The sequence below is a fragment of the Kribbella sp. NPDC043289 genome (assembly GCF_056436705.1).
This window is the reverse complement of record NZ_JBWKCB010000001.1, coordinates 227760-689132: the sequence shown is the minus strand read 5'-3', so window position 1 is coordinate 689132 and position 461373 is coordinate 227760. Positions and strand designations below refer to the sequence as shown.

430 protein-coding genes and 2 pseudogenes (2 of these 432 running past the window's edge) are annotated in these 461373 nt (G+C 68.5%); 161 read left to right on the top strand and 271 right to left on the bottom strand.

What is annotated here, in order from left to right:
- Both AC0662_RS03250 and AC0662_RS03245 read left to right on the top strand, forming a co-directional pair.
- Positions 1-1361, top strand: the 3' portion of a protein-coding gene (locus AC0662_RS03250; RefSeq protein ID WP_478298171.1) for a WD40/YVTN/BNR-like repeat-containing protein. The gene continues 1033 nt to the left of window position 1, outside the view; 1361 of the gene's 2394 nt are visible here — the last part of the coding sequence; its start codon lies off the left edge, out of view; the stop codon is at positions 1359-1361.
- A gap of 60 nt (positions 1362-1421) precedes the next feature.
- The gene (locus AC0662_RS03245; protein WP_478298168.1) at positions 1422-2684 is read left to right on the top strand and encodes an aspartate aminotransferase type Ic; all 1263 of its coding nucleotides are present in this window, start codon (positions 1422-1424) and stop codon (positions 2682-2684) included.
- On the opposite strand, the gene AC0662_RS03240 is transcribed toward AC0662_RS03245, so the two are convergent.
- Positions 2675-3199, bottom strand: a complete 525-nt coding sequence (locus AC0662_RS03240; RefSeq protein WP_452198674.1) for a PaaI family thioesterase — start codon at positions 3197-3199, stop codon at positions 2675-2677. The genes AC0662_RS03245 and AC0662_RS03240 overlap by 10 nt on opposite strands.
- Positions 3200-3263: 64 nt before the next feature.
- Between AC0662_RS03240 and AC0662_RS03235 the strand changes: the two genes are divergently transcribed.
- Positions 3264-3752, top strand: a complete 489-nt coding sequence (locus tag AC0662_RS03235) for a winged helix-turn-helix transcriptional regulator (RefSeq protein WP_478298166.1) — start codon at positions 3264-3266, stop codon at positions 3750-3752.
- A 47-nt stretch (positions 3753-3799) separates the two neighbouring features.
- Here the strand turns inward: AC0662_RS03235 and AC0662_RS03230 are convergent, their stop codons facing one another.
- The gene (locus AC0662_RS03230; RefSeq protein ID WP_478300219.1) at positions 3800-4387 is read right to left on the bottom strand and encodes a hypothetical protein; all 588 of its coding nucleotides are present in this window, start codon (positions 4385-4387) and stop codon (positions 3800-3802) included.
- Here AC0662_RS03230 and AC0662_RS03225 point away from each other — a divergent pair.
- Positions 4323-4529, top strand: a complete 207-nt coding sequence (locus AC0662_RS03225; RefSeq protein WP_478300184.1) for an excalibur calcium-binding domain-containing protein — start codon at positions 4323-4325, stop codon at positions 4527-4529. The genes AC0662_RS03230 and AC0662_RS03225 overlap by 65 nt on opposite strands.
- Here the strand turns inward: AC0662_RS03225 and AC0662_RS03220 are convergent.
- Both AC0662_RS03220 and AC0662_RS03215 read right to left on the bottom strand, forming a co-directional pair.
- A complete protein-coding gene (locus tag AC0662_RS03220; RefSeq protein ID WP_478298164.1) occupies positions 4484-5365 on the bottom strand; it encodes a hypothetical protein in 882 nt (293 codons plus the stop codon). The two genes, AC0662_RS03225 and AC0662_RS03220, sit on opposite strands and share 46 nt — an antisense overlap.
- An 81-nt stretch (positions 5366-5446) precedes the next feature.
- Positions 5447-6808: an NAD-dependent succinate-semialdehyde dehydrogenase gene (locus AC0662_RS03215; protein WP_452198668.1), complete on the bottom strand. Its 1362-nt coding sequence runs from the start codon at positions 6806-6808 to the stop codon at positions 5447-5449.
- A 163-nt stretch (positions 6809-6971) separates the two neighbouring features.
- Here AC0662_RS03215 and AC0662_RS03210 point away from each other — a divergent pair, with 163 nt between their 5' ends.
- On the top strand, positions 6972-9014 hold the full coding sequence (locus tag AC0662_RS03210) for a M6 family metalloprotease domain-containing protein (RefSeq protein WP_478298162.1): 2043 nt from the start codon (positions 6972-6974) through the stop codon (positions 9012-9014).
- Here AC0662_RS03210 and AC0662_RS03205 read toward each other — a convergent pair.
- The gene (locus tag AC0662_RS03205) at positions 8979-9620 is read right to left on the bottom strand and encodes a histone deacetylase (protein ID WP_478298160.1); all 642 of its coding nucleotides are present in this window, start codon (positions 9618-9620) and stop codon (positions 8979-8981) included. The two genes, AC0662_RS03210 and AC0662_RS03205, sit on opposite strands and share 36 nt — an antisense overlap.
- Positions 9621-9821: 201 nt before the next feature.
- Here AC0662_RS03205 and AC0662_RS03200 point away from each other — a divergent pair, with 201 nt between their 5' ends.
- On the top strand, positions 9822-11840 hold the full coding sequence (locus AC0662_RS03200) for an HNH endonuclease signature motif containing protein (protein ID WP_478298158.1): 2019 nt from the start codon (positions 9822-9824) through the stop codon (positions 11838-11840).
- A 461-nt stretch (positions 11841-12301) separates the two neighbouring features.
- On the opposite strand, the gene AC0662_RS03195 is transcribed toward AC0662_RS03200, so the two are convergent.
- Positions 12302-12943 carry an NAD(P)H-dependent oxidoreductase gene (locus AC0662_RS03195; RefSeq protein ID WP_452198661.1) on the bottom strand — a complete coding sequence of 214 codons (642 nt, stop codon included), beginning with the start codon at positions 12941-12943 and terminating at the stop codon, positions 12302-12304.
- Positions 12944-13143: 200 nt separating this feature from the next.
- On the opposite strand from AC0662_RS03195, the gene AC0662_RS03190 reads away from it, so the two are divergent.
- Positions 13144-15177 carry a phosphocholine-specific phospholipase C gene (locus tag AC0662_RS03190; protein WP_478298156.1) on the top strand — a complete coding sequence of 678 codons (2034 nt, stop codon included), beginning with the start codon at positions 13144-13146 and terminating at the stop codon, positions 15175-15177.
- Here the strand turns inward: AC0662_RS03190 and AC0662_RS03185 are convergent.
- Positions 15174-15752, bottom strand: a complete 579-nt coding sequence (locus AC0662_RS03185; protein WP_478298154.1) for a LysE family translocator — start codon at positions 15750-15752, stop codon at positions 15174-15176. The genes AC0662_RS03190 and AC0662_RS03185 overlap by 4 nt on opposite strands.
- Positions 15753-15923: 171 nt before the next feature.
- On the opposite strand from AC0662_RS03185, the gene AC0662_RS03180 reads away from it, so the two are divergent.
- Both AC0662_RS03180 and AC0662_RS03175 read left to right on the top strand, forming a co-directional pair.
- The gene (locus tag AC0662_RS03180) at positions 15924-18743 is read left to right on the top strand and encodes a BTAD domain-containing putative transcriptional regulator (protein WP_478298152.1); all 2820 of its coding nucleotides are present in this window, start codon (positions 15924-15926) and stop codon (positions 18741-18743) included.
- A gap of 42 nt (positions 18744-18785) precedes the next feature.
- Positions 18786-19559, top strand: coding sequence for a class I SAM-dependent methyltransferase (locus AC0662_RS03175; RefSeq protein WP_452198654.1), 774 nt, complete (start codon positions 18786-18788; stop codon positions 19557-19559).
- On the opposite strand, the gene AC0662_RS03170 is transcribed toward AC0662_RS03175, so the two are convergent.
- From AC0662_RS03170 to AC0662_RS03145, 6 genes are all read right to left on the bottom strand, one after another.
- A complete protein-coding gene (locus AC0662_RS03170; protein ID WP_452198652.1) occupies positions 19556-20443 on the bottom strand; it encodes an ABC transporter ATP-binding protein in 888 nt (295 codons plus the stop codon). The two genes, AC0662_RS03175 and AC0662_RS03170, sit on opposite strands and share 4 nt — an antisense overlap.
- Positions 20440-21249, bottom strand: coding sequence for an ABC transporter ATP-binding protein (locus AC0662_RS03165; protein WP_452198650.1), 810 nt, complete (start codon positions 21247-21249; stop codon positions 20440-20442). The genes AC0662_RS03170 and AC0662_RS03165 overlap by 4 nt, the downstream gene beginning before the upstream one ends.
- The gene (locus AC0662_RS03160) at positions 21242-22117 is read right to left on the bottom strand and encodes an ABC transporter permease (RefSeq protein ID WP_452198649.1); all 876 of its coding nucleotides are present in this window, start codon (positions 22115-22117) and stop codon (positions 21242-21244) included. The genes AC0662_RS03165 and AC0662_RS03160 overlap by 8 nt, the downstream gene beginning before the upstream one ends.
- A gap of 5 nt (positions 22118-22122) precedes the next feature.
- Entirely contained in the window at positions 22123-23217 is a 1095-nt protein-coding gene (locus AC0662_RS03155; protein WP_452198648.1) for an ABC transporter permease, read from the bottom strand.
- Positions 23214-25055, bottom strand: a complete 1842-nt coding sequence (locus tag AC0662_RS03150; RefSeq protein ID WP_452198646.1) for an ABC transporter substrate-binding protein — start codon at positions 25053-25055, stop codon at positions 23214-23216. The genes AC0662_RS03155 and AC0662_RS03150 overlap by 4 nt, the downstream gene beginning before the upstream one ends.
- A gap of 250 nt (positions 25056-25305) precedes the next feature.
- Positions 25306-28266: a sacsin N-terminal ATP-binding-like domain-containing protein gene (locus tag AC0662_RS03145; RefSeq protein ID WP_478298149.1), complete on the bottom strand. Its 2961-nt coding sequence runs from the start codon at positions 28264-28266 to the stop codon at positions 25306-25308.
- 42 nt (positions 28267-28308) lie between these two features.
- On the opposite strand from AC0662_RS03145, the gene AC0662_RS03140 reads away from it, so the two are divergent.
- Together AC0662_RS03140 and AC0662_RS03135 are read left to right on the top strand one after the other, a co-directional pair.
- The gene (locus AC0662_RS03140; protein WP_478298147.1) at positions 28309-29103 is read left to right on the top strand and encodes an SGNH/GDSL hydrolase family protein; all 795 of its coding nucleotides are present in this window, start codon (positions 28309-28311) and stop codon (positions 29101-29103) included.
- Complete coding sequence (locus tag AC0662_RS03135; protein ID WP_478298144.1) at positions 29100-29678, top strand: GNAT family N-acetyltransferase; 579 nt, start codon at positions 29100-29102, stop codon at positions 29676-29678. The genes AC0662_RS03140 and AC0662_RS03135 overlap by 4 nt, the downstream gene beginning before the upstream one ends.
- On the opposite strand, the gene AC0662_RS03130 is transcribed toward AC0662_RS03135, so the two are convergent.
- The 3 genes from AC0662_RS03130 to AC0662_RS03120 all read right to left on the bottom strand — a co-directional run bounded on the left by AC0662_RS03130 (position 29675) and on the right by AC0662_RS03120 (position 31204).
- Positions 29675-30460 carry a GNAT family N-acetyltransferase gene (locus AC0662_RS03130; protein WP_452198639.1) on the bottom strand — a complete coding sequence of 262 codons (786 nt, stop codon included), beginning with the start codon at positions 30458-30460 and terminating at the stop codon, positions 29675-29677. The genes AC0662_RS03135 and AC0662_RS03130 overlap by 4 nt on opposite strands.
- Positions 30457-30636: a hypothetical protein gene (locus AC0662_RS03125; protein ID WP_478298142.1), complete on the bottom strand. Its 180-nt coding sequence runs from the start codon at positions 30634-30636 to the stop codon at positions 30457-30459. Before AC0662_RS03125 ends, AC0662_RS03130 begins: the two co-directional genes overlap by 4 nt.
- 73 nt (positions 30637-30709) lie before the next feature.
- A complete protein-coding gene (locus AC0662_RS03120; RefSeq protein ID WP_452198635.1) occupies positions 30710-31204 on the bottom strand; it encodes a MarR family winged helix-turn-helix transcriptional regulator in 495 nt (164 codons plus the stop codon).
- 66 nt (positions 31205-31270) lie between these two features.
- Between AC0662_RS03120 and AC0662_RS03115 the strand changes: the two genes are divergently transcribed.
- Positions 31271-31993 (top strand): hypothetical protein, encoded by a 723-nt coding sequence (locus AC0662_RS03115; protein WP_478298140.1) that lies wholly within the window; start codon positions 31271-31273, stop codon positions 31991-31993.
- On the opposite strand, the gene AC0662_RS03110 is transcribed toward AC0662_RS03115, so the two are convergent.
- The 7 genes from AC0662_RS03110 to AC0662_RS03080 form a co-directional block, all read right to left on the bottom strand.
- Positions 31983-32729, bottom strand: a complete 747-nt coding sequence (locus AC0662_RS03110) for a YqjF family protein (RefSeq protein WP_478298138.1) — start codon at positions 32727-32729, stop codon at positions 31983-31985. The two genes, AC0662_RS03115 and AC0662_RS03110, sit on opposite strands and share 11 nt — an antisense overlap.
- Positions 32702-33022 carry a hypothetical protein gene (locus AC0662_RS03105; RefSeq protein WP_478298136.1) on the bottom strand — a complete coding sequence of 107 codons (321 nt, stop codon included), beginning with the start codon at positions 33020-33022 and terminating at the stop codon, positions 32702-32704. Before AC0662_RS03105 ends, AC0662_RS03110 begins: the two co-directional genes overlap by 28 nt.
- A gap of 57 nt (positions 33023-33079) precedes the next feature.
- Positions 33080-34240: a xylose isomerase gene (gene xylA, locus AC0662_RS03100; protein WP_478298134.1), complete on the bottom strand. Its 1161-nt coding sequence runs from the start codon at positions 34238-34240 to the stop codon at positions 33080-33082.
- Positions 34237-35400: a Gfo/Idh/MocA family protein gene (locus AC0662_RS03095; RefSeq protein WP_452198626.1), complete on the bottom strand. Its 1164-nt coding sequence runs from the start codon at positions 35398-35400 to the stop codon at positions 34237-34239. The genes xylA and AC0662_RS03095 overlap by 4 nt, the downstream gene beginning before the upstream one ends.
- Positions 35401-35413: 13 nt before the next feature.
- On the bottom strand, positions 35414-36676 hold the full coding sequence (locus tag AC0662_RS03090; protein ID WP_478298132.1) for an ROK family transcriptional regulator: 1263 nt from the start codon (positions 36674-36676) through the stop codon (positions 35414-35416).
- A gap of 88 nt (positions 36677-36764) precedes the next feature.
- Complete coding sequence (locus AC0662_RS03085) at positions 36765-37445, bottom strand: hypothetical protein (protein WP_452198622.1); 681 nt, start codon at positions 37443-37445, stop codon at positions 36765-36767.
- A gap of 156 nt (positions 37446-37601) precedes the next feature.
- Entirely contained in the window at positions 37602-38399 is a 798-nt protein-coding gene (locus tag AC0662_RS03080; RefSeq protein ID WP_452198620.1) for a dienelactone hydrolase family protein, read from the bottom strand.
- Between the two features lie 161 nt (positions 38400-38560).
- Between AC0662_RS03080 and AC0662_RS03075 the strand changes: the two genes are divergently transcribed.
- Positions 38561-39292 carry an SGNH/GDSL hydrolase family protein gene (locus AC0662_RS03075; RefSeq protein WP_452198618.1) on the top strand — a complete coding sequence of 244 codons (732 nt, stop codon included), beginning with the start codon at positions 38561-38563 and terminating at the stop codon, positions 39290-39292.
- A gap of 1 nt (position 39293) precedes the next feature.
- Here AC0662_RS03075 and AC0662_RS03070 read toward each other — a convergent pair whose 3' ends face one another.
- The 4 genes from AC0662_RS03070 to AC0662_RS03055 form a co-directional block, all read right to left on the bottom strand.
- Positions 39294-40634 (bottom strand): amidohydrolase, encoded by a 1341-nt coding sequence (locus tag AC0662_RS03070; RefSeq protein ID WP_478298129.1) that lies wholly within the window; start codon positions 40632-40634, stop codon positions 39294-39296.
- Positions 40628-42799 (bottom strand): hypothetical protein, encoded by a 2172-nt coding sequence (locus tag AC0662_RS03065; protein ID WP_478298127.1) that lies wholly within the window; start codon positions 42797-42799, stop codon positions 40628-40630. Before AC0662_RS03065 ends, AC0662_RS03070 begins: the two co-directional genes overlap by 7 nt.
- 620 nt (positions 42800-43419) lie before the next feature.
- Positions 43420-43887, bottom strand: coding sequence for a prolyl oligopeptidase family serine peptidase (locus tag AC0662_RS03060; protein WP_478300182.1), 468 nt, complete (start codon positions 43885-43887; stop codon positions 43420-43422).
- Positions 43863-44057: an alpha/beta hydrolase gene (locus AC0662_RS03055; protein WP_452203815.1), complete on the bottom strand. Its 195-nt coding sequence runs from the start codon at positions 44055-44057 to the stop codon at positions 43863-43865. Before AC0662_RS03055 ends, AC0662_RS03060 begins: the two co-directional genes overlap by 25 nt.
- 318 nt (positions 44058-44375) lie before the next feature.
- Here AC0662_RS03055 and AC0662_RS03050 point away from each other — a divergent pair, with 318 nt between their 5' ends.
- Positions 44376-45020: an alpha-ketoglutarate-dependent dioxygenase AlkB gene (locus tag AC0662_RS03050; protein WP_452203813.1), complete on the top strand. Its 645-nt coding sequence runs from the start codon at positions 44376-44378 to the stop codon at positions 45018-45020.
- A gap of 78 nt (positions 45021-45098) precedes the next feature.
- Here AC0662_RS03050 and AC0662_RS03045 read toward each other — a convergent pair whose 3' ends face one another.
- The gene (locus AC0662_RS03045) at positions 45099-45551 is read right to left on the bottom strand and encodes a hypothetical protein (RefSeq protein ID WP_478298125.1); all 453 of its coding nucleotides are present in this window, start codon (positions 45549-45551) and stop codon (positions 45099-45101) included.
- A gap of 119 nt (positions 45552-45670) precedes the next feature.
- Between AC0662_RS03045 and AC0662_RS03040 the strand changes: the two genes are divergently transcribed.
- The 3 genes from AC0662_RS03040 (at position 45671) to AC0662_RS03030 (ending at position 48784) form a co-directional block, all read left to right on the top strand.
- Positions 45671-46927 carry an MFS transporter gene (locus tag AC0662_RS03040; protein ID WP_478298123.1) on the top strand — a complete coding sequence of 419 codons (1257 nt, stop codon included), beginning with the start codon at positions 45671-45673 and terminating at the stop codon, positions 46925-46927.
- Positions 46927-47565, top strand: a complete 639-nt coding sequence (locus tag AC0662_RS03035) for a pyridoxamine 5'-phosphate oxidase family protein (protein WP_452203810.1) — start codon at positions 46927-46929, stop codon at positions 47563-47565. Before AC0662_RS03040 ends, AC0662_RS03035 begins: the two co-directional genes overlap by 1 nt.
- Positions 47566-47644: 79 nt before the next feature.
- A complete protein-coding gene (locus AC0662_RS03030) occupies positions 47645-48784 on the top strand; it encodes a sensor histidine kinase (protein ID WP_478298121.1) in 1140 nt (379 codons plus the stop codon).
- Between the two features lie 3 nt (positions 48785-48787).
- Here the strand turns inward: AC0662_RS03030 and AC0662_RS03025 are convergent, their stop codons facing one another.
- Positions 48788-49999 (bottom strand): alpha-hydroxy acid oxidase, encoded by a 1212-nt coding sequence (locus AC0662_RS03025; protein ID WP_478298119.1) that lies wholly within the window; start codon positions 49997-49999, stop codon positions 48788-48790.
- A gap of 74 nt (positions 50000-50073) precedes the next feature.
- On the opposite strand from AC0662_RS03025, the gene AC0662_RS03020 reads away from it, so the two are divergent.
- Complete coding sequence (locus AC0662_RS03020) at positions 50074-50829, top strand: FadR/GntR family transcriptional regulator (protein ID WP_452203806.1); 756 nt, start codon at positions 50074-50076, stop codon at positions 50827-50829.
- On the opposite strand, the gene AC0662_RS03015 is transcribed toward AC0662_RS03020, so the two are convergent.
- Positions 50758-51219 carry a DUF6069 family protein gene (locus AC0662_RS03015; RefSeq protein WP_478298117.1) on the bottom strand — a complete coding sequence of 154 codons (462 nt, stop codon included), beginning with the start codon at positions 51217-51219 and terminating at the stop codon, positions 50758-50760. The two genes, AC0662_RS03020 and AC0662_RS03015, sit on opposite strands and share 72 nt — an antisense overlap.
- Before the next feature lie 156 nt (positions 51220-51375).
- Here AC0662_RS03015 and AC0662_RS03010 point away from each other — a divergent pair, with 156 nt between their 5' ends.
- From AC0662_RS03010 to AC0662_RS02985, 6 genes are all read left to right on the top strand, one after another.
- Positions 51376-52518, top strand: coding sequence for a sensor histidine kinase (locus AC0662_RS03010; RefSeq protein ID WP_478298114.1), 1143 nt, complete (start codon positions 51376-51378; stop codon positions 52516-52518).
- A complete protein-coding gene (locus AC0662_RS03005; protein ID WP_478298112.1) occupies positions 52515-53162 on the top strand; it encodes a response regulator in 648 nt (215 codons plus the stop codon). Before AC0662_RS03010 ends, AC0662_RS03005 begins: the two co-directional genes overlap by 4 nt.
- Before the next feature lie 10 nt (positions 53163-53172).
- Positions 53173-53838: a response regulator gene (locus tag AC0662_RS03000; protein ID WP_452203802.1), complete on the top strand. Its 666-nt coding sequence runs from the start codon at positions 53173-53175 to the stop codon at positions 53836-53838.
- Positions 53839-53871: 33 nt separating this feature from the next.
- Positions 53872-54297 carry a hypothetical protein gene (locus tag AC0662_RS02995; protein WP_478298110.1) on the top strand — a complete coding sequence of 142 codons (426 nt, stop codon included), beginning with the start codon at positions 53872-53874 and terminating at the stop codon, positions 54295-54297.
- A gap of 77 nt (positions 54298-54374) precedes the next feature.
- On the top strand, positions 54375-55274 hold the full coding sequence (locus AC0662_RS02990) for an ABC transporter ATP-binding protein (RefSeq protein WP_478298108.1): 900 nt from the start codon (positions 54375-54377) through the stop codon (positions 55272-55274).
- Positions 55264-56109, top strand: coding sequence for an ABC transporter permease (locus tag AC0662_RS02985; RefSeq protein WP_478298106.1), 846 nt, complete (start codon positions 55264-55266; stop codon positions 56107-56109). Before AC0662_RS02990 ends, AC0662_RS02985 begins: the two co-directional genes overlap by 11 nt.
- Here AC0662_RS02985 and AC0662_RS02980 read toward each other — a convergent pair.
- The 4 genes from AC0662_RS02980 to AC0662_RS02965 are packed head-to-tail and all read right to left on the bottom strand — an operon-like array spanning position 56102 to position 61401.
- Positions 56102-57370: a glycoside hydrolase family 125 protein gene (locus tag AC0662_RS02980; protein WP_452203798.1), complete on the bottom strand. Its 1269-nt coding sequence runs from the start codon at positions 57368-57370 to the stop codon at positions 56102-56104. The genes AC0662_RS02985 and AC0662_RS02980 overlap by 8 nt on opposite strands.
- 8 nt (positions 57371-57378) lie before the next feature.
- Complete coding sequence (locus tag AC0662_RS02975) at positions 57379-58590, bottom strand: ROK family transcriptional regulator (protein ID WP_452203797.1); 1212 nt, start codon at positions 58588-58590, stop codon at positions 57379-57381.
- Entirely contained in the window at positions 58583-60163 is a 1581-nt protein-coding gene (locus AC0662_RS02970) for an alpha-amylase family protein (protein WP_478298104.1), read from the bottom strand. The genes AC0662_RS02975 and AC0662_RS02970 overlap by 8 nt, the downstream gene beginning before the upstream one ends.
- Before the next feature lie 32 nt (positions 60164-60195).
- On the bottom strand, positions 60196-61401 hold the full coding sequence (locus AC0662_RS02965) for a cysteine desulfurase-like protein (protein ID WP_478298102.1): 1206 nt from the start codon (positions 61399-61401) through the stop codon (positions 60196-60198).
- A gap of 97 nt (positions 61402-61498) precedes the next feature.
- Between AC0662_RS02965 and AC0662_RS02960 the strand changes: the two genes are divergently transcribed.
- A complete protein-coding gene (locus AC0662_RS02960; RefSeq protein WP_452203793.1) occupies positions 61499-62452 on the top strand; it encodes a DMT family transporter in 954 nt (317 codons plus the stop codon).
- 107 nt (positions 62453-62559) lie between these two features.
- Here AC0662_RS02960 and AC0662_RS02955 read toward each other — a convergent pair whose 3' ends face one another.
- From AC0662_RS02955 to def, 4 genes are read right to left on the bottom strand one after another with little or no spacing between them, the layout of a single operon-like run.
- Positions 62560-63552: a DMT family transporter gene (locus AC0662_RS02955; protein ID WP_452203792.1), complete on the bottom strand. Its 993-nt coding sequence runs from the start codon at positions 63550-63552 to the stop codon at positions 62560-62562.
- A gap of 48 nt (positions 63553-63600) precedes the next feature.
- Positions 63601-64977 (bottom strand): RsmB/NOP family class I SAM-dependent RNA methyltransferase, encoded by a 1377-nt coding sequence (locus AC0662_RS02950; RefSeq protein ID WP_452203791.1) that lies wholly within the window; start codon positions 64975-64977, stop codon positions 63601-63603.
- Complete coding sequence (fmt, locus tag AC0662_RS02945) at positions 64974-65897, bottom strand: methionyl-tRNA formyltransferase (protein ID WP_452203790.1); 924 nt, start codon at positions 65895-65897, stop codon at positions 64974-64976. Before fmt ends, AC0662_RS02950 begins: the two co-directional genes overlap by 4 nt.
- Positions 65894-66451: a peptide deformylase gene (gene def, locus AC0662_RS02940; RefSeq protein WP_452203789.1), complete on the bottom strand. Its 558-nt coding sequence runs from the start codon at positions 66449-66451 to the stop codon at positions 65894-65896. Before def ends, fmt begins: the two co-directional genes overlap by 4 nt.
- 444 nt (positions 66452-66895) lie before the next feature.
- On the opposite strand from def, the gene AC0662_RS02935 reads away from it, so the two are divergent.
- The gene (locus AC0662_RS02935; RefSeq protein WP_452203788.1) at positions 66896-67957 is read left to right on the top strand and encodes a C39 family peptidase; all 1062 of its coding nucleotides are present in this window, start codon (positions 66896-66898) and stop codon (positions 67955-67957) included.
- Positions 67957-69081 (top strand): hypothetical protein, encoded by a 1125-nt coding sequence (locus AC0662_RS02930; protein WP_478300179.1) that lies wholly within the window; start codon positions 67957-67959, stop codon positions 69079-69081. Before AC0662_RS02935 ends, AC0662_RS02930 begins: the two co-directional genes overlap by 1 nt.
- Here AC0662_RS02930 and AC0662_RS02925 read toward each other — a convergent pair.
- The 3 genes from AC0662_RS02925 to AC0662_RS02915 are packed head-to-tail and all read right to left on the bottom strand — an operon-like array spanning position 69078 to position 71483.
- A complete protein-coding gene (locus tag AC0662_RS02925; RefSeq protein WP_452203787.1) occupies positions 69078-69620 on the bottom strand; it encodes a DUF1707 SHOCT-like domain-containing protein in 543 nt (180 codons plus the stop codon). The genes AC0662_RS02930 and AC0662_RS02925 overlap by 4 nt on opposite strands.
- Before the next feature lie 4 nt (positions 69621-69624).
- On the bottom strand, positions 69625-70233 hold the full coding sequence (locus AC0662_RS02920) for an HAD family hydrolase (protein WP_478298098.1): 609 nt from the start codon (positions 70231-70233) through the stop codon (positions 69625-69627).
- A gap of 41 nt (positions 70234-70274) precedes the next feature.
- Entirely contained in the window at positions 70275-71483 is a 1209-nt protein-coding gene (locus AC0662_RS02915) for an MDR family MFS transporter (RefSeq protein ID WP_452203785.1), read from the bottom strand.
- A 64-nt stretch (positions 71484-71547) separates the two neighbouring features.
- Between AC0662_RS02915 and AC0662_RS02910 the strand changes: the two genes are divergently transcribed.
- On the top strand, positions 71548-72513 hold the full coding sequence (locus tag AC0662_RS02910) for an ArsR/SmtB family transcription factor (protein ID WP_452203784.1): 966 nt from the start codon (positions 71548-71550) through the stop codon (positions 72511-72513).
- Here the strand turns inward: AC0662_RS02910 and AC0662_RS02905 are convergent.
- The 3 genes from AC0662_RS02905 to AC0662_RS02895 all read right to left on the bottom strand — a co-directional run bounded on the left by AC0662_RS02905 (position 72510) and on the right by AC0662_RS02895 (position 77094).
- A complete protein-coding gene (locus AC0662_RS02905) occupies positions 72510-74537 on the bottom strand; it encodes a primosomal protein N' (protein ID WP_478298095.1) in 2028 nt (675 codons plus the stop codon). The genes AC0662_RS02910 and AC0662_RS02905 overlap by 4 nt on opposite strands.
- A 62-nt stretch (positions 74538-74599) precedes the next feature.
- Positions 74600-75793 (bottom strand): methionine adenosyltransferase, encoded by a 1194-nt coding sequence (metK, locus tag AC0662_RS02900; protein WP_452203782.1) that lies wholly within the window; start codon positions 75791-75793, stop codon positions 74600-74602.
- A 188-nt stretch (positions 75794-75981) separates the two neighbouring features.
- Positions 75982-77094, bottom strand: coding sequence for a winged helix DNA-binding domain-containing protein (locus AC0662_RS02895; protein ID WP_452203781.1), 1113 nt, complete (start codon positions 77092-77094; stop codon positions 75982-75984).
- A gap of 97 nt (positions 77095-77191) precedes the next feature.
- Here AC0662_RS02895 and AC0662_RS02890 point away from each other — a divergent pair, with 97 nt between their 5' ends.
- A complete protein-coding gene (locus tag AC0662_RS02890; protein WP_478298093.1) occupies positions 77192-78094 on the top strand; it encodes an N-acetyltransferase family protein in 903 nt (300 codons plus the stop codon).
- Positions 78095-78097: 3 nt separating this feature from the next.
- On the opposite strand, the gene coaBC is transcribed toward AC0662_RS02890, so the two are convergent.
- The 5 genes from coaBC to AC0662_RS02865 all read right to left on the bottom strand — a co-directional run bounded on the left by coaBC (position 78098) and on the right by AC0662_RS02865 (position 81203).
- Positions 78098-79399 carry a bifunctional phosphopantothenoylcysteine decarboxylase/phosphopantothenate--cysteine ligase CoaBC gene (gene coaBC / locus AC0662_RS02885; protein WP_478298091.1) on the bottom strand — a complete coding sequence of 434 codons (1302 nt, stop codon included), beginning with the start codon at positions 79397-79399 and terminating at the stop codon, positions 78098-78100.
- Positions 79400-79434: 35 nt separating this feature from the next.
- Positions 79435-79737 (bottom strand): DNA-directed RNA polymerase subunit omega, encoded by a 303-nt coding sequence (rpoZ, locus tag AC0662_RS02880; protein WP_355478349.1) that lies wholly within the window; start codon positions 79735-79737, stop codon positions 79435-79437.
- 2 nt (positions 79738-79739) lie between these two features.
- A complete protein-coding gene (gene gmk / locus AC0662_RS02875; protein WP_452203778.1) occupies positions 79740-80333 on the bottom strand; it encodes a guanylate kinase in 594 nt (197 codons plus the stop codon).
- A 64-nt stretch (positions 80334-80397) separates the two neighbouring features.
- Entirely contained in the window at positions 80398-80712 is a 315-nt protein-coding gene (gene mihF, locus AC0662_RS02870; protein WP_387785175.1) for an integration host factor, actinobacterial type, read from the bottom strand.
- 116 nt (positions 80713-80828) lie between these two features.
- Positions 80829-81203 carry a hypothetical protein gene (locus tag AC0662_RS02865; protein ID WP_452203777.1) on the bottom strand — a complete coding sequence of 125 codons (375 nt, stop codon included), beginning with the start codon at positions 81201-81203 and terminating at the stop codon, positions 80829-80831.
- 248 nt (positions 81204-81451) lie between these two features.
- On the opposite strand from AC0662_RS02865, the gene AC0662_RS02860 reads away from it, so the two are divergent.
- Complete coding sequence (locus tag AC0662_RS02860; RefSeq protein ID WP_478298088.1) at positions 81452-82465, top strand: chymotrypsin family serine protease; 1014 nt, start codon at positions 81452-81454, stop codon at positions 82463-82465.
- 43 nt (positions 82466-82508) lie between these two features.
- Here the strand turns inward: AC0662_RS02860 and AC0662_RS02855 are convergent, their stop codons facing one another.
- Complete coding sequence (locus AC0662_RS02855; protein WP_452203775.1) at positions 82509-82889, bottom strand: hypothetical protein; 381 nt, start codon at positions 82887-82889, stop codon at positions 82509-82511.
- A 32-nt stretch (positions 82890-82921) separates the two neighbouring features.
- Entirely contained in the window at positions 82922-83863 is a 942-nt protein-coding gene (locus AC0662_RS02850; protein ID WP_478298086.1) for an EamA family transporter, read from the bottom strand.
- Between the two features lie 69 nt (positions 83864-83932).
- On the opposite strand from AC0662_RS02850, the gene AC0662_RS02845 reads away from it, so the two are divergent.
- The gene (locus AC0662_RS02845) at positions 83933-84784 is read left to right on the top strand and encodes a LysR family transcriptional regulator (RefSeq protein WP_452203773.1); all 852 of its coding nucleotides are present in this window, start codon (positions 83933-83935) and stop codon (positions 84782-84784) included.
- Between the two features lie 104 nt (positions 84785-84888).
- Here the strand turns inward: AC0662_RS02845 and pyrF are convergent, their stop codons facing one another.
- The 8 genes from pyrF to pyrR are packed head-to-tail and all read right to left on the bottom strand — an operon-like array spanning position 84889 to position 94516.
- Positions 84889-85728, bottom strand: coding sequence for an orotidine-5'-phosphate decarboxylase (pyrF, locus tag AC0662_RS02840; RefSeq protein ID WP_478298083.1), 840 nt, complete (start codon positions 85726-85728; stop codon positions 84889-84891).
- A complete protein-coding gene (locus AC0662_RS02835) occupies positions 85725-86789 on the bottom strand; it encodes a quinone-dependent dihydroorotate dehydrogenase (RefSeq protein ID WP_478298081.1) in 1065 nt (354 codons plus the stop codon). Before AC0662_RS02835 ends, pyrF begins: the two co-directional genes overlap by 4 nt.
- Positions 86782-90087 (bottom strand): carbamoyl-phosphate synthase large subunit, encoded by a 3306-nt coding sequence (gene carB, locus AC0662_RS02830; protein WP_478298079.1) that lies wholly within the window; start codon positions 90085-90087, stop codon positions 86782-86784. The genes AC0662_RS02835 and carB overlap by 8 nt, the downstream gene beginning before the upstream one ends.
- Positions 90087-91217 (bottom strand): glutamine-hydrolyzing carbamoyl-phosphate synthase small subunit, encoded by a 1131-nt coding sequence (gene carA / locus AC0662_RS02825; RefSeq protein ID WP_452203769.1) that lies wholly within the window; start codon positions 91215-91217, stop codon positions 90087-90089. The genes carB and carA overlap by 1 nt, the downstream gene beginning before the upstream one ends.
- On the bottom strand, positions 91214-91699 hold the full coding sequence (locus AC0662_RS02820) for a PH-like domain-containing protein (protein ID WP_452203768.1): 486 nt from the start codon (positions 91697-91699) through the stop codon (positions 91214-91216). Before AC0662_RS02820 ends, carA begins: the two co-directional genes overlap by 4 nt.
- Complete coding sequence (locus AC0662_RS02815; protein ID WP_478298077.1) at positions 91696-92988, bottom strand: dihydroorotase; 1293 nt, start codon at positions 92986-92988, stop codon at positions 91696-91698. Before AC0662_RS02815 ends, AC0662_RS02820 begins: the two co-directional genes overlap by 4 nt.
- Positions 92985-93920: an aspartate carbamoyltransferase catalytic subunit gene (locus AC0662_RS02810; protein ID WP_452203766.1), complete on the bottom strand. Its 936-nt coding sequence runs from the start codon at positions 93918-93920 to the stop codon at positions 92985-92987. Before AC0662_RS02810 ends, AC0662_RS02815 begins: the two co-directional genes overlap by 4 nt.
- Entirely contained in the window at positions 93920-94516 is a 597-nt protein-coding gene (pyrR, locus tag AC0662_RS02805; protein WP_478298075.1) for a bifunctional pyr operon transcriptional regulator/uracil phosphoribosyltransferase PyrR, read from the bottom strand. Before pyrR ends, AC0662_RS02810 begins: the two co-directional genes overlap by 1 nt.
- A gap of 206 nt (positions 94517-94722) precedes the next feature.
- Here pyrR and bldD point away from each other — a divergent pair, with 206 nt between their 5' ends.
- Positions 94723-95238 (top strand): transcriptional regulator BldD, encoded by a 516-nt coding sequence (gene bldD, locus AC0662_RS02800; protein WP_130449595.1) that lies wholly within the window; start codon positions 94723-94725, stop codon positions 95236-95238.
- Between the two features lie 298 nt (positions 95239-95536).
- Here bldD and nusB read toward each other — a convergent pair whose 3' ends face one another.
- A complete protein-coding gene (gene nusB, locus AC0662_RS02795) occupies positions 95537-95947 on the bottom strand; it encodes a transcription antitermination factor NusB (protein WP_387785197.1) in 411 nt (136 codons plus the stop codon).
- A gap of 33 nt (positions 95948-95980) precedes the next feature.
- Positions 95981-96544, bottom strand: a complete 564-nt coding sequence (efp, locus tag AC0662_RS02790) for an elongation factor P (RefSeq protein ID WP_452203764.1) — start codon at positions 96542-96544, stop codon at positions 95981-95983.
- Between the two features lie 144 nt (positions 96545-96688).
- Between efp and AC0662_RS02785 the strand changes: the two genes are divergently transcribed.
- Positions 96689-97438, top strand: a complete 750-nt coding sequence (locus AC0662_RS02785) for a hypothetical protein (RefSeq protein ID WP_478298071.1) — start codon at positions 96689-96691, stop codon at positions 97436-97438.
- On the opposite strand, the gene fxlM is transcribed toward AC0662_RS02785, so the two are convergent.
- Entirely contained in the window at positions 97422-98588 is a 1167-nt protein-coding gene (gene fxlM, locus AC0662_RS02780; protein WP_478298069.1) for a methyltransferase, FxLD system, read from the bottom strand. The genes AC0662_RS02785 and fxlM overlap by 17 nt on opposite strands.
- 6 nt (positions 98589-98594) lie before the next feature.
- Entirely contained in the window at positions 98595-99092 is a 498-nt protein-coding gene (locus AC0662_RS02775; protein ID WP_452203761.1) for a MarR family winged helix-turn-helix transcriptional regulator, read from the bottom strand.
- A gap of 73 nt (positions 99093-99165) precedes the next feature.
- On the opposite strand from AC0662_RS02775, the gene AC0662_RS02770 reads away from it, so the two are divergent.
- Positions 99166-100095, top strand: a complete 930-nt coding sequence (locus tag AC0662_RS02770; RefSeq protein ID WP_452203760.1) for an EamA family transporter — start codon at positions 99166-99168, stop codon at positions 100093-100095.
- On the opposite strand, the gene AC0662_RS02765 is transcribed toward AC0662_RS02770, so the two are convergent.
- The 3 genes from AC0662_RS02765 to AC0662_RS02755 all read right to left on the bottom strand — a co-directional run bounded on the left by AC0662_RS02765 (position 100054) and on the right by AC0662_RS02755 (position 101773).
- A complete protein-coding gene (locus tag AC0662_RS02765) occupies positions 100054-100671 on the bottom strand; it encodes a helix-turn-helix transcriptional regulator (RefSeq protein WP_452203759.1) in 618 nt (205 codons plus the stop codon). The two genes, AC0662_RS02770 and AC0662_RS02765, sit on opposite strands and share 42 nt — an antisense overlap.
- A gap of 68 nt (positions 100672-100739) precedes the next feature.
- Complete coding sequence (aroQ, locus tag AC0662_RS02760; protein ID WP_478298066.1) at positions 100740-101177, bottom strand: type II 3-dehydroquinate dehydratase; 438 nt, start codon at positions 101175-101177, stop codon at positions 100740-100742.
- Positions 101178-101182: 5 nt separating this feature from the next.
- Positions 101183-101773 carry a TetR/AcrR family transcriptional regulator gene (locus tag AC0662_RS02755; RefSeq protein WP_452203757.1) on the bottom strand — a complete coding sequence of 197 codons (591 nt, stop codon included), beginning with the start codon at positions 101771-101773 and terminating at the stop codon, positions 101183-101185.
- Between the two features lie 56 nt (positions 101774-101829).
- Between AC0662_RS02755 and AC0662_RS02750 the strand changes: the two genes are divergently transcribed.
- The gene (locus AC0662_RS02750) at positions 101830-103668 is read left to right on the top strand and encodes a HelD family protein (protein ID WP_478298064.1); all 1839 of its coding nucleotides are present in this window, start codon (positions 101830-101832) and stop codon (positions 103666-103668) included.
- Here AC0662_RS02750 and AC0662_RS02745 read toward each other — a convergent pair.
- From AC0662_RS02745 to AC0662_RS02725, 5 genes are read right to left on the bottom strand one after another with little or no spacing between them, the layout of a single operon-like run.
- Positions 103660-104748 carry a Gfo/Idh/MocA family protein gene (locus AC0662_RS02745; protein ID WP_452203755.1) on the bottom strand — a complete coding sequence of 363 codons (1089 nt, stop codon included), beginning with the start codon at positions 104746-104748 and terminating at the stop codon, positions 103660-103662. The two genes, AC0662_RS02750 and AC0662_RS02745, sit on opposite strands and share 9 nt — an antisense overlap.
- A 33-nt stretch (positions 104749-104781) precedes the next feature.
- Positions 104782-105870, bottom strand: a complete 1089-nt coding sequence (aroB, locus tag AC0662_RS02740) for a 3-dehydroquinate synthase (RefSeq protein WP_478298062.1) — start codon at positions 105868-105870, stop codon at positions 104782-104784.
- A complete protein-coding gene (locus tag AC0662_RS02735) occupies positions 105867-106367 on the bottom strand; it encodes a shikimate kinase (RefSeq protein ID WP_452203753.1) in 501 nt (166 codons plus the stop codon). Before AC0662_RS02735 ends, aroB begins: the two co-directional genes overlap by 4 nt.
- Entirely contained in the window at positions 106364-107563 is a 1200-nt protein-coding gene (gene aroC / locus AC0662_RS02730; protein ID WP_452203752.1) for a chorismate synthase, read from the bottom strand. The genes AC0662_RS02735 and aroC overlap by 4 nt, the downstream gene beginning before the upstream one ends.
- 50 nt (positions 107564-107613) lie before the next feature.
- A complete protein-coding gene (locus AC0662_RS02725) occupies positions 107614-107817 on the bottom strand; it encodes a hypothetical protein (RefSeq protein WP_387785222.1) in 204 nt (67 codons plus the stop codon).
- A 125-nt stretch (positions 107818-107942) separates the two neighbouring features.
- Between AC0662_RS02725 and AC0662_RS02720 the strand changes: the two genes are divergently transcribed.
- Positions 107943-109055, top strand: a complete 1113-nt coding sequence (locus tag AC0662_RS02720; protein WP_478298059.1) for an ADP-ribosylglycohydrolase family protein — start codon at positions 107943-107945, stop codon at positions 109053-109055.
- On the opposite strand, the gene AC0662_RS02715 is transcribed toward AC0662_RS02720, so the two are convergent.
- From AC0662_RS02715 to AC0662_RS02670, 10 genes are all read right to left on the bottom strand, one after another.
- Positions 109056-110642 (bottom strand): FAD-binding oxidoreductase, encoded by a 1587-nt coding sequence (locus AC0662_RS02715; protein WP_478298057.1) that lies wholly within the window; start codon positions 110640-110642, stop codon positions 109056-109058.
- Between the two features lie 89 nt (positions 110643-110731).
- A complete protein-coding gene (locus AC0662_RS02710; protein WP_452203749.1) occupies positions 110732-111439 on the bottom strand; it encodes a prepilin peptidase in 708 nt (235 codons plus the stop codon).
- An 11-nt stretch (positions 111440-111450) separates the two neighbouring features.
- The gene (locus tag AC0662_RS02705; protein WP_478298055.1) at positions 111451-112500 is read right to left on the bottom strand and encodes a DUF2330 domain-containing protein; all 1050 of its coding nucleotides are present in this window, start codon (positions 112498-112500) and stop codon (positions 111451-111453) included.
- Between the two features lie 13 nt (positions 112501-112513).
- Entirely contained in the window at positions 112514-114070 is a 1557-nt protein-coding gene (locus AC0662_RS02700; RefSeq protein WP_478298053.1) for an FAD-dependent oxidoreductase, read from the bottom strand.
- Positions 114057-114878 (bottom strand): shikimate dehydrogenase, encoded by an 822-nt coding sequence (locus AC0662_RS02695; protein ID WP_452203746.1) that lies wholly within the window; start codon positions 114876-114878, stop codon positions 114057-114059. The genes AC0662_RS02700 and AC0662_RS02695 overlap by 14 nt, the downstream gene beginning before the upstream one ends.
- 2 nt (positions 114879-114880) lie before the next feature.
- Positions 114881-116071 (bottom strand): endolytic transglycosylase MltG, encoded by a 1191-nt coding sequence (gene mltG / locus AC0662_RS02690; RefSeq protein WP_452203745.1) that lies wholly within the window; start codon positions 116069-116071, stop codon positions 114881-114883.
- Positions 116072-116082: 11 nt separating this feature from the next.
- Positions 116083-116541 (bottom strand): Holliday junction resolvase RuvX, encoded by a 459-nt coding sequence (gene ruvX, locus AC0662_RS02685; protein WP_387785239.1) that lies wholly within the window; start codon positions 116539-116541, stop codon positions 116083-116085.
- A gap of 60 nt (positions 116542-116601) precedes the next feature.
- A complete protein-coding gene (alaS, locus tag AC0662_RS02680; protein WP_478298050.1) occupies positions 116602-119271 on the bottom strand; it encodes an alanine--tRNA ligase in 2670 nt (889 codons plus the stop codon).
- A 5-nt stretch (positions 119272-119276) separates the two neighbouring features.
- Positions 119277-119513 carry a DUF6167 family protein gene (locus tag AC0662_RS02675; protein WP_452203743.1) on the bottom strand — a complete coding sequence of 79 codons (237 nt, stop codon included), beginning with the start codon at positions 119511-119513 and terminating at the stop codon, positions 119277-119279.
- A complete protein-coding gene (locus tag AC0662_RS02670) occupies positions 119510-119920 on the bottom strand; it encodes a DUF948 domain-containing protein (RefSeq protein WP_130388436.1) in 411 nt (136 codons plus the stop codon). The genes AC0662_RS02675 and AC0662_RS02670 overlap by 4 nt, the downstream gene beginning before the upstream one ends.
- A 178-nt stretch (positions 119921-120098) precedes the next feature.
- On the opposite strand from AC0662_RS02670, the gene AC0662_RS02665 reads away from it, so the two are divergent.
- Positions 120099-120683 (top strand): hypothetical protein, encoded by a 585-nt coding sequence (locus AC0662_RS02665; RefSeq protein WP_478298047.1) that lies wholly within the window; start codon positions 120099-120101, stop codon positions 120681-120683.
- Between the two features lie 401 nt (positions 120684-121084).
- On the opposite strand, the gene AC0662_RS02660 is transcribed toward AC0662_RS02665, so the two are convergent.
- The 5 genes from AC0662_RS02660 to AC0662_RS02640 form a co-directional block, all read right to left on the bottom strand.
- On the bottom strand, positions 121085-122518 hold the full coding sequence (locus AC0662_RS02660; protein WP_478298045.1) for a replication-associated recombination protein A: 1434 nt from the start codon (positions 122516-122518) through the stop codon (positions 121085-121087).
- A gap of 122 nt (positions 122519-122640) precedes the next feature.
- Complete coding sequence (locus AC0662_RS02655; protein WP_478298043.1) at positions 122641-123570, bottom strand: hypothetical protein; 930 nt, start codon at positions 123568-123570, stop codon at positions 122641-122643.
- A complete protein-coding gene (locus tag AC0662_RS02650; RefSeq protein ID WP_478298041.1) occupies positions 123567-124448 on the bottom strand; it encodes a VC0807 family protein in 882 nt (293 codons plus the stop codon). Before AC0662_RS02650 ends, AC0662_RS02655 begins: the two co-directional genes overlap by 4 nt.
- A gap of 80 nt (positions 124449-124528) precedes the next feature.
- Positions 124529-127015, bottom strand: coding sequence for an accessory Sec system translocase SecA2 (secA2, locus tag AC0662_RS02645; protein ID WP_478298039.1), 2487 nt, complete (start codon positions 127013-127015; stop codon positions 124529-124531).
- 116 nt (positions 127016-127131) lie between these two features.
- Positions 127132-127965, bottom strand: a complete 834-nt coding sequence (locus tag AC0662_RS02640; RefSeq protein WP_452196093.1) for a GNAT family N-acetyltransferase — start codon at positions 127963-127965, stop codon at positions 127132-127134.
- Positions 127966-128027: 62 nt separating this feature from the next.
- Between AC0662_RS02640 and AC0662_RS02635 the strand changes: the two genes are divergently transcribed.
- Entirely contained in the window at positions 128028-128645 is a 618-nt protein-coding gene (locus tag AC0662_RS02635; protein WP_478298037.1) for an AMIN-like domain-containing (lipo)protein, read from the top strand.
- Between the two features lie 4 nt (positions 128646-128649).
- Here AC0662_RS02635 and AC0662_RS02630 read toward each other — a convergent pair whose 3' ends face one another.
- Both AC0662_RS02630 and AC0662_RS02625 read right to left on the bottom strand, forming a co-directional pair.
- Positions 128650-130668 (bottom strand): GxGYxYP domain-containing protein, encoded by a 2019-nt coding sequence (locus AC0662_RS02630; protein WP_478298035.1) that lies wholly within the window; start codon positions 130666-130668, stop codon positions 128650-128652.
- 503 nt (positions 130669-131171) lie between these two features.
- The gene (locus tag AC0662_RS02625; protein ID WP_452196091.1) at positions 131172-131696 is read right to left on the bottom strand and encodes a hypothetical protein; all 525 of its coding nucleotides are present in this window, start codon (positions 131694-131696) and stop codon (positions 131172-131174) included.
- A gap of 87 nt (positions 131697-131783) precedes the next feature.
- Between AC0662_RS02625 and AC0662_RS02620 the strand changes: the two genes are divergently transcribed.
- Complete coding sequence (locus tag AC0662_RS02620; RefSeq protein WP_452196090.1) at positions 131784-132515, top strand: class I SAM-dependent methyltransferase; 732 nt, start codon at positions 131784-131786, stop codon at positions 132513-132515.
- Here the strand turns inward: AC0662_RS02620 and AC0662_RS02615 are convergent.
- Positions 132487-132945 (bottom strand): MarR family winged helix-turn-helix transcriptional regulator, encoded by a 459-nt coding sequence (locus AC0662_RS02615; RefSeq protein ID WP_452196089.1) that lies wholly within the window; start codon positions 132943-132945, stop codon positions 132487-132489. The genes AC0662_RS02620 and AC0662_RS02615 overlap by 29 nt on opposite strands.
- A gap of 76 nt (positions 132946-133021) precedes the next feature.
- Here AC0662_RS02615 and AC0662_RS02610 point away from each other — a divergent pair, with 76 nt between their 5' ends.
- Positions 133022-133345, top strand: a complete 324-nt coding sequence (locus AC0662_RS02610) for a hypothetical protein (protein ID WP_452196088.1) — start codon at positions 133022-133024, stop codon at positions 133343-133345.
- A gap of 4 nt (positions 133346-133349) precedes the next feature.
- Here AC0662_RS02610 and AC0662_RS02605 read toward each other — a convergent pair whose 3' ends face one another.
- From AC0662_RS02605 to AC0662_RS02590, 4 genes are all read right to left on the bottom strand, one after another.
- Positions 133350-133703, bottom strand: a complete 354-nt coding sequence (locus AC0662_RS02605) for a GntR family transcriptional regulator (RefSeq protein WP_452196087.1) — start codon at positions 133701-133703, stop codon at positions 133350-133352.
- Positions 133700-133846 (bottom strand): hypothetical protein, encoded by a 147-nt coding sequence (locus tag AC0662_RS02600; RefSeq protein WP_478298032.1) that lies wholly within the window; start codon positions 133844-133846, stop codon positions 133700-133702. The genes AC0662_RS02605 and AC0662_RS02600 overlap by 4 nt, the downstream gene beginning before the upstream one ends.
- A 96-nt stretch (positions 133847-133942) precedes the next feature.
- On the bottom strand, positions 133943-134371 hold the full coding sequence (locus tag AC0662_RS02595; RefSeq protein ID WP_478298030.1) for a VOC family protein: 429 nt from the start codon (positions 134369-134371) through the stop codon (positions 133943-133945).
- 33 nt (positions 134372-134404) lie between these two features.
- Entirely contained in the window at positions 134405-134833 is a 429-nt protein-coding gene (locus AC0662_RS02590; RefSeq protein ID WP_478298028.1) for a helix-turn-helix transcriptional regulator, read from the bottom strand.
- Between the two features lie 75 nt (positions 134834-134908).
- On the opposite strand from AC0662_RS02590, the gene AC0662_RS02585 reads away from it, so the two are divergent.
- Positions 134909-135580, top strand: coding sequence for a class I SAM-dependent methyltransferase (locus AC0662_RS02585; RefSeq protein WP_452196083.1), 672 nt, complete (start codon positions 134909-134911; stop codon positions 135578-135580).
- Here the strand turns inward: AC0662_RS02585 and AC0662_RS02580 are convergent, their stop codons facing one another.
- The 4 genes from AC0662_RS02580 to AC0662_RS02565 form a co-directional block, all read right to left on the bottom strand.
- A complete protein-coding gene (locus AC0662_RS02580; protein ID WP_452196082.1) occupies positions 135581-136255 on the bottom strand; it encodes a glycoside hydrolase family 19 protein in 675 nt (224 codons plus the stop codon).
- 106 nt (positions 136256-136361) lie between these two features.
- Entirely contained in the window at positions 136362-138161 is a 1800-nt protein-coding gene (gene aspS / locus AC0662_RS02575) for an aspartate--tRNA ligase (RefSeq protein WP_452196081.1), read from the bottom strand.
- Positions 138158-139492 (bottom strand): histidine--tRNA ligase, encoded by a 1335-nt coding sequence (hisS, locus tag AC0662_RS02570; RefSeq protein ID WP_478298025.1) that lies wholly within the window; start codon positions 139490-139492, stop codon positions 138158-138160. Before hisS ends, aspS begins: the two co-directional genes overlap by 4 nt.
- Positions 139489-140178, bottom strand: coding sequence for an MBL fold metallo-hydrolase (locus tag AC0662_RS02565; RefSeq protein ID WP_478298023.1), 690 nt, complete (start codon positions 140176-140178; stop codon positions 139489-139491). Before AC0662_RS02565 ends, hisS begins: the two co-directional genes overlap by 4 nt.
- Before the next feature lie 235 nt (positions 140179-140413).
- Between AC0662_RS02565 and AC0662_RS02560 the strand changes: the two genes are divergently transcribed.
- Positions 140414-141640 (top strand): DUF349 domain-containing protein, encoded by a 1227-nt coding sequence (locus AC0662_RS02560; protein WP_452196078.1) that lies wholly within the window; start codon positions 140414-140416, stop codon positions 141638-141640.
- Here the strand turns inward: AC0662_RS02560 and AC0662_RS02555 are convergent.
- Positions 141637-142230, bottom strand: a complete 594-nt coding sequence (locus tag AC0662_RS02555) for a TetR/AcrR family transcriptional regulator (RefSeq protein WP_452196077.1) — start codon at positions 142228-142230, stop codon at positions 141637-141639. The two genes, AC0662_RS02560 and AC0662_RS02555, sit on opposite strands and share 4 nt — an antisense overlap.
- Positions 142231-142324: 94 nt before the next feature.
- Between AC0662_RS02555 and AC0662_RS02550 the strand changes: the two genes are divergently transcribed.
- Positions 142325-143065: an SDR family oxidoreductase gene (locus AC0662_RS02550; protein ID WP_478298020.1), complete on the top strand. Its 741-nt coding sequence runs from the start codon at positions 142325-142327 to the stop codon at positions 143063-143065.
- Positions 143066-143117: 52 nt separating this feature from the next.
- Complete coding sequence (locus AC0662_RS02545) at positions 143118-143900, top strand: hypothetical protein (RefSeq protein WP_478298018.1); 783 nt, start codon at positions 143118-143120, stop codon at positions 143898-143900.
- Between the two features lie 33 nt (positions 143901-143933).
- On the opposite strand, the gene AC0662_RS02540 is transcribed toward AC0662_RS02545, so the two are convergent.
- Genes AC0662_RS02540 through AC0662_RS02525 form a run of 4 tightly spaced genes read right to left on the bottom strand, consistent with a single transcriptional unit; the run spans position 143934 to position 146451 of the window.
- Positions 143934-144548 (bottom strand): GrpB family protein, encoded by a 615-nt coding sequence (locus tag AC0662_RS02540; RefSeq protein WP_478298016.1) that lies wholly within the window; start codon positions 144546-144548, stop codon positions 143934-143936.
- Positions 144549-144557: 9 nt separating this feature from the next.
- Complete coding sequence (locus tag AC0662_RS02535; protein ID WP_478298014.1) at positions 144558-145007, bottom strand: hypothetical protein; 450 nt, start codon at positions 145005-145007, stop codon at positions 144558-144560.
- Between the two features lie 57 nt (positions 145008-145064).
- Positions 145065-145868, bottom strand: coding sequence for a hypothetical protein (locus AC0662_RS02530; RefSeq protein ID WP_478298012.1), 804 nt, complete (start codon positions 145866-145868; stop codon positions 145065-145067).
- 1 nt (position 145869) lies between these two features.
- Positions 145870-146451, bottom strand: coding sequence for a papain-like cysteine protease family protein (locus AC0662_RS02525; RefSeq protein ID WP_452196071.1), 582 nt, complete (start codon positions 146449-146451; stop codon positions 145870-145872).
- A 179-nt stretch (positions 146452-146630) separates the two neighbouring features.
- Between AC0662_RS02525 and AC0662_RS02520 the strand changes: the two genes are divergently transcribed.
- Positions 146631-147539 carry a hypothetical protein gene (locus AC0662_RS02520; protein ID WP_452196070.1) on the top strand — a complete coding sequence of 303 codons (909 nt, stop codon included), beginning with the start codon at positions 146631-146633 and terminating at the stop codon, positions 147537-147539.
- 2 nt (positions 147540-147541) lie between these two features.
- Here the strand turns inward: AC0662_RS02520 and AC0662_RS02515 are convergent, their stop codons facing one another.
- The 12 genes from AC0662_RS02515 to AC0662_RS02460 all read right to left on the bottom strand — a co-directional run bounded on the left by AC0662_RS02515 (position 147542) and on the right by AC0662_RS02460 (position 159790).
- Complete coding sequence (locus tag AC0662_RS02515; RefSeq protein ID WP_452196069.1) at positions 147542-148255, bottom strand: hypothetical protein; 714 nt, start codon at positions 148253-148255, stop codon at positions 147542-147544.
- Positions 148256-148492: 237 nt separating this feature from the next.
- A complete protein-coding gene (locus AC0662_RS02510) occupies positions 148493-148969 on the bottom strand; it encodes a hypothetical protein (protein ID WP_452196068.1) in 477 nt (158 codons plus the stop codon).
- Positions 148969-151332, bottom strand: a complete 2364-nt coding sequence (locus AC0662_RS02505) for a RelA/SpoT family protein (RefSeq protein WP_452196067.1) — start codon at positions 151330-151332, stop codon at positions 148969-148971. The genes AC0662_RS02510 and AC0662_RS02505 overlap by 1 nt, the downstream gene beginning before the upstream one ends.
- A gap of 168 nt (positions 151333-151500) precedes the next feature.
- Positions 151501-152040 (bottom strand): adenine phosphoribosyltransferase, encoded by a 540-nt coding sequence (locus AC0662_RS02500; RefSeq protein WP_452196066.1) that lies wholly within the window; start codon positions 152038-152040, stop codon positions 151501-151503.
- Positions 152040-153221: a protein translocase subunit SecF gene (gene secF / locus AC0662_RS02495; protein WP_452196065.1), complete on the bottom strand. Its 1182-nt coding sequence runs from the start codon at positions 153219-153221 to the stop codon at positions 152040-152042. The genes AC0662_RS02500 and secF overlap by 1 nt, the downstream gene beginning before the upstream one ends.
- Positions 153221-154975, bottom strand: coding sequence for a protein translocase subunit SecD (secD, locus tag AC0662_RS02490; RefSeq protein ID WP_452196064.1), 1755 nt, complete (start codon positions 154973-154975; stop codon positions 153221-153223). The genes secF and secD overlap by 1 nt, the downstream gene beginning before the upstream one ends.
- Positions 154976-155070: 95 nt before the next feature.
- Entirely contained in the window at positions 155071-155532 is a 462-nt protein-coding gene (gene yajC / locus AC0662_RS02485) for a preprotein translocase subunit YajC (protein ID WP_452196063.1), read from the bottom strand.
- A 238-nt stretch (positions 155533-155770) separates the two neighbouring features.
- Positions 155771-156823 carry a Holliday junction branch migration DNA helicase RuvB gene (gene ruvB, locus AC0662_RS02480; protein WP_452196062.1) on the bottom strand — a complete coding sequence of 351 codons (1053 nt, stop codon included), beginning with the start codon at positions 156821-156823 and terminating at the stop codon, positions 155771-155773.
- 3 nt (positions 156824-156826) lie between these two features.
- Entirely contained in the window at positions 156827-157429 is a 603-nt protein-coding gene (ruvA, locus tag AC0662_RS02475) for a Holliday junction branch migration protein RuvA (protein WP_452196061.1), read from the bottom strand.
- Positions 157430-157470: 41 nt separating this feature from the next.
- Positions 157471-158067, bottom strand: coding sequence for a crossover junction endodeoxyribonuclease RuvC (gene ruvC / locus AC0662_RS02470; RefSeq protein WP_452196060.1), 597 nt, complete (start codon positions 158065-158067; stop codon positions 157471-157473).
- 73 nt (positions 158068-158140) lie between these two features.
- Positions 158141-159301 carry a GNAT family N-acetyltransferase gene (locus AC0662_RS02465; protein WP_452196059.1) on the bottom strand — a complete coding sequence of 387 codons (1161 nt, stop codon included), beginning with the start codon at positions 159299-159301 and terminating at the stop codon, positions 158141-158143.
- A gap of 27 nt (positions 159302-159328) precedes the next feature.
- Positions 159329-159790: a hotdog fold domain-containing protein gene (locus tag AC0662_RS02460; protein WP_452196058.1), complete on the bottom strand. Its 462-nt coding sequence runs from the start codon at positions 159788-159790 to the stop codon at positions 159329-159331.
- A 97-nt stretch (positions 159791-159887) separates the two neighbouring features.
- On the opposite strand from AC0662_RS02460, the gene AC0662_RS02455 reads away from it, so the two are divergent.
- The 9 genes from AC0662_RS02455 (at position 159888) to AC0662_RS02415 (ending at position 172908) form a co-directional block, all read left to right on the top strand.
- The gene (locus AC0662_RS02455; protein WP_478298005.1) at positions 159888-160826 is read left to right on the top strand and encodes a cyclase family protein; all 939 of its coding nucleotides are present in this window, start codon (positions 159888-159890) and stop codon (positions 160824-160826) included.
- 64 nt (positions 160827-160890) lie between these two features.
- Positions 160891-161937 carry a LacI family DNA-binding transcriptional regulator gene (locus AC0662_RS02450; RefSeq protein WP_452196056.1) on the top strand — a complete coding sequence of 349 codons (1047 nt, stop codon included), beginning with the start codon at positions 160891-160893 and terminating at the stop codon, positions 161935-161937.
- Positions 161937-162572, top strand: coding sequence for a DUF1961 family protein (locus tag AC0662_RS02445; RefSeq protein WP_478298003.1), 636 nt, complete (start codon positions 161937-161939; stop codon positions 162570-162572). Before AC0662_RS02450 ends, AC0662_RS02445 begins: the two co-directional genes overlap by 1 nt.
- Positions 162573-163591: 1019 nt before the next feature.
- A complete protein-coding gene (locus AC0662_RS02440) occupies positions 163592-164212 on the top strand; it encodes a YesL family protein (RefSeq protein ID WP_478298001.1) in 621 nt (206 codons plus the stop codon).
- 10 nt (positions 164213-164222) lie between these two features.
- Positions 164223-165770 carry an extracellular solute-binding protein gene (locus AC0662_RS02435; RefSeq protein ID WP_478297999.1) on the top strand — a complete coding sequence of 516 codons (1548 nt, stop codon included), beginning with the start codon at positions 164223-164225 and terminating at the stop codon, positions 165768-165770.
- Between the two features lie 3 nt (positions 165771-165773).
- Entirely contained in the window at positions 165774-166763 is a 990-nt protein-coding gene (locus tag AC0662_RS02430; RefSeq protein ID WP_452196052.1) for an ABC transporter permease, read from the top strand.
- 12 nt (positions 166764-166775) lie between these two features.
- The gene (locus AC0662_RS02425; protein ID WP_452196051.1) at positions 166776-167663 is read left to right on the top strand and encodes a carbohydrate ABC transporter permease; all 888 of its coding nucleotides are present in this window, start codon (positions 166776-166778) and stop codon (positions 167661-167663) included.
- Positions 167660-170242, top strand: a complete 2583-nt coding sequence (locus AC0662_RS02420; protein WP_452196050.1) for an exo-rhamnogalacturonan lyase family protein — start codon at positions 167660-167662, stop codon at positions 170240-170242. The genes AC0662_RS02425 and AC0662_RS02420 overlap by 4 nt, the downstream gene beginning before the upstream one ends.
- A gap of 5 nt (positions 170243-170247) precedes the next feature.
- Positions 170248-172908, top strand: a complete 2661-nt coding sequence (locus AC0662_RS02415) for an exo-rhamnogalacturonan lyase family protein (protein WP_478297996.1) — start codon at positions 170248-170250, stop codon at positions 172906-172908.
- 89 nt (positions 172909-172997) lie between these two features.
- On the opposite strand, the gene AC0662_RS02410 is transcribed toward AC0662_RS02415, so the two are convergent.
- The 9 genes from AC0662_RS02410 to AC0662_RS02370 all read right to left on the bottom strand — a co-directional run bounded on the left by AC0662_RS02410 (position 172998) and on the right by AC0662_RS02370 (position 183601).
- Positions 172998-173759 carry a YebC/PmpR family DNA-binding transcriptional regulator gene (locus AC0662_RS02410; protein WP_452196048.1) on the bottom strand — a complete coding sequence of 254 codons (762 nt, stop codon included), beginning with the start codon at positions 173757-173759 and terminating at the stop codon, positions 172998-173000.
- Between the two features lie 33 nt (positions 173760-173792).
- Positions 173793-174386, bottom strand: a complete 594-nt coding sequence (gene pdxT, locus AC0662_RS02405; protein WP_452196047.1) for a pyridoxal 5'-phosphate synthase glutaminase subunit PdxT — start codon at positions 174384-174386, stop codon at positions 173793-173795.
- Positions 174383-174934 (bottom strand): DUF6891 domain-containing protein, encoded by a 552-nt coding sequence (locus AC0662_RS02400; protein ID WP_452196046.1) that lies wholly within the window; start codon positions 174932-174934, stop codon positions 174383-174385. The genes pdxT and AC0662_RS02400 overlap by 4 nt, the downstream gene beginning before the upstream one ends.
- 23 nt (positions 174935-174957) lie before the next feature.
- Positions 174958-175848, bottom strand: coding sequence for a carbohydrate ABC transporter permease (locus AC0662_RS02395; RefSeq protein WP_452196045.1), 891 nt, complete (start codon positions 175846-175848; stop codon positions 174958-174960).
- Positions 175845-176840, bottom strand: coding sequence for a carbohydrate ABC transporter permease (locus AC0662_RS02390; protein WP_452196044.1), 996 nt, complete (start codon positions 176838-176840; stop codon positions 175845-175847). The genes AC0662_RS02395 and AC0662_RS02390 overlap by 4 nt, the downstream gene beginning before the upstream one ends.
- Entirely contained in the window at positions 176837-178246 is a 1410-nt protein-coding gene (gene ngcE, locus AC0662_RS02385) for an N-acetylglucosamine/diacetylchitobiose ABC transporter substrate-binding protein (RefSeq protein ID WP_452196043.1), read from the bottom strand. Before ngcE ends, AC0662_RS02390 begins: the two co-directional genes overlap by 4 nt.
- A 434-nt stretch (positions 178247-178680) precedes the next feature.
- Positions 178681-181200 carry an ATP-dependent helicase HrpB gene (gene hrpB, locus AC0662_RS02380; RefSeq protein ID WP_478297992.1) on the bottom strand — a complete coding sequence of 840 codons (2520 nt, stop codon included), beginning with the start codon at positions 181198-181200 and terminating at the stop codon, positions 178681-178683.
- 65 nt (positions 181201-181265) lie between these two features.
- Positions 181266-182171: a pyridoxal 5'-phosphate synthase lyase subunit PdxS gene (gene pdxS / locus AC0662_RS02375; RefSeq protein ID WP_478297990.1), complete on the bottom strand. Its 906-nt coding sequence runs from the start codon at positions 182169-182171 to the stop codon at positions 181266-181268.
- A gap of 74 nt (positions 182172-182245) precedes the next feature.
- Positions 182246-183601: an aminotransferase-like domain-containing protein gene (locus tag AC0662_RS02370; protein ID WP_452196040.1), complete on the bottom strand. Its 1356-nt coding sequence runs from the start codon at positions 183599-183601 to the stop codon at positions 182246-182248.
- A gap of 66 nt (positions 183602-183667) precedes the next feature.
- Here AC0662_RS02370 and AC0662_RS02365 point away from each other — a divergent pair, with 66 nt between their 5' ends.
- Positions 183668-185323 carry a bifunctional 3'-5' exonuclease/DNA polymerase gene (locus tag AC0662_RS02365; protein ID WP_478297988.1) on the top strand — a complete coding sequence of 552 codons (1656 nt, stop codon included), beginning with the start codon at positions 183668-183670 and terminating at the stop codon, positions 185321-185323.
- Positions 185324-185390: 67 nt separating this feature from the next.
- Here the strand turns inward: AC0662_RS02365 and AC0662_RS02360 are convergent, their stop codons facing one another.
- A complete protein-coding gene (locus AC0662_RS02360; RefSeq protein ID WP_478297986.1) occupies positions 185391-186341 on the bottom strand; it encodes an RNA polymerase subunit sigma-70 in 951 nt (316 codons plus the stop codon).
- Positions 186342-186354: 13 nt separating this feature from the next.
- Positions 186355-186849: a hypothetical protein gene (locus tag AC0662_RS02355; RefSeq protein WP_478297984.1), complete on the bottom strand. Its 495-nt coding sequence runs from the start codon at positions 186847-186849 to the stop codon at positions 186355-186357.
- Between the two features lie 86 nt (positions 186850-186935).
- Between AC0662_RS02355 and AC0662_RS02350 the strand changes: the two genes are divergently transcribed.
- Together AC0662_RS02350 and AC0662_RS02345 are read left to right on the top strand one after the other, a co-directional pair.
- Positions 186936-187691: an S-methyl-5'-thioadenosine phosphorylase gene (locus AC0662_RS02350; protein WP_478297982.1), complete on the top strand. Its 756-nt coding sequence runs from the start codon at positions 186936-186938 to the stop codon at positions 187689-187691.
- Entirely contained in the window at positions 187688-188704 is a 1017-nt protein-coding gene (locus AC0662_RS02345; RefSeq protein WP_478297980.1) for an NAD-dependent epimerase/dehydratase family protein, read from the top strand. The genes AC0662_RS02350 and AC0662_RS02345 overlap by 4 nt, the downstream gene beginning before the upstream one ends.
- On the opposite strand, the gene AC0662_RS02340 is transcribed toward AC0662_RS02345, so the two are convergent.
- Together AC0662_RS02340 and AC0662_RS02335 are read right to left on the bottom strand one after the other, a co-directional pair.
- Positions 188681-189841 (bottom strand): sensor histidine kinase, encoded by a 1161-nt coding sequence (locus AC0662_RS02340; RefSeq protein ID WP_478297978.1) that lies wholly within the window; start codon positions 189839-189841, stop codon positions 188681-188683. The genes AC0662_RS02345 and AC0662_RS02340 overlap by 24 nt on opposite strands.
- The gene (locus tag AC0662_RS02335) at positions 189841-190536 is read right to left on the bottom strand and encodes a response regulator transcription factor (protein WP_452196033.1); all 696 of its coding nucleotides are present in this window, start codon (positions 190534-190536) and stop codon (positions 189841-189843) included. The genes AC0662_RS02340 and AC0662_RS02335 overlap by 1 nt, the downstream gene beginning before the upstream one ends.
- A 122-nt stretch (positions 190537-190658) precedes the next feature.
- Between AC0662_RS02335 and AC0662_RS02330 the strand changes: the two genes are divergently transcribed.
- From AC0662_RS02330 to AC0662_RS02315, 4 genes are read left to right on the top strand one after another with little or no spacing between them, the layout of a single operon-like run.
- Positions 190659-191309: a glycosyltransferase family 2 protein gene (locus tag AC0662_RS02330; RefSeq protein WP_452196032.1), complete on the top strand. Its 651-nt coding sequence runs from the start codon at positions 190659-190661 to the stop codon at positions 191307-191309.
- Complete coding sequence (locus tag AC0662_RS02325) at positions 191306-192562, top strand: DUF2064 domain-containing protein (RefSeq protein WP_478297976.1); 1257 nt, start codon at positions 191306-191308, stop codon at positions 192560-192562. Before AC0662_RS02330 ends, AC0662_RS02325 begins: the two co-directional genes overlap by 4 nt.
- Positions 192562-193917, top strand: a complete 1356-nt coding sequence (locus tag AC0662_RS02320; RefSeq protein WP_478297973.1) for a glycosyltransferase 87 family protein — start codon at positions 192562-192564, stop codon at positions 193915-193917. The genes AC0662_RS02325 and AC0662_RS02320 overlap by 1 nt, the downstream gene beginning before the upstream one ends.
- A complete protein-coding gene (locus AC0662_RS02315) occupies positions 193874-194728 on the top strand; it encodes an ATP-grasp domain-containing protein (protein WP_478297971.1) in 855 nt (284 codons plus the stop codon). Before AC0662_RS02320 ends, AC0662_RS02315 begins: the two co-directional genes overlap by 44 nt.
- On the opposite strand, the gene AC0662_RS02310 is transcribed toward AC0662_RS02315, so the two are convergent.
- The gene (locus AC0662_RS02310; RefSeq protein WP_478297969.1) at positions 194725-194985 is read right to left on the bottom strand and encodes a WhiB family transcriptional regulator; all 261 of its coding nucleotides are present in this window, start codon (positions 194983-194985) and stop codon (positions 194725-194727) included. The genes AC0662_RS02315 and AC0662_RS02310 overlap by 4 nt on opposite strands.
- Before the next feature lie 84 nt (positions 194986-195069).
- Between AC0662_RS02310 and AC0662_RS02305 the strand changes: the two genes are divergently transcribed.
- Positions 195070-195999, top strand: coding sequence for a threonine ammonia-lyase (locus AC0662_RS02305; protein ID WP_478297967.1), 930 nt, complete (start codon positions 195070-195072; stop codon positions 195997-195999).
- Here AC0662_RS02305 and AC0662_RS02300 read toward each other — a convergent pair.
- Positions 195996-197444, bottom strand: coding sequence for a glycosyltransferase family 87 protein (locus AC0662_RS02300; RefSeq protein ID WP_452196026.1), 1449 nt, complete (start codon positions 197442-197444; stop codon positions 195996-195998). The two genes, AC0662_RS02305 and AC0662_RS02300, sit on opposite strands and share 4 nt — an antisense overlap.
- A gap of 83 nt (positions 197445-197527) precedes the next feature.
- Positions 197528-198022 (bottom strand): MarR family winged helix-turn-helix transcriptional regulator, encoded by a 495-nt coding sequence (locus AC0662_RS02295; protein ID WP_452196025.1) that lies wholly within the window; start codon positions 198020-198022, stop codon positions 197528-197530.
- A gap of 39 nt (positions 198023-198061) precedes the next feature.
- On the opposite strand from AC0662_RS02295, the gene AC0662_RS02290 reads away from it, so the two are divergent.
- Both AC0662_RS02290 and AC0662_RS02285 read left to right on the top strand, forming a co-directional pair.
- Positions 198062-199075: a DMT family transporter gene (locus AC0662_RS02290; RefSeq protein WP_478297964.1), complete on the top strand. Its 1014-nt coding sequence runs from the start codon at positions 198062-198064 to the stop codon at positions 199073-199075.
- Positions 198984-200003 (top strand): LacI family DNA-binding transcriptional regulator, encoded by a 1020-nt coding sequence (locus AC0662_RS02285; protein ID WP_478297962.1) that lies wholly within the window; start codon positions 198984-198986, stop codon positions 200001-200003. The genes AC0662_RS02290 and AC0662_RS02285 overlap by 92 nt, the downstream gene beginning before the upstream one ends.
- Here AC0662_RS02285 and AC0662_RS02280 read toward each other — a convergent pair.
- Genes AC0662_RS02280 through AC0662_RS02265 form a run of 4 tightly spaced genes read right to left on the bottom strand, consistent with a single transcriptional unit; the run spans position 199979 to position 205430 of the window.
- Complete coding sequence (locus tag AC0662_RS02280) at positions 199979-201901, bottom strand: beta-galactosidase (protein WP_478297960.1); 1923 nt, start codon at positions 201899-201901, stop codon at positions 199979-199981. The two genes, AC0662_RS02285 and AC0662_RS02280, sit on opposite strands and share 25 nt — an antisense overlap.
- A 4-nt stretch (positions 201902-201905) precedes the next feature.
- Positions 201906-202811, bottom strand: coding sequence for a carbohydrate ABC transporter permease (locus AC0662_RS02275; RefSeq protein ID WP_452196021.1), 906 nt, complete (start codon positions 202809-202811; stop codon positions 201906-201908).
- Positions 202808-203716 (bottom strand): ABC transporter permease, encoded by a 909-nt coding sequence (locus AC0662_RS02270; RefSeq protein WP_478297958.1) that lies wholly within the window; start codon positions 203714-203716, stop codon positions 202808-202810. Before AC0662_RS02270 ends, AC0662_RS02275 begins: the two co-directional genes overlap by 4 nt.
- Before the next feature lie 46 nt (positions 203717-203762).
- Positions 203763-205430: an extracellular solute-binding protein gene (locus tag AC0662_RS02265; RefSeq protein WP_478297956.1), complete on the bottom strand. Its 1668-nt coding sequence runs from the start codon at positions 205428-205430 to the stop codon at positions 203763-203765.
- 108 nt (positions 205431-205538) lie between these two features.
- On the opposite strand from AC0662_RS02265, the gene AC0662_RS02260 reads away from it, so the two are divergent.
- Complete coding sequence (locus tag AC0662_RS02260) at positions 205539-206729, top strand: ROK family protein (protein WP_478297954.1); 1191 nt, start codon at positions 205539-205541, stop codon at positions 206727-206729.
- Between the two features lie 169 nt (positions 206730-206898).
- On the top strand, positions 206899-209808 hold the full coding sequence (locus tag AC0662_RS02255; RefSeq protein ID WP_478297952.1) for a glycoside hydrolase family 3 C-terminal domain-containing protein: 2910 nt from the start codon (positions 206899-206901) through the stop codon (positions 209806-209808).
- Here AC0662_RS02255 and AC0662_RS02250 read toward each other — a convergent pair.
- Positions 209752-210483 (bottom strand): MerR family DNA-binding transcriptional regulator, encoded by a 732-nt coding sequence (locus AC0662_RS02250; protein ID WP_452196016.1) that lies wholly within the window; start codon positions 210481-210483, stop codon positions 209752-209754. The genes AC0662_RS02255 and AC0662_RS02250 overlap by 57 nt on opposite strands.
- 103 nt (positions 210484-210586) lie before the next feature.
- Here AC0662_RS02250 and AC0662_RS02245 point away from each other — a divergent pair, with 103 nt between their 5' ends.
- From AC0662_RS02245 to AC0662_RS02235, 3 genes are read left to right on the top strand one after another with little or no spacing between them, the layout of a single operon-like run.
- Positions 210587-211582: an ABC transporter ATP-binding protein gene (locus AC0662_RS02245; RefSeq protein WP_478297950.1), complete on the top strand. Its 996-nt coding sequence runs from the start codon at positions 210587-210589 to the stop codon at positions 211580-211582.
- Positions 211579-212349 (top strand): ABC-2 family transporter protein, encoded by a 771-nt coding sequence (locus AC0662_RS02240; RefSeq protein ID WP_478297948.1) that lies wholly within the window; start codon positions 211579-211581, stop codon positions 212347-212349. Before AC0662_RS02245 ends, AC0662_RS02240 begins: the two co-directional genes overlap by 4 nt.
- Positions 212349-213131, top strand: coding sequence for an ABC transporter permease (locus AC0662_RS02235; RefSeq protein WP_478297946.1), 783 nt, complete (start codon positions 212349-212351; stop codon positions 213129-213131). Before AC0662_RS02240 ends, AC0662_RS02235 begins: the two co-directional genes overlap by 1 nt.
- Positions 213132-213133: 2 nt before the next feature.
- On the opposite strand, the gene yicI is transcribed toward AC0662_RS02235, so the two are convergent.
- On the bottom strand, positions 213134-215353 hold the full coding sequence (gene yicI, locus AC0662_RS02230; RefSeq protein WP_478297944.1) for an alpha-xylosidase: 2220 nt from the start codon (positions 215351-215353) through the stop codon (positions 213134-213136).
- Between the two features lie 118 nt (positions 215354-215471).
- On the opposite strand from yicI, the gene AC0662_RS02225 reads away from it, so the two are divergent.
- From AC0662_RS02225 to AC0662_RS02215, 3 genes are all read left to right on the top strand, one after another.
- Entirely contained in the window at positions 215472-216149 is a 678-nt protein-coding gene (locus AC0662_RS02225) for a response regulator transcription factor (protein ID WP_452196011.1), read from the top strand.
- A 147-nt stretch (positions 216150-216296) separates the two neighbouring features.
- Complete coding sequence (locus AC0662_RS02220) at positions 216297-217592, top strand: sensor histidine kinase (protein ID WP_452196105.1); 1296 nt, start codon at positions 216297-216299, stop codon at positions 217590-217592.
- A gap of 60 nt (positions 217593-217652) precedes the next feature.
- Positions 217653-217844: a DUF1918 domain-containing protein gene (locus tag AC0662_RS02215; RefSeq protein ID WP_452196010.1), complete on the top strand. Its 192-nt coding sequence runs from the start codon at positions 217653-217655 to the stop codon at positions 217842-217844.
- A gap of 6 nt (positions 217845-217850) precedes the next feature.
- On the opposite strand, the gene AC0662_RS02210 is transcribed toward AC0662_RS02215, so the two are convergent.
- Positions 217851-218747 carry a LysR family transcriptional regulator gene (locus AC0662_RS02210; protein ID WP_452196009.1) on the bottom strand — a complete coding sequence of 299 codons (897 nt, stop codon included), beginning with the start codon at positions 218745-218747 and terminating at the stop codon, positions 217851-217853.
- Between the two features lie 38 nt (positions 218748-218785).
- Here AC0662_RS02210 and AC0662_RS02205 point away from each other — a divergent pair.
- Positions 218786-219496, top strand: a pseudogene (locus AC0662_RS02205) (DMT family transporter); the annotation flags it as partial.
- 186 nt (positions 219497-219682) lie between these two features.
- On the opposite strand, the gene AC0662_RS02200 reads toward AC0662_RS02205, so the two are convergent.
- Positions 219683-220792 carry a DNA glycosylase AlkZ-like family protein gene (locus AC0662_RS02200; protein WP_478297941.1) on the bottom strand — a complete coding sequence of 370 codons (1110 nt, stop codon included), beginning with the start codon at positions 220790-220792 and terminating at the stop codon, positions 219683-219685.
- Between the two features lie 122 nt (positions 220793-220914).
- On the opposite strand from AC0662_RS02200, the gene AC0662_RS02195 reads away from it, so the two are divergent.
- On the top strand, positions 220915-221739 hold the full coding sequence (locus tag AC0662_RS02195; RefSeq protein WP_478297939.1) for a hypothetical protein: 825 nt from the start codon (positions 220915-220917) through the stop codon (positions 221737-221739).
- Between the two features lie 102 nt (positions 221740-221841).
- Positions 221842-222096, top strand: coding sequence for a GlsB/YeaQ/YmgE family stress response membrane protein (locus tag AC0662_RS02190; protein WP_478297937.1), 255 nt, complete (start codon positions 221842-221844; stop codon positions 222094-222096).
- Positions 222097-222158: 62 nt separating this feature from the next.
- On the opposite strand, the gene AC0662_RS02185 is transcribed toward AC0662_RS02190, so the two are convergent.
- The 5 genes from AC0662_RS02185 to AC0662_RS02165 all read right to left on the bottom strand — a co-directional run bounded on the left by AC0662_RS02185 (position 222159) and on the right by AC0662_RS02165 (position 227786).
- Positions 222159-224528, bottom strand: coding sequence for a glycoside hydrolase family 65 protein (locus AC0662_RS02185; protein ID WP_452196004.1), 2370 nt, complete (start codon positions 224526-224528; stop codon positions 222159-222161).
- Complete coding sequence (locus AC0662_RS02180; RefSeq protein ID WP_478297935.1) at positions 224525-225268, bottom strand: beta-phosphoglucomutase family hydrolase; 744 nt, start codon at positions 225266-225268, stop codon at positions 224525-224527. The genes AC0662_RS02185 and AC0662_RS02180 overlap by 4 nt, the downstream gene beginning before the upstream one ends.
- Before the next feature lie 9 nt (positions 225269-225277).
- A complete protein-coding gene (locus tag AC0662_RS02175; RefSeq protein WP_478297933.1) occupies positions 225278-226252 on the bottom strand; it encodes an RNA polymerase subunit sigma-70 in 975 nt (324 codons plus the stop codon).
- Positions 226249-226665 carry a VOC family protein gene (locus AC0662_RS02170; protein ID WP_478297931.1) on the bottom strand — a complete coding sequence of 139 codons (417 nt, stop codon included), beginning with the start codon at positions 226663-226665 and terminating at the stop codon, positions 226249-226251. Before AC0662_RS02170 ends, AC0662_RS02175 begins: the two co-directional genes overlap by 4 nt.
- 104 nt (positions 226666-226769) lie before the next feature.
- Positions 226770-227786 carry an acetylxylan esterase gene (locus AC0662_RS02165; protein WP_478297929.1) on the bottom strand — a complete coding sequence of 339 codons (1017 nt, stop codon included), beginning with the start codon at positions 227784-227786 and terminating at the stop codon, positions 226770-226772.
- 84 nt (positions 227787-227870) lie between these two features.
- Here AC0662_RS02165 and AC0662_RS02160 point away from each other — a divergent pair, with 84 nt between their 5' ends.
- Both AC0662_RS02160 and AC0662_RS02155 read left to right on the top strand, forming a co-directional pair.
- Positions 227871-229343: a sulfatase family protein gene (locus AC0662_RS02160; protein ID WP_478297927.1), complete on the top strand. Its 1473-nt coding sequence runs from the start codon at positions 227871-227873 to the stop codon at positions 229341-229343.
- 39 nt (positions 229344-229382) lie between these two features.
- On the top strand, positions 229383-231047 hold the full coding sequence (locus AC0662_RS02155; RefSeq protein WP_478297925.1) for an MOSC domain-containing protein: 1665 nt from the start codon (positions 229383-229385) through the stop codon (positions 231045-231047).
- Positions 231048-231049: 2 nt separating this feature from the next.
- On the opposite strand, the gene AC0662_RS02150 is transcribed toward AC0662_RS02155, so the two are convergent.
- Together AC0662_RS02150 and AC0662_RS02145 are read right to left on the bottom strand one after the other, a co-directional pair.
- Positions 231050-232096, bottom strand: coding sequence for an enolase C-terminal domain-like protein (locus tag AC0662_RS02150; RefSeq protein ID WP_478297923.1), 1047 nt, complete (start codon positions 232094-232096; stop codon positions 231050-231052).
- Complete coding sequence (locus tag AC0662_RS02145; RefSeq protein ID WP_478297921.1) at positions 232093-233115, bottom strand: DUF4037 domain-containing protein; 1023 nt, start codon at positions 233113-233115, stop codon at positions 232093-232095. Before AC0662_RS02145 ends, AC0662_RS02150 begins: the two co-directional genes overlap by 4 nt.
- Before the next feature lie 66 nt (positions 233116-233181).
- Between AC0662_RS02145 and AC0662_RS02140 the strand changes: the two genes are divergently transcribed.
- The 3 genes from AC0662_RS02140 to AC0662_RS02130 all read left to right on the top strand — a co-directional run bounded on the left by AC0662_RS02140 (position 233182) and on the right by AC0662_RS02130 (position 237493).
- Positions 233182-233826 carry an HAD family hydrolase gene (locus AC0662_RS02140; RefSeq protein ID WP_478297919.1) on the top strand — a complete coding sequence of 215 codons (645 nt, stop codon included), beginning with the start codon at positions 233182-233184 and terminating at the stop codon, positions 233824-233826.
- A 104-nt stretch (positions 233827-233930) separates the two neighbouring features.
- Positions 233931-234695, top strand: coding sequence for a hypothetical protein (locus tag AC0662_RS02135; protein WP_478297917.1), 765 nt, complete (start codon positions 233931-233933; stop codon positions 234693-234695).
- Positions 234696-234772: 77 nt separating this feature from the next.
- Positions 234773-237493, top strand: coding sequence for an ATP-binding protein (locus tag AC0662_RS02130; protein WP_478297915.1), 2721 nt, complete (start codon positions 234773-234775; stop codon positions 237491-237493).
- Positions 237494-237496: 3 nt separating this feature from the next.
- Here AC0662_RS02130 and AC0662_RS02125 read toward each other — a convergent pair whose 3' ends face one another.
- Genes AC0662_RS02125 through AC0662_RS02110 form a run of 4 tightly spaced genes read right to left on the bottom strand, consistent with a single transcriptional unit; the run spans position 237497 to position 242185 of the window.
- Positions 237497-238936, bottom strand: a complete 1440-nt coding sequence (locus AC0662_RS02125; RefSeq protein ID WP_478297913.1) for a sulfatase family protein — start codon at positions 238934-238936, stop codon at positions 237497-237499.
- Positions 238933-239841, bottom strand: coding sequence for a carbohydrate ABC transporter permease (locus tag AC0662_RS02120; RefSeq protein WP_478297911.1), 909 nt, complete (start codon positions 239839-239841; stop codon positions 238933-238935). Before AC0662_RS02120 ends, AC0662_RS02125 begins: the two co-directional genes overlap by 4 nt.
- On the bottom strand, positions 239838-240731 hold the full coding sequence (locus tag AC0662_RS02115) for a carbohydrate ABC transporter permease (RefSeq protein ID WP_478297909.1): 894 nt from the start codon (positions 240729-240731) through the stop codon (positions 239838-239840). The genes AC0662_RS02120 and AC0662_RS02115 overlap by 4 nt, the downstream gene beginning before the upstream one ends.
- Positions 240732-240733: 2 nt before the next feature.
- Positions 240734-242185 (bottom strand): ABC transporter substrate-binding protein, encoded by a 1452-nt coding sequence (locus tag AC0662_RS02110; protein WP_478297907.1) that lies wholly within the window; start codon positions 242183-242185, stop codon positions 240734-240736.
- A gap of 91 nt (positions 242186-242276) precedes the next feature.
- Between AC0662_RS02110 and AC0662_RS02105 the strand changes: the two genes are divergently transcribed.
- Positions 242277-243278, top strand: a complete 1002-nt coding sequence (locus tag AC0662_RS02105; protein ID WP_452195989.1) for a LacI family DNA-binding transcriptional regulator — start codon at positions 242277-242279, stop codon at positions 243276-243278.
- On the top strand, positions 243271-244674 hold the full coding sequence (locus AC0662_RS02100) for a sulfatase family protein (protein WP_478297905.1): 1404 nt from the start codon (positions 243271-243273) through the stop codon (positions 244672-244674). The genes AC0662_RS02105 and AC0662_RS02100 overlap by 8 nt, the downstream gene beginning before the upstream one ends.
- Here the strand turns inward: AC0662_RS02100 and AC0662_RS02095 are convergent.
- The 6 genes from AC0662_RS02095 to AC0662_RS02070 all read right to left on the bottom strand — a co-directional run bounded on the left by AC0662_RS02095 (position 244655) and on the right by AC0662_RS02070 (position 250949).
- Entirely contained in the window at positions 244655-245479 is an 825-nt protein-coding gene (locus tag AC0662_RS02095) for a phosphoenolpyruvate hydrolase family protein (protein WP_478297903.1), read from the bottom strand. The genes AC0662_RS02100 and AC0662_RS02095 overlap by 20 nt on opposite strands.
- Entirely contained in the window at positions 245479-246696 is a 1218-nt protein-coding gene (locus tag AC0662_RS02090; protein WP_478297901.1) for a Tm-1-like ATP-binding domain-containing protein, read from the bottom strand. The genes AC0662_RS02095 and AC0662_RS02090 overlap by 1 nt, the downstream gene beginning before the upstream one ends.
- A 1-nt stretch (position 246697) precedes the next feature.
- Positions 246698-247060 (bottom strand): cupin domain-containing protein, encoded by a 363-nt coding sequence (locus AC0662_RS02085; protein WP_478297899.1) that lies wholly within the window; start codon positions 247058-247060, stop codon positions 246698-246700.
- Between the two features lies 1 nt (position 247061).
- Entirely contained in the window at positions 247062-248141 is a 1080-nt protein-coding gene (locus AC0662_RS02080) for a Gfo/Idh/MocA family protein (RefSeq protein WP_478297897.1), read from the bottom strand.
- Positions 248138-249130: an ABC transporter permease gene (locus AC0662_RS02075; protein ID WP_478300177.1), complete on the bottom strand. Its 993-nt coding sequence runs from the start codon at positions 249128-249130 to the stop codon at positions 248138-248140. The genes AC0662_RS02080 and AC0662_RS02075 overlap by 4 nt, the downstream gene beginning before the upstream one ends.
- A 628-nt stretch (positions 249131-249758) precedes the next feature.
- Positions 249759-250949 carry an ROK family protein gene (locus AC0662_RS02070; protein ID WP_478297895.1) on the bottom strand — a complete coding sequence of 397 codons (1191 nt, stop codon included), beginning with the start codon at positions 250947-250949 and terminating at the stop codon, positions 249759-249761.
- A gap of 169 nt (positions 250950-251118) precedes the next feature.
- Between AC0662_RS02070 and AC0662_RS02065 the strand changes: the two genes are divergently transcribed.
- From AC0662_RS02065 to AC0662_RS02030, 8 genes are read left to right on the top strand one after another with little or no spacing between them, the layout of a single operon-like run.
- Positions 251119-252513, top strand: coding sequence for an ABC transporter substrate-binding protein (locus AC0662_RS02065; protein ID WP_478297893.1), 1395 nt, complete (start codon positions 251119-251121; stop codon positions 252511-252513).
- On the top strand, positions 252513-253409 hold the full coding sequence (locus AC0662_RS02060; protein WP_452195980.1) for a carbohydrate ABC transporter permease: 897 nt from the start codon (positions 252513-252515) through the stop codon (positions 253407-253409). The genes AC0662_RS02065 and AC0662_RS02060 overlap by 1 nt, the downstream gene beginning before the upstream one ends.
- Entirely contained in the window at positions 253406-253675 is a 270-nt protein-coding gene (locus AC0662_RS02055; protein WP_478297890.1) for a hypothetical protein, read from the top strand. The genes AC0662_RS02060 and AC0662_RS02055 overlap by 4 nt, the downstream gene beginning before the upstream one ends.
- Positions 253676-253690: 15 nt before the next feature.
- A complete protein-coding gene (locus AC0662_RS02050; RefSeq protein WP_478297888.1) occupies positions 253691-254299 on the top strand; it encodes a carbohydrate ABC transporter permease in 609 nt (202 codons plus the stop codon).
- 10 nt (positions 254300-254309) lie between these two features.
- On the top strand, positions 254310-254624 hold the full coding sequence (locus AC0662_RS02045; protein ID WP_452195978.1) for an EthD family reductase: 315 nt from the start codon (positions 254310-254312) through the stop codon (positions 254622-254624).
- Complete coding sequence (locus tag AC0662_RS02040) at positions 254621-255706, top strand: Gfo/Idh/MocA family protein (RefSeq protein WP_478297885.1); 1086 nt, start codon at positions 254621-254623, stop codon at positions 255704-255706. The genes AC0662_RS02045 and AC0662_RS02040 overlap by 4 nt, the downstream gene beginning before the upstream one ends.
- Positions 255706-256917, top strand: coding sequence for a Tm-1-like ATP-binding domain-containing protein (locus AC0662_RS02035; RefSeq protein WP_478297883.1), 1212 nt, complete (start codon positions 255706-255708; stop codon positions 256915-256917). The genes AC0662_RS02040 and AC0662_RS02035 overlap by 1 nt, the downstream gene beginning before the upstream one ends.
- Entirely contained in the window at positions 256914-257753 is an 840-nt protein-coding gene (locus tag AC0662_RS02030; RefSeq protein WP_452195975.1) for a phosphoenolpyruvate hydrolase family protein, read from the top strand. The genes AC0662_RS02035 and AC0662_RS02030 overlap by 4 nt, the downstream gene beginning before the upstream one ends.
- 73 nt (positions 257754-257826) lie before the next feature.
- Here AC0662_RS02030 and AC0662_RS02025 read toward each other — a convergent pair whose 3' ends face one another.
- On the bottom strand, positions 257827-259335 hold the full coding sequence (locus tag AC0662_RS02025) for an alpha-L-arabinofuranosidase C-terminal domain-containing protein (RefSeq protein WP_478297881.1): 1509 nt from the start codon (positions 259333-259335) through the stop codon (positions 257827-257829).
- Between the two features lie 105 nt (positions 259336-259440).
- Between AC0662_RS02025 and AC0662_RS02020 the strand changes: the two genes are divergently transcribed.
- Positions 259441-260649, top strand: a complete 1209-nt coding sequence (locus AC0662_RS02020; protein ID WP_452195973.1) for an ROK family protein — start codon at positions 259441-259443, stop codon at positions 260647-260649.
- Here the strand turns inward: AC0662_RS02020 and AC0662_RS02015 are convergent.
- The 13 genes from AC0662_RS02015 to AC0662_RS01955 are packed head-to-tail and all read right to left on the bottom strand — an operon-like array spanning position 260646 to position 275921.
- On the bottom strand, positions 260646-262625 hold the full coding sequence (locus AC0662_RS02015) for a hypothetical protein (protein WP_452195972.1): 1980 nt from the start codon (positions 262623-262625) through the stop codon (positions 260646-260648). The genes AC0662_RS02020 and AC0662_RS02015 overlap by 4 nt on opposite strands.
- Positions 262622-264430 (bottom strand): glycoside hydrolase family 2 protein, encoded by a 1809-nt coding sequence (locus tag AC0662_RS02010; protein ID WP_478297878.1) that lies wholly within the window; start codon positions 264428-264430, stop codon positions 262622-262624. Before AC0662_RS02010 ends, AC0662_RS02015 begins: the two co-directional genes overlap by 4 nt.
- A 25-nt stretch (positions 264431-264455) precedes the next feature.
- Entirely contained in the window at positions 264456-265859 is a 1404-nt protein-coding gene (locus AC0662_RS02005; RefSeq protein WP_478297876.1) for a sulfatase family protein, read from the bottom strand.
- Position 265860: 1 nt separating this feature from the next.
- Positions 265861-267459: an arylsulfatase gene (locus AC0662_RS02000; protein ID WP_452195969.1), complete on the bottom strand. Its 1599-nt coding sequence runs from the start codon at positions 267457-267459 to the stop codon at positions 265861-265863.
- Positions 267460-267486: 27 nt separating this feature from the next.
- Entirely contained in the window at positions 267487-268206 is a 720-nt protein-coding gene (locus AC0662_RS01995) for an SDR family NAD(P)-dependent oxidoreductase (protein WP_478297874.1), read from the bottom strand.
- Complete coding sequence (locus tag AC0662_RS01990; RefSeq protein WP_452195967.1) at positions 268203-269036, bottom strand: carbohydrate ABC transporter permease; 834 nt, start codon at positions 269034-269036, stop codon at positions 268203-268205. The genes AC0662_RS01995 and AC0662_RS01990 overlap by 4 nt, the downstream gene beginning before the upstream one ends.
- A complete protein-coding gene (locus AC0662_RS01985) occupies positions 269026-269940 on the bottom strand; it encodes a carbohydrate ABC transporter permease (protein ID WP_478297872.1) in 915 nt (304 codons plus the stop codon). Before AC0662_RS01985 ends, AC0662_RS01990 begins: the two co-directional genes overlap by 11 nt.
- 2 nt (positions 269941-269942) lie before the next feature.
- Positions 269943-271013, bottom strand: a complete 1071-nt coding sequence (locus AC0662_RS01980) for a mandelate racemase/muconate lactonizing enzyme family protein (protein ID WP_478297870.1) — start codon at positions 271011-271013, stop codon at positions 269943-269945.
- Between the two features lie 5 nt (positions 271014-271018).
- A complete protein-coding gene (locus tag AC0662_RS01975; protein ID WP_452195964.1) occupies positions 271019-272278 on the bottom strand; it encodes an ROK family protein in 1260 nt (419 codons plus the stop codon).
- On the bottom strand, positions 272275-273597 hold the full coding sequence (locus AC0662_RS01970; RefSeq protein WP_452195963.1) for an ABC transporter substrate-binding protein: 1323 nt from the start codon (positions 273595-273597) through the stop codon (positions 272275-272277). Before AC0662_RS01970 ends, AC0662_RS01975 begins: the two co-directional genes overlap by 4 nt.
- Before the next feature lie 56 nt (positions 273598-273653).
- A complete protein-coding gene (locus AC0662_RS01965; protein WP_452195962.1) occupies positions 273654-275126 on the bottom strand; it encodes a sulfatase-like hydrolase/transferase in 1473 nt (490 codons plus the stop codon).
- 28 nt (positions 275127-275154) lie between these two features.
- Entirely contained in the window at positions 275155-275418 is a 264-nt protein-coding gene (locus AC0662_RS01960) for a hypothetical protein (RefSeq protein WP_478297867.1), read from the bottom strand.
- Between the two features lie 35 nt (positions 275419-275453).
- Positions 275454-275921: a PASTA domain-containing protein gene (locus AC0662_RS01955; RefSeq protein ID WP_478297865.1), complete on the bottom strand. Its 468-nt coding sequence runs from the start codon at positions 275919-275921 to the stop codon at positions 275454-275456.
- A gap of 110 nt (positions 275922-276031) precedes the next feature.
- Between AC0662_RS01955 and AC0662_RS01950 the strand changes: the two genes are divergently transcribed.
- The gene (locus AC0662_RS01950) at positions 276032-276415 is read left to right on the top strand and encodes a VOC family protein (protein WP_452195959.1); all 384 of its coding nucleotides are present in this window, start codon (positions 276032-276034) and stop codon (positions 276413-276415) included.
- Between the two features lie 42 nt (positions 276416-276457).
- On the opposite strand, the gene AC0662_RS01945 is transcribed toward AC0662_RS01950, so the two are convergent.
- The 5 genes from AC0662_RS01945 to AC0662_RS01925 are packed head-to-tail and all read right to left on the bottom strand — an operon-like array spanning position 276458 to position 281948.
- Positions 276458-277426, bottom strand: a complete 969-nt coding sequence (locus tag AC0662_RS01945; protein WP_452195958.1) for an ABC transporter ATP-binding protein — start codon at positions 277424-277426, stop codon at positions 276458-276460.
- Complete coding sequence (locus AC0662_RS01940) at positions 277410-278438, bottom strand: ABC transporter ATP-binding protein (protein WP_478297862.1); 1029 nt, start codon at positions 278436-278438, stop codon at positions 277410-277412. Before AC0662_RS01940 ends, AC0662_RS01945 begins: the two co-directional genes overlap by 17 nt.
- Positions 278435-279352, bottom strand: a complete 918-nt coding sequence (locus AC0662_RS01935) for an ABC transporter permease (RefSeq protein ID WP_452195956.1) — start codon at positions 279350-279352, stop codon at positions 278435-278437. The genes AC0662_RS01940 and AC0662_RS01935 overlap by 4 nt, the downstream gene beginning before the upstream one ends.
- Positions 279352-280356: an ABC transporter permease gene (locus AC0662_RS01930; RefSeq protein WP_478297859.1), complete on the bottom strand. Its 1005-nt coding sequence runs from the start codon at positions 280354-280356 to the stop codon at positions 279352-279354. Before AC0662_RS01930 ends, AC0662_RS01935 begins: the two co-directional genes overlap by 1 nt.
- On the bottom strand, positions 280353-281948 hold the full coding sequence (locus AC0662_RS01925; RefSeq protein ID WP_478297857.1) for an ABC transporter substrate-binding protein: 1596 nt from the start codon (positions 281946-281948) through the stop codon (positions 280353-280355). The genes AC0662_RS01930 and AC0662_RS01925 overlap by 4 nt, the downstream gene beginning before the upstream one ends.
- Positions 281949-282146: 198 nt before the next feature.
- On the opposite strand from AC0662_RS01925, the gene AC0662_RS01920 reads away from it, so the two are divergent.
- On the top strand, positions 282147-283154 hold the full coding sequence (locus tag AC0662_RS01920) for a LacI family DNA-binding transcriptional regulator (protein ID WP_452195953.1): 1008 nt from the start codon (positions 282147-282149) through the stop codon (positions 283152-283154).
- On the opposite strand, the gene AC0662_RS01915 is transcribed toward AC0662_RS01920, so the two are convergent.
- Both AC0662_RS01915 and AC0662_RS01910 read right to left on the bottom strand, forming a co-directional pair.
- Positions 283151-284407 (bottom strand): putative glycoside hydrolase, encoded by a 1257-nt coding sequence (locus AC0662_RS01915; protein WP_478297855.1) that lies wholly within the window; start codon positions 284405-284407, stop codon positions 283151-283153. The two genes, AC0662_RS01920 and AC0662_RS01915, sit on opposite strands and share 4 nt — an antisense overlap.
- Positions 284408-284426: 19 nt before the next feature.
- Positions 284427-285632 carry a putative glycoside hydrolase gene (locus tag AC0662_RS01910; RefSeq protein WP_478297853.1) on the bottom strand — a complete coding sequence of 402 codons (1206 nt, stop codon included), beginning with the start codon at positions 285630-285632 and terminating at the stop codon, positions 284427-284429.
- 95 nt (positions 285633-285727) lie between these two features.
- On the opposite strand from AC0662_RS01910, the gene AC0662_RS01905 reads away from it, so the two are divergent.
- The gene (locus AC0662_RS01905; protein ID WP_478297851.1) at positions 285728-286393 is read left to right on the top strand and encodes an SGNH/GDSL hydrolase family protein; all 666 of its coding nucleotides are present in this window, start codon (positions 285728-285730) and stop codon (positions 286391-286393) included.
- 10 nt (positions 286394-286403) lie between these two features.
- Complete coding sequence (locus AC0662_RS01900; RefSeq protein WP_452195949.1) at positions 286404-287720, top strand: Gfo/Idh/MocA family protein; 1317 nt, start codon at positions 286404-286406, stop codon at positions 287718-287720.
- A gap of 134 nt (positions 287721-287854) precedes the next feature.
- Here the strand turns inward: AC0662_RS01900 and AC0662_RS01895 are convergent, their stop codons facing one another.
- Positions 287855-288640 carry a glucosamine-6-phosphate deaminase gene (locus AC0662_RS01895; protein WP_478297849.1) on the bottom strand — a complete coding sequence of 262 codons (786 nt, stop codon included), beginning with the start codon at positions 288638-288640 and terminating at the stop codon, positions 287855-287857.
- Positions 288641-288783: 143 nt separating this feature from the next.
- Here AC0662_RS01895 and AC0662_RS01890 point away from each other — a divergent pair, with 143 nt between their 5' ends.
- Positions 288784-289953: an N-acetylglucosamine-6-phosphate deacetylase gene (locus AC0662_RS01890; RefSeq protein ID WP_478297847.1), complete on the top strand. Its 1170-nt coding sequence runs from the start codon at positions 288784-288786 to the stop codon at positions 289951-289953.
- A gap of 73 nt (positions 289954-290026) precedes the next feature.
- On the top strand, positions 290027-291340 hold the full coding sequence (locus AC0662_RS01885) for an ABC transporter ATP-binding protein (RefSeq protein WP_478300174.1): 1314 nt from the start codon (positions 290027-290029) through the stop codon (positions 291338-291340).
- A 151-nt stretch (positions 291341-291491) separates the two neighbouring features.
- On the opposite strand, the gene AC0662_RS01880 is transcribed toward AC0662_RS01885, so the two are convergent.
- The 3 genes from AC0662_RS01880 to AC0662_RS01870 are packed head-to-tail and all read right to left on the bottom strand — an operon-like array spanning position 291492 to position 295432.
- Entirely contained in the window at positions 291492-292817 is a 1326-nt protein-coding gene (locus AC0662_RS01880) for an amidohydrolase family protein (RefSeq protein ID WP_478297845.1), read from the bottom strand.
- Positions 292818-292827: 10 nt separating this feature from the next.
- Entirely contained in the window at positions 292828-293988 is a 1161-nt protein-coding gene (locus tag AC0662_RS01875; protein WP_478297843.1) for a metal-dependent hydrolase family protein, read from the bottom strand.
- Between the two features lies 1 nt (position 293989).
- A complete protein-coding gene (locus tag AC0662_RS01870; RefSeq protein ID WP_478297841.1) occupies positions 293990-295432 on the bottom strand; it encodes an MFS transporter in 1443 nt (480 codons plus the stop codon).
- A gap of 134 nt (positions 295433-295566) precedes the next feature.
- On the opposite strand from AC0662_RS01870, the gene AC0662_RS01865 reads away from it, so the two are divergent.
- Entirely contained in the window at positions 295567-296427 is an 861-nt protein-coding gene (locus AC0662_RS01865) for a MurR/RpiR family transcriptional regulator (RefSeq protein WP_452195943.1), read from the top strand.
- Between the two features lie 6 nt (positions 296428-296433).
- On the opposite strand, the gene AC0662_RS01860 is transcribed toward AC0662_RS01865, so the two are convergent.
- The 4 genes from AC0662_RS01860 to AC0662_RS01845 form a co-directional block, all read right to left on the bottom strand.
- A complete protein-coding gene (locus AC0662_RS01860) occupies positions 296434-297156 on the bottom strand; it encodes an aspartate/glutamate racemase family protein (protein WP_452195942.1) in 723 nt (240 codons plus the stop codon).
- An 82-nt stretch (positions 297157-297238) separates the two neighbouring features.
- Positions 297239-298237 (bottom strand): ornithine cyclodeaminase family protein, encoded by a 999-nt coding sequence (locus tag AC0662_RS01855; protein WP_478297838.1) that lies wholly within the window; start codon positions 298235-298237, stop codon positions 297239-297241.
- Positions 298234-299121: an ABC transporter substrate-binding protein gene (locus tag AC0662_RS01850; RefSeq protein WP_478297836.1), complete on the bottom strand. Its 888-nt coding sequence runs from the start codon at positions 299119-299121 to the stop codon at positions 298234-298236. Before AC0662_RS01850 ends, AC0662_RS01855 begins: the two co-directional genes overlap by 4 nt.
- Entirely contained in the window at positions 299118-300614 is a 1497-nt protein-coding gene (locus AC0662_RS01845) for an MFS transporter (protein ID WP_478297834.1), read from the bottom strand. The genes AC0662_RS01850 and AC0662_RS01845 overlap by 4 nt, the downstream gene beginning before the upstream one ends.
- 103 nt (positions 300615-300717) lie before the next feature.
- Between AC0662_RS01845 and AC0662_RS01840 the strand changes: the two genes are divergently transcribed.
- Positions 300718-301377, top strand: coding sequence for a FadR/GntR family transcriptional regulator (locus tag AC0662_RS01840; protein ID WP_452195937.1), 660 nt, complete (start codon positions 300718-300720; stop codon positions 301375-301377).
- Positions 301378-301556: 179 nt separating this feature from the next.
- Here the strand turns inward: AC0662_RS01840 and AC0662_RS01835 are convergent, their stop codons facing one another.
- The 5 genes from AC0662_RS01835 to AC0662_RS01815 are packed head-to-tail and all read right to left on the bottom strand — an operon-like array spanning position 301557 to position 305401.
- The gene (locus AC0662_RS01835) at positions 301557-302033 is read right to left on the bottom strand and encodes a hypothetical protein (RefSeq protein ID WP_478297832.1); all 477 of its coding nucleotides are present in this window, start codon (positions 302031-302033) and stop codon (positions 301557-301559) included.
- 22 nt (positions 302034-302055) lie between these two features.
- A complete protein-coding gene (locus AC0662_RS01830) occupies positions 302056-302898 on the bottom strand; it encodes a carbohydrate ABC transporter permease (protein ID WP_452195936.1) in 843 nt (280 codons plus the stop codon).
- The gene (locus tag AC0662_RS01825; protein WP_478297830.1) at positions 302882-303829 is read right to left on the bottom strand and encodes a carbohydrate ABC transporter permease; all 948 of its coding nucleotides are present in this window, start codon (positions 303827-303829) and stop codon (positions 302882-302884) included. Before AC0662_RS01825 ends, AC0662_RS01830 begins: the two co-directional genes overlap by 17 nt.
- A 4-nt stretch (positions 303830-303833) precedes the next feature.
- Positions 303834-304832 carry an alpha-amylase family glycosyl hydrolase gene (locus tag AC0662_RS01820; RefSeq protein WP_478297829.1) on the bottom strand — a complete coding sequence of 333 codons (999 nt, stop codon included), beginning with the start codon at positions 304830-304832 and terminating at the stop codon, positions 303834-303836.
- Between the two features lie 23 nt (positions 304833-304855).
- Positions 304856-305401, bottom strand: coding sequence for a hypothetical protein (locus AC0662_RS01815; RefSeq protein WP_478297827.1), 546 nt, complete (start codon positions 305399-305401; stop codon positions 304856-304858).
- Between the two features lie 109 nt (positions 305402-305510).
- Between AC0662_RS01815 and AC0662_RS01810 the strand changes: the two genes are divergently transcribed.
- Entirely contained in the window at positions 305511-306545 is a 1035-nt protein-coding gene (locus AC0662_RS01810) for a ferredoxin reductase domain-containing protein (protein WP_478297825.1), read from the top strand.
- 46 nt (positions 306546-306591) lie between these two features.
- Here the strand turns inward: AC0662_RS01810 and AC0662_RS01805 are convergent, their stop codons facing one another.
- Positions 306592-307971 carry a protein kinase domain-containing protein gene (locus AC0662_RS01805; protein ID WP_478297823.1) on the bottom strand — a complete coding sequence of 460 codons (1380 nt, stop codon included), beginning with the start codon at positions 307969-307971 and terminating at the stop codon, positions 306592-306594.
- 130 nt (positions 307972-308101) lie between these two features.
- Between AC0662_RS01805 and AC0662_RS01800 the strand changes: the two genes are divergently transcribed.
- The gene (locus tag AC0662_RS01800; protein WP_452195930.1) at positions 308102-308533 is read left to right on the top strand and encodes an SRPBCC family protein; all 432 of its coding nucleotides are present in this window, start codon (positions 308102-308104) and stop codon (positions 308531-308533) included.
- 44 nt (positions 308534-308577) lie between these two features.
- Here AC0662_RS01800 and AC0662_RS01795 read toward each other — a convergent pair whose 3' ends face one another.
- From AC0662_RS01795 to AC0662_RS01785, 3 genes are all read right to left on the bottom strand, one after another.
- The gene (locus tag AC0662_RS01795; RefSeq protein WP_478297821.1) at positions 308578-312018 is read right to left on the bottom strand and encodes a sugar-binding protein; all 3441 of its coding nucleotides are present in this window, start codon (positions 312016-312018) and stop codon (positions 308578-308580) included.
- Between the two features lie 89 nt (positions 312019-312107).
- Positions 312108-313178: a LacI family DNA-binding transcriptional regulator gene (locus tag AC0662_RS01790; RefSeq protein WP_478297819.1), complete on the bottom strand. Its 1071-nt coding sequence runs from the start codon at positions 313176-313178 to the stop codon at positions 312108-312110.
- 116 nt (positions 313179-313294) lie between these two features.
- Positions 313295-314353 carry a LacI family DNA-binding transcriptional regulator gene (locus AC0662_RS01785; RefSeq protein ID WP_478297817.1) on the bottom strand — a complete coding sequence of 353 codons (1059 nt, stop codon included), beginning with the start codon at positions 314351-314353 and terminating at the stop codon, positions 313295-313297.
- Positions 314354-314480: 127 nt separating this feature from the next.
- Between AC0662_RS01785 and AC0662_RS01780 the strand changes: the two genes are divergently transcribed.
- Together AC0662_RS01780 and AC0662_RS01775 are read left to right on the top strand one after the other, a co-directional pair.
- Positions 314481-317267: a heparinase II/III family protein gene (locus AC0662_RS01780; protein WP_478297815.1), complete on the top strand. Its 2787-nt coding sequence runs from the start codon at positions 314481-314483 to the stop codon at positions 317265-317267.
- Between the two features lie 10 nt (positions 317268-317277).
- Positions 317278-319254 carry an outer membrane protein assembly factor BamB family protein gene (locus tag AC0662_RS01775; protein WP_478297813.1) on the top strand — a complete coding sequence of 659 codons (1977 nt, stop codon included), beginning with the start codon at positions 317278-317280 and terminating at the stop codon, positions 319252-319254.
- Between the two features lie 9 nt (positions 319255-319263).
- On the opposite strand, the gene AC0662_RS01770 is transcribed toward AC0662_RS01775, so the two are convergent.
- From AC0662_RS01770 to AC0662_RS01740, 7 genes and pseudogenes are all read right to left on the bottom strand, one after another.
- The gene (locus AC0662_RS01770; RefSeq protein ID WP_478297811.1) at positions 319264-319383 is read right to left on the bottom strand and encodes an SDR family oxidoreductase; all 120 of its coding nucleotides are present in this window, start codon (positions 319381-319383) and stop codon (positions 319264-319266) included.
- 122 nt (positions 319384-319505) lie between these two features.
- A pseudogene (locus tag AC0662_RS01765) lies at positions 319506-320027 on the bottom strand (SDR family NAD(P)-dependent oxidoreductase); the annotation flags it as partial.
- Positions 320028-320031: 4 nt separating this feature from the next.
- Positions 320032-321384 carry a glycoside hydrolase family 32 protein gene (locus tag AC0662_RS01760; protein ID WP_452195922.1) on the bottom strand — a complete coding sequence of 451 codons (1353 nt, stop codon included), beginning with the start codon at positions 321382-321384 and terminating at the stop codon, positions 320032-320034.
- Between the two features lie 11 nt (positions 321385-321395).
- Positions 321396-322496 (bottom strand): glycoside hydrolase family 172 protein, encoded by a 1101-nt coding sequence (locus AC0662_RS01755; RefSeq protein WP_478297808.1) that lies wholly within the window; start codon positions 322494-322496, stop codon positions 321396-321398.
- Positions 322497-322596: 100 nt separating this feature from the next.
- Positions 322597-323625, bottom strand: a complete 1029-nt coding sequence (locus AC0662_RS01750) for a LacI family DNA-binding transcriptional regulator (RefSeq protein WP_478297806.1) — start codon at positions 323623-323625, stop codon at positions 322597-322599.
- Between the two features lie 42 nt (positions 323626-323667).
- Positions 323668-324396: a GAF and ANTAR domain-containing protein gene (locus AC0662_RS01745; RefSeq protein WP_452195919.1), complete on the bottom strand. Its 729-nt coding sequence runs from the start codon at positions 324394-324396 to the stop codon at positions 323668-323670.
- A gap of 41 nt (positions 324397-324437) precedes the next feature.
- Positions 324438-324761 carry a plasmid stabilization protein gene (locus AC0662_RS01740; RefSeq protein ID WP_452195918.1) on the bottom strand — a complete coding sequence of 108 codons (324 nt, stop codon included), beginning with the start codon at positions 324759-324761 and terminating at the stop codon, positions 324438-324440.
- Positions 324762-324917: 156 nt separating this feature from the next.
- On the opposite strand from AC0662_RS01740, the gene AC0662_RS01735 reads away from it, so the two are divergent.
- A complete protein-coding gene (locus tag AC0662_RS01735) occupies positions 324918-325373 on the top strand; it encodes an SRPBCC family protein (RefSeq protein WP_452195917.1) in 456 nt (151 codons plus the stop codon).
- A 27-nt stretch (positions 325374-325400) separates the two neighbouring features.
- Here the strand turns inward: AC0662_RS01735 and AC0662_RS01730 are convergent, their stop codons facing one another.
- On the bottom strand, positions 325401-326141 hold the full coding sequence (locus tag AC0662_RS01730) for a GAF and ANTAR domain-containing protein (protein ID WP_478297803.1): 741 nt from the start codon (positions 326139-326141) through the stop codon (positions 325401-325403).
- 414 nt (positions 326142-326555) lie between these two features.
- Here AC0662_RS01730 and AC0662_RS01725 point away from each other — a divergent pair, with 414 nt between their 5' ends.
- The 4 genes from AC0662_RS01725 to AC0662_RS01710 all read left to right on the top strand — a co-directional run bounded on the left by AC0662_RS01725 (position 326556) and on the right by AC0662_RS01710 (position 329005).
- Entirely contained in the window at positions 326556-327278 is a 723-nt protein-coding gene (locus AC0662_RS01725; protein WP_452195915.1) for a VIT1/CCC1 transporter family protein, read from the top strand.
- Positions 327279-327342: 64 nt separating this feature from the next.
- Positions 327343-327915 (top strand): Chromate resistance protein ChrB, encoded by a 573-nt coding sequence (locus tag AC0662_RS01720; RefSeq protein WP_478297801.1) that lies wholly within the window; start codon positions 327343-327345, stop codon positions 327913-327915.
- Positions 327916-328010: 95 nt separating this feature from the next.
- Positions 328011-328790, top strand: coding sequence for a COG4280 domain-containing protein (locus AC0662_RS01715; protein WP_478297799.1), 780 nt, complete (start codon positions 328011-328013; stop codon positions 328788-328790).
- Positions 328787-329005: a hypothetical protein gene (locus tag AC0662_RS01710; RefSeq protein WP_452195912.1), complete on the top strand. Its 219-nt coding sequence runs from the start codon at positions 328787-328789 to the stop codon at positions 329003-329005. Before AC0662_RS01715 ends, AC0662_RS01710 begins: the two co-directional genes overlap by 4 nt.
- Positions 329006-329198: 193 nt before the next feature.
- Here the strand turns inward: AC0662_RS01710 and AC0662_RS01705 are convergent, their stop codons facing one another.
- On the bottom strand, positions 329199-329846 hold the full coding sequence (locus AC0662_RS01705) for a TetR/AcrR family transcriptional regulator (RefSeq protein WP_478297797.1): 648 nt from the start codon (positions 329844-329846) through the stop codon (positions 329199-329201).
- 68 nt (positions 329847-329914) lie between these two features.
- Between AC0662_RS01705 and AC0662_RS01700 the strand changes: the two genes are divergently transcribed.
- Both AC0662_RS01700 and AC0662_RS01695 read left to right on the top strand, forming a co-directional pair.
- On the top strand, positions 329915-330361 hold the full coding sequence (locus tag AC0662_RS01700) for a VOC family protein (RefSeq protein ID WP_452195910.1): 447 nt from the start codon (positions 329915-329917) through the stop codon (positions 330359-330361).
- Entirely contained in the window at positions 330358-331359 is a 1002-nt protein-coding gene (locus tag AC0662_RS01695; RefSeq protein ID WP_478297795.1) for an aldo/keto reductase, read from the top strand. Before AC0662_RS01700 ends, AC0662_RS01695 begins: the two co-directional genes overlap by 4 nt.
- A gap of 5 nt (positions 331360-331364) precedes the next feature.
- On the opposite strand, the gene AC0662_RS01690 is transcribed toward AC0662_RS01695, so the two are convergent.
- Positions 331365-332960 carry an ABC-F family ATP-binding cassette domain-containing protein gene (locus AC0662_RS01690; RefSeq protein ID WP_478297793.1) on the bottom strand — a complete coding sequence of 532 codons (1596 nt, stop codon included), beginning with the start codon at positions 332958-332960 and terminating at the stop codon, positions 331365-331367.
- A 271-nt stretch (positions 332961-333231) separates the two neighbouring features.
- On the opposite strand from AC0662_RS01690, the gene AC0662_RS01685 reads away from it, so the two are divergent.
- Positions 333232-334233 carry a serine/threonine-protein kinase gene (locus AC0662_RS01685; protein ID WP_452195907.1) on the top strand — a complete coding sequence of 334 codons (1002 nt, stop codon included), beginning with the start codon at positions 333232-333234 and terminating at the stop codon, positions 334231-334233.
- An 11-nt stretch (positions 334234-334244) separates the two neighbouring features.
- Here AC0662_RS01685 and AC0662_RS01680 read toward each other — a convergent pair whose 3' ends face one another.
- The 6 genes from AC0662_RS01680 to AC0662_RS01655 are packed head-to-tail and all read right to left on the bottom strand — an operon-like array spanning position 334245 to position 341346.
- A complete protein-coding gene (locus AC0662_RS01680) occupies positions 334245-335255 on the bottom strand; it encodes a zinc-binding dehydrogenase (protein ID WP_478297790.1) in 1011 nt (336 codons plus the stop codon).
- A gap of 28 nt (positions 335256-335283) precedes the next feature.
- Positions 335284-336648 carry an MFS transporter gene (locus tag AC0662_RS01675; protein WP_478297788.1) on the bottom strand — a complete coding sequence of 455 codons (1365 nt, stop codon included), beginning with the start codon at positions 336646-336648 and terminating at the stop codon, positions 335284-335286.
- Between the two features lie 19 nt (positions 336649-336667).
- Entirely contained in the window at positions 336668-338134 is a 1467-nt protein-coding gene (locus tag AC0662_RS01670) for a mannitol dehydrogenase family protein (RefSeq protein WP_478297786.1), read from the bottom strand.
- A 5-nt stretch (positions 338135-338139) separates the two neighbouring features.
- On the bottom strand, positions 338140-339357 hold the full coding sequence (gene manD / locus AC0662_RS01665) for a D-mannonate dehydratase ManD (RefSeq protein WP_452195903.1): 1218 nt from the start codon (positions 339355-339357) through the stop codon (positions 338140-338142).
- Between the two features lie 10 nt (positions 339358-339367).
- A complete protein-coding gene (locus tag AC0662_RS01660; protein ID WP_452195902.1) occupies positions 339368-340315 on the bottom strand; it encodes a 2-hydroxyacid dehydrogenase in 948 nt (315 codons plus the stop codon).
- A complete protein-coding gene (locus AC0662_RS01655; RefSeq protein ID WP_452195901.1) occupies positions 340312-341346 on the bottom strand; it encodes a LacI family DNA-binding transcriptional regulator in 1035 nt (344 codons plus the stop codon). The genes AC0662_RS01660 and AC0662_RS01655 overlap by 4 nt, the downstream gene beginning before the upstream one ends.
- 218 nt (positions 341347-341564) lie before the next feature.
- Here AC0662_RS01655 and AC0662_RS01650 point away from each other — a divergent pair, with 218 nt between their 5' ends.
- From AC0662_RS01650 to AC0662_RS01635, 4 genes are all read left to right on the top strand, one after another.
- Positions 341565-341786, top strand: coding sequence for a hypothetical protein (locus tag AC0662_RS01650; RefSeq protein ID WP_452195900.1), 222 nt, complete (start codon positions 341565-341567; stop codon positions 341784-341786).
- 21 nt (positions 341787-341807) lie between these two features.
- Positions 341808-341969, top strand: coding sequence for a hypothetical protein (locus AC0662_RS01645; RefSeq protein ID WP_478297783.1), 162 nt, complete (start codon positions 341808-341810; stop codon positions 341967-341969).
- Between the two features lie 86 nt (positions 341970-342055).
- Positions 342056-342529: a hypothetical protein gene (locus tag AC0662_RS01640; protein WP_478297781.1), complete on the top strand. Its 474-nt coding sequence runs from the start codon at positions 342056-342058 to the stop codon at positions 342527-342529.
- Positions 342530-342785: 256 nt separating this feature from the next.
- On the top strand, positions 342786-344327 hold the full coding sequence (locus tag AC0662_RS01635; protein WP_478297779.1) for a right-handed parallel beta-helix repeat-containing protein: 1542 nt from the start codon (positions 342786-342788) through the stop codon (positions 344325-344327).
- Positions 344328-344467: 140 nt separating this feature from the next.
- Here AC0662_RS01635 and AC0662_RS01630 read toward each other — a convergent pair whose 3' ends face one another.
- Positions 344468-344611 carry a hypothetical protein gene (locus tag AC0662_RS01630; RefSeq protein WP_452195896.1) on the bottom strand — a complete coding sequence of 48 codons (144 nt, stop codon included), beginning with the start codon at positions 344609-344611 and terminating at the stop codon, positions 344468-344470.
- Positions 344612-344870: 259 nt separating this feature from the next.
- Between AC0662_RS01630 and AC0662_RS01625 the strand changes: the two genes are divergently transcribed.
- Positions 344871-345494, top strand: a complete 624-nt coding sequence (locus tag AC0662_RS01625) for a TMEM175 family protein (protein WP_478297777.1) — start codon at positions 344871-344873, stop codon at positions 345492-345494.
- Here AC0662_RS01625 and AC0662_RS01620 read toward each other — a convergent pair.
- Positions 345491-345814, bottom strand: coding sequence for a glutaredoxin domain-containing protein (locus AC0662_RS01620; protein WP_478297775.1), 324 nt, complete (start codon positions 345812-345814; stop codon positions 345491-345493). The two genes, AC0662_RS01625 and AC0662_RS01620, sit on opposite strands and share 4 nt — an antisense overlap.
- 524 nt (positions 345815-346338) lie before the next feature.
- On the opposite strand from AC0662_RS01620, the gene AC0662_RS01615 reads away from it, so the two are divergent.
- Genes AC0662_RS01615 through AC0662_RS01605 form a run of 3 tightly spaced genes read left to right on the top strand, consistent with a single transcriptional unit; the run spans position 346339 to position 349567 of the window.
- Complete coding sequence (locus AC0662_RS01615) at positions 346339-346992, top strand: response regulator transcription factor (RefSeq protein ID WP_452195893.1); 654 nt, start codon at positions 346339-346341, stop codon at positions 346990-346992.
- On the top strand, positions 346983-348263 hold the full coding sequence (locus tag AC0662_RS01610; protein ID WP_478297773.1) for a sensor histidine kinase: 1281 nt from the start codon (positions 346983-346985) through the stop codon (positions 348261-348263). Before AC0662_RS01615 ends, AC0662_RS01610 begins: the two co-directional genes overlap by 10 nt.
- A 50-nt stretch (positions 348264-348313) precedes the next feature.
- Positions 348314-349567, top strand: coding sequence for a COG4705 family protein (locus AC0662_RS01605; protein WP_452195891.1), 1254 nt, complete (start codon positions 348314-348316; stop codon positions 349565-349567).
- Positions 349568-349603: 36 nt separating this feature from the next.
- On the opposite strand, the gene AC0662_RS01600 is transcribed toward AC0662_RS01605, so the two are convergent.
- The 6 genes from AC0662_RS01600 to AC0662_RS01575 all read right to left on the bottom strand — a co-directional run bounded on the left by AC0662_RS01600 (position 349604) and on the right by AC0662_RS01575 (position 356760).
- Entirely contained in the window at positions 349604-351667 is a 2064-nt protein-coding gene (locus AC0662_RS01600; protein WP_478297771.1) for a hypothetical protein, read from the bottom strand.
- A gap of 6 nt (positions 351668-351673) precedes the next feature.
- The gene (locus tag AC0662_RS01595) at positions 351674-352501 is read right to left on the bottom strand and encodes an undecaprenyl-diphosphate phosphatase (protein WP_452196102.1); all 828 of its coding nucleotides are present in this window, start codon (positions 352499-352501) and stop codon (positions 351674-351676) included.
- 90 nt (positions 352502-352591) lie between these two features.
- On the bottom strand, positions 352592-353497 hold the full coding sequence (locus tag AC0662_RS01590; protein WP_452195889.1) for a decaprenyl-phosphate phosphoribosyltransferase: 906 nt from the start codon (positions 353495-353497) through the stop codon (positions 352592-352594).
- Positions 353494-354630 (bottom strand): hypothetical protein, encoded by a 1137-nt coding sequence (locus AC0662_RS01585; protein ID WP_452195888.1) that lies wholly within the window; start codon positions 354628-354630, stop codon positions 353494-353496. The genes AC0662_RS01590 and AC0662_RS01585 overlap by 4 nt, the downstream gene beginning before the upstream one ends.
- A 43-nt stretch (positions 354631-354673) precedes the next feature.
- Positions 354674-355378, bottom strand: coding sequence for an SDR family NAD(P)-dependent oxidoreductase (locus AC0662_RS01580; RefSeq protein WP_452195887.1), 705 nt, complete (start codon positions 355376-355378; stop codon positions 354674-354676).
- Positions 355375-356760 carry an FAD-binding oxidoreductase gene (locus tag AC0662_RS01575; RefSeq protein WP_478297768.1) on the bottom strand — a complete coding sequence of 462 codons (1386 nt, stop codon included), beginning with the start codon at positions 356758-356760 and terminating at the stop codon, positions 355375-355377. Before AC0662_RS01575 ends, AC0662_RS01580 begins: the two co-directional genes overlap by 4 nt.
- Positions 356761-357012: 252 nt before the next feature.
- Here AC0662_RS01575 and AC0662_RS01570 point away from each other — a divergent pair, with 252 nt between their 5' ends.
- From AC0662_RS01570 to AC0662_RS01545, 6 genes are all read left to right on the top strand, one after another.
- Positions 357013-358356 carry a sensor histidine kinase gene (locus AC0662_RS01570; RefSeq protein ID WP_478297766.1) on the top strand — a complete coding sequence of 448 codons (1344 nt, stop codon included), beginning with the start codon at positions 357013-357015 and terminating at the stop codon, positions 358354-358356.
- An 88-nt stretch (positions 358357-358444) separates the two neighbouring features.
- Entirely contained in the window at positions 358445-359122 is a 678-nt protein-coding gene (locus AC0662_RS01565; RefSeq protein WP_452195884.1) for a response regulator transcription factor, read from the top strand.
- 71 nt (positions 359123-359193) lie between these two features.
- Positions 359194-359844: a phosphatase PAP2 family protein gene (locus AC0662_RS01560; protein ID WP_452195883.1), complete on the top strand. Its 651-nt coding sequence runs from the start codon at positions 359194-359196 to the stop codon at positions 359842-359844.
- Between the two features lie 38 nt (positions 359845-359882).
- Positions 359883-360671, top strand: coding sequence for an alpha/beta fold hydrolase (locus AC0662_RS01555; RefSeq protein ID WP_478297764.1), 789 nt, complete (start codon positions 359883-359885; stop codon positions 360669-360671).
- A 154-nt stretch (positions 360672-360825) separates the two neighbouring features.
- The gene (locus tag AC0662_RS01550; RefSeq protein ID WP_478297762.1) at positions 360826-361578 is read left to right on the top strand and encodes an alkaline phosphatase family protein; all 753 of its coding nucleotides are present in this window, start codon (positions 360826-360828) and stop codon (positions 361576-361578) included.
- A 75-nt stretch (positions 361579-361653) separates the two neighbouring features.
- Complete coding sequence (locus tag AC0662_RS01545; protein WP_478297760.1) at positions 361654-362586, top strand: aldo/keto reductase; 933 nt, start codon at positions 361654-361656, stop codon at positions 362584-362586.
- A gap of 84 nt (positions 362587-362670) precedes the next feature.
- On the opposite strand, the gene AC0662_RS01540 is transcribed toward AC0662_RS01545, so the two are convergent.
- The 11 genes from AC0662_RS01540 to AC0662_RS01490 all read right to left on the bottom strand — a co-directional run bounded on the left by AC0662_RS01540 (position 362671) and on the right by AC0662_RS01490 (position 373399).
- Positions 362671-364095, bottom strand: coding sequence for an LCP family protein (locus tag AC0662_RS01540; RefSeq protein ID WP_452195879.1), 1425 nt, complete (start codon positions 364093-364095; stop codon positions 362671-362673).
- 365 nt (positions 364096-364460) lie between these two features.
- A complete protein-coding gene (locus AC0662_RS01535) occupies positions 364461-365072 on the bottom strand; it encodes a V-type ATP synthase subunit D (RefSeq protein ID WP_478297757.1) in 612 nt (203 codons plus the stop codon).
- Positions 365069-366460, bottom strand: coding sequence for a V-type ATP synthase subunit B (locus AC0662_RS01530; protein ID WP_452195877.1), 1392 nt, complete (start codon positions 366458-366460; stop codon positions 365069-365071). Before AC0662_RS01530 ends, AC0662_RS01535 begins: the two co-directional genes overlap by 4 nt.
- On the bottom strand, positions 366457-368184 hold the full coding sequence (locus AC0662_RS01525) for a V-type ATP synthase subunit A (protein ID WP_452195876.1): 1728 nt from the start codon (positions 368182-368184) through the stop codon (positions 366457-366459). The genes AC0662_RS01530 and AC0662_RS01525 overlap by 4 nt, the downstream gene beginning before the upstream one ends.
- On the bottom strand, positions 368172-368696 hold the full coding sequence (locus tag AC0662_RS01520; RefSeq protein WP_452195875.1) for a hypothetical protein: 525 nt from the start codon (positions 368694-368696) through the stop codon (positions 368172-368174). Before AC0662_RS01520 ends, AC0662_RS01525 begins: the two co-directional genes overlap by 13 nt.
- Positions 368693-368914: a hypothetical protein gene (locus AC0662_RS01515; protein ID WP_452195874.1), complete on the bottom strand. Its 222-nt coding sequence runs from the start codon at positions 368912-368914 to the stop codon at positions 368693-368695. The genes AC0662_RS01520 and AC0662_RS01515 overlap by 4 nt, the downstream gene beginning before the upstream one ends.
- Positions 368911-369294 carry an ATP synthase subunit C gene (locus tag AC0662_RS01510; RefSeq protein ID WP_452195873.1) on the bottom strand — a complete coding sequence of 128 codons (384 nt, stop codon included), beginning with the start codon at positions 369292-369294 and terminating at the stop codon, positions 368911-368913. Before AC0662_RS01510 ends, AC0662_RS01515 begins: the two co-directional genes overlap by 4 nt.
- Complete coding sequence (locus tag AC0662_RS01505) at positions 369291-370610, bottom strand: V-type ATPase 116kDa subunit family protein (protein ID WP_452195872.1); 1320 nt, start codon at positions 370608-370610, stop codon at positions 369291-369293. The genes AC0662_RS01510 and AC0662_RS01505 overlap by 4 nt, the downstream gene beginning before the upstream one ends.
- A complete protein-coding gene (locus AC0662_RS01500) occupies positions 370597-371523 on the bottom strand; it encodes a hypothetical protein (protein ID WP_452195871.1) in 927 nt (308 codons plus the stop codon). The genes AC0662_RS01505 and AC0662_RS01500 overlap by 14 nt, the downstream gene beginning before the upstream one ends.
- On the bottom strand, positions 371520-371954 hold the full coding sequence (locus tag AC0662_RS01495; RefSeq protein ID WP_452195870.1) for a hypothetical protein: 435 nt from the start codon (positions 371952-371954) through the stop codon (positions 371520-371522). The genes AC0662_RS01500 and AC0662_RS01495 overlap by 4 nt, the downstream gene beginning before the upstream one ends.
- A 311-nt stretch (positions 371955-372265) precedes the next feature.
- The gene (locus tag AC0662_RS01490; protein ID WP_478297754.1) at positions 372266-373399 is read right to left on the bottom strand and encodes a glycosyltransferase WbsX family protein; all 1134 of its coding nucleotides are present in this window, start codon (positions 373397-373399) and stop codon (positions 372266-372268) included.
- A 120-nt stretch (positions 373400-373519) separates the two neighbouring features.
- Here AC0662_RS01490 and AC0662_RS01485 point away from each other — a divergent pair, with 120 nt between their 5' ends.
- From AC0662_RS01485 to AC0662_RS01475, 3 genes are all read left to right on the top strand, one after another.
- Positions 373520-374476, top strand: a complete 957-nt coding sequence (locus tag AC0662_RS01485; RefSeq protein WP_478297752.1) for an AraC family transcriptional regulator — start codon at positions 373520-373522, stop codon at positions 374474-374476.
- A 196-nt stretch (positions 374477-374672) separates the two neighbouring features.
- On the top strand, positions 374673-376223 hold the full coding sequence (locus AC0662_RS01480; protein WP_478297750.1) for an FAD-dependent oxidoreductase: 1551 nt from the start codon (positions 374673-374675) through the stop codon (positions 376221-376223).
- The gene (locus AC0662_RS01475; protein ID WP_478297748.1) at positions 376220-377428 is read left to right on the top strand and encodes a glycoside hydrolase 5 family protein; all 1209 of its coding nucleotides are present in this window, start codon (positions 376220-376222) and stop codon (positions 377426-377428) included. The genes AC0662_RS01480 and AC0662_RS01475 overlap by 4 nt, the downstream gene beginning before the upstream one ends.
- Here the strand turns inward: AC0662_RS01475 and AC0662_RS01470 are convergent.
- From AC0662_RS01470 to AC0662_RS01440, 7 genes are all read right to left on the bottom strand, one after another.
- Positions 377382-377810 (bottom strand): hypothetical protein, encoded by a 429-nt coding sequence (locus AC0662_RS01470; protein WP_478297746.1) that lies wholly within the window; start codon positions 377808-377810, stop codon positions 377382-377384. The two genes, AC0662_RS01475 and AC0662_RS01470, sit on opposite strands and share 47 nt — an antisense overlap.
- A gap of 79 nt (positions 377811-377889) precedes the next feature.
- Positions 377890-378927: an oligogalacturonate lyase family protein gene (locus AC0662_RS01465; protein WP_478297744.1), complete on the bottom strand. Its 1038-nt coding sequence runs from the start codon at positions 378925-378927 to the stop codon at positions 377890-377892.
- A gap of 54 nt (positions 378928-378981) precedes the next feature.
- The gene (locus AC0662_RS01460; protein ID WP_478297742.1) at positions 378982-382128 is read right to left on the bottom strand and encodes a sugar-binding protein; all 3147 of its coding nucleotides are present in this window, start codon (positions 382126-382128) and stop codon (positions 378982-378984) included.
- Between the two features lie 169 nt (positions 382129-382297).
- Complete coding sequence (locus AC0662_RS01455) at positions 382298-383194, bottom strand: carbohydrate ABC transporter permease (protein WP_452195862.1); 897 nt, start codon at positions 383192-383194, stop codon at positions 382298-382300.
- Complete coding sequence (locus AC0662_RS01450) at positions 383191-384180, bottom strand: carbohydrate ABC transporter permease (RefSeq protein ID WP_452195861.1); 990 nt, start codon at positions 384178-384180, stop codon at positions 383191-383193. The genes AC0662_RS01455 and AC0662_RS01450 overlap by 4 nt, the downstream gene beginning before the upstream one ends.
- A complete protein-coding gene (locus AC0662_RS01445) occupies positions 384177-385469 on the bottom strand; it encodes an ABC transporter substrate-binding protein (RefSeq protein WP_478297740.1) in 1293 nt (430 codons plus the stop codon). Before AC0662_RS01445 ends, AC0662_RS01450 begins: the two co-directional genes overlap by 4 nt.
- A gap of 75 nt (positions 385470-385544) precedes the next feature.
- On the bottom strand, positions 385545-386378 hold the full coding sequence (locus tag AC0662_RS01440) for a phytanoyl-CoA dioxygenase family protein (protein WP_478297738.1): 834 nt from the start codon (positions 386376-386378) through the stop codon (positions 385545-385547).
- Positions 386379-386449: 71 nt separating this feature from the next.
- On the opposite strand from AC0662_RS01440, the gene AC0662_RS01435 reads away from it, so the two are divergent.
- Positions 386450-387304: a helix-turn-helix domain-containing protein gene (locus AC0662_RS01435; protein ID WP_478297736.1), complete on the top strand. Its 855-nt coding sequence runs from the start codon at positions 386450-386452 to the stop codon at positions 387302-387304.
- Positions 387305-387346: 42 nt separating this feature from the next.
- Here the strand turns inward: AC0662_RS01435 and AC0662_RS01430 are convergent, their stop codons facing one another.
- The 5 genes from AC0662_RS01430 to AC0662_RS01410 form a co-directional block, all read right to left on the bottom strand.
- The gene (locus AC0662_RS01430) at positions 387347-388723 is read right to left on the bottom strand and encodes a hypothetical protein (RefSeq protein WP_452195857.1); all 1377 of its coding nucleotides are present in this window, start codon (positions 388721-388723) and stop codon (positions 387347-387349) included.
- 29 nt (positions 388724-388752) lie between these two features.
- Positions 388753-390408, bottom strand: a complete 1656-nt coding sequence (locus AC0662_RS01425; protein WP_478297733.1) for an extracellular solute-binding protein — start codon at positions 390406-390408, stop codon at positions 388753-388755.
- A gap of 72 nt (positions 390409-390480) precedes the next feature.
- Positions 390481-391398 carry a carbohydrate ABC transporter permease gene (locus tag AC0662_RS01420; protein ID WP_478297731.1) on the bottom strand — a complete coding sequence of 306 codons (918 nt, stop codon included), beginning with the start codon at positions 391396-391398 and terminating at the stop codon, positions 390481-390483.
- Positions 391388-392365: an ABC transporter permease gene (locus tag AC0662_RS01415; RefSeq protein ID WP_452195854.1), complete on the bottom strand. Its 978-nt coding sequence runs from the start codon at positions 392363-392365 to the stop codon at positions 391388-391390. The genes AC0662_RS01420 and AC0662_RS01415 overlap by 11 nt, the downstream gene beginning before the upstream one ends.
- Positions 392366-392507: 142 nt before the next feature.
- Positions 392508-393263, bottom strand: coding sequence for an IclR family transcriptional regulator (locus tag AC0662_RS01410; RefSeq protein ID WP_478297728.1), 756 nt, complete (start codon positions 393261-393263; stop codon positions 392508-392510).
- Between the two features lie 180 nt (positions 393264-393443).
- On the opposite strand from AC0662_RS01410, the gene AC0662_RS01405 reads away from it, so the two are divergent.
- From AC0662_RS01405 to acs, 3 genes are all read left to right on the top strand, one after another.
- Entirely contained in the window at positions 393444-393794 is a 351-nt protein-coding gene (locus AC0662_RS01405; protein ID WP_478297726.1) for a DUF3040 domain-containing protein, read from the top strand.
- Positions 393795-393897: 103 nt separating this feature from the next.
- On the top strand, positions 393898-394569 hold the full coding sequence (locus AC0662_RS01400; protein ID WP_452195851.1) for an acetate uptake transporter: 672 nt from the start codon (positions 393898-393900) through the stop codon (positions 394567-394569).
- A gap of 85 nt (positions 394570-394654) precedes the next feature.
- Positions 394655-396769 carry an acetate--CoA ligase gene (gene acs, locus AC0662_RS01395; protein ID WP_452195850.1) on the top strand — a complete coding sequence of 705 codons (2115 nt, stop codon included), beginning with the start codon at positions 394655-394657 and terminating at the stop codon, positions 396767-396769.
- A 78-nt stretch (positions 396770-396847) separates the two neighbouring features.
- On the opposite strand, the gene AC0662_RS01390 is transcribed toward acs, so the two are convergent.
- Entirely contained in the window at positions 396848-398518 is a 1671-nt protein-coding gene (locus tag AC0662_RS01390) for a M28 family peptidase (RefSeq protein WP_478297724.1), read from the bottom strand.
- Positions 398519-399086: 568 nt separating this feature from the next.
- On the opposite strand from AC0662_RS01390, the gene AC0662_RS01385 reads away from it, so the two are divergent.
- Entirely contained in the window at positions 399087-399269 is a 183-nt protein-coding gene (locus tag AC0662_RS01385; RefSeq protein ID WP_452195848.1) for a hypothetical protein, read from the top strand.
- 20 nt (positions 399270-399289) lie between these two features.
- Here the strand turns inward: AC0662_RS01385 and AC0662_RS01380 are convergent, their stop codons facing one another.
- Genes AC0662_RS01380 through AC0662_RS01355 form a run of 6 tightly spaced genes read right to left on the bottom strand, consistent with a single transcriptional unit; the run spans position 399290 to position 405568 of the window.
- Entirely contained in the window at positions 399290-400165 is an 876-nt protein-coding gene (locus tag AC0662_RS01380) for a Gfo/Idh/MocA family protein (protein ID WP_478297722.1), read from the bottom strand.
- Positions 400162-400974 (bottom strand): carbohydrate ABC transporter permease, encoded by an 813-nt coding sequence (locus AC0662_RS01375; RefSeq protein ID WP_452195846.1) that lies wholly within the window; start codon positions 400972-400974, stop codon positions 400162-400164. The genes AC0662_RS01380 and AC0662_RS01375 overlap by 4 nt, the downstream gene beginning before the upstream one ends.
- Positions 400971-401882, bottom strand: coding sequence for a carbohydrate ABC transporter permease (locus AC0662_RS01370; RefSeq protein WP_452195845.1), 912 nt, complete (start codon positions 401880-401882; stop codon positions 400971-400973). Before AC0662_RS01370 ends, AC0662_RS01375 begins: the two co-directional genes overlap by 4 nt.
- 30 nt (positions 401883-401912) lie before the next feature.
- Positions 401913-403172 carry an extracellular solute-binding protein gene (locus AC0662_RS01365; protein ID WP_478297719.1) on the bottom strand — a complete coding sequence of 420 codons (1260 nt, stop codon included), beginning with the start codon at positions 403170-403172 and terminating at the stop codon, positions 401913-401915.
- Positions 403169-404563, bottom strand: coding sequence for a sulfatase family protein (locus AC0662_RS01360; protein ID WP_452195843.1), 1395 nt, complete (start codon positions 404561-404563; stop codon positions 403169-403171). The genes AC0662_RS01365 and AC0662_RS01360 overlap by 4 nt, the downstream gene beginning before the upstream one ends.
- A gap of 6 nt (positions 404564-404569) precedes the next feature.
- Positions 404570-405568 (bottom strand): hydroxyacid dehydrogenase, encoded by a 999-nt coding sequence (locus AC0662_RS01355; protein WP_452195842.1) that lies wholly within the window; start codon positions 405566-405568, stop codon positions 404570-404572.
- A 183-nt stretch (positions 405569-405751) separates the two neighbouring features.
- Here AC0662_RS01355 and AC0662_RS01350 point away from each other — a divergent pair, with 183 nt between their 5' ends.
- Positions 405752-406906 carry an ROK family protein gene (locus AC0662_RS01350; RefSeq protein ID WP_452195841.1) on the top strand — a complete coding sequence of 385 codons (1155 nt, stop codon included), beginning with the start codon at positions 405752-405754 and terminating at the stop codon, positions 406904-406906.
- On the opposite strand, the gene AC0662_RS01345 is transcribed toward AC0662_RS01350, so the two are convergent.
- Entirely contained in the window at positions 406907-407674 is a 768-nt protein-coding gene (locus AC0662_RS01345) for a heparin lyase I family protein (protein ID WP_478297716.1), read from the bottom strand.
- 13 nt (positions 407675-407687) lie between these two features.
- Positions 407688-409673: an NHL repeat-containing protein gene (locus AC0662_RS01340; protein WP_478297714.1), complete on the bottom strand. Its 1986-nt coding sequence runs from the start codon at positions 409671-409673 to the stop codon at positions 407688-407690.
- A gap of 1041 nt (positions 409674-410714) precedes the next feature.
- On the opposite strand from AC0662_RS01340, the gene AC0662_RS01335 reads away from it, so the two are divergent.
- The gene (locus AC0662_RS01335; RefSeq protein WP_452195838.1) at positions 410715-411185 is read left to right on the top strand and encodes a hypothetical protein; all 471 of its coding nucleotides are present in this window, start codon (positions 410715-410717) and stop codon (positions 411183-411185) included.
- A 144-nt stretch (positions 411186-411329) separates the two neighbouring features.
- Here the strand turns inward: AC0662_RS01335 and AC0662_RS01330 are convergent, their stop codons facing one another.
- Both AC0662_RS01330 and AC0662_RS01325 read right to left on the bottom strand, forming a co-directional pair.
- Complete coding sequence (locus AC0662_RS01330; RefSeq protein WP_452195837.1) at positions 411330-411989, bottom strand: GAF and ANTAR domain-containing protein; 660 nt, start codon at positions 411987-411989, stop codon at positions 411330-411332.
- Positions 411990-412125: 136 nt separating this feature from the next.
- Positions 412126-412842: a hypothetical protein gene (locus AC0662_RS01325; RefSeq protein WP_478297712.1), complete on the bottom strand. Its 717-nt coding sequence runs from the start codon at positions 412840-412842 to the stop codon at positions 412126-412128.
- A 136-nt stretch (positions 412843-412978) separates the two neighbouring features.
- Here AC0662_RS01325 and AC0662_RS01320 point away from each other — a divergent pair, with 136 nt between their 5' ends.
- The 4 genes from AC0662_RS01320 (at position 412979) to AC0662_RS01305 (ending at position 415321) form a co-directional block, all read left to right on the top strand.
- On the top strand, positions 412979-413422 hold the full coding sequence (locus AC0662_RS01320; protein WP_478297710.1) for an Hsp20/alpha crystallin family protein: 444 nt from the start codon (positions 412979-412981) through the stop codon (positions 413420-413422).
- A gap of 57 nt (positions 413423-413479) precedes the next feature.
- Positions 413480-413755: a hypothetical protein gene (locus AC0662_RS01315; protein ID WP_452195834.1), complete on the top strand. Its 276-nt coding sequence runs from the start codon at positions 413480-413482 to the stop codon at positions 413753-413755.
- A 346-nt stretch (positions 413756-414101) separates the two neighbouring features.
- Positions 414102-414497, top strand: a complete 396-nt coding sequence (locus AC0662_RS01310; protein ID WP_452195833.1) for a J domain-containing protein — start codon at positions 414102-414104, stop codon at positions 414495-414497.
- Positions 414498-414574: 77 nt separating this feature from the next.
- Entirely contained in the window at positions 414575-415321 is a 747-nt protein-coding gene (locus tag AC0662_RS01305; protein WP_452195832.1) for a GAF and ANTAR domain-containing protein, read from the top strand.
- Positions 415322-415448: 127 nt separating this feature from the next.
- Here AC0662_RS01305 and AC0662_RS01300 read toward each other — a convergent pair whose 3' ends face one another.
- Entirely contained in the window at positions 415449-416081 is a 633-nt protein-coding gene (locus AC0662_RS01300) for a TetR/AcrR family transcriptional regulator (RefSeq protein WP_478297707.1), read from the bottom strand.
- Between the two features lie 132 nt (positions 416082-416213).
- On the opposite strand from AC0662_RS01300, the gene AC0662_RS01295 reads away from it, so the two are divergent.
- The 6 genes from AC0662_RS01295 to AC0662_RS01270 all read left to right on the top strand — a co-directional run bounded on the left by AC0662_RS01295 (position 416214) and on the right by AC0662_RS01270 (position 421948).
- Complete coding sequence (locus tag AC0662_RS01295) at positions 416214-416966, top strand: SDR family NAD(P)-dependent oxidoreductase (RefSeq protein ID WP_452195830.1); 753 nt, start codon at positions 416214-416216, stop codon at positions 416964-416966.
- 163 nt (positions 416967-417129) lie between these two features.
- Positions 417130-418062: a lysostaphin resistance A-like protein gene (locus AC0662_RS01290; RefSeq protein ID WP_478297705.1), complete on the top strand. Its 933-nt coding sequence runs from the start codon at positions 417130-417132 to the stop codon at positions 418060-418062.
- A gap of 152 nt (positions 418063-418214) precedes the next feature.
- Positions 418215-418769 carry an NAD(P)-binding domain-containing protein gene (locus AC0662_RS01285; RefSeq protein ID WP_478297703.1) on the top strand — a complete coding sequence of 185 codons (555 nt, stop codon included), beginning with the start codon at positions 418215-418217 and terminating at the stop codon, positions 418767-418769.
- A 44-nt stretch (positions 418770-418813) separates the two neighbouring features.
- Positions 418814-419482, top strand: coding sequence for a hydrolase (locus AC0662_RS01280; RefSeq protein WP_478297701.1), 669 nt, complete (start codon positions 418814-418816; stop codon positions 419480-419482).
- The gene (locus AC0662_RS01275; protein ID WP_452195826.1) at positions 419475-420047 is read left to right on the top strand and encodes a hypothetical protein; all 573 of its coding nucleotides are present in this window, start codon (positions 419475-419477) and stop codon (positions 420045-420047) included. Before AC0662_RS01280 ends, AC0662_RS01275 begins: the two co-directional genes overlap by 8 nt.
- Complete coding sequence (locus tag AC0662_RS01270) at positions 420044-421948, top strand: carboxylesterase/lipase family protein (protein ID WP_478297699.1); 1905 nt, start codon at positions 420044-420046, stop codon at positions 421946-421948. Before AC0662_RS01275 ends, AC0662_RS01270 begins: the two co-directional genes overlap by 4 nt.
- A 49-nt stretch (positions 421949-421997) precedes the next feature.
- On the opposite strand, the gene AC0662_RS01265 is transcribed toward AC0662_RS01270, so the two are convergent.
- Complete coding sequence (locus tag AC0662_RS01265) at positions 421998-422837, bottom strand: alpha/beta fold hydrolase (protein WP_478297697.1); 840 nt, start codon at positions 422835-422837, stop codon at positions 421998-422000.
- A gap of 79 nt (positions 422838-422916) precedes the next feature.
- Complete coding sequence (locus AC0662_RS01260; RefSeq protein ID WP_452195823.1) at positions 422917-423573, bottom strand: NAD(P)H-binding protein; 657 nt, start codon at positions 423571-423573, stop codon at positions 422917-422919.
- Positions 423574-423745: 172 nt separating this feature from the next.
- Here AC0662_RS01260 and AC0662_RS01255 point away from each other — a divergent pair, with 172 nt between their 5' ends.
- Entirely contained in the window at positions 423746-424681 is a 936-nt protein-coding gene (locus AC0662_RS01255) for a LysR substrate-binding domain-containing protein (protein WP_478300172.1), read from the top strand.
- A gap of 70 nt (positions 424682-424751) precedes the next feature.
- On the opposite strand, the gene AC0662_RS01250 is transcribed toward AC0662_RS01255, so the two are convergent.
- Positions 424752-425174, bottom strand: a complete 423-nt coding sequence (locus tag AC0662_RS01250) for a MarR family winged helix-turn-helix transcriptional regulator (RefSeq protein WP_478297695.1) — start codon at positions 425172-425174, stop codon at positions 424752-424754.
- A gap of 108 nt (positions 425175-425282) precedes the next feature.
- Here AC0662_RS01250 and AC0662_RS01245 point away from each other — a divergent pair, with 108 nt between their 5' ends.
- Entirely contained in the window at positions 425283-426197 is a 915-nt protein-coding gene (locus tag AC0662_RS01245; RefSeq protein WP_478297693.1) for an alpha/beta hydrolase, read from the top strand.
- Positions 426198-426213: 16 nt separating this feature from the next.
- Here the strand turns inward: AC0662_RS01245 and AC0662_RS01240 are convergent, their stop codons facing one another.
- Positions 426214-426792, bottom strand: coding sequence for a TetR/AcrR family transcriptional regulator (locus AC0662_RS01240; RefSeq protein WP_452195820.1), 579 nt, complete (start codon positions 426790-426792; stop codon positions 426214-426216).
- An 82-nt stretch (positions 426793-426874) separates the two neighbouring features.
- Between AC0662_RS01240 and AC0662_RS01235 the strand changes: the two genes are divergently transcribed.
- Both AC0662_RS01235 and AC0662_RS01230 read left to right on the top strand, forming a co-directional pair.
- Positions 426875-427867: a zinc-binding dehydrogenase gene (locus AC0662_RS01235; RefSeq protein WP_452195819.1), complete on the top strand. Its 993-nt coding sequence runs from the start codon at positions 426875-426877 to the stop codon at positions 427865-427867.
- Positions 427868-427961: 94 nt separating this feature from the next.
- The gene (locus AC0662_RS01230) at positions 427962-428117 is read left to right on the top strand and encodes an Hsp20 family protein (RefSeq protein WP_452195818.1); all 156 of its coding nucleotides are present in this window, start codon (positions 427962-427964) and stop codon (positions 428115-428117) included.
- A 141-nt stretch (positions 428118-428258) separates the two neighbouring features.
- Here AC0662_RS01230 and AC0662_RS01225 read toward each other — a convergent pair whose 3' ends face one another.
- From AC0662_RS01225 to AC0662_RS01215, 3 genes are all read right to left on the bottom strand, one after another.
- Positions 428259-428585, bottom strand: a complete 327-nt coding sequence (locus AC0662_RS01225; RefSeq protein WP_452195817.1) for a MerR family transcriptional regulator — start codon at positions 428583-428585, stop codon at positions 428259-428261.
- A gap of 676 nt (positions 428586-429261) precedes the next feature.
- Complete coding sequence (locus AC0662_RS01220) at positions 429262-433086, bottom strand: polysaccharide lyase family 8 super-sandwich domain-containing protein (RefSeq protein WP_452195816.1); 3825 nt, start codon at positions 433084-433086, stop codon at positions 429262-429264.
- A complete protein-coding gene (locus AC0662_RS01215) occupies positions 433083-434114 on the bottom strand; it encodes a glycoside hydrolase family 130 protein (protein ID WP_452195815.1) in 1032 nt (343 codons plus the stop codon). The genes AC0662_RS01220 and AC0662_RS01215 overlap by 4 nt, the downstream gene beginning before the upstream one ends.
- On the opposite strand from AC0662_RS01215, the gene AC0662_RS01210 reads away from it, so the two are divergent.
- Both AC0662_RS01210 and AC0662_RS01205 read left to right on the top strand, forming a co-directional pair.
- Complete coding sequence (locus tag AC0662_RS01210) at positions 434113-434358, top strand: hypothetical protein (protein ID WP_452195814.1); 246 nt, start codon at positions 434113-434115, stop codon at positions 434356-434358. The genes AC0662_RS01215 and AC0662_RS01210 overlap by 2 nt on opposite strands.
- Positions 434359-434454: 96 nt before the next feature.
- Positions 434455-435567: a LacI family DNA-binding transcriptional regulator gene (locus AC0662_RS01205; protein WP_452195813.1), complete on the top strand. Its 1113-nt coding sequence runs from the start codon at positions 434455-434457 to the stop codon at positions 435565-435567.
- Positions 435568-435638: 71 nt separating this feature from the next.
- Here AC0662_RS01205 and AC0662_RS01200 read toward each other — a convergent pair whose 3' ends face one another.
- Positions 435639-439082, bottom strand: a complete 3444-nt coding sequence (locus tag AC0662_RS01200; protein WP_478297690.1) for a putative Ig domain-containing protein — start codon at positions 439080-439082, stop codon at positions 435639-435641.
- Positions 439083-439325: 243 nt separating this feature from the next.
- On the opposite strand from AC0662_RS01200, the gene AC0662_RS01195 reads away from it, so the two are divergent.
- The 5 genes from AC0662_RS01195 to AC0662_RS01175 are packed head-to-tail and all read left to right on the top strand — an operon-like array spanning position 439326 to position 444664.
- Positions 439326-440636 carry an ABC transporter substrate-binding protein gene (locus AC0662_RS01195; protein WP_478297688.1) on the top strand — a complete coding sequence of 437 codons (1311 nt, stop codon included), beginning with the start codon at positions 439326-439328 and terminating at the stop codon, positions 440634-440636.
- A 28-nt stretch (positions 440637-440664) separates the two neighbouring features.
- Entirely contained in the window at positions 440665-441630 is a 966-nt protein-coding gene (locus AC0662_RS01190; RefSeq protein ID WP_452195810.1) for a carbohydrate ABC transporter permease, read from the top strand.
- Positions 441627-442523 (top strand): carbohydrate ABC transporter permease, encoded by an 897-nt coding sequence (locus AC0662_RS01185; RefSeq protein ID WP_452195809.1) that lies wholly within the window; start codon positions 441627-441629, stop codon positions 442521-442523. Before AC0662_RS01190 ends, AC0662_RS01185 begins: the two co-directional genes overlap by 4 nt.
- 25 nt (positions 442524-442548) lie before the next feature.
- Positions 442549-443556, top strand: coding sequence for a hydroxyacid dehydrogenase (locus AC0662_RS01180; protein WP_452195808.1), 1008 nt, complete (start codon positions 442549-442551; stop codon positions 443554-443556).
- A 43-nt stretch (positions 443557-443599) separates the two neighbouring features.
- The gene (locus AC0662_RS01175; RefSeq protein WP_478297686.1) at positions 443600-444664 is read left to right on the top strand and encodes a LacI family DNA-binding transcriptional regulator; all 1065 of its coding nucleotides are present in this window, start codon (positions 443600-443602) and stop codon (positions 444662-444664) included.
- A gap of 54 nt (positions 444665-444718) precedes the next feature.
- Here AC0662_RS01175 and AC0662_RS01170 read toward each other — a convergent pair whose 3' ends face one another.
- The 5 genes from AC0662_RS01170 to AC0662_RS01150 are packed head-to-tail and all read right to left on the bottom strand — an operon-like array spanning position 444719 to position 452117.
- The gene (locus tag AC0662_RS01170; protein ID WP_478297684.1) at positions 444719-446032 is read right to left on the bottom strand and encodes an alpha-L-fucosidase; all 1314 of its coding nucleotides are present in this window, start codon (positions 446030-446032) and stop codon (positions 444719-444721) included.
- Positions 446033-446046: 14 nt separating this feature from the next.
- Entirely contained in the window at positions 446047-447732 is a 1686-nt protein-coding gene (locus AC0662_RS01165; protein ID WP_452195805.1) for a type 2 periplasmic-binding domain-containing protein, read from the bottom strand.
- A 44-nt stretch (positions 447733-447776) separates the two neighbouring features.
- A complete protein-coding gene (locus AC0662_RS01160; protein ID WP_452195804.1) occupies positions 447777-448727 on the bottom strand; it encodes a carbohydrate ABC transporter permease in 951 nt (316 codons plus the stop codon).
- Positions 448724-449716 carry an ABC transporter permease gene (locus AC0662_RS01155; RefSeq protein ID WP_452195803.1) on the bottom strand — a complete coding sequence of 331 codons (993 nt, stop codon included), beginning with the start codon at positions 449714-449716 and terminating at the stop codon, positions 448724-448726. Before AC0662_RS01155 ends, AC0662_RS01160 begins: the two co-directional genes overlap by 4 nt.
- 25 nt (positions 449717-449741) lie before the next feature.
- Complete coding sequence (locus AC0662_RS01150) at positions 449742-452117, bottom strand: glycoside hydrolase family 95 protein (RefSeq protein ID WP_478297682.1); 2376 nt, start codon at positions 452115-452117, stop codon at positions 449742-449744.
- A 136-nt stretch (positions 452118-452253) separates the two neighbouring features.
- Between AC0662_RS01150 and AC0662_RS01145 the strand changes: the two genes are divergently transcribed.
- From AC0662_RS01145 to AC0662_RS01130, 4 genes are all read left to right on the top strand, one after another.
- Complete coding sequence (locus AC0662_RS01145; protein WP_478297680.1) at positions 452254-453597, top strand: L-fuconate dehydratase; 1344 nt, start codon at positions 452254-452256, stop codon at positions 453595-453597.
- Entirely contained in the window at positions 453594-455597 is a 2004-nt protein-coding gene (locus AC0662_RS01140) for a glycoside hydrolase family 36 protein (protein ID WP_478297679.1), read from the top strand. The genes AC0662_RS01145 and AC0662_RS01140 overlap by 4 nt, the downstream gene beginning before the upstream one ends.
- A 100-nt stretch (positions 455598-455697) precedes the next feature.
- Complete coding sequence (locus AC0662_RS01135) at positions 455698-456453, top strand: FadR/GntR family transcriptional regulator (protein WP_478297677.1); 756 nt, start codon at positions 455698-455700, stop codon at positions 456451-456453.
- Between the two features lie 10 nt (positions 456454-456463).
- Entirely contained in the window at positions 456464-457411 is a 948-nt protein-coding gene (locus AC0662_RS01130) for a glycoside hydrolase family 43 protein (RefSeq protein WP_478297675.1), read from the top strand.
- A 6-nt stretch (positions 457412-457417) separates the two neighbouring features.
- Here AC0662_RS01130 and AC0662_RS01125 read toward each other — a convergent pair whose 3' ends face one another.
- Positions 457418-458146: an SDR family oxidoreductase gene (locus AC0662_RS01125; protein WP_452195797.1), complete on the bottom strand. Its 729-nt coding sequence runs from the start codon at positions 458144-458146 to the stop codon at positions 457418-457420.
- Between the two features lie 76 nt (positions 458147-458222).
- Here AC0662_RS01125 and AC0662_RS01120 point away from each other — a divergent pair, with 76 nt between their 5' ends.
- Positions 458223-458600 carry a MerR family transcriptional regulator gene (locus AC0662_RS01120; protein ID WP_452195796.1) on the top strand — a complete coding sequence of 126 codons (378 nt, stop codon included), beginning with the start codon at positions 458223-458225 and terminating at the stop codon, positions 458598-458600.
- A 66-nt stretch (positions 458601-458666) separates the two neighbouring features.
- Here the strand turns inward: AC0662_RS01120 and AC0662_RS01115 are convergent, their stop codons facing one another.
- The 5 genes from AC0662_RS01115 to AC0662_RS01095 form a co-directional block, all read right to left on the bottom strand.
- Positions 458667-459014 (bottom strand): TraR/DksA family transcriptional regulator, encoded by a 348-nt coding sequence (locus tag AC0662_RS01115; protein WP_452195795.1) that lies wholly within the window; start codon positions 459012-459014, stop codon positions 458667-458669.
- Between the two features lie 5 nt (positions 459015-459019).
- Entirely contained in the window at positions 459020-459508 is a 489-nt protein-coding gene (locus tag AC0662_RS01110; RefSeq protein WP_452195794.1) for a hypothetical protein, read from the bottom strand.
- Between the two features lie 98 nt (positions 459509-459606).
- A complete protein-coding gene (locus AC0662_RS01105; RefSeq protein ID WP_452195793.1) occupies positions 459607-460332 on the bottom strand; it encodes a VIT1/CCC1 transporter family protein in 726 nt (241 codons plus the stop codon).
- On the bottom strand, positions 460319-460603 hold the full coding sequence (locus AC0662_RS01100) for a hypothetical protein (RefSeq protein WP_478297671.1): 285 nt from the start codon (positions 460601-460603) through the stop codon (positions 460319-460321). The genes AC0662_RS01105 and AC0662_RS01100 overlap by 14 nt, the downstream gene beginning before the upstream one ends.
- Before the next feature lie 500 nt (positions 460604-461103).
- Positions 461104-461373, bottom strand: partial view of a hypothetical protein gene (locus AC0662_RS01095; protein WP_452195791.1) — the 3' portion only. The gene runs 180 nt beyond the window's last position; 270 of the gene's 450 nt are visible here — the last part of the coding sequence; its start codon lies beyond the right edge, outside the window; the stop codon is at positions 461104-461106.

The following is a 461373-nucleotide window of genomic DNA, read 5'->3' as shown; positions in this document are numbered from 1 at the left end:
CCACCGCCCAGGTCTCCACCACCACGGTCGATACGACCGTCGCCGTCGGGCCTACCTGGGCACAGCTCGCCGACGGCACCGACGCGAACAGCCAGCGCGCTCGCGGCACCCAACTCATCACCGACTCGGTGGCCGTCGGCAACGACGTGGTCATGGTCGGTTCGAACGACCGGAGCGGTTCGACCGAGCCGGCGATCTGGCGGTACGCCGAGGCGCGCGTCTCCCCCGTCGCGCTGGCTCCCGAACTGTCCGGCGGCCGGCCCTCGGCGGATGTGGGCAAGATCCTGCGAGCAGGCAAGGAGCTGGCCGCGGTGGGCGACGTGTCGAACGATCCGACCGGTTGGACACAGTCCGGCTCGACCTGGCAAGCCACCACGTTGCCCGGGCGGAAGGTCGGCGTACGCAACTACATCCAGAACGCCGCCGCGACCACGGACGGGCGCGTGGCCGCCGTCGGCGAGAAGAACCTGGCGATCGGGCGCCGGGCCGCGGTCTGGGTCCGAGGCACGAACGGCCATTGGACCGAGGCCGATTCGCCGGTGTTCGGTGTCGGCTCGCGCTCGCCGTACGGCGGACCGAGCGCCGCCGCGATCGCGGTGGGCCCGTCGGGCTGGGTAGTGGTGGGCGGGCGCCAGGACGGCGCCGGGCACACGGACGCCTGGTCCGCGTACTCCAAGGATGGCCGGAGATGGGTCGAGGGCGTCGGAGGCACGGTGCTGCCGACCAAGTCCGGCGGCTCGAGCGCGCGCCGTACCCCTGGCCAGAACCTGCGGACGGTGGGCACGGGTGAGGCCGGGATGACGACGGTGCTCGCGGTCGGCTCGCGCTTCGTCGCCGGCGGCGATCGCGGCGACGGGACCCCGGCCGTCTGGTTGTCGGCGAACGGCACCGACTGGAAGACGGTGGTGAACCTGCCGCTCGCGAAGCGCGTCTCCTCGGCGAATGTCCAAGGTCTCGGACGCATCGGGAACACGCTGGTCGCGTTCGGCGACTACAGCCGCACGGAGGACGACACCGAGGGCGGCTGGGTGACGTGGACCTCCGAAGACGGCGGCCTGACGTGGACGAACCAGATCGCCGTACCCAGCCGGGCATTCACCGGCGAGCTGGTCTCCGTCCCGAACGGTCTGATCGCACTCGGCACGACGGGCACCGACGACGAGGCCGACGCGGCTGCCTGGTTCAGTCGGGATGGGCGGGTGTGGAAGGCGATCGCGGTTCCGGGTGGGCGGGCTAAGGGGGCTGGGCGGCAGGGGCTGGTGGCGGGGGTGGTCGATGGTGGGAAGTTGTTGGTGGCTGCGTTTGATGTGCCGCCGGCCGGGGGTGGGTATTACACGGTGGAGATGGACCTCCCGAAGTAGGGCGTGGTGGAGGTCACTAGGCTTGGGGCGAATCCCCCGGTACTTGTGAAAGGACTCCCCGTGAGTGTCGATGAGCTGACTGCCCAGGTCGAGCGTGCGCGCCAGGACTACGAGGCGCTGGTGGCCAGGGGTCTCAAGCTGGATCTGACGCGCGGGAAGCCGTCGCCCAAGCAGCTCGATGCGGCGAACGGCGTGCTCGAGCTGAGCGGTGAGCCGATCAGCGCGGACGGGACCGACCTGCGGAACTACGGCGGCCTGCAGGGGCTGCCCGAGGTACGGGCGATCTTCGCCGAGGACCTCCAGGTGCCGGTCGAGCAGCTGCTCGCCGCCGGGAACTCGAGCCTCGAGCTGATGCACGACGCGGTCGTCTTCGCGCTGCTCGGGAAGGTGCCAGGCGCGGAGACCCGCTGGGCCGACGTGGAAGGGCTGTCGTTCCTCTGCCCGGTCCCGGGCTACGACCGGCACTTCGGCATCTGCGAGCGCTACGGGATCAAGATGATCCCGGTGCCGATGACGCCCGAGGGCCCGGACATGGATGTCGTCGAGCGGCTGGTCGCCGAGGACTCCGCGATCAAGGGCATCTGGTGCGTCCCGAAGTACAGCAACCCGGACGGCACGGTGTACTCCGACGAGACGGTCCGGCGGCTGGCCGCGATGGAGACCGCGGCGCCGGACTTCCGGATCTTCTGGGACAACGCGTACGCCGTGCACCACCTGACCGACTCCCCCGCACAGCTCGCCGACGTCCTCGCGCTGTGCGCCGAGAACGGGCACCCGGACCGCGCGTTCGTGTTCGGGTCGAGCTCGAAGATCACCTTCGCCGGCGCAGGCATCGCGTTCTTCGGATCGTCGCCGGACAACATCAAGTGGTGGCTGAGCCACACGATCAAGCGGAGCATCGGCCCGGACAAGATCAACCAGCTGCGGCACGTGCAGTTCCTGCGGGACGCCGACGGGCTGCGCGATCACATGCGGACGCTGGCCGACCTGATCCGGCCGAAGTTCGACGTGGTCGACAAGATCCTCACGGCTGAGCTCGGTGGCACCGACTTCGCGTCCTGGACCGCCCCGGCCGGTGGCTACTTCATCAGCCTGGAGGTTCCGGAGGGCTGCGCCCGCGAGGTGGTCGCGAAGGCGAAGGCGGCCGGGATCGCGATCACGCCGGCCGGCGCCACCCACCCGTACGGCGACGACCCGACGGACCAGGTGATCCGGATCGCCCCGACGTACCCGGAGCTGCCGGAGGTCGAGGCCGCGATCACCGGTCTGGCCACCTGCGTGCGGCTGGTCGCGGGCGAGAAGCTGCTCGCCGATCAGGCCTGAGGCAGCTCGAAGATCAGGCAGGTCGACGTCGCGTGGGCGAGCAGCTTGCCGCGTTCGTCGTACAGGTGGGACTCCGCGACCGCCGTACGACGACCGCGGCTGATGATGGCTCCCACGCAACGCAGTACGCCTGAGTCGACCGTCACGGGCTTGATGAACCGCGTCATCAGGTCCAGCGAGGTGTAGCCGACGCCGGCCGGCAGCGTCGAGTGGACGGTGCAGCCGGCGGCGGTGTCGAGCAGGGTCGCGATCACGCCGCCGTGCATCGAGCCGAGCGGGTTGTAGTGGAACTCGGCTGCCGGCATGGACACAGTCACCTTGCCCTCTTCGGCTTCGAACCCGGTCGCCCCGACCAGTTGCAGGATCGGCGGCGCCGGCAGTCGCCCGTCCTGCATCGCCCGCAGCGTCTCCAGCCCGGACGCGCGGCCGATCTGCGCCGCCGTCTCGGCCGGGTCCGTCCAGGTGAACGTCCGGCTCCGGGCCGTCTGCTGAGTCCCGGTCTGAGTCTCCGTCATGGACCGAGCCTCACATCACCAGCTGGGTCTGTCAACGAGACCTAGAGCGCATTACGCTGATCGGATGAGCCTGACCATCTACAACGCGCTCGACTGGTCGGTGGAGAACTGCCCGATCGGGCGAACCATGGAGATCCTCGGCGAACGCTGGACGGTCGTCGTACTGCGTGAGGTGTTCAACGGCATCCGCCGGTTCGACGATCTCCGGGTGCGCACCGACATTCCGCGTCAGGTGCTGTCCAACCGGCTCGCCACGCTCGTCGAGCACGGGATCCTGCGCCGGACGCCGTACCGCGAACCGGGCGCGCGGCAGCGGTACGAGTACCGCCTCACCGAGCAGGGCCTCGATCTCTACCCGATCCTGATCGCGATCCGGGACTGGGGCGACAAGTACCTCGCCGGCCCCGAGGGGTCGCCGCTCAGCATCGAGCACCGCGACTGCGGCGCGCCCGTGCACACCGAGCTGCGGTGCGAAGCAGGCCACTCGGTGACCTCGCCGAGGGACGCCGTACCGCGTCCTGGACCAGGAGCTCGACGACGCTCAAACGTATGAAATACAAGGGATTCGGCGGGTAGCTGCATCTTCCCGGCGAGTAGTCGCTAGGCTGCCTCGGGGAGGAATTCAGTGAGGCAGTTCAATGCACCACCGGAGTGGCCCGCACCGCCGCGACCGGACTGGCGACCACCGCGACGATGGCAACCGCCGGAAGCCTGGGGACCGCCACCGGCACGCTGGGCGTTCTGGGTGGACAAGCACGGTAAACCGGTCCGCGGACCGATCGGCAGGTACGGCGGACCGCGCCGGACGACCGCACTGGCGGTCATCGTGGTCCCGGTCGCGCTGATGACACTGGTACTCGCGTACCCGTTCAGCGGCGAGGAGTCCACGAGTTCGGCGCCAGTACTCGCACCGTCATCACGACCGACGCTGCCACGGGCGACACACACCACCCCGGCGCCGGTCAGCGAGACACCGACGACGGTGGCCGTGCAGACGCCGACTCCGACTCCGGTGCAGACCACTCCAAAACCTTCGCCGACATCGACCAGCACTTCGACGGCCCTCACGCCGACACCTACACCTACACCGACGCCGACTGCATCTCCGACGTCACCGAAGGCCGTGACCACGGCGTCGACCTCCGCAGCACCGCCGACTCCGACGACCACTCCGACGACCACTCCCACCACGGCCACAGTGGTGTACCAGAACTGTGACCAGGTCCGGGCCGCCGGCAAGGCGCCGCTGCACCGTGGCGATCCCGGATACTCCCCGGAGCTCGATCACAACGGTGACGGCGTGGCCTGCGGCGACCGCGGTAACTCCTGACGGATCCCGGCGGTCCACAGCTCCTGCGTCTGGCTGATCCAGAAGGCCGCGAACAGCACGATCAGCGTGCCCTCGATCCACAGCACGGCGTGGTCCCAGCCGAACGCCTTCTTCCAGACAAACATGAACAGCGGTACCGCGACCATCGCCACCGCGATCACGGAGTACCGGTTGGCCGGTGAGTGCGGGACCGCGTGCTTGCGTTGCTTGCGCCGGTACTGCTCCGCGTTCAGCAGCACGACCGCGACGATGCAGACGAACATCACGATCGCGGACGCGTAGTGCGCGTTGCCGATGAACCCGGACCGGTCGGCGAGGAACCACACCAGCCCGCCGACGAAGATCAGTACCGCGATCCCGAGCCCCAGCACGTACATCGGGGTCCACCCGGCCGGCTGCCGCATCCGGTCCCGGGCGATGAAGAACGCGGTCAGCAGCAGGCAGGGTACGCCGACCACGAACACCGCCAGCATGTTGTTCGAGACGTTCGGCGCCGCGTCGCCGAGTGCGACAGGCACCGAGCGACAGGCGCCTTGGCCGGGCGTCGGAACCAGCGCGACCACCAGCGCGAGGATTCCGGCGACGTTGAGCAGGATGTCCTCGGTCTCGGTGTTGCCCTTCAGCACCACCATGCAGACGCCGATGGTGATCAGTCCGCCGACGAAGATCGCGCGGACCGGCGTGTAGTAGTACGCGCTGATCGAGGTCTGCAGGCAATGCGGATCGGTCTTCGACCACTCGATCACCAGAGCGGCGCCGAGGAGGACGATCATCGCCACCATCGCCATCCGCAGGTAGCGGTAGGTCTTGATGGAGTACTCACCGGGCACGGTCATCGTCGGCCCCCTCGGCACGAGCTCGGAGTGTGCCGTCAGTATGCGCTGTTCACGAGCGGACGACGAGATGACCGGTTCCTGTCAGCGGATCCGGATGGACTTCTTGTTCATGAACTCCTCGATGCCGGCCGGGCCGAGTTCGCGGCCGAGGCCGGAGCGTTTGATGCCGCCGAACGGCAGGTCGGCCTGCGAGCCGCCGGCGCGGTTCAGGTAGACCATGCCGGCGTCGATCCGGTCGGCGACGCGGCGGTTGCGATCGGGGTCGGTACCCCACACCGAGGCGCCCAGTCCGAACGGCGTGTCGTTCGCCAGCCGTACGGCGTCGTCCTCGTCGGCCGCCTTGAAGACAATCACGACGGGGCCGAAGATCTCTTCGTAGTACGCGTCCATCGCGGGAGTCACGTCGGTGAGGACAGTGGCCTCGAGGTACGCGCCGGGGCCGATGCGACGGCCGCCGGTGCGGAGCGTCGCTCCTTGCTCGACCGCCTTCTCGACCTGCGCGGCGACCTCGTCGGCGGCCGCGATCGAGGCGAGCGGCGGGAGCTTCGTCGCTGGATCGGAGGGGTCGCCGGGGACGTAGTACTCCGCGACGCGTTTCGTCAGGCGGTCGACGTACTCGTCGTAGAGGTCGGCGAGCACGATCATGCGTTTCGGTGCGTTGCAGGACTGGCCGCAGTTGCGCATCCGTGCGGTCGCGGTGGCGTTGACCGTTTCGTCCAGGTCGTCGGTGTCGAGGATGACCAGTGGGTCCGATCCCCCGAGCTCGAGCACGGTCTTCTTGAGGTTCTTCCCGGCTTCGGCGGCGACCGCGATACCGGCCTGTTCGCTCCCGGTCAGCGAGACGCCGGCGATCCGCGGGTCCTCGAGGATCGCGGGGATCTGGCGGCTCGACGCGAACGTGTTCACGTACACGTCGTCCGGTACGCCGGCCGCGTGCAGGATCTCCTCGATGGCGCGCGCGGACCGCGGGCAGATCGAGGCGTGCTTCAGCAGGATCGTGTTCCCGAGCACGAGATTCGGCGCGACGAACCGGGCCACCTGGTAGCACGGGAAGTTCCACGGCATGATCCCGAGCAGCGCGCCGATCGGGCCCTTGGTGATGACGGCCTGACCACCTTTGATGTCGATCGGCTCGTCCGCGAGCAACGCCGGCCCGCGCTCCGCGTAGTACCGGAAGATGTCGACCACGATGCCGACCTCACCCAGCCCTTCGCTGACCCGCTTGCCCATCTCCAGCGTCATGATCCCCGCGAGCTCGTCCGCCCGCTCCGCAAACAGCTCCGCCGCCCGCGCCACGACCGCCGCCCGCTCCCCCACACCCCGCCCCCGCCACCCCGGGTACGCCGCATGCACCCGCGCAACCGCCGCCCGAACCTCCTCCCCCGTCGAGTTCCCCACTTCCTCCACCAACACCCCCGTCACCGGATCCGTCACCGAGTACATAAACCCTCCATCCATCGCGGTCGCCAATTCACCATACTGTATACAGTGAGCCGATCTGTTGTGGTACCGCCGTCTCACCAGGCATGCTCGAGGAGCCCGTTGTACCGCCCCGCTGAGGATCGGATGCCCGCCCGTGTCTGAGCAACGGAAGTTTCGTCGTGTTGTGCGGCTGGTTGCTGTGCTGGCCGCTGTGTCGGTGCCTTCGGTGGCGCTTGCTTCGCCGAGTGCTACTGCTCCCCCGGATCCCGTGAACGCCTGGCAGTTCCCGCATTGGCCGCAGAAGCAGCCGTGGCAGGAGTCTGGACAGGACAAGCGGGTCGCGACCACTGTCTCCCAGGGACTGCCGGGGCCGATCGACCCGCAGAACTGGGAGAACCCGGATCACATGACGTGGAGCGACTACGTCAAACCACCGGGAACTAACTGGGCCGACCCGGCTGTCAAGGGATCGGAGCGGACCTTCAAGGGTGCGCTCGTGCTGCTCGACTACCCGAACCAGGACTTCGTCATCACCAAGCCCAAGGGGTCGACCGCCTTCGGCAATCCGAGTGCCGCGGCGAACGGCGTACCGCGGGATCAGGTCGCGCAGTTCTACCGGAACTTCCTCAACACCCCCGAGCCGCTGAACCACGGCCACACCCTGCACGAGTACTGGATGGAGGATTCCGCCGGCCGCTACGGCGTCGACCTGACCGCCTTCGGCCCGTACCGGATGCCGGGCAAGTCGCACGAGTACGGCATGGAATTCCAGGGTGGTGCGAGCTGCCCGGCCGGCGACACCTGCACCAAGGACATCCGCACCGACGGTCGTGCGGCGTGGGTCGCCGACCAAGGGACCGAGGTACCCGCCGGCTATGACTTCGTGTTCTTCCTCAGCGCCGGCCAGGACGAGTCGTCGACCTGGCAGGAGTTCGGGATGATGAAGTTCCCGACCAAGGAGGACGTGTCGGAAGCCTTCGGCCCGCCGGATCCCGCGCAGAAGAACTGGTCGGACACCCGGTACGTCGACTGGACGTCATGGGCGGCTGGATCGTCGATCTGGCCGAACGCGGGCGGCGGCTCGTCGACCCAGGCGGAGAGCTCGGGGATGGCGGTCTTCGCGCACGAGTTCAGTCACATCCTCGGGATCGGCGACAACTACAACAACCCGTACGGCATCCCGGCAAGACGCGCGTACACCGGCATCTGGGAGATGCTGTCCCGGGGCAGTTTCAACGGTCCGGGTGGACCGCACAGCCGGTGGATGATCCCCGCGACCGGCGGCGCGTCGATGGGCGCACAACACATGCTGCGCAACAAGATCAAGCTGCAGATGGTCGACGACCAGAACGTACTGCGGTTGTCCCGTGAGGCGCTCGCGTCATCGGGCGTCGTGATCGCGAACGTCACCGCGCGCAGCGTGAACCCGGGCGCGAAGGATCTGTCCGGCATCAACATCGAACTCGGTAGCGCCGGTGATCTCGATGCGCCCTGCGACGTGAACAAGGATCCGCTCTGCGACGGCCGTGGGTACCAGAACTACACGGTCGAGGTGGTGGACCGGATGGGCACCGACTCGTTCACGCCCGATTCCGGCGTACTGCTGGCGAAGACGAAGAACGAGGACCGGGCGCCGTTCGAGTGGGTCATCGACGCGAACCCGCAGGACATCAACCTGACGGACTACGTCCTGCCCGACGGGACGAAGGTTCCGATCACGATCGGCGACTACCGTCAGTTGTCCGACGCACTGTTCCACGCGGGGACGAACTCGGGCAGCGAGTACGAGTACACCGACACCGCGAACCGGCTGCACTTCTACATCACCAACGTGCACCGCGACGCCAAGGGCCAGCTGTCCTACACCGTCGCGGTCCGATCCCTCGACGGCTCGGGTCCGCAGAAGCGCGGCGTACGCCTCCTGCCGACGGTCGCGAAACCGGACCGCAGCGGCGTCCGGACCTGTAACTTCCGCCTGACCAACACCGGCAAGGCCGGTACTGGGCCGTACCTGAAGGGCGATGTCTACCGCTTGTCCGCGAAGTCCAACGGCTGGCCCATCGCCCTCCCCAATGCACTCGCCACCGCGAACGCCGGCCAGCAAACCACCGTCCCCGTCTACACCAAGGCAGGCACCGGCCCCCTCGCCAAAATCACTCTCACCGCCACCTCCGAAAGCGACCCCACCAAGTCATCCACCGCCACCTGCATCGCCATCAAGCACTGACCGCAACGCGCCGGGCGTCCAGGCTTTCTGGACTCCCGGCGCCGCATACAGGTACTCCACGATCTGGTCGATCCCCCAGCCGTGGGACTCGGCTAGGCCGGTGGCTATCCAGTGGAGGTACGGCGCGGTTGGGGCTACCGGGGTGAGGTCGGCGACTGTTCCGTGGGTGACTGTGAACATCGGGAGGCCGTCGAGTTCGCCTAGTCGGATCAGGGTCTCGTAGCGGCCCGGGCCGATCGTGTGGAGGCGGTCCACGTTCGGGAGGAGGGCGGTGACCTCGAGGGCGAAGGGGCCGCCGGGGTCGCGCCACATCTCTTGGGCTGCGACGTCGCCCAACTGGTCCGGGGTGAGGAGGTACGCGCGGCCGGCCAACTGCGTGGGTGCGGACGGGTTGTAGAAGGCTGAGCCGCCGCCCCAGACCTTGGAGGCGCCGGCGAACACCAGGCCGCCGGGAACCGTGACGGCGGTGGTCTTCTGCGGTGGGTCCTGGTTGCGGCACCCCGGGTACACCCGCGCGCCACCGCGTGGACGGCCTCCGGAGATGTAGCACGTGAAGCGTTCGAGAGCGAGGTTCGATCCATAGGCGACGTACCAAATGCTTTCCACAGATCTCCCCGCTCCTCCGTCGAGCCGGCGTACTGGTTGCTGGTAGCAACGATTGTCGCGCCGGGCCTACCACGTTCACGAGTCATCCTCGCACCTTATGCACAGAATTGCGGCGCTGTGGATAAATTCGATTGCCGAAGTCCCTTGAAAATAAGGGCTTTCGGGTTTGAAAAGTGTCGGAGGGGTGTCTACGGTGTGGGTATGGAGATTCTCGGGGAGCGACCGGTGTGGTCGATGAGTGGCGGCGAGATGGTGTCGACTCTCGACGCCACGTACGCCGAGATCGCCCGCCTCGAGACCCTCGCTCTGCACCTGACCGCGGGCCTGGAGACCATCGGCTACGCCAAGGACGTCGGTGCCGGCACCACGGCCCGGTTCCTGACCTTCCGCTACCGCATCGACGCCACCAAGGCACGCCGCGATGTCCACCTGGCCAACGCGCTGTCGAAGTACCCCGCGGTCGCGGACGCACTCCCCGATCCCAATCCCGACCACGATCCCGAGACCACCCACAGCGACACCCACAGCGACACCGGTGAGGGCGATGTGGGTGAGGGCGATGTGGGTGGTGGGGTGCTGTTGCATCCGGCGCAGGCTGAGGCGATCGTGTCCGCGCTGGATAAGTTGCCGACCACGGTGCCGGTCGAGGACCTGGCGGTCGCCGAGCGGGAAATGGTCGAGCTCGGCCGCACGCACGGCCCGCTCGACCTCCGCAAAGCCGCCACCCAGATCCGCGATCGTCTCGACACCGACGGCCCCGAGCCCGCCGAGCAGAAGGCCTACGACCGCGAGACACTACGGCTGAAAACGGCCGACAACGGCGTCACCTTCAGCGGGTTCCTGGCGAACGAGAACGCCGAACTGTTCCGCACCCTGATCCACACTCACGCGAAACTCCACAAAACCATCGACGGCGCCCTGGACCCCCGCAGCCGCGACAAACGCCAGGCCGACGCCCTCACCACCATCCTCGGCGGCACCAACGCCCACAACACCTACAACACCGGCACCAGCACCAGCAACCTTGCAGGTGACCGCACCGCCGGCGCGGGAACGCCCGAGAACGCGACGGGTTCGGCCGACGACAGCGCGACGAGTGCTCGCAGCGCGACTCGGACCGGCGGTGCAACTCGTGCCGGCGCGAACCCGGCTGCCGCCGGCGGCGCGACTCGTGCCGGCGGCGCGGCTGGTTCCGGCGGCGCGGCTGGTGCCGGCGGCGCGAGCCCGGCTCGTGCCGGGCACGGCGTGAAGCCGCACATCACCGTCACCATCGACTTCAACGACCTCAAGGCGGCTGCGGCGACCGCGACAGGTCAGCTGATCTACGGCGGCAACCTGTCCGCGGCCACCATCCGCCGACTCGCCTGCGACGCCCACATCCTGCCGATCGTCCTCGGCTCGGACTCCCAGCCCCTGGACGTCGGCACCACCGTACGGCTCGCCACCGGCCCCATACGCAAAGCTCTCATCACCCGCGACAAAGGCTGCGTCTGCTGCGGAGCCCCACCCATCTACTGCGACGCCCACCACGTCACCAGCTGGATCGACGGCGGCGAAACCAAAATCAACAACCTCGTCCTCCTCTGTAAACGCTGCCACCGCGACCTGCACGCCGGCAGCTGGGACATCCACATCACCAACGGCATCGTCCACGTCACCCGCCCCACCTGGGCCACGCCCGATCGCGTCCCGCGCGGCAAATACCGCCCACCAACCGCCGCAACCACGTCTACCGCAACCACACCCAGCTCAGCCACCCCCGCTGCAGACACACCCGGCGCAGCCACCCCCGGCGCAGGCACGCCCCGCGCAGACATGCCCGGCGCAGGCACCCCCGGCGCAGCTACCCCCGGCGCAGGCCTGCCCGGCCTTCCCGCACGGGTCTGGCCGCGTGACACCGATCCACCCTGGATCAGCGCAGAGGACGCCGCCCGCCTCAACCCCTGGGGCGACGCGCCTGACGAACGGCCTGCCCGCACTCGAACGCACCCACCCGCCGCTGACTTCGATCCTTGGGGCGACGGCGGCAGCTCGCTCGCACAGGTCGATCCTCACAGCGACCTCAGCCCGAGCACCACCGTCGCGTTCGACCCGTGGGGTGACCTTGCCGCGGTCTCTGGCGACAACGAGTGCAGCCCTGCCGACGGTTCCAAACTTGACCCCTGTACTGCCGACGGTTGGCATGACTCCGCGGAGCCTCACACAACTACCGCTGCCTAAACGCGGCCAGCTTGCAGCAACCTCGTCCTCCTCCGTAAACCCTGCCAACGGGTGGCCTGACTCCCCGGAGCCTCACACAACCACCGCTGCCTAAACGCGGCCACCTTGCAGCAACCTCGTCCTCCTCCGTAAACCCTGCCAACGGGTGGCCTGACTCCGCGGAGGCTCGCACAACTACCGCTGCCTAGACGCGGCCAGCTTGCAGCAACCTCGTCCTCCTCTGTGAACGCTGCCACCGCGACCTGCACGCCTGCACGCCGGCACGCCTGCACGCCGGCACGCGGACCATCCACCTCAGCAACGGTGTCGTCCACGGCGCCCGCCCCGGCTGGGCCGACCCGATGCCCCACGGCAGATACCGCCCACCTGCCCATCAGACCCCACCCCAACCCCAAACGCATCAGGAACAATCACGTCCGGCGCGACCATGTCCGAGGAGGACCACCTCCAGCTGCAGAGGTTCAGATCGAGCGCGCGAGCTTGTCGGCCTGCGCCAGGTGCTCCGCGCTCAGAGCCGACCAGCGCTCGAGATCGTCATCGCGCAGCACCGAACCGCCGAACACAACGAACTCACTCGACCGTGCTCGCTCTCCGATCCGGTCGGTGAGCATCGTGGTCTTCATCGCCTGGTAACAGCCCGACGACTCAAGCTCGGCGATCGTGTACCCCGCCGTACACAGCACCAACGCCTGCTCAGCAACCTGCACGACCGCCGGCTTACGCGCGAACCCCACCGTCCACACGCGATCGAACCAGCCCTTGAGCCGCGCAGGGCAATCGGCCCACCACACCGGATAGACGAACACCCACACGTCCGCGGCAACAAGCTTGGCCTGCTCACCGGCGACATCGTCGGGAACAGACGCATCGGGCCGCTGGCCGGACTCGCGCTCGTACTCCTCAAGACTCAGTTCCGACCGGAACTCCATCGCGTAGAGATCCGAGACCGTGTGCGTGTGGCCGGCGGCGTCCAGCCCGCCCACGAACGCGTCAAGAACCTCACGCGTGAAGCCCCGGTCACTGGGATGCGCATAGATGATGTGGACGTGGGTCACACAACCATTCTCGCGGGCCTGCTGGGTCAGCGTAGCCGTGCTGACCACGAGCGCACCGTTGGGCGCCGGGGTGAACTCACTTCACCTCGGCAGTCAGCCACCAAGTGGTTGCTCGGAATGGTTTGAAAGTCACCTGGGGTGGACAGCAGAGTTCATCTTCCGTCAGTTAATCGTTCAGATTAGGGTGCCTGCGATGCATTCCTGGTGTTTCAGACTCCATCCGCCCCACCGCCCGACAGGAGACTCGCATGCCAGACATTAATCGCCGAAGGTTCCTGCAGCTTGCCGGAGCGTCGGCCGCGCTTGCCGCGATGACGAACAGTATCGAGCAGGCCGCCGCGATCCCGGCCCATCGCCGCTTCGGCGACATCCAGGACGTCGAGCACATCGTCGTACTCATGCAGGAGAACCGGTCGTTCGACCACTACTTCGGCACCCTCAAGGGCGTCCGCGGGTTCGGTGATCCGCGGCCGGTGACGCTGCCCAGCGGTCAGCCGGTGTGGCACCAGAAGAATGCCCTCGGCAAGGAGATCCTGCCGTTCCGGCCGGAGGCGGACAACCTCGGTCTGCAGTTCATCCAGGACCTCGCGCACAGCTGGGGCGACGCGCACCAGGCGGTGAACGGCGGCAAGTACGACCAGTGGATCCCGGCGAAGACGTCGACCACGATGGCGTACCTGACCCGCGAGGACATCCCGTTCCACTACGCGCTCGCCGACAAATTCACGGTGTGCGACGCGTACCACTGCTCGTTCATGGGCTCCACCGACCCGAACCGGTACTACATGTGGACCGGCTATACGGGCAACGACGGCACCGGCGGTGGCCCGGTGCTCGGCAACGACGAGGCCGGGTACGGCTGGACGACGTACCCCGAGCGGCTCGAGCAGGCCGGGGTGTCGTGGAAGATCTACCAGGACATCGGCGACGGCCTCGACGGCGACCACGGCTGGGGCTGGATCGACGACGCGTACCGCGGTAACTACGGCGACAACTCGCTGCTCTACTTCAACACCTACCGGAACGCGCAGCCCGGGAATCCCTTGTACGACAAGGCGCGCACCGGCACGAACGCGAAGGCCGGCGAGAGCCTCTTCGCGCGACTCGCCGCCGACGTGAAGAACAACCAGCTTCCGAAGATCTCCTGGATCGCCGCGCCGGAGGCGTTCACCGAGCACCCGAACTGGCCGGCGAACTACGGCGCCTGGTACATCTCCCAGGTCCTCGACGCGCTCACCGCGAACCCCGAGGTGTGGAGCAAGACCGCACTGTTCATCACGTACGACGAGAACGACGGCTTCTTCGATCACGTCGTCCCGCCGTACCCGCCGATGGATGCGAACCAGGGCCTGTCGACCGTCGACGCCGGCCCTGATCTCTACACGGGCAACAAGGCGGCGCACGGCGCCTACGGTCTGGGGCAGCGCGTTCCGATGCTCGTGGTCTCGCCGTGGAGTACCGGCGGCTACACCTGCTCCGAGGTCTTCGACCACACGTCGATCATCCGCTTCATGGAGAGCCGGTTCGGCGTGCACGAGCCGAACATCTCGCCGTGGCGCCGGGCGATCTGCGGCGACCTCTCCTCCGCGTTCGACTTCGGTACGTCGGCCACGCAGCCCGCGAAGCTCCCGGACACCAGCGCCTACCAGCCGCCGGACAACAAGCGGCACCCGGACTACGTGCCGACGCCGCCCGCGGTCGGCAAGCTCCCGGCGCAGGAACCCGGCCGCCGCCGTACCCGGCCGTTGCCCTACGCGCCGGTCGTCGACGGCATCGTTGCCGACAGCAAGTACAAGCTGACGTTCAGCTCCGGGGCACACGCCGGCGCGCAGTTCCTGATCACGTCCGCGAACCGCACCGACGGCCCGTGGACCTACACCACCGAAGCCGGTAAGACCGTCGCCGACAGCTGGAACCCGGTCTACTCCGCCGGCGTCACCGACCTCACCGTGCACGGCCCGAACGGCTTCCTCCGCACCTTCAAGGGCAAGCCCGCCACCGGCCTGGAGATCACCGCCCGCGAGAACGCGACCACCGGCAACGTCGACCTCACCTTCACCTCCGACGCCGCCCGCCAGGTCACGATCACCAACGCGTACGGCGGTACGCCCAAGACCCTCGACGTCCGCAAGGGCACCACGACGTCGACCGTCACCACCACGAACCGCTGGTACGACGTCTCGATCACCACCGCCGCCGACTCGACGTACCTGCGCCGCTTCGCCGGCCACATCGAGAACGGCACCTCCGGGCTCAGCGACCCGGCGATCAAGACCGTCTAGGTCAAAACGGCCAACCCGGCCAGGCTCAGGTAGACGCCGCCCGTCGTCTGCCTGAGCCTGCGCCGGGCCCCTGGCGAGCGGTGGATGCGGTGCGCCAGGAACCCGGCGACCACGGCGTACGTCGCGTCGCACGCCGCCGCCAGCAGCACGAAGCAGCTGCCGAGGACGAGGATCTGCGTCGGTCCGGACCCCTCCGCCGGACGGACGAACTGCGGCAGGAACGCGAGGAAGAACAGCATGGTCTTCGGGTTCAGCAGGTCGACCAGGATGCCGTCGCGGACCATCCGCAGCGGGCTTCTCGGCACCGCTCGGTGCTTGGCACCGGCCTCCTTCGCGGGACGGAGTTCGCGCAGACCCATCACGAGCAGGTAGGCGGCCCCGGCGTACCTGATCACGCGGAACATGCCGGGTGCGGAGGCGAGGACCGCGCCGAGTCCAGCGGCGGCCGCGACGACGTGCAGCAGCGCTCCGAGCTCGAGGCCGACGACAGACGCCAGGCCCGCTGTTCGGCCGTGGCGCAGGCTGCACGCGACGACGTACGCGACCGACGGCCCGGGTACGACAAGCACCACCATGGCCGCCAGGCAAAAGGACAGGACTGTTGTCCCGCTCGGCATGATCCCCCCGATCATGGGCGTGCGTCGCCCGTTGCCAGTGACGGTACGAGGCGGCGCTGCCAGTTCGCTGTCAGTCCGGACGACCCGATCACTCGGTAAAGTGGGAAGTTCACATTTCTCGGGGGTGAGATGGGACATCTCGACATTCGGCTGCTCGGCCCGTTCGAGATCCGCCGCGACGGCCGGGCGATTCCGGTTCCGGGCCGTAAGGTGCGGGCCTTGCTGGCGATGCTTGCGGTGCACTGTGGGCGGACGGTGTCGTTCGACGGTCTGGGGCATGCGCTCTGGGCCGAGGACCCGCCGCAACGGCTGCGCGGGAGTCTGCAGACGTACGTCGGCCGGCTGCGACGCGTGGTCGGTGAGGAGGCGGTCGTCACCGAGCCGTCGGGGTACCGGCTCGCGCTGCCGGTCGAGTCGATCGACGTACTGCGCTTTCGGCGTTTCCTCGACGAGGGGTGTGTCGAGGAGGCGTTGGGGTTGTGGCGCGGTGACCCGTTCGGTGGGTTGTCGCCGTGGTTCGAGGAGCACGAGGTACCGGCCCTCGTCGAGCGTTTCCTCGGCGCCTGGGAGCAGCGGGTCGACGAGTCCACCGCCGATCACATCCCCGAACTGCAGGAGCTGATCGCCCGCTATCCGCTGCGCGAGTCGCTGTGGCTCCGGCTGCTCACGGCTCTCCGGGACTCGGGCCGGCGGGCCGAGGCGCTCGAACGCTACGAGAGCCTGCGCCGACGCCTGGCCGAAGACCTCGGCACGGATCCAGCCCCCGAACTACAGGCACTCCACCGCGACCTCCTCGCCACGCCGATGCCGTCCACTAACCGGCGGCCCGCGCCGGAGCTCACGCGGTTCTTCGGGCGGGCGGGCGAGCTGGACAGGGTCGGACAGATGCTGGCGGGCTCGCGGCTGGTGACTGTCGCAGGCCCGCCCGGGGCCGGGAAGACCCGGATCAGCAGGGAGTTCGCCGGACGCCAGACCTTGCCTGTCGTGGTGGCCGAGCTCGCGGCGGACGAGTCGGTCGACTGCGCTGTGGAAGGTGCGATGGCCGACGCCCTGGAGCTGGCGCCCGGGGTCGGGATCGACGCGGTCGGCGAGCTGCTGCTGGTGCTCGACAACTGCGAGCACATCGCGAGCGACGTCGCGCAGTACGTGGGTGAGGTTCTCCAGACCTGCCCCCAGGTACGGATCCTGGCGACCAGCCGGGTCCCGCTGGGTGCGTCCGGCGAGCACGTGTATCGGCTCCCGCCGCTCAAACAGCAGACCTCCGTGGAACTGTTCTCCGATCGCGCCCGACTCGTCACCGCAGACTTCGCGGCGGACGACGTCGTTCACAAGATCTGCCGACGGCTCGACGGGCTGCCGCTGGCCATCGAGCTGGCCGCGGCCTGGGTTCGCGTGCTGTCCACGCAGCAGGTGCTGGAACGGCTGACCCAGCTCCTGCACGAGAAGCACGGCCGGCCCGCGACCATGCGCGCCGCGATCGACTCCAGTTATTGCCTCCTGCAATCAACGCAACAACGCCTGTTCGGGCATCTCGCGGTCTTCACCGGCGGCTTCGACCTCGATGCCCTGGAGGCGATCACCGATCTCGGCGACGACCTGCTGACCGCTTTGACGGCTCTCGTCGACCACTCCCTCGTCCTGACCGAATCGCTGCCCGACGGCCGCGTCCGGTTCCGCCTCCTCGAACCGGTCCGCCAGTACGCCGTCATTGTCTTCGCCGACGACGCGGACAGCGAGGCGGTGAGCCGGCGCCACGCGCAGCACTACCTCGCCGTCGCCCGCCGCAACGACGCCCGCCTCCGCGGCCTCGAACGTGCCGCCGCACTCGTCGACCTGCAACGCGAGGAGGCCAACCTGCTCGCGGCGCTGGCCTGGGCCCGCCGCCAACCCACCGACTTGGCGCTGCGCCTGGCCACGACACTCGGCTACTACTCCGAGCACCGCGGCCAGGTGAACGAGGCCCGCGCGCGCATCGAGCAGTACCTCGACCACGCCCCGGCCGAACCCAAGATCCGCGCCGCCGCCCTCGCCAGAGTCGGACGTCTCGCCTGGCGCCAGCGCGACTACCCGGCCGCGCGCACCGCCTACCAGCAGAGCCTCGACCTGCGCCGCGCCTTCGGCGACCAGCACGGTACGGCGCGCAGCCTGCGCGACCTCGCCCTCGCAACGGCCTCCGGCGGCGACACGTCGCTCGCGGCCGAACTGTGCGAACAGAGCCTCGCGATGTTCATCCGGTCCGGCAACGAACGTGGTCGCGGCTGGGCGCTGACGGTTCTCGGCCTGATCCTGTTCGAGGACGGCCGCTGGGCGGAGGGCGAGGAGCACTACCGCGAAGCGCTGGAGATCAGCCTTGCCGGTGGCGGTGCCGCGATGACCGTGACCGCACGCCTCGGCATCGCGTTCTCCGCGGCGGTCGCCGGCGACGTGACGGTGCACCGGCACGAACTCGTCGCCGTCGCCGAGCAGATCCGCGCCGCCTCCGGTCTGATCGAGGATCCGGAGTGGTTGTGGGCCGGGATGAGCCTGGCCGCCAACGAGGGCCGCCCGCGTGCCGCGCTCCGGCTCGCCGGCGCGGCCACCGCCTTGAGCCGCGGGGGCGGCGGGATGTCGGGCACGATGACCACCTTCTGCGACGCGGCCGTGGAACGGATCCGCCGGAACATCGGCGTACGCCGGGCCGCGCGCCTGATGGCCGCGGGCCGGGAGCTCTCGCAGGACGAACTGCTCTTCGACGCGCTCGCCACGCCGACCGTCGACGACCGGCCGCTGAGCCGCCGCGAGCTCGAGGTCGCGGACCTGGCCGGTCAGGGCCTCAGCAACGACGACATCGCGAGATCCCTGACCATCTCTCGCCGTACCGTCGAAACGCATCTCGACCACGTCCGGCGGAAGCTCGACCTGACCAGCCGCTACGAGGTTGTCGCCTGGGCCTTGACCCGATCCGGATGATTCCGGATGCGCCTGGTCGCGGGATCACGCGACGCTGCTGGGATGAACTACCTCTTCGACACCGGCAGTGAACTCGGCCAGGACCATCTCGATCACCTCGGTGCGATCCTCGACGCCCCGACCCGCTGGGCCCTCGAACGGCGCCCCCTCTCCCCCACGGCCCGCTGCCTGGAGATCGGCGCCGGTTCCGGCGCGATCGCCAACTGGCTGGCCGCCCGCACCGCCGAGGTCGTTGCCGTCGACATCGACACCAGCCAGCTCACGGACATGGCACCGAACGTTGTCGTACGGCAGCACGACCTCCGCAACGGCCTCGGTGTGGACGGGACCTTCGACCTGATCCACGCGCGCCTGGTTCTCGTGCACCTCCCGGAACGCGAGCAGGTCTTCGCCGACCTCGTGAACGCGCTCGCGCCCGGGGGGCGAATCGTGATCGGTGACTTCACCGGCCGTCGGCTGCATCCGATCACCACGCCGAGCGCCGAGGACGAGGCACTCTGGGCGCGCATCCAGTACCTGTCGCACGAGGTCGTCAGCCCGGCCGGCGGCATCAGCTTCAGCTGGGCCGGCGGTACCGGGTCCCGCATGACCGCCGCCGGCCTGGTCGACGTGCACACCTTGGAGTACTCCGAGACGACGACGGGTGGCACCCACGGTTGCCTGCTGCATCGCAACCTCAACCAGCAGGTCGAACCGCAGCTGCTGGCCGTCGGTGCCACCCCGGAGGAACTCGTCCGCTACCGCGAGCTGATGACCGACCCGGCCTTCGGCGCGTGGTTCTACCAGTTCCTGTGTACGTCGGGACAGCGCCCCTAGATGATCGGGACCTCCGGCTGCGTCGTGTCCGCGGGCGTGTTGTCGTCGACCTGGTCGAGTTCGTCGACCGCGATCCGGCTGGTCCAGCGCTGGTCCGGGTCGGGTTGCGGGATCGAGTCGAGCAGCAGCTTCGTGTAGGCGTGCGACGGTTCGTGCATCACCGACGAGACCGGGCCGCGTTCGACGATCTGGCCCTTCGTGATCACCATGACCTCGCCGCCGAGGTAGTACACCGTCGACAGATCGTGGGTGATGAACAGCGTCGTCATCCCGTGCTCACGCTGGAAGTCCAGCAGGATGTCCAGGAAGTGCTTGCGCACCTGGGCGTCCAGCATCGACACCGGCTCGTCGGCGATGATGAACGACGGCTTCAGCATGTGCACCCGAGCGAGCATGATGCGCTGCCGCTGACCGCCGGACAACTGGTGCGGGTACCGTCCGAGGACGTTCTCGGGCTCCAGCCGGACCGCGCGCAACGACTCCTCGATCAGCGCCAGCCCCTTCTCCCTTGTGTCGGCCAGGTTGAACTTCTTCACCGCCTTCCAGAGCGCGCGATCCACCCGGTAGAACGGGTTGAAGATCGCGTACGGGTCCTGGAACACCGGTTGTACGTCGCGCCGGTACGCGTCGTACTCGGCCCGGCTCAGTTTGAAGATGTCCTTGCCGCCGTACAGCACCGTCCCGGCCGTGGGCTTCTGCAGGCCAAGCACGTTGCGGGCGATCGTGCTCTTCCCGCTGCCGCTCTGGCCGACCAGGCTGACGATCTGCGGCGGCGACGCGGCCAGGCTGAAGCTCACGTCGTCCACCGCCGTCACGTACCCGTCGGCCACCCCGCGGGCATGGAATCGTTGCTGTACGCCCCTGAGTTCGAGCTCCGACTTCATGACGCCCTCCGTCCGACCTGCGGGATCGAGTCGATCAGCTGCCGGGTGTACGGATCCTGCGGGTCCTTGAAGACCTGCCGTACGTCGCCCACCTCGACGAGCCGTCCCTCGTACATCACGGCGACCCGGTCGACCAGCTGCGCGTGCACGCCCATGTCGTGCGAGATCACCATCAGCGTCACGCCGAAGTCGGTCCGCAGGTCCGCCAGCGATTGCAGGATCACCCGCTGGATCGTCACGTCCAGTGCGGTGGTCGGCTCGTCCGCGATCACCAGGTCCGGTTCGAGCGCGACCGCGATCGCCATCAGCACGCGCTGTTTCATCCCGCCGGACAGCTCGTGCGGGTACATCCGCGCGACCCGCGGTTCCAGCCCGACCTGCCCGAGCAGCCGCGGGATCATCTCGCCGACGGACTCCTTGCGCTCCGGCGCGTGCTCGAGGATCACGTCCTTGAACTGGTCCTCGACGCGCATCACCGGGTTCAGCGAACTCATCGAGCCCTGCGGGAGGTACGAGAGCGCGCTCCAGCGCAGTACCCGCAGCTCCTCGCCGTTCACCTTGAGCAGGTCGACCGGCGAGCGGCCGGCCGGGTGGAACATCACCGAGCCACCGGTCACCTTGCCCGGCGGCTTCAGCAGCCGGAGCAGCGCGACCGCGAGGGTGCTCTTACCGCTGCCGGACTCGCCCGCGATCCCGAGGATCTCGCCGCGGTGCACGTCGAGGTCGATCCCGCGGACCGCCTTCACGTCACCACGGTTCGTCGAGTACGCGACCTCGAGCCCTTTGACCTCGAGAACGTTATTCACCGGCCACTCCCCTCAGCCGCGGGTTGTAGACCTCTTCCAACCCGATGTTCACCATGTTCAGCGCCGCGAACAGCAACGTCAGCAGGGCGATCGGTACGACGAACATCGGCCAGGCGCCGAGTGTCAGCGCACCGGTGCCGATCGCGTTGAAGATGATCTGCCCGAGGTCGATCACGCCACCCGGCCCGAGACCGATGATCTCCAGGCCGACCAGGCCGAAGATCGCGCCGAGTGCCGACGACGCGAACCCGACGCCGATGAACGGCAGCAGGTTCGGCAGCAGCTCGGTGACGATGATCTCCAGGTCACGGGCCTTGCTGACCCGCGCCAGATCGACGTACGGCCGGGTGCGCAGGCTCAGCACCTGGGAGCGGATCGTCTTCGCGGCGAACGGCCAGGAGAAGATCGAGATCATCAGGCCGACCTGGAACAGGCTGACGTTCTTCGCGTACGCCGACAGCGCGATCAGCAACGGGAACGTCGGGATCACCAGCAGGATGCCGGTGAACGTGGAGAGGATGTTGTCGATCCAGCCGCCCTTGTACCCGGCGACGAACGCGACGATCACACCGGCGACCGTCGAGATCACGCCGGCGATCGCACCGATCTGCAGCGAGACCGACAGCGCCTTCACCACCATCGCGAACACGTCCCGGCCGAACTGGTCGGTGCCGAGCAGATGTTTCGGTCCCGGCACCAGCCACTTGTCGTACGCCGCCAGCTCGATCGGGTCCTGGCCACCACCGATGGCCTTGGCGATCAGCGGACTGAGCAGCGCGAGCAGCACCAGCAGCCCGAGAATGGTCAGCCCGGTCGCGAGTCGCCGGCTGTTCCGGATCGTCCGCAGTACCGCGGTCATGAGTCTCATCGTCATCACTTCCAGTACTTGACCCGCGGGTCAAGCAGCGGGAGCAGGAGGTCGAGGAGCAGGACGGCGGTCAGCACCGAGAAGATCGCGATGTCGGTGACCCCGAGGATCGTGTTGAAGTCGAGCTGCTGGATCGCCGTGACCAGCGTGGTGCCGAGTCCGGGGTAGTTGAACAGCTGCTCGACCAGCACGTTGCCGTTGAAGATGAAGCCCAGCGAGATGCCGAACGCGGTGATCTGCGGGAGGTAGCAGTTCCGCAGCGCGTACCGGGTCAGGATCCGCCAGCTCTTCAGGCCCTTCGCCTCGGCGTACACCAGGTAGTCCTCGCCGAGAATCGGCACCATCAGCATCCGGGTGGACAGGATCCAGCTGAACGTCCCGATGATCACGATCGACAACCCCGGCAGCAACCCGTACTTCAGGACGCTGCCGATGAACGCCAGACTGATGCCGGGATTGATGTTGGAGTCGTACGCCGATCTCGCAGGCAACAGTCCCATCGTGTACGCGAAGACGTACACCAGGATCAGCGCGACGAAGAAGTACGGCACGTGCGACAGCGCGATCGACAGGTTGGTGGCGATCGCGGAACCCAGCTTGCCGCGCCGCCAGCCGGCGATCGCGCCGATCACCACACCGAGGATCCAGGCCATGACGGCGGAGATGCCGAGCAGACCGATTGTCCACGGCAACGACCGCAGGATCACCGTCTGCGCCGGGGTCGGGTAGTTGATCAGGCTCGGCCCGAGATCGCCGTGCAGGACCAGCTTCTCCATGTACTTGAAGTACTGGGTCAGCAGGTTCCCGTCGAGCCCGAACTCGTGCCGGTACCGGGCGATCAGTTCGGCACTGGCCTGCGCGTTGTAGACATAGTTCTGCTGCAGCGTCTGGATCAGCGTCTGGACCGGATCGCCGGGCATCATCCGGAAGAAGAAGAACGCGATCGTCAGTGCGCCCCACAGCTCCACCAGGTAGAGCCCGAATCTCCGGATGGCGTACGCCGCCAGCGGATGCCGCGACAGCCAGGCCCGCACCCCCGAAGCGGGTGCGGAGTCCTGGCTCTTGTCGGTGACTACCGCAGGCGGGGCTTCCGCCGTCACGCCGGTCCCTTCTGCCCGGTGGCACTGATCTTGCCGAGCACGAAGATGAAGTGCGGCCACCAGTTCAGCGGCACCTCGTACAGGTCGTCGTCGGTCGGCCAGTCCTTCCAGAACGCCGTGTTGAAGTACGACGGGTAGCCGGTCTGGATCGACGCGAGCAAGGGGATCTGCTGGAAGTAGATCTCCAGCGCCTTGTCGAGCAGCGGCTTGGCGTCCGGCGAATCCGGGTTGAGCACACCCAGCTGCTCGACGATCTTGTCGAACTCGGGGTTGCGGAACCGCATCTTGTTCTTACCGGCCGAGTTCTTGCCGACCGGCTGGTACTTGTCGCTGGTCCAGTCGGTGTACAGCTGCACCGGGTCGATCGCGAAGCCGGCCCAGTTGGAGTCGATGTCGTACTGGCCGCGCTGGAACTTGTCGTCGTGGACGCTCCCGGCGAGGCTGCGCACGGTGGACGGTACGCCGACCTTCGCGAGCTGGGTCTTCAGCAGGTTGGCGATCGCGTACTCCGGGCCGTCGACCGGCGAGACCGTGATGATCTCGAGGTTGATCTCCTTGCCCTTGTACGTCCGCTTGCCGGCCGCGTTCTTCGGCGCGATCTCGTCCAGCATCTGCGTCGCCTTGTCGGGGCTGAACTCGAACTTGTACTTGTTCGCGAGGTCGTCGTTCTTCCACTTGTCGTTGGTCGGGTAGTCCGCCCACGGGTACTGCGCGGGCGGCACCTTCACCGGCCAGATCGAGTTGCCGATCTTCTCCCGGTCGATGCAGTAGTTGATCGCCCAGCGCATCTTCGGTTCGGCCATCACACCGCGGCTCGGGTCGCAGTTCAGCCAGAACACGCGCGGGTTCGGGTCGTGGAACTGCGTGGTCACGAGGTTGGGGTAGCCGGTGTTCCGCAGCTGCTTGGCGTGCTGCTCGTCGACCGAGCCGACGTCGAACTCGGCCCGCTCGAAGGCCAGCGATGCCTGGTCGAGCTGCTTCGACGTGCTCTGGAAGACGACGTACTGCGGCTTGACGTCGAGCTTGTCCTTGTTCCAGTAGTTCGGGTCCTTCTCCCAGATGAACATCTTCTGGTTCCGGATCGCCTGCTTCAGCTTGTACGGACCGCTGCGGACCGGCGGGTTGTCCTTGTACTTCGTCGGGTCCTGCGACTTCCAGATGTGCTCCGGCATGATGTTGTTCGGAGCACCGGAGATCGCGGCGATGAAGTTGTAGTGGAAGCGCGGCGCCGGCTTCAGGAACGTGACCACCGCGGTCTGCGGGTCCGGAACGGCGACGGACTTGACGAACTCCTTCAGGTCACCGCCACCCCCGAAGAGGTCCGGGCGGTCCTTCAGCAGCATCACCGTGAACTTGAAGTCGTTCGCGCCCAGCGGCTGGCCGTCGTTCCAGTGCGCCTTCGGGTCGAACTTGAGGGTCAGCTCGGTGAAGGCGTCGTTGTACTTGTACTCCGTCGCCAGCCACGGCGTGAGCTTGCCGGTGGCGAAGCTGAGGAAGAACAGCGGTTCGGTGCTCAGCTCCACGCCGGCGCCGGACGGCGACCCGTTCGGGATCATCCCGTTGAAGCTGTCGAAGACCGTGTACTCGACCTGGCCGACGATCACGGTCTGGTCCCGGGGCACCGGGATGTTGGCCTTGCCGATCTGGATCGACTTGGTCGCGACCGGCTTGTTGTTGCCCGCCGGCTTGTCGGAGTACGACGAGCCGCCACCGGAGCAGGCCGACAGGAACGCCGTGGCCGCGACGGCCGCGCCTCCTCCGAGCATGTTTCGTCGACTCAACTGGTACCGAATGACATCCTCGACGTCTTCGAATTGTGGGCGCGGTGCTTCGTTCATGACGAATGTCACCTCCGTTTCCGTTGCGCGGGCGGGCTGATCACCGACCGAGAGGTGCCACGGACTATAAGTAGGCCTGACAACGTTGGCAAGAGTTCATTGCCACGTTGAAACTTCGAGGTCATATCCGCAGATCAGTCGATATACCAACCTTTGACAACGTTGGCTCGCTCTCCGTGACGCCGTACGCGGAAACGCTTCCAAGTACGGTCACGAAGCGTGTATCTTCGGGCCCCGCGGCCGGTTCCGGTCAGTCGTGGACGGCGTCGAGAAGAAGTTCCACACTGCGGTCCGGTTCGTTGAGAACCGCACGGATCACATGCCGCTGGTCCCACCGGCCGGCGGCCCAGGCGAGCGCCTTGGCGAGACCGTCGAAGGTCGCGGCGTGCGGCGTCCGGTCCGCATCCACCCACCAGTCGACCTCGACGCCGTCGACGGTCAGTTCCTCGTGCTCCCACCACACCGGAGGAACCTCCGGTACCAGTTCCCGGACGATCGCCGGTACGTCGGCCTCCGCGCCGGTCCCGTCAATCTTGCCCTCAGCAACTTCTTGGGCCAGCGGAACGTCGAACAGGTCGCTCAGCCCGTCCGCGGCGGCCCCGGACCCGACCACGAACCCACCGAGGTCGGTCCGCTGGATCCACATCGGCGCGTCGACGACGACCGCCCGGTCGACATCGGTCACCCGCGTGACGCCGTCGGTCCCGAGCACGCGGACCTGCGCGGGCGCGTCGCCGGGGAACAGCGCGAGGGTGCCGAGCCGGTTCCAGAGCCGCAGGATCGCGACCTCGTCGACCTCGCGCTCCGGATCGGACAACCGCTCGAGCACGAGACCGATGCCGTCGGCGTCCAGATCGCCGACCTCGCGGACCAGCCCGGCCGCCGTTCGGACCTCTGGATCGAGGCCGGCCGTCCATTCGGGTGCTTCGTCGAGGAAGCTCGCGAGCACCGGCTCGGCGTCCGGATCCGCCCGTCCGGCCAGCGGTTCGCCGTCGTCGAGTACGACGTGCTCCCGGATCCACCAGGCGGCGTACGACGGGACGCCGAGCGGCCGGTCGTCGGGCCCGACGACGCGGACCTGAGTGACCAGCGCGCGCCGCAGTTCGGGCGAAGAACCCAGTAATTCCAGGACTTTCGGCCAGCTGTCGTCGGTGATCCAGTCGAGGTCGCGGATGGCGAGCAGCTCGCCAACGGTCGCGCCGTACCGGGATCCGTCGGGCGCGACGTCGTACGCCCAGTCCTCGATCGCGTCGAGGTCCTGGAGGACTTCGGGGAGTTGGTCGAGGGCGACGTCGGACACGGTGATGATGCCGAGGGTCGCGAGGACGCCGACCGCCTCGAGCGCCGGTCGCCCGTAGCGGTCGAGGACGTCCGCGGCGACGGGTGCGACCTCGTCGGCGTCGAGGACGGCCTCGGCGTCGGAACCCTTGACCACCAAGGCGTTCGCGGGCACGAGGTCGCCGTTGGCGTCACGGAGTACGAGGTCGGAAAGCCACCACAGACCGTCGGCCTGGGAAGGGTCGGCGGCGACGAGACTGAGGACGGCGTGGGCGATCGCGTCCGGGTCGTCCGCGTCGGCGGAGTGCTCGACGGCGGTGCGGACGGCGCTGTCTTCGAGCAGCGATCGTGGAGTGGCGGGGATGGCGCCGAGTCGCTCCAGCGCGGGATCCACCGCGTCGGGGTGGACGACGCGTACGCCGTACTCGCCGAAGGCCGCGAGGGTGTCGACCGGGAGCTCTGGTCCGGGGAGCAGCACGCCGCGGGCGCCGCGGACCAATCTGCCGTCGGCGAGTGGGATCGGGAGGGTGCCGAGCGACTCTCTGATCAGTGGATCGGTCACCATCGTGGACAGTGACGCGTAGAGGGTGCGCCACCAGTCGGGCGACTCCTCTCCCCCGAGCTGATCCACGACCTCGGCCAGCTCAAGTCGTCGTACCCGCAGGGCATCCAGCGCGAGGCGGTCCTCGCGACGGGCTCGGATCAGACCCGGTACGAGCGGCGCGAGCACCGCGTTGAAGGCGTCGTCAGCGCCCTCTACGAGCACGGCGTCGCGCGGCCGCAAGGCGGTCCCGTCCTCGACCGCTCGCAGGAGCTGGATGTCCGGCAGTACTGCGAGAATCTCGTCGCGGAGCGCCCGGTCCAGCGCACCCGCCGCGAGACCGGTCGGGATCAGATGCAGCACGTCTTGCCCGTCGTCGGCGCGCTGGCGCAACAACTCGCCGTACGCCGTCGAGGCCTGCTGGACAAGGCGATCCGTCAACGGGCCTTTGGCGACGTGCCGTCGGGTGGAGTCGAGCGGGAAGGTTGCTAGAAGCAACGCACCGAGCGAGAGCGGCTCGTCCGTCGGGGTGGGCGCGTGCACAACGCCTGGCAGGTCTTCGGTTGCGGTGCGGGGCAGCGCCCAGACGACCGACCAGGTGGGGCGGGAGCGTTCTTCGGTCGGGCGATCCGCGAAGAGTTGTTCGCGTTCGGTGGAGTCGAACACGCCTTCGGCACGGTGGATGTGCCAGCGGGACTCGGCGTCCTCGAGGACTCGATGGGTCTCGTCGGTCTCGATCTCGATCCGGGCCAGACCGGGAAGGGCCAGCAGCAGCGCGTCGTCGGCCTCGGCGAGCAGGCGGCGTACGAGAGCGACCGCAGCCTCGTCGCGGAGCGGGAGCATGACGGCGGTTTCGTAGCCGGCGGGCGGTTCGCCATCGGCCTCGAACGGAAGGCGGAGGACGGGCACCTGACCGTCGCGGCGGCGAAGCTCGGTGTCCAGCGATCCCAGGTCGGCGATGGCCGCCGCGGTGTCGGCCTTGGAGAACCGCACGCCACCGGTGCGCGAGAGGATGACTGGCTCGTCCGTCACCGCGAGGACGGCGGAGAAGCCGACACCGAACCGGCCGACCTGGGTGTGCGGATCGTCGCGTTTCGCCGAGGCCCGCAGCGTCGCGAGGGACTGCACACCGTCGGCGTTCAACGCGGCGCCGGTGTTCGCGACGACGAGCGTGTCGCCGCGGAACTCGAACAGCACGCGTCCCGGCACGCCTGCCCGCGCCGCCGCGTCGGCCGCGTTCTGGGCTAGCTCGATCACGAGGCGGTCGACGTACCCACCGAGGGCCAGCTCCTCCTCGGCGTTCGCGTCCTCCCGGAACCGCACGGGTGCCGCCGCCCAACCAGCCAGAACCCGCTCGCGAATCCCCGTCGTACCGAACACGTCGTCAGTCACCGGGGCAGTATCTCGTACCGGATCTCCGGCTATCGTGGCCCGGTGATCGCTTCCGGCAGTCGGTATGTGGCGTTGGGCAGCTCGTTCGCGGCGGGACCGGGGATCAGCCCGATCGTGCATCCACCGGCCGGGAGGTCAGGCAGCAACTACGCGCACCTGGTCGCGGCCGAACTTAGCCTCGACCTCACCGATGTTACGTACTCCGGCGCCACCACCGCGCATGTGCTCGACACCCCGCAGGACGACGCGCCGCCACAACTCGACGCGCTCACCCCGGACACCGCGCTCGTCACGATCACCGTCGGCGGCAACGACCTCGAGTACGTCGGAACGTTCCTGCGCGGGAGTTTCCTCAACACGCTCGCCAAGCCCGCCACGATCTTCGGGCGCCGCGTCGCGAACCGGATCCGCGCGCGGGTCAGTTACCTCAAGGACGAGGCGTCGTACCAGACCGTCGCCGACTCGCTGACGACCGTCGTCGAGCGCGCTCGCGAGCGGTCGCCGGAGGCGCGGATCGTGCTCGTCGACTACCTCAGTCTCGTCGGACCGGCTACCCGGCCGCGGCTCGACGTACCGCTGAACGAGGAGCAGTTGCCGAGCATCGCGATGATGGCCGACGGGCTGGCGGGTGCGTTCGCGAAGGCGGCCGCGGCGAGCGGCGCCGAGCTGGTGGCGGCGTCGGCGGCTTCGCTGGACCATGCGATCGGGTCGGCCGAGCCGTGGACGACCGGGTTCACGATGCTGCCGCCGAATCTCGGTGGTTTCGTGCCGTACCACCCGAACGCGGCCGGCATGCGCGCTGTGGCCGACCTGGTCCTAGAGGTGCTCCGGACGTGACCGTCCGCGAGGCAACGCATGCCGACGTGGACGCGATCGTTGGCACGCTCTGCCGGGCGTTCGCCGACTACCCGATGACGCGCGCGTGTCTCGACCCTGACGGGTACGAGGACCGGCTGACGGCGTACCACCGCCTGTTCGTCACCGAGATCGGTCTCCCCCACGGGCGGATCTGGGTCACCGACGACGTCAGCGCGGTGTCGGTCTGGACGACGCCGACCACGTCCCGAGACGTCTTCGCGCCGCTCGCGGACACCTTCCGGGAGATCTCCGGCACCCGCGCCGCGATCACGGCGGAGTACGACCAGGCGGCCGCGATCTTCCGGCCGCAGACGCCGGTGTGGTTCCTCGGACTGGCCGCGGTGGATCCGTCGTACCAACGCCGAGGCCTCGGTCGAGCCGTCATCCAACCCGGCCTGACCGCCGCGGACGCCACCCACTCCGCAGCCTTCTGCGAAACTCAGGACCCCACCAACGTCACCTTCTACGAGTCCCTCGGCTTCACCGTCACCGCCGAACTAGAACTCCCCCACCACGGCCCCACCCACTACTCGCTGTACCGCGCAGCGCGTTAAGCCGGAGTGTGGACGTACGGCGTGGTCGTGGTTACCGCGAGGAAGCCGAGGCGCTGGAGGATCGGGGAGCTGTCGTCGGAGGCGTCGACGTGGAGGTACTTGTAGCCGAGCTCGACGGCGCGCGCCGCGCGGACCGCGACGAGAGCCTTGTAGATTCCTCGGCCGCGCCACTCCGCCAGCGTCGAGCCACCCCACAGACCGGTGAACTCGGTGCCGTTCTTGTAAACGGCCCACGCCGCGGACACCACCTGCCCGTCGACCTCCGCGACGAAGACGTCCGCGCCGCCCGCGTGCCGGCGTACCAGATCGTCGGTGAGCCAGGACCAGTCGTCGTTCCACACCGTCGACTCCATCGCGGCGATCCGCTCGAAGTCCGCGCGATCGTGCACCAGCCGGATCGTGACGCCGTCGACCGACTCGCGGCCACGCAGCCGCTCCACAATGTCGGCGCTCTCCGCGACCAGGACGGTCTCCTGCTCCTCGGGTACGAACCCCGCGGCGCGCAGCCGGTCTGGCAGGTCGGCGGGCTGGTCGTGCCCGCGCAGCTTCCACTCGACCGCCTGGCCCTTCGCCGCGAAGTAGTCGCGCTGGCGGGCGATCAGGGCGTCGACCTCGGCACTGTCGAGACCGTCGAGCGAGCGGTAGCTGACGAACCCACGGTTCGGGTACTCGACCCGCAGCACCGGGCCGTCCGTGCTGGTCGGCACGTCCGCGCTCTCGCTCGTCCCGCGCAACTGCTCGTCGTACACGGCCAGCAAGGCGGTCTTCAAGGTATCCGTCACGGGAGGACTCTGACACGACGCAGGTGCAGCGCCGTGATCAGGACCCGCCAGCTGCGGTGACCGCGGGCCGGCTTGGTGGGGCGGCTGCGGCCGGCGGGGTCGCTCAGGCCGTGTTGGTTGTCTCGGTTGTCGTTGGCGAAGTGACTGAGCGAGACCATCAGGTTCAGCGGTTCCATCCGTCTGTCCTCCAGGTTCAGCGTGCTTTCACCTGGACGTCGGAGCTGGACGGTCGTTCTTGACACGTCCCGCCTAGGAATCCTGTTCAGAGGCCGTGACGAGCCGCCGGAGCAGGTTGTCGAGGAGCGTCCGCTCGGCGGTGGGCAGGTGGTGGATGAGCTCCTCCTCGACCCGCTGGATGTCGCCGATGCCGCGCTCCCACAGCTCGTTCCCGGCGGGCGTCAGGGTCGCGACCACCTTGCGGCGGTCGTCGCGGTCGTGCGTGCGTTCGACGTACCCACGCCGCTCGAGCGCATCGAGCCGGTTGGTCATCGCGGCCGCGGACATGGTCAGTCGCTGCGCCAGCTGGCCGGGTGTCGCGCGGTACGGCGTACCGCCGCGGCGGAGCATGTGCAGCGTCTTGAACTCCCACAACTGCAGCCCGTACGCCGCGAGCACCGCCTCGCGCCGGCGCTCGAGATACCGGGTCAGCACCTGGAGGCGGACCGTGATGCCCTCGACGTCCCGATCCAGGTCGGCCAGCTGCCCGGCCCAGAGGTCGACGTGTTCGTCCACGAAATCCTTCACCCGACAAACTTTTCAGCGACTGAAGGTTAGTTGTCAAATATTTCGACGTCGAAATACCGTGCGGTCATGACTCAACTCGCAGCCACCGAGGTCGCCACCGCGGCCCTCCACCTGATGCGCGCCGGCCAGTGGGCCGCCGCGACCGACCTCCTCACCGCCGCCAGGACCGACGACTCCGCCGAGCGCGCAACCCTCGCGCTCGCACTCGCGGAGGTCACCGTCGACCACGACTTCGGCCGGCAGACCAACCACGCGTCCGCCGCGCTAGCTGCAGTCCTCGACGAGTCGTGGGACCTTGCACTTCTGAGATTGCGGAAGGACTACGCAACCGCTCTCTTCCAGTCAGGTGACCGAGACCTGCGCGACCGCGCGCAGGCCCTCATCGACGAGGCTCCCGACGACGCCCGACGCGGCGCGGCGAGCTTCTGGGCCGGCACGATCGCCGACAACGTGTACGAAGATCCCACGGAGGCCGTCAAGCTCTACACGGCCGCGCTATGGCTGGGTGACAAGTTGCTGACCGCCCAAGCGCTCCGCCATCTCGGCTACCACGCCCGCGCGGCCGGTGACCTCGCGCTCGCGCGGACCCAATGGGAGCGGTCGACCGAAATCCTGCAGGAAGCCGGACACCTCCGCCCCGCGCTCGCACAACAGACCATGCTCGCGACCCTGCTCCGCGATGAGGGCGACGTCGCCGGCTCCCGCGCTCTCGCGACCGAGGTCAACCGCTGGGCGCGTCAGTTGGACATCGCCTTCATCATCCAGGAGACGGCCGAACTCATGGCCTGAGCGGTACGCCGAACTCCGCGGGCACGCCAGCGCTGAACGCGACGTGATCCGGCGGCCGGTCAGGTGGAACGAGGCCAACCGACCGCAGCAACCCGTCAACGTCCAGCGAGGTGAGGTTCGCGCGGTGCAGGATCCACGGCGGGTGGCGATTCGGGAGGTACCACGTCCGGCCGCCGCGCTGGACATGCAGCCCCCAGCGCGCGGTCAGGAATTCCTCGAGCGGCCCAGTCGGCAACGGCTCCCCCATCTCCACGCCAACGAGAGCCTCAACGCCTGCTCCACGGAGGTTGGAGGTGTACATGTGGTGATTGCCGTGGCGTTCGTGGCACATCCGCGCCCACCGGTACGGCAGACCGAAGACACTCCGCGCCGCCGCCACCACGGCCAACCGGTTCGCGTCGAGGCTGAGGAAGACGACACCACGCCGGCCGGTCTCGTCGACGGAGTACAGCCGGATGTTCGTCTCCAAGAACGAGCCGAAGTACGGCGCGGCTGGGCCATGAGGCAATCCCGTGCCGACCATCCGGAACGGGACGACGCCGACGTACGTGCGTCCCTCGAGGATGTCCGGTCGGGTGCCAGGAGGGAAGAACCGCGCGACCTCCGACGGATCGACGGCCCAGTGCAGGAACGTCAGGTCCAGCCACTGCTGCCGCAGGATCCGCGGTCGCCGCAGCGCCGGCGCCTCCGGCCAGATCGCGTCCAAGATCAGTCGGCGGTCGGCCGAACCGCACACGTCGGCTTCCCGCCGTCGAGGTCACACACGATGTACGCCGTACCTGCGTCCGCCGCCGGCTTCCAAGGCATCACGGCATCGCCGGACAGCAACGCGTCGAGCGTCTGCAGCTCGGCATCCCGCTGCTCGGCGTGATGCCGGTACCCCGCCGCGCCGAGCGCCAGCGCGATCGCCATTCCGAGCAGATTCACCTCGGTGGGCGCCTCCGGAACCGTGGCGCCCTCCACCGTCTCCAGCCTGATCCCGTGCCCCGGGACCTCCGCGATGCGCGCGACGTACCGCTCAGCAGTCATGTTCCCGAGCGTAGCCCCAGGGCCCCCGAACCGGCAGAACCCTGGGGCGTGTGCTCGCTACCGAACGCCCAGCAAGTGCTCCATCGCGAGCTGGTCCAGCTTCTCGAAGCCGAGACCGCGCGCGGCCAGCGCATCCGGGTCGTACGTCGCGTTGCGCACGTCGTCGAGCGACTCCCCCGCGGCCAGCGTCGGCTCGGCCAGTTCCGCGACCCGCGCGACGGCCAGCGCTTCGGCGACCTCGGGGTCGGCCCGGAACGCCTGCACCTTGTCCCGCAGGATCAGGTAGTTCCGCATGCAGGCGCGGGCGGTCTCCCAGACACCGTCCTCGTCCTCGGTCCGCGGCGGCTTGTAGTCGAAGTGGACGTGCCCGTCGTACGCCGGGTAGTTCCCGGAGCCCTGCAGTACGTCGACAGTCCAGAACGCCTCGCGCAGGTTCCCGGCCCCGAACCGCAGGTCCTGGTCGAACCGCGGACCGTGCTGCCCGTTGAGGTCGATGTGGTAGAGCTTCCCGTGCCACAACGCCTGCGCGATCCCGTGCGCGTAGTTCAGGCTCGCCATCTGCTCGTGCCCGACCTCGGGGTTGATGCCGACCAGTTCCGGGTCCGCGAGATCGTTGATGAAGGCAATCGCATGCCCGATCGACGGCAGCAGGATGTCGCCCCGCGGCTCGTTCGGCTTCGGCTCGATCGCGAACCGGATGTCGTACCCCTGCTCGCGCACGTAGGCGCAGAGGATGTCCATCGACTCCTTGTACCGGTCCAGCGCCGCCCGCACGTCCTTCGACCCGCCGGACTCCGCGCCCTCACGCCCGCCCCACAGCACGTACGTCGTCGCGCCCAGCTCGGCCGCGAGATCGACGTTCCGCAAAACCTTCGCCAGCGCGTACCGGCGTACCTGACGGTCGTTCGCGGTCAGGCCGCCGTCCTTGAAGACCGGGTGCGCGAACAGGTTGGTCGTCATCATCTCGACGCCCATGCCGGTCTCGGCCAGTGCCTTCGTGAACCGCTCGAGGACCTGCCCGCGGGTGCTGTCGTCGGGGACCACGTCGTCGTCGTGGAAGGTGACCGCGGCGGCGCCGAGTTCGGCGAGCTTCTCGACCGCGTGCACCGGGTCCATCGCCGGGCGGACCGCCGTACCGAACACGTCGACGCCCTGCCAGCCGACCGTCCAGAGACCGAAGGAGAACTTGTCGTCCTTCGTCGGGGTGTAGTCGTTCATTCAGCAATCTCCTGCCATTGTCGGGATGCCGAGCTGGCCTCGACCGCGGCCAGCACGCGCTGAACCTGCAAGCCGTCGGCGAACGACGGTCGCGGCTCGGTACCTTCGGCGATCGCGGTGACCAGGTCGACGGCCTGGTGGGTGAACCCGTGCTCGTAGCCGAGCAGGTGCCCCGGCGGCCACCACGCGGCGACGTACGGGTGCACGGGTTCGGTGGCGAGGATGCGGCGGAAACCTGCCGTCCTCGAGTCCTCGGTGGCGTCGTAGAAGTGCAGGAGGTTCATGTCCTCGAAATCGAACGCCAGGCTGCCGAGGCTGCCGTTGATCTCGATCCGGATGCCGTTCTTCCGCCCGGTCGCGAACCTCGTGGCCTCGAAGACGCCCAGCGCACCGCTGCGGAAAGTCGCCAGGAACACCGCGGCATCGTCCACCGTCACCGGCCCGCGCTCGGTCCCCGCCGTCCCGGCGAGACCCGAGTGCTCGGCCGCAACCGGCCGCTCCTTCACGAACGTCTCCAGCCGGGCGCTGACCTCACCGATGGTGTCGCCGGTGATGTACTGCGTCATGTCGACGATGTGCGCGCCGATGTCACCGAGCGCGCCCGACCCCGCCTTGGTCTTGTCCAGCCGCCAGGACAACGGTGCCTCCGGGTCGGCGATCCAGTCCTGCAGGTACTGCGCCCGCACGTGCCGGATCGTCCCGAGCTTGCCGTCGGCAACGAGCTGCCGCGCCAGCGCGATCGCGGGAACACGACGGTAGGTGAAACCAACCATCGACCGGATCCCCTTGGCGCTGGCCGCTTCCGCCGCGGCCGTCATCGCCTCGGCCTCCTCGACGGTGTTGGCCAACGGCTTCTCGCACAGCACGTGCTTGCCGGCCTCCAGCGCCGCGATCGCGATCTCGGCGTGGCTGTCACCCGGCGTGCAGACGTCGACCAGCTGGACGTCGTCGCGCGTGAGCAGCTTGCGCCAGTCGGTCTCGGCCTCCTTCCAGCCGAGCTTGACCCGCGCCGCCTCGACGGCCTCGGCGTTGCGGCCGCACAGGACGTTCAGCTGCGGCTCGAGCGGCAGGTCGAAGAAGCGCGGCGCGCTCCGCCAGGCCTGCGAATGGGCCGCGCCCATGAACGCGTAGCCGATCAGGCCGATGCCCAGGTTCGTCATGACTCTCCTCTGCTCATCTCAGCTCTGGTAGATACGTCGGGTCAGCGAAAACCTGGTCGAGCGCGATCTGCGCGCCGCCGCGAACCGCTGCGGCGAAGCCGAGCTCCGAGCGGACCACTCGGCAGCCGCCGCCGTCCGGCGCGAGTACGCGCTCGCGCATCGCCTGTTCCAGCGGCGCTTGCAGCCACGGCCCGAGCACAGCGAAGTACCCGCCAAGCACGAGGACGTCCGGGTTCAGGATGTTCACCAGGGTCGCTCCCCCGATGCCCAGCCAGTTGCCGACGTCCTGCAGCGCGGCCAGCGTTCGCGCGTCGCCAGCCTCGGCCCGCCGGACAATCTCGGCCAGCCGGCGTTCCACGTCGAGCGCCGGATCCCGTGCCGGGTCGTCGCCATCCGTTGCCTTACGCAACAGGGCGGTCAGGCCGACGACGGTCTCCCAGCAGCCGGTCCGTCCGCAGCCGCAGGTCTGCCCGGGCGGCGCGACCGGCATGTGCCCGACCTCGCCGCTGTACCCGTGCCCGCCACGCAGCAGATGCCCACCGGACACCACGCCACCACCGACACCGACCGCACCGGTCAGCAACACGAGATCGTGCAGCGGCTCGTGTCCGGTCCGCCGAAGTTCGGCGTACGCCGCCAGCGTGGCCAGGTTCGCCTCGTTGTCCACGTGCAGTGGGTACGTCGGAGCGCCCAGCCGGCTCCGCATCTCCTGAGCGACGGCCAGCTCGCCCCACCCCAGGTTCGGCGCGAGCTTCAGTTCACCGGTCTCGACCTGAACCAGCCCCGGGAGGGCGAGCGTGACGCCGGCCAACTGTCCACCGCGAGCCTCGACCGCCGCCACGGCTTCCTCGACCAGGCCCGTGAGGCGATCGAGCGTCGTACCGGGATCGAGGTGGGCGACGTCGACGGGGACGCGCTTCTCGAGGACGACCTCGCCCGTCAGGTCGAGCGCGACGACGGCGAGGTACTCGACGTTGATCTCGGCGCCGATGCCGCAGACGCGAGTGCCGTCGAGTTCGACGAGCTGTCCGGGGCGTCCGAGCGCGCGGCTGGAGTCGGCGCTGCCTTCGCGCAGCAGGCCGCGTTCGACGAGCTCGGCGACGAGGCTGCTGACGGTCGCTTTGTTGAGCCCGGTGTCGTCGGCGATGCGAGCACGGGACCGCGGGCCGAGGTCGCGGACGTGCCTCAGGACGACGGACAGGTTGTTCCGCCGGAGCGAGACGTGATCGGCCGCAACGCCCCGGCCACCCGGGCGACGACCGTCGGTCAACGTCATCCGGCACCCTTCTCACGACTTAGTCTGTTGATCCAACAAACTAAGTTCGGGCACGCGAGACGTCAAGGCCCCGTCCAGTGGAGCGGGCTTAAAAGAGCTCCATGCTGTCGGAGGTCGCGGTGATCACCGGGTTGTCGAAGTACAGGCGACAGGCGATGGCGTGGCCGGAGCAGGTCAGCAGGGACGGGCCGGCCGCGTCGACGACCCGGTACGCGACCGGGTGCTCACAGCGCTCGACTTCACCCTCGTTCTCCAGGCCGCAGCCCAGCACGTGGCAGGTGACGGTGTCGCCGACGTTCATCAGCGTCAGGCCGTGCTCGGGGCAGACACCCCAGCCGACGCCGCAGGCCTGCTCCTCGTTCGCGGCCAGCCGGACGAGCTTGCCGGCGGTGACCTCCAGCTTGCTCGCCAGGTCGCGGAAGGTCGTCGCGGCCTGGTCGAGGTCGCGACGGAACCGCCGCAGCTCGACGGACTCGGGCATGTTCTGAGTCGCCGCCTGCAGATCCTCGGCGAGCGTCATCGCCGCCACCGCGATCTCGTCGACCCGGACCGGGGTGTTGAACTGGCGCAGCGCCGGACCGTGCTGGACCCGCGGCCGGTCGCGCACTTCCGACAACCACTCCGACTGCGGCACGTCGCGCTGCTGATCGGCCCGTAACTCGGCGATCTGCTGCCCGGACTGCCACTCGGATGGTGCTTCGAGGTCAGCGGATGGTTGCGGAGTGTGACCGTTGTTCCCGTTCGGGCGGTCGGCTCCGTTCCCCGGCATTCGTTTGTCCTGCGCGGTCCGCCCGTTCATACAGCCTCACTCGTCCGGTGCCTGGGCACCCGCCATTACGCGTCCCCTGTAGTGCCCCCGGTGGAAGATCGTGCCATGTGGGCGGGCTCCCGACCAGAGGAAAAACAAAAGGGATTCCGAGAGTCGTCAGTCCGTTGCTGTCAGGTGCGTCCGGAGGAATTCGACCGCCCTGGAACGGGCATGGAAGGCCGAGTTCGGCGGGTCCTCACGCAGGTCCCGGGTCAGTACCGCATGCGCCCCGCGGGTGTACCCGTCCGGGTTTCCGGGCTCGGAATCGAGCTCGATCACCTCGAACGCGTCGCCGAGTTGTGTACGGAGAGTGCTGAACCGCTCCCCCGGCGCCATCCGGTCCTGGCTGAACCGCATTCCGAGAACACAGAGTCCATCGGCCCGGGTGCGCTCCTTGATCACCTCGAGCTCCCGCTCCGACAGACCGGGATCGCGCCGCCGCTTCCGGCTCACGGGGAACGGCGTCGAAGGCTGGCTCAGCACCGGCGCCTTCACCACGTCCTCGACCGCCGTCGCGAGTGCGAACCCACCGGTGAAGCACATCCCGATCACGCCGACCCCGCGCCCCGGCGTACGCGCCGCCAGGTCGACAGCCACGGCCCGCAGGTACTTCGTGATCGGGCGCTCGGCGTTGACGGCGAAGCAGCGGAACTCTTTCGACACGCACAGCCGGGCGAGGGTGCCGAGCACGTAGCCGTTGGTTTCCGCGCGTCCCGGCGTACCGAACGGGGACGGGATGACGACCGTGAAGCCTTCGCCGACCAGGTGCTCGCCGAAGGCGGCCACGTCCGGGGTGAGGCCGGGGATCTCGGGGATCAGCACGACGCCCGGTCCGGCGCCCTTCTCGAAGCAGTCGTAGGTCAGGCCGCCACCGGTGAACGGCGCTCTCCGCCAGGAGGACAGATCCACAGTCATGAGGAGCAGCTTGCCCTACCCACAGGAAACCTCACGGTCAGTTGTCGGAATGATCTCGGATAACCGTCTGTCAGATCTCTATTGCGTCACGGCGGGTTGACGATTGCGGAGCGTGACGATGTATGGTCCACGCGAACTCCGATCATTCCTGGGGGATCATCATGCGACCGAACCGGCGGCATGTCCTGATGGCGGGGGCCGCGGCGACCGTCGCCGTCGTCGCGACGGGCGAGGCTTCATTGGCGCGGACCGCCGCGGCTGCCGACCCGTACGGGTCCGGCGCGCTCGGGGACTGGACAGTCCTCAGTCACGCGATCGCGCCCGAGGCAACGATCACGTACGTTCGCGACAACGACGGCGTCTACATGTTCGGCGACAGCATCGCGGTGCAGGACGCCAAGGCGCTCGCATCGCAGCTGATCGCGCGCAGCGGAAAGACCATCGCGGTCCACAACTGGTCGGGCCGGCCAACGGCTCCCGCGGTCGACGCGCTGCAGAACTGGGCCGCGCGGTACGGGCTACCGCGCCGGATCCTGATGGCGACCGGCACGAACGACATCTTCAACCCGCCCGCGTTCGGCCCGCAGGTGGACCGGGCGATGCGGATCGTCGGCTCGAAGCGAACTGTTGTCTGGGTCAACGTGCAGTGCGCGCGAACCGCCAAGTCTGCAGCCGTGCAGCTTGCAGACCAGCGGAACAGTGCGTGGATCAACTCGCAGCTGTCGGATGCCGCGAAGAAGTACTCGAACCTGAAGGTCGTGCACTGGTCGGAGTCGCTGGCGGCGTCGCCGACCCACCTCACGACGTACCTGCGGGAAGGCGTGCACACGTCGGTCCCGGCTGGGCAGAACGCGCGCAACGACCTGATCCTGCAGGCCCTGCTGGCTTCCTGACTCAGGGCTCGTAGTGCTGAACCGCTCCCCCGGCCGAGAGATCGACGAGCGTGTGGGCCAGTTCGCGCGCGTCGGCGAGCACTTCGTCGCCATCCATCGTCAGTAGTTGCCTGTCGCGTACGACGACTTGTCCCGCGACCAGGACCGTGACGACATCCGAGGCGCAAACGGAGTACACCAGGGCGGCGCGCGGGTCGTGGATCGGCTGGTTGTGCGGAGCGGAGAGGTCGACGAGGGCGATGTCGGCCTGCCGGCCCGGCTCGAGGACGCCGATGTCGTTGCCAAGGCCCGCCGCGTTGGCGCTGCCGCGCGTGGCGAGCTGCAGGGTTTCGGACAGGGTCATCCACTCGGCGTCGTTCTCACGTTGCTTCTGGGTAAGGGCGACCAAGCGGATCGCTTCCCAGACGTCGAGGGTGTTGTGAACTGCGGCTCCGTCGGTCCCGATGCCGACGGGAACGCCGGCCGACCGGAGACCCTTGATCGGCGTCACCTCCCCCATCGCGAGCTTGAGGTAGACCTTCGGACACGAGGCGATCGCGACACGATCGGCGTACCGCTCGAGGATCGCGAGGTCTGGCTCGCGGATCCCACACCCGTGTGCGATCAGGACGCCGGCGTCGAGCACTCCGGTCCGCTCGAGCACCTGCACCGGGGTCACGCCATGTTTGTCGAGCGACGCCTGCGTCTGGTCATCCGTCTCGGCGGCGTGCAGGTGGATCCGCATCCCCTCGGCCCGCGCTCGTTCCGCCGTACGGCGCAAGTCTTCGTCGCCCACCGTGTACGTGGCGTGTGGACCGAGGCTCGCTGTGATGCGGGGATGGAGTTGGTTGAGTTCGCGGGTGGTCTCGACCGCTGCGTCGATCGCGTCCCGGCCGGCTGAGGAGAAGAACGTCGGGGCAATGTCGGCCCGGATCCCGGACTCGACCGCCGCGGCGGCGATCTGGTCGGCGTGGAAGTAGTGGTCGACGAACGTGGTCACGCCGGCCAGCAACATCTCCGCACACGCCAACCGCGCACCGACCCGCACCCGCTGCGGCGTCAGGTTCACCTCCATGGGCCAGATCCGCTGGTTGAACCAGTCCTCGATCGACAGATCCTCCGCGGCCCCGCGCATCATCACCATCGGGCTGTGCGTATGCGCGTTGATCAACCCTGGCACTGCAACCAGTCCGGTCGCGTCGATCACTTCGGCATCGTCTGACTCGCCGGTGGTCGGACTGGTGGGAGCGGTCGGGGTGATCGCCGTGATCTGGTCGCCCTCTACGTGGATGTCCTGCGCCTCCTCGACCCGGCACTCCCCCACCTCGGGGACAACCAGCACGGCGACGTTGCGAATCAGCATGCATCCTCCCGACAACCAGGTAGATCCAGCTCAGTCTTGTCGATCCCGGGGTCCACCCGGTGTGTGCCGGTGGGGTCGACGTGGAAGGTGAAGTTGTGGGGTGTGGTCCATTCGAGGGTTTGGTGGTCGAGGCGGCGGAGGTTCCAGCCGTGGGCGTGGGTTTTGACGCGGTGGGCGTAGCGGCTGAGTGGGGCGAGGTTGGTGGTGTTGGTTTGGTGGGGTGGGCCGAGGGGGTTGTAGGGCTGGATGTGGTCGAGGTCGATGGTGGTGCGGGTTTCGCGGGTGCCGTAGGGGAAGAGTTCGACGGGGTGGAGGAGTTTGATGTGGTTGCGGATTCGGGTGGGGATTTCGTAGGCGTCGGCGCTGATTGACTCGTTGAGGTCGATGACGGGTTTGATGGTGTAGGGGGCGTGGCCGACGAGTTCGGTGAGTTGTTCGGCGAGCAGCGGCCCGATGGTTTCGGCGCGCACGACGCCGGTCCCGGTGGCGAGGGTGTGGTCGGTGAGGTGCACGAAGATCTCGGTGTGCCCGGGGCGTGAGGGCAGGCTGGATTCTCCGGGTGCGGTGGATGCCCCGGGCGCGCTGGATTCTCCGGGTGCAGTGGAGTCTCCGGGTGCGCTGGAGTCTCCGGGTGCAGTGAATTCTCCGGGCCTGGTGGATGTTCCGGGTGTGGTGGGTGGCGTGCGGAGTCTTCGGGGTTTGGTGTGGGCGTCTTGTTTGATCTGGGCGAGGCGTAGGTCGAGGGCGCGGCGGGCTGCAGGTTCCATGGCCCAGGCGTCGTCGCCGGGGTCGTCGGTGTGGGTGGTTGTATCGGGTTCGAGCGGCTCGATGACTTGCCTGTCTGGGGCGTCGAGTGGATCGGGTAGGTCGCTGGAGCTGGGGTGGGGTGCGTCGCGATCGGCGTCGTCGTGGGCTCCCGGTTCCGGGCAGCCGGTGTTCCACTCGGCCAGCAGGTCGTCGTCATCGGCGCCGAAGTCTGTCTCCCGCGCCCACACCGCCCGAGCAACACTCGCTCCGCCCGGTGCAGATACTCCAGCAGCCGCGCTCGCGCCAGCAGCAGGCGTGTGCGCTTCGGCCGGCGTGGATGCTCCACAGGTTGCGCTCGTTCCAGCAGATGCCCTCGCTCCAGCAGGCGTCGTCCCTCCGTCAGACGTCGTCGCCCCGACAGGCGCGGACGCTGCGGTGGATGTGGGCACTTCGGCAGGCACGGCCGCTCTAGCAGGTGCGCTCGTTCCAGCGGGCGTCGTCGCCCCAGCAGGTGCGCTCGCTCCAGGAGACGTGGGCGCCTCTGCAGGCGTGGTGGCTGGAGACGTGGTGGTTGGGGTCGTGGTGCTGGCGGCGGGTGGTGGGGTTGTTTTGGGTGGGGTGGGTGTGGGGGTTTGGTGGGGGTTGGTGCGGGCTTGGGTGAGGAGTTGTTCGGTGTAGCGGGGGTCGGCGAGGATGCCGATGGCGTCGGCGCGGCGGTGTTGGAGGGGGCGGGTGTCGCCGATGGTTTGGAGGGCGTCGGCGATGGCGGTGATGGTGGCGTCGTGGCGGATGACGGCGCCGGCGGGGGCTTTGACGTAGATGGTTTTGTTGCCGTGGTCGTCGCTGCGTCCGATGAATACGCCGCGGGCGCGGGCTGCCTCAGCGGCTTCGGCGCGGGCGGTTTCGGGGTCGGCGTGCATTTTCGCGGCGTGGACGATCTTGTCGAGGCGGTAGGGCGTGATCGAGTCGATGAGTGGGGCGACGCGCTGGTCGACGTAGTGGGCGGCGTCTTCGGACAGTTTCAGGCAGGCGGCGGCGATGCGGCGGGCTTTCCAGGGGGTGGCGTGGCCGGATTGGACGCGGGCCCAGGTGAAGGGGAAGCGGTGCCGCAGGGCAAGGGCTTCGCCGAGGAACTTGGCGCCGGTCATTGGGGAGGTTCCGAGGATGACGGCGAATTCGGCGATCGCGAATTCCGCGATGGGTGGGCAGCCGTCGCCGCCGAGCACAACGGAGCGTTCGCGGCCGTCGCTGGCGCGGCGGGTGGGGCGGATGTCGCGGATGCTGGGGTGGAAGCGGTCGGCGTAGATCTGGGCGTGCTCGAGCAGTCGCGCGTCGGCCTGGTTGGCGATCGCGCGGTGCTCGGCGGCCGACTCGAGCAGGTCGGCCGTGGAGAGCTCACTCAGATCATTGTCGAACATGTGTTCGATTCTATCTCGTCAAACCCGCTTCTCCAAATCCTCCGATCCGCAAAACCCTTACCTGTAAGGGATTCCGTGGGCCGGCGACCCGGGCGACGCCCGAGCAACCGGCACGCAGATCGGCACACGATGCCGCGCTTCGTCGGCGGCGCGACGACAGACGAGGGGCGTCGCACGAGCGACGCAGCTGCCTACCCGACCGGCGTCGCCTCCCCCGTCGCCTTCAAGCGCAAGCGGGACCACGCACGACCGAAGGCGGCTGCGGGTCACCGAACGCGGCTGCGGATGATCGAAGCGGCGGTCATGCAGCCGATGGCCGCCCCGTCCGACGGGCGCGCCGTGCCTGACGGACGTGCCGTGTCTGACGGGCGTGCCGTGTCTGACGGGCGTGCCGTGTCTGACCGACGTGGCGGGTCCGAGGACGCGGGCGGGTCTGACCGACGCGGCGTGGCTGAGGACGTGGTACGTCGGACCGACACGGCATGGCTGAGGACCTGCCGTGTTTGACGGGCGTGGCGTGTCCGACCGACGCGATGGGTCTGAAGACGTGGCGTGACTGACGGACGTGGCGGGTCTGCACAGCGGTTGTTCTGCAGGTTGAGGCTTACCTAGCGCTCGCTTCACGGGCTTTGGCCTGGGCGCGGACGGTCGCTGTCGCGCGGTCGGAGGTGGCGGTTGAAGAAGGTTGCGGCTTCGTTTGCGACGTACTGCCAGACCTGGTCGTTGTGCTGATGATGCGGATCGCGTTGGAGGTTGTGATGGCCGTGAGTGATGGGGAGTAGTTGGGTGTCCGTACGCGAGGCGAGCAGTGCGTTGTGTAGAGGTTCGGCTTGCTCGTACGGGACTGTTTCGTCGGAGGTGCCGTGGATGATTAGGAACGGCGGGGCTGCCGGAGTGACGTGAGTCAGTGGACTGGCGGCTCGTAATTGTTCTCGATGGGTGCTGATGTCGCCGCCCACGAGCGCGGTCACCGGCGAGGGTCGGTCGATGCGGAGAGCCCCGCCTGGGCGCGTGAGGTCACTTGGTCCGCTGATCGTGACGACCGCCTGAACGTCGTCTCGGGCTACGTCGTCTCGTTCGTGCCGGATCGGGTTGCGGCGGCTTGGGCTCGTCGGGCGGTGCGGTTTGGGTTGAGGCTGGCTACTGCGGCTAGGTGGCCGCCGGCTGAGTGGCCCCAGATGCCGATGTGGTCCTGATCTATCGGCAGGCCGAGTGGATTGCGGCGTAGCCATCTCAGCGCGGACTGGACGTCGTGCAGTTGGGGCCCCAGCCCGGGCAGCCATCGATGCGGACGACAGTTGGAAGAGGGCTTGTGGGTAGCGGCGCCGGTGCGACGACGTCCAGGCGGAGGTCGACGCCATCAGGCTGGGCGTAGTGAATGTTCAGGATGTACGTGAGTTCGGGCGGTGTTTGTGTGTCAGCCATCGCTTGTTGCCCTTCCGACGAGGTCCGACGAACGGAAGCACCGCGGAGAGGGCTAGGTCCAGAGCGGCCCCTCAGATGACCACGCTCAGCGAGCACTAGTTGCCGGGAGATCGATGGGAACAGATGTTCGAGTTTCGGGTATGGTGGGGGTATGGGTGCTGATCTTCAGGGCTCGTTGCTGGATGCTTTCGCGGATCCGGCGTTGGGGTCCTTGGACGGGCTGACGCGGACCGAGTTGGGGCGCGGGGCCTGGGTGGATGTGTTGCCGGGGTGGTTGACCGGGGCGGATCAGGTGTACGAGCGATTGGCTCGGGATGTGCCGTGGCAGGCGGAGCGGCGGCAGATGTACGACCGGGTGGTCGATGTGCCGCGGTTGTTGTGCTTCTACGGTGAGAACTCCGAGCTGCCGTTGCCGATCCTGGACGAGGCGCGGGATGCCCTGAGCGCGCGGTACGCGGACGAGTTGGGTGAGCCGTTCCGGACCGCGGGGTTGTGCTTCTATCGCGATGGTCGGGACAGCGTTGCCTGGCACGGTGATCGCATCGGCCGCGGTGACCGCGAGGACACTATGGTGGCGATCCTTTCTGTGGGTGAGCCGCGTGTACTGGCGCTGCGTCCGCGGCCGGGAGGGTCGAGTGGTCCGGTCGCTTCGGCGATCCGGTACCCGCTCGGTCACGGTGACCTGATCATCATGGGCGGCTCGTGCCAGCGCACCTGGGAACACGCCATCCCCAAGTCGTCCGGCCACATCGGCCCCCGAATCAGCATCCAGTTCCGCCCCCGCGGAGTCCGCTGACCCAACTAGCCGGCCGGGTGTCAGCGAGCGACCGGACGCTCACCGCGGCGAGACGCCAGCGATGACTGCTGAGCTCCGTCATGCAGCCTGCCGGTGCGCGATCGTCGGCTGATGGACTCCCTCACTCGTGGCTATGTAGAAGCCCAGCAGGCGGATGTCCGCGGCCTGGCAGATGGCGGTGGCTGCTCGCGCCCATTGGTCGTCCAGCTCGCTGCGCCCAGCTGGGCCGGGCCGACCTAGGGCGAGGATCATCCCGGTGCCGGGAGCTGTGCGGACCGCCGTGACGATCGGAGACAGCGCGGACGAGCACAGGCCGGCGGTGTCGAGGGTGTGGCCGAGATGCTCGAACTCGGACGGCAGATCGATGGTCACGGTGGCTCGGTAGTAGTCGTCGGGATCGCAGAGAAGTACGGCGAACGTGCCGCGCTGGCGGTCGCCGAGACTGACCATCAGGTCGACGACATCGGCGGCGGCGCCGGGCGTGGTGAGGGGCTGGTCGGCCCAGGTGGGAGTCAGGTTCTGGAAGCTCATGCCTAGAAGATGCCGCGATTCGGCCCCCGGATCCGAGTTGTCCACAGGCCAAAGTGGCCCATCTTTTGACACCGAGAATGGATCTCCACCCTGGGCCGTTAACTCCCTAGGCTCAACACATGAGCAGCAGACTCGGACAGATGCTTCCCCCGGCCGGAGCGCCGCGGGACCTGGCGATGGCGCAGTTGGCCAACTCGGTCGGCGACGGTGCGTTCGTCGTCACCTCGGCGTTGTTCTTCACCCGGGTCGTCGGCCTCTCGACGGCCGAGGTCGGTCTCGGGCTGACCGTCGCCTGGCTGATCGGGTTCCTCGCGGGCGTCCCGCTCGGCAACTTCGCCGACCGGCGCGGCGCCCGCGGTACGGCGGTCCTCCTCGCGCTCACCACAGCTTCCGCCGTGGCAGCCTTCCTGGTGGTCAGGAGCTTCGCGGGCTTCCTGATCGCGGCAATCGTCTATGCCTGCAGCCAGACCGGACTGACCGCCGCCCGTCAGGCGTTGCTCGCCGGTCTCGTCCAGCCGGCCGAGCGCACGAGGATCCGCGCGTTCCTGCAGTCCACGGTGAACGCCGGTCTCGCCGTCGGCGCGCTCCTCGGCGGCGTCGCGCTGCGGTTCGACACAGAGGCGGCGTACCTGATCGTGTTCGGGATTGACGCGGTGAGCTTCCTGGTTGCGGCTGTGCTGATCAGCAGGGTGCCGTCGATCGCGATCAGCGTCCGCACACAAGGCGAACCGCGGCTGGCTGTCCTCCACGACCGCCCGTACGCCGTACTCGCGCTGCTCAACGCGATCATGCTGCTCTTCATGCCACTGATCAGCCTGGTCGGGCCGCTCTGGATCGTCACCCGAACGAATGCCCCGAGCTGGGTCGTCGCCTCGCTGATGATCGTGAACACGATCGGCGTCACGCTCTTCCAGGTACGGGTCGCCAAGAGCGTCAAGGATCTCCGCACCGCCTCCCGCTCGATCCGGTACGCCGGACTCGCCATGCTCGCCGCCTGTGGGGTGTTCGCAACGACCGCCATCAATCTGAGCGCCACGATCACCGCCGGAGTGCTCGTCGTAGCCGCCGCGTTCCTCACCCTCGGCGAGATGAAACTTGCCTCGGGCGCCTGGGAGATCAGCTTCGGACTGGCCCCCGCCGACAAGCAGGGTCAGTACCAGGGCTTCTTCGGCACCGGCCCCGCGATCGCCCGGATGCTCGGCCCGGCGCTGCTCACGACGGTGATCCTCGGATGGGATCCGATCGGCTGGCTGGTGGTCGGTGCGCTGTTCCTGGGGACCAGTTGCGCAACTGGTCCCGCCGTACGATGGGCCGTGCGGACGAGGGCCGTCAACGTGGACGCCACGCCGTCGTTGCTAGAGGAGAACGCCGCCTGATGGAGATTCCCGGACTGGTCGAGATCACCACGTACGATGAGCTGCGCGACCTCGTGCCGCAGCCTCTCGCAGCCGCCGCCGGCAAGGAGCGCAAGGAGCTCCACGACCTCGACCTCGACTGGCTGGCCGCTTCACCGTTCTGCCTGATCGCCACCTCCGCCGACGACGGGACCTGCGACGTCTCGCCGAAGGGCGACCCCGCCGGGTTCACCAAGGTCCTGGACCGCTCCACGATCGCGATCCCGGACCGGGCCGGCAACCGCCGCGTCGACGGCTTCACCAACATTCTCAGCAACCCGCACGTCGGCCTGATCTACTTCGTCCCCGGCCGCGGCGACACGCTCCGGATCAACGGCCGGGCCCGGATCGTCAAGGAGGCGCCGTTCTTCGACGACATGGTCGTGAAGGGCAACCGCCCGCAGCTGGCGCTGCTGGTCGAGATCGAGCAGGTCTTCCACCACTGCTCGAAGGCGTTCCTGCGCTCGAAGCTGTGGAAGCCCGAGACCTGGGAGCCGGACGCCGTGCCGACCCGCCCCCGGATCGCGCAGGCGCTGGAGCGCCCGGACGAGGATCTCGCGGCGCTGGAGGAGTACTACGGCCAGGCCTACGAAGAGAAGATCTACAAGGTCAAATACTGAACTACCACGCCGGGCGCAGGCCGAAGTACTCCGTGGCGACGATGACACTGGCTGCACCCGCCCTCTACGGTTGCGTACTGTGAGCACGACTGACCCGTACGACGTCCCCGCCATCGCGGCGCGGGCCCGTCGTGTGCTGCTCCCGGTGGTGCTGTCGTTCGTCACGGTGATCGGCACCTTCGGATCGGCGCAGGGACAGCCGGACCGTCGGCAGCCCGACGCGTTCATGGTCGTCATCCTGCTGATCGGCACGATCTCGCTCTACTGGCTGCGCACCCATCCGGTACCGGTGCTGTGGGCAACTGTCGCGACCACGCTCGTCTACATGCTCCGCGAGTACCCGTGGGGCCCGGTCATCCTGACGTTCGTGATCGCGGTCTTCACCACGATCCGACTAGGACATCGACTAGCGGGCTGGGCCGGGCTGACCGCGCTGTACGTCCTGCATGTCGGTGGGCGAATGGTCCTCGGCATCAACCAGGACGGGGTGTACCAGGTTCTCCTGGTCGGGACGTGCTTCTGTGTCCTCGGTTTCGTGGCAGAGCTGTTCCGCGCGCACCGCGACCGTGTCATGGCCGCGGCGAAGACACGCAAGGAGGAGGAGCTCCGACGAGCCGGTGAGGAGCGGCTGCGGATCGCACAGGAGCTGCACGACGTCGTGGCGCACCACATCTCGTTGATCAACGTGCAGGCGTCCACCGCGCTGCACCTGGTCGATCGGCAACCCGAACGGGCCGCACCGGCACTGTCCGCGATCAAGGACGCCAGCAAAGAGGCGCTGGTGGAGCTCCGCTCGATCGTCGGGGTACTGCGACAGTCGGACGAGTCGGCGCCCCGCCAACCGGTCGCCGGACTGGATCACCTCGACCACCTGGTCAGCCGCACGGCCCGGGCCGGCCTGGAAGTGCACAAGATCGTCCACGGCGAACCCCGCCCGTTGCCAACCGGCCTCGACCGCGCCGCGTTCCGCATCATCCAGGAGTCCCTGACGAACGTCGTACGGCACGCGAAGGCGACGTCGGCAACAGTCCGGATCCAGTACGGCGAGCACTCGCTGGTGCTCCAGATCGACGACAACGGCGAGTCGCTGACCGCTCCGCCGATCGAAGGCAACGGCATCTCCGGCATGCGCGAGCGTGCCACCGCACTCGGTGGCACGCTCACCGCCAAGTGCACGCCGAGCGGCGGCCTACGGATCACGGCGACCCTGCCGCTGTAGGTGTCAGGGCAGGCGGACGTGCGACGGGTTGAGCTCCGCCACGCTGGAGACGCCGAGTAGCGCCATCGTTCGGCGGACCTCCTTGGTGAGGATGTCCGCGGCGCGTGCGACACCACGCTGACCGCCGGCCATCAGGCCATACAGGTACGCGCGGCCGACCAGGCAGGCGTCGGCGCCGAGGGCGATCGCCGCGACGATGTCCGCCCCGGACATGATGCCGGTGTCGAGGTAGACCTCCGCGTCGCTGCCGACCGCCTTGCGAACCTCCGGGAGGATCCGCAGCGGCGTCGGCGCCCGGTCCAGCTGGCGGCCGCCGTGGTTGGACAGCACGACCGCGTCCGCGCCGGCGTCGACCACGCGCCGCGCGTCCTCGACGGTCTGGATGCCCTTGACGATCAGCGGGCCGTCCCAGATCGAGCGCAGCCAGTTCAGGTCGTCGATCGTCATCGTCGGGTCGAAGAGCTTGTCGAGCAACTCGGCAACGGTGCCGTCCCAGGTGGACAGCGAAGCGAACGTCAGCGGGCGCGTGGTCAGCAGGTTGGCCCACCAGGCCGGGTGCATCGACGCGTCCAGCACGGTCTTCGCGGTCAGCGACGGCGGGATCGTGAAGCCGTTCCGTACGTCGCGAAGTCGAGCGCCCGCCACCGGTACGTCGACGGTCAGCATCAACGCCTCGTACCCGGCGGCCGCCGAACGCTTCACCAGGTCCTCGCCGGCGTCACGGTCCTTCCACACGTACAGCTGGAACCACTTGCGCGCGTTCGGGGCGGCCGCGGCGACGTCCTCGATCGACGTGGTGCCCATCGTCGACAGCGCGTACGGGATGCCGACCTCCTCGGCGACCTTGACCACCGCGCTCTCGCCCTCGTGGTTCATCATCCGGGTGAAGCCGGTCGGCGCGAACGCGAACGGCAGCTCCGAGCGGCCGCCGAGGATCGACGTCCCGAGGTCGATCTCGGAGACGTCGCGGAGGATCGACGGCTGCAGCTCCATCTCGGCGAACAGCCGGCGGGCGCGCTGCAGGCTGATCTCGGCCTCGGCGGCGCCGTCGGTGTAGTCGAAGACCGAGCGCGGCGTACGGCGTTTCGCGATCGCCCGCAGGTCCGCGATCGTCAGCGCCTTGTCGAGCCGCCGGTCGGTGGCGTTCACCGTGATCGGCTTCGGCCGCAGCAGCGGCTTCAGCTCGGACCATTTGGGCATCTGTCGATCGGTCATCACAACTCCCGGCTGAATCTGTGGTCGGACCACACCCTACCCTGTGGTCCGACCACACAGGTAGGGTCGTCCACATGAAGAACTACGAGCTGGTCCTGCACCGGGTCGAGGCGGACCTGGCGGCCGGGCGGCTGCGGATCGGCGGCCGGCTGCCGGGCGAGCGGGCGCTGGCGGAGCAGCTCGGGATCAGCCGGCCGTCGGTGCGGGAGGCGGTCCGGGTGCTGGAGGCGATGGGCGTCGTCCGGACCGCGACCGGGTCCGGGCCCGAGGCGGGTGCAGTGATCGTCGCGGAGCCGGTGTCCCCGCTGACCGCCGTACTGCGGTTGCACCTGGCAACGAATCACCTGCCGATGGGCGACGTGGTGCAGACCCGGCTGCTGCTCGAGTCGTGGGCGGCTCGGGAGGCCGCCGGACGCGTGCTCGGGACGGGCGAGCTCAAGGTCGCCGAGGAGTTGCTCGACCGGATGGACGACACGGAGCTGTCCCCGGAGCAGTTCCATGTGCTCGACGCGGAGTTCCATGTCGCGCTGTCGGGGCTCGCGGGGAACGTGCTGATCGCCGCGGTGATGACGTCGTTGCGGTCGGCGATCCACGGGTACGTGCTCGCCGCGGTGCCGAACCTGCCGGACTGGGAAGGGACGGCGATCGGGTTGCGGGCCGAGCATCGGGCGATTCTGGCCGCGGTGCGCGGCGGGGAGCCGGAGCGCGCGGCGGACTTGGTGACCGCGCACATCCGGGGGTTCTACCAGGCCGCGCAGTTAGCACCGTTCGGTGGAGCTGGTCCGGCGGAGGCCGAAGATCACCGTCGTTCCGACGATCAGGTGGAGTGAGGCCAGGCCGAGTTTCGCGCCGAGGCCGATGCCGTTGTCGAGCGGGCTGCCGAGCGACGTGAGGCAGACGATGGTGGCGATGACGGTCCAGATGTCGCGCGCTCGCGGCGTACGGCGTTCGAGGATCGCGAGCAGGCCCCAGCCGGCGAAGCCGACGGCGACGGACGAGAGCAGGACGGCGACGACGCCGATGTGCTGTACGCCGCCTTGACGCGCGGTGAGCGTAAGGCCGGCCAGCGGTGCGAGGACCGCCCAGCCGGCGACCGCCGCGGCGGCGGTGACGCCGACGACGGCTAATCGGCTGCGTCCAGCAGCCCGCCGCGCTCCGGGAACTGCTCCGGGGGTGTTGTGTGCGGTCGGACGGGCCGGGGTGGTGTTTGGGCTGGGCATTGTGGCTCCCTGGGCTAGCGGGGTTGTGGGTCCAACCTGCTGCAGCCCGTAGGGGTGAGGCATCGGTCGGGCGGCTGGCACTAGGTGGTCCGAAGTCGGTGCGGCTTCGACTTTGGTCGGTGGTGGGGACGGGTGCGGCGGCTTAGTCTCGGCGGCATGGAGGAGACGTGTGTGCCGCAGAAGGCACCTCGCTGGGTCGACGCCGTCGCGATCGCAGCCATCGCAGCGATGGTGGCCGGGACGATCATCGGGCGGTTGCCGGATCCCGAGCACCGCAAGTTCCTGTGGCTCGACATCGTGGTCGGTGTCGCGTCGGTCGCGCTGCTTCCGCTTGTGTTCCGGCGGCCGGTGCACGGGGCGATCGCGGTCGCCGTCCTCGCGATGTTCTCCCCTGCCGCCACACCGCCGTCCACCGTCGGCACGCTCACGGTCGCCCTCCGCCGCCCGTTCCGGACCGCGCTCCTGGTCGCCGTGATCGGCACGGTCGCGCACCTGATCCAGGGCGCGTGGCAACCGATCCACGGCCTGCCGTTCCTCTGGTTCGCGGTGCTCGACGTCGTCGTCCACGCCGCGCTTCTCGGGTGGGGGCAAGGCACCCAGGCCCGCCAGCAGCTCCTCGTGTCGCTGCGCGAACGGGCCCGCCGCGCCGAGTCCGAGCAGGGCCGCCGGGTCGCCGAAGCGCGCACGCTGGAACGTACGAAGATGGCGCGCGAGATGCACGACGTACTCGCGCACCGCTTGTCCCTGCTGGCGACGTACGCCGGTGCGCTCGAGTACCGCCCCGATTCCTCACCCGAGAAGCTCGCGAAGGCCGCCGGCGTGATCCGTACCGGCGTACACCAGGCGCTCGACGAGCTGCGTGAGGTGATCAACGTCCTGCGCGACGAGGACGTCTACGAGGGCCGCCCGCAGCCGACGTTCGACGATCTGCGGGCGCTCGTCGACGAGTCCCGCGAGGCCGGGGCGACGATCGCGTACGACGACCAGGTGGCGGACGCGACCTCGTTGCCGCCGGCAACCGGGAGGACGGCGTACCGGGTCGTGCAGGAGGGGCTGACGAACGCGCGCAAACATGCCGCCGGGCACCCCGTGAACCTGACGGTCGACGGCGGCCCGGGTGACGGGTTGCGGATCGAGCTGACGAACGCGGCCTCCAACGGTACGTCGCTCGCGCCCGGCAGCGGGACCGGCCTGGTCGGGCTGACCGAGCGGGTGCAGCTGGCCGGCGGCACGCTGGACCACGGACAGGTCCCCGGTGGCGGGTTCCGGCTCGAGGCCTCGCTACCGTGGCCCTCATGAACATCCGGGTCCTGGTGGTGGATGACGACGCGTTGGTCCGAGCCAGCCTCGAAATGATGCTGGACGGCGCCAACGGGATCTCGGTCGTCGCTCAGGCCGCCGACGGCGACGAGGTCCCCGCAGCGGTCGACGCGCACTTCCCCGACATCGTGCTGATGGACCTGCGGATGCCGCGCGTCGACGGCATCGTCGCGACCCGCCGGCTACGCGCCCGGACGAACCCGCCCGAGGTCGTCGTACTCACCACGTTCGACACCGACGAGAACGTCCTGCACGCGCTGCGCGCCGGGGCCAGCGGGTTCCTGCTCAAGGACACCCCGCCGGCGCAGATCGTCGACGCCGTACGCCGGGTCGCGGCCGGTGACCCGATCCTCTCCCCCGCGATCACCCGCCGCCTGATGGACCGCGCCGCCACCCAGGCCGACGCGCACACCATCGCGCAGCAGAAGCTCCAGCGGCTGTCGCCCCGCGAGTACGACGTGATGCTCGCCGTCGCGCAGGGTCAGGCGAACGCGCAGATCGCGGGCGAGTTGTTCATGAGCCTCGCGACAGTCAAGGCGCACATCTCGCACATCCTCACCAAACTCGAGCTCGGGAACCGGACCCAGATCGCCCTCCTCGCCCACGACGCCGGGCTCGCATAAGCTCCAGCGCATGATCAGGGTGCTGCTGGCGGATGATCAGGCGTTGGTGCGGGCCGGGTTCCGGTCGTTGCTGAACGCCGAGGACGACATCACGGTGATCGGCGAGGTCCCGGACGGCGCCGAGGCGGTCACGGTCGCGCGGGCCGAGAAGCCCGACGTGGTGCTGATGGACATCCGGATGCCCGGCACGGACGGGCTGGAGGCCACCCGGCAGATCGGCGCGGATCCCGAGCTGGCCGACGTACACGTGGTGATCCTGACGACGTTCGACCTGGACGAGTACGTGTTCGAGGCCCTCCGGGTCGGGGCGAGCGGGTTCCTGGTGAAGGACACCGAGCCGGTCGAGCTGCTGCAGGCGGTACGTGTCGTAGCGCGCGGCGATGCGCTGCTCTCCCCCGGCGTCACGCGGCGGCTGGTCGCGGAGTTCGCGTCGCGCAGCCGGCAGCCGCACGCGAGCACGGAGCTCGACGTACTCACCGATCGCGAGAAGGAGATCGTCGCGCTCGTCGGCGAAGGGCTGTCGAACGACGAGATCGCCGAGCGACTGGTGCTCAGCCCGGCCACGGCGAAGACGCATGTCAGCCGGGCGATGATCAAACTCGGCGTCCGAGACCGTGCCCAACTCGTCGTCGTCGCCTACCAGACCGGGCTGGTCCGCCCCGGCTGGCTGGGTTGACCTTCCAGCCACTCGAAGCCCGAGGGTGCTCGTATGACGCACCTCGAAGAAATCATGGCCGCCGTCGAGCTCGGCCGCTCCGGCGATCGCGCCGCCGCCCGTTCCCGACTGACCGCGTTGTGGGACGCGGTCGACGACCGTCAGACCCGTTGTGCGATCGCGCACTACCTGGCCGACGTACAGGACGAGACCGAGGACGAGCTCGCCTGGGACCTGCGTGCGCTGGAGGTCGTCGAGGACGACGGCTGGTTGCCGTCCCTGCATCTCAACCTCGCTGACGATTACCGCAGGCTCGCCGACCGCGTGCGGGCCGAAGAGCATCTGCGGCTGGCCCGCGCGCAGCTCCCGCAGCTTCCCGAAGGTGCTTACGGTGACCTGATCCGCAGCGGCGTACAGCATGTCGCGGACGCGCTCGCGGCGGGAAGCGTGCACCGTCTGGAGACCAGCCCCAGCACCTGAGTACTCCGGTGGGGGTAGCTGCGGTCACTCCCCGGAGCCGACGCGGCGAACGGGTCGCCGACGGCACGCTCTGGGGTATGGATGCGCTAGTCGAGGTCAGTGGGCTGACGAAGAAATACGGCGACACCCTCGCGGTCGATGGTGTCGATCTGACGGTGCTGCCGGGTGAGGTGTACGGGTTTCTCGGACCCAATGGAGCGGGCAAGACGACCACGCTCCGGATCCTCACCGGTCTGATCGCGCCGACGAGTGGGAACGTGCGCGTGCTCGGCGGTCGCCCGGGCGAGGCCGGCGTACTGGGGCGGACCGGGTCGATGATCGAGTCGCCGGCGTTCTACCCGTACCTGTCCGGGCTGGACAATCTCCGACTGCTCGCCGAGTACGCCGGGGTGTCGCGGCAACGGATCGACGAGGTACTGGAGCTCGTCGATCTCACCGATCGCGCGCGGGACCGGTTCTCGACGTACTCCCTGGGGATGAAGCAGCGCCTCGGGGTCGCGGCCGCGTTGCTGAAGGATCCGGAGCTGGTGATCCTCGACGAACCGACCAACGGACTGGACCCGGCCGGGATGCGCGACATGCGCCGACTGATCCGCGAACTCGGGACCGACGGCCGGACGGTCCTGCTGTCCAGTCACCTGCTCGGCGAGGTCCAGCAGATCTGCGACCGGGTCGGCATCATCAACGCCGGCCGCATGGTTGCCGAGCGCAACGTCAACGAACTGCGCGGCGAGCAGGAGCTGGTCATCCAGGCCACGCCCAAGGACAAGGCTCAGAAGCTGCTCGCCGGGTTCGGCACGGTGCACCGGTACGACGACACGCTGCGGGTGAAGGTCGCACCGGACCGGGCCGCCGAGGTCAACCGGGTCCTGGTCGAGGCCGGGATCGCCGTGTCCGAGCTGCACAGCACCGAACGAGCTCTTGAGGACATCTTCTTCGAGCTCACGACGACGGAGGAGAAGGCCGATGTTGGGTAGCTACCGCGCGGAGATCCTCAAGCTCCGCAAGCGCGCCGCGGTCTGGGTGCTGTTCGCCGCCGGGCTGGTGCTGAGCCTGACCTTCGGCTACCTGCTGCCGTACGTGGCCTACGCGACCGGCGACGACACCCCGAGCACGACCGGCGTACCGCGCGCCGAGGTCCTGCGCGGCATGCTGCCGGAGCGCGTCATCGACAACACGATCGGCGGCTACCCGATCTTCGCCGGCGCGCTCGCGCTGGTGCTGGGCGCGATCGTGCTCGGCGGTGAGTACTCGTGGGGCACGCTGAAGACCGTGCTCACCCAGCGCCCGCGGCGCGGCACGATCCTCGGGGCACAGTTCCTCGCGCTCGGCACGATGATCGCCCTCTGGGTCCTGGGGATCTTCGCCGCCTGTGCGCTCTGCAGCGTCGGCATCGCCGCCGCGGAGAACGGCTCGACGAACTGGCCGAGCATCGGCGACCTCCTGCAAGGCCTCGGCGGCGGCTGGCTGGTGCTGATGACCTGGTGCCTCGCGGGTGCCGTCCTAGCCGTTGCCTTCCGCAACGTCGCGCTGCCGATCGGTCTCGGCGTCGTATGGATCCTCGGCATCGAAACCCTGCTGGCCGGCGTCGTGAGCAGCCTGCTGCCAAGCCTGAAATGGCTCGCCAACGTGCTCCCCGGAACCAACGCCGGCTCACTCGTCTTCAGCGTGACGGGCATGGCATCCGCCGACGCACCACCCGGCGTACGAGACGCGGTCAGCGGCGGCCGCGCCCTGCTGACGCTAGTCGGCTACTGCCTGGTGTTTGGCATCCTCGCCACCTGGACAATGCGCCGCCGAGACGTCACTTGATCCCGGCGTGGACCAGGGCTAGTTCGCAGAACATGGCGTTGGCCCAGGAGAACCATTCGCGGGTGTACTGCGTGGGGTCGTCGACGTCGAAGCCCTCGTGCATCTGGCCGGTGCCGCCGGTGGTGTCGCGGAGGAGTTCCAGCAGTTGCTGGCGCTCCTGCGCCGACGTGCTCGAGATCCCCTGTACGGCGAGGGCGATGTGCCAGATGTACCGCGGTGGCGTGTGCGGGCTGCCGATTCCGGCGGCCGCGGTGCCGCTGTAGTAGTACGGGTTGTCCGGGCTCAGCAGCAGCTGACGCGTCGCGAGGTACGTCGGGTCGTCCGGGGCGGCGTACCCGGTCAGCGGGATCCCGAGCAGGCTCGGCATGTTCGCGTCGTCCATCACCAGGGACCCGCCCAGACCGTCGACCTCGTACGCGTAGACGTGGCCGTGGGTCGGGTGGTCGATCGTCCCGTGCTGCGCGATGCCTTCGTCGATCTCGGCCTTCAGCGTCTTCGCGCGATCGGCCAGCGGCGCGTCCCGCAGTACCTCGGTCGCGATCTCCTGCAGGTAGCCGAGCACGACCGACGCGAACATGTTGCCCGGCACGTTGAAGCCCAGCTCGGTCGCGTCGTCACTCGGCCGGAACGCGCTCCACGACATCCCGGTCGGCTTCGTCAACCGGCCACGGCCTTCGCGGACCAGCGTGTCCGACGGCCGATCGTCGAGCCGCTGGAAGCGGTACGGCGAGTTCGCCTCGTGATCCTGCTCCACGGTCCACAGTTCGACGATCGCCTCGGCGGCGGCGCGGTACCGGTCGTCGATCACGTCGGCGCGGCCGGTGATCCGCCACAGCCGGTACGCCAGCTCCAGCGGGAAGCACAGCGAGTCGATCTCGTACTTGCGTTCCCATACCCACGGCGACATCTCGGTCTCGTCGGTGACGTGACCGGCGCCGTTCGCCTCCTGGTTGAAGGCGTTCGCGTACGGGTCCAGGACGACGTACTCGAGCTGGCGGTGCAGGACCCCGATCAGGACCTCCTGCAGTCCCGGATCGTCCTTGCACAACAGCAGGTACGGGCGCAGTTGCGCGGCCGAGTCGCGCAGCCACATCGCCGGGATGTCGCCGGTGAGCACGAACGTCGTCCCGTCCGGCAGCCGCTCGGCGACCGCGGGCAGGTTCTCGGCCATCGAGCGCCGGAACATCTCCGCGATCGCGGCGTCGCCGGTGGCCTGCTGAACAGCCGCCGTGGCGCGGGTCAGGACCTCGGGGTCGATCATCAACACATCTACCTTTCACCGACAAGTGAGGGGTTGGGCGAGAAGGTCTGGTCCAGGACCAGACTGGCGGCGCCGATCGCGCCGACCTCGGCGCCGAGTACCGTACCGGCGACCTCGAACGGGTGCACCGCGCGGACCAGGAACCGGTCCGTCAGCGCGTCCCGGACCGCGTCGCCGAAGACCGGTGCGAGCTGCTCCCAGTGCGGACCGCCGAAGACCACGCGCTCGAGGTCGAGCAGGTTCGCGATGTCCTCGACGACCTTGGCGATCCGGGTCGCGAGCCCGGCGACGATCACGGCAGCGGGTCCGTCCACGGCCAGCTCGCAGAGTCGCGCGAACGCCGCGTCCACCGCCAGCCGGTCGTCGAGGTCGATGCCGGAGGCAAGTACGCCGGCATCGACCGCCTGCTGCACCAGGTACCGCGGCTGGCTGGACTCACCGACACAACCGCGACGCCCGCAGTAGCAGAGCGGCCCGTCGGGATCGACGATCACGTGACCGATCTCGCCGACGTTGCTCGACGATCCGCGGATCAGCTCGTCCTCGATCACCAGGCCGGCGCCGACGCCGGTGCCGAGGTAGAAGAACAGGAAGCTGCCGCCCTGCCCGGCCCAGCGCTCGGCGGACGCGGCGGCGGTTACGTCCTTGTCCAGGACGACCGGGAGCCCGGTGCGCTCCCGCAGCTCGTCCCGGAGTGGAACGAGATGCCAGGTCGACAGGTTCGGCGGGTCGACGACCACGCCGCGTTCGACGTCGATCGGACCGGGCGCGGCGATCCCGACTCCGGTCACGCGGTCGCGGGGTGCGCCGGACTCCGCGATCACGTCCTCGATCGTCTTCGCGATGCCGTCGATCAGCACGCCGGGGTCGTCGGCGTCCTGGTCGACGGGCCGTCGCGCGACGACCCCGCCGGTGAGATCCAGCAGGACGACGGTGACGACCGAGGGGTCGAGGTGGACGCCGGCGGCGTATTGGCCGGTCGGTTCGAGCTCGAGCAGCGTCCGCGGTTTGCCGAGGCCCGCACCGCGCAGCCGGCCGGCCTCGCGGACCAGGCCGGCGTCGAGCAGCCGGCGCGCGATGTTCGAGATCGCCTGACCGGACAGACCGGTCGCTTCGGCGAGCTCGACGCGGCTGAGCTGCTCGCTGCGGCGGATCGCGTCGAGGACGACGGCATCGTTGAAGCCGCCGACGCGATCGAAGTTCGTACCCCGTCTAACCATTCGGGTCGGCGCCCCACGGCTCGGACCAGTCGTAGTGAAGCGTCTCGGCACCCGACCGCCACTCGGTCGGCGTGGTGTTCACCAGCCAGTCGGTCGGTTCGAGCCCATCGTTGGCGCCACCATCGAGCGCCAGCCGGATACCGGCCCGCAACGCCCGGTCCGTGCGCTCGGTCCGGGCCGCCGGGTCGATCGACAGGAACAGCGCCGTACCCGACCGCGCCACCAGGTCCAGGAAGCGCTCGTTGAGCTCCCACGGCGTCTGCGGCGTGCACGGGACACAGTCCGCGTCGACGGCGAAGAACCGGTTGTGCTGCGGGAGCCGGAACGCGAGCGTGTTCACGCCCATCTTCCGGGTCCGCTCCCAGTCCCGGCCGGACGTGTCGTCGCCGGTCCGCTGGATGTCGACCAGGCCGGCCGCGAGATGACCGACGGTGTTGCACCCGATCAGTACGACGCCTTCCGCGGCGGCCCGGATCTCGCGGTAGAACTCGACGACGATCTCGGCCGTGGTCCGCGACCGGTCGTGGAACTGCCAGCCGTCGCGGGTCAGCCGGGACCCCATCGCGGGGCCGAAGCCACCGAACACGTCGTACGTGCTGAAGTCGTGCTTGACCAGCTCGAAACCCCAGTCCTTGAACCGCCGCAGATCCGCCCGGATCCCGTCCAGCACCTCGGGGTACGTCGGGTCGAGCGCGCGCCCGGGCTTGTCGTGCGGGGCCGTCGACGTCAGCGGACTGGGCTCGCGAACCAGCAGCGGGCGGAACCAGAGGCCCGGGCGCGCACCGATCGCCTTCACCGCGGCCGCCGTACCGGCCATGTCGTCGAACACGCCGGGGATGCCGCGGTCCCAGGGGCCACCGGAGCAGATGCCGCCCGGGTACCAGCCGTCGTCGACGACGCTGAACGGCTTCACCGGGTGACCGTCGGCGAGCTCGACGATCGTGGACGCGTCCTGCAGGACCGCCTTCTCGTCGAAGTTGGCCCCGTAGGCGTAGTACCAGTTGTTTGCGCCTACGAAAGGCCCGGCCACCGGCGCGGGCTCAGGTCGCGCCGGTAGCCGGGTGCTCATGGTGGCGACCGCTGCGTGCAGCGTCTGCCACGGTGTCCCCGCGTCCTCGAATCGTCGCACGGTCGCGGCGGAAACGGTTCGCCCCTCCAAGTGTGCCGGACCGCCGCCGTTGCGCAGGTCGAGCCACAGGGTGAAGCCGTCGCCGTCGACCGTCCAGGAGCAGAACGCGCTCGGCTGCACGTCCACCCCGGCGCCGGTGGTGGCGCCGGTCTCGGGGTCGTGGGCGAGGAAGTACCACGGGAGGAATCGCTCGGGCTGCTGGTGCCGCCACTGCAGATCGCCGTACGAGCGCTCCCACGCGTCGCCGAGGATCAGGGCACGGGACGGTAGCCGGTCCGCCCAGCGGAGGGCGACCCGGGAGATCCTCGTCGCGGTCACGTCGATGGTGCCGTCGTTCCAGCCAACCTCGACGCCGGCCGCGGACCAGGTCGTGCCGGAGCGTGTCGCTGTGGTCAACCCGTCCGAGGTCTCGGCCTGGACGAAAACAGCGCTTGGTTCTCTCACCTGACTCCCTCGGGTTAATTTCCCCAGGGACTTTAATTAGTGCTTGATCGGACGGTCAAGGTGGAGACCGCGGCCACGAGACGGTCGACGTCCGACTGGTCCGTGTACGGCGCGAGACCGGCGCGGACCGCTCCGGCCGGGCCGAGCCCGAGGTGCCGGGCCGGCTCGTAGGCGTAGAACGATCCGGCCGGGGCGTTCACACCGGCCGCTGCCAGCCGCTCGGCAACCTCGGCCGGAGCGTGTCCCTCCAGCGTGAAGAGCAGGGTCGGCGTGCGGTGCGCTGCGTGCCCGTAGAGGGTGATGCCTGGGATCGCCCGGAGGCGGGCCTCCAGGTCGTCGCGGAGGGCGTCCTCGTGCTGTTCGACGGCACGCAGCGAGCTGACGAGACGCTCGCGGCGGGTGCTGCCGGTACCCGCCAGGCCGGCGATGAAGTCGACCGCGGCGGTGGTGCCCGCGAGGAGCTCGTACGGCAGCGTGCCGAGCTCGAAGCGCTCCGGTACGGCGTCCGTCGACGGGAGCAGCTTGTCGGGCTTCAGCGTCTCGAGCAACTCGGGCGCAGCGGTCAGGGCCCCGAGATGCGGGCCGAAGAACTTGTACGGCGAGCACGCGTAGAAGTCGGCGTACCGCGCGTCGATCGGGGCGTGAGCGGTCAGGTGCACACCGTCGACGTAGATCAGGGCGCCGACCTCGTGGACCTGCGCGGCGATCCGCTCGGTGTCGGGACGGGTGCCGAGGAGGTTCGAGGCGGCGGTGACCGCGACCAGCCGGGTGCGGTCGGACAGCAGCGGGGCGATGTCGTCGAGCTCGGAGGTCTCCGGGTCGAATCCGAGCCACTTGATGGTGGCCCCGACAGCCTCGGCGGCCTGCACCCAGGGACGGACATTCGCGTCGTGATCGAGGCGGGTGACGATCACCTCGTCGCCCGGGGACCAGGTCTTGGCGAGGGTGCGGGAGAAGTCGTAGGTGAGTTGCGTCATGCTGCGGCCGAACACGATGCCCTGTGCGGTGGTGCCGAGCAGGTCAGCCATCGCCTCGCGGGCGTTCAGCACGATCTCGTCGGCGCGTCGCTCGGCGGGGGTCAGCTGACCCCGGTTGGCGAGCGCGGAGGTCATGGTGCGCGCGACCGCATCGGCGACGGCCTGCGGGGTCTGCGAGCCGCCCGGACCGTCGAAGTGCGCCGCGCCCTCCTCGAGCGCCGGGAACTGCTTGCGGACCGCCACCACGTCGAAGGCACCCATGAACGTCATCCTTTCCCTCCGCCCGGGATCTGCCCGATTGCGGATAAAAATGCGCGAACTGTCCGAACTGTAGTGCAGGATGTCAGGAGTGAGCACGGTGACGACTCCTGACAAGGCCCCGGTGCGGGCCTGGCTTCCGATCATGCTGGCGCTGGCCGCGATCTGGGGCTGCAGCTTCCTGTTCATCTCGGTCGGCGTCCGCGAACTGCCGCCGCTCTACCTGGCGCTCGGCCGGGTGATCGCGGGATCCGTCGTCCTCCTCACGATCCTGGCGGTGAAGCGCGAGCCGCTGCCCCGGGATCCGCGGCTGTGGGCGCATTCGTTCGTCGTCGGCGCGATCGGCTCCGCGATCCCGTGGACGCTCTTCGGGTACGGCGAGCAGCGGATCCCCTCGCTACTGGCCGGCATCTGGAACGGCATCACCCCGCTGATCGTGTTGCCGATCGCGGTGCTGATCTTCCGGACGGAGACGTTCTCGCTGCAGCGCGGGCTCGGTCTGCTGATCGGCTTCGCCGGGATGCTCGTCGTCCTCGGCGCCTGGCGGGTGGACGGCGGCGCGGACCTGGTCGGGCAGGGACTGTGCATGCTGGCCGCCGGGTTCTACGGACTGGCAATCCCTTACCAGAAACGATTCCTGGCCGGTACGACGTTGTCGGGCACGGCACTGTCGGCGAGTTTGTTGCTGTGCGCAACTGTGCAGCTCGCGATCGTCGCGCCGCTCGTCACCGGACAGGCTCCGCCCGCGCCGTGGTCCCTGTCGCCCGAGGTGGTGCTGAGCGTCGTCGCCCTCGGTGCGCTCGGGAGCGGCCTCGCCTTCGTCCTGAGCATGCGGAACATCCGCCTGATCGGCGCCAGCCGCTCGTCGATGGTCACCTACCTGATGCCGATTTTCTCGATCCTGGTCGGCGTGATCGTCCTGCACGAGCACATCGCCTGGTACCAGCCGGTCGGCGGCCTGGTGGTCCTGATGGGCGTCGCCGTCTCCCAAGGCGTCCTGAAGTCGCGCCGCCGCAAGCCGGTCGTCGCGGCCGAGGCGCCGGCCACCACCTGAACCCGGACCTGCACCACTCACCAACTCGGACCGACGGGCGGGCCGACGCGCAGGCTGAGCCTGAGCTGCCCGCGTGCGGCGCGGTTGGTGAGTGGTGGAGATCCGCCTCAGCGGCGGCGCAGGTTGGGAATCGCGGCAACGATCACGGCGACCAGGGCGAGGAGCGTGCCGGCGACGACTGTGGTGGTGATCGGCTTGTCGGCGACCGGCAGGAAGATGTCGATCACGAGGCTGGCGATCAGTTGGCCCGCGATCGTGCCGAGGCCGAGGACGAAGACGCCGACCACGCGGACGACGGCGGCCGCGGCGCTGATGAAGATCACACCGCAGGCGCCACCGAGGTAGAGCCACGGCTCGTTCGGCAGGTGCCGCGGCGCACCGCGGAGCGCCAGGTCGACGAGGAAGACGATCAGCAGCGCGGCGAAGCCCACCAGGAAGTTCACCACGCCGGCCGCGACCGCGCCGTACGCATCGGTCGACGCGGTCCGCGCGACCCGCCCGTTGATGGCCTGCTGTACGGCGGTGCCGACGCCGGCGAGCGCGGGCAGGACCGCCAGCAACAGACCGTCGGGGTGGCTCAACTGCTCCGAGACCGCGAGGCCGACCGCGAGGAGCGCGATCAACGCACCGACGATCCGCACCGCGGTGAGCGGCTGCGGACCGGCCGGACCGAACCCGAGACGATCCACGACCAGGCTGCTGATCGCCTGCCCGGCCACACCCGCCACCAGGAACACCGCGACGCCGATCACGGACACGGTGATCGACTGCGTCGCGACGAGGAACGCGCCCGCGACTCCCCCGAGACACTGCCACCAGCGCAGACCGCCGTACCCACGCATCGGCGTCCGGATGGTCTGCCAGACCCGGCCGAGCCCGCGCCGGACCGGCGGTACCACCGCGGTCGCGATCAGCAGGATCAGCAGGCCGGAGCCGAACGAGATCAGTGCCGCCGGGATCCCGTCGCCGAGCAGACCGCCGAGTTCGCCATTGAGGCGGGACTGGATCGCGACGAGCATGCCGATCCCGAAGGCTGCCGCCAGGCCCACGACCTGATGGTTCCGGGTGGACGGTGCGGGACGCGTGGCGGTTGTTGTCACGTCACAATCATGACCGTTCCGGCAGTAGCGCCTGTCAGCAGGTCCGGATTATGACCGCCGGATCAGCGCCAGGTACATCGCGTCGGTCCCGTGCAGATGCGGCCACAGCTGCACGTCCGGCCCCTCCCCCAGATCCGGTACGCCGGGGAACAGCGGCCGCGCATCCTCGAGAGCAGCGTCCGTCCGGCGACGCAGCACCGCGTCGACGACGGCGCGCGTCTCGTCGGGGTGCGGCGAACAGGTCACGTACGCGGCGACCCCGCCTGGGCGAACCGACTCGATCGCCGAGTCGAGCAGCGACTCCTGAAGCGGGCGGAGCTCTTCGACATCGGCCGGCGTACGGCGCCACCGGGCCTCCGGGCGTCGACGCAGCGCACCGAGACCGCTGCACGGTACGTCGGCCAGCACGCGATCGAACGAACCGGCCGGCCACGTCGGCTTCGTGCCGTCGCCGACCAGGACCTTGTGCTCGCCCGGGATCGCTCGCAGGTTCTGCCGGACGAGGTCCGCGCGGTGCTTCAGCGGCTCGACCGCGGTCAGCCGACCGTCGCGTTGCTCCACCAACCCAGCAAGCAACGCCGACTTCCCACCCGGCCCCGCACAGAGGTCGAGCCAGTTGGCGTCGTCCCCGTCGACCTTGGCCGCTGCCAGGGCCAGCGCGACGAGCTGCGAACCTTCGTCCTGTACGCCGGCCCGCCCGGTCGCGACCGCTTCGATCCGGCCCGGATCACCGCCACCGTCGAGAACCGCGCCGTACGGCGACCATCGCGCCGGCGTCGCGCCGGCGGCCACCAACTCGTCCACCTCGGCCAGACCGGGCCTCGCCACCAGCGTCACTCGCGGCGGCTCGTTGTCGGCCGCGAGCAGATCCTCCAGGCCGTCGTCGAGCACCCGGTCGAACGCTTCGATCACCCAACGAGGGTGGGCGTCGGCGATCGCGAGATGACCGAGGCGATCCTCGGCCATGGTCGGGGCCACGGTAGCGATCCACTGGTCGAGCGAGCGTTGGCTGATCTTCCGCAGGACCGCGTTCACCAGGCCGGTGCGCTTCTGGCCGAGCTCGGAGCGGGTGAGCGTGACCATCTCGTCCACCGCGGCGTACGAGTCGACGCGCATGTTCAGCAGCTGGTGGGATCCGAGCCGCAGTAGGTCGAGCAGCTCGGGGTCGAGATCCTCCAATGCACGCGACACGCTGCGTGCGAGGAACGCGTCGTACGTGCCCTGCCAGCGGAGCGTGCCGTGCACTAACTCGGTGCAGAACGCGGCGTCGCGGCCCGAAAGCCGCGCTTCGCGGAGCGCCTTGTTCAGCTCGAGGTTCGCGTAGGCGCCCGCGGACGTCACCTGCCGGATGACGCGGTACGCGACCCCGCGCACCCGATCCGGACGACGCTGCGGACCCCGGTTACGAGGCGATCGGTCGCTCACCCCAACCGGTCCTCGTCAGTCAGGCGGATACCGCGGGCCCAGTCGGCGGCGGCCATCGGCTTCTTGCCCTGCGGCTGGACCGTGACGAGTTCGACCGCCTTGCTGCCGGTGCCGGCCGTCACGCTCGACTTCGTCGCCCGCAGCTCGCCGGGCTTCAACTCCTCGTCCGTCAACCGGACCGCGAGCACCTTCAACCGCTCGCCACGGAACGTCGTCCACGCGCCCGGCGCCGGGTTGCACCCACGCACCAGCCGGTCCACTCGCTGCGCCGGCGCGCTCAGATCCAGCTCCGCGTCCTCGACCGTGATCTTCGGGGCCAGTGACACCCCGTCACCCGGCTGCTCCCGCGCTTCCAGGATGCCGGCCTCGATCCCATCGAGCGTGTCGACCAGGAGCTTCGCACCCGATACCGCCAACCGGTGCAGCAGGTCACCCGAGGTGTCCTCGGGTCCGATCGGCTCAGTCAGTACGCCGAACACCGGGCCGGCGTCGAGCGCCTTCACGATCCGGAACGTGCTCGCGCCGGTCACGTCGTCACCCGCGATGATCGAGTGCTGCACCGGCGCGGCCCCACGCCACGCGGGCAGCACCGAGAAGTGCAGGTTGACCCACCCGTGCCGCGGGATGTCGAGCGCCGCCTGCGGGAGCAGACCGCCGTACGCGACGACCGGGCAGCAGTCCGGCGCGATCTCCCGCATCCGGGCCAGGAACTCGGGATCGCTCGGCTTGACCGGCTTCAGGATCTCGATCCCGCCGAGCTCCTCGGCGTACTGCGCCACCGGCGAAGCGACGAGCTTGCGGCCGCGGCCCGCGGGCGCGTCCGGACGGGTCACCACTCCGACCAGTTCGTGGCGGCTGGCAACGATCGCCTGGAGCGCGGTGAGGGCAGGTTCCGGCGTACCGGCGAAGACGACTCTCACAGACCGAATCCGTTCATGGGGTGGGGCGAGACCTTGACCTGCGGCGGACCGGACAGCCCCGCCAGGCCGGACCACTCGGCCTCCCGGATCGCCTTCATCGCCTGCTTGCGGGTGTCGCGATCGAGCCGGTCGACGAACAGGACGCCGTCCAGGTGGTCGGTCTCGTGCTGGATACAGCGGGCGAGCAGGTCCGAGCCCTCGATCACCACCGGGTCGCCGTACATGTTGAAGCCCTTGGCGATCACCGACAGGGCGCGGCGGCAGTCGAAGGTCAGACCGGGGATCGACAGGCAGCCCTCGGGGCCGAACTGGTCCTCCGTGGACAGTGTCAACTCCGGGTTGATCAGGTGCCCGAGCTCGCCCTCGACGTGGTACGTGAACACCCGCAGGCCGACCCCGATCTGCGGCGCGGCCAGACCGGAACCGGGTGCGTCCTGCATGGTGTCGGTGAGATCCGCGACCAGGCGGCGCAGCTCGGCGTCGAAGTCGACGACCGGCTCTGCCTTGGTGATCAGCACGGGGTCGCCGAACAGGCGGATGGGTTGGACCGACACAGACTCTCCACACGTTCCACGGACCGGGACCGAGCAAGTCTAGTGCGCGGCGTCGAGGGATTCAGGCCCCAGGCCCCCTCCCCATCGTTGCCTCAAGCACGTACTGTGGTCCCAGGCGTACCCTCAGTCACTGCCGTCACACGCCGCACGGGAGACCCAATGCTCACTGCAGCACGGGGGGCAACTCTGATCCTCCTGGGCGCACTGCTTGCGCAGGCGCCCCTCACCGCCCAGGCCTACCAACCGCGCCAGCCGGAGTTCCGCGCGAACCCGACGCGGGCTACCCCCACGGAAACGGCCACGGAACCAGTCACGGAACCGTCCACGACGCCCACCCCCACGTCGTCGCCCACCGTGCTGCCGAGTCTGGTCACTCCGACACCTACGCCCACTGCGACGACCAGCGCGTCGGAGGAACCGGTGGCGCGGTCGTGGAGTGAGGTCGTGAAACAGGTCACGGAGACGTCGCCGGGTGATGTCCAGCTGCGGTCCGCGGACCAGTCGGCGCAGGCCGCGTCGATGCTGCGGTGCTTCAAGCTGGACACCGAGAACTACTGCCTGGGGCTCGGGTTCGTCGAGCAGGTACCGACCGGCGCCCAGCGGCACGCCCTGATGAGTGAGCCGACGACCGAGCCGAGCCTGCGTGCGTCGGACGAGGTCGGGACCGAGCAGGACATCTCGACGGGTGATCTGACGCCGGCAACGTTCGTCGAGCAGCGCGCGGCGCTGCCGAAGAGCCAGCGCGTCACGGCCGAGCTGGACGAGATGCAGGCCGCCTGGAGCGGCCGCGAGAAGGCCCGCGAATTCCGCGAGATCGCGCAGGCGAACACACCGCCGCCGAACCCGGAGGCGACGCCGGCCCCGAGCACGACGCCGGTTCCTACGCGCACCGCGCCGACCGTGGGTCCCTCGACTCCGGTCCCCTCGGCGCCACAGACTCCCGCGGCGCCGGTGGTCGCGCCGGCGTCGGCGTACATCATGAAGGGCTACCAGACCTCGCAGGAGAAGGGGTACTGGTGTGGTCCGGCGACGTTCCAGTCGATCGACTGGGCCGACGACAAGCAGAAGGACACCCAGGCGTCCTGGGCGAAGGACCTCGGCTCGACCACCGGCGGGACCGCGATCTCGGCGATGGTGAAGCAGACGAACGCGAAGACCGCCTGGCCGAAGGCCGCCGGCCCGTACGTCGTGCAGAACGTCAAGGGCTGGAACTCGCAGACCTTCTTCCAGGTGCACCAGAAGCACCTCGGCGTCTACAAGGCCCCGGTGATCGAGCACGTCCAGCTGCTCAAGCGGTACTTCCCGTACCTCGCCTTCAACCACAGCGGCCACTACCAGGTCGGCCGCGGCTACAACAAGGCGAACGGCACGATCGCGATCTTCGAGGTCTTCAACGAGCGCCGCTTCAACAGCCGCGGCAACGTCACGGACGGTCCGAAGAACATCCCGGCGAGCGCCCTGTTCAACGCCACGCTGGCCAACTCGTTCCAGAACATCGGCCTGTGATGCGTCGTCGTACCGTTGCTGTAGGCACTCTTCTCGTCCTGGCCGTGGCCGGTTGCTCGTCCTCGAAGGAGGCTGGCCCGGCCAAGACGCCGACACCGACCCCGTCGGTGTCGGCGACACCGACGCGGCCGAGTGACACCGGTACGGCGTTGCCTACCTGGTCCGCCGTCCTCAAGCAGCCCGTCGACGGCCAGCACCTCGTTACCCAGCAGAGCCGGTACGTCGTGACGCGCGGCAGCGACGAGGCGGGGACGACGACGATCACCGCCCGCACCGGCAAGAAGGTCGTGGTCCGGCACGTCCCCGCAGCGGGTTTCGTGGCCCAGTCCCCCGTCGTCATCGACGACCACTGGGCCCTGATCCAGGACATCCGCTCCGACGGCCCGGACCCGCAGATCAAGATCGTCCGCTACGACCTGACCACCGGCAAGGCGACCACCCCGGCAGGACTCCCGCCGGTCTCCGAACCCGAGATCGGCGCGTACGACGGAACCTTCGCGTACAGCTCCACCGACGCGAAGAACCGTTCCTGCCTGATCGTCTCCGACCTCGCGACGCTCAAGGCGCGCCCGGTGACCTGCGTCGCCGCGCCCGGGTACGTCGCCGATCCGGTGGTGTCGGCCGATGCGATCACCTTCAGCGAGATCACCGCACCGGAGACCGCGCGCCGCTGCAAGCGGGTCCTCACCGCTCCGCTCGCCAGCGGCGCGCCCCGTCCGGTGCCAGCAGCAACCAACTGCAACCAGTGGAGCGGCGCGACGCTCTCCGGCGCGACCGTGTGGTCAGAGGTCGGAGCCGCGGACCCGGACCAGTACCAGAGCAAGGCGTACCTGCGGGACTCCGGCGACTCCCCCGCCCGCTCACTTGGCACCGTCGTCACCGACACGATTATTGCCTGCGGCAACTGGATCCTCTGGGAGACCCGTACCGTCAACGCCGCCGGCGACGAGACCTACCAGATCAATCGCTGGCGCCACGGCCTCGCCGCTCCACAACGGATGTACGCCGCCAAGTCCGGCGTGGCCCTGACCCCGATGACCTGTCAGGCCAACACGGTGTACGTCGAGGCGGCGTACCTCGCGAGCACGCCGACGTACACCGAGACCATCTCCGCAGCGCTCTAGCGGCGCGCGTGGCGGATGCGGACCTTGCCGAAGCCGACCGTTCCGGTGATCCGGATCCGTGGGCCGGTGCCGGTGGACGCGGCCGGTGGCTGGTAGCGCGAGTCCTTCATGGCGGTCGTCAGGCCGTCGAGGTCGACGACCGCGTCGCGCGGTACCCGGATCTTCGCGCTGCCGGTGCCGAGGTTCAGCTCGAGGTCGAGCTCCGGCTGCTCGAAGACCGCCCGGGACAGGTCGAGCTTCACCCGCCCGAACGCGGAGTCGACCCGGAGCTTCCGCGGCACCCGCCAGGCGCCGACGCGTTTGATCCGGCCGGTCGCCGCCGTGATGGTGGCCGAGCGGCCCGGGTCCGGAGCGGGCAGCGACGCGACCGCCAGCTCGAGCTCCTGCCCGGTCTTCGCGGACAGCACCTGGTGGAGACGCTCGTCCATCTCCTCGTGCGTCAGGTACCCGCCGGTGTAGGCGGTCTGCACGCGCTCGACCGCCGCGTTGCGGTCCACATCCCCGATCGCGGGTGAGCGATCCTCCGGCACCGATGTCACAGGCTCACTGTAGTGCGAGACCACGGTCACGGAGCTGGGCGCGGAGATTCCTTCCACCGCTGAAGACCTCGGCGTCGAGGCCGACCGCCCGGGCAGCGTCGACGTTGTACGCCATGTCGTCGGTGTAGAAGGTCTGCGCCGGGTCCAGGCCGAAGCGGTCGATCAGGATGCGGTAGATCTTCTCGTCCGGCTTCGTCGTCTGCTCGACCCCGGACACCACCTCGCCGTCGAAGTGCGTGAGGATCGGGAACGCGTCCTTGGCCACCTCCCACTTCTCGCCGGAGAAGTTCGTCAACGCGTACGTCGGCAGCCCGAGCGCCTGGAGCTCGGTGAGCACCGCGGCGGTCTCCTCGAAGACACCGCCGACCATCTTCAGCCACCCGGTGTCGTACGCCTCGATCCACTCCGCGTGCTCCGGGTGCAGACCGCTCAGCTCCGCGACCGCCTCGGCCCACGGACGGCCCTCGTCCTGGCGGTGGTTCCAGGCCGGCGTCGCCACGTTGGTGAGGAAGTGCGTCCGCTGCTCCTCGTCGGGAATCAGGTCGGCGTACAGGTAGGTCGGGCTCCAGTCCAGCAGCACCCCACCGATGTCGAACACCACTGCGTCAGTCATGACCGCAACCCTACGAGACCCGGCGAGAACGTTGCGGCCTCTCACCCCACGTTCGCGGCGGCGCGGGCGTGCAGGGCGGGAGCCAGCGAGTACTGGCCGATGAAGATCGCCACGCCGAGGACCGCGCAGCCGATCCAGGTGACCGTCGGGCCGAAGTGCTCGAGTGCGTTCGTCCCCGCGAGCGGGCCGATCACCGTGCCGACGCCGAACGCCATTCCGGACAGCCCCATGTAGCGCCCGCGCAGGTCGACCGGCGCGAGATCGGCGAACACCGCACCGATCACCGCCGCGAACCCGATCTCGCCGATCGTCCACACCACGACCGACAGCCCGTATCCCCACCAGCTGTGCACGACCGCGCCGAGCCCGAAACCGAGTCCGACCACCAGCATCGAGGTCGCGAGCAATTTCGGCCGGTCGAGCTTCACCATCCAGCGCCCGAGGAACGGCTGCAGCAGCACGATCACGACACCGTTGAGCGCGATCACCAGACCGTACGTCTTCGAGCTCAGGCCGTCGTCCGACATCGCGAGCGGGAGCGTCGAGTACCCCTGCATGTAGACGGTCGCGTAGCCGATCTGGAGCAGGATCATCAGCAGGAACACCGTGTCCCGCAGCGCGACCCCGAGCAGCGGGCGGCGCGGCGTACTGTCGTCGAGCACCGGCCGGCTCTCCGGGACCATCGCCCAGATCACCACGCCGGCGATCACCGACGTACCGGCGTTCAGCCAGAACAGCAGGCCGTAGCCGACCGAGGCGAGGACGCCCGCGCTCACGGTCGAGACCGAGAAGCCGAGGTTGATCGCCCAGAACAGCAGGCCGTACGCGCGGACCCGCTCGGTCGGCTGCAGCAGGTCGGCCACGGTCGCCTGTACGGCGGGACGGAACAGGTCACCGAGCAGGCCGACGAGGAACGCGGCCGCCCAGATCATCGCCATGCCGCGCGCGGAACCGAGCAGGACCAGGGCGGCGCCGGTACCGAAGAAGCAGATCAGCATCGTGAGGCGGCGACCGACGCGGTCGGTGAGGAACCCGCCGACGAGCTGCGCCGCGACAGACCCGGCGCCGACGGCGGCCGCCACCGCGCCCGCCGTACCGGCGGAGAGGTGGCGGTCGTGGGTCAGGTAGAGGACGAGGAACGGTTGCACGAAACTGCCGAGCCGGTTGACCAGCTGGCACACCCACAGCGCCCAGAAGGCCCGCGGCAGTGCGGTCGGTCTGGGGCTGGTGACGGTGGTGACTGCGCTCATGGAAGCAACTCTGCGGGGTCGCCCGGAGGTTGTCGACGATTAGGGTCAGGACTAATCTGGTCCGGTGATCACGATCAGGCTGAGCGCCGGCGACGTCGGGCGGATCCGGTTCGCGCTGTCACCGGTCTGGGAGGCGGTGACCAGCGTGCGGGCGTTGAGCAACAACACCGCGCGCAGCGTCCACGGGCCGTGGCTGCAGAAGGTCCGGCCGACCATCGAGGGCGACGACCTGACGTTGCTCAGGGCGCTCATTCCGTCGTACGGGTACATCCCCGACTTCCTGACCCCGGCGCCCCCGCGGCGGTCGACGAGCCTGGAAGCGGGCCTCGCCGCGATCGCCGCCACACCCCACGAGCTGGTGGTCGACGAGATCGGGAAGCTGCACACCGACACCCCCAACCCGATGCTGCCCGAGCTGATCGCGCACCCGGCCAAGGCCCTGGAGCGGATCACGTCGGCGCTCGAGTCGTACTGGCGGCGCGCGATCGAACCCGACTGGCGGCGGATGCGGTCCTTGCTGCAGGAGGATCTCGCGTTCCGGATGGACGAGCTCGCCAGCGGTGGGATCGAGCGGCTGTTCCGCAACCTCCACCCGTCGATCCGCTACAGCAGCGACCGGATCGAGATCGACCGTCCGTTCTGCTGCGACGGCGAGCCGATGGCCGGGCAGGGCGTGCTGCTGGTGCCGTGCGTCTTCACGTGGCCGGCCGGTCTCGCGGTGACGGCTGCGCCGCACGTACCTACGATCACTTACCCACCACGCGGTCTCGGCCGGTTGTGGGAAGACCGCCAGGACACCACGGACTCGCCGCTCGCAGACCTCGTCGGCCGGACCCGAGCCGCCATCGTCAGTCATCTCGACCTGCCGATGTCCACGACCCATCTCGCGAACCAGCTGGGTGTGTCCGCGCCCACGCTCAGCGTCCACCTGAGCATCCTCCGCAACGCCGGCGTCGTCGACTCCCGCCGCGACGGCCGTGCCGTCCTGTACTACCGGACTTCGCTCGGCCACCAACTCCTCGCCGGTTAGCCGAAGCTGGGTGGGTCTACCTGGGTTCGGACGGAGCCGGGGTTCTTCTTCGTGGCCCGTGCGGACTGGGCTTCTTTGAGCGAGCGGACGAGGGTCGCGCCGTGCGCGCGCGGAGTACGGACGACCGCGCGGACGGTCTCGTCGTCGACGTCCACCGGACCCAGCACTTCGAGCCCGGCGGATGGCGGGACGAGATCGCGAAGGCGAGCGATGAGGTCCGCCACCGACTCGCCAGGCCCGGTCAGCTCAGCGAGCTTCGCGGCGGGCGCCAGCCGAGCGGTACGGCGTTCCTCGATCTCACGCATCGCATAGCCCTCGGGGCTCCACCTGACGATCGCCTGGAGCGGAAGCGCGGACGGGTCGCCGACGAGGATCACGGTGCCGCCTTCGCGGGCCGGCCGGACCAATGCGGCCGCGTTGAACCATCGGCGTACCGCTTCCTCGGGGGCGCGGAGGTCGGGGCGTGCAAGCATCAGCCACGTGTCGAGGAGCATCGCGGCGCTGTAACCGCCCTCGGCGACGGGCTCCGCGCCGGGTGTGCTGACGATCAGCGCGGGCGCGTCCGACACGGCGTCGAGCATGCTGTCGCCGCCCGATGTCCGCACAACGACGCCCGGGAACGCCCGCCCCAGCTCTTCCGCCGTACGCCGTGCGCCGATGACCGCGGCGCGCATCCGGGTGTCACCACACTCGGGGCAGCGGTGATCCGCCGCCGGTCGCCCGCACACGCTGCAGCTCGGCGGCCCCGATCCCCCGGTCCGGCGCAAGGTCCCGCCGCATGTGTCGCAGCGCGATGGCGCCCGGCAGGTCTGGCACACCAGACTCGGCAGATACCCGGCCCGCGGCACCTGGACCAGCACCGGCCCCGACCGCAGCCCGTCCCGGGCGATCTCGAAGGCTCGGTGCGGCAACCGTGCCGCCCGCGCACTCGGATCGCGCGCCAAGTCGATGTCCGACTCCCCCGCGATGTGCACCGCCGGCGCCGCCGCGCGGATCACCGACCGGTCCGCGATCAGCTCGTGCGCGAACCCGGACTCGATCAGCGCCGCCGCCTCCGCCGACCGCGCGAACCCGCCGAGCAACGCCGCACACTTCTGCCGGAACGCCCGCAGCAGCAGGACTTCCCGAGCATGCGGGTACGGCGCGCGCGGCTCGGCGTACGACTCGTCGCCGTCGTCCCAGAGCGCGACCAGCCCGAGATCGGCGACCGGCGCGAAGGCCGCCGCCCGAGTCCCGATCACCACCCGCGCGCACCCCCGCAGCGCGGCGAGGAACGACCGGTACCGCGCCGTCGGTCCCAGGTCCGCCGAGAGCGTGACGAAACCGGACTCCCCGAGCACCGCCGTACACGCCGCGGCCAACCGCTCCAGATCGCGCGCGTCCGGCGCCAGCAGCAACGCCCCACGACCCGACGCCGCGCACACCGCGGCCGCCTGCGCGAAGGCCAGCGCCCAATCAGCCCCGGGTATGGCGGTCCACACCGCCCGCGGCGACTCGGCCCGACCAATCGCGTCGAGAAAGCCCGGAGGGTACGACGACCACTCGGACCGCGAGGTCGATACCGGCGGGCGCGGCGGCTGATCGCAGCGCAGCGGCTCGCCCTCCACCTTCGCGTGGCGCGGCGGCACCGCCAACCGGGTGACGTCCGCGAGCACACCGGCGTACCGATCGGCGACCGCGCGGCAGAGGTCGGCGACCTCCGGTGTCAGCACTCGCTCCGGGGAGACGACCTTGCGGATCCGGACCAGTTTGCCGTCGTGGTCGGACTCGTCGAGCCGCTCCAGCACGAAGCCGTCGAGGTCCTTGCCGGCGAAGCGCACCTTCACCCGAGCACCGGGCTGCGCGGCCGCGGCCATGTCCTCCGGCACGAGATAGTCGAACGGCCGGTCCAGATGCGGGAGCGAGACATCCACCGCGATCCGCGCCACCGGCTGCGAGTCGGTGATCGGTGCGGGCTCCTTCGTACGCGATTTGCGCACGGTGTCCCGCAACAGCGTCAGCTGCTCCGGCGAGTCCGATGTCACCCGGGAATGCTAGTCCGGCGCGACGACAGTGCGCTGCCGCACTGCCGTCCGCCTGTGGACAACTACTTGTTGACGGCGGCCTTGAGGGCCTCGACGCGGTCGGTGCGCTCCCAGGTGAAGTCCTCGCCGGTGCGGCCGAAGTGGCCGTTCTTGGCGGTCTGGGCGTAGATCGGCCGGAGCAGCTCGAGGTCGCGGATGATCGCGGCCGGGCGCAGGTCGAAGACCTCGCGGACGGCGTCGGCGATCTTGCCGACCTCGACCTTCTCGGTACCGAACGTGTCGACGTAGAAACCGACCGGCGCGGCCTTGCCGATCGCGTACGCGACCTGGCACTCCACCCGGTCCGCGAGCCCGGCCGCGACGATGTTCTTCGCCACCCAGCGCATCGCGTACGCCGCCGAGCGGTCCACCTTCGACGGGTCCTTGCCGGAGAACGCGCCACCACCGTGCCGCGCCATGCCGCCGTACGTGTCGATGATGATCTTCCGCCCGGTCAGGCCGGCGTCGCCCATCGGGCCGCCGATCTCGAACCGGCCGGTCGGGTTCACCAGCAGCTTGTAGTCGGTCGAGTCGATGTCGAACTGCTCGAGCACCGGGTCGACGACGTGCTTCTTGATGTCCGGCGTCAGCATCGAGTCCAGGTTGATGTCCGCCGCGTGCTGGCTGGACACCACCACGGTGTCGATCCGGACCGCCTTGTCACCGTCGTACTCGACCGTGACCTGGGTCTTGCCGTCCGGGCGCAGGTACGCCAGGGTGCCGTTCTTGCGCACCTCGGCGAGCCGCTCGGACAGCCGGTGCGCGATCGTGATCGGCAGCGGCATCAGCTCCGGCGTCTCGTTCGACGCGTAGCCGAACATCAGGCCCTGGTCACCCGCCCCCTGCAGGTCCAGAGCGTCCTGGGACGCGGCCGACCGCGTCTCGTACGCCGTGTCGACACCCTGTGCGATGTCCGGCGACTGGCTCCCGATGGCGACCTGCACCCCACAGGACGCACCGTCGAAGCCCTTCAGCGACGAGTCGTAGCCGATCTCGAGGATGCGCGACCGCACGATCCCGGGGATATCGACGTAGGCCGTCGTGGTGACCTCACCCGCGACGACGACCAGACCCGTGGTGATCAGGGTCTCGACCGCGACCCGGCTCTTCGGGTCCTCGGCCAGCAACGCGTCGAGGATGGAGTCGCTGATCTGGTCAGCGATCTTGTCCGGGTGACCTTCGGTCACGGACTCGGACGTGAAAAGGCGCCTCGCCACAGTTCTCCCTCGAATTCCTCTTGTGCCGCCCGGCTACGCGTTGGCACGGCCGCGCGATCCCCCCATGCACCGGCGGTTGGCGATGCATCTTGGGAAGTATGCCAGCAGTCTCACCCGAAGGCCCGGCGACGCTCCGAAATCATCCGGAATACGAGACCTTCATCCATATTCTGGACAGGCGCAGTATTTCACGCGTGCGGGCCGACCGCCACGTCGCCGAGTGTGAGCGACGGCGTACCACCGAGGATCGCTCCCAGCCGGTCCACCTCTGCGTCCAGGAGGGCGCGGCGGCGCCGGTCGAGCGGGGTCAGGGCCTCGACGGTGACCTGCAGTTTCTTGCCGGCCTTCTTCTGGTGCCAGACCCCCGCCACGACGCCGTCGACGAGCAGCAGCGGGTAGTTGCCGGCCTGGCCGCGGGCGGTCGCGCGCTCGAAGGCCCGGCCGGGGAACAGCAGTTCACGCGGGAAGCTGCCGACGCCGTACGCGTCGAAGTACGGCAGCAGCCGCACGCCGCTCGCGCGCTCGTCGGGGAAGTCCTCGTCGCCGGGTGCGACGTACGCGATCTCGCCGTTGAGCACGACCTGCGGCAGGCCGTCGAAGTACGGCTTGACCTGCGTCGGCGTGGTCTTGAGCCAGCGGGCGAACTGCTGCGGCGTCGCGGGACCGTACGAGTACAGGTAGCGGTGCAGCAGTTCGGTGAGTGCCTTCTCGGCGGGCATCGGGTCGAACGGCCGCAGCCGATGCGGGTTCGAGTACGTCGTGAGCCGCCCGCGCATCGGCCCGTGACAGAGGACACCGGCGTGCGCCGCGACCGAGATCGCCTGCCGCCATCGCGACCACTCGCCCTGGAACGCGGGCAGCGTCGGTTCGTGCGCCCACGGCCCGGTACGACGTACCACTTCCTCGGACAGCTCGTCGACGGTCAGGTCGTCGTGCGCGAGCGCCTCGCCGATCGCGACGATCACCTGGTCGACCTCGTCCGGGGTCATCCGGATCGGCGGCGGTTGCTGCGACGCCGGCGGAAGCGCGGACAACGCCCCGGTCCACATCGGGAGGTCGTCGAGCGGCAGCAGATGCACGGTCCCGCGCGGCCCGAACGTCTTCACCAGCCCCTCGTCCTGCTGAACGGTCGCCCGCGTCGCCCCGTCGACCCGCAACGCCACCGACACCTCCCCCGCCGCCGCGATCTGCGCATGCGCCCCACACATCGCCCGTACGACGTCCACCGCGCTCTCGGCCGACTCGCTCAGAAAGTGCCGCCGCATGCGCCGCGCGACCACGGCGTCCCAGGTGATCTCCATACCCTGACCCTATGAAAAGAAGCGGTCAGGTTCTGTCCTCAGCCCGCAGCGGCAAAAATGCGGAGCCCCTCGCGGCAAGGTGAGGCAAGCTGACGTCATGACGACCATCCGGACCGCGATCACCGACGCCGACTACGAAGCCTGGCGCGCGGTGCGGATCGCGGTGCTGCCGTACGAGCGCTGCCCGTCAGTCGCCGAACTGCGTGACCTCGACCGCCCCGGCCGGCTGATGCTGCTCGCGGAGCTCGACGGCGAGGTGGTCGGCAGCGGACTGGCGGACCGCTCGGGCGACGGCGAGCGGGCGAAGCTGACGGCGCGCGTCCACCCGGACTTCCGCCGACGCGGCGTTGGCTCGGGTCTGCTCCGGGTGCTCGCCGACCATGCCGTTGCCCAGGGGTACGACGTCGCGGGCGCCAGCGTCGACGACGCGGAGTCCCGGCTCTTCGCCGAGCGGTACGGCTTCGTGGAAACGAACCGGGAGGTCGAACAGCTGCGGAAGATCGGCGACGAACCTCAGCCGGCGGCGCCGACGGAGTACACGATCGTCTCGGTCGCCGAACGCCCGGAACTGTGGGCCGCGGCCTATCACCAGGTCGCGCTGCCGACGATCCCGGACATGGACCATCCGACCGCGCTGAAGGTTTCCATCACCGAGTGGGAGACCGAGTGGATCAACGATCCGGCCGCGATGTTCGTGGCCGTCGCCGGTGAGGACGTGATCGGCGTCGCAGGGTTGATGCTCGATTCCGATCGCCCGGAGCGCGCGGAGGTCGCCTACACCGCCGTACGCCGGGAGTGGCGCGGCAAGTCGGTCGCCGCCACCCTCAAACGCACCAGCATGGCGTGGGCCGCCGAGAACGGAATCACCGAGATCTACACCTGGACCCAACGCGGCAACGACGCAATGCGCAGCCTCAACGAGCATCTCGGCTTCACCTACGGCATCACCAGCATCACCATGCGAGCCCCACTCCCCCTCAGGTGGGACTCAGGACACTAGCTCTTACGACCAGTGGGTGGCGACCAGGTTCCAGATGACGCCGGCGAGGGCGTCCTTGCTGCCGGACGGGACCGGGAGGGCGCTGCCGGTGCGGTCGAGGATGACGGCTTCGTTGACGTCGCTGCCGAAGACCTTGCCGCCGGAGACGTCGTTGACGACGAGCAGGTCGCAGCCCTTGCGTTCGAGCTTGGCGCGGCCGAGCTCGAGGACGGTGTGGTCGGCGTCGCCGGTCTCCGCGGCGAAGCCGACGATCACCTGACCGGCGCGGGCACGGTCGTGCGCGACCGTCTGCAGGATGTCCGGGTTCTGCACCAGGCTGACCGCGGGCACGGAGCCGTCGGCGGTCTTCTTGATCTTGTGCTCGGCGACGTCGGCCGGGCGGAAGTCGGCCGGGGCCGCCGCCATCACGATCGCGTCGGCGTCACCCGCGCGCCCGGTGATCTCGTCGTACAGATCGCGGGTGCTGGTCACCGGGACGACCTGGACGCCGGCCGGGTCGGGCAGCTCGGAGTTGGCCGCGACCAGCGTCACCTTGGCGCCGCGCGCGGCGGCGATCCGGGCGAGTGCGTACCCCTGCTTTCCGGACGACGAGTTGCCGAGGTACCGGACCGGGTCGAGGTGCTCCCGGGTGCCGCCGGCGCTGATCAGGACGTGTTTGCCGGTCAGATCGGCGACCGACTGACCGGCCGCGCGGGCCGCCTCGTCGGCGAGCATCAGCTGGCTGATCGCGAAGATCTCCGACGGCTCCGGCAGCCGGCCGCGGCCGGTGTCGGCGCCGGTCAGCCGCCCGACGGCGGGCTCCAGGACCGTGATCCCGCGGGAGCGCAGGGTCTCCACGTTCGCCTGCGTCGCCGGGTGTTCCCACATCTCGGTGTGCATCGCGGCCGCGAAGAGGATCGGGCAGCGCGCGGTGAGCAGCGTGTTCGTCAGCAGGTCGTCGGCCAGGCCGTGCGCGGCCTTGGCGATCAGGTTCGCGGTCGCGGGGGCGACGACGACCAGCTCGGCCGCCTTCCCGATCCGGACGTGCGGCACCTCTTCGACGTTGTCGAACGGGTCGGCCGTCACGGCCTGCCCGGACAACGCGGCCCAAGTCGCCGCGCCGACGAACTCCAGCGCGGCCTCGGTCGGCACCACCCGCACGCTGTGCCCCGACTCGGTCAGCCGTCGCAGCAGGTCACAGACCTTGTACGCCGCGATGCCGCCGCCGACCCCGAGCACGACCTTCGGCTTGTGTGCGTCGTGCGAAGGCACCACGACGGCCCCCGGGTCGCTGGGGACACCGGGGGTTTCACCGGTTGCGGACATCTGCGTCGACTCCGTTCCCGGTCGTCAGCGGGGTCTTACTCGGACTTCTCCGCCGCCGCGGCTTCCGCCTCGGCCTCGGGGTCGATGTCGGTGCAGGTCAGCACGCCGTCGTTGATCTCGCGCATCGCGATCGACAGCGGCTTCTCCTGGACGTGCGTCTCGACCAGCGGTCCGACGTACTCCAGCAGGCCCTCGCCGAGCTGCGAGTAGTAGGCGTTGATCTGCCGCGCCCGCTTGGCCGAGTACAGCACCAGCTTGTACTTGGAGTCGGTGTGGGTGAGCAGGTCGTCGATCGGCGGAGAGGTGATGCCGATGGCGACGGGCTGGTTGCCAGACAAGTTCAGCTCTTTCCAGAGATGGAGGGTGATCGAATCAACTTTACCAACTGATCGGCGGCCTCCCGAACCGAGGCGTTCACGATCGTCACGTCGAACTCCTTCTCGGCCGCGAGCTCGAGCACCGCGGTCTCGAGCCGGCGTTCGCGCTCCTCCTGCGTCTCGGTGCCGCGACCGACCAGGCGGCGTACCAGCTCGTCCCAGCTCGGCGGGGCCAGGAAGACGAACTGCGCCTCCGGCATCGTGTCGCGGACCTGGCGAGCGCCCTGCAGGTCGATCTCCAGCAGCGCCGGCCGACCCGCGGCGAGCTTGTCGAGCACCGGTTGCTTCGGCGTGCCGTAGCGGGCCGCCTTGTGCACGACGGCCCACTCGAGCAGCTCGCCGTCGGCGATCATCCGGTCGAATTCCGCGTCGGACACGAACAGGTAGTGCACACCGTGCACCTCGTTCGGCCGGGGCTTGCGGGTGGTCGCCGAGACCGAGATCCAGACGTCCGGGAACCGCTCGCGGATGTCGGCCGCGACGGTCCCCTTGCCCACCGCCGTCGGCCCGGCCAGCACGGTCAAATGGGCCGGGGTCTCACCTGGGTGCGTGGTCATCGTCACACCAGTGTCCAACGAACCGGGCAGTGTTTCGGTCTGGCTCACCCTGGATCACTCAGCTTCACTCAGCGAATTCGCGCTCGAGCGCGGCGATCTGGTTCGAGCCGAGGCCGCGCACCCGCCGCGTCTCCGAGATCCCCGCCCGCTCCATGATCTGCTGGGCGCGGACCTTGCCGACGCCCGGGATGCACTGCAGCAGCTGGCTCACCCGCATCTTGCCGATGACCTCGTTGGTCTGCCCCTCGTGGAGCACCTCCGTCGGAGACGCTCCCGAATGCCGGATCCGGTTCTTGATCTCGGCTCGTTCACGCCGCGCCGCCGCGGCCTTGTCCAGAGCGGCCGCACGCTGCTCCGGGGTCAAAGTAGGAAGTGGCACCGTTTCACCTGTCCCGTTGTATGGCTTCGCATGGGAACCTAACACGGGTTCAGCCCGCGGCCGGGGCGCGGTACAGGGAGTCGCGCGGCAACACCGCGTTTGGAACGATCAGTTGATCAGTTCAGCGCCGGGAGGTCGACCTTGCAGCTGTCCTTCGCCTGGCTGGAGATGTTCTTGTACGCCGTCATCACGGCGCCCGTCTCCTTGCTCAGCTTGGCCAGCTCGACCCGGTCCGAACCGGCCTTCTGCGCCTTCTCAGCGAAGCTCACGACGACGCCCCAGTCGTCCTTCACGTCCTTCGGCGCGGACTCCTGGAGCTTCTTCGCGTCGTCCAGGATCTTCACGTAGTCGACCGGCTTCTGCGGGTCGACGTCGACGGCCTTGGTGGCGTACTTGGCGAGGTCCACACAGTAGGCCTGCTCGTCGGTACAGGCGGTCAGCACACCGGCTCCGGCGGCCAGGGTGGCAACAAGGGCGAGAGAACGCTTCACGGCTTCATCCTCGGGGGTCGGGAGGTCGTGTCCCGCCGACGCTACCGGGAGTCACCAACCCATCCGAAACGAATACGTTCCGCAGCCCAGCAGAACGAGGTACGAGTGCGGGTGGGACGGGCACCTGCAGCAAGATGCAATCTGTGAGCAACCGCTTGCCCACCGGAACCGGCCCCTGAACCATTTCGACCATCAGGGCGAACACAACCGATCGTCGCCCGATGCGTGAGGCAAAGGGGTGGTGACCGGTGACACGTCTGCGTGCAGCAGCTCTGGCCGGTGTCATGGCAACACTGTCGACGGTAGTAGCAGTAATCGGCGTGACCGACGCCGACGCGAAAAGTCCGGAGCCGATCCGCCGGAACGCGATCGCGAGGCATTCGTTCGACATCCCGACCGCGGCGGACAAGGTCCGCGAACTGTCGCGAACGAGTTCGGCCTGGGCGGGCGACTACGCCGGGGACATCGCGTTCATCCATCCGGGCGACCACAGCCTGGTGGTGCTCGTCAGCGATCACGTCGACGAGATCTACGACCGTGTACCGGCCGCCTTCAAACCGTTCGTGACCGTCAGCCTTGGCGGTGTCGCCGACATGGCAGGGTCACCTGCCGACGACAGAGGGGGCTGGACCGGTGGGAACTGGATCGATGGCTGGAACAGCGGCAGCGCTTCCTCGGGCTGCACGGAAGGCTTCACCTGGCGGACCTGGGGCGGCGCAGTGCTCGGGAGCACGGCGAAGCATTGCGTCGCGCCGACCTCGTCCGACCCGTACAACGACTGGTCCAACAACGGCAGATGGCTCGGCAAGCGCACTCAGGACGGGACCGGGACGCTCGACGTGACGCTGCTGACGCCGTTGGCCGGCACGTCGTTCAATGCGAGCATCTGGGTTCGACTGTCTGCCAGCGCGGTCGAAGAGCGGATCGTTAGCACCGCTACCGTCAACGCGGAGGGGCAGGCCATCGCGTTCTACGGAAGAACGTCCCGAGGCGGCAGCGGGACGATCCTGATGCACGGGGCACCGCTGTACAACTCATGGATCTACACCGACGCGAAGGCGGTCCGGCCCGGTGACTCCGGTGGACCTGTCTACCGGACGAACAGCAACGGCACCGTCGACGCCCGCGGGACAGTGTCCGGAGCCACCTGGGAGGACAAGGACGGTGACCGGAAGTACGACCCGGACGAGACGACCGGGATGATCTTCATCGACGCCGGACTGACCTCGTCCGGCTTGCGCGCTTCGATCTACACCCCGTGATGGCTGTGGGACGGCGCGCGCAGCGCCGTCCCACAGTCCGGGATCAGTTGTTGCCGGCGCCCGGGAGGTCCATCTTGCAGGTGTCCTTGGCCTGCTTGGTGATCGCCTCCATGGAGGTCTGGATCTTGGGGCCGTCAGACTTCGCGAGTTCCAGCAGCTTGGTCGTGTCGCCTTTGGCGTCCTGGGCCTTCTCCGCGTAGTCGATGACGGCCTTCCAGTCGTCCTTCAGGTCGTCCGGCGCGGACTTCGACACCTTCTTCATCGAGTCCAGCATCTTGCCGACCTGGTCGGAGTCCTTGATGTCGACGCCCTTCGCCGAGTCGACGTAGCCTTTCAGGCTGTCGCAGTAGTTGCCGCCCGAGCAGGCCGTCAGGGTGCCAACACTCATCGTCACAACGGCCGCGAGGGCTGCGAGCTTCCGCATCGTGTTCCTTACTGTGTCGCGCGAGAAGACCGTTACTTCCCGTCCGCGGACACCTTTCCCAACGCCGGGGTCATCGCGAGCTCCGGCGCGCCGTGAAGAACATCGCACGAGTCGACTGGAACCGGGTTGTGATCTGCCGCGTCGCGCCCGAACGAGACCGCCACGGCGTTCGCCGCAACGATCACCAGGATCGCAACCCAGTCGAGAATCGCCGGCCGCTGATGCAGCACCACCAGCCCGACCATTGCCGCCAGCACCGGGTTGACGCTCATGAACACCCCGAAGAACTGCGCCGGCACGCGCCGCAACGTCAACAGATCAACGAGGAACGGCACCGCGGACGACATCACCCCGGCCACCAGCGCGTACGACGCCGCGGCCGCCGTCGGCGGATGATGCCAGAGCACGACCGCACCGATCGGCACGTACGCCAGCCCGGACAACCCGGCCGCCGCGGCCGAACCCGTTGCGCCCGGCAACTCTCGGCCGACGACGCGGTTCAGCAGGATGTAGAACGCCCAGCACGCCGCGGCCAGCAGCCCCAGCCCGATCCCGAGGTAGTCCGTCGTCGCCTCCGGCCGCATCAGCAGCAGCACCGCGGGCGCCGCCACCAGCGCGCACACCAGGTCGAGCACCCGCCGCGATCCCAGTAACGCGACGGCGAGCGGACCGAGGAACTCCAGCGTCACGCCGAGCCCGAGCCCGACCCGGTCGATGGCCGTGTACAGCGACAGGTTCATCACCGCGAACACGGCCGCCAGACCCACCACCGGCCGCCACTGCCGGGCCGTGATCGACCGCAGTCGCGGCCGTCCGACCGCGAGCAGCACGATCGCCGCCACCCACTGCCGGATCGCCACCACGCCCGCCGGACCGATCACCGGGAACGCCAGCGCCGCCACGGACGCGCCGATCTGTGTCGAGAACCCGCTCCCGAGCATCATCGCCACACCGACCAACCGATTTCGCCTCACGATCACGAGAGTCGGCGCGGCGGTGAGATTCGCAAAATGCATCGATCGGCGGATCTATACGCTGGAGTCATGGACATCCGGCAGCTGCGGTGTCTCGTCGAGATCGTGGACTCTGGCACGTTCACCGACGCCGCCATCGAGCTCGGCATCTCGCAGGCCGCGGTCTCCCGGAACCTGCTCGCCCTGGAGCGTGAGCTCGGCGTCCGGCTGCTGCACCGCACCAGCCGTTCCCTCACCCCGACCACCGCCGGCGTCCGGGTGCTGGCCCGGGCCCGGCACATCCTCGCTGAGCTCGACGAACTGATCACCGAGGCGACCAGCGGTCACACCCGCCTCCGGGTCGGCCACGCGTGGTCGGCGTTCGGCAGCCACACGCGCGAGTTCCAGCGCCGGTGGGCGGCCGACCACCCCGGCGTCGAGCTCCAACTGATTCGCACCAACACGACGACCGGCGGCCTCGCCGAGGGCCTCTGCGATCTCGCGGTCGTCCGCAGTCACCTGGACCTCCGCCGCTTCGCCCACGTCCTCCTGACCGAGGAGCAGCGGTACTGCGCTCTGCCCGCCGACGACCCGCTGACTCGCAAACGGTCGGTGACGCTCGATCAACTGCGCGAACGGACGCTCGTCATCGACCGCCGTACCGGAAGCACCACGGTCGACCTGTGGCCGGAGAACGCGCGACCGCCCATCGAGTACACGCAAGACGTCGACGACTGGCTGGCGGCCATCGCGTCCGGCCGGTGCGTCGGAATGACCGCACAGGCGACCACAACGCAGTACCGCCGCGACGGCGTCACCTATCGCCCAGTACGGGACGCACCACCAATCGACGTACACCTCATCTGGCACCGCGAGGACCCGCACCCGGCAACCCAAGCAGCCGTGGAGCTACTGACCACGCTCTACCAGTCTGCGACCTGACGGCATCTCGACAGGAGGTGTCGGCTCATCTGATGCGATTGGCCGCGCCGCTGAGCGTGACCACGGCCGGTGAAGCCGGACACCTCCTGTCGAAATGCCGATACTCAGTAGCCGAGGACTGTTCGGTAGGCGTCGTTGGCGCGGGTGGCGGCGGCTTGGAGGGCGGTTGCGTCGGGGCCGGCGCCGAGGATCTCTCGGGAGCTGGCCGGTACGACGTTGCGTACCGCGGAACCGAAGATCTTCGTGAGGCCCTCGGCGGTACCGCCCTGCGCGCCGAGGCCGGGTGCGAGGAGGGGGCCGTTGATGTCGAGGTTCTCCGTGGTCGGGTTGATGGTCGCACCAACCACCGCGCCGAACGAGCCGAGGTCGTCGCTGTCCGCGTTCAGCTCACGCAGTCCGTCCAGCACGGCCCCGCCGACGGTGGCTCCGTCCGCGGTGCGCGCCGACTGGAACTGCGGGCCCTCGGGGTTCGAGGTGAGGGCGAGTACGAACAGACCGGCGCCGGACTCGCGGGCCTCGTCGATGGCCGGCTGTAGCGAGCCGAACCCGAGGTACGGGCTGACCGTCAGCGCGTCACACGCCAGCGGCCCCTTCTCCGCGAGGTACGCCGACGCGTAGCCGGCCATCGTGGTGCCGATGTCGCCGCGCTTCGCGTCGATGATCACCAGCGCGCCGGCCTCGCGGAGCCGGATCGTGGCCTGCTCGAGGACCGCGATCCCGGCCGACCCGAAGCGCTCGAAGAACGCGGACTGCGGCTTGAACACCGCGACCCGGTCGGCGAGCGCGTCGACGACGCCGTACGTGAACGACGCCAGGCCCTCCGGGGTGTCCGGGAGGCCCCAGGCGTCCAGCAGGTGCGCGTGCGGGTCGATGCCGACACACAGCGGGCCACGGGTGTCCATGGCCGCGCGCAGCCGGGCGCCGAACGGTTTGTTGTTGCTCATGGCAAGCTCCTGTTGATCTGGCGGATCAGGCCGGGTCCCCGGTAGATCAGCCCGGTGTACACCTGGACGAGGCTCGCGCCCGCGTCGAACAGGCGGGTGGCGTCGGAGGGTTCGAGGATGCCGCCGACCCCGATGATCGGCAGCGCTCCTTGCGTCTCGTTGTGGATGTGGGCAACGACCTTGGCCGAGGTCTCGGTCAGCGGGCGCCCGGACAGACCACCGGTCTCGGCGGCCAGCGGGTGCGACTCGACGCCGGGACGGCCGATCGTGGTGTTGGTGGCGATGATCCCGGCGACGCCGACATCGGTGCAGACGTGGAGCAGTTCGTCGATCGCGGACGTGGTCAGGTCCGGTGCGATCTTGACCAGGATCGGTTTCGGCGCCAGCCCGGTCAGGCTCAGCGAAGCGGCCTCGGTGTGCAGCGCCGTCAGCAGTTCGCGCAGGTGCCCGGCGTCCTGCAGAGCACGTAGTCCGGGGGTGTTCGGCGACGACACGTTGACCGCGAAGTAGTCGCCGTACCGGTAGAGGCGGCGGAGCGAGGTCACGTAGTCCTCGACCGCCTCCTCGAGTGGCGTCACCTTCGACTTCCCGATCGAGATTCCGAGCGGGTACCCGAGATCGCCGTACGCCGCCAGTCGCGCGGCCAGCGCCTCGCTGCCGAGGTTGTTGAAGCCCATCCGGTTGATGACGGCCTCGTGGTCGACGAGGCGGAACAGCCGCGGCTTCTCGTTCCCGGGTTGCGGATGGGCCGTGACGGTGCCGACCTCGACGAAGCCGAACCCGATCGCCGGCCAGGCGCGCAGGGCGATCCCGTTCTTGTCCATGCCCGCCGCGAGCCCAACCCTCGACGGGAACCGGATCCCGAAGACGGACGCCTCCACGGCCGATCCGAACACCTTGGAACCGAGTGCGGCAGCGCCCGGGACGCGCCCGAGCAGGCGCATCCCGTTCAGCGTCTGCTCGTGCGCGACCTCCGCGTCACCGCGACCCAGCCGGTACAGCACCGGCCGGACGACTCGCTGGTACGCCGACCGCCGGGCCGGGATTGACCGCTCAGGCACCGTGGATCCTCGGCACCCAGTCCTGGAGCGACCGGACCCCGATGTCGCCGGACCGCTGCGACTCGATGCCCTGGACCGCGGCCGCGAGCCCCTGCACGGTGGTGATGCACGGGATGTTCCGCGCCACCGCCGCACTCCGGATCTCGTACCCGTCGAGCCGCGGCGAACCGCCCTGGGTGATCCCGATCGGGGTGTTGACGATCAGGTTCAGCTCACCGTCCTGGACCATCTGGACGATCGTCGGCTCACCGTTCGGGCCGGGACCCTGGCTGCTCTTGCGAACCGTGACCGCCTCGACGCCGTTGCGCCGCAGGACGTCCGCGGTGCCCTCGGTCGCGTAGATCTGGAAGCCGAGGTCCGCGAGCCGCTTGACCGGGAAGATCATGTGCCGCTTGTCCCGGTTCGCGACCGACACGAACACCTTGCCGTCACCCGGCAGCGGCTGCGACGCCCCCGCCTGCGACTTCGCGAACGCCGTCCCGAAGGTGTCGTCGATACCCATCACCTCGCCGGTGGACTTCATCTCCGGCCCGAGCACCGTGTCGACCGACGAGCCGTCGATCGTCCGGAACCGGTTGAACGGCATCACGGCTTCCTTCACCGCGATCGGCGTGGTCGGCGGCAGCGTGCCGCCGTCGCCCTCGGCCGGCAGCATGCCCTCGCCGCGCAGGTCGGCGATGGTCGCGCCGAGCATCACCCGGGCCGCGGCCTTGGCCAGCGGCGTCGCGGTCGCCTTGGACACGAACGGCACCGTCCGGGACGCCCGCGGGTTCGCCTCCAGCACGTACAGCACGTCGCCGGCCAGCGCGTACTGCACGTTCAGCAGACCGCGTACGCCGACACCGCGGGCGATCGCCTCGGTCGACCGGCGAATGTTCTCGATGTCCGCGTTCCCGAGCGTGATCGGCGGCAGCGCGCAGGACGAGTCGCCCGAGTGCACGCCCGCCTCCTCGATGTGCTCCATCACGCCACCGAGGAACAGTTCGTTGCCGTCGTACAGCCCGTCGACGTCGATCTCGACCGCGTCGTCGAGGAACCGGTCGATCAGCACCGGGTGCTCCCACGAGCCCGAGCCGGCGCTCAGCCGGTCGAGCGCCGCGGTCAGCTCGGCGGAGCTGTAGACGATCTCCATCCCGCGACCGCCCAGCACGTACGACGGCCGGACGAGCACCGGGAACCCGATCTCCTCCGCGACCGCGTGCGCGGCCTCGGCCGACAGCGCCGTACCGTGCTTCGGCGCCGGCAGCTGCGCGTCCGCGAGCACCTTGCCGAACGCACCCCGCTCCTCGGCCAGGTGGATCGCCTCCGGCGACGTCCCGACGATCGGTACGCCGGCATCCGCGAGCCGCTGCGCCAGACCGAGCGGCGTCTGGCCGCCGAGCTGGACGATCACGCCGGCCACCGGGCCCGCCTGCATCTCGGCGTACACGATCTCGAGCACGTCCTCGCAGGTGAGCGGCTCGAAGTACAGCCGGTCGGAGGTGTCGTAGTCGGTCGAGACCGTCTCCGGGTTACAGTTCACCATGATCGTGCAATAGCCGGCTTCGCGGAGCGCCATCGACGCATGCACGCAGGAGTAGTCGAACTCGATGCCCTGCCCGATCCGGTTCGGCCCCGAGCCGAGGATCAGTACGGCGGGCTCGGTGCGCGGCGCGACCTCGGACTCCTCGTCGTACGACGAGTAGTGGTACGGCGTCTCGGCCTTGAACTCGGCCGCGCAGGTGTCGACCGTCTTGTAGACCGGCCGGATCCCGAGCGCCTGCCGGACACCGCGGACCACGTCCTCGGTGAGCCCACGGATCTCGGCCAGCTGCAGGTCGGAGAACCCGTGCCGCTTGGCGAGCTTGATCACCTCGGGCGTCAGCCGCGGCGCGGCCGCGACCTGCAGCGCGGTCTCGTGGATCAGGTACAGCTGGTCCACGAACCACGGGTCGATCTTCGTCGCATCGAAGATCTGCTCCGGCGTCGCCCCGGCCCGGATCGCGTCCATGACGATCCGCAGCCGGCCGTCCTGCGGCGTCTTGATCGTCTCCAGCAACGGCTCCAGCTCGCTGGCCGGCTGACCGGCCCAGGAGAACCGGGCCTCCGGCTTCTCCAGCGAGCGCAGCGCCTTCTGCAACGCCTCGGTGTAGTTGCGGCCGATCGCCATCGCCTCGCCGACACTCTTCATGTGCGTGGTCAGCGTGGCGTCCGCGGCCGGGAACTTCTCGAACGCGAACCGCGGCACCTTCACCACGACGTAGTCCAGCACCGGCTCGAAGCTGGCCGGCGTCTGCCGGGTGATGTCGTTCGGGATCTCGTCCAGGGTGTAGCCGATCGCGACCTTCGCGGCGATCTTCGCGATCGGGAAGCCGGTCGCCTTCGACGCCAGCGCCGAGGACCGCGACACCCGCGGGTTCATCTCGATCACGATCAGCCGGCCGTCCGCCGGGTTCACCGCGAACTGGATGTTGCAGCCGCCGGTGTCGACGCCGACCTCGCGGATGATGCCGATCGCGAGGTCCCGCATCACCTGGTACTCGCGGTCGGTCAGCGTCATCGCCGGCGCGACCGTGACCGAGTCACCGGTGTGCACGCCCATCGGGTCGACGTTCTCGATCGAGCAGATGATCACGACGTTGTCGGCCTTGTCGCGCATCACCTCCAGCTCGTACTCCTTCCACCCGAGGATCGACTCCTCGATCAGTACCTCGGTGGTCGGACTCGCGTGCAGGCCGGCGCCGGCGATGCGGCGCAGGTCCGCCTCGTCGTACGCCATGCCGCTGCCGACGCCGCCCATCGTGAACGACGGCCGGACGACCAGCGGGTAGCCGAGCGCGGCCGCCGCGCCCATCACGTCGTCGATGGTGTGGCAGATGTGCGAGCGCGCGACCTCGGCGCCCAGCTTCTCGACGATGTGCTTGAACGACTCGCGGTTCTCGCCGCGCTGGATCGCGTCGACCGACGCGCCGATCAGCTCGACGCCGTACTTCTCCAGTACGCCGTTGTCGTGCAGGGCGATCGCCGCGTTCAGCGCGGTCTGGCCGCCGAGCGTCGCGAGCAGCGCGTTCGGACGCTCCTTCTCGATCACCTTCTCGACGTACTCCGGGGTGATCGGCTCGACGTACGTGGCGTCGGCGAACTCGGGGTCGGTCATGATCGTGGCCGGGTTGGAGTTCACCAGGACGACCCGGAACCCCTCCTCCCGGAGCACCCGGCAGGCCTGGGTGCCGGAGTAGTCGAACTCGCAGGCCTGACCGATCACGATCGGGCCGGAGCCGATCACCAGCACCGACTCGATGTCTGTACGACGTGGCATCAGGCCCGCCCCTCCATCAGTTCTACGAAGCGGTCGAACAGGTACGCCGAGTCGTGGGGACCCGCCGCCGCTTCAGGGTGGTACTGCACAGAGAACGCGAGCACCCGGCCGTCGCGACCGGTGAGCTTGAGTCCTTCGACGACGTTGTCGTTGAGCGAGACGTGCGACACCTCGGCGGTCCCGTACGGCGTCTCGACGGTCTGATCGATCGGCGCGTCCACGGCGAACCCGTGGTTCTGCGCGGTGATCTCGACCTTGCCGGTGGCCCGGTCGAGCACCGGCTGGTTGATGCCGCGGTGCCCGTACTTGAGCTTGAACGTGCCGAGTCCGAGGGCCCGGCCGAAGACCTGGTTGCCGAAGCAGATCCCGAAGTACGGCTTGTTCTGCTCGAGCAGTTGCTTGAGCAGCGTGGTCGGGTGCTCGGTGGTCTCCGGGTCGCCGGGGCCGTTGCTCATGAAGATGCCGTCCGGGTTCACCGCGAGGACTTCCTCGAGCGTCGCGGTGGCCGGCAGGACGTGCACCTCGATACCGCGCTCGGACATCCGCTGCGGCGTCATCGCCTTGATCCCGAGGTCCAGCGCGACCACGGTGAACCGCTTCTCGCCCACGGCGGGCACGACGTACGGCTCGAAGGTCGTCACCTCGCTGGCGAGGTCGGCACCGACCATCGGCGGCTGCTCGAGCACCTTCTTCAGCAGCTCCGCCGGGTCCAGGATCTCGGTGGAGATGCCGGCCCGCATCGCACCGCGCTCGCGCAGGTGGCGGGTCAGGGCGCGGGTGTCGATCCCCGAGATACCGACGATGTTCTGCGCCTTCAGCTGGTCGTCGAGCGAGCGCTTCGCGCGCCAGTTCGACGGCACCCGGGCGGGGTCGCGGACGACGTACCCGGAGACCCAGATCTTCTGCGACTCGTCGTCCTCGTCGTTGATCCCGGTGTTACCGATGTGCGGCGCGGTCTGGGTGACGATCTGCCGGTGGTACGACGGGTCGGTCAGTGTCTCCTGGTAGCCGGTCATCCCGGTGGTGAACACCGCCTCGCCGAAGGTCTCGCCGGTCGCCCCGTACGACGTACCGGCGAACGCCCGGCCGTCCTCGAGGACCAGCAGCGCTTGCAGGGCCGGCTGGCTCATTGTGCTCCGATCAAGGTCGAGATGGATGCGGTCAGGGCTTCGGTGTCGGCCTTGCGACGCGGGCGGAAGCCGGTGTCGAGCTCGTGGCCGTCGTGGGTCCAGGTGACCACCACCAGGCCGGACTTCTCCGCGGTCACCTTGCCGGCGATGCCGCGGTCGGTCCGGACGCCGGTCACCTGGTCCGCGGGGATGAAGACATCCGCCGCGCCCTGCCGGTGGAAGATCAGGCCGTCCGCACTGACGGCCAGGTCCGCGATGCTGCGGACGCCCAGTTCGTGCACGGCGATCCGGTCCATCCAGTCGCCGGCCGTGGTCGTAGCGACGTAGACACCTTCGGTGCCCCGCGTCTTGTCCTCCGGCACCGCGGGCAACGGCGCCAGGTCGGCCTGCCGGGACTGACGGTTGCGCCAGCCCCGGTACATACCGAAGTAGCCCGCCGCCAGGATCAGCAGCGTGCCGAGAATGCCCAGAACGGCCTTCACCGAGTGAGCTCACCGTCCAGGACGGTCGGCGTACCGCGGAGGAAGGTCGCGACGACCTTGCCCGGCAGCGTCATGCCCTCGAACGGGTTGTTCCGCGACAACGACACCGAGGCGTCCGGTACGACGATCTGGTCAACGGACGGGTCGTACAGCACGATGTTCGCCGGGGCACCCGCCTCGAGCGGACGACCGTGGTCAGCCGCTTGGCCGATCGCAGCCGGCCGGTAGCTCATTCGGTCGGCGACATCCGCCCAGCTGAGCAGGTTCGTATCGACCATCGCGTGCTGTACGACGCTCAGCGCCGTCTCGAGCCCCGTCATACCGGGTGAGGCCGCGCTCCACTCGCAGTCCTTGTCCTCGACCGGGTGCGGCGCGTGGTCGGTGGCGACGATGTCGATGGTTCCGTCGGCCAGGCCCTCGCGGACCGCCTCGACGTCCGCCTTGGTGCGCAGCGGCGGGTTCACCTTGTAGACCGGGTTGTAGGAGGCGGCCAGGTCCTCGGTCAGCAGCAGGTGGTGCGGGGTGACCTCGGCGGTCACCTCGAGACCGCGGCGCTTGGCGGCGCGGACAATCTCCACCGAGCCCTTGGTGGACAGGTGGCAGATGTGCAGCTTCGAGCCGACGTGCGCGTTCAGCAGGATGTCGCGAGCGATGATCGCCTCCTCGGCGACACTCGGCCAGCCGGTCAGGCCGAGGACGCCGGACAGTGCGCCCTCGTTCATCTGCGCGCCCTGGGTGAGCCGCGGCTCCTGCGCGTGCTGCGCGATCACGCCGTCGAACGCCTTCACGTACTCCAGCGCGCGGCGCATCAGCGCGGCGTCCCAGACGCAGTCGCCGTCGTCCGAGAACACCCGGACCCGGGCCGCCGAGTCCGCCATCGCGCCGAGCTCGGCGAGCTGCGTGCCCTTGCGTCCTACCGTGACCGCGCCGATCGGGTACACATCGGCGTACCCGGCGTCGCGGCCGAGGCGCCAGACCTGCTCGACGACGCCCGCGGTGTCCGCGACCGGGTCGGTGTTGGCCATCGCGAAGACCGCGGTGAAACCGCCCTTGGCCGCGGCCCGGGTGCCGGTGAACACCGTCTCGGCGTCCTCGCGGCCGGGCTCCCGCAGGTGGGTGTGCAGGTCGACCAGGCCCGGCAGCGCGACCAGCCCGGTGGCATCGATCGTGGTCGCGTCCGCGGGTGCGTCCAGGTTGGTGCCGACAGCAACGATCTCGCCGTTGTCGATCAGCAGATCCGCCACCTCACCGCCCACGATGCGCGCGCCGGTGATCAGGTATGCGGTCATGCGTTCTGCTCCTCTTCGTTACTTCCTGACAACAGCAGATAAAGGACGGCCATCCGGATCGCCACGCCGTTCGTGACCTGCTCGACGATCACCGAGCGGGTGGAGTCGGCGACCTCGGCGCTGATCTCCATCCCGCGGTTCATCGGGCCCGGGTGCAGCACGACCGCCTCGTCGGGCAGCTGCGCCATCCGGTTCCGGTCCAGGCCGTAGCGCCGGCTGTACTCGCGGGCACTCGGGAAGTAGGCGTCGTTCATCCGCTCCCGCTGCACCCGCAGCATCATCACCGCGTCGCTCTTCGGCAGCACCGCGTCGAAGTCGTACGACGTGACGCACGGCCAGTTCGTCATGTCGACGGGCAGCAGCGTCGGCGGGGCGACCACGGTGACCTCGGCGCCGAGCGTCGACAGCAGCAGCACGTTCGACCGCGCGACCCGGGAGTGCAGGACGTCGCCGACGATCGTGATCCGCCGCCCCTCCAGCGAGCCGAGGTGGCGGCGCATCGTGAACGCGTCCAGCAGCGCCTGCGTCGGGTGCTCGTGGGTGCCGTCGCCGGCGTTCACCACCGAGCCGGTCATCCAGCCCGACTTCGCCAGCAGGTGCGGCGCGCCGGACGAGCCGTGCCGGCAGACGACGCCGTCGGCGCCCATCGCCTGCAGGGTCAGCGCGGTGTCCTTGAGGCTCTCCCCCTTGCTGACGCTCGAACCCTTGGCGGAGAAGTTGATCACGTCCGCCGACAGCCGCTTGGCGGCAGCCTCGAACGAGATCCGGGTCCGGGTGGAGTCCTCGAAGAACAGGTTCACCACGGTGCGCCCGCGCAGCGCGGGCAGCTTCTTGATCGGGCGGTCGGCCAGCGACCGCATCTCCTCGGCGGTGTCGAGGATCAGCTGCGCCTCGTCGCGACTCAGGTCGCCGGCGCTCAGCAGGTGCTTCATCAGCCCATCGCTTTCTTGTCCGCGATCAGTACGGCGTCCTCGCCGTCGAACTCGTCGAGGTGCACGGTGACGCGCTCCACGAGCGAGGTGGGCAGGTTCTTGCCCACGTAGTCGGCGCGGATCGGCAGTTCGCGGTGGCCGCGGTCGACCAGGACCGCGAGCTGCACGGCCCGCGGGCGGCCGATGTCGCCGAGGGCATCGAGCGCCGCGCGGATGGTGCGGCCGGAGAACAGCACGTCGTCGACCAGCACCACGACCTTGCCGTCGATGCCGTCCGGCGGAATGTCGGTGTGCTCGAGGCCACGGGGTGGTTTGAGACCGATGTCGTCGCGGTACATGGTCACATCGAGTGACCCTGTGGGCACGCTCTGCCCCTCGACGGCCTGGATCCGGGTGGACACCCGCTGCGCCAGCGGGACCCCGCGGGTCGGGATGCCGAGCAGGACGACCGGGTCGGCGCCGCGGTTCCGCTCGAGGATCTCGTGGGCGATCCGGGTCAGTGCCCGGGATATGTCGGAAGCGTCGAGGACCTCGCGGCTGCTGCGTTTCGGCGGCTGCGCGACCTCGGGGTGCTCTGCGCTCTGGGCAGGGCTCATCGCTACCGTTCCTCCTTTCCCGCCTCTCGGGACGGGTCTTTAAAGGACGTTCGGACCGCTTGACATGGTATCGGAAGTGACACGCCGTCTTGACGCTGGCCTACACTCCGGAATATTGTTACTCTGTGTAATCGAGGGGGGTTTCACCTACTGGCCCGTTTCCGGCGGGCCGGACATGACGAAACTAGTCGGAGGGAAGAACCAGCGTGCCTAGCGAATACGCGAAGACACTGGGTGGCAAGCTACGTGCCATCCGCCAGCAGCAAGGGCTGTCGCTGCATGGTGTAGAAGAGAAGTCCAAGGGTCGCTGGAAGGCGGTCGTCGTCGGCTCGTACGAGCGCGGCGATCGAGCCGTCACGGTCCAGAAGCTCGCGGAGCTCGCCGATTTCTACGGCGTGCCGATCCGTGAACTGCTTCCTGGGTCCGCCAGCGCGGCGGCTGCGGCCGCGGCTCCGCCCCGGTTGATTCTCGACCTGGAGGCTCTGCAACACCTCGACGCGAGCGAGGCCGGTCCGCTGACGCGGTACGCGGCCACGATCCAGGCTCAGCGTGGGGACTACAACGGCAAGGTGCTGTCGATCCGTCAGGACGACATGCGGACGCTCGCGGTCATCTACGACGAGTCGCCGACGACACTGACCGAGCGCTTCATCTCCTGGGGTGTACTGAACCCGGAGGCGAAGGGCGAGGTCGAGGAATCGTCCGAGGCCGCCGGCGCCTGATGCGGCGCTGACGACTGACTGAAGGCACGGTCGGGGCTTGTAGCAGCTGGCCCGCGGCCGCCCGCCTTCTTCAGCTGACCGAACAGAGCGGTAAGCAGCACCACGACAACGCAGGAACACAACGCAGTACGACTGAAGGTCCAGCGGCGGGTATCCACCTCACCCACCCGCCCGGGACACGGGGACGCACCAGCGGCCCGGGACCGTACCGAGACGGTCACCGGGCCGGGACAGAAGAACGAAAGACAGAGAGGGCTCGCCCCCCTCGCTCTCTCGGACGCCCGATCAGGCGCCCAGATCAGACGCCCAGGGTCGGCTTCAACTGCAGCAGTCTGGCCAGCAGGCCGTTCACGAACGTCGGCGACTCGTCCGTCGACAGATCGCGCGCCAGCGCGACCGCCTCGCTCACCGCGACCACGTCCGGGACCTGGTCGTCGAACAGCAGCTCGTAGGCACCGATCCGGAGAATGTTCCGGTCCACGGCCGGCATCCGGTCCAGCGTCCAGCCGACCGAGTGCGTCTCCAGCAGGTCGTCGATCTGCTCGGCGTGCTTCGCGACCCCCTCGACCAGCGCCACGGTGAACTCGTTCACCGGCGGGTCGTTGTCGGCCACCCGGTCGGCCAGGGTGCCGCCGACCGGCAGCCCCCTGACCTCCGACTCGAACAGTACGTCGAGCGCGCGTTTGCGGGCCTTGCTCCGGGCAGACATCTGCTGTGTCTCGGCTTTCCTAGTACTGCGCGGTCAGGAGGTGACGCGGCCGAGGTAGTCCCCGGTCCGGGTGTCCACCTTGACCTTCTCGCCGGTCGTCAGGAACAACGGCACCTGGATGTCGTACCCGGTCTCCAGGCGGGCCGGCTTGGTGCCGCCGCTGGACCGGTCGCCCTGCAGGCCCGGCTCGGTGTATTCGACGAGGAGCTCGACCGAGGCCGGCAGCTCGACGTACAGCGGGAGGTCGTCGTGGACCGCGACGATCGCGTCCTGGTTCTCCAGCAGGAAGTGCGAGGCGTCGCCGACGACCTCGGGCTGGATCTGGAGCTGGTCGTAGGTCGACTTGTCCATGAACACGTAGGCCGTACCGTCGTTGTACAGGTAGGTCATGTCACGCTTGTCGACCGTGGCGATCTCGACCTTCACATCGGCGTTGAAGGTCTTGTCCACCACCTTGCCGGACAGCACGTTCTTGAGCTTGGTCCGGACGACGGCGCCGCCCTTGCCCGGCTTGTGATGCTGGAACCACACGACGGACCAGAGCTGGCCGTCCAGGTCGAGCACCATGCCGTTCTTGAGGTCGTTCGTCGTTGCCACGCGGGTATACCCTTCGGGATCGATCAGCGGTAACACGAGATTGTAGCGGTCACTCCCGTTTCCTCCGATTCCAGCACTGCCCTAGACCTTGCGGGCCTTAGGCTGGACGTCCAGACCGTCCACCGAGGCGCCAGGAGGCCGGCAGTGACGGAGTTCGTGATCTTCGTCGTGGTGATGATCGTGGTGAGCCTGATCACCAAGGCGAGGCAGCAGTCCACCCGGCGCGACGGCAAGCCGAATCCGCGGATGCAGGCGCTGATCGAGAAGCTCCAGGCGCAGCAGGGCGGCAACCAGCCGGTCCAGTTCCAGGGCCAGTTCACCCAGGCCGCCGGCCAGGGCGGCCCGCCACAACAGGTCCAGGCCCAGGCGCCGCAGCAGTCCGGCCCGCTGTCGCCGTACCCGCAGGCGGGGATGTACCAGCCGCAGGCGCAGTACAACCCTGCCCAATATGGCCAGAGGGCTTATCAGCCGCCGGGGCATCGGCCGCAGCAGAACAACCTGCCGACGTCGACGCCGGATCTGGATGCCCGGGTGCGCGAGCTGATGAACGCGAACAACGAAGTCGGCGCGATCCGCCTGCTCGGCGAGGAACGCGAGCTGGGGATCCTCCAAGCGCAGGCGTACGCCCGCGGACTCATGCAGCCCACGACACCACAGGCCGCGACTCCCGATCAGTCCAACGACTCCGAAGAGTCCGGCGAGGACACGGACGGGGAACGGTACGTCGGGTCGGCCGCGTTCGCGGAGTCGATCTTCAACCTCGACGACCGGGACGAGAACGTCTGGGCCAGCGGATGGGTCGACACGCCCGAGCCCGACGACCGGTCCGACATCGACGAACTGTGGCAGACGGTCGCCAACTCAGCGCGGCCCGGAGCTACTCCGCCCAAGTGACAGTGATGTAGCTGTCCCGCCGGGCGATGTGAAAGCCCGCCGGAAGCTCATCCGCCCACGCATGCACCTGGAACGACGGCCCGGGGCCATGCCGGTGCCGCGCGTCCCAGATCCGCACTTGGTCGAGCATTCGGCCGATCAGCTCCAGCGCTCTTGGTCCGTGTCCACTGCACCCCAGTTCGACATGTACGTCGTCCCGTCCGGGCCGCGTCGACAGGTAGACCAGGCTGTCCGCGGTCGCGACCGCTGCGACCCACGACCACTCCCCGCTGGACATCACGCAGTACCCGGGCAAGGTGCCGGCCAGCCACAAGTAGAGGTCGAGCAACGGCTCCTCACGATGCACCTCCACCCCGGACCACGTCTGCAGTCGCGGCAGCGCCAGTACGTCGACCTTCGGATGCGGCTCATCCGATTGGTCCTCGTCGAACGTCAACTCCAGCTCGCCGAGCGGAACGAGCCGCTCGTAGTTCGCGCCGGCCCCCTGCATGCTGACGAACCCGCACATCGTCGTCGACCGGCTCTCCAGATGGTCACCGACCCGATCGAACGCGACGGAACGCGTCTGCCCCCGCATCCGCAGTGGTACGACGATCCGCCCGCGCGGCCGCAGTTGCCGCAGCCACGCGCTCGCGATCTCCCACGCGGTGACAGTCACCACGATCCGGTCGTACGGCGCCCGCTCCGGATCACCGAACGCCCCGTCCGCCCGGACGACGGCGACATCGCCGTACCCGGCCTCGTCGAGCAACGCCCGCGCCCGCTCGGTCACCTCCGGGTCGATGTCGACCGTGGTCACCGAACCACCCGGGCCGGCCAGCTCTCGCATCAGTGCGGCGTTGTAGCCACCCGAACCGATCTCCAGCACCCGGTCCCCCGGCTGGATCGCCGCCTGCTCCAGCATCAACGCGATGATGCTCGGCTGCGACACCGAACTCGTCACCACACCGGACCCGTCGCGTTTCATCAGCACGACGTCATCGGCGTACGCGACGTCGAGTGGAGCCTGCGGGACGAACACGTGCCGCGGTACCGCTTGGAACGCGGCGGCGACGCGCTGGTCGCGGATCGTGCCTTCGGTGACCAGATGCCTGATGAGGGCCGCGCGCAACGACCCCGTCTGAACCGAGTCGTTCCCGAGGTCCGCCATGGGGCTTCAGTCTCGCTTGTCCCCAAGTGATTCCAACAGGGCCCGGAGCAAGCCCGCCAACCGATCACGGTCGGCCGCCGATAGTCCGGCGAGCAACTGTTCCTCGGTGTCGACGTGCGTCGGCAGCACCTTGTCGATCAGGTCCAGACCTTCTTGGGTCAGCGTCACCTGGACACCACGCCGGTCGGTCTCACTGGGAGCACGGGTCACCAGACCCCGCGCCTCCAGCCGGTCCAGCCGCTGGCTGATCGCTCCCGAGGTGACCATCGACGAGTGCATCAGCCCGGCCGGGGTCAGGCTGTGCTCGTCGTTGCTGCGCCGCAGCGTCGCCAGTACGTCGAACGAGGCACGGTCCAGGTCGTGCTTGCCGAAGTTCCGCCGGAGCTCGGCGTCGAACATCGCGCCCAGCCGGCTCATCCGCCCGATGATGCCCATCGGCGACGTGTCCAGGTCGGGCCGCCGCTCCCGCCACTGCTCGAGCACCAGGTCGACGTGATCTGCCATCTGCCCAGCCTACCGCCGATTGCTTAGCGGTGAGAGATTTGCGTCTTGCTTAGCGCTGAGATACTTTGTCTTAGTGCTAAGCAATCGACGGTTCACTCTTCTCCTGGTCACGGCGATCGCGCCGATGCTCTGGGGCACCACCTACCTGGTGACCACCGAGCTCCTCCCGGCGCACCGTCCGTTGCTGGCCGCGCTCCTGCGCGCGTTGCCGGCGGGTCTGCTGCTGATCGCGATCACCCGGGTGCTGCCGCGCGGCAGTTGGTGGTGGCGCTCGCTCGTTCTCGGCACGCTCAACATCGGCGCCTTCAACGCCCTGCTGTTCGTCGGCGCCTACCGGTTGCCTGGTGGCGTGGCAGCGACCGTCGGCGCGATCCAGCCACTACTAGTCGCGCTGCTGTCAGCCGGTCTGCTCCGCCAGCGCTTGTCGCTGCGCACTGTCCTCACTGCGATGGCAGGCGTGTTCGGCGTCGGTCTGCTGGTACTGCGAGCCACTGCGCAGCTGGACGCGGTGGGTGTGCTCGCAGCTGTCGGCGGTGCGGTCGTGATGGCGTTCGGCGTCGTACTCAGCAAGCGCTGGACGTCTCCGGCTCCCCTGCTGGCGACCACTGGCTGGCAGTTGGCCGCCGGTGGACTGGTACTGCTTCCAGTCGCCTTCCTCGTCGAGGGCGCACTCCCCGCTCTGACACTGCGGAACGTCCTGGGTTACTCGTACTTGTCACTGTTCGGCTCCGCCGTCGCCTATGCACTCTGGTTCCGTGGACTGCGGGCGCTCGCTCCGACCGAGGTGACGTTCCTCGGACTGTTGAGCCCAGTTGTCGCCACCACACTCGGGTGGCTGGTCCTGGATCAGCGTCTGACCGCACTCCAGGCGATCGGCGGTGCCATCGTGCTGGCAGCACTGGTCAGCGCACAGGTCCGGTGGTCATCGCGGCCGCAGAAGCGGACCAGCTGGGTGAAGCCGTCAGATCAGGCCTTCGCGGAGTGCGTACGCGACGGCGTGTGAGCGGTTACGCAACTGCAGCCGGCTGGTCACGTCGTGCAGGACGTTCTTGACCGTCCGCTCCGAGTAGGACAGCTCCCGCGCGATCTCCTGCGTGTCCTTGCCGTCGGCCACCAAACGCAGTACCTGCGTCTCGCGGTCGGACAAACCGGTAGGCGACAGCCGGCGCGGCGCGGGCGCCTGACCGAGCAGTCGACCGAGGAGGTCCGGCGGCAGACTGCCGTCACCCGCGGCGGCAGCCTGCACCAGGTGCACGATCCGATCAGCGGTCGCGTCAGTACGCCGCAGTACGCCGGACACTCCCAACTCGACCGCAGACATCAGCGCGTCGTCGTCGATCGCACTGCCGATCACGACGATCCGGCGAAAGCCTCGCTGCGTCGCGGCGCGCAGTACCTGGACCGCGGCCGCGTCCAGCGCGTCGACGGCGACCAATGCGACCGCTGACGGGTCAGCGCGCTGATCGCTGACCAGGCTGACCTCCGGCCGCTCGCCGAGCGCGTACATCAGCCCGAACTGCGACAACGGATCCAGCGCCTTCACCCACACCGGAATCGGAATGCACTGCTGCGTCGTCATCCTTGCCACTCCCCTGAGCGTTGCCGAATCCAACTGACAACTACTCGATGCCCGAAAGGGCAGATTGGTTACGAGTCCAGGGTGGTGAGTGCGCGCAGGGCCAGCCGGTACGAGTCGAGACCGAAACCGGCGATGGTCCCGGTCGCCACTCCGGCGACGACGCTGGTGTGCCGGAAGTCCTCGCGGGTCGCCGGGTTGGTGAGGTGGATCTCGATCAGCGGCGCGGTCCGCTGGGCGATCGCGTCGCGCAGCGCGTAGGAGTAGTGGGTGAACGCGGCCGGGTTCAGGACGACCGGGATCCGGCCGTCGGCCGCCTCGTGCAGCCAGCCGACCAGCTCGGCCTCGTCGTCGGTCTGCCGCACCTCGACCGCGAACCCGAGCTCGGCACCGGTCTTCTCGCACACCCCGACCAGCTCGGCGAAGGTCGTCGTACCGTATTTCTCCGGTTCGCGGGAGCCCAGGCGCCCGAGGTTCGGGCCGTTCAGCACCAACACTCGCTCAGTCACAGCACTCACCCTAGTGGTCGGACCCGCGCGAACGCGGCGTTGGCCTCGTCGACGGCGACCGGGTAGCGATCGGTGGCGGACTGCCCAGCGGAGACGGCCAGCCAGTTGCGGTAGCCGAGGATCCGCTGGGTCGAGAGCAACTGGGCCGACAGCAGCTCGGCGGCGAGATCACCCCCGAGCGCCTCGGCCAGCGCGTGCTCGTCGTCGTCCATGAACTCGCGCAGCCGGGTCGCGAGCGCCGGCGTGGTGAAGACGAGGCGGTAGTACGCGATCACCTGCGGGTGGTCGTTCAGCCCGGTGGTCGGCTCGCGGTCCGCGAGACCGGTCAGGAAGTACTCGCGGAACGCGTCGACCGGCGGCGCGGACGCGGCCCGCACGACCCGGGCCGCCTCGCGGCGATGGTCCGCGATCCGGTGCATCACCAGGTCTTCCTTGGTCGGGAAGTACTTGAACAGCGTCGGCTTGGACACGTCGGCGGCCGCCGCGATGTCGGTCACCGGCACCTCGTCGAAGCCGTGCTCGAGGAACAGTGCGATCGCCGCCTGCGACAAGGCGTCGTACGTCTGCTGCTTCTTGCGTTCGCGGAGTCCGGTCACGACATCATGTTAACCTAGGCAAAAGATTGACCGAGTTAATCTTTTGTGGAGGACCGATGCGAGACCTGAACGCCGAGCGCGAGTACGCCGTCCACTGCCGGGAGGCACTGCGGCGGATGGTCGCCGGGGCGCGCGAGAACGTGGCCGTCGGCGAGCACACCGGCCAGACCTACTACCTGGGCCGGCGGCACGTGTCCGACGCGATCGGCCGGCCGCCGATGGTGATCGACTGGCGCGCACCGGTGTCGGCCGCCTTCTACCAGGCGTCCGCCGTCGAACCCCGAGGTATCGAGATCCGCCGCCGCTTCGGCTGGTCGGCCAACACCCTGACCAGCTTCGAGGACGAACTCCTCCGGTCCGGTACGCCGGTCTCCAGCGATCTCGTACGGCGCGAGATCGAGCGCGCCCGCGTCGGTCCGATGCGGGACATCGTCGCGACCATCCAGCCCGAACAGGACACCCTTGTCCGGACCGACCTCGACCTCTCGGTCTGCGTGCAGGGCGCACCGGGCACCGGCAAGACAGCGGTCGGCCTGCACCGGGCCGCCTACCTCCTCTACGCGCACCGCTCCCGGCTGCAACGCAACGGCGTCCTCGTCCTCGGCCCGAACCGGGCCTTCCTGCACTACATCTCCGCGGTCCTGCCGACGCTCGGCGAGGTGGATGTCGAGCAGACGACGATCGAACAACTCCTCGACCGCGAGATCCGCGCGACCGACGACCAACGAGCCGCCGAGATCAAGCACGACGTCAAGATGGCGCGGGTACTGCGGAACGCCGTGTACCGCAGGATCGGCAGGCCCGAGCAAGCGGTCGTAGTGCGGGACGCGTCGTACAAGTGGCGGGTCAACCAGCACGAGTTCAGCGAGATGGTGAGCGACGCCGAGGCGGACGCAACGACGTACCTGACCGGGCGCGAGCGGGTCGTGGCGCGCGTCGTCGCCGCGCTCCAGCGGCAGGCCGAGGCGCGGGGGCAGAACTGCAACGGTGTCTGGCAGCGGCGGATGGCGCGGGCGGTGCAACCGGATGTCGAGGCAGTGTGGCCGATCGTGAAGGCCGACGAGACGCTCGCCGAATTGCTGAGCGATCCGCAGCCGGCCGCGGACGGCATCCTGACGCCGGAGGAGCAGCGCGCGATCACCCGGCCGCGACCGCGGAAGGCGAAGAGCGCGCGCTGGACGGCCGCGGACGCCGTACTGCTGGACGAACTCAGTGCGTTGCTCGACCGCGGAACGATGTACGGGCATGTCATCGTCGACGAGGCGCAGGACCTCTCCCCCATGCAATGTCGTGCGATCGCCCGGCGCAGTGAACACGGCTCGATCACCGTGCTCGGCGACCTCGCCCAGGGCACCACGGCCTGGGCCGCCACCGACTGGCCGACGCAACTCACACAGCTCGGGAAGCCCACGGCGGAAATCGTTGCCCTGAGCACCGGGTATCGCGTGCCCGCAACCGTGGTCGACCTCGCCAACCGGCTGCTCACCGCACTGGACGTCGAAGTCCCGCCGACGACGTCATTCCGCTCCGACGGCAGGCTACGGATCACCCACGTTCCGGACCTCTCCATCGCGTGCGTGGACGCCGTGCGCGAAGCGCTCACCCTGGAAGGCTCGGTCGGCGTCATCGCTGCCGACCACGAGAGTTCGGTCTTGGCCGACGGCCTGAAGGCGGTGGGCATCGAGACCTTCACCGCGGACGGTGACGGCCGCGTGACCGTCGTACCGGCGAGCCTGGCGAAGGGCCTCGAATACGACCACGTGATCGCCGCCGAGCCCGCCGACATCGTCGCCGCCGAGCCCCGCGGCCTCAACCGCCTCTACGTCGTCCTCACCCGCGCGGTCTCCCGGCTCGACATTCTGCACACGCGGGACCTGCCGGCCGAACTACGCTGACCAGGGTGCGCCGGGTCCGCCCATGCGTGCGGCGTACTCCGATCCGTTGGCCAGCTCGCCACGGCGGATCGGCTTGTCGGTGAACGCGGACGCATAGATCGCGGCGGCCAACTCGATCGTGTTGCGCGCCTCGGTGAGCGGGACCGGCACCGGCTGGCCGGCTTCCTTCGCGTCGAGGATCGCGGTGAGCTGCGCGGTGTGGCCGCTCGCCACGTCGGGCAGGTCGGTCGACCATGCGTCCGCGACCGCTTCGTGCCCGGGCGCCGGCGTGACGGTCCAGTCGGGGTTCTTGTAGCCGTACAGGTGTTCCAGCTCTACGGTCGCGTTCTCGCAGTCGAAGCGGAGCTGGGACGTCTGGCGGGCGGACACCAGCGAGTTCACGACCGAGGCGACCGCTCCGTTCTCGAACGTCACGAGCGCCATCGACACGTCCTCGGTCTGCGTCGGGCGGGCCTGCCGGGCCGCGAGCGCGGTCACCTTCTCCCACGGGCCGAGGATCGAGAGCAGCAGGTCGTACTGGTGGATGCCGTGCCCCATCGTCGGGCCGCCACCCTCGACGTCGAACGTGCCACGCCACGGCACCGCGAAGTACGCGTCGTCGCGATACCAGACGGTGTTGCACAGGGCAACCAACGGCCGGCCGAGCACACCGTCGGCGAGCAGCTCCCGCAGCCGCACCGCGCCGGAGCCGAAGCGGTGCTGGAACACGCAGGCGACCTGCGCCTTGGACTTCTCCTCCGCCGCGAGCAGCTTGTCGAACTCGTCCAGCGACAGCGTCGGCGGCTTCTCCATGTACACGTCGACGTCCGCCGCGAGACACTCGGCGGCCAACGGCACGTGCGAGTTCGGCGGGGTGCACAGGTGCACCAGGTCCAGCTGCTCGGTCGCGAGCAGGTCGGTCAGGCTCGAGTACGTCGCCGGGATGTCCCACTTGGCGGCGAACTCCTTGGCCCGGTCCAGATCGACGTCGACGGCGGCGACCAGTTCGGCCCGCTCCGCCAGCGCCGTCACGGCCCGGGCATGCGAGCCTGCGATGCCACCGGTTCCGACGATCGCGATCCGATGCTTGCGCTCAGTCATATGGAAAGCCCTTTCCGAGGCGTTTCCAGAACCCTAACTGATCTCGCCGTACGCCGCGACCAGGAGGCTCGGGTCGGGAGCTTCGAGGATGGTGGGCTTGGCCAGGGCGTCCAGGACGACGAAGCGGAGGCGGTCGGCCCGGGTTTTCTTGTCGAGCTTCATCGCGTCCTGCAGGTGCGACCAGGCGTCGGCGCGGTAGCTGACCGGCAGGCCGAGCGACTCCAGGACGGCGCGGTGCCGGTCGGCGGTCGGGTCGTCGAGGCGGCCGGCCGCGCGGGCCAGCTCCGCGACGAAGACCATGCCGATGCTGATCGCCGCGCCGTGCCGCCACTTGTACCGCTCGGTGCGCTCGATCGCGTGGCCGAGGGTGTGCCCGTAGTTCAGTGCCTCGCGACCGATCTGCCCGCCGGCGGTCGTGGTCCGCTCGCGCAGGTCCGCGCCGACGGTGTCCGCCTTCACCTGGATCGAGCGCGCGATCAGTTCCTCGGTCGCGCCGTACGACGGGCTCGTGGCGCCGGCCGGATCCTTCTCGACCAGGTCCAGGATCACCGGGTCGGCGATGAACCCGCACTTCACGACCTCGGCGAGACCGCTGACGTAGTCGTTCTTCGGCAGGCTTTCCAGCGCGGCCAGGTCGCAGAGCACACCGGCCGGCTCCCAGAACGCGCCGACCAGGTTCTTGCCCTCGGCGGTGTTGATGCCGGTCTTGCCGCCAACCGCCGCGTCGACCATGCCGAGCAGGGTGGTCGGGATGTGCACGACCTTGACGCCGCGCAGCCAGGTCGCCGCGACGAACCCGGCGAGGTCGGTCGTTGTCCCGCCGCCGACGCTGACGATCGCGTCCGAGCGAGTGAACCCGGCCTGACCGAGGACGGACCAGCAGTACGCCAGCACCTCGGCGGTCTTCGCGTCCTCGGCGTCCGGGATCTCGATCGCGTGCGCGGTGAAACCGGACGCGGTCAGGTCGTCGCGGATCGCGTCACCGGTCTCGCGGAGCGCCCGCGGGTGGATCACGGCGACCCGCTGCGTGCCCTCACCGAGCAGTGCCGGCAGCTCACCGAGCAGGTTGTTGCCGATGACAACGTCGTACGGCGCGGCCGCCTCGACGCGAATCCTCGTCACGAGAGGTGCTCCAGGATCTCGTCGGCGATCTGCTCCGGGGTCTTGTCGTCGGTCAGCACGGTCTGCTTGGCGACTTCGCCGTACAGCGGGCGGCGGGCCTCCATCAGGTTCCGCAGCTGGGTGCGAACGTTGCCGAGCAGCAGCGGGCGGGCGACGCCGAGGCCGACGCGCTTCACCGCCTCTCCAAGGCTCACGTCCAGGAAGACCACGTGGTGCCCGGCCAGGTCGGCGCGGGTGCCGGCGTCGAGGATCGCGCCGCCGCCGAGCGACAGCACCTCGCCGTCGTCCTGCAGTGCGGTCGCGATCGCGGACCGCTCGAGCTTACGGAAGTGCGCCTCGCCCTCGTCGACGAAGATGTCCGAGATCGGTTTGCCCGCCTCGGCCTCGATGTCGGTGTCCGTGTCGCGGTGCCGCGCGCCGAGCCGCTCGGACAGCACCGCCGCGACAGTGGACTTACCCGATCCGGGCGGGCCGACCAGGACGACGACCGGGCTCACTCCCACTCCCGCGGGGTGATCGTGGTCGGCAGGTTGGCCAGGTAGGACTGGTGGTTGCGCGCGGTCTCGGGGACCGAGTCGCCGCCGAACTTCTCCAGCGAGACCTCGGCCAGCACCAACGCGACCATCGCCTCGGCGACGATCCCGGCCGCCGGTACGGCGCAGACGTCCGAGCGCTGGTGATGCGCGGACGCGGCCTCGCCGGTCGCGGTGTCGATCGTGCGCAGCGCCCGCGGCACGGTCGCGATCGGCTTCATCGCGGCGCGCACCCGGAGCGTCTCGCCGGTGCTCATACCGCCCTCGGTTCCGCCCGAGCGACCGCTGGTGCGGCGGACCGAACCGTCCTCGGCGACGATCTCGTCGTGCGCCTGCGAACCCGGCGTCCGGGCCAGCTCGAAGCCGTCACCGAGCTCGACACCCTTGATCGCCTGGATCCCCATCAGGGCGCCGGCCAGCTTGGAGTCGAGGCGGCGGTCCCAGTGCACGTAGCTACCGAGACCCGGCGGGAGACCGTCGACGACGACCTCGACGACACCGCCAAGGGTGTCGCCGGCCTTCTGCGCGGCGTCGATCTCGGCGACCATCTGCTTGCTCGCGTCGGCGTCCAGGCAGCGCACCGGGTCCGCGTCCAGCTTCGCGACGTCGGAGTACGCCGGGATCACGCCATACGGCGCCTTGACGGTGCCGAGCTCGACGACGTGGCTGACGATCGTCACGCCGTACGCCTGGCGGAGGAAGCGGGCCGCGACCTCACCGAGCGCGACGCGGGCCGCGGTCTCCCGGGCGCTGGCGCGCTCGAGCACCGGGCGGGCCTCGTCGAAGCCGTACTTCTGCATGCCGGCCAGATCGGCGTGACCGGGGCGCGGGCGGGTCAGCGGCGCGTTCCGGGCCAGGCCGGCGAGCGTCTCGGCGTCGACCGGGTCGGCGCTCATCACCTGCTCCCACTTCGGCCACTCGGTGTTCCCGACCTGGACGGCGACCGGGCTGCCGAGGGTGAGCCCGTGGCGGAAGCCGCCGAGGAACGTCACCTCGTCCCGCTCGAACTTCATCCGGGCACCCCGGCCGTAGCCGAGACGCCGACGGGCCAGGGCGTCGGCCACGTCATCAGTGGTGACCTGAACCCCGGCAGGGAGACCTTCGAGTACGGCGACGAGCGCTTGTCCGTGCGACTCGCCGGCGGTGAGCCAGCGCAGCATGCCGCTGATTCTTCCACGCCCGGCTCACCCCACGGACAGCGGTCTCAGACTCAGCGGCAGGTCTGGCTCTCCTGGGTGTTCAGCCCGTGACGGACGGAGAGCACCATGTCGAAGGTCTTGATGATCGGAGAGTCCGCGCAGCTGGTGCTGGCGCTGGCCGCCTGACCGCCGGCGATCGCGGCGCCCGTGAGCGCGGTGGTGGCGAGGGCCGCCATGGCCAGGCGCCCTGCGGTACGACGGAATCGGGTGGTCATCGTGAACTCCTCCGAAGAACTGGTTGCCTTGTACCAACGACACTAGAAGCCGGAGGCTCCGCACGAACTGGCCTCAGATCCCGTCTTGGGGGTAGCGCTGGCACCACCCCCGATAGGGTCCAAGGGTGAACCGTGAGGCGGAGGAGACGTGGCGCGGGCGGGTGCGGGGGTGCCTGCTGGGTGGGGCGATCGGGGACGCGCTGGGTGGACCGGTGGAGTTCCAGGACGGTCGCTCGATCGTCGCGAAGTACCCGGACGGGGTGCGCGAGTACGTCGACGGTGGGGCCGGTTGGCCGCCGGGGACGATCACCGACGACACCCAGATGACGTTGTTCACCGTCGAGGGGCTGATCCGCGCGAGCGTGCGGAGCGACCGCGGGACCGGTTTCACGGTGGCCGTCGTGCAGCACGCGTACGACCGGTGGCTGGACACGCAGACGCTGCCCGGTCCGAGCGGCGAGCGGGACGGCTGGCTGCAGGCTGAGCAGTGGCTGTACGCGCGGCGCGCACCGGGCAACACGTGTCTGACCGCGCTCACGCAGGCCCGCAAGGGCGAGCCGCGCATCCCCCAGTTCGGCGCGTTGGCGGTGAACGACTCGAAGGGGTGCGGTGGAGTCATGCGGGTGGCGCCGTTCGGGCTGCTCCCCCAGTTCCCGGTCGACTGGTTGTTCGACTCGGCCGCGGACGCCGCCGGGTACACGCACGGCCACCCGAGCGGGAAGCTCGCGTCCGGCGCTCTCGCCGCGATCGTCCACGAGCTCTGTACGGGCGCCTCCCTGAACGACGCCCTCGACCGCGCGACTGCCCTTCTGGTCCAGCGCGAGGGCCACGACGAGACCAGTACGGCGCTCGCGCTCGCCCGGCACCTGGCCGCGACAGCACCCGCCGGCCCGGTCACGGTCGAGCGGCTCGGCGGCGGGTGGGTCGCCGAGGAAGCACTCGCGATCGCGGTCTTCGCGGCGCTCGCGTATCCGGAGCCCGACCAGGTCCTCGACGCGCTGGCGCTGGCCGTCACGCATTCGGGTGACAGCGACTCCACCGGCGCGATCTGCGGGAACATCCTCGGCGCCCTGCACGGCGAGACGGCTCTCCCCGCAGAGCTCGTCTTCGCCGTCGAGGGGCGCTCGGTCATCACCACGCTGGCCGATGACTTCGCGCTGGAGTTCACCCAGGGCAAGCGGCTGCACGGCGACTACGGCCCCCACACCGCGTGGAGCAGTCGCTACCCGGGCTGGTGACTACGCCGGCTCGATCGACAGCTTGTGGTGGAAGGTGTCGCGCGGGTCCCACTTCGCCTTGATCTGCTGCAGCCGCGGGTAGTTGCCGAGGTAGTACAGGTCGTGCCACGGCACCCCGGACTTGTTGTACGCCGGGTCCGCGAGGTCGGTGTCCGGGTAGTTGATGTACGAGCCGGCGTTGATCGCGTTCGGCACCGGTACGCCGCCGGTCTCGCGATAGATCTCGCCGTACACCTTGCGCAGCCACGCGAGGTGCGTCGCGTCGTCGGTCGCGGCGTCCCACGCGGCCGCGAGCACCATCTTGCAGACCACGTCGCGTTGCGCGGACGCGGTCGCGTTCGACGCGACGGTGTTGACCTTGCCGCCGTACGGGACGAGCAGCAGGGACGAGCCCGGGCCCTTGTACGCCGCGTCGGTCAGGCCGCGGTACATCGCGAGGATCTGCTCGTCGGAGTAGCCCTTGCGCAGGTAGCCGGCCTTGTACTTGCCGCGGTTCGGCGCCGGCGTCTCCGCGATCGACCGCTGCATCGTGGTGTGCAGGAACGGCCCGACGCCGGTGTCGATCACCTGCGGCTTGTTCTGTACGCCGGCCACCATCGCGGCGTTGAACGCGTTCATCAGCTCGGCCGAGTTCGGCGCGGCGGCGTCGATCTGGGTGGAGAGCAGGAACTGGCCCGCGCTGTTGTGCGTGAGGATGAACGGCGCGTAGAGCGTCGCGTACGGCGAGTCCGCGGTGTTGTGCTGCTCGAAGAACGTGAACCAGTTCCGCACCGTGCGGGTGAAGTCGGCCTGGGTGGTCTTCGACCAGTCGTACAGCAACAGGCTGGACCGCAGCGCCGCCGGTGCCTTGGGCAACGATTCGGCGGGCGTCCGGCCCGACGTACCGTTCGACCGCATCAGGTACCGCGTGACGACGCCGAAGTTCCCGCCGCCGCCGCCGGTGTGCGCCCACCACAGGTCGCTGTGCGCGTTGTCGCGGGTCGCCACCACCGAACGCGCCCGGCCGCGGGCGTCGACAACCACGACCTCCACGCCGTACAGGTGGTCGACGACCGAGCCGTACTTGCGGGACAGCGGTCCGTACCCGCCGCCGCTGAAGTGACCGCCGACCCCGACCCCGAGGCAGCCGCCACCGGGTACGGTCACGCCCCAGCCGTAGAACAGCTCCTTGTAGACGGTTTCGAGGATCGCGCCCGCGCCGATCGAGAAGGCCCGGTGCCGCGGGTCCCAGGTCACCTCGTCGTACGTCGACATGTCCAGCAACACCTCGATGTCGCTGGAGTCCACGAAGTCCTCGAAGCAGTGTCCACCGCCACGGACCGCGATCCGCTTGCCGCTACGGACCGCCTCCTGCACCGCCGCGACGGCGTCCTCGGTGGACCGGATCACCCGCGCGTACTCCGGCGTACCGACGAACCGCCGGTTCTGGCCGCGCTGGACGAGATCCTGGTAGCGCGCGTCGCTCGGGCGGATCTGGTCACTGGAACCAACGCTCGGCGAAGCTGCTGCGTTCGCCGTCCCCGGTACGGCGAATGCGGCGCCCGCGACGGCGGTTCCGGCCAACAGACCACGACGACTGACTGGCATTGAGATTCCCTCCCAGAGTTCGAATACCTCGACCCTAGGAAGCGGAGCGATCCCCGCACATCAACCATCTGGAGGAGTCCGGGACTCATCTATCCGGCGTACAGGTGCTCCAACGGCGCGCCGAGCAGCACGCCGGCCAGCGCCCCGACGAGCATGAACGGCCCGAACGGGACCATCTGTTTGCGGGTCATCACCTTGGCCGCGATCAGCACGATCCCGACCACGGCACCGAGGAAGAACCCGCCGTACAGACCGGAGACGAACTGTCCCCAGCCCAGCCAACCGAGCGCCAGCCCGAGCAAGCCGGACAGCCGGACGTCGCCGAACCCGACACCGCGCGGGAACGCGAACCACAGCACGTAGAACACCGCGAACCCGATCGCACCGGCGATCGCTGCCCGGCGCAACGAACTCCAGTCGCCGGTCGCCACCGCCGCGCCGAGCAGCGCGACACCGACGACGGCGTACGTCGGCCAGATGATCACCGATGGCAGGAAGCGCGTCCGAGCGTCGATGTACCCGAGCACTGCGCCGGCCACCGCGAGCAGCAGCCACGCGGGCAGTACGGCGTCCAGCCCGAGCATCCAGCCGAGCACTCCCCCGGCCACAGCCGCGAGCCCACCGCACCAGTACGCCGCGCTCCGGCCGGCCAGTGACGCGTACGGGACCTTGGTCTCGCCCTCGTCCAGCACGGGCTCCGGGATGCGGCGCATCAGCCAGGGCCCGAGGACAGCCGCCGCGGGTCCGCAGGCGACGACCCCGATCCCCGCAGCGAGCAACGCGTTGTCGGCCGGCACGATCCAGGAGCCTAGACGATGCGTTGGGCGGAGCGCCGTACCTGCGTCCGCGCGATCACCGCCGCGCCGCCGCCGATGAGCAGCAGTCCGCCGAAGATCACCCCGAGGGTGCTCCAGAACCCATGGTTCGTGGTGATCACCTCGACCCGTTGGAACTCGTCGTCAGTGGCCGCGGGCGCGAACGTGAAGTCGTCGGTGATCCGGCCCGGCTCGCGGTAGGTGACCGTGTACGCGGTCAGGAAGTCGGCCGGCTTCGTCAGCGTCGCGTCGTCCTCGACCCGGCCCGCGAACAGCAGCTCGGGGCGGACGTCGGCGTCCGGGAGCTTGGTGGCGTCGACCCGGTGCTCGGCGGCGACGTACACGGTCACGGTCTGCGCGGTGGTCGCGCCCTTGCTCAGCCGCATCGGGTACACGATCCGGTTCGACGCGAACGTCAGCGCGAGCGGCGGGGTCGAGCCGATCAGCGACTCACCGTCCCGCTTCGGCGCGAGCTTGACCGCCACGATCTCCCACTTCTCCGACAGGTACGGCGTGAGGTTCGCCGCGAGTGTCGCGGGGACGACGTACCCGTTGGTGCGCAGCCAGTCGGTCACGGCCGCACCGCTCGAGCCGGTGAGCCGCGCGACCGCGAACGGCCCGAGCACCATCTGCTGCTGGACGTTCACCCCGCTCGCGGCCGGGGCGCCCGCGGAGTCGCCGCGGCCGCCCATGAGCCCCAGCCCGCGCCCGCGGAACGGCCAGTAGGTCGTCTTGGACACGATCTTCGGCCGCGTGATCCGGTCCAGCCGGTTGAACAGCGTGTCGTCGCCGAGCTCCACCTTCGCGGCCGCCGGAACCGGCATGATCCATGCGGCCTTCTTCGACGAGCCGTTGATCTCCATCGACAGCGTGATCTTCTCGGTGCCGCCGGAGTACTGGACGAGCGCGTTCTCGCCGTACGAACGGGCCCGGGACTGGGCGTCCGGCATGAAGCCGCCGCAGGCGCAGGCCCAGGCAGGCGTCACCCCGGCAGCGACGAATCCAACAGCCAGCACGCCCGCGAGCACCCGCCAAAGTTTCACGGGCGAAGACTAGCTAAGCGAAGGTGTACGGCGTGTGGAAGAAGTTGCCCGGGTCGTACTTCCGCTTCGCGGCCTCCAGCTTCGCCACGCTGCCGCCGTAGTACGAACTCACCGCTCGTCCGGTCTCGAGGTAGTTCACGTAACCGCCGGCGGTGGCGGACCGGACGGCGCGGTGGCCGTTGGAGATGAAGGTCTGCGCGCTCTTGCCCTGCGACGACGAGTACCACTGGATCACGGCCAGCGCGCTGCGCCACGGCCACGCCGAGCCGCCCGCCGGCTGCTTCGTCGCCTGACCGCCGAGCGGGTCGAGGATCGCCGACGCCGGCGTTCGAGCCCGGGCCGCCGCCTTCACTGCGCCGAGCAGTGAGGTGATCGTTGCCGCGTCCATCGGTCCCTTGAGGACGTCGGAGCCGGCCTGGAACCCTTGGCGCGGACTCGTCGACCCACCGCCGAGGTACTTCACCGCTTCCATGTGTGACTTCACCGTGATCGAGCGAGACGACGCCTTCGCGCCGACGAACGACTCGAGCTGCGCGGCCGCCGCGTTCGCGTTGCCGGTGGTGGAGACACCGAGCACGTGGACCGACAACGTACCGTTGCTGTTGGCATCGATGTGCAGGTTGCCCCAGGACGTCGCCGGCGCGGTCTGGGCGAACTTCTGCCAGCCGCGGACGACGGCCGCCGCCTGCGACTCCGGCCAGCTCAGCCGGAAGAACCCGAGCTTGGTCCCCGGGATCGTCGCGAACTGGAACGACGTCACCACCCCGAGATTGCCACCGCCGCCGCCCCGCAGGGCCGCGAACAGGTCCGGCTCGGCGGACGCGCTGACCGTGTGCGCCTTCCCGTCCGCGGTGACGACGCCCATCGAGACGACCCGGTCACAGGTCAGCCCGAATGTGCGGGTGTGGATCCCCACGCCGCCGCCGAGCGTGAGGCCGGCGACACCGACGGTCGGGCAGCTCCCGGTCGGCAGTGAGCGGCCGTAACGGTCGAGGAACGCGTGCACGTCGTACAGGTGCGCGCCCGCGCCGACGGTGAGGACGCCGTTCGAGTAGCTCATGCCTTTGAGCGCGCCGACATCGACCTGCATGCCGTTGGCGATCGTCGACGCGCCGACGTACGAGTGCCCGCCGCTCTTCGGGACGAGCACGAGTTTGTTGGCGCGGGCGAAGTTGATCGCCTTCTGGACGTCGGCGGGGTTCGCGGCCTTGACCACGGCGGCCGGGCGGACGCTGTCCCAGCGCGGGTTGAAGAGCTGGTGCGCGGCGGCGTACCCGGACGAGGCCGGCAGGTAGAGGCGGCCCTGGAGCGAGCGGGCGAAGCTGTTCCAGTTCGGGACCGCGGACGTGAGCGTCGGGGCAGACGTACTGGGCGTGCTGCTCGGGGTCGAGCTCGGAGTGGTCGAGCTCGGCGCTGATGTGGTCGGTGTGTTCGACGTAGTGGCCGTAGCCGTCTGCGAAGGGCTCGTCGACCCCCCGGCGTCCTTCTTCGAGTTCCCACAACCGGCCAGCGTCACAGCGGCGGCGGCACCGCCGGCCTTCAGTACCGTACGGCGGTCAAGCAGGCTCACGATCCCCCAACTCCTCACGAGCAGCCGTTCTCATGGCCGCCAGAGGAGCCGGCGACCTACCCGTCATCATCTCCACTTGGAGGGTCGCCTGATGCACGAGTAGGTCAAGTCCGTTCAACAGCTCGGTACCGATCCGGTGCGCCGCGATCGCGAGCTTGGTCGGCCACGGGTGATACGCGACGTCGAACACCACCGGCGCGACGCCGGCGAAGTGCTCGGCCCACGGGTCGACCGCGCCGCCGGGCAGCGTCGACACGCACAGGTCGAAGCCGCCGATCTGCTCGACCTGGGTGAAGTCGGCGACCGACGTCCGGAGCTCCAGCTCCGCGGCCAGGTCCCGCAACCGCTCCGCCTTCGAGAGGTCCCGGACGACGAGGGTCACCTCGCTGACCCGCAGCCCACGCAGCGCCGCCAGCGTCGACGCCGCGGTCGCACCGCCACCGATCACGACCGCCGTCTCGGCCGCCGTGATCCCCCGCTCGGCGAACGCGTTCACCAGCCCGGGTACGTCGGTGTTGTGCGCGGACCGGGATCCGTCGGGCTCGAACAGCATCGTGTTCGCCGCACCGATCAGCTCCGCCACGGGATCGACGGTGTCGACCAGGTCCAGCGCCACCCGCTTCAACGGCATCGTCAGCGACAGCCCACGGACGTCGTCACCGAGCGACGCGACGAACCCGCGCAGCTCGTCCTCCTCGACCTCGAACGCGTCGTAGGTCCAGTCCATCCCGAGCGCGGCGTACGCCGCCCGGTGCATCGCCGGGGACAACGAGTGCGCGATCGGCGAACCCAGCACAAGACACCGCATGATCAGCAGCGACCCTTGTGGGCCTGGCACCAGGTCTGGAACTTCGCCACGTTGGCCTGGTGTTCGGCGTACGTGGTCGCGAACGCGGTCTCGCCGGTGTCCAGGTTGACCAGCGTGAAGTACTTCCACGATCCCGGCGCCGGGTTGATCGCCGCGCTGAGCTGCTCGCGGGTCGGCGAGTTGATCGGCGTCGGCGGCAGGCCCTTGTGGTTGTAGGTGTTGAACGGCGAGGTGTTCTTGCGCTGCTCGGGCGTCGTGAACACGCCGCCGTCCTTGCCGACCACGTAGTGCACCGTCGAGTCCATCCCCAGGTACATCCCGGCCGCCATCCGGTTGTAGATCACCCGCGCGACCTTCGCGTAGTCCGCCGGTTTGTTGGTCTCGGCACCGATGATGCTGGCGACGATCACCGCCTGGTACGGGTCCAGACCCTTGCGGGACGCGCTGTTCGCCAGGTCCAGCGACGACGCGGCCTTCGCGTAGTTCGCCGTCATCATCTTCAGCATCGAGACCGCCGTCGCGCCCTTCGGCACGTCGTACGTGCCCGGGAACAGGAAGCCCTCGGCGCTGTTGTGCGCGTACGACGGGAGACCGAGCGTGGCGGGCTTGGCCAGCGCGCCCGCGACGGAACCGCTCGGCAGCTTGAGCTTCGGGTTCTGCAGGATCAGCGCGACCTCGGCCATCGTCTTGCCGGCCGGGACGCTGAACCGGGTGATCCGGACCGACTGCGCGGTGTTCAGCATCAGCTCGAGCGCGGCCTTGGCCGACATGTGCTTGCGCAGCGTGTACGTCGCGGCCTGAATCTGCAAGGCCCGCGGATCGTCGCGGGCCGCCCGCTCGAAGGCGCGGGCGCTCTTCACGACTTCCTTCTTCTCGAGCGTGTCCGCGATCGAGCTGGAGCCTTGGCCGTTGGAGATCTCCACGATCACCGTGCCGGTGCCCTGCCCTGAGTAGTCGGGCGCGGAGAACACGTTCGCGAGGGCGTCCTTGCCCTTGCCGAAGCCGACCACGGCACCGGCCACGATCGCGCCGACGACGAGCAGCGAGATCAGTCCGGCGAAGCAGCCGAAGGCGCGGCGGCCACGGGCCCGGCGCCGGTTGGCCCGGCGCTCCACCCGCGTCTCGGCCCGCAGGCCGAGCCCGCTGCCCAGATCGTCGCGTTGCTCCTCGCCCTCGTCGACATCTTGGTCCACCGATGGTCCGTTCACAGGGGCCTCCCGGGTGGGTTGCCGGTCTCGCGCTCGAGGTCGAGCGCATGTTGCAGAATCACGACCGCCGCGGCCTGGTCGACCACCGCGCGCCGCTTGGAGCCTTTCTTTCCCCGTTCCCGCAGCATCCGTTCGGCGGTGACGGTGGTGAACCGCTCGTCCACCAGCCGCACCGTCGTCCCCGAGTTGTTCACGTGCACCTTGTCCCGCACCTGCTCCGCCGTTTCCCGGATCTTCACCGCGGCCGGTCCCTCGCCCCCCGACAGGGAACGCGGCAGGCCGACCACGATCTCGAACGCCTCCAGTTCGGCGGCGAGTGCGGCGATCCTATCCAGATCTCCCGGCCCGCGGCGGACAGTCTCCACAGGCGTGGCGAGGATTCCGTGCGGATCGCTGCTCGCGACGCCGATCCGGGCGTCGCCGATGTCCAGGGCGATCCGCACTCCCGTTCTCATCTGCACTGTCTCACAGTCGGGCTCACAGCCAGCGCTGCGTGATCGGTGCGAAACCGTCGGTCAACCGGTCACCTGGTGCCCGATCGCGTGCTCGACGGCACTCAGCGCGTCGCCGGCACCGGCCGGATCCGTACCGCCACCTTGCGCGACATCGTCCTTGCCACCGCCCCGGCCACCGAGCTTCTCGGCCGCGACCCGGACCAGGTCGCCGGCCTTCAGCCGCCACTCGCGGGCGGTGTCGTTGAGCGCGACCACCACGCCGGGCTTGCCGTCGTTGACGCTCAGCACCGCGACCACGGCGGGCTTGTCGTTGCCCAACCGGCCGCGGACGTCGAGCGCCAGCTTGCGCAGGTCGCCGCCGTTCACGCCGTCGGGCGCGCGATGACCGACGTACTGGACGCCGAAGACGTCCTTCGGGTTGGCCGCCAGCCCACCCGCGGCCTGCAGCACCTGCGCGGCGCGGACCTTCTCGAGCTCCTTCTCGGCGGCGCGCAACCGCTCCGACAGGTCGGCGACCTTCGCGGGCAGCTCCTCCGGCCGGGTCTTCAGGTTCTCGCTGAGCAGCCGGACCAGCGCCCGCTCGCGGCCGAGGAAGTGCAGCGCCTCCATGCCGACGAACGCCTCGATCCGGCGCACGCCCGCGCCGACCGACGACTCGCCGGTGACAGTCACCGCGCCGACCTGCGACGAGTGCTTCACGTGCGTGCCACCACAGAGCTCACGCGACCACGGGCCACCGATCTCGACCACGCGGACCTGCTCGTCGTACGTCTCGCCGAACAGCGCCAGCGCACCCCAGTCCCGGGCCTCCGGGAGCGTCATGTACTGCGCCGACACCGGCAGGTCCTGCCGTACGGCGAGGTTCGCGACCTCTTCGATCTCGGACCGGGTGGCCGCGTCGAGCGCCGACGACCAGGCGAAGTCGAGCCGCAGGTAACCGGGCTTGTTGTACGAACCGCTCTGCAACGCGTTCGGGCCGAGCACCTGGCGCAGCGCGGCGTGCACGACGTGCGTCCCGGAGTGCGCCTGGCAGGCCGAGACCCGCCACTCGTGGTCGACCGCGGCGTGCACGTCGGTCCCGGGACGCAGTACGCCCTCGAGGATCTCGACCTTGTGCACGACCAGGCCCTTGACCGGCCGCTGCACGTCGAGCACGTTCAGCTTCAGGCCGTCACCGATAATCAGGCCCTCGTCCGCGATCTGGCCACCGGACTCGGCGTAGAACGGGGTCTTCTCCAGCACGACCTCGACGGTCTCGCCCTGCTCGGCGAACGAGGCGACCGCACCGTCACGGAGCAGACCGCGGACCTGCGAGTCGGTCGCCAGCTCCTGGTACCCGGTGAACTCGGTGACGCCCTTCTCGCGCAGCTCCCGGTACCCCGAGGTGTCCGCGTGACCGGCCTTCTTGGCGCGGGCGTCCGCCTTGGCACGCTCGCGCTGCTCCTTCATCAGGGAGCGGAAGCCCTCGGTGTCGACGTTCAGGCCCTGCTCGGCCGCCATCTCGACGGTCAGGTCGATCGGGAAGCCGTACGTGTCGTGCAGCTGGAAGGCCTTCGCGCCCTCGAGCTGGTGCGCCCCAGAGGCCTTGGTGTCGCGCACCGCCACGTCGAAGATCGTCGTACCGGCTGTGAGGGTACGGCGGAACGCCTCCTCCTCGGCGTACGCGACCTGGCTGATCCGGCCGAAGTCGGGCTCGAGCTCCGGGTACGACTTCTTCATCTGCTCGAGGCTCACCGGGAGCAGCTCGACCAGGCTCGGGTCCTCGTAGCCCAGCAGCCGCATCGAGCGGATCGCGCGGCGCAGCAGCCGGCGCAGGACGTACCCGCCCTGCTCGTTGCCCGGGGTGACGCCGTCACCGATCAGCATCAGCGCACTGCGGACGTGGTCCGCGACAACCCGGAACCGGACGTCGTCGACGTGTTCGGCGCCGTACTTGCGGCCGCTCAGCTCCGACGCGCGCTCGATCACCGGGTAGATCTCGTCGATCTCGTACATGTTGTCGACGCCCTGCAGCAGGTAGGCCACCCGCTCCAGGCCGAGACCGGTGTCGATGTTCTTCTTCGGCAGCTCGCCGAGGATCGGGTAGCCCTCCTTGCCGCCACCCTCGCCGCGGATGTTCTGCATGAAGACCAGGTTCCAGAACTCCAGGTAGCGGTCGCCCGCCTCCCAGTCCCGGTCGGCGCCGAACTCCGGGCCGCGGTCGATCAGGATCTCCGAACACGGGCCGCACGGACCCGGGATCCCCATCGACCAGAAGTTGTCCTTCATGCCGAGTCGGACGATCCGGTCGTCCGGCAGGCCGGCGACCCGCTTCCAGAGCTCGATCGCCTCGTCGTCGTCGTAGTACACCGAGGCGTACAGGACGGACTCGTCGAAGCCGTAACCGCCCTCGTTCTGCGGTTTGGTCACCAGCTCCCAGGCGTACTCGATGGCCTTCTCCTTGAAGTAATCGCCGAAGGAGAAGTTGCCGTTCATCTGGAAGAACGTGCCGTGCCGGGTGGTCTTGCCGACCTCGTCGATGTCGAGCGTCCGCACGCACTTCTGCACGCTCGTCGCGCGCGGGTACGGCGGGGTCTGCTGGCCGACGAAGTACGGCACGAACTGGGCCATGCCGGCGACGTTGAAGAGCAGGTTCGGGTCCGGCGACGGCAGCGGCGCGCTCGGCACCACGGTGTGGCCACGGTCCTCGAAGTACTGCAGGAACCGCCGCCTGATCTCACTGGTTTCCATGGGTGTTACCGGTAGTCCTCACGATCGTTGGTGTTCTCAATACCCAGCGCGTCCCGCAGCTCGGTCTCCCGCTCGGCCATGCCCTCGCGGACCTGGTCGCCGAAGTGCCGGACCGCGGCGGCCAGCTTGGCCGTGGACTCCTGGACACTCTCCGGAGCGAGGATCTGGACCCGCTTCTTCAGCCGGGTCACGGCGTACACGCCGACGGCGATCCCGATGATCAGCCAGAAGATCCGCTTCACCGCTTCCGCGCCTTCCGCTCGGCCTTCATCTCTTCCTTGACGCGCCTGGACACGTCCTTGCGCTGCTGCTCACCGAGCGCCCGGCGGACGCCGTAGGTGAACGCGGCCGCCTTCACCAGCGGGCCACCCGCCGTCGCCGAGAACAGCGACATCAACGCCGCCGCGTTGGTCGTCACGGTGGTCGCGTTGTCGGTGATGGTGTCCACCTTCGCCAGCTGGGCGTTGGTGGTGGCCACGGTGGTGGTCACCTCGCCGAGCAGCGGGACACTGGAGTCGGAGACGCCCTTGACCATGATCCGGGTCTCGTCGAACACCTTGCCGAGCTTCAGGATCGGATAGGCCAGCAGGCCTACCAGGATGAGCAGCGCGCAGGCAGCTATCAGCCCCGCGACTTCACCGACGCTCATGGAAAACGATCCACCTTCCCGTAGCGACTCCGTGCGACCTTGTGGACCGCCCGACCTTATCGCGGGCAATAGCGCACTCCGCTTCAGGACACCATCCCGCACATCACAGTCGCTCACCAAACCGGGTCAGTTACCGGATGAATCGTCCGTTTGGGTGTGTTGCGGCGGGATCGGGAGGGTGGGAGTCACAGTGCCGGTGATGATCGGTATGCCGGGCAGCGTGGGGAGGGTCGGAAGGGTCGGGGTCGCCGGGATCGTGGCGGTCGTCGGCGGGGTGGCCGGGGTGGCTGGCGTGGATGGCGTGGTCGGGGTCGTTGGTGTGGTCGCTGTCGTCGTCGGGGTCGACGGTTTCGGTGTGCTGGGCTTGGGCGTGCTGGGTTTCGGCGTACTGGGTTTGGGAGTCGTCGGGGTCGGCGTCGAGGGCTTGGCGGTCGTCGTCGCGGTGCTCGTCGTCTTCGGAGGCGTCGTCGGTGTTGTCTTCGGGAGCGTCGACTGGGTCGTCTTCGGGGTGGTTGGCGTCGGCGAGGTCGTGGTCGACGTCGTGGTCCCGGAGCTCTGCCCCGCGGAGTCGGAACTCGCGCGGTCCGAGGCCTGGATCCACCACGGTGTGGTGGGATCGGTAGCGGTCGCCGACGGGGTCGCCGGGATCGGGACGAGCGGCTTACCGACCGGCGAAGGCGGGCGGCCGTTCGATCGCGACGTACTCTCGCTGAGGCCGGCCTCGGGGGTGGACTCGGCCGACGGGGTCTGGGCCTGGGTCTGACTGCGGGCCGGGTCGGTGGATCCGAACGGGACGAAGTACGCGAATCCCGCAACGCTCACCAGAGCTGCGGCTCCGATGCCCAACTTCATCATCGGGGGACGCCGGCGGATGTGCCTCGGACTGGGGTGACTCACAACTGAACCTTTCGCCCCCAGGCCGTCAGGCAGCCTACCCAGTCGAACGCTTCAGTCGAAGCTCACCATCAGTACCCGACCGGCGCCGCCCGGTGTGCGTCCCGTCCCTGGGTACGCCGCAATCACCGCCCTACCAGCGCAAACGCCGCGGCCGGTCGCCGTCCGTGAACAGCGTCCTGGCCCCGATCGCGTGATTCTCCTGGTACGCAGAGGCGACGATCGTCCGTACTGCGAACACCCGCGTCCTCGCAGTACGACGATTTGCGGCTATTTGCGGTCTCGGAGGATCTTCCGGATGGCCGCGACCCGATCCGCGTACGCCGCTTCGCCGCCGCGCCGGGTCGGCGTGTAGTAGTCGGTGCCGTCGATCACGTCCGGGGCGTACTGCTGCGGAAGGACACCGCGCGGATCGTTGTGTGAGTACTGGTACGACGAGCCGTGGCCGATCTTCTTGGCGCCGGCATAGTGCGCGTCGCGCAGGTGTGGCGGAACCGGGCCGACCTTGCCGGCCTTCACGTCCGCGATCGCCGCGTCGACGGCCATGATCACCGCGTTGGACTTCGGCGCGAGCGCTAGCGCGACGACCGCCTGGGCGAGGTTGATCCGCGCCTCCGGCATGCCGATCAGCTGCACCGCCTCGGCGGCCGCGACCGCGACGCCGAGCGCGGTCGGGTCGCCCATGCCGATGTCCTCGCTCGCCGAGATCACCAGCCGGCGGGCGATGAACCGCGGGTCCTCCCCCGCCTCGATCATCCGGGCCAGGTAGTGCATGGCGGCGTCCACGTCCGAGCCGCGGATCGACTTGATCATCGCCGAGGTGACGTCGTAGTGCTGGTCACCGGCCCGGTCGTACCGCACCGCGGCGCGATCCACCGCCGTTTCCAGCGTGACCAGGTCGATCACCGCCGGCGTCGGTACCTCGTCCTCACCAGCAGACTCGGGGGCCGTGGCCGCCGCGAGCTTCAGCGCCTGTTCGTGCTTGGCGCGGGCTCCACCGGCCGCTGCTTCGAGGTACGTGAGGGCGCGACGGGCGTCTCCTCCGGCCATCCGCAGCAGGTGGTCGCGCGCATCGGCGGCCAGCTCGAACTCGCCGTTCAGCCCGCGCTCGTCGGTCAGCGCGCGGTCGAGCAGCATCGCGATGTCGTCGTCCGTCAGCGACTCCAGCGTGAGCAGCAGGCTGCGGGACAGCAGTGGCGAGATGACGCTGAAGAACGGGTTCTCGGTGGTCGCCGCGACGAGAGTCACCCAGCGGTTCTCCACGCCGGGGAGCAAGGCGTCCTGCTGTGCCTTCGTGAAGCGGTGCACCTCGTCGATGAACAGGACGGTCTCGACCGCGCCGGTCCCCCGGGACAGATCGCGCCGCGCGGCGTCGATGACCTGCCGAACGTCCTTGACGCCGGCCGTGACCGCCGACAGCTCCACGAACTTCCGGTTCGTCTGGTGGGAGACCACTGCCGCGATCGTGGTCTTGCCGGTCCCCGGAGGGCCCCACAGCAGCAGCGACATCGGCTGGTCCCCCTCGACCAGCCGCCGCAGCGGCGAGCCTGGGGCCAGCAGGTGCTGTTGCCCCACCAACTCGTCGAGACTGCGCGGCCGCATCCGCACGGCCAGCGGAGCCGCCGTGTGATCCGTGTCCGCCAAGCTGCCGCCACCGCGGGCCGGCGCGGGAGCACCCGGAAGATCGAACAACCCATCACTCACCCGAAAAGCCTATCCATCCCCACCGACACCCTCCGCACGCGGCGGTCAGCACCGGCTTTGTGGAAAGAAAAGTTCAGCCGGCGCGACATTGTTTCCACAAAGGCGGAGAGGCCCCGGCGCGGTCAGCGGCTGGGGCCGGAGGGGCGGTTCTTGGCGGCGCGGAGGGCCTGGAGGTCGCGGCTGCCGGCTGGGGGCAGCTTGTCGACGCCGTTGAGGAGATCGGTGCGGACCGAGCGGAGCTGGGCCTGAGCGGGGTCGACCCCGTTCGCCGGGCCCCGCCGGAATGCCGCCCGGTTGCGATAGGTCTCGGCGACCAGGAGGACACCTGCGGGGGCGCCCATCACGGCGTTGACCAATGGCGGCCCGCCCGTCGCGCCGACGGCGGTGACCCACGCGGCCCACCCCATCACGGCCAACGCCTGCCGGTTTCTCGCCGCGCGCCGGATACCCGGTTCCGCCTGGTCCGCGGCGAGCCGGTCGTGGCCCTCCATCAGGCGCTGCCCCTGGCGCGTCATTTCCTCGGCGGCATCACGCAGCGGCTGGCTGACCTGCACCCGGGCACCCTCGGCAATCACGTCGCGCAGAACAGACGCCCGGGCGAGCCGGGTCAACGAGGCGGCCAGCCACTCACCGTCGCGCGACGGCACGCTCGCCCCGCCGTACGCCGCGTCGAACTCGCGCCGGAAGTCCGCGATGCCCTTCTCCAGCGGCGGCCGGCTCTCGAGGCCGGTCTGCATGTCCGCCTTCTCGGTCGCGTCCTCGAGGCTCAACCCGAACTGACTCTCCGGATCAAGCGATATCTCGGCCGCTTTCAGGAGGATCTGTTCCGCGTCCGTCGCGTCGGTACCGAGCGACGCCTCGTCCATCTTCAGCCGCCGCCACCAGTGCGCCAGCCGCTGAGCCGTCCGCCGCGGGGCATCCTTCGCATCGGCCGGGAACGACCGTGCGTACCGGTCCAGGGCGAGCAGGGCCTCGGTGGCGAACACGTCCACTACTTGCCGCGCCGCGGCGAGTTCGGCGTCCCGGCGCGGACCGTCCTGGTCGACCGTCATCGCCGGTCGTCCAGCTCGGCCTGGACGTCCTCGACCGCCTGCGCCCGCACCCGCAGCTTGTCGAAGCGTGCCGCGAGCTCCGGCCCGGCCGGCTGGTAGTCGGCGTCCTCCTCGGCATCGGCCGGGACGTACCACCACCGCCCGTCGTACCAGGTCGGACCCACGTCCGTCCCGGCGAGCATCGGCTTCGCCTCGCCGGTCCGAATCAGTTCACGTACGGCGGCTGCTGACAGGTTTCCGTCCGTCATCTGCCCGACTGTAGGACGCCGGGGGGCGAACACGAGGTGCCAAGTCCCGCTGCGCCGCAGCAACACGATGGTCGGAACCTGCAACACCACGATCGTCGCCACCGTGATCACCGGGTCGGTCGCCGGTACGACGGAGATCGGCAAGGTGTACGAGACGACGATCCGGACGATCCCGTCGACGATCGTCGCGACGCCCCACCACACCGTGATCCACTTCCAGGCGGTCCGGAACCCCGCGTCCGTCTCCCACAGCCGATCCATGACATCCGCCCGTCGCGCGAACATCGCGCGCGTCACGACGTACGTGAGCGGCTGCGGGTGCCTCAGCGACCACAACGTGATGCCGGCGAACGGCAGGCTGATCCAAGCGTTGCGCACGAGCAGCAGCCGCGCGTCGCCACCCAGTACGGCGACCACGGTGCTCGCCACCATGCTCACCACGACCGCCATCCCGACCAGGTCGGTACGCCGCTCGCGCGCCAGCGAGACCCCGGAACTGATCAGTCCGGGGATCACGCCGACGACCAGCGCGGTCAGGTCATTCGCCCCGAGCGCCTTCAGTCCGTAGAAGAGGGCGAGCGGGACACCGATGTCGACGACGAGCAACCAGGGACCTCTGCGCGTGGGCATGAACAGAGATTCGCCCAGCAAGCCGCCGGCCGGCATCGAGCCGACGGCTGTCCACCCCTAGACCAAAGTCTCGGTCCTACTCAGTCCTTCTTCTTACGGGGCTCTTCTTCGTCCGCCTCGTCGGCCTCGTCCTTGGCCTCGCGCAGCTCTTCCGGGAGCTCGTCATCGTCGACGTCGCGGAGTTCCTCGGGCAGGTCGTCCTCGTCGAACTCCTCGTCGAGGATCTCCTCCGGCTCGGCCGCCGACTCCGGCTTGATCGCGTTCCGCAACCGGCCGAGGATCCGGTCCGCCTCGGTGCCGAACGGGTTGTCGTTGACCAGGTACGTCCAGGTCGCGGTCGGCCGCGGGATCCCGCTGGCCTCCTCGTTCAGCCCGTCGGACGTGATCTCGGCTTCCCCGAACGTCTCGGCGGCGTCCTTCCACGCGTCCTCGACCAGCGTGTCGAACGACGCGATCGCCGACTTGTTGAACTCGTCGATCGGCTTCAGGTGCACGATGCCGCCGGCCAGCGACCGCAGATGGATGCCCTCGCGCAGGTCCGCGAGGTACGCCAGGTGGTCGGTCCATCGCCGGTCCAGGTGCCCGAGCGTGATCCGCCGTACGGCGTTCTTCACGACGTCCTCGCCGACCTCGTCGACCAGCTCGTCGTACCGCTCCTTGGCGCGCTCGGCGAGCTCGGTCGCGGCCAGGTCCTCGGTGAGCACCTTCTCGCGGGTCTCGAGCAGGATCGCCCGCTGCTGGCCGGTGAGGCGGTTGTACTGCCAGGTCGTCCGGTGCAGCTCCGCGTTCGCGCCGTCGGCGACCCGCTGCGCGTGCTCGAGCATCCCGATCGACTTGCGGTCGGTGAGCCGCCCGGTGTCGTCCGGGTTCGGCCGCAGACCGGACGAAACGGAGTACCGCGTGACGAGTTCGTCGGCGAGCGACGCGAAGAACAGCGAACCGCCCGGGTCGCCCTGGCGTCCGGCGCGGCCGCGCAGCTGGTCGTCCAGCCGGCGCGACGCGTGCAGACCGGTGCCGATCACGTACAGACCGCCGAGCTCGAGGGCCTTCTCCTTGTCGTGCGTCTCGTCCTTGCCGCCCAGCCGGATGTCGGTACCGCGACCGGCCATCTGGGTCGAGACGGTCACCGTGCCCGGGACGCCGGCCTCGGCGATGATCGACGCTTCCTCGGCGTCGTTCTTCGCGTTCAGTACGACGTGCGGGATCTCGGCCGCCTCGAGCTTGTCGCTGAGCTGCTCGGACTCCTCGACACTGTGCGTGCCGATCAGGATCGGGCGCCCGCTCTCGTGCACCACGCCGATGTGCTTCACCAGCGCCGTGTTCTTCTGCTCGACCGTCAGGTACAGCCGGTCCTCGTCGTCCTTGCGGACGTTCGGCTTGTTCGGCGGTACGACGGCCACGTCGACCTCGTAGAACTCCTGCAGCGACTCCCCGACGACGACCGCCGTACCGGTCATGCCGCAGAGCGACTTGTACCGCTTGATCAGCGACTGCACGGTGATGCTGTCCAGCACCTCACCGGAGTCACTGACCGGCACCGCTTCCTTCGCCTCGACGGCGGCCTGCAGACCGTCGGGCCAGCGCTGCAGCTTCGCGACCCGGCCACGGTTGTTGTTGATCAGGCTGACCCGGCCGTCGCGGACCAGATAGTCGACGTCCTTGCGCAGCAGCACCTCGGCGTGCAGCGCGACGTTCACCTGGGTCAGGCGGTCGAGGTTCTCGTCGTCGTACAGGTTGACGCCGCCGAGCGCCTCCTCGACCTTGTCGGTGCCCTTGTCGGTCAGCCCGACGGTCCGGCCGTCGCCGTCGATCTCGTAGTCCACACCCGCGCGCAGCGTCCGGACCAGCTGTACGACGTCGTCGTCCAGCGCCTCGCTCCGGGTCGCACCGGCGAGCACCATCGGGACCCGGGCCTCGTCGATCAGCACCGAGTCGGCCTCGTCGACGAGCGCGACGTCCGGGGCCACCGTCACCCGGTCGGCGACGTCGGTCACCAGGCGGTCGCGGAGTACGTCGAAGCCGATCTCGTTCACCGGCACGTAGCAGACGTCAGCCTGGTAGGCCTCGCGCCGCTCCTCCGGGGTGGACGCCTGACCGACGTGCCCGACCGTGACGCCGAGCAGCTCGTACACCGGGCCCATCCACTCGGAGTCGCGCTGGGCCAGGTAGTCGTTCACCGCCAGTACCTGCACCTTGCGGCCGCCGACGGCGTACCCGGCGGCGGCGATCGCGCCGGCCAGCGTCTTGCCCTCACCGGTCGCCATCTCGACGATCCGGCCCTGCAGCATCGCCAGCGCGCCGACGACCTGGCCGTCGAACGCGCGCTCACCGATCGCCCGCTTCCCCGCGTCCCGCGCCAGCGCGAGGAACTCGATCTGCTCGTCCTCGTGCAGACCGCCGGTGGTGCGCAGCTCCGCGACCGCCTCGGTGAGCTCTTCGTCGGTCAGGGACAGGACCGATTCCTCGGCCTCGCCGACCAGCTGGGTGAGCCGTTCGTACGGGCCGAGATCGATCGAGCCGGGGCGCTGCAGCAGCCGGCGGAAGCGGGAAGCGATTTTCAGAGCCATGATGCTGGCAACGTACAGCCTCGACGCGTCGTTCCGCAGCTCACCCCGGACCGCCACCACTCACCAACAAGCGCTTCCCGCGCCCGCTCACGCTGACCAGCCTCCTGACTGCCGGGCTACGAGGCGGTTGGTGAGTGTCCCAGGTCCGGTTCCCATTCATAGGGCGTCGTCACGGTCACCGCGTGCAGGCCGAGTTTCTGCAGGATCGGGCGGGAGTCCTCGGAGGCGTCGACGCGGAGGAACTCGTAGCCGCGGTCCTTCGCCAGGCGGGCGCGGTGCACGAGCAGAGCGGAGTACAGGCCCTGACGCCGCCATTCCGGGAGCGTCCCGCCGCCCCACAGGCTGGCGAACCCCGTGCCGGGGTGGAACCTGATCCACGCGGCGCTCACGGCCGGACCGTCGGGCCCGCGCAGCGCGTCCTCCACCAGGAACACCGACAGCCGGTCGGGGAACATCCGCGCCTCGCCCTGCAACTGCTCCACGATCCGCGCCAGCCCGCTGTTCCACAGGGTGTCTGTCAGCTCAGCGATCCGGCGGTAGTCGTCCGGCCCGTCGGCCTCGCGCAACCGCACCTTCGAGGGCAGCGCGGACGGCCGCTCCAGGATCCGGTCCACCTCACCGAGGATCAGCGTCTCCGGAGCCTGTTTCGTGAACCCGGCGCGAACCAACCGGTCCCCCAGGTCCGCCGGTTCGTCGTAGGCGTAGGTCTTCCACTCGAACGGCAGCCCGCGCTCCCGGAAGAACGCCACCTCCTCGGCGATCACCGCGTCCGGGTCGTCGCCCAGTCCACGTGGTGTCTCCACGAAACCGGCGCCGTCCGCGCCCTCGACGTACGAGCGGTGCACCCTGCCGTCAGGCCCGTGATGCTCCTGTTTCCACCCGGGGATCGCGTCGGCGTCAGGGAGCCGGATCCGGCGATGAAACACATCGAGCAACTCGTCAGGCGTCATAACCGCAGTCAACCAACCAAAGACTTCGAGCGTCCAACGAGTAAGTCCTGAAGGGGGACATCATGAAACACCACCACATCACCCCCAGGACGGTCCTCGCCGCGCTCGCGGTGACCGCAGTCCCCGCCACCGCGTTCGCCGCACCGGCCCTCGCCGGATCGTCCGCCGCAAGCATTTCCAGCACGTCAGTCACGACCGCCTCCGCGACCTGTCCGCGCGGCTGGGGTTCCTTGCCCGAGGCCAGCAACCGGGCGCGCGCCACGACGTCACCGACGAGTGTCGCCAACATCCGCACCGGACGGCACGACTGCTTCGACCGGCTCGTCGTCGACTTGGCTGGTGGCTCCAGCGGGTACGACGTTCGCTACGTCCGCACTGTCTCCGAGGACGGCTCCGGTCGGCTCGTTCCACTGCGCGGTGGCGCGAGACTGCAGATCGTCGTACGCGCGCCGTCGTACAACGTCAACACCGGTCAGGCGACGTACGCGCCCCGGAATCGGCAGGAGCTGACCACGGTGGCCGGCTATCGCACGTTCCGGCAGGTTGCGTTCGCGGGCAGCTTCGAGGGACAGACGAACTTCGGACTCGGCGTCCGGGCCCGGCTCCCGTTCCGCGTGTTCACGGTGGCGGGGCCGGGCTCGGACGCCCGTCTGGTGGTGGACGTCGCCCACCGCTGGTAGTTGCCTACAGCACCCGGTTGAGCAGGTCGTAGAAACTGTTGGCGAGGATCAACTCGTAGGGATCGGTGAGCAGCGGGCCGAGATCGGCCATGTCGGACGGCGTCCACGACCAGGCGCCGATCAGACCCGAGATGAACAGCGGACTCGCCCCGTCCCAGCCCGCGATCCGCTGGTCGAGCGCCGCCTTGAACTCGGCCGCCTTACCGGGTGCACCCCATCCACCGGTGATCGGGATGCCACCGTGGCGGACGGTCAACGTGTCGCCGTCCCACGTCTGCATGATCCCCTTCGTGGGCGTGTAGTCGGCGTACCCCTTGGCGATCTCCTCGGACAGCTGCACCCACGTGCCGTTCGCGCGACCGCTGTACGCGTACACCACGTCGAGCCCGGTGCGGCTCATGAACGACCCCGACATCTTCAGGTACTGCGTGAGCTCGGCCGAAGTCCACGACGCGGGATAGGTGTAGCCGGCGCCGGACGGGCCACAGACCAGCAGGTCGTTCGCGGTGGCAGTGCGCTGGAAGTAGCTGTAGATGTTCGGGCCCGTCTCGGCGAGCAACGGGTCGATCGTCCAGTTGGTCGGTACGGCGCCGCGCTTCGGGTCGTCCCAGATCTCGCGCAGCCGGCGCTGGCAGTACTGGATGTTGTCGCCCTCGCCGAACGTCAGCGTCAGGTACACCTTGTTCTTCGGCTTGTCGATCCGGCGGATCGGCCGCGGCTTGGGCGAGATCGGCGAGGCGGTGCCGGCGTGCACCGAACCGTTCATGTAGAAGTCCGCCGCGACGACCGGTGAGCCGCCCTTCGACGCGAGGTCGACGCCGTCCCACTCGCCCGACACGTCGTTCGCGAACCAACCCATGTACGGCGCCAGCGTCGGCCACTTCGCGTAGTGCTCGATCAGCAGATCGCCCGTCGCGCCGCCAGGTGGTAGCCAGCTCACCAGGGCCTTGGTGGCCACCACGTAGTCGCGGAAGTACGGGAACGGTTCGACGCGCGTCGGGGACGTGTCCGTGGCGCTGACGAGGTACTGGTTCCACATCTCCACGGTGACGACGAGGGACGTCGTACCCGCCGGTGGTTCGAAGCGGTAGATCCAGTAGTTGCCGCCGTCTGCGAACCTGTTGGACTCACCACCGATCGAGGAGTGCGAGCCGTCGAACAGGTACGGCGCCTCCTCCGGCGTGTTCGGCTCGAAGCGGGCGATCTCGGCACCGTTCGCGGTCACCACCACGTGCCGCACCGAAGCGCCCCAGCCGTCGTCGCTGAACGAGTCGGCGAACCGGACGTACACCGCCTCCTTGCCGAGCTTGGGCGAGACGTCCAGGTTGTAGGTACCGCGGTTCGACGAGTCACGGATCTGCTTCGTCTCGCGGGCGATCTCCTGCCAGACAACGCCTTCCACGTCGACCACGCGGGTCGGCGGGAGGCCGGCGAGCAACTGCTTCGTGACCCGCGGGAACAGGTTGTCGAGCTGCCACCGGTACGTCTTCACGCGGTCGTCGTCGAACATCCCGCGCAGGTCCTTCACGATCTTCAGACCGTGCGCCTTGGCCTGGTCCGCGTCCGCGACGACCGCGTTCTCCAGCCCGGCGAGCGTCGTCGCGACGTTCAGCGAGTCCGGTACGGCGGGGTCGTGGACGATCGCCCCGCGGATCCGGCCGCGGTACTTCGCGACCAGGTCGAGCGGGTTCTTGTAGAGCTTCGTGGGCAGCCGCATGTCGGTCAGCCACTTGGCGTCCGGCACGCTCTCGGTGCCGGTGTCGTAGATGAAGTACAGCTCCGGCTCAGTGCGGTTGACTACGCCTTGCAACGTTGTCAGCAGGGTCTGGTCTCCCCCGCTGAGCTTGCTGACGTCGCCGTAGTCCAGGTGTCTCGGGCGGTTGAACACCGGCAGCAGCCGAGCGGGGCTGCCGGACGTCGATGAAACTGCAGCCTGTGCGTTCGATGCGAGCATCGGGACCATCCCGAACCCACCCGCCGTCACCGCACCGCCACCCGCCAGGAACGTTCGTCTCGAAACCATCGTGACCACTCCCTGAGGTTGACATCGATGTCAAATCCTGCCGGAATCTAGCAACCCCAAGACCCTCTGTACATACCTCGTCACAAACTCCTGGAATCGTTTCCGCCAACCCGCCCCCACCCACGCCCCGGCGTACCGGCCCGGGCACACCCACCAGCCCCGCGAACTGGCCACACCCAACGGCGACCGCGCACAAGCTATTCCCTGTCCGAAGTCCCCAGGAACCATCCACAGTCCGCCCGACCCCACCGCACACCAACCCCCGCCGACTCGTGCAAATCGGCGCGCACCGCCAACCCCCAGTCGTGAACGGCGGCTTGTGATCGGCAGCCGCGTCTCACGACTCGACGGCGCGGGTGCTGTTCAGGCTGAGGCTGGCTCGGACTGCGAGCGGGGCGTCGGCAGCACCCGCGCCAGCACCTCGGGGTCCACTCGGTAGTTGACCAACAGCCGACGCTGGATCTCGCCCCGGACTCGCAGCCGCACCGTCAGCCCCACTTCAATTATCCGGCCTCGCCGCTCTGGCCCGGTTTGCGGCGGAGGAAGCGGGAGCGGAACTTGGTGTCGTACTCGAGGTGCATGTAGCCGGAGGAGTGGACGCCGACGGCGATGAAGGCGACGAGGACGAAGGTGATGCCGGCGGGGAGGGAGATGTGCCAGAAGGCGGCGGCGATCCCCACGAAGGCGGAGCCTTGGGCGACGGCTTTGGCGAAGGTGACGAGGCGCGAGCGGGTGACGCGGCGGCGGAACGCTTCTTGGCGGTTCAGGACCAGCAGCGCCGCGAGCAGCGGGATCGCGACAGCGAACGCGATCACGCAGATCGTCGCGGAGAGGTCGAGCGGTGACGTCGTGAGGAACGGCTGTACGACGACGAGTCCGGCGGCCGCCAGTCCGCCGTACACGAGGTTGGACTGGCGGATCCATTCCTCCTGGGACGCAGGATCCGATGTCGCGTCCTCCACCTCCTGCTGGATCCGCTGCGCCTCGGCTTCCTGCTCCACACGGAGAGCGTCCTCGTCCTCAAGCATCTGGCGGTCCTCCTGGGGCAGAGAAATGGGTGGTCAGGCGTACGGCGGGCGAGACATAGTAAGCGCTCGACCACTGGGGAGGTCCGCGTGCGGTACTACCACGCCGAGCACGAAGCGGCATACCAACGCCTCGAGCGCGAAGGCATGACGCAATGGAGCGACCTCTTCACCGAGGACCGCACCGACGACTACGACGCCTTCCCCAACCGCGCCTTTCTCGAGGCAGCGCTCAACCGCCTCGATCTGCCACCCGACGCCGACGTACTGGAGTACGGCTGCGGCACCGGCCCGGCCGCCTGCTTCCTCGCCGCCCGCGGCTTCCGCGTCGACGCCATCGACCTCATCCCCGAGGCGATCACCATCGCGCGACGCCTCGCACGAGACCGCGGCGTACAGGTCAACTTCGCAGTCCAGGACATCTGCGCGATGCCACCCGAGAGCAAGCGGTACGACGTGGTGCTCGACAGCTACTGCCTCCAGTCGATCGTCACCGATGCGGACCGGGCGAGCGTGTACGCCGCCATCCGCGCCCGCCTGAAACCCAACGGGTACTACGTTCTCTCGACAGCCACCTACGAACCGGACCGCGTCTACGAGCACCCGTATCGCTACGACGCACCCACCGGCATCTGCTACCAGGAAGTCTCGGCAGAATCCCCAGACGCAGTACAGATCGACGATCGCTGGCATCTCCCCCACCGTCGCCACCTGCGACCCGAGGTACTCGAGGCCGAGCTACAACGCGCCGGCCTCCAGGTGCTTTCCCAGGAAGGCCCCTACCGAGGGGAACTCATTTGTCGCGTGTCGCCGCGGCGATGACCTTCGTCAGGCGAGCATGTAGCTCCATCAGCTCGTCGACATCCATGCCCAGCCGTTCGACGATCGTCGGCGGGACCTTCAGCGCCTCCTCGCGCAGCGCACGGCCCTTGTCCGTCAGCGAGACGGCCAGCGACCGCTCGTCAGTGCGAGAGCGGGCGCGGGTGATCAGGCCAGTGCTCTCCAACCGCTTCAGCAACGGCGACAGTGTCGCGGGCTCGAGCTGCAGCATGCCGGACAGGTCCTTCACCGACACCGGCTCGAACTCCCAGAGCGCGAGCATCACGAGGTACTGCGGATGCGTGAGCCCCATCGGCTCGAGGACCGGGCGATAGAGGCTGATCACGGTCCGCGAGGCGACCGCGAGCGCGAAGCAGACCTGCTGTTCGAGGGCCAGCGGATTCTCGATGTCCGTCAGCTTCGTCACTCCCATGTGCTTAGTGTAGCAACTTTATGTAGACTAATGATTAGTACACTAACTATGCACGGCTCGACGCACGGAGGGACTCATGGATGCAGCACCGGCAGGGCAAGGTCAGCGGATGATCCGCCGCCGGACGCCGCGCCCGATGAAGATCGAGACGGTTCAGCGCTGGGTCGCGTCCGCGATCCTGTTCCACGTCGGCAGCGTCCCCGCGGTCACGCTCGCGGTCTACAGCATCGGTGTCGCTGCGGACGACTTCGGCAAGGGCGTCGGGCTCTGGCTGATGTCCGGCGTCATCGGTGCCCTGACCGCGGCCGGCATCCTCGCGATCTTCCAGCGCATGCCGCTCTCCCCCTGGCTGGCGGTCGGAATCCTCCCGACCGCGATCACCGGCTTCTACATCTTCTGAGCGACTACCAGGCGCGGTGCAGAAGCTCCGTCGCCTCGGGAAGACTGAGCCCCGCCCGATGAGCGGCCCGGGCGAAGACCGTGGCGGCCGCCCGCGACTCCTCGTCGTCCACCCGACTCCGCGACGCGAGCACGAACGTGCCGTTCCGGCCGCGGGTCTCAATCAGGCGCTCGGCCTCGAGTTCCTTGTAGGCCCGCGCGACCGTGTTCACCGCCAGCCCCAGATCCCCGGCCAGCTGCCGAACGGTCGGCAGCCGCGTCCCCTGGGCCAACTCACCGGCCCGGATCAGCCCGTCGATCTGGTCCTTCACCTGCTCGTACGGCGGTTTCGCGCCGGCCGGGTCAACCGTGATGATCATCCGGCGACCCGCCGGAGTACCTGCTGGTTCGTACCGACAAAGCTCAGGATCGCCACGAAGATCGCCGAAGCGCTGAACAGGAGCTGTGACGAGCCGTGGCCGACGACGAACTGCGCTACGGCGGCCGCGAGCACACCAACCATCTCCTCTCGAATCTTTGCACCAAATGTATTGATACAAATCACGAGAGTCAACCCCGCCGGTGACCCTCCGTTGCCAGCGGGCCCGCACCTACTGGGTCAGCTGAAGTCCTCTGCGGTGTACGGCTTCTGCTCGACCAGTACGAGCCAGTTACCCGAGTTGTCGCGCAGTACCGCCTCGACGCCGTACGGGCGATCGGCGGGTTCCTGCAGATACTCGACGCCCTTCGCGGTGAGCTCCGCGAAGGTCTTACGGCAGTCGTCGGTTGCCAGCCCGACGCCGTGCATCGAGCCCTTCGCCATGATCCGCTGGATCCACCCGGCCGACTCCTCGTCCATCGGCGGCCCCGGCACCATCAGCGCCAACTCCAACTCGGGGTGATCGGCCTGGTGCACGGTGCACCACCGGAAGTCCTCGCTGAGCGTGATGTCGTCCCCGAGTTCGAACCCGAGCTTCTCGGTGTAGAAGGCCTTCGCCTCGTCGATGTCGTTCACGTAGACCGTCACCAGGCTGACGTTGGTGATCACAGTTCCTCCCGATCAGTTGCCGTTGGTACGACGCTACGTCGCGCCCTCCCCCGTCGGCTTCTCCGGAATTGCGGAGTTCAGCCCCAGCATGAACACGAAGCACCCCGGGATCCGCGCACCGGCCTGCGTCCGCTGGTACTCCGTCGGCGGCATCCCGACGAGCTCGGTGAACCGCTGCGAGAACGACCCGAGACTGCTGTACCCGACCATCGTGCACACCTCGGTGACCGTCAGGTTGGTGGCCCGCAGGAGATCCGTCGCCCGCTCGATCCGCCGCCGTGTCACGTACTGCATCGGCGTCTCGCCGTACGTCGCCGCGAAACAGCGGAGGAAGTGGTACGTCGACACGCCTGCCGCGGCCGCCAGTGCGGTTAGGTCGAGTGGCGCGGCATAGTTGCGGTCGGCAACGTCTCGCGCGCGGCGCAGATGAGGCAGCAGTTCGACGGGTACGACGACACTCACCTGAACGACCCTAGGTACTTTCGGCCGGTACCGAAAGACTGGCGCGTTTCGGGCACCGGCGCGACCGTCGGATCCATGAGAGTCGGACAGGGTGGTACCGGGCCGGGGGCGCACACGCCGGACGGCAGCGCGGTCGAACTGTACGAGGTCACGCCGGCGCACGGCGACGACGAACTGATCGAGGCCGCGATCGATCCGGGCAGCAGCATCCTCGAGCTCGGCTGCGGAACGGGACGGATCACACGCCCGCTGCTCGCCCGCGGGCATCAGGTGGTCGCGGTCGACGAGTCCCCGGACATGATCGCGCGGGTCACCGAGACGGAGACGATCTGCTCGACGATCGGCGACCTGCGACTGGACCGGCAGTTCGACGTCGTACTGATGATGTCGTTCCTGATCAACGTCGCCGACGGCGCCGAGCGGCTCCGGCTGCTACAGACCTGCGCGCATCACGTCCGGCCCGGCGGTTCGGTGCTGCTCCAGCAGGAGGTTCCGGGCGCGCGGCACGCCCCGACCGAGATGGAGAACGAGCACCGCAAGCTCATCATCTCCGACGTCGAGGACCTCCCGGACGGCACCCAGGCCGCGACCCTGACGCACACGATCGGCGGCCGGACCTGGTCGCAGCGGATCGTTACCCGGAACCTCTCCGAGGACCAACTCGCCGACGAACTGACCAGGACCGGCCTCCAGCGCACGGAGTACCTCACACCCGACAAGATGTGGGTCCGCGCGCAGCCGCTCTGATCAGCGAGCCACCGCGTCGAACTGCGATCGGCTGAGCTCGCTGGTGTCGCCGTTCAGCTTCGCCGGGCGGGTGCAGATCACGCCGTCCGGCACTGAGCCGTTCAAGTATTTCAGCGCGTTCTTGAACGAGTCGCAGCGCCGCTGGTCCTCGGCGCCGGCCGGGTAGCCGATCGCTGCGTTGACCCGGCCCATGTCGAGCTTGTCGGCGTACGGGTTGATGTCGCGGGCAACGGTCCAGTACCAGCGCGCGATCGGGGCGCTCCACTGCAAGGACATCGCGAGATCCGGGTTACCGAGCAGGTCGATCCCGAGGTACTGACCGGCCGGGCCGTAGTTGAAGTCGCCGGTGAGCTGGATGTACCCGCGGCCGCCGTACGGGCGGGTGTCGCCGATCTCGCGGATGTTGTACTCCAGCCGCGACTCGTGCACGAGCGTCGCGAGGAACGCGGCTTTCCGGTACGGCGTGTTGATGTTGGCGTCCCGCATCGCCTGGTTCAGCGACGGGAGACCTTCCTCGACAGTCGACGGGTTCGCGATCCGAGACCCGAACATCGCCTGGACGTCGGCCAACGTGATGTCAGCGGCTGGTTCGACCGCGTGGGCCGGTGCAGCGGCGACCAGAGCGCCTGAGGTGATTCCGAGGCAGGCGAGAAACGCTAGGAGAATACGACGCATTTGAGCACTCCTGGGGCGGTAGGAGAGGGGGCGGTCGTTGTGAAAACCTAACCAAGCACTTTCACAACGCCGCCAGTTTCCTCCAAAACCCCGGAGTGCTCAACCCCTACTTGTCTTTGGACTTGTCCTTGGACTCGGACTTCTGCTCGGGCTTCGCGTCCACGCCGGCTTCCTTGCGCTGCTCGGGCGTGATCGGCGCCGGCGCCGCGGTCAGCGGGTCGAACCCGCCGCCGGACTTCGGGAACGCGATCACGTCGCGGATCGACTCCGTGCCGGCCAGCAGCGCGGTGATCCGGTCCCAGCCGAACGCGATCCCGCCGTGCGGCGGCGCGCCGAACTTGAACGCCTCCAGGAGGAACCCGAACTTCTCCGAAGCCTCCTCGTCGGTCAGGCCCATCACCTTGAAGACGCGCTTCTGCACGTCCTCGCGGTGGATACGGATCGAGCCACCACCGATCTCGTTGCCGTTGCAGACGATGTCGTACGCGTACGCCAGCGCCGACCCCGGGTCGGTGTCGAACGTCTCCAGCGAGTCCGGCTTCGGCGACGTGAAGGCATGGTGTACGGCGGTCCACGCGCCGGAACCGACCGCGACATCACCCGCGGCCGTCGCCTCGTCGGCCGGCTCGAACAGCGGCGCGTCCACGACCCACACGAACGACCACGCGGACTCGTCGATCAGACCGCCACGACGGCCGATCTCCAGCCGCGCCGCACCGAGCAGCGCCCGCGACGACTTCACCGGACCGGCGGCGAAGAAGATGCAGTCGCCCGGCTTCGCGCCGACGTGGTCGGCGAGGCCCGCGCGCTCCTCCTCGGACAGGTTCTTCGCGACCGGACCACCGAGCTCGCCGTCCTGACCGACCAGGACGTACGCGAGGCCCTTGGCGCCGCGCTGCTTGGCCCAGTCCTGCCACGCGTCCAGCTGCTTGCGCGGCTGGTCGGCGCCACCCGGCATCACCACGGCACCGACGTACGGCGCCTGGAAGACCCGGAACGGGGTGTTCTTGAAGTAGTCCGTGCACTCGACGAGCTCGAGGCCCATCCGCAGGTCGGGCTTGTCGGAGCCGAAGCGGGCCATCGCCTCGCCGTACGTCATCCGCGGGATCGGCGTCTGGACGTCGTACCCGACGAGCTTCCAGAGCGCGGCGAGGACCTCCTCGGCCAGCGCGATCACGTCGTCCTGGTCGACGAAGCTCATCTCGATGTCGAGCTGGGTGAACTCCGGCTGCCGGTCGGCGCGGAAGTCCTCGTCGCGGTAGCAGCGGGCGATCTGGTAGTAGCGCTCCATGCCGGCCACCATCAGCAGCTGCTTGAACAGCTGCGGCGACTGCGGCAGCGCGTACCAGCTGCCCGGCTGCAGGCGCGCCGGGACCAGGAAGTCGCGGGCGCCTTCCGGCGTCGACTTGGTCAGCGTCGGCGTCTCGATCTCGACGAAGTCGTGACCGGCCAGCACGTCGCGGGCCGCCTTGTTGACCTGGCTGCGCAGGCGGAGCGCGCTGCCCGGGCCCTGGCGGCGCAGGTCGAGGTACCGGTACTTGAGGCGGATCTCCTCGTTCACCGGCGTCGCGTGGTGCTCCTCGACCGGGAACGGCAGCGGGGCGGCCTCGTTCAGCACCTCGACCTCGGTCGCGATCACCTCGATCTCGCCGGTCGGCAGGTTCGGGTTCGCGTTGCCCTCGGGGCGCGGCGAGACCTCGCCGACGATCTTCAGGCAGTACTCCGAACGCAGGCCGTGCGCGGCGTCCTCGTCGCGGATCACGACCTGGACGGTGCCGGACGAGTCGCGCAGGTCGATGAACGCCACGCCGCCGTGATCGCGTCGCCGCGCCACCCAGCCCGCCAGGATCACGGTCTCGCCGGCGTCGGACGCGCGCAGCGAACCTGCGGAACGGTTACGGATCACGAGTTCTCCTTCGGAAGTGCTTCGATACTGGGACGGAGGTCTTCGGCCGGCGGCGTCCAGGTGGCGGCATCCGCGGGCACCTGCTCGCCGCTGCGGATGTCCTTCACCTCGGGCCCGTTCTCGGTGCTGAACCAGACGAACGGGATCCCCCGCCGGTCCGCGAACTTGATCTGCTTCCCGAACTTCGCGGCCGCCGGCGCCACCTCCACCGCAATCCCCCGCCCCCGCAGCTGGATCGCGGTCCGCATGGCCTCGGCCCGGTCGTCCTCGCTGTTCAACGCGACGAGCACAGCAGTCGGCGTACGACGGGACGCGGTGACCAGCCCCTTGCTGATCAACCGGTGCACCAGCCGCGAGACCCCGATCGAGATCCCGACACCCGGGTACGTCGTCTTGCCGTCGGACGCGAGCGAGTCGTACCGGCCGCCGGAGCAGATCGAACCGTAGCCCTCGTCACCGATCAGCTGCGTCTCGTAGACGGTGCCGGTGTAGTAGTCGAGGCCGCGGGCGATCTTCAGGTCGGCGACCAGCAGGCCGGGGGCGTGCTCGTTCGCGGCCGTCATGATCTGCGAGAGCCGCTCCAGGCCCTCATCGAGGATCTCGTGCTGGACGCCGAGCGCGCGGACCTGATCCGCGAACGACGCGTCCGTCGACGAGATCTCCGCCAGCCGCAGCACCTGCTTCGCGGTCTCCGCGGACAGGCCGGCCGCGGTCAGCAGCTCGGTCACCTTGTCGGCGCCGATCTTGTCCAGCTTGTCGACGATCCGGAGCGTGCCGGTGATGTCCTCGATGCCCAGGCCCCGGTAGAAACCCTCCGGGATCTGCCGGGTGTTCACCTGGATCCGGAACGGCGGGATCGGCAGCTTGCGGAACGCGTCCGCGATCACCAGGGGCAGCTCGACCTCGTAGTGGAACGGAAGCTCGCCGCTGTCGATGATGTCGATGTCTGCCTGGGTGAACTCGCGGTAGCGGCCTTCCTGCGGGCGTTCGCCGCGCCAGACCTTCTGGATCTGGTAGCGGCGGAACGGGAACACCAGCTTGCCGCTGTTCTCCAGGACGTAGCGCGCGAACGGCACGGTCAGGTCGAAGTGCAGACCGAGGGCCGCGTCCTCGTCGGCGCCGGCCGCGAGGCGGCGTACGCCGTAGATCTCCTTGTCGGCGTCCTCGCCCTGGTTGGACAGGCGCTCGACCGGCTCGACCGCGCGGGTTTCGATGGACGCGAAACCGTGCAGCTCGAAGGTCTCCCGGATCGTGTCGAGGAACTGCAACTCGACGATCCGGTCAGACGGCAAAAACTCGGGAAACCCGCTGAGTGGGGTCACCTTGCTCATAAGTTCTGTATCTCCAGGTCCTGCAAGTAGGGGTTGGTCGCCTTTTCCCGGCCGATCGATGTCTGGCCACCATGACCCGGCAGGACGACGATCTCGTCGCGCATCGGCAGGATCTTGGTGGCCAACGTATGCAGCATGGTCGGATGGTCGCCGCCCGGCAGATCCGTCCGGCCGATCGACCCGGCGAACAACACGTCACCGGAGAACAGCACCGCGGGCACGTCTTCCGGCCCGTCGTACGGCGTGGTGAACGTGACCGACCCCTGCGTGTGGCCCGGGGTGTGGTCGACGGTGAAACTCAGGCCCGCGAGCTCCAGGCCCTGCCCGTCCTTCAGCTCGGCGACGTCGTCCGGCTCGGCGAACTCGTGGTTGCCGCCGAGCAGCATCCGGGCCGTCTCGGGACTGATCCCGGCCATCGGGTCGGCGAGCAGGTGCCGGTCGTCCGGGTGGATCCAGGCGGTCGCGTCGTACGTCCCGCAGACCGGGAGGACCGAGAACATGTGGTCGATGTGACCGTGCGTGAGCAGCACGGCGACAGGTTTGAGCTTGTTCTCCCGGACCACTTCTTCGACACCCGGGGTGGCGTCCATGCCCGGATCGATCACGATGCACTCCGCGCCCTGGCCGGTGGCGACGACGTAGCAGTTCGTACCCCACGACCCCGCGGGGAACCCGGCGATGAGCACGACAAGCCTTCCTGGAACAGTTCGGGACCCACCAAGGCTACCGGTCCGGATCAGGTGAGTTCGCACCGGATTGTGACGCAACACCGTTGCGCCTGAGCTGGGAGTTTGTGATTGTTCAGGGATAAGCGTCGAGAAGGCAGCTCGACGCGCCCAGGGTTGGCCCTGTTCGGCGGTTGGACCGGGGACTGACCAGAATGGGCACGAGCGCAGTGCATACCGCCGGAAGGGGCGAGTTGTGGCCGGAGAGAACTGGGGCCGGGTAGCTGAGGACGGAACGGTCTTCGTACGGACGAAGGACGGTGAACGGGCGGTCGGCCAATGGCCGGACGCGAACCCAGAGGAGGCGCTCGCCTTCTACACCCGCCGGTACGACGCGCTGGCGTTCGAGGTGGATCTGCTGGAACAGCGGGTCCAGGCAGGCACGGTGTCTCCGGACGACGCCCGCGCCGCGGTCAAGAAGGTGTCCGGAACGATCGAAGAGGCGCAGGCGGTCGGCGACCTCGACGGCCTGATGACGCGGCTCGAAGCGCTCACCCCGCTCGTCGCCCAGCAGCGCGAGAAGCGCAAGGCCGAGCGCGCGGCGAAGGTCGAGGAGGCGCGCTCCGCCAAGACCAAGATCGCCACCGAGGCCGAGACCATCGCGGCCGGCACGGACTGGCGGCACGGCGTGACCCGGCTGCGCGAGCTGCTCGACGAGTGGAAGGCACTCCCCCGGCTCGACAAGTCCAGCGACGATGAGCTGTGGCACCGGTTCTCGTCCGCGCGGACGACGTACACGCGGCATCGTAAGCAGCACTTCGCGGAGCTGTCCTCCAAGCGTGAAGAGGCGGCCGTGGTGAAGGAGCGGCTCGCTGCCGAGGCGGAGACGCTGGCCGGCTCGAACGAGTGGGGTCCGACGTCCGGCCGCTTCCGGGACCTGATGCGGCAGTGGAAGGCCGCTGGGCCGGCACCGCGCGAGCTCGACGACAAGCTGTGGGCGCGGTTCCGCGCCGCGCAGGACCAGTTCTTCGGCGCGCGGGACGCCGTACAGGCCGAGGAGAACGCCGAGCAGGTCGAGAACCTGCAGGCGAAAGAGGCCCTGCTGGTCGAGATCGAGACCATCGTGCCGGTCGAGGACGCCCGCGTCGCGCGCGAGCAGCTCCGCGACTACCTGGACCGCTGGGACCAGATCGGCAAGGTCCCGCGGGACTCGATGCGCTCGATCGACAGCCGGCTGCGAGCGGTCGAGCAGGCCGTCAAGGCGGCCGAGGACGAGGTCTGGAACAAGAGCAACCCGGAGGCCCGCGCCCGCGCCGAGGCGACGGTGAAGCAACTGCAGTCCTTGATCGCCGACCTGGAGAAGCAGGCCGCGAAGTTCGAGTCCCAGGGCAACACCCGCAAGGCGACCGAGGCGCGCGAAGCCATCGCGGCCCGCCGCGAGTGGCTGACCCAGGCCCAGAACGCCCTCACCGACTTCAGCTAGCTGACGCCGGGTTCTGCCCGCACCGCCGGTTGGCGCGTACGGAGGCCGTCGATGATGACGGTCACGACGGTGTTGGCGCGCTGGTCCCATTCGGACTCCGGGATGCGGGACAGCGCGCCGAGCAGGAGGATGACGTCGGTTGCGTCCACCTCCTGGCGGATCTCACCCGCGGCCTTGCCGCGGTCCAGCAGTGTGCCCAGCGCCTCGTCCAGCCGGTCGTGTTGGTCGGAGTAGAGGTCTTGCCAGGCCGAGAGTTCGATCGCGGCCATCACGCCGCGTTTGACCCGGGCGTACGCGACGAGTCGCCGTAGCCAGCTAGTCAGCGCCTCCAGCGGCGGGTATTCGGCCGACAGCGGTGCCACGGCGTCGACCAGCTGGCCGAGTTCGTAGCGGTACACCTCCGCCAGCAGGTGCTCACGCGTCGGGAAGTGCCGATAGAGCGTGCCCTGCCCCACGCCGGCCGCCTTCGCGACCCCGTGCAGCTTCAGGTCGTCGGCCGCGCCGTTGGACTTGCTCAGTTCGGCGCGTGCGGCGTCGACGATGCGGCGACGATTGGCGACCGCGTCGGACCGGAGCTCACGAGCAGCCACAGATCCTGCCTCTCCTTGGGGAAGTGGACAAGTGTCCGGTACGTTGGACCTCAAGAACCGGACAACTGTCAGGTTAGATCAGGAGAGGTCTGCGATGAGCGAACTCGACAGCAAGGTCGTTGCCATCACCGGCGCCAGCAGCGGCATCGGCGCGGCCACCGTGACGGAACTCGCGCGCCGTGGAGCCGCCGTAGTACTCGGCGCTCGGCGTACCGATCGGCTCGACGCGATCGTGGGACAGATCCGTGCCGACGGTGGTCGCGCGGAGCTGCTGGAGGTCGACGTCACCAAGCGCAGCGACCTCGAGAAGCTGGTCGCGCTGGCAGTGGATCGCTTCGGTCGCCTCGACGTGCTGGTGAGCAACGCCGGTGTCGCCAGGATCGCGCCGATGGCGGACCTGGACGTCGACGACTGGGACACGATGATCGACGTCAACCTGCGCGGCGTGCTGCACGGTATCGCCGCCGCGCTGCCGGTGTTCCGTCGCCAGGGTCGCGGTCATCTCGTCACCACGGTGTCGACGTCGGGTCTCAAGATCGTGCCGACGCAGGCCGTGTACGCCGGCACCAAGAACGCCGTACGCACACTGCTCGAAGCACTGCGGCAGGAGTCGACGGACGGCGTACTGCGGACGACGTCGATCTCGCCCGGGTACGTGCGAACCGAGCTCGTCGACTACGTCGAAGACCCCGAGCAGCGCGCGCAGGCCCAGCAGGCGATGGCAGCCCTCGGTATCAGCCCCGAAGCGGTGGCCCGCGCGATCGCGTTCGCCATCGAGCAACCCGACGACGTCGAGATCGGCGACATCACGATCCGCCCCACCCGCCAAGCCTGACCCCTGTGGACAACTTCCGGCACTCACAAGCCGTTTCGGTCATCCTGTCCGGATGCTCCCAGCCGACTTCCCGTATTACTTCTGCGGCCTCCCCTTCCGCCCGTACCAAGTCCCCCGGAAACTCCGCTGGCTCCTTGCCCAGGGCGACATTCGCCCAGTCCTGAAGGGCGTGTACGTCGACGTTCGCGTGCCCGACTCGCCGCAGCTGCGGGCCGACGCGTTGCGTCTCGTCGTACCTCCCGAGGCCACGGTGTGCGGTCCTGCGGCCGGGTGGTTGCACGGCATCGACACGACGGCGCTGAGCCCTGAGCCCATTCGACCGCTCTGGACTTCTCTGGAACGGCCAACCACCGAGGTGGACGGCTTGAAGGTGACCACGCGAGAGGCCACGGCGGTCGAGCTCGCCAAGCACCTGCCCCGGCCGTTCGCGCTCTCGGCGATCGACGCACTGCTCCGGCACGGGATGCGGATCGACGACCTTCAGACTGCGTCAGCTGCGTACTTCGCGGCGGACAGCAACTCGCAGGCAGCCCAGCTCGTGCGCATCGCCGACGGTCGCGCAGCATCGCCAGGCGAGTCGTGGCTGCGACTGCGGCTCTTCGATGCCGGCTTCCCGCGCCCGGATCTCCAGGTTCGGGTCGAAGGCAACGGCCGCAGTTATCGGCTCGATCTTGGTTATCCCGATCGGGTGATCGACGGGCGGCGGCTGGGGCTCGAGTACTACAGCGACGCCTGGCATTCGTCGACGAAGCAACAGTTGCGGGACGAGACCCGGCGTACCGAGTTGGAAGGGCTCGGCTGGCACGTCATCTCGGTGCGCCGACCGGACCTGTGAGGCTCGTATCCGGCGTTGGAGCTCGCCGTCGGCTCAGTCCTGTGCCAACAGCCCCGTCTCCCCCGCCGCTGGTGACTGGGCTGGGACAGTCCAGCTGGTTCGGGTGGCCCAGTGTTCGGCGTTGGTCATGAGGAGTTCGGTGGCGGGGGCTTTGATCCGGCCGTAGTCGGCGAGGCCCGGGACGGATTGGGCCAGGCGTTGTTTGAAGGCGCCCCAGGTACGGCGGGCTTCGGTGTCGGCGCGGAGGTAGTCGCGGAAGAGGAGGGCGTAGCGGGCGTTGGGGCCGGTCGCGAGGCGGAGGTGGATGTTGGTGGCGCGTTCGCCGACGGGTGGGGCGAAGACGAGCTTGTCGCAGCGTTGGCCGAAGGAGATCTCGGAGCGGTTCCACGGTTCGGGGCGACACCGGAAGCCGACGGACTCCATGAGTTCGACGAGGTCCGGACCCAGGTCGGCGACGCGGACCTGAGCGTCGACGCAGTTCTTCGCGGGCAGGCCGGGGACGGAAGTCGAGCCGATGTGGTCGATGGCGAGCGCTCGGTCGCCGAGCGCCGCGCGCAGACGACGGGCGAGGTGGGTGAACTCGGACGGCCAATCAGGGTTGTAGTCGACGACGGCGACGGCAGGACCCAACTCATCCGGGAAAGGCATCCGACCATGCTAAGCAACCCCGATGCGCTGCTCTCGCCAACGGCGGAGTACGGCGAACAGCAGCGCCAGTTCGGCTGCTGCGGCGAGGAGGGTGCGGAGCCAGCGGCTTATCCAGGTCTCGGTCACCTCGGCGATCGCGATGCGCTCGGGGTGATCGGGCGTGTAGCGGATCTGGACCTGACGGCCGACGGTGGCGTCCTCCGCGCGGAACTGCGTGGTACGTGATGCGAGCCAGCGACCGCCCGGAAGCGTGTACGCGATCTCGATCCAGTGGGTTCCGCTTTTTCGGCTCGGGGCGTCAATCTTCACGACCTCGCCCTTCGTGGTCGGCGCATCGGCGGGTACGACGGGACGCCGTACCGCGGTCAGCACGAACGCTGCCAGGGCGACCGTGACGACGGCGAGGAGGACCAGGAGCAGGCGAAGGTCGACCAGCCGTCCGGTCCGGTTCTCGTCCATGGGAACCATGACGAGGGCCCGGCGGGGCAGCACGCCCTGACCCGCCGGGCCTCGGGGTCATCGGGCGGCGGACGTCCTCACGCGCCGCGCGATGACCATCAGGAGGGCGAGACCGGCGAGCGCACCGGCTGCTGCACCGATCGGCAGGATCGCTTCGTTGTACCAAGCCTTCGGCGCGGCCGGAACAGACTCGTTGTACCGCACACCGGTCGCCGGTACGCCGTCGTTGTATCCGCCGGCCGTGCCCAGCTCGTTGTACTGCGAGCCCGGCAGCTTGTCGGCGTACCGGTGCGAGACGAGCTCCTGGTAGGCGCCGACGGAGATGGGCTTGGCGCCGATCGACTTGACGGCGGAGGCGTTGAGCGGACGGACCTGGGTGGAGCTCAACGCGTACCACGCACCGACCTGAGGTTCGGTGAACACGACCGCACCGCGAGCGGCGGCAACCATCCGGGCCTCGGTGTTGCCGGAGGCCACGTTCACGGCCTGCCATCCGCCGTGGCCGTCCGGTGCGGTGAAGACGGTCAGGGCTTGACCAGCTCTGGTCGCGGACGTCGCGGCGTACCAGAACGTTGCCACCGGCGCCGACTTGTCGCGGACGAACGCGGGGTTCAGCGCGTAGATCGGGTGCGTGTCCTGCGCGACCGACGGGCCGGCCGCGGACTTCGCCGTACCGCCGGCTTTGCCGAGCAGGCTGAGGGCGCCGGACGAGTGTGCGGCGGTCGTTGCCTTGGACAACTCGGCAGGCGACACCGGCTGCGGCCCGGCCGCCCCGGCGGGACCGGCGGCGGCGAAGGCGAGACCGAGGCCGGCGGCGAGTACGGCGGCGACGCGGAGCAGGATGTTCTTCGGGCGGCGCATGTCAGGCTCCGATCCGGTACAGGGAGTGGGTCCAGGTGAACTGGGAGTTGGACCGGTACCAGGTGTACGTCGAGTAGTTGTAGCGCTGGTCGTCCGGCCACGGGTCGTAGTACTCGATCGTCGAGTCGGACGAGTCGTAGCCGATGATGTCCATCATGTGACCGCCGCCGGAGGTCCAGCCGATCCGCGTCATCACCGGCCGGCCGGCGGCGATCTCGCTGACCAGCGTGCTGAACGCGAGCGTCCCCGAGATGTAGCTGCCGGAGCTGATCCCGATCGTGCTGAAGGCGCGCTGGTCGTTCGCGAGCGTGGCCTGGTTGTTCGGGCAGCTGGCGTTCGTGCTGTAGCCGAAGGCCATGTTGCAGAACTGGTTCTGGGAGTACGAGCGGCCGTAGAAGGCGGCGATGCTGTTGCCGCTGGCCGCCCAGCACCAGTTCGTCTTCTGCTGGGCCTGGCCGGTGACGTTCAGGTAGTAGCTGGCGGGTGCGGCTGCGGCCGTCGGCGCGAGCGGGATCAGGGTGGCCAGTCCGAGAATCGTGGCCAGGAGCAACGACCAGGAGCGGCTGAGGCGGAGCCTGCGCATGTGTCCTCCTTCGAGGGAGTGGGCGGGGTCCATCGTCGGGACGCCGCCGGGGCGCGGCAAGAAGCCGGATCGGGGCCCTGGGCCCGGTGTGAACGACAGATCGGGCGTGAACAGCGGGTGACGAGGCAGTGTCAGACGGTGCTGTGAATGTTTACACTGCCCCAAAGGAGCGTGGAGCGATGGTCAGATCGGTCGAAGAATCGGTTCCTGCGGTGGCGCCGGACGCTCCGTTCGCGGAGGCGCTCCGGCATGCGATCGCCCGCCGCGGCCTCGCGCTCAACCGGATCCGTACCCATCTCGCCGACCGCGGACTGCACGTCGGTGTCGCGACGCTCAGCACCTGGCAGAGCGGCCGACGGGTCCCGCGCGAGGACTCACTGGCGACCGTCACCGCGCTCGAGGAGCTGCTGCAGGTGCCGCCGGGCTGGCTCACCGTCCGGATCCCACCGGCCCGGAGCGAGCCGAGTACGACGCCGCAGCCGTACGCCGTCGTCGACTATGCGGAAGCCTTGACCCGATTGCTCGATCGGCTCCGCCGCGATGCGCACGGGAGGCTCCGCAACGTCACCGTGCTCGAGGAGATCCACATCGGCGCGGACCGAAGCGCACAGCGCCGGCGGGTGATCCAGAGCGTGGTCGCCGTCCAACCGGTCGATCGGTTGATCATCGCCCATCAGGGCGAGCCGGGCTGCGACGCGGACCTGCTCACGCTGCGCGCGCTGAGCGGCTGCCGCGCCGGACGGGTGGCCCGCTCCCCCGAGGTCGGCGCGATGCTCGGTGAGTTGCTGCTCGATCGGGTGCTCGCGGTGGGTGAGACCGCCGTCGTGCGCTACGAGGTCGAGGACCGGTCCGGGCTGCCGTCGACGGACTACCAGCGGTTCAGCGAGTGGGGCGGGATGCACTACGTCCTCGAGGTGCAGTTCGACCGGTCCGCGCTGCCGGTCCGCGTCAGCGAGATCCGGCGCCGCCACACCGCCGGCCCGAACCTGGTGCAGCGCGAGCTGATGCTCACCCCCGACAGCCGGGTCCACGCCATCGAACCGTCCGCGGACCCGGGCACGGTCGGGATCGCCTGGGAGTGGGATTAGCGCTAGCTGTTGAAGCCGGCGTGGACGTGGTCGTGGTGGGTGCGGTCGGAGAAGAACGCCGTACCGGAGAGTTGGTAGGGGCCGCCGACGTTGTAGGAGCCCACGGCTTCGGCGGCGCGCATGTACGACGTGATCAGCGAGCGCGACGTGGACGGGGAGACGACCGGGTGGCCGTCGATCTCCCAGGTGTCGAAGGCGCGGCCGCGCGGGTGGTCGCTGGGGCGGTTCGTGCCGAACACGTACAGCGGGTGCCCGGAGCGGATGACGCTGATGCCGATGCGGTACGTCTTGGCCAGCTCGAGCATCGCGGCGAGGACGCTGTCGTGGACCTGACCGGAGCGGATGTCGGCGGCCGAAGCGGGCGGTAGGGCGATGCGCTCGCTGCTGAGCACTTGCCGAGCCGACGCGGACAGCTGGGAGGTCGGGTTGCCTGGCTGAGCTGGGTGGGTGGAGGTGACGCGCCACGTGCCGTTCGATTCGCTCAGCCGTACGTCGACCGTGGTGCCGCCGGTGACCACACGCCCGCTGGTGATCGTGTAGACGCGGCACGGGACCAGAACGCTGGCGGTGTCGGTCAGGATGCCGCCGTACTGGGCGTCGATCACGTCGACGGCCGTTCGGCTACCCCGCGGGGTCAGTAGGTCCACCACGGCGGCGACGGCGGCGCGCTTCGCCCCGGGCTCGATCTCACCCGCACCGGGCACCCACGACCGCACCGCCGGGAGCGCAACCGAAGGCGTGGTCGTTGACGGTGCCTTGGATGGGGTTGCGGATGGTGCTGTCGACGAGGGAGCGGGACTCGGCGGCGCCTTGGAGGACGGCGAGGTAGCTCCCCCGGCCGACGACCCGCTGCAGCCGGCAAGCGCACCCACCCCTGCGATCAGCAGCCCCCGACGTCCGAAACCACTCATACCCGCAGTCTGCCCGCCCGCCACAAACCCCGGCGCGAACTCTCAGGCACACAACCGGCAGTCGCGGTAATCGCCGACGAACAGCCCATGCCGCCCACACCGCTCGAACGCGCGCTCCGGCGGATGCTCGTCCCACATCCGCGCCACCTCGACCGCCTCACCCGGCGGCGTGTATCCCCGCACCACGTCGCCGTACTGCCGCAGGTGCGCCTCCGCGTACGGCGGCTCGTACGACAGCATCGCCCACCGGAACCCCGTCGCCGCCAGCGCGATCACCCGCAGCAGGAACTCCCGCTCCGCGATGAACTCCGCCGACCATGGCAGCTCGTCGAGATCGAAGTCGTCGTTGCCCATTCCGATCCGCGAGTTGCACAGCAGCAACGCGAACCGACGCTCGAAGTCGGACCGCGCCAGCTCACACGCCGCCAACGCCAGTACGTCGAGGAACACGTCGGTACCGCCGTTGGAGAGGAACAGCCGGTCGCGGTCGTCCTGCCCGCGACCGAAGCTGCTCCCCACTACTGCGTGACGCGGTAGACGTCGAAGACGCCCTCGACGGAACGGACCGCCTTGAGGACGTGGCCGAGGTGCGTCGGATCGCCCATCTCGAAGGTGAACCGGGACTTCGCGATCCGGTCGCGGGTCGTCGTCAACGCCGCGGACAGGATGTTCACGTGGTAGTCCGACAACACCCGGGTGATGTCCGAGAGCAGGCGGGCCCGGTCCAACGCCTCGACCTGGATGGCGACCAGGAAGACGGACTGGGCGGTCGGCGCCCACTCGACCTCGACGATGCGCTCCGGCTGGGTCTTCAGGTTCTCCACGTTCGCGCAGTCCGCCCGGTGCACCGAGACGCCCGCGCCGCGGGTGACCCAGCCGATGATCTCGTCGCCCGGCACCGGCGTACAACACCGGGCCAGCTTCGAGAGCACGTCGGTCGCGCCCTTGACGATGACACCGGCGTCGCCGCGCGCGGTCCGCTTCCGGCGCTCGCGCGTCTGCGGCAACCGCAGGCCCTCGGCGAGGTCTTCGGCCGCGCCTTCCTCACCGCCGTACGTCTCGATGAGACGCCGTACGACGGCTTGCGCGCTGACGTGACTCTCGCCGACCGCGGCGTACAGACCCGTGACATCGGGGTAGCGCAGTGAGTTGGCGACCGCGGTCAGGGTCTCGTGCGAGAGCAGGCGCTGCAGCGGCAGGCCCTCCTTGCGGAGCTGCTTCGCGATCGCGTCCTTGCCGTGCTCGATGGCCTCGTCGCGGCGCTCCTTCGAGAACCAGTGCTTGATCTTGTTCCGCGCTCGCGGGCTCTTGACGAAGGTCAGCCAGTCCCGCGACGGGCCGGCGCCCTGCGCCTTCGAGGTGAAGACCTCGACGACGTCACCGTTCTCGAGCGTGCTCTCCAGCGGCACCAGGCGGCCGTTGACGCGGGCACCGATACAGCGGTGTCCGACCTCGGTGTGGATCGCATACGCGAAGTCGACCGGGGACGAACCGGTCGGCAGCGACATCACGTCACCGCGCGGGGTGAAGACGTAGACCTCGGAGTTGTTGATCTCGAACCGCAGCGAGTCGAGGAACTCCGACGGGTCGGAGGTCTCGCGCTGCCAGTCGACCAGCTGCCGCACCCACGGCATGTCGTTCGGCCCACCGATCTCGGAACTCGGCGTGGCGGGAGCGGCGGTGGTCGGGTCTTCCTTGTACTTCCAGTGCGCGGCGATGCCGTACTCCGCGCGGCGGTGCATCGCGAACGAGCGGATCTGCAGCTCGACCGGCTTGCCCTGCGGACCGATCACCGTGGTGTGCAGCGACTGGTACATGTTGAACTTCGGCATCGCGATGTAGTCCTTGAACCGGCCGGGGACCGGGTTCCACCGCGCGTGCAGGATGCCGAGCGCCGCGTAGCAGTCGCGGACCGACTCGACCAGGACCCGGATGCCGACCAGGTCGTAGATGTCGCCGAACTCGCGGCCGCGGACGATCATCTTCTGGTAGATCGAGTAGTAGTGCTTCGGCCGGCCGGTGACCGTCGCCTTGATCTTCGAGGCGCGCAGGTCCTCGTGGACCTGGTCGATCACGGACGCCAGGTACTCGTCGCGGGACGGTGCGCGCTCGGCGACCAGCCGGACGATCTCGTCGTACACCTTCGGGTGCAGGGTCGAGAACGACAGGTCCTCGAGCTCCCACTTGATCGTGTTCATACCCAGCCGGTGCGCCAGCGGGGCGTAGATCTCCAGCGTCTCGCGGGCGATCCGCTCCTGCTTCTCCTGCCGCAGCGAACCGAGCGTACGCATGTTGTGCAGCCGGTCGGACAGCTTGATCACCAGGACCCGGATGTCCTTCGACATCGCGACCACCATCTTGCGGATGGTCTCGGCCTGCGCTGACTCGCCGTACCGCACCTTGTCGAGCTTGGTGACGCCGTCGACCAGCATGGCGATCTCTTCGCCGAAGTCGCGGGTCAGCTCTTCCACCGTGTACGGCGTGTCCTCGACGGTGTCGTGGAGCAGCGCGGCGCACAGCGTGGTCGCGGTCATACCGAGCTCGGCGAGGATCGTCGCGACGGCGAGCGGATGCGTGATGTACGCGTCACCGCTCTTGCGCATCTGACCTGTGTGGTACCGCTCGGCGGTCCGGTAGGCACGCTCGATCATCGCGAGGTCGGCCTTCGGGTGCGTCGCGCGGACGACCCGGAACAGCGGCTCGAGCATCGGCGCCCGGTTCGGGTGCCGGGTGCCGCCGAGGCGGGCCAGACGGGCGCGGACCCGGGCCGGCGCGATCCGTGGCGGCTGGGCTGCGGGCGTCGGCGACACCGGAGCCGGCCGCACCGGTGACGGCGCGCGCGGAGGCTCCTGCGGTACGGCGTTCGGCGCCGCAGATGTCATCGCCGGGTCTTCGCCCACGTTTGTGTCCCTCCGCCGACAGAGCACCAGTCTAGAGGGCCTTGCCCAACGAGGCAGACCCACCTGTGGACAACACGCCGGGTCACCTGAAGGTCACGGCCTGTACGACGAAAATTCGCCGTACAGGCCGTGGACAGACTCAGAGTGTGATCAGACAGTCAGCAGCGAGGTGACGTCCTCGCCCTCGAGGCGCTTGCGCCCCGGGAGGAACGACAGCTCGAGCAACACCGTCGTACCCGCGACCTCGGCCCCGCAGCGGCGGATCAGCCGCAGGCAGGCCTCGACCGTCCCGCCGGTCGCGAGAACGTCGTCGATGACCAGCACCCGGTCACCCGGCGCGAACGCGTCCTGGTGCACCTCGATGGTCGCCTCGCCGTACTCCAGCGCGTACGACTCCTCGTACGTCGCCGCCGGCAGCTTGCCCTTCTTGCGCACCGGCACGAACCCGGCACCCAGTGCGAGCGCGACCGGGGCGGCGAGGATGAACCCGCGCGCCTCGATCCCGACCACCTTGTCGACCACCGGCCTACCGTCGTCGTCGGTCCCGGACGCGGCCAGCGCCTCCACAACCTGGGCGAAGCCGGTGTGGTCCGCCAGCAGCGGGGTGATGTCCTTGAACACCACCCCGTCCTGCGGGTAGTCCCGGATGTCGCGGATGCCGTCGGCGAGAACCTGCTCCAGCGACCGCATCACTTACCGCGCTTCGACCGCGGCTTGCGCGTCGGCTGCGGACGCCCGGCCGCGGTCGCCTTCATCGGCCGAGACGACGGCGTCGGCGCCGAACCACCGGTCGCCCGATCGGCCTTCCGCGGCCGGTCCTGGACGGCGGAATGCGAGGCAGCGACTGCTCCAGTGGTGGCCGGCACCGGAGCGGCTGTCGCCGCAGCCGCCTGGGCCTTCTTCGCCGCAACTCGCTTGCTCAGCGCCTGCATCCCCGGCTCCCGCTCCTTGAAGGTCGCGAGCAGCGCCGGCGCGATGAAGATCGACGAGTACGCACCGACCGCGATACCGACGAACAGGGCCAGCGAGAGGTCCTTCAGCGGGCCGGTCCCGAGCACCGCGGTGCCGACGACGAGGATCGCGCCGACCGGGAGCAGTGCGGTGACCGTGGTGTTGATCGACCGGACGACGGTCTGGTTGACGGCCAGGTTGGTCGCGTCCGAGTAGCTGTACCGGTTGGACCCAGTGATACCCCGGGTGTTCTCCCGGACCTTGTCGAACACCACGACCGTGTCGTACAGCGAGTAACCGAGGATCGTCAGTACGCCGATCACCGTCGCCGGCGTGACGTCGAACCCGATGATCGCGTACACACCGACGGTGATCGTGACGTCGTGGATCAGGGCGATGATGGCGGCCAAGGAGGCCTTGGCTTCTCGGAAGTAGAGCCAGATCACCGCGAACACGAGGACCAGGAAGACGATCAACGCCACGATCGCCTTGTCGGCGATCTGCCGCCCCCAGGAGGCGCCGATCTGCTGCGAGGTCACCTGGGCGGCCGGAATCCCGGCCTCCTTGGCGATCGCGTCCCGGACCCGGCCGATGTCGTTCTGGTCGAGCGGCTTGGTCTGGACCCGGACCTTGTCGTTGTTGATCGTGGTGACGACCGGGTCGCCGAGGCCCTTGGCGTTGGTCGCCTTCACGGCGTCGCCGAAGTTCTGCACCGTACTGTCGGTGACCTGGACCTTCGCCTCGTACTCGACGCCGCCCTTGAACTCGATACCGAGCGCGAGGCCGCGGGCGAACAGGCCGATCAGCGAGACGACGACCAGGGCGAGCGAGAGGCTGAACCAGAACTTCTTGTGGCCGATGAAGTCGTACGAGACCTCACCGCGGTGCAGCTTGGCACCGATCTGTCCGAGCTTCGACATCAGACCTGCCCTCCCAGCGGCTTGCGCGTCGACGGCGTCTTCCGCGGCCGGGCCGACGGCTTCGTCTGTCCTGGCAACCGTTCGACCCCGAGATGCTCCGGATCGAGACCGGACAGCTTGTGGCCGTGACCGAAGAAGTCGGTCCGGGCCAGCAGCGTGACCAGCGGCTTGGTGAACAGGAAGACCACCACCAGGTCGATCAGCGTGGTCAGGCCGAGCGTGAACGCGAAGCCACGGACGCTGCCGATCGCCAGCACGTACAGGACGATCGCGGCGAGCAGCGAGATCGAGTCGGCCGCAATGATCGTGTGCTTGGCGCGGGCCCAGCCGGTCTCGACCGAGGACCGCAGACTGCGGCCCTCTCGGACTTCGTCACGTAGTCGTTCGAAGTAGATGATGAACGAGTCCGCCGTGATACCGACCGCGACGATCAGACCCGCGATACCGGCCAGTGTCAGCGTGAAGCCGATCGCCTTGCCGAGCAAGATGACCAGCGCTCCGGTGAGCACACCGGCTGCGAGCAGCGACAGTACGACGACGATGCCGAGACCGCGGTAGTACAGGAAGCAGAAGACGACGACCAGCGCCAGACCGGCGATACCGGCCCAGATCCCGGCGGAGAGCTGGTCGCCACCGAGCTGCGGCGACACCGTCTCGACCGAGGAGATGTCGAACTTGACCGGCAGCGCGCCGTACTTCAGGACGTTCGCGAGGTCACGGGCCTCGGCCTCGGTGAAGGTACCGGTGATCTGCGCCTGACCGCCCGGGATCGGGCTGTCCACGCTCGGGGTCGAGATGGTCTCGCCGTCGAGCACGATCGCGAACAGGTTGTTGCCCTGGCCGCGCTGCGCGATCGCCGTGGTGGCCTTGAGGAACTTGTCGCCGCCCTCACCGGTGAACTTCAAGTTGACCTGCCACTGCAGGCCGTTCTGCGGGATACCGGCCGAGGCGTCCGACAGGTCGGTGCCCTTCAGGATCGCCGGGCCGAGCAGGTACTTGTACTGGCCGTTGCGGTCGCAGGAGAAGATCGGCTTGCTCGGGTCGTCGACCTGCTTGTCACCGCACTTGTACGCCGCGAACGCCTGCTGGGTGGCCGCGTCCGGGGTGTACTTCAGCGGGTCACCGTTGGTGGCCGGCGTCGACGGCGTCGCCGCCGGGGTGCTCGGCTTCGCGGTCGGCGTGGTGCTCGGCTTCGGCGTCGGGGTCGGCGTCGCGTCCTTGCCGAGCGCGCTGGTCCAGGCCCGGCCCTTCGGCGTGGTCGACGTCGTCGGCGGCTTGACGGTGGCGCTCGCCTTCGGCGTCGTGCTCGGCTTCGGCGTCGTACTGGGCTTCGGCGTCGACGACGGGGCCGGCGTCGGCGTCGCGGCCGGCGCCACGGCCTGGGCGTCGTACACGACCCGGAAGTACAGCAGCGCGGTCTGACCGACCTGCTGCACCAAGGATTCCTTCGTGGCACCGGGGACAGCCACGTTGATGTGGTTCGCCCCGGAGGTGGTGATGTCGGACTCGGCGACACCGGCACCATTGACCCGCTGGCCGATGATGTTCTTCGCCTCGTTCAACTGGTCGGCGGTCACCTTGCCGCTGCCGTCGATGGTGCTGGCGGTCAGCGTGATGGTGGTGCCACCGCGCAGGTCCAGCCCGAGCTTGGGCTTCCAGGTCTTGGTCAGCGCCATGATCCCGAACAGCAGGACCACGACCACCGCCAAGGCGATCAGGCTCCGCCCGGGGCGGGATGTCGAAGTCGTTGCCACGTCAGATTCAACCTTCGTACTTCTGGGCGCGCCGTACCGTCACTGGATCATCACAGGGACGCCGAACGCCGCGCCGCAGGCCGTTGGGACGGAAATCAGTTCTCGGTGTGCGTCGGCGGCAGCTTCGGCGCGTCCTGCACCTTGCCGTCGGCCTTGTTGTCCTCGGCCTTGCCCGCGTCCGGTACGTCGACCTTCGCGGTCTCGTCGGCCACCTCGGCGCCGGCCGCGTCGACCGGTTCCGTCGCGGTCTCGGTCTCGTCGGCGTCGTCCGGGATCACCCGGCCGACCGCGGCCTTCACGACCTGGACCAGCACGCCCTCGGAGATCTCCAGCGTCACATACTCGTCGTCGGTCTCCTCGACGATGCCGACCAGGCCGCTGGTCGTGACGACCTTCGTGCCAGGCGCGAGCGACGCGACGGTGTCAGCCTGGCGCTGACGCTGCTTCTTCTGCGTGCGGCTCATGAACCAGATCATTCCGACGATCAGGATCAGCGGCAGCAGCAGCGTGATGCCACCGCCCCCGGAGGAGGCCATCGGTACGGCGAGGAGTTGCATCGGGTCTCAGAATCCTTCGTCGGTCGGTTGTAATGCCTGCGCTGCGCGAGTGCGCGAATGCAGCGGAATGACCTGGAGGTCAGGCCACCGGGGAGTCTAACCCTGAGCGGCAACAAGTGCCTCATGACACCGGGTCACGTTTGCGTCACTCACTACTGAGTGTCTACGTTCCGGCGCCCGCGGTCGTTCCCGGGTGACCGTTCTTCAGTTGGAGACGAGCTCCTCAGGCCTTCGTCGGTCAGTCGTCGTCTGCGTCGAAGAGCGTGTCCGCGAACGTCGCGCCCTTCGGGACTTTCAGCCCGATGTGCCGCCAGGCCGCGGGCGTGGCGACGCGACCACGCGGCGTACGGGCAAGATAGCCCGACCGGACCAGGAACGGTTCGGCCACTTCTTCCACAGTCTCACGTTCTTCGCCCACCGCAACCGCGAGCGTGGAAAGACCGACCGGTCCGCCCCCGAACCGGCGGCACAAGGCGTCCAGAACCGACCGGTCCAGCCGGTCCAGGCCCATCTTGTCGACCTCGTACAGATCCAGGGCCGCCTTCGACAGCGCGAGCGTGATGATGCCGTCCGCGCGGACCTCGGCGTAGTCGCGGACCCGGCGGAGCAGCCGGTTCGCGATCCGCGGTGTACCGCGGGACCGGGACGCGATCTCGGTGGCGCCCTCGGGCGTGATGTCGACCTCGAGCAGCGCGGCCGAACGGTTGACGATCTTCTCCAGCTCGGACGCCTCGTAGAACTCCAGGTGACCGGTGAACCCGAAGCGGTCGCGCAGCGGCCCCGGCAGCAGACCGGCGCGGGTGGTCGCCCCGACCAGCGTGAACGGCGGGATCTCCAGCGGGATCGCGGTCGCCCCCGGTCCCTTGCCGACGATCACGTCGACGCGGAAGTCCTCCATCGCCATGTAGAGCAGCTCTTCGGCGGGCCGCGACATCCGGTGAATCTCGTCCAGGAACAGGACTTCGCCCTCGTTCAGCCCGGACAGGATCGCGGCCAGGTCGCCGGCGTGCTGGATCGCCGGACCGCTGGTCACCCGCAGCGGCGCGGACATCTCGCTGGCGATGATCATCGCCAGCGTGGTCTTCCCGAGCCCAGGCGGGCCGGACAGCAGCACGTGGTCCGGCGCCCGGTTACGCCCGCGGGCGGCGTGCAGCACCAACTCGAGCTGCTCGCTGACCCGCCGCTGGCCGCCGAACTCGGCCAGCGTGCGCGGCCGGAGCGCGGACTCGATCTTGCGTTCCTCGAGATCCACCGCGTCCGCGGAGACCAAGGGGCGCACGTTGTCGTCCATCGGCTAGGCCTTCGAGAGCACGCGCAACGCGGCACGCAGCAGGTCGGGAACGGACGGGTTCGGGCTGTCGGCGGCGAGTGGCGACACCGCGGTGACGGCGTCCTCGGCGTCCCGTGCCGACCAGCCCAGGCCGACCAGACCGGCCTGCACCTGGTCGCGCCACGCCTCGTGCGCCTGCAGCGGACGCCCGGTCACCGTCTTCGACGGCGCCCCGATCTTGTCCTTCAGCTCCAGCACGATCCGCTGCGCGCCCTTCTTGCCGATCCCCGGAACCTTCACCAGTACGGCGAGATCCTCGGTCGCGACGGCCTGGCGCAACTGGTCCGGGCTGAGCACCGCAAGCGCTGCCTGGGCGAGCTTCGGCCCGACACCGGACGCGGTCTGCAGCAGCTCGAACGTGGTCTTCGCGTCGTCGTCCGCGAACCCGTACAGCGTCAGCGAGTCCTCACGAACCACCATCGACGTCGAGATCCGCGCCTCTTGCCCCGGGCGCAACCCGGCGAGCGTGCCCGGGTCGCAGTACACGAGCAGGCCCACTCCCCCGACCTCGACGACGGCACTGTCCACTCCGATGGCCGCCACCGGGCCCCGCACAAAGGCGATCATCGCCAACCTCCAAGCCTGCTCACGTCGCGCTCACTGCTTGCTCACCGCTTGCCCTGCTGAGCGGCCACCGCGGCCCGCAGCCGCGCCATCTGCAGCCGCGACTGCGCCTGCGCTGCCGCCTCGAGGTTGGACCGGCTCGTCGCCGCCTCCTGCAGCTTGCTCGCGACGCCACCACGCCAGACGTGGCAGATCGCCAGCGCCAGCGCGTCGGCGGCGTCGGCGGGCGTCGGACGCTCGCTCAGCCTGAGGATCCGAGTGACCATCGTGGTCACCTGTTCCTTGTCCGCCCGGCCGGATCCGGTGACCGCGGCCTTCACCTCGCTCGGCGTGTGCAGGGCGACGGGCAGCCCGCGCCGCGCGGCGACCACCATCGCCACCCCGGACGCCTGCGCCGTGCCCATCACCGTCCGCACGTTCTGCTGGGCGAACACCCGCTCGACCGCGACCGCGTCCGGCTGGTGCCGCTCGAGCCACTCGTCGAGCTCCGCCTCGATCCGGACCAGTCGCTTGGACACGTCCAGATCGGCCGGCGTCCGGATCACCCCGACGGCGACCAGCGCCGGCGGCTTCCCCGGTGTCCCCTCGACGACGCCGAGGCCGCACCGGGTCAGTCCCGGGTCGACGCCGAGCACCCGCATGGACCACCTCCGAACGTTTGTTCGACAACCCTAGTCGGAGGGCCGGGACAGTCCGAAATCGACGCGCCGACACTCAGAAGTAGTCGAGCATGTACGGCGTCGCGCCGCCGAAGACCGCGTCCAGCGCCGAGTCAGCGGCTGCCGCTCCCCCGGTCGCCAGGCCGGCGCCGCGGAGGGTTGCCACCGGCATACCGGCGTACAGGGCGGCCAGACCGCGTGGGCCGAGGCGCAGGGCGTCGCTCGACGACTCAATCGGGGTAAGTCGGCCGGTTCCGGCGGCGACCGACAGGTGCCAGTCGCCGGTGTTCACGGGCAGCTCGGGGTCGTCGATCCGCAGATCCGCCTCGAGTACGACGCCCTCAGGGAACCCACGTCCCGCGATGGCAGTCGGCGCGTCGATGAGCCGCAGCATCCAGCGGTTGATCCTGGCGTCGCCCTCCGCCTCGTGCTCGGCGAGGAGGTGGATCGGGTCGAACGGCGGGCAGTACGCGTGCACCGTGCGCGCGATCGAGGCACCCGAGCCGACGGTCGCCCAGAGGGCCCGAGCGGTCTCTTCGGAGCCGGCGACGAGCTCGTCGACGGCCAGATTGCCGTCGGACCAGTTGTAGACGACGAAGCCGTCGTCGGCGACGTACGCGAAGTTGTCCTCGTCCTCGAGCCAGGACTCGATCTCACTGGTCGGCCAGATCAGCGGACCGTTCGACCGGCGGGTCTCGTGCGACTTCCCGGCCAGCTCCAGGAACAGCTCGGCGTCAGCACGGTTCGCCTTGCGGACCGCCGTACCTTTGCCGCCCAAGGTCCGCAGATCGGCGGACTGGAAGGAGAACTTGTAGCGGCTGCCCGCGAACTCGTAGCCGAGGTGCCGGTAGAGAACAGTCGTCGCCGGATACAGCGCCGTCAGCGGGTACCCCTTCTCGACACACCGCTGCAGAACGCCTCGCATCAGCAGGCTGCCGACACCCTGACCGCGGTACTCCGGTGCGACCACGACGCCCGCCACTCCGCCCATCGGCACCCGCCGCCCGCCCCACCACTGCTCGAACGGCCAGATCCGCGCCGCAGCGACCAACTCGTCCCCGTCGACGACACCGAGGTAGCGACCGTCCGCGATGAACTGGAGCGCCGTCTTGCGCCACTCGTCGCGATCGCCACCCGGCCCGAACGACCGGATCCGAACCTCCCACACCGAGTCCAACTGCGCCTCGACGACGTCAACCACCCGCAGATCAGTCACGCGGCGACCCTACGTCGTACGGCGGTGTTATTGCTTGTCAGTTACCCAGAGATGGATGGTGCCGTCGACGACCACCGTGCCGTCGTCGCGGGTCGCCTTCACCCGCACCGGTACGTCGGGTCCCGCGGTCCAGGTGTCCGGGTCGGTCTCCGCCGAGCACGTCAGGTCCGACGTCGACTTGGCGAGGTACGCGACCTCCATACCCTTGGGCAGCCACCGCTTGCCGGCCGGGACCGTCGCCTCGGCCAACGCCCCCATCGCGGCCTCCAACCCGTTGCACACGGCAATCGCATGCACGGTCCCGATGTGGTTCAGCACGGCGCGCCGCTTCGGCAGGGTCAGCGCCGCGTAGTTCGGACTCACCTGCACGAACCGCGGCCGCACCGACCGGAAGTACGGCGCCTTCCAGGCGAACCCCCAGGAGAACACCCGCTCCCCACCCGGCACCCCACGCAACCGCTCCCACAGCCCCAGCACCTGACTCGCCATACCCGAATGTTACCCATGAGTCACATCACCGGGAAGAGCCCGTCGGCCCGATAGCCTGCCTGCCTCGAACCGCGTGACCGAAGGAGTCGATGCAGGCATGATCCCCACACAGGACGACGTGCTCGGGTACTTCGACACACTGTCGAACTGGGGACGGTGGGGCGACGACGACGAGCGCGGCACGCTGAACCACATCACCGACGACGTCCGGCGGGCCGCGGCGCGGGCGGTGCGCCACGGCCGGAGCGTGTCGTGCGCGTGGGAGGTCGCTGCACCGGAAGAGATGGAGCGGGCGACGAACGTCTGCCCGTGTGCCGCTGACATGCCGGGCGCGGAGCACATGCCGGCGGCGTTCCAGGCTGACCGGCGCTGGGGTTTCTCGAACGAGCGACTCGGCCTGCTCTTCCACGGCAATACGATCACCCACGTCGACTCGCCGTGCCACATCTTCTGGGACGGGAAGACGTACAACGGGCGGTCGCACTCGACCGTCGACGCCACCACGGGGTCGGCGTGGGCGGCCGTCACGGCGGCCGCGAACGGGATCGTCACCCGTGGCGTCCTGCTCGACGTCGCAGCGGTCCGCGGCGTGCCGTGGCTGGAACCCGGGCAAGGCGTGTTTCCCGAGGACCTCGAGGAGGCTGAGCGGCGCCAGGGTGTGCAGGTGCGATCGGGCGACGCGGTGCTGCTGCGGACCGGGTACGGCCGCGCCCGCCACGAGTCTGGTCCGGCCGGCGGCATCACGCAGGCCGGCTGGCACGCGTCCTGCCTGCCGTGGCTGCAGGAGCGGGAGGTCGCGCTAATCGGAGCCGACACGCCCCAGGACGTTCAGCCGTCCGGGTACGACGACGTACTGATGCCGGTGCACGCGGTGAGCCTCGTCGCGATGGGTCTGTGGCTGCTCGACAACTGCGACCTGGAGGCGTGCGCGACGACGGCCGCCGAGCTCGGCCAGTGGGACTTCCAGCTCGCCGTCGCGCCGGTCCGCTTCGCGGGGACGTCCGGCAGTCCCGTCAACCCGATCGCCACCTTCTGACTCGGCTGCGGTTCTTGTGGCGGGGTGGATTTAGACGATTCAACTCGGGCTCGTTAGACTGCGGATGACCGACACTGCTGCTGGACGGGGGACGATGGCGACGCCCAGCATCAAGGAGGTTGCGCAGCGGGCCGGAGTCTCGGTCGGGACGGTCAGCAACTTCCTCAACCGCCCTGGGATCGTCGCGCCGGCGACCCGCAAGCGCGTCCAGGACAGCATCACCGCGCTCGGCTTCGTGCGGAACGAGGCCGCGCGCCACCTCCGCGCCGGCCGCAGCCGCACCGTCGGCCTCGTCGTACTCGACGTCGCCAACCCGTTCTTCACCGCACTCGCCGAAGGCGCCGAAACGCTCGCCTCCGAGTACGACACGGTCGTGATGCTCTGCAACAGCAAGACCGACCCGGTCCGCGAAGGTCACCACCTCGACCAACTCGAGCAACAACGCGTGCTCGGCGTCCTCATCACCCCCTTCGACAGCAGCGATCCACGCCTGTCCGCCCTGGTCGACCGCGGTACGCCGGTAGTCCTCGTCGACCGTACGGCGGACCGCGGGTTGTGCTCGGTCTCGGTCGACGACCAACTCGGCGGACGCCTCGCGGGTACGCACCTGATCGAGTCCGGCCATCGCCGGATCGCCTTCGTCGGCGGGCCGTTCACGATGCAGCAGGTGAAGGACCGCCAGGCCGGCATCACCGCGGTCGCGGCCGAAGCGAGTGACGTCGACCTCCAGCAGTACGAGGTCGACGTGATGGGCGTCGTCGAGGGTCGCGCGATCGGCGAACGCATCGCCGCGCTCCCGGTCCGCTCCCGCCCCACCGCGGCGTTCCTCGCGAACGACCTGCTCGCGCTGGGATTCCTGCAGGCGATGGCGGTCGCCGGACTCCGCGTCCCCCGCGACATGGCGATCGTCGGGTACGACGACATCGACTTCGCGCGCGCCGCCGCCGTACCCCTGTCGTCGGTCCGGCAGCCGGCCGAGCTGCTCGGGCGGTCGGCGATGGAGTTACTGCAGGAGGAGGTCGAGTCCGCGGACCAGCACCGGCATCGTCAGGTGATCTTCCAGCCCGACCTGATCGTCCGCGAATCCAGCGACTTCACCCGCCGCCGCTGATGCCGACGCTCTACGAGAACCTGCTCGCGACCCCGGCTGATCTCGACGGGTTCCGGATCGAGGGCGACGCCGCAACCTCTTTCCCGCAAGGGCGTCTGCGCCTCGAAAGCCGCCGGCCGGCCGAGGACGGGCAGGACGCGAACATCGTCGCGTGGTGCCCGGAGGACTTCCCGCCCGACATCACCGTCGAGTGGGACTTCTGGCCGATCCGCGAACCCGGTCTCTGCATCCTGTTCTTCCACGCCCGCGGCCGCCGCGGCGAGGACCTCTTCGACCTTCAGCCGCGCACGGGTCCGTACGAGCAGTACCACCACGGCGACCTCGACACGTACCACGTCTCCTACTTCCGCCGCCGCTGGCCGGCCGAACGCGCCTTCCACACCTGCAACCTCCGCAAAAGCTACGGCTTCCACTTAGTTGCCCAAGGCGCCGACCCCATCCCCGACGTAGCCGACGCCGAGGCCCTGTACCACCTGCGCCTTTCCGTCGAGCACGGCGAAATCACCTTCGCCATCAACGACTTGGTCACCTTCACCTGGCAAGACCCCAACCCCCTCCCCGGCGGCAAACTCGGCCTCCGCCAAATGAGCCCCCTAATCGCCGACTACGCCAACCTCCGCATCACCACCCCGTAGCCGCGCCCCACGAGGCACCCACCAAGGCCCGACGTACCCCACACGGGGTCTCCGGCACGAGACGCCGGCGCCACCCGACGTACCCAACACAAGTCACCCCGCACGACGCAACGCGCACGCGGCACGCGGACTCCCGCCCGCCCACGAGGTCATGTGTCACCAACCGCCAACCGTCGCGGGCTGCCACAAGCAGCGGTGACTGGAGACATGCAATTGCTTGTCACCAGTCCCCACACCGTGACCCCAGGCCCGCTCCGCCACCTCCCCCACCCACCGAACCGCCACCCCAGCCCACGTACGAGCGGATAACCCCGCAGGTAAGGGCTTCTCCCCCTCCGCACCACCAGAGAACCCCTCGTCCGAGCGGATAACCCCTCGAACCGCGAGCGCAGGTACGCCGCACTCGGGGCCGCACCACCGGATACCGCCGTGTACCTCGAGCGACACCGCCCGCCCGCGCGACGCGCTCCGGAAGCCGCACCGCAGGTACGGCGTAACGCGGGACCGGCGCAAGGGAACTCGGGGTTAGGCGGAATTGGCAGGCGAACTCCCGCCTCCCCACCCGGTCACGCTTCAGCAAGCAGCCAGCCGTCGCGGGCTGCCACAAGTACTGGTGACTGGAGACCTGAAATTGCTTGTCACCAGTCCCCACACCGTAAGCCCAGGCCCGCTCCGCCGCCTCGCCCGCCCACCGAACCGCCACCCCACGCCGCACATGAGCCGATAACCCCGCGGGTAGGGGGTTCTCCCCTTCCACACCATCAGAGAACCCCTCATTCGAGTGGATAACCCCTCAAGCGCGTGCGCAGGTACGCCGCTCTCGCACTCACCGCCTGCTCTTGCCGCCCCGGTCCCGCCGCGGCTCTCGTCGGGGCGTGCTCTCGGTCGTTTGTGCTGGGTGAACGTCGGCGTACGGATCTCCATGACCGGTCTCTGACAAACGCTTTCCGAGGTGTTGACATTGAGACGATTCAACCTTACGGTCACATCACTTTTCGGCCGAAAGGAGGCGGGTGGTGATGGGTGGCGACGGGTGGGCGATCAAGCTGTACGGCGCGGCCGACGAGGTCGTTTGGGTGATCAAGCTGAATGCGCTCTGGGTGCTGTTCACGCTGCTCGGTGGTGTTGCGCTGGGTATCGGGCCGGCCACGTTGGCGGCCTATTCGCTGGCCAGACGCAGGTCATTCGGTGAATCGTTTCATGCACTCCCCGCCTTCCGTACCGCGTTCCGCCGTGAGTTCCGCCGCGGCACGCTCGTGGTGCTGCCGGTGGCCGTGGTCGCCGTCGTCCTCGTCGGCAACTACCTGTACTTCGCGGCGCTCGGTGCCGCACTCCCCCGGCTGGCCAGTCTCGGAGCACTCGTGGTGCTCGGGCTGATCGCCGGGTACGCGTTCCCGATGGCCGTGCACTACGACCTCGGCGTCCGCGCGTTGTTGCCCAAGGCATCGTTGGTCGCGCTCGCGCGGCCGGCGTCGTCCCTGGTCCTGCTGTTCGTCGCGCTGTCCATCGCTTACGGGTCGGTCAAGTTCCCGGTGCTCGGGATCGTCCTGGCCGGCGGCGCGTGGATCCAGCTCGACACCTGGCTCTGCCAGCGCTTCTTCGCCGAGAACGAAGCGCGTCTGCACCCCAGCGGTAACTGAAAGGGAACTCATGACCATCTTCTCCCGACGGCGCACCGCCGTCACCGCCGCGCTGACGACGGCGTTGCTCGCCGCATCCGCCTGTTCCGGCGGCGGCGATTCCAAGGGCAGTGAAGCAACCAACGAACTGACGGTGATGGCACCGCTGTTCGGTACCGCGCCGGCCGCGAACGGCGAGCTGCAGCAGGCGGTCGAGAAACTGATCGGCAAGAAACTCCAGATCACCTGGGTGCCGAACGCGGAGTACGGCGACAAGTCGAACGTCACCCTCGCCTCGGACAAGATCCCGGACGTGATGGTCGCGAACGAGAAGAGCCCGTCGTTCGTCAAGGCGGCCGAGGCAGGCGCATTCTGGGACCTGACCGGCAAGCTCGACAAGTACCCGAACCTGAAGCCGGCCAACGAACAGACCGCGAAGAACACCCAGACGAACGGCAAGACCTACGGCATCTACCGGGTCCGGCCGCTGCTGCGGTCCGGGATCGTGATCCGCAAGGACTGGCTGGCCAAGCTCGGGCTGAAGGAACCGCAGACCGTCGAGGACCTGTACACGATCGCGAAGGCGTTCACCGAGAAGGACCCGGACGGCAACGGCAAGAAGGACACCTACGGCCTGATCATCCCGAAGTGGCCCGGCGGGTACGCGAGCGCCAGCCCGTACGACGTGATCGAGACCTGGTTCGGCGCCCCGAACGGCTGGGGTGAACGCGACGGGAGGCTGGTCCCGGGCTTCGACACCCCGGAGTTCCTGAAGGCCAACGAGTGGCTGCGCGGCTGGGTGAAGGAAGGCCTGGTGAACCCGGACTTCGCGACCCTGGACAGTGCGAACTGGAACGACCCGTTCGTGCAGGGCAAGGGCGGCATGATCATCGACGTCAACGTGCGCGCCACCCAGTTGCTGGACCTGTTCAAGGAGAAGAACCCGAAGGACTTCGACAAGGTCACCCTGGTCGGCAACCTGAAGGGCCCGGACGGCGAGAAGCACTCGTACCCGTTCACCGGCTACAACATGGTGATCGCGATCTCCAAGCAGCACATCCGGACCGAGGAGCAACTCGACCAGGTGCTGCAGACGCTGGACAAGCTCGAGTCGAAGGAGGGCTCGATCCTGCTCACGAACGGGATCGAGGGCCGCAACTTCAAGGCCGACGGGCAGTACGCCGTACCGGTCGGCCAGGACGACCCGAAGGTGAAGGCGATCCAGAACGACGTGGACAAGGCGTTCATCCAGCTCGGGACGCGGGCGTCGGTCGGGATGGGCGCGTACGCGCTGCGGCCGAGTGACGAGGCGAGCCGGGCGATGCGGGAGAAGTTCGACGTCCTGATGAACGAGGACCTGAAGACCGCGGTGTTCAACCCGGCGCTGAGCATCATCGCGCCGACCTCGGTGGCGAAGGGTCAGACGCTCGACACGATCATCCCGGACGCCCGGATCAAGTACCTGTCCGGCGCGATCACCGAGGACCAGCTGAAGGCCCAGATCAAGCGCTGGTACGACGGTGGCGGGACCCAGATCGCCAAGGAGGTCAACGACCTCTCCGCCAAGGCCGGCGGCTGATCCATGGCCACCGACTTGGTGCCAGAGGTGGTGCAGCCGGCCGCTGAATCGCGGCCGGCGCCCGCCCCGAAGCGCACCCACCGCGCCCGGAACATCCCACGGGACCTCGTCCGCTACCGCTGGCTGTACTTGTTGCTGCTGCCCGGTCTGGCGTACTTCGTCGTGTTCAAGTACCTGCCGATGTACGGACTGACGATCGCGTTCAAGGACTATGTGCCGTTCCTCGGCTACTCGGGCAGTGAATGGGTCGGGCTGAAGCACTTCCAGGAACTGTTCAGCGGTCCGGACTTCGGGCGGCTGCTGTTCAACACGTTGCTGCTCGCCGTACTGACGATCGTGTTCGTGTTCCCGGCCCCGATCGTCGTCGCGCTGCTGCTGAACGAGCTCCGCGTCAACGTGCTCAAGCGGTCCGTACAGTCGCTGGTCTACATCCCGCACTTCCTGTCGTGGACGATCGTCGCGTCGCTGACCTACCTCCTGTTCTCGGTGGACTTCGGCGTGATCGCGAACTGGATCCACAGCATCGTCGGCGGGCAGAAGACCGACTACGTGGCGCAGGCCGGGTGGTTCCGGCCGCTGATCGTGCTGCAGCTGCTGTGGAAGCAGACCGGCTGGGGCACGATCATCTACCTGGCCGCGCTGGCCGGTGTGGACTCGCAGCTGTACGAGGCGGCCCGGGTGGACGGCGCCGGCCGGTGGCGGCAGTTCTGGCACATCACGCTGCCGGCGATCCGGCCGACGATCGTGGTGATGGCGATCCTGACGTCCGGGCACCTGATGGACTCCGGGTTCGAGCAGATCTGGCTGATGACGACGTCACTGAACCGCGACGTCGCGGACGTGTTCGACACGTTCGTCTACTACATCGGCATCACCCAGGGCTCGTTCAGCTACGCGACCGCTGTCGGATTGTTCAAGGGCGTCGTCGGCGTCGTCCTGATCTTCGGCTCCAACCTGCTGGCCAAGCGCATGGGCCAGCGCGGTCTGTTCTGAGAGGGACGATTCATGAAACAACGAGTGCGGTACTACGACTCGGTCGGCAGCCGCGTGTTCGACGTACTGAACGCCGTGCTGCTGGCCGGGCTCGGCGTGGTCACGGTGCTGCCGCTGCTCTACGTGCTCGCCGGGTCGTTCGCGACCGAGTCCGAGATCAGCTCGCGGCCGTTCTTCCTGTGGCCGCACAAGTTCGTCACCGACACGTACCACTACATCTTCTCGACCGACACGTTCGTCCGGGCGTTGCTGACCACGGTCGCGGTGACCGCCGTCGGCACCGTCATCCAGCTGCTGCTCACGCTGACCATGGCGTATCCGCTGGCGAAACGATTCCTGCCCGGGCGGACGCTGGTACTGAACCTGGTGATCTTCACGCTGGTGTTCAGCGGTGGCATGATCCCGACGTACCTCGTCGTGCGGAACCTGGGGCTGCTGGACAGCTACTGGGCGCTGATCCTGCCGCTCGCGATCAACCCGTTCTACCTGATTGTCGTGAAGAGCTTCTTCCAGGAGCTGCCCGAGGCGCTCGAGGAAGCGGCCCGGATCGACGGCTGCAACGAGCTGAACGTGTTCCTGCGGATCGTGCTGCCGTTGTCGAAACCGATCATCGCGACGTTCTCGCTGTTCTACGCGGTCGGGATCTGGAACGACTACATGTCGCCATTGCTCTACATCGACGACAACAAGAAGTGGACGCTGCAGATGATCGTCCGCCAGCTCACCGCCGCGAACGCGGACTCGGCGAACGTGCTGCAGCAACTGGAGACGGTGACGTTCCCGGAGCAGGGCCTGAAGTTCGCGGTCGTGGTGGTGGCGACGCTCCCGATCCTCTTCTTCTACCCGTTCCTGCAGAAACACTTCGCGAAGGGCGTGCTGATCGGATCGGTGAAGGAATGACGACGCTGCAATGGTTGGAGACTCCTTGTCGACAGGGCGTTTCCTGGGGCGTTCCCTGGCCGCGTGGAACAGTTGCCGAGGGCACCCGGTTCGCGTTGGCCGACGGTACGCCGGTGCAGAGCTGGACGACCGCTACATGGCCGGACGGGTCGGTCAAGTGGTCCGCTCACGCGATCGGTCCGTCCGAGCGACCGGAGTCGTCGTACGAACTGGTGCCTGGCGAACCAGCGACGCCGAGTCAGCCGGTGCAGGTCGAGCGGGCCGACGGCGAGGTGCGCGTGTCGACAGGCGCCGTCACGTGGGTACTGCGACAGCCCGGGCTGGTTGCCTCGATCACCTATGACGGTCAGGAGGTGGTGCGCGACGTACGGCTGGTGAGTCTCCGGCAGAGCGCACCGACCGACGACCTGGGCGGAACGCGAGAGCAGACGACGGCGACCGTGGACAGCATCACGGTCGAGCAGGACGGGCCGGTACGGGCTGTTGTGAAGCTCACCGGCAAGCACGGCGACTGGCTGCCGTTCTCGGTGCGGCTGTACTTCTACGCGGGTGCCACCGACGTACGGGTGGTCCACAGCTTCGTGTGGGACGGGGATCCGGACCAGGACTTCCTGGCCGGTCTCGGTCTCAGTGCGGACGTGGTGATGCGCGACGATCCGCACAACCGCCACATCCGGCTGGCGGGTCCGTCCGGGTTCCTGACCGAGGCAGTACGCGGTCTGACCGGCTTGCGTCGCGATCCGGGCGAGGGGGTACGGCGTACCCAGGTGGCCGGCCGTGACGTCACAACGATCCCCAACCCCGAGGTGGCCGACCGCCTGCACCTCATCCCGCAGTGGAACGACTACACCCTCGACCAGAGCAGCGCTGACGGCTTCACCCTGCGCAAACGCACCGGACCGGGACAGGGGTGGGTCACCATCCCAGCCGGCACCAGAGCACCCGGCTACGGGTACGTCGGCGGCGCCAGCGGCGGACTGGGTTTCGGACTCCGCGACTTCTGGAAACTGCACCCAACCCGCCTCGACATCCGCAATGCCGCCACTGACCTCGCCACCGCGACAGTGTGGATGTGGTCGCCCAGTGCGCCCGCCATGGACGTCCGCTACTGGCACGACGGCATGGACCAGGACACGTACGCCGAGCAGCTCGAAGGACTCGAGATCACCTACGAGGACTACGAGCCGGGCTTCGGCAACGCTCACGGTGTCGCACGCACCCATGAGCTCACCTTGCGCGTCCACGACGCCACACCGTCGGCTGAAGAGCTGTCCGAACACGTAGCCCTCCTCAACTCCCCCGGACTCCTCACAGCATCACCAGCCCGCCTCCTCGATGCAGGTTTGTTCGGCACGTGGAGTCTGCCGACCGCTGACCACCAGGACATCGAAGCCCGGCTCAACTTCCTCTTCGGGTACTACGTGGGTCAACGCGAGCAACGCCGCTGGTACGGGTTCTGGGACTACGGCGACGTCATGCACACCTACGACAGCGACCGGCACACCTGGCGGTACGACGTGGGTGGGTACGCCTGGGACAACTCGGAGCTCTCGCCCGACCTGTGGCTCTGGTACCAGTACCTGCGGACGGGCCGTGCGGACGTGTTCCGATTCGCCGAGTCGATGACCAGGCACACCGGCGAGGTCGACGTACATCACCTGGGACGCTGGAAGGGTCTGGGGTCGCGGCACAACGTGCAGCACTGGGGCTGTAGCTGCAAGCAGGTGCGCATCTCCAGTGCGATCTACCGGCGCTTCTACTACTACCTGACCGCTGACGAGCGGACCGGCGACCTACTCGACGAGCTGGCGGCCGTCGAGGAGACGTTCCTCGCGGTGGACCCGCAGCGCAAGGTACGGCCGGATGTCTACTCCCCCGACCCCCACGCGCTGTCGATCGAGCTGGGCGTGGACTGGGGTGCACTGGCTGCTGCCTGGCTCACGCGGTGGGAGCGGCACGGTGACGAGCGAGCACGTGCCCGGCTCCTGGGAACCATGTCCGACATCGCCGCACTGCACTACGGCTTCTTGACCGGCAACGCACGGCTCGACCTCACGACCGGACGCTTCGACACCAGCCGGCGAGGCATCGCGGTGTCCCACCTGTCCTCGCTGTTCGGTCTGCCCGAGCTCTGTTCCGAGCTCATCGACCTGGACCTCGACGTACCCGGGTTCGAGAAGGCTTGGCTGGACTACTGCCGGCTGTACCTGCTCTCCGCGGAGGAGCAGACCGCAGAGGTCGGTCAGCCCCTTCAAGGCATCTCACTGGTCCAGGCGCACAGCCGACTGGCGGCGTACGCCGCGGCTCGCACGGGGAACCCGGAGCTCGCCCGGCTGGCCTGGCGCAAGTTCTTCCTCGACGAAGGCGACCAACTCAACCGCAATGCGATGCAACGCGAGACGGAGTGGCGAACCACTCCGGTCGACGGCGGCCTGATGCCGGTCGACGAGGCGGCGTTCATCAGTACCAACGGCGCGGCGCAGTACGCGCTCGCAGCGATCCAGAACCTGTCCCTGATCCCCGAACACCGACACGACAGAGGTGGAACGGCATGGAGGTCTCCCGACGCACTGTCCTAGCAGGTATGGCCGCAGTACCTGCGGTGTCCCTGCTCGACAACATCCAGCCCGCCGCGGCGGCGGCAACCCCGGACGTGAAGCTCAGCTGGCTCGAAGGCAAGCCGACAACGGCAGCTGTCACGACCTGGGGTACGCCGTGGCCGAAGGGCGCCGTACCGGCGAACCAGTCCTTCGCACTCAAGGCGGCCGACGGTACCGACGTACCGCTGCAGAGCTGGCCGACCGCCTACTGGCCGGACGGTTCGCTGAAGTGGAGTGCACATTCGATCGCAGTGGAAGCACCGACCGAGTCCTACTCACTCGGCCCTGGTACGGCGACCGCGCCCGCGCGGCCCGTCACGGTGCAGGACGAGAAGCTGTACGTCGACGTCGACACCGGCGTCATCAAGACCCGGATCCGCAAGAGTGGCACCGACCTGATCAGCCACATCTGGCGCGGTGACGTGCTGATCGCGCACAAGGGTCAGCTGGTCAACCTCAAGCAGGACAAGATCGCCGACGACGAAGACGGCGGCGCGGTCCGCGAGCAGTACACCAGCGACATCACGAACGTCACCGTGGAGCAGTCCGGTCCGGTGCGTGCCGTCGTCCGGATCCAAGGGCGGCACAAGTCGCGCAAGGGCCTGACCTGGTTGCCGTTCTCGGTCCGGCTGTACTTCACGGCCGGCGCGGAGAACGTGCGGATGGTGCACACGTTCGTCTACGACCGCGACGGTCAGAAGGACTACATCGCGGGACTCGGCGTGCGGTTCTCGGTGCCTATGCGCGATGCGGCGTACGACCGGCACGTCCGGTTCGTCGGCGAAGGGCACGGCATGGTGTCCGAGACGGTGAAGGGGATCACCGGTCTGCGACGTGACCCCGGTGCCGCCGTCCGCGCGGCCCAGATCGCGGGGACGAAGCTGGCCGATCCGTCGACGTGGGACCAGCGGGTGACGTCGCGGCTGCAGTGGATCCCGGAGTGGAGCGACTACTCACTGAGCCAGTTGAACGCGGACGGGTTCACCGTCAAGAAGCGAACCGGCACAGGTCGCGGGTGGATCTCGGTGGACCAGGGCAAGCGGGCGTCCGGCCTCGGGTACGTCGGTGGTGTCAGCGGTGGATTCGCCTTCGGACTCAGGGATTTCTGGCAACGGCACCCGACCCAGCTCGACATCCGGAACGCGGCGAGCGACGACGCCGAGGTCACCGTCTGGCTGTGGTCTCCGGCCGCCGGCGCAATGGACACGCGCTTCTACCACGACGGCCTGGGCGAGGACACGTACGCGAAGCAGCTCGACGCGCTCGAGATCACCTACGAGGACCACGAGCCCGGATTCGGTACGCCGTACGGCATCGCCCGTACTGCGGAGCTCACGTTCTGGGCGCTGGCGGCTACGCCCACCGCAGCACGGCTGGGCGACATGGCGGACCAGGTGCGCACTCCACCGCAGCTGATCAACCCTGTGGACCATCTGGTGAGCACTCGGGTGTTCGGTGGGCTGTTCACGCCGGTGGACCGATCGGTGCCGGCCAAGAAGTCCATCGAGGACCATCTGGACTTCTTGTTCGACTACTACCGCGGTCAGGTCGAGTCACGGCACTGGTACGGGTTCTGGGACTACGGCGACATCATGCACACGTTCGACGAGGACCGGCAGGTATGGCGGTACGACGTCGGCGGGTACGCGTGGGACAACTCGGAGCTCTCCCCCGACCTGTGGCTCTGGTACGCGTTCCTGCGCTCCGGACGTGCCGACATCTTCCGGTTCGCCGAGGCGATGACGCGACACACTGGTGAGGTCGACGTCTATCACCTGGGCCAGTGGGCCGGCCTGGGTACACGGCACGGCGTACAGCACTGGGCGGACAGCGCGAAACAGCAGCGGATCAGTACGGCGGCGTACCGGCGGTTCTACTACTTCCTGACGGCTGACGAGCGTACTGGCGACCTGCTGTCCGAGCTGGTCGACTCGGACAAGACGTTCCTGGTGCTGGACCCGATCCGGAAGATCAGGACCGCGCCGTACACACCTGACCCGCATGCGCTGTCCATCGGCCTCGGTACCGACTGGAGTGGTCTGGCGGCGGCGTGGCTGACCGAGTGGGAACGCCAGGGGCCCAAGGCGGATGTGGCGAAGGCCAAGCTGCTCGGGACGATGGAGACGATCGGGGCGATGCCGAACGGCTTCGTGACCGGCAGTGGGCTCTACGACCTCGACACCGGTCGTTTCGCGCCGGTGACGGCTAAGACGGTGAGTGTGTCGCACCTGAGTGCCATGTTCGGCGAGGTGGAGATGTGCGCCGAGCTGATCGATCTGGTGGACATGCCGGCGTTCGAGTCCGCGTGGCTGCAGTACTGCCGCTTGTTCAACGGCACCCGTGCGGAGCAGACCGCCGAGTGCGGCGCGTACTTCGGCAACCTCATCCTGCGCCAGGGTCACGCCCGACTGACGGCGTACGCCGCTGTCCGCCTGAACCGCGACGACCTGGCAGCGCGTGCCTGGAAGGAGTTCTACACCGGCGACGGCTACGGCCCGAACCTCCCGTGGAGCGCCGACGACGTCACGACCACCCTCAACCCGACCAAGTCCGCGAAATGGGTCTCCACCAACACCACGGCCCTCTACGGCCTGGCCGCGATCCAAACCCTCGCCCTGGTCGGCAACCAGATCGTCAACCCATGAGGCGGCCGGCAGCCAGGGCGGTACTGGCTCTCGGCGTACAACCGCTGACGGCTTCGGCAGTCGGCGGGGTCTCCGGGAAGTGACTCGGGTCAGCCGACCTCGGCCATGATCTCGTCACTCACGTCGAAGTTGGCGTAGACGTTCTGGACGTCGTCGCTGTCCTCGAGGGCGTCGATCAGGCGGAAGATCTTGCCGGCGCCGTCGGCGTCCAGTTCCACCGTCATCGACGGGACGAACTGGACGTCGGCGGAGTCGTAGTCGATGCCGGCGTCCTGCAGCGCCGTCCGGGCCGCGACCATGTCGGTGGCCTCGGTGACGATCTCCCAGGACTCACCCAGGTCGTTCACCTCGTCGGCGCCGGCCTCGAGCACGGCCTCCATCACGTCGTCCTCGGACAGCGACTTCCCGTCCTGGTCCTTCGCGACGACGATGACGCCCTTGCGGTTGAACATGTACGCGACCGAGTTCGGGTCGGCGAGCGAACCGCCGTTGCGCGACATCGCGGTCCGGACGTCGGCGGCGGCCCGGTTCCGGTTGTCGGTCAGACACTCGACCAGCATCGCCACGCCGTTCGGGCCGTAGCCCTCGTACATGATCGTCTGGTACTCCGCACCGCCGGCCTCGGCCCCGGAACCACGCTTGACCGCGCGGTCGATGTTGTCGTTCGGGACCGACGACTTCTTCGCCTTCTGGATGGCGTCGTACAGGGTCGGGTTCCCGCCAGGGTCGCCACCGCCCATCCGGGCGGCCACCTCGATGTTCTTGATCAACTTCGCGAAGAGCTTGCCGCGCTTCGCGTCGATGACGGCTTTCTTGTGCTTCGTGGTGGCCCACTTGGAGTGGCCTGACATGGCGAACCCAACCCTTCTACCTACAACAACGACTCAGCGGCTCCGGACCAGATCGGCGAAGTACCCGTGCAGCCTGGCGTCCCCGGTCATCTCCGGATGGAACGACGTGGCCAGCAGCCGATCGTGGCGGACCGCGACGATCCTACCCGTGGCGGGGCCCGAGCTCACTGTCGACAGTACCTCGACGTCCCGACCGACCCGCTCCACCCACGGTGCCCGGATGAACACCGCGTGGTACGGCGTGTCGAATGCCGCGAACTCCAGGTCGGCCTCGAACGAGTCGACCTGCCGCCCGAACGCGTTCCGGCGGACCGTGACGTCCAGCCCGCCGAGCGTCTCCTGGCCCGTGATCCCGCCGGTGATCTCGTCCGCGAGCATGATCATCCCGGCGCAGGTACCGAACACCGGCATCCCGTCGGCGATCCGCTTCTGCAACGGCTCGAACAGCTCGAACGAGCGGGCCAGCTTGTCCATCGTGGATGACTCGCCGCCCGGCAGCACCATCGCGTCGACCTGCGCCAGCTCGGACGGACGGCGTACCGGCCGAGCCTCGACGCCGACCTCGGTCAGCATCGCGAGGTGCTCGCGCACGTTCCCCTGCAGCGCGAACACGCCGATGACCGTCACAGTGTCACTCTCCGTTGCCAGTCGAGCGTGACCTCGATGCGGCCCTCGTCGAACACGGCGGGCAGGTCGTGGCGGTTCAGGAGCTCCAGCACGTCCTCCAGCAGCGGGTCGCCGGGCGCCACGTTCGCGGTGTCGGGATGCCAGACCTTGAGCTCCAGCATCCCGAAGTCGACCGCGTGCCAGACGTCGGTGTCGGTGAAGAACACCACCCCTTGAGGACTCGCCGCGGCCTCGAGCCGCTGCCGCGCGTCGTGGTGGTCCGACGTGTACCGGACCACCACCAGCCCTCGGGACTCCAGCTCCGCGAGTACGGCGTCCAGTCGGTCCGGATCCGTGGTCACGGGCCAGTCGGCCGCCTCGGCGTCGAGGTCCATCACGGCCTCGCCGATCAGCAGCGGGACCAGGGACGCCGCGTCCATCGACGGGGCGTCCTCCTGGACCGCTTCGGTCAGCGCGGCGGTGATCGCCGCGTGGTCGGCGTACCCGGACCGCACCAGGACGCGGGCCAGGCCACGCAGTTCCCGGGCGGTCCGCTCGTCCACATGCATACCGACCAGCGTAGTCGAGCCGGCTACTTCACTCCTCCGGCGGTCGCGGAGACCTGCAGCTGACGCTGGAAGATGATGTAGACGACCAGCACCGGCGCGACGGTGATCACCACGGCCGCGAACAACGCGCCGAAGTCCACCGCGTAACCGGCCTGCGACGCGAACGACGCCATGCCCTGGGAGAGCACGTAGTTCTTCGAGTCAGTATTCAGGGCGACGGGGAGCAAGAACTGGTTCCACAGGCCCAGGAAGTTGAAGATGGCGACCGACGCCATCCCGGGGCGCGCCATCGGCAGCATCACCTGGAAGAACGTGCGCCACTCACCGGCGCCGTCGATCTGCGCCGCCTCGTACACCTCTCCCGGCAGGGCCTTGAAGAACGAGTGCAGGAAGAAGACCGTGAACGGCAGCGCGAACGCGACGTACGTGATGATCAGCCCTGGCAGGGTGTTCAGCAGCGAGAGGTTCTTCAGCACGAAGAACAGTGGCACGATCGCCAGGAAGACCGGGAACGTCAGCCCCGCCAGCATCGAGTAGTAGATCAGCCGGTTGCCGGGGAACGAGAACCTGGCCAGCACGTACGCGCACATCGCGCCGAGGACCATCACCAGCACCAGCGCGCAGCCGACGACGACCACCGTGTTCAGGAAGTAGCGACCGATCCCGGCCGTCGTCCAGGCGTTGGCGTAGTTGCTGAAGTGCAGCTTGCTCGGCAGCGCCAGGGGGTTGCCCAGCACCTCCTGCGTCGACTTGAACGAGGACAGCAGCGTCCACAGCAGGGGCAGGATCACCAGCAGCGACCACAGGATCAGCGCGATGTGGGCGGTCGCCGCGACGCCCTTGCCCTCCCGCTTTCCCTGGCCGTGCGCACGGGACGCCGGGGCCAGTTCGGTCCGGTCGGCGGTGGTTGTCATCGGCGTACCTTTCGCTCACGTCCGCCGGTCAGATAGTTGACCAGGAAGACCACGAACGCGAACAGCATCGTCACGGCGGCCAGGATCACGCCCATCGCGGTCGAGTAGCCGAACTGACCCTTGGTGAACGCTGTGGTGAACAGTTGCTGGGGCATGACGAGGGTCGAGTTCTGCGGACCACCGCCAGGGTTCAGCGCCTGCATGTAGACGAACGCGTCGAGCGCGGCGATGCCGAGATAGATGTACGCCGTCTGCACGTTGTCCCGGATCAGCGGCAGGGTGATCCCCACCGCGGTCCGGAACCGGCCGGCACCGTCGATCCGCGCGGCCTCGAACACCTCGGGGTCGATGCCCCGGATGGCCGCGATGAACAGCACCATGTAGAAGCCGACGAAGCCCCAGATCATCACGAACATCGAGGCCGGCATCGCCGTCCGGGCGTCACCGAGCCAGGCGTAGTTCTCGAACTGGTGCAGCCCGATCTTCGACAGTACGGCGTCCAGGATGCCCGAGGCCGGGGTGAACACCTGGGCCCAGATCAGGCCGATCACGATCGCGGGGATCACGTACGGGAAGAACGAGACGATCCGGTAGTAGCCGGAGTTCTTCAACCCGCGGACGGTCCCGGTCCCCGAGCCGCCGATCGTCACCAGCGTGGCCAGCGTCAGCGCCAGCACGATGGTCACCAACGGCACCACGATGGCGAGCTCGATGTTGTTGCGGACGGCCTTCAGGAAGATGTCGTCGTGGAACAGCTTGACGTAGTTGTCGAAGCCGATGAAGTGCATCCCGGAGGAGAATCCCGACCAGTCCGTCAGCGAGTAGTACAGCGCCTGCACGAACGGGGAGACCACGAAGATCACGAAGATCGCCAGCGGCAGGCCGAGGAACACGACCATGAAGCTGACCCGGTCGAAGGTCAGCGGCCGGCGCCGCCGGGTGCCGGACCGCTTGGGTCCGGCACCCGGGGCGACATCTTGCGACACGGTCACTTCGTGACCGGGATCTTCTTGACGGAGCTGTCGTTGCGCACCTTGTCGGTGATCTGCTGCAGGCCCTTCGTCAGGCCGGCCGCGTCGAGCTGGCCGGACAGGAACGAGTTCCAGACCACCAGCTGGTCGGGGTTCGTGCCGTACAGGTTGACGAACTGGTAGTCGAAGACGTTGGTGCCGGCGGCGTCCAGCATCTGCGTCTGCGACTGCAGGGCGGTCGAACCGAACCCGTCCGCGGGCACCAGGCCCTTGACGATGGTCGGCGCGAGCCGGGTCTTGGCGAAGTTGGTCGCCGCGTCCTTGGACAGCATGGCCCGCAGGACTTCCTTGCCACCGGCCACGTTCTTGCCCTTGGACGGGACGATGAACGGCTCACCGGCCGCGCTGCGCAGCGTCTCGTACGGCAGCTTCGAGTTGGCGGTCAGCGTCGGCTCCGGGATGCCCTTCATCTCGAAGCCGGTCTTGGTGGCCTTCTTCATCTCGTTCTCGATCCAGGAACCCGACGGGTACAGGATCGCGAGCTGGTCGTTGCTCCACTTGGCCTGCGCGGCGGTGAACTGGGTGCCGGCGCCACCGGGGACGAAGTACCCGTTCTTGACCATCGTCTCCATGGCCTTGAAGACGCCCTGGATCTGCGGCTTCGACCAGCAGTCGCCCTCGAGGTTGCCGAGTGACAGGCGGACGTCGTCGCCACCTTCCTTGATCGCCGAGTCGACGGCCAGGGTCTGGTAGTACGTCGCGGCTTCCTTGCCCCAGACGAACAGGTACTTGTTCTTCGCCTTGGCCTTGGCGCCCAGGTCGAGCAGCTCGTCGTACGTCTTCGGCGGGGTCCAGCCGTTGGCCTTGAACAGGCTGTCGGAGTACCAGAGGCCGTAGAGCGTCAGCACGTAGTTGATCGCGACGAACTTGTCGCCGAAGGTGCCCGGCTCCTTGACGCCCGCGTACAGCGTGTCGGAGATCTTCTTGCCCTCGTAGTTGTTCGCCTCGAAGACGTCGTCGAGGGTCTCCAGCTGGTCCAGGATCGTGTTGAAGCCGATCTGGTTCGCGCCGGAGTTGTCGATCAGGTCCGGCGGGTTGCCGCCGACGAAGCGCGGCTGCAGCTGCTGGGCGATCTGCGTGGACGGCGAAACCTTGACCGTCGAGCCCGACTGCTTCTGCTGCACGATGTTGGCCGCGAAGGTCACATAGTCGTAGCCGTACCCACCGTTGAAGATCACGGCGTCGACGGTGGACTTGTCCGCCATACCGAACGGGTTGTCCGAGCTCTTCGTCCCGCTCTGCTGGTTGTTGTCGTTGCTGCCACTGGCCGCGCAGCTGGCGAGTGCACCGCTGAGGGGAAGCACCGCGGCCGCCGCCAGGCTCCCCCGCAGGAGACTCCGACGTCCGATCTTGCTGGTCTCGCTCATCTGGTCTTGCCTCTTCTCACTAGATTCCCGACGGTGCTGATGACACCTACCCCTTGTGGTGAGCGTCCCCCGGTCCACAGCCGGCCGGCCCTCGTCGCGGCTGATTGCTCACCTTCCAGCGCACGATATTGCACGATATTGGCAGTAAAGCGCACTTCGGCGCACTACTGCGCCCGAGATCATTACGCATTGTCTTTGCCAAAGTCGTGCGGCGTCAAGCCTCGGGACGGCGAGTCCCGGACCCGACGATCATCGGCGAACCAACCCCAACGACGTCTGCGCAGCACGCCCCCACGCTCGCCTTCCTACCTCAGCACCGCGACAGACGCGCCGAATCCGATCCCAATTCGTGACCTCGGAGTGACCATTCCCCAGCGCCGGAAATCGCCCGGAACTTGTCCTGACAATCCTCATTGCACAGCAGATCAATCGATTCACCGGCGCGGTTTGACTCGCTTGGTCGGGACGGCGGTGAGTGGATCTTCCGGCCACGGATGACGGGGGTAGCGGGCTCGCAGATCGGCGCGGACCTGGGGATAGCCCTGCTTCCAGAACGAGGCGAGATCGCTCGTGATCGCGACCGGTCGCCGCGCGGGCGACAGTAGGTGCAGAACAACCGGAACTCGGCCGTCCGCGACGGCTGGAGTGGCAGTCCAGCCGAAGACTTCCTGCAGTTTCACCGCGAGCACCGGCGGCTCGGCGCCGTCGTACGCGAGACGCACCTCGGAGCCCGAGGGGACCTGGAGCCGTTCGGGTGCGAGTTCGCCGAGCCGCGATGCCGCGGGCCATGGCAGGAGTCGCCGGAGCGCCGACGCCACGTCGATGCGGGCGAGATCGCCTGCGCGGCGCACCGAGGCGAGCTCGGTACCCAGCCATTCGTCGAGACTTTCCAGCAATGCCGCGTCATCGACCGCCGGCCACGGGTCTCCGAGGTGCGCGTGGCAGAACGCGAGTCGTTCCCGTAAGGCGAGTGCGGCCTCCGACCAACGCAGTACGGAAAGACCGCTGCGCCGGATGCCGTCTCGCACAGCCGCTTGGACGAGCAGCCGATCGGGCTTCGCCAGCGGTACGTCGTTGAGCACGATCGCACCGAATGTCTCGACGCGCCGCGTCACGATTCGACCGTCGTCCCAGCGGATCTGGTCGCTGGTCGAGACGAGGTCGCCCGCGATGTCGCGCGCCGTCTGCTCATCGATCGGCGCCGCAGAACGGATCCGGGCGTCGGCGCGACCAGGCGCCCGGTCCGCAACAGCGATCGCCAGCCAGGGCGTGGTCCGCAGCGGCGACTCGGGATCCAGCGCAGCGCCCGTACCCCCGGACATCTGGTACGTCGCTGAGTCGGCCGCCCGAATCCTCGCGATCCGGTCCGGATACGCCAGCCCCACGACAACCCCGACAGCAAGATCATCGGGAACTGCGCGCGTTCCTCGGTCTCCACCCGGCTGATCGCCGAGCGTCAGCCCTCGGCCGAGGCGCTTCGTTTCTTCTCGCCAGCGGGCCGTGGTTCCGCGGTCCTCGCCGCGGCGCAGCGCTCGCCAACGGGCCGGCAGATCATCGCCGAACGCGCGGCCGGAGTCGTCCGAGAGCATCGCCACGACCTCGCGGGCCCGCTCGGCGCCGACCCGCGGCGTACCGTCCAGCAACGCGCGAGCCAACCGGGGATGCACCCCGATCGCCGCCATTCGCCGTCCCCGCTCGGTGATCCGGCCGTTGTCGTCAACGGCATCGAGACGGCGCAGCAGTTCCGTTGCCGCGGTCATCGCCACGACCGGCGGCGCCTCGAGCAAGACCAGACCGTCACCACCTGGCGCGCCCCACGCCGCGAGGTCGAGGGCGAAGCCTGCCAGATCGGCGATCGCGATCTCCGGCGCCGGGTGGTCGTCGAGATGCGCGTGGTCGGTGGCGGACCAGCACCGATAGACCCGGCCCGGCGCCTCCCGCCCAGCGCGGCCCGCTCGCTGGTCGGCCGACGATCTCGACACCCTGCAGGTGACCAGCGCACCAAGCCCACGGGACTGATCGGTCCGCGGCTCCCGGGCCAGACCCGAGTCGACCACGACACGAACCCCGGGCACCGTCAGCGAACTCTCCGCAACCGACGTCGTGACCACGATCCGGCGAGTGGCGGACGGCGCCAGCGCGCGGTCCTGCTCGGCCCGTGACTGGCGACCGTACAAGGGCAGGACGTTCTGACCGGCCAACCGGCGGGTCACCCCGTTGATCTCGGCCTCCCCCGGGACGAACACGAGGATGTCGCCGTCGTTCTCGGTCAATGCACGCTGAACGACAGCTGCGACGTGATCCAGCAGGCGCGGGTCGACTCGTCCGCCCGGTAGCAGCGGCACGGGAACCGGTGGTGGGGCCCACTCGACGGCCACGTCGAATAGCGCCGCCGACGCCGTGATCACCGGCGCCGGAGCCTCGGTGCCCAACGCGCGACTCATCCTGACCGTGTCCGCGGTCGCCGACGTCGCGACGATCGCCAGGTCCTCCCGAAGATTCGCCCGGACGTCGACGCAGAGCGCGAGCAACAGATCGGCATCGAGGTGCCGCTCGTGGCACTCGTCGATCACGATCGCCGACACCCCCGGGAGCTCCGGGTCCTGCTGCAGACGCCGTACGAGGAGGCCTGTCGTCACTACCTCGACTCGGAGTCCTCGACCGCCGCTGCGTTCACCGCGCATCGCATAGCCGATCCGCTGCCCGAGCGGTTCGCCGACCAGCGTCGCCAACCGGGCCGCGGCCGCACGCGTCGCCATCCTGCGCGGCTCGGCGACGATGATCGTGCCGCCGAGCGCGTCGCCCAATGCCAGCGGCAACAGCGAGGTCTTCCCGGAACCAGGTGGGGCGACCACTACCGCCGTACCGCGTGAACGCACCGCGTCGACCGTGGCAGGCAAGACCTCGCGGACAGGCAGGTCCGCCCCCGGTACCGACGATTCAGGCAGCAGCACGCCCCGACGCTAACCGACCCGGACCACCGAAGGGGTGGCCCGGGTCAGCGCGTCCGTTGTTCGCGTTACCAGCCGCGCTCGGCGAGGCGGTGCGGCTGCGGGATCTCGTCGACGTTGATGCCGACCATCGCCTCGCCCAGACCGCGGGAAACCTTGGCGAGTACGTCGGGGTCGTCGTAGAACGTGGTGGCCTTGACGATCGCCTCGGCGCGCTGCGCCGGGTTGCCGGACTTGAAGATGCCCGAGCCGACGAACACGCCCTCGGCGCCGAGCTGCATCATCATCGCGGCGTCGGCCGGGGTGGCGATCCCGCCGGCGGTGAACAGCACCACCGGGAGCTTGCCGGCCAGCGCGACCTCCTTGACCAGCTCGTACGGCGCCTGCAGTTCCTTCGCGGCGACGTACAGCTCGTCCTCCGGCAGGCTCTGCAGCTTGCGGAGCTCCTGGCGGATCTGGCGCATGTGGGTGGTGGCGTTCGAGACGTCACCGGTGCCGGCCTCGCCCTTGGAGCGGATCATCGCCGCGCCCTCGGTGATCCGGCGCAGCGCCTCACCCAGGTTGGTCGCGCCACAGACGAAGGGAACGGTGAAGTTCCACTTGTCGATGTGGTTCGCGTAGTCGGCCGGGGTGAGCACCTCGGACTCGTCGATGTAGTCCACCCCGAGGCTCTGCAGCACCTGTGCCTCGACGAAGTGACCGATCCGGGCCTTGGCCATCACCGGGATCGACACCGCGTGGATGATGCTGTCGATCATGTCCGGGTCGCTCATCCGGGAGACGCCGCCCTGGGCGCGGATGTCGGCCGGGACCCGCTCCAGCGCCATCACCGCGACCGCGCCGGCGTCCTCGGCGATCTTGGCCTGCTCAGCGGTGACGACGTCCATGATCACGCCGCCCTTGAGCATCTCCGCCATCCCGCGCTTCACCTTGGCGGTGCCGGTCTCCGGCTGCGGGGTCTGGTTCTCGGTCACTGCATTCCTCCTGGTGGTGGGGCTCGCTGTCCAGATTAGGAGCTACCGGGCACCAGACTTCAGTCCACTCCGGATCAAGTGGACTGACTCATCGCCTCCCCCAGTCGCGCGACCACCAGCCGGAGCGTGGCCGGCGGGGCCGTGAACGGGATCCGGATGTGCCGCCGGTCGGTCCCGTCCGGCGTGAACAGGTCACCGGCGCCGAGCAGCAGGCCCTGTTCCCGGGCCGCCTCCAGCACACGGCGCGCTCTGGTCTCGGTCAGCTCGAGCCACAGCGTCATACCGCCTGTGGGCGTGGCCCATGCCACACCGTTGAGCGATTTCAGTCCGGTCTCCAGAGCCGCCAGATTGGCGCGCAGCCGGGTACGCCGTCTGCTGATCACCTTGTCGAGCTTCTGGACGATCGCCCGCGCCAGCAGGTCGTCCAGCGCACTCGGTGACGCCACGCTGAGCTGTGCGGCCGTGTTGATGCGCCTGCGGAGCTGCTTGCCGGTGCGGACCCACCCGACGCGCAGTCCGCCCCAGACCGTCTTGGAGAGCGAGCCGACGCTGACCGTGCGCGGGTAGCGGCTCAATGGGTCAGCCTGGTCACCACTGGCCAGCCAGAGTGGTCGCATCGTCTCGTCGCTGATCAGCGCAGCGCCGTACCTGCGGGCAATCTCCACGACGGCCTGGCGTCGATCGGCGGGGAGGCTCAGGCCGGTTGGGTTGTGGTTGTCGGCCTGGAGGTAGATGACCTTCGGGCGGTGCCGTCGGCAGAGGTGCGCGAGCTGGTCGGTGTCCCAGACGCCGGCGGGCCAGCCTGCTACGTCCAGGCGGTGCTTCCGCAGCAGATCAAAGGCAGCCGGGTACGTCGGGGTCTCGGTGATCGCTACGCCTGGTCCGAGGTCCAGACCGGCCAGTGCCGCGTTCAGTCCGGCTGCTGCGCCGACTGTGAGGGTCAGCTGGTCCGGTTCGGTCGGCACGCCCTCTCTGGTGAGCCGCTCGGCCAGGGCGGCCCTCAGCTCTTGCGAGCCGCCAGGTGGTGGACCGTCGCCGCCCATCGCTTGCGGCAGCTCGTCCTGCATGATCTGCGCCACCGCCTCGGCCACGTCATGCGGCGCCGCGGTCGTCGCGAAGCGGAGGTCCAGCACCGGCTGGTCTCCCGCCGTCACCGTGGACGCGGGCGCCACCGGGTCCAGCAACCTGTCCAGCGGCCGCACGACGGTGCCTGAGCCCCGCTTGGTCTCCAGTACGCCGTCCCGCCGCAGGTTCTCCAACGCGCGGACGACCGTCACGCGACTCACCCCGAGCCGCTCCGCGAGCACCCGCTCCGACGGCAACCGGGAACCGATCGACAGGTCACCCCGCTCGATCCGCCGGAGCACCAGCCCCTCGACCTGCTCGGTCTTCGTCCCGTCCGCCGACTCCAGATCCCCCACCCGCCACATAAGTCCAGCCTCCCACAACTGGCCTCATGGTCTCCCAGTGTCGGTGGGGGATGTGAGGATTTGGACATGGACGAGCGGTGGGCGATTGCCCCGGAGGACGGGGGTGGGGCGACGCTTGTCGCGCTGCATCCGGACGGGCAGCCGGCCGGCGAGATCCGGCACGAGCCCGATCTGGCCACGGCCGTCGCCTCCCGGCCGCAGGTGACTCGCTGGGTCTGGCGCTCGTCCGCGGAGATCTACCCGCGGCTGCTCACCGCCGGCGTGCGGGTCGAGCGCTGCTACGACCTCGAGAACACCGAGGGCCTTCTGCTCGGCCACGAGGGCCGGCTCGGCGAGCCACGCTCCGCGGCCGCCGCCTGGGCCCGGCTGAGCGGTGCCCCGGTCCCACCCGATCCGCCGTTGCGCGCCGTCGTACCGGGTGAGCAGTCGTCGCTGTTCGACATCCCGGCGGAGCCGATCCCGTTCCAGGCGCTCTTGAGGGTGTACGCCGACCAGCTCCGCCGGCACGCCCTCGCGGAGTACCCGGATCGCATGCGGTTGCTCACGGCATCGGAATCGTCGGCGATGCTGATCGCCGCCGAGATGGACCGCGCGGGGTTGCCGTGGAGTGCGGACGCGCATCGTGAGGTGCTGAGCGAGCTGCTCGGCGAACGGTTCGGCGGGACGGGTGAGCCGCGGCGGTTGACCGAGCTCGCCGACGAGATCTCGGCGGCGTTCGGGCATCGGGTGCGGCCGGAGCTGCCCGCCGACGTACTGAAGGCGTTCAAGCAGGCCGGGTACCAGGTGAAGACGACGCGGCGGTGGGAGCTGGAGCACATCGACCATCCGGCCGTGCCGCCGCTGATCGAGTACAAGAAGCTCTACCGGATCTACACGGCGAACGGCTGGAGCTGGTTGCACGACTGGGTGCACGACGGGCGGTTCCGGCCCGGGTTCGTGCCGGGTGGGACGGTTTCGGGGCGGTGGATCACCAACGGTGGTGGAGGTCTGCAGATCCCGAAGGTGATCCGGCGGGCGGTGGTCGCCGACCCGGGCTGGCGGCTGGTCGTCGCGGACGCGTCGCAGCTCGAGCCGCGGATCCTCGCCGCGATCTCCCGCGATCCCGCGCTGATGGAGGTCGCGAGCGACGCCGGCGATCTGTACAAGGCGGTCTCGGATCGCGCGTTCTCGGGTGACCGCGCGCAGGCGAAGATCGCCGTACTGGGTGCGATCTACGGGCAGACGTCGGGCGACGGCCTGAAGAACCTGGCGATGCTCCGCAAACGATTCCCCCGAGCGGTCGCGTACGTCGACGACGCCGCGCGCCTCGGTGAGGAGGGCCGGCTCGTACGGACGTACCTCGGCCGCACCTGCCCACCGGCCGGTCACGCGCTCGACGCCGCGCTCCTCGAAGGCCCTGCCGCGGACGTCCCCGAGACCGACCCGCGGCACGCCCGCGCCCGCGGTCGCTTCACCCGCAACTTCGTCGTCCAGGGTTCCGCCGCGGACTGGGCGCTGCTGATGCTCGCCGCGTTGCGTCAGGCGCTCACGCCGCTCAAGGCCGAGCTCGTCTTCTTCCAGCACGACGAGGTCATCGTGCACTGCCCCGCCGACGAGGCCGCCACGGTCACCGAAGCGATCCAGTCCGCCAGCGACCGCGCCGGCACACTCACCTTCGGTCCGACCCCCACCAACTTCGCCTTCACCACCGCAACCGTCCAGACCTACGCCGACGCCAAGTAGCCGTCCCCCGTGGCACACCGCAAACGCAAAACCCCGAGCGAAAACGGCGTCTGCCCCTTCCCTTCCGTCACAGGGTTTCCGGGAGGTTGTAGGGGTGGGGGTTGGTGGTTTCGAAGGCGGTTATTTCGGCTATGCGGCCGGACTCGAGGCGGAAGATGTCGAGGGCGAAGAGGTGGTAGGTGGTTGCGGTTGGAGGTTTGAGGTAGGCGGCGAGGGTTGGCTGGCGGTTGACCCTCGTGGGGAGGAAGCGCCAGTGGCCGCGGTAGGCGGGGGTCAGGTTGGGGGTGAGCGATCGGAGGGCGTCGGTGCGGCCTTCGAACCAGAAGGGGTACGGCGGCATGGTGATGCGGATGTCCTCGTGCATCAGGGCCGCCAGCGCTGACGGGTCGCCGGCGTCCCAGGCGGTCATGTAGCGGTGCAGGAGTTTGCGTTCGTCGTCGGATGAGTCGCGGGCGGACCATTCGGCGCGGTGCGGTGGTACGTGCTCGCGGAGGACCGGGCGGGCGCGTTGCAGGGCGGAGTTGACGGCTGCCACGGACAGGTCGACGGCCGCGGCGGTCTCGCGGGCGGACCAGCCCAGGACGTCACGGAAGATCAATACGGCGCGCTGCCGCGGTGGCAGGTGCTGGATGGCGATCAGGAACGCGAGCTCGATCGTCTCGCGCCGAATCGTCACCGAGTCCGGCTCCTCAGCACGATCCAGCAGTACGTCGGGAAACGGCTGCAGCCACGGCACGTCCTCCCGCGCCGGCAACGCGATGGCAGGAAACGACGCAGGCTCCAACTGATACGGCAGCACCCGCCGAGGACGCCGTACGTCGATGCACGCGTTGGTCGCGATCCGGTACAGCCAGGCCCGCACCGACGACCGCCCCTCGAAGTCGTCGAGCCCCCGCCACGCCCGCAGGAACGTCTCCTGCACCAGGTCCTCGGCCTCGTCGTACGACCCGAGCATCCGGTAGCAGTGCACCCGCAGCTCGTGCCGGTACCGCTCGACGTCCTCCTCGAAGCCGCTCACATCCGCCCTCTCCTCAGTCGCCGTCCTCGAGCTCGATCGTGGCAGGCATCGAGGCTCGGCCGGCCAGCCGGAACCACAGGACCAGCCGGCGCTGCCGGAGGTCCCGGGTCGAGACTACGACGTCATTGTGGAAGCGCCGGGCGAGTTGGACGCGGCGCATGGCGAGGTTCAATTCGCCGGCCCACGGCTCGACATCGGTGCCGGTGGCATGGACCGCGCGGGTGAGCGCCGACTCCGCCTGCTCACGTGCCTCCATCGGGTCCAGCGAGGCGGCCCGGGCCCGGTGTGCGGCGTCGAGCAGCAGCAGGGACGACGCCGGGTCGAGAATGCCGGCGCCGGCCAACTCGGCGACCAACGCGGAGCGCTGGGCCAGTTCCTTGTCCAGCGACGCCCGGGCGAGGGCGACCCGGGTATGGAGACGATCGATCCGCCCGGCCGTCCAGCTCGCGTAGGCGCCGAACAGCAGCAGCACCACGCCGACTGCGAGCAGCGCCCAGGAGATCTCCACGCCCCCATTCGATCACCCCTTACGGAGCGCTGACGGTCCGGCCGGATCCCGTAGTCGCGGCGCGGAACGGCACTAGCGTCGTCGCTATGGCTGACATCGGCGTGATCGGCGGCTCCGGTTTCTACACGTTCCTGTCCGACACGGAGACCGTCCCGGTCGACACCCCGTTCGGCGCGCCCAGTGCGGCGCCGGTGGTCGGGGATCTCGACGGGCGGCAGGTCGCGTTCATCCCGCGGCACGGCATCGACCACCAGTTCCCGCCGCACCGGGTCAACTATCGCGCCAACTTGTGGGCGCTCCGCGAGCTCGGCGTCCGCCAGGTCCTCGCCCCGTGCGCGGTCGGCTCGCTGAAACCCGAGCTCACCCCAGGCACGTTCGTCGTCCCCGATCAGTACGTCGACCGCACCTGGGGCCGCGAGCACACGGTGTACGACGAAGCGCCGGTCGTCCACACCTCGGCGGCCGACCCGTACTGTCCCGTAGGCCGGGCCACGGTGATTGCCACCGGCAACGTCGTACCCGAGGGGACGATGGTGGTGATCAACGGCCCGCGGTTCTCGACTCGCGCCGAGTCGCAGTGGCACGCCGCGCAAGGCTGGTCGGTGGTCGGCATGACGGGCGCTCCCGAGGCGGCGATCGCCCGCGAGCTCGGCCTGTGTTACACGTCGATCGCCGTCGTCACCGACCACGACGCGGGCATCGAGAGCGGCAGTGGCGTGACGCAGGCCGAGGTGTTCGCTGCGTTCGAGCACAGCATCGAGCGCTTGCGAGGGCTGCTCCAGGACGTGATCGGTCAGCTCCCGAAACCGGACGCGGACTGCACCTGCCGGGACGCGCGATGAGAGTTCTGCTCACCGGCGGCGCCGGCTTCATCGGCACCCACGTCCACGCCCAACTCCTTGCCGAGGGCCACGAAGTCACGGTCCTCGACTCGTTCCGTCCGGACGTCCACGCGCACCGCCCGGAGCCCCGCCCCGGCCTGATCGTCGGCGACATCCGCGACCAACGAACCTTCAACGGCATCGACACCGTCATCCATCTGGCCGCGAAGGTGGGACTAGGCGTCAATCTCGACGACATCGACGACTACGTCTCCACCAACAGCCTCGGTACGGCGGTCCTCCTGAAGTCCCTCGGCACCATCCGGAACCTCGTCTACGCGAGCTCGATGGTCGTGTACGGCGAAGGTCGCTACGACTGCCCCACCCACGGACAGGTCGCGCCGGGACCACGCCGTACCGAGGACCTCGACAACGGCCGTTTCGAACCGCCCTGCCCGTACTGCGGTGCGCCGCTGGAACCAGGACTCGTCACCGAGGACGCCGTACCGGATCCGCGGAACGCCTACGCGGCCAGCAAACTGAACGGCGAGCACCTCGCCGCCACCTGGGCCCGCGAAACGGGCGGGCGGGTCACGGCGCTGCGCTTCCACAATGTCTACGGCCCCGGCATGCCGCGCAACACGCCGTACGCCGGGGTCGCCGCGATCTTCCGCTCCGCCCTCGAACGCGGGGAGACGCCCCGGGTCTTCGAGGACGGCGGCCAGCGCCGCGACTTCGTTCACGTCCGCGACATCGCAACTGCCGTCACGCTGTCGACCGCCGCGCTACCGGATCAGCCCTCGTTCCGGGCATACAACGTCGGCAGCGGAACCGTCACCACGATCGGTGAGGTCGCCGCTGAGCTGTCCCGGGCGTACGGCGGCGCACCGCCGATCGTCACCGGCGAGTACCGCCTCGGCGACGTCCGCCACATCACCGCGTCGTCGGACCGCCTCAAGCACGAGCTGGGCTGGAAGCCGGCGTACGACCTGACCGCGGGTCTCTCGGACCTACTCGGCTCGGCTGCCGGCTGAGGCCGGAAGGTCGATCTGGAACGCACAGCCACCGTCGACATTGCTGACGGCAATCTTCCCCTCGTGGGACTCGACGACACCCCGCGCGATCGCCAGCCCGAGACCGCCGCCACTCGAGCGGCCCTCGGCAGCCGAAGGGGTCCGCTGCTCGTCGCCACGCCAGCCGACATCGAACACCCGCTCCAGATCGTCGGCCGGAATCCCACCGCACCCGTCGGTGACCGCGAGCTTGACCCGCCCGTCGGGCTCACGATCGACCGACACCGTGACCGTACCACCCGCGGCCGTATGCCGGATCGCGTTGCCCACCAGGTTCGTCACCGCGCGGGTCAACTCGTCCGGATCACCTTGCACCGCGAGCCGATCGTCGTCGTGCGGCGTCGACACCGCCAGCCGGACGCCCTCCGCCCGCGCGTGCTCGTTGTTCTCCCCCGCGACGTCCTCGGCCAGCTCCCGCAGACTGACCGCCGACCGCCGCCGCGGCAGCGGATCCGCCGACAACCGGGACAGCTCGAACAAGTCGTCCACCAGTCCGGTCATTCGATCCACCGTCGACCGCATCTGCCGCAACGCACCCGGTACGTCGTCGATCACGCCGTCCTCGAGCCCCTCGGAGACCGCTCGCAACCCGGCCAGCGGCGTCCGCAGGTCGTGGGACATGAACGCCACGAGCTCCCGCCGGCTCGCCTCCAGCGCCCGCTCCCGATCGTGCGACGCAGCGAGTTTCTGCCGGGTCATCTCCAGTTCGTTCGTCAGATCCGCGAGCTCGGCAGGCACAGCCCCAGCCGCAGCCTCGGTCGGCTCGTAGGACGTCCCGAGCTGCCGCAACCGCCGGCCGACATCCCGCGACCCGCTGCTGATCCACTGCCCGAGCAGCAGCGACATCACCAGACCGAGCAGGGACGCGAACGCCAGCGTCCACAACACGACCCACGAGTCGTGCTCGGAGATGAACATCGCCCGGACGCTCTGCAGCACGGCGGCCAGCGCGGCCGCCATCGGTGCCAGGCCGGCAACGATCACTGTCACGCGCAACGAGCGCCGCCGGAACTGCCACAGCACCGCCGCCCCGATCGCCGCGACCACCAAGGTCCACAGCGTGGTGAGCGCCAGGATCGTGGCCATGTCCTTGTTCATCAGGCGTCACCGGCGAACAGGTACCCGGTCCGCGGCACGGTCAGGACCAGCTTCGGGTCGGACGGGTCGACCTCGATCTTCTCCCGCAGCCGCCGCACGTGCACGGTGACGGTCGAGGAGTCGCCGAAGTCCCAGCCCCACACCCGGCGCAGCAGCTCGGCCTTGGTGTAGGCCTTGCCGGCGTGCGCGACCAGGTACGCGAGCAGGTCGAACTCGCGGTGCGTCAGCGACAGCTCCGCGTCGTTCAGGAACGCCCGCCGCGCCGCGGTGTCGACCATCACCGGCCCGGCGCTCAGCTTGGTCGGCGTCAGGTCCAGCCCGGCCAGCCGCTCCTCGCGCCGGACCATCGCCTGCACCCGCAACGTCAGCTCGCGCGGGCTGAACGGCTTGACCACGTAGTCGTCCGCGCCGACCTCGAGGCCGACCAGCCGGTCCTCCTCCTCGCCGCGCGCGGACAACATGATCACCGCCGCGCTGTCGTCTGCGGCGCGCATCCGGCGCAGTACCTCGAGACCGGACAGACCGGGCAGCATCACGTCCAGCACGACGACAGACGGCTTCCACTGCTGCCAGACCTCGACGGCCGAGACGCCGTCCGCCACCACGCGGGCGTCGTACCCGGCCTTGGTCAGGTACGCCGAGACGACATTGGACACGGTCGGGTCGTCATCGACGACGAGCACACGAGTAGCCACGCTCAGAGCGTAGATCCTCCCCGTGGTCGCGAGCCGCATCAGCACCGTCCCGCAGTACGCCGTAAGCAACCCGTAGCCAGGAACCGGCGCCGCGATAGGGCCCGCGTCCTTACCGTCGAAGAATGTCCGTCGATCTCGTCCTGCCGTGCCTGAACGAGGCGGCCGCCCTGCCCTGGATCCTCGAACGTCTCCCGCCCGGCGTCCGGGCCGTCGTCGTCGACAACGGCTCGACCGACGGTTCCCCCGAGATCGCGGCAGCTCTTGGCGCCACCGTCGTACGGTGCCCGGTCAAGGGGTACGGCGCCGCGTGTCACGCCGGTCTGGAGGCTGCCGAGGCCGACGTGGTCGCGGTGATGGACGCCGACGCGTCCCTCGATCCGCGACAGCTCGTCCGGGTCATTGCTCCGGTCGTCGCCGGGCACTGGGATCTCGTCCTCGGTCGGCGCCGCCCGGTCTCGCGGCAGGTGTGGCCGTGGCATCTCCGGCTCGCGAACGCGGAACTGTCGCGCCGGATCAGGCGGCGTACCGGTGTTGCGCTGCACGATCTCGGTCCGATGCGCGCGGCCCGCCGTACGGCGCTCCTCGCTCTCGGTCTCGCCGACCGCCGGTCCGGGTACCCGTTGGAGACCGTGGTCCGCGCCGCCGACGCCGGCTGGCGGATCGCCGAGGTCGACGTCGACTACCTGCCGCGCTCGGGTCGCTCGAAGGTCACCGGTACGCCGCTCGGCGCGGCGCGAGCGGTGCTCGACATGTCGAAGGTGCTGGTCCGATGACGCGCGGCACGCTGATCGTCATCGCGAAGGAGCCCGTGCCGGGGCGGGTGAAGACCCGGCTGCAGACCGAGTTCACCGCGCACGAGGCGGCCGCACTGGCCCGGGCGTCGCTCGTCGACACGCTGAGTGCGGTCCGGTCGGCACCCGCGTCGCGGCGGGTCCTCGCGCTCGAGGGTGATCCGGGTCCCTGGCTGCCGGCCGGGTTCGACGTCGTCGGCCAGCGCGGCGCGGGACTCGACGAACGGCTCGCCGCCGCGTTCGAGGACGCGTACGACGGCTCGCCGATGCTGCTCGTCGGGATGGACACACCGCAGCTCCGGCCCGAACTGCTCGACTTCCACTGGTTCGGGTACGACGCTGTGCTCGGGCTGACCGAGGACGGCGGGTACTGGTGTCTCGGGCTCCGTGTCCCGGATCGTCGCGCGCTGGTCGGCGTACCGATGTCGACCGATCACACCGGGCTCGATCAGCTGCGGCGACTCGAGTCACTCGGACTGCGGGTGCTGATGCTGCCGACGCTGCGGGACATGGACACGCCACGCGACGCGGCGCACCTCGCGGCCGAGTTCCCGGCGTTGCGCGTCTCGCGGCTGTACCGACGGCTGCAGCACGCGGCGCATCCGGGACTGCTGTTCGAGCAGGCGCTCGGCGGTACGGCGCATGTTGTTGCTACCGGCATCGATGGGCGGACGCTGCCGTCGCTGTCGGAGCTGGACCGCTGGCAGGCGCCCGCCGACGAGGTCGATCGGTTGGCGTTGAGCCGCTGCGAAGGTCCCGTGCTCGACATTGGGTGCGGGCCGGGGCGGATTGTGACCGCGCTGGCGGAGCGTGGGATTCCGGCCCTCGGGGTCGACGTGTCGCCGCGGGCAATCTCGTTGACGACCTCCCGCGGCGCGGCCGCGCTGCATCGGCCGGTGCAGGACCGGCTGCCGGGCGAGGGGCGTTGGGGCAGCGTGCTGCTGATGGACGGGAACATCGGGATCGGCGGCGCCCCCGTCGACCTGCTCCGCCGGTGCGCCGAACTGGTCCGCCCCGACGGGATCGTCCTCGTCGAGGTGGATCCCAACGACGAACTCGACGACACCGCACCGATCGTGCTGCGCAGCTCCACCGGCCGCCACTCGCTACCGTTGCCCTGGGCAAGAGTAGGCGCCCGCGCCCTGATCGCCCACGCCCGGACCGCACGCCTGTACCCCACCGAGGACTGGCGAGCCGGCCACCGAGCCTTCCTCACCCTCCGCCGAACCGCGTGATGCGCATACTCGCCGGCATCGTCGCGGTAGCAGCCTCTGCCGCAGCCATCGGCGCCGCGTACCTCGACTGGTGGCCGAATGTGGTGCTCGTAACCGGGAGCCTGCTGGTACTCGCGGTGGTGTGGCGGTTCGGGCGTGGATTGAGTCTCGCCGCGGTGGTGATCGTTGCCGGGCTGTGTCAGGTGCCGGGGTTGCTACACGCGCCGATCACGAGCACGGATGCCTATCGGTACGTGTGGGACGGCCGCGTGCAGTTGTCCGGGCACTCGCCGTACGCGCATGTGCCCTTGGACGACTCGCTGGCGCGGCTGCGAGACCCGAAGCTCTTCCCTGGCCTGTCACCTACTGATCGCTCCGGGATCACCGGGATCCCCGCGGATGCGGCCCAGCAACCAGTCGACGACGCGCGGACGCGGATCAACCGACCGGCAGTGCCGACCATCTACCCACCGGTCGCCGAGGCGTACTTCGCCGTGGTCGCGCTCGTCACTCCGTGGTCCGCGGGCACGCTGGGACTCCAGATCGCGGCGGCATTGCTCGCGATCGCACTCACCTGGCTACTCGCCGTACAGAACCCACGCTGGGCCGCCTTGTGGGGTTGGTCACCGATCGTCGCTCTGGAGGCAGGCAACGCTGCCCATATCGACGTCCTCGCCGCCCTGCTGATCACGGCCGCCGTCGTCAGCACCGCACGCCGCCCGAAACTCGCCGCCGTCCTACTCGGGGCGGCCGGCAGCGTCAAACTCCTCCCCCTGTTGCTGCTCCCCGCGTTCCGCACCCGACGGCCGATGCTTGCCGTCGGCACCTTCATTGCGTCGTACCTCCCGCACGTCCTTGCCGTCGGCATCTTGGTACTCGGGTTCCTGCCCGGCTACCTGGACCAGGAAGGGTTCGAGGACGGCAGCTCGCGATCGGCGATTCTCGCGCTCCTGCTGCCTCCTGGGCCCCGCCAACTCGTCGCCGCGGTCCTCGCCCTGGCCCTCGCCGCACTCGCCTTCCACCGCACCCGGCGCGACCCGATCGCCCTCACCTGCTGCTGGCTGTACGGCGCGGCGCTGCTGATCGCCACACCGACGTACCCGTGGTACGGCCTCCCGCTGATCGCCCTCGCGGCACTCGCCCGCCGCCCCGAGTGGATCGCCGTACCGCTCGCCTCGTACGTCGCCTACGCGAGCTTCGGGCACGAGACGCGGCAGGGCCTGAGCTACCTCGGCGCGGCTGTCATCGTTGTCATCGCCGTCACGATCCGTCATCGAATGGTTGCGGAATCAGGTTTGACTGCACCGCCCCTCCGCGCCAACACTGTCGGGCGTGACGAAACGCATCGCCCTCGCGACGTCGGCCGAACTCGCTGAGTTGCACCCGCACGAACACCCCCTCCTGGACGCCCTCCGCGCCGCGGGCCTCGACCCGGTGGTCGAGGTCTGGACCGACCCGTCGGTCGCCTGGTCCGCCTACGACGCGGTCCTGCTGCGCACGGTGTGGGACTACTTCCTGCGCTACGACGAGTTCACCGAGTGGCTGGCGCTGCTCGACAAGTCCGGCGTACCGGTGCTGAACGACGCGGGCCAGGTCCGCTGGAACAGCGACAAGCAGTACCTGCTGGAGCTGCGCGAGCAGGGCGTGTCGATCGTTCCGTCCCAGGTCGCGGCGGGCGCCTGCCTGCGCGAGGTCGTGGCCGGGCTGTCCGGCCAGGAGATCGTCGTGAAGCCGACCGTGAGCGGCAACGCGCTGCACACCGTCCGCGGCGTCGCGGGATCGCCCGAGCTGGAGCAGGCGCTCACCGAGCTGCCCGAGATCGTCTACCTCGTGCAGCCGTTCCTGCCGGAGATCCAGTCGGCCGGCGAGTGGTCGCTGCTGTTCTTCGACGGAGAGTTCAGCCACGCGGTGGTCAAGACGCCCGCGGCCGACGACTACCGGGTCCAGGAGTTCTACGGCGGTCAGGTGACCTTGACGGACCCGCCGCCGGCCGTCCTGGACAGCGCCCGCGCGGCGCTCGCGGCCGCCGGCCCGACGCCCACCTACGCCCGGGTCGACGGCGTCGTCGTCAACGACCGCTTCCTGCTGATGGAGATCGAGCTCATCGAGCCGTACCTGTTCCTGCCGCAGTTCCCGGCCGCGGCCGACAAGCTGGCCGCAGCGGTCGCGAGTCGGGTCGCCTCCTAGCTCGCCGCCGACTCCGGATGGCCGCGGCGACGCCCGTACAGCAGGGTCTCGCCCGCGGCCGTCCCGGTGAACTTCGTCCGGCGCGCCCAGTCCCGGCACTCGGCCAGCACCGGGCACGACGTCAGGCACAGCTCGCGCGCCTTGCGCTGCTCCCACCGCGACGCGTCCTCGTCGTACGCCGGCGCCTGGCCGATACACGCCGCCCGGCTCATCCACCGGTCGGCGGGATCCACGATCACGCTCAGCGTCGGCCTCATGACACCGACGGTAGATCCCCGTGGACCGGCCCCGGTCTTTGTCTCGCAATCTGATCGACTTACAGGCCTTTTAAGGTCTGGTGTATGCCGACACTCGACGACATCCGCCACGCCGCCCGGGACCTCGAGGGACGGATCCACCGCACCCCGATGCTGACCTCGTCGGCACTGAACGAGCACTTCGGCGCCGACCTGGTCCTGAAGGCCGAGCTGTTCCAGAAGACCGGCAGTTTCAAGGTCCGCGGCCTGCTGACCAAGCTGCTCCGGCTGTCCGCCGCGGAGCGGGAGCGCGGCGTGATCACCGTCTCGGCCGGGAACGCGGCCGGTGCGCTCGCCTGGGCCGCGCGCGACGCCGGCGTCACGGCGACGGTCGTGATGGCGAAGACCGCCGTACCGGCGAAGATCGCCGCGGCCCGCGGGTACGGCGCCACCGTCGAGCTCGTCGAGGGCGATCTGATGGCCGAGTACGCGCGGATCCGCGACGAACGCGGACTGACCGGTGTGCACCCGTTCGACGACGAGGACGTGATCGCCGGTCACGGCAGCCTCGGGCTGGAACTGCTGGCGGATCGCCCGGACCTCGGCACCGTGATGGTTCCGATCGGTGGCGGCGGCCTGATCTCGGGCGTCGCGACCGCCGTGAAGCTGCTGAAGCCGTCGATCCGGGTGATCGGGATCGAGCCGGAGCAGGCCGACGTGGTCAGCCGCAGCCTCGAAGCCGGCTCACCGCAGGCGCTCCCGACCGCCCGCTCGATCGCCGACGGCCTCGCCGCACCGATCTGCGGCACCCGCAACTTCCCACTCGTCCAGCAGTACGTCGACGAGGTGGTCCGCGTCAGCGAAGACGCCCTCCTGGACGCGACCCGCCTGGTCATGTCGCGCACCAAGCTCGCCCTCGAACCCGCGGCAGCCGCTCCCTTCGCGGCACTGCTCCAGGGCAGCGTCGAGCTCGCCGGGGTCACCGCCACCGTCGTCAGTGGCGGCAACCTCGACGTGTCGAAGCTGCTGCTCTAAGCCGGCGCGAGCCGCCGCGACTGCGCGGCGGAGCGGACCCCGTCCGACGGGTCGTCCACCAGGTCGCCCCGGCGGACCGGATCTTTCTCCGGAAGCAGGATGTCGCGAGCCACGACCAGCATCAGCCACAGCGTGCCGGCCATCCGGAGGATCACCGACAGCCAGTAGATCCGGTCCGGCACCTGCGGATCGCCCGGCGCCAGGAACTGCGCGAGATGCATCCAGACCAGCATCCAGTAGAAGCATTCGCAGGCCTGCCAGATCAGCCAGTCCCGCAGCCGCGGCCGGGCCAGCGCGACCAGCGGCAGCAGCCACAGCACGTACTGCGGTGAGTAGACCTTGTTGACCAGCAGGAACGCGGCGACCACCAGGAACGCCAGCTGCGCGAATCTCGGTGGCCGGGGCGCCATCAGCCCGAGGATCGCGATCGACAGGCACAAGCCGGCGAAGATCACGATGTTCAGCTGGTTGACGTCCGCGACCTCGTGCTGGGCCAGCTTCAAGACGTACCAGATCGAGCCGTAGTCGCTCTCCCGCTGGTCGTTGAACTGCCAGAACGACAGCCACTCGTTCTTCGCGAGCAGGTAGATCGGCGCGTTCACCAGGCCCCACGCGACCACGGACGCGATCGCCGCCTGGAACCACGGCCAGAGTTTCCGGCCGCGCAGACAGACGATCAGCAACGGCCCGAGCAGCAGGAACGGATAGAACTTCGCCGCCGTACCGAGGCCGAGCAGGATGCCGAACCACACAGGTCTCCCGCGCGACCATGCATACATCGCCCCGGCGGTCAGCGCGACGGCGAACAGGTCCCAGTTGATCGTGGAGGTCAGTGCGAGCGCGGGTGCGGCAGCGACGTACAGGGCGTCCAGTGGCTGCCCGCGCGCCGCGCCCGGGCGCTTTGCGACCCCGCGGGCGGTCGCGGCGGTGAGGCCGACGATCAGCAGCGCGCAGAGGAAGAGCATCACGGTGTTGACCACGAAGAACACGCCGGCCGTGTCGCGCTTCTGCTCGACGGTAAGGTCCTTCTTCGGGTCACCGGTGATCAGCCAGGTGATCTGCGCGGCGACCTCCATGAAGCCACCGGTGAGCACCGGGTACTCGAGCACCGGATAGTTGCCGGTGTCCAGGAACGGCCGGTTACCCTCCGCGAAACCGCGCTCCTGGTACAGGAACCCGATGTCGGAGTAGCACAGCGCCTTGAACGGCCGCCAGCTCTGCCGGTCCCAGCCGGCCTCCATACACGGCGCCTTCTGCAGGACGCCGAGCCCGAAGGTGATCGTGCACACCGCGAGCACGATCCGCAGCGGCGTCCACCACGACGAGCTGATCCGGGCGAACCGCCCGGTCGGCCCACCGAGCCCGACGGTCAGGCCGGCCACCGCCGGTTCGAGGTCCGACGGTGCCTGCGCGAGCTCACGTTGTGGTGCAGTCACGGTCGGCATCATCTCCTATTGCCCGTATGGCGACCAGGTGAGGTTACCCATCCGACACCAGGTAGGTCAGGAAGCACCACCCGCGCGCCGCGTCAGTTCGGGGGTTCGAGATGCGCGAGCCACTTGGTGAGGAGGGTTTCGAGGTGCGTGGTCTCGTCCGGTGTGAGGGCTTCGAGGAGCCGTCGCTCGTTCGCCATGTGGGCCGTGAACGCCTTGTCGATCAACCGTCGCCCGGCCGGAGTCAGCCGGACCACGCGACCGCGACCGTCCGCGTCGCTGCGCCGGCGCTGCACCAGCCCCGCCTCCTCGAGCCGATCGACCCGCTTGGTGACCGCCCCGGTCGTCACCATCGTGTGCAGCGCCAACTCCCCCGGCGCCCGCTCGTACGGCGCTCCGGCGCGGCGCAACGCCGCGAGCACGTCGAACTCCCCCTCGGTCAGCCCGTACTTGCCGTACAGCAGCGTCAACTCGCCGGTGAGCTGATTCGCGATCCGGTGCAACCGGCCGATCACACCCTGCGGACCGGTGTCGACGTCCGGTCGCTCGACCCGCCACTCCGCCTGGATCCGCGCCACATGATCGGTCACCCGTGCACTATATCTTCCCGGGAAGATACAATGTTTTCCATGGAAGATACTTTCCGCTGGTCCCTCGTCACCGCGATCGCCCCGATCGCCTGGGGTACGAACTACTTCGTCACCCACGAGTACCTACCGCCCGGACACCCCTTGTACGGCGCGGTTCTGCGCGCCCTGCCCGCCGGTCTCCTGCTCCTCGCACTCGCCCGCCGGCTCCCCCGCGGCGCCTGGTGGTGGCGCTCTCTGGTCCTCGGGGTCTGCAACATGGGCGCCTTCTTCGCGCTCATCTACCTCGCGTCCCAACTGCTGCCGGTCAGCCTCGCGTCGACGATCATGTCCGCCGCACCGTTCGCCATGGCCCTGTTCGCCTGGGGCCTGCTCGCCGAACGACCGACCCCCCTCGTCCTGACCGGAGCGACCGCCGGAATCGCCGGCGTCGTACTCCTACTCGGCGCCGGCGCGACCACCGTCGACTTCCGCGGCGTGGCAGCCTCGGCCGCCGCACTGACGATGTCGTCCTGCGGCTATGTCCTGGCGAAGAAGTGGGGCCGCACCGACGACGGACCCCTCGCCACGACGTCGTGGCAGCTGATCGCCGGCGGCCTCGTCCTGATCCCGTTCGCGATCGCCGTCGAAGGCTCCCCGCCGCACCTCGACCTCCCCGCCATCGCCGGTTTCGCGTACGTCGGACTCGTCGCGACCGCAGTCGCGTTCACCGCCTGGTTCGCGGGCCTGCGCAGACTCCCGGCCGCCACCGTGGGTCTGATCGGGCTCCTGAATCCGGTCACCGGCGTCCTGCTCGGCGTGCTGTGGTCCGGCGACGTCCTGACCGCGCGCCAGGTCCTCGGACTCGGCCTGGTCCTGCTCGGGATCGCCGTCAGCCAACTACGGCCCGGCGGCGTGTCGAAGCGCTTCGAAGGGAGTAGAACTAGCTGGGGTAGAACAGGTGCACACACACGAGAGGGGCACCATGGTCACGATCGCCGACGTGGCCCGGCATGCCGGGGTGGCGACCAGCACGGTGTCCTACGTGCTCAGCGGGAAGCGGACGATCTCCCCTGACACCCGCGACCGGGTCCAGCGCAGCGTCCGTGCCCTCGGGTACCGGCCGAACGCGAGCGCCCGCGCACTGGCCAGTCAGCGGTCCAACGTGCTGGCGCTGGTGATCCCGCTGCGGACCGGCATGCATGTCCCGGTGATGATGCAGTTCGCCACCGCTGTGGTGACCACGGCCCGCCGGTTCGACCACGACGTACTGCTGCTGACGGCGGACGAGGGGCCGGACGGGCTCGAGCGGGTCGCGCAGAGTTCGCTGGTCGACGCGCTCGTGGTGATGGACGTCGAACTGCACGACGAGCGGGTGCCGGTGCTGCGCGGGCTGCCGATGCCATCGGTGCTGATCGGGTATCCGGAGCAGGCCGACGGACTGACGTGTGTCGACCTGGACTTCGTTGCCGCGGGCGCGCAATGCGTCGATCACCTGGCCGACCTCGGCCACCGATCGCTCGCGCTCCTCGGTACGCCGTCGGCGGTGTACGAGCGGCAGACCGGGTTCGCGCAGCGCACGCTCACCGGCTTCGCCGAGGCCGCGGCGCGACGCGGGGTGCTCGGGGTCGAGACGCCGTGTGAGCACACGTTCGACGCGATCCTGCACACCGTCGAGCAACTGCTGGACGACCATCCGGGGATCACCGGACTCGTCGTCCAGAACGAGCCGATCATCGGCCCGCTCCTCGACGTACTGCGCCGCCTCGGCCGCCGGGTGCCCGAGGACATGTCGCTGGTGGCGATCTGCGCGGACGACGTCGCGGAACGACAGGTCCCGCAGCTGTCGTCCGTCACGATCCCCGCGGACCGGATCGGCGTCCAGGCGGTCGAGTCGCTGATCACCAAGCTCGAGGGCGGCACCGTCCCCGAGCTCACCTTGCTGCCGCCGGCGCTCACCGCCCGCGGCAGCTCAGCCCCTCACTCCGACCGCACCACCGCATAACCTCCGGCCGGCACCACGACCTCGCCGTCGAGGCTCTCGCCGGTGACCAACTCGGTCCCTTCCGCTGCGACGGTTACCTCTTCACCACCGTGGTTGATCAGGAACGTCCACGTCGTGTCCCCGGTCCGCCGACGCACTGTCTCGACAGGCGCTCCACCGTCGACCAAACGGTGGACGAGATCCGCCGCGGTCTCGTCGTCCAGCTCCGTCGACACGTACCACGCCGTACCGGCGCCGACCCGGTGGCGCGTGATGGCGGGTTTCCCGTCGAGCACTCCCCCGGCGTACCGATCGACCACCTCAGCCGCGACGGCCCGCACGTCCTCGCTCCACAGTCGCCCGCGCCCGCCTGAGGCCAATTCCACTGTGTCCTCGACCGGGTGGAACTCCTCCACCCGCACGCCGAGCAGTTCCGCGAACGCCCCCGGATAACCACCGAGCCGCACCCGCAGATCCGGATCCACGATCCCGCTGAAGTACCCGACCACGAGCTGGCCACCGCCCTCGACGTACGCCGTGAGGTTCGCCGCGGCCTCGTCGGAGACCAGGTAGAGCGACGGCACCACCACCAGCCGGTACGACGACAAGTCGGCCTCCGGTGACGCGAAGTCGACCGTCACGCCGGCCCGCCAGAAGTGCCGATGCGCGGACCGTACCGCCGCGAGGTAGTCCAGCGACGACGACGGCAGATGCGTGCCCTGCATCGCCCACCAGCACTCGACGTCCCACAGCACCGCGACCTCGGCCTGAACGTTGCTCTCAGCAACCTCAGCCAACCGCGGCAGTACCGCGCCGAGCTCCGCGATCTCGGAGAACATCCGGCTGTCCGGCCCGGCATGCGGAACCATCGCCGAGTGGTACATCTCGGACCCACCCCGCGACGCCCGCCACTGGAAGAACAGCGCGCCCCGCGAGCCACGGGCGATGTGCGACATGCTGTGCCGCGCCATCCGCCCGGGCTCCTTCGCGTGCAGCCGATGCCCGGCGTTCAGCGTCCCCGCAGCCTGCTCCATCAGCAACCACGGCTTCCCTCCGGCCCAGGCCCGCGCCAGGTCCGCCCCGAACGCGGTCTGTTCCTCTGCGCCGATTCCCACCTGGTCCGGGTAGTGGTCGATGGCAACGACATCGACCGCGTCCGCCCATCGCGCATGGTTCACCGGCACCCAGCCGCCGAACACGAAGTTCGTCGTGACCGGCAACTCCGACCGCGCCCGGATCTCGCTCTTCTGCTCGAGATAGGCGGCCAGCAACTCGTCCGACCAGAACCGCCGATAGTCCAGGTACTGCGTCGGATTCACCAGGTACTGCGTTTTCCGCGGCGGCTCGATCTCCGCCCACTCGCCGTACCCCTGGCTCCAGAAGGCCGTCGTCCACGCCTCGTTCAACCGCGCGAGCGACCCGTACCGTTCCCGCAGCCACGCGCGGAAACGCTCCGCCGCGAGCGGGCAGTAACACGTCGTCCCGTACTCGTTGTGCACGTGCCACAGCGCGAGCGCCGGGTGATCGGCGTACCGCTCGGCCAGCGCCCGCGCGATGCCACGCGCCGCCCCGCGGTACGCCGGCGCGCACGCGCAGTACGTGTCCCGGCTGCCATGCGTCAGCCGTACGCCGTCGGCGGTCACCGGCAGCGCCTCGGGGTGCAAGCGGCTGAACCAGGGCGGTGGCGACGCGGTCGGGGTGGCGAGGTCGACGCTCACCCCGCCCGCGTGCAGCAGGTCCAGCACCTGATCCAGCCAGCCGAACTCGTACCGGCCCGGTGCCGGTTCCAGACTGGACCAGGAGAAGACGCCGACCGTCACCAGGTTCACGCCGGCCCGGCGCATCAGGTCGACGTCCTCCTTCCAGACCGCCGGGTCCCACTGCTCGGGGTTGTAGTCACCGCCGTACCAAAGACTCATGGGGTCAGCCTTTCACCGCGCCGATGATGACGCCCTTCTGGAAGTGCCGCTGGATGAACGGGTACACCAGCAGGACCGGCACGATCGCGATCACCACGATCGCCATCTTGATCGCCAGACCCGGCGCCGGCTGCAGCCCCAGGCCGACACCGGTCGCCACTCCGCCGGCGCCGGTCGGCAGCGGCTGCTGCTGCACGATGTACGTCCGCAGCACCATCTGCAGCGGCCACTTGGTGTTGTCGTTGATGTAGAGGAGCGCGTTGAAGAACGCGTTCCAGTAACCGACCGCGTAGAACAGCCCGACGACCGCGACCACCGCCTTCGACAGCGGCAGAACGATCCGGCGCAGGATGGCGAGCTCGCCCGCTCCGTCGATCCGGGCGCTGTCGATCAGCTCCCCCGGGATGCCCATGAAGAACGACCGCATCACGATCAGGTTGAACGCCGAGATCGCGGCCGGCAGGATCAGCGACGCGTAGTGGTCGATCAGCCCCAGCGAGTTCACCACGAGATAGCTCGGGATGATGCCCGGCCCGAACAGGAACGTCAGCAGCACCACGAACAACAGCGGACGGTGGAACAACGACCCCGGCCGCGACAACCCGTACGCCGCCAGCACGGTGATCCCGAGACTGAACGCCGTACCGATCGCGGTGATCACCACGCTGATCAGCAGCGCCCGGGTCACCACACCACCCGACAGCAGCTGCACGTACGCCGCCACGGTCAGCTCCCGCGGTACGACGACCAACCCGCCGGCCCGCGTCACGGCCTCTGTCGTCGAAAGGCTGGTGACAACCACGACGTACAACGGGAACGCGACCGCCAAGGCGATCAGCGTCAGCACGACGGGCTTCCCGATCCGGTCGACGACCGTCGGTTCTTCCTCCCAGACAGCTCGTGCGGTCATGAGCGCGAATACACCCCCTGCTCGCCCACCATGTGAGCGAATCGGTTGGCCACGAGGACGAGGACAAGGCCGACGACACCTTTGAACAGGCCGGCGGCGGCGCCGTAGCCGAAGTCGCCGACGAGCAGGCCCTGGTAGTAGACGTAGGTATCGAGAACCTCCGCGGCGCCACCGCCGACGGCGCTGCGTTGCAGGATGAACTGCTCGAAACCGACCGTCAGCGCGTCGCCGAGACGCAGGATCAGCAGCAGCACGATCACCGGACGCAGGCCGGGCAGCGTGATGTGCCAGAGCCGGCGCCAGCGGTTCGCGCCGTCGGCCGCTGCGGCCTCGTAGAGCGCGGGGTTGATGGTCGACAGCGCCGCGAGGAACACGATCATCCCCCAGCCGGCGTCCTTCCAGACCGCCTGCGCGGTGACCAGCAGGATGAACGTGTCCGGCTTGGTCATCAGGTCGATCGCCTGGTGCCCGTGGTCGCGCAGCGTCTGCGAGAGCAGGCCGGCGCCACCGATCATCTGCTGGAACAGCGAGACGACCAGGACCCAGGAGAAGAAGTGCGGCAGGTACACGACACCTTGGACGATGTTGCGGACCTTGGCCGAGAGCACGCTGTTCAGCAGCAGGGCCAGGGCGATCGGGACCGGGAAGAAGAACGCCAGCTGGACGGCGGTGATCGACAGGGTGTTCGCGACCGCGCGCCAGAACGCGGGCTCGGCGAACATCCGGGTGAAGTTTCCGAACCCGATGAAGTCGCTGCCGCGAATCCCGGCGTACGGCGAATAGTCCTGGAAGGCGATCACGTTGCCGAGCGTCGGAAAGTAGTGGAACACCCCGAGCAAGACCACTACCGGCAAGACCATCAGGAGCAACGGCCAGTCCCGCCGCAACCGATGCCGAAACGCCATGCTCCCAACCCGGGTGGTCCGCGCCCGCGCCCCGCGGACCCGGACCCTACCGACCGTTGTCACTGAGGACCTTGGCGTAGAAGTCGCGGCCTTCGTTGCCGCCGTTGTCCTGCCACTGCTTGACGGCGGTCTTCAGCGCGCTCACCGGACGCCGCCCGCGGAAGATGTCCTGCAGCGCGTCGTCGAACGGCTGGCTCAACGCGGCCATCTTGGCCGGCTGCTCGACCCGGATCCCGTCGAACAGGTTCTTCTCCCGGACCTTCGCCGCCGCGTTCTGCCAGGCACTCATCGCCGGCACGTATCCCGGGTACTCGCTCTCGGTGATCGCCGTCGGCCGCCCACCGAGGAAGACGTACGTCTGGGAGACCTCCTTCTGCCCCAGCGCCGTCAGCTTCGGAGCCCCCGACGGCTGCTTGGTGTAGTGCTTGCCCTCGACCCCGTACGTGTAGAGCTGGTACTCCTCGGTCCCGAACGGTGCGGAGGTGTAGTTCAGCACCCCGAGCAGTTCCTTCACCCGGTCCTCACCGACACCCTTCTTGACGAACGTGAAGATCCCGGCCGGCTCACCGCTCCACACGATCGGCGTACCGCCGTCGTGCGCGAACGGCATCACCGGCTGCGGGTTGAACTTCGGGTTGATCGGCAACTGCCGCTGCAGCGCCTCGTGCCAGCCACCCAGCCCGTTCTGCCGGATCAACAGCTTGCCGCCCTCGAACAAGGCGTTCTCGTCCGCGCCCGCGTTCGCGACGACCTCCGGGTGCACGTAGCCCGACTGGAACAGCTTGCGAACGAACCCGACCGCCTCCTCGAACTCCGGAGTCTCGATCTTGTTCACCAACTTGCCGCTGGAATCCTTCCGCCAGCTCCCCGGCGCCCCGAACGCCCGGATCATCTCGTCCGCCACGCTGCCGTACGCCCAGCGGCCCGCCTTCGCGTCCGTCAGTTGCTTGCCCAGCGCCAGCAGATCGTCGGCGTTCTTCGGCGGCTGCGCGCCGAGCTGGTCGAAGAGGTCCTTGCGGTAGAACAGCGCCCACGGGAACCCCTCGGACGGGAACGGCACGGCCTTCAGCTGCGAGTTCCAGACGCCGTACGCCCAGGCCCGGGTCGGCAGGTTGGCCAGCATCGGGTACGCCGACACCTTGTCCCCGGCCAGATGCGGCGTGAGGTCCTCGAACAGCTTGTCCGCGGCCTGCCCGAACCGGGTCAGACCGGAGATGTTCCAGCCCGGGATGCAGAGCAGCTCCGGAACGTTACCGGCCGCAAGGATCGGGCCGAGCTTGTCGCCGTAGTCGTTGCCGTTCAGGATGTTGAAGCGCAGCGGCGCGCCGAGCCGCTCGTTGTTCGCGTCGAAGTAGGAGTTGTTGCCCAGGCCGGGTGGCAGCGGGCTCCACAGCGGCGTCATCGCGGTGACTTCCTTGCCGCTCGGCACCATCTTGTCCGGTACGGCGCGGCGCAGTTCGCTCGGGTAGTGCGAGAAGCCCGGCGAGGCGCCGTTCTCCCCCGGCAGGTCCGGCTTCACCGACTCGTACGCGATGTACTTCGGCAGCAGCCCGGACAGCTTGTCCTCGGTCTCTGCCCGGCCGGTGGTACTCGATCCCGAGCCGCCGCCGGAGCAGCCGGTGAGCGTGGCCCCGCCGGCGGCAGCCGCCGCGCCGCCGCCGAGCAGGGAGATGAAGGTCCGGCGGCTGGGTCCGCCGATCGCTGGTCCGGTCACGTCGCATCCCCTAGACTTAGTTGGGCTAGTAGCCAAACAAATTAACGCAGAGCCGACAGCGCGACAAGGTGTAGAACTGACCCAGCACTTCTTTCGACGGGACGGACCTTGAGCACACAGACCGCGGACCACTCCGACATCCGCGCCACCAATCTGGCCGCGGTGCTGGGCCACCTGCGCCGCGAGGCGCCCTGCTCGCGGGCGGCGATCGCGTCCGGGACCGGACTGAACAAGGCGACCGTGACGAGCATCGTCGGGGAGCTGCTCGACCGCCGACTGGTCCGCGAGACGCAGCAGACGCAGAACCACGTCGGCCGCCCCGCGACCTTGCTGGTGCTCGACGGGTCGGCGTACGCGACGATCGGGCTCGAGGTGAGCGCGCGTGGGCTGACCGCGCTGAGCTGCGACGCGGCCGGCGAGCAGGTACTGCGCTGGCACCGCGCGGGTCCCGGTGTGGACGCGGGGCCGGCGAAGACGACCGCCGCTCTGGCCGCACTGGCCCGCCGTGCGATCACGACGTTGCAGTCGTCGGGCAGACGGGTGCTCGGCATCACGGTCGGCGTACCCGGACTGGTGAACCGCGAAGGCACCGTCGTACTCGCGGCCGGGCTGGGCTGGCGCGACGTACCGCTGAAGACAGAACTCGCGGCGGCGCTCGGACGGCCGGACATCCCGGTGCGGGTCGACAACGACGCGTCGCTCGGGGTGCTGGCCGAGCATCTCTACGGCCCGCTCGCCGGGACCGCGAACCTGATCCACCTCACCGGCGACACGGGCGTCGGCGCCGGCATCATCGCCGACGGCCGCCCACTCGCAGGCCATCTCGGGTACGTCGGGGAGATCGGGCACCTCCGCCTGATCCCGGACGGACCGGTGTGCGGCTGCGGACGCCGCGGCTGTCTCGAGGCGCTGGCGAGCCTGCCGGCGATCCTCGCGCGGGTCGACGGGACGAGCGACGACGATCCCCAGCACCAGCTCGACGCCCTGATCCGGCGCGCCGCCGCCGAGGAGACCGCGGTCATCGAGGTACTCACCGAAGCCGGTACCCACCTCGGCCACGGCATCGCCGCGCTGGTCAACATCCTCAACCCCGAGGTCGTCGTCCTCGGCGGCGCGTACGGCCTGCTCGCCGAGCACCTCACCCCGGCGATCGACAAGGCGCTCCGCGAAGCCACCACGGCGCCCGACGCCGGCGGCTGCACCATCGTCGCGTCCAACCACCCGCACACCGCCACTCCCCTGGGCGCCACCGCCCAGGCCCTGACCCCGCTGACCCAAGGTCGCCTCCCGACCCCCTGACGCCTTGTGCGGTCGGGGAAAGCGCGTGCCGCGCTGGTCGGTGAGGGGTTGACCGCGGGCGTGCGGGATGCCACTCTCTGTTCCACGCCCGATCTGTCGAAGCGCTTCGATGACGCCGTGATGACCTTGTCGAAGCGCTTCGACACAGAGTTCATGGAGTCGATCGCCGATGAGTACTCCAGCCGCGCCGTACCCGTTCCGCGACCCGTCCCGACCGCTCGCTGAACGCGTCGACGACCTGCTCGCCCGGCTCACCCCGGATGAGCGGATCGCGATGCTGCACCAGCACCAGCCAGCCGTCGCGCGGCTCGGGCTGGAACCGTTCCGGACCGGGACCGAGGCGCTGCACGGTGTCGCCTGGCACGGTCCCGCGACCGTGTTCCCGCAGGCGATCGGCCTGGCGACCAGCTGGAGCCCGGACCTGGTGGGCGCGGTCGGCGCGGCGGTCGGTGACGAGGTGCGCGTGTTCCACCGCAAGGACCCGGTCGGCGTCGGCCTGAACGTCTGGGCCCCGGTGGTCAACCCGCTGCGCGACCCGCGCTGGGGCCGCAACGAGGAGGGGTACGCCGAGGATCCCTGGCTGACCGGGGTGATCGCCACGGCGTACGCGGGCGGGCTGGCCGGCGACGACCCGACGTACCTGAAGACGGCTCCGACGCTCAAGCACTTCCTTGCCTACAACAACGAAACCGACCGCTGTACAACCTCGAGCAACCTCCCGCCGCGCGTGCTGCACGACTACGAACTGCCGGCGTTCCGCGCCCCGATCGAGGCCGGCGTCGCGGTCGCGGTGATGCCGTCGTACAACCTGGTGAACGGCCGGCCCGCCCACCTCAGCCCGCTGATCAACGACGTACTCCGGACCTGGACGACCGACGACGTGCTGGTGGTCAGCGATGCGTACGCACCCGGAAACCTCTTCGGCCTGCAGCAGTACCTCCCCGACGGCCCCACCGCGTACGCCGCCGCGCTGCTCGCCGGCGTGGACAGCTTCACGCAGGACGACACCAACGCGGGCCCGACCATCGAGCGCCTCACCGCGGCCCTTGACCGTGAGCTGATCACGTCCGCGGACATCGACAGAGCGGTACGCCGAGCGCTCGCGATCCGGTTCCGCCTGGGCGAGTTCGACCCGCTGGAGCTCGACCCGTACCGCGCGCTCGAGCCCGAGTTGGTGAACTGCCCGTCGCACCGCCGCCTCGCGCAGGACGCGGCGCGGCAGGCGATCGTGCTGCTGAAACACGAGTGCCACGTCCTGCCACTCACCACGTCGACCCGCATCGCGGTCGTCGGCCCACTCGCGGGCACGTTGTCGGAGGACTGGTACGCCGGCACGCTGCCGTACCAGGTCACGGCGCTCGACGGCATCGCGGAACGCGTGGAGCAGGTCGAGTACTGCGAGGGCGTCGACCGCATCACGCTGCGGGTCGCGGACTCCACGGCGTACCTCGCCGTCGACGCGGACGCCGTACTGCGGACGAACGCCGAGCCTGGTGAGTTCGATCTGTTCGACTGGGGTGGGGATGCGTTCGCGTTGCGGTCGGTGCGGAACGGGCAACACCTGACCGTCACGGACGACGGCGAACTGATCGCGGACCAGCCCGGGCCGAACGGGTGGGAAGTCAAGCAGACGTTCGGCCTGCTGCGATCGGCCGACGGGCTGCTCATCCAGCATCTGCACAGCGGGCGCTACCTCCAGGTCCGGCCCGACGGTACGGTCGGCCTCGCCGCTGAGGCGACCGCGTTCGAACTCCACGTGACGGTCGACGGCGCGGCCGCGGCAGCCGAACTCGCCGCTCGCGCCGACGTCGCGATTGTTGTTGCGGGCAACCACCCGCTGGTGAACGGACGCGAGACCGAGGACCGCGCGAGCCTCGATCTCCCGGCCGCTCAGGACCGTCTGATCCGCCAGGTGCACGCAGCGAACCCGCGGACCGTGCTGGTGTTGAGCAGCAGCTACCCGTTCGCGATCGGCTGGGCGCAGCAGCACCTGCCCGCGATCCTCTGGTCCGCGCACGGTGGACAGGAGTACGGTCGAGCGCTGGCCGACGTACTGTTCGGCGACCACGACCCGTCGGGACGCCTGACCCAGACCTGGTACCACTCGGCCGCGGACCTCCCCGGCCTGCTGGACTACGACATCATCGCGACCGACGCGACGTACCTCTACTACCGCGGCACTCCCCTCTACCCCTTCGGCCACGGCCTCAGCTACACCACCTTCGCGTACGGCGACCTCTGCCTGAGCGAGCCCACGGACGGGAAGGTCACCGCGACCTTCACCGTCACGAACACCGGCGACCGGCCGGGGACCGAACTGGCCCAGCTCTACACCCGCCAGCAACGCTCACGGGTCAAGCAACCGCTCCGCCAGCTCCGCGCCTTCCATCGAGTCGCCCTGCAGCCCGGCGAAACCACCGAGATCGAACTGACCGTCGCGATCAGCGACCTGGGCTTCTGGGACGTCACCCGCGACCGCCACTGCGTCGAAACCGCTCGGCACAGCATCATGATCGGCCGCTCGAGCACCGACCTTCGTCTCACCACCACCCTCGACGTCCGCGGCGAACGCATCCCACCCTGCACCCTCAACCTGGCCGCCACCGCCTTCGACGAATACTGCGCGATCACCCTGACCGCCGCACCGAACGAGCACGGCGACGCCGTCACCTCACTGGAACCCCAAGCCTGGCTGTCCTTCGACGACCTGCTCCTCGAGTCCACGCCCTACCAGGCCCGAGCAGCCAACCGCAGCAACCAACCAGCCACGATCGAACTCCGCCTGAACGACCCCTTCCACGGCCAACTCCTCGACACCCTCCAGATCCCACCCACCAACGACCTCATCTGGGTCACCGGAGATCTGCATTTCGACAGTACGTATACGTCCACTGGGCACAGCCGCGAGCCCGCGCACGCCTGCGACTCGGCTCAGGTGCCGGGCAGTGGACATATACGTACTGTCGAAATGCCGCAGACCCTCTACCTGGTCTTCTCTGCTGCCGATGTCGTGTTGGAGGGGCTACGCGTGAGCGGCCCGCCAGTTCAGGTAGGTGACGAGGGCGGCGTCGGCTCGTAGGCGGGCGAGACTGCGCTCGTGCAGTTGGGCGTCGCGGCGGTTGAGCTCGGCGCCGACCCGTTCGGGGCGTCCGTCCGGCGAGGAGTGCATCTCGTCGAGGGCGGCGCGGATGATCGCCATCGGGAAGTTCCCCTCCCGCAGCAGCCGGACGAGGTGCGCGTCGCGTGCGGCGCCGACGTCGTACCTGCGGTAGCCGGTGGTGCGCTCACGGACCGGATGGACGAGTCCTGAGCGTTCCCAGAAACGCAGCGCTGAGGTTCGAACGCCCAGCAGATCGGCCAGCTGACCGATCCGCAGCGGGGCGCCCTGGCGAGTGATCTGCGCGAGTGCGGCGGCCATTCGCGGGTCGGCGTCGAGTGGGTGCGTGACCACGACTTCGAAGGCCCGCAACGCCTGCTGGATACGTTCACGTTCCCGATGCAGCGCCGCGTGCGCCTCGTCGACACGCGCCACCGCTGTCCGCAGGTCGTCGCGGTGCACGGCAGCCAGGATCGTTGCCGCGGCATCCCATCCGTACGCGTGGACCAGCACCCGCGCGGCCGTCAGCGCCTGGCGGTGCGATTCGTCGAACTCCCGATAGCCGGCCGCCGAACGGCTCGCCAGCGGCAGTAGTCCGGCCTGCTCGTAGTTCCGCACCTGCTGGACCGAGATCCCGGCCTCCTCGGCCAGCGTCACGCCGCGCACAGTCCTTGACGCACCGGTTGAGGGTTTTCCCACGGGACTCCTAAGTCGTTGTGCGGCAAACAGTCCACCGGCACTTCAACGATAAACTTTAAGCATGGATGCCGTCGAGGTGGCCGACTTGTCGATGACCTACCGCGTACCGGTCCGCGACGGCGGGCTCGTCGCGGCGGCCCGCGCCCTGGTCCGGCGGCAGCACCGCGACGTCCGTGCGGTCCGTGACCTCAGCTTCCGGATCCCGGCCGGGCAGGTGGTCGGATTTCTCGGCCGGAACGGGGCCGGCAAGACGACCACGCTGAAGATCCTGGCCGGCATCCTGCACCCGACCGGCGGCACAGTCCGCGTCCTCGGCGAAACCCCGTGGCGGCGACGCAACCACTACCTTCGCGAGATCGCCTTGATCCGCGGCAGTCAGCCGATCGGCGACGCACCGGAGCTCACCGTGCTGGACTCGTTCCACTACCAGCAGGTGCTCTACGAGATCGTCGACCCGGAGTTCAAGCGCAATCTGGCCGAGCTCAGCGAGCTTCTCGAACTCGGCCACATCCTCCAGCGACAGGTGCGCGCACTGAGCCTCGGCGAGCGGATGCGAGCCGGCCTGGCGCTCGCGCTGGTCTATCGCCCGAAGGTCCTGTTCCTCGACGAGCCCACCATCGGGCTCGACGTCTCCGCCGCGCGGATCATCCGCACCTTCATCGCCGAGTACGCCGCCCGCACCGGCGCCACCGTGCTCCTGACGAGCCACACCATGGCCGACGTCGAATCGCTGTGTCCGCGCTTGATTCTCGTGGACGACGGCGCGATCGCGTTCGACGGTCGCCGCGACGAGCTCGGCGCGCTGTTCGCACCGGCCAAGCTGATCCGGGTGACCCTGACCGACGACGATCCGGACCTGACGTCGTACGGCGACGTACTGCACCGTGATGGGAACCAGTGGCTGCTGCGGGTCGGCCGCGACGCGGTGCCGGCGACCACTGCGCGACTGCTCGCGCGGTTCGCGGTCGCGGACCTGTCCGTCGAGGAGCCATCGCTCGAGAGCGTGATGGACCAGGCCTATCAGAGCCTGCGACGGACGCGGGACCTCGCGTCGTGAGCCGCATCCTCCGACTGGTTCGGCTGGAGATCTGGCGACAGATCCTTGGCTGGTCCGGAGCCTGGTGGTTCCTCGTCACGCTGATCCTCGGGCAGGCGGTCGCGCCACTGCTCGGGCTCTTCCTCTGGCGGCACGTCCCCGGTGCGGGCGCGCAGGTCAGTAGCTACTACCTGGCCGTCATCTGTGTGGCGCTGCTGACAGCCTCGTTTGAGAACCACACGTTCGCGCAGGCGATCTACAACGGTTCGGTCGCCACCGCCCTGCTCCGGCCGCAGCCCGCTGTGATCGGACCGCTCGGCGAGAACCTGGCGATCCGCTTCTGGATGTTCCTGCTCGGCATCCCGCTGCTCGTCGTGGTCGGGTTCGCGACGGGCGCGAGCTTCGGGCCGCTGGCGGTGCTGACCGCCGTACCAGCGCTCGTCCTTGCCGCAGTTCTGCACTTCCTGTTCGTGTGGACGCTCGCGATGGCGGCCTTCTGGACAGAGCGAGTGCACGCGGTCGTTGCCTTCGGCACCGTATTGATCTTCCTGCTCGGCGGCTCCGCGGCACCGAACGCACTGCTTCCCGATCCGCTGCGGACCATCGCCCAGGTCCTGCCGTTCCGCTCGATGCTCGGCTTTCCCGCCGAGCTGGCCGCCGGCAACCTGACGTCCACTGCCGCAGCCACGGGGTACGCGGTCTCGGTGGTGTGGACAGTGGTCCTGGGCAGCTGTGCCGTCGGTGCCTGGCGGCTCGGCGTCCGCCGCTACACCACAGTGGGGGCCTGATGCGTTCCGCGCGCTTGTTCGGTACGGCGTTCTCGTTGTCGCTGCGACGTGCCTTCGCCTACCGGACCAACTTGTTCTTCGATGTCCTGCTGGCTGTCCTGCAGTTGACCGCGTCGATCTCCGCCATCGGGATCGTCTTCAGCCGCACCGGACTGCTCGCCGGATGGACCGCCGGACAGATGCTCGCCCTCACCGGCACGTATGCGCTGATCACCGGCCTCCGCGCGACGTTCCTGGACCCGAGCCTCGCGGGCTTCGACCAGCAGATCCGTGACGGTCAACTCGACGCGTACCTGCTCCGGCCGGCGAGCAGCGTCGTACTCGCGACCTGCACCCGGCATGCGCCGCTCGCGCTGGTGCAAAGCGTGCTCGGCCTGGGCGTGATCGTCCTCGGACTGCACAGGCTCGGCACTGTCCCATCGCCCGGCGCCGTCGTCGCATGGGCCTTACTCACACTCATCGGGTTGCTCATCGGCTGGGCCACCTCGGTCGGGCTGGCGGCACTCGCGTTCTGGGCACCGCGGCTCAGCCTCGGTGTGTTGCACGGCGCCGCTTGGGAGACCGGCCGCTACCCCGTCGACATCTACGGGCGCTGGCTCCGGCGTCTCCTCACCTTCGGCTTCCCCGTCGCCGCCCTCACCACGTGGCCGGCGCTGACTCTCACCCGAGGCCCTGACCCCGGCATCCTGATCGCGGCGGTCCTGCTCGGCTCCGGCTTCACCGCGGCGACGCTGCTCCTCTGGCGCCTGGGTGTACGGCGCTACACCGGCGCGACCTCGTAGTCTCAGCAGCGCTTGACCGTGTAGCTCGGGCAGGAGCCATCGGTGACGCGGGAGGTCACCTCGTCGGCGTGGAGTGCGAGTTCGATAACGGCGGCCACTCCCCCGTCGGCGTCGGGCAGAGCGACCGTGGTGGTCTGGCCTTCTGATGGGTTGAACCAGCGCAGCTCGACGTCGGCAGACCAGTCGTACTCCGGTCGGTCGTCTACGGCGCCGACCGGGATGACTGCGCCCTCACGGACCAGGAGCGGGACGCTGTCGAAGGCGTGGGTCTGCGTCACCCAGCGAGAACCTTCGAGAACCTCGCCAGTGAGCAGCGACGTCCACCGGCCGGCTGGCAAGTAGAACGAGACCTCGCCGTCGAAGCTCATCACGGGCGCGACCAACAGGTCCGGCCCGAGCATGTACTGACGATCCAGATAGGCGACCGCGGGATCGTCCGGGAACTCCAGCACCATCGGCCGCATCATCGGTACGCCGTCCCGATGCGCCTCGCCCGCCGCCGCCACGAGGTACGGCATCAACGACAGCTTCAGCTTGGTGAACTTTCGCAGTACGTCGACCGCTTCCTCGTCGAAAGCCCACGGCACCCGGTACGACGACGAGCCGTGCAAGCGCGAGTGCGACGAAAGCAGTCCGAACGCCACCCAGCGCTTGAAGATCGCCGGATCAGGCGTCCCCTCGAAGCCGCCGATGTCGTGGCTCCAGTACCCGAACCCGGACGCGGCCAGCGACAACCCGCCGCGCAGCGACTCCGCCATCGCCTCGAACGTCGACTCGCAGTCGCCACCCCAATGCACCGGGAACTGCTGACCACCCGCGGTCGCGGAGCGCGCGAAGAGCACCGCGTCGCCCTCGCCGCGGTTCTCCTCCAGCAGACCGAACACGGCCGCGTTGTACAGCTGCGCGTAGTAGTTGTGCATCCGGTCCGGGTCCGAGCCGTCGTACCAGGCGACGTCGGTCGGGATGCGTTCGCCGAAGTCGGTCTTGAAGCAGTCGACACCGATGTCGATCAGCGCCTGCAGCTTCGACCGGAACCACGCCGTCGCGTCCGGGTTGGTGAAGTCGACGATCGCCATCCCGGCCTGCCACATGTCCCACTGCCAGACCGAACCGTCGGGACGCTTGAGCAGATAGCCGAGGCGGCGGCCTTCCTCGAACAGCACCGAGCGCTGCGCGATGTACGGGTTGATCCACAGGCTGACCCGCAGACCGCGATCCTTCAGGCGACGGACCATCCCGGCCGGATCCGGGAACGCGACCGGGTCCCACAGGAAGTCGCACCAGTGGAACTGCCGCATCCAGAAGCAGTCGAAGTGGAAGACGCTCAGCGGCAGGTCACGCTCAGCCATCCCGTCGACGAACGAACTGGTCGTCTCCTCGGTGTAGTCCGTGGTGAACGACGTCGACAACCACAGGCCCATCGACCACGCCGGGACGCGCGCCGGCCGCCCGGTCAGCGCGGTGTAACGCCGCAGGACGTCCTTCGGGGTCGGGCCGACGAAAACGTAGTACCCGAGCTCCTGGCCCTCGACGCTGAACTGGTTGCGCGACGTGACCTCGGAGCCGACCTCGAACGAGACCCGCGCGGGGCTGTCGACGAGAACGCCGTACCCCTTGCTGCTGAGGTAGAACGGGATGTTCTTGTACGCCTGCTCGCTGGACGTACCGCCGTCGGCGTTCCAGCTGTCGACGACCTGACCGTTCTTCACGAAGGCACCGAAGCGTTCGCCCAGGCCGTAGATCGTCTCGCCGACCCCGAGGGCGAGCTGCTCGTGCAGGTAATGCTTGCCGTCGGCATCGGTGATCAGACCGACGCTGCGCTCGGCCGAGTTCGTCAACGGCCGGCCGTCCTGCTCGAAACGGACGTCCCACGGGCCGTCGAGCCTGATCACCACGCTCAGCTCGCCCGACGTCAGCCGCGCCTCGGCGGCCCCGACGTCCACCTTGACCGGATGCTCGTCCTCGGTGTTCAGCCGGTACGCCGGTCGCGCGGGCAGGCCACCGAGATGATGACCGATCCGGACCCCGATCACGCCGGGCGCGGGCGCCGAGAACGTCACCGTGAACATCGGCTGGTTGAGGGTGTCGCCACGACGCGCGATGCGCTGGGCCGGCGCGAACACGGTCAGCTCCCGCGGCCCGGCGACCACGCTCTCGACCTCGGCCGGCCGCAACCGGGTGAGCCCCGCCCGGAGTTGCCAGTACCCGTCGGTGAACTTCATCGTGGCCACTCTCCCGTGGTTGTCGAAGCGCTTCGACAACGCTAGGTGGGGCAACTTCACGACGTCAAGTTGCCGGGCTCTCAGCGGACTCTCAGCGGTCTGCGGTGAGACTGTGGGCATGCGAGTGCTGATGGTCGAGGACGAACTGCGGCTGGCCGACACGGTCCACCGCGGGCTGACCGACGCCGGGTTCGTGGTCGAACTGGTGCACGACGGCGAGAACGCGGTCTGGGCGGCGACCGAGCACAGCTACGACGTGATCGTCCTGGACATCATGCTGCCCAAGCTGAACGGGTACCGCGTGCTCGAACTGCTCCGGGCCCGCGGCATCTGGACACCGGTGCTGATGCTGACCGCGAAGGACGGCGAGTACGACCAGACCGACGCGTTCGACCTCGGGGCCGACGACTACCTGACCAAGCCGTTCAGCTTCCTGGTCCTGGTGGCCCGGCTGCGGGCCTTGATCCGGCGCGGCGGCCCGGAGCGGCCGGTGGTACTGACCGCGGGCGACCTGTCACTGGACGTGGCCCGCCGCCGGGTGGAGCGGAACGGGAAGGAAATCACCCTCACGCCGCGCGAGTACGGCCTGCTGGAGTTCCTGATGCGGCACCGCGGCGACACCGTCAGCAAGACCGAGATCCTCGCCAACGTCTGGGACCCCGCTTTCGACGGCGACCCGAACGTGGTCGAGGTCTACGTCCGGTACCTGCGGAAGAAGATCGACACGCCGTACGCACGGCACGCGATCGAGACCATTCGCGGGATGGGCTACCGGCTGAATCCCGAGGGCGGCTGACCTCTCTGGACGACCTGCGAAAATGGCGGGGTGAGCACGGTCGTGCGACGACGCGTTGACGGGTGGTACCGGACCGCCGGCGGCTTGCGGCAGGCCAGCGTGCGCAGCCGCTCGACGGCGGCGGCGGTGATCGTGGTCGCCGTGGCGATGATGCTCGGGGCGACCGCGCTGCTGCTGCTCCTGCAGCGCGCGCTGATCACCGAGGTCTCGGACGCCGCCGAGGGCAGGGTCGCCGACGTCGCCCAGCAGGTCAGCACCGAGGGTACGGCGGGCCTCGCGCGCGACCTCACCCAGACCACCCGCGCCAGCCAGCTGGTGCAGGTCCTGGACTCGTCCGGACGGGTGATCGCCGCCTCCTCCGCCCGGGTCGGCACCACTCCGCTGACCGATCTCCGCCCGCCGGCCGGTGCGCTCTTGCGCGCCGAGGTCGGCGAGATGCCGCTGATCGACGACGATCACTCGTTCCTGGTCGTCGCCCAGGGCGCGTCGCACGGCGGTCAGACGTACACCGTGGTGGTCGCCTCGTCGGTGCAGACCCAGCGACAGACGGTCGGCACCGTCGCGAAGTACCTGGCGATCGGCTTCCCGGCGCTGCTGATCGTGGTCGGGGTGGCCGCCTGGCTGATGATCGGGCGGGCGCTGCGGCCGGTGGACCGGATCCGGGCCCGCGTTCAGGGCATCGGGAGCCGGGACCTGACCGAGCGGGTTCCGGTGCCGCCGACCCGGGACGAGATCGCACGGCTCGCGGTGACGATGAACGAGATGCTCGACCGGCTGGAGACTGGGCAGGCGACCCAGCGGGCGTTCGTGGCCGACGCCAGCCACGAGCTGCGGTCGCCGTTGGCCACGCTGACCGCGGCGCTCGAGGTCATCGAGGCGGACACCTCCGGGAAGGCGTGGAACGAGCTGCGGCAGGTGATGGGGACCGAGACCGACCGGATGCGTCAGCTCGTCGAGGACCTGCTGCTGCTCGCGAAGGCCGACGACACCGGGATCCGGATGCGGCAGACCGACGTGGACCTCGACGACCTGGTCGCCGCGGAGATCCAGCGGCTGCGCAGTTCGGCCCCCGAGCTGAAGGTCACCGGCGACGTCCGGCCGGTCCGGGTCGTCGGCGATCCGGCACGCCTGAGCCAGGTACTGCGCAACCTCGTCGACAACGCCGCGCGCGCGGCGCACAGCACGGTCCGGCTGACCACCGCCGAGGAGAACGGATCGGCGATCATCACGGTCGAGGACGACGGCGACGGGATTCCCGAGGAGGACCGCCAGCGAGTCTTCGAGCGTTTCGTCCGCCTGGACACCAGCCGTTCCCGGGCCAGCGGCGGCTCCGGCCTCGGCCTGTCCATCGCGCGCGAGATCACCCGCGCCCACCACGGCACGATCGCGCTCACCCCGTCGAGCAGCGGCGGTACAACGGCCACGGTGACCCTCCCGAACTGACCTGAGGGGTGGTGCGGGCCGCTCACCAGGACCAAGCTGGGGGTAAGGAGGTGGGGACTGGTGAAAGCGGAAGCAGGCGACCAAGTCGTCGTGGAGACCAGCCATCTGATGACGCACCGGCGGGAGGGCCGGATCGTCGAGGTCCACGATCCGGACGGCGCACCGCCGTACCTCGTGCACTGGAGCGACACCGACACCGAGTCGCTGTTCTTCCCGGGGCCGGACGCGCACATCGTGCACGCCGGGCGGTAGGAGTCCTCAGCCGGCCGGTTTGCGGATGGTCGCGGCCGCGTGCCGCAGGTTGGTGAGAGTCGTCCGTACGGCGCGCCGGGCCGTTCGCTCCGGCCGGTAGAGGGCGTCGATGTCGCGGCGGGCGTGCACTCCGAGCAGCGGGCGGAGGACCACGCCGGGATGCGCGCGGGCCGTCCAGCGCGGGATCAGGGCCAGCCCCGCGCCGGCGGCGACCAGCTCCGCGACCACGCTGAACTCGTTGACCCGATGCACCAGCTCGAGCCGCTGGTTGGCCGCCGCCCCGATCGCCTCGATCGTCGCCATCAGCGGGAATCCGTCGTGCACGGTGATCCACGGGTCGCCGGCCACGTCCCGCGGTGACAGCGAGCGCTTCGACGCCAACCGATGGTCAACGGGTACGGCGACATCCAGCGGCTCCTGCAGCAACGGCGTGACGGCGACTGTCCGCGGCCACGCGGCGGCGTGGTCCATCCGGTGCGCCAGCACCACGTCGTATTCGCGGGTCAACGCCGGGAACTCGTCCTGAGGTACGTCCTCGTCGTGCAGCGTGAGTCGCGGGGCATCCTCCGCCCGCAGCAACACCGGGAACAACGCGGCGGCCGCGCTGTGGAACGCGGAAATCGACACCACCGCGTCGGGCTGCTCGGCGAAGTCATCGACCGCGTGTCGCGCCCGCGCCAAGGCGGACTCGACATCCGCCGCGGCCGCTGCCAGCGCGCGCCCGGCGGCGGTCAGGACCACCCGCCGGCCGTCGCGTTCGGTCAACGGCACCGGGATCGATCGCTGTAGGAGCCGGAGCTGCTGCGAGATCGCCGACGGCGTCACCAGCAACGCCTCGGCCGCCGCCGTCACGCTGCCGAGCTCACCGACTTCCCGCAGGATCCGCAGCTGCCGTTCGTCCATTTCGACAGTGTAGGTCTGCTACAGGATCGCTTTAGAAAGTGGGGCTTGGCTTCAACGTCGGACCGGCTCACCCTGGGTCCGTGCCCGCGCCCCGCCGTACCGATCTCGTTCTGCTGCTCGTCGCCATCGTCTGGGGTTCGAGCTACCTCGCCGCCAAGACCGCGACCGCGGTCACGCCGGTGCTTGCCGTCCTCTTCGTTCGGTACGCCATCTCGGCCGGCGCGCTGGTCCTGTTCGTCCGGCGCATCAACCGCCGGGAGCTCCGCATCGGCGTCGTCCTCGGCCTCACCCAGGCGGCGGTGCTGATCCTCGAGACGTACGGCGTCACGCACACCAGCGCGGCCAACGCCGGACTGATCATCAGCCTGACGCTCGTCCTCACCCCGCTCCTCGATCGCCGCCGGCTACCGTCCCGCTTCTATCTGGCCGCGGCGACCTGCGTTGTCGCGGTCGGCCTCCTGATGGCCAGCCACGGTCTTCACGCGCCGGGCGTCGGCGATCTGCTGATGCTTGCCGCGGCCGTCGTTCGCGCCGGCCACGTCGCGCTCGTCGGCCGCCTCGCCACCGACCTCCGGCCACTGCAACTGACCACGGTTCAAGCGATTGTCGGTACGGCGCTCTTCGCGATCCCCGCCGTACGACACCTGCCGGCGATCCCCGCCGTGGGCTGGCTGCAACTCGCCTATCTCGCCTTGTTCTGCAGCGTTTTCGCGTTCCTCGCGCAGACCTGGGCCATCCAGCGCACGTCGGCCAGCCGCGCCAGTCTGTTGCTCGGCACCGAGCCGCTCTGGGCCGTTGCCATCGGCCTCGGTCTCGGCGACGAGCACCGACGCTGCCCGCCGTCCTCGGCGCCGTTCTGCTGCTGGCCGGCACCACCTGGGGCCAGTCGATCGAACGGTCCCACCGCGAATCCGGCGACCAACAGCGGTTGCTGGTCACGCAGGCTTGAGGACGAGCTCCAGGCGGAGCCAGCGTGCGAGGTCCCGGATCTCGCGGTGCACGGCGGCGGTCACGGTTTTCGAGAACGGTTCGTCTTCGTGGATGGCGTCGACGCGGAACATCCCGGCTTTGCGATCCGCTTGCGCGTCGAGCTTCCCGATCAGGCGGTCGTTGTGCAGGATCGGCAACGCGAAGTACCCCCAGCGGCGCTTCGCGACCGGCTTGTACATCTCCAGCTGGTAGTCGAACTCGAAGATCTCCGTCAGCCGTTTCCGGTCGTACACAAGGCGATCCAGCGGTGAGATGATCGCGGTCCGCCCGCTGAACGGTTGCCCGAGCAGCTCCGGGTCGACCCGCCACTCGCCACGGACGCCTTCCACGACGGCCCGCTCCCCCGCCTCGCCGGCGTCGAGCGGCTCCCCCGGGCACGCCGGTCCCTTGGCGCGCAGGATCCCCATCGACCGCAGTCGTTGCTGCTCCCGGATCCGGCCGGCCTCCTCGAGCGGTACGGCGGGCTCGTCCGGATAGATGCGGGACGCCAGATCCCAGAGCCTGTCCCGGCCCTCGCGTCCCGCGATCGCCACCTCGCCGCGCTGCAGCATGAACTCGAGCATCTGCGACACGTTCCGGTTGTTCGTCCAGCCGGACGACTTCCAGGGCACCACGCAGCTGTCGGGAAGCTCGCGCATCACCAGCGGACCGTCCTGCCGCAGGCGTTCGAGAAGGTCGAGGCGGCAACCTTCGTTCGCCTGCACCCAGTTGCGTCGGTACTCCTGCCAGTCGAGCAGCTCACCGTCCGGGTGGGCCCACGCCGCCATCTCGGCCCGGAACAGGGCGAGCGTCTCGGGCAGCCGGACGAATCCACGCAACTCCAACAACTGTTGGGTCGCCAACGCATCGGCGAGTTCCTCGGGGTCGTACGACGATCCGAGCCGGCTCCAGGCCACCAGATCCGCGTTCGGCGCGACGTACGCCGTCTGGTCGTACTGCACGACGTTGAGCCCGCCGACCACGTCGAACAGGTCCGCGGGGCGCTCGCTGGTCAGGAGCTGGGCCCGCACTGCCAGCCGCCTGGCGTCCCGCTTCGACAGCTGATGGATCGTCACGGGCTGAGGCTAAGGCATGGCGCAGACAGTCACAGACAGTATGGTGAAAGAAGGACCGAGTAGGTGGGGACCTGGTACTCGGACTCAGGGGGGTCATCGTGAGGGGACGTTGGCGGGCACTTATGCCCAGTGCAGTGGGGTTGGCGTTGGTGGCGGTCGCGGCGTGTTCGACCGCGGAAGGTTCGGGCGGTACGACGACGGTGTCGCCGAATCCATCGATTCTCGGACCGCGGACGCAGGCGCCGGTGAAGGCGGTCGCGGACTGCGCGCACTCCGACGTACACCTCCCGGCGGTATCGGATACGGACGGTGTCGAATTGACCGTCAGCACCGACGCGAGCCGTACGTCGCTGCTCGTCAAGAACACCGGGAACCTGACGGTCGTCGTGATCCCGGACGCGAACTTCGACAGCCGGCTGGCGCCCTCGCCGTACGCGAATCCGACCGACGAGGCGTCGCACGGTGCGCTGGCCGCGGTGAACGGGGCCGAGGCCGGCTCGATGCCCCAGATCCCGTCCTTCGTTCCGGCCGGCCAGGTGATCAAGGTGCCACCCGAGTGGTCGATCTGTTCGCTCACCGACAATCCTCGGGAGGTCGCGAGCATCCGCTACCTGCAGGACCGCACGTCGAGCGCGGAGTACATCCTGACGAAGGGCCTCGCCGAACAGTTGCTGGTCAAGCAGACCCCGGCGCGCACGGGGCCGACCCTCGACCGGTGCGCGAAGGACACCTCGAACGTGATCAAGATCCACCCGGAGATGTCGGACATCGAGCTGTACGCCGAGATTCTCGGCCCCCGGTCGTCCTGCCGAGCGGCGTACAAGGGGTTGCTGAGCGCGGACGGACAGGCCGCCGACCAGTTGGCCACCACGGTCCTGAACCGGCTGGCGAGCGGTCCTCAGCTCGCGCCGAACAGCGACCTGCTCACCACTACAGCCGCGGGCTGACCAGGGTCGGCTCCGGGTCCGGTCAGGGAGAACTCCACTGCCGCCGGCCCCCGCGCCGACGGAGACTGGAGTCGTACCGTTCGACACCTCGGAGGACTCAGCATGATCGGCTTCATCATCGCCGGACTCATCATCGGGGCACTGGCGCGACTGTTCACGCCCGGCAAGCAGAAGCTCGGTCTGCTCGCCACACTGCTGCTCGGCCTGGCCGGCTCGGTGATCGGCGGCACCATCGCGAGCATCCTCGGCACCGGCGGGATCTTCGAGCTGAACATCCTCGGGTTCATCGTCGCCGTGATCTCGTCGGTGTTGCTGGTCGGCACCGCCGAGTCGCTGTCCGCCCGCAGCAAGAACTGAACGCGGAGCTGAGCGCCCAGCGAACAGCTGGGCGCTCAGTCGTTTGACCGGAAGCGCCGGTGCTACAGCTCGTCGTTGACCGCCATCGCCGGCCGCGGCTCGCGGCCCGGCGGTTGCGGCGGCCGGGGCAGGAGCGGCCGGCGCTTCTCCAGTGTCCGGATCACCGGCTGCGTCGCGGTCACCGTGATCTCCTCGCCGGCGTGCCGCAAGGTGAGCGAGGCATCCGGCCCGTCGTGCACGGTGTACTTCGCCGACAACGGGTCGATCTCCACCTTCAACCGCACGCCACGCCACCGGACCGTGAAACTCAACCCGGACAGGCCCATCGGCAACGCCGGATCAAACGACAGGATGCCGTCCTGGTCGCGCAACCCGCCGAAGCCGGCCACCAGCGCGCTCCACGCCCCACCCAGTGACGCCATGTGCAGGCCGTCGCCGGTGTTGTGGTGCAGGTTCCGCATGTCGATCAGCGCGGCCTCGTACGCGTAGTCGTAGGCCAGGTCGAGATGACCGACCTCTGCGGCCATGACCGCTTGCACGCACGCGGACAACGACGAGTCCCGCACGGTGAGCCGCTCGTAGTAGTCGAAGTTCCGCGCCTTCTCCTCGGGCGTGAACGCGTCGCCGCACCAGTACGTCGCGAGCATCAGGTCGGCCTGCTTCACCACCTGCGTGCGATACAGCTGGAAGTACGGCGCGTGCAGGAGCAGCGGGTACCTGTCCTTGTAGCCGTCGAAGTCCCAGACGGCGTACCCGGTGAAGCCTTCGGACTGCGGGTGAACGCCGAGATCCTCGTCGTACGGCAGGTACACCGCGGCCGACGCGTCCCGCCAGGTCGCTTCTTCCTCGCTGTCGACGCCCAGCTCGCGCGCCTTGGGTGCCAGCTTCGCCGCGACCTCCGCCGCGAAGCGCAGGTTGCGCGCGGCCATCAGGTTGGTGAAAACGTTGTCGTCGGCAACGGCGCTGTACTCGTCCGGGCCGGTCACGCCGGGCAGGTGCCAGCGGCCGTCGCGGTCGTGGTGCCCGAGCGACATCCACAACCGGGCCGTCTCGACGAGCAGCTCGAGGCCGACCTCCTCGAGGAAGTCGTCGTCACCGGAGGCCCGGTAGTACCGCATGACCGCCTCGGCGATGTCGGCGTTGATGTGGAACGCCGCCGTCCCCGCGGGCCAGTAGCCGGAGCATTCCTGGCCACGGATCGTCCGCCACGGGAACGCCGCGCCGCGGAAACCGAGCTCCTCGGCGCGTTGCTTCGCCAGCTTGAGCGTCGAGTGCCGCCAGCGCAGCGCGTCGGCGGCTGCCTCGGGCAACGTGTAGGTCAGCACCGGTAGGACGAAACCCTCGGTGTCCCAGAACGTGTGCCCGTCGTACCCGGCACCGGTCAGACCCTTCGACGGGATCGCTCGGCGCTCGGCGCGTGCTCCTGCCTGCAGGACGTGGAAGAGCGCGAACCGGGCCGCCTGCTGCAGCTCCGGATGCCCTTCGACCTCGATGTCGGCGCCGTCCCAGAAGTCGTCCAGGAAGTCGACCTGCTGCTTGGCCAGGCCGTCCCAGCCGGAGAACCGCGCACTGGCCAGTGCGGCAGCCACTTGGTCCCGGATAGCGGTTTCGGATCGCAGACTCGACCAGCCGTACGCGAGGTACTTCACCACGCGCAGGCTCTCGCCCGGCTGCAGCTGACAGATCACCGTGGTGCGGGCCCAGTCCTCACGGACGTCCTGGTCCATCGCGTACCGCACGGTCGTATCGACCTCGTGCGCCATCGCCGCCGCCATCAGCTGCTGGCTGCGGGTGGTGCGGTGGATCAGGACCGTGCCGTGCTCACCACCGTCGTGGCTGACCGGCTTCAACGGGTTGTCCAGTACGGCGGCCACGCGCGGATCGTCGGACAGCTTCGGCTGGGTTTCGTTCGCGACCAGTTCGGACTGGATGACGAACCGGGCCGGCTGGTCGACCGGCTCCACGACGTACTCGATCGCGGCGACCGCGCGCTGGGTCAGCGACACCAGCCGGCGGCTGCGGACCCGGATCCGCTTGCCACCTGGTGACGTCCAGTCGACGTCGCGTTCGAGGACGCCGGTGCGGAAGTCGAGGGAACGTTCGTGCTTCGTCAGGTACCCGTAGCGGATGTCGAACGGCGAGTCGTCGACGAGCAGCCGGATCAGCTTGCCGTTGGTGACGTCGACGAGTGTCTGGCCGGACTCCGGGTAGCCGTACCCGGCTTCGGCGTACGGGAGGGGGCGCTGCTCGTAGAAGGAGTTCAGGTAGGTGCCGGGGATCGCGAACGGCTCGCCCTCGTCGAGGTTGCCGCGCAGGCCGATGTGGCCGTTGGACAACGCGAACAGCGACTCCGACTGCGCGAGCTTGTCCATCGCGAGCCGGGTCTCCCGCAGCCGCCAGGGCTCGATCGGGTGATGGCCTCGGTCGATCATTCGCCCTCCAGCAGCTCGGCGAGATCGCGGACCACGACGTCGGCGCCGTGCGCCTTCAGTTCGGCCGCCTGGCCGACGCGATCGACTCCGATCACGCGCCCGAAGTTGCCGGAGCGGCCGGCGGCCACGCCGGCTAAAGCGTCCTCGAACACGGCCGCCTCGGACGGGTCGACACCGAACTCCTTGGCTGCGGCAAGGAACGTGTCGGGCGCCGGTTTGCCCTTCAGCCCGTCGGTCCGGATCGTGACGCCGTCAACGATCTCCTCGACGTACTGCGCGAGCCCGGTGACGTCCAGTACCTCGCGGGTGTTCGCGCTCGACGACACCACCGCGCGGCGCAGTCCGGCCCGTTCGGCGGCCTCGAGGTACTTCCGGGATCCTTCGAAGACGTGCACGCCCTCGGTCCGGATCCGGCGTTGCACGGCGACGTTCTTCCGGTTGCCCAGGCCGTTCACGGTCATCGCGGTCGGCGGGTCGTCAGGGGTCCCGTCGGGCAGCGTGATGCCGCGCGCGGTCAGGAAGTCCCGGACGCCGTTGGCTCGCGGTTTGCCGTCGACATAGGCGTCGTACTCCGCTCTGGCATCGAACGGCTGGAAGGGTATCTCGTGCTGCGTCGCATACTCCCGGAGGAACTCGTCGAACATCTCTTTCCACGCGGCCGCGTGCACGGCAGCGGTGTCGGTAAGGACACCGTCCAGGTCGAAGAGACAGGCCCGGATTTCTGCAGGTAGTCCCAGCATGACCCCAGACTAGGACCTCAACCGGTCGGGCAGACCGAAGGCCGGGAATCGGGAGTATCCGAAGGTCATGATCTCGACGATCTTCCGCTCCCGGACCCACAGCACATCGAGCTTGAACGCCCGCCACACCGTGTCTCCCGGCTTCAGCAGATAAGACGCTGCCGCAGGCAACCGATTCGCCGAAGTCGGCACCAGTCGCCACTCGCCGTCCCGCTCGGGGCCGAGGCCACGCTCGAAGAGCGGCAGACACGCCGGGAGGCCCGCGAACGACATCCGGTCGGGCGGCATCGAGATGCGCAGGTCCTCGGCAGCGATGGCGATCGCTGCAGCCGTGTCGCATCGCTCGTGCGCGTCGATGAACCGCGCCAGCACCTCACGCTCCTCCGGCGTCGGTTGCGGTGCGGTCCACTCCGACCGCCGCGCCGGCAGCCGCTGCTGCATCGTCGCCCGCGCTCGCTGCAGTGCACTGTTCGCCGCGGCCACGCTGGTGTCCAACAGTCCGGCGGTGTCCGCGGCCGACCAGCCCAACACGTCGCGGGCGATCAGGGCGGCGCGCTGGCGGGCGGGCAGCTCCTGCAGCGCGATCAGGAACGTGAGCTCGATCGTCTCCCGGTCCACCACGACCGCGTCGGGCTGGTCGGTCGGCGGGGCGATCTCGTCGAGCAGGCGATCCGGATACGGCTGCAGCCAGACCATGTCTCCCGGCGATCCCGAGGACGCAGCGCGCCGGGCATGTCGCCGGGTGACGTCGAGGCAGACGTTGGTCGCGATGCGGTAGAGCCAGGCCCGGAAGTACGTGCGCCCGTCGTACTGATCGCGGCTGCGCCAGGCCCTGAGCAACGTCTCCTGCACCGCGTCCTCCGCGTCGTCGAAGGACGCCAGCATCCGGTAGCAGTGCACGTGGAGCTCCCGGCGGTGCTGTCCGGCGAGGTCGGCGAACGCGGTCTCGTCCCCCGCGAACGCCGCCTCTTCCAGGGTCGTCACGGCGCGACCTTCCCCACCTCCTGGACGGTCCAGCCGTTGCCGTCCGGATCCTCGAAGGCGAGGAACGTCTCGTAGTCGGCGCGCTTCGGCGACAGGCCGGGCTGCTTGCCCTCGGCGGTGAAGTGGAACGGCTCGCTGACCTCGACACCGCGCGCGAGTAGCTCGGTACGCGCGGCGGCGATGTCGTTCACCACCAGGTGGATGCCCTGGTAGCTGCCCGGCGGCGCCGCGGTCAGACCGGTGCCGATCGTGATCGAGCAGGCCGATCCGGGTGGTGTCAGCTGCACCACCCGGAACGAGTCACCGGCCCGATGGTCGACGTCCTCGGCGAAACCGAGCTGCTCGGTGTAGAACTTCTTGGCCCGATCGACGTCCGATACCGGCACGATCACGAGCTCGAGCTTCCAGTCCATCTGCGCCTCCGCGGTCCAGGTCGGCCACTCTGGCCGACGATTGATGACCGTGTAACGACGCCGGGACCGAAAACTCATCGGTCCATCGATGACTGTTTCTGCGACTACTTCGCCGAACCCGTCCGGGAAGCCTCGAAGATCCCCGCGAACCAGTCGAGCTGGGCGATCTGCTGGTAGGTCTGCCCACCCTCGTGGGTGTTGTAGTGGTAGACCTCGATGTCCTTCGGCTCGCTCCCCGTGGCGCCGTAGTGATTGTACGCCGCGAACACCGTGGACGGCGGGCAGATCGGGTCCATCAGCGCGACCGAGAACAGCGTGGGCGCGGTCGCCAGCTTGCCCAGGTTGACGCCGTCGAAGTAGCTCAGCGTCCGCAACGCCGCGTCCACGTCCTGCCGGAACCCCTTCAGGTACCGCGCGATCTCGCCGTACGGGTCCTTGTCGGTGATCTGCAGCGCGCGCTCGAAGTGGCACAGGAACGGTACGTCGGGAGCGCAGCCGAGCAGGTCGATCCCGGCCAGCGGCGCGAGGCCGGCCGCGGCGATCGAGATGCCGCCGCCCTGACTGCCACCGGTCACGATGATCCGGTCCGGGTCCACGAACGGTGACGTCCGCGCGGCCTCGATCGCCCGGACGGCGTCGATGTACACGCGGCGGTAGTAGTAAGTCTCCGGGTCGGTGATACCGGCCGTCATGAAGCCCGGCGTGTGGTTCAGACCGGCGTACGGCGTGTCGTCCGGCGTGCCGGCCGGGCCGCCGGAGCTGTAGCCCTGACCGCGGGTGTCCATCACGAAGTGCGCGTAGCCCGCCTGCGCCCACAGCGTGGTCGCGTGCGCGAACCCGCGACCACCGGAGTACCCGTGGTACTGGACGACGGTCGGCAGCGGACCGGTCGCGCCGGCCGGGACGTGCAGCCAGCCCTTCACGGGCGAGCCGCCGAAGCCGGCGTACGTGACGTCGTAGGTGTCGATCACCGCGAGCTTGTTGTCGATCTCGGTGAACGTGGCGGAGAGGTCGTCGGTGCGCGCCTTCTCGATCGAGCGGCGCCAGAAGTCGACGAAGTCGGCGGGAGCGGCCACCTCGGGCCGGTACTCGCGGAGCTTGTCGAGGGAAAGGTCGAACATGGCCATGAGCGCAGAACTTACCGCTACCGACCACAGTCTGGTAAGCGGTGTCCATATCTGGCCGCTGGTGGCTAGTGTGACGTGATGCCCCCCTCCACACCAGGCCCGAACATCGTCTTCGTCATGTCCGACGACCACGCCGCGCACGCGATCTCGGCGTACGGGAGCAAGGTCAACAGCACGCCGCACCTGGACCGGATCGCGCAGGACGGTGTCCGGATGGACGCGACGTACTGCACGAACTCGATCTGCTCGCCGTCGCGGGCGTCGATCCTGACCGGCACCTACAGTCACGTGAACGGTGTCGCGTCGATCTACACCGAGATCGACTACCGGGTGCCGACGTTCGCGGAGGTGCTGAAGGACGCCGGCTACCAGACCGCACTGTTCGGCAAGTGGCACCTCGGCGAGCGTCCGGAGTCCGCGCCGCGACACTTCGACGACTGGCGGGTCTTCCCCGGGCAGGGTGACTACGTCGACCCGCTGATGATCGGACCGGACGGCGCGGAGACCGTTCCTGGCTACGCCACGGACATCGTCACCGACCAGAGCATCGACTGGCTCCGCGAGCGGGACACGGAGCGGCCGTTCCTGCTGTTCGTGCATCACAAGGCACCGCACCGACCGTGGGTGCCGGACGAGAAGCACAAGCACCTCTACCCGGTCGGTTCGATCCCCGAGCCGAGCACGCTGCTCGACGACTACGCCACCAGGAGTCAGGCGGTCCGCGGCGTCCGGATGTCCGTCGCGGACGACCTGGGGACGGTTGAGGAGCTCGGCGAGGAGCTGCCGGACGAGCTGCGTGGACCGGAGAACCGCGATGCGCGGATGCGGTGGAACTACCAGCGCTATCTGCGTGACTACCTGCAGTGTGTGCAGTCGATCGACGACAACGTGGGTCGACTGCTCGACGTACTGGATGAGGAAGGGCTCAGCGAGAACACCGTGGTCGTCTACACGTCCGACCAGGGCTTCTTCCTCGGCGACCATGGGTGGTACGACAAGCGGCTGATGTTCGACCAGTCGTTGCAGATGCCGATGATGATTCGCTGGCCGTCGGTGATCCCGGCCGGGACCACCTGCGATGACATCGTGACCAACGTGGACTTCGCGGCGACGTTCCTGGACATGACCGGGAGGGACGCCGCGTCCGTGCTGCCCACCTCGCAGGGCCGGAGCTTCCTGCCACTGCTGCGCGGGGAGGAGGTCGCCGACTGGCCGACCGCGATGTACTACCGGTACTGGGAGCACGACGACCCGAACCACCACGTGCCGGCGCATTACGGCGTACGGACGCGGGACCACAAGCTCATCCACTACTACGGCGCCGGACTGGGCGTGCCAGGTTCGTCGGAGCAGCTCTTCGAGTCGGAGTGGGAGCTGTACGACCTGCAGAAGGACCCGGACGAGCTGAACAACGTCGCGGACGACCCGGCGTACGCCGAGACTCGCGCAACGCTGACGACCCAGCTGGCCCAGCTGCAGGAGCAGTACGCCGACACGCCGTACACCGGCCCCGGGACGCAGCACCCGGAATGGCCCTGGTCTGCCGAGTAGACCTGGACGAGAAGCGGGTCGCGGTTGGAGAGTTGTGCGATGAGCACACCAACTGTGCTGTCGGTGAATGTCGGTCTGCCGAAGGATGTCGAGTGGAACGGGAAGACCGTCTACACCGGCGTCTGGAAGCAGTCGGTGGACGGACCGGTGATGGTCCGGCGGCTGAACCTGGACGGCGACGGTCAGGGCGACACAGCCGGCCACGGTGGCGAGCAGCGTGCGGTGATGGTGTACCAGATCGACTCGTACCGCTACTGGGAGCAGCACTTCGGACGGGACGACTTCGTCTACGGGCAGTTCGGCGAGAACCTGACAATCGACGGACTGCCCGATGACGAGGTCTGCATCGGGGACCGCTACCGGATCGGCGGCGCGGAGCTGGAGGTCACCCAACCGCGCGTCACCTGCTACCGGGTCGGCCTGCGGATGGGAGAACCGGAGCTGCCCGCACTGCTCGTCAGCCGGCACCGACCGGGGTTCTACTGCCGGGTGATCACCGAGGGCGAGATCTCGGCTGGCGACCAGATCGTCAAGACAGCCACCGGTCCGGGTGCGTTGAGTGTGGCGGACACCGATGCGCTGTTGTACCTGCCGGATCGGGATCTGGAGAAGCTACGGGTCGCCGTACAGATTCCGGCGATGAGTCCGGGGTGGGTGGGGTCGTTCCAGGAACTGTTGGACGACGCTGCGAAGCCGAAGCCTGCGTGGGAGGGCTTCCGGCGGCTGCGGGTGACAGAGGTCGTTCCGGAGAGTGCCGACGTGTACTCCGTCCGGCTGGCGGCCGAGGACGGCGGTGAGCTGCCGAAGGCTCGGGCGGGGCAGTATCTGACGTTCCGGCTGCCGGAGGCCGGTCAGCCGGTGCCTGTGCGTAGCTACTCGCTGTCCACCTCACCGGACTACCGCATCAGCGTGAAGCACGAGCCGCATGGAGTCGGGAGCGGCTACATGACGACGCAGCTGCAGACCGGAAGCCTGTTGGAGGTGGCGGCGCCGCGTGGGGACTTTGTCCTCGAGGACGGCACCAACCCGGTGCTGCTGTTGTCGGCCGGCATCGGTGTGACGCCGGTTCTCGCGATGCTGCATGTATTGGCGGCGGAACGCAGTACTCGGGAGGTCTGGTGGGTTTACGCCACTCGGAGTCCTGCTGAGCATCCGCTGGCTTCTGAGGCACGTGAGCTGCTCGCACAGCTTCCGAATGCACAGGAGCGCATCTACTACAGCTCAGTGGACGGACGGCTCACGAAGGACCGACTTACCGAGCTGGCGTTGCCCGCAGCTGCGACGGCGTACATCTGCGGGCCGGAGTCGTTCATGGCGGACATGCAGGCAGGGCTGACCGCTCTCGGGGTGACGCGGATCCACACCGAACTGTTCGGTGCGTTGGCGTCGCTCAACCCCGGAGTCGTTGGTCAAACCAGCGGTCCGCCGCACCAGCCGACCGGTGCGCCTGGCACCGGACCGCTGGTGACGTTCGCACGCAGTGGGATCGCCACACCCATGCGCGACGGCAGCCTGCTCGAGCTCGCCGAGGCGTGCGACGTCCCGACTCGCTGGAGCTGCCGCACCGGGGTCTGCCACAACTGCATCACCCCACTGCTCTCCGGTGAGGTGTCCTACTCCCCCACCCCGCTGGAACCCCCACCCAGCGACCAAGTCCTCCTCTGCTGCTCACGACCCACCGGCGACCTCGTCCTCGACATGTGACCTCAGGGCAGGTCGAGGCCGAAACCCGGGCGGTCCGGGAGTACGACGTAACCGTCGTCGAGCGTGTAGTCGCCCGTGCCGACGGTGTGGCCGGGGACGCCTTCGATGATGGGGACGTTGCCGAGGCCGGCCGCCAGGTGCGCGGCGTACAAGGTCTTCAGGGGCAGGCCCCAGGCGTGCGGTGACGCCTCGGACTTCAGCTCCGGCATCGTGCGGCGCCAGGCGGTGAGGCCGTGGCCGGTGACATCCATCAGGGCGATGTCGACGAGGCCTTCGGCGGCCAGGCCGAGCACGTGCTCCTCGTCGGGGTCGTACTCGCCGTCCGCGACCTTCGGCCGGGTCGGCAGGGTCCGCAGATGGTCGTGCAGAGCCTGCAGGTCCGGCCGGCGCTCCTGGAACGGCTCCTCGATCCAGTAGAGGTCGCAGTCCGCGACGGCGTCGAGGTACTCGAACAGGCCGTTCACGGTGAAGCCGTCGTTGCCGTCGACAAGGATTCCTGCGTCGGGGTACAGCTCGCGGGCCAGCCTGGTCACCTCGATGTCGCGCTGCAGACCGGCGGCCGGGTCCATCCAGCGGTGACCGCGCCCGATCTTCAGCTTGAAGTCGCGGAAGCCGAACGCGTGGTCCTGCGCCAGGTTCGCCCGAATCGCTTCCACACCGCCGTCGAGGTCGTCGAAGTAGATGCCGCCGCTGTAGCAGCGGACCCGTGGCGAACCGGCGGCGCCGAGCATCGCGTACACCGGCACGTCCAGGATCCGCGCCGCCAGATCGTGCAGCGGGTAGTCGAGGAACATCGCCGCCGGGTCGACGACACCCCGGTCCGGGTCGATCAGGTCGGCCAGCCGCCGGCCCACGAGCGGCCCGGGATCCCCGTCGGACAAGGGCAATCCCCAGCCGGTCGCGCCGCGGTCGGTCTCGACCACGTACACCGTGGTCGTCCCGCCGTTGCCGTGCGAGCCGAGGAACGCGTTCCGCCCGATCGTCCGCAAGTACTCGTACCGGATCTCCGTCGTGGTGACGGAGCTGATGACATGGTTCGACAGCGTCACTGATAGACCCCAAGCAGTCGTCGGAAAGCGGGTGTGTGACTCAGTACGTCGGTGTTGTCCACGAACTGGTCGATCGCGCCGACCAGCCCGAAACCCTTCAGCTGTGGATCGGTCACGGTCGCCAGACAGGCCTCCGCGAACCGCCCGGACTGCAGCACCAGCGCCGGCCGATCGAAGTACGGACGCGCGGACGGCTCCACCTCGGCAGTGATCCCCAGTGCGTTGTGCCGGTCCGCCATCAGCTCGTACGCCGACACCAGCGCCTTCTCGCGCTCCCCGAAGTCACCGGCGCCGACCGCATCGCTCAGCGCCTGGTCCAGACCGTCCGGATGCCCCAACCGCGCGAACGCAGTACCCAGCCACTTCGTGTACGGCGCGTAGGTCCGCGACTGCAGGAGGGCGAGCCGCATCATGTCTCGCACCAGACGGGCGGTGACGACCTGCGACCCCAGCTCGTCGCCCACCTCATGCGTGCGTTGGACGAACGCCTCCTCCTGCGCGATCCGCGTCCACTGACAGGCCAGCGTCCATCGCCAGATCTCGTCCGGGTACCACGCCAGTGCTTCACGCACCGGTGCGAGTCGCCCGTCGTCGGCGTACACCCGTCCGGTCACCACGCCGAGGATCTGCTGCTGCGGCGTCACCAACCAGTCCGTAGTACCGATCCCCTGGGACGCGTCGAACCCGAGCTGTCCGTGCAGCCAGTCGCTAAGCGTTGAGACCGTCACGTGGTGCTCGACGTCCTGCCCCGCCCAGCCGAACCGGACCGGTAGGCCGTTGTACTCGTCCGGCAGCGCCGACTCCATCCGCGCGCGGACCGGCTCCACGTCGTCCGCGTCGACCAGCACCACGATCCGCGGTCCCCACCCGTGGTCCGTCGACCGCGCCGTGTCGTACCCGAGCACGTCCGAGCCCCACCCCAGAAGACCAGCCGCATGACTGGTTTTGCCGAGCGTTGGCGCGATCACTTCGGTGTAGAACCCGGCCACCAGCTCCTGCGCACCCACGAACTCCGGCATGCGTTTCATCCTCTCATCCATCGGTCGAGCCCGCCGGGAGTTTCAGCACGCCTCTAGAGTGACCGGGTGACTTCGCATGTGGTGTGGGACTGGAACGGGACGCTGCTGAACGACAACCACGCGGTGCTCGCGGCAGTCAACGAGGTGTGCGCCGGGTTCGGTCGCGCGGACCTGAGCTGGGGCGAGTGGCAGGCGGCGTACGCACGGCCGATGCGGGTCTCGTACGAGCAGATCCTCGAACGCACCCTCAACGAAGCGGAGTGGGCGCAGGTCGACAAGCTCTACCACGATCGGTACGACGCGATTCTGCACACCTGTGAGCTCGCCACCGGAGCCCACGACGTACTCCGGGCCTGCACCGACAGTGGCCGGACCCAATCGCTGCTGTCCATGTGGTTCCACTCCCGATTGACTCCGACGGTCGAGCAGTACGGCCTCACGCCGTACTTCACCCGGGTCGACGGCCTGCCGGGCGAGGTCGGTGGTGGGTCGAAGGCCGACAGCCTGGTCCGGCACCTTGAGGCGCAGCAGCTCGACCCCGCGAACGTCGTACTGATCGGTGACGTTGTCGACGACGCTCAGGCCGCACAGGCGGCTGGAGCGCGGTGTGTGCTCGTCTCGACCGGTGCGATGACTGTCGCGGCTCTGGAGACCACAGGCGCGCCGGTAACCGCGTCGATCGCGGAGGCGCTGCGACTGCTCGACGCGTGACCCCGTGGGCCCAGTGTGCGGGCCCGTGTTTCTCCCTGGTGTGAACCACCCGCCCGCGGCGGGACGGTGGTCTCACACGGCAGAACGGTCCAGGGAGGCACCCGATGAAGCAGTACTACGGCCCAGTGGTGGTCTTGCTCGAAGACGACGGCCACGACACGTTGGAGTGGGCCGCCGCCGAGGCAGCCACCCGTGGCGCCGAGCTGCGCATCGTGTACGCGTTCCGCTGGCAGCACCTGCTCGACGCGGCGGGCAACTTGGCTGTGGACCTGCGGATCCGTGAGGCCGCCGAAGCGGTCGTCAGCTCCGCCATCGAGCACGTGCAGCGGATCTTCCCGAGTCTCCGGATGTCCTCCACGGTCTTCCCCGGCCGTCAGCTCGACGCGTTGCTGAACGAGGCGAAGGAGTCGACCGGCGCACTGATCGTCGTCGGCCACGGCCGGCGGTTCGAACGGACGCTGGCCCGGCGCCTGGCCCGCCGTACGACGGCCTCGCTCGCCGTCGTCGGTCTGACCTCGGACCGCGCGGCCGGACCGTCGCTCGGGCGGGTGGTCGTGGCGGTCGACGGCAACGGCCGGTCGGACGCTCTCGGTTTCGCGTTCGGTGCGGCGCGCCGGCGGGGCACTGGTCTGACCATCTTGCAGACCGGCGACGGCGAGGACCCGGTGGCCGCGTGGCAGACGGCGTACCCGGAGGTCGACGTACGGCGCAGCTCGGTCAGCGGAACCGTGGCGAGTGCCGTGCTGGCGGAATCCGCCGCGGCGGCTCTGACCGTGTTGACCGCCGACCGCGGCTGGCTGCAGCACGCCGGCGACGACTCCGCGGCGACCGTACTGCGCCTCGCCCGCGGACCTGTCGTACTGGTCTGACCAGTGACCGAAGGCTGGGAGTAACTGGTCTGACCAGTAGCCCGGGTGCGGCGCCGTCTAGGCTGACCCGGGTGGGGATGGCAGATCGAGAGCTCCGCGGCCGCCGGCGGGAGACCGAAGTACTGAACGGCTTGATCGGCGAGGCGCGGACCGGCACCAGCCGGGTGCTCTTGCTCCGGGGCGAGGCCGGGGTCGGCAAGTCGGCGTTGCTCGACACCCTGGTCACCGGCGCCGACGGCCTCCGGGTCGCGCGGACAGTCGGCATCGAGTCGGAGATGGAGCTCGCGTACGCCGGTCTCCACCAGCTCTGCCAGCCGTTCCTCGACCACCTCGACCGGCTGCCACCGCCACAACAAGGCGCACTCGGTACGGCGTTCGGGCTGGTCAGCGGACCGGCACCGGACAAGTTCCTGATCGGCCTCGCCGTCCTGAACCTGCTCGCCGACGCGGCCGGCGACCAGCCGGTGCTGTGCGTGATCGACGACGCGCAGTGGCTGGACCTGATGTCGGCCCGCATCCTCGCGTTCGTCGCCCGGCGGCTCGCGGCCGAGTCCGTGGTGATGGTGCTCGCGGTCCGGGACGGCATCGACCACGAGTTCACTGGTCTGACCGAGCTGGAGATCCACGGTCTCGACGACGCCGACGCGCGTGCCCTGCTGGAGTCGGTGCTGCCCGGGCCGATCGATCCGCGGGTCCGCGACCGGATCGTCGCCGAGACCCGCGGCAATCCGCTCGCGCTGCTGGAGCTCCCCCGCGCCTGGACCGCCGCCGAGCTCGCCGACGGCCTCACCGCGGGGACGCTGGTCAGCCGGATCGAGGACGGGTTCGTACGGCGTCTCGAAGTACTGCAGGAAGACACGCGGCTGCTTCTGCTCACCGCTGCCGCCGAGCCGCTCGGTGATCCGACGCTGCTGTGGCGCGCGGCCGAGCAGCTCGGTCTGGGGGCGGACCCTGCAGCCGGCGCAATCGAGTCGGGGCTGATCACCTTCGGCCAGCACATCCGGTTCCGGCACCCGCTGGTGCGATCGGCGGCGTACCGGATGGCGACGCCGCAGCAGCGCCACGCCGTGCACCACGCGCTCGCCGAGGTGACCGATCCGGAAGCCGATCCCGATCGCCGGGCGTGGCACCGCGCGCAGGCGACCACGACACCGGACGAGGACGTCGCAACAGAGCTCGAGCGATCAGCCGCCAGGGCGCGCGCCCGCGGTGGGTTCTACGCGGCCGCGACCTTCCTGGAACGGTCGGCCGCGCTGACGATCGATCCCGCTCGCCGGGCCGACCGGGTACTGGCCGCCGCGGCCGCGAAGCGCAGCGCGGGTGCTCTCGACGCAGCGCTCGACCTGCTCGGCGGTGCGGCCGCCGGTCCGCCGAATCCCGTCCGCGAGGCCGAGATCACCCGGCTGCGCGGCGAGATCGCCTTCGACCGAGGACACGCAGCCGAAGCCGCCGCAACCCTGCTCGACGCAGCTCAGCAGCTGGAGCCGCACGACCACGAGGAGGCCCGGCTGACCCACCTCGAGGCGATGTCGGCGGCGATCTGGGCCAGCGGTCCCGAGACGGCCGGCATCCTCGGTACGGCGGCCGCCGCCGCACCCGCCCCGGCGCCGTCGGACCCACCGGGCGACCTGTTGCTGCAGGCACTCACCCTCCGCTTCACCCGCGGGTACGCCGCCGCCGCGCCGCACCTGGTGAAGGCGCTCGGCGAAGCGCAACAGAACGCCGAGAAGGCCGAGGATGTCCGCGGCTGGCTGTGGCTGGCCGGCAACCGCGCGAGCGGGATCGTCGCGATCGACGTCTGGGACTTCGACGCCGCTCTCGAACTGGCCGCCCGTCAGGAACAGGTCGCGCGCGACTCCGGCGCGCTGGTACAGCTCCAGTTCGCGCTGAACTTCCGCGCCAACGTCGTGTCGATGACCGGCGACCTGACGGCAGCCGCGGCGTACGTCGACGAGGAGCGCCGGATCGCGGCCGCGACCGGGAACCGGCTGCTCGGCATCGGTTGGATGCAACTCGCGGCCCTGCGCGGCAACGACGCCGAGGCCACGGCGGCGATCGACACGATGATCCGCGAAGCGCGGGCGCAGAGCCAGGGCCGGATGATCGCGATCGCGACGTACACGAGCGCCGTGCTGAACAACGGGCTCGGCCGGTACGAGGCCGCGCGGGACGCGGCGTTGCAGGTATTCGAGCAGGACGTCGTCGCGTACGGCGTCCTCGTGATCGGCGAGCTGGCCGAGGCGGCTTCGCGGACCGGCGACACGTTGCTCGTCGAGACCGCGCTGGCCTGGCTGAACGAGCGCGTTGCCGCCGTACCGACCGACTGGGGACGTGGGATGGAGGCCCGCGCTCGGGCGCTGCTGACCAACGACGAGGACGCGTACCGCGCGTCGATCGAGCACCTGAGCCGGACCGGTCTGCGGATCGAGCTCGCCCGTTCCGAGCTCCTGTACGGCGAGTGGCTGCGCCGGGAGGGCCGTCGTCAGGACGCGCGCGAACATCTCCGGACCGCGCACGACCAGCTCGCCGCGATGGGCGCCGAAGGTTTCGCCGAGCGCGCCCGCCACGAACTGCTGGCCACGGGCGAGACCGTTCGCAAGCGCACACCCGAGACCACCAACGACCTGACCGCCCAGGAGGCCCAGATCGCCGGGCTGGCCCGCGACGGCCTGACCAACCCGGAGATCGCCGCGCAGCTGTTCATCAGCCCGCGAACCGTCGAGTGGCACCTGCGCAAGACCTTCGCCAAACTCGGCATCACCTCGCGCCGCCAGCTCCGGACCGCGTTACCCCGCTGACGCCTAGAAGTGATCCAGCCGGGGCTGGCTGCGGTCCTCGGTCGCGACCAGTACGTCGAGCAGCATCTCCTGCAACCACAGGCGCTCAGTCGCGTGACCCGCATCGCCCCAGAGGTTGTCCAGCTCCAGCGGATCCGCGGCCAGGTCGTACAGCTCCCCGCTGCGCTCGCGATCCGTCGCCGGCAGACCGTGGTACACCACCATCTTCCACTGCCCGGTACGCAGCATCGTCGTGTGGACGGCGGGATCGTAGGGGTGCCCACTGTTCCGGTACTCGCACAGCGCCCAGCCGCGCCCGGTCGCGCCGTCCTTCCCACGAGCCAACGGCAACAGACTCTGGCCCTGACCCCGCGGCAGCGCCGGCGCTCCGGCCGCCTCCAGGAATGTCGGCGCCAGATCGATCCACTGCACCAGTTCGGTACGGCGCTCCCCCGCCGGCAGCTGTCCCGGCCAGCGCACGACGAGCGGCACCCGGACCGCGCAGTCGTACATCATCGGCCCCTTCAGCATCAGCTGATGGTCGCCGAGCATCTCCCCGTGGTCGCTGGTGAACACCACGATCGTGTTGTCCGCCAGGCCTTCCGCTTCGAGTGCGGCGAGGATCCGCCCGACCTCGTCGTCGACCAGCGTGACCATCGCCCAGTACGCCGCCTTGACGTCCTGCAACTCGTCCTCGCTGTAGGACAGGTAGCCGCGCGCGTGCCCGCCGTACGACTCCTTGGAGGCCTCGGTGAGGATCGCCGGCTTGTTCTCCAGCTCACCGTCGCGGGTCACCGGGCGCGGCAGGTTCTCGGCTTGGTACCGCTCGAGGTACTCCTTCGGCGCACCGAAGCCGTGGTGCGGGTCGAAGAAGTTGGCGACGAAGCAGAACGGCTTGTCCTTGTCCCGCGAGTCGCGCAGGTAGTCGATCGTCTCGTTCCCGATCCACCGGCTGTAGTGCGCCTCGGTCGGCACGTTGTCGAACCCGGGACCGCCGGGTTCGACAGCCTCCGCGTACAGATCGGGGTACGCCGTCTTGAGCCACCGGTGGTACTGGTTCTCCGACGAGCCCGGGTACGGGTCGTGCGCCCAGCGGAACACCCGGAACCCGTCGTCGTGCCGCGGCTCGAGCCGGCCGCCCTTGCATGCGGACAGGTGCAACTTGCCGACCAGGCCGCAGTCGTACCCCTCGTCGGCCAGGGTCTTGGTGAAGAACTGCTCGTGGTCGGGCAGCTGCACGCCGTTCGCCCAGAGACCGTGCGCGTGCGGGTACCGCGAGGTCATCAGCGAGGCCCGCGACGGCGAGCAGACGGGGTTCTGTACGTAGCAGTTCTCGAACAGGACGCCGTCGCGGGCGAGCCGGTCCAGGTTCGGGGTCTGCACGTGCTCGTTGCCATAAGCACCGAGCGTGTCGTAGCGCTGCTGGTCGGTGCAGATCAGAAGGATGTTCGGGCGTTCACTCATGACTTGACGGCTCCTGCGATTCCCTCGACGAAGTAGCGTTGCAGTACGACGAACAGTGCGACCACCGGCAGCAGCGAGATCGACGCGGCCGCGGCCATCCCGGACCAGTCTGTCGAGTTCTCCCCGACGAACGCCAGCATGCCGACGCTCAGCGTCCGGAGATCCGGCCGCGCGAAGCTGAACACCAGCGGCAGGAAGAACGCGTTCCAGGTGCCCAGGAACGTGAGCAGCGTGACGGTCGCGGTGACCGGGTTGGCCAGCGGCAGCATGATCCGGCCGAAGATGCTGAGGAACCCGGCCCCGTCGATCACTGCCGACTCCTCGAGCTCCTTCGGCAGCTGCCGGAAGTAGCCGAGGTACAGCAGCACCGATGCGACATGCGCCCCGCCGGACAGGGCCAGCACCATGCCGGTCAGCGAGTTCAGCAGCCCGAGCCGCTGCGAGATCTCGACCACCGGGATGATCGTGTACCCGGTCGGCAAGAACAGCGTGGCGATCAGGATCCCCATCACGATCTTCCGCCCGAAGAACTGGTGCCGGGCCAGGACGTAGCCGGCCATCGCACACCGCAGTACGACGAGTACGACTGTCGTGACCGTGACGACGACGGTGTTGAACAGGTACTGGCCGAAGCCGGCGTCGCTCCATGCGCGCCCGTAGTTCCCCCATTGGGCGTGCTTCGGGAGCAGCGACAGACCGGACGTGAAGACCTCGAGCGGATCCTTCAGCGACGCGCCGATCATCCACAGGAACGGGTAGATCCAGAGCAGCCCGCCGATCCCGATCACGGCTGCCGCGAACCACCACGGCAGCCGGCGCAGCACCCGCGCCGTACTCCATCGGTTCGTCCGCACGGCCCTGGCTCGCGCTGCCCGCGAGCGACTGCGTTCCGCGACGGTACTCATACCGCGCTCCTTGTCTTCCGGGCCGCGCGGATCCCGAGCAGCTGGAGTGCGCCGAGCGCCCCGACGAACAGACCGAAGATCACGGCGGCCGCCGACGCGAAGCCCAGCTCGGGAACCGTGGCCGCGAACGCCCAGCGGTAGATGTAGATCTCCACCACCTCGGTGGCATAGAACGGGCCGCCGTTGGTCATCGTGAGCATCAGGTCGAAGACCTTCAACGTACTCTCCAGGGTCAGCAGCGTGATGATCACCGCGAACGGCTTCAGCAGCGGCAGCGTCACGTGCCGGAGCAGACCCCACGGCCCGGCACCGTCGATCGCCGCAGCCTCGTACACCTCGTCCGGCATCGTCTGCAGGGCCGCCAGCCAGTAGATCAGCGTGACGCCGAACCACTTCCAGATGTACACCCCGACCACGGTCCACAGCGCGGTCTTCGGGTCGCCGAGGAAGTTGATGCCATCCGCAACGACACCGAGTTTGCGCAGTACGACGTTGACCGGGCCGGACGCCGGGTCGAAGACGAACTGCATGACCACGCCGACAATCGCCGTCGTGGTCACCACCGGGAGGAAGAACGCGGTCCGGAACAGTGTCCGCATCGGGAGCTTCGGCGAATTCAGGACCAGCGCCAGTAGTAACGTGAACAGCACCTTCACCGGCACCACGGCGACCATGAACAGCACGGTGATCTTGAACGAGTTCCAGAACAGCGGATCGGCGAGGACCGCCCGATAGTTCGCCAGCCCGACCCAGGTCTTGGCCGAGTCGAACCCGTTCCACTCGACGAACGAGTACCAGTAGCTCGCCAGCACCGGGTAGACGGTGTAGGCGCCGTACAGGATGACGGTCGGGGTCAGGAACAGCCAGATCCAGAGCCTGTTGCGTGCCATCCTCACGAGGTCTTGTACTTGTCGCGGCCGTAATCCTGGCCGGGCGTCCAGTTCGAGAACTTCCAGTCGTCGGCGCTGACCTTGACACCCTTCGCGGCGACCGCCTTGATCGCGCGGTCGCGCTCGGCAGTGAGCTTGCGGTCGTACTCGGTGAGCGCCTTCCGGGCGTCCGGCAGCTGACCGCTGAGCACACCCTGGACGATCCCGCCCAGGTCGGGCTCGACCTGCTTCATCTGCGCGACCACCTCGCTGACGCCCGCGTTGCGCACCTCGGGCGCGGGCCGCAGCTTGATCTGCTTCCCGAACAGCTCGGCCGCCTTCTTGTACGTCGGGTGGACGTTCGCCTTGTTCACCAGGGACAGATCCACCGGCATACCGTCCATCTGCTCGGTCTCGGCGAGCATCACCTCTTCGGTGGTGAAGATCTTCAGCAGCTTCGCGACGAGTTCCGGGTCCTTGGAGGTCGCCGCGACGACGTAGTCACCGGCCTTCGGCGGCGCATAGACGACCAGCGGCCGCCCGGCCTCGGCGGTCGGCATCGACGCGACGCCGACCTTGTCCAGGAAGACCTTGAACTGGTCGTTGATCACCCCGATGTTCCACGGGCCGTCGAAGAACAGTCCGGCCACGCCGGTCGACCAGCGGGCCCGCGCCGTCCGCGCGTCCAGCGACGACGAGGCGGGGAAGATCAGCCCGTCCTTCTTCAGCGACGCGAGGAACTCGATCGCGTGCACGTACGGATCGGTCCCGTACGAGTACGCACCGGTGCGTGGGTCCGTGGCGCCCGCGCTGCCGGCCGCCATCGCCAGGTCGCTGACGTGCTCACCGAGCCGCTGGGCGAACTGCAGTGGCGCGATCCAGCCGGAGATCCCGTCGCCGCCGGAGGACTTGATCTTGGCCGCCGCGGACCGGAACCCGTCCCAGGTGGCGAGGTCCCGCTCCGGATCGAGCCCGGCCTTCTCCGCTAGTTCCACGTTGTACCAAGTAAGTGTCCCGTACTGCCGGTAGTTCACCATCGGTAGCGCGTACAGCTTGTCGTCGAAGTGCGTGAAGCCGTTCAGGAACGCGTCGGCGGGCATCGCCGACAGGTCGTCCTTGGTCAGCTCGATCGGCGCGATCCAGCCGTCCTTGCGCAACCGGGCCTGCGGCAGCTTGACGCCGGCCGTGGTGAACACGTCCGGCAACTGCTTGCTGCCGTACGCCAGCTGCAGCGCCTGGCCCTGCTGGTTCGGGTTGTAAACCGTGTACTGCACAACGGCTCCGCCGGACTTCTGGAAGTCCGCGAACAGTTTCTTGTGCAGGTCCTCGCGCGGCTGGAAGTGGTCCCAGACGCGCAGCGTTTTGCCACCGGTGGCCGGCCCGCCACCGCTCGGAGCGGTACTGCAGGCGCTCGCCACGAGCGCGCCGAGCGCGCCCCCGGCCGATGCGCCCAGGAACCTTCGCCTGCTGATCATGACTCCTCCTCGGGGAGCGGTACCGAGATCGTGGTACAGCGTTGTATCAAGAAGTTGGGCGCTGTGTATAGTCCTGGCGAAGGAGGTGCCGATGGCCGCAACACTCAGCGATGTCGCCGCGCGGGCCGGAGTGTCGATCAAGACGGTGTCGAACGTCGTCAACGGCACCGGCCGGGTCGGTGCCGCGACCCGGGAACGCGTCGAGCGCGTCATCGAGGAGCTCGGGTACCGCCCGAACGTCTCGGCGCGGAACCTGCGGCACGGGCGGTCCGGCGTGATCGCCCTCGCCGTACCGGAGATCGGCAACGCGTACTTCGCGGAGCTCGCCGAGCTGATCGTCAAGGCCGCCGAGGGCTACGGCTGGACCGTCCTGGTCGACCAGACCGCGGCCGACCCCGACCGCGAACGCCTCGTCCTGCAAGGGATCCGGTCGCACCTGATCGACGGGCTGCTGTTCGTCCCGAGCCGGCTGACCGCGGACGACTTCGCCGCCCGCACCGACACCACCCCGATGGTCCTGCTCGGTGAGCGGTTGACCCGGGTCGCGGACCGGGTGGCGATCGACAGCTACGCCGCCGGCCGCGCCGCCACCGAGCACCTGATCGACCTCGGCCGGAAACGGATCGCCTCGATCGGCGCCGCTCCGAGCGGCGACGCCGTCTCCCGCGGCCGTTACGAGGGGTACTACGACGCGCTGGTGGCCGCCGGCATCCGGCCGTCCGCCCGGCTCGTGATGCCGTTGCGACGCTGGCGCCAGGAGAAGGGCGTCGAGGCGGTCGAGCGGCTGCTGGCGCTCAGCAAACCACCGGACGCGCTGTTCTGCTCGAACGACCTGCTCGCACACGGCGCGCTGCGGGCGCTGTACGACCACGGCGTCCGGGTGCCAGAGGACGTCGCCGTGGTCGGGATCGACGACATCGCCGAGAACCGCTACACCCGGCCCAGCCTGACGTCGATCGCGCCCGACAAGCGGCACATCGCCGAGACCGCCGTCGGACTGCTCGCCGACCGGTTGAAGGGCAGCTTCTCGTCGGCGCCCCGGGAGTTCATCGCCGGATTCCACCTGGAGGTCCGGGAGAGCACGGGTGGCTGACGCGCCGCGCGACATCGTCCTGGTGATGACGGACCAGCAGCGCGCCGATCTGACCGCCCGCGAGGGGTTCCCACTCGACTGCACCCCCGCGCTCGACCAGCTGGCGACGACCGGCCGCTGGTTCGACCGCGCCTACACGACGACACCGCTCTGCGTGCCGGCCCGGATCAGCCTGCTCACCGGGCGGTTCCCCAGCGCACACGGAGTCCTCGGCAACACCGAGTACGACGACCCGTCGCGCGGCGCCGACCTCATCGACGTACTCGGCAAGGCCGGCTTCCGCACGGCGCTCGTCGGCAAGAACCACTCGCACCTGACCCCCGATCGGCTCGACCACTGGGTCGAGTACGGCCACTTCGGGCGCGTACCCGCGACAGCCGCGACCGGCACCGATCGCGAGTTCGACGACTGGCTCCGCGCGAACCCGGGGACGACGACCACGCCAACGCCGTACTCGCTCGAGCACCAACTGCCGGTCCGGATCGTCGACGAGGCGATCAGCTGGCTGGACTCCGCCGGGCCGGACGACCGCTCGTTCCTCTGGCTGTCGATCCCGGAACCGCATGTCCCGTATCAGGTGCCCGAGCCGTACTTCCCCGCCGCAGACTCGATCCCGCCCGCGGCGACCACGGTCGACGCGCTCGCAGACCGTGACTTCAGCTGGCGGTACGCCGGTCAGCTCGCAACGCTCAGCGGCGAAGTCGGCATCGTGGACCGCGCCCGGGCGAATTACGTCGGCATGCTCCGTCTCGTCGACGACCAAGTGGCTCGACTGGTCGCGCATCTCGAGCAGACGGGCCGGCTCGAGACGACGCTGATCGTGCACGTGGCCGACCACGGCGACTTCGCCGGCGAGTACGGCCTGATGCGCAAGGGACCCGGGCTTCCCGAAGTCCTCGCCCGGATCCCGATGCTCTTCCACGGTCCCGGCGTCCGCGCCGATCCCCTGCCGAGCCCCGCGCACGTCTCGATCGCCGACGTACTGCCGACGCTCTGCGAGCTCGTCGCGCAGCCTGTCCCGGAGGGCGTCCAGGGCCGCAGCCTGATGCCGCTGCTCGCCGACCCGAACGCGAGCGGCTTCCCGAGCGTGTACGCCGAGCAGGGGTACGGCGATCCACTCGACGAACGTCAGCTCGGCGACCGCACGCCGGGCATCCGCGAGATGCCGTCCGGAGGCCTCGCCGTCGACACGGTCAACGAGGTCACCCAGGCCGGCAAGCGCCGGATGATCCGCGCCGGCCGGTGGAAACTGCTGGCCCACGACGACGGCACGTCACAGCTCTTCGATCTCGACGTGGACCCGTTCGAGCTCCAGGACGTGGCCAGCGATCATGCCGACGTACTCCGGGATCTCCACGGCGAGCTGGAGCGCTGGATCACTCGCGTCGAAGGTTGACGAACGTGCTGGTCGTCGCGGTGATCGCCTGCTCGGTCGGCAACCGCTCCATCGACGACGCGCCGTAGAACCCGTCGATCTCCGGACACAACGCGAGGATGCGCTGCACGTCCGGCGGCTCCGCGATCGGACCGCCGTGGCACAGCACGAAGACGTCCGGCCGGACCGCACGGGCGGCCGCGGTCCACTCGTTGATCAGTACGGCGCAGTCATCCAGCGACCGTGCCGTACCGGCGCCGATCGAACCGCCGGTGGTCAGGCCGAGATGGCAGACGATGATGTCCGCCCCCGCCTCGGTCATCGCGGTGGCGTCCGCGGCGGAGAAGACGTACGGCGTGGTCAGCAGGTCGAGCTCGTGCGCGACGGCGATCATCGCGACCTCCTCGGCGTACCCCATGCCGGTCTCCTCCAGGTTAGCCCGGAAGTTCCCGTCGATGAGACCGACGGTCGGGAAGTTCTGCACGCCGGAGAAGCCGAGTTCGATCAGTCGGCGCAGGTACTGCGTGGGCTGGTAGAACGGGTCGGTGCCGTTCACCCCGGCGAGTACCGGCGTGTCCTTGACGACCGGCAGTACTTCGCGGCCCATGTCGACGACGATGTCGTTCGCGTTGCCGTAGGCAAGCAGTCCGGCGAGCGACCCGCGGCCGGCCATCCGGTACCGGCCGGAGTTGTAGATCACGATCAGGTCGATCCCGCCGGCCTCCTCACACTTCGCCGACAGGCCGGTGCCGGCGCCGCCGCCGACGATGAGCTCGCCGGCCGCGCGCTTGGCCCGCAGCCGCTCCAGAATAACGTCCCGCTCCATCAACTCTCCTTCGTCAGAAAGACGTTCAGTTGGTCCGCGGCGGCGTCCGCGAAGGCGTCGTCGTTGATCGCCGCGTCCACCTCCACCAGCTCGACCACCGGCGGATCGACAGTTTCCCGGATCGCGTCGAACAGCGCCGCGTCCGCCGCCGGATCGTGGAACACCCCGCCCTCGACCGCGATCGCCGACACACCACGCAGCGGCAAGAACAACGCCACCGGCCCGGTCGCGGCATTGAGCCGGGAAGCGAGCCGCCGCCCGAGCTCGGCGCACTCCTCGGGAGTGGTCCGCATCAGCGTGACGCTCGGGTTGTGCACGAACAGCTTCCGCTCCCGGAACCGTTCCGGAACCGTCTCCATCGGGCCGAAGTTCACCATGTCGAGCGCACCGACCGACACCACCTGCGGGATCCCGGCCTTCCCCGCGGCGGTCAACCGATCCGCGCCGGCCGAGAACACGCCGCCCACCAACTCGTCCGCGAGCTCGGTGGTGGTCAGATCGAGGACACCGGCCAGCTGACCGGACGCGGCCAGCGACTCCAACGTCCGCCCGCCGACCCCGGTCATATGGAACACCAGCACCTCGTACCCGAGCCCGCCCAACCGCTCGCGCGCCCTGTCGACCGCGGGCGTTGTCACCCCGAACATGCTTGCTGCCAGCAACGGCTTGTCGTCGACCGTGTGGACCGGCTCCGCCAGCACCATCCCGGCGACCGCGGCGGCCGCGTTCGCGAGGATCCGCGCCGACAACCGGTTCACGCCCGCGACATCCACCACGCTCGGCATCAGTACGAGATCGGTCTCCCGGACGTACGCCGACGTGTCGCCGGACGCCGCGGTCGAGACGATCAGCTTCGGTACGCCGAGCGGCAGTTCGCGGAACGCGGCGGCCGCGATCGACGTACCGCCCGTGCCGCCCAGCGCGAGCGCACCGTCGCACCGGCCCTCGTCGCGTAACCGCCGTACGACGGCTGCCGCGCCGACCGCCATGGCGGTCACGGCCGCGCCTCGATCGGACGCCTCCCGGAGGTGGTCGAGATCAGCAGCCGCGGCCGCTGCCACCGCCGAGCGATCTACGTCGGCGTCGATGCTCGGCAGGCCCAGAACTCCGGCGTCGACGACAACGACGTCGAGGCCCGCGGTCAGCAGGCGGTCACGGACGAACGCGTACTCGGAACCCTTGGTGTCCAGGGTTCCGAGCAGCACCACGGTCGGCATGTCACTCACCCACCGTCTGCCGGTCCGGGGCCGAGAACGAGATGACGAAGATCGCCTCGTCGGTGCCGATGTTCCGGGCGTTGTGCAGCGCGCCGGACGGGATGCTGATCGTGTCCCCCGGCCCCATCGTGACCCGGTCGTCGTCGACGCTGTGCTCGATCGTGCCCTGCAGCAGGTGCAGTACCTCGTCGCAGTTCGGGTGGTAGTGCCGCGGGTTCTGTTCGCCCGGCCGGATGTAGCAGCGGCCGACGGTCATCGTGTCGGAGTTGCCGAGGGCGCCGGAGACCATCCACTCCAGCCGCCCCCACGTCTGGTCCTCCAGCGTCACCGCGTCGGCGGGGGTCACCCGGCTCTTCTCACCCATGTCAGCTCCCTAGCGTGGCCGATTCACCGGCGGGCAGCCGGCGGTACAGCTCGTACAGTTCGACGATTCTCCGGACGTCTTCGAGCGTGCCCTTCTCGACCGGTTTGCCGGTCAGGACGTGCTCGCAGAAATGCACGACCTCGGGCACGTACCCGAGGTAGAACAGGTTCTTGTTGTAGAGCTGCCCGAGCGAGAACTCGGGCTCCCAGCGCAGCGGCGCCACCGCGTCGTCGGTGACGAACGACGCCGACCGCCCGTACCCGAGGTCGGCACCGGGACGGTAGTAGGTGATCCGGACGCCGTTGTCCACGACGACGTTCGCGCCGTCGCCGATCACCTCGACCCGCTCGAGCGGCGCCCCATTCGCGGATCCCGCGGCCAGGTGCAGCGTCCCGACAGCGCCGGACTCGAAGAGCAGACTCGACACGCTCGCCCCGGTCCGCGGCTCCCACTCGTAGCTCAGCCGGCGGACCGGCCCCATCAGGTGGGTGAGGATCGCGGCCGGGTGGAAGATGTGGTCGAGGAACCCGATCATCTTCACGTCGTCCGACCGCAGATCGGGCGCCGGCAGCGACTGCGGGTAGCGCACCGAGATCGACGACGCGGTGCCGAACTCCGGCGTACCCAGGATCGCCTTCACCTTCTCCATGGCCGGCGTGAAGATCTTCTTCAGGCCAGTCATCACCGTGCGGCCGGTCTCGTCCGCGGTTGCCTGCAACCGGTCTAGCTGTGCGATCCCGGCTACGGTCGGCTTCTCCATCCACACGTGTGCGCCGGCCCGCAGGCAGTCCTCGGCGAGCGCGGTCGCCTGCACATCTCCCTCGTCGGTGTACGACGTCACGATGAACACCGCATCCGGCTGCTCGGCTGCGAGCATCGCCAGATGGTCGTCGTACGCCGCCGGCGCGCCGAACTGTCGCGCATAAGTCTGCGCCCTGTCCAGCTGGACGTCGCAGACCGCCACCAGATCGACCGGCGCGTACTGGAAGGTGGGATACACGTTGCGGTACGAGTGCCCGCCCGCGCCGATGAAGGCGCAGCGCAAGCGCTCGGCGTACTCGAACTGATAAGTCACGGTCATCGCAGGGCTCCTGCCACGAGGCCACGGGTGAACGACCGCTGCAACACGACGTACACCAGGATGGACGGAATCATCGCCAGCACGATGCCGGCGAACAACGCACCTGAGTCGGAGCTGTACTGCCCCTGGAACTGCACCAGACCGAGCGGAATCGTCCGCTTCTCCTGGCTGAACAGCAGCAACAGCGCGAGCTGGTACTCGTTCCACGCACCGAGGAAACTGAACACCCCGACCGCGAGTACGGCGGGTATCGCCAACGGCAGCATCACGCTCCGGAAGATCCGCCAGTCCCCCGCGCCGTCGACGCGAGCGGACTCGATCAGCTCGTTCGGCAGGTCGCGGAAGAAGTTGCGGGCGATGAACACACCTAGCGGTACCCCACCGGCGACCAGGATCAACCCGAGTCCGACGCGGCTGTCGACGAGCGACATCTCGCGCAACTGGTAGAACGTCGGCACCATGATCGCCTCACCGGGCAGCGTCATGACGAGCAGGTACGCGTAGAAGATGCCGTTGCTCCGGCCGCTCGTCAGCTTCCCGAACGCGTACCCGGCCGGGCAGGTCACCAGCACGGTCAACGCCGTGACGGCGATCGCGATCACCGCACTGTTCACGAAGTACGTGCTGAAGGCGCCGCTCGTCCAGACCGTGCGGAAGTTCTCCCACCGCCAGTGCAGCGGCAGGCCGAGCGGGTCGCCGAGCCCGAACGCCTGCCGGTACGCGTACACCGCGACCAGCTCGGTGGACCGGTCCGGCCCGCCCTCAGTCATCGACCAGACCGTGCCGAAACCCTTGAGCGCGTTGATGAACGCCAGTACGACGACCAAGCTGATCGCGTTGTGCAGCGACGGCACCGTGATGTTCCGGAACCGCTGCCACACCCCGGCGCCGTCGATCGCGGCCGCTTCGTGCAGCGCCGGATCGACCGCCTGGATCGCGGCCAGGAAGATCACCAGATAGAACCCGTACGCCTGCCAGGCACTTGCGATCCCGACCGAGGGCAGCGCGAACGTCGTACTCCCGAGCCACGGCTCGGCCAGCGAGCTCAGGCCGATCGTCTTCAGGAACCCGTTCAGCAGACCGATCGTCGGGTTGGTACAGCTGGCTCCAGATCACGCCGACGACCGCGAGCGACATGATGTGCGGCACGAACACCAGGCTGCGGAAAAGCGTCTGCGCACGCCGCCAGCGGATCTCGCTGATCAGGGCCGCGAGCAACAGTCCGCCGCCGACCGCGAGCCCGAGGTGCATCGCCCACCAGATCACCGTTCGGCCGAGCGCCCGCAGGAAGAACGGGTCCGACCAGACGTGCAGGTAGTTGTTCAGCCAGGCCCGATGCATGACCGGCGCCACGCCGTCCCAGGTGTAGAAGCTGAGCTCGATCCCGCGCAGCAACGGCAGGAACAGGAACACCGCGAGCAGGATCAGCGAGGGCAACAGCATCACACTGCTCCCCGGCGCGGTCTTCGCCGCCGACGGCAGCACCGACCACCACACCCGCCTCCCCTACGCGTTGCCCACGGCGACACTGACCCAGGGCGTGACCCGACTCGCCCAGGCCTGGAACGACTACGTCAACCGCACGACCGTGGACGTCACCCTCACCTCGGCGGTGACCTAAGCCGACTGCAGCGTCAGCAGGTAGGCGTCGACCGCAGCCGGACTCAGCGCGTGCTCGACGACCATCATCGCCGCGCCGTACAGACCGGCGTCGGCACCCATCGTGGCCGGCTCGATCCGTACGTCGCCCGCGGGACCGGACTGTGCCGAGCGCGCGATGCTCTCCCGAATCCCCGCGATCAGCTGATCCTCGGCGAGATAACCCCAGAGGCTGATCACACCGGGATTCAACAGGTTCACGACACCAGCGAGCACCTCTCCGATGTCACGTCCGGCCATCCGCATCGCGTGACCGGCGGCGACGTCGCCTGACCTCGCCAACGCCGCCACGGCCCGCGCGTTCGGGGTGTCCACGCCGCTCGTCCGCAGCCGCTTGGCCAGCGCGCCACCACTCGCGACCGCGTTCAGGCAGCCCACATTGCCGCAGCTACAGGGCTCCTCGGACGCCCCGACGCGGGTATGACCGATCTCGCCGGCCAGCCTCGAGACGCCCTGGACAACTTTGCCGTTGACAACGACCCCGCAGCCGATCACCGTGCCGGCCTTGACGCTGATCAGCACCTCCGGCTCGTCCGTCCGCGCACAGTGCTCGCCGAACGCCAGCAGGTTCACGTCGTGGTCGACGAACACCGGAACCGAGAGCCACTCCGCCAGCACTTCCTGGACCGCCGCCCCCGACCAGTCGGCACCAGGCGCATGCGTGGACAGCTCGATCCGGGCCGGCATCCCGACGCCGATCCCGTGCACCTGCGCCACGTCCATCCCCAGCCGCTCGAGCATCTGCCCGAACTCACCGATCACCAGCCCCAGCACCGGTACGGCGCCACTGGTCACGTCGATGTCCGTCATCTGACTCGCGAGGATCTCCCCGGACAGGTCGGTGACCGCCGTACGGACACCGGAGAGGCCGAGCTGGGCCGCGAGCGTGACGCCGGACCTCGGGTTGAAACTCAGGGTGGACGCCGGGCGACCGCGGGAGCCGACCGCGGTCGGGCCGTCGAGCGACAGCATGCCGGACGCCAGCAGCACCTCCAGACGATCGTTCACCGTCGACCGGGCGATGCCGAGGTGGTCGGCCAGCTGACCGGTGGTGTTCGCGTCACCGCGCCGGACCAGTTCGAGGATCTCGCCGGCGCGGACGATGCGCGAGGGCGACATCCGGCGCCGGACGGGCTCTGTGCTGCTCATCGAATCTCCTCTGCGACCGCGGTGTGTCAGCGTACGCCAGGTCCAATTATGCCAGATTCGACATCTTTGTGTTGACCATCAACATAAACACCTCTACGCTCGCCGAAACGAAGCCGGACCGCCGCCCGGGGGATGACGGCCGGACCGCGACCGAGCGAGGAGCAACCCCATGACCGAGGTTTTCGGGCACCCCCGTCCGAGCAGGCGCCAGCTCTTGCGTGCCGGTGGCGCGACCGCGCTCGCCGCCGGGCTGGGGCCGGCCGCACTGACCGCCTGTGGTGGGTCCGGTGACGCCGCCGGGAACAGCAGCCAACTGAGCTTCATGTACTGGGGATCGGCCTTCGAGAAGAAGGCGATCGACGACATGCTGAAGCAGTACGCGAAGGACAACAAGGGCGCCAAGGTCGACCCGATGTACGTCCCGGTGTCCAACTATCCGACCAAGGTGTCCAGCCTGGTCGCCGCCAACACCCCGCCGGACCTGGGCTACCTGGGCACCGCGCAGATGTACGACCTGGCCCAGAAAGACCTGATCCTCAACCTGTTCCCGTACCTGGACAAGTACCCGGCGCTGAAGGACCGGCTGCCGAGCAGCTACTTCTGGTACGGCAAGGACAAGCTCGCCGCGAACCAGCTCGCGATGGGCGTGCAGATCCTCTACTACAACACCGATGCCTTCAAGGCGGCCGGTGTGGACCCGGCGCCGTTCACGGCCGAGACCGCGTGGAGCTGGGACGACTTCGTCCAGGCGGCCGACAAGCTGACCGTCGACCAGAACGGGAAGCACCCGTCCGAGGACGGGTTCGACGCCGGGAAGGTCAAGCAGTTCGGCACCATCGCGCCGACCGGCGGCGCACCGCTCTACAGCCTCCTGCGCTCGAACGGCGCGGACATGGTGAACGCCGACGGGACCAAGTTCGCACTCGACTCGGCGGCGGCGCTCGACGTACTCAAGAAGATCCAGGACCTGATCTACGTACACCGGGTGGCGCCGTCGCCGGCCCAGCTGGGCAAGAACGCGCCGACCACGTCGGTGCAGCTGCAGACCAAGCGGGTCGGGATGATCATCGACGGCAACTGGACGATGCTCGATCTGATGGAGAGCAAGGTGCCGTTCGGGGTCGCGGTACTGCCGAAGTTCCAGGAGTCGCTGACGATGACCGGCGGCGCGGCCGGGGCGATCTTCGCGAAGACCAAGCACCCGGAGGAGGCGATCGAGCTCTACCTCTACTACAACGACCCCGAGCACGTGGACCTGTTCAAGGACGGGCTGTGGGCTCCGCTGCAGAAGAAGTACTACACGGACCAGGCCGAGATCGACAAGTGGGTGCTGAAGGACAAATACCCCCCGAACTTCAAGACCGCGGTCGTCGACACGACACTGAAGCACGGCGTCACCGACTGGGGACAGCAGATCAAGAACGCCGAGCGGATCCACCAGGTGCTCGACCCGGCGATCGAGCAGATCAGCCTGAACAAGGGCGCCCCGGTCGACATCGTCAAGGCGCTGAAGCCGAAGATGCAGGCGCTGCTGCAGGGCAAGTGGCCCACCCAGGAGCTGTGATGGCCTCCTCCCCCATGAAACAGGAGGCCCGCTGGGGCGTCCTGCTCGCGCTCCCGGCGATCATCGGCTTCGTCGCGTTCACCTTCCTGCCGATGATCGCGTCGGCGGTGATCAGCCTGACCGACTGGACCATCGGCGCGGCCCCGAAGTTCGTTGGTTTCGCCAACTACAAGCGGATGTTCACCGCGGACGACAGTTTCTACAAGTCGTTGTGGGCGACGCTCTACTACACGCTGGGCGCCGTACCGCTGCTGCTGATCGTCGCGTTCGCCGCCGCGCTGCTGCTGAACCAGCCGGTCAGGGGGCAGGCGGTCTTCCGGGTGATCTACTACCTGCCCGCGATCGTCCCGATCGTCGCGAACTCGATGCTGTGGATCTGGTTGTTCAACCCCGACTTCGGCCTGCTGAACACGCTGACCGAGAAGGCCGGGCTGCCCCGGTCGCAATGGATCTTCGACGAGAGTACGGCGATCCCGTCCCTGATCCTGATGTCCGTGTGGGGCTTCGGCAACGTCGCTGTCATCTTCCTGGCGGGACTGCAGGGCGTGCCACGTCAGCTCTACGAAGCGATCGACGTCGACGGTGGCGGAGCGTGGCGGAAGTTCCGGCACATCACGCTGCCGATGATGACGCCGACGATCTTCTACAGCCTGGTGACCAGCGTGATCGGTGCGTTGCAGGTGTTCGTCCAGGCCGCGGTGATGACCGAGGGCGGCCCGAACGACTCGACGCTGTTCTACATCTACTACCTGTACCGGACCGCGTTCACCAACAACGAGATGGGTTACGCCAGCGCGCTCGCCTGGGTGCTGTTCCTCGTGATCATGGCGATCACCGTGGTGCTGTTCCGGAACTCGGGCCGCTGGGTGTACTACGAAGCCGGGAGTGCCCGATGACCGCCGTACTGGAGAAGCCCGAAGTCGTCGCACCGGCACCGCCGGCGCCACGGCCGCTCATGCCGAAAGGCATCGCGAAGAAGATCCTGATGTACGTGCTGCTGATCGCCGGCGCGGTACCGACGCTGCTGCCGCTGATCTGGCTGGTCCGCAGCGCGCTGATGAACTCCGGGCAGATCTTCGTCTCGCCGCCGCAGTGGATCCCGAAGCCCTTCGCCTGGGACAACTTCTCCGGCGCGCTCACCCAGGTCCCGTTCGCGCGGTAGTTCCTGAACACCCTGGTGCTCGAGGCCGGGGTGCTGATCGGGACGATGCTGTCCTGCTCGCTGGCCGCGTTCTCGTTCGCCCGGCTCCGTTGGAAGCACAAGAACCTGGTGTTCGGCATCCTGATGACGGGCGTGATGCTGCCGTACGCCGTGACGCTGATCCCGACGTTCCTGTTCTGGCAGAAGCTCGGGCTGGTGAACACCTACGTACCGCTGATCCTGCCGCACTGGTTCGGCACCGGGGTGTTCAACATCTTCCTGCTCCGGCAGTTCTTCCTGTCGATCCCGTACGAGCTCGACGAGTCGGCGTACATCGACGGCGCGACGCCGTTCCAGGTGTACTGGCGGATCATCCTGCCGCTGTCGAAACCCGCGCTCGCCGTGGTCGGCGTGTTCACCTTCCTCGGGGTCTGGAACGACTACCTGGGCCCACTGATCTACCTGAACGACTCCGACAAGTACACGCTGGCGATGGGGCTGGCGTCCTTCCAGGGCACCTACACGGCACAGTGGGGGTACCTGATGGCCGCGGCCGCCGTGGTGCTGCTGCCGATCGTGCTGTTGTTCGCCTTCGCGCAGAAGTACTTCGTCGAGGGCATCGCCCTGACCGGACTGAAAGGCTGACATGTCCCCGATGTACAAGGTGACGGTTCTCTACGGACCGCCGGACTCCCCCACAGAGTTCGATCGGTACTACGACGAGACGCACATCCCGCTGGCACAGAAGATGACCGGGCTGAAGCGCTGGACGGTGTGCCGCTTCGACCCGGCGCCGGACGGGACGCCGCCGCAGTACCACTACCAGGCGGAGCTGTACACGGACAGTCGCGCCGACCTCGAACTGGTGCTGGACTCGCAGGCAGGACAGGACGCCAACAGGGACCTGGAGAACTTCGCCACCGGCGGAGCGGTGTTCCTGTTCGGCGAGGAACGGGAGGTTCCGGTATGAGCATCGACGTGATCGTGGTCGGCCTCGGGTTCGGCGCCGACTTCGCCCCGATCTACCAGGCGCACCCCGACGTCGGCCGGGTCGCCCTCGTCGACGCGGATCCCGCCCGTACGGCGGCCGTCGCGGATCGACTCGGGATCTCGGAGCAGTTCGCCTCGCTCGACGACGCGCTCGCGGCGCCCGGGTGGGACGCCGTACACCTGCTGACGCCGGTGCGGTTCCACGCGTCGCAGGTGCAGCAGGTGCTGAAGTCGGGGCGGCACTGCGCGTCCGCCGTACCGATGGCGACGACGCTGGAGGATCTGGACGCGTTGATCGCCGCGCAGGACGATGCCCAGCGCAACTACATGATGATGGAGACCGCGGTGTACTCCCGCGAGTTCTTCCACGCCAAGCGGTTGCTGGACACCGGGAAGCTGGGCCGGTTGAGCTACTTCAAGGGCGACCACCTGCAGAACCTGGACGGGTACCCCGAGTACTGGCGCGGGTATCCGCCGATGCACTACGTCACCCACGCCCTCTCCCCCGCGCTGGCGCTGGCGGACACCCGTGTCGAGTCGGTGCGTTGCGTCGGCTCCAGCAAGCTCACGCCGGATCACGTCGGCGTCGCGGGCGACGGCTTCGGGACCGAGGCAGCGCTGTTCAAGCTGGCCGGCGACGACCTGGTCGCGAACGTGACGATGTCCTTCTTCCAGCTCGGCCGCAGCTACCTCGAGGGCTTCTCGGCGTACGGCGACGAGGGTGCGCTCGAGTGGCCGCAGCTCGAAGGCGGTCCGATGAAGGAGTTCGCGATGGAGCCGTTGGCCGAGGGACGGCGCGGCCGGGCCGTGACCGCGACGGACGTGGAGCCGGCCGGTGCACCGGAGCTGCTCCCCGAGGTCCTCCAGCCGTTCACCACAGGTGGACACGGCGGCTCCCACCCGCATCTGGTGCACGAGTTCGTCTCCAGCATCGTCGAGAACCGCAGTCCGCGGGTGGACGCCCGCACCGCGGCGACCTGGACGGCGCCCGGCATCTGCGCGCATCAGTCCGCGCTCCAGAGTGGCGCCGAGATCCAGGTACCGGACTACGGGGCTCGCTGATGCCCACGATCGCGCTCGTCGGGGCGCTCGACACGAAAGGAACGGAGTACGCCTTCCTCGCCGACTGTGTCGACGCGCTCGGCGCCACTCCGCTCCTGATCGATGTCGGCGTCCTCGACGAGCCCACGATCACCGCTGACATCCCGCGCGGACGTATCGCCGAACTGGGCGGCGTTTCGCTCACCGGGTTCCCTGACCGCAACACCGCCATGACCGTGATGGCGCGCGGCGCGGCGGTGGCCCTGGCAGCTCTTGTCGCCGACGACTCGCCCACGCGGATCGACGGTGTGCTCGCGGTCGGCGGGTCCAACGCGGCGTACGTGATGGCGGAGATCTGCGCGCGGCTGCCGTTCGGGTTCCCGAAGGTGCTGGTCTCGACGATCGCGGCCGGCGACACCCGCGCGTACGTCCGCGAGACCGACCTGACCCTGATGTACCCGGTCGTCGACATCAACGGTCTCAACCGCCTCAGCCGACGGGTCCTCGCCAACGCCGCCGACGCCTGCGTCGGCATGGCGCGGAACCGGTACGTCGAGCCGGCGGACGGGGCACCGCTGGTCGGGGTGAGCATGTTCGGCGTCACCACCGCCGGCGGGTCCGCGATCGTCCGCGGTCTCGAGGAGCACGGGTTCGAAGCGCTGACGTTCCACTGCACCGGCGTCGGCGGGCGAACCCTCGAATCGCTCGTCGGCAACGGGACGATCCAGGGCGTCGCGGATCTGACCACCACCGAGCTCGCCGACGAACTGGTCGGCGGTGTGTGCTCGGCCGGTCCCGATCGTTTGACGGCCGCGGCGCGGACCGGCGTACCGCAGGTGGTGAGTGTGGGTGCGCTCGACATGGTGAACTTCCGCGACACTGTGCCGCCGGAGTTCTCCGGACGGCAGTTGTACCCGCACAACCCGGCCGTGACGCTGATGCGCACGACGGCCGCCGAGAGCACCGAGCTCGGCCGCCGGATCGCGGCCCGGCTGAACCCGTCGACCGCACCGGCCGCCGTCCTGTTCCCGCATCGCGGCCTGTCCCAGCTGTCCGTCCCGGGCGGGGCCTTCCACGACCCGGCCGCGGACGCCGCGCTCTACCAGGCTCTGAAGGACGGGCTGCGGCCCGGCATCGACCTGTACGACTTCGACACCGACATCAACGACCCAGTGGTGTCCGCCACCGCCGTGGATCTGCTGGCCACCTGGCTGGAGAAGGAGACATCGTGAACACCAAGTCCCGCACCGAACTGCTGACCCGGTTCCGCCAGAAGGTCGCCGAGGGCCGCCCGATCATCGGTGGCGGCGCGGGCACCGGCCTGTCCGCCAAGTGCGCCGAGGCCGCCGGCCTCGACTTCGTCGTGATCTACAACTCCGGCCGCTACCGGATGGCCGGCCGCTCGTCGATGGCCGGCCTGATGCCGTACGGCGACGCGAACGCGATCGTGATGGAGATGGGCACCGAGGTGCTGCCGGTCACCGACCAGCTCCCGGTGATGGCCGGAGTCTGCGGGACCGATCCCTTCCGGGACATCCCGCGGTTCCTCGACCAGGTCAAGGCTGCCGGGTTCGCGGGGGTGCAGAACTACCCGACCGTGTGCCTGTTCGACGGCATGATCCGGGCGAACCTCGAAGAGACCGGCCTCGGCTTCTACCGCGAGGTCGAGATGGTCGCCGCCGCCCGCGAACGCGATCTGGTCACGCTCGCCTACGTGCACAGCGAGGACGAGGCGACGGCGATGACCGAGGCCGGCGCCGACATCCTGGTCCCGCACATGGGCCTGACCACGAGCGGCATGATCGGCGCCCGGACCGCGATCACCCTCGACGACTCCGTCGACCTGGTCACCCGCCTCCGGAACGCGATCTTCGCCGTCGACCCCGACGCCCTGGTCGTCTGCCACGGCGGCCCGATCGCCACCCCCGACGACGCCCGCCACATCCTCGAGAAGGTCGAAGGCATCGTCGGCTTCCTCGGCGCCTCCAGCATGGAACGCCTCCCCACCGAGGTAGCCATGGTCAACCACATGAGCTCGTACCACGCCATCCGCCCCACCCCCCGCTAGCCCCCGCCCCCTCGCCCCTCGCCCCTCGCCCCTGCCCCGTTTGAGGGCCGGCCCCTCAAACGGGACTGGCGGGCTAGGGGGTGATGAGGGGGGTTGTGGTGGTTAGTTCGAGGATTGTGTAGGAGCTGGGCGGGAGGTCCAGGGCTAGGTTGTCGTCGAGTTTGATCTCGTTGGAGTGTGGGTGGACGAGGTCGGGCTCGGCGAGGGTGTTCTTGGCCAGCGGGTCCTCGGTGTGCAGCTGGTGGATCTTGACCAGGTTGGTGAGCAGCGGCCGGCCCAGGTCGATCGACAGGGTCGCGGCGTTCTCGCGGTCGCGGTTGACGACGGAGAGCCAGACGGTGGTACTGCCGGGATCGGTCGAGGCGCTGACGTCGAGGGCCGGTAGCTCGATCGCGGTGCGCTCCAGGGTCTCGCCGGGGACGGTCCCACAGGTGGCGTCGCCGGCGAGCGAGATGCTGCCGCTGTGGTGGCGTTGCATCTGGAGCGGCCAGTAGACGGTCTCGCGCACGACCTGGTCGTCGGTGACGACGAGTGCGCCGACGACATTGATGGTCTGGGCGAAGTTCGCGAGCGTGACGCTGTCGGACTGGCGCTGCATGACGTTCAGGAACGACGCGACCGCGAGCGCGTCGACCGTACGGTAGCGGGTCTCGCCCGGGCGCCACTTCGGGCTCATCTCGAAGCGGGTGGCGTCGGCGCAGTTCCATTCGGTGAATGCGAGCTCGGGCTTCGCCGTACCGGGCTTCTCGCGGGCGACCAGGTCCACGAGTCCCTGGATCGCGACGATCGCGGCCTCGGTACGGTGCGGACCGCTGAGGACGCGCGCGTAGTCGCCGTCCGCGGTGCTCGGGTCGAACGGCCAGTAGGTGTGCAGGGTCAGGTAGTCGATGTGGTCCCAAGCCTCGCGGAGCAGGGCGAGGTTCCAGTCGATCGACTGGTTCGGCTCGAAGCAGCCGATCGCGAGCACCTTGAGCGTCGGGTCGATCCGCTTGATCGCCTTCGCCCATTCACGGCAGCGGACGGCGTTCTCCTGCGGACCGAGCTGGCCGAGCTCCCACGGTCCCCATTCCTCGTTGCCGATCTGCCAGTACCGGACGTCGAACGGCTCGTCGTACCCGTGGGCGCGGCGCAGGTTCGCATACACCGAGTCGCCGGTGCCGTTGCAGTACTCGACCCAGTTGAGCGCTTCGCGCAGCGACCCGGTCCCGGTGGTCAGGTTGATCTGCGGCTCGGCCCCGATCCGCCGGCAGTAGGTGACGAACTCCGCCGTACCGAAACCGTTGCCGACGTCGTACCCGAAGTGCCAGTCGACGGTCCGCTCGCGATTGGGCCCGATCCCCCGCTCCCACTCGTACGACGTCCCGGTGCACCCGCCCGGCCAGCGGACCACGGGCGCGCCGAGGCCGGTCATCGCGTCGACCACCGGCGCGCGCAGGCCGTCGGCGTCCGCGTCCGGATGCCCCCGGTTGTGCAGGGCCTCGTCGGCCACCCAGCGGCGGCGGGACAGGAACTGGCCGTAGATCTCCGGCCGGATCGTCCCGTTGACCGTTCCGTGCAGGCTGAACGTCGCGGTGGTGCGCACTGAGCATCCTTCCGTCAGACTTATCTTTGGCTTGAAGATAAAGAGCCCACGCCGACGATGTCAACGTGTTGGACCGATCTGACCGACGGTGCTAGAACCGACCCCATGAAGGAGTTCGCGCGTTCTGCCCAGCTCAGCGACATCCGGCAGCAGAACTACTCGACGATCATGCGTGAGCTGATGCGCTCCGGGCCGACCGCCCGGACCGACCTCGCGGCCGCGATCGGGATGTCCACCGGCTCGGTCACCCGGCTGACCGGCGCGCTGGTCCGCTCCGGGCTGGTCCGGGAATCCGCCGAGCCGACGCAGCGCGGGATGGGCCGCCCGAAGGTGCCGGTCACCATCGACCAGTCGACGTACGGCGTGATCGGTGTGCACTTCGGCCTGCACCGCGTCAACATCTGCCTGACGGACCTCCGCGGGCAGTTGCTCGCCGAGGCCCACACGACAGAGCGCGCGACCAGCCTCGACCGGCTCGTCCGCAGTGCGGCTCGATCGGTGCGGAAGGTGATCGACAACCACGACATCACCGTTCTCGGCATCGGCGCGAGCACCGGTGGCTGGGTGAACAGCACGGACGGACAGGTGTACAGCCAGCCTGTGCTCGGCTGGCAGAACGCCCCACTCGCCTTGGCGCTGCGCGACCTGGTGGATCTGCCGGTCATCATCGATTCCCAGGTACGGGCGCTGGCGCTCGCCGAGCACTGGTTCGGCGCGGCGACGGGCGTGGACAATTTCATCCACCTGTTCGTCGGCAACGTCGTCGGCGCCGGGTTCGTGTTCAACGGATCGCCGTACCGCGGAGCGCACTCGGCCGCGGGCGGACTCGATCATCTACCGGTCACCGGCCGGTCCAGCGAGGTCTGCACCTGCGGCAACCGGAACTGCTTCGCGATGGTCGCCGGCGACCTCGAGACCGCCCGCCGGGCTCGCGCGGCCGGTCTGATCAGCGACGACCAGGAGGTGTACGACGTCTTCGCACTCGCGGGAGCCGGTGACGCCCGGGCCCGCCGCCTGCTGCAGGACCGGGCCGGCGTCGTCGGGACGGCGACCGCGACCCTGATCGAGCTGCTCGATCCCGAACTGGTGGTCATCGGTGGTGGGGTGAGTGCCCCGGTCGACCACGTCTCGGTCGTGCGCGAGGTCGCGGAGGCCAAGCTGGCGGCGGGCCGGGGCGCTGCCGCGGCGACGAAGATCCTGCCGAGCGCGTTCGGCCCCCACGCGCTCGGCATAGCCGCCGCAGCGATCATGCTGGACGCCGTCTACCGCTCCCCCGAGGCACTCGTCCCGGCCCTCACCGCGAACGCCGACTAATACCGCAGTTCGATCAGGTTCACCGAGTGTGGTGGCAGTTCGGCGTCGACCTTCGGGCCCTTCCCGACGGTCTTCGTCGTGCGTTGCACCGGCTGCGCCTGATCGTTGTTGTACGCCGTGATGTCGTCGTCGGTCACCGTGGTCTGCAGTGCCGACTTCGCCGCCGGTCCACCGGCCGGATCGACCGTGATCGGCACGGTCTTGTCGAGACTCCGGTTCACGACCAACAGCTGTACGCCGCGGCTCGTCCGGGTCGCGGCGGCCACCACGGCCGTGTAGTTCCCACCAGGCAGTGTCGGATTGCCGCTCGTCGTCACCTTCCGTGGTGCCGCGCCGATCATGGGTGCGGCCAACGTCAGAGACAGCGACCGACCGGTGATGCCGAACCCCGGTGGGGATCCGAGGATGTTGCCCCAGTCCCGTTTCGCGGGGTCGTCGGCCGGCCCGCCGTTGAGGTTCGAGTTGATCGAGAGCCGGACGCCGTTGGTGATCTGCCCGATCAGCATCGTCGCCTCGTACACGTTGTGCATCTGCATCGCGGCGAAGTTGCTCGGCGTACTGACCCCGGTCGGACCGTTCTGGCTGATCGTGCCGTACTCCGTGACCGTCAGCGCGGGTCGCTTGCGCGGATCCGGGAAGTGCGTCGCGATCCGCTTCCGCAACTCGGCGAGCTGCGCGGTCGGTACGTCGCTGGCGTTCATCAGCTGCTGGTAGAGCTCCGTCGAGTCGTACGCGCCGTCCGCGTCACCACCCGCCTGATCGGTGTAGGAATGGATGCCGATGCAGTCGTACGGCCGGTTGCCCATGGCATCGACGAACTCCGGCTTGCCCCAGCCCGAGCACACCGTGATCTTCGGGTCGACCGCCTTCATCGCCTTCACGAAGTCCAGGAACCCGTCCTGCCGGCCGGTCGTGTACTCGATGCTCAGCGTCGCGCCCTTCGCCGGAATCACGCCGTGCGTCCCGTCGCCGAAGCTGACCGTCCCGTCGGTCTGACCGATCGCGTACACCTGATCGCTCGCCCCGGCCGTCGCCAGCGAGTCGACCCGAGTCCACGGCACGCCGTTCACGGTCAGCACCGGCTCCGCGATCGGCCCGGACTCGGCCGTCGCGTCAGCCGGCAGCGCGATCGGGTTGTACCGCGTGCGGTACGTCTGACCCGCGGCGCCCGTACCCGTCTTCCGGTTCACCAGATCGCACCCGCTGAACAGTCCGTCGTCGTTCTGGTACGTCGCCGACGCCGCGGTCTGCCGACTCCACCCGCCTTCGATGAACTGCTTCACCCGCGTCGGCTGGTCCTCGTCCCGCCAGTACCGCTGCCCGTCGAGGAAGGGCTCGTTCCCGTACTCCCAGGTCGTGATCCCGTACGGCGCGGGGTGCCCGTTGGCCGCCCGTACCTCGGCCCAGTCGGTGCCGCCGTTCGGGTTGGTCGCCGTACCGTCGCTGGGCGAGTTCATGTACTCGACGTAGTCCGCGGCGTCGCTCGCGGTCTGGTTGATCGACGGAACCATCACCATCGTCTTCGCGCCGAGCTGCGAGACGAGGGACTCCTCTTCGTCCGGCCCGAACCCGTTCCGCGCACCAGGCAGATTGCCGAACCGCACGGCGGCGAAACCGCCTGAGGTCTGGCACCCGCGCTGCGCGACCGGTCCGATCGCCTTCTTGAAGTCGAAGAAGTTCGCGACCGTACCGCCCGGGTAGCGGATCAGGTCGAGCTTCGCGGCCGCGGCGGCGTCGGCGAAACCGGCCGCTGGGCCCTGTGGCGCGGGATCCCAGGCGCCGAGCTCGTTGTCGATCCAGCGGGCGTTCGCGCCGAAGATCTCCGGCGTGATCGGCGGCGCCGGCACCCCGTCCGCCATCACCAGGGGCGCGTTGTCCACCCGGATCTCGACCCGAGGACCGGCGGCCGACGCCGGAATCCGGCTCAGCCCGACCGCGACCAGCACGAGCGCGATCGCACCTGCTGCCTTCCTCATCCGTGCACCTCCGCGAGCCCTCGTTCGTACGCCGCCTGCTGCACCTGCACCGCGCGGATCCGCTCGACGTCGAACTTGTCGGACCGGTCGAAGCCGTAGATCCCGTTCTGTTCCTGGAACACGTCGGTCAGCTGCGTGTAGCAGTAACCGAACATGTTCGGGTCCTCGAGCAGCACCCGCGTAAGCCCTTCGAACCGTTCGTAGAACTCCGTGAGCGACCCGACCCGTTGCCCGTAGCCCCACGACTCGCGCCGATCGGTGCCACTCGCCGACGCAGCTTCGACGTTCCACCAGATCCCGCCGAACTCGCTCACCATGTACGGCTGACCGCGGTACGGAAGCGACTGCCGCGCGCCTTCACGGCTCACGTTGCCGAACGGATCGCCCTGCGCAAGACCGGACTGCTGTACGGCGAACGCGCCCGGGTCCTGCTCGTAGGAGTGGCTGTCCCAGACGTCGGTCTCGGGCACCCGGTGGCTGTAACCGGACGCGTCGATCACCGGACGGGTGGGGTCCGCCGCCTTCGCCGCGCGGAACATCGCGCGAGTAACGTCGTCGAGCTGCGTCTCGCGATCGTGCAGGTCCTGGTGCGTCTCGTTGAGCGGGCACCAACCGATGATCGATGGGTGGTTGACGTCCCGCGCGACGACCTCCTGCCACTCGGCGACGTACGCCGTGGTGGGTTGCTGGTTGTTGCCCTTCGGGCCTTGTCCCTGGGCTCCCCAGTCGGGGAACTCGCCCCAGACCAGGTAGCCCAGGCGGTCGGCGTGGTACAGGTACCGCTCCTCGAAGACCTTCTGGTGCAGGCGGGCGCCGTTGAATCCGGCCGCGAGACCGAGTTCGATGTCACGCACCAGCGCCTCGTCGGTCGGCGCGGTCATCAGGCCGTCCGGCCAGTAGCCCTGGTCGAGGACGAGCCGCTGGAAGACCGGTTCGCCGTTCAGCAGGAACTTGTTCCCCTCGATCGCGACCGATCGCAGGCCGGCGTAACTCTCGACCTCGTCGAGCACCTCACCGTCGTCCAGGACGAACCGCAGTCCGTAGAGGTGCGGATCCGCCGGACTCCACAGGCGCCGGCGGTCAGCGGGTACCGGGAGCACACAGGTCGCGGTGAAGTCGGTGCCGACAGCAACTTCCTCGGACGAGATCACGCCGTCCGCATCGGTGAGTTCGACGGTCAGCCGCTGGCCGCGCCGTGGGGCGTCGATCGGCGCGGTGACGATGAAGCGTGAGTTCGCGACGTCGGGTGTGATGCGCGGGCGCTGCACGTACGAGCGGCCGACGGGCTCGAGCCAGACGGTCTGCCAGATGCCGGTCGTGCGGGTGTAGTAGCAGCCGGTGTTCTCGTACCAGGTCGCCTGCTTGCCGCGTGCCTGGACGCCGGTCCGCGAATCACGCGCCCGGACCACGATCGTCGCGCTGGAGCCGTCGAGCACCTCGGTGATGTCGAACGCGAACGGTGTCGACCCACCGCGGTGCCGCCCGACCTCAACGTCGTTCACCCACACGGTCGTGTCGTGGTCTACCGCCTGGAAGTGCAGCAGGATCCGCTGGCCACCCCAGGTCGGGTCGATGCTGACCTCACGCCGATACCAGACGGCGTCCATGAAGTCGGTGTTCCCGATCCCGGACAACTCCGACTCCGGCGCGAACGGCACCAGGATCTCCCGGCTGTACGGCGTACTCCGCAGCCCGCGTTGCAGCCCGGTGTCGCTGTGGTCGATCTCGAAATCCCAGGTCCCGTTCAGCGACTGCCAGCGCTTCCGCCGCCACTGCGGTCTCGGGTACTCCGGACGTGTCTCCATGCAGCTGTGTCCTCTCAAGCGGGGATCAAGCTCGGACGCGGCGGCTGAGCCGCAACTCCGCGTCGAGACCGGTACGGCGAGCCGTCTGTGCCGCCACGCGCAGCGCGACCGGCCCGCCTCGATGGGTGTGCTCCTGCAGGTACTGCACATCGGTCAGATCGGCGCGCCACGCCAGCAGTGCCTCGAGCAGCTGCTGCCGGACCTCCACCTGGTCTGACCAGTGGTCGTGCTGTTCGCGCGGATCGGCCCGACGGTCGAACAGCCGGCCGGTGCCTGTCTCCGGGAAGTACTCGAGCTTCCACTCATCCGTTGCCAACGCCAACGACCTGTGCAGCACGGATGCCGCGCACCCGCGCTTCTCGGATCCGAGTAGGTCGAAGCCTTGCAGCGTCGGTGCCTCGACGCCTGCGACCGCCGCGAAGGTGGCCGTGAGGTCGGTGGTCATCGCCCAGTCTCCGACCGATCCCGGTGGGATCACACCCGGCCAGCGCATGATCAGCGGGATCCGCCAGGACTCGTCGTGGAAGGTGTGCTTGTCGTTGAAGCCGTGGTCGTAGTACTGCTGACCGTGATCCGTCGTGAAGACGACCAGCGTCTCGTCGGCGTCCACGTGATCGAGCAGGCGGCCGATCTGCGCGTCGCAGTACGCGGCGAGGCCGTAGTACAACCGCCGCTGTTGGTCGACCACGTCGAGGTCGAGCGACCCGTCCTCCCGCTCGGCCTCGTCCGCCTCCAGGCCGCGCCGACCTACCAGTCGTTGCAGGTGCTCAGGGTGACGCGCCTCTTCGCCGGGTTCGTAGTTCAACGGCGGGAGCTCGATGTCGTCGAAGAGCCTGGCCCACTCCCCCGGCGGGTCGAGTGGCGAGTGCGGGCTCGGTAGTGAGCAGAACGCGAAGTACGGCTGGTCCGGCGTGGTGGCTCGATGCCGGTCGATGGCGTCGATCGTCCGGTCGACGAGGAACGCGTCGCAGAACAGGTCCGGCGGGATCGGGTTCGGATGCGCCGACGCCCGGTCGAACCCGTGCCGGGCCAGGTGCTTCGCATAGTCGTCCGAGACGGCGGCGCCTTTCTCGCCGCCGAGGATGCTCTCGTCGTCGAACGCTGCCGGACCACCGAAGTGCGTCTTGCCGACCATGATCGTGTGGTAGCCGGCGCCGCTCAGCAGTTCCGGCAGCGTGACGAGGTCCGCCCGCCGCGAGATCCCGTTCTCGATGCACCCGTGGATCGGCGTGTGCGTTCCGGTGAGCAGGCTCGCGCGGGCCGGCGTACACACTGGCGCCGTCGTGTGGGCCTGCTCGTAGCGGACGCCCTCGGCCGCGAGCTGATCGAGATTCGGTGAGACGGCATGCGGTGCGCCGTAGCAGGACAGGGTGTCGCACCGTGAGCTGTCCGTCATCACCAGCAGGATGTTCGGTCGGCGGGCGGTCATCTCAGGCGGGCTGGTTCGGCATCGACTCGCGGGCGGCGAGCACGTCGCCGTACGGGATCACGCCGACCGAGTCGGCCCAGGTCTGCCACCGTCCGGCGAGGTCCGCCACCCGTTCCGGTTGGTCACCGGACAGGTCGTGGCTCTCGCTGCGGTCGCTCGCCAGGTCGTACAGCTCCCAGGCACCCTCGTGCTCCCGGACCAACTTCCACTGCCCCGACCGAACCGCCGCGTTCCCGATGTGCTCCCAGAACAGGTCGTGCTCCGTCGCCGGCCCACCCCGGAGCAGTTCGAGCATGCTGTGACCGGGCAAGGCCGGCAACTGCTCCCCGTCCCGCTCGGTCAACGCCGGTACGCCGGTTGCCTCGAGCAACGTCGGCGCGATGTCGGTCAACTGGTTCGGCGCGTCGACGACGGTGTCGTTCAGTTCGCCCGCGGGCCAGGAAACGATGAGCGGAGTCGCGATGCCGCCCTCGTGCACCCAGCGCTTGTACAGGCGGAACGGGGTGTTCGAGAGGTTCGCCCACGCCTGGCCGTAGCTGGTGTACGTGTCCGCGGTCCCGGGCCGGATGTCGGGCGAGTTGCCGACGCGCATCGGCGTACCGTCCGGGGCGCTTGGCGGGATGATCAGGTGGTGCTGCCGGAACCGCGCGGCCGCCTCGGGGGCGCTGTTCAGCTCCTCGGCGCAGCCGCCGTTGTCGGACAGGAAGAGCACGATGGTGTTATCGCGCTGGCCGGTCTCGTCGAGGGCGGTGAGGATCGTCCCGACCGCACGGTCCATCGCGCGGACCTGCGCGGCGTACGCCTCCATGCGCTCGAGCTGCCACTTCTGCTCGGGCTCGTCCGACCAGGCGGGAACCTCCGGGTCGCGGCGGTCGAGGGTCGCGTCGTCGGCGCAGATTCCGGCGTCGAGCTGACGCTGCCGACGGCGCGTGCGCAGTACGTCCCAGCCTTCGTCGAAGTTGCCACGCGTCTCGGCGAGATCGTCCTCCTTGGCGTGCAGCGGCCAGTGCGGCGCGGTGAAGGCGACGTACCCGAAGAAGGGGCGATCGCCACCGGCCGCATCGCGGATCGCGGTGGCGGCGTGCGAACCGATCTCGTCGGTGTAGTAGAAGTCCGGCCCGAGCTCCGACAGCGGTACGGGCGTCTCTCCGTCGTGGAGCGTGGTGGTCTGGAAGTAGCTGCCGGCGCCGCTGATCGTGCCCCAGAAACGCTCGAACCCGCGACGGGTCGGCCAGGTGTCGGTCGGGCGCTCACGCTCGTTCGACAGGTGCCATTTGCCGGTCATGTGCGTGTGGTAGCCGGCCGCGCGGAACGTCTCGGCGAGGGTCGCGGACTGCTGCGTGAGGCTTCCCGGATACCCACCGGGTCCGTCGTTGTTGACGAGCTCGGCGACTCCGGTCTGGTGCGGGTGTAAGCCGGTCAGCAACGAAGCACGGGACGGGCTGCAGCGGGCCGTGTTGTAGAAGTTCGTCAGCCGGGCACCGCCCGCGGCGAGACCGTCGATGTTCGGGGTGCCGATCTCGCCGCCGTAGCAGCCGATATCGGAGTACCCCATGTCGTCGACCAGGATGATGAGGACGTTCGGTCGCGCAGATCCCATGAAAACCTCGTTGTCTAGTGTGTGTGATCAGGCCCAGTGCGGCAGCGCGGCGAGCATGCCACCGTCGACCGGGAGGGACACGCCGGTCACCGCGCGGGACTCGGGTCCGAGGAGGAAGGCGACGACCTGCGCCACGTCCTCCGCGGTGACGAAGCGGCCGAGCGGATGGTTGGCGAGCAGCTCGGCCGACGCGTCCGGATCGGACCACCGGGCCTTGTTCCGCTCCACCTGCACGAAGCCCGGCAGTACGGCATTGCACCGCACCCCGCGCCGACCCCACTCCACCGCACCAGCCCGCACAAGCGCGTCCAGTGCCGCCTTACCCATCGCGTACGCCGCCATACCCGCCGATGCCCGCTGCGCATGCACGCTGGAGATGTGGACGATCGACGCCTCATCGTCGCTCGTACCAACCAACGCCGTACTCCACGCCCAAGCCGCAGCGACCTGTACGTCGAACACCTCGGCGAGCGCCCGCTCGCCAAGGGTCTCCAGCGCGCCACGGTGCTCGGCCAGTGTCGCGGTCACCAGGCCACGCGGCTGTCCGAGAGCGCACGCTACTCCGACCGCACGGTTGACGATTGATTCGTCGCGAACGTCGCCGACGATCCACTCCACCCCGTCGAGGCCGGTCGGCTTGTCCACCAGGTCGACGCCGACCACGGCCCAGCCCTGTTTGGCGAGCGTCGACACCGCCGCCGAGCCGATACCGCCACCGGCTCCGGTGACGAGCGCGACCGGCCTCATCCCTTCAGGCCCGAGGTCGCGACGCCGTCGACGATCTTCCGCTGGAACGTGACGAACAGGACGAGCGGCGGAACGAGCGCAAGGGTGCTCATGGCAAGCATCGGCCCCCACGACGAGTCACCTGTCGAGTCGAGGAACTGCCGCAGGCCGAGCGGCACGGTGAACAGCTCCACGTCGTTCAGGTAGATGAGCTGCTTGAAGAAGTCGTTGTACGTCCAGATGAACGTGAAGATGATCGTGGTCACCAACGCCGGCCGCAACAGCGGGAAGACGATGTGGCGGTAGATCTTCCACGGCGAACACCCGTCCAGCCGCGCCGCCTCGTCCAGCTCGCGCGGCAGCGAGCGGATGAACTGCACCATCAGCAGCACGAAGAACGCGTCGACGGCGAAGAAGTGCGGTACGAAGAGCGGGTAGAACGTGTTCACCCACCCGAGCTTGTTGAACAGGATGTACTGCGGCACCAGCGTCACGTGCGTCGGCAGCATCAGCGTCACCAGCATCGTCGCGTACGCGATCCGGCGGCCGAAGAAGTTCAGCCGCGCGAACGCGAAGGCGGCCAGACTGCAGGAGATCACGTTGCCGATGATCGCCAGCACCGAGATGAACAACGAGTTCTCGATGAAGATGCTGAACGCGGTGGACACGCCCTTCCAGCCCTGGGCGTAGTTCGACGGCTCGAAGTGCTTCGGGATCAGGCCCGGCTGCGAGAAGATCTCGGCGGTCGGCTTGAAGGAGCTCGCCACCATCCACACCAGCGGATAGAGCATGACGAGCGTGACGACGATCAGCGCGAAGTGCGCGAGCAGGCGCTTTCGCTCAGTTCTCATAGTGCACCCAGTACCGGCTGAAGATGAAGTTGACGGCGACGACGGCGCCGGCCAGCAGCACCAGCATCCAGGCCATCGCCGCGGCGTAGCCCATGTCGAAGTTCACGAAACCCTCCTGGTAGAGGTACAGGGAGTAGAACATCGTGGAGTCGGCCGGGCCGCCCGAACCGTCGCTGATGATGAACGCCGGCGCGAAGGCCTGGAACGACCGGATCAGTTGCAGCGTGAGGTTGAAGAACAGGATCGGGCTCAGCAGCGGCATCGTGATGCTCCAGAACTGCCGGGACTTGCTGGCGCCGTCCACCTGCGCGGCCTCGTAGAACTCCCGCGGGATCTGCCGGAGTCCGGCGAGGAAGATCACCATCGGCGCGCCGAACTGCCACACCTCGAGCGCGATCAGCGTGCCGAGCGCGGTGTGCGGCTCGGAGATCCACGACGGTCCGTGGATGCCGACCAGGGCGAGGATCTGGTTCACCAGTCCGTCGCCGTTGAACACCTTCCGCCACAGCACCGCGATCGCGACACTGCCACCGAACAGCGACGGCAGGTAGATCGCCGACCGGTAGAAGTCCAGTCCGCGCAGACCACGGTTGAGTACGACGGCCACCGCCAGCGCGAACGCGAGACTGAGCGGCGTACCCACGAACACGTAGATCGCGGTCACCTTCAGCGATTGCAGGAAGAGCGGGTCCTCGCCGAACATCCGGCTGAAGTTGCCCCACCCGATCCATTTCGGGGCGGTCAGCAGGTCGTACTTGGTGAAGGCGAGGTACAGCGACATCAGCATCGGCCCGGCGGTGAACGCCAGGAACCCGATCAGCCAGGGCGCGAGGAACAACAACGCCCAGCCGTTCTGATACCGGTTCCGCCGCCCGTTACGCATCGCCGGAAACGCGACAGCCACAACTACTCCTCTCCGATTCTCGTCAACTCGACACCGATGCCCGGCCCGACCGGGCGCAGAGTGCCGTCGATCACTGTCTCGGCAGGCTCGACGAACGTACGGCGCTCCGACTCGCCCCACGCGTACTCGAGCCACCCACCCCCACCGCTCAGCCCCGCGAGATGCGCGGCATGCGCGGTCCCGACCGGTCCGCTCGGATTGTGAAACGTCAACTGCGTGTCCTCGATCGCCTCGGCGATCCGCGCGACACCGACCGGTCCGCCCGCATGTTTCGGATCGACCAGCCAGTACGCCAACGCCCCTCCGGCACAGGCCGCCGCGGCAGCCTCCGGTTGCCAGACGTGCTCCCCCGCCGCCAACGGCAGACCGGTCGCCGCCGCAGTGTCCAACGCCGCCCGGTCATCGACGTGCACCAGGTCCTCGACCCAATACAGATCCAGACGAGTCAGCTCGCGGGCAACCGCGGCCAGGCACTCCGGAGGCACCAGGTGATGGCAATCGACCATCAGCCGTACGCCGTCCGGGATCGCCTCCCGCACTGTCGCCACCAACTCGAGGCCGGCGTCGATCAGCTGCGTCCCGGACAGGCCGCGTGCCCGGTTGTCCAGGAACGGCGCCACCTTCACCGCCGAGAACCCGTTGCGCACGGCCCCCAACGCCTCACTGACGATCGCGTCCGTGCCGTCCGCGCCGAACCGCCGGTTCAGGTTCGCGTACAACCGGACCGGCTGCGGCTCGCCCAGACCGAGTGACGCCGACAGCGACCGGCCCTCGCGACGTGCGATCAGGTCGGCGAACGCCGCGTCGTACCCGCTGAGCACCGTCGACCAGAGGAACGAGTCGGGGCGACCGGCCGACCAGAGCGCGGTCCGCGCCTGCTCCAGCGGGCGTCCGACTACGGAGGCCTCCAGCAATCGCGCGGCGGGCAGCAGCACGTCCAGAGGTCCGCCGTCGGACAGCTCGCCGACGCCACGGATGCCGTCGGCAACCAGTTCGACCGTCACCCAGGTACTTCGCGGCGACGCCCGGTGCGCGCGCACGACCGCGGATTCGACGTACACGTCGGTCTCCATGAGCATCACCCGTACCGCAGCTCGAGCAGGCCCGGGACGAAGTCCGCCGGCGCCGCGTAGATCCGCTCGAGGATCACGCTCGCGGCCGAGACCGCCACGCCATCGGTGCCGAAGGCGCTCAACCGCACCACCGAGTCCACGTCCACCGGACGCTTGTCCTGCAAGTACGCACGCGCCCCACGCTGAACCGACCGCAGGTACTCCGGCGCGTCCACCACACCGCCGCTGACCACCACGACCTCCGGATCGAGCATGTCGATCAACGTCCCCGCGGCGACGCCCACGAGCTCCGCCCGCGCAACCAGCAGACGGTCCGCGTGGACGTCGTGGGTGCGCGCGGCCTGCACGAGTTGTTCCAACGTCCCGCGCGTGCCGATCAACCCCTGCTCGCGGGCTTGCGCCAGTACGGCCAGGTCGCTGGCCGCCACGTGCAGACAGTCGCGCCGGCCGCAGGAGCAGGCCTCGGCGGCTGTCACGCCGACTGACAGATGGTCGACAGTGCCCGCCGCCGCCCGGTGCCCGGGGAACACCTGCCCGCCGAGCACGAAGCCAGCTCCGACCACGTTCCCGACGAACAGCCCGATCAGGTCGTCGACCCCTTGGGCGCCGCCGAACCAACGCTCCGCCATCGCCAGACAGCGGAAGCTCGAGTCGACCTCGGTCGGCAGTCCGAGCCCACCACCGAGCGCATCCCGCAGCGGTACGTCGCGCCACCGCAGTACCCGATGCGCGCGCACCACACCGGCCTCGCGATCAACCCAGCCACCCGTGCTGGCCCCGACTCCGAGAACCGTCCCCGGGTTGCGTGCGACCAGCTCCTGGACTCCCTCGACCGCCTGCGCGACGAGGGGCTCGAACGCGCGCCGGCCCCGGTGCGGCAGCCGTACCTCGGCGAGCAGGGTCCCGCGGAGATCCAGCAGGCACACCGTCGTACGACGGAGCCCGAAGTGCACACCCACCACGCGATGGGTCCGCTCGTCCACCACCATCGGCGTCCGCGGCCGGCCGAGCGCTCCGTGTCCCGTCTCCGCCGGCAGCTCACGCAGCAGACCCGCCGCACTCAGCAGACTGGTCAGCTTCGTCATCGTCCCGGTCGCCATCCCGGTCAGCCCGGACAGCTCCGACCGCGCGATCGGCCCGTGCCGCATGACCGCGCGCAGGATCGCCGAGTAGTTCTGCTGCCGGACGTCGAACGGCTGCGCGGTCCGCAACCGTCCACGGTCCAGCCGCAGCTCCCAGGCGGCGCCCGCGGCACCTTCGGTCACTTCAACGCGGCCTTCGCATCGGAGAAGAACTTGGTCACCGCCTGCGACACGGAGCTCTTGCCGAAGCCGACAACCTCGTTCGCGTTCGGCAGCGAGGTCTGCAGCAGCTTGCTCGCACCGGGCGGGTACATCTGCAGCGCCGCCGGACCCTTGGATGCGACCAGCGCGTAGTTGTCCAGCACGAGCTTGTTCAGACCGGTCGCGGACTTCGCGACCTCGCCCCGGATGTCTTCCGGAATCGGGACGCCGCGGGCCAGACCCATCGCGTTCGCGGCCTCCGGCTTGCTGGTCAGGTACTTCAGCATCGCCACCGCGCCCTCGATGTTCTTCGACTTCGGCGAGATCGCGAACCAGCCGGCCGGGATGATGTTCGTCCCCGGCTCGGACCCGGCACCGCCGGACGGGAACGTCCCGAGGCTGAGCGTGTCCTTGGTCAGACTCTGCATCGACGGCAGCCCCCGCGACGTCGCAGTCCCGGTGTACGCCGCCTTGCCAACGGTCACCGGGTCGTTCTGGAACCCGGTCGCCGCCGCGGTCACCGGCATCTGGACAGCGGACCCGTTGCTGCGCAGGTCCTGCCACATCTGCAGCCACGCGGCCAGGTCGTCCTCGCTGAACCCGAGCGTGTTTCCCTCGCTGAACAGTGCCTTGCCGCGGCCGCGCAGGAAGGATTCGAACTGGATCGCGCCGCCGCCGAGGTCCGCCGTACCGGCGAGCCTGTGACCGCTCTTGCCCCAGACATCCGCCATCGTCGACTTGAACTGGTCGAGGGTCCAGTCCGGGCCGGGCGCGGACAGACCGAGGGGCTTGAGTTTGGTCGTGTTGACGATGATGGCCGGCTGGGTCGCGGCGCCGAGCAGTGCGAAGTAGTACTTGCCGTCGGACTTGGTGGTGGTGGCGACGTAGTCCGGCATCTTGTCCAGACCGAGGTCGTCCTTGTACTGGTCCAGCGGCGCGACCGCACCGCGCTTGATGTACTCCATCAGGTACGGCAGGTGGATCTGGAACACGTCCGGAGGGTTGCCCCCGGCAACGCGGGTCGCGAGCTTGTCGTAGTACCCCGAGAAGCCGGAGTACTGCGGGTTGACCTTGGCGGCGCCCTCGGTCTTCTGGAACAGGTCGAGCGCCGCGATCAGCTTCTTGTTCTGGTCGCCCTCGCCCCAGAACATCACGTCCAGCGCCGCGGTCGACCCACCGCCCGACGACGACTTGCTGCCGCCGCCGAGGCCGCGCCCGCAGGAGGCGACGGCGGTGACTCCGGCCGCCGCGGCCCCGAACCGCAGCAGTGTCCGGCGGGACAGCGGGGTGCCGTTGCTCATGATGTGCCCTTCGCTTTCGATGCAGGGATTCGGTGCAGGGTCTGGTGCAGGATTTGTCAGACGCTCTTGCGGACCAGTGCCGCTGCGTCAGGTAGTACGTCGGTCACCTCGTCGGCGAGCAGTCCGGCCAGCACCTTGGCCGTCGCTGCTCCCTCGGTCGTGGCCGCGAGGTTGTTCTGCTCCCACGGGTCGGTAGCCAGGTCGTACAGCTCGGCCTCGTCGTGAGACCGGAAGACGTAGCGGTGACCGGCGGTGCGGACGGACAGGTTCAGGCTGTCCCGCGGGTACTGCCAGTCCTTCGCGTGGAACGCGTCGCCGTTCCCACCGGGCCGGCCGTCGCGCAGCATCGTCTCGGCGGTGACGTACTCCCGCGTCGGCTCCGCCGCGTCGTTGCCGATCATCGCGGCGAACGACCGCCCGTCGTGCGCCTCGTCCCAGCGCACACCGGCCAACTCGCCGATGGTTGCCGCGATGTCGACGAGGGACACGAAGTTCGCGTTCCGGCTCTGCCTGCCGTCCGGGTGGCGGACGATCAGCGGCACCCGAAGGTCCTCTTCGTAGTGCAGCCAGTGGCCCTTCTCCATCAGCCGGTGCGCGCCCATCATGTCGCCGTGGTCGGCGGTGAAGACGACCACCGTCCGGTCCCACTCGCCGGCGTCCTCGAGGTACTGGCGGATCCGCCCGAACTGCGCGTCGACGAGCGCACACAGGCCGAGGTAGTGGCTGGTGACCTCGATCCAGCCTTCCTCGTCGAGACCCTCGAAGTCGCGGGCGAAATGTGACTCGCGGACCTCTCGGGGCTTGGTCGCCGTACCCGTCGACCAGCTCTCCGGCAGCCGCACCTGATCACGGTCGATGAGTTCGTCGTACGGGCTGGGGACGAGCATCGGGAAGTGCGGCGCGTTCATCGAGCACACCGCCAGCCACGGTTTGTCGGCCGGTCTTTGTGTCATCGCGTCGAGGAACGTGTCGCACTGCCAGGTCTCGAGGAACGAGTCCAGCGGGACGCTCGACGTCGCGTACGGCGCCTCGCGCAAGGCGGCGAGGTCCTGCGTCGTGAGGTTCTCGATGTGGTCCGGGTCGAACCGGTACCCGCGCTCCCCTGCCCACGAGCGGTAGTCCTCGATGTAGCGCCCGCGGTCCTGCCCCCGCAGTACGGCGGGAATCGCGCTGCTGTCCGCCCAGCCCATCAGGTCAGGCGTCGTCCCCGGCACGTGCCATTTGCCGTTGTAGTGCGTGTGGTAGCCGGCGCCCGCGAAGGCCTGCGCGATCCCGGCGGACCGCAGCTGCGGCTCGATCGGCCGCCAGTTCCCCAGTACGCCGTGGTGCCGCGGCATCAGGCCGGTCCACAGGCTCGTGCGCGCCGGACAACACAACGGGAACGGCGTGTAGCAGGCGTCGAAGACGGTCGACTCCGCCGCCAGCGCATCGAGATTCGGCGTCCGCGCCGCGGGGTTTCCGGTACAGCCCAAAGTGTTCCAGCTCTGCTCGTCAGCCATGACGACCAGCACGTTCAGACGGTCGCTCACACGTCCCACCTTGTCGGTTTCGACGGCTTTATTTCCAGCTGAAGTTAATTGGGTGCGACGGCGCTGTCAACCACTCGACGGGAATTAACTTCGGCCAGAAGGAAACTACGTCGGACTTCTGCGGCGACTGCCGGTACAACCCGAAGGTCCGCGTCGGCGACGACGCCTGCCCGTTCACCGCGGGGTACTGGTGGTTCCTGGACCGCAACGCGGACCGGCTGCGCGGCAACCAGCGGATCGCCCGGCAGCTCTCCGCGCGGAACCGGCTGTCGGACCATTCAGACCTGGTCATGCAGGAACAGGAGCGCGGCTCGGAAGCGCCCTGAGCTACTCGCCGATCTTCTTCGACTTGAGGACGATCTTGGTGTCGGGCGCGGCGCGCGTTCCACCGGCTGGTTCCTGGGCGACGACGACCCAGTTCCGGTCGTTGATCAGGAGCCGGCCTTGGCCGGTGGCGTCCTGTTCGGTCAGGTAGTAGAACCCGGCCGCCTGCATGGTGTCCTGCGCCAGCTGGTGGTTCAACCCGACCACGTTCGGTACGACGCCCGCCTGCGCGGACGGCCGCGCGGGGACGGACGGCGCGGTGCTCTGCGGCGCGGTCGTTGGTTGCGCCGTCTGTGGCGGTGCCGTCGTTGGCGGCGCGGTGCTCGGTGGGGCGCTGCTGGGTGGGGCCGTGTTCTGCGAGGCCGTCACGGTGGTGGTTGCGGTCACGGTGGCGCCGGAGCCGGCCGCGCCGGAACTCCCGCACGCCGTCAGCGCGACGAGCGCGCCGCTCACGAACCCAACCACGATCACTGACCGAGTCACCTTCAACCATTACCCCGTCCGGCGCCTCAGCTAACAACAGACGGTGACCAGGGTGTTCCACGGGTGCGAGCGCGGAGCGCAGTACCGACGCTGGAGCGATGGACAGCAAGCTCGAAGTCATCGTCGTACCGGTGTCGGACGTGGACCGGTCGCGGCACTTCTACCGGGCGCTCGGGTTCCGGCTCGACCGGGACGACGCGAACGGCCGGGAGCTGCGCGTGGTGCAGCTGACCCCGCCCGGCTCGGCGTGCTCGATCGTGATCGGCACTGGTCTGACCAGTGCACTCCCCGGTTCCTGCCAGGGTCTGCATCTGGTGGTGGACGACGTCGCGGCCGCGCGCGCCGAGTTCGCCTGCCGCGGGGTCGCGATCAGCGAGGTCTCACACGGCACGAGCGGCGTCTTCCACCACCGCTTCGCCTCCTTCGCGGACCCCGACGGCAACGGCTGGATCCTCGAACAGTCCAGCGCAAGAGGTGGGTAGGTGCACTGGTCAGACCGGTGGACAGGTCGGGAGGTGTACTGGTCAGACCGGTTGGTCGAGCCAGCAGCGGGACCAGTGGCCGTCGGCGGAGGTGGTCGACGGTGGTGGTCGCTCGGTGCACACCGGCATCGCGTGCGGGCACCGGGCCGCGAACGGGCACCCGGCCAGCTCCTGCTCCCGGTCGATCGGCTCGTTCGACGCGTCGACGATCGGCAACGTACTGCGCGCACCTTCGCGATCCGGATCCGGCGAGGACTCCAGCAGCAGCTGCGTATACGGGTGCCGCGGCCGCTGCGTGACCTCCTCGGCCGGCCCGCCTTCGACCATCCGCGCCGCGTAGATCACGTTGATCTCGTCCGCGAAGTACCGCGCACTTGCGATGTCGTGCGTGATGTAGAGCATCGCCAGCCCATCCCGCGCGCACAGGTCGGCGAACAGCCGCAGTACGTCGAGGCGGATCGACACGTCCAGCATCGAGACCGGCTCGTCGCCGATCAGCACCGTCGGGTCGGCCGCCAGCGCGCGGGCGATCGCGACTCGTTGCCGCTGGCCACCGGACAGCTCGTGCGGGTACTTGTCGATGTACTGCTCCCCCGGCGTCAGGTTGACCCGTTCGAGCAGCTCGATGATCCGGCCGGTCAGGTCGCCGTCGTTGGCGGTCCCGAAGTTCCGCAACGGCCGACTCAGGATGTAGCGCACCCGGTGCAGCTGGTTCAGCGAGGCGAACGGGTCCTGCATGATCAGCTGCACCTGACCGAAGTGCGCCTGCCGGTCCGCCCGCCGACGCCGGCTGACGTCCTTGCCGGCCAATCGGACCGTCCCGCCGGACGGCTCGTCCCCGAGCGTCAGGATCCGGGCCAGCGTGCTCTTCCCCGAACCGCTCTCGCCGACCAGCGCGACGACCTTGCCAGGCTCGAGTTTCAACGACGCCGAGTCGACGGCCGTGAACCACTCCCCGCGCCGCCGCCCGTGCAGAGCCATCCGCTTGGTGATCTCAACGGCCTCCAGCATGGCGCACCTCCTGACGGTCCAGCTCACGATCCCGCTGATGGTCCGACTGATCGTCCAGCAGCAGACAGGCCGCCTGGGCACCGTCGCGGTCGAGCAGCAGCGGAAGGGTGTCCCGGCAGTCGTCCACGGCCTGCGGGCAGCGCGGTTCGAACGCACACCCGGCCGGCAACCGCCGCAGGTCCGGCGGCGCGCCACCGATTCCACGCAACGCCCGGCGCGGGCCGTGCAGCGACGGGAACGAGTCCCGCAGTCCTTGCGTGTACGGGTGCTGCGGGTTGCGATAGATGTCCCCTGCCGAGGCGATCTCCACCGCGCGACCGGCGTACATCACCATGATCCGGTCGGCGAGTTCGACGAGCAGGGACAGGTCGTGGGTGACGAACAGGACCGAGAAGCCGAAGGTTGCCTGCAGCTCCTTGAGGTTGTCGAGGATCTGCCGCTGCATCACCACGTCGACCGCCGTGGTCGGCTCGTCCATCACGACCAGGTCGGGCCGGCACGCGAGCGACAACGCGATCGCGGCCCGCTGCCGCATCCCACCGGACAGCTCGTGCGGGTAGCTGCGCACCCGGTCGCGCGGGATGCCGACCAGCTCCAAGAGCTCCGCGGCCCGCTCCCACGCGTCCGACCGCTTCATCGGCCGATGTGCGCGGATCGCATCGGCGAACTGCGTGCCGACCCGCATCACCGGGTTCAGCGAACTCATCGCACTCTGGAACACCACGGCGACCCGTTCCCACCGAAGCTCGCGCAGTTGCCGCGGTCCGCAGCTGACCAGCTCGACCGGTTCGCCCTCCACCGGCCGGTACGTCACCGTCCCGCGGGCGATCCGGGCCGGCGGTCGCTGCAGCCGGGTAATCGCGGTCATCAACGTGGTCTTCCCGCTCCCACTCTCCCCGAGTACGCCGAAGATCTCGCCGCGCCCGACGTCGAACGACACCCCGTCGACGGCCCGCACCGCGGGATCCGTCCCGTACTCGACCACCAGGTCCCGTACCTCAAGCAACGTCATGCCGCGGCCCCCGTCCTGCTGGCTGTGCGGCTGACCTTCCGCCGTTTCGGGCGCCCAGACATCCGCGACGTACGCCGCCTTGGGTCCGAGAGCTCGTCGATACCGAAGTTCACCAGCCCGGCCGCCGTACCGACCAGGGCGATGCCGAGACCCGGCGGCAGGAACCACCACCACGCGCCGGTCTGCAACGCGCCTTGCGACTGCGCCCAGTAGAGCATCGTGCCCCAGCTCACCGTGTTCGTGTTGCCGGCGCCGATGAAGTCCAGCCCCGCCTCCGCCGCGATCGAACCCACCACCGCGAACAGGAACGTCGACGCGATCACCGGAGCCAGATGCGGCACGACCTCGAGGAACAGCACCCGCGACTGCTTGTCCCCGCTGTACCGCGCGGCCGCGACGAAGTCCCGGTTGCGCAGCGACAACGTCTGCGCCCGCTTGACCCGCGCGCCACCGGCCCAACTGGTCAGACCGATGATCAACGCGACCGCCGGCCAACCGCCTCGGCCGCGGGTGTAGCTGGCGATCAGGAGCAGCAGCGGGAGCCCCGGGATCACCAGGAAGATGTTGACGAACCCGGTCAGCGCGGCTCCTGCCTTGCCGGTGTGGTACCCGCTGACCAGCCCGAACAGGACGGCGAGGAACGTCGAGATCGTCCCGCCGACCAGACCGACGAACACCGAGACCCGGGTCCCGGTGATGAACTGCGCGAACACGTCGACGCCGGAGGACGTCGTACCCAGCCAGTGGTCACCGGACGGTGCGGCCATCGGTGGGCCGGCGTGGAGTTTGGTCGGCGACTGGCCGAGCACCGCGCTGACGAACACTGGTCCGACCAGTGCGATCAGCAACATCAGCGCCAGCACGACCAACCCGACGGTCACCTTCCGGTCGCCGCTGGTCAACAGTCGCCTCATCACGACACCTCCCGGGTGCGCGGATCGATCAGCACGTAGACCGAGTCGACCACGAAGTTCGCCGCCAGCACGGTCAGCGAGATGATCAGGAACAGCCCCTGCATCAGCGGGTAGTCGACGTTCACGATCGCCTGGTTGAGCAGGCTGCCGAGACCGGGATAGTTGAACACCATCTCGGTCAGCAGCGACCCGCCGACCACCATCCCGATCGAGACCGCGAACCCACTGATGCTCGGCAGTACGGCGTTCCGCGCGGCGTACGAGAACACCACCCGGTGACCGGGCAGGCCCTTCGCCTGCGCGAGCAGCACGTAGTCCTCGTTCACCACCGACGCCATCATGTTGCGCATGTGGATCATCCAGCCACTCACCGACGTCAGCACGATCGTTGCGGCCGGCAACATCGCGTGCCGGACCGCGCTGTTCAGGAAGTCCGGCGTGAACCCGGGCACCAGGCCGAGGTCGGCACCACCGGACAGCGGGAACCAGCCGAGCGTGAACGAGAACACGTAGGCGAGGATCAGCGCCACCCAGAAGTACGGCACCGAGTGCAGGAAGATCGAGACCAGGCTGCCGACCGAGTCGATCGCGCGGCCCGGGCGCCAGCCGGCCACGATGCCGAGACTGGTGCCGACCACGAACGCGATCACCGTCGCGCTGCCGACCAGCAGCAGCGTCCACAGGAACCCGGAGCGCACCACCGACGAGACGGTCGCCGGGTAGAACGAGATCGACCGGCCGAAGTCCAGGTGCAGGATCCCGTTCAGGTAGCTGACGTACTCGTGCCACCAGGACTGACCGCGCGCGCCGCCGAACAGCCGGTGCACCAGTTCCTCCTGCTGCTCCGACACCGGTCCCAGCTCGGACATCTTGAACAGGATCGCCGACGCCGGATCACCCGGCATCAGCCTCGGGAGGACGAAGTTGATCGTGACAGCGGACCAGGCGGCCACCAGGTAGAACCCGATCCGCTGCGCGAACGGCGTACCCAGGAATCGCGTCATGCCGGCTTCAGCGAGAGGAACAGCTTGGCCGCGAACACACCACTGATGGCACCGGGATCCGGCGTGGTGTACGGGTTCTCGGCACTCGGCCAGCCGGTCCAGTGCTCGGTGTTGTACATGTACGGCGTACCTTTCACGGCGACCGGGATCACCGGGACCTGGGTCAGCATGATCTGCTGCAGCGGCTTGGACGCGGCCAGTTGCGCGTCCGGCGCGGCCTGCGCGAGGGCACCCAGCGCGGACTCGGTCGCCGGGTCGTCCCAGCCGACCACGTTCGTCTTCGACTTCTTCGACAACATCTTGTTGTAGAACGTGTACGGGTTCGTGCCGAAGGTGAACGCGTCACCGTAGATCGCGTCGAAGTCCCGCTTGTCCTCGTCACCGGTGTAGGCCGCCGACGGTACGCCGTTCACCGCCGCGTCGATGCCGAGGGCGGCGAGCTGTCCGGCCAGCTCCTGCGAGTACGCCATACCGTCCGCGAACGCGCTGACAGTGAGGATCCGCAGCTTCAACTGCTTGCCGTCAGCACCGATCAGCTTGCCGCCCTGTTGCGTGTAGCCGGCCTTCGCGAGCTCGGCCAGCGCGGCCGGCTGATCGCGCTTCAGCGGATCCCGGTCGGCCGGATCGATCCACGACGACCAGGTGCCCTGGTAGAGACCGGTCGGGCCGACCGGCTGATAGACACCCGGGTTGTACGCGTCGGTGACCGCCTGCCGGTCGAGCGCGAGCGCCAGTCCCTTGCGGACGTGCACGTTGTCGAACGGCTTGCGTTTCAGGTTCAGCATCAGCGGTTTCATGCTGGCGTAGATCGGCCACAGGTTGTTCTGCGCCTGGTTGCGCTGCACGAACTGGTTCTTCACGTCAGGAATCCCGGCGTACGCCAGGTCGATCTCGTGGCGGACCAGCTGCTGGGTCAGGAGGTTGGTGCTGCTCGTGGTGACGTAGGTGATCTGCGGCACCGGGACCTGCTGCTTCCAGTAGTCCGAGCGGGCCTTGAAGGTCGCCTGCTGCCCGGTCACCTGGCCGAGCGAGTACGGGCCGCTGCCCATCGGCTTCAGGTTCGTGTCGGTGTCCGGGTCCTTGGACGCCCACACCTTCTTCGGCACGATCACCGTGCGACCGAGGTCCTGAAGGGCGGCGTACGCCGGCTTCGTGAAGGTCAGGTGGACGCCGTCGGCGGTCTTGGTCACCTTGTCGACCGGCAGCGCCAGCAACTCGTGCTGCTTCAGGTAGTCGAAGGTGAAGATCACGTCGTCCGCGGTCAGCGCACTGCCGTCGGACCACTTCGCCCGGTTGTCCAGCGTCAGGTCGATCGCCTTCCCACCCGATGCCCAGGTGTACCTCGTGACGAGGCTCGGCATGAACTCGTTCTGGTGCGCGGTGTTGAAGTCGAACAGTTGCTCGTAGATCAGCCCGGTGGTGCCACGCAGCGCGTTCACCGAGAACGGGTTGAAGTTCGGCTGCAGGGTCGGCTGCGAGTACGCGGCGACCGTCAGCGGTGCGGCGCCGGCGGCCGAGGCGGCTGAACCGCCTCCCCCCGAACAGGCCGTCAGTCCGGACAGCAGGACCAGACCGGTCACGATCGCTGTCATTTTCTTGCTGGAGCGCACGGGATCTCCCTTCGATCCGCGGCCGGACCGGCCGGGGTGAGATGAGACTGCCAACGTTTGCAGCAAGAGTCAACGGTTTGCAGTGGAATCCCGTCGAAGTGGGTACAATCAGGGTCAACGATCACGGCAATCGTTTGCGCTACGATGCCTTGACGATCCACGACGACCTCGGGAGCTGCATTGGCTGTCACGCTGGCGGAGGTGGCCGCGGCCTGCAACGTGTCGACCTCGACCGTGTCGCGGGCGCTCACCGATCCGGAGAAGGTCAACGCCGAGACCCGGACCCGCATCGAACGGGTGGCCCGGCAGCTCGGGTACGCGCCGAGCCGAGCCGGCCGCTCACTGGTGTCCGGCCGGACCGACACGGTCGGTCTGGTCGTCCCGGACATCGCGAACCCGTTCTTCCCCCCGATCATCAAGTCCGTGCAGGCCCGCGCCCGCGACAAGCGGTACGCCGTCCTGATCGCCGACACCGATGAGCACGTGGCCGACGAGCTCGAGCTCGCGCGCGGACTGAGCCGCCAGGTGGACGGACTGATCCTGGCCTCGCCGCGAACCGCGCCGGCCGAGCTGACCCGGCTCGCGCAGCAACTGCCCGTGGTCTTCGTGAACCGTGAGGTCGAGGGCGCCGGCAGTGTCGTGATCGACGAGTCCGAGGGCATGCAGGAAGCGGTCGAACACCTGGTCTCCCTCGGCCACCAACGGATCTGCTACCTGGCCGGCCCGCGCCGCTCGTGGTCGAACCAGCAACGCCGCGACGCCCTCGCGGCCGCCTGCGCGGCGAACGATGTGGAGCTGCGTGAGCTCGGCCCGTTCGAGCCGCAGATCCAGGCCGGGATGCGGGCCGCCGACCTCCTGCAATCCGCCGACGTCGCGGCCGCCATCGCGTACGACGACCTGATCGCGCTCGGCGTGATGTCGAGGCTCACCGAGCGCGGCATGCAGGTCGGCCGGGAGATCAGCGTGATCGGGATCGACGACAGCCCCTTGTCGACGGTCACCCACCCGATGCTGACGTCCATCCACGTCCCCGCGGCGGAGCTGGGCTCGGCGGCCGTGGACCTCCTCCTGGACCAGCTCCGCGAAGGCGAAGACTTCAGCGCGCCGACCACCGTCAAGCTGGAGACCCGGCTGGTGATCCGGGGGTCGACCGGCGTCGCGCCGGCCGACCGCCAGGTCAGCAACTAACTCTTCTTGAGCACCAGGCCGGTGTTGGCCGGTACGGCGATCTGCCCGGAGTACTGCACCCCGTGGACATCGGTCCACGTCCCAGCGGGGAGCACGAGTGGGGCGGACTGCGTCGACGACGGGTTCACCACGGCCATCCCGTCGCGGTACAGCCGCGTCCACAGCACCGGGCCACGACGTACCGGCGGTGTGATCGCCGGACCGAGATCGGCTTCCATCTCCGGGATCTCGTTGAACCCCGCATAGTCCTTGCGGCCCGTGCTCTCCAGCATCGTCGGCGCCTCGCGGTACAGGAAGTAGTTCGCGACGACCCACTGCCGTTGCTCGGGCGAGGACTCGTACCAGTAGTCGGTGGGCAGCTTGTTCACGATCACGGCCGGCTTGCAGCGGTGCCGGCGCAGCAGGTCGAACATCAGCTGCCACTCGTCATCGGTGACGTTCTCGACGCGGTGCACGGTGAAGCCCTGCTCGTTCAGCCAGATGTCGGAGATGTCGATCATCTGGTCGAGCGCCGCGATGTACTCCGGTGACTTGTCCTGGAACTCGTCGTGCAGGCTGCCGTTGAACGTCAGGTTGAACGCGACCGCGACACCGCGGGAGTGCAGGTAGTCGCGCAGGTACCGCAGCCAGTCGAGCACGTCCGCGACCCACGCCGGGTCCTTCGGGTCGGTCCCGAACTGCTGTACCCAGTTCCCGTCGGCGTCGTAATGACCGCTCACCTTGAAGTCGTTCCGGACGCCGATGTTGTCGACCGCGATGACCTTGAAGCCGGCCGCGATCGCGGGGTCGAGCAGCGTCTCGACGTACCACTGCCGGACCGCGGGGTTGGCGATGTCGATCGGTGTGTAGACCTGGTTGTTGAACTCCCACGCGGGCGTGGTGCGGTCGGCGGTGTACTCGATCCAGTCCGGGTGGTTCGTCTTGAACCACTCGGGCGTGTACTGCCGCGCCGGCGCGTTGCGGAACGCGGTGACGTACGAACTGGACAGCACGCCGTCGGGCTGGGCCGCCTTCAAGGCACCCCAGACGAAGCCGACCCGGCCCGCATACACGGACGGATCGGTCACCTGACGGTCGAACACCTGCCCTTGCAGTACGCCGTGATCGCGCGTGACCGGCAGCGGGACAGTGGTCTGCGGCGGCTGGCAGGTGCCACCGGCTTGGTCGGGGCCGGTGGCTTGCGCGCTCGGTGTGAGCAGTCCCAGGCCGGCCGCGACGACGAGCGCGACCGAGGACGTTCGGCGGAGTTTCATGCACGTTCCTCTCAGGAAACTAGTTCGACAGCACGCTGCCCGAGTTGGGCGGGAGCGAGAGCTGACCGGAGACCCTGGTGCCGTGCAGATCGGTCCAGGTTCCGGACGGCAGCGTGACCACCGCGGTGGCGGTCGATGAGGGATTCACCAGCGTCAGGCCGCGCTGGTAGCGGCGGGTGTACGCGCCGGACGCGTCGAGCACCGGCGCCGCCGACGGCGTACCGATGTCCGTGTGCAACTGCGGGCAATCGACGAAGACGTGGTACTCGCCGACGCCGCAGATCGTCAGCATGCTCTTCTGCTCGCGATAGAGCAGGTAGTTCGCGACCGCCCAGTCGATCTGCGCCGGGGTCGCGGTCGCGAGCGTTTCCTCGGTGGTCTGGTTGATCGCCAGGTGCAACGTTTGCGCAGCGATCTGGCGGGTGAAGTTGTACTTGTTCAGCCAGGCCGCGTCGCCGTAGTTCTCCGGCCGATGGACGGTGAACCCCTGCTCGTCGACGTACACGTCGACCAGGCCGACCGCCTCGAGCATGTCGGCGAGCTTCACCGAGGCGTTCCAGGTGATGTTCGCGGCCATCCCGACCCCGGCGGCGTGCAGCCGTTGGGACAGGTACGACATCCAGTCCAGGACCGCGGCGGCCCAGGCGTCGTCGACCCGGTCGCCGGTGTACTGCTGGACGAACAGGGTGCCGTTCTTGTGCCCGGCGTTCCCGTAGCCGTTGAAGGTCAGGACGTTGTCGAAGGCAATGATCGGGTAGCCGGCGTCGATCTTCGGCTGCACGAACGAGTCCCAGTAGAACGTCCGGACAGCGGGGTTCTGGAAGTCGATCGGGACGTACGTCGTGTTGCCGAACTCCCAGGCGACCGTCGAACCGTCGGCCTTGTACGCGATCCAGTCCGGGTGGTTCGCCTCGTACCACGCCAGCGTGTGCGTCTTGTCGAAGTCGCGGAAGGCCGGCATGTACGCCGACGGCACCGCGCCAGTCGGTTGGGCCAGGCTCGACGCTCCCCAGACGAACCAGACCAGCCCGGCGTACACCGGGCGGTCCGGGATCTGGTTGTCGAAGACCTGCCCGCGGGAGAGTCCGCCGGCGGGTGGGTTCGGGAGGGTCAGGGCGGTGCTGCGGGACGGCGCGGCGTACGCCGTCGTACCTGCGGTCAGGAGAGCGGTCGCGGCTGTTCCGGCCAGTAGACCGCGGCGGGTCAGGCGAGGGTCGTTGCGCATCGGGCGGCTCCTCTGCAACGGGGAGGGGGTGCGCTGGACGATACGGACTGCAAACGTTTGTCGCAATGGCAGAGAATCTTGCTATCGTGTCGGCCATGGCGAACAGCACTGGTACGGCCGGGGTCGCAGCTGCACTCCAGTCGGGCGAGCCGATCCGTTGGACGACGATCGGCGACAGCATCGCTCAGGGCGCGCACTGGACCGGCGCCGAGCGCGACTACGTGCAGCTGCTCGAGGAACGGGTCCGCTACGAGCTCACGCGGTACGGCGACTCGTTTGTCCGCTGGGCCGTCTCCGGTGCGACCACCCCCGACACGCTCGGTCGGCTGCCGGCGGCGCTCGACCTGTCCCCCGACGTCGTCCTGATCGGGGTCGGCACCAACGACGCGAAGGCCGGTCCGGACGGTGTGGCCGCGTTCGAGCAGGTCTACGACACCTTGCTCACCACGGTGCTGGAGACCGGCGCGATCGTCGTGGCGCAGACGCCGACCGCCGGACTGCGGACTTGTCGCTACAACCTCGGCGACCACCTCCCGGCGTACGCCGACACGATCCGAACCGTCGCCGCCCGCCGCGACGTGCTGCTCGTCGACCACTTCGCGCACTGGACCGCGGCCGGGTCCGGCTGGGCGCCGACCGAATGGATGGCCGACCCGACCCACCCCGGCGGCCGCGGCCACCGGGTGATGGCTCGGACCCTGTTCGAGAGTCTTGGCCTGTTCGCGGCCGGCAGCGCGTGCTGCCGGCTGCTCGACCACTGAAGGAGCCCCGATGTCCTCGATCCGCCGGTACGCCGTCTGCGGCCTGTCCGCCCGCGGTCTGGCCAGTTTCGTCCTGCCGATCCTCGGACTGACCGACCGAACCGCCGACGGCGGGTTCGGGTACGGCAGCGACGAGGACGACCTGTCCGGGTACGCCGAGGTGGTCGCGATCGTCGACACCGACGCGGACCGGGTCGCCGAGTTCAACCGGGCGCTGGAGCGACTCGGGCGCGCGCCGATCCCGTTCTACCCGCAGCCGGAGTACGACGAGATGCTCGCGCGCGTCGGCCCGGACGCGGTGATCGTCACCTCGCCGGACCACACGCACGCGGAGTACATCGTCGGCGCGTTGCGGCGCGACGTCGACGTGATCACCGAGAAGCCGATGGTCAGCACGGCCGCGGCCGCCCGCGAGGTGCTCGCCGCCGAGCGAGAGTCGGCCGGGACCGTCCAGGTCAGCCACAACTTCCGCTACCCGGCCGCGCACCGCGAGGTGAAGCGACTCATCCTGAGCGGCGCCGTCGGCCGGATCACCCGCGTCGTGATGGACTACCACGTCGACCTGCGGCACGGCGCGAGCTACTTCCTGCGCTGGAACCGGCAGCGCGCGCTGTCCGGCGGGCTGCAGGTGCACAAGTCGTCACACCACTTCGACCTGCTGAACTGGTGGATCGGCTCCGCCCCAGAGGAGATCTTCGGGTACGGCGCTCTGAACTACTACGGCCCCTCCAGCCCACACCGGAGCGAACGGCGTACGGACGACCCGTACTTCGTTGCACAACAGGGATCCGGCGTCTTCCCGACCGACGACGACACGGCCCGCGCCGGCCTCTTCGGGCTGCACTACCCGGGGCAGTATCCGGCGTCGCGGCCGCTGTATCTGTACGACGCGGAGATCGACATCGAGGACACGTACAGCGCGATCGCCCGCTACCCCGGCGGCGCGAACCTGACGTACTCGGTCGACTTCTCCAGCACCTGGGAGGGCTACCGGGTCAGCATTGGCGGCACCCACGGATCCATCGAACTCCGCCACGGCCGCACCGTCGACGGCACCGCACTGCCCGACTCCGACCAGATCACGGTCGCCGAGCTCTTCGGCCCGAGCCGCGTCATCGAGGTCGCCCCCGAGTCAGGCGGCCACGGCGGCGCGGACCCACTGATGCGCCACGACCTGTTCATCGGCCCGACCCCCGAGTCGACCGAACTCGGCCTGATGGCCACGAGCACCGAAGCGGCGTACGCCGTAGCCATGGGCGACGCCCTCACCCAATCCATCACCACCCACCACCCCATCAACCTCCCCACCCTCCTCAACCTCACCTAAGGCAGGACCTTCCTGGCCACCGCCCCACCGCCCGTCCGCGCGCGAGGGGTTAACCCTGCGGGTTAGGGGTTCTTCGCTCGTAGACCAGCGAAGAACCCCCAAGCCGAGGGGATAACCCTCGGCTTGGGGGGCGGTCAGGCGCTCGCGGGGAGGAGGTCGTGGGAGTCGCCGGCGGAGTCGGCGTCCAGGTAGAGCGTGGCGTTCGAGGTACGGCGGAGGATCGTGGACGGGCAGCTCGTGTCGATCGGGCGTGTGAGGGTGTTGCGTACGGCGGCCGCCTTGCGCTGCTCGGGTGCGACGACCTGCACCACGCGCGCGCTGAGCAGCGCGGGAACGGTCAGCGAGATCGCCGTCGGCGGGACCGCGTCCACGTCCGGGAAGTGGCCCTCGCCGACCTGCTGGTGCAGCGATTCCGGCGTGAGCGTGATCTGCCGGACCCAGCGCTGGTCGTCGAAGTCGGCCTGGCCGGGTTCGTTGAAGGCGAGGTGGCCGTTCTCGCCGATCCCCATGCAGGTCAGGTCGATCGGGGCCGCGCGCAGCAGTTCCTCGTACCGCCGGCATTCGGCCTCGACGTCCGCCGCCTCGCCGTCGATGTACTCGACCCGCGCCGGGCCGAACGGTTCCGCGATCCGCTCCCGGATCCAGCGCCGGAACGACGCCGGGTGGTTCGCGTCGATGCCGACGTACTCGTCCATGTGGAAGACGGTGACGTTCGCCCACGGGACGTCGTACCCGGCGAGGGCGGTGACGAAGGCGAGCTGCGAGTTTCCGGTGGCGATCACGACGCGCGCCGCGCCGCGCTCGGCGACCGCCTGGGTGAGCACCTGGGCGGTGCCGGCCGCGGCCGCGGCGGCCATGTCCGCGGTGGCGGCGAAGACTGCGAGCTGGAGATCGTCGATCTGGGTCCGGGTGTCGAGCACGGTGCACTCCTCGGGACGGATTTGGTGGTGTCGTTGACTACAAACGTTTGCAGCAAACTAGCATGTCTTGCCGCGAGTCCCAAGATGCAGTTGTGTTGTCCCGAACAACCCGAGGAGGCCCCTGTGCTGAGCGAGGTCCGGTCATGAGCGAGGTCCTGAGCAACATCGTGGAAGGCCGGACCGTCACCGGCCGCGGCGTGCGGGTGCGCTACTCCCCTGCCGGCATCGAGGAGATCACCGACCACCCGTCCGCTCCGGACCTGCTGCTGATCCCCGGCCTCGTCGACCTCCAGCTCAACGGGTACGCCGGTCTGGACGTCAACGACCCGACCCGCCCGGCCGAGGAGTTGTCCGCTCTCGTCCGGACCCTCTGGCAGCAGGGCGTCACCACGGTCTTCCCGACGATCATCTCGGCCGACGACGCCACCACCACGGCCCTCGTCACTCGCGCGGCCGCCGCCCGCGCCGCCGATCCCGCGGTCGCGTACGGCGCTCCGGGACTGCATCTCGAAGGCCCTTACATCTCGTCGGCCGAGGGGGCCCGCGGCGCCCACGACCCAGCCGTCATCCGGGATCCCGATCCCGCCGAGTTCGACCGTTGGCAGACCGCCGCCGACGGCGCGATCGCGATCATGACCATTGCCCCCGAACGCGCCGGCGCCATCGACTTCACGGCCCACCTGACAGCGCGCGGGGTGGTGGTGTCGGTCGGGCATTCGCTGGCGTCCGCCCATGACATCCACGCGTTCGCGGCGGCCGGTGGGCGGCTGTCCACTCACCTGGGCAACGGTCTGCCCGCGCAGATCGATCGGCACCACAACCCGATCTGGGCACAGCTGACCGAAGACAAGCTCACCGCCTTCCTCATCGCCGACGGACACCATCTGCCGGCGGACACCTTCGCCGCTCTCGTCCGCGCGAAGGGCGCCGCCCGCTGCGTCCTCACCAGCGACGCCGCCGCGCTCGCCGGATGCGCTCCGGGCGACTACCGAACCGCGGTCGGCGGCGCGGTCACCGTCTCCCCCGACGGCAGCCTCCGCCTGCACGGTACGCCGTACCTCGCGGGAAGCGGCGCCTCGCTCCTCGACTGCCTCCGCTGGTCCACCGGCCCGGGCGGTCTGCCGTTGGAGACCGCTGTCACGATGGCCACGACAACACCCGCCGACCTGCTCGGCCTGACCGATCGCGGCCGTCTGGAGGTCGGCGCCCGAGCCGACCTCGTGCAGCTGACCCGCACTCCGAACGGCGGCATCGGCGAGGTCGCGACCATCGTTGTCAACGGCACGGTCCGCCGTCCCGCGCAGGCGGCGTAACGGCGCGCTCATTGCTTGCGGCAACAGTCAAGTCGTCAACCTTGCCTGTTGCAAGGATGCTCACTTCTTGCCGGTGAACCGGATCTTCCCGTATAAGGCGTACATGACGGCGATCCGGCTCGACGCGGTGTCCAAGGTGTTCGAGGGTGAGCACCTGGCCGTGGACGAGCTGACGCTGGAGATCGGCGACGGCGAGTTCATGGTGCTGCTCGGGCCGTCCGGGTGCGGGAAGACCACGCTGCTGCGGATGATCGCCGGGCTGGAGCGGGTGACCGCGGGCGAGGTGTGGTTCGGCCGGACGAACGGGACCCGGCTGGCGCCGCGGGAGCGCGGGGTGGCGATGGTCTTCCAGACCGGCGCCCTGTACCCGAACCGGACCGTCCGGGAGAACATCATGTTCCCGCTGCAGATCGCGGGGCAGAACGACACCGCGGCGAGCTCGACGGCGCACGGCCTGGCGCAGATCCTGAGCATCTCCTCGGTGCTCGACCGGATGCCGCAGACGCTGTCCGGCGGGCAGCGGCAGCGGGTCGCGATCGGCCGCGCGCTGGTCCGGCGCCCGGAGGTGTTCCTGCTCGACGAACCGCTGTCGAACCTGGACGCGACGATGCGGACCGAACTCCGCCAGGAGATCGGCGCGATGACCCGGGACCTGAACGTGACCACGCTCTACGTCACCCATGACCAGGTCGAGGCGCTGACGCTGGCCGACCGGATCGCGGTGATGCGCGACGGCCGGATCGAGGACGTCGGGACGCCGGCCCAGGTCTACAACGATCCCGCGACCGCGTTCGTCGCCGGGTTCCTCGGGACGCCGCGGATCAATCTGCTGAACGCGACCGTCCGGGTGACTTCCCACCACCGGGTCGCCCTCGACTTCGGCGCGCAGTCGGTCGCCCTGTCGCCGACCGATCGCCGGTCCCTGATCCTGCGCCACCACGAGGGCGCCCAGGTGATCGTCGGGGCCCGCTCGAACGCGTTCCGGCTGATCACCGACGAGGACGTCCCGAACCCGCTGGCCGGGACGCTGCGCGCGTTCGAGTTCCACGGCCAGCAGTCGATCGCGTTCGTCGAGTGCGGGATCGAGGCCGTCGACCCCGACCGCGTCGGCCGCGCGCAACCCCTGCACGCCTTACCCGACCACGACGGTACGTCGCCCACTCACCCGTCCTCGCTGCTGACCAGACTCCGGTCCCGCATCGGTCTCGGCTCCCCGACCGAACCCCCGCTCGAACCACCGCCGACGCACCGCCGCGCCGACCTGGTCATCGAGGTCCCCCAAGACGCCGACCTACGCCGCGGCACCCGCATCCACCTCGCCCTGGACACCTCCCGCATCCACCTCTTCGACCGCACCGGCCACCGAGTAGACCGCGTCACCCGCTAACCCGCGCTCGCTCACCCGCCGACCGCGCCGCTCCCGTGCCGGCTGACCGCGGACCTGCAGCACTCATCAACCGCCCAGATCGGTCCGCCCGACCGCCGGCTGAGCGTGCGCAGCAGACGATCCGCGAGGTTGGTGAGTGGTGGCGGTCCGGTCAGTTGACGACGGCGCCGCCGGCGATCACCAGGTGGAGGTGTTCGAGGGCGCCGGGGTCGTCGAGTGGGTTGCCGTCAACAGCGATCAGGTCGGCCGCGTACCCGCGGACCAACCGGCCGACGGAGCCCTCGAGCCCGAGCAGTCGCGCCGCGCTCGTCGTCGCCGCGCGGATCGCATCGAGCGCACTCAGACCCGCCTCGTGCAGCAACCGGACCTCGCCACCGATTGGGTCGACGTCGAGCCCGAACGAGTCCGTGCCGGCCACCACGGTGACACCCAGTTCGGCGGCCCGGCGTACCCCAGCTTGAAGAACGGGGAAGTACTGCTCGCCGCGCTGCTTCAGGATCGGGTTCGACGAGTCCCGCATGCCGCCGATCGCGGACATCGTGGGCGTGAAATGCGTCCCCTGCCGCGCCATCCGCGTCAGCGTCCGCTCGCCGACGAACACGCCGTGCTCAAGGGTCTTGATCCCGGCCCGGACGGCGTCGTCGATCGCCTGTTCGCTGTAGCTGTGGCACATCACCCCGACCCCGCGCTTGCGCGCCTCGGTGACGATCGCCCGGATCTGTTCGTAGTCGTACACCTGTGTGAGCGGATCCTGCTCAGGTACGCCGGCCCGCTCGTTGACCCGCGTCTTCACCCAGTCGACGCCGCGCTCGAGATTGACCGACGTCAGGTACCGCAGTTCCTCCGGAGTACGAACGCCACCGGCCAGCGGAGCCAGCGCGGGGTCGCCGAGGATCGTGTTGCCGAGATCCGGTGTGACGAACGTGCCGGAAGCCTTCATCCGCGGTACGACGCCCGGCGCCCACGGTCCTAATGCGCGCAGACCGATGTCCTGGTAGAAGTCCGAAGTACCGCTGCGGACTGTCGTCGCGCCACGGGCCAGGGCCGCGCGGGCGTCGGCGACCGCATTCTCGTGCACGTGGACGTCGATCAGCCCGGGCAGCACCCAGCGGCCCTCGACGTCGATCACCCGCGCCCGGCCGTTGACCTCGGCAACCGCCGCCCGGGTCTGCGAACGGTTGCCGACCGCCACCACCTTCCCGCGGTCCAGCACCACGACGGCGTCCTCGACAACCCGCCCGGTGAGCGGATCGAGCACGATCCCGTTCTCGACCACGACCGCCTGCGGAACCGGCGGCTCCCCCAACGGCCGCGACGTCCCCGCTGCAACCGCGTGCAGACCCACCGCCTCAGCCTCGGAGGCCGGCAGACCAACAGCGGCGAGTCCGGCGCCGGCGAGCGCCATCGCCCCGCCGATCACACCGCGCCGGCTGATCGAGCTCGGCAGCGGTTCGACCTCGTCATGATCACGGCACATCGGGAGTCTCCTAGTCCAGGGTGTCCTTCACGATCCGGCCGCCCTGCATGATGAGGCGCAGCCGCCGGTCCGGATCGGTCAGTACGGCGATGTCTTCCAGCGGATTCCCGTCCACCACGAGCAGGTCGGCCCACGCACCGTCCCGGATCTCTCCCACTTCACCGACCAGTCCAGCGATCTCCGCGCCGACGACGGTCGCGGACCGAACGATGTCGGCAGGTTTCTGTACTTCGGCCCGCAACGTGAACTCGTCGAGCTGGTGCGCGTGCAGTTCCCCGTGCAGGTCGGTTCCGTACCCGATCGCGACGCCGGCGCGATCGGCAAGCTCCAGCGCCTGCAACCCGAGCTCGAGGATGTTGTCGAGCTTGCCTTTGCCCTCGGCGGTCAGGTGCTCGGCTCCACTGCGCCGCAGCGCGTCGAACGTCGCCAGCGTCGGCACCAGGAACGCGTCGAGCTCCAGGAACAGGTCGACACTCTCCTGGTCGATCAGGTTCCCGTGCTCGATCGTCCGTACGCCGTAGCGCAGCGCCCGGTTCACCGAGGCGGCGGAGTACGCGTGCCCGGCGACGTACCCGTGGCCGAACCCGGCCTCCTCGACCGCGACCCGGATCTCTTCCTCCGAGAAGGCCAGCGCGTCGAGCGCCATCGACGACACGACACCGCCGCTGAGCGTGAGCTTGATGTGGTGCGCGCCCTGCGCCATCTGCTCGCGGATCGCCCGCCGGAGCTCGGTCGGACCGTCGCAGATCCGGGTGAGCACGTGCCCGCCGGTCGGCGCCAGGATCGGACCGCCGTACAACAGCCGCGGTCCCTCGATGAGCCCTTCGCGGAGCGCCCGGGCGAGCCCGGCCTCGGCGCCGCCCAGGTCCCGCACGGTGGTGAACCCGCGCAGCAGCATGTCCTTCAGTACGTGCGTGGATCGGACGGTCGCGTACGACGCCGGCCAGGACGTCATCTCGGCGAAGCTCGCGCTGGCCTGGGTCACGTGCACATGCGAGTCGATCAGCCCGGGCATCAGCGTCCGCCCGCGAACATCGATCACCCGCCCGGTCCTTTGTACGCCGGTCCCGACCTCGGCGATCCGTCCGTTGCGTACGGCAACCTCTTGATCCTCGACGAGAACACCCTCAAGAACATCGAGGACGGCCGCATTCACAAAGACTGTGTCCATGTCAGTTCGCCGCCGCCGCACCGCGTTCCGGAAGCACCGCCGCGCTCGGGTGTGCAACCGATTGCTCCGGGTCCAGCTCCTCGAGCCTGCGTCCGCGGGTCGACAGTCCCAGCGTGAGGATGGCGACCGCACCGAGCAGCAGCGCCGCGGCGATCATCGAGAACACCCCGAGGAAGCCGATCGAGGTGAACAGGACGCCGATCAGGATCGGTGCGCTGATCCCGCCGAGCCGACCGACCGCGGACGCGGTCCCCATCCCGGTGGCGCGGATCGCGGTCGGGTACACCTCGGGCGTGTAGGCGTACAGACCGGCGTACGTGCCGTTCATGAAGAACGAGAGCAGGATGCCGCAGGCGAGCAGCTGGCCGTTGTTCGAGGCGTTCGCGAGCAGGAACGCCGAGATCGCGCCGGCGGTCAGGTACGACGCGATCGTCCACTTCCGGTCGAGCCGCTCGTTGAGATACGCGCCCGAGTAGTACCCCGGGATCTGCGCCAGCGTGATCAGCAGCGCGTACGTGAGGCTCTTGGAGATGGTCAGGTCCCGCTCGACGAGCAGCGACGGGATCCAGGTGAAGAAGCCGAAGAACGCGAACGTGATCGAGATCCACAGCAACCACAACACCGCCGTACGACGAGCCAGGCCGTTCTGCCACATCAGCACCAGGCCCGCCCCGGGCTTCGGACTGCGCGGCACCGACACCGTGGTCTCGACCGACGGCGCGGACACCGGCGGCACGTCCTTCCCGGCAGCGCGGACGGCGTCCTCCAAGGCGTCAACGACCACGCCTGCTTCGGCGTACCGGCCCTGCTGGATCAGCCAGCGTGGCGACTCGGGCAGACTGCGGCGCCACCACAGCAGCATCAGTACCGGCAGCGCGGTCACGACCTGCGCGATCCGCCACCCGTGGTCGAAGGTCGGAACGAACAGCCGGCCGAGCAGCGCGGACGCGACGTACCCGGCGGAGAAGAACCCGGCCACGGCACCGACCAGCAGACCGCGCGAGCGGGCCGGGATGAACTCGGCGATGAACGCGGGGATGATCGCGGCCTCGGCGCCGACGCCGATACCGGCCACGATGCGAGCGCTGAAGAAGATCTCCCAGGAGGGCGCGAACGCCGCGATGAGCGTGGCGACGCAGTACAGCGCGAGCGCGTACATCATCACCTTGCGGCGGCCGATCGCGTCGCCGACGATGCCGGCACTCAGCGCGCCGATCAGGATGCCGATCAACAGTGAACTGCCGATCAGGCCGATCTGCCACGGCGCCAGGTGCCACAGCGGTTTGACGGCCGGCAGCAGGTACGAGACCAGTGAGCCGTCCATACCGTCGAACGCGATCCCGAGACCGCCCATCAACAGCAGGACGAAGTGCGGGCGGGACAGTGGGAGCCGTTCGAGACGATCCAGCAGAGTCCGGCCGGCAGCAGGGATTTCCACGGTCATCGGAGCCTCCTTCTTCCATGCTCAGGCAAAGCTCGGCTTGCCAGGGAGGGGATGGATGACTCAGGACAGTAGATGCATGAAATCGTGCATGCAAGGGATGGTGCATTATTTCTTGCATCCGGCACAATGGGGTGATGACTGACCAGGTCCACACGGTGGCGGAATGGCTCGACGCCCAGGCTGGCGGTACCCGCCTCGGGCCGAAGGCCGAACGGGTCCGCCATGTCGTGGCCACCCAACCGAGCTTCTCGTCGTACGCGACCGCCGCCGAGGTCGCCGAGCGCGCCGAGGTGAACGGCGCGACGGTGGTCCGCTTCGCCCAGTCCCTCGGGTACGCGGGCTGGCCGCAGTTCCAGGCGGAGTTCCGTTCGGTGTACGTCGTTCGGCGGTACGACGTCGACGCCGACGCACCCACGACCGGGCACGCCGGCGTCCTGGCGACCGCGTTCGCCCGGGACACCGAGAACCTGCAGTCCTGCCTGCACTCCTTCGACTTCGAGGCAGGCGCCGCGGTCGTAGAGGCGATCCACGCGGCGCCCCGGACGCTCGTGGTCGCGACCGGGACGCACGCGCTCCCCGCGCAAGGCCTGACGATGATGGCGGCCAGCCGCGGGTACGACATCAGCCTCGAGGACCGCGGCGGCCCGCACCTGACCAACGCGCTGGCCCGGCTGACGAGCGACGACTGTGTGGTCGCGTTCAGCTTCTGGCAGCACTACAAGCAGACCGTGGCCGCGCTGCGGTTCGCCCAGCAGGTCGGCGCCACCACCTGCGCCGTCACCGACACGCGGCACTCCCCCGCGGCCGATCATGCCGACCACGTGCTGATCATCCCGGCCGAAGGCATCTCCAACTTCCGGTCGATGACCGTCGCGACCAGCCTCGCCTACGGGCTGGCCGCGGCATTGATCGCGATCGAGCCACAGCGCAGCCGGACCGCGATCTCGCACGTCGACACGCTCTGGCAGGACATGGACTTCTTCGTCCCCGACTGAGCGGGATCATCGACCCAGCGGCCAGCCGGTGACGCGTTTCGGGCGCGGAGCGGCGTACGTCCGGATCTTGCTGGTGGACAGACCGAGCCGCACCAGCGACTCCGCGAGCACGACGGCCGCGGCGACGCCGTCCACCACCGGTACGCCGGTCGCCTCGGCAACCTTGCGGTCGAGTCCCGCCATTCCCCCGCAGCCCAAGCAGATCACCTCGGCGCGGTCCTCGGTGACCGCTTTGACTGCTTGCTCGACGATCGCATCGACGGCGCGCTCCGGATCCTCCTCCAGTTCGAGTACGGCGAGCCCGCTCGCGCGCACGGACGCGCAACGGTCCGCCAACCCGGCCAGCAGCAGCCGGTCCTCGATCTGCGGCACCGCACGATCCAGCGTTGTCACGACCGAGTAGCTCCGGCCGATCAGCATCGCGACCTGCGCCGCCGCCTCGGTAATGTCCACGACCGGTACGTCGAGCAACTCCTGCAGGCCTTCGCGCCCGTGTTCGCCGTACCCGGCCTGGATCACAGCGTCGTACGGCCCGTCGTACCGAACGACCGCGTCCATCACCCCCACCGCGGCCAGGTAGCTCTCGAAGTTTCCCTCGACCGACTCGGCCCCGAAGTCCGGGGTCAGCCCGATCACCTCGGTCTCCTCGGACGCGAACGCGGCGGCCTGGGTACGGATCGTCTCGGTCATCGAAGTCATGGTGTTGACGTTCGCGATCAGGATGCGCATCGGTTGTCACTCCTTCGTCAGGGTGTGACCCGCCGGCTCGATCCCGGCGAGCGGCGGGTCACACGTCTTCTGGGGGCGGTTCTCAATTGAGCCGGAGCTCCACGCCGAGTCCGGTACGCCGGGCCGCGTCGACCGCGAGCCGCGCGGCCGCCATGTCCTGCAGCCCGAGCCCGACCGAGTCGAACAGCGTGATCTCCTCCTCGGTACGCCGGCCCGGCCGGACGCCAGCCACCACGTCACCGAGCTCGGTGACGAAGTGCTCCGCCGTGATCACGCCCTCGGCGAGCGGGACGAGGACGTCGCCCGACTCCCGCCGTACGACGTCGTAGCTGTCGACCACGACATGACTGCGGGCGATGCCGGCGCTGTCGATCTCGCGGTAGTCCGGCCGCGGCGGGGCGCCGACCGCGTTGACGTGCAGGCCGGGCCGGAACCACTCCCCCCGTACCACGGGCTCGCGCGACGGGGTCAGCGTGCAGAGCACGTCGGCCGCGCGCACCACCTCTTCGGGGCCCGAGGCAACGAAAACCTCGGCGACCCGTTCCCGTGCGTACGCCGCGAACGCCTCGACCCGTTCCTTCGTCCGGCTCCAGACGACGACGCGGTCGATCGTCAGGACACAGGTCAACGCGTCCAGGTGTGCCCGCGCCTGCGCGCCCGCGCCGACCAGCCCGAGTGTCCGGGACCCGCCGCGCGCCAGGTGCCGCGTCGCGACCGCGGACGCCGCGGCGGTCCGGAACAGCGTCAGCGCGGGCCCGTCCAGGATCGCCTCGCAGGACCCGGTCTCGGGATCCACGAGCAGCACGGTCGACTGCTGCACCGGGAGCGACCGGGCCGCGTTCGCGGGCGTGTCGGTGAGGAGCTTGATGCCCGCGACGGACTGCGACTCGATCGCGGCGGTCATCGGCACGAGGAGCGTCGTACCGCCGGGGACCTCGACGGTCGAGCGCTCGGCCTGCGCGGCGCCGCCGGTACTCAACGCCGCGTGCGCCTGCTCGACGGCCTCGATCACGGCCGGCATCTCGAGCGTCTTCGCGATCTCCGCCCGACTCAGTGCGAGGATCGGTCGGCCCACGCTCATGCCTCCACCGTCGCGACCAGGTCGTCGTACGCCGGTGCCTCGTCGAGCAATCCGTCCTCGGCGAGGATCCGCATCCACTCGCCGTACCCTTCCTCGCTGATCCGCAGGTCCTCCCAGATCCCGCTGGCGCGCAGATCGTCGACCACACCAATGAGTACACCGGTGTCCAGCGACGGCCACTCGCGGGCGAGCAGGTCGGACAACTCGGCAGCCTCATGCGCCTTCAGCCAGTCGTACGACCGTTGCAGCGCGCGGTAGAATCGCTCGACGAGCTTGTCCTCGCGCGCCAGTACGGCGTCGGTTGTGTAGTACACGCTGTTCGGCATCAGCCCGCCGGCCCGATCGTGGCGGACGGCAACGAACGCCTCGTTGCGGTGCTCCAGGAACGCGGCGTTCACCAGGTCGGTGACGAGCGCGTCCCCCATCCCGCCGAGGAACAGTTCGGTGAGCATCGACCCGGACAGGTCGCGCACCCAGCGGACCTTCGACATGTCGACACCGGCCTGACGCATCAACCCAGCCGTGTGCACGTACGGCGCGGTTCCGCCGGCCCCCGGCGCGACGACGATCTTGCCCTCGAGATCCTTCCAGCCGAAGTCGGCGACCTTCTCCCGGGTCACCAGCGCCTTCGGGTTCCGCGTGTTCAGCTGCGCGAAGGCGCGGTACTCACGGCCGCGACCGTGGTACATCGCCGGCACCCAGAGTCCACCGAGTACGACGTCGGCGGTGCCGTCCTCGAGGTCGCGCAGTACCTGCGTCCAGTCGTCGGGCGCCGACCGCGAGAACTCGAGGCCCTCGTCCTCGTAGTACCCGAGCTCGCGGGCGACGTACTCCGGGAGGTAGTTCGGCCAGTGCGACGTGGCGCTGACATGCAGACGGGTCATGATGAGACTCCTTGCATCGTGTCGGAGTTGATGTCCTCGAGCGAGCGGCCGTGCGTCTCCGGCGCGAACCGGCTCGCGACCGCCATCACGGAGTACATGACGGCGATCAGGACGAACACCGCGACCACACCGGCGTGGTCGAGCAGCAGTCCGGCGCCGATCGGGACGAACGCCCCGGCGACATTGCCCTGGACCGCCACCATCGCGGTGCCGAACGCGCGAACCCGGGTCGGGTAGAGCTCCGGGGCCCACGCGAAGATCGTGCTGTTCAGCAGGAGCACGAAGAACTGGAAGGTTGCGCCGAGGATCAGGACCAGCGCGGGCGTGGTCGCCAGGAAGCCGAACGCGAGAGCGCCGAGACACGCGGCACCGGCGCCGACGGTGATCACCAGGCGGCGCGGAAGCTTCAGCGCCGCCCAGGTCGCCGCGGCGGCACCGAACAGGCTGCCCAGGTTCATCACCATCGTGAACGTGAGGCTCTTGGTGATCGTGTACCCCTGCTCGACGAGGATTGTCGGCATCAGCACCAGCACCGTCACCTGCGCCCCGAACGTCATCCACGAGACCACCGCGAGAGCCGCCGTACGGCGGAGCAGAACGCCGCGGAACACCTCCGACAACCGCACCTTCTCGACCTTCGGGGCGACACCCACGGTCTCGATGTACGGCGTGATCGGGCCGTCGGTGTCCTTCAACCGACCCGAGGCCAGGCGGGTCAGTACGCCGTTCGCTTCGTCGATGCGGCCGCGGGAGGCCAGGAAGCGCGGTGTCTCGGGGAGGAAGCGCCGGTACACGAGCACCAGCAGCGCGGGCAGGACGAGGAGGCCGAACATCCACCGCCAGCTGTTGTCCGGGCCGCCGAAGAAGTTCCCCAGTGGGCCGAGGACGACGGCCGCGAACCCGAACGACACCACGTTGCCGAAGCCGCCGGCGCCGATGTTCAGCGAAGCGACGACCGCACCGCGGTACTTGGTCGAGACCAGTTCGCTGAGGATCGTCATACCGGCGGCGATCTCACCGCCGAGGCCGATCCCGACGATGAACCGGCCGAGCGCCAGCACCGCGTAGCTCGGGGCGAGCGCGCAGATCAGCGCGCCCAGGCAGTAGATGGCCAGGTTGAACCCGAGCGCGAACCGCCGGCCCTTGTGATCGCCGAGCGCGCCGGTGACCACCTTGCCGATGATCATCGCGCCGATCGTCACGGTCTGCAGGAACGCGAGCTCCGGGGTGGAGATGTTCCAGACCGACTTCAGCGCCGGGCCGACGGCGCCGAGCGAGTTCTCCTCCATCACGTCGAAGAACGCGCCGAGCAGGACCATCAGCAGGATCAGCCGGTGGGCGCGGTTGAACGGGATCGCGTCGAGGACCCGGCCGACCACTGACCCTGGATCTGCGGGCGGCAGTTCGGTGAACGTTGGTTCGGCGAGCGGTGGTTCGTCGGCGGGGCGAACCGGACGGGCGGCAAGCTGGTGCGGGGATTCTGAGCTGTGCATCGGACCGACCTCCTTGGCGAGGTGTTCGTCGGAGCCGAGCCGGGATCTCGGTGTTGCCTGGTGATAGGATTACCAGTCATCTGACGTTTAAGGAAGCGATGCGATGAAGAAAGTCGAGCGGGTTTCTCTGGTCGAGTCCGTCGGATCCCAGCTCCGCGATGAGATCACCGAGGGTCGGTGGGCAGTCGGTGAGCGCATTCCGTCGGAGACCGAACTGGTCGCGCAACTCGGCGTCAGCCGGGCGTCCGTGCGCGAGGCCGTCCGTGGTCTGGTCCAGGCGGGGCTGGTGGCCACGCGGCAGGGCGACGGCACGTACGTCACCGCGCGGGACGCCACCGATGTCGCGATCCGTCGGCGGCTGGTGACCGCCGACCACAACCACGTCGTCGAGGTACGGCGCGGTCTCGACATCGTCGCGGCCGGCCTGGCCGCGTCCCGGCGTACCAAGTCCGACATCAAGGCGCTGAACGCGGCACTCCAGGACCGCGCCACGGCCGGCACCGCGGGCGACGAGGCGGCGTTCGTCGCGAACGACGTCGAGTTCCACCTGTGCGTCGCGCGCGCCTCACACAACCCGGTCCTGATCGAGCTCTACACCAGCTTCGCCCGAGCCCTCACCGAGAGCGTCCGCGACGACCAATGCCTCCAGGTCTTCACCAGCGGCGGCGACAACTGGCACGAAGCCCTAGCCGCCGCCATCGAAGCCGCCGACCCCACCGCAGCCGCCGCCGCAACCCTCTCCCTCCTCGACAGCACCACCTGAAGGCGGACCTCCAGCACTCACTAACCTCGCCGAGCCGCGCCCGCCGACCGTCGGCTGAGCGTGGGGAGACCGGGATCGATCGACTTGGTGAGTGCCAGAGATCCGGCCCCGCGCCGGCTCAGCCCGTGTCAGGTTGCTGGAGAGGCACCAGCACCGTCGCGAGTGGTTGGGCGTCAGGTTCAGTACAGGCCGTCGTGGCCGGCTGATTCGCGGGTGGGGGCTGTGGTGACAGGGGTGATGGTGATGTCGTAGTCCTCGGTGGGCTCCCACACGACCGCGTCGTAGTGCGTGGTGCGACCTCGGGCCAGGACGCGGATCAGGTGCGGGCCCGGAACCGACGGGGTGTAGACGACGTACGCCGGGCTCGTTCCGTCGAGCGGCGCGAGGTAGAGCTCGCCCTCCACCGGCATCACCAGCTGCTCGCCGACTTCCCATCCCTCGACGGCAGCTGTCAGATCCGTCAGCGGCTCGGCGGCGATTCGAACGCTCACGTTGACCGGGCCGTTCGCACACCCCGTACGGACGATGACGGCGGACGGCACCTGCGGATCGAGTGCCAGCACCGGCCCCGCCGTCGCCGGAGCGAGCACCGGAAAGGTGTCGAACGGAACCAGCAGGAACTGGTGGTAGTACACCTCGACCTGGTAGTCCGCCATCACCCGAATCTACCCGCGACAGTCAGCCTTTGAGGCCGGTGGTGGCTACTCCTTCTACTATGCGTTTTTGGAAGATCAGGAAGATGACGACGACGGGGATCAGGGCGATCACGGACATTGCGAACATCGGGCCCCAGAGGGAGTTGCCGCCCATGTTGTCTTGGAAGCCGCTGAGGGCGACCGGGACGGTTTGGGTGGCGGGGTCGGTGAGGTAGATCAGCTGGCCGAAGAAGTCGTCGTAGGTCCAGACGAAGGTGAGGATCGCGGTCGTCACCATCGCGGGCCGGAGTAACGGCAGGATGATGTGCCAGTAGATGCGCGCGGGTCCGCAGCCGTCGATCACCGCGGCCTCGTCGAGTTCGCGCGGCAGGCCGCGGATGAACTGGACCATCAAGAAGATGAAGAACGCGTCCACCGCGAGGAACTTCGGCACCGTCAACGGCAGGAACGTGTTCACCCACCCGGCCCGGAAGAACAGGTAGTACTGCGGGATCAGCAGCACCTGGTGCGGCAGCATGATCGTCCCGAGCATCACCGCCATCGCCGCACCACGGAACCGGAACCGCAACCGGGCGAACGCGTACGCCGCCATCGAGCAGGACAGCACGTTGCCCACGACGCACACCACCGCGACGCCGAACGAGTTCACGATCGCGGCGCCGAACGAGTTCCCCGCTCCGGCCCAGCCGGTCGCGTAGTTCGACAGGTCCCAGGACCGCGGGATCAGCGAGCTGGTGGTGAAGATGTCCCCGGCCGGCTTCACCGAGCTGCTCAGCATCCAGGCGACTGGGTAGAGCATCACCACCACGCCCACCAGCAGCACGATGTGGCGGACCGCGGTGAACCGTTTAGTGCTCGTCGTCATAGAAGACCCAATACCGTGAGAAGAGGAAGTTGACCGCGGTGATCCCGGCGATGCCGACGAGGAAGACCCAGGCGATCGCGGAGGCGTAGCCCATCTTGAATTCGACGAACGCCGCCTTGTACAGGTACAGGCTGTAGACCAGCGTCGACTCGGCCGGACCGCCTTGCCCGTCGCCGACGACGTACGCCTGCGAGAAGGTCTGGAACGCGCCGATCACCTGCATCACGAGGTTGAAGAACAGGATCGGTGTCAGCAGCGGCAGCGTGACCCGGAAGAACCGGCTGACGGTCCCGGCACCGTCGACGCTCGCCGCTTCGAGCAGCGTCCGCGGGATCTGCTGCAGACCGGCGAGGAAGATCAGCATCGGCGTACCGAATTGCCAGGCGGCGAGTGCGACCAGCGTGTAGATCGAGTAGTCCGGGTTCGACACCCAGCTCGGGGCGTCGATCCCGAAGACGGCGAGGAACTTGACGACGCCGTCGCCGGTGAACAGCTGCCGCCACATGATCGCCACCGCGACGCTTGCCCCGAGCAACGACGGCAGGTAGAACACCGCCCGGTAGAAGGACAGACCGCGGAGCTTGGTGTTCAGCACCATCGCGACCAGCAGCGCGATCGCGAGTTTCAGCGGCACCGACAGCCCGACGTACACGAGGGTGACCTTGATCGACTGCAGGTACGTCGGGTCGTCGGTGAGCAGCTCGGAGTAGTTCTGACCGCCCACCCAGTGCGGGCTGCCGAGCAGGCCGAAGTCGGTGAACGAGAAGTACAGCGAGGCCGCCATCGGGCCGAGGGTCAGCAGCACCAGCCCGAGCAGCCACGGGGTGAGGAACAGCCCACCCCAGCGGCCGTCTGTGGTACGGCGCCGCGCAGGTGGTGCCGGGCGAGCCGGCACCACGGTGTCCGGCTCGCGGGTCACAACGGTGGACATCGGGTCAGCCCTTCAGCGCCTTGGTCGCGTCCGCGATCAGGCCCTTGCCGTACGTCCAGGCCAGCATGAAGGCATTGGCCGGCGCGTACCGCCCGTTGTCCCGGTACGTCAGGACCCCACTGCCGCGCTGGGTGTCGTGATTGTCGGTGAAGACGACCGCATCGTCAGAGGGCAGGGGTTCCGCGAACGTCTTCAGGTACGCAAGCCGTTCGGTGTTGAAGATCTTCGCCAGGTCCTTCCCGTACCGGAACTCGAGGACGTCGCCGTTGCCGACGTACTCGTCGGGGGTGATCGGTTCGCCGGCGCCGTAGATGACCTCCTGGTACAGGTACGCCGGACGCGCGAGCCGGGCTTTGATCGCCGCGATGTCCGCGGCCGGCATGTGCTTGGACGCGTCCAGGCGGAACCCGTCGACACCGACCGACAGCAGGTCGTTCAGGTACGCCGCGATGCGCCCGCGCACGTAGTCGGTCTCGGTCGCCAGGTCCGCGAGATCGACGAGCTCGCAGTTCTGCACCTCGTACCGGTCGTTGTAGTTGACGATGTCGTCGTTCCCGTTGCGGCCGCAGTGGTGGAAGTCCTGGACCTGGTAGGTGCCCGGGTAGTCGTAATGGCTGTACGCCGAGCCCGCGCTCCCGGTACCGGACCCTCCCGTCATGTGGTTGATCACTGCGTCGGCGTAGACCTTCACGCCGGCCGCGTGGCAACTGTTGACCATCGCAACGAAGTCGGCCCGGGAGCCGCGGCGGGTCTGGTCCAGCTTGTAACTGACCGGTTGGTAGTCCTGCCACCACGGATACCCCGCCCCCGGAAGCACCACATGCTCCTGCGGCGGTGAGACCTGCACCGCCCCGTACCCCTTCGGCCCCAGCACCTCCCCACATTCCCGCCCCACCGACTTCCAGTTCCACTCGAACAACTGGACAACCACGTCCCGCTCCCCCGAAGGCACCGCAACAGCCGGCTGAACCGCGAAACCGAGCAGCGACAGCGCCCCCACCATGGCTAGTACCTTGCGGACGCAGTTCACTCGTCGTCCTTCGTAGCGCGACCCAGTACCTGGTCAGCCAGCTGGTAGTTGTGCCCGAACCACTGCATCGTCTTCCCTGCTCCCATCAAGCGTCCGGCAAGCTCCTGTGCCGCCGTCCCCAGCGACGCACTCGCCAGATACTCCGCAAGCTCCGGAGCCCACCCGTACACCCGAACCTGATCGTCCCCCGCGTCGCGGTAGTCCGACGGATCGAAGTCCAGCTCCTGGTACGCCGCCTCCGCCGCGGCCGCCGAGCCGTGCTCCCGCACCAGGTGATCCAAGCTCACCACCACGAAGGCCTCCGGGATGTCCTCGCCGACATCGCCCACGACCAGGACTTCCATGCTTTTCATGGTGATCGCCGCCAGCCGTTCCTTGCGCGTTCCCGGCAGACAGGACAAGGACCAGTACTCCTTCTCGGAAGTCTGGGCGTCTCGGACCGCGGCGTCGAGGTACGCGCGGCTCAGTGCCACCACGTGTTCAAAACCGGTGTGTTCGCGGAGGCGAGCGAACTTCTTGCGCTTCGCGGGATCGGCTCGCATGGACTGCTCGTCCCTGGCCCTGGGCTGTGGCATGACCTCGCCTCTCGATGGACTACCTGGCGCCGAAGATCGCTATCTCCCATTCCCGGCGTCGCGCCTGGTGATGCGGGTGCCGAAGTCCTGGCCCTTGCGACTCCGCTGGGCGCTGGCGAAGGGCTACCACCTGGGCGGCCTGCACATCGGCGGCGCGATCTGCGGCACCGTCTGGTTCCTCGGGCTCACCGTCCTGGCGATCGGCAAGACCGGCGTGGCACTCCTCTTGGTGTACGTCGTGCAGGCACTACTGCTCCTCGCGATCGTGATGACCTCTCGCCCGAGCGCGCGAACCACACGCCACGACCGCTTCGAGCGGGTGCACCGCTTCGGCGGCTGGTCGCTCTCGGCGTTGTTCTGGATCGGCGCGATCCTGCTCGCCGACGAGCGCCGCAGTACCGAAAGCTTGCCCGCGGCACTCGCGGGTACGCCGGCCGTCTGGGTGCTCGCGCTGACCACGGTCAGCTCGATGCTGCCCTGGATGCTGCTCCGCCGGATCCCGGTCCGGATCATCCGCCCGTCGTCGCACGTCGCGCTGGTACGGACCGGTCGCGGCACACCGATGGCCGGCTCGTCCCGATCGATCTCTCGGCATCCGCTGCGGCAATGGCACAGCTTCGCCGTCATCCCCACGCCCGGTACGGCGGGATTCCGGATGGCGGTGTCCCGCGCCGGCGACTGGACCGGCGACTTCATCGACAACCCGCCGACCCACATCTGGGTCCGCGGCGTCGCGACCGCCGGCATGGCCAACTACGGCATGGTCTTCCGGCACGTGGTGTACGTCGTGACCGGCAGCGGCATCGGTCCGGTCCTCGCGCACATCCTGGCCTCCCGGATCCCGCACAAACTGGTCTGGGTCACCCGCGACCCGGTGAAGACCTACGGCCAGGAACTCGTCGACGAGATCCACGCCGCCCAACCCGACGCGCTGATCTGGGACACCGACGCCCACGGCAAACCCGACATGGTGAAGCTGGCCTACTCGGCGTACGCCGCCGCCGGCGCGGAGGCGGTGATCTGCGTGTCCAACCGCAAACTCACCTGGTCCGTGGTCCACGGCCTGGAACGCCTGGGAATCCCGGCCCTCGGCCCGATCTGGGACTCCTGAATTCCCCAGGTCTACGGCGTCGGCGTGGAGGCGGAGTGTTGGAGGTCTACGGCGTCGGGGTGGCCGACGGGGGCGGGGTGTTGGAGCTCGTCGGAGTCGACGACGGCTTCGGGCTCGACGACGTCGGAGTGGACGACGGCGTGGCCGAGGACGACGTCTTGGTCGGAGTGGGGGTCGGCGTCGGCGTGCTCGACGGGGTGGTCGACGGCGTCGCTGACGTGGTCGTCGGGCTGCTCGGGGTCGGCGAACTCGGGGTGGTGCTCGGCGTCGTCGGCGTGTTCGAGGACGTGGTCGACGTACGTCGGGCCGCCTCGCTCACCTCGCCGCCCTTGGTCGGTGCGGTCGTCGGCGGCGTGGACGGCGTACCGGCACTGGAGCTGGGCGTGGGGCCGACGTCGACGGTCGGAGGCAGGTTGTTCCCGGTGTTGTGCAGTACGACGCCTGTGGTGATAGCGCCGGCCAGCACGAGTACCGCGATGGCGGCGACCATCAGCGGCTTGCGGGATTTCGCGGAGTTCGCGGATTTCGCGGAGTTCGCGAGAAGCGGCGCGGTCGGCTCGACGGCCGGCGTACCGATGGCAGGGGTTTTCGGCGGCGCGCCGGCCAGTGCGGCGGTGGGAAACCATTCCGCCGCAGCGGGCAGTGCGGTGAGCTGTGCGGCCGTCGGCCGGTCTGCCGGATCCTTGGCGAGCATCCGCATCAGCACGCCCTCGAACGGACCCGCCAACTCGGCACGCAACTCGCTCGGACGCACCGGGTCGGTGTCGACGTGCTGATAGAGCACCGCGGTCGGGTGGTCGCCCATGAACGGCGGACGTCCGGTGACGAGCTGGTACAGCACACAACCCAGCGCGTAGACGTCGGACTCGGGGCCGGCCCGCAGACCTCGGGCTCGCTCCGGCGACAGGTAGTGCGGGCTGCCCATGATTTGGCCGGTGGCCGTCAGCTCGTTCGTTTCCGAGCCGGCGATGTGCGCGATCCCGAAGTCGGCGACCTTGATGATGCCGTCCGCCGAGACGAGCAGGTTGCTGGGCTTGATGTCGCGATGGACGACGTTCTGCGCGTGCGCCGCCTCGAGCCCGGCCGCCGCCTGCTCGACGATGGCGACCGAACGCTCCCACGACAGCGGACCGTCAGCGGCCAGCTCGCCGGCGACCGAACGCCCCTCGACGAGTTCCATCACGAGGTAGAAGTTGTCGTCGTACTGCCCGAAGTCGTACACCGCCACGATGTGCGGATCGCTGAGCCGGGCGGCGGCCCGCGCCTCGCGCTGGAACCGCCCCGTGGCCGAGGCGTCGTCGTTCGACCGCAGCATCAGTTTCAGCGCGACCTCACGACCGAGCGCCTCGTCCGTGGCACGGAAGACCTCTCCCATCCCGCCACGTCCGAGGGACGCGCCCAACCGGTACCGCTCCGCAATCAGCATCCGTTCCCCGTACCCACGCAGTTCTGTCGGCAATCCACACGTTTGGATGGCAAACGACCAGGCTACCCAGTGCACAAGGCGTCACCTGATCCGCACCAACCGTGACGACACCGAGCCGGAGGTTTCGACGATGGAACGCATCACCGAATCAGTTGACGTAGAGGTACCGATCGCCCGGGCGTACGGCCAGTGGAACGACATCGCGTCGTTCCCGCAGTACATGGACAGCGTGGACGACGTCCAGGAGTTCGACGGGATCCACTCGCACTGGGTGACCTCGGTCGGCGGGTTCGTCCGGGAGTTCGACGCGACGCTGGTCGAGCAGCAGCCGGGACAGCGGATCGCGTGGACCTGCGACCCGGGGCCGATGATCGGCGGCTCGGTCACCTTCGAACCGCTCGCCAACGGCGACACCACGATCACCATCGAGCTGCAGCTCGACGCCCAGGGGCTGGTGGAGAACTTCGCCGAGAAGACCGGCATCCTGCACCGGATGGTCGTCGCCGACCTCTACCGCTTCAAAGCGACGATCGAGGCCCCGGAGCCGCCTCCGGAGGCCTGACCCAACTGGCGGCGGGGGCGCCCGCCGCCAGCTGGGAGGTCTGGCTACATGGTGTGCCGCAAGGTCAGCGTCACCCGCTTGGTACCGGCGGGCAGACGAACGGTGCCAGCCGACTGGTTCACGGTGGCGCCCTTGACCGAGACGTTGGCGATGTTGTCCCTGAGCGCCGGCAGCTCGATGCTGAAGCCCGCGACGTCGGAGACGGCGCCGGTCAGCTCGATCACCACGCTCTTGCCCGCGGTCGTCAACGTGTAGCCGATGCGACCGCCGTTGGCGACCGGGTACCGGTCGAGCGCGACCTTCTGGTGGGTACGGATCCACTCGTTCGGGATCCCGCGCCCGATGATCACGGTGCGGTCCGAGCGCTCCGCAATCAGCGAGTCGAACAGCACCTTGGTCGCGGTCGACTGACCCCACATGTGCTGGTTCGAGCCACCGCCGCCGCGCGCGTGGTCGATGTTCCACGGCGAGGTCGTACTCGGGTAGTCGATGCCCTCCCACCAGCCGAACGGTCCGCTCTGCGACTTGTCGATCATGAACTGGTACGCCTTGATGCCCAGGTCGCGGTACTGCTCACCACGCAGCGCGGAGCTGCCGTACCCAGCGTTGTAGGCGCTCGAGAAGTACCCGTGCGGATAGCCACCGAAGTTGTAGATGGTGTCCGAGATGTCCTTACGGCGGTCGAACCCGTGCGTGTACGTGTCGTCGATCTTGTCGATCATCGTCCCGGTCTGCTCGGCCCCGAACAGGTACCCGTCCCAGGCCCAGCGTCCGAACAGGAACATCGAGGCCCAGTTCGCGTCCCGCGGGTCCTTCCGCGGCCCGGTCTCGTTCGGCTCGACCATCGAGATCGGGATGTAGTCGAGTCCGTACTGCTGCATCGTCTGGTCGATGCGAGCGGTCGCGACGCGCAGCAGATCGTCGTACTCCGCCTGCGCCCAGGCCGCCTCCGCGGTCTCGCCGAGGGCCGTGGCGATGTAGCGGTAGGTGGTCAGACCAGTGAGCGCGGACCAGTTGTCGATCGTCCAGTAGCCGTGCGAGTCGATCGCGTCGGTCTGTTTGATGATCCCCGTGCCGCCGTCGATCCGGTCGGTCTCGATGGTGTGGGTGTTCTTCTTGATCGTCTCGAACCGGCTGCGCAGGAAGTCCTTGTCGCCGGTGCGCTGCAGGTACAGGGCGTACGGCCAGCTGTACTTCCACTTCGCGTCGTCGTACTGCAGCTGGGCCGGCAGCGTGGACAGGTAGTCCTTGGCGTAGGTGAAGTCGCCGATCGTGAGCAGGGTCGACACGATGCCGATCGTGTCGTGGTCGAACATCTCGTCGTACCCGTTCTCACCGACGTGCAACTGCTTCTCGCCGTTGATGTCGTCGCGGATGATCAGCGTGTAGATGTACCCCGCCTTGTACGCATTGATCAGCCGCTTGTCGGGCAGGTCGGTGATGTTCGCGATCGCTGACAGCCGCGTGTTCCAGTACTGCTTCATGTGGGCGTAGTGCTTGTCGAAACCACCCAGCTGCTGCAGCTGAGTCGCCGACGGCCAGTCGTACGTGCCGTCGAAGCGGTCGGCGGCGACCGCATAGTCGCGCACCACGGTCCGGCCGGGATCGACCGTCGTGACGGTGCCGTTGGTCAACGGTGTCAGCAGGTTCGAGACCTTCGGCAGCCGAGCCACCGCGGAGGTCGTGTTCGTGACCGTCATCCGCGAGTACGCGACCTCGAACCGGTTGCCGCCGACAACCACCAGGTCGGCGAAGTTCTCGACCTTGATCGCCAGCCCGTCCTTGGCGTACTCACTGATGAACGCCGGCAGATACCCCTCGGCATTCGACCACTTGATCTTCCCCGGAATGTTCGGTACGCCGAAGTCGACCATCACATCGCCCCGGCTGCGCAACCGGTAACTACCGTCGATGAACGCGATCGGCGCATTCAGATCGCCCTCCCAACCGAAGGAGGACGTCAGCCCGGGATTCGTCACATTGGTGTACTCCGCGTGCGCCGCCGAGGACACCGCTTCGTCGTACGCCGCCTTCAGCAACTGATACGCCAGCCGCAGCCCGTCACGCTGTGCCGAGCCGTCCGCGAGCGTCGCCTTGGCCGCCGCGATCTCGCTGTCCAACTGCTTCTGCGCGGACTCGATCGCGCCGCCCACATCCGCTGCGCTCGCTTGCGGCAGCAGATCCTGGATGAGGCGGCGGTACCCATCCGCCGACGTACCTGCTTGTGTCACACCCGCGAGCGTAACGTTGCCGGAGGCATTCGTCTTGCGGAGCAGCTGGGCGCTGACCCGGGCAGAGTCACCGGCGCCGAGCGTGAGCTCGAAGAGCCTGGTGACCGAGGCGTCGGTGCTGACCAGATCCGTGCTCACGAACGTCGGGGTGGTCGCGCCGTTGAGGTAGACCGAGACGTTCGCGGTCGCGCGCCAGGCTCCGGAGACGAACCGCACCGTCTGGCCGTCCGCCGCAGCCGGGACCGACAGGTCGTAGCCGTACGGGTCGGTCAGGTCGGCGTTCTGGCTCGCTCCGTCGGCGAAGAAGATCCCGCCGTGGCGCGTGCCCGGCTGGGATGCGGTCGGGGTGCCATTCGTCCACGAATAGCTCACCGGGTTGTCGTTCTGCGCGCCGATCGTGCCTCCGGCCTGGCGGTTCGCGACCGCGAGCCGGGGCGTCGAGTCGGGCACACCCGCGCGCCGGTTCACCGTCGCGCCGTCGAGGTGCAGCCAGTCGTCCGGTCCATCGGTCGTGAGGTTCATCGACACCGGCGGAGCGGTCGCGGCCAGGCTGGCATCGGTCGCCGGCTTGATCTGCGACAGTGCGGCGGCAGCCAACGAGAGGTTGCCGGCCGCCTGGAGTTTCGACGCGAACTTGGCCGTGACCACGACGCCTTCGCCCGGGCGGATGGTGACTGTGTAGCGCTTCACCGCCGCCGTACCGCTGGCGGTGAGCTTTGCGGAGTACGCCGTACCGCTGCCGTCGGTTGCTGCGACGGTCAGTGAGCCGGTGGCCTGCCAGATCCCACCCACGAACACCAGGCGTCGTGGCGAGTCCGACGGCGCGACCGTGATCCGGTAGCCGGCGTCGTGGGCCGTCGTGTCGCCCACGGTCGTGGTGTCGTAGTTGAAGACACCACCCGTAGTGACGCCCTTGGCCGACGGGGTGGAAGTTCCGTCCGACCAGTCGAACGACACTGGGCTGTCATTCAGCTCGGTTCGCCCACCAGCGGGGTTGAGGTCGTCGACGGTGATCGCCGGTGTCGCGGCCTTCCGTTCGACGCCCGATCCGGTGACGTGCACCCAGTCGAGGTCGCCGTACGTGGTCAGGTCCATGGCGCCGGCGACCGTGCGGCCGCTCGGGAGGTTCTCGGTGTTCACCACGAACGGGTCGGCCGGCGGAGCTGCCGCCGGGGCTGGCGACGCGGAGATCACCGCGGTCGTCACGAGTGCCCCGGCGGCGATCGCCGCGAGCAGTCTGGGTCCGGCTCTCATCTGATGTCCCTTCAGGCGGGTTGGCACAGTGAACGCACGCCGAAACCCCGCAAAACACAGGCTCGGGCGCGCGTCAGGAAAAGTCGGTACTACGGTTCGCGGGGTCCTCGGAGACTGCTTCCGCGGACGACAAGCTCCGGTTCCAGTAGGACGTGCTGGGGCTCGCGGGGATCGCCCGCCATCAGGCTGTCGACGGCCTGGATCAGTTGCCGGCCGACCTCGTCGATCGGCTGGCGCAACGTGGTCAGTCCGGGGCTCACCAGGGCCGCGGTCGGCGAGTCGTCGTACCCCGTGATCGCGACATCGGCTCCCGGACGCAGTCCCCGTTCGTGCAGGGCTCGCATCACTCCGAGGGCGAGGGTGTCGGATCCGCAGACCAGTGCCGTGGCGGGTCGGGACGCGTCGAGCATTCGGTGCGCGGCCTGGCAGCCGGCCTCGAGTGAGTCCACCACGGCGGCCTGCAGATCGGTCTCCAGTCCGCGCTCGCGGCAGGCGTCGAGCCAGCCTTCCCGGCGGTCCTGGCCGAGCTCGGACCCGGCGACCCAGCCGATGTGGCCGATCCGTCGATGTCCCTGCGCCGCCACGTGGTCGGTCGCGGCGCGGGTACCGGCCCGGCCGTCGACGTCGACCCACGCGACGCTGTCGTCGCCGTCCCAGGACCGGCCGAACGACGCGAACGGCACACCCCAGGACCGCAGCGCGGCGACCCGGTCGTCGTTGTGGTGCGTCTCGGCGAGGATGAACGCGTCGATCGACGTCTTCTTCAACAGGTCCCGGTACGCCTTGATCTCGCCGGCCGGCCCGTCCTCGGCGTGACACAGGATCAGGTGGTAGCCGGCCTGGACCGCGGCCGCGTTCAGCACGTAGAGGAAGTCGTCCATCAGCAGTGAGGCCTTGTCCGGTCGGGACGGCCGCATCTTGAACGCGATCAGCGACGAGCTGCGGTTGCGCAGCGCGCGGGCCGAGAGGTTGGGCTCGTAGCCCAGCTCGGCGACCGCGGCCAGGATCCGCTTCCGGGTCTCGGGCGCGACCCGGTCGGGGTTGTTCAGCGCGTTCGACACCGACTGCGCCGACACCCCGGCCCGCTGTGCCACCTGCACGAGCGTCACGTGCCCGTGCGGAGCGGGACCGCGGCTGGCGTGCTGCGACTCCGGAACCATCAGCGAATCTCCGTCAGATATTAACGTTAAAAACTGTAGCCAGACGCTACGACGCTCACGAGCGAGCCGTCAAGGGCTCAGCGCGTGGAGAAGTTTTAACGCTAGAACTCGCCGGGTCAGGCGTCCGACCGGCGGATCCGCAGGTCGGGCTGGAGCAGCAGCCGGTGCAACGGGCGGGTCGGGTCGTCCAGGCGAGCGACCAGCAGGCGGAGCGCTTCGGCGCCGACGGCCGCGCGCGGCGGCGCGACCGCGGTCAGTGGTGGATCGCAGAGGGCGGCGAGCTGATCGTCGTACGCGACCACCGCGAGGTCCCCCGGCACTGCTACGCCGGCCGCCTTCAGTCGACCGACCAGCGGCAGCGCCAGCGAGTCGTTGTGGACGAGGATCGCGTCCACCTTCCCCGCGCGAACCGCGTCGACCAACTGCCGACTGACGGCGTCCTGCTGCGGAGCCGCGTTCTCCCCCATCGAGATCTCGGGCGCCGACCGCTCCAGGCCGAGCCCGGCCAGGCTCCACTCGTACCCGGCCCGCAACATCGGCGCCGTCACCGTGTCGAAGTGCAGCAGCCCGATCCGCCGATAGCCGAGATCGGCCAGATGCCGTACGGCGAGGTGGGCGCCGTGCTCGTGGTCGGTCGCGACGTGCTCCACCGTTCCCGTGTCCAGACCGACCCGGCGCTCGGCCAGGACCACCGGCACCGGGAGGGACCGCAGCCAGGATTCGGTCTCGGCCGACGTCCGGGGATCCAAGGTCGTCGTCAGCACCAGTCCGTCGGTGCCGGAGGCAAGCAACTGCTCGGCCTGCGCACGCTCCTCGGCCTGGTCGTTGCCCGAAACCGTCAGGGTGAGTTGTACGCCGAGTTCGTCCGCCGCCTGTCGCGCCCCACTGATCACCTCGGGGTAGTAGTACGACGGATGCGGCACGACCATGCCGATGCCGTAGCGCTTCCCTGCCCGCGCCTCGGCCCGTTCCGGCGTTGGCCTCGCGGACTCTCCGAGCGGCCAGGTGACCCCGCCGTGCACCCGCTCGACGAGCCCGCGGCGCGCCAGTTCGCGGACGTCGACCCGCACCGTCACGGCAGCGACCCCGAGCTCGTCGGCCAACTCCTGGACCTTCATCGACCCGCGGGCCTCAACCCGCTCGAGGATCGCCTGGTGTCGCTCCGCAGCCTGCATCAATCACCCCTCCTTGCGCGAAATGATATCACTTTGACGGCGAATCTCACCGTGAACGCCCTCTTGACCCACTCGAATCGATATCACATGATCCTTTCGATATCACTTGGGAACGACAGGAGATGCGATGACGGTCAGCAGACGAACACTCCTCGCAGGCGCCGCCCTCTCCCTCGCGAGCGGAGCCCTGACGTCGTGGAGCCCGCGACCGGCATCGGCGGCCACCGTTCCGCCGCTAGGCGACGGCGCGTTCTTCGGCGTCTGGAGTGCGGCCGAGCAACGCTGGACCACGGCCCCGCAGCTCAACTACGCCGACTACCCACTGGCCGACGTCGCTGCCGCCGCCAAGGCAGGTCGGTACGACGACGCCGCGACCGCACTGCTGAAGTACTACCGGAACCGGCCCGCCCGCACCACGGCCGGCTACAGCACCAACGGCTTCTACCCCACCAAGCGCCTGCCGCTCATCGCCGACAACATCTGGTCACTCGGCAAAGGCGAGCTGTACCACTCGACGCTCACCCTCGACACCGCTTCGACAACCGTGACGGTCGACGTGAGCGACCTCGTCACCGCTGATCTGGCGACCGGCAGCATCGGCTTCCTCCTGATGGCTCGGACCAAGTCGTCGGCGATCGCCACCATCGCGAGCCGGCATGCCGCGGCCGGGGCACCCACGCTGCGAGTGACCACCGACGCGGGCGCGATCGACGTACCCGCGGCCGCAAGCACGTACATCGCGGCTGGGGCGGGCGCCGGTACTGCGCATGGTGCCGAGACGCAACTGGTGGTCGCCGATAGTGGCACCGGCCCGTACAGAGATGCGACGCGCAAGGCTTATCTCTCGTTCGACCTGCGCGCCGTGACCGGTACGCCGAAGTCTGCCGAGCTCCGGCTCACCGGGAGCAGCACGATCGCGGGGACGGGCGTGATGGTCTTCGAGGACAAGGAGACCTTCGACGAGACCACGCGGACCTGGAACAACACGATCCAGAACACGTTGTCGTACCAGGGCGATCCGGGCGGGTTCGACTGGACGTGGCCGGCGCACACCGACAAGGAGTGGTACTACCAACTCCCCCGGTTCTACTGGGCCGGGCCAATGGCGGACGCCTACGCGAGCACTCACGACGAGGCTCTCGCCCAGACCATGATCCGCCAGATCCGGGACTTCATCGCCGACGCCGACGCCACCACGTCGCCTGCCGGTGCCGGCAGTTACCCGCGCAATCTCGACGCCGGTATTCGTTCCCAACACTGGGTCTACGCCTACGAGGTGCTCCGGACGAGCCCGTCGCTCGATGCGGCGACCAATACCGCAGTACTCAAGACGCTGGTCCGCGGGCAGGAGTTCCTGCGTACGTCGACGTCCGACACGCCGAACCACGCCTTCTCGTTCATGGCCGCGCTGATCTACGTCGCGGGGTACTTCCCGGAGCTGGCGGGCAGTGCCGGATGGATCGCCGATGCGCAGCGGGTGCTGGGCGAGCAGCTGGCCGCGTCGCTGTACCCGGACGGTGGGTACCGCGAGGCGACGTACAGCTACACGTACGTGACGATGGGAACCTTCCTTGCTGTTGGCAACTTCTGCAAGGCCACCGGGATCGCCTTCACGCCAGGCGCCGACCTGCGGCGCGCGGCCTGGTACGCCGCCGACGGGCTGTACCCGGACGGCACCGGACCGAACTACGGCGACAGCAGCAACGACAACTTCACCGGGTCCCTGAAGAGCCTCGCCGACTACTTCGACGACGACCAGCTCCGCTACGTCGCCGCACTCGGAACCTCGGGTACGGCGCCCGACCACAGCAGCGTGGTCTATCCGGACACCCGGGTGATCGTCCAGCGCACCGGCTGGACGCGCGACGCGTCGTACCTGCGGATGAATCTTGATCGTGGGCCGCACCAACATCCCGACGAACTCGCACTGCAGCTCTACGTCCACGACCGCCCGCTGTTGCCGGCGATGGGTGCCTTCACCTACAGCGACGACGCCAAGTCGAACTGGTTGCGCCTGACCACGCAGGCCAACACCACAGTGACCATCGACGGCGCCGTACAGGATCCGACCGCCGCGGGCGCTATCGACACTCCGCTCGATGGTTCTTGGGCGACGGTCTCGACCGGCTGGACCGACGCCACGCCTGGGGTCCGCCACACCCGCACGATCGTCAGGATCGGCGGTGAATCCGACGGTTTCTGGATCGTGAGTGACGCCCTCGACCCGGCCGACTCCAAGGTGCACGACTACGCGCAGAACTGGCATCTCCTGCCCGATGCGATGCCTGTCCTGGGTGCGGACGGCAGCACGCGTACGGCGTTCGCGTCCGGGACCAACCTGGTGATCGCGCCGCTGATCAAGGACGGCCTGCGCTCGGAGATCAAGGATGGTTACTACTCGGCGCGGTTCTACGAGGTGCAGCCGACCAAGTACGCGAGCTACACCCTGCGCACAGGTGGGCCGGTCCGGCTGGCGACCCTGTTGCTGCCGGTCCTCCCCGGTCTCCCCCGGTCCGCGACGGCGACAACCGTCACGGCAGACCCCCGACTGCTCCGACTCGATCTCTCCGGCCGGACCGCCTTCGTCTGGCTCGCCAGTGCGACAAGCACGACCGGGTCCACGTTCGACGCCTCCTTCGGGTACGTCGAGAACGCGGCCGGCCTGACCCGCGTACTCGCGGACCAGTGGACCAAGGTCGGCACAACCGGCCGCGCCGTCCTGAGTGCCGACCGACGCCTGGGCCCCACAGCGGTCCTCCTGGACCGACCGAACCGCACCGTGACCGTCGAGACAGCCGAAGCACCCGGCGCAACCCTCGCCATCGACGCCCCCTGGGCCCAAACCGTCACCCTGAACGGCACCCCGCGAACCCCGCGCCGAACAGCCGCCCACCTCGAACTCCCCCTGCACTGAGGAGACACTCATGCCCAATCCCCTGATCGGTCGGCGGCTCGTGCTGCAGGCCGGACTGGCTGCCGCCGTTGGTGTCAGCGCGACGACAACCGCGAACGCCTCGGGTCCCGAGGTGCTGGATCTCGGTCCTGCCGTGGTGCAGTTCGCGTTGATGAGCGGGGTGACGATCGGCGACATCGTGTACGTCGGTTCGCGCAACCTGGAGCCGGCCACGATCATCGCCGTCCACCTGCCCACCGGAAAGGTCATCGGGCAGACCGCACTCGGCACCGGCTACTCCATCCAGGCCCTCGCCGCCGACCCCTCCGGCCCCTATCTGTACGCCGGAGTACTGCAGAAGTCCGCCAGCCAAGCGAACCTGTACCGCTGGGACACCCGCTCACTCGACAAACCGGCCGAGGCAGTCGGCCGGATCGAGGACCGCGACGTACGGGATCTCGCCGTGGCGCCCGATGGTGTCGTGTACGCCGTGGGCAGCGCAGGCGCGACGGCTCCGGCACTGTGGCAGTACGACCCCGCGACCGGAACCGTCAGCAACTTGGGCATCCCGGACGCGAACTCGACCACCGCACTCGCCGTCGCAGCCACGGACTCCACCGTCTTCTTCGGTGCAGGCAGCACGCTCAGCGGCGGCGGAAGCGCGAGCCGGGCGTCGCTCTTCGCATACGACCGATCAGCCAGAACCTTCACGCTCATCACGCCGCCGGAGCTTCAGCGCGACCCGAGTGTGCGCGAGCTGGCGGTCCTCGGAGACCAACTCGTCGTCGGCACCGCGGGCGGCCTCGAACCGTCGAAGGTCGCGCTCCTCGACCTCGCCGACGTGTCGTCGTACTCGGTCGCGACCTCCATCGGCAAGACCGCCAAGAAGTTCGCCGCCGTCGGCACCAACGTGTACTTCGCCAACGAGTCGAGCCTGCTGGCGTACGACACGACCGCCAACACGATCAGCCCGGTCGAGTTCGACGGGCCGGCGCTCGGCGAGATCTGGGGTGTCGACGCCCGCAACGGAACCGTCGTCGTGACGTCAGCGTTCGGTTTCCTGGCCGAGATCGACCCGCAAGCCAAGACGTCGACTGTCGTCGAGCTCGCCGAGGCCGGCGCCCCGCTGTCTCCGCAGACCGTGATGGGTATCGCCGCGGGCGGCGGCTACGTGTACGTCGGTGGTACCGGCACGATCGCGCGGCACACCCTGCGCAACGGTGACGTCCTCAACCTGCGCGCACCGGGCGAGGCCAAGGACGCCGTCGTTGTCGATCACGTCCTCTTCACCGGGCAGTACAGCTCGGAAGGAATCTGGCGGTACGACCCGCGCGACGGCGCACCGATCCGTCGTACCGCTGCCTTCCCTGCCGCCCAGGATCGCCCTCTCGACGTGGCCTGGGATGCCGTGAACGGGCTGGTCCTCGTCGGCGTTCAGGCGGACACCGAAGGCGGCGGCTCGTTCTGGACGTACGACCGTCGTACCGAGCGGACCCAGTGCTTCGTCAACCCGATCGACGCCGCGCAATGCGTCCGCGCGGTCGCGACACGGGACGGCGTGGCGTACCTCGGTGGTGACAACGGCGGCGGCGCCGGACCGCGCAGCACGATCGTTGCCTTCGACCCCGTTGCGGGCCGGGAGCTCTGGCGCCTCGACCCGCAACAGACCGCCGGCGTCGCCGCTCTCGCCACCCGCGGCCGCCATCTCTACGGGCTCTCCCGCGCGGGCGGCCTGTTCGTCGTCGACCTCCCCACGCGCAAGGTGATCCATCGCGCGGACGTTCGCTCGGTCAGCAACGGCTTCGCGGCTGTCGTGACCAATCGCGGGGTTGTGTACGGCGCATCCGACACCACCGTCTTCCGCATCGACCCGAAGACCTTCGCCGTCAGCACCGTCGTCGCCGGCATCAACGGCGCCTGGTACAGCGGCCCGCACATCACCAACGACGAGTCCGGCCGCCTCTACACCATGCGAGCCCGCAACCTCGTCCGCATCACGGATAGCTAGTGCAGCCAGCTAGTGCAGCGTGTAGCCGCCGTCGATCACGAGCACCGAGCCGGTCATGAAGCTGGAGGCGTCGGAGGCGAGGAAGACGACGGTCGGCGCGATCTCCTCCGGTACGGCGTACCGCTGCATCGGCGCGTCGTCGATCCACCGGGCCTTGAACCGCGGCTCGTCCACCGGCGCCATCTCGGTCTGCCGGGGGCGACCGCGTTCACCCGGATGTTCAACGGCGCCCACTCGGCGGCCAGCGACTTGGTCAACTGGTGCACCGCCGCCTTGGACGCGTTGTACGCCGGCTGCCACTGCGGCCGGTTCACGATCTGCGCCGAGATCGACCCGATGTTCACGATCGTGCCGCCGCCGACGGTGCTGAAGTGCCGGGCGGCCTGCTGGCTGAGCTTCCACAGGCCGTCGACGTTGGTCGCGAACACGCTGTCCCACTCGTCGTCCGGCACGTCGAGCGCCGGCCGGTGGAAACAGGCGCCGGCATTGTTGACCAGGATGTCGAACCGGCCGGTCGCGTCCAGCGCCGCGTCGATCGCGGCCTGACCGGACTCCCGGTCGTTGACGTCAAGGCCGACACCGACCACGGTGCGCCCGGTCGCCGCGGCCAGCGCGTTCGCTGCCTCGCGACTCGCCGCGACGTCCCGGGCGCCGATCACCACATCGGCGCCGGCCTCCGCCAGACCGGCGGCGAAGGCTCGCCCGAGCCCTCGATATCCGCCGGTCACCAGCGCCGTACGTCCAGCCAGCGAGAACTTGTCCAGGATTGTCATCGGGTCATTGTTGTCTTGTTGGCCAGATGGAGGCGAGGTGGTGGAGGGTGAGGGACTGCAAATTCAGGGGCTCGGTGGTGGTCAGTTCGACGGCGTCGCCGGTCGCGGTGTCGAAGTCGACGTTGTAGCAGGCGTAGTACGCGCCGCCGCCCGCGAAAACCGCCAGCTGGCCGCGATCCACGAGCAGGCGGAGGGTGACGGTCCCGTCCTCCGCCGGTGGCAGTGGTACGCCGTCCAGTTGTCCGGCGGCCACGTCGTACCGAGCCTCGCGGACCGCTGTGCCGTCCGGTCCGGTCCGCAGCCGGAACGCGAACGTGCCGGCCATCGTCCCCGCCAGATCGAACGTTGCCTCCAGCTCGTAACTGGTCGCGGTGCCGGCGACGAGCATGGTGCTGCCGCCGGCCAGGACCTGCGGCTCCACAGCGATCGCCGCCGTGCGCAGCGATTCGATCTCGTCGACCGGCGTACTGAAGATCCGTGGACCGTCAGCGGTCGCGACCAACCGCTGCTCGACCGGGAAGCTGGCGTTCCCGGTCCACACCGAGCCGCGGTTCTGCCCCTGCCAGGCCAACGTCACGACCCGCCCGTCGGGCAGGTTGTCGAACGACTGGGCCGCGTAGTAGTCACTGCCCGCGCTGCCTGGATTCGCCGAGATCGTGCGGGGCTCCGTCCAGTCCGTGCGGAAGTCGCGACCGTCGAAGTCGCCGACGACGTACGAGCCGCGGGCGTCCCGCAGTACCCAGTACTCCGTGTCGTCCAACCGCATCACCGTGACGTCAGGGCATTCGAAGAACCAGTCCGCGACGTACCGCCCGGTCCGCTCCCACTGCCGCAGATCCTTGGAGACGAAGAAGTCCACGCCGTTGCCGTCGTTGTCCGACCAGACCGCCATCACCCACGCATCGCTCGCCTCGTGCCGTACGACCTTCGGATCGCGGCTCTCGCGGCCACTCGGCTGCGCGATCACGCGACCTTCGTCGTACGCCGTGAACGTCCGGCCACCGTCGAGACTGAAGAACATCCGCACACCCTGCGTCCCGCTGAAGACCAGGAGCGGATCGTGCTCGCCATCTTTGAGCCCGGACGTGTTGTGTACGTCGACCACGCCACCGCCGGACCACAGGTCGCCCGGATGACGCTTCGGGTCGAGCGCGATCGGCTGCTGCTCCCAGTGCACCAGGTCGGGACTGGTCGCGTGACCCCAGTGCATCGTGTCCCAGACGAGACTGTCCGGAGCGTGCTGGAAGAAGAGGTGATACGTCCCGCGGTAGTACAGCAGGCCGTTCGGGTCGTTCATCCAGCCGCGTCGCGGGCTGAAGTGGAACTGGCCACGGTTGGGCTCGAGGTAGTCGGTCACAGGAGGCCTTTCTAACGGGGGCGGCGGTACTCGCGGGCCGGCAGCGGGACGGGTTCGTTGTCGCCACCCGGCACCTGGTACCAGTAGGCGACGCTGCAGATGTCGTCGCTGCGTTCGAAGTGCCCGTGGTCCCACGCACCGATCTGTTGCAGCGTGACCTTCAGCCGCTCGTGGAAGAGCACCGGGTCGGGCAGGTGCCAGCGGTACATCCCGTGCGACTGCAGCGTGTCCGCGACGAACGGCGAGTGCCCGGTGGTGTCCTGCGCCGAGTAGAACGGATACCCGCAGTACGGCGCGCTGAAGGTCAAGGGCACCGGTGGTGGGTCGGCACGCAGCGCGTCCTGGAACGCCCAGGCCCCGCCGGCGTAATCCTCGAGACCCGTGCTGCACTGCGTCGGGTACTCGTCGTCGGCGTCGATGTAGAACTTGACCTCGCCCTCACCCCACCAGAACCGCTCGAGCGCGGTCAGCCCGATGTACGTGCCGACGTACGTGCCTCTGCCGGTGACGCCGTCGAGGATGACGTGATCCTGACCGAGCTCGGTCGAGGCGTTGCTGCGTCGCCAGGACGCGTGGAACAACGCGGTGTCCTCAGGCAGCTCGTCGCCGACCGTGTAGTCGATCTGGTAGTAGATCCCGCCGACCGGGCCGGGGTGCTCGCTCGTCAGCTCGATCCGCGCGTGCCGTCGGAACGGCATCGGGAAGTAGCAGTTCAGTCCGCCGGTCGGTGCGACCACGATGGGTTCGGAGGTGACGAGTGCGCGCTGGCCGAAGCCGTTGCAGAAGAAATCTCCGAGCGGTACTTCGACCGCCGGGTGCTCCTCGTCGTCCCACCACATCCGCAGGACGAGATCACGCAGTACCCACGGGCCGGCCGCGGTCTTGTCCGGGACCGTCATCCAGATGTGCCCGATCACGCCGGGACCGCTGATGTCGGCGAGCGTCGCGGTCGCCCCGGACTCGAGATCGATCGCCGGCCGGCCTTTCCGGGACGGCCCTAGCGCCGACGCGGCGGTCGCTGCCTGGCCCGGTGCGCCGGTCGGGTTCTCGGCGTTGATCGACCGGCTCCGGCGTTCGCCGGGTGACCTGGTCAGTGCTGCCCAATCGGTCATCCGTTCCGGCACCAACTCTCGCTGCGTCGAAGCACCTAACAGGAGTTAGGTCGCGTCTACCTAACAGGTGTTAGCTCGACTGTGTCAATGCTCGGTCGGCTCAGCTGGGTGGAGGTTCCGCGAGCGTGCCGCGGACGACGGGCAGGCACGGGATCTTCTCGGTGCCGCCGGACGGGCGGGGCTCACCGGCGAGGCGGGCCAGCAGGTCCGCGGTGGCGCGCCGCCCCATCTCGCGGTGCGGCAGGGCGATCGTCGTGATCCCCGGCGGTACGTCGGCGGCGAGGATCTGCTCGTCGTCGTACCCGATCACCGACAGGTCGCTCGGCACCGACAGGCCGAGCGACGCGGCGGCCAGGATGACGCCGATCGCGCCGCGGTCGTTGGCGGCCAGGATCGTGGTCGGGCGGTCCGGCCGACGCAGCAGCTCGAGGGCGGCGGCGTGGTTCGTGCCGACGCTGTAGCTGGCCTGGACGACGGTGCCGTCCACCGGCAGGCCGGCCGCGTTCATCGCCGCGGTGAAGCCCCGGACCCGTCGCTCGGTGGCGGGCGACCCCGGGTCGCCGGTGATGAAGGCGATCCGCCGGTGGCCGGCGTCGATCGCGAGCTCGGCCGCTGCCCGGCCGCCGGCCTCGTCGTCGGGGACGAACGCCGGCAGCGAGTCGTCCGCGACGAAGGCGTTCGCCAGGACCAGTGGCAAGCCCGGCGGCGCGTCGAGTGCGTCCAGTTGCCGCAGTCCGGCCTCGGCGTAGATCAATCCGTCGACATCGCGGGCGCGCAGCGTCGTCATCGCGCCGTCCACGTAGTCGGGGTGCTGCCAGGTGTCGATGGTGAGGATCATGTAGCCGGCCTCGAGCGCCAGGTCGCTGGCCGCCGACAACAGCGGCCCGGCGAACGGGGCGCTCGCGATCGCATCGGTGACGAGCCCGATGGTCGCGGTCCGTTGCCGGCGCAGGTTCACGGCCGAGGCGTTCGGCACGTAGCCCAGCTCACGGGCGACCGCCCGGATCCGAGCCTGCTTCTCCGCGTCGACCATCCCGTCTCCGCGGCCGTTGAGCACCAGCGACACCGACGACCGGGACACTCCTGTCGCCTTCGCGACGTCGGTCGACGTCACGCGCCGCTTGCTCATACTCCCCCTCGCCGTCTGGGATGCCGCCGCGCGGCCAGCATCTCACGAGTCCGGTGAGGCTCCGTCGGGGTTCGAGCCGGTGTCGTCCCCGGGTGAGTTGTGGGAGTCCGTGAGCTCGTGCGCCACGTCGCGGAGCGTGCGGTCGGAGTCCTGCGAGTACCGCCGGAGTACTTCGAAAGCGCGGCCGTCGTCCAGGTGGTACCGCTCCATCAGGATGCCGATCGCCTGGCCGATCAGCTCGCGGGCGTCGACCGCCATGACCGAGTCGGACTCGTCCCACGCGGCCGCGATCGCCGCGGCCGCGTGACTGGCCAGGACGTGCGCGATCGCGACGTCGTCGACGTCGAACCCGTTCGGCTTGTCGCTGAACAGGCTCAGCACCGCCGACGGACTGTTCCCGGCCATCAGCGGCACGTGGACGACGCTGCGGATCCCGGCCGAGAGCGCCTTGTTCGTCCAGTCGTGCGACCAGCGGGTCTCGATCAGCACGTCCGGAACGACCAGCTCCTCGCCCTCCCGCGCCGCGGTGATCAGCGGACCCTCGCCGAGGTCGACCTGGTCCTGGTGCAGCGCCGCCAGTTTCGGGTCGGACAACGCCGTGAGGTCAAGGCTCTGCCGGCCGTCGGTCAGCACGATCGAGGCGTAGGTGCACCCAACGATCCGCACCGCGGACCGCACCACCGCTTCGACGGTCTGCTCCGCCCCGTCGGCATCCTGCAGTTCGGTCGCCAACCGACCGATCGCCACCGCCGACGGATGAGTCTCACTCACGGTTCCACTCACCACATCTACCCTTGCCGGGTCGCCGCGGACTACCGTCCGACGGCCCTCGCCAGTTCGGCCTTCGTCATCTTCGAGCGGCCCTTGACGTGCTTGTCCTTGGCCTCGTTGTAGAGCTGCGCCTTGGTCCGGCCCCCGGACCCGCTGTGCGAACGCAACCCACCGCGCCGGCTGGAGGAGATGTCGTCGGTCGAACTCCGGCTCGTCTGCGTCGCCTCGCCGGACCGGGCGCGCTCCTTGTTCACGGTCCGTGCCGCGATCTCCTCGGCAACGTCCGCGCTCCGGCCACGGTCCTCGAGGCCGGCCTTGATGTGCTCGTACTGCCGCTCACGCTTCCGATTCGCTCCCGCAGGCATCGTCGCCTCCCTTCACCGTCCGTCCGGTACCCGCCACCGCCCTGGCCAATCAGCCGGTGAGGTGTACGTTCCGCGTGTTGGGGCGCATCGTTGACTTGATGAACCTCTGCCGCATCGAGGTCCTGCCTGAACTGCGCCTTCGGAGGGAGCATTCTCATGGGTGACCACGAAGCCTGGACGAGGATCGACGTCGCGCCGAACGTGGTGTTCGACCGGCTCGCCGATCTGGACCACCTTCCCGACTACCTGCCCTGGATGACCGCGATGCGCCGGACCAGGCCGCGCCCGGTCGAGGCCCAGGGCCTGGAGCTTCGGCTACCGCATCAACCAGTGCACGAAGAGGTCGACGTCACGACCACTGGGGTCGGGCACGAGGCCGGGTGGATCGACGTCATCGACGAGGACCGGGTGCTCCGGTGGGGTGCCGAGGGTGCGCACGAGTACGCCGGTGAGCTGACCGTCGACTTCGTCGCCGACAACGAGTCGAAGCTCACGGTGCGCGTGCGAACCAACCACGACGAGGCCGTCGACGCGGAACTCAGCGAGGCGCTGGCCGGGATCAGGGCCGCCCTCGAGGAACTCCCTGCCAGCGAATCCGACTCCGGAGCCTGAGCACCTACCGCCAGCGTTCCTTGGTCGCTAGGGGTGCGGCGGCAACCGGCGGGTGTCGATGAGCTGCGCGGCGACCTCACGCAGCTTGGTGTTGGTGACCTGGGAATACCTCCGGAGGATCGCGAACGCCCGATCCCCGTCCACGCCGTACCGCTCCATCAGGATCCCCATCGCTTCACCGACCAGCCTCCGGCTGTCGACCGCACGCGCGAGGTTCTCCTCGGTCCGCGCGCTCGCGACCGCGACTGACGCATGCCTGGCGAGGATCTGCGCGATCGCCTCGTCGTCGGCGTCGAACGCATCCGCGCTCGCGCTGTACAGCCCGAGCACGCCGACCGTGCCCGAAGCCGTTGTCAACGGGATGTCCAGAACGCTGTGCACACCAAGGGAAAGCACCTTGGCACACCAGGCCGGCCACCGGGTCTCGGCGGCCGTGTCACGGACCAGAATCGTCCGGCGCTCGCGTATCGACTCCACCAGCGGGCCGACTCCACGGACCATCTGCCACCGGTAGATCTCCTCCACCACCGGGTCGGTCGTCGCCGGCACCTCTGGTGACCCCTTGGTCGCCAGGGCCACGCCTGCATGCGAGCACCCGAGAGCCAGCAGCGCGAACTCGACCACCGCCTGCACCGTCTCGCAGACGCCCCCGGAGTCGTGCAACTCCGTGGCCAGGCGTGAGAACAGGTCCGCGGCCGTCTTCTCCCCGGTCACCGCGGACAGCCCTTCCTCCGCGTGAGATGCCTGGGTCCGATCGGCCGACTCCACACCCAACATCATGCTCCGCGATCGCCCCGGTGCACAGTGCCGTTTTCTCACCGCGCACCGTCCCGGCAACGAGGAGTCGCCGGCCTGACAGCGTGTGAGCCTCGGGCAGGAGTTCGTCGGCCTTGGCGTTCAGATCGGCGATGGGCGAGTGGGTGGCGAGAGTGAGTCAGTGGATGGCTTCGAGCCATTCGAGGCGGCACGGTAGAGGGCGCCGAGATTCTCTCGAATTCGGCTCGGACGCACCTGTCGCCGAGCCCGATCCGTGGCACGCGATGGCCGACGCCGTGCACCGACTGGCTGCTTGCCTCGATCAGACATAACGAATAGAGTTATGTAACAGATGCTTCGCTAGAACTGAGGTTACACAAACCTCACTGCGGCAAGCCTCACCTCACCTTCGGAAGGACGTTCTTGATGACGGCGGAAATCGCGGAGCAGCCGGTCCCCGAGCTGCACCACTCACATCGCGACGTCACCGGCGGCTGGCTGCGGCCGGCGACGTTCGGCGTGATGGACGGCCTGGTCTCGAACTTCGCTCTGGTCGCCGGCGTGGTCGGCGGCGGGGCGACCGGCAAGGTCGTGATCGTCACCGGACTCGCCGGTCTGGTCGCCGGCGCATGCTCGATGGCGTCCGGCGAGTTCACCTCGGTGTCGTCCCAGTCCGAGCTGATCAAGGCCGAGATCGCCGTGGAGCAGCGCGAACTGGAGATCCACCCGAAAGAAGAGGAACGCGAGCTCGCGCTGATGTACGAGGCCAAGGGTCTCCGTCCGGAGCTGGCCGCCGAGGTCGCGCACGAGCTGACGACCAACCCGAAGGTCGCGCTCGACGTCCACGTCCGCGAAGAGCTTGGCGTCGACCCCAACGACCTGCCGTCCCCGTGGACCGCCGCGGGTTCCTCCTTCGCGGCCTTCGCCATCGGTGCGGTGATTCCGCTGATCCCGTTCGTCTTCGGGGCCGGCAGCGTGCTGCCCGCGCTCCTGCTCAGCGCACTGGGCCTCGTCGTCACCGGAGGCATCGTCGGCAAGATCACCGCCCGCCCGTTCTGGTACGGCGGTGGCCGCCAACTGCTGCTCGGCAGCCTGTCCGCCGCGGTCACCTTCGCGATCGGTCTGGCCGTCGGCACCGGCTTGTCATAGGGCCCCGCCTTCAGAGGACTCTGCTTTTCAGGGCGTCACGGGGTCAGCGGATAGCCTGTGCGACATGGCGACGACCCGACGTACGAAGACCCGGAAGCCGGAGAGCTGGCTGCTGCTCATCTACAAGGTGCCCAGCGAGTCCTCCCGGGCCCGGGTCGCCGTCTGGCGGGACCTGAAGCGGCTCGGCGGTTTCTACGTGCAGCAGGCGGTCTGCGTGCTGCCGGACCTCGAGGACCTGCGCGCCGGGATGGACAAGGTCCGCGACCGCGTCACCGAGCTCGGCGGGTCGAGTGTCTTCCTCACCCTGACCGACGTCGAGGACGACGTCCGGGAGCAGTTCGTCGACGGCTTCCGGACCCAGTCGGCCAAGGAGTACGCCGAGATCGTCGAGGAGTGCGACACCAAGTTCGTCAAGGAGATCGAGTTCGAGCGCTTCCGGGAGAACTACACCTTCGAGGAAGCCGAGGAGATCCGCCAGGACCTGGAGAAGCTCCGCCGCTGGCTCGCCAAGGTGGAGGGGCGCGACTGGATGGACGCCGACGGCAAGGATCTCGCCCGGAGCAAGGTCGCCGACTGTGAGCGGCTGCTCGAGGAGTTCGAGGCCGACGTGTACGAACGCACCGAAGGCCAGGCCTGACATTCTGCACCGCCGGGGCCTGGCCCATTGACGCCCGCCTGCCGATGTAACTACTGTTTCATGCAGCATCTGTTTCAGCAGACTGGGAGTAGCGGATGGACGCGGCAACCTGGGGCTTGATCATCGCGACCTTCGTCGCCTGTTTCGTGGAGATGGTGGAAGCCACCACGATCGTGATGGCGATGGGGTACACGCGCGGCTGGCGGTCCGCGCTGGCCGGCACTTTCGCGGCACTCGGCGTCCTCGCCGTCGTGACGCTCGCGGCCGGCTACGCGCTGACCACGTGGCTGCCGGAATCGGCGCTGCAGCTCGCGATCGGCAGCCTGCTGCTGATCTTCGGCCTGCAGTGGCTGCGCAAGGCGATCCTCAGATCGTCCGGCCGCAAGGCCGTCCACGACGAGGACGCGATCTACCGCGAGGAGGTCGAAGCGGCCAAGGCCGCCGGTGACACCAAGGGCGGCCTCGACCTGTTCGGCTTCATGGTCTCGTTCAAGGGCGTCTTCCTCGAAGGCATGGAGGTCGTGTTCATCGTGCTGACCTTCGGCCTGAACGCGAACAACATCCCGGTCGCCGCGGCCGGCGCACTCGCCGCGGTCGTCGTCGTCCTCGGTATCGCCGTCGCGCTCCGCCGCCCGCTGTCGATGATCAACGAGAACCTGCTCAAGTACGGCGTGGGTCTGCTGCTCGCGTCCTTCGGGACGTACTGGGCCGTCGAGGGCATCGGCATCTTCCGGACCGGTCACGAGAGCCTCGCCTGGCCGGGCCACGACCTGATGATCCTGGTGCTGCTCGCCGCCTGGCTGCTGCTCAGCCGGATCTTTATCGCCGCGCTCCGCAAACCAGCCGCAGCCGTCACCGTGGAGGTCGCACCGTGAAGTACCTCAAAGCGTTCGGGCAGTTCTGGTACGACTTCATCATCGGCGACGACTGGAAGATCGCTGCCGCCGTCGTCACCGTGCTCGCCGTACTGACCGTGATCCTCCTGGCCACATCCCTCGGCGACACCGCGATCACCTTGATCGGTGCCGTTTTGATCCTGGCCGCGTTCACCATCAGCCTCAGCCTCGACGTCCGCCAGAAGCAGCGCTAGCTGACCCCGCCGAGGCCGCCCCTGCACGACCGGGGAGCACTACCCACCCAGAACGACCAGCACAACTCCCCACACCACCACCGACACCCTCCCGCAACGGGCATCGCGGACACCCGCGTTGGAGCCGATGGTCATGCACCGCACCTCCTGCGGCTGCCTGCCCAACACCCCGCTCGACTGAATTCGCGAGCTGTCAGGCCGGTGGCCGCGGCGCATCGCCGTACAGGATCGAGGTCCAGGCGGTGGTGAGGGTGTCGATGAGGACTTCCTCGTCGTCGAACGGCGGGACCTTGGCCGCGGCGAGGTAGTAGAGCCGCTCCCCCATCCAGGTCAGCGAGGCGGCGACGGCGCGCGCCTCCGTCGAGCCGAGTCGTTCGCGCGCCTGCGGGTCGGATTCGATCCGCGCGGTGGCGGCGTCGGTGAACAGGTTCATCTGCTCGAGCCACAGCTCCCGCAGTCCCTCGTCGGATCCCCAGCTCTCGACGATGGCCATCAGTACGCCGGCGTTGTCGAGCCACAGCCGGGCACCATCGGCCACGCCCGACCGCAGCGCGTCGACCGGATCCTGTTCCCGGTCGATCCACGGGCGCGCCGCCCGCTGCCCCTGCGTGACCGCATCGCGCACCAGGTCGGCGAGCACGGCCTGCTTGCTCGGGAAGTAGAAGTAGAAGCTGGCCCGGGACACACCGGCGGCCGTCAGGATGTCGGCCACGCTGAGCGCGTCGAACCGGTGATCCCGGAGCAACTCGCGCGTCCCGGACAGGATCCGCTCCCGCAGTTCCGCGGAAGCCGGAGCCACCGCTGATCGACGGGCGTCGCGCACAGTGCGTTTGGCTGGCATGGCACCCATCATAAGTGTCCGGACACTGTGTATGGACGTGCTGACCATACAGTGTGTATGGTCGGCTCGTGACTGAGATCGCGATTCATCTGGTCGTCAACGACCCGGACCAGGCCGCTTCCTGGTACGCCGAAGCGTTGGGCGCCCGGGAGACCAGCCGCCTCACGCTTCCCGATGGCCGCACGCTGACCGTGGAACTCCGGGTCGGCAAGACGATCCTCGCCGTGGCCGGCGAGATGCCCGACCAGGGCATGCGCACCCCCGCCGCGCTCGGCGGCACGCCCGCCGCATTCCACCTCCAGGTCGCCGACGCCGACCTCGCCTGGACACGCGCACTGCAGGCCGGCGCGACGATCTTCCAGCCGCTGCACGACGCTTTCTGGGGTGACCGCACCGGCCAGTTCCTCGACCCGTCCGGTCACCGCTGGGCAGTCGATCAGCACCTGCGCGACGTACCTGCCGGGGAACTCGCCGACCGCGCCGCCGAACTCTTCGCCGGATCGACGACGGCATGAAGTACCGCACCTTGGGGGCGAGTGGGCTCCGGGTTTCCGAGTTGGTCCTCGGCGCGATGACGTTCGGCGAGCAGGGCGGGGTCGGCGCGCCGCTGCCGGAGTGCCGGAAGATGCTGGACCTGTACGCCGAGGCGGGCGGCAACATGATCGACACCGCGATCAACTACCGCGCCGGTTCCAGCGAGGAGTTCCTCGGCGAACTGCTCGACGGCTGCCGCGAGTCGCTCGTCCTCGGAACGAAGTACACCGTCTCCCGCGACCGTGCCGACCCCAACGCCGCCGGGAACCACCGAAAGAACCTGCGCGCATCCCTGGAGACAAGCCTGCGCCGCATGCGCACCGATTACGTCGACGTGTACTGGGTGCACATGTGGGACCAGCACACACCGCTCGAGGAAACGATGCGAGCACTCGACGACGCCGTACAGGCCGGAAAGGTTCTGTACGTCGGAATCTCGGACGCACCCGCGTGGGTGGTGGCACGCGCCAACACGTTGGCCCAATGGCACGGGTGGAGTCCGTTCATCGGACTGCAGGTCCCGTACAGCCTGCTGCAACGCGACATCGAACGCGAGCTCCTGCCGATGGCCGAGGCCCTCGATCTCGGAGTCACCGCGTGGAGCCCGCTGGGCGGCGGTGTCCTGTCCGGCAAGTACACCCGCGCGACGCCGGCCGCCGAGGGCCGTCTGTCGGCGGAATCCCTGTCAGCCAAGGATCACGCCGTCGCCCAGGTCGTCCAAGAAGTCGCCGACGAGCTCGGCACAACCCCTTCACAAGTGGCGATCGCCTGGACGATGAGTCGCTCCCCGCGGGTTCACCCGATCGTCGGCGCGCGCACCACCAAGCAACTCGGCGAGAACCTCGCCGCCGCCGACCTCACTCTCCCACCAGAAGCGATCACCCGTCTGGAAGCAGCCACTGACTTCACGCCGGGCTTTCCGATCGACTTCATCGCCCAGACCTCCGACTGGGTCTTCGGCTCCGCCCTCGTCGGATAACGCTCTCAGAGGCGCAGCTGTGGGTGGGGCCAACGGTTTCGGAGCCAGCGGTCGTGGGTGGCGAGGACGGTGGTGCCGGGTGTGGTGCCGAGGGCGAGTTCCAGTTCGCCGGCGAGGGCCGGGGAGAGGTGGTTCGTCGGCTCGTCGAGGAGGAGCAGCTCGGGTGGATCGGCGATCAGCAGAGCCAGCGCGAGCCGGCGGCGTTGGCCTACTGACAAGCGCCCCACCGGCGTCTCTTGGTCTCGCGGAGCGAGCAGATCGAGACTGCTCAGCGGAATCGCCTCGGCCCGCTCCTCCCCCAGTGCGAGGTCGTAGGTCTCGCGGGCGCTGCGATCCGCGTGCTCGAACACGGTGTCCTGGGCCAGCAGACCGACCGTGAGCCCGGGCCGTCGACGTACCACGCCCGTAGGCTCCAAGTGGCCGGCGAGCACGGCGAGCAGCGTGGACTTGCCGGCACCGTTGGGCCCCGAGATGAGCAAGTGGTCACCGAGCCGCAGATCGAGGCGAGGCAGCGCGAGCCGACCCGGAACGTCGATGTCGCGCAAGGACACCAGCGGTTCGATTCCTTCGGCGGCCGGTGTGGTGAGGGACCCATGGAAGTGGAGCGGGGTGGGCGGTTCGGGGACCTGGTCGCGTTCCAGCACCTCCAGGCGGGCCGCGGCGCTGCGGACCCGGCGTGAGATCTGGTTCTGAACCCGCCCCGTGGTGTGACCGAAGCCCATCTTCTCGTTGTCGCGCTTCAGCCGGCCGGGCGCGACGTCGTACACGGTCTCGACCAGCGCGACTCGGAGCCGATCCAGCTCGGCCTGTTCCTCGTCGTACCGCCGTCGCCAGCGATCGCGTTCGGCCCGCTTCTGGTCTTGGTACGCCGTGTAGTTGCCGCCGTACCGCACCGGGCCGTCCACCGCCGGGTCAAGGTCGACGATGTCGGTGCACACCGCGTCGAGGAACGCGCGGTCGTGACTCGACACCACCACGACACCTTGCATGCCCCGCAGCTGTTCCTCGACGAACCCGGCAGCCGCATCGTCAAGATGATTGGTCGGTTCGTCCAGCAGCAACGCGGCGGGCCGGCGTACGAGAAGTGCGGCCAGCGCCAGCCGCCCGCGCTCGCCACCGGACAACGTCCCCAGCGCCCGATCGTGCGGCAGCTCCCCCAACCCGATCCCCGCCAGCACGATTGCGGCACGTCGATCCGCATCCCAGGCCTGCCGGTCATGGGCTTGCTCCAGCAAATCGCCGTACTGCGTCAGCAACTCCGCATCATCCGGTCTGTCGGCCAGCGCCGCGGACAACCGATCGAGCTCAGCGAGATCGTGACGCGCCTCCCGAAGAGCATCATCGAGTACGTCGGCCACCGTCTGCGCAGGGTCGAACGGCAACTCCTGTTCGAGAAACCCCAGCTGTGCCGGCCGTACGACGGTGCCGCCATCCGGCTCGTCCCGACCGGCCAGCAGCCGCAGCAGGGTGGTCTTCCCCACCCCGTTCTCGCCGATCAGACCGATCCGATGCCCGGGTTGGGCGGTCAGTGATACGCCGTCGAGCACCCGCCGCGCACCGAACGTACGAACCAGGTCGAAGGCCTGTAAAGAGACAGACATGCAGAAACCCCAAGATGAGACGCCGAGCGCGCAACGGCGCCGCTCAGCGGAAAGACAGGAAGACGAAACGACGAAAAGGCCACGGCTCAAGAGCCAGCGGCCTGTCACCTCGGGACTCACCCGGAGATGTCGTCGTCACCCACCACGTCTGTTCTCCCTCAGATCTGTCGAGGCATCACAGTAACAAACGTCGGATGGACTGTTGGGAGGCTAATCTGCCGGCTCAGTAGGCGGTCGAATCTGAAGGGTCGCGATCATCGCAGAGTTTCTGGTGCCGGAGTACGCACCTGTACTGCCGAGTCGTTACGAGCTCTCGAGGAGGATCGGTGAGGGCGCAGCGAGCACCATCTGGTCGGCGAGGGACCTGACCAGGGGCACCGATGTCGCGCTCAAGATGCCGATTCGCGCGGAGTACCTTCCGTACATCCTGAAGCGGTTCGCCGGTGAGTTCGAGACGGCCTCACGGTTCGAGCACCAGAACCTCCTGCGTGCGTTCGACGTCGATGCGTCCGGCACCGAGTTCACGCCGTACCTCGCGACCGAGCTGGTCCCGGGGCGGACGATGGACGACCGCATGCACGCCGACGGCGCGATGGATGCCCGCCGCGTGGCCGAGGTCGGGATCCAGCTCACCGACGCGCTGCGAACCATCCACGCGGCCGACCTGGTGCATCGCGACGTCAAACCCGAGAACGTGATGATCGCCGACGACGGGCAGATCCGTCTCATCGACTTCGGCAGTACGGCGCGGCGCGGCGACCCGGAGGTGGAGCACACGGTGGGCACCTGGGGGTACGCCGCTCCCGAGTCAGCGGATGCTCACGGCGCCCTGCTCAACCGCCGCCCGAACTTCGTGCGACCGGTCCCGGACCCCGCGGTGGACGTCTACGCGGCCGGGCTGATCCTGCACGAAGCAGCGACGGGTCGGCTCGTGTTCGAGAACGCGAACGACCGGTGGGCGCAGATCGACGCTCGGGTGCCTCGGCTGGCGGAGGTTCTCGACACCGTGCCCCCGAAGCTCGACCAACTGGTCGCTGACATGACCGCCAAGGATCCGGGCGACCGCCCTACTGCGGCGGAGGCGTTGACGACCCTGCGCGAGATCGCGGCCGAAAGCGCCGTACCTCCGGAGGTCGCGCACCTCCACTCCATGATGGCCGGCCAGGCGCCGCCTGGACGCCCGCTCGACTCCTCGACCAACTCCCCCACAGCAGCCTCGTCCCAGCTGTCCCTCAATCGACAACGCGCCGGCCAGCCACCTCAGATCGGGTGAGAACTCCGGGCTCAGGGCCAGAGGGTGAGGAGGACCTTGCCTGAGGTGTTGGAGTTGGTGGCGGTGGCGAAGGCTTCTACCGCCTCTGCGGCTGGGTACTCGTGCGTGACGATCTGTTCGAGGTGGGGGTTCTGGTCGAGCAGGGTGATCGCGTGGTCGATCTCGTCGTTGAAGCGGAGCGTGCCGCGGACCTGGAGTTCGCGGGATACCACCGGAGCGAGGTTCACCGGGCGTGGTTCGTCGGCCGGGATGCCGACCAGGACGACGGTGCCGCCGCGGCGCGCGGCCTCGAGGGCTGCGGTGATCGCCACCGGAACCGCGGTGCATTCGAGGACCACGTCGAAGGCCATCGACGGGATCTCGTCGGTCCCGACCTGCAGCGTGCCGTGGACGTCGAGCTCCCTGGCGCGTTGCAACGGACCCGGGAGTACGTCGGTCGTGACCACCTCGGTCGCGCCCGCCGCGAGCGCAGCAGCGGCGGCCAGGAGTCCGATCGCGCCCGAGCCGGACACCAGCACACTCTTGCCCACGACCCCGCCGGCGATCTCGAGGGCATGCAGAGCGACGGCCAGCGGTTCGGCCAGCGCGGCGCGGCGTAGCGGCAGCGACGCGGGCAGTACCCGGACCATGTCCTTGCTCACGACAACGAACTCGCACATCCCGCCCTGGGTGTGCGGCCAGGTGGAGGCGCTGCCGAGGTACGCGCCGTTCGGCCACAGGTGCGGCCGGTCCTCGATCCCGCGTTCCGGCGTACCGAAGGTGGCGGGGTGGATGGTGACCGGGGTGCCTGGTGCCAGGTCGCCGGACGGGTCGAGGTCGACAGTGCCGGACAGCTCGTGGCCCGGGACCAACGGCTCGCGGACGACGAACGAGCCGTTGGCACCCTCGTGGTAGTAGTGCAGGTCCGATCCGCAGATGCCGCCGTACGCCATCCGGAGGCGGACCTGGCCGGCCGCCGGCTCGGGGGTGGGGACGTCCAGCTCGACGAGGTCGAGCTTGCCCTGGATGACGATCGCCTTCATGACGCTCCTCGGATCGGTGGTCAACGGGTCAGGCCGTAGCGGTGGCCGTCGACGTGCGCGTCACCAGCGCGCCGTCGGTGGCGTTCTCGGGGGCGAGCAGGTCGCGGTCCTTGGTCTCCGGCGCGAACAGCGCGGCGCCGAACGTGATCGCCATCGCCAGGGTCATGTAGATCGCGACCGGCACCCAGGAGTCGAACTCACCCATCAGGGCGACGGCGATCAGCGGCGCGAACCCACCACCCAGTACGGCGGCGAACTCACGGCCGAGCGTGACACCGGCGTACCGGTACCGGCTGCCGAACAGCTCCGGGAAGTAGCTCATCGTCACCGCGACCCCGCCCTGGCAGGCGAACACGAACCCGATGATCATCGCGACGTAGATGATCGCGAGATTCCCGGTGCTCAAGGCAACGAACGTCGGGACCGGCAGCACCAGCAGCAACCCGGCGATCGCGAGGAACACGCTGCGCCGTCCGAACAGGTCAGACAGGTACCCGAGGACGACCGCGCCGATGCCGCCGAAGATCGCGCCGACCAGCAGGATCTCCGGCACCGTCTGCGCGTCGATCTTCACCGTGCTCTTGAGGTACGACGCCATGAACACCTGGTACGTGTACGACTGGACGCTCAACCCGACCGTCATCAGCGTCACCAGCGCGACGGCCTTCTTGCCGTTCCGGAACACCTCACGCACCGGCGCGGCAGCGGCGGCCCGCTCGGCCTTGATCTCCGCGAACACCGGCGTCTCCTTCAACCGGCGCCGCAGGATGTACGCCGCGATCGTGACGAACGCGCTACTCAGGAACACGACCCGCCAACCCCACGACAGCAACTGATCCTCGGGCAGCAACTGCACCAGTGCCCATGCTCCCGCGCCGAGCGCCGTACCGGCAGCCGCACCGGTCATCACGAGCGCCGCGAGCCGGCCGCGTTTGCCGCGGGCCGCGGTCTCGGTCAGCAGCGTGGCGCCGCCGGACTGCTCGGCCCCCGCGCCGAAGCCCTGCAGGAACCGGCTCAGCACGAGCAGGATCGGCGCCCACACGCCCACCGATTCGTACGTCGGCAGGACGCCGATCGCCATCGTCGCGACGCCCATCAGGGTCAGCGTGGCCACCAGGATCCACTTGCGCCCGAGCCGGTCGCCGTACCGGGAGAAGAAGAAGCCGCCGAGCGGGCGGGCGCAGAACCCGACCGCGTAGGCGCTGAAGCTGGCGAGCAGACCGGCCGTCGCCGAGATGTTCGGGAAGAACAGATGGCTGAAGACCAGCGCCGAGGCGGTCCCGTAGATGACGAAGTCGTACTGTTCGAGAGCGGTGCCGATCAGGCCGGCGAACGCGGCCCGGCGGACCTCCTGTTTCGAGGGTTCGGGCTGGGCGGGGTGGATCGTTTCCATGGCGGATCCTTCAGGGGTCTCAGGCAGCTGGCGAGGCCTGCGGCCGGGACGTTCGGGAGCGCGCGGCCTCGCGGGCCGCGGCGCGGACGCCGTCGCGGGTGACGACGGCGACATAGTCGGTGACGCGCCGGGCAAACTCGTTGCTCTCGGCAAGTTCGGTGGAGAACACCTGGCCGATCACCGACCGGACCAGATCCTCCGTACTACGGGACCGCGCCGCGAGCGCCCCGAGCCGCTCACGGGCCGGATCGACCATCGCCCGCGCGTGCGGACCGGGATCGAAACCGGGCAGGGGTACGACGCAACACATCCAGGCGGCCACGGTGAGAGCCAGGTGCTCCGGCATCACACCTTGACCCAGCAACTGCAGGGCGGGCTCGGGAACACGCTGCGGCAGTTTCACCGAGCCGTCCGTGCCGACCTGCTGGGTCCGGTGACCAAGTGCGTGGTTCGACCAACGATCGAACAGCGAGGCGACGTACGACTCGACGTCGAGGTCGCGCGGCAGGGTGATCGTCGGCAGGTACTCGTCCTCGAGCACCGAGCGGGCGGCGGACTCGATGAAGTCGACGCCCCGGGCCTCCGGGATCGTCGCGCGTCCGTCGAGCGCACCGAGGTACGCGATCAGGGAATGGGTGCCGTTCAGCAGCCGGAGCTTGACCAGCTCGTAGGCCTCGACCTCGTCGGAGAAGGTCGCGCCGGCGCGTTCCCAGGCCGGGCGTCCGGCGGTGAACCGGTCCTCCATCACCCACATCGTGAACGGCTCGGCCGGCACCGGACTCCGGTCGCGCACCCCGAGCAGCTGGTACGCCGTCTCTCGGTAGGCGTCCGTGGTCGCGGGGACGATGCGATCGACCATCGAGTTCGGGAAGCCGACGTTCTCCGCGACCCAGTCGATCGCGCCGGAGCGCGCCGCCTGCAGGAACTCCAGGATGAGACCGCGGGTCTGCGTACCGTTCGACTGCATGTTGTCGCAGTTCAGGACGGTGATCGGCGCCCCGTGCGTCCGGGCCCGGTGCTCCAGGGCGCGCGCGATCTGGCCGATCACGGTCGTCGGGGTGGCGCCGGCGAGATCGGCCGCGATCCCCGGGTGGTCGAGTGCGAGGCGATGCGTGCTCGGGTCCAGGCAGTAGCCGTGCTCGGTCACCGTCATCGAGACGATCCGGGTCTCCTCGTCCGCGATGGCGTCGACGACCGCGTCCGGGTTGTCAGCGGCAACGATCGCGCCGGTGTGCACGCCGGGGACCGAGATCGACGATCCCGCGGGCGACAGCTCCAGAACGGAGTACAGGCCGTCCTGGGCGTTCATCGCGTCCGCAACGGCCGCCGAGCGGCTCGCGACGCCGAGGATCCCCCACCCGTCACCGGCCTGCGCCGTGTAGACCGCCTGGTGTGCGCGGTGGAAGTTGCCCAGGCCGAGATGCACGATGCCCGAGCTCGTCGGCCTGCTGCTGAGCAGGTGTGCGGGGACCGTGGTGCGGTTCATCGCGGTCACCAGTCGGTCACGCTGCCGTCGAGGCGACGCGCGACGGGCAGGTAGGCAGGTTCGTACGGGAACTTCGCGGCGAGTGCTTCGTCCACCTCGACGCCGAGTCCGGGCGCCTCCCCCGGGTGCAGGTACCCGTCGGCAAAGGACCACGCGTGCGGGAAGACCTCGTGCGCGAGCGCGTCGTACCCCATGTATTCCTGGATCCCGAAGTTGGGCGTCGAGAGCCCGAGGTGGACGCTCGCGGCGAACGACACCGGCGAGACGTCGGACGGCCCGTGCGGCGCGGCCTTCACCTGGTACACGTCGGCGAGCGCGAAGATCCTGCGCAGGTGACTGATCCCGCCCGCGTGGGCGACGGCGACCCGGATGTAGTCGATCAGCTGCTCGGTGATCAGGTCCTTGCAGTCGTAGATCGAGTTGAAGACCTCACCGATGGCCAGCGGCGTCGTCGTGTGCTGCCGGACGAGACGCAGGGCCGCCTGGTTCTCGGCGGGCGTGACGTCCTCGAGCCAGAACAGGTCCGCGGGTTCCAGTGCCTTGCCGAGCCGCGCGGCCTGTTGCGGCGTCAGCCGGTGATGCGCGTCGTGCAGCAACGCCAGCTCGGGACCGACGTGCTCGCGAACAGCCGCGAGTACGGCGGGAACGTGGCGCAGGTACGCGTCGGTGTCCCACGACTCGACCACAGGAGACGCACCACGCTTCGCCGGCTCGTAACCGCTGGCCTCCCGATGCACGCCGTACACGGTCTCCAGCCCTGGTACGCCGGACTGCGCGCGCACCGCTCGGAATCCGTCGGCCCGGCGCGCGTCCACCTCGTCGAGCAACTGCGGAAGCTCCCACGCGGAAGCGTGCGTGTAGGCGAGGACTCCGTTGCGCACCGCGCCACCGAGCAACTGGTACACGGGCATGCCCGCGGCCTTGCCCTTGATGTCCCACAGCGCGAGGTCGACGGCGCTGATCGCGGCCATCGTGATCGGTCCGCGGCGCCAGTACGCCCCGCGGTACAGGTACTGCCAGGTGTCCTCGATCCGCGCCGGATCGAGTCCGATCAGCAGCGGGACGACGTGGTCGCGCAGGTAACTCGCCGCGGCGAGCTCACGGCCGTTCACCGTGGCGTCGCCGTACCCGACGACGCCGTCGGCGGTCTGGATCTTGAGGGTGACGTAGTTGCGGCCGGGGCTGGTCAGGATCACCTCGGCGGCGATGATGCGATCGCTCATGTGCGTGCCTTCAGAGTTGGACGACGTTACGCAGTTGCTTGCCGTCGGCAAGGGCGTTGACGTTCGCGGCGATGTCGTGGACGCGGCCGCGGAAGGTCTGCCGGGTGATCCCGGACAGGTGCGGCGTCAGCAGGACGTTGTCGAGTTCACCGAACGGACGGTTCGCGGGCGCGCCGCGGTCGCCGTCCGACGGGTAGGAGTACCAGACGTCGAGGGCCGCGCCGTGGATCACCTTGTCGCGCAGAGCGTCGTACAACGCGTCCTCCTGCACGAGCGGCCCACGGGCGACGTTGATCAGTACGGCGTGATTCCCGAGCAGCTGCAGCTCCGGCGTACCGATGATGCCGCGGGTGGACTCGGTGAGCGGCGCGGAGACGACGAGCGCGTCGGACTCCTCCAGCAGACGGGGAAGTCGCGTCGTGTCGCCGGCCCAGTTGAGGTCGTCCGCGTCGGCCTTGCCGCTCGCGGTCACCACCTGCGCCCGCGCCCCGAACGCTCGCAGCACTCGCCACGTCGCGCGACCGATGTGACCGAACCCGAGGAAGCCGATCGATGCCCCCTGCAACGTCTGTGGCTGCTCGAGCCCGCGGTCGTAGACGGGCGAGCGCCACTGTCCCTGCCGGAGCGCCTGGTCTGCTTGGGGAAGCTCGCGACGCAGACCGATCAAGGCCCAGACGATGTACTCCGCAATCGAGTCCTCGTGGTGGTACGTGTTCGCGACCGGGACTCCGGACGCCTTGATCCGATCCGTCCCGGCGCCCGCGACCTGCACGAGTCGCAGGCCGGGCGCGGCGTCGGCCATCTCCTGTGTGAACGCCGGACCGACGAGCACGTCAGCGGTTCGCAGCGCGCTCAGGAGGTCGTCGGGCAACCAGACAGCCTCGGTGGACGCGGGCAGGAGCGCCTCGAACTCTTCGCGGAGCGGGAGCAGGTTCGGGTCCGTGACGACGATTCTCATGCTTCGCTCCCCCGGCGCGCGGGCGACCAACCGGCCACCGGGCCAGTGCTCTGCCGGACCACCAACTGGGTCGGCAACGTGACGACCCGTGATTCCGCGGGCTGGTCCCCGGGATCGGCGCTCAGCCGCTGGTGCAGCATGTCGACACTCACCACGCCGGCGCGCGACATCGGCACCTGGATGCTCGTCAAGGTCGGTCGGGCGACCTCCGCGAGCGGCGTGTCGTCGATGCCGATCACGCTCAGGTCGCCGGGCACCTCGACGCCGAGTGCGACGGCGCCGGCCATGATGCCCAACGCCATCAGGTCGTTGTGCGCGATCACCGCGGTCGCACCGGACGCGACGACACTCGCCGCCGCGGCCTGACCACCGGCGACGGTTTCCGCCTGCCAGCCGATCAGGTCGAGCTCGATGTCGGACTGCTCGGCGAGGTCCTTGATCGCGCCGACGCGGTTCTGGTTCGACCACGACAGCGGCGACCCCTGCGCGTAGGCGACATGCTCGTGCCCGAGGACGCGCAGGTACTCCACCGCCTGCCGCAGCCCGTCGGCCGAATCCGGTACGACGCTGTTCGTCTCGTCGCTCGTGCGGTTCACCAGCACCAGCGGGGTGTCGCCGATCAGCTCGACGATGTCGTGCGCGGGCAGTCGCGGCGAGCAGACGATGAACCCGTCGACCCGCTCCTGGAGCTCGCCGATGATCTCCCGCTCGCGGTCCGGGCTGCCGTCGGTGTCGGTCAGCACGATGGTCTGCCGCCGGTTCCAGCCGTGCGCCTGGGCCGCCTTCACGAAGCTCGCGAACACCGGGTTGCCGATGTCCGGCACGATCATCGCGACCGTGGCCGACCGGGTCGGGAAGCCGGCGGAGCGCGAGCGGCGGCCTGCCGAGGCGACGTACCCGATCTCCTCGGCGGCCGTGACGATCCGGCGCAGGGTGTCCCGGCCGATCCGGTCCGGGTCACTGAACGCCCGGGACGCGGTGGACAGCGACACACCGGCACGCTGCGCCACGTCGGTCAGGGTGGGGTTCACGAAGGCTCCCAAAGGTTGCGCCAAGGTTTCCCCAAGATTGCGGCAACTTGCGCAAGCTTGTCAAGACCTGGTGCCGCGATGGAAAACCTAGGTGCGAGGAGTGCGGCGAGCGATGGCTTCGGCGGCGCGGGTGGCCGGGGTGAGGTAGAAGCTGGCCTGGTCACCTAACCTTCAGCCGCGCAACACCTCCGCCTACTGACGATCTCTGGGAGATGCATATGTATACAGAAAGGCTCCGGGTCGACGGTGAGCTCTTCGAGGTCTCGGTACGCCAGGACCACCCCGGTACCTACGACTACGACTGGGTCTCCGGCCCGAACCCCGGCTACGGCTTCAGCGAATCAGGCCCGCAGCAGCACCTCCGGACGCAGGCCGACCACGAGCAGGCGGTCCGCGCCTTCCTCTCCGGCATCAACCCCGAGACCGGCTACCTCGACTAGCGCGGGACATAGAGTGTCCCGGTGCTCACCATCGACCGTCTGGGACCCTCCGATCGCGCCGCCTGGCAGACGTTGTTTGCCGGCTACAACGAGTTCTACGGCCGGACGATGCCGGACGCGTTCTTCGACGAGGCGTGGCTCAGGTTCGAGCGCAACGACGAGGTCCACGCACTCGGTGCCTAACCGCAGTTTCATCCTTTACACCATCCCGCTGTAAACGCTTGGTCCAAGCTGGTGCCCGCCCCGATGACCCCCAGTGCAAGGTGCTCATGCCTGACTTGATTGCCGCCACCGCGGCTTGTATCGCCGCTGTCCTGTCCGGGCTTTCGCTGTTCGTCGGCGGCCGTCGGGAGGAACGCCGGTGGCGTCGCGAAGCGATGACCGACACCCTGGTGACCTTTCTCGACGCGAGCTTCTCGGGCCCGGGGCAGCGCGTGTACGACGCTCGTTCGCGGCGTGACGATCTCGCTGAGCATCGTCACGAGAGCGAGATCGCGCGACGTACCGAGATTGACGCGCTCACCAGGCTGCGGTTGCTCGCACCGAGCGACGTCGTACTCGCCGCCGAGCGCCTGCACGAGGCCGGCCATCAGGTGTCGAGCGCCGTGTTCGCATCGAACGGCCTACCGTCGGAGGAAGAGTGGCAACAACTCCGCCTCCGCCGACGCGGCGCCCGCGAAGAACTCCTCGACACCGCCCGCAAGACCCTAGGCCTAGGCCCCGCCCAAGCCATCGGCCGCTAAGAACAGGCGGCATCACTCCAACAGACGATCCGGCACCGCCCGCCGCCACTTCAACCACAGCTCCGACAGCCAGTCCGCACCGTCACACGACCGCGGCACGACGTCCTTGCTCTTTTGTCGCCGGCCGTTCCCGGTATTACGCCAAGACTCCGAAGAAAAGTCTGGGCGAACCGTTGACACTCTGTCAGGGGTGCCTAATTGTGTTCGATACTGATTATTCGTGCGCAGCAGTGCGCATCGCGATCGGAGCCGCCCTATGTTCTCCAGAACCCGTCTGCTGTCCGCGGTCGCCGCGGTCGGCTGCCTGTCGTTCGCAGTTCCGTCGGCGCCGGCGTCGGCCGATAACGGCACCGGTGTCATCCACGTGGACTGCTCCGGCAGCGGTTCCGGAGACGGTACGGCGGCCCGGCCGCTCACCACGCTCGCCGCCGCGAACGCCGTACAACTGCACGCTGGACAAGCCCTGCTGTTCAAACGTGGTTCGCGGTGCGTCGGCACCCTTGCTCCGTCCGGCGCGGGTGTGGCCGGCGCCCCGGTGCGGATCGGCGCGTACGGAGCCGGCCAGGCGCGGCCGGTCATCGACGGGAACGGAGCCCCGGACGCCGTCCTGTTGCGGAACACGCAGCAGATCGAGGTGCGCGACCTGGAGGTCACGAACGCGGCCAACCCCGGCAGCAACCGGCGCGGCGTCCACGTCCTGCTGGAGGACTACGGCCAGGGCCGGCACTACGTGATCGACAACCTCTTCGTCCACGACATCTGGGGCGACGACACGAAGAGCACCGGCGGCAGCGACGGGATCCTGTTCTCGGTCGTCGGCGACGTGCGCGAGAGCAACTTCGACGACGTCGCCGTCACCAATAACCACGTCGCCGGCGTCAACCGGGGCGGCATCCGGTTGGTGCCGTCGCAGTGGGAGCAGCGGGCCGTGGTCGGTTCCGTGGCGCCGTTCACCAAACCGTGGACCCCGAACACGCGGATCGTTGTTCGCGGCAACGACGTACGGGATGTCGGCGGTGACGGCATCGTGGTCCTGACCGCCAAGGACGCGCTCGTGGAAGGCAACCGGATCGACGGCTTCCAGCGCCGGTCGACCGGCTACAACGCCGGCATGTGGCCGTGGAACTCCGACGGTACGACGTTCCGCCACAACGAAGTGTCGGGCGGTGAGACCACGCGCGACGGGATGGCGTTCGACGTCGACCAGGGCACGGACGGCACCGTGTTCGAGTACAACTACAGCCACGACAACGCGGGCGGCTTCCTGCTGCTCTGCAACGCCGCCGGCCGGGTCGCCAACGCCGTGGTCCGCTACAACGTCAGCCAGAACGACTCGTACCGCGGAGTCGAGATGTGCTCCGGCCCGCTCCAAAGCGCACACGTCTACAACAACACGATCTACGTCGGTGCGGGTCACTCGATGACGGTGATCAACGAGAACACGACGGCACCACACAACGTCCGCTTCGACAACAACATCGTCGTCAAACAAGGCGCAGGCTCCGCAGCGATGCGTCTCCAGCCCGGTACGTCGGTCCGCCCGTCGTACAACCTGCTCGTCAACATCGGCGGCACGTTCGCGAACCCGGGCGGCTCGACCGCTGATCCGCTGCTCGCCGGGCCGGGTGCCGCGACCGGGATCGCCGACCTCGCCGGCTACCGCCTGCGCGCGGGCTCACCCGCCCTCGGCGCCGGCACGGTCATCCCGTCCAACGGCGGCCGCGACCTCTTCGGCCATCCCGTCTCCGCCGACCGCGCGCCCGCCATCGGCGCCGCCGAGGGGCCCGGGGTGCACTAGGGCGATCGAGTCCTCGCGGGATCCGGACAGGACCGGCGCGGTGGGAGGCCGCAGACGTTGTCAGCTTGGTTCAGCTGATGAAGTGCGCCGCGGGTGGCGTGCCAGATCCGCGTCGGCAACGAGGAACCCCGCACCGCTGGTCACTCGCTGCGCTCGGGCTGATCGGCGGTCGGTGGAGAGTCGTGGGGTTCTTCCTCAGCAGCTGGATCCGGCTCGTGGAGCGGGCCGGTGGGTGACAGCCAGGAGCGGGTGAAGGCGAGCAGCATCTCCAGGAATCGTCCCATCGGCACCTCCTCGATCCGTGGCTGCTGAGCCTGCCCGCTCCCACTTTCAAGCCGCTTTCACTCGCGAAGTACTACGGTGAGGCGCGCGCGAACGCCGTACAGCATGCGGAGACCTTCCAACTCGCCGACTACGGACGCACCGTCTCCGATGACGAACTCCGCCGCCTGATCCCCCTGTTCGACGGACCCCGGGCGCCGGGCGCGAACTCGGTCGCTGAGTGCGCGCTCGGTGGTACTTCTCGGCGTGCACACTATGGGCATGGTGGACGTGGGGACCAGCTACAACCAACTGTCCGGGCGCGACGCCGAACGGCTGCGGACGCTGGCTGACGGTGTCTTCGCCGTGGCGATGACCCTGTTGGTCCTGGACGTACGCCTACCCGAAGGCACCGAGGCGACGACCAACAGCGGTCTCTGGACTGAGCTGCAGGCGCTCGGGCCGCAGTTCGCGGCGTACCTGCTGAGCTTCACCATGCTCGGCACGTTCTGGCTGGCGGAGCACACGCTGCTGAACGTGTGCGAGCGCTCCGACCGAACGCTGGCGTGGTCCGTGCTGGCGTTCCTCTTCTTCGTGTCGACGCTGCCGTTCTCGGCGTCCGTACTGTCCTCACACGTTCACCTGGCGCTGGCCGTGGGCGTCTACTGGGCGAATCTGCTCGGTCTCGGGGTCACGCTCGGCTGGCAGGTCGTCCACGTCATGCGGGCCGGCCTCGCGGAGCGGTCCGAGTCCGTGCTCCTGATCCGGCGTCGGCTCGTGGTCGCCCAGACTCTTTACGCGCTGGCCGCGTCGATCTCGCTGCTCAACCCACCGGCCGCCATCATCGCGCTCGCGGTCGTGCAACTGTTCTTCATCGTCTCGCCCAGGCTTCCGTTCCGCTTCTAGTGCAGCTGGTCACGCACCCAGCGCGGCGCTGGGTTCACCCGGCTCTCGCCACCGACCACGACGGTCGGCACCGTCTCGTTCCCGTCCGCCACCGCCCGCACCGCCGCGGCCGCCTCCGGGTCGGACCAGATGTTCACCCACGAAGCTCCGCCGGCCGAGCCGAGCAAGGCGAACCGCAGCCGCAAACAAAACTGACACCCCGGCCGCCAGTAGACGATCGGCTTCCCCGCCCGCCCCGCCTCCGCCACACTCACCGACCGCGGAAACGCCACCGGCGAAAACAGCAGCCCGAGCAGCACGCACACCACGAGCTCCACCACGGCCACACCCCGCGACCCGCCTGTCCAAGACCAGCCGCCGAAAACCAGCCCCATCACCAAGAACCCCACCGCAAACTTCCAACTCCGCAACACCCCACCATCAAACCAGACACGGCCCCTCGCTCAAACGCTTACATCAGGACGCGCTCGAGCGACTCGGCTCCGCGCAACCACCAAGCGACCTACCCCATGCACCTCCAGAAGAATGCGCCGATCCCCGCTTCGGAGTACGACAACGTGAACGCGACGGCCCTCCTCCGTGTTCACGGCCACGTCGAGCCGGTCGGCTCGCTCGAGCGCTGCCGGTCCGGTACGACATCCCCTCGCGAGCCGTGCACCCCAAGCCGACGTACACCCGCCGAGTCGTGGCCCCTGGCACCGAAACACCGACCAGAACCCACGACTCGACGGCGCGGGTGTCCGCCTTTCGCCACGACTCGGCGGGCTGGGCGGGCGATCTGAGAGCCGCGGGCGACGGTCTTCGGCTCAGATGGTTCTCAGGTGGGGGTGGGTACGGTGCTTCGATGCCTAGGGTTGCTGTGTGTGAGGATGATTTGGCGCTGCGTGGGCTGTTGAGTCGGGCCTTGCGGCGGGATGGGCACCAGGTGGTTGCTTCGGCGACGGCTGGGGAAATGCTTGGCCGGCTCGTGCCGGAGCCGCAGGTTGTGATCCTCGATATCGGGCTGCCGGACGCCGACGGGCGGGACGTGTGCCTCGCGTTGCGGGCGCGCGGCGTTGATGCGCCGGTTCTGATGCTGACGGCCCTGGGCGGTACTCATCACAAGGTCAGTGGGTTCGAGGCCGGGGCGGACGACTACCTGACCAAGCCGTTCGACATCCCGGAGCTCCTGGTCCGCGTCCGCGCGCTGCTGAAGCGGACCACGGTTGCGGTCGCGGCGGATGAGGTGGTGCTCGATCCGACGAGTCACGAGGTACGGCGGGGGCATGCCGGCGAGTCGCTGACGCCGACCGAGTTCCGGCTGCTCGGGCGGCTCATCTCCGTGCCCGGTGAGGTCGTTCGCCGGCACTCGCTGGTCGCGGCGGGCTGGCCGCACGGGGCTCAGGTCAGTGAGAACACACTCGACTCCTACCTCCGCAGGTTGCGGGTGAAACTGGACCGCCTCGGGGTGGCTGAGCGGGTCGGCACTGTGCGTGGGGTCGGCTACCGATGGGACTGACCGGCTTCCGGGCGCGGATCGTCTCGCTGGCGGTGCTCACGGCGACGCTCGTTGTCGCCGTACTGATCGTTCTCAGCCATGTGCTCGCCTCGCGGGCGACCGAGACCGACACGCGTACGCTCGCTCGGACCCGGGCCGACGCCGTCGCGGCGACCGTTGAATCAGGCAACGGAAAGATCACCCTGGTCGAGGGCGCGGGAGACGCCTTCGACACCGTCGCCTGGGTCTTCTCCGACGGCCGTCTGATCGACGGCGAGCTGCACCCGACCGTCGCAGATGCGGTTGAGCGGCTGGGACTGACCGGCCGCAACGACTTCCTGCCGACGGGCCACTACCTCCTGTACGCCGAACCGCTGGCGGTCCCCGGACACAAGGTCACCGTGGTGGTCATGGTCGACCTCGCACCGTTCGAGAAGTCCGAGCAGCGCAACCTGGTGATGTCCCTGATCCTCGGTGCGCTCGTCATCGTCCTCGCCGGCGTCGTGGCGTACGTCGGGGTGAGCCGCGCGTTACGTGTCGTCCACCAGATGTCGGCGCTGGCGGACGAATGGGGCGACCACGATCCGGACCGGCGGTTCGGCCTCGGACCGCCGCGCGACGAGTTCGGTGAGCTGGCCCAGACGTTCGATCGGCTGCTCGACCGCGTGTCCGCGACGATCGCCGACGAGCGCCGGCTGACCGACGAGATCGCCCACGAGCTGCGCACGCCGGTGACGGTACTGCGTGGCGAGGCTCAGCTCGCGGAGATCTCGGGAACACAGGTCGATCCACAGGTCGTCCTCACCGAATCCGATCGCCTCGCGACGGCGGTGAGCACGATCCTCGATGCCGCCCGCACACGGAGCCGCCGTGATTCCTCCTGCAGATTGCGTCCGGTGATCCGCCAAGCCGTCGAGAGTCGCGCCATACCGGCCGACAAGTCGACGGGCGTCGAAGTCGACGGGCCGACGGATGTCGAGGTCGCCGTACCCGCAGAGGTCGTGCTGTCCGTGCTCGCCCCGCTGCTCGACAATGCCACGCGGCACGCCGGTACCAAGGTGTCGCTGGTCGTCGAGACAGCCGGAGCCGACGTCCTCGTGCATGTCCTCGACGACGGGCCGGGCTTCGATCCGGAGGACGTCGAGCGTGCGTTCACGCCCGGCCACAGCGCGACGAGCGGGCACGGATTGGGGCTGGCCGTCGTACGGCGGATCGCGATGGCGACCGGGATCGGCGTACGGGCGCTTGCGGAAGGCAACGGTCACGTCGAGGTCCGACTGCCGCGCACCTGACCGATTCGTAGTCAGGTTGTGTGCAGGTGGAATAGGCAAGTCTGGCCCGCATGACTACAGAAACTGCATCCCGTACGGCGGCGCCTCGCGTGCTGCTGAACAAGGTGCCCGAGGTCACCATCTGGTTCTGGCTGATCAAGATCCTCTGCACCACCGTGGGTGAGAGCTTCGCCGACTGGATCAACATGCAGCTCGGCGTGGGACTCATCGCCACCGCAGTGATCTTCACCGTGGTGTTCGCCACGGTCCTGATCTGGCAGATGACCCGGTCGCGCTATCAGCCGGCCGCATACTGGCTGACAGTCGTGGTCGTCAGCGTGACCGGCACGCTGTACACGGACATCCTGACTGACCAACTCGGCGTACCGCTGTGGATCAGCACCACGGTGTTCAGCATCGGACTCGCGGTCGTGTTCGGCATCTGGTGGGCCCGTGAGCGCACGCTGTCGATCCACAGCATCGTCACCCGGCCCCGTGAGGCCTTCTACTGGCTGGCCGTCCTGGTCACGTTCGCTCTCGGTACGGCGGCCGGCGACTGGACGCTCGAACTGACCGGGTGGAGCCCGGGTGTGTCCGTCCTGCTGCCGCTCGCCCTGATCGCGATCGTCGTCAGCTGCTGGCGATTCGGCGCGAACCCGGTACTGGCGTTCTGGGTCGCGTACATCCTCACTCGCCCGCTCGGAGCCAACCTCGGTGACTGGCTCGCCTCGCCGAAGGTCCCGGACAAGGGCCTGGGACTGGGGACGCTGGTGACCAGCATCATCTTTCTGGCGGCCATTCTGGCGACTGTCGTCTATCTGACGCTGACCAAGTCCGACGTGATCGAGGGCCATCAGCACCGGGACCAGAGCGCGAAGTACCACCGGCCGGGACGCGAGTGGCCGATGGCCGGCGTCATGCTCGCCTCCGCCGTCGCGGCCGCGGTCCTGCTCAACTGGGCGTCCGCCCAGCCGCACGCGAACGCGGCCGCCGAGAACGAGGGCCCGAACCCGGGCGCGAAGATCCACCTGACGTCGGCGCAGGCCGTCGCGCACTTCCCGAAGGCCGACGTCGCTCGCTACCAGGCACTGGTCCGTAGCATGCGGACCGATCTCGCGAAGAACGATCAGGGCGCGTTGAACGGCGCCGTGAACGCCTACGAGAAGGCCTGGGACGACGACCAGGACAAGCTCGAACCGCTCGACAAGAATGCCTGGGCCTTCATCGACAACGAGAACGACGCCCTGTTCACCTCAGTCCGCGAGACCAAGAGCCCCGCGGCCGAGAAGCAGGCGATCGACGCCCTCCTGAAAACCCTCGGCTGACCTCTGACGGCCTGAGCGAGACCGACCAGAACTCGCTCAGGCCGCGCCGCGGCGCGGTTGACGATCGGGACGTACTGGCTCGATCGTCAGGCCATGATCGCTGAAGGCCAAGGCGTCGACGAGCAGCGGGACCGCGACCGCACAGCAGACACCAAGGATGATGACGCCGGAGTCGTTGACGATCAGACCCACGACCGCGGTGACCAGACATGCCACGATGCACGGCCGGAGTAACGGTTCGGCGGCGAAGGCCGCGTCGGCGCGCAGCGCTCGGAATCGCTGCGGCCGGGTCACCAGTGCGACCGTGACCAGCACGATCACAGCGACGAGAACGGCGATCCAGGGTCGGTCGATGAACGACTGCGCGTTGGCATCGAGCTTGCGCCGCACCGTGCTGCCGGCGCTTCCGTCGATGACCTGCTGGACGAACTGGCCCAGGTGCGTCCGGCTCCCGGCGGGCCGGGACCAGTCGGCGAGCGCGATCCCCACGACCGCCGCGATTGCGACTCCGGCGGTGACCAGGACCCACCGGGTTCGGAGCCGGATCTGCGCGACCGCCGCGATCAGGACCGCGAAGCCAGGGACCAGCGCGAGCACTCCCCCGAAGTCGGCGCCGTACGACGGCCACCCGTCGACCACCACACTCGCGGCACCGATCCCCGCGACGGCCGCCACGGCCCATCGACGGCGCCCGTGGCCGATCAGCAGACTGGCGATCCACGTGCCGGCGATCAGCACGCTCACCGCGAAGACTGCGAACGCGACGTTTCCGAACCCGTAGAACCGGCCCGCGTCCAGCGGTGACAAGCCCCAGAGACTCGACAGCTGAAGACGAGACCCGGTCACAATGTCCACCGCCAGAACCACGGCCGTGACTGCTGCCACGAACCCTGCCGACCCGAGGCGATGTCGCCGCCACGGACCGAACCGAGCCAGAGTCCCGATCGCCACCGCCCACCCGATGGCGCTCGCCCACAGACCGATGCCCGCCCGGGAGAACCGCCACCACTGGGTCAGGTTCGCCAAGAAGGATGCCACTGGCAACGAGGCGGCGACGAGCAGCAGCCACTGCGGCCGGCGGAATGCAATCAACAGCGCGCTGGCGACCAAAGCGCCGACGGCCACAAACCAGTAGAACGCGACGATGTTGCCGTCGATGGTCTGTGCGGCGCGGTCGAACTGGCTCAGCTCACGGACCAGCGCCTGCGGATCACGCGGTGCACCGGGCGAGGTCCGCAGTACCGAACCGACGGCTCGAGGCGGCGCGTCGACGCCCAGCCCTGCGAGGATCGTCGGGGTGACGTCGGTCAGCTGCGCGAGCCCGCGCTGCCTGGTCGAATTCGCCTCGATCCAGCCCGCTGGGAAGCCGCCGCCGTGCACCAACAACGTCTGCAGGTGCGGTGTCGACTCGTTGGCCATGCCAACCAGAACAACCTCGGCGTGCGGGTGCGCGCTGGTTACCTTGCCGATCTCGGCGTCCATCGCGCTCAGGGCCTCGCGACGCCCCTGGCCCTGCGGAAGACTCCCGAGGTCGGCCACGGTCAACGGACACGCGCTCAGATCGGCACTGTCGAGTCGCGGGGCATAGCGCGCCACGTGACCTTGGGCGTCGGCGAGCGCGAGGCCGGCTCCAGGACCGACCGCGTTCGCGCAACCGCGGTGCGCGGCCCCGGCCGCCAACAGACCGAGCTCCGGGTTGTACGACGAATCGGCGCCTAGCCTCCCGATCTCGGACCATCGGGAGACGCTGGTACTCCCCTGCGACGACACCAACTCAGCGGGATCGGGACAGATTCCATTCGTCCGCGGCGCAACCATCCGTACGCCGGTGTTGAGCGTCAGCCAGGCATCGGCGGGACAGCTGGTCACGTCCGCCGTACGCACGGATACGGCCCCGACCGCGGACTGCCCGACCAGACGCCACAGATTCGGCGTCGCGGAAGCCGAGACGTCGGACCACTCGAGCCCGCCCACGCCGAGCACGATCACCTGGGGGTCGGCCGGCGGCGCCGCGGTCGCGTTCGACGGAAGAGCCAGACTCAGCGCCAAGAACCCCAGTGCCCCGAGCAGCACCGCCCAACAGCGTTCCGACGCTCTCATGTCGTACTACGTGGCCGAGACCACGCCACTGGTCAGGACCACCAACAGCGCGGTACCCAGCAGGACACGATAGAACGCGAACACCTCGATCGAGTGCTTGGCGACGAAGCGCAACAACCAGGCGACCGACGCGTACGCGACCGCGAAGCTCACGACCGTCCCGATGACCAGGGCCGCTGCCCCGGTGCCACCGCTCAGGGCGTCCTTCAGCTCGTACAGACCGGCCCCGACCAGCGCCGGGATGCCGAGCAGGAAGGCGATCCGGGTCGCCGCCACGCGATCCAGATCGAGAAACAGACCGGCCGAGATCGTCGCGCCGGACCGCGACACCCCGGGAATCAGCGCCACGCACTGCACCACGCCCATCACCACCGAGTCGAGCATCCGGATCCGGGTCAACGGACGGGTCCGCTTCCCGAACCGTTCGGCCAGGACCATCACGAGGGACCAGACGATCAGGCCTGCCGCGACCCACCACAGACTCCGCAGCGGACCCGAGATGATGTCCTTCGCGAGAAAGCCGACGACACCGATCGGCACCGAGCCGACGATCACGTACCAGCCCATCTTGTAGTCGAAGTCGGTCCGCTCGTCCCGGTTGGCCAGGCCTCGGACCCAGGCAACCACGATCCGCCGGATGTCACTCCAGAAGTACAGGACGACGGCAGCGATCGCCCCGACCTGGATCACGGCGGTGTAGCCGGTCACCGCCGGATCGTCGATCGACAGTCCGAGCATCTTGGACACGATGGTCAGGTGGCCGGTGCTCGACACGGGCAGAAACTCCGTCAGCCCCTCGACCACCCCCAGGACCAGCGAGTCCCAGATCGTCACGCCGTGCGTCAACTGCTCTCCTCGGTCGGTGCGGGTGTCGACAGGACCGTACCGACGCTCTCCTGAGCGGGACCTGAGAGAAATGGCGTGTCAGCCGCTATAGATCCCAATGGCCAGCAGCGCTGCCCAGGTGAGGCCCGCGATCAACAGCACGCGGTCGTGGAAGATCTCGTGCTCGGGTTCTTCCCCACGGCCGGTCGAGACCAGGAGCCCGTAGCGCAGCAATCCGGTAAGGAACGGGACGAACGAGATCGCCAGAAGTTCGCGGAGTACGTCGTGACCGAGGTACTGGAAGGCCCACATCCCGTACGACAACGCCGTACCGAGCAAGGCCACGGTCATCACCTGGTCGAGCCATGACGCTGGGTAAGCAGCCAGTACCGGCCTGCTCACCGCATTGGTGGCCGACACATGCTCGGCCTTCCGCTTTCCAGTCACCAGGAACATCGCACCGAACAACGACACCAGCAGGAACCAATGCGATACCGGGATCCCCGTCGCCGTCCCGCCGGCCGCCGCGCGGAGGACGAAGCCGAGGGCGACGATCATCAGGTCGACCACCGCGACATGTTTCAGCCCGAGGACGTACAACACCTGAGAGGCGAGGTACGCCGCGGCGAGCGCGAACGTCGACAATCCCAGGCTGCTTTCGATCGCGAGCCCGAGCAGCGCAGCGGTCACGCCGAACACCACGGCCATCGTCGGACTCAGCGAACCGGACGCGATCGGCCGCAAGCGCTTGCGCGGATGCCGCCGGTCGTCGGGCGCGTCCCGGATGTCGTTGAAGGCGTAGATCGCCGCCGCCAGCAACACGAACCCCACCGCGGCGAGGGCAGCCTCCAGCAGCACGACAGGAGACGTCAGGGCGCCTGCGGCCGCTGGTGCCGCGAACACCATCACCGCCTTGTGCCACTGCTGCGGCCGGCTCAATCGCAGCAACGCCCTTGCGGTGGATTCGTGCCGCACGACCGAGGTGCGGGTCTGCAGGTCGGTCATGACGCAGTCACATAGAAGAAGTCGCGCTGGTCGGCAACCAGGTAGCGATCCGTCGGCGAGTTCATCGAATGCAGCAGCCGTTGCCCGGTCACGGCACCGTTCGCCCCGGGCTGCTCGATGTCGAAGCTGACCATCGCCGAATGGATGTCGAGCTCCATACCTTGCACGATGCCCGCCTGCTCCATGGCGGCGGCCAGCGTCGCGAGGGTCAGCTTGTTGCCGGCGACGTAGATCAAGTTGCCGTGGGCATCAGTCCCGAGCCCGGACCGCCAGGTGTACTGGAACTGGCTGCGCACCGTTCCCCAGCGCCCGTTCGCATTCACCGTCAGGCCGGGAACGATCTGGTGGTCGACGATGACCGGATCGAGGTTCTGCCGGACCGCCACCACATCCTTGGTCATCCCCACGGTCTGGTTCCAGGTACCGATGCGCGCCGAACCGTCGCGCATGATCACCACGGACGCGCGACCGTCGACCAGCGGCACCGCCGGCTCCTGGTTCGTCCACCATCCGCCGTGCGAATCCTTCATCTTGAAACCGGCGTTGAACGTCGCCACCAACGCGGAACGGTCGGCGGGCGGAACGGAGTACCCCTCCTTGGACGCCATTCCGACGACCGGCTCCCGCGTCCCCGGCATCAGGTGCAGGTGATAGGTCCCCCGCGGCAACAAGGCCGCTGCCGCCGTGACCGGCAAGTGCCCGGGATCGGGCCGGAACCAGGTCGTCCACACCACGGGCACGCCGGACCGTGATTGCCGCGCTACCGCCCAGGTCCCCTCGTGCGCGAACGGCTTCGGCAGCAGCCGAACCACGGGCAGAGCGGCCGTACTCGCGTGAACAGCCGGCCGGCCGGGCCTTGGCGATGAGGTGGTCTCCGGGGTGGTGGTGTCGATCGGCGCTCCGGTCGCCGACGGTTGCTGGTGGGAGTACTTCCAGGTCTCGATGGTGTCGATCACCACCCCGCCGCCATGATCGCGGAACCACTCCACCGTCCGGACCGAGAAGCTGGCGTTTCCGGGGTACAGCAACGCCCGCACGTACGACACCACGGGAACGACCATCAGCAGACAGACGGCTAGTGCGATCCACCGTTTCCGCACCCGCCGCCTGCGCCTCCGAGCGTTCTGCTTCATGACCCCAGTAGATCGAGGCCGTCCTGAGAGGACACGGAGAAAGTCACCGCCAGGCAACGGGCAGCAGCCGTCGCGGTACCAGAGCCAACGCCCGTACGACGAAGCCCATCGGGCGCGGCACCCAGATGATCGTCTTGCGACCGTCCAAGGCCGCGGCGACCCGACGAGCCACATGCTCGGAATCCGTTGCGAGTGGGGGCTTCGCGAGGTCGGCGGTCATCCGGGTCGTGACGAAGCCGGGCCGGACGACGAGCAGCTGTACGCCGGTCTCCGCGGCCTGTCGCGCCAGCAGGACTGCCGTTGAGTCCGCCAACTGTTTGCCGATCGAGTACTCCGCGATCGACTGCCGCGGACGCACCGCGGCCGCCGAGGACAACAGCACGATCTGCTGAGGCTTGCGCTGTACCAATGCGCGGAGCAGGAGCGCTACCGCAAAGCCGTTCACGATCACGCCCTCCGCGAACGACTTCGTGGACATCGACCCCACGGCGACGATCGCGAGTTCGAGCGGATGCTCCGCACACGCGTGCTCGAGCATGCCGTCGATCTCCGCGGAGTCGAGCCCGGCGTCGTACTCTGCCGTCGTCACGGAGTACCCCGCATCGCGGAGCTTCTCGGCGTTGTTCCAGAGCTCTCCGCTGGGCCGACCGGCCAGGATCACCCGGCGCGGCGCCGGTCCGAGCAATCGGAGTAGCACGGCCATCCCGATCTCGGACGATCCACCCACAAGGAGCACCGAACCGGTCATGACAGCAGCTTCAGTCGCTCGGCGAGCCCGGACGTCCAGACCCCAGCCGGGTCCAGTTGGCTTCGAGTGCGCTGCCAGTCCGGGAGCCGCGGGTACATCACGGGAATCAACTCGGCATCGGTGACCGCGTCCTTTGCCAGGTAGACCCGACCACCGGCACCGGCCACTACCTTGTCGATCGGATGCAACGCGCCGGCGTCGTGCAACCACCGAGCCGGCAGATCGACGGCCAGCGTCCAGCCCGGAATCGGGAACGTCAGCGGCCCCGCCGTACCGAACCCGAGGTTCTTCAAGGTCGCCAGCGCCGGCGTCATCCCATGAGTGCTGAAGAAGGCAAGCACCTCGTGGAGCACCCCGACTTCATCCGGCGGTACGGCGAGTTGGTACTGGACCATGCCGCGGCGCCCGAACGCCGCAGGCCACGCGTCGGCACGATCGAGCGGGCAGAGCGCCGTACGCCTGGCGACGAGCTGTGAGTTGGCCGACCTGGTCAAGTGCCAGCGCGCGGCGGACGCCGTGGCGATGGTCGCAGCGGAAACGACCCCCGGTCCTGGCAACGATCGGAGTTCGCGCGTACTGGTCACCCGAGTCTCGGGGAACGGCGCGACCACACCAGGTAGATCGAGTGTCGAGGCGTCGTAGTACTCGTCGACGATCCCCCGCCCGGCTCTGCTGCCCCGCGCGTTCGCGTCGAGCCAGGCGATCACGTGCCGATCCGGATCGAGCTCCTGCCGCGCGGCCGCCGTACGCATCACCTCGACGGTCTCGTCCAGCGAGTGGGTCCGGACGCGGTTCCTGACCATCCAGCCGGTATCCACGCGCTGCAACTGGATCGCGGCACGCAGGATGACCCCGGTCAGGCCCATACCGCCGACCGTGGCCCAGAAACCGTCGGCATCCTGGCCGGCCGACATCCGAACCGCACTGCCGTCGGAGAGCAGTACGTTGATCCACAGGACATGGTGTCCGAACGACCCTGCTCCCGGATGGTTCTTCCCATGGACGTCGCTGGCGATCGCGCCGCCGACCGTGACGCGCTCGGTTCCGGGGACCACCGGCAGTTTCCAGCCCAACGGGAGCGTCTGGTCGATCAGGTCCTTCAGCAGGACACCGGCCTCGACGACGACGATGCCGTTCCGCTCATCGAACGCACTGATTCGGTCCAGACCGGTGAGGTCCAGCACGACTCCGTCATCGGCGACCTCCCCCGGCAACGCCGCGTCACCGTAGCTCTTGCCCGCGCCGCGCACGGTGATCCTGGGCTCGGACAGCACCACGTCGACCAGCCCGGATTCGAGGGCCGGTCTTCGGACCTCGGCCGTCCGGCGGAGCGTTCGACCCCAACCGGACAGCGACTGCGTGCTGGGACTGTCGGCGATCATGCTGTCGACGCTAGGTACTGCCGGCTGAGAGTGTGCTGAGCCACCACGATCCTTCCCGGTGCCGACAGCAACTATCCCGGGACGGCCTCTCAGGCGGCCCTCAGGCTCCGGACGCGACACTTGATGCAGCGTCCGCCTCTGCACCGCTGTCCCTTGCGACGATGGCCGGGACGGAGGAGCCAACGAGCAGAGGACAGGGAGCTCCAGTTGTCAGGACTGCGTAGCGCGATCTCCAGACTGAACCGCGCGAGCGTGCGGAGCAGATCAACCGCGGCCGCGGTTCTGGTCGTCGCGGTGGCGATGGCCGTCGGCGCCGCTCTCCTGTTGTTCCTGCTGCAGCGAGGTCTCATCTCCGCGGTGTCCGACGCGGCCGACGGGCGCGCGGCCGACGTCGCTGCCCAGGTGAGTGACGAGGGCGTCGAGAACCTCGGTACCGATCTCGCCAAGACGACCAGAGCGAGTCAGATCGTGCAAGTGCTGGACAGTTCGGGGAAGGTGGTCGCCGCCTCGTCCGCGCGGGCGGAGTCGGCGCCGCTGACGCACCTGAAACCCGCCGCGAACACCGTGCAGCGGGCCGAGGTCGGCGAGATGCGACTGCTCGATGACGATCACGACTACCTGATCGTCGCGCGCGGCGTCCAGTACGGCGGTCAGACGTACTCGGTCGTGGTCGCGTCATCCGTGGCCACGCAGCGATCGACGCTCGCGACCGTCACGCAGTACCTGCTGATCGGGTTTCCGGTGCTGTTGCTCGTGGTCGGTACGGCGAGTTGGCTGCTCACCGGGCAGGCGCTCAGGCCGGTGGAACGGATCCGGAGGCGGGTGCAGGGCATCGAGTCCAGCGACCTGACCGAACGGGTGCCCGTGCCGCAGACCGATGACGAGATCGCGCGCCTCGCCGCGACGATGAACGAGATGCTGGACCGCCTGCAAACCGGACAAGCCACCCAGCGTGCTTTCGTGGCCGACGCCAGCCACGAGCTCAGGTCTCCGCTCGCGACCATCGCCGCCGGCCTCGACGTCATCGAGGCCTCCGCCCGCGGACAGACCTGGCAGGAGTTGCACCACCTGATGAAAGGCGAGGCCGAGCGCATGCGGCGCCTCGTCGAGAACCTGCTCCTGCTCGCGAAGGCCGACGACGCCGCCCTGCCGATGCATCGCACCGAGGTCGACCTCGACGATCTGGTGGACATGGAGATCCTGCGGCTCCGCGAGAGCAACCAGATGAAGGTCGTGGGCGACGTACACCCGGTCCGGGTGTTCGGCGATCCCCTGCGACTGAGCCAGCTGATCCGCAACCTCGTCGAGAACGCCGCGACGGCCGCGCACAGCACGGTCCGGCTCAGTACGACGGCACAGGACGGTCACGCCCTGCTCACGATCCAGGACGACGGCGACGGCATCCCGGAGAGGGACCGGCAACGGGTCTTCGAGCGGTTCGTCCGCCTGGACACGAGCCGCGCCCGGGCCAGCGGGGGCTCCGGCCTCGGCCTCGCGATCGTCCGGGAGATCATCAAGGCCCACAACGGCACCGTGACCCTGAGCCCGGCCGACGACGGCGGCACCACGGCGACGGTGATGCTGCCACTCCCCTGAGAACGCGGTCCGGAGCTACTCTGAGAGAAAGCTGAGTCACGCGGGCCGACTCAGGTTGCTCTCAGCTGAGGGGTCGGACACTGGAAACATGCGGGTACTGATAGTCGAGGACGAGATCCCCCTGGCCGAGACGGTCCGGCATGGGCTCACCGAGGACGGCTTCGTGGTCGAGGTCGTCCACAACGGCGTGGACGGCGTGTGGGCCGCGACCGAACACCCGTACGACGTCATCGTGCTCGACATCATGCTGCCCAAGCTCAACGGCTACAAAGTGCTCGAGCAGATCCGCGAACGCGGCGTCTGGACCCCGGTCCTGATGCTGACCGCGAAGGACGGCGACTACGACCAGACCGACGCCTTCGACCTCGGCGCCGACGACTACCTGACCAAGCCGTTCAGCTTCATGATCCTCGTCGCCCGGCTGCGGGCCCTGATCCGCCGTGGAGCGCCCGAGCGGCCGGTCGTGATGAGCGCCGGCGATCTGAGCCTGGACCCGGTTCGGCGCCGGGTCGAGCGGGCCGGCCAGGAGATCGTCCTCACCCGCCGCGAGTACGGCCTGCTCGCGTACCTGATGCGGCACCGCGGCGAGACGGTCAGCAAGGGCGAGATCCTGGAGAACGTCTGGGACCCCGCGTTCGACGGCGACCCGAACGTCGTCGAGGTCTACATCCGGTACCTCCGGCTCAAACTGGACGCGCCGTTCGAACGGAACGCGATCCAGACCGTTCGCGGCATGGGCTACCGCATCGATCCCGACGGCGGCTGATCCCTCTGGAACCGCAATCACCGCCACGTTCCGCCGAGCCGAAGGCCTTGTGGCCGCTGTCACGAAGTGTGGTGCTCGGTCTGCTGGTGGCCCTCCTCGGGGCGATCGGATTCGTCGTCCAGGCGGACGCTGTCGTCGAAGGTGACGGACTCGCTGCCTTCGACCCGCACCTGACCCAGGACTTCGTCGCGCACCGCACCGCGGGACTGAGCAAACTCGCCCAGACAATCACCTTCTTCGGCGGAGTACCGGTCCTCACCGCGATCACCGTGATCGTCGCCGGCCTGCTGAGACTCCTGACCCACCGCTGGCGATCCTCGATCATCCTCCTCGTCGGCATGAGCGGCGCCGCGCTCCTCACCACGATCATCAAACTCCTGATCGGCCGTCACCGACCCGATTCGAGCATGGTGATCGGCACCGTCAACACCGGCTTCTCCTTCCCGTCCGGCCACACGCTCAGCGGCACGACCTTCTTCCTACTGCTCGCCGGCCTGCTCTGGTACTCAGCCGCCTCCCGAGCCCTCAAGATCGCCGGTACGGCGCTCGCCGTCGTCCTGAGCATCGCGATGGGCCTCAGCCGCGTGTACCTCGGCTACCACTGGGCCACCGACGTACTCGCCGGCTGGACCCTCGCCCTCACCTGGCTCTGCCTCCTCGCCACAGCCATCCACTTCATCTCCACCCGCCAACGCAACAGCCCCCGAGCGGTCCCGCAATGACTTCCTCCGGGGGTGCGGCGGATGAAACCATGGGTGGCATGCGAGGGAGAACGGGGCATCTGGCCTGGTACCGGACCGATGAGGCGGCGGCGGACGTCGCCTTTCTGCATGGGTTCTCGGACTCGGCGGAGTGTTGGGGGCCGGTGATCCGCGCACTGCCGGGGGTGCGGACGCTCGCGATCGACGCGCGTGGGCACGGTGAGTCCGGGCTTCCTGAGGAGCCTGTGCGCTATACCGCGCACCGTGACGACGCCGCTCTCGTCCTGTCGAGCCAGCCCGGCGACGGAGACGTTGTCGTGGTCGGGCATTCGATGGGGGCGATGGCGGCCGCGTACCTGGCCGCGTCGAGGCCGGAGCTGGTGCGCGCCGTCGTACTGGAGGATCCGCCGACCGGGGCCCCGGGCAACCATCAGGACGAACCGTGGCCCGAGCCGGACTGGCTCGCCGGGCTCCGGGCCCTCGACCTTCAAGCACGTGTCGCGCGCGGACGGGCCGACGACCCCGACTGGCCCGATGACGAGCTCGAGCCGTGGGCCGTGTCGAAGGCACAGGTCAACCCGCACCTGTTCGACCTCACGTTCCAGCAACCAGTCCCGCTGAGCGAGCTGCTGGCCGCGATCACCTGCCCAGTGCTGCTGATCCACGGTGACACCGAGCGCGGCGGCCTCATCTCCCCGGAGTACGCCGACGACTGCGCGCGAGCCGCGGCCGGCGAGTTCCGTGCGGTGCAGATCGCCGGAGCCGGTCACTCGGTACGCCGCGACAACCGCCCGCGGTACCTCGCCGAACTCACCACCTTCCTCACCACCGTCGAAGCCCGCACCTGAGAGCTGCTGTCCGGTGCGCATCCTCGGTCCCGCAATCGCAGTCGCCGCGATCGTCACTGCCTGTACCCCGTCAGGCGCACCATCGAGTGCTCCGTCGACCGCACCATCGAGTGCCCCGCCCAGTGCACCGTCATCCGGTGGTGCGGCCCGAACTGTGCCGCGGCCCGAACATGTCGTGATCGTCCTGTTCGAGAACACGGGCGCCGAATCGATCCTCGGCAACAGCAAGGCGCCGTACTTCAACCAGCTCGCGTCGAGCGGAGCGAGCTTCACCAACTCGTACGCGATCGAGCACCCGAGCCAGCCGAACTACCTGGATCTGTTCTCCGGCGCGAACCAGGGTGTCACCGACGACTCCTGCCCGCACGACTTCTCGACCGACAACGAAGGCGCCGAGCTGATCGCCCAGGGCCGCACGTTCGCGGGGTACTCGGAGGACCTGCCGTCCGCGGGGTCGACGGTGTGTACGTCGGGGCGTTACGCGCGCAAGCACGTGCCGTGGGTCAACTTCACGAACGTGCCCGCGGCGGACAGCAAACCGTTCAGCGACTTCCCGACGGACTACAGCCACCTACCGACGGTGTCGTGGGTCATCCCCAACCTGTGCAACGACATGCACGACTGCTCCACCGAGACCGGCGACGGCTGGCTCAAGAGCCACCTCGACGGGTACGTCCAGTGGGCCGCGACGCACAACAGTCTGCTGATCACCACGTTCGATGAGGACGACGACAACTCCAGCGGCAACCGGATCGCGACGATCGTCGACGGCCAGCAGGTCAAGCCGGGCAGCTACGACGAACGGATCGACCACTTCCGCGTCCTGCGCACCGTCGAGGACATGTACGGCCTGCCGCACGCCGGCGCCGCGGCGAACGCGGCACCGATCACCGACACCTGGAAGTGACCACCCGGCCGGGGCTCCGGTGGTGGGCACGTAGGCTCGCTCCGTCATCGGTACCCGACCTGGTAAGGACCCTCGATGAAGACTGTGCCTCTCGGCGCCACCGACCTCGCCGTCCCGAACGTGACCCTCGGGCTGATGCGGATCGGGAGCAAGACCGACGACGAGATCCGTACCCTCGTGCGGACCGCGCGCGACGCCGGCATCGACTTCTTCGACCACGCCGCCGTGTACGGTCCTGGGCTGCACGGCGCCGAGCAGCGGTTCGCGGAGGCGCTCAAGCTGACGGCGTCCGAGCGCGCCGAGATCACGCTCCAGACCAAGGCAGGCATCGTCCCGGACGCCGGGTACGACTCCTCCTACGAGCACATCGTCGGCTCCGTCGACGACTCGTTGCGGGCGCTGAACACCGACTACCTCGACGTACTCCTGATCCACCGTCCCGATGCGCTCGTCGAGCCCGCCGAGGTCGCGCGCGCCTTCGACGACCTGGAGGCGGCCGGAAAGGTCCGCGCCTTCGGGGTTTCCAACCACACGCCGCTGCAAATCGAGCTGCTGAAGACCGCCGTACGGCAGCCGCTCGTGGCCAACCAACTGCAGCTGTCCGTCACGCACGCTCCGATCGTCGCGCAGGGCGTCGCCGCGAACATGGCCGGCCTCGACCAGGCCGTCGTGGTGGACGGCGGCGGTGTCCTCGACTACTGCCGCATCAACCGCATCACGGTGCAGGCGTGGTCCCCGTTCCAGGCCGGTTTCTTCACCGGCCCGTTCCTCGACTCCCCGGAGTACCCGGAGCTGAACGCCGTGATCGATCGCCTCGCCGAGCAGTACGACGTACCGCCGATCGCGATCGCCACCGCCTGGATCACGCGGCACCCGGCCCAGATGCAGGTCGTCCTCGGCACCACGACCCCCGAGCGCGTCGCCGGCGCCGCACAGGGCTCCGACGTCCCGCTCACCCGCTTGGAGTGGTACGAACTCTTCCGCACCGCGGGCCACCGCGTGCCCTGACGGCTCGGCGACCCGTTCTCGATCGTGACCTGCCCGACCGGAGGCAGCACGCCAACAGCGCGGTAGTCACCCGGATCACGGCGGCTACGAGCGCCTGTTCCCCGGATGGTAGGCACACGCGTCGTCGAGGTTCTGCGCTGTGTGCGGGGTCACAGCCGGGTTCGCCCGTGACGGCTTCCTGGCGGTGTGCGGGGTGATCGCCTGCTGGATGAGCTTGCGGATCGCCGCGTAGTCAGGGTTCCGGCCGGTCGGGAAGTTCTTGTTCGGGTCCAGGTTCACGGTCGACACACCCGCGGACTTCACCTTGAGAGCCAGCTGAACGAACGCCGGCAGCAACTCCTGCGGTATGTCGGTGCGCAACATCTGCCGGCTCGCCGCAGCAATCTGCTGGTACTGCGTCACGAGGGTCCCCGGGCTCACGCTGCTCACCAGCGCGCGGACCGTGCAGCGCTGCCGCTCCTGCCGGGACGCGTCGTCGAGCCCGTACCGACCGCGAGCGAACCACAGCGCGTGGTAGCCGTCGAGGTGCTGGTTCGCTCCCGGCTCGATGTAACCCGACGGCTTCTTCGGCGCGTTCGCGCCCGGCCCGATCCCGTACTCGCCGCCGATCGGCACCGGGTAGTTCACGTTCACCGTGATCCCGCCGACCGCGTCGACGATCCGCTGGAAGCCGGCCAGGTTCACCTGCATGTAGTACTGGACGTCCAGCCCGAGCGCCGCGCCAGCAGCCAGCTTGACCGCGTCCGCGCCCTCGTTGTCGGTCTGACCGAGAAGACCTGGGTACTGCTTCGGAATCGTGTCGTACATCGCGTCGAGGTAGTACTGCGGCTGCTCGACATCGCCCAGGTTCGGGTCCCAGAACCCGTCGGGGTACTTCCGGTGCAGTGGCGAGCTCTTCGGGAACGGCATCCGCATCCAGTTCCGGCTCAGCGAGATCAGCTTCGTGGCGCCGGTGTGGGTGTCGATCGAGGCAACCATCACGGTGTCGGTGCGGGTCCCGGTCCGGCCCGCGCCGTTGTCGGCGCCGAGCAGCAGGATGTTCAGCCGCGGCGTGTCCGCCCACGGATCCTTGGTGTTCACCGCCGGCCGGGTCGCCGACCTCGAACTGCCTTCGGACTGGAACACGCTGCCCACCAGATCGCGCTGCGCCATCACGGTCTGTACCGCGAGCGTCGACGGTACGCCGATCGCGAAACAGATCAACCCGACGAACGCCGACCCGACCAACCGCTTCGGCACCGAAGACGACAGTGGCCGCAAGAGCTTGTGCGAGGCCACGACAACCCAGATCCACCCGACAGCGAGCGCCAGGACGACACCGGTTGCCACCAGCAACCGATTCGGATCAACCGCCCACTCCAGCACCAGATCACGCCGGACGAACACGACGTACGCACCAAACCCAACCAGCCCGGCCGCCAACGCCATCACCAACGCACCGAGCCGCCGCCGGCCACCGATGACGAAGCCCAGACCGGGCACCAACGCGGCCAGCAGTGTCTCGCCCATCGCCCGGGTCGTAGTCCGAGCCCGATGCGAGTGACGCGCAGCTCCCCCGATCCCGGGCGCGCCGCGCTGACCGGTCGGCTCCACACCCTGCCCCATCGCGGCCACCCCCACTCCGACACGCAATCAAACCCGCGACGCCCAGATGACGCCCAGGACCTCCGGACGGTTGTCACGAATCATCACACTCACGCACAGCGTTCACTGCGATACAGCCTTCGCCTCCGGCATGACCAATCTGCCATCGGGTGCCGCCCTACGACTGCGTCGGCCCGTACGTACATGAACGACCGCACCAGCCGCCGCTGACCCACGATCACCGCGGTGATCCGGCCGTCCACAGGCGACCCGCCGCTGGGACCGGTGCTTCATGAGTCCTCCGAACCCCCGCTGTGACGAGCCGCCCAACGAAGCCGCACGTTCTCCTCGCGCTCCGACTCGTCGAGGCGCTGCGCCAGCTCTGCCAGGCGCCGTTCGAGCTTCGGGATCCAGCGCAGTTGGAGGGCTCGCTGTTGCTGGCGGGTGAGCGCCAGTTCGGCCGCCACCAGCGCGACGGCGCGTCGGGCGGCCGCGAGCCGGACCGCCGCGGCGAGCGCCGTACGGTGCGCTCGCATGGCGAAGACCAGGGCTGAACCTCCTACCACTGCAGGCTCGGGCCCGAACTCGACCTCCGCGCTGGTCGGATGCCGCACGCCCATGGTCACGTCGTACCCGACGACGACCTCAGTAGTTGCTCCCGGTCCCGAGTCGAGCAATGCCCGCTGACCGTCCAGAGAACTGCTGCGGCGCAGCCACATCGTCGCCACCTGATCTGCCTGCTCGAAGGCTTCTCCGGCTCGTCCGGCGGCCAGTTCGAGCCGCTCGCACTCGCCCGCCAGAGCGCGCTGCTTGCGGTCCAGCAGCTCGACCGCCCGCCGGGCTGTCGCGAGCCGGCCCGTCAGGGCCAGCCGGCCGGCACGTCCCGTCGTCGGTCCGGTCATCCCGCGCCATCCGGAAGGTGCTCGGCCAGCATCGCGCCGGACACCATGGTCAGCTCACGACGAGGCAGTACGGAGACCGCGCGCCAGAGCCGATCCAGCGTGTCGTCGAGCCCACGAGACTCGTTCGGGCGCTGCCGGAGCAACGAATCCTCCAGCGCCGTCGCATAGGCGAGGTATCCGCGATCGGTGTCGCTCAGCGCACCGGCACCGATCAGATCCGCCAGTTCGGCGGCCTGCCGGGCTCGGGCCAGCGCCGCGATCGCCTGGGCGGCGATCTCGAGGTGATCGTCCCGGGTCCGTCCGGGGCCGGCACCGTGGCGCATCAGGCGGGACAACGAGCCCAGTACGTCGAGCGGCGGGTACAGACCGCGGGCATTCAGATCCGCCGCCAGTACCACCTGGCCCTCCGTGATGTACCCGGTCAGATCCGGCACCGGATGCGTGATGTCGCCGGCCGGCATCGTGAGCACCGGCATGATCGTCACGGATCCAGGTCGCCCGCGGATCCGGCCGCACCGCTCGTACAACGACGCCAGATCGCTGTACAGATACCCCGGGTACGCCCGCCGGGCAGGGATCTCCTGGCGTGCTGCCGCGACCTCGCGGACCGCTTCGCAGTAGCTGGTCATGTCACACATGACGACCAGGACATGGCTGCCTTCGACGAAGGCCAGATGCTCGGCGACGGTGAGTGCGATCCGTGGCGTCAGCAGTCGCTCGATCACCGGGTCGTTCGCACTGTTCAGCACCATGACGAGCTCACCCGCGGCCGCCCGCTCCTCCAGTGCCGCACGGACGAAGTCGATGTCGGCGTGCGGCAGCCCCATCGCTGCGAAGACCACCACGAACGGATCGCCCCCGACCGCGGCCTGGGCCGCGACCTGCGTCGCGAGCTCGAGGTGTGGCAGTCCCGGCACGGAGAAGATCGGCAGCTTCTGCCCGCGAACGACCGTGGTCAGCGCATCGATGCCGGACACCCCCGTGAGCACGGGTTCCCGCGGTGATTCGCGCTCGACCGGATTGAGCGGCCACCCGTTCACCGCGGCCAGTGCCGCGCCGAGGATCGGAGGCCCTCCGTCGAGCGGTTCGCCCCGGCCGTCGCAGGTCCGGCCGAGCCAGCCCTGCCCGAGCGGAATCCGGAAGGGGCTGCCGCTGAAACGGACCCGGACCGCACCCGGACGCAGACCGACCGTCCCTTCCAGCACCTGCAGTACGGCGAGATCGTCAGCGATCTCCAGGACCACACCGTGCCGCTCGGTGCCGTTGTCGACACCGTCATCGATCCTGACCACGGCGGACTCGTCCCACCCCACACCACGGACCCCACTCACCACCAGCAGCGATCCGTGCAGCGACCGAACCGCGCCGTACTCGACCTGCGCGCTCATGCCAACGCCTCCAACGCGGCCATCAGCGCCGTCCGGCGACCGTCCAGGTCAGCCGGCGCCGGTGCTTCCTCGCGCGCCCGGATCAGTGGCCCCCAGTCGAACTCCTCCAGTTCGGCCGCGGCCACTCCGCGGTCGATCAACGTCATACAACGGTCGATGACGTCGAGAACGCATTGCAGCAAGGCGGATCCACGGTCGGCCGAACAACTCGCATCGATCGGGCTCAGCGCACTCTGGGCCAGGACAGCGTCTCTGAGCAGCCGGCCGCCGAGGATCGTCATCCGTTCCCGCCCGGGCAGTGTCCTGGTACCGACGATCTCAGCGAGTTCGGCGAGTCGCGCGGCCTCGGCCAGGACCTGCATCGCCCGGGCTCGTCGCGAAGTCCAGCCCTGGTTGCCATGACCGGCCTGCCACGCACCCACGGCGGCGGCGTCGTGGGAGTACGACGCCGACCAACTGACGGCGGGGTAGTGCCGGGAGTAGGCAAGATCACGGTCCAGCGACCAGACACCGCGGACGAAGCGCTGAGTCGCGGTCGTGACCGGTTCCGTCAGGTCCCCGCCGGGCGGGGAAACCGCACCGACCACCGTGACCGCCGCGACCAGGCCACCCTCGGTATGCACCCGGCCTGCCCGCTCGTAGAAGGCGGCAAGCGACGACGACAGATCGGCCGGATAGCCCTCCTCGGCAGGCAACGCCCCCGTGCGCGAGGCGAACTCCCGCAGCGCCTCCGCCCACCGCGACGTCGAATCGGCCACCACGACGACGTGATAGCCCATGTCCCGGTAGTACTCCGCGACGGTGATCGCAGTGAAGACACTCGCCTCGCGCGCCATCATCGGCATGTTGGAGGTGTTCGCGAGAATCACTGTGCGGTCGATCATGCGGCCGCCGGTGCGGGGATCGGCGAGCTCGGCCAACTCACCGAGCACGTCGGCCATCTCGTTGCCTCGCTCACCACAGCCCACATAAACGATCACGTCGGCGTCGCACCACTTCGTGATTTGCTGGAGGAGCACGGTCTTGCCGGTGCCGAAGCCGCCCGGCACGGCGGTGGCCGACCCCGCACCGATCGGGAACATCAGATCCAGTACCCGCTGACCGGTGTGCAACGGGACCAGCGTCTCCTCGCGGGCCGCGAACGGCCTGGCCTGCCGAACCGGCCACTGCTCGAACAATCCGACCTCGACGTCGCCGACGCGGGCAACCGCGTCGTCGTTGCGGACCTTGCCCGCCGCCGCGACGAACCGCAGTTCGCCACGCACCCCGGGTGGCACCAGGACGCGATGTTCAACCGCACCCGCCCCGCTCACCACACCGAACACGGCGCCCGGTCCGAGCGCGCACCCCGGCTCCGCAGCAGGCTCGAAGTGCCAGCCGTCGGCCGCCGAGGCGTCCGGCTCAAGGGTCTGTGGCGACAACCATGTCGGAGCAGTCGACAGCGGACGCAGCAGTCCGTCGAAGACCCGCCCGAGCAGGCCCGGCCCGAGGCGCGCCGACAAGGGGCGCTCGGTCCGGCGAACCACGTCACCGACCGTCAGGCCGCCGGTGTACTCGAAGGCCTGCAGGGTGACCGTCGCACCGTCGATCGCCACCACCTCGGCCGGGATCCGGCGTTCGCCGAGCTCGAGCACCTCGTACATCGAGGCCCCCGGTACGTCGTTCGCCTCGACCAGTGGACCGTTGACCCGGCGGATCCGGCCGGTTGCCGTCAGGGCGTCCACAGGTCGGCCATCTCCGCCCCGGATCGGTTCAGTGCGCGATCGGCCAGCGTCGGCAGGCTCAGGTCGAGTCGCTCGGACCTCGCCGACGCCAGCACCCCTCCCGCAGACGCCTCGCCGACCGTGGCGGCCGGGCCGAGCTGGGTCCGGGCCCGGTTGGCCAGTCGCCGACGGAGTACGTCGTACTCGGGGTGATCGACCAGCGCCGCCGCGGCCGCCCGGCACCGGCGGCGCAGCTCGTCGTACAGTTCACGCTGCACCGACAGCACCGCCTGCCGCGCCTCCCGCCGGCGCTGCCTCATCCGCGTCGCGAGGACCGCCGTCGCGTCGTCCTCCCCCGCTCTGCGGGCGGCAGCGACGAGCTCATCGGCCGTACGACGTGCTTCGTCGAGCAACGCGTCTCGCTGCAAGTCCGCATCACGCGCCACGGTGGCTGCATCGGCGCGCGCCGTCAACAGCAACCCTCGCCGCACCGGTTCGAGCGCCGTGTCAGCAGGCGGCGGCAACCGGCTCACGACGGCAGCACCACCGTGAGCACGGTCGCAGACTCCAGCGAACCTGGGTCCAAGGCCTCCGCCGCGGCGGGAGTGAGCAGGACGATGCCGATCTCCGCGGGCAGCTCGTGCCACAGCCGCCGTACCTCGGCCTCCGTAGTTGCCGGCAGCAACCGTGCGCCCGCCAGACCGTAGCCCGCCGTGCGCACCGGCTCGCCCAGCACCCCGACCCGGGTCATCGCGCCTGCCCCACCAGGATGATGGCGACGATCAGCCCATAGATCGCGATCCCCTCGGCCAGGCCGACCACGACCATCGCGCGACCGAACAGCTCCGGCCGTTCGCTCATCGCGGCCAGTGCGGCGGCACCGGTGTAGGCGACCGCGACCCCTGCCCCGATGGCCGATCCGGCCATCGCGATCGACGCACCGATCAACGCGGACCCGTTGGTCGCGGCAGCCTGGGTGGCGGCGGCCGTCGCCGCGGGCCGACCGGCCGCGAAGCCCCCGTCGGCGGTCACAATGGCGATCAGCACGGCGACAGCCACGCTCAGCAGCGCGACGTTCAGCACGGCCAGCAGGATCGCCGCCCGGGGATGCCGCCGAAGGAACTCCCTCACGATGTCACCTCCAGATCGTCCGCGGGCAATCGCCACGGCCGGAACGGACGCCCGTCCACGTCGAAGACGCGGGAGAACAGTTCGTAGTACTCGAGTCGAAGAGCCTGTATGCCGGCCACCAGCGCCTCCAGCGCGAACGCGACGCCGGTGCCCACGACCAGCACGAGACCCGCGCCGACGCGTCCCGACGCAGAGCCGGTCTGCCACAACGCCACGGATCCTGCCCAGACGATCGCGCCGAGCGCCGCGTGCGTGAGGCCGAACGCGGCCAGCCGGGCGAAGGAGACGACGTTCGAGCTGAGCCGGACGACGACGTCGAACAGTTCCACCGCGGCCTGCGCGACACCAGCGCCGCCACCGCCCGCGGCGGTCAGGAGTCCGATGAAGGTGAGCGCCAGGCCGGCGACCGCGATCACAACGGCCCCGATCAGCACCCCGGCGTTGTCGAAGTAGACACCGCCGACCACGCCACCCAAGGCGAGAAAGAGCAATGCTCCGGCGATCCCGGTCCGGGCGTAGAGCGCGAAACCCCATCCGCCTTCGCGGAAGCGGTTGACGATGCCCAGCGCGTACGCGCCGGCCAGCAGGATCGCGCCGACTCCGATCGCGGTCAGCAGCAGCGGGACGATGTCGTCGACCGGAGACAGCCAGACGACCGGTACCAACCCGGTCGGTCCGAACATCTCGCCGTACAGCACACCGAAGAAGATGCTGGCGGCACCGGCGCCGGCCACGAACGGCCAGGCCGGCCGGACCTTGGCGAGCCGGGCGAAGCGGCCGCTGCGGAGGATCGCGGCACCGAGGAGCAGGAGCAGGCCGTGACCGACGTCGCCGAACATCATCCCGAACATCACCACGTAGGCGAGTCCGGCCACCAGCGCCGGGTCGACATCGGCGTACGGGACCGTGGTGTAGGTCCGCACGAGCACCTCGAACGACTGCCCGCGGCCCTGCTGCCGCAGCAACGTCGGCGGCTGGACGCCGGGGGGCGACGGAAGTGGTACGGCGGCGCCGCCGACGGGCGCCAGGACCTGACTCACCTGCGGCAGTGCCGCCGCGGGAGCCCAGCCCAGTAGCGCTGTCACCGGTCCGTGATCGACCGCCTGTGCGGAGCGCCGCCGCAGTTCCAGTTCACGTGCCGACCACTCAGGCCGGCGGTCCGCGACGACGGCGGTCTCGATGTCGGAGGGAACCGGATCCAGCTCGACGACGCCGGTCGAGCTCAGGCGGTCGAGCAACTCGCGCAGATGCTCGATCTGTACGACCATCGCGATCCGCTGCATCCGTACCGGACGGACGGCGTCACGCCACGACACCGAGCACCTCCCCCGGACCGGTGCCGTTCGACGCGTCACCGAGCGCGACTCGCACCCGCCAGCCGTCGACGGCCAGGACCGCCACGGCCCCGACGAACGGGTCCGTCCCAGGCGTCCCGTGCCGTAGGAGGCGGAAGCCGTCCGACTCGATCCGGGCGGTCAGACCGGCTTCGGCCCGCCAGAGACCGGCCGGTTCGCCGACCCCGTCGAGGATCCACCGACCTGCCACCGGAACCGCAGCTCGGAGGCTGTCCACGGATCGTGCCCGCACCCAGTCCGAGCCGATCAGCGGAGCCGCCGCCGCTACCATCCGGCCGGTCGGCCCGCTAGTTGTCGCCAGCATTTGCTTGGCGACCAGGAGGACCGCCGCACCTGTCGCCCACTCGACCGCGGCCGGGGCCTCGGTCGCGACCATGCGTAGCCAGCGCAGCAACAGGACGTCGTGCAGGGCCTCCGGGGACGCGTCGCCGGGATCGCCCCACGGCGAGGCCGCCAGAGCAGCGCGAAGGCCCGGTCCTGACGTCGTCGCCCCGATTCTCGGCCAGGACATGGCCAGGCTGCCGAGCTCGTAGTACATCCTGCGCGGCCCAGGCTCGGCCAACGCCCGAGCGTGCGTGACGATGTTGGCCAGCTCGTACCGGCCGGCGAGTACCCGGGCCAGGCCGACCGCCGAGCTGGGAAGCCAGCCGGACAGCACCCGCAACTGCCACAACTCCGCGGCCTCGACGAGCCACTCGGCGTCCGCCAGGCTCGTTCCGGGCCGGGCCGCCCGGGCGTACGCCGTACCGCTGAGCCGCCCGAGGGCGTCAGCGAGGCCAGGGGCGAGTGCGAGCTCGCGGGCCGCGCCCGCCCCGACGCGGCGGCGGGCCATGGCCTTCACCCGAACGGTCGCCGCCACCCAGCCCGCGCTCACAGGTCGGCTCCAGCCTCAGCCCGAAGCCGATCCAGCACAAGGTCCACCAGCCCGTCCATCCGCTGCCTCGCACTGACCCTGAGACGAGTGACTTCCGCTGTCGCCGTAGCCAGCGTTTGCTCCACTGCGGCGTCGCCACGGGCTGTCACCGCAGCGGCGGCCTCCGCCTGCTCGCCGACCGCCCGGGCCCGCGCGTCTGCCACCAGTCCGGCAGCGTCGACCTGCGCGGCGACGACCGTCTCAGCCGCTCGTTGTGTCACGCGTGTACGCAGTTCGTCGCACTCGGCGATCACACCGTCGAGCGCCTCGAACACCGCGACGAGCTCGGCCGGAACCCCACCGCGACCATCGACCGGTACGCCGACCGGCCCGGCGCCTCCTGGTGTGCCCACAGGGCGGAAGCGGTGCAGACGATCCAGCAGCGTACTCACCGGAACCCCCTCCCGGCCACCCGAACGGTGCACACACCTTCATCGTGACCCCACGGTCCCGCCCACCCCAGGGCCCAAGGTCCTGTCCGGCCGGACAACCGACCTACCGCCTCCCGGCGGCCGCGGCGAGCGACGTCTGGCCGGATCGAGTCGACGTCCCACACGTCGGCTCCCGTGCTGCCGGTTCTGCAGCCGTTCTTCGTACTCCTTGCGCATCAGGTCGCCGCCGCTGCTGCGCCATGTCTTCACCAGGGTGTCGAGCGCGGTGTGCCGGCGGGATCAGCCGGTGTACGGCAACAGCTCTCGAGCCATCAGCCCTTGGCTCCGAAGACCCGGCGAATCTGCTCGAGGTGTCCGTGGCGATGCAGGGTGTCCGGCTCCAAGTAGCTGCCCTCGGTCCACTCGTTCCACGCGTTGATGGTGACGAGCGGAACGTTGGTCTCGTCAACGAATGCGCGAACCTGTTCCAGCGCGCGGCCGAACTCCTCCGGCGTCGCGTCGGAGATGATGTTCGTGTGCGGGTAGCCGAACGCGGGGTTGAGCTTGTCGGACTGCACAGTGCGCGGTGACGAGTCCCAGCCGACCGTGATGTTCGGGTAGTACGGCTGGTCGTACTCGGCGGCGTACCGCTTCCAACCGTCCGCGGCCTGCTCGCGCATGTCGGCGTACGGCGTGAGCAGGGTCGGCATCGGGTGGTGGTGCACCCAGACGTACGACGTGACGCTGTCGAAGCCGAGGCGGCTGATCAAGGTCGGGCCGTCGAACGCGATGCCGTCGGCCGGAAGCACTTGCCGCTCCCGGATGACGGCGTTCAGGTGGATGTCGGGGAACCCCGCCCGCGCGGCACGTTCGCGCAGACCGTCGAGCGCGGCCTTGGCCTCGTCGACGCCGCCGAGCCCGTCGATGAGGGTCGCCAGCTCGTAGATCGACAGGTACGGGGCGCCGTCGATCCGCAGGTACGCCGGATGCCCGAAGTACCGCTCGATGATGTAGTCGGTGGCTGCTTCGAACTGCTCAGCGTCGACAGTGCCGGACTCCAGGTGGGTCGCCGGCGTGGCGGACTTCCACGGATGGATGTTGCTCCAGTGATGGTTGGCCCACATGACGGCGAACTTCATGTCGTACGCCGCCGCGTTCGGCATGAACGCCGCCTCGAGCGGGCGCTCGAGGTACGGGCGGCCGCTGTACCAGTACCAGTCGAAGAGGAACGCGTCGACACCGTGCTCGGTCGCCATCGCGATCTTGCCCGCCATCACCTCCGGATCCGCCTCGTCCAGGTAGCCGTCCAGCGGAACGCGCGGCTGCAGATGCCCCTCGAACCGGGACTCGGCGCGCTTCACCAGCTCCCATTCGGTCCACCCTTCGCCGTGCCACTGTTCGTTGCGCGGGTCAACGTGGAAGTTGGGGAAGTAGTACGCCGCGATCGCGACGTCGCGTTGGGACATAGGTGCACTCCTCGTCGGGAATCAGCGGATCTCGTGCTCTGTCAGAGTTGCTGACGATGTGATGTTATTGACGGCCAAGTCGGCGCGCCTTCGGTCAGATTGAGGGAAAGTAGGACAAAAGTGGCCAGCAGCCGCAACAAGCCTCGCTACGAGCGAGCCGCCGTGTTCAATCCGGACGGCCTCCCGGTGTGGGCGGACCGGCATCGGATGCCGGCGGACGTCGCGGCGCACGACCACGACTTCTTCGAGATCGCACTCGTCACCCAGGGCCGCGGAGTCCACATCGCGGCCGACGGCGACCACCCGATCGGGCCCGGTAGCGTCATCGTCGTACCGCCGAGCCAGTGGCACGGGTACGCGCAGTGCGAGGACCTCGTGGTCTTCGACAGCTTCGTCGCGCCCGAGCTGATCGACGGGACGCTGTCGTTCCTGGACGCCGAGCTGCCGCTGATGCAGACCGTGCACAAAGCGAGCCTCCCGTTGCCACAACGCGTCGAGCTGGGCCGGTACGACATGAGCCTCGCGATCGCCGAGCTGCACAGCATCAGCAACACGACCCACGGACGGCGTTCCCGCATCGAGCTCGTCGGCCACCTGCTGATCTATCTCGACATCCTGAACCGCTCCTGGTCGCCAGAGCAGGCGATCCATCGCCGGTCGATCGCCCCGCCGCACCCGGCGGTGTCCCGCGCCGCCCAGCTGATGGACGACGATCCCGGCCGGTCCTGGACGCTGGCACAGCTCGCCGCCGCCACCACCACCGAACGGACCCACCTCGTCCGCCTGTTCCAGCGCGAGCTCGGCGCTCCCCCGATCGCGTACCTCAATCGGCTGCGAGCGCAGGCGGCCGCCCGGATTCTGGTGCAGACCGACGAACCGGTCGCTCAGATCGGCGCCCGCGTCGGTTGGGAGGACGCGGGGTACTTCGCCCGTCGGTTCAAGAACGCTTACGGCCTCAGCCCGTCCGCCTACCGCAACCGGGCCCGGACCGGCGAGGCGCGGTACCACAGCTCCGCCGAAGCCCAGCCGGCGCTTCCGGTGAGTGGCGCCCGCTTCAACGCGCAGGTCGTCGACTGACCGACGCCGGCGCGATCAGTGCCGTTCAACTTCGTCCAACAAACCGTCAACCGGAGCGAAGGCGCATCCGGCAATGGCACGCAATGATGAGCGAGCAGTGTAGGTAACCGTCCAGCGTCGGTACGGCAAGAAAGTACATGCAGACGTTCAGATTGGCTATCCCACGCGACGCAGGCACCGCGGCAGAGTGCATGGCATGGTCGATGTCTGTGTGTATGGCGGCACCCCCGCGGGCTGTGTCGCGGCGATGACCGCGCATCAGGAAGGTGCGTCCGTCGTCATGATCGAGCCGGGCCGATGGCTCGGCGGGATGCTCAGCGCGGGGATCAAACCCCGGCAGGACTGCCCGATTCCGGCCGCGGTCGGCGGCCTGACGAAGGACGCTGTCTTCGGCTTCGGCGAGCACCCGCACGACGTACTGCGTGCCTTCCATCAATGGATCGCCGATGCGGGGATCGAGGTGTACTTCGAGCGCCGCGTCCGCTCCGTCACCCGCGAAGGTCACCGCATCACGGCGGTGCACCTGGAGACCTCGACTCCCGACGAGTGGGGTGTCCCACTGCCGGCCGGCGGGTCGGTGCCGGACATCGACGTACGGGCGGAGGTTTTCATCGACGCGTCGTACGAAGGTGACCTCATGGCGTTGGCCGGGGTCCCCTACAGCATCGGGCGCGAGTCGCGGGACGAGTTCGGCGAAGAAATCGCAGGTGTCCAGCCGGTGACCAACTGGACGTCGATCGATCCATACGTCGTCCCCGGAGACAGCACCAGCGGTCTGCTGCCCCTGCTCGACGCGGATCATGGCCGCCCTCGCGGCGCGGCGGACGAGTACGCCCAGGCCTACAACTTCCGTTTCTATGTGACGACCGACGCCGCGTCGCGCAAGGAGATCACTCCGCCCGACGACTACTCGCCTGCTGACTACGAGCTGGTACGGCGGTACGTCACCCACCTCGGCGCCGACCTCGACGCGCTCCGCGGGATCTTCCCCGGCTGGCTCAACTCGGGTGAGTACAACTACCAGCGGGGCTCCCTGATCACCAACGCCCCGGTCGGTGTGAGTCGCGAGTACCAGGACGGCGATTGGGACACCCGTTCGCGAGTCTGGCGTGACCACATCGACTACCTGCGCGGCCTCCACCACTTCCTGTCGACGGATCCCGCCGTACCCGCGGACTTCCGCGCCGAGACCGCGGCGTACGGAATGGACGCGAGTGTCTTCCCCGACACCGACGGGTGGCCACCGCAGCTGTACGTCCGGGTTTCACGCCGGCTCGACGGCGAATACACCGTCACCCATGCAGACGTCGCCAACCTGGCCGAACCAGCCGACAGCATCGGACTGGCGTTGTTCGGAGTCGACGTCTATCCGGTACGACGAATCGCACACCGCGACCCCGCCACCGGGCAGGTCGGCGTGGCGACCGAGGGCGACATGTTCATCGGCGGCCATCTCGGAACCGGCCGTCCCTATCCGATCCCCTACCGGGCCATCACGCCGAAGCCCACCGACTGCGGCAACCTGCTGATCCCGGTCTGCCTCTCCGCCACCCACATCGGGTACGCCGCGACGCGGATGGAGCCCGTGTTCTGTGTGCTGGCCGAGTCCGCGGCCGTCGCCGCCGTGCAATCACTCCGGGCGCGAACCGACGTACAAGACATCGACATCCCAACCTTGCGGGCCAGACTCACCGAGCGCGGCCAGGTCCTCGCGTGGAAACCCGGCAACCCCGAGGAGTCCCAATGACCGCCTATCAGAGAGACTGGATGATGATCGACCTGGACCGCACGGCCTTTGGCGTCAACTACGTACCGCGGCAGCAGTGGTGGAATGCGTGGCTCGACTTCGACGAGCGTTCGATCGCCGAGGACCTCGCCGCGATCGCCGGGCTCGGCTGCGATCACGTCCGCATCCAGTGCATCTGGCCGGTCTTCCAGCCGTTCCCGACCACGGTCTCGGCGACCGCCATGTCCCGGCTGTCCATCCTGCTGGATCGTGCGGAGGAAGTCGGTCTCGATGTCTGGGTCACGGTGCTCAACGGCTTCCTCTCCGGGTGGGTGTTCCGTCCGCCGTGGCTCACCGGGAAGAACCTCTTCACCGACCCTGTGGCGGTCACAGGCGCCAGTACCTTGATCACCGCGATCACCGAGCTGGTTGGTGAGCACCCGGCGGGCGCCGGCATCGATCTCGGAAACGAGCCGAACATGCTGGTCGGGTTCGAGACCGAGACGATCACCACGGCAGACCTGGACGCCTGGGCGCGAACGCTGATCGCCGCTGCGCACTCTGCCGCGCCCGGGCTGCCGGTCGTGCTCGGAGCAGACCACCAGCCATGGACCACGTCGCAGACCGGTTTCAGTCCGGCGCTGCTCGCCAACGAGCCGGACATCACCACAGTCCACGCCTGGCCGTACTTCAGCGGCTTCCTCGGCCACTTCGGTGAGGACAACGACCTCGCCTGGTCGATCGGCTCGTACCTCGCCCACGTCGCCGCCGCACACCAGGCGACACCGAGACCGATCTGGGTGCAGGAGATCGGCGTGGCCCCCGAGTGGGTCACCGGCGTCAGTGTCGAGGACGCCACCGAACGACTGCTCCGCCACGCCGTGTCGGCCCCTGGCGTCACCGCCCTGTCCTGGTGGGCCTCGCACGACATCCGCCCCGAGTACGGCGGGTTCGCGGACCTCGAGTACGGCCTCGGGCTCCTCGACATCGACAACCACGTCAAACCCGCCGGCCACCGCTTCGCGGAGGTCGTCGCCGACCTCAGACAGGTCCCCGCACGCCGGCTGCTTGGTTCGAAGACCGTCGTACTGCGACAAGGCCGCGTCCCCGACCTCGAGTTCGCCACCGAATGGTCCCGCGCGTGGGAAGACGGACAACCTCCACGAATCGCCCTGGAGGTCAGTGCCGCGCCGGCAAGTACTGCTGAATCGACGTCGCCAAGTTGATGGCGACCTTGTCGTGAGCGGCGACGGTCGGATGCGGACCATCGGTCGTCTCCGTCGCGGTGTCCGTGATGTTTCGCTGAACCGCGCCACCATCCACCCGGTACAGCAGCCGGCAAGCACCTTCGAGCGTCAGCGAAATAGCCGTCCCGGTGAAGTCCAGTTCCAGCCCACTCTGGTAATACCCGTAGATGTCCCCGTTCGCCTGCTCCTGCCAGCGACCCTGGAACCGGATATTCCGGTCATTCATCGGCACCAGACGCTTACTGGGGATCCCAGCAGCCTCGGCCGCGCTCGACGCCCCCAAGACAATCCCGCCCGCCGCGATCGACGTGGCTTTGAGAAGCGCCCTCCGACCGATCCCGTTTCTCTGCCCAGCTTCCATTCCACGGACGGTACCGACCGGAATCACACCAGTCCTTGGACTGCGTTGCTCGATCAGCGGACAATATTTCCGGACGGGCTCAAATGTCGACCCGGCTGATGGAGACCGTGCCGTCGGGGTCCAGGTTGTTGAAGAGGACTGCTGATCCATCCGGCGCGAAGATCGGGTGCGGGTGGGCCGGATGGCGAGTCGCGAGTGTGCGGGCGAGCGGCGTCGTGCGACCGTCACGGAGATCGACCAGCAGTACGTCGGAAGTGTTTCCACCGTCCCACCCTGTCCCCGGCTGATCGGCCGGGCCGGTCGTGTCGACGACGGCCAGCGTCCCGTCCCGGCTGATATCGCAGTGCCAGAATCGGTCGCCGCGCGAGAGCAGCCGTCCCGCGGGTTCGTCAGGCGAGGTCCAGTACAGCCCTCGTCGCTCGCCCGGACTGATGCCATAGGCAACGACGACCGCGCCGACCGCGTGGTGCGCCCAACGCTCATGTCCGAAAAACAGGTCCTCAGGTTGCGTGAGCACACAGCCACCTGCGGGCAGCTCCGTCCCGTGCCGCGCCCAGACCCGATCCGGAACAGAGTCTGCCGTCCCTTCGTGCGAGAAACCGATCCACCCTTCGTCGGCAGGGCAGTAGTGCGCATGATTCGCCCACCACCTGCGGTCATGCAGTTCCTCGACAGCACCCGTCGCGAGATCGACCTCGAGCAACCGGAACGATCCCGGCCACTCCTCCGAGATGAGCGCTCGATCACCCGCGGCATTGATGCTGACGAGGGCCTGCAGGGTACATCCGTACGGCGCGCGGTACACGGTCTCAGGTGTGCTGGCCTCATCAGCGAGATCAACGAGGTGCAGAGCGTTCGCCCAGACCCCAACCAGCCGCTCGGCTGACCGCGCGACGTCGAACCAGACGGTTCCCTCGCCGTCGTGCTGGCCGAGCACCGTACAGATCTCGCGTACGTCGTGGCTCCGCGGGTCCCGCCACGGCACACTCGCGATCCCGAACGCGAGCCGCTCGGGATCCCAGCGCACGGTCGCCAGTCGATCGCCACCCGCGTGAAACCCGTTGGCGTGCGGGTAAGTCAAGTGCGCGCCTACCGCTACCTTCGCCAGTTCAGTCACATCCGCCCTCCATCGGTCGTCCCGCGGGGCAGTGTCGCCCCGCGGGACCGCGTACTAATTGGTGAACGTTCCCGGCAGGTACAGGGTCGTGGTCTTGCCGGTCTCGATGCCACTCGCCCACTGCATCGCTCCGACGCGTCCAGCGCCGTCGTTCTCGTTCAGCGCAAGGGAAATCGCCACCGCACCGGTCGGCTGCGCCTCGAATCCGAGCGCCGTCCACGGAACCTTGATCCGGTACGACGTGACGCCATCGGCGCGGGTGATGTCGGCAGTGGCACCTGGCGTGGCGCCGGTCGGACTGCCGTCCGCCGTACCGAACGTGTACACCGTGGGACCGGCCGGCAACAGCGCAGCCCCGATCTCAGTAGCTTTCGCGTTCTCCCCAGGCAGCCCGTTGCTGATCGCGAACTGCAGGCTGTCGCCACGCCACAGGTTCGGGGCGATCTCGGTCTGCGAGAACACGTCGTCGGTGACATCGGCGTTGATGGTCAAGCCAGTGGCGTCGTACTGGAAATTGGCTGTGCCGGAGAGATCGGCGGCGCCACCCCACGGCCGGCTGAACGCAAGCCAACTGGCATCGGTCGCCAGGTTGATCGAGCTCTGCGGAGTTGTTGCCGATGGCACGATCGGATCGAAGGCAGTGGTGCCCTTGGCGGTGACCTTGTTGCCGTCGGACGTCGTGACGTCAACGGTGTAGGCATAGGACTTCCAGGCCTGAAGCCCGGTCACCGGGATCGCGATCGTTGCCTTCTGCCCGGGCGCGATCGACTGTCCGCTGCCGGCGTTGCCCTTCTGACCCGCGATTGTCCACGTCAGGTCCTGAACGGTCGCGGCGGTTTTCGCTCTGGTGTTGGTGAGTTCGATACCGAGCCCACCCTGCAACGGTGCGACCTGCGTGATCTGTGGGACGACACGGATCTTGGTCGCCTGTTCGACGCTGGTCCAGGCAACCAAGCGGGCGGTAGGTCTCCCGGCGCGGGACACCGTGGCAACCACGTGCCGCGGGCCGAGGGTGTCAGTGGCCGGCACCTGCAGGGTGATCGTGGTGTCCTTGCCTGGCGTCACCACCACCGATTTGGTCTGACCGCCGACTGTCACCGCGCGCGTTCCAAGGTTGTACGGCGTGCCCTTGAGGGTGACCGTGACCGCCGTCGGCTCCTGCGAGTTGGACGGGTCCGCGGCGGCGACCTTGACCTGCGGGGCGGTGGTGACGGTGACGCCGGTCGCGGCCCCCTTCACGAACACCGGATCCTGGTCGACGGTCATCGTGACCACACCGTTGGTCGGTGTCAGAGTGGTCCGATGGCCGTACATATCGGTCACCTGCAGCGGGCTCGTCGTACTCAGGTTGACCGCGGACGTGCCGGTGCCGGTCGACCACAGCACGCGAGTGGTCGACGTACCGGAACCGAAGCGCTGCGAGTACAGCGGCGCGGTGAGGTTGTCGCTGCCGCTGTAGGTCAGGCCGCTGAGGGCGCGGATCGTCGTGGCCTTCGCGACCAGGGCCGGCTTCGGCGCCATTCCTGCGATCGGTCCCGCAGGCGCCTGGAGCAGGCCGAACGTGGACTCCTTGTCGTCCAGATTCGTGCCGTCGTTGAGTGCGTCGTACCAGTAGAACTGGGCGACGTTGTTCGCGAGCAACAGCGCGTCGTTGCGGATCGACATGCGCGCCTGGCCGAGCATCGATCCACCGAAGCTCGGCGCGGTCGGATAGCCCTCCTCGCTGACCCAGATCGGCTTGCCGGCGCCGCCATGTGCGTCGGCCGCGGTACGCAGGCTCTGGATCTGGGTGTCCAGATCACCCTCCGGACCGCCGAAGGTGTAGACGTGGGCGTCGATCGTGTCCACGTAGGAGAGTCCGCCCTGGGCGAGGACCTGGTCGCGGAACGACGTGTCGCCCTTGTTGGGGCCGACATCGGCCAGGACGTTCGCGTTCGGGTTGCCGGCGTGTGTCTGCTCGTACGCCGCCTTCATCAGCTGGACGAAGCAGGCGCCGGTGATGCCGCACGCGCTGTCGTTGAATCCGGGCTGGTAGTACTCGTTGTAGGTCCCGATGTCGTTCGTCGTGCCCGAGAAATGCGTCAGCCACCAGCTCTGGTACCTACCGAAAGCCGCCAGGCCTTCCGGAGTGCTCGGCGTGTGGCCGCCGTCATAGAGCGGGTTCCTGTAACCGGTCCCGAGCAGCGGAGTCAGACCGTTCGCTTTCGCGTCTGCCATCATCGCGTCGTACTGCGCCGGGACCGCATAGTTGCCCGGTGAGCCGGACTCGACGCTTCGCCACTCCAGGCTCTCCCGGATGTGCGAGAAGCCGGCGAGCGCCAGCGTACGGATCAGTGCACCGGTGAGGTCGTAGTAGTGGGCCATGTGGGTGTTCACACCCCACTTGCCGGTCGGGGACTGGATTCCGGACGGCAACGGCGGGATGACCGCAAGCGTCGTACCCACGACCGTCGAGCCCGCGGTCAGGCGGAGGTTGTAGAAGCCGGGGCCGAGGGATGCGGTACTGATGGTCCCGTTCGTAGTGTTGCCCGAGGCAACCGGCAGGTACTGGTCGTCGGTGATGTTCCACGCGACCGACGACGCGGTCGATGTGAGGTTCACGGTGCCCGAGCCCTGCTGGAACACCAGACTCTGGTTGGTCACGGTGATGCCCGTGGTGTCGGCGAAGGAGAGACTGACCGAGCTGATGCAGACCGAACTGATGACACCACCAGGCGCATTCGCCATCAGCCGGATGTCGGCCCCGTTCGCGCGGTTCTGGAAGTTGATGTTGGACATCCGGAACTGGGTGGTCGACCAGCCACCGGTGCCGGGGAACGAGAACCACGGCAGCGGGGTGAACGCCGCGCCGACACCGTCGTACTGCGCACTGAGTTGCTGGCCCGGCGCGTCGAAGTAGTTCACGGTGAGTACGGCGTCCGTGGCCCCGGCCGGGATCCGGGCCGCGTCGACGTTCAGATAGACGTACTGGTCCTTGAGATCGTTACTGGTCTGCCAGCACGGCACACCCAGCCTGCTCGACGCTGCGTGCGCCGGCGTCTTGTCCGGGTCACCAGGCCACGCGGTGATCCCGTCGGCGGACACCGGGTCGCTGAACACGATCCCCGGATCAGTCGCAGCACTGGCTGGTGATATCAACAGCGTCGCGGTGAGCAGCCCGACGGCAACCGCCGCCACGGCCCTCCGCACCGAATCAAGCATCGTCGATCCTCTCGTCGGATTCACAGCCTGGATCTCTACACGTGTAGACAGATGAGCGAAAGCGCTTTCGCGAATCTCACCATGATCCACCTCGGAGGCGCTGTCAACCGTTCAGCCCGACCCTGGCCAGGCCACCCACGGAGAGCTGTTCGGGCTCCCCGCCCGACGTTCAGCCTTTGAGTGCGCCCGCTGCGATGTTTGCAATGAAATGCCGGGAGCCGATGATGAAGATGCCGATCAGTGGTACGACGCTGATCACCGCGCCGGCCATCACCATGCCGTAATTGATCTGGTAGACCGAGTTCAGCGTCGACAACGCGACCTGCAGGGTCTGCCGCTGCGGATTGACCAGGACGATCAACGGCCAGACGTAGTCGTTCCAGGTGCCGATGAAGGTGAAGATGCCCAGGAACGCGATACCGCCCCGCATCATCGGGACGCCGATGCTTCGCCACGTGCGGAAGAAGCCGGCGCCGTCGACGCGGGCGGCGTCGATCAGTTCGTTCGGGATCGACGTCTGCGCGAACTGCCGGAGCAGGAAAATGCCGAACGCGTTCGCCGCCCCGGGGACGATCAGTGCCTGGAAGCCGCCGATCCAGCCGAGCCAACTCATCAGCACGAAGCTCGGCACCAACGACAGGCTGCCAGGCACCAGAAAGGTGGCGAGAAGCACCAAGAACAAGGGGTTCTTGCCCGGGAAGTCGTACTTCGCGAAGGCGTAAGCCGCCAGCGAGTCGAAGAACATCACCAGCACTGCCACCGCGGCAGAGATCACGAACGTGATCAACAGGGACTGCAGCAGATCGACGTTGTCGACCACGCCACGGACGTTCTGCCGGAAGCTGTCACCGATCCACAGCTTCGGCGGATAGCCGAAGATCTCGGCCGTGGTGTGGGTCGACATCATCAGCAGCCAGTAGAACGGGAAGAGTGACAGCAGAACGCCGACCACGATGCAGGCGTGGGTGACCAGTCGGCCGACGATCCCTCCCCGCCGAACCCCGCTGCTGGTGGCCTTCTCGGTCGGATCGCCCAGCCGGGCTCCCCTGGCGAAGATCGTGGTCACTTGACGGCCCCCTTGCGCTGGCGGCGGCTCCGGAACATCTTTTGCCCGTCGACCTCACGTTCGCTGACCAGCCGCCAGTTGATGGCGGCAAACACCGCAGCGATGATGAACAAGGCCCACGCGATCGCCGAGCCGTACCCGAAGTCGAACTGGGTGAAGGCCTGGTTGTACTGATACAGCACGATCGTCATGCCGGCTTCGCCCGGACCGCCGGTGTCACCGAGCAACACCTGTGGTTCGGTGAACAGACTCAGACCTCCGATGGTGGAGGTGATCACCGTGAACAGGATCACCGGGCGAAGCATCGGCACTGTGATGTGCGCGAAGATCTGCCACATCCGCGCGCCGTCGACGCGCGCCGATTCGTACAGCTCGGTGGGGATCGCCTGCAGGCCGGCCAGATAGATGATCGCGTTGTAGCCGGTGTACCTCCAGATCACCATCACCGCGATGGTGACCTTGACGCCCCACGGATCCGACAACCAGGAGATCTGGTCGAGGTGCAGCGCGGTCAGGGCGGAGTTGATCAGGCCGAAGCTGTCGGAGAAGACCGACCCGAACACGATCGCCATCGCGACCATGCTGGTGACGTTCGGAATGAAGAAGGCGACCCGGTAGACACCCTTGAACCGGATGTTCTGATGCAGCAGGAACGCGATCACCAGCGCCAGGAACAGGGTCGGGACCGTGGAGATGAACCAGATCGCGAAGGTGTTCCCCACCGCGTTCCAGAACCGGTCGTCGCTGATCAGGTACTTGTACTGGGTCAGACCGACGAACTTGATCTTCCCCGTTCCGTCCCAGTCGGTGAACGACAGATAGACCGAGAACAGCAGCGGGAAGAGTCCGAAGACCAGGAAGAGGAGGTAGAACGGTGCGACCGCGACGTACTGCGGCCAGAACTTCTTGAACGGATTGGGCCGCAGGCTCGTCGTTCCCGTTGCGGCGGTCACACCGGCCGGCGCGACGGTGGTGTCGGTCGTCATACGTCGACACCCCGCTTGCGCAGCATCTTGTTGGTCTGCTGTACGGCGTCGTTCCAGGCGTGGTCGGGATCCTTGCCCGCACTCTCCACGTTGACGATCTCGGTACTGAAGTACTGAGCCTGGGCCTCGTAGGTACTGATGAAGGCGGTGGGAACTGCCTCGGCGGACCTCGAGAAGAACGTGAGCGTGTCCTGGTCCCCGAAGAAGTTCGAGTTGTCCTTCATGACCCCGAGATCGGCAGACGTCTTTGCCGCCGGGAAGAGCTGCATGGTCGTGAACGCACTGGCCTGGTTCTCCGGGCTGTTCAGCCAGGTGATGAACTTGAACGCGGCCTCGGGGTCTTTGCAGGTGCGCGGCAGGCAGACGAACGACCCGCCGCTGTTACCGGCCCGCACCGGCGGCGTCGCCAACCGCCACTTTCCCTTGGTCAGCGGTGCGATCTCGGTGAGGATCTGCGTCCACCAGTTGCCCTCGATGTGGCCTGCGGTCTTACCGGTCGTCCAGGCAGCGTTCTGATCGGCGCTGATCTGCTGGTTACCGGTGATTCCCGCCTTGATCGCCTTGACCGCAGTGTCCCAGGCCTTGCGAACGGTGCTGTCCGGCTGCACGTACAGCGGCTTCCCGGCCGTGTCGAAGTACCGCTCGGCGCTGGCATTGATGTACTGGCTGAAGATGACGGAGCCGGTGACGTTCAGGAAGGAACCGACGTTCTTCTTCAGCTTCTGCCCGAGCTCGAGGTAGCCGTCCCAGGTCTTGATCTGTGCGCTGACGGCCGCCGGGTCGGACGCGATCCCGGCCTTGTCGAAGATGTCCTTCCGGTAGTAGAGACCGGTCGGACCGCACGGACCGGGGAAGAAGCAGAACCGGTTGGTCGGTGTGAGTCCGAGGCGCCACTTCCAGTCGAAGTACAAGTCCTTGTACTTCTGGGCTCCCAGCTCGTTCAGGTCCAGGAACAATTCCTCGTCGGGGAAGTACAGCGAGACATTGGAGTTGATGAACGTGACGTCCGGGATGTAGGCATTACCCGCGAGGCTCGTCCGCAACTTGGTGTCGAAGTCCTGGCCGATGATGTCGGCGCGCAGCCGCTTGCCGTCGGTTCCCGGGATCTGTCCGGCGGCCGTTCGAAGCTGTGCCGGATCGGCGGACCGGTTCCAGTACCAGAGCACGAGTTCGTTCGGGTCGGACGAGATCGACGTCCGCGATCCGCACCCTGACAGGCCTCCCGCGCCGACCAGCGCCCCGAGGCCGGCGGCACCCGTCAGGAGCCTCCGTCGAGTCAATGCCGCCATGTACTCTTCCCTTCGATTCTGAGCTGCGTCGGGGCGTTCGCTCTCCTGCCCGAGGGATTCTCGAGTCGCCTGCGGCTAGTGCATCGCGCCTTCGAAACCGTCGCCGCACGGCCCACCGCCGTGTGCCTCACCGATCCGGATCTCCTGTCCGTCGGGGGTGATCAGCGGCATGTAGCCCTTGGAGATCTCGGTGCTCGCCTGTGGGACGTAGTGAAAGATCAGCGACCGGCGGAAGCGACCGGTGGTGGTGTTCGGAAGCGACCCGTGGACCGCACTGCCGTGGAAGAACAGCACGTCTCCAGGCTGCATATCGGTCTGTACGGCGGTCATCCCCGCGGGCGGCCGAACCAGCCCCCGGGTGAACGACTCCTCGGCGTCAGCGACCTCCGGGCAGACCACCTCCATCGCGTGGCTGCCCGGCACGACGGCAAGGCCACCGTTCGCGGCGTCACAGCGATCCACCGCGATCCAGGCGGCCAGGCAGGTCTCCGGATGCGAGCGCAGGAAGTAGTTGTCCTGGTGCATCGCCTGGCCCCGCGCCGTCGGCGGCTTGAAGTAGAACATGGACTGGGCGCCGTACGCCGGGCCGATCAGTGCGGTGACCACGTCGAGGATTCGCGGATCGATGATCAGTCGCCGGGCGATCTGCCCGACCAGCAGATCCGGCCGGCGATGCGGCTGCATGAAGCGCGGGTAGCGGGCAAGAATGTCGCCCTCGGCAACTTCCCCGACCGCCCCGAGCGCCTCCCGGTCCCCCTGCACTTGATGCATGAACGCCGTGCGGATCTCGTCGATCTCCTCGGATGCGAGGACGTTGTTGACCTGCAGAACGCCGTCGCGGGCATACCGCTGCCGCAGGGCGACCGGATCGTCGGCAGGTACTGCGAGTTCGTGATGAGTGGCTGTCACGAGCAGAGCATGGCCGATCACGGACCACCGACGACAGTGCACAAACACTCGTTCCCATGGACAATCCTGTCATGGACAAGTCACGCTCAGCCACGGCTGCGGGCGTCGTACAGATCGCGTCCTCGAACGTCCGAGCGGTCGCCGGGCAACTGGACGGCAACGACACCTACCGGACGGTGCGTGCCAGCGGGACGACCGACTGGCTTCTCCTGGTCACCACTGCCGGGCGCGGACGCCTCCGCCTGACGGACGGGCAGGACCTGGGTACGGGGCCGGGCGAGATCACCCTGGTCGAGCCGTACACCCCGCACGACTACGGCACTGATCCCGAGGCCCGGCGGTGGTCTTTGCGGTGGGCACACCTCGACCCACGCCCGGACTGGCTACCGCTGCTGGACTGGCCGTCGCCGCTGCCAGGGTTCCGGCAACTCCGCGTCAATCAGGCAGTGCGCGACCGCGTCGTACAGAGTCTCGATCGCGCGACCGCGGCAGCGCGCAACGGACTGCGGTTGAGCTCGCAGTTCGCGATGAACGCCGTCGAGGAGGCACTGCTGTGGTGCGACACGCAGAACCCGGACCGGCTCGCGCTGGACGCACGACTTCTGGCAGTGGTCGAACACGTCGCGGAGCATCTCGATCAGCCGCACACCGTTCAGTCACTGGCCAGGATCGCCGACATGTCCGCGACCCGGCTGGCGCACCTGGCCCGCGCGCAACTCGGCACCAGCCTCATGCTGCACGTACAGCAGCAACGCATCGACCTCGCGGGACAGTTGCTGCTGGTGACAAACCTCCCGATCGCGGAGATCGCCGTACGCGTCGGCTACCGCGACCCGCTGTACTTCTCCCGCCGCTTCCGAGCCGCCACCACACTCTCCCCCACCGAATACCGCCTGACGGGCGGAAACCACCACGTCTATAGCTGACCTCTCCCGGGTGTGCGCCGACCGGCGCACACCCGGGGTACGTCAGGTGTAGACGAGCTGCGCGGTGGCTTCACACGATGCGGACGGGACGACACGGATCCAGTGCGCGCTGAATCCGGTCGGGAAGACGAAGGCCTCGTAGCCGCTCGGCCCGACGGTGATCGTCGTGTACTGCCGCCACTTCCCGGTGCCCTGGAAATCGACCTCGAGGGTGAACTCGACGGGCTTGCCGGAGTCGTGCGTCAGGTGCAGGCACTTGTGCTCGAAACCGGTCATCAGATACGGATCCGACGGTACGTCGGCCTCCACGGCGGTCTCCCACCACGGGCCACCCCAACCCTGCGGCTTGCCCCACTGCCACAGGTCGTCGGTCTTGCCGAACCACAGGTTCGCCTGCGGCTGTCCGGCAACCGGGTTCGAGTCGCCGATCGGGGTGGTCTGGTCGCCGGCCATCACCAGCAGACCGTTCCAGGAGCAGAAGTCGCCGACGATCCGCAGATGCGAGGCGATCGGCCGGATGCCCCAGACCGAGTTCGCATACGTCAGCGACGGCAACTCGTAGAACATGCCACTCGCGTCCATCAGCAACCGCTCGGATTCGACCTCGCGGATCCGCGGCCACTCGGTGGTGAAGGCGTGGTCCTGAGTGTGCGTCGACTTCGGCAGCCGGTACACCTTCCACCCGGTCTCGGGCAGGAACACGTGGAACAACGCCGACGCCCGGTCCTGACCGACGGCGTACAAGGCCGGCCCCATGCCGTTCGCACTACTGACGGTGTTGAACTGCGTCTTCGCGAGGATGCGCCACGTCGTACCGTCCCACTCGGCGAGCCGGCCCTCGCTCTCGCCGGTCGGGAAGTCCTCCTCGTAGTACGAGTTGTTCACCACGACCACGCGGCCGTGCCGGGTGTAGGCGTCCTTGAAGTGCGCGTACCCGCTCACACCGAGCTCGAGGCACAGGTCGTACAACTGCTTCGCCTCGAGAGTCTGTACGTCGACCTCGAAGAACTCCCCTTCCATGCCGACGAAGTACACCTTGCCGGCCTCGTCGGTGAGGTGCCGGCAGGTGGCGGTCAGCCGCACGCCCACGAGCGCGTCGATGGTCCGGACGTTGCCGTGCACATCGATCGCGTGCGGTCCGATGAACAGCTGGTCGGACTCCTTGTGCACCAGCCTGTTCGCATACGTGCCGACCACACTGGCCGGATGCTTGGTGAGCTGGAAGTCGTCGTCGATCGTGAACAGTCCGGTGCCACCACCGGTCTTGTCGGTGTGCGCGACGTACGTGACGAACCAGAGCCGGTCGGCCCAGGGCATCAGCGCCCCGATCCCGGTCTCGGAGCGGGGTACATGGTCGGCTTTGACGGCGAGGCGTGGGACCACGCCGCTGATCGCTCCCACAGGGAGTGCGTTACTCATTGACTGCCTTTCCTGGTGATCGGTGGACATCAGCGGGACGCGAGGGCTTCCTGGTACTCCGCCCTCGACTTGTCGCCGCCGCCCTTCTTCCATTTCGCGACGGCCTCGTCGAGCGCGGACATCTGCTTGCGGCCGACGACCACGTCCGTGATCGTGTCGGTGACCGCGCTGCTCAGCGCGGTGGTGGTGAGCGCCGTCTCGGAGATCAGTCCGGCGGTCGGGTCGGTGATCCGGTGTCCCGAGTTCGCGGTCTGGTACGCGTGCATCTGTTTGACGATGTCGGTGTTGCCGTTAACGGCATACAAGACGTCGGGGCCGCCGGCCAGGAAGCGCAGGCTGAGGCTGTAGGTCTCCGCGGCGCCTTGGTCGGTCAGCGTTGGTAGCCCGTTCTTGAGCGCGTAGTCGGTACCGTCGACGCCGTACGAGCGGAGGAAGTTCTCCTTGCTGCCGAACGGCGCGGACAACCAGTCGAGCACCCGCAGCGTCTCCTTCACCCGGTCGGCCGAGCCCTTCTTGACGAACGTCACGAAGTCGGTGATCGGCCCCTCGAAGATCTGGCCGGCCTTGCCGTCCGCGCTGAACGTCGGCAGGATCCCCGGCGTCAGGGTGGACGTCGTCCGGACCGTGTAGCGAACGAACGAGTCGCTGTTCATCAGCAGGCTGCCGCTGGCGAAGTCGGGCGAGGCGTCGTAGCTGCTCGACGTACTGTCCGGCTGGAAGTAGCCCTTCTTCCACAGCTTGGCCGTGTAGGCGATCGCTTCCTTCCACTCCGGCGTCTCCCAGTCCTTCGTCAGCGTGCCGTCCGCGGTACGTCGCCAGTTGTTGGGCACGCCGAACATCGGGTAGATCAGGGCGCTCGACATCCAGCCGCCGGAGTTCGCGAGCGCGTACCGCTTCTTGGCCGGATCCGTGATCGCCGCGCAGAGCTGCTCGAACTCGGCCGCGCTCGTCGGCTCGGGGTTGCCACCGAGCTTCTCGATCAGGTCCCGCCGGGTGTAGACCACGCTGCCGGTCGGGATCCGCAGCGTCGGCGTGGCGAGCAGTTTTCCCTTGACCACACAGGGCTTCCATGCGTTCTGCGGCAGTCGGGCAAGGTTCGGATAGTCCTTCACCGCGTCGCCCGACAGGTACTCGCTCAGGTCCGCGAACCTGGCCTGCGCCACTGTCTCGGCCCGCTTGAGCGAGGTGAAGTCCGGGACGTTCATCGTGACGATGTCCGGAATGTCGTTACTGGCCAGCACCGCGGCGAGCTTGGTTCCGAAGTCCTGCGGCACGAGCGTAGGTTTGAGCTCGACGTTGAGCGCCTGGTTGACTGCCTTCCAGTACGCGTTCCCGGCGAACGCGGGCGGCGGCGGGCTGTAGGTGATGACGAAGGCGGTCATCGGTCCCCCGGTGCCGACCGCGCGGTGCACGGTCTGCACCTGTTCGGCCGCCGTCGGGTAGCCGAAGTACGCCGCGTTGATGCCCTTCGACTGATCGCCCGCGAGATCAGGCTTGGTACCAGCGAACGGCACCTGGACCGGCAACGTCGCACCGGCACCCTGAGCGCTGGCACCAGCGGTGGACTTGGCATTCGAGCAACCGGACAGCGCGGGGACACCGACGACCGCGGCGAGCCCGGCGGCGCCGGCGAGGAGTCGGCGGCGGCTCAGGGCGGGCGCCGACGGCAGGACGGAATCGGACATGACAGGACCTCTCTGTGACGCGGAAGTGACGCGAACGTGGCGCGAACGTGGCGCGAACGTGACGGGGAGCGTTCAGCCCTTGATGGCGCCGGTCAGGACACCGGTCCGGAAGTGCTTCTGCAGGAAGGGATAGACGAGGACGACGGGGATGATCGCGATCAGTACGACGGCCATTTGCAACGACTGTGCCGGGGGCAGGACATCAGCGGCCGCACCCGCGGTCTGTTGAGCCATCGGGGTGCCTTGCAGAACATAGGTCCGCAGCACGAGCTGCAACGGCCACTTCCCCGAGTCGTTGAGATACAGGAGCGCGCTGAAGAACGCGTTCCAGTAGCCGACCGCGTAGAACAGGCCGACCACGGCGATGACCGCCCGGGACAACGGGAGGACGATGCGGGTCAGCATCCGCCAGTGCCCGGCGCCGTCGACGGACGCACTGTCGAGCAGTTCGCGAGGGATCGTCGAGAAGAACCCGCGCATGATCACGATGTTGAACGCACTGATCGCACTCGGCAGGATCAGCGCCGCGTAGTTGTCGAGCAGCCCGAACTGCTTCACCACCAGGTACGTCGGGATGATGCCCGGGCTGAACAGGAAGGTCAGCAGCACCAGCGACAGCAGCGGACGCTGGAGCACCATCCGCGGTCGCGACAACGCATAGGCGGCCAGGACGGTCGCGCCGAGCGAGAGCGCCGTACCGACGATGGTGACGCCGGCACTGACCAGGACCGCGCGGGTAACCGCGGCCCCGGCGAGGACCTGGCGGAACGCGTCCAGGGTCGGATCGGTCGGCCACAGGACATAGCCGCCGCCTGCGTCGATCTGCTCCTGACTCGCGAGACTCGTCGAGATCACGATCAGGAACGGAAAGATGACCACAGCAACGATCGCGACCAGCGCGAGCGCTTTCAGGACAAGCACGACCGCGGGTGGTTTGCCGGCCCAGATCGGGCGGCCCGTTGACCGGCCGACGGCTGATTCAGTGCTCACGGGAGTACACCCCCTGCTCGCCGAGCGCATGCGCGGCCTTGTTGGCGGCCAGGATCAGCAACAGACCGACGAGACCCTTCAACAATCCGGCCGCGACACCGATACTCCAGTCGCCGTCGACGACACCGTGGAAGTAGACGTAGGTGTCCAGTACTTCGGCGGTATCGGCGCCGACGTTGTCGCGCTGCAGGAGGATCTGCTCGAACCCGACGGTCAGGCACTGACCGAGCTGGAGGATCACCAGCAGCACGATGATCGGACGGATGCCGGGAAGCGTGATGTGCCAGAACCTTCGCCAGCCACCTGCCCCGTCGACCGCGGCCGACTCGTAGAGAGCCTGGTCGATCGCGGTCAGCGCCGCGAGGAACAGGATCGTTCCCCAGCCCGCGTCCTTCCAGATGTTCTGCGAGACGATCAGCAGCTTGAACGTCGCGGGGTTGTTCATCACGTTGACCGACTCGCCGCTCAGCGAGCGCAGCGCACCGGCGACCGCGCCCGTCCCCCCGAACACCTGCTGGAACATCGCGACCACGATCACCCAGGACAGGAAGTGCGGTAGATACATCACTGATTGGACGAACCCACGAATCCAGGTCGAGACCAGACTGTGCAGCAGGAGCGCGAGCAACAACGGGACAGGGAACGAGAACAGCAGCTGCAATCCGTTGATCTGCAAGGTGTTCAGCGTCGCGTTCCAGAACGCGGAGTCGGACAGCAACGTGACGAAGTTGTCCAGGCCGACCCACGGCGACTCCGACCACGGTAGGTACGGCACGAAGTCGAAGAACGCGACGATGTTGCCGATCAGCGGCAGGTACGTGAACAGCAGCAGGAGTACGACGGCCGGTGCCGCCATCGCGAGGAGTGAGCGGTCCCGGACGAGCTGCGCCCAGCGGCCGAGCGCGCCGCGGGAAGCGCTCGCCCGATCGTCCCCGGCCTGGGTGTTCACAGCCTCGACGGTCACCATCGGAGAGCACCTCCACTCGGTTTTGATGCTTTGATAGCACCAGAGTGGTGCTAAGTTAGCACCACAAAATGGAGCTGCCTAGAGGTCGCGCCAGACAGGCCGAAGCAGCCGCCGGTGAGGTGCGGCGGCCGTGACGGGTGGGTCAGGAAGAGCTGGGGAGGCGGCGGTCGCCGGCCTCCGTGATGACCGCGGCGGTTCCCTCGAGGGCGCTGACCAGGCGCGGCACCGAACGGTCGCCGAACGAACCGGCCAGACCGATCGCCGTTCCCGCGGTCTCGGACAGCACCAGGCCGATCGTGCGATAGCCGGTCGATCCGGTCTCCCCGGTCCGCGTCAGCGCGTATCCCTGCTTCCGGACCAAGGCAAGATCGGACAGCAGACCGTCCGGCCCGTCGAGTACGACGTCCTCCGCGTGCCGAGTGCCGGCGTACAACTCCCGCACCTCGTCGTCGGTGCGAGTGGCGAGCAGCGCCTGCCCGAGACCTGAATGGTGCGCCGGGAACAACGGCTCGCGGCCGATGCCCTCATGCGGATCCGAGCCGGGCGTCGCGTGGTACAAGTACGCGACCTGGTCCCGCCACAGGACACCCATCGCGACCTGGTGCCCCAGCCCGAACAACGCCTCGAGCGGGCCCAACGCAGCGGTGAGCAGACCGGACGCCCGGAGACTCTGCGCGGCCAGGACATGGATCCCGGGCCCCGGCGAGTACTTCCGCTTATCGTCCTGCTGCGCCAGCCCGAGATGCGCCAGCGTCTTCAGCAGCCGGTTCACCCGCGTCGGCTCCAGACCGAGCTCCCGACCCAGCTCCCGCGAACCGACTGGTCTCGCCTGCGACGCCAACGCCTGCAGACAGGCCAGTCCGTCGATCAGCGACTGGTTCGGCTGCGCGGGCTTCACGTTGCTACTTTAGCAATCACCTGCCACAAGTGTGCTGAGCCACAGGGCGATGAGGGCACTTGTGGCTGTTCCTGGTCGTTGGAACTGGCGTTAACGTGGCGGCATCGTGTGGCTCGTCCTTCTGCCTGGTCGGCGAGCGAGCTGGAGGGGCTCGACAAGCCGAGCAGCGAAGGAGACGCAGTGAAACTGAGCGATGACGAACAGCAGAAACTGGGCGTGCTGGAACGCGCGCTGAAGGCGGAGGACCCGAGGCTGGATCACCGTCTCACCCGGATGCAGCTCGGAGGGCCTGCATCCCTGAGCGCAGTCCTCGCACTCTCCTTCGCGGTCATGCTCGGAGTTCTCCTGGTGACCCTCGGCGACCTGTACGCCATCCCCGGGTGTTTCGTCACCGGACTGGTACTGACCGCCGCCGTACCGGCACTGACGGTCATTTGGTGGGCGCGCCGCTATTACTGCCGGTACTGCGCGGGGAAGTCGCCGACACCCGCGAACTGGTGCACGCGCTGTGCACGCTCCACACCTGTTTGATCACTTCTGCTGGACGGGTCAATTCTCGCGGTATCGGACTACGCTGAAAAGTACGTCACTCATGGATGGCGCGCGTAGCTGGTTATCCGCATGAGGAGTTGTGATGGCAGACTTGGAGAAAGGTGCCGCAGTTCAAGCGCAGGGTACGACGGCTGTCGAAGCCGCGGCCCCCGCCCCGGCGCAAGTCGATGCAGGTGCGTTGATCGCTGACCCGGCCCCGCTCGGCCTGGCTGGGTTCGCGATGACGACCTTCGTACTCAGCGTGTTCAACGCCAACCTGATCAGCAACACGACGCTGGAAGCCGTGGTGCTGCCGCTCGCCCTGTTCTACGGCGGGCTGGCCCAGCTCTTGGCCGGCATGTGGGAGTTCCGGAAGGGCAACACGTTCGGCGCGCTGGCGTTCAGCTCGTTCGGCGCGTTCTGGCTGTCGTTCGCCGCGTACGTGAAGTTCATCGCGCCCGGCCTCGGGCCGGACGTGTTGAAGGCGACCGGGCTGTTCCTGCTGGCCTGGACGATTTTCACGGCCTACATGACAGTGGCCGCGGCTCGGGTGAACGCCGCGGTACTGGCCGTCTTCGTGTTCCTGACGCTGACGTTCCTGTTCCTGACGATCGGGGCGCTCGGGACCCAGCCGACGATGACGAAGGTGGGCGGCTGGATCGGTCTGGTGACCGCGGTCGTCGCCTGGTACGCATCGTTCGCCGGGGTCACCAACTTCACCTGGAAGCGGACCGTGATGCCGGTGTTCCCGTTGTCGCCGGCACCGCATCGCTGAGTGCACGAAGGGAGCTTCGGCGCGAGAGGGTTCGCGCCGAGGTCCCTTCCGCCGTTTTCACTCATCCTCCGGGAGGTTGAGGCACATGACCACCGACAACGAGGTTCCCCTTTCCGAGGCACAGATCGCAGTGCACTGGCGGGAGGAGGCGTATTTCTCGCCGTCGCCGAAATTCATCGGCCAGGCGAACGCCTCCGACCCGGCCATTCTCGACCGTTTCGGCGAGGACCGTTTTCCCGAGTGTTTTACCGAGTACGCCGAGTTGCTCAGCTGGGACACGTATTGGCACACCCTTCTGGACACCAGCAATCCACCCTTCTGGAAGTGGTTCGTCGGTGGCCGGCTGAACGCCTGTTACAACTGCGTCGACCGGCATCTGGCGGCCGACCGGAACAAGGCGGCGCTGATCTGGGTTCCCGAGCCTGAGGACGAGCCCACGAACGTCGTCACGTACCAGGAGCTCTACCAGCGGGTCAACGAGTTCGCGGCGCTGCTGCGCGACTACTGCGGGCTGAAGCCCGGCGACCGGGTCACGTTCCACCTGCCGATGGTGTCGGAGCTGCCGGTCGCGATGCTGGCCTGCGCCCGGCTGGGCGTGGTCCATTCGGAGGTCTTCGGCGGGTTCAGTGGCACCGCGTGCGGCGGACGGATCGCCGACTCCGGCAGCCGGATCCTGGTGACCATGGACGCGTACCACCGCGGCGGGCAGCTGATCGACCACAAGGTCAAGGCCGACGAGGCGGTGGCCGAGGCGACCCGCCTGGGCCAACAGGTCGACCGGGTGCTCGTCTTCCGGCGCTACCCCGGCAAGTACAGCTCGGACACGCCGATGGTCGACGGCCGGGACGTCTTCGTCGACGACGTCCTCGCCGATTACCGCGGCACGATGGTGCCGCCCGTGCCGATGCCGGCCGAGGCGCCACTGTTCCTGATGTACACCAGTGGCACCACCGGCAGGCCGAAAGGCTGCGAGCACTCCACCGGTGGCTATTTGTCCTACGTGGCCGGTACGTCGAAGTACTACCAGGACATCCACCCCGAGGACACCTATTGGTGCTGCGCCGACATCGGATGGATCACCGGCCATTCGTACATCGTGTACGGACCGCTGTCGCTCGGTACGACGAGCGTGCTGTACGAGGGCGCGCCGACGTACCCGGATGCCGGGCGCTGCTGGCGGATCGCGGAGCGGCTGAAGGTCAACATCTTCCACACCGCGCCGACCACGATCCGCATGCTGCGCAAGCTCGGCCCGGACGAACCCGCGAAGTACGACTATCACTTCAAGCACATGACAACGGTCGGCGAGCCGATCGAGCCCGAGGTCTGGCGCTGGTACCACCAGACCGTCGGCAAGGGCGAGGCAGCGGTCGTGGACACCTGGTGGCAGACCGAGACCGGCGGCTTCCTCGGTAGTACCTTGCCGGCACTGCAGCCAATGAAACCGGGTAGCTGCGGGCCGGGAGCGCTGGGGATCTTCCCGGTGATCTACGACGAGGAGGGCAACACGGTCGAGGCCGGCACCGGGCGGGCCGGCAACATCTGCATCCGGAATCCGTGGCCGGGGGTGTTCCAGGGAATCTGGGGCCAGCCCGAACGTTTCGTCGACACCTACTACCGCAAGTACTGCCGGAATCCGGAGAGCAAGGACTGGCACGACTGGCCGTACTTCGCCGGCGACGGCGCGGTGCAGGCCGACGACGGGTACTTCCGGATCCTCGGCCGCGTCGACGACGTGATCAACGTCGCCGGGCACCGGCTGGGTACGAAGGAGCTGGAGTCCGCCTGCCTGACCGTCGACGAGGTCGCCGAGGCCGCCGCGGTCCCGGTGGTCGACGCGGACCGGGGCCGGGTGGTGGAGATGTACGTCGCCCTCAAGCCCGGTCTCGAGCCCAGCGAGGAGATCGAGGGCAAGGTGGCCGCGGCCATCGACCGCGAGATCGGCAAGATCGCCCGGCCGAAGCACGTCTGGATCGTGTCCGACATGCCGAAGACGAGGTCCGGGAAGATCATGCGCCGGGTGATCGCCGGCATCTCCAACTTCTCCGACGTCGGCGACGTGTCCACCCTCGCGAACCCGGAGATCGTCGACGACATCCGGCACCGAGTACAGCGATCGAAACTCGACCACGGCGAGGTGCCCCGCGAGCTGACCCCCCAGGAAACCGCCGAAATCAACGCGTACGGCGACGTGGGCTAGGTATCGCCCGGCGGACAGTTCGGCGATCCGTCGTACGCAAGGATCGCCGAACTGCCGTCGATCGCTCGGAGCAGCTGATCAGCCGGCGACCGCGTTCTTCGGCGCCGCGATCGGCGGCGGCCCACCCAACTTGGCGTGCCCGGTGCCTGGCTTGCCGGCGGTGAACACCCGCGTGTCGTACGCCATCTGCCCGACCATGTTCGCGAAGGTCTTCGACATCCAGGTCAGGACCTCGGGGTCGTTGTTGCTGAGGTTGTCGCACCAGCGGAACGGGTTGTCCACGCAGCCCCCGTCATCGCCCGGCACGGTGCCCTCGAAGTTGCCCTCGTAGCCGCCGAACAGCGCGACGTCCGACGCGAGCTTGCAGCAGTCCTGACCGGTGAGCACGCCACTCGCCGGGATCCCGGCCTGCTGGAACATGAACGCGTCCGTACCGTCGGCCGAGAACAGGATGTGGTTCTTCCCGATCGAGTTCAGGTAGCTGATCCCGTAGTCGCGCCCGATCGCGGACGGCGCCCAGATGCTCGGCGGCATCGGCGTACCCGGGCCGCGGCCGAACAGCATCACGCCGTCCTTCGGGTCGAGGACGCCGGCCACGTAGTTCGGCGTCGCCGTGACGTCGGCGTCGAGGTCGAACTTGATCTTGGCGAGCTCGCCGGCGGACAGGTTGTCGACGTAGTACTGCGAGCCGAGCAGGCCGAGCTCCTCGCCGCCGAACCAGATGAACCGCAGCTTGTTCCTGGTGCTGGTGTTCTTCAGCTGCTGGGCGATGTCGAGGATGGTGGCCGAGCCCGAAGCGTTGTCGAGCATCCCGGCCCCGTAGATGGCGTCCAGGTGCGCGTCGACGACGAGGACGTTGTTCGGGTCACCGCCCTTGGAGTCCGCGATCACGTTCCAGTCCGAGCGGTTCGGGTCGTCGATCGCGCGGACGTCGACGGTCAGCACCGGTGCGGCACCCGGGACGTACTGCGCGAGCAACTGGGTGCCGACGTCGTACGACGTGAAGATCACCGGGATGTGCTCGGTCCCGGCCAGGCTGCCCGAGAACAGCGACGTACGCCCGGGGTTGCCCTCGTTGAAAATGATCGCGGCGGACGCGCCGGCGGCCTCGGCGTTCGCGACCTTCTGGGCGAAGGTACAGGTGCCGCGCTGGATCAACGCGATGTTGCCCGGTACGAAACCGGCGAAGTCGGCGGCCGTGCAGCCGCTGGCCGAGCTGGGCGTGGGCGTCGCGGGCACGATGATGCCCTTGGCCGGCTGCAGGTGCGCGGTGGCCGATCCGGCGACCTGCCCGGGGTTGAAGTCCGTACCGATCCCGTACGAGTGCGGGGTCGGCGCAGCCACCCGCAGAATCGGGGTCCCGACGAAGCTGAAGTAGTGGAACTTGTATTCCTGCAACCTCACGTTGTACCCCGCCGCCTTCATGACGGCGGCCACGTAGTCGGCCGAGGCCTTGTAGCCGGGCTCCCCCGAGTTGCGGGACGGGTGACCGTCCGCGCCCGGATTGGCGTCCGCGATCTGCTGGAACTTGACCATGTGGGCCCACAGATCGGCCTTGGTGACGCACTCGACGAGCTTCTGCGGCGTGTTGTTGACCCGGTTGGCACACGCCGTCGGATTGGCGTCGGCGGCCGGCGTGGTGCCGGTCGCGTTCGACGCGACCGGTGTCACGGCCCCAGTGATCGCCACCGCTGCCGCGGCGACCGTCGCCAGGCCCCAGCCTCGACGCCTTCCTCGTCCTGGGCTCATCGTTCTACTCCCTCCCTGACAGCAAAACTCGCCGGCCTAAGCGTCGACGAGCGTTCCGTGCTACTTGCCGTGATACGCCGGTAACGCCATCGACTGAAGACCTCGCACCGCACCTTTCGAGGCGGACCCGTCGGTGCCGGTTCTCAGGCGCGGACCTGTCGGACATCAAGAAAATCGAGACCGAGGACACCAGTAGTCGCGTGGATCTCCTGCAAAGAGGGCTATTTCAGCTCAGCAGAGGTCCTGCCCCAACAGCCGACGCGCGGCGATCAGTTGTTGGATTTGTTGGGTGCCTTCGAAGATGTCGAGGATCTTGCTGATGCTGACTGCGCCGCGGGGGGCGAGAACTCGCCGATCTGGTCTCTGACCTGGAGTTTTACTGCTCATCAGCACCTGGCGCTGATCGGCGTTTGTCAGCGTCCCACGGAGCAGTGACGGAGCAGACCGACTTGGGCTGGCCGCTGTCAACCCGGGCAGTGAGACGCAGCAAATTGTGCATCGCGCGCTTCACGGCCAAGTGCGGCTTGAGGTTGTCGCCCAGCAGCGTCAGTAGCTCATCGACGATTCGGTGCGAAGCTCCGGTGACGCGTTCAGTGACTTCCGCGCCGGGGCGATCGCGTCACCGACCAGCCTTGAGCTCAGCGCGATCATCGGAGGCGCGACCTGCCTCGTCGGAGCGGTACCGCTCGGCTTCACGTCACTGCCGCTTGTCCGCTTCGACAGCGACGATCCACAGAGCTCAACCCCGTGACGGATAAGGGCCTGCGATACTCATCGAACTGGGCCGCGGGCAACCTCGACCGGCCTGCCTGCGGTTCGGCTGCGGTGGGCAGCATCGATGATCGCCACGGTGTCGAGGATTTCGGATTCCGGTACGTTCGGCCGGCCGGTCCGGCAGGCGCTGACGAGTGATTCCAGCAGGCCGGACAGCATCGCCGGTGCTGGTTCGATGTGGAAGTCCTTCGCCGTGCCTTGCTGTGTCACTGTCCCGTGAGTGGCTACCTCGGCATTTTCGGCCAGCGCGGCGGTCCGGCCGTCGGCCCAGGCCAAGGTGATGACGTCCGCCGTGGCATCGACCGATGCGCATCCGGGACCGAGCGCGGCAACGGCGAGGTCGACCAGGTGTACGCCGTACCACGCAAGGAACGGGTGTCCGGGCTGGGTGGGCAACGGTCCTGTCAGATCGATGTGCTGTATGTCGCCGCCGAGCACGGCTCGGAAGGAACGGGCGAACCGCTTGGGCGATCCGGCGAGGGTGAGGCAACCGTGCCTGCGCGCCGTCTCCAGCATCCGCCGCGCCTCCCGGACCGTCGGCGCGAAGCGCGTGTCGACGTACGTCGGTTTGCCGAACGGCACCAGCCGCTCGAAGTACGCCGGATGGGTCCGCCCGTCGGATGCGACGATCAGGAGGGCGTCGCACCGCTCGGCCACCGCCTCCGGTGTCGCGACGAACTCGACGCCGAGTGCCGCGACCTCTGCGGCCAGGTCGTCGATCCGGTCGCGCGAGAGCGGGAAGTCCGGCGAGGCGACGCCCCGCCAAGCGCAGGTGATCTCGCTGCCGGCGACCACACCGTCCTGGAACAGACGGGTGAAGGCCGGCGCGTGCGGCGAGTCGACGCCGATCAGGCCGAAACGCACCGTCGTCATCCCTTGACTCCTCCCGCTGTGATGCCGGCGATGATCTGGCGTTGCAGGACGGCGAACACGATCAGACACGGTACGAAGCTCACGAGCGTCGCGGCCATCACATTTGCAGTCGACGCGGTCTCAGTGTTCAGCGTCGCCAATCCGACGGTGAGGGTCCGGGCCTGGTCCGACTGCCCGACGACCAACGGCCAGAGCAGATCGTTCCAGTGCCAGAGGAAGACGAAGATCGCCAGTGTCGCGAGGACCGGCCGGACCAGCGGCAGGACGAGGGTCGTGAAGGTCCTCCACTCCCCCGCGCCGTCCATGCGAACGGCATCGAAGTACTCCTGAGGGAGTTCGCGGACGAACTGCCGGATCAGGAACACCGCCTGGGCGTTCGCGAGTGTGGGCAGGATCAGTCCCCAAAGCGTGTTCACACCGCCGACCCGGGCCACCATGACGAACAACGGGATCAGCGTCGCCTGCATCGGCACCATCAGCGTCGCGATGATTGCCCAGAGCAACACGGTGCGGCCGGGAAAGCGTTTCCGGGCCAATGCGTAGGCTGCCATCGACGCCGTCAACAGGACGATCAGCACCGAAACGATCGAGTAGACCAGCGAGTTCAGCAGCCAGTGTGCGAAGGCGCCGGCCTGAAACACCCGGGCGATGTTGTCGAACGTCAGCGCACGTGGGACGGCGTACGGGATCGTCGGTGCGTCGGCCGGAGAGAGCGCCAGGACCACCATCGCCACCAAGGGCGCGACCGTCAGCACGGAAATCGTGCCGAGCACGAGCATCGGTGCGAGCTGCCGGTGACTGCGGCTCATCGATTCGCCCTTCCTTCCACGAAACGCTGCTGTACGAGCGACAGCACCAGGACGACGAAGAACAGCACCACACCGACGGCCGCGGCGTACCCGAAGTCGAGGAACTTGAACCCCTCGTCGTACAGCAGATAGATGAGGCTGTGGCTGGCCTGGTTCGGGCCACCGGCGGTGATCACGAAGATGGTGTCGAACACCTGGAAGCCAACGATCGTCTCGATCACCAGGACGAACAGGGTCACAGGCCGGAGCAGCGGCAGCGTGATGTTCCAGAACGCCCGCCAACTGGACGCCCCGTCGATCCGTGCCGACTCGTGGACCTCTGCCGGCTGCGCCTTCAGACCGGCCAGGAAGATCAGCATCGAGTAGCCGAATCCCTTCCACACCGACACGACGGCCAGCGCCGCGAGCACGAGCAACTGCGGCCCGGACACGAACGGCACGCGACCGAAGCCGGCCCCCGAGAGCGCGGCGTTCAGTGGCCCGTCGGACGAGAAGATCCAGGACCAGACGATGCCGGCCATCACGAACGAGCACAGGTACGGGACGAACAGCAGGGATCGAAACACCCCGGAGTACCGGACCACCTTGTCAAGCAGCACCGCCCCGGCCAGCGCGACCACCAGGATCATCGGCACGAACAGGCAGACGTACAGGACCGTCACCCGCAGGCTCTGCCAGAAGTTCGGATCGGAGAACAGGCGACGGTAGTTGTCCGCACCGAGGAACGTCACGTCGCCGTTCAGCCGGTAGTCGGTCAGGCTCATCGCACCGGCACCCGCGATCGGCAGGAACTTGAACAGCGCGAAGATGACCAGGGTCGGCAGGACGAACAGGAACCCGGACAGCGCCTCACGGCGTCGTTGGGTCGCGGCGGTGGGGTCCGGCCGCGACCGGGCGTGCATGAACATGGTGAGGCCTCTCGACTCGGGAAGGTCTGATCAGCGCGGCGCGGACCGCTGCAGGATGCCACGGGCTTCCTTGGCCGCCTGGTCAAGCGCCTGCTGCGGGGTCAGGTCACCACGCAGAGCCGCCTGGATCTTCGGCGCCAGCGCGGCCATCACCTGGCGGGCCGCGGGCGACGGTTCACCAGGATTCGCGGACTTCAGAGCCTCAGCCATCGCGGCGTAGTCGGGTCCACTGCCCGGTGCGGGAACGTCGGTCCGGGTCGGGAAGTTGCCGGCGAGCCCGTTCAGGCCCTGCTGCGTCTGCGGGGAGCTGAGGAACGCGAGTACGTCGTACGCCGCCTGGCGGTTCTGCTTCTTGTTGATCGACGTGAGCGCGAGCAGGCCCGGATTTCCGTATGTCGCCTGGACCGCGCCCTTGAGCGGCTCCCCCAACGTCACGGCCTGCTTGCCGAGCGCCGCGCGAAGCTGCTTGAGATCTGCCAGCGAGGCCGACATCCGCATGCCGACCTTGCCCGCGGCAATCGGCTCGCCTTCGACCTTCGGTCCGGCTGTCACGGCGTCCGCCGGGAGTCCGCCGAGCTTCTTCAGGTCGACCAGGAACTTGAGTGCCGCGACGCCCTGCTCGGAGTCGAAGGCGATGTCCTTGCCGTCCGGGCTGAAGATCCGGCCTCCGGCCTGCCACAGCAACGGGTAGAAGGTCAGGTTGAGCGTCTGCTCGGTGGAACCCGCGTAGTCCGTTACCGCGATGCCCTTCTTCGCGAGCACCGGGGCGGCAGCCAGAACATCGTCCCAGGTCTTGGGCAACGCCAGGCCAGCGTCCTTGAAGACCTTGGTGTTGTACGCGGTCGTGTTCACGTTCTGGAACAGCGGGACACCGTACAACTTGCCGTCGAACGTCGCCGCGGTCAGCGTCGCCGGGAAGAACGCCGCGCGCGCCTGCTTGATCGCGTCGTCGACCGGAAGCAGGCCGTGGATGCTCTGATAGGTCGCGACCTGGTCGGGAGTGACCAGGACGATATCCGGCCCGGAACCCGCGGCCAGGGCGGCCGAGACCTGCGCGTCACGCTTGTCGAAGGTCTGCATCTCGATCGACAGGTCGACGTCCGGATGCGCCTTCTCGAACGCCTGCCCGGTCTGCTGCCAGAATTTCTTGCTTGCCGCTTCGTCCTTGACGACCGGGTACATCCACAAGGTCACCTTTGCCTTGCCGCCCTGCTCCGGCGCACCCGAGCAGGCCGTCAGAGCGAGCGCGACGGCGGTCAGTACGGCGGCGCACCTGAGTCGGAGGTTCATGCTGTCTCTCTTCTCTGTCGGTCCGGCAACTCGATCGGATCCGGCGATGCTCCGCGGCCAGCCCGTTCGAGTGCCTGCAGTACGAGTTGGTGCCGGCGCTGCGGTGGTTCCGCGATCCAGAGCGGGTCGCCCGTCCGGCACATCCAGCGCAGCAAAGCGGTTGCGAGCCGCGCGAACACCCCCGCGTACGCCGGGTCGTCGGCGCGATCGTGCAATTCGTCAGGATCAGCCGACAGGTCGTACAACTCGAAGGCGCGACTGCTGCCGATGGTCGGGTCCACGAGGTCCACCGGACGACTGCGGTGCGTCCACGACTGGGTCGGATCCATCACTCTCGGGTTGTTGCCGAAGTTCACGACCAGCTTGTGGGTCGCCGTCCGCACGGACCGCTTCGGATCGTGGTACGTGTGGTAGTTCTGTTGCCCGAAGCAATATTCACGCGCCGGCGTGCCGCGTTCGACCAGTCCGGTCAGGCTGACGCCCTCGACGGCGTCGGGCCGGGCGTGTCCGGTCAGCTCGCACAAGGTCGGCAGAACATCCAGATGGCTGACCATCCCCGGGATCCGGCTCCCCTGCCAGGCCGGGCGATCCGGCACCCGGATCATGAGCGCCACGCCGAGGCCCGGGTCGTACAGCGTGCACTTCGCTCGCGGCAGCGCCACCCCGTGGTCGGTGGTGAACACGACGATCGTCTCGTCGTCCATCCCGAGCTTCCGGAGATGCGAGAGGATCTGTCCGACTCCCTCGTCCACGTGCCGCACCGCCCCTTGCAGCTCGGCGATCTCCTCGCGGGCGCCGGCATCGTCGGACAGGTACGGCGGGACCGTGTGACCCAGCGAGTCGTCCGGCCGGACCGCATCGCCGAGGAACCCCATCACTCCGGGCCGATCCCGCGCGGACGGCGTCCGGTGTGGTTCGTGGAAACCGACCTGGAGGTAGAACGGCCTGTCCTCCGCAGCCGCGTCGTCGAGCGCGGCAAGCGTTCGCTGGACGACGACATCGCGATCGCCGCCGGTGCGGACCCGATCGAACCCGAGCCGCTCCGCAACGATGCCGTCGGCAAGGACCCGCGACTCGTGGTGCACTCCGACCAACTCGGTGCGGTACCCGGCCGCACGGAGCCGGTGGGCCAGGTGTGCGGCCGGATCGCGCAGGTCCCAGCTGAACGGCTCGTGCGTCAGCCCGAGCACACCGTGCGTCTGCGGATAGGTCCCCGTGAACAGCGAGGCCCGCGCGGGGCTACACGTCGGAGCGGCCGCGAACGCTTCCTCGAAGACCGCGGAACCAGCCGCGAGGGCGTCCAGGTGCGGCGTGCGGACCGTCGGTACGCCGTACGTACCGAGGAACCGGCCGAGGTCGTGACAGTGCAGCAGCAGGATGTTCTTCGCCATTGCAGATCAGCCCATCCGAGTGAGGTCGTGGCGCGTCACCGCGTGCTCGAGCGCATCGCCGCCCAGGAAGCGGCTGATCTCGTCGACGACGATCCACCCGGCCCGGGCCCGGGACTGTGTCGTCGCGCCCGCGAGATGCGGAGTCAGCAGAACGTTCGGCAACGACCGCCAGCGGTCGGCGATCTGCAGCGGTTCGGTGTCGAACACGTCGAGGGCCACGTCGATCCGTCCGGAGGCGGCCTCGGCGTACAGCGCCTCCTGGTCGACGATCGCCGAGCGTGCCGTATTCACGAAGAGCCCGCCGTCCCGGATCAGCGCGAGTTCGCCGGCGCCGATCAGCCCGTTGGTCTCGGCAGTCGCGGGTGCATGAATCGCGATGACCTCGCTGCCGGCGAGCAGCTCTCCCAGTCCGGTACCGAGCCGCGTGAGGCCGTCGTCCGGCGGCAGGTACGGGTCGTAGACCCGAACGTCCGCACCGAGCGCCTGACACGCCGCGATGTAGGCCCGACCGGTCCGCGACGCCCCGATGACGCCGATCCCCGCACCGGCAAGCTCCCGGGCGCGCTCGATCTGCCGAGCCGTGTGCCAGTCGACGCCGGACCGTAGCGCATGGTCGACGCGATGGGTGCGCCGGAGCAAGGCCAGCGTGAGCGTCAGCGACAGTTCGGCGACGGCCGGCGCCATCGCGGCACCGGCCTGTGAGATCGGGATGCCTGCGTCCCAGAACGCGTCGCCGACGAGCCAGCGCACCGAGGCCGCGGAGTGCATGACGAATCCGAGACGCGGCGCCAGCGCCAGGACCTGACGATCCAGCCGGGGGAATCCCCAGCCGGTGATCAGGACCTCGGCGTCAGCCAGAGCGGTGCCCAGGCTCACCCGGTCCTGCAACCGACCCGGATCCCACACAGCGACCGGGCCCAGCCCTTCGAGCGCTGCCCGGGTCGGCTGCGGGAAGAACGCGCCCAGTTCGGCAGCGGGAACGCTCAGCACGATGTGGTGGCTCATGAGCGCCAAGGTACGAACAGTTCGATAATTCTGTCAATGACTGAATTAATCTTTCATGACACCGGACGGCCTCCGACAGGTCCGATCGCGGCGCCTCAGAGGACCGATCGATTATTTCTGTCAACATGGAAAATAACCCTGCTAGACTCACGGAAAGTCGGCAACGCGAGACGGGAGTCGTAGGTGGATCAGTCGAGGGTCGGCAAGCGGCCCGCACCGGCGCCGCGGCCCGGCAGCAAGACGCTCATCCGGGAGATCAACGAGGCACTGGTGCTCGACGTGGTACGCGCCGAGGCGCCGGTCTCCCGGGCCGCGGTCGCCACTCAGACCGGGCTCAGTCCGGCAACCGTGACCGGTATCGTCGGCCGGCTCGTCGAGTCCGGCTACCTCACCGAGAGCGACACCGTCCAGGGCGCCCGGGGACGACCGGCCCGGCAGCTGGAGCTCGGCGCCGACCGAGTCTTCGCGGCCGGACTGCACATCGCCCGCGACCACCTGTTCGGAGTGCTGGTCGACCTGCGCGGAGCGGTCGTCCGTACCGAGCACGTCGAGCTGCCGGACACGACGCCCTCCAGGGTCGACGACGCGGTCGAACACATGATCACGTCGCTCGGCCACGGGCGGCAGGGCGCCGAGCTGCTCGGCGCCGGCCTCGCCGTCTCGGGGGTGGTCGACAGCGCCGCCGGGACCGTCCGGCACAGCGGCGCGCTCGGTTGGGAAGATGTTGCCCTCGGCCCCTGGATCGAGCGCACGACAGGGCTTCCCGTGGTCGTCGACAACTACGTGAACTGCCTCGCGCAGGGCATGCTGCTGTTCGGCCGGGAGCAGCGAGGGCGCGACCTCCTGGTGTTCAACGTCGGCACCAGCCTCGGTGTGTCCGTGGTGGTCGGCGGACGCATGCATCGCGGGTTCGAGGGTACGGCGGGAAGTTTCGCGCACATCCGCGCGACGGGTAGCCCGGAGCAGCGGTCCTGCCATTGTGGTGCGACCGATTGCCTGGAGGCGTACGCGAGCAGCTGGGGTATCACCCGGCGGCTGTCGGACGGCGACACCGAGCAGTCCGTGGTCGTCGCGGACGCCGCGGTACGGCTGGGCGCCGGCGTCGCCAACCTCGCCAAGATCATCGGCCCGGAGTCGATCGTCCTCGCCTGCACCGACGAGGTCACGGGCCTCGGGCTCGACACGCTGGCCACCGCGACCGTCCGGCAGGAGTACGTCCACCACTACACCCCGGCGCCGCAACTGCACGTCGTACCGGCCTCGCCCGAGGCGATCGCCACCGGGGCTGCCCACGCATCACTGGCCAGCTTGTTCACGACCGCGGGCAGCCCGGCCTGATCAGTACTGCGTCACCACGATGTCGCGGTGGTACACATTGACGTCCGGGCCACCGGTCGGCCAGGTGTTGCCCGGGCGCCACTCGGAGCGGTAGATCCCGGTCTGGAAATGTGGCGACCACTGCTGGTGGTAGTTGTTGGCGCCGGTCTCCCGCAGGACCTGCGTGCCGTCGCGGGTGATGACGAGTATCCCGTCGCTGTCCGGGGTCGACCACGTGATATCGAAGACCCAGTTCGTCCAGCGGCCGAACGAGTCGGTCAGCGAGCCGAGCGTAAAGAACTGCTTCGTCGCGGTCGTCGGGCTGGTCAGCCTCGACAGATCGAGACGCCACAGATCCTGATAGGCGTTCAGCGCCAGCGGCGGGTACGTACTGCTGCCATCAGGAAGCGGGTATCCGTGCCACTGCGCAAGGATCGAGCCGCGCTCGAAGATCACCCAGTCGGCCGGCACGAAGATCGAAAACTCGTAGACGTAGCGTCCCCAGTCGAACTGGTGCTCGCCGAGTTCCGACCGGAACGACACACCGTCGTTGGGAAGTGTGAAGCGGGCGACCAGGTCGTTCGCATCGGTCGGCGACGGCACCACGGCCTGGCTGCCGTTGCCGGCCACCGACTGCGCGTCCCAGGCGTCGAACGTCCCGGTCTCGAACCCGTCGCTGAACACGACGGTGCCGTCGTGCCGGTGTGGGCGGCCCAGCCGGTGCGCTATCGCCGTACCGGCGACGGTCGTGAGCATGGTACGGCGGCTGACTCGTGAAGCGTTGGTCATCGTTCAGGTCCTCTCAATTGTCGATCCGGACGCGGACGAGGTTGCGGCCGCGGATCGCGTAGAACCTTCCGCGGGTGTCGACCGCCGACCGCGGGATCCCGTACCACTCCGCGTCGAGGGTGACCAGGTCGGTCCGTGCGAACGTCTTCGGGTCGAACCGGAAGAAGGTGCTGCTCGAGGTCGCGTAGACGCGCCCGCGGCTGACCAGCAGCGTCCCATAGCTGGGCACCGCGGCTCGGTGGTTCGAAGAGTGCAGAATCCGTCGGGTAGCCAGATCCAGCACGAAGAAGTCTCCGCGGTGGCACATGACGTAGAGACGCCCGCCGAGCACCGCGAGCCCGGTGACCCCGGTCGGTATGGCCTGCGGCGTGAGGCGCCACAGTTCCTTACGCCGTACGGGATCCCACGCGACCACAGTTCCGCCGGTGTTCCCGACGTTCTGGCCGCCGAGATAGGCGATGCCGTCGTGGACCGCTACCGCGCGCACCATCTGCGTACTGTCGATGGGACTGATCGCCTCCGTGGTGCGCGAGGTCGCGGGGTCGAACGTCAGCAGCGATCCGCCGCCCTCGGTATCGGACTGCAGGCCGATCAGCGCCACCTTGTGCCGGTCGTCCCAGACGATCTGGTGCGGCCGGTTCTGTGCCGGTGGGAACGGCGCGACCCGCCGCGGCCACTCGCCGTCCGTGCGCGGGTCGTAGGCCAGGACGCCGATCGCGTTGTACTGCGCGAAGTACGCCGTCCGGTCGCGGATCAGGATGTCCTTCGCCTCGCTCTGCGCCAGGATCCGGGTCTGCGTCTCGCTGCGCAGGTCGTGGTACATCACCGAGTTCGTGCCGCCGACGTACACACCGTTCAGGTCGGCGTGCACCGACATCGCCAGTTGTGGTCCGGTCGGCGCGCCACCCGCGATCAGGTCGTGGATCTTCGTCGCACCGTCGGCCGGATCGACCTCGAAGACCAGGCCGAACGCCGACACGACCATCACCTTGCCGTCACGGATCCACAGCCCCCAGATCTCACCGAAGTCCGCGTCCGGAACCGTGATCTCACGGAAGAGACCGGCGTCCAGCGACAGCTCGATCAGAGCGCCGCCGTTGAAGTAGACCTTGTTCCCGAGCACACGGGGCAGCCGCAGGAACGGCCGGTCACTCTGCAGCAGGCGGTACTCCCCCGGGTTCGCCACGTCCATCACCGCGACCGCCGCGCCGGCGGCCGTGGTCGAGGAGGCGTACAGGCTGTCTCCGTCGATCGCGACGTCGCGGACCTCGACGGCACCGACGAACTCCTGCGGCAGGATCGACGCGTACTGGTTCGTTGCCCGATCCATGACGAACAGACCGGCCTGGGTGCTCGTCGGTGTCACCCCGAGCGATGCGCCGGTGCCGACGTACAACCGATCCTCGGTGGCGAACAGGCTGCGAATCATCGGCACGTTCGGATCCGGCCCGGCGATGGTCGTGAGCTCACCGGTCGCCGGGTCGTACCTCCGCAGGGCCGGGTTCTTCTCGAGGCCGCCGAAGTAGAGCACACCGTCCGGGGCCATCGCGATCGCGTACGGCGAGAGGCCGGGGATCGATGCGAGGTCCTCCTTGGGCGCGTCCGGCTTCGACAGATCGACCCGGAGGAAGCCCGGCTGTCCCATGCCACGCTCGTCGACGGCGGCGTACAGGTACCGCCCCTCGGGATCGGCGGCGAGCAACTGCGTGCTGATCCCGGGCCCCGCGGTCACGCTGGTGACCTTGTCGGTGGTCAGGTCGTAGCCGACGATCCGCATCGGGTCGATGTTCCGCGACGCGACGTACACCCGGTCACCGACCGGGATCCCCGCCGCCAGCGAGAAGTTCGTGACCCCCGGACCGAGATCGGTGACCTCGACCTGCGGCGCGTCCGCCGGGGCGGCGAGCGCGGCCGTCTTCGACGTCGCCGCGAGGGACACACCAGCAACGGCTCCCAGCTGCAGAACCCGTCGCCGGCCGATCGGGAGTGATGAGGTCATGGCGGCATCCCTTCAAGTCGATTCGCAGTGCAGCCGAACCTAGAAGGCGCCTTTTATTCTGTCAATAGCCAAATTAATCCTCCGTTCCCGGGGGCGGCCGGCCGGCCTCGCGGTCCGGAAACTGCGGTTGAGCTCGAGGATCTGCTCCGCCAGGCGACCGACGGCATACCTGATGTCGGATACATCGGCTTCGACCGCCTGCTGGATCACCCTGGCCACCACAGCGCGATCGGATCCCTCCGCGAGAACCCCCTCGGCCATAATCAAGACCGACTTCGAGGCCGATACGGCGGCGGAGGTCCGCCGGTCCTCCGGCACCGGCGTGGCGGCACTCTCGCTCGCACTGGTACGCGGACCGGACTGGGCTAGGCAAGCACCGTGGCCGTCAGCGCCGCCGGTCTCGCGCTCTTGGGGTTCGTCTTGTACGGCCGCAGGCAATCATCACCAATGCGGCCGCCTGAACTTCTCCGGGTACGAAGCTTCGGCTGGGCCGACCGGGCCAACCTTCTGTTCGCCGCCACCTTCGGGGCGGGACCGCTCGCCGTACCGATCTTCGCGATCGGCGCATCGCGCGGCGGTTTGCTTACGGGACGCTCGCGGCACTCGGCTGGCGCCCTGTGGACTGCGGTAGTTCGGTCGTCAGCATGACCCGCCAGTTGGGCACCGTCCCAGGTGTCAGCCTGCTGATCGCGGCCCTCGGGCTACCAGGCCACCCGCCACACAAAGGTGCCCGACGCAACTATCAGGAGGATGATTGGTCGGACTCGGAACTGCCGAGTTGCCGCATCGAGAGGTCATCCCGGTTTCTCCGCAGGTCGACCAGGCCAGGCGAGTGCCAGCTTCTGTCCGCCGGCTGATCGGAGTCTCTGCCGAAGGACAGAGGTCGGCGTCGGAGGTTCGGTCTGCGTGCCGATGTGCCGGGCGGTCCGTCGTACCTAGGCTTCCCGCGTCGTTCAATTACACAGCAGGCGGATATGCGCACCCGCCGACGCCGCGGCCCTGGCGGACTGGGCCGGCTGGGCAGCACGTCACAACGAGGGCTTGGGCACAACGCGGTCAGCCGTACTCGCGACGATCGCCCGGATCGCCGCAGCCACTCCACTGCAGGTCGGCACCCACCAGGTGACGCAGGCGATGCTTCCTGGTCTGCCGCTGACCGTTGACGATTCAGACGCCTCGTACGCCGAGTTCAGCGCTCAAGTGCGTGTACTGCGTGACGCAGCCGCCCGGAAGGTTGTCACGCCGACCCCTGCCCAGGAGCAGCGCTTCCAGCTGTACGACCTGACCGACGTGGTGCCGGAGGTCGAGGGTCTTGCAGGTGCTGAGCGCGGCGCGCGGCGAAAACTCGCCGATCTGGCCTCTGACCTGGGGTTTACTGCTCATCAACACCTGGCGCTGATCGACGTTTGTCAGCGTCCCCATGGAGCAGTGACCGAGCAGCGCTTCGTCGCCTCGCCCAGTCCGCGGTGGTGGATGCAGTCGCCGACCAACCGACCGGTCTCAGCGACCTAGGGTCAGCTCTGGCTTGGCTCAGCCCTGGCCTGGCGGGTTTTGAGCCTGGTCGGCTGGGTCTGCCGGCTCCCCCTTGCGGCAGTCCAAGGCAGCGATGGCAGGACACATAGGAGGAGCGGCCCTCGCTGCGGGTACGCCCTGGGTCTACTCGGCTCTTCGGGTTGTGTCCTCGATGATGCCGGCTGCGACGTCGTGCAGTTTCGTGTTGCTGGTTTGGGAGGTTCGTACGATGAAGCTGAATGCGCGGTCGGGGTCGAGGCGGTAGCGCTCCATGACGATGCCGATGGCCTCGCCAATGTCGGTCCGGGTCACGAGTTCTTCGGCGAGCGTGTTCGCGCGGCTCCAACCCAGTGCGACCGCGGCCAGGTTGGCGAACATCGCGCCGAGCTGGCGTGACTCTGCGGTCAGCGCGTGGGGATGGACGGAGTAGAGATTGACTCCGCCGCGGCCGTGCGGATCGGCGCGGAACTGGAACGCCAGCTGGGACCCGATCCCGATTTCCTTCGCGGCGCGAGGACCGTACGTCGGCCAGCGCAGATCGGTGGCGATGTCGTCGACCTGGACGACGGGGCGGTCGAACACGGCGTCCAGGCATGGCCCTTCGCCGAGTTCGTACTGCAGGTCGTCGGCTCGCTGCGCCAGTTCGTCGGTGGGGGCGAGGGTCTCGATCCTGCCGTCTTTGCCAGTGATCGAGATGCTGGCGAAGTCGATGTTCGGCACAGCTTCGGCGGCGCCGGCGGTAATCACTTCCAGGGTCTCGTCGAGGTCCATCGGGAAGCTCAGTGATGCCGAGACCTCGTTCATCACCTCGAGCAGGTACGGCAGCTCCATGGCCGGCCACCTCGCTTTGTGGCCAGCGGGACACCGACCAGAAGAACACCCGGTACCCGCGGCCCTCGGCGGCGACACCAGTGCGTGGTCATATTGCCGTTGCGTGCTGCTATTGCGGCTTGCTCGTGGGCCGGGTGCGTAGCTGGTCGGTGGCAAGGTTGATGTCGGAGACCTGTTCAGCCAGCTTCGGGTGGCTGTCCTCGAGGCTGGCGCCGGCTTCTGCCAGGGGTGCGAGCAAGGTTGCGGTGTCGCTGTCGCCGAGGGCTAGCAGGAGCTGCTCGACGGTGTCCTGGGTGCCGGGGTCGAGATCGTCCAGCGCGGTGATCTGCGCCGCGAGCCGACGCAGCCTGGACGCGTTGTCCCGAGCCCACCGCGTGACCGCGCGGTCACCGGCGCGCCGGTCACGGGCTGCCTGAACCCGCTGTTCTCCCGTCATCCCTTCGGGGTCCGCCGCGTGCGGCTTGAGTCGCAGATAGCGCCGCTCGGCAGCCTGGCGGCTGGCCAGGCCGAGCGCAGGAGCGATCGCTGCCCAACTGGTGCCACGGTCTCGAGCCGCGCCGATGAGCACCGGCTCCCAGGCAGCCAGCTGATCCTGCAGGGCTCGAAGCCCGGACAGCGCGGCAAGCACATCCGCCGAACTCACCGCTTCACCGACCATCCCCGACCCCCCGTGCGTGGTCAGTTCCTGGTCCCCGACCTGAGACGCGAGCTGCCGGACTGTTTGGTCGACTGTGGTGAAGGCGGTCCACGCAGCGGTCTGCGTGATCTCAGCCGCACCCGGGACCCCAACCCGGGCGGTGGCCGGGTGATGGGGGTCGTCTGCCATTCGTCACCTACCTCTCGCAGAATCGATTGCGTCAGCTTTTTGATGACGGAGGTACTTGTCATCGCCTTGATGACATGTTATATCAGAGGTGCGTGTTGACACCACCGACAATCAAGGATTCAGGAGGTGCAGGACGATGTTGATGCGCACAGATCCGTTCCGGGAGTTCGACCGGCTGGCTCAGCAGGTCTTCGGGAGCCAGGCCCCGGGCACGTGGTCACATCCGACGTCGATGCCGATGGACGCCTACCGCGACGGCTACCAGTACGTGGTGGCGTTCGACCTTCCCGGTATTTCGCCGGACGCGATCGACCTGGACGTCGAGCGCAACGTGCTGACGGTCAAGGCGGAGCGTCGCCCGGTCGAGCTTGCCGACGGCGCCGAGATGCAGGTCGCCGAGCGTCCGCTCGGCGTGTTCTCCCGGCAGTTGTTCCTGGGCGACACCCTGGACGCGGACCGGATCGAGGCGGGCTACGAGGCCGGCGTACTGACGTTGAAGATCCCGATCGCCGAACGGGCCAAGCCGCGCAAGATCGCAGTCACGGCGTCCGACGGCGACCGCAAACAGATCGACGCCTGACCGACACACCGAGTCCGGAGCGGCAGCGTGCAGGGTCTTGTCAAGGGGGTGAGATCGATGCCGGAGACGGAACAGGCGGTCGCCGAGGCCGACATCTTCCTCGACCTCGCGCTCAGCGACAACGACCTGGTTCGGGCGGAGTTCGACGCACTGATCGCCGCCAGCTGGGACTCGCCGTGCGAACCGCCGCCGGACATTCCGACTCCGTCCGCGAGGGCATGGGGGGCACCGCCGCAGCCGTGGTGGCCGCGCCTCCCGCACTCCCTCGCCTGCCGTGGTCCGGCGCGACGTCCGGTCGGACGGGGTCGTAGCCCTCCGCGCGATCGCGGTTGACCCCTCGGCTGATGCAGTGACGCCCGGATCTGGAACCTGGATGGACCGGAAAGGAGTGAGACAGGACCGACAACCAACCCTTTGACACAGTTCGGACACACCGTTCCGGACACCGTTCCCGACCCGGTGATGCGGCCGCCCGCCAGTAACACCCATGAGCCGACGACGGCACCAGTGTCCCGCCCGGCTGTCTTCCCAGGACGACAACTCTCGGCGCGGGCCGCCGCATCACCCCGGTCAACCGTCCTACTGATCGATGCCAGTCCCCCGGCGTGTTCCACACCTGATCGACGCCCTGAACGACGACTGATCGACATTTCACGCCTTCATGAGAATTCAGCCAGCCATGACCGCACCGCTCACCGACCCCTACGCGATCCTCGGAGTCGCCACCGAGGCGTCCGACGAGGACCTCGATCATGCTTTCCGCACCCTGGTCCGGCAACTGCACCCCGACACGCGGACAGCGGCCACATCAGCAGAGCCCGCAGCGTCAGCAAAGTCCGAGGACGAGGCCGACGAGCGCCTGCAAGAACTCCTGAGCGCGTACGCCACCTTGCGCGACCCGATCCGCCGTGCCGCCTACGATCGCGTCCGAGCTGAGCCGGCACCCAGAGTCGTGGCGGCTGCGCCACGGCCATCGGGCCCCATGTCAGCACCCGCCGTGTTGCTCCCGGACCCGCCGCAGGACCCCTCGCCGGTCTGGGTCGGCCCCGTGCACTGGGAACCCCACGTCCGATGAGACGGACCCACCTTGTGACGCCACCGGCCGCCCCAGCATGGGCAGACCGCTGGCCACAGCCAGGGAAGGATGGACGCATGGATCGCACCGAACGGCGGCCCGGCACCGGCTACGAGATTGAAATAGGCCCGATCGGCGGCGTCACATCAGCGTTCGCGTGCCTGGCACTCGAAATGCACGCGGCCGCCGGCGTAGAGGAGACCGTCGCGACAGTCGTGGAGTTCGCGCTGCACGCCTTGGGATGCGAGTTCGCCGGCGTCGCTCTCCAGACTGCGGCGGGGCCGGAGATCCCGGCCGTGACCGACCCGGCGGTCACCAAGATCTACCGCTTCCAGCTCGACCACCCGGCCGAAGCCGACCAGACCGCCGGCCCGATGACGACCTGTATGCGCGACCACGTCCCGGTGCTGGTCAACGACACCCAGACCGATCACCGCTGGCCCGACTGGGCTCTCCTGGTGGCCGACCTCGGCGTGCGCAGCGTGCTGAACCTGCCGTTGACCCTCAGCGCTTCAACGGTCGGCGTACTGAGCCTTTACAGCGCGACCCCGAACGGGTTCGGCACCGAGGATCAGGCCGTCGCCGAGATCCTGGCCCGTCACGCCTCAATCGCCGTCGCGACCGCACGCCGCGAAGAAAACCTGGCGACCGCGGTGGACGCCCGCAAACTGGTCGGACAGGCCATGGGCATCTTGATGGAACGCTACGACCTCGACGACGGCCGCGCCTTCGAAGTACTCAAGCGCTACTCCCAGCACGCCAATCGCAAGCTACGCGACGTCGCACAAGAACTCATCGACACCCGCCACCTTCCACAGCCCTAACCGAAACACCCTCCCACGGCGGTTCCGTCGGAGCTTCTCGGCGGCGCCAGCCTGTGCCGCCTTCTGACCTGACCAGCAGGCAGTGCCTCCGAGCATGCAGCACAGCGATCCGACCGCCGTGCGGCGGTCACCGCTTCTTCGGCGCCCGAGTGAGAAGGGGCGGCCAGTTCTGCAGGACGGCGTCGACGATCAACTGCAGGTCGGCGCGCGCGGCGCCGCCGGCAGCCTGCACCGCGACGCCGTTGCCGATCGTCATGACATACCTCGCCAACAGCGCCGGGTCGGTCTTCGCGGGCAGATCGCCGTCGCTGACGGCCCGCCGGAAGCGCTTCGTCAGCAGGGCGCTGGTCTCGTCACGCCAGGCGGCCAGCAGTTCGCGGATCGCCTGCCCGTCCTCGCCTCCGATCAGGGAGGCCCGCAGGCTGAGACACCCGGTCGGGTAGCCCGGCAAGGTGGCGCTGCGCACGGCACCGCACAGGAAGGCCGTCGCCACCTGCTGGGCAGTCGGCTCGGCCACCGCCTCGACGCCGTACGACGCCGGGCCGTCGGCGTACCGCAGCAGCGCCTTGCGGAACAGTTCCTCCTTGTTACCGAAGGCCGCGTACATGCTGGTGCGACTGATCCCCATGGCGCTGGTCAGCTCGGGCAGGCTCGCGCCCTCGTAGCCGTTCCGCCAGAAGACCGTCATCGCCTTCTCCAGAGCCTCGTCGGCTTCAAATCCCCGGGGCCGGCCGACCGGCGCGCTCCCTCTGTTCTCCATGCGATCGAGCTTACCAATTGCGTACCGATCGATCCACAATTGCGATCGCCATTCTGCACCGACCGATCGGTACGGAATTTTGAGCTGACTGAGTTGGTTGCTGACAGCACCATCCAGACAAAGGAGTTCGATATGAGCGAGTTGACCGGCAAGACAGCCCTGATCACCGGTTCCACATCCGGCATCGGCCGGGCCACGGCGATCGCCTTGGCCGCGCGAGGCGCAAACGTGGTCGTGACCGGCCGCGACGCCGAACGCGGCGCCGAGGTGGTCCAAGAGATCCGGTCCGACGGCGGTACGGCGCGCTTCGTCGTCGCGGACCTGACCAGCCCGGAGGACGTGACTCGGCTGGCCCAGGACGCAGGCGAGGTAGACGTGCTGGTGAACAACGCCGCGGCGGCCAGCTTCGGCCCCAGCCTCAGCATCACCCCTGAGCAGTACGACGCGATGCTCGACGGCAACCTGCGAGCGGTCTACGTACTGACCGCCACGCTGGCCTCCAAGATGGCCGAGCGAGGCAGCGGCAGCGTGATCAACGTCAGCAGCGGGGCCGCCACGCTCGGGGACTTCTACAACGCGGTGTACGCCGCCACAAAGGGCGCTGTGAACTCCCTGACCCGGGCCTGGGCCGCCGAGTTCGGCCCGGCCGGTGTGCGCGTCAACGCGGTGGCGCCCGGTCCGGTGTACACCAGCGCTCCGGCCGAGTACCTCGACAGGTACAACCCCCTCATCCCGCTGCGCCGCGTCGCCCAGCCCGAGGACATCGCCGAGGTGATCGCCTTCCTCGCCAGCCCCGGCGGCTCATACATCAACGGCGCCGTCATCCCCGTGGACGGGGGCCTCACCGCAGTCGAGCCACCGAAGGCCGAGCTGGTGACCGACTGACAGCAGAACGACGTACGGCCTCGGCGGCCGGGTCGGGCGCACACTCCGCCCGACCCGGCTGCGATGGTCAGCCGCGGCGGGGTTGCCTGTGTTGTCGCCACATGGTTCTGACTGCCGCCATCCGATGGAGCAACAGGTATCCAGGAAAGAGATTGACGCCCCCATGAACTCGCAGACCAACCCCAGTGCATCAGGAGCCGTTGCCCCCAGGACAACGGCACGTGCACTGGATGACACGCGTCCCTTCGGTACGCACATTCGGCTGGCGTGGTGGAAGTCGCTGATCGTCATCGTCGCGATTCCGGTGACACTGCTCGTACTCCAGCTCGGCCTCTATCTGGTAGCCGGCCTCTTCGAAGGCGACGACGATCCCCTCGAGTCGACGCTCACTCCGCTCAAGCTGTTGGCCGCAAACATCAGCACCGGCCTGACGGCATTGCTTGCCCTGGTACTCGTCTCATGGTTCGCGAGAGTGCCGTGGCGGCGCGTCCTCAGCTCGCCTCGGCGCTTCGATCAGCGGCGTCTTCTGACCTCCTTCGCGGCCTCTGCCGTGCTTGTGGGGGCCGCTACCGCTGTAGTGGCAGTCGTGGCACCCGACGCTCCGGGCTGGGTCGGATTCAGTATCAGCGGCACCACCGTGGCGATGCTGGTGGTCGTACTTCTCACCACTCCCCTACAGTCCGCCGGCGAGGAGCTCATGTTCCGGGGCGCGGTACTGCCCGCGGCTGGTTCGTGGTTCCGCGCTGTGCGACCGGCGATCATCGCCGGGCTCGTAGTCTCGAGCCTCTCGTTCGCCCTTCTGCATGGCGCCGGTGATCCCTGGCTCATCGGGTACTACGTATTCCTCTCCGTCTGCACGGCCCTGATGGGATTGATCAGTCGCGGGCTCGAGGCCGCTATGGGATTCCACATCGCGAACAATCTCGTCACGACGACGGTGAACGTGCTGATGGCCGGGGGCGGCGCTCTTGTCGTCGATCGCAGCGCAGGTGCGGGTGGTGGACCCACGCTGACCGTTCTTGCCGTCGTGAACGTGGCGGTGGTCGTGTTCGTCTGGCTCCGCGAGCGAGCACGCCGCACCAATGGGCGCTCATGATTCTGCTCTCTATCGATAGTCAGAGCCTATCGTCGCGCGGCCGGACAAGTCTTGGACGCTTACTGGATAGGCGTCGTAGCGTCGTTCACGCCACGGGACAGGCTCCGGCCTGCGCGGCATTCGTCGTACTTCAGCCTGGCAAGGAGCACAGCATGAACATCACGGTGGTCGGACGAGGCAACATCGGTGGCGGGCTGGCCGACCTGTGGGAACGTGCCGGGCACCAGGTGACGCGGCTGGGGCGTGGAGGCGGGGACGCCGGAGCCGCGGAGGCCGTGCTGCTCGCGGTACCGGGTCCGGCCGTGGAGCCGGCTTTGGCATCCGTCGCGGGGCTGGAGGGGAAGACGGTGCTCGACGCAACGAACCTCTATGGCGGTGCCCAAGCTCCGGCCGGCTTCACGTCCAACGCGGAATACGTCAAGTCGGTCACGGGCGGGCCGACGGCAAAGGCCTTCAGTACCAACTTCGCTTCTCTGTACGGGCAGATCGCCGACGCCCGCGTACGGCCGAGCAACCTGTGGTCCGGCGACGACGAAGCCCAAGTCCTCGTCAGCCAGCTGAGTCTCGATGCGGGTTACGAGGCGATCCGCATCGGCGACCTCAGCATGGCCGCCACTCAGGAAGGCCTGGCGGGACTACTCCTCGCCATCGCGCAGTCGGGGCTCGGCGAATTCGTCTACCGGATCGCACCACCCGAACAACTCTGACTCCAATCATCCACCGTTCGACCCACCACGCAGAAGGAAGCATCTTGACGCGCACCGCAAAAGCCGGACTCGAAGCACTGCTCACCCCCGAGGAGAGCGTCCTGCTGCTCATCGATCACCAGCCCTTCCAGTTCGCCAATCTCAACAGCCACGAACCAACCATGATCGTCAACAACGTCGTCGGCCTGGCCAAGCTCGCGAAAGTGTTCGATGTCCCCACGGTGCTGACGACGGTGATCGAAGAACGTGGCGGCCACCTCATCAAGGGCCTCCAGGACGTCCTCCCCGACCAGAAGCCGATCAACCGCACGTCCATCAACACCTGGGAAGACCGTCGCGTCGTCGAGGTCGTGGAGAAGACGGGGCGCAAGAAGCTGATCCTTGCCGGGCTCTGGACGGAGATCTGCGTGGCCATGCCCGCCATCCAGGCGCTGGATGAGGGGTACGACGTCTTCGTCGTCACCGATGCCAGCGGCGGAGTGACCACCGAAGCGCACGATATGGCGGTGCGACGCATGGAACAGGCCGGCGCAGTACCCATCACCTGGATGGCCGTGTCCGGCGAATGGCAGCGCGACTGGGCTCGCGAGTCAACAGCCAACCAACTCGGGCCGATTCTCCATGAGCACGGTGGCGCGAGTGGGATCGCGCTCGCCTGGGAGCTGCAGCTACTGGCGACACCCGCCACCGACGGTGCCGGTGCCGGTGCCTAGCAGCGGCGCCTACGAGTGGTTCCAGGACCTTGTCGCTGAGGTTCCGGAGCTCGTCCAGCCCGTGATCGTCGCACTCGCCGGCGCGATCCCGTACATCGAAGGCGAGGGATCGGCGGCGCTCGGCGTCTTTGCGGGCATCCACCCGCTGGTCGCCGGGGTGTCGGGTGCGGCGGGCAACATCATCGCCGTTGTGCTTGTCGTCCTGCTCAGCTCCCGGGTTCGCGCGGCGACCGTCGCGCGCCGCACCCGCCGCAGTACCGCCAAGGCCTCTCCGACCGGCGTTCCAGCACTCGCGACGGACGAGCAGACGCAAGCCGGCGAGCGCGCCGCGAAGCAGTCCAAGCGCCACAAGCGCCTGCGCCGTTGGCTGGTCCGGTTCGGCGTTCCCGGTGCCAGCCTTCTGGGTCCCTTGGCGCTGCCGACGCACCTCACCGCCGCAACGCTGGTCGCCTCGGGCGTGAACAAGGGCTGGGTCATTCTCTGGCAGGTGATCGCGATCGTGCTGTGGGCAACCCTGCTCACCCTGGCCGCGACCGGCCTGCTCACCGCGATCGAGACCGGATGAATCCCCGCCACGCTGCCGAGGAAGACGCCCCGAACACCACCCGTCCGGGCGAGCGGCGGACGGCGACGCCCCGGCGGAAGGCGCTCTGGCGTTCGGTGTGGTCGTGGGCGCCGTTGGTTCTCGTGGCGGTCCTCGCCGCCGTGCTCCTGTGGCTCAACCGCAGCCCGTGGTGGGGCTGGAGCCTGGTCGCCGTGCTGGTCGCAGCGTTCGTGTTGACCGCGCGATGGTGGTTCAGGCGCGGCGTCGTTCTCCGAGTGGGTGGGTGGCTCGTCGCGGCGGCCGTGGTGTGGGGTGCCGCGGTGCTGGCGGGCCCCGTGCCACAGGTACGCCACGCCGGCGGGGACAATCCTCAGCCCTCCGAACGTGTTGCGACGCGGGAAGGACCGGTGATCGGTGTCCGCAACGACGCCGACACGGTCGAGATCTTCGCGGGCATCCCGTACGCCCAGCCACCCGTGGGAGGCTTGCGGTGGAGGGCGCCGCAGCCGCCCGTGCCGCGGACCGAGGTGCTGGTCGCGGACCGATTCTCCGCTGCACCCGTACAGGGCACCTCGACGTTCGTCACGCGCGCTCTGTCGCAGGTGGTCGACGTGCCGCTGGAGAACACGCTCCTGAACCCGTACCCGGTCAGCGAGGACAGCCTCTACCTCAACATCTGGCGCGGTACGGAACCCATCCCGGACAGGCTGCCGGTGCTGGTGTACATCCCGGGTGGCGGCTTCGCCACGGGTTCAGGCGCGCTGCCGCTCTACGATGGCGAGGCACTGGCCTCCAGCGGTGAGGTCATCGTGGTCACGATCAATTACCGGCTGGGCGTGCTGGGCTTCCTCTCCCACCCGGAGCTGGCCACCGAGTCCGCGTACGGCGCCTCAGGCAACTACGGGATCCTGGACCAGATCGCCGCCCTGGACTGGATCCGGCAGAACGTCGCCGCCTTCGGTGGCGACCCCGGCCGCGTCACGATCGCCGGCGAGTCCGCGGGCGGGGAGAGCGTCTGCATCCTGGGTGCGACACCGCTCGCCGACGGACTGGTGGACGGCATCATCGGCGCCAGCGGGGCATGCATGGGCACCACCGGGAACACCGCGAACGGCGACCAGGCCGACACCAGGGCCGTGGCCGACGACGCCGGCCGGCAACTCGCCCAGGAGCTGGGCGGTGCGACCGTCGACGAGATGCGCGCCATGCCGGCCGACCGGATCACGGACGCGGCCGACGCGGTCGGCCGGCAGTGGCGACCGTCCGTCGACGGACACGTGCTGGACCGGTCACCCGCACGGGTCTACGCGGACGGCGACCAGCTCGACGTACCCCTGCTCGTCGGCAGCAATGCGGACGAGAGCTCCCTTGCGCTGGCCGCCCCGCCGAACACGGACGTGGACGCCTACCACGCGTCGGTGCAGGAGAAATACGGCGCCAACGCCCGGCAGTTCCTCGACCTGTACCCCGGTACGACGAAGGAGCAGGTCCTCAACTCGCTCCTGCAGTCTCAGACCGACCAGGTCATGACGCGGGCGATGCACCGCTGGGCACACCTGCAGACGCAGACCGGCCAGGCTCCCGCATACCTGTACTTCTTCGCGCACACCCCGCCAGACAAGGGCCTGGAGAAATACGGCGCCTATCACGGCGCAGAAGTCATGTACGCCTACGACAATCTGGGTAAGGACGGCGACGCCGCCTACGACCAGGACGACTACCGGCTGCGCGACCAGATGCGCGGCTACTGGCTCAACTTCGTCGCCACCGGGAATCCGAACGGGCCAGGTCTGCCGGCCTGGTCCACGGTGGGTCGTGCCCCTGAGCGCGTGATGGAACTCAGCGCCGACAGCGGCATGACATCCCGCCCGCGAGCAGCCGCCATCGACTTCTGGATGAGCTACGACGGTCCGACGCCCTGAGACTTTCTCAGAACGTCTGACGCGTCGGCCGGGACAGGATCGGACTCGGCTACGAGAGAAAAGCGCTCAGTGCGGAGTTGACCTCGTCCGCGTGGGTCCAGAGGAGGCCGTGCGGGGCGCCCTCGATCTCGACGTACTCTGCCTCGGGGAACGCGGCGTGGAAGCGGCGTCCGGTGGCATCGATGGGAAGGATGTTGTCCTTGGTGCCGTGCAGAATCAGCGTCGGCTTGCCACTGGCGCGCACCGCCTCGATGTCACCGCGGAAGTCTTCGATCCAGGACGGGACAACGGCGTACGCAGCCACCGGGGCGCTGCTGATCGCGACATTCCAGCTGCCGGTGACGACCGCCTTGCTGATGCGCGAGCCAAGGTTCTCGTCCAGGTTGTAGAAGTCCGCGAAGAACTGCGTGAACCAGGCGTACCGGTCCCCCTTCGCCGCTGCCGCGATGCCGTCGAAGACCTTCTGCGGCACGCCTTCGGGATTGTCGTCCCGGGCGACGAGGAACGGTTCCAGCGACGCGAGGAAGGCGAGCCTCGCCACCCGCTCGTGGCCGTACCGTGCCACGTAACGGGCCAGTTCCCCGGTACCCATCGAGAAGCCGACCAGCACGACATCACGGAGGTCCAGGGTTTCGAGGACCGTGTTCAGATCTGCGGCGAGCGTGTCGTAGTCATAGCCGGAGGCAACCTTCGAGGACTGGCCGAAACCACGACGGTCGTACGTGATCACCCGATACCCCGCGGCAAGCAGCTCGCGCGTCTGACGCTCCCAGCTGTGCCCGTTCAGCGGATACCCGTGGATCAGGACGACCGGCTGACCCGACCCTTGGTCCTCGTAGTACAACTCGATCGGGGTGCTGTTCTCTGCACCGACGGCGATGTAGCCCATGATCTCTTCCTCTCGTGGCCGACCAGCTACTGCTGGTTGCTTGCTGCAAGTTGACATGTGGTTGGAACAGACGGACCGCTCACACGTTCCGGACGTTGGCTGCGACGGCCTCGTCGATTGGCGTCCTACCGCGATTCAGCTCGAGGATCTGGCGCGAGATCCGGGGCTCGCAGAGCAGCTGGGCCAGCGTGTCCGCGACGTCCTCTCGGGTGACGTCGTCGTGCACTTCCGCGGGACCCAGCGAGACCGTGCCGACTCCGGGGTCGTCCAGCAGGAGGGAGGGTCTCAGGATCAACCAGTCGAGCCCGCTGCGCGTGACCGCCACGTCCGCAGCCTTCTTGACCGAGAAGTAGTGCTCGACCTCTTCGCCTAGGTCGCGCTCACGCCACGATTCAGGGAAGACCGACACCAGCGCGAATCGTCTGACATCTGCCTGTTCGGCCGCCTTCAGGGCGGTCAGGACCCCGTCACCGTCGATCGCGTCGGTGATCTCACGCGCCCCGCCGTTGGATCCTGCGGTGTACACGATGACGTCAGAGCCCTCGAAGGCCCGGGCCAGTTCTTCGACCGACATCGCGCCCAGGCTGCCGACTGTGGCCTCGACCCCCTTCGACCGAAGATCGGCCTGCTGGTCCGCGCGACGCACGAGCCCGCGGACCACGACACCGTAGTCGTGCAGCTTGCCGGCGAGAAGGTCACCAATGGCGCCGCTGATTCCGACGATGAATACGCGCATTCACATCACCTCCGCTCCTGATCTCTTGGCCAGCGCCATGTCGGCGGGTATCCGCCGGCTGATCCGGCGAGCCGTCGACGGGCAGGCCGGAGCCTGTCCCGGGGCGTGAGACGACGCTACGACGTCCATCCAGCGAGCGTCCAAGACTTGTCCGGACGCTCGACGATAGGCTCTGACTATCGATATCAGCCCCCGCGTCCTGCGGTACTTCATCGCCGTCGCCGAAGAACTCCACTTCGGCCGCGCCGCTCTGCGCCTCTACATCTCCCAGCCGTCCCTGAGTCACCAGATCCGCAAACTCGAGGATGCCCTCGGAACCCCACTCTTCGCGCGTTCGAGCCGCCGGGTGCAGCTCACCGCCGCAGGCCGGACACTCGCTCACGAGGCGCCGAAGGCGCTGGCAGCACTGGAGCAGGCGGTACAGCGCACCCGGCTGGCCGGATCAGGGATCGCGACGACGATCCGGTTGGGCTACACCCCGGTCGCGAACTTCGGCACCATCACCGCGCTCCTGGATGCACTTCAGGAAGACCACCCCGACTTCACGATCGACGCCCGAGAGATCTTCAGCGCCGAGATCCCCGAACGGCTCTGCGCCGGCGACCTGGACATCGGCCTCGCACTCTCACCACAACCCCTCGACGGCGTCGGCGGCGAGATCCTCCGCGAAGAGCCCGTCGCCGCACTCCTCAGCAGCCGGCACCGCCTCGCTGCCGCACCGACCATCCCGGTGAAGGCCCTCCACGACGAGACATTGCTGCTCTTTCCCCGCCGGCTCGCCCCGGCCTACTACGACAGCATCGTCGCCGTGTTCCACGACGCGGGCTTCGCACCCGAGATCTGCGCGTTCGAGGACCCGCCCGTGAACGCCATGCTCGCCCGGCTCTCCAGCGGACGCGAGGTCGGCCTGGCCCCTGCATCGTTCGCCGAGCACGCCGCGAACGCCAGCACCCGCGTGACTGTTCGCGACCTCGTTGAGCCGACGATCATGTCGGAACTCTCCATACTGTGGCCCACGAACGATCTGTCGCCCGCCATCGCAAACGTCCTCGTCACCGCCCGGCGATGCGCTGAACGCCATGAATGGCTACGCAGCCCGACCATGTAGCAGGACGCAGCGAGCCGGTCCAGCTCCGGCGCGGTCCACGGCCGGGTCTGCGGCGGGTGGTGGCTCGTCATCAGGTGTCCGCTGCCGGATCGAGCAGTGCCAGGAGAATCCGTTGCAGCTCATCGCGGTCGCGCGGAGTGATATTCGCCAGCCTGCGGTCGAACGCCTTCGCCAGCGCTGCGAAGGAGCGCGTCCTCGCGGCCTCACCTTCGTCGGTGAGCACGAGCCGGTGCCGTCGCAGGTCCGCGTCGTCGATCTCACGTCGCATGAACCCCTTGGTGACGAGGTTCCGCACATAGGCCGTCACGCTCGCCTTCGGGATCACCAATTTCGCCGCCAGCTCGGCCGGGTACGGCGAGGCAGCGACCTCGGCGAGCACGAAGAACTCCTTCGCTTCCAGCCCGAGCTCGGCCAACTCGGCGCTGCAGGCGTCCAGTACGACGGTCAGCAGGCGATGGTTCAGCGTCCACAGCTGTGCGGCGTCAACGGGCACGCGAGCTCCTCTCGAGATGGCAAGGACTTGCACTAGTTCGATACTGTACTACCAATAATCTCGAACTAGCTGGATCTCGAACAGATCCTCTGTGAAGGGTGCAACAAAATGCTGGAGCACATGACGATCCCCCGCGGGCCGATAGAGCTCGCGGCCGATCTCCACCGACCCGACGACATCGACGATGCCGTGCCGCTGCGCGCCGTCGTACTCTCCACGCCAGGCAGCAGCGTGAAGGAGCAGATCGGCGCCAACTACGCGTCCCGGTTGGCCGCCCGGGGCATCGCGGCGCTCGTGTTCGACCCGGCCCATCAGGGCCAGAGCGGCGGAGAGCCCCGCGACCTCGAAGACCCGTACCGCCGTGGCGAGGACATCTCCTACGCCATCGACGCCCTCAGCACCATCCCCGGCATCGACCCTGCCCGCATCGGCGTGCTCGGCATCTGCGCCGGCGGAGGCTACGCAGTACACACCGCCCGCACCGACCACCGCATCAAGGCGGTCGGCACGGTTGTCCCCGGCAACATGGGTACGTCGTTCCGCAGCTTCCAACCGGACGGCCCGGCGGCAGCGCTCGACAGCATGGCCGAAGCACGCATCGAGGAGACGCGCACCGGCGAGCTGACCCGCGCGAACTGGCTGCCCGACACCCTGGAGGACGCCGCGGCGGCCGGCCTGACCGACATCGACACGACCCAGGCGATCACCTACTACCGCACCGAGCGGGGCCGGAACGAACACTCGACGAACCGCCGCCTCTCCCGTGGCGACTCACTGCTTCTCGGTTACGACGCGTATCACCTGGTCGACCAGCTCATGACCCAGCCGCTCCAGGTCGTCCTCGCCGGACGCATCGGCAACACCGGCTCCTACGAGTCCGGCATGCAGCTCTGGAACCTGGCACCCAACCCGGTCGACCTCATGGTCATCGAGGGCGCCGGCCACTACGAGATGTACGACGAACCCAAGTACGTCGACGCCGCCGCCAACCGGCTCGTCGCCTTCTACACAGACCACCTGTAGACCGAAGATCCGAGGTTCAGCTGGCGTTGCTCGTCGGGGCGCGGAGACCGTCGAGCACGATCGCCGCGAGCCGGTGGGCGGCGCCTTCTCCGGTGCGCACTGAGAACAAGCCTCGCCCTGCCTGGAGGATGAGTACGAGGTCGTCGATGGTGAAATCAGCTCGCAAGGCACCGGCGAGCTGCGCACGACGACCAAGACCCGCGAGCATCCGTAGAAGCTCACGACGGTGCTCGGTGATCTTGCTCTTGACGGCATCGGTTGCCGTGAACGCGTCGACGAAGCCCCTGTTCTGCACGTTGAGCACGGTGAGACCCCGTACGACGGAGACGAATCCGCGCCAGGCGTCGGGATCGGAACATCCGTCGACAACGATCCGGCGGCAGGCCTCGAGTTCCTGTGCGAACGCCTCGTCGACCAAGACCTGCTTCGTCGGAAACCTCCGGTACAACGTGGCCGGTCCGACCTCTGCCCGGCGGGCGATCTCGCGCATGCCCACGTCGAGACCGGCCTCGGCGAAGAGAGAACGTGCGGCGGCGAGGATGCGGTCTCGGTTCTCCCGCGCGTCGGCGCGGAGTTGAGGCAGTGGTGATCCCATCCGTCTCACTTCCTCCATGTGGACGGGGGCGTCCACTAACGTCCGAATCGTACCGCGACGAGATGACGCGAAGGAGACGACGGTGCGAGCTGTGACGGTCCAGAAGTTCGGGGCCCCGAGCGGTCTGAAGGTGGTCGACGTTCCGGCCCCAACCCCCGCCGCTGACCAGATCCTGATCCGCACGGAGGCGATCGGCGTGGGTGGCGTGGACGCGGTCATCCGCCGCGGGACGCTGGGATCCGCCTTCTCCGAGGGCCTCATCCTGGGGAGCGAGGTCGCCGGGGTGGTGCTCGCCACGGGTACCGGCGTCGATCCGGCGTGGGTCGGTCGACGAGCCTGGGCCTTCACCGGCACCGAAGGCGGCTATGCCGAGCAAGCAGTGGCGCGCGTCGAGGACACCATCGAACTACCCGACGGGCTGTCGGTCATCGACGCGGTGACACTCGGGAGCGCTGGAACCGTCGCGCATTTCGCGCTCGCACACGCCCACTTCGCCCCCGGCGAGCGTGTGCTCGTACGCGGCGCCGCCGGGAGCATCGGTATCGCCGCGGTCGAGCTCGCCGCTGACGCCGGCGCGAGCATCGTCGCGGTCACCACCTCCTCCCGTGAACGCGGCCGGCGTCTGCGCGAACTGGGTGCCACACACGTCCTTGACCGCAGTGGCGTCGGGCAGCCGGGGGCGCCAACGACGTACGACGTGATCGTCGACATCGTCGGCGGTCCGGAACTGCCCATGTTCCTCGAACGCCTCGCCCCGAACGGTCGCCTGGTCCTGGTGGGCGCGGTGGCCGGCTTCCCGCCGAACGACTTCGGGATGTCACTCGTCCGTGCGTTCCAGCAATCGCGCTCGTTCGCGACATTCAGTCTCGCGACGGTTCCCGTAGCGGCGCGAGACGCGGTCCGGTCAGCGCAATTCGATGCAGCGACTCGCAACGGCCTCACGCCGGTCGTCCACGACGTCCTCCCGCTCGACCGAGCCGCGGAGGCACACCAGCAGATCGACCATGGGAGCGTCTTCGGTCGGATCGTGCTTGTCCCCAGCAGCACCCCCTCCCTCATGTCAGCGCTTCGCTGACTTTGCCTACAGTCATCATTCCGTTGACATGCTATAAGGGAAGTGCGTGTTGACACGACTGTTGGACAGCCGGGCTTTCAGGAGGTGTAGGACGATGTTGATGCGCACCGACCCGTGGCAGTTGTACTTGGGCGACACCCTGGATGCCGACCGGATCGAGGCCGGCTACGAGTCCGGCGTACTGACGCTGAAGATCCCGATCGCAGAGAAGGCCAAGGCGCGAGATCGCCATCAGCGCAGCAGACAGTAGCGATCGAAAGCAGATCGACGCCTGACCCCTGGGGGACCACGTCACCGATCCCGTGCCAGGCCCGGTGACGTAAGACGAGTTGTCGATGAGGTGGGATCGATGAAGGCGACCAACCAGCAGCAGACCATCGCGAAGGAGAGCCTAGTCGCCGCTGGTGTTCTGGTTCTTCAGTTGTTCGTTGATCCGTAGTGCTTCGGCGAGCTGGTCTTCCAAGATGATGATCCGGCACGCGGCCTCCAGGGCGGTGCCCTGGTCGACGAGCTCGCGAGCCCGGGCCGCGAGCCGCAGCTGGTAGCGGGAGTAGCGGCGGTGGCCGCCCTCGGAGCGTTGCGGGGTGATCAGTTTCGCCTCGTCCAGGCTTCGCAGGAACCCCGGGGTGGTGCCGAGCATCTCCGCGGCCCGCCCCATCGTGAAAGCGGGGTAATCCTCATCGTCGAAGTTGGCCGGGCCGGCCGGGGGCGAACTCATCAGTGGTCTCCTCAGTGTTTCCGTGTGCCGGTCTGGGGTCATCGAACCTCCATGCCGAAGGGCCCCGATGCCGAAGCATCGGGGCCCAGGGGTTGTTGGATTGTCACCATCTACCGGCCGTGAAGCCGGTCTTACTCTGCCGCAGCGCGCCACATGAAGGCCGCCACTACGGGGATCGCTGAATACGTAACCGAAGACCACCTTCCCATCCGATGGAACTACGGCACCCGCCCGGCGAACTACTGGCACTGGCGGGCGATCCGACGGTGTAATCCCCTTCCCTTCTCTCTCGAACACAACTACCTACTGCTACTTCGACTACAAACAGCAACTGCGATTACCGAAAACTGCGAACTACAACCTGCGGACTGCAACAACTACTTCCACCCGCCAAGCCTGGAACCCTTTCCGACCGCCGGCTCCAATGACTCTGACTGGATCCTGGCGGAAACCCGGGCCCCTTCACTGATCGGCCCGGCGGAGTCCGCCGTCTTACCTACTGCACAATCACGGTTGGACAGAACGGTAGCTGTCCACGTCAGCTTCGCTGTTCTTCTCTGTCGACACACGGAACATTACACATCTCGGCTCGCAATGTCTAACCTCGCGAGCAGAGATTTTGGTGATGCCTTGAGAGAGTTTCGCCGCAAGGGAGGCTGTCGAGACACCTAGGACATCATCGTGGCGGGTTGCTGAGGGCGGCAATTGCGTGCGCGAGCACAGCAGCGGCGCGGTCAGCCTTCGGCTGCGTCAGGTCGGGCGACCGCAGCGCGGCCTTGGCCGCCTCCAGTGCCGGGAGCAGCGGTCGCCAACTGGACGGCGTGTAGCTCTCGCTGTCCAACGTGTTCGCACGCTTGACCAGATGCTCGAGCTTCGTCGTTGCAACCGTGAACGACACCGGGCACAGGACGTACTCGTCGCCCTTGGCGTGAGTGAACAGGAGCGAGGTCGATCCCGATCGTCCCGTGCTGAGGTCGACGTCGATTCGGCCGTCGGCGTCCAGGTGCGGGGTGCCGGAGATCGAGACCACGTTCTTGTCCAGGGAGGCGACACCGACCTCGTCGTCGGGATCGCGGGGCGAAAGGGTGCCCGTGACAACGGTCTTCCGGTTCGGGTCGACCCTGTACGGCGTCGCACCGCAGCGCAGGGTGTAGCCGCCGTACACCTCGAGCTCGAAGATCGACAGCCCGTACTGCGTGGCCGGCAGGCCGGCGATGCGAACGAAGCGGGCCACCGATTGCCCGAAGTCGACGACGTTCCGGAGCTCGCCGGACGTCTTCTGCACATGGGCCAGCACGGTCCAGTTCTGACCGTCGACCGAGCCCTCGACGCGGTAGTCGTTCGAGGTCGCCGCCTCCCACGACACGACGACCTGGTTGACCGGCTGGGTCTTTTCGAGATCGACCTGCAGCCATCGCTCGGTGGTGTACGGCGCTGCCTGCCGCTGCGATGCCCACCGCGTGGTCGCGTTTCCGTCGTTCGCGTTCGCCGCGGCCAGTGTCACGTTGTACGTCGAGTCGGCGCTGACCGGCCGGTGCAGGGCGAGGTTCTCACGGCCGCCCGATGCGGGCGACGCGTCGGTGATCCGATCGTCGCCGAACACCTCCAGTTCCCACAGCGAGATCCCGTATTGGCTGGTGCTGCGCTGACGCGACTGCACCCGGACGTACCGCGCGGTCTCGTCGACCTTGACCACATCGGTCCCGCCATCGGAGCCCGCACCGCTCGTGGCGAACGCGTCCCGCCAGGTCCGCCCGTCGCCGGACACCTGGACCGTGTACTGCTTGGCGTATGACGCTTCCCACCACAGCCTGACCGTACGGATCCGTTGCACCGATCCGAGATCGACCTGTATCCACGCGGTGTCGGAGGAGGTCGCGCTCCACCGCGTTTCCATGCTTCCGTCGGTGACGTTCCCAGCGGTCCCGCCCGACGAACCGGAGGCAGTGACCGCCGCGCCCAGGGCGCGGTTGACGCTCGTCTGCGTGCCGAATTCCCTGACGGCGTACCCGCGGCCGGTGGTGCTGTCGATCATCAGCAGCCGGACATAGTTCGCAGGCGTCGGCGCGATCTCCAGAGTGACGCGTCCGCCGGTTCCGTCCCGGACGAACCGTTGGTCGGCCCACGTCGTACCGTCGGACGAGGTCTGCAGCAGGTAGCGCCGCGCGGCGTCGTCGCCCCAGGCAATCGATACGCCGGTGAGGAACGACCCGGATTCGAGTTCCTTGCTGAGCCAGGCCGACCCGTCCTCCGCCGAGTGCCAGGCGGTCGACTCGTCCTGGTCGCCGGCGAACGCAGCCTGCCCGTCCGGGGCCGAGGTGCTCGCGCTGTAGTCGGAATTCTCGCCTGGCGTGCGCCGCACCAGTGCTGCGGTCAGGGTTCGGCCGAGGTTCGGGCCGGAGCCGAGAGCGAAGCTGCCGTCGGCAGACGTGGTCCTGTCGTTCAGGGTTACGCGTACGACAAGCCCTGGCTGGCTGGGGTTCGCGACACTGACCACAGGGGTGGCACCCGATTCGTCGAGCATCACGATGCTCGGCCGGCTCACCTCGAGGGTTCGTCCTTGCCCCAGGTCGAGCCGCCCGGGCCGGTAGAAGGTCGCCATGGTCCGGTGCAGGCCCGGGTGCTGGACAGCCTGAACGTCGGTGTCGTTGCGCAGCACCTTGATCGCCGGAGCGGCCGCGTACGCCTTGACCTGGTCCGGATTCTTCCCCGGCAGTACGACGTACTCGTAGCCGGCGTCGTGCGGCTTGACCCCGTGATCGACGTACAGGGTGAAGGCGTCCCGGCTCACCGGGTCCTGGTCGAGCCAGTTACCGCTCTGGGCCTTGTTCGAGACACGCACCGGTTGCCCGCTCGGGAAGACGTACCCGACCTCGTCGTTGTAGGCCCACGACGGATGGTCGACTGCCACGGAGTCCGGCCCGGCCGGCACCGGCTCGCCGTCCACCGAAGCGTTCGGCTTCGCTGCCGCTTGATTCACGGTCGTGTGGATGGCCGCATCGGACGTGGAGGTGATACCGGACCCGAGGGCGACCATCTCGTCGTCGAAGTAGTAATAGCTCTTGTTTCCCTTCGTGGCCGCGCGATCGAGGCTGTACACGCTCGCGCCGTACGTGCCGTCGGAGACACCGCCGGTGAAGGCTCCGCCGTTCCCCGTCGAGCCACGAGTCTGCTCCTTGACGTACGGCGCGGTCACGCCCGGATAGTGGAACCAGTCGAAGGCAGGCCCGAGGTCGGAGTATTCGTGGTTGTTGACCTGGATCGCCGTCGCACCGGCACTGTTCCAGACGATCTCGTTCCCGACCTCGGGACGGAAGGTGGACCGGTACTCGCTGCCGACGGTTCGGCTGGAGTTCAGCCGGGTGAAGATCCCGTAGCCGTCACGGAGGTGGGACGAGAACTCGGAGCGCCAGAAGTACTTGTCCCCCACCAGTCCGTTCGACCGGGTCTTTCCGTAGATGCTGTCCAGCAGGCCGCGGTACGCGCTCGCGTACAGCGGGTCGGTGCGGATCATCTTGGTCAGCGGCTCGATGAACTCCGAGCTCTGGCTCGTCACTCCGTCGATGGTCTTCGGTGGCCGGTAGCCCAGGTAGAGCATCCCGATCTCTCCGCGAATCATCCACCGGGTGCCGTTGACGATGTAGTTGGCGATCGTGTCCAGGTTGTCCCGGCTGAAAGCGAAGCCGGTGCCGCGGGCGGCGTCGGCCCACAGCGCGACGTTGACGAACAGAATCATCCCGTAGCCCTCGCTGTACAGCTGCGCGCCGTGCGCCCAGAAGCTTGCGTCGGGCTGAACTGCCTCGTGGGTCGCACCGGAGTTGTCGACGACGACCGTTTGGACCATGGTGTCGAAGCCGGCTCTGATGTTCGCGGCGTTGTTGGTGGCAAGGGCCTCGAACAAGTAGTTGGTGGTCCGCCAGGCCCCGTTGGCGCCGACAGGATCCAGCTTGCCGGTGTTGTGCCGCAAGGCGACATCCAGCGCGTCCTGGCTGAGCACGTCACCGACGAAGATTGAGATCCTGCCCATGGCGATGGACTCGCCGATCTCGGTCTCCCACCAGTTCTTGTTCGTCGGGTCGGCCGCGTCCCAGTACTTCAGGGCCTTCTCGAGCGCGCTGAGGAGCGCCGGGTTCTGGTAGCCGCTCGCGGTGGGATCGCGGTAGGCCTGGGCCATGGCGAGCATCCGGTACAGAGCGATGTACGCCGACCAGACCGCACCGTTCGCCGAGCTCGTCGTGTCGGTGTAGTCGACATCGGACCACGAACCGTCCGCCGCCAGGGAATCCGCGTAGTGCACCGCCTCGGACATCCGGCCGAGGTAGATCCCGTTGGCGATCTTGATCTCGTCGCCCTGGTCCAGGTAGTACTGCCGCAGGCGCGCGACGATCGTCTCGACGTCCTTCTTCCCGGGATCGGCTGATGCCGAAGGCACCGCGACCAGCCCGCTGCCGGCGACCACGATGCTCAGCATCACGGCGATCAGGAATCTGATGCGTCTCATGTCCAGCTCCCTTTCTGACAGTGCGTGAGTTCGGCGACGCCGATCCGGGAGTCGGCCATGCCGTAGAAGACGAAGTACCGATCGCCGATCTTCTCGACCGCTGTCGGGAAGACGACGTTGCCCAGCGTGCCCTGCAACTCCTCCGCGGTCTCGGGGACGAGGAGCGGTTCCGGTGTCCGGGCGAGAACCCGCCGCGGGTCGGCCGGGTCGAGCAGCATTCCGCCGGCCGTGTACCGCGCGCCGTGCGCGAGCTCGAAGCCCTTGACGTTCGCTCCGGTCACGCCGTGGTGCAGGACGAGCCAGCCCTCGGGTACCCGCAGGGGCGGCGGTCCGGCGCCGATCTTCGACTCCTCGAAGGGCATCTCGGGCGCGGCGATCAGCTCCGACCCGTGCACGGAGGTCAACGTATTGAGGTCACGCATCGCCTGCTCGAGGTCGACGTACCCGATCCAGATCGACGGCCTCGCGTCCGTGATCCCGGCCGGCGTCGGAGCGCCCGCGCCCGGACGCAGCCAGTCGAGGTCCCACATCGGACGATGCAGCAGAGCGAGCGCGGGTCTGCCGTCGGGGCCTGGAACAGCCTCGGGGAAGAGCGTGATGTCCTTGTTCGCGAACAGGTTGAGGTCGGTGTCCAGTTCGGGCTGGTAGCCGAACCGGATCGGGCCGAGGCGCTGCCAGCCGACCGTGTCTCGCGACACCGCGATCGCCGGGCGCGGGCCGAGCGGACCGTACGCCACATAGGTCATGACGTGGATCCCGAGCGGTTCGACGAAGGTGATCCGGGGGTCCTCGACGCCGGCGTTCTGCCGACCGTGTTCCCAGCCTTCGTCGGGGGCCAGGACGACGCCGAGCCGCTCGACCCCCACCGGCTCGCCATCCGCGATCACCACCCGCGCGCGGCCGATGCGTGACACGTTTCCCTGCGCGACGAGACGCGGATACAGGTAGAGCTGACCATCGCTCCCCCAGGCCGTGCCGGGGTTGAGCACGCCCTCGGCCTCGAGCGGGTCGCCAGGCTCGGGACTCATGATCGTGCCGATCCTTCGCAACCGGTACGGAACGGTCGGTACACCGGAGATCTGCGTCATGACCTGGCTTTCGGAGTCGAGGTTCGTGCGGGACGGTGACTCAGCCCTTGACGGCCGAGCCGAGGTTCGCGGACGTGAAGTGCCGCTGGAACAGGACGAACAGGACGACGGCCGGAACTGTGAGTACGCAGGCCCCGGCGAGGACTGTGGCCCGCTCGTCGTCATCGGGATTAAACCGGTTTGAATGAGAGCGGTCAAGAGGCTGCCGTACGGCAGACACGGGCCGCGCCTGCGGCCAAACGTCGCTATAAAACCGGTTTACAACGACTATCCTTGCGAGGTGAGCACAGCGGAGCCATACCCCCCGTCCGGCGCAGGAGCCGAGTCCAGCCCGTCCAAGCGGGCGACGATCGGCGACGTGGCGGCACGAGCCGGGGTCTCCAAGAGCACGGTGTCCTTCGTGGTCAACGGACGTCCCGGCGTCAGCGCGACCTCACGGGACCGAGTCCTCCGCGCAGCCGCGGCGCTCGGTTGGCAGCCGAGCGCGCGGGCCCGCGCGCTGTCTCGCAACCGCGCCCAAGCCGTCGGGCTGGTCATCCGCCGCGACCCCGAACTCCTCAGCACCGACCCGTTCTTCCCCAAGTTCCTGGCAGGCATCGAGATCGGGCTCGCGGCGCGCGAGTACTCGCTGGTCCTGCAGGTGGTCGGCGACGAGCAGTCCGAACGCGCCGCATATCAGCGGTTCGCCCGTGAGTCGCGGGCCGATGGCGTGTTCCTCACCGACCTTCGCATTCACGACACCCGGCCCGACGAGCTCCGCGACCTCGGACTGACCACCGTCATCGTTGCCCCGGAAGGGACGGACCCGGGCGACGGCACCACGATCGGGATGAACGACGACGCTGGTGTACGGCGCGCCGTACACCATCTGCACTCACTCGGGCACCAGCACATCGCGCACGTCATGGGCACCGCCGGCTACGTCCACACCGAGGCGCGGCGCCGCGCCTGGCAGAGTGCCCTCGAAGAGCTCGGCCTGCCGATCGGAACCGTCGTCACCGCCGACTTCACCGGTGCCTCCGGCGCTCGTGCGACACACGAACTCCTCGATCTCCGCCAGCCACCGACCGCGATCGTCTACGGCAACGACCTGATGGCCATCGCCGGCATCTCCGTCGCGGCCGACCGTGGTCTCCGCGTTCCGGACGACCTGTCCGTGGTCGGGTTCGACGACATACCACTCGCGCCGTATGCCGTCCCGCCCCTGACTACTGTCCGGCAGAACGTCGTGGCCTGGGGAACAGCCGCCGCGCAGACCCTGGTCGCTCTCGTCGAAGGAAAGCAACCGCCGACAGCAGAGCTTCCACCGGTCGAGTTCATCGTCCGTGGCAGCACAGGCCCGGTCAACCCACCGCGCGCACGACCACACAGGTCGGGCCCGGTCAGATCTTGACGCGTGAGGAGCGGATGAGCGCCTGCGCGGTGGCAGACGCTCGCCCTGGCGGTCGTTGGGAGGTTTGCGAACTATGCGTCGGTCTTGAGGTCGCCGTAGAGCTCGACCTCGGAGAGGTCGCCGAACCAACTCGTGGCGTTGTAGATGCGCAGGTACCGGAAGTGGTTGTCACCCGAGGAGGGTTGGTCGCTCCAGGTGTTCGCCAACGCTCCGGTGAGCGACTTGGTGAGGTCGGTCCAGGTCTGGCCGTCGTTCGACCCCTGGACGACCGTTCCGTTGGCGCGCTGCGGGTGGCTGGCCCGCGGCAGGAGCAGCACCTCCTCGGGGCGTACGGTCGCGTGTGCACCGAAATCGAGGAGGTAGTACGCGCCTGATCCGCTGTTCAGATCGCCGTACGTCTCGGGATTGCGGTCGAAGAGCAGGTAGCCGACCTTGTCAGCGCCCAGTCCGGTGCCCGGCCACTGCTTGTCGGAGGCGGTCACGGTCGCCACCTTGGCAACGTCGATGAAGTGTGCCGGGTCGCCGGCGATGTAGAGCTTCGATCCGTCGGTCGTTCCGTACGCCGTCGGGCCCGCCTTGCCGTTCGCATCGACGGAGTCGACGGCGACCTGGATGGTGCCGGTCGCAACGTTGTCCAGCTTGGCCGAGGCCTTCCAGTTGATTCCGTCTGCCGAGGTCGCTTTCGCCGGCAGGCCCTGGACGGTGACCGTCACCTGTTGGAGCGGCTTCTTCGCGGTGACTGCGACGTCGACGGTGTCGCCGGTCATGATCTTGCCGGCGATGGCCTGAGCGGACGTGATCGAGGTCGCCTTCACCAGGTTGCCGATCTCGTGCCGTTCGCCATAGATGTGGAACTCGGTCATCTCGAACACACCACGCACGATCCCGTACAGGACGTCCGGCAACTGCTTGATCATCTGGACCTTCAGGTACCGGAACTCGGCGTCCTGAAGATCCGTGGCGACGTCGAGGGTGTTGTAGTCCTGGGTGAACGCGGTCACCCCGGGGGTGAGACGAGTCCAGGTGACTCCGTCGTTGGAACCGAACACGGCCGAGTTCGCGAGCCGGTCGGCGAAGATGTTGCTCTGGAAACCGAACTTCGTCGCGGACACGCGATAGTCCGGGCCGAAGTCGAAGGTGTGCGACAGATTCACGGCCTGGGGATAGACGGTGCCGGTCTGTTCGTCACCGTCGACCATGTTGACGATCCGGTCACCGGTGGTGGAAGAAGCGACGAGGCCCGGATAGTCGAGGCTGCCGTCCAGAGCCATCTTCGGCGAGAGTGCACGCAGTCCGTCGACCGCCCCCACGACGGCGGCCAACGCGCTCTGGCACTCGGCGTCGGATCCCTTCCTGCACAGGTTGTTCGCGGCCGCGACGGCGTCATCGTACGCGTCCTTGGTCGCAGACTCGTACGCCGTCCGCGGGCTGTACCCGTTCCTCGCGAAGACCAGGGCGCTCGTACGGTCACCGGCCGCGGTGAGGGTGATGCGGCGGGCCGCCATGCTGGTGCCGTCGTCGGCGGCGACCGTGACGGTCCAGGAGCCGGCCCGGGTCGGCCTCCAGGTGAGGAGACCGGTGGCCGGGTCGAGCACGGCGCCCGGGGGAAGCCCGGTCGCGGCGTACGTCGTACCTTCTGCGGCCGTCGCGGCGAGGTCGATCTTTGCCTGCGCACCCAGCCAGCCGATGGCGCGGTCCGCCGCGGTGCCGGGGAAGACCGGCCCGGTGAGCTCGGCCGCGGCATTGATGTTGATGCGATCGAGGTCGACGGTAGCGCCGTCGACCGCGATGAAGAGGATGTCGTCCATCGGTCCGTCGGTCGTGACGTACCGCCATTTGCCGCCGGTGTTCGGCACGTCCACGGGATAGTCCTGTTTCAGGGTGCGGCCGTTCCTGGCCGTGTGCAGGTGCATCACCGCGGCACCGTTGGTGCGGACCAGGAAGCCGAGTTTCGGACGGTCCGTCGCGCCGTTGAGGTAGGCGATCTTCGAGCCGGGGGCCATCCGTACGTAGCCGTCGCCGGTCGTGACCTCGCCTGCCAGGTGGGTGTAGCGGTCCTCGACCTCGTAGCGGTTGGGGTTACTGCCCAGCGGCCGGGTCGACTCCCCCGCCGCCGCGGCAGGCGCGAACAACCATGAGTCGCCGCCGCCGTCGACGCCGTCCCAGTAGTTTCCGACCACTCCGCCGCGCGAGTACAACGGCCCGGGACGCTTGGCATAGGCCTCCGCGTAGTACGGCGCCATCGCCTGGACGTCCTTGCCGAGCGTGAACTTGTAGTAGTAGTAGATCTCCCAGAAGCTCGCGGTGACGTACCGGCCTCGGTAGCCGTCCGCGATGTGGTTGTAGGTGTCGCGGATCGTGCCGTCCGGCGAGATCGCGTACGCCATCGGGGTCCATGAGGTGTCGTAGCCGAGCATGAAGCGCCAGAAGTAGTCGGCGGCGCCGAGGATCCGGTTGTTGAGGAACTCGTACGGGCCGACTGCGTTCGCCGCGCCGGAGACGGTACCGGCCACGGGGTCGACCTTCGTGCCCTGCGCCAGCAGCATCCGGGCGATGATCACGGCGTTGGTCAGGTCGCCGCCGCCGTGGGCCTGGTCACGGCCCATCTCGGCATGCTGGACGTGTGGGTCCTTGATCGGTTCGCCGGTTTTGTCGTCGTGGTCGACCCAGCGGAACAGCCGCGCGACCGAGCCGTTGAAGCCCTGGTCCTTCGCCGTGGCGTTCACGGTGAACCATTCGACCGATCGCCGGTACAGGGCGGTGTCGTCCATGAAGATCGCGCCGGCCATCGCGCCCATCAGCGGATAGTTGTGCTGGTTCATGAAGTGGTTGTTGTCGTTCTGGAACGTCTCGATGACCGGGACGACAAGGTTGTGGGTGAACGACTGTGTGTCCGCGTCGGTCCATGGGTAGGCCTCGTCGGCGCACGAGGTGTAGCGCAGCAGTTCGGCGGCCGACACCATCCGGTTGAGCGGGACTCCGGTATGGATGTGCGAGTCGGTGAAGTACTCGTACTTCGCCGGGTCCATCTGCTCCCAGATGCGGATGATGTCGAGCGCGTTCTTGCGGTAGATCTCGTCGCCGGTCAGCACGAAGAGGACAGCCTGCGTGTAGGACTTCAGACCGTCGGCAATGAACCGGCCGTTGAAGCCTTGGCTGTTGAACGCGTCGGACGCGGGTTTGGCCGGGTCCGTACTGCTCCGGTTGGACGACGTGACGACAGTTCCGGCCGCGGACGACTGCTGCATCGCCCGGAACGACGAGGTCCACGGCTCGGCGCCCGCGGCGAGCTGCGCGCGGGCGTTCTCGAGGACCGGCTGGGTCAGCGCGACGCCGGGATGCACGAACCCCTGCGGGCTGACCGTGGAGTGGAACGACAGCGCACACCCGTCCAGCTCGCGGGCGGCGGCCGGCCGGGCCACTGCGAAGAGGAGTCCGGTGACGAGCACGAGGGCTGCGCTGAACGCGCCGAGTCGCCGGACACGGCCGCGACCAGCGGCAGGAGTCGGATACACAGACAGCACCTTCTTTCCTGAGGCGGGGACAGGAGAACTGCGGGTGACGCTCGACGCGCCGCACCGAGAGCCGCTGGGTCAGCGTCGTAGTTAACGATTTCTACGCTAGGCATCACCTCAGGGCCACGGCAAGAGCGCAGAGCCTTGACGGCAACAAGTTCTTCTCCTAGCTTTCATAGAAATCGTTAACTATGGCGGCCGCCACCAGCCCACACATCCCCTAGCTCCCCCGGAGATACACGCATGCCCAGAAACAGCCGTCGCGCCGTGCTGGCCGGTCTCGCCCTGTGCCTGGCCGCCACCACGGCCGCCTGTAGCAGCGATACCGCCAACAAGGCAGCCGCCGGCCCGGTCGAGATCGAGTACTGGGCCTGGTCGGACGTCCAGCCGGTGGTGGACAAGTTCAACGCCACCCACAGCGACATCAAGGTCAAGCTCGTCAAGCAGGCAGACCTTCCGACCACCGCCACCGGTCTGCGCAACGCCCTCGCGGCAGGCAGCGCGATTCCCTGCCTGTCGCAGAACTTCGGTGACGTACCGGCCCTGCTTTCGGAAGGCCTGCTCACCGACGTGACCGACTACGTGAAACCCGCGGAGACCAAGTTCAAGGTCACCGCGCTCACCGGCGCCAAGGTCCAGGACAAGTACTACGGCATCCCGCTCGGCACCGGACCGACGTTCATGATGATCAACCGCGCGGCCTACGACAAGTACGGCGTACCGGTGCCGAAGACCTGGGACGACGTGATCGCCGCCGGTAAAGCTCTCAAGCCACACGGCGTCCAGGTGATGAACCTGGCCGGTGAGGACCCGAGCACGCTGGTCAACCTGATCGTCCAGGCTGGCGGGACCTGGTACTCAGTGCGGGACGACGCCTGGAAGGTCGACTTCCTGTCGCCCGAATCCGTTGCCGCGGCCAACATTCTCCAGCAGCTGGTGGACAACGGGCTCGTCGCCAACCAGACCTACCAGGACCGGCCTGCCCTGATCGCGTACTTCGACGAAGGCAAGATGGTCTCGTTGCCGACCTCTACCTGGCAGCTGACCAACTACGAGCTGCACTTCAAGAAGACCATCGGCGACTGGGAGCCGATCGACCTTCCACAGTTCGCCGGTGCCACGAAGTTCACGACTCCCGCGCACGGCAACGCACTGCTCGTGCCGAAGGGATGTGAACACCCCAAGGAAGCGAGCGAGGTCGGGATCTGGATGAACACGACCAAGGACGGGATCGACGCCACCTACGACAAGTCGACAGGCGCCTACGCCTGGCCGGGTGCGATGCCCGACCCGTCGCCGTGGATCGACGCCGCCGTACCGCGGAAGCTGTTCGGCAGCCACCGCCCGGAGGCACAAACCGTGATCAACAAGGCCTCCGCGTCCGGGGTGGACAACTGGCTGGTCGGGCCCAACTACACCGCTGTCTTCAAGGAACTGCAGGACCAGTGGGCCCAGGCCGTCACGAAGAAGATCACCTTCCGCCAGCTCCTCGAGAACATGCAGAAGTTCACCGTCGACGACCTGAAGGCCAAGGGCATCAGCGTCGCGAACTGACATCGACGACAGAATTCGAGGAGTACGGATGTCCCTGGATCTGAAACCGAAGCCGTCGACCGCGTCACCTGCCGACCGGGCCGGGGACATCCGTTCCTCCGGCGGCCGCTGGCGCCGTACCGTGGCGCTCAAAGGCGCGTCGTTCACTGCGCCGTTCTTCGCCGGGTTCGTCGTCTTCACCGTTGTCCCGGTGATCATGGCGCTGAGCAAGAGCCTCTACACCGCAAAGAGCTCGGGCCTCGGCTTCGGCGTCAAAACCGTCAGCTTCAGCGGGTTCGAGAACTTCGACCGCGCCCTGCACGACGTGAAGTTCTGGGGCAGCCTGTGGCGGGTCGCGCTGTTCGCGATCGTGGTCATCCCGCTGATCCAGGCCACCAGCCTCGCGCTGGCGCTGTTGCTCGACTCGGTCCGCCGCCGGGTCGCCGGAAAGCTCCGGATCGCGATGCTCGTGCCGTACATGAGCCCGGGCATCGTCGCCACCCTGATCTGGATCTACCTCTACAGCCCCGCCGTCGGTCCGCTCACACCGTTCTTCAAGCTGTTCGGCATCGACGCGAACTTCTACAGCAGCGGGCTGATCTGGGTGTCGGTCGGCAACCTGATGGCGTGGGGCAGCATCGGCTTCAACATGCTGATCGTGTACGGCGCCCTGCAGGCCGTGCCGCGCGACATCTTCGACAGCGCCCGGGTCGACGGCGCGTCCGAATGGCGGATCGCGTGGTCGATCAAAGTGCCGTACGTGCGGCGCTCCCTGGTGCTGGTCAGCGTTCTCGGCATCATCGGAACCCTCCAGATCTTCAGCGAACCGTTGCTGTTCCGCTCGATGACTCCGGAGACCGTGACCAAGGACTTCACCCCGATCATGACCATCTACAACCAGGCCTTCGCGGTCGGTGACTTCAACTACGCCGCCGCGCTGTCCATCGTCCTCGCGCTCGTGGTCGGTCTGATCTCGGCGACCTTCTACAAACTCACGAACAAGGCTCCCGCATGACCACAACCACCGCCCGCAGACACCGGCCGGACGACGACCTCCCGGCCGGTCACCACCCGTCCAAGCTGTCGAGGATCCTGGTCTGGACCGGCCTCGTCCTCTTCCTGATCTACTCGATCGCACCGGTCTGGTTCCTCATCGTCTCCGCAACCAAGGACCAGCGCGACCTCTACACGACCAACGGCCTGTGGTTCGCCGACTTCCACCTCCTCGACAACACCCGGGACCTGTTCACTTACCACGACAGCATCTTCCTGCGCTGGATGGCGAACACTCTCCTGTACGGCGTCGCCGGGACGCTCGGCATGACTGTCATCTGCGTGGCCTGCGGGTACGCCCTGGCCATGTACCGGTTCCGTGGCCGCGGAATCCTGATGGGCTGCATCATCGCCTCGTTCCTGATCCCGGGCGCACTGCTGACCATCCCTTCGTTCCTGCTCTACACCCGGTTGCACCTGGTCGACACGCCCTGGGCGATCATCGTGCCGCACTTCTTCAGCGCTTTCTCGGTCTATCTGGCCAAGGTGTACGCCGAGGGCGCGGTCCCGCCGGAGCTGCTCGAGGCGGCCCGGGTCGACGGAGCCGGCGAGTACCGCGCCTTCTTCACGATCGGAGCGCGGCTGATGACGACCGGGTCGGCGACCATCTTCCTGCTCGGCTTCGTCGGCTCCTGGAACTCGTTCTTCGGGCCGCTGGTGTTCCTGCGCGGCGAACAGAAGTGGACCATCATGCTCGGCCTGTACTCCTGGCTCAACATCAAGGTCGACCAGTCGGTCGACCTGACCGGGCTCGTCATCGTCGGGGCCATCGTCTCGCTTATCCCGATCGTCGCCCTGATGCTGGCGATGCAGCGGTACTGGCGCTCCGGCATCACGCTGGGCAGCCTGAAATAGCTTCCACTCATGAACGGAGGAGCCCGTGGCTGACCGCCCCGCGGCACTTTTCGCCCTCGGCACACACCACCTGCCGGATCTGTACCCAGCACGGGCGATGCACCGGCTGCAGCAGCTCGTGCGGATCGATCAGACCGTCATCGCCGAGCGGTTCGACACCGCCGAGGTGATGGCCGCCCTGGCCTCGACCGAGTTCCTGATCACCGGATGGGGTTGCGCACCGATCACCGAGGCAGTCCTCGACGCGGCACCCCGGCTGCGGGCGGTCCTGCACACCGCCGGCTCGGTCAAGTCGCTCCTGTCTCCGGCCTGCTGGGAACGCGGCCTGGCGATCACCTCGGCCGCCGAGGCGAACGCAGTACCTGTGGCCGAGTACGCCGTCGCGGCGATCCTGTTCGCCGGCAAGAACGTGTTCCGGCTCCGCGACCAGTACCACGCGACCAGACACTTCACCCTGGCCGAAGTACAGAGCGGAATCGGGAACTACGGTCGTACGGTCGGAGTGATCGGCGCCTCCCGGATCGGCCGCCGCGTCATCGAACTGCTCCGTCTGTTCGATCTCGAGGTGTGCTTGTCCGACCCGTACGTCGATGCCGCCACTGCTGCCGAGCTCGGCGTACATCTGGTCGATCTGGACACGTTGTTGCGCACCAGCGACGTCGTCAGTGTGCATGCTCCTGCGAATCCGCGGACCGATCGGCTCGTCGGGGCCGAACAGCTCGCGCTGATGCGGGACGGGGCGACCCTGATCAACACCGCACGTGGCAGCCTCGTCGACACCGACGCGCTGATCGGGCAGCTCGCAGCCGGTCGGCTGTACGCCGTACTCGACGTGACCGAACCCGAGCCGCTACCCACCGGCTCCGCGCTCTGGGAGCTGCCCAACACCTTCCTGACACCGCACATCGCCGGCTCGCACGGCAACGAACTGGCACGGATGGGCGATTGCGTGATCGACGAGCTAGAGCGTTTCCTCGACGGCCGGCCGTTCGCACACGCGATCGTGGCCTCCGATCTGGACCGCGTCGCCTAGCCTAGGGTTGACCTGTTCCTGTTCTCTCCGAAAGGGGCCGTGGGTGGCACGACAGCCGACCTCTGGCGAGCGTCCGACGGTCAAGGACGTCGCCGCCTCGTCGGGGGTTTCCGCCACCACGGTGTCCCGGGTGCTGGCCGGCAACTACCCGGTGTCGGCGGCGACTCGCGCGCGGGTGATGAAGGCCGTCCGCGAGCTCGACTACGTCATCAACGCCCAGGCGCGGGCGTTGGTCGGCGGGGGCACCAAGACGGTGGCGTTCATCGTCCACGACCTGGTCGGTCCTGCGTTCGCCTACGTCGGTCAAGGCGTGGAACAGCAGGCGACCGCGGAGGGCCGGCTGTGCCTGGTCTGCACGAGTCACGGCGATCCGGACCGCGAGCTGGAGATCATCGAGCTGATGCGCGAGCAGCAGGCCGAGGCGGTGGTTCTGGTCGGCGGCGGCAGCGACAGCCGAAGCTACGTGGAGCGGATGGCGCAGGCTGCCCGTGCCTTGGACAAGTCCGGGTCCCGCCTGGTGCTCTGCGGACGTCCACCGCTCGGTTCCGATGTCCCCGCGACAGTGGTCGAGTACGACAACGAAGGCGGCGCCTACGCGGTGACCAGCTACCTGATCTCACTGGGTCATCGCGACATCGCCTTCCTGGGCGGCGGCGTCACGAGCCACATCACCATCGACGGACGGCTCCGCGGGTTCGAGCGCGCGCACGAGGCACACCGCCTGTCCACGACGCCGCACCGCACCCGCGCGGTCACCTTCGACCGCGAGTCCGGATACCAGGCGACTCGCGAGCTCCTTGCCCGCGACCGGAAGTTCACCGCGATCTTTGCTGCGACCGACGTCGTGGCCAGCGGCGTGCTCGTCGCTCTCCGCGAAGCCGGCCTCCGGGTGCCCGAGGACGTCTCGGTCGTCGGGTACGACGACATCCCACTGGCCAGAGACGTCACGCCCGAGCTCACGACGGTCCACGTGGACTACGAGGAGCTCGGGCGGACCGCCGTACGGTATGCCCTGAACCGTGAGCGGCACGCGCTGAATCAGCACACCGTGATCGGTACCCATGTGATCATCCGCGACTCCGCCGGCCCGCCTCCGGTAGCGCGGTAAGCCGGATCGGCCCGCCCTGCCGGCTCGCAATTCGCAGGGCGGGTCAACTCGCGGTCAGCCGGCTTGCAGTTCGACGGCCAGGCAGTTCGCGACGGCGACCGGAGCAGTCTCGGGCAGCCGGACGACCAGAATGCCCTCGGCCTGCTGGAACTCGACCGGGCCGTGCCCGAGCAGCCGTACTCCGGTCACCCGGTCGTCCACGAAGCTGCGGATCACGGCGCGGCCGTCCGAGGGCCAGGCGAGTTGGAACGCGTACACCGTGTTGTCCCGGCGGGTGAAACGGAAGTCGGAACTCGTCCACGGCACCCGGTCCTCGGTGAAGCCCTTGATCAGCACGTTGGACGCTCCCTCACCGAACACCCGGAACGGTCGCGTGCCGTAGATTCCCTCGCCGCACAGCGCGGTCCAAGCACCCAGCTCCTCGAGCATGTCGGTGCACTCGGCGTCGAGGGTGCCGTCCGGCAATTGCGGCACGTTGAGGAGCAGGTTGCCGTTCTTGGACACGATGTCGACGAGCATCTCGATCACGTGGCCGGCGGTCTTGTAGACGTCCCGGACGTTGTAGAACCAGTCCCCGACCGAGGTGTCGGTCTGCCAGGGCGATGGGTGGATCCCCGGGGTCTGGCTCCGTTCGATGTCCATGATCCCGACGGCGCTCACCTCGGGGCGCCGGTCTTTCTGCTGGTACACGGCCCGCGGGTTGGTGTTGTAGAGATGGGCGACCGCGCGCAGACCCGGCTCGTACGTCTGCTCGCCGAACGGCAAGGGCCCGTCGGAGTACAGCAGGTCGGGCTCGTACCGATCGATCATCTCGGTCACGGACTCGAGCCAGTACTCATGAAAGGTGGGATCGTCGGTGTACCAGGGATCCGGCACAACATCGCCCTCGGTGGCCTTCATCCAGGTGAACGAGGCGCCGAGATGCTCGGTGATGCCGAACGGCAGCCCGCCATCGTCGGCCGCGGCCTTCCAGAGCCCGACGATGTCCTTGCCCGGACCGACCTTCACGGAGTTCCAGGCGTTCACGGTCGAGTCATAGTTGAAGAAGTTGTCGTGGTGCACGGCCTGTGCCACGAAATACCGTGCACCCGCTGCGACGAACTGCTCCATCAAGGCGTGCGGATCGAACCTCTCGGCCTTCCACAGCGGTACGACGTCGTCGTACCCGAACTCCGACGGATCCCCGTAGGTCCGCAGGTGGTAGCGGTACTGGTCACTGCCCTCCCGGTACATGTTGCGCGCGTACCAGTCGCCGTACCGCGGCACCGACTGCGGACCCCAGTGCGACCAGATGCCGAGTTTCGCGTCCCGGAACCAGTCAGGGCATTCGAACGTGGCCAGGGAATCAAAAGATGCGTCGAACGGCACAGGTCACTCCTCATCTACTTGTTCGGGACTTTGTCGTACGCGGTCTGCTGGATCTCCAGGTAACGCTTCAGGCCGAGGCTGTCCAAGCCCTTGACGTAGCTGTCCCAGTCGGTGTCTAGGTTCTTCGAACCGGTGATGAACTGGAGCGCGTTCTGCTGCACGTAGTTCTCGATGTTGGTCTGCAGCGTCGCGACCTCGGTGGCCTGGGCCGGATCGATCCACACCTTCCAGAACGGATAGATCTGAGCCTTGTCCTCGTGGCCGGCGTACAGCTTGGTCGCCTCGAACAGTTTGCGCTCGTACCCCGGCTGGGAGTGGATGTCGGTGCCGATGGCTTCGGAGTTCCGGAAATGAGCAGTGTTGTTGTACTGCGCGAGCGCCTGCCAAGCTGTGTTCCGGGGTGGCGTGCCGGGCTTCTGCGGGATCTGCTTGAACACCGGCTTCAGCGACTTGTCGAGCGCGACGTCGCCGGGGCCCGGCTTGGTCCAGCCCTTGCCTTCCAGCCCGAACTGGCCGTTGATCTGGCCTTCGTCGGTGAAGATGTAGTCCAGCAGCTTGATCGCGGCGATCTGCTGCTCGGGCGTCGCCTTGTTCGTCAGCACGAAGGTGGCGCCCGGCACGCTCGGGAAGTTGTAGCCCGTGTAGTTCGCGCCCTGGGGCCCCGTCAGTGGCGGTACCACGTCGTACTGCTTGTCCCGGCCGTCTGCCGATCCGATGTTGACGAACTGACCCGAGTGCAGCACGGTCGCGGAACCGAGGATGACCGAGCCGGTGTGGTTGCCCTGCTGCAAGAGCGCATCCCCGTTCTGGGTGAACGCGCCCTTGTCGATCAGGCCTTCCTTGTACAGCGAGTTGATGTACCGCAGGCCTTCGCGCCAGCCGTCCTTGTTCGCCTGGAGGTCGACCTTGCCGTCCTTCAGCACCAGCGTCGAGCTGTTGTTGCCGCTGGTGCCCTGCGGGTCGTAGATGAAGGCGTTCATGAAGTACGGGATGAGGGAGTTCCCGACGGAGGCGCTGAGCGGGATCTCGTCGGCCTTCCCGTTGCCGTTGGGGTCCTGGGTCTTGAAGGCTTCGAGGACCTTGCGCATGTCGTCGGTGGTCTTCGGTTGCTGCAGCCCCAGCTTCTTCAGCCAGGCCGAGTTCATCCAGAGCTTGTCCTGGTACGAACAGTGGAAGCAGTCCACCCACTGCGGCATGCCGTAGATCTTGCCGTCCGGCGCAGTGGCCATCGCCTTCCACTCAGGCGTCGCGTCCAGCGCCTTCTTGATGTTCGGCGCGTACTGGTCGATCAGCTGGTTGAGCGGCACGACGACGCCTTGGTTCGACAGCTTGAGCAGGTCGGCCTGGGTGAACTGGTCGACCCACGGGATCAGCAGGTACAGATCCGGGTAGTCACCGCTGGCGAGCGAGATCTGCCGCTTCTCCTTGGCCGGACCACCGTCGAACGTGGTGGTCTGCCACTTGATCGTGAGGTTGAACTTCTGCTGGATGAGCTTGGTGAAGTCGTTCGTCGCGAGGTTCCAGTCGGCCGACTGCGGCGAGAACACGCTCAGGGTGACCGCGGGGTTGCCGCTGATGGTCGGCAACGGCTTGCTACTGGGATCGTTGGAGCTGCCTCCGGAACAGGCCGCGAGGGCGAGTGCGAGGAGGCTGGTGCCGACGATCGCGGCACGCCTCCGCCTACTGAGCTTTACGGACATGGCTTCCTCACAGAGATTGGGACAAGGCAGAGCGGTACCGGGGATCAGCCCTTGACGGCGCCGATCAGGATTCCCTTGGTGAAATAGCGGGCGACGAACGGGTAGATCAGCAGCACCGGCACACTCGCCACCACGATCAGCGAGTACTTGAGCAGGTCGGCGAGCTGCTGACGCTGGATGACGACGGACGCGTCGACGGCGCCACCACCGGTCGTGTTCAGGATCAGGATGTTGCGCAGCACGAGCTGCAGCGGGAACAGGTCCGGATTCTTCAGGTAGATCAGCGCGTCGAAGTACGAGTTCCATTGCATGATCGCGTACATCAGCGCGACCACCGCGATCATCGGCTTGGCCAGTGGGATCACCACCGACCAGAGGAACCGGAGGTCGCCGCAGCCGTCCAGCTGGGACGCCTCGACGAGCTCGTCCGGGATCGCGGTCCGGAAGTACGTCCGGGCGATGATCACCTGCCAGACACCGATCGCCTGCGGGATGATCAGCGCCCAGCGGGTGTCGAGCAGACCGACGGACTGGACCACGAGGTAGGTCGGCACGAGGCCGCCGGTGAACAGCATCGTGAACAGGATCAGCGTCATCACGACGTTCCGGCCGACCAGCGTACGACGCGACAGCGGGTAGGCGATCGCGATCGTCATCGTGACACTGACGATCGTGCCGGCGACGGTGTAGAAGAGCGAGTTCAGGTACCCCTGGATGATCTGCGGGTTCGCGAAGACGGCGTGGTACCCACGGAGCGAGAAGTCGACCGGCCAGAACAGCACCCGCCCGGACGACACCGCCTCCGGACTGCTGAACGAACTCGCCACGATGTACAGCAACGGCAACAACACCACGAGCAGGAAGACGCCCAGCAGCAGGTACACGCAGAACAGGAAGATCCGGTCGGTACGCGGTTCGCGGATCCGGCGCTCCCGGGCATCGCGGCGCTCGTCCTTCTTTCCGGTCGCCGGGCGTTGTTCGGTGAGCGTCGTCATGACCACAGTCCGTTCCCGGTGATCCGCTTGGCGATGGCGTTGACGATCAGGAGCAGGGCCAGGTTGATCACCGAGTTGAACAGGCCCACCGCCGTCGCCCCACTGAAGTCGGCGTTCAGCAGGCCGGTCTTGTACACGTAGGTCGCGATGATCTCGGACTCGCTCAGGTTCAGCGGATTCTGCAGCAGGAACGCCTTCTCGAACCCGATCGCCATGATGTTGCCGACAGCAAGCACCAGGATGATCACCGCGGTCGGCAGGATGCCTGGCAGGTCGACGTGCCGGATCCGCTGGAGCCGGCTCGCACCGTCCACCCGCGCGGCCTCGTGCAACGCCGGATCGATCCCGGCCAGCGCGGCCAGGTAGATCACCGCGGAGTACCCGGTGGTCTGCCAGACGTCCGACCACACATAGATGTGCCGGAAGTAATCCGGGTTGCCGAGGAAGTCGACCCCTGGCACCCCGAAGAAACCGAGGCCCTCGTTCACGATCCCCAGCCGCGGTGACAGCACCAGGATGGTCATCGAGACGACCACGACCGTGGAGATGAAGTACGGCGCGTACGTCACCAGCTGCACGGTCCGCTTGAACAGCCCGTTGCGGATCTCGTTCAGCGCCAGCGCGAGGACGATCGCGAGCGGGAAACTCGCGGCGACGGTGTAGACCGACAAGACGAAGGTGTTCTTCACCAGGGTCCAGAACACCGGGTTGTGGAAGAACAGATCGAAGTTCTGCCAGCCCACCCAGGGGCTCCCCCAGATGCCCTTGACCACGTTGTAGCTCTTGAACGCCAGGACGGCGTTCGACATCGGGATGTACTTGAACACCGCGAACCAGATCAGCGGCACGACCATCAACAGGTACAGGGTCCAGTGCCGTCGCAGGCTGCGGCGCAGTCCTTCGATGCCCGGGCGCTCGCGCCGCCGTCGCCGCGTACGTCGTGCGGGCGTCTCACCGGCCGGTGGCCGGACCGTGGTCAGGGTTGCCATCGAACCTCCTTCTTGGGTGCCGTGGTCATGCCGTGCTCAGCCGATGACCGATCCCCGCGGTCAACTGGACCCGTGTCCGGTCGTCGCCGAACCGGACGGTTCGTTCCTGGTCGCGATCCGCGGTCAGGACCGCTTCGATCCCGTTCGGCGTCCACGCGATGTCGACGGCCACACCGCCGCGAGCTCGCAGACCGGTCACCCGACCGCTGGTCCACGCGGGAGGCAAGGCCGGGAGCAGCGCGATGTCGCCGTTGTGGCTCTGCAACAACATCTCGGCGATACCGGCGGTCGCACCGAAGTTGCCGTCGATCTGGAACGGCGGATGCGCGCAGAACAGGTTCGGATACACGCCTGCGCCGCTTCCCACACGTCCGGTCGCCCGGTCCTCCGCGGGCCGGAGGAACGCCCTGATCAGCCGGTGTGCGCCCACCGCGTCGTGAAGCCGCGCGCGTAGGCAGATCTTCCAGGCCAGGGACCAGCCGGTCGCCTCGTCACCGCGCAGGTCGAGCGTGCGCAGGGCCGCTGCTGCCAGCGCCGGGGTGGTACCGGGCGTGATCGTGTCACCGGGATGTACGCCGACCAGGTGCGACATGTGCCGGTGGTGCGGGTCCTCTTCCTGCAGGTCCGCGGCCCATTCCTGCAGCTGGCCCCGCGCGCCGATCGACGGTGCCGGCAGCCGCTTGCACGCGGCCGCGATCTCCGTGACCAGTGGATCGAACACCTCCAGCAATGACGCGGCTCGTTCCACCTTGTCGAAGAGATCCGAGATCAGCGCCAGGTCCATCGTCGACGAGACCGTCACCGACGCGGGCAGCCCGTCCGCGGCGATGTAGTCGTTCTCCGGCGAGGTCGACGGCGCCGTACCGAGAGCGCCGTCCGGCAGCTCGACCAGCCAGTCGAGGCAGAACTCGGCGGCACCGCGCAAGGTGCGCCACGACTCCCCGAGGAACGCGAGGTCGCCGGTGAACTCGTAGTGGTCCCACAGATGCCGGGCAAGCCATGCGCCGGCCATCGGCCAGTTCGACCAGCGGGGATCGCCCTCGACCGGGTTGGCCCAGCACCAGGCGTCCGCGTTGTGGTGCGCGGTCCAGCCACCGCGTCCGTACCGTTGCCAGGCGGTACTGCGACCCGCCTCGGCAAGATGATCGATAAACCTGAGCAGCGGTTCGTGGCACTCCGACAGGTTCGTCGTCTCGGCCGGCCAGTAGTTCATCTCGGTGTTGATGTTCACGGTGAAGTTCGAGCTCCACGGCGGCCGGAGGATGTCGTTCCAGATGCCCTGCAGATTCGTCGGCAGGCCGCCCGGTCGTGAGCTCGCGATCATCAGGTAGCGGCCGTAGTTGTACGCCAGGGCAGCCAGTGCGGGATCGTCGGCGTCGACCGATCCGGTCACGCGCACATCGGTCGGCTGCCGCGACTCCTCGGACAGCCCCACGAGCTCCAGCGACGAACGGCGAAAGAGCCGTCGATGGTCCTGCAGATGATCGTCCAAGAGGTCCGCGAACCCTCGGCGCAGGGCGGTCGTGACCGCGGTGTCCGCCCGGGCCAGGCATTCGGTGGCCGTGCGGGTCGGTGTTGTCGACGGTCCGTCGTACCCGGTGGCGGTGGACAGCACCAGGACGATCTCGGTCGCGTCGTCGACGGCCAGCCGGGAGTCGGTCGACCGGACCACGCCGTCGGTGATCGTTCGCAGTGCGATCGCCGCCGTCATCCCACGATCGGCGCCGTCGGAGTACCGAACCGGCTCTGGAACGTCGTGGTGTGGAGGCGCCACGTCCGCGGGCGCCTGCAGGAGCAGTCCGAGGCCTTCCTCGATCTCATGCCCGCGCGACACGAGTTGTGACGAGAGCCGGCAGGTGAGAGCAAGAGCCGGCGCGGACGCGGTCAGCCGCAGGACGAGCACAGTGCCGGGTGCGCTGACGAATACCTCCTGGACAACACGCACTCCGCCGATCTCGTACTGCGTCGTCGCCACCGCCGAGTCGAGATCGAGCGCTCGGCGGTATGCCGCCACGGCCTGGTCCGTCGGTGCGGACCCGCCGACGCGTGTCTCGAGCAAGAGGTCCCCGAGCGGCAGGTATGCCTGCGAGTAGCCCGAGTGAAAGCCGCGCGCGAGTTCGTGTGCGCGCCGGATGTCGCCCGCCCACAACGCATCGCGGACCGCTTGCACGGCGTCCGCACCGGTCGCCCCGATCGGAGCCGACAACAGTCGCGCGGTCTCCGGGCCTCCCGACCACAGCGTCTCGTCGTTGAGCGCGATGCGATCGGTCGCGGTACCTCCGAAGCACATCGCGCCGATCCGGCCGTTGCCCAGTGGCAACGCCTCCAGCCAGGTCGCCGCCGGCCGGTCGTACCAGAGCCGTTGCTGACCGGACCGATCAGAGCTCACCAGGTAGCTCATTGCTCAGCCTCCGTCGAGAAGACGAGGATTAATCCCACGAATTTTTGGGATCGTAGCGCCGTCGCCGCAGGTGGTCCATACTGAAACCCGTCGAAATTGAGAAAAGATCCCATCTATTTCTGACAGTGAGGCCGCCATGCCACGCATCACCTCGGTCGAGGTCGTCGATGTCCGGTTCCCTACGTCGCTCACCCAGGACGGGTCCGACGCGATGAACAAGGACGGCGACTACTCCGCGGCGTACGTCGTGCTGCACACCGACGACACCGACGAGACAGGCAGCACCGGTGACGAGGCGGTGTCCGGGTACGGGTTCACGTTCACGATCGGGCGCGGCAACGACCTGTGCGTCGCGGCCGCGCGGCAGCGCGCCGAACCTCTGATCGGGCGTGACGTCGACGTGCTGTGCGGTGACCTGGGCGCGGTCTACCGGGAGCTGCAGGCCGACAGCCAGCTGCGGTGGCTCGGCCCGGACAAGGGCGTCGTACACCTCGCGCTCGCCGCGGTGATGAACGCCGTGTGGGACCTCGCGGCCCGTCGAGCCGGCGTACCGTTGTGGCGTTTGCTGGCCGAGATGTCGCCGGAGCAGTTGGTGGACGCCGCGGACCTGCGCTACCTCACGGACGCTCTCACCCGCGAGCAGGCGATCACCTTGCTGGCCGGCAAGGAAAGTGGCCGACAGCAACGGATACACGAACTCGAGAGCAGCGGCTACCCGTGCTACACCACCTCGGCCGGCTGGCTCGGGTACTCCGACGCCAAGCTGCGCAGGCTGTGCGAAGAGGCCGTTGCCGCCGGCTACAAGCACGTGAAACTCAAGGTCGGCGCCGATCTGAACGACGACGTCCGCCGGTGCGGCATCGCACGCGAGGTCCTCGGACCGGACGGCCACCTGATGATCGACGCGAACCAGGTGTGGGACGTGCCGGACGCGATCGAGTGGGTCAAGGCACTGGCCGAGTTCAACCCGTTGTGGATCGAGGAACCGACCAGCCCCGACGACATCCTCGGCCACGCCGCGATCCGGAAGGCCGTCGCGCCGATCGGGGTCGCCTCCGGCGAGCACGGCATGAACCGGGTGCTGTTCAAGCAGATGTTCCAGGCCGGCGCACTCGACTACTGCCAGCTCGACGCGGCCCGGCTCGGCAGCGTCAACGAAGTACTCGCCGTCTACCTGTTGGCAGCCTGGTTCGACGTCCCGGTCTGCCCGCACGCCGGCGGTGTCGGACTGTGCGAACTCGTCCAGCACCTCGCGATCTTCGACTACATCGCCGTCTCGGGTTCACTCGACGGCCGGGTCACGGAGTACGTCGATCATCTCCACGAACACTTCGTCGACCCGTGCGTCGTACGCAACGGCGCGTACGTACTGCCGACCGACCCGGGCTACAGCGCCGAGATGTATCGGGAGTCGATCGAGACCTACAGCTTTCCGGACGGCAGCTACTGGGCCGGCGTACGAGAAACTGAGGACCTATGACCAACCTGCTGCACTGGACCACACCCGACCTCGCCCTGACCTTCGTCCTCGACGACGGGCCCGTCCGCCTGACCGCCGGCGCCCCGGCCGGAGCTGATCCGAGCCAGCCCCTGGTCGAAGTCACGGCTGTAGGGCACGGCCATTCGAGCAATCGTCACGTCGGCACGGTGCTCGGTGGGCAGCTCCGGTACGTCGGGCACGAGGAGACGGGCCCTACGCTGCGCGTCGTCCAGGAGGAGCCGGCAACGGGACTTCGCGTCACCAGTGTCTTCGAAGCACGGGCGGGCGTCCGCGCGTGGACCGAAGCCTCGATGATCGGGCCGGGTTCGCTGGAGCTCACCAGCCTGTCGTCACTCGTGGTCGGTCTCGCGTCCGTCGACGCCGACCTGTACTCGGCCGTCAGCAGCTGGATGGCAGAGAACCGTTGGTCGAAACGCGCGCTCCGGGACGTGCTGGCCGACATCGTCCGGGCCCCCCACCACCATGTCGCCAACAGCCGCTACGCGGTGACCAGTACGAACTCGTGGTCCACGGGAGAAGCCTTGCCCGTCGGCATCCTGGTCGACCGGAGTACGCCGTACGCACTGGGCTGGCAGATCGAGCACAACGGCCCATGGCACTACGAGCTCGGTGAGACCGCGCGAGGCGGCTACCTGTTCCTGAGCGGACCGACCGACCTCGAACACCAGTGGAGCGTCGAGGTCACCGCTGACACACCGTTCACGTCGGTGCCGGTCTCGCTTGTCGCCGGGACCGATGTCGACAGCGTCTTCGCGGCGCTCACCCGGCAGCGCCGGGCGATCCGGACCAAGCGGCCGGTCGACGACCGGCTGCCGGTCGTCTTCAACGACTACATGAACACCCTGCAGGGTGATCCGACGACCGACAGGCTGCTGCCGCTGATCGACGCCGCCGCGGAGGTCGGCGCGGACTACTTCTGCATCGACGCCGGCTGGTACGCCGACGGCGACTGGTGGAACGCCGTCGGCGCATGGCAGCCCTCGGCCACCCGGTTCCCGAACGGACTCGCCGAGGTGATCGACCGGATCCACCGCCGGCGCATGGTGCCCGGGCTCTGGCTGGAACCCGAGGTCATCGGCGTCCGATCACCGATCGCCCAGGAACTACCCGACGAGGCGTTCCTCACCCGGCACGGTCGACGCATCGCCGAAAAGGGTCGCCACCTGCTCGACCTGCGCAGCCTCATCGCTCGCAAGCACCTCGACACGACTGTCGACCGGTTGGTCGGCGATTTCGGCATCGGCTTCTTCAAGTTCGACAACAACACGATGACGGGACCGGGAACGGACAAGGACGGTACGTCGCTGGGCCAGGGACTCCTGGAGCACAACCGTGCCCTGCTGGACTGGCTGGACGGCCTCCAGGAACGCCATCCGGAGCTGCTGATCGAGAATTGCGCCTCCGGCGCGATGCGGATGGACTATGCCATGCTGTCCCGACTGCACCTGCAGTCGACCTCGGACCAGGAACATCCGTTGCTCTACGCACCCATCACCGCCGCCGCACCCGCCGCGGTGCTTCCCGAGCAGTCCGGTCACTGGGCCTACCCGATCACCGGCAGCACCCGCGAGGAGTTCGTTCTCGCCCTGGTCAACGGCATCCCGGGCCGGCTGTACCTCTCGGGTCACCTGAACCACATGACGCCGGGAGAGCTCGATCTCGTACGCGGCGCCCTCACCGCTCATCGCGCCGTACTCGCTGATCTGCCGTCACTCGTGCCTGCCTGGCCGCTCGGTCTGCCGACGTGGACCGACGAGTGGATCGCACTCGCTCTCAACGGTCCTGACGTGTCCTACCTGACGCTTTGGCACCGCTCCCCCGGGCCGTCCACCATCACCGTCCCGATTCCCCGCTCGAGGCTCACACCACACTTCCCGTCCGATCTCGGCGGCTGGTCGTACGCCTGGAACGACGATGACGTTCTGACGGTCACCGCCAACACACCCGAACCCGCGGCACGCGTCCTCCGCCTGGAATAACCCCGATGCTCACGACTTCACCGCCCGGCTACAGTGCCGAGATGACCATCATCAGGCTTCCCGGCGGCGGTTTCCGGGTCTCACGGGCGGCCCGGGAATCATGACTGCGAGCCCGCACAAGCCGGCCGCGCAGCCTCGCACGCCCGGCGTCTCGCAGACCGACGTCGTCGTACAGGGCATCCGGCAGATGATCATCGACGGACGTCTCCGGCCCGGTGACCGGCTCCCGATCGAGAGGGACCTCGCCGCCGCCCTCGGCGTGTCCCGCAACCCGCTCCGCGAAGGCGTCCGGGCGCTGTCGATGATGGGCGTCCTCGAGACCCGCCAGGGTGACGGTACCTACGTCACCACCCTCGATCCGTCCCTGCTGCTCGCCCCGATGGGGTTCGTCGTGGACCTCCAGGACGTCAACGGAACCCATCACGTGCACGCCGTACGACGCATGCTGGAGACGGAGGCCGCCGCGCTGGCGGCGCGCGACATCACCGTCGACAAGCTGGCCGCCGCCGAGGACCTACTAGGACGCAACGAGAGCGAACTCGCGCTGCCCGACCCCGATCACGAGGCGGTGATCGAGAACGACATCGCCTTCCACCGCATCATCGCCGACGCCTCGGGCAACCCGGTGCTCGCGGCCCTCATCCACGCCCTCGGCGGACGCACGATGCGCGACCGGCTCCGCCGCTCCATCGCCCAGCCCGGCGCCGACGACACCGCACACCGCGAGCACCTGTCCATCCTCGCGGCCCTCACCACCCACGACCCCGACCGCGCCCGCACCCGGATGTCCGCGCACCTCTTCACCGTCGAGGACTTCCTGCTCAGCCGGCCGGCCGCGACCGACACCGAAGGATGACTCTGCCCAGATGAGCTCGAACTACGCGGGTTACCTGTACGCACACTTCAAACGCGAATCCGCCGACGGTGAGCAGATCCACTTCGCCTTGAGCGACGGCAACGACCCCCTGCGCTTCATCGACCTCAACGCAGGCAGGCCGGTGCTGTACTCGACGCTCGGCGAACGTGGCGTTCGCGACCCGCACATCGTCCGGGCTCCAGCCGGTGACCGGTTCTACCTGGTCGCCACCGACCTGCGTCTCTACTCCAGCCTGGACTGGGACCGCCATCAGCGCCGGGGCAGCCGCTCGATCATGATCTGGGAGTCGCCGGATCTGGTGAACTGGGATCACGGACGACTCGTCGAGGTCGCACCGCCGGAGGCCGGCAACACCTGGGCGCCCGAGGCCGTCTGGGACCCCGAACAGAATGCCTACCTCGTCCACTGGTCGTCGACGCTGTACGACAACCCCGAACACGCCGGTGACAGCTACAACCGGATCATGTACGCGACCACCCGCGACTTCCGCGAGTTCTCCGAACCGCGCGTCTGGATCGACCGTGGCTGGCAGACGATCGACACCACAGTGATCGATCACAACGGCGTGTACTACCGATTCCTCAAGGACGAACGCAGCCGCAGCGGCGAGGCGCCGTACGGCAAGTCGATCTTCTCGGAGACGTCACCCTCGCTGACGGCCTTCGACTGGAAGCCACTGGCCGAAGGCATCGGTCTCGGAAGTGTCATCCGGGGCGAAGGACCGCTGGTGTACAAGTCGAACACCGAGGACAAGTGGTACCTCTGGATCGACGAGTTCACCCCCGAACGTCGTTACGTCCCCTTCGAAACCACCGACCTGGCCGGCGGCCGATGGGTTCCGTCCCAGAATCACCAACTCCCGAAAGACCCCTGCCACGGCGTCGTACTGCCAGTAACCGCGGACGAACACGAGCGTCTCCGCTCCGCTTGGGTCTAAAGGGTTTCAGGCTCCCGTCAGTGTCGCCAGGGCGCGGTCCATTGCCGTGGTGAACTCTTCCGGCGTCAGCGGTAGCCGGGACTTCACGTCCCGGCTCCACTGATCCGCGAGTACCTCTGCCGAACCCGCCTCCACACCGTCGAGTGCAGCATCGACCAGTTGCGACGGTGCCAGCTTGGCCACGGACCAGCCCGCGGACATGTCGGTGTCGGCGAGACCGAGGTGGACCGCCGTCACCAGCGTTCCCTGCTCGGCCAACTCCAGGCGGACACCATTGGTCATGGCCCAAGCGGCCGCCTTGGTCACGTGGTAGGCGTTGGCGCCTTTCGTACCGAACCACGACATGGCGGAAAGGATGTTCACGATCGCTCCCCCGCCGTTCCTGGCCAGACCCGGCGCGAACTCGCGGATCATCCCCAGGTGGCCGAACAGGTTGGTTTCCAGCTCGTGCCGCACCGCGTCCAGCGAGCCGGTCAGCAGATCGGTCCCCGTCTGGATCCCCGCGTTGTTCACGAGCAGCGAGACGTCACGGGCAGCATCGGCCGCGGCCTTCACCGATGCCGGGCGTGCGATGTCGAGGGCCAGTACCTCGACCCCGGGCAGGTCGACGGTTTCCGGCCGGCGGGCCGTGGCATAGACCTTGCGGGCGCCCCGTTCGAGCAGGCGCTGGGCGAAGGCGCGACCGAGGCCGCGGTTGGCTCCGGTGACGAGAGCAACTGAGTTGTCGATGTCCATGTCCGCTACGCTAAGACCTGACGTTGACGTCAGAGGCAAGTATTCATCGCACGCACCGAAGTGAGAGGAGTCACGGTTGACCACCACGGCGACCACCGCCGAGCAGCTGATCCGGATAGGCGAGGTGGCTCGGGGCGCCGGCGTCTCGGTGCGCGCCGTGCGCTACTACGAACAGCAAGGCCTGCTCACCCCGGAGCGCAGCCCTTCCGGCCAACGCCTGTACCGGCAGGACGCCGTCACGCTGGTGCGCTTCTTCCAGCAGATGTACGCCGCCGGTCTGACCAGCCAGCGGATCGCAGAACTCCTTCCCTGCTGGGACTCCGGCCACACCGACACCGAACAGCGAGCCATGCTGCACGCCGAGCGCGACCGCATCCAAGCCAAGGTCGACGACCTGCAAGCCGCCCTCGACCGCCTCGACGAAGTCATCAAAATCACGGACACCCACCCGTAGGCACGATCACAGCCAACTGCGAGCGCTCGAAGCCGGGAACCTTCTGCAGGCCGCCGGGCGCTCACTTCACGTGCTTCTGAGCTGGGCGCAGGTGATGCAGGTGCGGGCTGCGGGTCTGGCTTGCAGGCGGGCTGGGGAGATGGGTTGCGCGCAGTGTTCGCACGTGCCATAGGTGCCGACTGATAGTCGGTCGAACGCTGCGTCGATCTCCGCCAGCTGCTGCTGAACCTCTTGCACGAGCGACGTGACCTGGGATCTCTCGAAGGCGATCGTGGCGCCCTCGGGGTCGTGTTCGTCGTCGGCGTTGGAGTCTCGTGAGGCGGCGACCACCTCGTGAAAGTCTCCCGTCAGGCTCGCCAGCCGGCGGAGCGCTTGTCGCCGTTGCGCCTCCAGCAGTTCGCGAGCTTCCTCCACGACAGTTATGCCAGGGCTGTGTTGAGGGCCGCGAGGAGATGCTCCTGCTGCCTCGCCGGAACGGCCAGGAGGTCAGGAGAGCCGCTGCGGCGGATCACGACCCACCGCATCCCGCGGCCCAGCCGCCCCCACGCGCCGCCGACGATACGGACACCGGTGTCCCCGACCACATCGCTCGCGGTCTGCGTGTTGAGCCTGTCCAGCTGAACCTTGCTCAGCACCGCCTCCGCCGGGTGTGCACCGAACGACCGATCCAGCTCACGCAGCGCGAGAGTGTGCTTGCCGATGGTCAGGTTTTGACGAGTCACCATGACATTCCCGTAGCGCGCCTGGGCGAAGAAGTAGATCGCCACCGGAAGCGCTACAACACCGGTCACGAGAAGCACCGGCTGAGCGAGCAGAGCACCACCGCCAATGAGCGCGAGCGCCACGATGGAGAGTCCGCCGTAAACCCACTGATTGCCACTGCTGTTCCGGTACAGCGACTCAGCCATGGCGCCAAGCCTAACCGGCCGGTCTGACATCGATTCTCCAAACTCGCCTGACAACCCGTACCGGCCTCACCTCACTCGGAACCGCCGTCGCCGTGGGCCTAGAGGCCGGTGGAGCCGACGAGTTGGCCCAGGCCGAACGTGACCACCATCGCGAGCGCACCGCCCACCAGCAAGCGAATCACTGCACGGGTCTTGCGTGACTCACCCAGATGCGCGCTCAAGGCACCGGTTCCAGCGAGTGCCAGCAGGACGACGCCGAAGGTCACCGGGACCCGGATACCAGGTGGTGGGAGCAGGATCGCGATGACGGGTAGCAGAGCCCCGGCTGTGAACGCCAGAGCGGAGGCTCCGGCCGCGTGCCACGGATTGCTCAGCTCATCCGGATCGATACCAAGCTCCGCCTCAGCATGCGCCGCCAAAGCGTCCTTTTCGGTCAGCTCGGCCGCGACCAACGCCGCTGTCTCGGGGCGCAGACCTTTACTCCTGTAGATAGCGGTCAGCTCGGCCAACTCATCGTTGGGTGAGGCGGTCAACTCGGCCCGTTCCTTGGCCAGCAGCGACCGTTCGGTGTCCCGCTGACTGCTCACGGAGACGTACTCGCCGAGCGCCATCGACACCGCGCCCGCCGTCACGCCCGCAACGGCTGCTGTCAGGATTGCGGCGGTCGACGTCGTCGCTCCGGCGACGCCGACCACCAGACCGGCCGTCGAGACAATGCCGTCGTTCGCACCCAGGACCCCAGCCCGTAGCCAGTTCAACCGGCCGGCCAGACCCCCGCGATGCGGCTCACCGGGATGGTCGGGCACGTCGTCAAAGCGCGACATACAGATCAGCCTCCGAATTCGCTCGCGAACACTGCAGATCCCACCTCAGGTACACATCATCATGATCGATCCGCGGAGCCAGGGCATGACGGACAAGACCGACCTGACCGCAGTCGGCCGGTACGTCGACTTCTGGAACGCCACTGCCGACGCAGACTTCGCCGAGCAGGTCAGGTACCACGCACCGATCGGCGTTCTGCACGGTGTCGGCGAGCTGATCGACTTCCGCAACCAGTTCGCGGAGCACCAACCCGGCTACGTCGTTCGCCACCGGGACCGACTTCCTCGAACTCGACGGGCACGACCGGATCGCCACGGTCGCCGGGTTCCTCCACAGGGCCCCGGAAGGCTTCCATCACGCCGATACTGATCACCTGCCAGCCATACACTGCACTCATGTGTTGAGCACAGTTTGAGAGTTCATGACGGTCAACTGCTGGCCGACGACTCCGGTGCCGCACCGGATTACAGTCTGTGCAGCACCACCGAGTGGAGGCGGGTGATGTCTCGGGCCGGGGAGCATCCCTATCCGGCCGGAGCGGATCGCCTGCGAAGGCCATGGTCCGGACGGCATTCGAGCAGGTGGTGTCCTGCTCGAATCAACTTCGCAGCCACTCCGATCATGGCCTGGCCCAGCCGGTCGTGCAGACTCGGGTGCCGGTGACGGTTGACTGGTGGGGGGACGCCGTCGCCGGCATCCGGTCGGTCATCGGCGAGGTGCTTCACGCACCACGGAGATGCCTGCCAGTGCGCCAGATACGTCGCGTCGACTCAGTCCAGATGCGCTTCGAAATCGATGTCGGCGGCGATGTCGAGGGCGATGATCGCGCAGTCGAGTGCTTCGAGTGTCGGATTCTCAGCCGTCGGCTGACCGTAGATGCACAGGGCCTGGCGTCCAACTGCCGTCCTGCCGGCGATCTCGACGCGGCCCTCCTCGTCGTACAGCAGCGCCCAGCCTTGCTCTCCGAGCTGGGCGAGAGCACGTTCGCGATCGGCGCTGTGCAGCGACAGGTGCACCGGTCGTTCGAGATCGTGCAGCCG

Coding starts and splice junctions, on each gene's coding strand:
- AC0662_RS01555 (WP_478297764.1), top strand. CDS start 359,883: ATGCGAGGGAGAACGGGGCATCTGGCCTGGTACCGGACCGATGAGGCG.
- AC0662_RS02350 (WP_478297982.1), top strand. CDS start 186,936: ATGGCTGACATCGGCGTGATCGGCGGCTCCGGTTTCTACACGTTCCTG.
- AC0662_RS01725 (WP_452195915.1), top strand. CDS start 326,556: ATGACGGCGGAAATCGCGGAGCAGCCGGTCCCCGAGCTGCACCACTCA.
- AC0662_RS02810 (WP_452203766.1), bottom strand. CDS start 93,920: ATGAAGCACCTGCTGAGCGCCGGCGACCTGAGTCGCGACGAGGCGCAG.
- AC0662_RS01910 (WP_478297853.1), bottom strand. CDS start 285,632: ATGCGCAACGACCCTCGCCTGACCCGCCGCGGTCTACTGGCCGGAACA.
- AC0662_RS03185 (WP_478298154.1), bottom strand. CDS start 15,752: ATGGTGGTGCTTGTCGTACCCGGGCCGTCGGTCGCGTACGTCGTCGCG.
- AC0662_RS01165 (WP_452195805.1), bottom strand. CDS start 447,732: ATGTCCGTAAAGCTCAGTAGGCGGAGGCGTGCCGCGATCGTCGGCACC.
- AC0662_RS01610 (WP_478297773.1), top strand. CDS start 346,983: ATGGGACTGACCGGCTTCCGGGCGCGGATCGTCTCGCTGGCGGTGCTC.
- AC0662_RS02220 (WP_452196105.1), top strand. CDS start 216,297: ATGATGCTCGGGGCGACCGCGCTGCTGCTGCTCCTGCAGCGCGCGCTG.
- AC0662_RS02145 (WP_478297921.1), bottom strand. CDS start 233,115: ATGCCGGAGTTCGTGGGTGCGCAGGAGCTGGTGGCCGGGTTCTACACC.
- alaS (WP_478298050.1), bottom strand. CDS start 119,271: ATGGAAACCAGTGAGATCAGGCGGCGGTTCCTGCAGTACTTCGAGGAC.
- AC0662_RS02670 (WP_130388436.1), bottom strand. CDS start 119,920: ATGAGCGTCGGTGAAGTCGCGGGGCTGATAGCTGCCTGCGCGCTGCTC.
- AC0662_RS02425 (WP_452196051.1), top strand. CDS start 166,776: ATGAAACAACGAGTGCGGTACTACGACTCGGTCGGCAGCCGCGTGTTC.
- AC0662_RS01625 (WP_478297777.1), top strand. CDS start 344,871: ATGGTGGACGTGGGGACCAGCTACAACCAACTGTCCGGGCGCGACGCC.
- AC0662_RS02085 (WP_478297899.1), bottom strand. CDS start 247,060: ATGGGTGAGAAGAGCCGGGTGACCCCCGCCGACGCGGTGACGCTGGAG.
- AC0662_RS02000 (WP_452195969.1), bottom strand. CDS start 267,459: ATGGGATCTGCGCGACCGAACGTCCTCATCATCCTGGTCGACGACATG.
- AC0662_RS01585 (WP_452195888.1), bottom strand. CDS start 354,630: ATGAAGCAGAACGCTCGGAGGCGCAGGCGGCGGGTGCGGAAACGGTGG.
- AC0662_RS02035 (WP_478297883.1), top strand. CDS start 255,706: ATGCCCACGATCGCGCTCGTCGGGGCGCTCGACACGAAAGGAACGGAG.
- AC0662_RS01435 (WP_478297736.1), top strand. CDS start 386,450: ATGGACAAGTCACGCTCAGCCACGGCTGCGGGCGTCGTACAGATCGCG.
- AC0662_RS01565 (WP_452195884.1), top strand. CDS start 358,445: ATGCGGGTACTGATAGTCGAGGACGAGATCCCCCTGGCCGAGACGGTC.
- AC0662_RS02345 (WP_478297980.1), top strand. CDS start 187,688: ATGAGAGTTCTGCTCACCGGCGGCGCCGGCTTCATCGGCACCCACGTC.
- AC0662_RS01785 (WP_478297817.1), bottom strand. CDS start 314,353: ATGCAGGCTGCGGAGCGACACCAGGCGATCCTCGAGCGGGTTGAGGCC.
- AC0662_RS01600 (WP_478297771.1), bottom strand. CDS start 351,667: ATGAGAGCGTCGGAACGCTGTTGGGCGGTGCTGCTCGGGGCACTGGGG.
- AC0662_RS02305 (WP_478297967.1), top strand. CDS start 195,070: ATGCCGACACTCGACGACATCCGCCACGCCGCCCGGGACCTCGAGGGA.
- AC0662_RS01215 (WP_452195815.1), bottom strand. CDS start 434,114: ATGAGTCCCGAGCCTGGCGACCCGCTCGAGGCCGAGGGCGTGCTCAAC.
- AC0662_RS02165 (WP_478297929.1), bottom strand. CDS start 227,786: ATGTTCGACCTTTCCCTCGACAAGCTCCGCGAGTACCGGCCCGAGGTG.
- AC0662_RS02270 (WP_478297958.1), bottom strand. CDS start 203,716: ATGGCGTTTCGGCATCGGTTGCGGCGGGACTGGCCGTTGCTCCTGATG.
- AC0662_RS02125 (WP_478297913.1), bottom strand. CDS start 238,936: ATGAGTGAACGCCCGAACATCCTTCTGATCTGCACCGACCAGCAGCGC.
- AC0662_RS01680 (WP_478297790.1), bottom strand. CDS start 335,255: ATGAAGGCGATCGTCATCCAGGGCAAGCTCGACCTCGTCGAGCTGGAC.
- AC0662_RS02980 (WP_452203798.1), bottom strand. CDS start 57,370: ATGATCGACCCCGAGGTCCTGACCCGCGCCACGGCGGCTGTTCAGCAG.
- AC0662_RS01825 (WP_478297830.1), bottom strand. CDS start 303,829: ATGTCCACCGTTGTGACCCGCGAGCCGGACACCGTGGTGCCGGCTCGC.
- fxlM (WP_478298069.1), bottom strand. CDS start 98,588: ATGGCGGACCTCGGGAACGACTCGGTTCAGACGGGGTCGTTGCGCGCG.
- AC0662_RS01445 (WP_478297740.1), bottom strand. CDS start 385,469: ATGGCGGCATTGACTCGACGGAGGCTCCTGACGGGTGCCGCCGGCCTC.
- AC0662_RS01370 (WP_452195845.1), bottom strand. CDS start 401,882: ATGTTCATGCACGCCCGGTCGCGGCCGGACCCCACCGCCGCGACCCAA.
- AC0662_RS01980 (WP_478297870.1), bottom strand. CDS start 271,013: ATGGAGACCGACGTGTACGTCGAATCCGCGGTCGTGCGCGCGCACCGG.
- AC0662_RS01580 (WP_452195887.1), bottom strand. CDS start 355,378: ATGACCGGTTCGGTGCTCCTTGTGGGTGGATCGTCCGAGATCGGGATG.
- ruvB (WP_452196062.1), bottom strand. CDS start 156,823: ATGGACGACAACGTGCGCCCCTTGGTCTCCGCGGACGCGGTGGATCTC.
- AC0662_RS01190 (WP_452195810.1), top strand. CDS start 440,665: ATGTCCCTGGATCTGAAACCGAAGCCGTCGACCGCGTCACCTGCCGAC.
- AC0662_RS02915 (WP_452203785.1), bottom strand. CDS start 71,483: ATGAGCGCAGTCACCACCGTCACCAGCCCCAGACCGACCGCACTGCCG.
- manD (WP_452195903.1), bottom strand. CDS start 339,357: ATGAGCGATCGCATCATCGCCGCCGAGGTGATCCTGACCAGCCCCGGC.
- AC0662_RS01750 (WP_478297806.1), bottom strand. CDS start 323,625: ATGAGCAAGCGGCGCGTGACGTCGACCGACGTCGCGAAGGCGACAGGA.
- AC0662_RS01320 (WP_478297710.1), top strand. CDS start 412,979: ATGTTGATGCGCACAGATCCGTTCCGGGAGTTCGACCGGCTGGCTCAG.
- AC0662_RS02500 (WP_452196066.1), bottom strand. CDS start 152,040: ATGCGGTCGCTGGAGCAGGTTCTCGCCGACGGCATCCGCGACATCCGG.
- AC0662_RS01365 (WP_478297719.1), bottom strand. CDS start 403,172: ATGAACCTCCGACTCAGGTGCGCCGCCGTACTGACCGCCGTCGCGCTC.
- AC0662_RS02365 (WP_478297988.1), top strand. CDS start 183,668: ATGGACGAGCGGTGGGCGATTGCCCCGGAGGACGGGGGTGGGGCGACG.
- AC0662_RS01540 (WP_452195879.1), bottom strand. CDS start 364,095: ATGGGCGAGACACTGCTGGCCGCGTTGGTGCCCGGTCTGGGCTTCGTC.
- AC0662_RS01615 (WP_452195893.1), top strand. CDS start 346,339: ATGCCTAGGGTTGCTGTGTGTGAGGATGATTTGGCGCTGCGTGGGCTG.
- AC0662_RS01475 (WP_478297748.1), top strand. CDS start 376,220: ATGACCGCCTATCAGAGAGACTGGATGATGATCGACCTGGACCGCACG.
- aroC (WP_452203752.1), bottom strand. CDS start 107,563: ATGCTGCGCTGGCTCACCGCCGGCGAGTCGCACGGACAAGCGCTCGTC.
- AC0662_RS03105 (WP_478298136.1), bottom strand. CDS start 33,022: ATGACTGCTGAGCGGTACGTCGCGCGCATCGCGGAGGTCCCGGGGCAC.
- AC0662_RS02855 (WP_452203775.1), bottom strand. CDS start 82,889: ATGCGGAAGCTCGCAGCCCTCGCGGCCGTTGTGACGATGAGTGTTGGC.
- AC0662_RS02930 (WP_478300179.1), top strand. CDS start 67,957: ATGCGTCGTCGTACCGTTGCTGTAGGCACTCTTCTCGTCCTGGCCGTG.
- AC0662_RS01835 (WP_478297832.1), bottom strand. CDS start 302,033: ATGGCGGACTACCAGGTCGAGGTGTACTACCACCAGTTCCTGCTGGTT.
- AC0662_RS01105 (WP_452195793.1), bottom strand. CDS start 460,332: ATGTCGCGCTTTGACGACGTGCCCGACCATCCCGGTGAGCCGCATCGC.
- AC0662_RS01770 (WP_478297811.1), bottom strand. CDS start 319,383: ATGCAGCGGTACGCCGTACCGGAGGAGATCGCGCCGACCGTCGTCTTC.
- AC0662_RS02745 (WP_452203755.1), bottom strand. CDS start 104,748: ATGACTGAGCGCAAGCATCGGATCGCGATCGTCGGAACCGGTGGCATC.
- AC0662_RS01375 (WP_452195846.1), bottom strand. CDS start 400,974: ATGAGCCGCAGTCACCGGCAGCTCGCACCGATGCTCGTGCTCGGCACG.
- AC0662_RS02255 (WP_478297952.1), top strand. CDS start 206,899: ATGAGTACTCCAGCCGCGCCGTACCCGTTCCGCGACCCGTCCCGACCG.
- AC0662_RS02605 (WP_452196087.1), bottom strand. CDS start 133,703: ATGATCATCACGGTTGACCCGGCCGGCGCGAAACCGCCGTACGAGCAG.
- AC0662_RS01670 (WP_478297786.1), bottom strand. CDS start 338,134: ATGAACCGCACCACGGTCCCCGCACACCTGCTCAGCAGCAGGCCGACG.
- AC0662_RS01160 (WP_452195804.1), bottom strand. CDS start 448,727: ATGACGACGCTCACCGAACAACGCCCGGCGACCGGAAAGAAGGACGAG.
- hisS (WP_478298025.1), bottom strand. CDS start 139,492: ATGAGCAAGGTGACCCCACTCAGCGGGTTTCCCGAGTTTTTGCCGTCT.
- AC0662_RS02180 (WP_478297935.1), bottom strand. CDS start 225,268: ATGCTGGGACTACCTGCAGAAATCCGGGCCTGTCTCTTCGACCTGGAC.
- AC0662_RS02895 (WP_452203781.1), bottom strand. CDS start 77,094: ATGGAGATCACCTGGGACGCCGTGGTCGCGCGGCGCATGCGGCGGCAC.
- AC0662_RS02300 (WP_452196026.1), bottom strand. CDS start 197,444: ATGCCGACCGTGACTGCACCACAACGTGAGCTCGCGCAGGCACCGTCG.
- AC0662_RS01355 (WP_452195842.1), bottom strand. CDS start 405,568: ATGAGCCACCACATCGTGCTGAGCGTTCCCGCTGCCGAACTGGGCGCG.
- AC0662_RS01415 (WP_452195854.1), bottom strand. CDS start 392,365: ATGGTGACCGTCGAGGCTGTGAACACCCAGGCCGGGGACGATCGGGCG.
- AC0662_RS03190 (WP_478298156.1), top strand. CDS start 13,144: ATGCCAGACATTAATCGCCGAAGGTTCCTGCAGCTTGCCGGAGCGTCG.
- AC0662_RS02160 (WP_478297927.1), top strand. CDS start 227,871: ATGCCCCCCTCCACACCAGGCCCGAACATCGTCTTCGTCATGTCCGAC.
- AC0662_RS02975 (WP_452203797.1), bottom strand. CDS start 58,590: ATGGTTAGACGGGGTACGAACTTCGATCGCGTCGGCGGCTTCAACGAT.
- AC0662_RS02440 (WP_478298001.1), top strand. CDS start 163,592: ATGGGTGGCGACGGGTGGGCGATCAAGCTGTACGGCGCGGCCGACGAG.
- AC0662_RS01940 (WP_478297862.1), bottom strand. CDS start 278,438: ATGACGTTGCTTGAGGTACGGGACCTGGTGGTCGAGTACGGGACGGAT.
- AC0662_RS02545 (WP_478298018.1), top strand. CDS start 143,118: ATGCTCCCAGCCGACTTCCCGTATTACTTCTGCGGCCTCCCCTTCCGC.
- AC0662_RS02070 (WP_478297895.1), bottom strand. CDS start 250,949: ATGAGCAGCACAGAGCCCGTCCGGCGCCGGATGTCGCCCTCGCGCATC.
- AC0662_RS02765 (WP_452203759.1), bottom strand. CDS start 100,671: ATGACGACGCAGCAGTGCATTCCGATTCCGGTGTGGGTGAAGGCGCTG.
- AC0662_RS03085 (WP_452198622.1), bottom strand. CDS start 37,445: ATGCCGGGGAACGGAGCCGACCGCCCGAACGGGAACAACGGTCACACT.
- carA (WP_452203769.1), bottom strand. CDS start 91,217: ATGAGCCAGCCGGCCCTGCAAGCGCTGCTGGTCCTCGAGGACGGCCGG.
- AC0662_RS02395 (WP_452196045.1), bottom strand. CDS start 175,848: ATGACAACCACCGCCGACCGGACCGAACTGGCCCCGGCGTCCCGTGCG.
- AC0662_RS01805 (WP_478297823.1), bottom strand. CDS start 307,971: ATGCTGATTGCGGAGCGGTACCGGTTGGGCGCGTCCCTCGGACGTGGC.
- AC0662_RS01690 (WP_478297793.1), bottom strand. CDS start 332,960: ATGTCTGTCTCTTTACAGGCCTTCGACCTGGTTCGTACGTTCGGTGCG.
- AC0662_RS02985 (WP_478298106.1), top strand. CDS start 55,264: ATGTTGGGTAGCTACCGCGCGGAGATCCTCAAGCTCCGCAAGCGCGCC.
- ngcE (WP_452196043.1), bottom strand. CDS start 178,246: ATGAGCGAGACCAGCAAGATCGGACGTCGGAGTCTCCTGCGGGGGAGC.
- yicI (WP_478297944.1), bottom strand. CDS start 215,353: ATGAAGTTCACCGACGGGTACTGGCAACTCCGGGCGGGGCTCACCCGG.
- AC0662_RS01705 (WP_478297797.1), bottom strand. CDS start 329,846: ATGCCAGCCAAACGCACTGTGCGCGACGCCCGTCGATCAGCGGTGGCT.
- AC0662_RS03090 (WP_478298132.1), bottom strand. CDS start 36,676: ATGACGTTGACCGACGGTCGTCGCCCGGGTGGCCGGGGCGTTGCGGCC.
- AC0662_RS01755 (WP_478297808.1), bottom strand. CDS start 322,496: ATGACCGATTGGGCAGCACTGACCAGGTCACCCGGCGAACGCCGGAGC.
- acs (WP_452195850.1), top strand. CDS start 394,655: ATGACCACCGACAACGAGGTTCCCCTTTCCGAGGCACAGATCGCAGTG.
- pyrF (WP_478298083.1), bottom strand. CDS start 85,728: ATGAGCAACAACAAACCGTTCGGCGCCCGGCTGCGCGCGGCCATGGAC.
- AC0662_RS01390 (WP_478297724.1), bottom strand. CDS start 398,518: ATGAGCCCAGGACGAGGAAGGCGTCGAGGCTGGGGCCTGGCGACGGTC.
- AC0662_RS02775 (WP_452203761.1), bottom strand. CDS start 99,092: ATGGCAGATCACGTCGACCTGGTGCTCGAGCAGTGGCGGGAGCGGCGG.
- AC0662_RS01630 (WP_452195896.1), bottom strand. CDS start 344,611: ATGGGACGATTCCTGGAGATGCTGCTCGCCTTCACCCGCTCCTGGCTG.
- yajC (WP_452196063.1), bottom strand. CDS start 155,532: ATGCAACTCCTCGCCGTACCGATGGCCTCCTCCGGGGGCGGTGGCATC.
- AC0662_RS02445 (WP_478298003.1), top strand. CDS start 161,937: ATGCCGACGCTCTACGAGAACCTGCTCGCGACCCCGGCTGATCTCGAC.
- AC0662_RS03115 (WP_478298140.1), top strand. CDS start 31,271: ATGACTCAACTCGCAGCCACCGAGGTCGCCACCGCGGCCCTCCACCTG.
- carB (WP_478298079.1), bottom strand. CDS start 90,087: ATGCCACGTCGTACAGACATCGAGTCGGTGCTGGTGATCGGCTCCGGC.
- AC0662_RS03035 (WP_452203810.1), top strand. CDS start 46,927: ATGGAGATTCCCGGACTGGTCGAGATCACCACGTACGATGAGCTGCGC.
- AC0662_RS02695 (WP_452203746.1), bottom strand. CDS start 114,878: ATGCGGTGTCTTGTGCTGGGTTCGCCGATCGCGCACTCGTTGTCCCCG.
- AC0662_RS03020 (WP_452203806.1), top strand. CDS start 50,074: ATGAAGAACTACGAGCTGGTCCTGCACCGGGTCGAGGCGGACCTGGCG.
- nusB (WP_387785197.1), bottom strand. CDS start 95,947: ATGTCTGCCCGGAGCAAGGCCCGCAAACGCGCGCTCGACGTACTGTTC.
- AC0662_RS02235 (WP_478297946.1), top strand. CDS start 212,349: ATGCGTTCCGCGCGCTTGTTCGGTACGGCGTTCTCGTTGTCGCTGCGA.
- AC0662_RS01470 (WP_478297746.1), bottom strand. CDS start 377,810: ATGGAAGCTGGGCAGAGAAACGGGATCGGTCGGAGGGCGCTTCTCAAA.
- ruvA (WP_452196061.1), bottom strand. CDS start 157,429: ATGATCGCCTTTGTGCGGGGCCCGGTGGCGGCCATCGGAGTGGACAGT.
- AC0662_RS02625 (WP_452196091.1), bottom strand. CDS start 131,696: ATGCTTGAGGACGAGGACGCTCTCCGTGTGGAGCAGGAAGCCGAGGCG.
- AC0662_RS01635 (WP_478297779.1), top strand. CDS start 342,786: ATGTTCTCCAGAACCCGTCTGCTGTCCGCGGTCGCCGCGGTCGGCTGC.
- ruvX (WP_387785239.1), bottom strand. CDS start 116,541: ATGAGAACGGGAGTGCGGATCGCCCTGGACATCGGCGACGCCCGGATC.
- AC0662_RS01870 (WP_478297841.1), bottom strand. CDS start 295,432: ATGACCGTGGAAATCCCTGCTGCCGGCCGGACTCTGCTGGATCGTCTC.
- AC0662_RS02505 (WP_452196067.1), bottom strand. CDS start 151,332: ATGACATCTGCGGCGCCGAACGCCGTACCGCAGGAGCCTCCGCGCGCG.
- AC0662_RS01640 (WP_478297781.1), top strand. CDS start 342,056: ATGCCTGACTTGATTGCCGCCACCGCGGCTTGTATCGCCGCTGTCCTG.
- AC0662_RS01715 (WP_478297799.1), top strand. CDS start 328,011: ATGGACGCGGCAACCTGGGGCTTGATCATCGCGACCTTCGTCGCCTGT.
- AC0662_RS02010 (WP_478297878.1), bottom strand. CDS start 264,430: ATGGAGACACGTCCGGAGTACCCGAGACCGCAGTGGCGGCGGAAGCGC.
- AC0662_RS01325 (WP_478297712.1), bottom strand. CDS start 412,842: ATGGCAGACGACCCCCATCACCCGGCCACCGCCCGGGTTGGGGTCCCG.
- AC0662_RS01800 (WP_452195930.1), top strand. CDS start 308,102: ATGGAACGCATCACCGAATCAGTTGACGTAGAGGTACCGATCGCCCGG.
- AC0662_RS01295 (WP_452195830.1), top strand. CDS start 416,214: ATGAGCGAGTTGACCGGCAAGACAGCCCTGATCACCGGTTCCACATCC.
- AC0662_RS01330 (WP_452195837.1), bottom strand. CDS start 411,989: ATGAACGAGGTCTCGGCATCACTGAGCTTCCCGATGGACCTCGACGAG.
- AC0662_RS02520 (WP_452196070.1), top strand. CDS start 146,631: ATGGTCAGATCGGTCGAAGAATCGGTTCCTGCGGTGGCGCCGGACGCT.
- AC0662_RS01125 (WP_452195797.1), bottom strand. CDS start 458,146: ATGGACATCGACAACTCAGTTGCTCTCGTCACCGGAGCCAACCGCGGC.
- AC0662_RS01345 (WP_478297716.1), bottom strand. CDS start 407,674: ATGACCAACGCTTCACGAGTCAGCCGCCGTACCATGCTCACGACCGTC.
- AC0662_RS01850 (WP_478297836.1), bottom strand. CDS start 299,121: ATGACCCGTCTGCATGTCAGCGCCACGTCGCACTGGCCGAACTACCTC.
- AC0662_RS03150 (WP_452198646.1), bottom strand. CDS start 25,055: ATGAACGAAGCACCGCGCCCACAATTCGAAGACGTCGAGGATGTCATT.
- AC0662_RS01210 (WP_452195814.1), top strand. CDS start 434,113: ATGATCGTGCCGATCCTTCGCAACCGGTACGGAACGGTCGGTACACCG.
- AC0662_RS02040 (WP_478297885.1), top strand. CDS start 254,621: ATGAGCATCGACGTGATCGTGGTCGGCCTCGGGTTCGGCGCCGACTTC.
- AC0662_RS02600 (WP_478298032.1), bottom strand. CDS start 133,846: ATGGTTGGTGTGCTCGCGGCCGCCGTAGCGCAGTTCGTCGTCGGCCAC.
- AC0662_RS01840 (WP_452195937.1), top strand. CDS start 300,718: ATGAAGAAAGTCGAGCGGGTTTCTCTGGTCGAGTCCGTCGGATCCCAG.
- AC0662_RS02550 (WP_478298020.1), top strand. CDS start 142,325: ATGAGCGAACTCGACAGCAAGGTCGTTGCCATCACCGGCGCCAGCAGC.
- AC0662_RS01605 (WP_452195891.1), top strand. CDS start 348,314: ATGACTACAGAAACTGCATCCCGTACGGCGGCGCCTCGCGTGCTGCTG.
- AC0662_RS01230 (WP_452195818.1), top strand. CDS start 427,962: ATGTTGATGCGCACCGACCCGTGGCAGTTGTACTTGGGCGACACCCTG.
- AC0662_RS01140 (WP_478297679.1), top strand. CDS start 453,594: ATGACCAACCTGCTGCACTGGACCACACCCGACCTCGCCCTGACCTTC.
- AC0662_RS01155 (WP_452195803.1), bottom strand. CDS start 449,716: ATGGCAACCCTGACCACGGTCCGGCCACCGGCCGGTGAGACGCCCGCA.
- AC0662_RS01425 (WP_478297733.1), bottom strand. CDS start 390,408: ATGTCCGATTCCGTCCTGCCGTCGGCGCCCGCCCTGAGCCGCCGCCGA.
- AC0662_RS01650 (WP_452195900.1), top strand. CDS start 341,565: ATGTATACAGAAAGGCTCCGGGTCGACGGTGAGCTCTTCGAGGTCTCG.
- AC0662_RS01195 (WP_478297688.1), top strand. CDS start 439,326: ATGCCCAGAAACAGCCGTCGCGCCGTGCTGGCCGGTCTCGCCCTGTGC.
- AC0662_RS02015 (WP_452195972.1), bottom strand. CDS start 262,625: ATGAGGAAGGCAGCAGGTGCGATCGCGCTCGTGCTGGTCGCGGTCGGG.
- AC0662_RS02435 (WP_478297999.1), top strand. CDS start 164,223: ATGACCATCTTCTCCCGACGGCGCACCGCCGTCACCGCCGCGCTGACG.
- AC0662_RS01790 (WP_478297819.1), bottom strand. CDS start 313,178: ATGGTTCCGGAGTCGCAGCACGCCAGCCGCGGTCCCGCTCCGCACGGG.
- AC0662_RS02290 (WP_478297964.1), top strand. CDS start 198,062: ATGGAAGATACTTTCCGCTGGTCCCTCGTCACCGCGATCGCCCCGATC.
- AC0662_RS02540 (WP_478298016.1), bottom strand. CDS start 144,548: ATGCCTTTCCCGGATGAGTTGGGTCCTGCCGTCGCCGTCGTCGACTAC.
- AC0662_RS01450 (WP_452195861.1), bottom strand. CDS start 384,180: ATGACGACCGACACCACCGTCGCGCCGGCCGGTGTGACCGCCGCAACG.
- AC0662_RS01890 (WP_478297847.1), top strand. CDS start 288,784: ATGAGCGAGGTCCTGAGCAACATCGTGGAAGGCCGGACCGTCACCGGC.
- pyrR (WP_478298075.1), bottom strand. CDS start 94,516: ATGAGCCCTGCCCAGAGCGCAGAGCACCCCGAGGTCGCGCAGCCGCCG.
- AC0662_RS02095 (WP_478297903.1), bottom strand. CDS start 245,479: ATGGAGCGGGACGTTATTCTGGAGCGGCTGCGGGCCAAGCGCGCGGCC.
- AC0662_RS01530 (WP_452195877.1), bottom strand. CDS start 366,460: ATGAGCGCGCAGGTCGAGTACGGCGCGGTTCGGTCGCTGCACGGATCG.
- AC0662_RS01110 (WP_452195794.1), bottom strand. CDS start 459,508: ATGGCTGAGTCGCTGTACCGGAACAGCAGTGGCAATCAGTGGGTTTAC.
- AC0662_RS01830 (WP_452195936.1), bottom strand. CDS start 302,898: ATGACGACGAGCACTAAACGGTTCACCGCGGTCCGCCACATCGTGCTG.
- AC0662_RS02400 (WP_452196046.1), bottom strand. CDS start 174,934: ATGCATGTGGACGAGCGGACCGCCCGGGAACTGCGTGGCCTGGCCCGC.
- AC0662_RS01675 (WP_478297788.1), bottom strand. CDS start 336,648: ATGGAAACGATCCACCCCGCCCAGCCCGAACCCTCGAAACAGGAGGTC.
- AC0662_RS02530 (WP_478298012.1), bottom strand. CDS start 145,868: ATGCGCCGCCCGAAGAACATCCTGCTCCGCGTCGCCGCCGTACTCGCC.
- AC0662_RS02585 (WP_452196083.1), top strand. CDS start 134,909: ATGAGAGTCGGACAGGGTGGTACCGGGCCGGGGGCGCACACGCCGGAC.
- AC0662_RS01300 (WP_478297707.1), bottom strand. CDS start 416,081: ATGGAGAACAGAGGGAGCGCGCCGGTCGGCCGGCCCCGGGGATTTGAA.
- AC0662_RS02110 (WP_478297907.1), bottom strand. CDS start 242,185: ATGATCAGCAGGCGAAGGTTCCTGGGCGCATCGGCCGGGGGCGCGCTC.
- AC0662_RS01515 (WP_452195874.1), bottom strand. CDS start 368,914: ATGACCCGGGTCGGGGTGCTGGGCGAGCCGGTGCGCACGGCGGGCTAC.
- AC0662_RS01695 (WP_478297795.1), top strand. CDS start 330,358: ATGAAGTACCGCACCTTGGGGGCGAGTGGGCTCCGGGTTTCCGAGTTG.
- AC0662_RS02330 (WP_452196032.1), top strand. CDS start 190,659: ATGTCCGTCGATCTCGTCCTGCCGTGCCTGAACGAGGCGGCCGCCCTG.
- ruvC (WP_452196060.1), bottom strand. CDS start 158,067: ATGCGGGTGCTCGGCGTCGACCCGGGACTGACCCGGTGCGGCCTCGGC.
- AC0662_RS01220 (WP_452195816.1), bottom strand. CDS start 433,086: ATGAGACGCATCAGATTCCTGATCGCCGTGATGCTGAGCATCGTGGTC.
- xylA (WP_478298134.1), bottom strand. CDS start 34,240: ATGAACGACTACACCCCGACGAAGGACGACAAGTTCTCCTTCGGTCTC.
- AC0662_RS01380 (WP_478297722.1), bottom strand. CDS start 400,165: ATGACGACGGTGCGTTTCGGCCTGATCGGCGTCGACTCGCCGCACGCG.
- AC0662_RS02285 (WP_478297962.1), top strand. CDS start 198,984: ATGGTCACGATCGCCGACGTGGCCCGGCATGCCGGGGTGGCGACCAGC.
- AC0662_RS01245 (WP_478297693.1), top strand. CDS start 425,283: ATGCTGGAGCACATGACGATCCCCCGCGGGCCGATAGAGCTCGCGGCC.
- AC0662_RS02275 (WP_452196021.1), bottom strand. CDS start 202,811: ATGACCGCACGAGCTGTCTGGGAGGAAGAACCGACGGTCGTCGACCGG.
- AC0662_RS01270 (WP_478297699.1), top strand. CDS start 420,044: ATGAATCCCCGCCACGCTGCCGAGGAAGACGCCCCGAACACCACCCGT.
- AC0662_RS02170 (WP_478297931.1), bottom strand. CDS start 226,665: ATGGACTGGAAGCTCGAGCTCGTGATCGTGCCGGTATCGGACGTCGAT.
- AC0662_RS02280 (WP_478297960.1), bottom strand. CDS start 201,901: ATGAGTCTTTGGTACGGCGGTGACTACAACCCCGAGCAGTGGGACCCG.
- coaBC (WP_478298091.1), bottom strand. CDS start 79,399: ATGTCCGCAACCGGTGAAACCCCCGGTGTCCCCAGCGACCCGGGGGCC.
- AC0662_RS01290 (WP_478297705.1), top strand. CDS start 417,130: ATGAACTCGCAGACCAACCCCAGTGCATCAGGAGCCGTTGCCCCCAGG.
- AC0662_RS01935 (WP_452195956.1), bottom strand. CDS start 279,352: ATGAGGCGACTGTTGACCAGCGGCGACCGGAAGGTGACCGTCGGGTTG.
- AC0662_RS01225 (WP_452195817.1), bottom strand. CDS start 428,585: ATGAGTTCGCCCCCGGCCGGCCCGGCCAACTTCGACGATGAGGATTAC.
- AC0662_RS02320 (WP_478297973.1), top strand. CDS start 192,562: ATGCGCATACTCGCCGGCATCGTCGCGGTAGCAGCCTCTGCCGCAGCC.
- AC0662_RS01860 (WP_452195942.1), bottom strand. CDS start 297,156: ATGCGCATCCTGATCGCGAACGTCAACACCATGACTTCGATGACCGAG.
- AC0662_RS01305 (WP_452195832.1), top strand. CDS start 414,575: ATGGATCGCACCGAACGGCGGCCCGGCACCGGCTACGAGATTGAAATA.
- AC0662_RS02410 (WP_452196048.1), bottom strand. CDS start 173,759: ATGTCAGGCCACTCCAAGTGGGCCACCACGAAGCACAAGAAAGCCGTC.
- AC0662_RS01845 (WP_478297834.1), bottom strand. CDS start 300,614: ATGCACAGCTCAGAATCCCCGCACCAGCTTGCCGCCCGTCCGGTTCGC.
- AC0662_RS02190 (WP_478297937.1), top strand. CDS start 221,842: ATGATCGGCTTCATCATCGCCGGACTCATCATCGGGGCACTGGCGCGA.
- AC0662_RS01240 (WP_452195820.1), bottom strand. CDS start 426,792: ATGGGATCACCACTGCCTCAACTCCGCGCCGACGCGCGGGAGAACCGA.
- AC0662_RS01740 (WP_452195918.1), bottom strand. CDS start 324,761: ATGCCTGCGGGAGCGAATCGGAAGCGTGAGCGGCAGTACGAGCACATC.
- AC0662_RS02920 (WP_478298098.1), bottom strand. CDS start 70,233: ATGACTGACGCAGTGGTGTTCGACATCGGTGGGGTGCTGCTGGACTGG.
- AC0662_RS02635 (WP_478298037.1), top strand. CDS start 128,028: ATGAAACACCACCACATCACCCCCAGGACGGTCCTCGCCGCGCTCGCG.
- AC0662_RS01430 (WP_452195857.1), bottom strand. CDS start 388,723: ATGAGTAACGCACTCCCTGTGGGAGCGATCAGCGGCGTGGTCCCACGC.
- AC0662_RS02655 (WP_478298043.1), bottom strand. CDS start 123,570: ATGACGGTCGACCAGGACGGTCCGCGCCGGGACGCCGAACTCGCCGCG.
- AC0662_RS02990 (WP_478298108.1), top strand. CDS start 54,375: ATGGATGCGCTAGTCGAGGTCAGTGGGCTGACGAAGAAATACGGCGAC.
- AC0662_RS03040 (WP_478298123.1), top strand. CDS start 45,671: ATGAGCAGCAGACTCGGACAGATGCTTCCCCCGGCCGGAGCGCCGCGG.
- AC0662_RS01400 (WP_452195851.1), top strand. CDS start 393,898: ATGGCAGACTTGGAGAAAGGTGCCGCAGTTCAAGCGCAGGGTACGACG.
- AC0662_RS02535 (WP_478298014.1), bottom strand. CDS start 145,007: ATGGACGAGAACCGGACCGGACGGCTGGTCGACCTTCGCCTGCTCCTG.
- AC0662_RS01815 (WP_478297827.1), bottom strand. CDS start 305,401: ATGCGAGCCGATCCCGCGAAGCGCAAGAAGTTCGCTCGCCTCCGCGAA.
- AC0662_RS01260 (WP_452195823.1), bottom strand. CDS start 423,573: ATGCGCGTATTCATCGTCGGAATCAGCGGCGCCATTGGTGACCTTCTC.
- AC0662_RS02815 (WP_478298077.1), bottom strand. CDS start 92,988: ATGACCGCATACCTGATCACCGGCGCGCGCATCGTGGGCGGTGAGGTG.
- AC0662_RS01130 (WP_478297675.1), top strand. CDS start 456,464: ATGAGCTCGAACTACGCGGGTTACCTGTACGCACACTTCAAACGCGAA.
- AC0662_RS01865 (WP_452195943.1), top strand. CDS start 295,567: ATGACTGACCAGGTCCACACGGTGGCGGAATGGCTCGACGCCCAGGCT.
- AC0662_RS03050 (WP_452203813.1), top strand. CDS start 44,376: ATGGGTGCTGATCTTCAGGGCTCGTTGCTGGATGCTTTCGCGGATCCG.
- AC0662_RS01285 (WP_478297703.1), top strand. CDS start 418,215: ATGAACATCACGGTGGTCGGACGAGGCAACATCGGTGGCGGGCTGGCC.
- AC0662_RS02415 (WP_478297996.1), top strand. CDS start 170,248: ATGGCCGCAGTACCTGCGGTGTCCCTGCTCGACAACATCCAGCCCGCC.
- AC0662_RS01775 (WP_478297813.1), top strand. CDS start 317,278: ATGCCCAATCCCCTGATCGGTCGGCGGCTCGTGCTGCAGGCCGGACTG.
- AC0662_RS01855 (WP_478297838.1), bottom strand. CDS start 298,237: ATGAGCGTGGGCCGACCGATCCTCGCACTGAGTCGGGCGGAGATCGCG.
- AC0662_RS02090 (WP_478297901.1), bottom strand. CDS start 246,696: ATGCCGACCGTGGTGCTGCTCGGAACCCTGGACACCAAGGGTTCCGAG.
- AC0662_RS01315 (WP_452195834.1), top strand. CDS start 413,480: ATGCCGGAGACGGAACAGGCGGTCGCCGAGGCCGACATCTTCCTCGAC.
- AC0662_RS02020 (WP_452195973.1), top strand. CDS start 259,441: ATGAAGGAGTTCGCGCGTTCTGCCCAGCTCAGCGACATCCGGCAGCAG.
- AC0662_RS01950 (WP_452195959.1), top strand. CDS start 276,032: ATGGACAGCAAGCTCGAAGTCATCGTCGTACCGGTGTCGGACGTGGAC.
- AC0662_RS01960 (WP_478297867.1), bottom strand. CDS start 275,418: ATGACCAGGTCTGAATGGTCCGACAGCCGGTTCCGCGCGGAGAGCTGC.
- AC0662_RS01340 (WP_478297714.1), bottom strand. CDS start 409,673: ATGACCTCATCACTCCCGATCGGCCGGCGACGGGTTCTGCAGCTGGGA.
- AC0662_RS03075 (WP_452198618.1), top strand. CDS start 38,561: ATGCGACCGAACCGGCGGCATGTCCTGATGGCGGGGGCCGCGGCGACC.
- AC0662_RS03080 (WP_452198620.1), bottom strand. CDS start 38,399: ATGACTGTGGATCTGTCCTCCTGGCGGAGAGCGCCGTTCACCGGTGGC.
- AC0662_RS01660 (WP_452195902.1), bottom strand. CDS start 340,315: ATGAGAATCGTCGTCACGGACCCGAACCTGCTCCCGCTCCGCGAAGAG.
- AC0662_RS02610 (WP_452196088.1), top strand. CDS start 133,022: ATGGATGCAGCACCGGCAGGGCAAGGTCAGCGGATGATCCGCCGCCGG.
- AC0662_RS01820 (WP_478297829.1), bottom strand. CDS start 304,832: ATGGTGGGGGCGCTGTCGCTGCTCGGTTTCGCGGTTCAGCCGGCTGTT.
- AC0662_RS03045 (WP_478298125.1), bottom strand. CDS start 45,551: ATGAGCTTCCAGAACCTGACTCCCACCTGGGCCGACCAGCCCCTCACC.
- AC0662_RS01905 (WP_478297851.1), top strand. CDS start 285,728: ATGGCGAACAGCACTGGTACGGCCGGGGTCGCAGCTGCACTCCAGTCG.
- AC0662_RS02055 (WP_478297890.1), top strand. CDS start 253,406: ATGACCGCCGTACTGGAGAAGCCCGAAGTCGTCGCACCGGCACCGCCG.
- AC0662_RS02135 (WP_478297917.1), top strand. CDS start 233,931: ATGAAGCAGTACTACGGCCCAGTGGTGGTCTTGCTCGAAGACGACGGC.
- AC0662_RS01995 (WP_478297874.1), bottom strand. CDS start 268,206: ATGAGGCCGGTCGCGCTCGTCACCGGAGCCGGTGGCGGTATCGGCTCG.
- AC0662_RS02185 (WP_452196004.1), bottom strand. CDS start 224,528: ATGATCGACCGAGGCCATCACCCGATCGAGCCCTGGCGGCTGCGGGAG.
- secA2 (WP_478298039.1), bottom strand. CDS start 127,015: ATGGCTCTGAAAATCGCTTCCCGCTTCCGCCGGCTGCTGCAGCGCCCC.
- secF (WP_452196065.1), bottom strand. CDS start 153,221: ATGTCGAAGCTCGGACAGATCGGTGCCAAGCTGCACCGCGGTGAGGTC.
- AC0662_RS02630 (WP_478298035.1), bottom strand. CDS start 130,668: ATGGTTTCGAGACGAACGTTCCTGGCGGGTGGCGGTGCGGTGACGGCG.
- AC0662_RS02460 (WP_452196058.1), bottom strand. CDS start 159,790: ATGGCGAGTCAGGTGCTGGGGCTGTGGGAGCGGTTGCGTGGGGTGCCG.
- AC0662_RS03180 (WP_478298152.1), top strand. CDS start 15,924: ATGGGACATCTCGACATTCGGCTGCTCGGCCCGTTCGAGATCCGCCGC.
- AC0662_RS01185 (WP_452195809.1), top strand. CDS start 441,627: ATGACCACAACCACCGCCCGCAGACACCGGCCGGACGACGACCTCCCG.
- AC0662_RS02195 (WP_478297939.1), top strand. CDS start 220,915: ATGCCCAGTGCAGTGGGGTTGGCGTTGGTGGCGGTCGCGGCGTGTTCG.
- AC0662_RS01310 (WP_452195833.1), top strand. CDS start 414,102: ATGACCGCACCGCTCACCGACCCCTACGCGATCCTCGGAGTCGCCACC.
- AC0662_RS02005 (WP_478297876.1), bottom strand. CDS start 265,859: ATGACCGCCCGCCGACCGAACATCCTGCTGGTGATGACGGACAGCTCA.
- AC0662_RS03200 (WP_478298158.1), top strand. CDS start 9,822: ATGGAGATTCTCGGGGAGCGACCGGTGTGGTCGATGAGTGGCGGCGAG.
- AC0662_RS03240 (WP_452198674.1), bottom strand. CDS start 3,199: ATGACGGAGACTCAGACCGGGACTCAGCAGACGGCCCGGAGCCGGACG.
- AC0662_RS03235 (WP_478298166.1), top strand. CDS start 3,264: ATGAGCCTGACCATCTACAACGCGCTCGACTGGTCGGTGGAGAACTGC.
- AC0662_RS02105 (WP_452195989.1), top strand. CDS start 242,277: ATGGCCGCAACACTCAGCGATGTCGCCGCGCGGGCCGGAGTGTCGATC.
- AC0662_RS01460 (WP_478297742.1), bottom strand. CDS start 382,128: ATGCTTGATTCGGTGCGGAGGGCCGTGGCGGCGGTTGCCGTCGGGCTG.
- AC0662_RS03065 (WP_478298127.1), bottom strand. CDS start 42,799: ATGTTCGACAATGATCTGAGTGAGCTCTCCACGGCCGACCTGCTCGAG.
- AC0662_RS02120 (WP_478297911.1), bottom strand. CDS start 239,841: ATGAGTACCGTCGCGGAACGCAGTCGCTCGCGGGCAGCGCGAGCCAGG.
- AC0662_RS02210 (WP_452196009.1), bottom strand. CDS start 218,747: ATGGACGAACGGCAGCTGCGGATCCTGCGGGAAGTCGGTGAGCTCGGC.
- AC0662_RS03010 (WP_478298114.1), top strand. CDS start 51,376: ATGGAGGAGACGTGTGTGCCGCAGAAGGCACCTCGCTGGGTCGACGCC.
- AC0662_RS01930 (WP_478297859.1), bottom strand. CDS start 280,356: ATGACGCGATTCCTGGGTACGCCGTTCGCGCAGCGGATCGGGTTCTAC.
- AC0662_RS01265 (WP_478297697.1), bottom strand. CDS start 422,837: ATGGGCTACATCGCCGTCGGTGCAGAGAACAGCACCCCGATCGAGTTG.
- AC0662_RS02225 (WP_452196011.1), top strand. CDS start 215,472: ATGCGAGTGCTGATGGTCGAGGACGAACTGCGGCTGGCCGACACGGTC.
- AC0662_RS01880 (WP_478297845.1), bottom strand. CDS start 292,817: ATGTGCCGTGATCATGACGAGGTCGAACCGCTGCCGAGCTCGATCAGC.
- AC0662_RS02115 (WP_478297909.1), bottom strand. CDS start 240,731: ATGGCACGCAACAGGCTCTGGATCTGGCTGTTCCTGACCCCGACCGTC.
- AC0662_RS01795 (WP_478297821.1), bottom strand. CDS start 312,018: ATGAGAGCCGGACCCAGACTGCTCGCGGCGATCGCCGCCGGGGCACTC.
- AC0662_RS01535 (WP_478297757.1), bottom strand. CDS start 365,072: ATGACCGGACCGACGACGGGACGTGCCGGCCGGCTGGCCCTGACGGGC.
- AC0662_RS01150 (WP_478297682.1), bottom strand. CDS start 452,117: ATGAGCTACCTGGTGAGCTCTGATCGGTCCGGTCAGCAACGGCTCTGG.
- AC0662_RS02155 (WP_478297925.1), top strand. CDS start 229,383: ATGAGCACACCAACTGTGCTGTCGGTGAATGTCGGTCTGCCGAAGGAT.
- AC0662_RS01945 (WP_452195958.1), bottom strand. CDS start 277,426: ATGCTGGAGGCCGTTGAGATCACCAAGCGGATGGCTCTGCACGGGCGG.
- AC0662_RS02430 (WP_452196052.1), top strand. CDS start 165,774: ATGGCCACCGACTTGGTGCCAGAGGTGGTGCAGCCGGCCGCTGAATCG.
- AC0662_RS02245 (WP_478297950.1), top strand. CDS start 210,587: ATGGATGCCGTCGAGGTGGCCGACTTGTCGATGACCTACCGCGTACCG.
- AC0662_RS02995 (WP_478298110.1), top strand. CDS start 53,872: ATGACGCACCTCGAAGAAATCATGGCCGCCGTCGAGCTCGGCCGCTCC.
- AC0662_RS01545 (WP_478297760.1), top strand. CDS start 361,654: ATGAAGACTGTGCCTCTCGGCGCCACCGACCTCGCCGTCCCGAACGTG.
- AC0662_RS03025 (WP_478298119.1), bottom strand. CDS start 49,999: ATGACCGATCGACAGATGCCCAAATGGTCCGAGCTGAAGCCGCTGCTG.
- AC0662_RS03160 (WP_452198649.1), bottom strand. CDS start 22,117: ATGAGACTCATGACCGCGGTACTGCGGACGATCCGGAACAGCCGGCGA.
- AC0662_RS03095 (WP_452198626.1), bottom strand. CDS start 35,400: ATGACGAACCTGGGCATCGGCCTGATCGGCTACGCGTTCATGGGCGCG.
- AC0662_RS02325 (WP_478297976.1), top strand. CDS start 191,306: ATGACGCGCGGCACGCTGATCGTCATCGCGAAGGAGCCCGTGCCGGGG.
- AC0662_RS03015 (WP_478298117.1), bottom strand. CDS start 51,219: ATGCCCAGCCCAAACACCACCCCGGCCCGTCCGACCGCACACAACACC.
- AC0662_RS02065 (WP_478297893.1), top strand. CDS start 251,119: ATGACCGAGGTTTTCGGGCACCCCCGTCCGAGCAGGCGCCAGCTCTTG.
- AC0662_RS03005 (WP_478298112.1), top strand. CDS start 52,515: ATGAACATCCGGGTCCTGGTGGTGGATGACGACGCGTTGGTCCGAGCC.
- AC0662_RS01480 (WP_478297750.1), top strand. CDS start 374,673: ATGGTCGATGTCTGTGTGTATGGCGGCACCCCCGCGGGCTGTGTCGCG.
- AC0662_RS02715 (WP_478298057.1), bottom strand. CDS start 110,642: ATGCCAGTCAGTCGTCGTGGTCTGTTGGCCGGAACCGCCGTCGCGGGC.
- AC0662_RS03070 (WP_478298129.1), bottom strand. CDS start 40,634: ATGCTGATTCGCAACGTCGCCGTGCTGGTTGTCCCCGAGGTGGGGGAG.
- AC0662_RS01925 (WP_478297857.1), bottom strand. CDS start 281,948: ATGACAGCGATCGTGACCGGTCTGGTCCTGCTGTCCGGACTGACGGCC.
- AC0662_RS02455 (WP_478298005.1), top strand. CDS start 159,888: ATGATCCCCACACAGGACGACGTGCTCGGGTACTTCGACACACTGTCG.
- AC0662_RS01720 (WP_478297801.1), top strand. CDS start 327,343: ATGGCGACGACCCGACGTACGAAGACCCGGAAGCCGGAGAGCTGGCTG.
- AC0662_RS02965 (WP_478298102.1), bottom strand. CDS start 61,401: ATGGGTGCCTTCGACGTGGTGGCGGTCCGCAAGCAGTTCCCGGCGCTC.
- AC0662_RS02130 (WP_478297915.1), top strand. CDS start 234,773: ATGGCAGATCGAGAGCTCCGCGGCCGCCGGCGGGAGACCGAAGTACTG.
- AC0662_RS02845 (WP_452203773.1), top strand. CDS start 83,933: ATGGACATCCGGCAGCTGCGGTGTCTCGTCGAGATCGTGGACTCTGGC.
- AC0662_RS02450 (WP_452196056.1), top strand. CDS start 160,891: ATGACCGACACTGCTGCTGGACGGGGGACGATGGCGACGCCCAGCATC.
- AC0662_RS03170 (WP_452198652.1), bottom strand. CDS start 20,443: ATGAAGTCGGAGCTCGAACTCAGGGGCGTACAGCAACGATTCCATGCC.
- AC0662_RS02580 (WP_452196082.1), bottom strand. CDS start 136,255: ATGCGTCGTATTCTCCTAGCGTTTCTCGCCTGCCTCGGAATCACCTCA.
- AC0662_RS01490 (WP_478297754.1), bottom strand. CDS start 373,399: ATGTCCCAACGCGACGTCGCGATCGCGGCGTACTACTTCCCCAACTTC.
- AC0662_RS02060 (WP_452195980.1), top strand. CDS start 252,513: ATGGCCTCCTCCCCCATGAAACAGGAGGCCCGCTGGGGCGTCCTGCTC.
- AC0662_RS02310 (WP_478297969.1), bottom strand. CDS start 194,985: ATGAGGCCGACGCTGAGCGTGATCGTGGATCCCGCCGACCGGTGGATG.
- AC0662_RS01990 (WP_452195967.1), bottom strand. CDS start 269,036: ATGAGAACTGAGCGAAAGCGCCTGCTCGCGCACTTCGCGCTGATCGTC.
- AC0662_RS01135 (WP_478297677.1), top strand. CDS start 455,698: ATGACTGCGAGCCCGCACAAGCCGGCCGCGCAGCCTCGCACGCCCGGC.
- AC0662_RS02340 (WP_478297978.1), bottom strand. CDS start 189,841: ATGAACAAGGACATGGCCACGATCCTGGCGCTCACCACGCTGTGGACC.
- AC0662_RS01780 (WP_478297815.1), top strand. CDS start 314,481: ATGACGGTCAGCAGACGAACACTCCTCGCAGGCGCCGCCCTCTCCCTC.
- AC0662_RS03125 (WP_478298142.1), bottom strand. CDS start 30,636: ATGGAACCGCTGAACCTGATGGTCTCGCTCAGTCACTTCGCCAACGAC.
- AC0662_RS02890 (WP_478298093.1), top strand. CDS start 77,192: ATGACGACCATCCGGACCGCGATCACCGACGCCGACTACGAAGCCTGG.
- AC0662_RS03215 (WP_452198668.1), bottom strand. CDS start 6,808: ATGTACTCGGTGACGGATCCGGTGACGGGGGTGTTGGTGGAGGAAGTG.
- AC0662_RS02725 (WP_387785222.1), bottom strand. CDS start 107,817: ATGACCACCCGATTCCGTCGTACCGCAGGGCGCCTGGCCATGGCGGCC.
- gmk (WP_452203778.1), bottom strand. CDS start 80,333: ATGACCACGCACCCAGGTGAGACCCCGGCCCATTTGACCGTGCTGGCC.
- AC0662_RS03220 (WP_478298164.1), bottom strand. CDS start 5,365: ATGACCGTGCCCGGTGAGTACTCCATCAAGACCTACCGCTACCTGCGG.
- AC0662_RS01575 (WP_478297768.1), bottom strand. CDS start 356,760: ATGATCGCCGACAGTCCCAGCACGCAGTCGCTGTCCGGTTGGGGTCGA.
- AC0662_RS02370 (WP_452196040.1), bottom strand. CDS start 183,601: ATGTGGCGGGTGGGGGATCTGGAGTCGGCGGACGGGACGAAGACCGAG.
- AC0662_RS01735 (WP_452195917.1), top strand. CDS start 324,918: ATGGGTGACCACGAAGCCTGGACGAGGATCGACGTCGCGCCGAACGTG.
- AC0662_RS02750 (WP_478298064.1), top strand. CDS start 101,830: ATGCGAGACCTGAACGCCGAGCGCGAGTACGCCGTCCACTGCCGGGAG.
- AC0662_RS01590 (WP_452195889.1), bottom strand. CDS start 353,497: ATGACCGACCTGCAGACCCGCACCTCGGTCGTGCGGCACGAATCCACC.
- AC0662_RS01915 (WP_478297855.1), bottom strand. CDS start 284,407: ATGAAACTCCGCCGAACGTCCTCGGTCGCGCTCGTCGTCGCGGCCGGC.
- AC0662_RS02525 (WP_452196071.1), bottom strand. CDS start 146,451: ATGCGCAGGCTCCGCCTCAGCCGCTCCTGGTCGTTGCTCCTGGCCACG.
- AC0662_RS02650 (WP_478298041.1), bottom strand. CDS start 124,448: ATGCCCACGCGCAGAGGTCCCTGGTTGCTCGTCGTCGACATCGGTGTC.
- AC0662_RS02045 (WP_452195978.1), top strand. CDS start 254,310: ATGTACAAGGTGACGGTTCTCTACGGACCGCCGGACTCCCCCACAGAG.
- AC0662_RS03000 (WP_452203802.1), top strand. CDS start 53,173: ATGATCAGGGTGCTGCTGGCGGATGATCAGGCGTTGGTGCGGGCCGGG.
- AC0662_RS02420 (WP_452196050.1), top strand. CDS start 167,660: ATGACGACGCTGCAATGGTTGGAGACTCCTTGTCGACAGGGCGTTTCC.
- AC0662_RS02615 (WP_452196089.1), bottom strand. CDS start 132,945: ATGGGAGTGACGAAGCTGACGGACATCGAGAATCCGCTGGCCCTCGAA.
- AC0662_RS01875 (WP_478297843.1), bottom strand. CDS start 293,988: ATGGACACAGTCTTTGTGAATGCGGCCGTCCTCGATGTTCTTGAGGGT.
- AC0662_RS01360 (WP_452195843.1), bottom strand. CDS start 404,563: ATGGCGAAGAACATCCTGCTGCTGCACTGTCACGACCTCGGCCGGTTC.
- AC0662_RS01970 (WP_452195963.1), bottom strand. CDS start 273,597: ATGAGCAACGGCACCCCGCTGTCCCGCCGGACACTGCTGCGGTTCGGG.
- AC0662_RS02640 (WP_452196093.1), bottom strand. CDS start 127,965: ATGACGCCTGACGAGTTGCTCGATGTGTTTCATCGCCGGATCCGGCTC.
- AC0662_RS01145 (WP_478297680.1), top strand. CDS start 452,254: ATGCCACGCATCACCTCGGTCGAGGTCGTCGATGTCCGGTTCCCTACG.
- AC0662_RS03175 (WP_452198654.1), top strand. CDS start 18,786: ATGAACTACCTCTTCGACACCGGCAGTGAACTCGGCCAGGACCATCTC.
- AC0662_RS01900 (WP_452195949.1), top strand. CDS start 286,404: ATGTCCTCGATCCGCCGGTACGCCGTCTGCGGCCTGTCCGCCCGCGGT.
- AC0662_RS02080 (WP_478297897.1), bottom strand. CDS start 248,141: ATGACCGTGACTTATCAGTTCGAGTACGCCGAGCGCTTGCGCTGCGCC.